The organism is Pseudomonas sp. C9, from assembly GCF_002000165.1.
Taxonomy (GTDB): Bacteria; Pseudomonadota; Gammaproteobacteria; order Pseudomonadales; family Pseudomonadaceae; genus Aquipseudomonas.
On the sequence record NZ_MPAK01000001.1, the window covers coordinates 5,279,165 to 5,740,537 of the forward strand.

397 protein-coding genes and 13 pseudogenes (1 of these 410 running past the window's edge) are annotated in these 461,373 nt (G+C 59.2%); 185 read left to right on the forward strand and 225 right to left on the reverse strand.

Features of this window, described 5'->3' with window-relative positions; genetic code table 11:
• The first annotated feature begins 472 nt into the window (after positions 1-472).
• Complete coding sequence (locus tag BMS17_RS24705) at positions 473-1,342, forward strand: GyrI-like domain-containing protein (RefSeq protein ID WP_046031499.1); 870 nt, start codon at positions 473-475, stop codon at positions 1,340-1,342.
• Between the two features lie 282 nt (positions 1,343-1,624).
• Here the strand turns inward: BMS17_RS24705 and BMS17_RS24710 are convergent, their stop codons facing one another.
• Positions 1,625-3,208 carry a winged helix-turn-helix domain-containing protein gene (locus BMS17_RS24710; protein WP_046031498.1) on the reverse strand — a complete coding sequence of 528 codons (1,584 nt, stop codon included), beginning with the start codon at positions 3,206-3,208 and terminating at the stop codon, positions 1,625-1,627.
• A 256-nt stretch (positions 3,209-3,464) separates the two neighbouring features.
• Here BMS17_RS24710 and BMS17_RS24715 point away from each other — a divergent pair, with 256 nt between their 5' ends.
• From BMS17_RS24715 to BMS17_RS24735, 5 genes and pseudogenes are all read left to right on the forward strand, one after another.
• Entirely contained in the window at positions 3,465-4,217 is a 753-nt protein-coding gene (locus tag BMS17_RS24715) for an SDR family oxidoreductase (protein WP_046031497.1), read from the forward strand.
• A 42-nt stretch (positions 4,218-4,259) separates the two neighbouring features.
• Positions 4,260-4,673 carry a cupin domain-containing protein gene (locus BMS17_RS24720; RefSeq protein ID WP_077431984.1) on the forward strand — a complete coding sequence of 138 codons (414 nt, stop codon included), beginning with the start codon at positions 4,260-4,262 and terminating at the stop codon, positions 4,671-4,673.
• Between the two features lie 136 nt (positions 4,674-4,809).
• Positions 4,810-5,187: pseudogene (locus BMS17_RS24725) on the forward strand (hypothetical protein); the annotation flags it as partial.
• 129 nt (positions 5,188-5,316) lie between these two features.
• Complete coding sequence (locus BMS17_RS24730) at positions 5,317-6,351, forward strand: sensor domain-containing diguanylate cyclase (protein WP_046031494.1); 1,035 nt, start codon at positions 5,317-5,319, stop codon at positions 6,349-6,351.
• A gap of 121 nt (positions 6,352-6,472) precedes the next feature.
• Complete coding sequence (locus BMS17_RS24735) at positions 6,473-6,742, forward strand: hypothetical protein (RefSeq protein ID WP_139348122.1); 270 nt, start codon at positions 6,473-6,475, stop codon at positions 6,740-6,742.
• 48 nt (positions 6,743-6,790) lie between these two features.
• Here BMS17_RS24735 and BMS17_RS24740 read toward each other — a convergent pair whose 3' ends face one another.
• The 3 genes from BMS17_RS24740 to ppk2 all read right to left on the reverse strand — a co-directional run bounded on the left by BMS17_RS24740 (position 6,791) and on the right by ppk2 (position 10,750).
• Complete coding sequence (locus BMS17_RS24740) at positions 6,791-7,591, reverse strand: lytic transglycosylase domain-containing protein (protein WP_046031492.1); 801 nt, start codon at positions 7,589-7,591, stop codon at positions 6,791-6,793.
• Positions 7,592-7,949: 358 nt separating this feature from the next.
• Positions 7,950-9,596 (reverse strand): malate dehydrogenase (quinone), encoded by a 1,647-nt coding sequence (mqo, locus tag BMS17_RS24750; protein WP_046031490.1) that lies wholly within the window; start codon positions 9,594-9,596, stop codon positions 7,950-7,952.
• 236 nt (positions 9,597-9,832) lie between these two features.
• A complete protein-coding gene (ppk2, locus tag BMS17_RS24755; RefSeq protein WP_046031489.1) occupies positions 9,833-10,750 on the reverse strand; it encodes a polyphosphate kinase 2 in 918 nt (305 codons plus the stop codon).
• A gap of 198 nt (positions 10,751-10,948) precedes the next feature.
• Between ppk2 and BMS17_RS24760 the strand changes: the two genes are divergently transcribed.
• Complete coding sequence (locus BMS17_RS24760) at positions 10,949-11,884, forward strand: phosphatase (RefSeq protein ID WP_077431985.1); 936 nt, start codon at positions 10,949-10,951, stop codon at positions 11,882-11,884.
• Between the two features lie 15 nt (positions 11,885-11,899).
• Here BMS17_RS24760 and BMS17_RS24765 read toward each other — a convergent pair whose 3' ends face one another.
• Both BMS17_RS24765 and BMS17_RS24770 read right to left on the reverse strand, forming a co-directional pair.
• Positions 11,900-13,465 (reverse strand): aldehyde dehydrogenase (NADP(+)), encoded by a 1,566-nt coding sequence (locus BMS17_RS24765; RefSeq protein ID WP_077431986.1) that lies wholly within the window; start codon positions 13,463-13,465, stop codon positions 11,900-11,902.
• Complete coding sequence (locus BMS17_RS24770) at positions 13,462-14,097, reverse strand: isochorismatase family cysteine hydrolase (protein ID WP_046031486.1); 636 nt, start codon at positions 14,095-14,097, stop codon at positions 13,462-13,464. Before BMS17_RS24770 ends, BMS17_RS24765 begins: the two co-directional genes overlap by 4 nt.
• Before the next feature lie 98 nt (positions 14,098-14,195).
• Between BMS17_RS24770 and BMS17_RS24775 the strand changes: the two genes are divergently transcribed.
• Complete coding sequence (locus tag BMS17_RS24775) at positions 14,196-14,729, forward strand: helix-turn-helix domain-containing protein (RefSeq protein ID WP_077431987.1); 534 nt, start codon at positions 14,196-14,198, stop codon at positions 14,727-14,729.
• A gap of 69 nt (positions 14,730-14,798) precedes the next feature.
• Here BMS17_RS24775 and BMS17_RS24780 read toward each other — a convergent pair whose 3' ends face one another.
• A complete protein-coding gene (locus BMS17_RS24780) occupies positions 14,799-15,242 on the reverse strand; it encodes a hypothetical protein (RefSeq protein ID WP_046031484.1) in 444 nt (147 codons plus the stop codon).
• A gap of 240 nt (positions 15,243-15,482) precedes the next feature.
• Between BMS17_RS24780 and BMS17_RS24785 the strand changes: the two genes are divergently transcribed.
• A complete protein-coding gene (locus BMS17_RS24785) occupies positions 15,483-15,938 on the forward strand; it encodes a cupin domain-containing protein (protein ID WP_077431988.1) in 456 nt (151 codons plus the stop codon).
• Between the two features lie 536 nt (positions 15,939-16,474).
• Entirely contained in the window at positions 16,475-18,931 is a 2,457-nt protein-coding gene (locus tag BMS17_RS24795; protein ID WP_077431989.1) for a hypothetical protein, read from the forward strand.
• 402 nt (positions 18,932-19,333) lie between these two features.
• Here the strand turns inward: BMS17_RS24795 and BMS17_RS24805 are convergent, their stop codons facing one another.
• On the reverse strand, positions 19,334-20,458 hold the full coding sequence (locus tag BMS17_RS24805) for a P1 family peptidase (protein WP_077431990.1): 1,125 nt from the start codon (positions 20,456-20,458) through the stop codon (positions 19,334-19,336).
• Between the two features lie 197 nt (positions 20,459-20,655).
• Positions 20,656-21,759, reverse strand: coding sequence for a polyamine ABC transporter substrate-binding protein (locus BMS17_RS24810; RefSeq protein WP_077431991.1), 1,104 nt, complete (start codon positions 21,757-21,759; stop codon positions 20,656-20,658).
• 111 nt (positions 21,760-21,870) lie between these two features.
• Here BMS17_RS24810 and BMS17_RS24815 point away from each other — a divergent pair, with 111 nt between their 5' ends.
• Positions 21,871-22,644 (forward strand): helix-turn-helix transcriptional regulator, encoded by a 774-nt coding sequence (locus BMS17_RS24815; RefSeq protein ID WP_046031477.1) that lies wholly within the window; start codon positions 21,871-21,873, stop codon positions 22,642-22,644.
• Between the two features lie 10 nt (positions 22,645-22,654).
• On the opposite strand, the gene BMS17_RS24820 is transcribed toward BMS17_RS24815, so the two are convergent.
• Positions 22,655-23,596, reverse strand: coding sequence for a class I SAM-dependent methyltransferase (locus tag BMS17_RS24820; protein ID WP_077431992.1), 942 nt, complete (start codon positions 23,594-23,596; stop codon positions 22,655-22,657).
• A 166-nt stretch (positions 23,597-23,762) separates the two neighbouring features.
• Between BMS17_RS24820 and BMS17_RS24825 the strand changes: the two genes are divergently transcribed.
• From BMS17_RS24825 to BMS17_RS24845, 5 genes are all read left to right on the forward strand, one after another.
• Positions 23,763-24,383 carry a cytochrome b/b6 domain-containing protein gene (locus BMS17_RS24825; RefSeq protein ID WP_077431993.1) on the forward strand — a complete coding sequence of 207 codons (621 nt, stop codon included), beginning with the start codon at positions 23,763-23,765 and terminating at the stop codon, positions 24,381-24,383.
• Positions 24,380-25,165, forward strand: coding sequence for a molybdopterin-dependent oxidoreductase (locus BMS17_RS24830; RefSeq protein ID WP_077431994.1), 786 nt, complete (start codon positions 24,380-24,382; stop codon positions 25,163-25,165). The genes BMS17_RS24825 and BMS17_RS24830 overlap by 4 nt, the downstream gene beginning before the upstream one ends.
• A gap of 45 nt (positions 25,166-25,210) precedes the next feature.
• Entirely contained in the window at positions 25,211-25,480 is a 270-nt protein-coding gene (locus tag BMS17_RS24835; RefSeq protein WP_077431995.1) for a pentapeptide MXKDX repeat protein, read from the forward strand.
• Positions 25,481-25,715: 235 nt separating this feature from the next.
• On the forward strand, positions 25,716-26,123 hold the full coding sequence (locus tag BMS17_RS24840) for a response regulator (protein ID WP_077431996.1): 408 nt from the start codon (positions 25,716-25,718) through the stop codon (positions 26,121-26,123).
• 91 nt (positions 26,124-26,214) lie between these two features.
• Positions 26,215-26,883 (forward strand): HAD-IA family hydrolase, encoded by a 669-nt coding sequence (locus BMS17_RS24845; protein ID WP_077431997.1) that lies wholly within the window; start codon positions 26,215-26,217, stop codon positions 26,881-26,883.
• Between the two features lie 46 nt (positions 26,884-26,929).
• Here the strand turns inward: BMS17_RS24845 and BMS17_RS24850 are convergent, their stop codons facing one another.
• Both BMS17_RS24850 and BMS17_RS24855 read right to left on the reverse strand, forming a co-directional pair.
• Positions 26,930-27,589 (reverse strand): isoprenylcysteine carboxylmethyltransferase family protein, encoded by a 660-nt coding sequence (locus BMS17_RS24850; protein ID WP_046031815.1) that lies wholly within the window; start codon positions 27,587-27,589, stop codon positions 26,930-26,932.
• A gap of 52 nt (positions 27,590-27,641) precedes the next feature.
• Entirely contained in the window at positions 27,642-28,589 is a 948-nt protein-coding gene (locus tag BMS17_RS24855; RefSeq protein WP_077431998.1) for a GlxA family transcriptional regulator, read from the reverse strand.
• 124 nt (positions 28,590-28,713) lie between these two features.
• Between BMS17_RS24855 and BMS17_RS24860 the strand changes: the two genes are divergently transcribed.
• On the forward strand, positions 28,714-29,505 hold the full coding sequence (locus tag BMS17_RS24860; protein ID WP_077431999.1) for an SDR family oxidoreductase: 792 nt from the start codon (positions 28,714-28,716) through the stop codon (positions 29,503-29,505).
• A 67-nt stretch (positions 29,506-29,572) separates the two neighbouring features.
• Positions 29,573-30,502 carry a pyridoxal-phosphate dependent enzyme gene (locus BMS17_RS24865; protein WP_046031468.1) on the forward strand — a complete coding sequence of 310 codons (930 nt, stop codon included), beginning with the start codon at positions 29,573-29,575 and terminating at the stop codon, positions 30,500-30,502.
• Positions 30,503-30,558: 56 nt separating this feature from the next.
• Here the strand turns inward: BMS17_RS24865 and BMS17_RS24870 are convergent, their stop codons facing one another.
• The 6 genes from BMS17_RS24870 to BMS17_RS24895 form a co-directional block, all read right to left on the reverse strand.
• Entirely contained in the window at positions 30,559-30,876 is a 318-nt protein-coding gene (locus BMS17_RS24870) for a DUF2388 domain-containing protein (RefSeq protein WP_046031467.1), read from the reverse strand.
• Positions 30,877-30,963: 87 nt separating this feature from the next.
• Positions 30,964-31,716, reverse strand: a complete 753-nt coding sequence (locus BMS17_RS24875; RefSeq protein ID WP_077432000.1) for a hypothetical protein — start codon at positions 31,714-31,716, stop codon at positions 30,964-30,966.
• 184 nt (positions 31,717-31,900) lie between these two features.
• Entirely contained in the window at positions 31,901-32,254 is a 354-nt protein-coding gene (locus tag BMS17_RS24880; protein ID WP_046031465.1) for a DUF2493 domain-containing protein, read from the reverse strand.
• Complete coding sequence (locus tag BMS17_RS24885; protein ID WP_046031464.1) at positions 32,242-33,897, reverse strand: Na/Pi cotransporter family protein; 1,656 nt, start codon at positions 33,895-33,897, stop codon at positions 32,242-32,244. Before BMS17_RS24885 ends, BMS17_RS24880 begins: the two co-directional genes overlap by 13 nt.
• A 201-nt stretch (positions 33,898-34,098) precedes the next feature.
• Positions 34,099-36,819 (reverse strand): magnesium-translocating P-type ATPase, encoded by a 2,721-nt coding sequence (gene mgtA, locus BMS17_RS24890; protein WP_046031463.1) that lies wholly within the window; start codon positions 36,817-36,819, stop codon positions 34,099-34,101.
• Positions 36,820-37,103: 284 nt separating this feature from the next.
• Positions 37,104-37,388 (reverse strand): hypothetical protein, encoded by a 285-nt coding sequence (locus BMS17_RS24895; protein ID WP_046031462.1) that lies wholly within the window; start codon positions 37,386-37,388, stop codon positions 37,104-37,106.
• Positions 37,389-37,986: 598 nt separating this feature from the next.
• Here BMS17_RS24895 and BMS17_RS24900 point away from each other — a divergent pair.
• Positions 37,987-38,583, forward strand: coding sequence for a DinB family protein (locus tag BMS17_RS24900; RefSeq protein WP_046031461.1), 597 nt, complete (start codon positions 37,987-37,989; stop codon positions 38,581-38,583).
• On the opposite strand, the gene BMS17_RS24905 is transcribed toward BMS17_RS24900, so the two are convergent.
• On the reverse strand, positions 38,495-39,424 hold the full coding sequence (locus BMS17_RS24905) for a LysR substrate-binding domain-containing protein (protein ID WP_046031460.1): 930 nt from the start codon (positions 39,422-39,424) through the stop codon (positions 38,495-38,497). The two genes, BMS17_RS24900 and BMS17_RS24905, sit on opposite strands and share 89 nt — an antisense overlap.
• A 399-nt stretch (positions 39,425-39,823) precedes the next feature.
• Here BMS17_RS24905 and BMS17_RS24910 point away from each other — a divergent pair, with 399 nt between their 5' ends.
• The 4 genes and pseudogenes from BMS17_RS24910 to BMS17_RS31100 all read left to right on the forward strand — a co-directional run.
• Positions 39,824-40,192, forward strand: a complete 369-nt coding sequence (locus BMS17_RS24910) for a DUF6124 family protein (protein ID WP_077432001.1) — start codon at positions 39,824-39,826, stop codon at positions 40,190-40,192.
• Positions 40,193-40,338: 146 nt separating this feature from the next.
• Positions 40,339-40,518: pseudogene (locus BMS17_RS24920) on the forward strand (aldo/keto reductase); the annotation flags it as partial.
• Positions 40,519-40,568: 50 nt separating this feature from the next.
• A complete protein-coding gene (locus tag BMS17_RS24925) occupies positions 40,569-41,366 on the forward strand; it encodes an SDR family NAD(P)-dependent oxidoreductase (protein ID WP_046031813.1) in 798 nt (265 codons plus the stop codon).
• Between the two features lie 23 nt (positions 41,367-41,389).
• Positions 41,390-41,559 (forward strand): annotated as a pseudogene (locus BMS17_RS31100) (SRPBCC family protein); the annotation flags it as partial.
• Positions 41,560-41,864: 305 nt separating this feature from the next.
• Here the strand turns inward: BMS17_RS31100 and BMS17_RS24935 are convergent.
• Positions 41,865-43,262, reverse strand: coding sequence for a HAMP domain-containing sensor histidine kinase (locus BMS17_RS24935; RefSeq protein WP_077432003.1), 1,398 nt, complete (start codon positions 43,260-43,262; stop codon positions 41,865-41,867).
• The gene (locus tag BMS17_RS24940) at positions 43,240-43,923 is read right to left on the reverse strand and encodes a response regulator transcription factor (RefSeq protein ID WP_077432004.1); all 684 of its coding nucleotides are present in this window, start codon (positions 43,921-43,923) and stop codon (positions 43,240-43,242) included. Before BMS17_RS24940 ends, BMS17_RS24935 begins: the two co-directional genes overlap by 23 nt.
• 176 nt (positions 43,924-44,099) lie before the next feature.
• Between BMS17_RS24940 and BMS17_RS24945 the strand changes: the two genes are divergently transcribed.
• The 3 genes from BMS17_RS24945 (at position 44,100) to BMS17_RS24955 (ending at position 46,282) form a co-directional block, all read left to right on the forward strand.
• Positions 44,100-44,405 (forward strand): hypothetical protein, encoded by a 306-nt coding sequence (locus BMS17_RS24945; protein WP_046031812.1) that lies wholly within the window; start codon positions 44,100-44,102, stop codon positions 44,403-44,405.
• Between the two features lie 178 nt (positions 44,406-44,583).
• A complete protein-coding gene (locus BMS17_RS24950; RefSeq protein ID WP_077432005.1) occupies positions 44,584-45,522 on the forward strand; it encodes a hypothetical protein in 939 nt (312 codons plus the stop codon).
• Positions 45,523-45,742: 220 nt separating this feature from the next.
• A complete protein-coding gene (locus tag BMS17_RS24955; RefSeq protein ID WP_046031456.1) occupies positions 45,743-46,282 on the forward strand; it encodes a hypothetical protein in 540 nt (179 codons plus the stop codon).
• Positions 46,283-46,413: 131 nt separating this feature from the next.
• Here the strand turns inward: BMS17_RS24955 and BMS17_RS24960 are convergent, their stop codons facing one another.
• Entirely contained in the window at positions 46,414-48,225 is a 1,812-nt protein-coding gene (locus tag BMS17_RS24960; protein ID WP_077432006.1) for a monovalent cation:proton antiporter-2 (CPA2) family protein, read from the reverse strand.
• A gap of 194 nt (positions 48,226-48,419) precedes the next feature.
• Here BMS17_RS24960 and BMS17_RS24965 point away from each other — a divergent pair, with 194 nt between their 5' ends.
• Complete coding sequence (locus BMS17_RS24965) at positions 48,420-49,334, forward strand: LysR family transcriptional regulator (RefSeq protein ID WP_046031454.1); 915 nt, start codon at positions 48,420-48,422, stop codon at positions 49,332-49,334.
• Here BMS17_RS24965 and BMS17_RS24970 read toward each other — a convergent pair.
• The 4 genes from BMS17_RS24970 to BMS17_RS24985 all read right to left on the reverse strand — a co-directional run bounded on the left by BMS17_RS24970 (position 49,324) and on the right by BMS17_RS24985 (position 53,337).
• On the reverse strand, positions 49,324-50,100 hold the full coding sequence (locus BMS17_RS24970; protein ID WP_046031453.1) for a substrate-binding domain-containing protein: 777 nt from the start codon (positions 50,098-50,100) through the stop codon (positions 49,324-49,326). The genes BMS17_RS24965 and BMS17_RS24970 overlap by 11 nt on opposite strands.
• A 25-nt stretch (positions 50,101-50,125) precedes the next feature.
• The gene (locus BMS17_RS24975) at positions 50,126-51,418 is read right to left on the reverse strand and encodes an MFS transporter (protein ID WP_077432007.1); all 1,293 of its coding nucleotides are present in this window, start codon (positions 51,416-51,418) and stop codon (positions 50,126-50,128) included.
• A 155-nt stretch (positions 51,419-51,573) separates the two neighbouring features.
• On the reverse strand, positions 51,574-52,179 hold the full coding sequence (locus BMS17_RS24980; RefSeq protein ID WP_046031451.1) for a DJ-1/PfpI family protein: 606 nt from the start codon (positions 52,177-52,179) through the stop codon (positions 51,574-51,576).
• Positions 52,180-52,266: 87 nt separating this feature from the next.
• Positions 52,267-53,337, reverse strand: a complete 1,071-nt coding sequence (locus BMS17_RS24985; protein ID WP_046031450.1) for a sensor domain-containing diguanylate cyclase — start codon at positions 53,335-53,337, stop codon at positions 52,267-52,269.
• 322 nt (positions 53,338-53,659) lie between these two features.
• Here BMS17_RS24985 and BMS17_RS24990 point away from each other — a divergent pair, with 322 nt between their 5' ends.
• Complete coding sequence (locus BMS17_RS24990) at positions 53,660-53,998, forward strand: FKBP-type peptidyl-prolyl cis-trans isomerase (protein WP_077432008.1); 339 nt, start codon at positions 53,660-53,662, stop codon at positions 53,996-53,998.
• A gap of 104 nt (positions 53,999-54,102) precedes the next feature.
• Here BMS17_RS24990 and BMS17_RS24995 read toward each other — a convergent pair whose 3' ends face one another.
• Together BMS17_RS24995 and BMS17_RS25000 are read right to left on the reverse strand one after the other, a co-directional pair.
• Positions 54,103-54,438 carry a hypothetical protein gene (locus BMS17_RS24995; protein ID WP_077432009.1) on the reverse strand — a complete coding sequence of 112 codons (336 nt, stop codon included), beginning with the start codon at positions 54,436-54,438 and terminating at the stop codon, positions 54,103-54,105.
• Positions 54,435-55,671: pseudogene (locus tag BMS17_RS25000) on the reverse strand (S-type pyocin domain-containing protein). Before BMS17_RS25000 ends, BMS17_RS24995 begins: the two are co-directional and overlap by 4 nt.
• A gap of 139 nt (positions 55,672-55,810) precedes the next feature.
• Here BMS17_RS25000 and BMS17_RS25005 point away from each other — a divergent pair.
• Positions 55,811-55,975, forward strand: a pseudogene (locus BMS17_RS25005) (FKBP-type peptidyl-prolyl cis-trans isomerase); the annotation flags it as partial.
• Between the two features lie 45 nt (positions 55,976-56,020).
• Here the strand turns inward: BMS17_RS25005 and BMS17_RS25010 are convergent.
• Together BMS17_RS25010 and BMS17_RS25015 are read right to left on the reverse strand one after the other, a co-directional pair.
• Positions 56,021-56,365 (reverse strand): pyocin S6 family toxin immunity protein, encoded by a 345-nt coding sequence (locus tag BMS17_RS25010; RefSeq protein WP_309475387.1) that lies wholly within the window; start codon positions 56,363-56,365, stop codon positions 56,021-56,023.
• Between the two features lie 102 nt (positions 56,366-56,467).
• The gene (locus tag BMS17_RS25015) at positions 56,468-57,499 is read right to left on the reverse strand and encodes a D-cysteine desulfhydrase family protein (RefSeq protein WP_077432011.1); all 1,032 of its coding nucleotides are present in this window, start codon (positions 57,497-57,499) and stop codon (positions 56,468-56,470) included.
• Positions 57,500-57,672: 173 nt separating this feature from the next.
• On the opposite strand from BMS17_RS25015, the gene BMS17_RS25020 reads away from it, so the two are divergent.
• Positions 57,673-58,161, forward strand: a complete 489-nt coding sequence (locus BMS17_RS25020) for an MEKHLA domain-containing protein (protein ID WP_077432012.1) — start codon at positions 57,673-57,675, stop codon at positions 58,159-58,161.
• Between the two features lie 6 nt (positions 58,162-58,167).
• Here the strand turns inward: BMS17_RS25020 and BMS17_RS25025 are convergent, their stop codons facing one another.
• A complete protein-coding gene (locus BMS17_RS25025; RefSeq protein WP_077432013.1) occupies positions 58,168-59,274 on the reverse strand; it encodes a cytochrome P450 in 1,107 nt (368 codons plus the stop codon).
• An 82-nt stretch (positions 59,275-59,356) separates the two neighbouring features.
• Between BMS17_RS25025 and BMS17_RS25030 the strand changes: the two genes are divergently transcribed.
• The gene (locus BMS17_RS25030) at positions 59,357-60,112 is read left to right on the forward strand and encodes a helix-turn-helix transcriptional regulator (RefSeq protein ID WP_077432014.1); all 756 of its coding nucleotides are present in this window, start codon (positions 59,357-59,359) and stop codon (positions 60,110-60,112) included.
• 93 nt (positions 60,113-60,205) lie between these two features.
• Here BMS17_RS25030 and BMS17_RS25035 read toward each other — a convergent pair whose 3' ends face one another.
• The 5 genes from BMS17_RS25035 to BMS17_RS25055 all read right to left on the reverse strand — a co-directional run bounded on the left by BMS17_RS25035 (position 60,206) and on the right by BMS17_RS25055 (position 66,479).
• The gene (locus BMS17_RS25035) at positions 60,206-61,225 is read right to left on the reverse strand and encodes a branched-chain amino acid aminotransferase (RefSeq protein WP_007948490.1); all 1,020 of its coding nucleotides are present in this window, start codon (positions 61,223-61,225) and stop codon (positions 60,206-60,208) included.
• Positions 61,226-61,525: 300 nt separating this feature from the next.
• Positions 61,526-62,908: a dihydrolipoyl dehydrogenase gene (gene lpdA, locus BMS17_RS25040; protein ID WP_046031443.1), complete on the reverse strand. Its 1,383-nt coding sequence runs from the start codon at positions 62,906-62,908 to the stop codon at positions 61,526-61,528.
• 3 nt (positions 62,909-62,911) lie between these two features.
• Positions 62,912-64,183, reverse strand: a complete 1,272-nt coding sequence (locus tag BMS17_RS25045) for a dihydrolipoamide acetyltransferase family protein (protein ID WP_046031442.1) — start codon at positions 64,181-64,183, stop codon at positions 62,912-62,914.
• On the reverse strand, positions 64,184-65,242 hold the full coding sequence (locus tag BMS17_RS25050; RefSeq protein WP_046031441.1) for an alpha-ketoacid dehydrogenase subunit beta: 1,059 nt from the start codon (positions 65,240-65,242) through the stop codon (positions 64,184-64,186). It lies immediately after the preceding gene.
• Between the two features lies 1 nt (position 65,243).
• Positions 65,244-66,479 carry a 3-methyl-2-oxobutanoate dehydrogenase (2-methylpropanoyl-transferring) subunit alpha gene (locus tag BMS17_RS25055; RefSeq protein WP_046031440.1) on the reverse strand — a complete coding sequence of 412 codons (1,236 nt, stop codon included), beginning with the start codon at positions 66,477-66,479 and terminating at the stop codon, positions 65,244-65,246.
• A 185-nt stretch (positions 66,480-66,664) separates the two neighbouring features.
• On the opposite strand from BMS17_RS25055, the gene bkdR reads away from it, so the two are divergent.
• Positions 66,665-67,153: a Bkd operon transcriptional regulator BkdR gene (bkdR, locus tag BMS17_RS25060; RefSeq protein ID WP_027923281.1), complete on the forward strand. Its 489-nt coding sequence runs from the start codon at positions 66,665-66,667 to the stop codon at positions 67,151-67,153.
• 159 nt (positions 67,154-67,312) lie between these two features.
• Here bkdR and BMS17_RS25065 read toward each other — a convergent pair whose 3' ends face one another.
• Positions 67,313-68,176, reverse strand: a complete 864-nt coding sequence (locus BMS17_RS25065) for an MBL fold metallo-hydrolase (RefSeq protein ID WP_046031439.1) — start codon at positions 68,174-68,176, stop codon at positions 67,313-67,315.
• Positions 68,177-68,336: 160 nt separating this feature from the next.
• Here BMS17_RS25065 and BMS17_RS25070 point away from each other — a divergent pair, with 160 nt between their 5' ends.
• The 4 genes from BMS17_RS25070 to nahK all read left to right on the forward strand — a co-directional run bounded on the left by BMS17_RS25070 (position 68,337) and on the right by nahK (position 74,418).
• Positions 68,337-69,143 (forward strand): sulfite exporter TauE/SafE family protein, encoded by an 807-nt coding sequence (locus tag BMS17_RS25070; RefSeq protein ID WP_077432015.1) that lies wholly within the window; start codon positions 68,337-68,339, stop codon positions 69,141-69,143.
• 209 nt (positions 69,144-69,352) lie between these two features.
• A complete protein-coding gene (locus tag BMS17_RS25075) occupies positions 69,353-70,537 on the forward strand; it encodes a porin (RefSeq protein ID WP_077432016.1) in 1,185 nt (394 codons plus the stop codon).
• Between the two features lie 154 nt (positions 70,538-70,691).
• Positions 70,692-71,855: a nitric oxide-sensing protein NosP gene (nosP, locus tag BMS17_RS25080; RefSeq protein ID WP_046031436.1), complete on the forward strand. Its 1,164-nt coding sequence runs from the start codon at positions 70,692-70,694 to the stop codon at positions 71,853-71,855.
• Entirely contained in the window at positions 71,824-74,418 is a 2,595-nt protein-coding gene (nahK, locus tag BMS17_RS25085; RefSeq protein WP_139348148.1) for a hybrid sensor histidine kinase/response regulator NahK/ErcS', read from the forward strand. Before nosP ends, nahK begins: the two co-directional genes overlap by 32 nt.
• Positions 74,419-74,506: 88 nt before the next feature.
• Here the strand turns inward: nahK and BMS17_RS25090 are convergent, their stop codons facing one another.
• From BMS17_RS25090 to BMS17_RS25115, 6 genes are all read right to left on the reverse strand, one after another.
• Complete coding sequence (locus tag BMS17_RS25090) at positions 74,507-75,172, reverse strand: response regulator transcription factor (RefSeq protein ID WP_046031434.1); 666 nt, start codon at positions 75,170-75,172, stop codon at positions 74,507-74,509.
• 56 nt (positions 75,173-75,228) lie between these two features.
• Positions 75,229-75,786 carry a PQQ-dependent catabolism-associated CXXCW motif protein gene (locus BMS17_RS25095; RefSeq protein ID WP_046031433.1) on the reverse strand — a complete coding sequence of 186 codons (558 nt, stop codon included), beginning with the start codon at positions 75,784-75,786 and terminating at the stop codon, positions 75,229-75,231.
• 137 nt (positions 75,787-75,923) lie between these two features.
• Positions 75,924-76,715, reverse strand: a complete 792-nt coding sequence (locus tag BMS17_RS25100; protein WP_046031432.1) for an ABC transporter permease — start codon at positions 76,713-76,715, stop codon at positions 75,924-75,926.
• Positions 76,712-77,452, reverse strand: coding sequence for an ABC transporter ATP-binding protein (locus BMS17_RS25105; protein WP_077432018.1), 741 nt, complete (start codon positions 77,450-77,452; stop codon positions 76,712-76,714). Before BMS17_RS25105 ends, BMS17_RS25100 begins: the two co-directional genes overlap by 4 nt.
• Positions 77,449-78,408, reverse strand: a complete 960-nt coding sequence (locus BMS17_RS25110) for a YVTN family beta-propeller repeat protein (RefSeq protein ID WP_046031430.1) — start codon at positions 78,406-78,408, stop codon at positions 77,449-77,451. The genes BMS17_RS25105 and BMS17_RS25110 overlap by 4 nt, the downstream gene beginning before the upstream one ends.
• A 30-nt stretch (positions 78,409-78,438) precedes the next feature.
• Complete coding sequence (locus tag BMS17_RS25115; RefSeq protein ID WP_077432019.1) at positions 78,439-79,623, reverse strand: ABC transporter substrate-binding protein; 1,185 nt, start codon at positions 79,621-79,623, stop codon at positions 78,439-78,441.
• A gap of 157 nt (positions 79,624-79,780) precedes the next feature.
• Between BMS17_RS25115 and BMS17_RS30805 the strand changes: the two genes are divergently transcribed.
• From BMS17_RS30805 to BMS17_RS25180, 14 genes are all read left to right on the forward strand, one after another.
• Entirely contained in the window at positions 79,781-79,903 is a 123-nt protein-coding gene (locus BMS17_RS30805) for a hypothetical protein (protein ID WP_256577226.1), read from the forward strand.
• A 148-nt stretch (positions 79,904-80,051) separates the two neighbouring features.
• On the forward strand, positions 80,052-80,513 hold the full coding sequence (gene pedF / locus BMS17_RS25120) for a cytochrome c-550 PedF (RefSeq protein ID WP_077432020.1): 462 nt from the start codon (positions 80,052-80,054) through the stop codon (positions 80,511-80,513).
• 4 nt (positions 80,514-80,517) lie between these two features.
• A complete protein-coding gene (locus BMS17_RS25125) occupies positions 80,518-81,393 on the forward strand; it encodes an ABC transporter substrate-binding protein (RefSeq protein ID WP_077432021.1) in 876 nt (291 codons plus the stop codon).
• Positions 81,394-81,402: 9 nt separating this feature from the next.
• On the forward strand, positions 81,403-82,164 hold the full coding sequence (locus tag BMS17_RS25130) for a quinoprotein dehydrogenase-associated SoxYZ-like carrier (RefSeq protein ID WP_046031426.1): 762 nt from the start codon (positions 81,403-81,405) through the stop codon (positions 82,162-82,164).
• A gap of 16 nt (positions 82,165-82,180) precedes the next feature.
• The gene (locus tag BMS17_RS25135; RefSeq protein ID WP_077432022.1) at positions 82,181-83,119 is read left to right on the forward strand and encodes a quinoprotein relay system zinc metallohydrolase 1; all 939 of its coding nucleotides are present in this window, start codon (positions 82,181-82,183) and stop codon (positions 83,117-83,119) included.
• A gap of 142 nt (positions 83,120-83,261) precedes the next feature.
• Positions 83,262-85,037, forward strand: a complete 1,776-nt coding sequence (locus BMS17_RS25140; RefSeq protein ID WP_046031424.1) for a PQQ-dependent methanol/ethanol family dehydrogenase — start codon at positions 83,262-83,264, stop codon at positions 85,035-85,037.
• Between the two features lie 129 nt (positions 85,038-85,166).
• Positions 85,167-86,687 carry an aldehyde dehydrogenase family protein gene (locus tag BMS17_RS25145; RefSeq protein ID WP_046031423.1) on the forward strand — a complete coding sequence of 507 codons (1,521 nt, stop codon included), beginning with the start codon at positions 85,167-85,169 and terminating at the stop codon, positions 86,685-86,687.
• A gap of 256 nt (positions 86,688-86,943) precedes the next feature.
• Entirely contained in the window at positions 86,944-87,015 is a 72-nt protein-coding gene (gene pqqA / locus BMS17_RS25150) for a pyrroloquinoline quinone precursor peptide PqqA (protein ID WP_003253598.1), read from the forward strand.
• 55 nt (positions 87,016-87,070) lie between these two features.
• Positions 87,071-87,985 (forward strand): pyrroloquinoline quinone biosynthesis protein PqqB, encoded by a 915-nt coding sequence (gene pqqB / locus BMS17_RS25155; RefSeq protein ID WP_077432023.1) that lies wholly within the window; start codon positions 87,071-87,073, stop codon positions 87,983-87,985.
• Between the two features lie 145 nt (positions 87,986-88,130).
• Positions 88,131-88,883, forward strand: a complete 753-nt coding sequence (gene pqqC, locus BMS17_RS25160) for a pyrroloquinoline-quinone synthase PqqC (protein WP_046031421.1) — start codon at positions 88,131-88,133, stop codon at positions 88,881-88,883.
• The gene (gene pqqD / locus BMS17_RS25165) at positions 88,880-89,152 is read left to right on the forward strand and encodes a pyrroloquinoline quinone biosynthesis peptide chaperone PqqD (RefSeq protein ID WP_046031420.1); all 273 of its coding nucleotides are present in this window, start codon (positions 88,880-88,882) and stop codon (positions 89,150-89,152) included. Before pqqC ends, pqqD begins: the two co-directional genes overlap by 4 nt.
• Positions 89,130-90,272, forward strand: coding sequence for a pyrroloquinoline quinone biosynthesis protein PqqE (gene pqqE / locus BMS17_RS25170; RefSeq protein ID WP_046031419.1), 1,143 nt, complete (start codon positions 89,130-89,132; stop codon positions 90,270-90,272). Before pqqD ends, pqqE begins: the two co-directional genes overlap by 23 nt.
• Before the next feature lie 212 nt (positions 90,273-90,484).
• Complete coding sequence (ercA, locus tag BMS17_RS25175) at positions 90,485-91,648, forward strand: alcohol dehydrogenase-like regulatory protein ErcA (RefSeq protein ID WP_046031418.1); 1,164 nt, start codon at positions 90,485-90,487, stop codon at positions 91,646-91,648.
• A complete protein-coding gene (locus BMS17_RS25180; protein WP_046031417.1) occupies positions 91,632-93,359 on the forward strand; it encodes a NahK/ErcS family hybrid sensor histidine kinase/response regulator in 1,728 nt (575 codons plus the stop codon). The genes ercA and BMS17_RS25180 overlap by 17 nt, the downstream gene beginning before the upstream one ends.
• An 8-nt stretch (positions 93,360-93,367) precedes the next feature.
• Here BMS17_RS25180 and BMS17_RS25185 read toward each other — a convergent pair whose 3' ends face one another.
• From BMS17_RS25185 to copC, 8 genes are all read right to left on the reverse strand, one after another.
• Entirely contained in the window at positions 93,368-94,237 is an 870-nt protein-coding gene (locus BMS17_RS25185) for an aldose 1-epimerase (RefSeq protein ID WP_077432024.1), read from the reverse strand.
• A 182-nt stretch (positions 94,238-94,419) separates the two neighbouring features.
• Entirely contained in the window at positions 94,420-95,307 is an 888-nt protein-coding gene (locus BMS17_RS25190) for an SMP-30/gluconolactonase/LRE family protein (RefSeq protein WP_046031415.1), read from the reverse strand.
• Between the two features lie 53 nt (positions 95,308-95,360).
• Positions 95,361-96,185 (reverse strand): NAD(P)-dependent oxidoreductase, encoded by an 825-nt coding sequence (locus BMS17_RS25195; protein ID WP_046031414.1) that lies wholly within the window; start codon positions 96,183-96,185, stop codon positions 95,361-95,363.
• A gap of 224 nt (positions 96,186-96,409) precedes the next feature.
• Positions 96,410-96,616 carry an integrase core domain-containing protein gene (locus BMS17_RS25200; protein WP_175648996.1) on the reverse strand — a complete coding sequence of 69 codons (207 nt, stop codon included), beginning with the start codon at positions 96,614-96,616 and terminating at the stop codon, positions 96,410-96,412.
• Positions 96,591-96,767: a transposase gene (locus BMS17_RS30440; RefSeq protein WP_175648997.1), complete on the reverse strand. Its 177-nt coding sequence runs from the start codon at positions 96,765-96,767 to the stop codon at positions 96,591-96,593. Before BMS17_RS30440 ends, BMS17_RS25200 begins: the two co-directional genes overlap by 26 nt.
• A gap of 176 nt (positions 96,768-96,943) precedes the next feature.
• Positions 96,944-98,242 carry an OprD family porin gene (locus BMS17_RS25205; RefSeq protein ID WP_077432026.1) on the reverse strand — a complete coding sequence of 433 codons (1,299 nt, stop codon included), beginning with the start codon at positions 98,240-98,242 and terminating at the stop codon, positions 96,944-96,946.
• Positions 98,243-98,401: 159 nt separating this feature from the next.
• Positions 98,402-99,262: a copper homeostasis membrane protein CopD gene (gene copD, locus BMS17_RS25210; RefSeq protein WP_077432027.1), complete on the reverse strand. Its 861-nt coding sequence runs from the start codon at positions 99,260-99,262 to the stop codon at positions 98,402-98,404.
• 3 nt (positions 99,263-99,265) lie between these two features.
• Positions 99,266-99,628 carry a copper homeostasis periplasmic binding protein CopC gene (copC, locus tag BMS17_RS25215; RefSeq protein ID WP_046031411.1) on the reverse strand — a complete coding sequence of 121 codons (363 nt, stop codon included), beginning with the start codon at positions 99,626-99,628 and terminating at the stop codon, positions 99,266-99,268.
• A gap of 162 nt (positions 99,629-99,790) precedes the next feature.
• Between copC and BMS17_RS25220 the strand changes: the two genes are divergently transcribed.
• Positions 99,791-100,411, forward strand: coding sequence for a TetR/AcrR family transcriptional regulator (locus tag BMS17_RS25220; protein ID WP_046031410.1), 621 nt, complete (start codon positions 99,791-99,793; stop codon positions 100,409-100,411).
• Positions 100,412-100,552: 141 nt separating this feature from the next.
• Here BMS17_RS25220 and preA read toward each other — a convergent pair whose 3' ends face one another.
• The 3 genes from preA to hydA all read right to left on the reverse strand — a co-directional run bounded on the left by preA (position 100,553) and on the right by hydA (position 104,788).
• Entirely contained in the window at positions 100,553-101,827 is a 1,275-nt protein-coding gene (gene preA, locus BMS17_RS25225) for an NAD-dependent dihydropyrimidine dehydrogenase subunit PreA (protein WP_077432028.1), read from the reverse strand.
• Positions 101,828-103,195, reverse strand: a complete 1,368-nt coding sequence (locus tag BMS17_RS25230; protein WP_046031408.1) for an NAD(P)-dependent oxidoreductase — start codon at positions 103,193-103,195, stop codon at positions 101,828-101,830.
• 153 nt (positions 103,196-103,348) lie between these two features.
• A complete protein-coding gene (gene hydA / locus BMS17_RS25235) occupies positions 103,349-104,788 on the reverse strand; it encodes a dihydropyrimidinase (protein ID WP_046031407.1) in 1,440 nt (479 codons plus the stop codon).
• A gap of 552 nt (positions 104,789-105,340) precedes the next feature.
• Between hydA and BMS17_RS25240 the strand changes: the two genes are divergently transcribed.
• The 5 genes and pseudogenes from BMS17_RS25240 (at position 105,341) to BMS17_RS25255 (ending at position 110,389) form a co-directional block, all read left to right on the forward strand.
• Positions 105,341-106,825 (forward strand): NCS1 family nucleobase:cation symporter-1, encoded by a 1,485-nt coding sequence (locus BMS17_RS25240; RefSeq protein WP_046031406.1) that lies wholly within the window; start codon positions 105,341-105,343, stop codon positions 106,823-106,825.
• Between the two features lie 141 nt (positions 106,826-106,966).
• Entirely contained in the window at positions 106,967-108,250 is a 1,284-nt protein-coding gene (locus BMS17_RS25245) for a Zn-dependent hydrolase (RefSeq protein WP_077432029.1), read from the forward strand.
• A 36-nt stretch (positions 108,251-108,286) separates the two neighbouring features.
• Positions 108,287-108,367: pseudogene (locus BMS17_RS31105) on the forward strand (carboxymuconolactone decarboxylase family protein); the annotation flags it as partial.
• A gap of 75 nt (positions 108,368-108,442) precedes the next feature.
• The gene (locus BMS17_RS25250) at positions 108,443-109,939 is read left to right on the forward strand and encodes a helix-turn-helix transcriptional regulator (protein WP_077432030.1); all 1,497 of its coding nucleotides are present in this window, start codon (positions 108,443-108,445) and stop codon (positions 109,937-109,939) included.
• Between the two features lie 198 nt (positions 109,940-110,137).
• Positions 110,138-110,389: a DUF1652 domain-containing protein gene (locus BMS17_RS25255; protein ID WP_046031403.1), complete on the forward strand. Its 252-nt coding sequence runs from the start codon at positions 110,138-110,140 to the stop codon at positions 110,387-110,389.
• A 561-nt stretch (positions 110,390-110,950) separates the two neighbouring features.
• Here BMS17_RS25255 and BMS17_RS25260 read toward each other — a convergent pair.
• Both BMS17_RS25260 and BMS17_RS25265 read right to left on the reverse strand, forming a co-directional pair.
• Positions 110,951-111,718: an SDR family oxidoreductase gene (locus BMS17_RS25260; RefSeq protein WP_046031402.1), complete on the reverse strand. Its 768-nt coding sequence runs from the start codon at positions 111,716-111,718 to the stop codon at positions 110,951-110,953.
• A gap of 44 nt (positions 111,719-111,762) precedes the next feature.
• Complete coding sequence (locus BMS17_RS25265; protein ID WP_046031401.1) at positions 111,763-112,830, reverse strand: phosphotransferase family protein; 1,068 nt, start codon at positions 112,828-112,830, stop codon at positions 111,763-111,765.
• 190 nt (positions 112,831-113,020) lie between these two features.
• Between BMS17_RS25265 and BMS17_RS25270 the strand changes: the two genes are divergently transcribed.
• Positions 113,021-113,416 carry a DUF4280 domain-containing protein gene (locus tag BMS17_RS25270; protein ID WP_077432031.1) on the forward strand — a complete coding sequence of 132 codons (396 nt, stop codon included), beginning with the start codon at positions 113,021-113,023 and terminating at the stop codon, positions 113,414-113,416.
• Between the two features lie 5 nt (positions 113,417-113,421).
• Here BMS17_RS25270 and BMS17_RS25275 read toward each other — a convergent pair whose 3' ends face one another.
• The 11 genes from BMS17_RS25275 to tssB form a co-directional block, all read right to left on the reverse strand.
• Positions 113,422-113,964 carry a toxin-antitoxin system YwqK family antitoxin gene (locus BMS17_RS25275; protein WP_077432221.1) on the reverse strand — a complete coding sequence of 181 codons (543 nt, stop codon included), beginning with the start codon at positions 113,962-113,964 and terminating at the stop codon, positions 113,422-113,424.
• Between the two features lie 14 nt (positions 113,965-113,978).
• The gene (gene tssI, locus BMS17_RS25280) at positions 113,979-115,988 is read right to left on the reverse strand and encodes a type VI secretion system tip protein VgrG (protein WP_077432032.1); all 2,010 of its coding nucleotides are present in this window, start codon (positions 115,986-115,988) and stop codon (positions 113,979-113,981) included.
• A 71-nt stretch (positions 115,989-116,059) separates the two neighbouring features.
• Positions 116,060-116,659 (reverse strand): hypothetical protein, encoded by a 600-nt coding sequence (locus tag BMS17_RS25285; RefSeq protein WP_077432033.1) that lies wholly within the window; start codon positions 116,657-116,659, stop codon positions 116,060-116,062.
• Between the two features lie 100 nt (positions 116,660-116,759).
• The gene (locus BMS17_RS25290) at positions 116,760-117,365 is read right to left on the reverse strand and encodes a hypothetical protein (RefSeq protein WP_046031397.1); all 606 of its coding nucleotides are present in this window, start codon (positions 117,363-117,365) and stop codon (positions 116,760-116,762) included.
• A 47-nt stretch (positions 117,366-117,412) separates the two neighbouring features.
• On the reverse strand, positions 117,413-119,956 hold the full coding sequence (tssH, locus tag BMS17_RS25295) for a type VI secretion system ATPase TssH (protein WP_077432034.1): 2,544 nt from the start codon (positions 119,954-119,956) through the stop codon (positions 117,413-117,415).
• A gap of 2 nt (positions 119,957-119,958) precedes the next feature.
• Complete coding sequence (tssG, locus tag BMS17_RS25300; protein WP_077432035.1) at positions 119,959-120,984, reverse strand: type VI secretion system baseplate subunit TssG; 1,026 nt, start codon at positions 120,982-120,984, stop codon at positions 119,959-119,961.
• Positions 120,948-122,741, reverse strand: a complete 1,794-nt coding sequence (tssF, locus tag BMS17_RS25305) for a type VI secretion system baseplate subunit TssF (RefSeq protein WP_077432036.1) — start codon at positions 122,739-122,741, stop codon at positions 120,948-120,950. The genes tssG and tssF overlap by 37 nt, the downstream gene beginning before the upstream one ends.
• The gene (tssE, locus tag BMS17_RS25310) at positions 122,725-123,168 is read right to left on the reverse strand and encodes a type VI secretion system baseplate subunit TssE (RefSeq protein WP_046031393.1); all 444 of its coding nucleotides are present in this window, start codon (positions 123,166-123,168) and stop codon (positions 122,725-122,727) included. The genes tssF and tssE overlap by 17 nt, the downstream gene beginning before the upstream one ends.
• A gap of 15 nt (positions 123,169-123,183) precedes the next feature.
• Positions 123,184-123,681, reverse strand: coding sequence for an Hcp family type VI secretion system effector (locus tag BMS17_RS25315; RefSeq protein ID WP_046031392.1), 498 nt, complete (start codon positions 123,679-123,681; stop codon positions 123,184-123,186).
• A gap of 117 nt (positions 123,682-123,798) precedes the next feature.
• A complete protein-coding gene (tssC, locus tag BMS17_RS25320) occupies positions 123,799-125,280 on the reverse strand; it encodes a type VI secretion system contractile sheath large subunit (protein ID WP_046031391.1) in 1,482 nt (493 codons plus the stop codon).
• Between the two features lie 28 nt (positions 125,281-125,308).
• The gene (gene tssB / locus BMS17_RS25325) at positions 125,309-125,863 is read right to left on the reverse strand and encodes a type VI secretion system contractile sheath small subunit (RefSeq protein ID WP_077432037.1); all 555 of its coding nucleotides are present in this window, start codon (positions 125,861-125,863) and stop codon (positions 125,309-125,311) included.
• 228 nt (positions 125,864-126,091) lie between these two features.
• On the opposite strand from tssB, the gene BMS17_RS25330 reads away from it, so the two are divergent.
• The 5 genes from BMS17_RS25330 to tssA are packed head-to-tail and all read left to right on the forward strand — an operon-like array spanning position 126,092 to position 133,616.
• Positions 126,092-126,541 (forward strand): hypothetical protein, encoded by a 450-nt coding sequence (locus tag BMS17_RS25330; protein ID WP_046031389.1) that lies wholly within the window; start codon positions 126,092-126,094, stop codon positions 126,539-126,541.
• Between the two features lie 54 nt (positions 126,542-126,595).
• Positions 126,596-127,927 carry a type VI secretion system baseplate subunit TssK gene (gene tssK, locus BMS17_RS25335; RefSeq protein WP_046031388.1) on the forward strand — a complete coding sequence of 444 codons (1,332 nt, stop codon included), beginning with the start codon at positions 126,596-126,598 and terminating at the stop codon, positions 127,925-127,927.
• 18 nt (positions 127,928-127,945) lie between these two features.
• On the forward strand, positions 127,946-128,713 hold the full coding sequence (locus BMS17_RS25340; protein ID WP_077432038.1) for a DotU family type IV/VI secretion system protein: 768 nt from the start codon (positions 127,946-127,948) through the stop codon (positions 128,711-128,713).
• Complete coding sequence (locus tag BMS17_RS25345; protein ID WP_046031386.1) at positions 128,710-132,531, forward strand: type VI secretion protein IcmF/TssM N-terminal domain-containing protein; 3,822 nt, start codon at positions 128,710-128,712, stop codon at positions 132,529-132,531. The genes BMS17_RS25340 and BMS17_RS25345 overlap by 4 nt, the downstream gene beginning before the upstream one ends.
• Positions 132,528-133,616, forward strand: coding sequence for a type VI secretion system protein TssA (gene tssA, locus BMS17_RS25350; RefSeq protein ID WP_077432039.1), 1,089 nt, complete (start codon positions 132,528-132,530; stop codon positions 133,614-133,616). Before BMS17_RS25345 ends, tssA begins: the two co-directional genes overlap by 4 nt.
• Positions 133,617-133,624: 8 nt before the next feature.
• On the opposite strand, the gene BMS17_RS25355 is transcribed toward tssA, so the two are convergent.
• The 4 genes from BMS17_RS25355 to BMS17_RS30165 all read right to left on the reverse strand — a co-directional run bounded on the left by BMS17_RS25355 (position 133,625) and on the right by BMS17_RS30165 (position 136,047).
• On the reverse strand, positions 133,625-134,584 hold the full coding sequence (locus tag BMS17_RS25355) for a 2-hydroxyacid dehydrogenase (protein WP_046031384.1): 960 nt from the start codon (positions 134,582-134,584) through the stop codon (positions 133,625-133,627).
• 101 nt (positions 134,585-134,685) lie between these two features.
• Positions 134,686-135,285: a TetR/AcrR family transcriptional regulator gene (locus BMS17_RS25360; RefSeq protein WP_046031383.1), complete on the reverse strand. Its 600-nt coding sequence runs from the start codon at positions 135,283-135,285 to the stop codon at positions 134,686-134,688.
• Positions 135,286-135,313: 28 nt separating this feature from the next.
• On the reverse strand, positions 135,314-135,697 hold the full coding sequence (locus tag BMS17_RS25365) for a tautomerase family protein (RefSeq protein WP_046031382.1): 384 nt from the start codon (positions 135,695-135,697) through the stop codon (positions 135,314-135,316).
• A gap of 56 nt (positions 135,698-135,753) precedes the next feature.
• Positions 135,754-136,047 (reverse strand): hypothetical protein, encoded by a 294-nt coding sequence (locus tag BMS17_RS30165; protein WP_139348123.1) that lies wholly within the window; start codon positions 136,045-136,047, stop codon positions 135,754-135,756.
• Positions 136,048-136,194: 147 nt separating this feature from the next.
• Between BMS17_RS30165 and BMS17_RS25370 the strand changes: the two are divergent.
• Positions 136,195-136,686, forward strand: a pseudogene (locus BMS17_RS25370) (NAD(P)/FAD-dependent oxidoreductase); the annotation flags it as partial.
• Positions 136,687-136,728: 42 nt separating this feature from the next.
• Here BMS17_RS25370 and BMS17_RS25375 read toward each other — a convergent pair.
• From BMS17_RS25375 to BMS17_RS25400, 6 genes are all read right to left on the reverse strand, one after another.
• A complete protein-coding gene (locus tag BMS17_RS25375) occupies positions 136,729-138,201 on the reverse strand; it encodes an aldehyde dehydrogenase family protein (RefSeq protein ID WP_077432040.1) in 1,473 nt (490 codons plus the stop codon).
• On the reverse strand, positions 138,194-139,021 hold the full coding sequence (locus tag BMS17_RS25380; RefSeq protein WP_077432041.1) for an ABC transporter permease: 828 nt from the start codon (positions 139,019-139,021) through the stop codon (positions 138,194-138,196). The genes BMS17_RS25375 and BMS17_RS25380 overlap by 8 nt, the downstream gene beginning before the upstream one ends.
• A 1-nt stretch (position 139,022) precedes the next feature.
• Positions 139,023-139,940, reverse strand: coding sequence for an ABC transporter permease (locus tag BMS17_RS25385; RefSeq protein WP_077432042.1), 918 nt, complete (start codon positions 139,938-139,940; stop codon positions 139,023-139,025).
• A 31-nt stretch (positions 139,941-139,971) separates the two neighbouring features.
• Complete coding sequence (locus BMS17_RS25390; protein WP_046031378.1) at positions 139,972-141,114, reverse strand: PotD/PotF family extracellular solute-binding protein; 1,143 nt, start codon at positions 141,112-141,114, stop codon at positions 139,972-139,974.
• Positions 141,115-141,153: 39 nt separating this feature from the next.
• Entirely contained in the window at positions 141,154-142,269 is a 1,116-nt protein-coding gene (locus BMS17_RS25395; protein ID WP_077432222.1) for an ABC transporter ATP-binding protein, read from the reverse strand.
• 105 nt (positions 142,270-142,374) lie between these two features.
• Entirely contained in the window at positions 142,375-143,184 is an 810-nt protein-coding gene (locus BMS17_RS25400) for a response regulator transcription factor (RefSeq protein ID WP_077432043.1), read from the reverse strand.
• 358 nt (positions 143,185-143,542) lie between these two features.
• On the opposite strand from BMS17_RS25400, the gene BMS17_RS25405 reads away from it, so the two are divergent.
• Both BMS17_RS25405 and BMS17_RS25410 read left to right on the forward strand, forming a co-directional pair.
• Entirely contained in the window at positions 143,543-144,823 is a 1,281-nt protein-coding gene (locus BMS17_RS25405) for a serine/threonine transporter (RefSeq protein WP_077432044.1), read from the forward strand.
• Between the two features lie 94 nt (positions 144,824-144,917).
• Positions 144,918-146,570, forward strand: a complete 1,653-nt coding sequence (locus tag BMS17_RS25410) for a SulP family inorganic anion transporter (protein ID WP_046031375.1) — start codon at positions 144,918-144,920, stop codon at positions 146,568-146,570.
• Between the two features lie 179 nt (positions 146,571-146,749).
• Here BMS17_RS25410 and BMS17_RS25415 read toward each other — a convergent pair whose 3' ends face one another.
• Entirely contained in the window at positions 146,750-148,822 is a 2,073-nt protein-coding gene (locus BMS17_RS25415; RefSeq protein ID WP_077432045.1) for a bifunctional aconitate hydratase 2/2-methylisocitrate dehydratase, read from the reverse strand.
• A gap of 410 nt (positions 148,823-149,232) precedes the next feature.
• Between BMS17_RS25415 and BMS17_RS25420 the strand changes: the two genes are divergently transcribed.
• Positions 149,233-149,703, forward strand: a complete 471-nt coding sequence (locus BMS17_RS25420; RefSeq protein ID WP_027923350.1) for a DUF1289 domain-containing protein — start codon at positions 149,233-149,235, stop codon at positions 149,701-149,703.
• A gap of 104 nt (positions 149,704-149,807) precedes the next feature.
• On the opposite strand, the gene BMS17_RS25425 is transcribed toward BMS17_RS25420, so the two are convergent.
• Entirely contained in the window at positions 149,808-150,671 is an 864-nt protein-coding gene (locus tag BMS17_RS25425) for a universal stress protein (protein WP_046032068.1), read from the reverse strand.
• 159 nt (positions 150,672-150,830) lie between these two features.
• Here BMS17_RS25425 and BMS17_RS25430 point away from each other — a divergent pair, with 159 nt between their 5' ends.
• Positions 150,831-151,439 carry a tRNA-(ms[2]io[6]A)-hydroxylase gene (locus BMS17_RS25430; protein WP_046032069.1) on the forward strand — a complete coding sequence of 203 codons (609 nt, stop codon included), beginning with the start codon at positions 150,831-150,833 and terminating at the stop codon, positions 151,437-151,439.
• A gap of 9 nt (positions 151,440-151,448) precedes the next feature.
• On the opposite strand, the gene BMS17_RS25435 is transcribed toward BMS17_RS25430, so the two are convergent.
• Both BMS17_RS25435 and BMS17_RS25440 read right to left on the reverse strand, forming a co-directional pair.
• Positions 151,449-151,946 carry a GFA family protein gene (locus BMS17_RS25435; RefSeq protein WP_077432046.1) on the reverse strand — a complete coding sequence of 166 codons (498 nt, stop codon included), beginning with the start codon at positions 151,944-151,946 and terminating at the stop codon, positions 151,449-151,451.
• Between the two features lie 37 nt (positions 151,947-151,983).
• On the reverse strand, positions 151,984-152,379 hold the full coding sequence (locus BMS17_RS25440; RefSeq protein ID WP_046032071.1) for a PaaI family thioesterase: 396 nt from the start codon (positions 152,377-152,379) through the stop codon (positions 151,984-151,986).
• Between the two features lie 261 nt (positions 152,380-152,640).
• Here BMS17_RS25440 and BMS17_RS25445 point away from each other — a divergent pair, with 261 nt between their 5' ends.
• From BMS17_RS25445 to BMS17_RS25455, 3 genes are all read left to right on the forward strand, one after another.
• Positions 152,641-153,525, forward strand: coding sequence for a LysR substrate-binding domain-containing protein (locus BMS17_RS25445; protein WP_077432223.1), 885 nt, complete (start codon positions 152,641-152,643; stop codon positions 153,523-153,525).
• Positions 153,526-153,625: 100 nt separating this feature from the next.
• Entirely contained in the window at positions 153,626-154,750 is a 1,125-nt protein-coding gene (aguA, locus tag BMS17_RS25450) for an agmatine deiminase (protein WP_077432047.1), read from the forward strand.
• 2 nt (positions 154,751-154,752) lie between these two features.
• Positions 154,753-155,850, forward strand: coding sequence for an extracellular solute-binding protein (locus tag BMS17_RS25455; protein ID WP_077432048.1), 1,098 nt, complete (start codon positions 154,753-154,755; stop codon positions 155,848-155,850).
• Positions 155,851-155,975: 125 nt separating this feature from the next.
• Here BMS17_RS25455 and BMS17_RS25460 read toward each other — a convergent pair whose 3' ends face one another.
• Genes BMS17_RS25460 through BMS17_RS25470 form a run of 3 tightly spaced genes read right to left on the reverse strand, consistent with a single transcriptional unit; the run spans position 155,976 to position 158,516 of the window.
• Positions 155,976-156,593, reverse strand: coding sequence for a DNA-3-methyladenine glycosylase (locus BMS17_RS25460; RefSeq protein WP_077432049.1), 618 nt, complete (start codon positions 156,591-156,593; stop codon positions 155,976-155,978).
• 5 nt (positions 156,594-156,598) lie between these two features.
• Positions 156,599-157,402, reverse strand: coding sequence for an isocitrate lyase/phosphoenolpyruvate mutase family protein (locus BMS17_RS25465; protein WP_046032076.1), 804 nt, complete (start codon positions 157,400-157,402; stop codon positions 156,599-156,601).
• A gap of 31 nt (positions 157,403-157,433) precedes the next feature.
• Positions 157,434-158,516 carry a bifunctional transcriptional activator/DNA repair enzyme AdaA gene (locus tag BMS17_RS25470; protein WP_077432050.1) on the reverse strand — a complete coding sequence of 361 codons (1,083 nt, stop codon included), beginning with the start codon at positions 158,514-158,516 and terminating at the stop codon, positions 157,434-157,436.
• Positions 158,517-158,634: 118 nt separating this feature from the next.
• Here BMS17_RS25470 and BMS17_RS25475 point away from each other — a divergent pair, with 118 nt between their 5' ends.
• Positions 158,635-159,054, forward strand: a complete 420-nt coding sequence (locus tag BMS17_RS25475) for a VOC family protein (protein ID WP_077432051.1) — start codon at positions 158,635-158,637, stop codon at positions 159,052-159,054.
• 48 nt (positions 159,055-159,102) lie between these two features.
• Here the strand turns inward: BMS17_RS25475 and BMS17_RS25480 are convergent, their stop codons facing one another.
• Positions 159,103-159,669: a TetR/AcrR family transcriptional regulator gene (locus BMS17_RS25480; protein WP_046032079.1), complete on the reverse strand. Its 567-nt coding sequence runs from the start codon at positions 159,667-159,669 to the stop codon at positions 159,103-159,105.
• A 96-nt stretch (positions 159,670-159,765) separates the two neighbouring features.
• On the opposite strand from BMS17_RS25480, the gene BMS17_RS25485 reads away from it, so the two are divergent.
• Together BMS17_RS25485 and BMS17_RS25490 are read left to right on the forward strand one after the other, a co-directional pair.
• Positions 159,766-160,410, forward strand: coding sequence for a glutathione S-transferase (locus tag BMS17_RS25485; protein WP_046032080.1), 645 nt, complete (start codon positions 159,766-159,768; stop codon positions 160,408-160,410).
• Positions 160,411-160,940: 530 nt separating this feature from the next.
• Positions 160,941-161,333 carry a DUF6124 family protein gene (locus tag BMS17_RS25490; RefSeq protein ID WP_046032081.1) on the forward strand — a complete coding sequence of 131 codons (393 nt, stop codon included), beginning with the start codon at positions 160,941-160,943 and terminating at the stop codon, positions 161,331-161,333.
• 46 nt (positions 161,334-161,379) lie between these two features.
• Here the strand turns inward: BMS17_RS25490 and BMS17_RS25495 are convergent, their stop codons facing one another.
• Positions 161,380-162,291, reverse strand: a complete 912-nt coding sequence (locus tag BMS17_RS25495) for a LysR family transcriptional regulator (protein WP_077432052.1) — start codon at positions 162,289-162,291, stop codon at positions 161,380-161,382.
• Positions 162,292-162,420: 129 nt separating this feature from the next.
• On the opposite strand from BMS17_RS25495, the gene BMS17_RS25500 reads away from it, so the two are divergent.
• Positions 162,421-163,320 (forward strand): pirin family protein, encoded by a 900-nt coding sequence (locus BMS17_RS25500; RefSeq protein WP_046032208.1) that lies wholly within the window; start codon positions 162,421-162,423, stop codon positions 163,318-163,320.
• Here BMS17_RS25500 and BMS17_RS25505 read toward each other — a convergent pair.
• The 3 genes from BMS17_RS25505 to BMS17_RS25515 all read right to left on the reverse strand — a co-directional run bounded on the left by BMS17_RS25505 (position 163,313) and on the right by BMS17_RS25515 (position 166,210).
• Positions 163,313-164,308 (reverse strand): alpha/beta hydrolase fold domain-containing protein, encoded by a 996-nt coding sequence (locus BMS17_RS25505; protein ID WP_046032083.1) that lies wholly within the window; start codon positions 164,306-164,308, stop codon positions 163,313-163,315. The two genes, BMS17_RS25500 and BMS17_RS25505, sit on opposite strands and share 8 nt — an antisense overlap.
• Positions 164,308-164,748 carry a TspO/MBR family protein gene (locus BMS17_RS25510; protein WP_046032084.1) on the reverse strand — a complete coding sequence of 147 codons (441 nt, stop codon included), beginning with the start codon at positions 164,746-164,748 and terminating at the stop codon, positions 164,308-164,310. Before BMS17_RS25510 ends, BMS17_RS25505 begins: the two co-directional genes overlap by 1 nt.
• 115 nt (positions 164,749-164,863) lie before the next feature.
• Positions 164,864-166,210, reverse strand: coding sequence for a 2-hydroxycarboxylate transporter family protein (locus BMS17_RS25515; protein WP_046032085.1), 1,347 nt, complete (start codon positions 166,208-166,210; stop codon positions 164,864-164,866).
• Between the two features lie 129 nt (positions 166,211-166,339).
• Between BMS17_RS25515 and BMS17_RS25520 the strand changes: the two genes are divergently transcribed.
• Positions 166,340-167,257 (forward strand): LysR substrate-binding domain-containing protein, encoded by a 918-nt coding sequence (locus BMS17_RS25520; protein WP_077432053.1) that lies wholly within the window; start codon positions 166,340-166,342, stop codon positions 167,255-167,257.
• A 50-nt stretch (positions 167,258-167,307) separates the two neighbouring features.
• On the opposite strand, the gene leuD is transcribed toward BMS17_RS25520, so the two are convergent.
• The 4 genes from leuD to BMS17_RS25540 form a co-directional block, all read right to left on the reverse strand.
• On the reverse strand, positions 167,308-167,913 hold the full coding sequence (gene leuD / locus BMS17_RS25525; protein ID WP_046032087.1) for a 3-isopropylmalate dehydratase small subunit: 606 nt from the start codon (positions 167,911-167,913) through the stop codon (positions 167,308-167,310).
• Positions 167,914-167,916: 3 nt separating this feature from the next.
• Positions 167,917-169,338 (reverse strand): 3-isopropylmalate dehydratase large subunit, encoded by a 1,422-nt coding sequence (gene leuC, locus BMS17_RS25530; RefSeq protein WP_046032088.1) that lies wholly within the window; start codon positions 169,336-169,338, stop codon positions 167,917-167,919.
• A gap of 142 nt (positions 169,339-169,480) precedes the next feature.
• Entirely contained in the window at positions 169,481-170,101 is a 621-nt protein-coding gene (locus BMS17_RS25535; RefSeq protein WP_077432054.1) for a LysE family translocator, read from the reverse strand.
• 93 nt (positions 170,102-170,194) lie between these two features.
• On the reverse strand, positions 170,195-171,106 hold the full coding sequence (locus BMS17_RS25540) for a DMT family transporter (RefSeq protein ID WP_077432055.1): 912 nt from the start codon (positions 171,104-171,106) through the stop codon (positions 170,195-170,197).
• A gap of 89 nt (positions 171,107-171,195) precedes the next feature.
• Here BMS17_RS25540 and BMS17_RS25545 point away from each other — a divergent pair, with 89 nt between their 5' ends.
• From BMS17_RS25545 to BMS17_RS25570, 6 genes are all read left to right on the forward strand, one after another.
• Positions 171,196-172,527 (forward strand): PLP-dependent aminotransferase family protein, encoded by a 1,332-nt coding sequence (locus BMS17_RS25545; protein ID WP_077432056.1) that lies wholly within the window; start codon positions 171,196-171,198, stop codon positions 172,525-172,527.
• A 91-nt stretch (positions 172,528-172,618) separates the two neighbouring features.
• Positions 172,619-173,641, forward strand: a complete 1,023-nt coding sequence (locus BMS17_RS25550) for a sterol desaturase family protein (RefSeq protein ID WP_046032092.1) — start codon at positions 172,619-172,621, stop codon at positions 173,639-173,641.
• Positions 173,642-173,780: 139 nt separating this feature from the next.
• Positions 173,781-174,746 (forward strand): tripartite tricarboxylate transporter substrate binding protein, encoded by a 966-nt coding sequence (locus BMS17_RS25555; RefSeq protein ID WP_077432057.1) that lies wholly within the window; start codon positions 173,781-173,783, stop codon positions 174,744-174,746.
• A 1-nt stretch (position 174,747) separates the two neighbouring features.
• Complete coding sequence (locus BMS17_RS25560; protein WP_077432058.1) at positions 174,748-175,242, forward strand: tripartite tricarboxylate transporter TctB family protein; 495 nt, start codon at positions 174,748-174,750, stop codon at positions 175,240-175,242.
• Positions 175,243-175,266: 24 nt separating this feature from the next.
• The gene (locus tag BMS17_RS25565; RefSeq protein ID WP_046032095.1) at positions 175,267-176,775 is read left to right on the forward strand and encodes a tripartite tricarboxylate transporter permease; all 1,509 of its coding nucleotides are present in this window, start codon (positions 175,267-175,269) and stop codon (positions 176,773-176,775) included.
• 245 nt (positions 176,776-177,020) lie between these two features.
• Positions 177,021-177,608, forward strand: coding sequence for a LysE family translocator (locus tag BMS17_RS25570; protein WP_077432059.1), 588 nt, complete (start codon positions 177,021-177,023; stop codon positions 177,606-177,608).
• Here BMS17_RS25570 and BMS17_RS25575 read toward each other — a convergent pair whose 3' ends face one another.
• Positions 177,609-178,442, reverse strand: coding sequence for an AraC family transcriptional regulator (locus BMS17_RS25575; protein ID WP_077432060.1), 834 nt, complete (start codon positions 178,440-178,442; stop codon positions 177,609-177,611).
• 35 nt (positions 178,443-178,477) lie between these two features.
• A complete protein-coding gene (locus BMS17_RS25580) occupies positions 178,478-178,981 on the reverse strand; it encodes a VOC family protein (protein WP_077432061.1) in 504 nt (167 codons plus the stop codon).
• A 255-nt stretch (positions 178,982-179,236) separates the two neighbouring features.
• On the opposite strand from BMS17_RS25580, the gene BMS17_RS25585 reads away from it, so the two are divergent.
• Positions 179,237-179,485: a hypothetical protein gene (locus tag BMS17_RS25585; RefSeq protein ID WP_046032099.1), complete on the forward strand. Its 249-nt coding sequence runs from the start codon at positions 179,237-179,239 to the stop codon at positions 179,483-179,485.
• Positions 179,486-179,506: 21 nt separating this feature from the next.
• Here BMS17_RS25585 and BMS17_RS25590 read toward each other — a convergent pair whose 3' ends face one another.
• Positions 179,507-180,424: a LysR family transcriptional regulator gene (locus BMS17_RS25590; RefSeq protein ID WP_046032100.1), complete on the reverse strand. Its 918-nt coding sequence runs from the start codon at positions 180,422-180,424 to the stop codon at positions 179,507-179,509.
• A gap of 114 nt (positions 180,425-180,538) precedes the next feature.
• Between BMS17_RS25590 and BMS17_RS25595 the strand changes: the two genes are divergently transcribed.
• The 5 genes from BMS17_RS25595 (at position 180,539) to BMS17_RS25615 (ending at position 185,601) form a co-directional block, all read left to right on the forward strand.
• Positions 180,539-181,384, forward strand: a complete 846-nt coding sequence (locus BMS17_RS25595; protein WP_077432062.1) for an oxidoreductase — start codon at positions 180,539-180,541, stop codon at positions 181,382-181,384.
• Between the two features lie 312 nt (positions 181,385-181,696).
• Positions 181,697-182,152: a (2Fe-2S)-binding protein gene (locus BMS17_RS25600; protein ID WP_046032102.1), complete on the forward strand. Its 456-nt coding sequence runs from the start codon at positions 181,697-181,699 to the stop codon at positions 182,150-182,152.
• 24 nt (positions 182,153-182,176) lie between these two features.
• Positions 182,177-184,345: a xanthine dehydrogenase family protein molybdopterin-binding subunit gene (locus tag BMS17_RS25605; RefSeq protein WP_077432063.1), complete on the forward strand. Its 2,169-nt coding sequence runs from the start codon at positions 182,177-182,179 to the stop codon at positions 184,343-184,345.
• A gap of 1 nt (position 184,346) precedes the next feature.
• Positions 184,347-184,928: a hypothetical protein gene (locus tag BMS17_RS25610; protein ID WP_077432064.1), complete on the forward strand. Its 582-nt coding sequence runs from the start codon at positions 184,347-184,349 to the stop codon at positions 184,926-184,928.
• A gap of 73 nt (positions 184,929-185,001) precedes the next feature.
• Entirely contained in the window at positions 185,002-185,601 is a 600-nt protein-coding gene (locus BMS17_RS25615; protein ID WP_077432065.1) for a GGDEF domain-containing protein, read from the forward strand.
• Here the strand turns inward: BMS17_RS25615 and BMS17_RS25620 are convergent.
• Positions 185,570-185,995, reverse strand: coding sequence for a VOC family protein (locus BMS17_RS25620; RefSeq protein WP_046032106.1), 426 nt, complete (start codon positions 185,993-185,995; stop codon positions 185,570-185,572). The genes BMS17_RS25615 and BMS17_RS25620 overlap by 32 nt on opposite strands.
• Positions 185,996-186,108: 113 nt before the next feature.
• Between BMS17_RS25620 and BMS17_RS25625 the strand changes: the two genes are divergently transcribed.
• Entirely contained in the window at positions 186,109-186,969 is an 861-nt protein-coding gene (locus BMS17_RS25625) for a LysR family transcriptional regulator (RefSeq protein ID WP_046032107.1), read from the forward strand.
• Positions 186,970-187,149: 180 nt separating this feature from the next.
• Here the strand turns inward: BMS17_RS25625 and fabI are convergent, their stop codons facing one another.
• The 8 genes from fabI to gloB form a co-directional block, all read right to left on the reverse strand.
• Positions 187,150-187,944: an enoyl-ACP reductase FabI gene (gene fabI / locus BMS17_RS25630; RefSeq protein WP_046032108.1), complete on the reverse strand. Its 795-nt coding sequence runs from the start codon at positions 187,942-187,944 to the stop codon at positions 187,150-187,152.
• Positions 187,945-187,963: 19 nt separating this feature from the next.
• Positions 187,964-189,574: an ABC transporter ATP-binding protein gene (locus tag BMS17_RS25635; RefSeq protein ID WP_046032109.1), complete on the reverse strand. Its 1,611-nt coding sequence runs from the start codon at positions 189,572-189,574 to the stop codon at positions 187,964-187,966.
• Position 189,575: 1 nt separating this feature from the next.
• Positions 189,576-190,595: an ABC transporter permease gene (locus BMS17_RS25640; RefSeq protein WP_046032110.1), complete on the reverse strand. Its 1,020-nt coding sequence runs from the start codon at positions 190,593-190,595 to the stop codon at positions 189,576-189,578.
• Position 190,596: 1 nt separating this feature from the next.
• The gene (locus BMS17_RS25645) at positions 190,597-191,670 is read right to left on the reverse strand and encodes a microcin C ABC transporter permease YejB (RefSeq protein WP_046032111.1); all 1,074 of its coding nucleotides are present in this window, start codon (positions 191,668-191,670) and stop codon (positions 190,597-190,599) included.
• A 4-nt stretch (positions 191,671-191,674) separates the two neighbouring features.
• Positions 191,675-193,516 (reverse strand): extracellular solute-binding protein, encoded by a 1,842-nt coding sequence (locus BMS17_RS25650; protein ID WP_046032112.1) that lies wholly within the window; start codon positions 193,514-193,516, stop codon positions 191,675-191,677.
• Positions 193,513-195,327 (reverse strand): extracellular solute-binding protein, encoded by a 1,815-nt coding sequence (locus BMS17_RS25655; protein WP_371916740.1) that lies wholly within the window; start codon positions 195,325-195,327, stop codon positions 193,513-193,515. Before BMS17_RS25655 ends, BMS17_RS25650 begins: the two co-directional genes overlap by 4 nt.
• Before the next feature lie 328 nt (positions 195,328-195,655).
• Positions 195,656-197,098: a transglycosylase SLT domain-containing protein gene (locus tag BMS17_RS25660; RefSeq protein ID WP_077432067.1), complete on the reverse strand. Its 1,443-nt coding sequence runs from the start codon at positions 197,096-197,098 to the stop codon at positions 195,656-195,658.
• 99 nt (positions 197,099-197,197) lie between these two features.
• A complete protein-coding gene (gloB, locus tag BMS17_RS25665) occupies positions 197,198-197,965 on the reverse strand; it encodes a hydroxyacylglutathione hydrolase (RefSeq protein ID WP_046032115.1) in 768 nt (255 codons plus the stop codon).
• Between the two features lie 65 nt (positions 197,966-198,030).
• Between gloB and BMS17_RS25670 the strand changes: the two genes are divergently transcribed.
• The 5 genes from BMS17_RS25670 (at position 198,031) to BMS17_RS25690 (ending at position 203,442) form a co-directional block, all read left to right on the forward strand.
• On the forward strand, positions 198,031-198,789 hold the full coding sequence (locus BMS17_RS25670) for a methyltransferase domain-containing protein (protein WP_046032116.1): 759 nt from the start codon (positions 198,031-198,033) through the stop codon (positions 198,787-198,789).
• Between the two features lie 92 nt (positions 198,790-198,881).
• Positions 198,882-199,334 carry a ribonuclease HI gene (gene rnhA, locus BMS17_RS25675; protein WP_007944583.1) on the forward strand — a complete coding sequence of 151 codons (453 nt, stop codon included), beginning with the start codon at positions 198,882-198,884 and terminating at the stop codon, positions 199,332-199,334.
• A gap of 204 nt (positions 199,335-199,538) precedes the next feature.
• The gene (gene dnaQ / locus BMS17_RS25680; RefSeq protein WP_046032117.1) at positions 199,539-200,297 is read left to right on the forward strand and encodes a DNA polymerase III subunit epsilon; all 759 of its coding nucleotides are present in this window, start codon (positions 199,539-199,541) and stop codon (positions 200,295-200,297) included.
• 260 nt (positions 200,298-200,557) lie between these two features.
• The gene (locus tag BMS17_RS25685) at positions 200,558-202,813 is read left to right on the forward strand and encodes an Orn/Lys/Arg decarboxylase N-terminal domain-containing protein (protein ID WP_077432068.1); all 2,256 of its coding nucleotides are present in this window, start codon (positions 200,558-200,560) and stop codon (positions 202,811-202,813) included.
• Between the two features lie 14 nt (positions 202,814-202,827).
• The gene (locus BMS17_RS25690) at positions 202,828-203,442 is read left to right on the forward strand and encodes a GNAT family N-acetyltransferase (protein ID WP_046032119.1); all 615 of its coding nucleotides are present in this window, start codon (positions 202,828-202,830) and stop codon (positions 203,440-203,442) included.
• Here the strand turns inward: BMS17_RS25690 and BMS17_RS25695 are convergent.
• Both BMS17_RS25695 and BMS17_RS25700 read right to left on the reverse strand, forming a co-directional pair.
• Complete coding sequence (locus BMS17_RS25695) at positions 203,408-204,301, reverse strand: LysR family transcriptional regulator (RefSeq protein ID WP_046032120.1); 894 nt, start codon at positions 204,299-204,301, stop codon at positions 203,408-203,410. The two genes, BMS17_RS25690 and BMS17_RS25695, sit on opposite strands and share 35 nt — an antisense overlap.
• 88 nt (positions 204,302-204,389) lie before the next feature.
• Positions 204,390-204,650 (reverse strand): hypothetical protein, encoded by a 261-nt coding sequence (locus tag BMS17_RS25700; RefSeq protein ID WP_046032121.1) that lies wholly within the window; start codon positions 204,648-204,650, stop codon positions 204,390-204,392.
• Positions 204,651-204,826: 176 nt separating this feature from the next.
• Between BMS17_RS25700 and BMS17_RS25705 the strand changes: the two genes are divergently transcribed.
• Positions 204,827-205,387: an NADPH-dependent FMN reductase gene (locus BMS17_RS25705; protein WP_046032122.1), complete on the forward strand. Its 561-nt coding sequence runs from the start codon at positions 204,827-204,829 to the stop codon at positions 205,385-205,387.
• A gap of 115 nt (positions 205,388-205,502) precedes the next feature.
• Here the strand turns inward: BMS17_RS25705 and BMS17_RS25710 are convergent, their stop codons facing one another.
• A complete protein-coding gene (locus BMS17_RS25710) occupies positions 205,503-206,162 on the reverse strand; it encodes a TetR/AcrR family transcriptional regulator (protein WP_077432069.1) in 660 nt (219 codons plus the stop codon).
• A gap of 55 nt (positions 206,163-206,217) precedes the next feature.
• On the opposite strand from BMS17_RS25710, the gene BMS17_RS25715 reads away from it, so the two are divergent.
• Complete coding sequence (locus BMS17_RS25715; protein ID WP_077432070.1) at positions 206,218-207,321, forward strand: DUF2855 family protein; 1,104 nt, start codon at positions 206,218-206,220, stop codon at positions 207,319-207,321.
• Between the two features lie 177 nt (positions 207,322-207,498).
• A complete protein-coding gene (locus BMS17_RS25720; RefSeq protein ID WP_046032125.1) occupies positions 207,499-208,782 on the forward strand; it encodes an arsenic transporter in 1,284 nt (427 codons plus the stop codon).
• 129 nt (positions 208,783-208,911) lie between these two features.
• On the opposite strand, the gene BMS17_RS25725 is transcribed toward BMS17_RS25720, so the two are convergent.
• Positions 208,912-209,862, reverse strand: coding sequence for a DUF1853 family protein (locus BMS17_RS25725; RefSeq protein ID WP_046032126.1), 951 nt, complete (start codon positions 209,860-209,862; stop codon positions 208,912-208,914).
• 108 nt (positions 209,863-209,970) lie between these two features.
• Here BMS17_RS25725 and BMS17_RS25730 point away from each other — a divergent pair, with 108 nt between their 5' ends.
• The 8 genes from BMS17_RS25730 (at position 209,971) to BMS17_RS25770 (ending at position 221,228) form a co-directional block, all read left to right on the forward strand.
• Positions 209,971-210,861 carry an NAD(+) kinase gene (locus tag BMS17_RS25730; RefSeq protein WP_027923400.1) on the forward strand — a complete coding sequence of 297 codons (891 nt, stop codon included), beginning with the start codon at positions 209,971-209,973 and terminating at the stop codon, positions 210,859-210,861.
• Positions 210,858-211,832, forward strand: a complete 975-nt coding sequence (locus BMS17_RS25735) for a metallophosphoesterase (RefSeq protein ID WP_371916741.1) — start codon at positions 210,858-210,860, stop codon at positions 211,830-211,832. Before BMS17_RS25730 ends, BMS17_RS25735 begins: the two co-directional genes overlap by 4 nt.
• The gene (locus BMS17_RS25740) at positions 211,829-212,698 is read left to right on the forward strand and encodes a rhomboid family intramembrane serine protease (protein ID WP_046032128.1); all 870 of its coding nucleotides are present in this window, start codon (positions 211,829-211,831) and stop codon (positions 212,696-212,698) included. The genes BMS17_RS25735 and BMS17_RS25740 overlap by 4 nt, the downstream gene beginning before the upstream one ends.
• Positions 212,699-212,731: 33 nt before the next feature.
• The gene (locus tag BMS17_RS25745; protein ID WP_046032129.1) at positions 212,732-212,992 is read left to right on the forward strand and encodes a YeaC family protein; all 261 of its coding nucleotides are present in this window, start codon (positions 212,732-212,734) and stop codon (positions 212,990-212,992) included.
• Positions 212,989-213,819, forward strand: a complete 831-nt coding sequence (locus BMS17_RS25750; protein WP_046032130.1) for a DUF2797 domain-containing protein — start codon at positions 212,989-212,991, stop codon at positions 213,817-213,819. The genes BMS17_RS25745 and BMS17_RS25750 overlap by 4 nt, the downstream gene beginning before the upstream one ends.
• 10 nt (positions 213,820-213,829) lie before the next feature.
• Positions 213,830-216,487 carry an aminopeptidase N gene (gene pepN, locus BMS17_RS25755; RefSeq protein ID WP_077432071.1) on the forward strand — a complete coding sequence of 886 codons (2,658 nt, stop codon included), beginning with the start codon at positions 213,830-213,832 and terminating at the stop codon, positions 216,485-216,487.
• 1,287 nt (positions 216,488-217,774) lie between these two features.
• Positions 217,775-218,827, forward strand: a complete 1,053-nt coding sequence (locus tag BMS17_RS25765) for a YCF48-related protein (protein ID WP_046032133.1) — start codon at positions 217,775-217,777, stop codon at positions 218,825-218,827.
• A gap of 25 nt (positions 218,828-218,852) precedes the next feature.
• On the forward strand, positions 218,853-221,228 hold the full coding sequence (locus tag BMS17_RS25770) for an RND family transporter (protein ID WP_046032134.1): 2,376 nt from the start codon (positions 218,853-218,855) through the stop codon (positions 221,226-221,228).
• Between the two features lie 177 nt (positions 221,229-221,405).
• Here BMS17_RS25770 and BMS17_RS25775 read toward each other — a convergent pair whose 3' ends face one another.
• Together BMS17_RS25775 and BMS17_RS25785 are read right to left on the reverse strand one after the other, a co-directional pair.
• Positions 221,406-222,125: a FadR/GntR family transcriptional regulator gene (locus BMS17_RS25775; protein ID WP_046032135.1), complete on the reverse strand. Its 720-nt coding sequence runs from the start codon at positions 222,123-222,125 to the stop codon at positions 221,406-221,408.
• A gap of 187 nt (positions 222,126-222,312) precedes the next feature.
• On the reverse strand, positions 222,313-224,049 hold the full coding sequence (locus tag BMS17_RS25785; RefSeq protein WP_077432073.1) for an IlvD/Edd family dehydratase: 1,737 nt from the start codon (positions 224,047-224,049) through the stop codon (positions 222,313-222,315).
• 193 nt (positions 224,050-224,242) lie between these two features.
• Here BMS17_RS25785 and BMS17_RS25790 point away from each other — a divergent pair, with 193 nt between their 5' ends.
• The 9 genes from BMS17_RS25790 to BMS17_RS25825 all read left to right on the forward strand — a co-directional run bounded on the left by BMS17_RS25790 (position 224,243) and on the right by BMS17_RS25825 (position 231,204).
• Entirely contained in the window at positions 224,243-225,565 is a 1,323-nt protein-coding gene (locus BMS17_RS25790; RefSeq protein WP_077432074.1) for an MFS transporter, read from the forward strand.
• Positions 225,566-225,709: 144 nt separating this feature from the next.
• Positions 225,710-226,702, forward strand: coding sequence for an AraD1 family protein (gene araD1, locus BMS17_RS25795; RefSeq protein ID WP_046032138.1), 993 nt, complete (start codon positions 225,710-225,712; stop codon positions 226,700-226,702).
• Positions 226,703-226,712: 10 nt separating this feature from the next.
• Entirely contained in the window at positions 226,713-228,293 is a 1,581-nt protein-coding gene (locus tag BMS17_RS25800) for an aldehyde dehydrogenase (NADP(+)) (protein WP_077432075.1), read from the forward strand.
• A 200-nt stretch (positions 228,294-228,493) separates the two neighbouring features.
• Entirely contained in the window at positions 228,494-228,787 is a 294-nt protein-coding gene (locus BMS17_RS25805) for a DUF5629 family protein (protein ID WP_077432076.1), read from the forward strand.
• Positions 228,780-229,949, forward strand: coding sequence for a lactonase family protein (locus BMS17_RS25810; RefSeq protein ID WP_077432077.1), 1,170 nt, complete (start codon positions 228,780-228,782; stop codon positions 229,947-229,949). The genes BMS17_RS25805 and BMS17_RS25810 overlap by 8 nt, the downstream gene beginning before the upstream one ends.
• A 156-nt stretch (positions 229,950-230,105) precedes the next feature.
• Positions 230,106-230,285: a hypothetical protein gene (locus BMS17_RS25815; protein WP_046032142.1), complete on the forward strand. Its 180-nt coding sequence runs from the start codon at positions 230,106-230,108 to the stop codon at positions 230,283-230,285.
• Between the two features lie 211 nt (positions 230,286-230,496).
• Positions 230,497-230,622: a hypothetical protein gene (locus BMS17_RS30815; RefSeq protein WP_256577230.1), complete on the forward strand. Its 126-nt coding sequence runs from the start codon at positions 230,497-230,499 to the stop codon at positions 230,620-230,622.
• A 115-nt stretch (positions 230,623-230,737) separates the two neighbouring features.
• Complete coding sequence (locus BMS17_RS25820; RefSeq protein ID WP_077432078.1) at positions 230,738-230,950, forward strand: hypothetical protein; 213 nt, start codon at positions 230,738-230,740, stop codon at positions 230,948-230,950.
• Positions 230,947-231,204: a hypothetical protein gene (locus tag BMS17_RS25825; protein WP_046032144.1), complete on the forward strand. Its 258-nt coding sequence runs from the start codon at positions 230,947-230,949 to the stop codon at positions 231,202-231,204. The genes BMS17_RS25820 and BMS17_RS25825 overlap by 4 nt, the downstream gene beginning before the upstream one ends.
• Positions 231,205-231,363: 159 nt before the next feature.
• Here the strand turns inward: BMS17_RS25825 and BMS17_RS25830 are convergent, their stop codons facing one another.
• From BMS17_RS25830 to BMS17_RS25875, 10 genes are all read right to left on the reverse strand, one after another.
• On the reverse strand, positions 231,364-231,960 hold the full coding sequence (locus BMS17_RS25830) for a glutathione S-transferase (protein ID WP_046032145.1): 597 nt from the start codon (positions 231,958-231,960) through the stop codon (positions 231,364-231,366).
• Entirely contained in the window at positions 231,957-235,598 is a 3,642-nt protein-coding gene (locus BMS17_RS25835; protein WP_077432079.1) for an AAA family ATPase, read from the reverse strand. The genes BMS17_RS25830 and BMS17_RS25835 overlap by 4 nt, the downstream gene beginning before the upstream one ends.
• Positions 235,595-236,839 carry an exonuclease SbcCD subunit D C-terminal domain-containing protein gene (locus BMS17_RS25840; protein WP_077432080.1) on the reverse strand — a complete coding sequence of 415 codons (1,245 nt, stop codon included), beginning with the start codon at positions 236,837-236,839 and terminating at the stop codon, positions 235,595-235,597. The genes BMS17_RS25835 and BMS17_RS25840 overlap by 4 nt, the downstream gene beginning before the upstream one ends.
• Before the next feature lie 256 nt (positions 236,840-237,095).
• Entirely contained in the window at positions 237,096-238,736 is a 1,641-nt protein-coding gene (locus BMS17_RS25845) for a BatD family protein (RefSeq protein WP_046032148.1), read from the reverse strand.
• Positions 238,733-240,469, reverse strand: a complete 1,737-nt coding sequence (locus tag BMS17_RS25850) for a tetratricopeptide repeat protein (RefSeq protein WP_046032149.1) — start codon at positions 240,467-240,469, stop codon at positions 238,733-238,735. Before BMS17_RS25850 ends, BMS17_RS25845 begins: the two co-directional genes overlap by 4 nt.
• The gene (locus tag BMS17_RS25855) at positions 240,466-241,545 is read right to left on the reverse strand and encodes a VWA domain-containing protein (RefSeq protein ID WP_046032150.1); all 1,080 of its coding nucleotides are present in this window, start codon (positions 241,543-241,545) and stop codon (positions 240,466-240,468) included. Before BMS17_RS25855 ends, BMS17_RS25850 begins: the two co-directional genes overlap by 4 nt.
• Positions 241,538-242,032 (reverse strand): DUF4381 domain-containing protein, encoded by a 495-nt coding sequence (locus tag BMS17_RS25860; RefSeq protein WP_077432081.1) that lies wholly within the window; start codon positions 242,030-242,032, stop codon positions 241,538-241,540. The genes BMS17_RS25855 and BMS17_RS25860 overlap by 8 nt, the downstream gene beginning before the upstream one ends.
• The gene (locus BMS17_RS25865; RefSeq protein WP_046032152.1) at positions 242,029-242,973 is read right to left on the reverse strand and encodes a DUF58 domain-containing protein; all 945 of its coding nucleotides are present in this window, start codon (positions 242,971-242,973) and stop codon (positions 242,029-242,031) included. The genes BMS17_RS25860 and BMS17_RS25865 overlap by 4 nt, the downstream gene beginning before the upstream one ends.
• A gap of 5 nt (positions 242,974-242,978) precedes the next feature.
• Entirely contained in the window at positions 242,979-243,938 is a 960-nt protein-coding gene (locus BMS17_RS25870; protein ID WP_046032153.1) for a MoxR family ATPase, read from the reverse strand.
• Positions 243,939-244,229: 291 nt separating this feature from the next.
• Positions 244,230-244,583: a hypothetical protein gene (locus tag BMS17_RS25875; protein WP_077432082.1), complete on the reverse strand. Its 354-nt coding sequence runs from the start codon at positions 244,581-244,583 to the stop codon at positions 244,230-244,232.
• Positions 244,584-245,086: 503 nt separating this feature from the next.
• Between BMS17_RS25875 and BMS17_RS25880 the strand changes: the two genes are divergently transcribed.
• Positions 245,087-249,988, forward strand: a complete 4,902-nt coding sequence (locus BMS17_RS25880) for an NAD-glutamate dehydrogenase (RefSeq protein ID WP_077432083.1) — start codon at positions 245,087-245,089, stop codon at positions 249,986-249,988.
• Between the two features lie 159 nt (positions 249,989-250,147).
• Here the strand turns inward: BMS17_RS25880 and BMS17_RS25885 are convergent, their stop codons facing one another.
• The 4 genes from BMS17_RS25885 to BMS17_RS25900 all read right to left on the reverse strand — a co-directional run bounded on the left by BMS17_RS25885 (position 250,148) and on the right by BMS17_RS25900 (position 253,635).
• Positions 250,148-250,858 (reverse strand): hypothetical protein, encoded by a 711-nt coding sequence (locus BMS17_RS25885; RefSeq protein WP_046032156.1) that lies wholly within the window; start codon positions 250,856-250,858, stop codon positions 250,148-250,150.
• A gap of 229 nt (positions 250,859-251,087) precedes the next feature.
• Positions 251,088-251,501, reverse strand: a complete 414-nt coding sequence (locus BMS17_RS25890) for a cupin domain-containing protein (protein ID WP_046032157.1) — start codon at positions 251,499-251,501, stop codon at positions 251,088-251,090.
• A gap of 283 nt (positions 251,502-251,784) precedes the next feature.
• Complete coding sequence (locus tag BMS17_RS25895; protein ID WP_046032158.1) at positions 251,785-252,078, reverse strand: antibiotic biosynthesis monooxygenase family protein; 294 nt, start codon at positions 252,076-252,078, stop codon at positions 251,785-251,787.
• Positions 252,079-252,201: 123 nt separating this feature from the next.
• On the reverse strand, positions 252,202-253,635 hold the full coding sequence (locus BMS17_RS25900) for a PLP-dependent aminotransferase family protein (RefSeq protein WP_046032159.1): 1,434 nt from the start codon (positions 253,633-253,635) through the stop codon (positions 252,202-252,204).
• 206 nt (positions 253,636-253,841) lie between these two features.
• Here BMS17_RS25900 and BMS17_RS25905 point away from each other — a divergent pair, with 206 nt between their 5' ends.
• The 3 genes from BMS17_RS25905 to BMS17_RS25915 all read left to right on the forward strand — a co-directional run bounded on the left by BMS17_RS25905 (position 253,842) and on the right by BMS17_RS25915 (position 256,000).
• Positions 253,842-254,282 (forward strand): carboxymuconolactone decarboxylase family protein, encoded by a 441-nt coding sequence (locus BMS17_RS25905; RefSeq protein ID WP_046032160.1) that lies wholly within the window; start codon positions 253,842-253,844, stop codon positions 254,280-254,282.
• Between the two features lie 87 nt (positions 254,283-254,369).
• Positions 254,370-255,290: a LysR family transcriptional regulator gene (locus BMS17_RS25910; protein WP_077432084.1), complete on the forward strand. Its 921-nt coding sequence runs from the start codon at positions 254,370-254,372 to the stop codon at positions 255,288-255,290.
• Positions 255,291-255,478: 188 nt separating this feature from the next.
• The gene (locus BMS17_RS25915; protein ID WP_077432085.1) at positions 255,479-256,000 is read left to right on the forward strand and encodes a GNAT family N-acetyltransferase; all 522 of its coding nucleotides are present in this window, start codon (positions 255,479-255,481) and stop codon (positions 255,998-256,000) included.
• 1 nt (position 256,001) lies between these two features.
• Here BMS17_RS25915 and BMS17_RS25920 read toward each other — a convergent pair whose 3' ends face one another.
• Positions 256,002-256,694 (reverse strand): aspartate/glutamate racemase family protein, encoded by a 693-nt coding sequence (locus BMS17_RS25920; RefSeq protein WP_077432086.1) that lies wholly within the window; start codon positions 256,692-256,694, stop codon positions 256,002-256,004.
• Positions 256,695-256,934: 240 nt separating this feature from the next.
• On the opposite strand from BMS17_RS25920, the gene BMS17_RS25925 reads away from it, so the two are divergent.
• Positions 256,935-257,444, forward strand: coding sequence for a hypothetical protein (locus BMS17_RS25925; RefSeq protein WP_046032164.1), 510 nt, complete (start codon positions 256,935-256,937; stop codon positions 257,442-257,444).
• Between the two features lie 120 nt (positions 257,445-257,564).
• Here the strand turns inward: BMS17_RS25925 and BMS17_RS25930 are convergent, their stop codons facing one another.
• Together BMS17_RS25930 and ccoN are read right to left on the reverse strand one after the other, a co-directional pair.
• Positions 257,565-257,786: a hypothetical protein gene (locus BMS17_RS25930; RefSeq protein ID WP_046032165.1), complete on the reverse strand. Its 222-nt coding sequence runs from the start codon at positions 257,784-257,786 to the stop codon at positions 257,565-257,567.
• 15 nt (positions 257,787-257,801) lie between these two features.
• Complete coding sequence (gene ccoN / locus BMS17_RS25935) at positions 257,802-259,229, reverse strand: cytochrome-c oxidase, cbb3-type subunit I (protein WP_046032166.1); 1,428 nt, start codon at positions 259,227-259,229, stop codon at positions 257,802-257,804.
• 423 nt (positions 259,230-259,652) lie between these two features.
• Between ccoN and BMS17_RS25945 the strand changes: the two genes are divergently transcribed.
• From BMS17_RS25945 to BMS17_RS25960, 4 genes are all read left to right on the forward strand, one after another.
• Positions 259,653-261,326: a nitrite/sulfite reductase gene (locus tag BMS17_RS25945; RefSeq protein WP_077432088.1), complete on the forward strand. Its 1,674-nt coding sequence runs from the start codon at positions 259,653-259,655 to the stop codon at positions 261,324-261,326.
• Entirely contained in the window at positions 261,323-261,802 is a 480-nt protein-coding gene (locus BMS17_RS25950) for a DUF934 domain-containing protein (RefSeq protein WP_046032168.1), read from the forward strand. Before BMS17_RS25945 ends, BMS17_RS25950 begins: the two co-directional genes overlap by 4 nt.
• A gap of 228 nt (positions 261,803-262,030) precedes the next feature.
• Entirely contained in the window at positions 262,031-262,840 is an 810-nt protein-coding gene (locus BMS17_RS25955; RefSeq protein WP_046032169.1) for a DUF6694 family lipoprotein, read from the forward strand.
• A gap of 72 nt (positions 262,841-262,912) precedes the next feature.
• Positions 262,913-263,881 carry a hypothetical protein gene (locus tag BMS17_RS25960; RefSeq protein ID WP_046032170.1) on the forward strand — a complete coding sequence of 323 codons (969 nt, stop codon included), beginning with the start codon at positions 262,913-262,915 and terminating at the stop codon, positions 263,879-263,881.
• Between the two features lie 176 nt (positions 263,882-264,057).
• On the opposite strand, the gene BMS17_RS25965 is transcribed toward BMS17_RS25960, so the two are convergent.
• The 11 genes from BMS17_RS25965 to BMS17_RS26015 form a co-directional block, all read right to left on the reverse strand.
• A complete protein-coding gene (locus BMS17_RS25965) occupies positions 264,058-266,412 on the reverse strand; it encodes a tetratricopeptide repeat protein (protein WP_077432089.1) in 2,355 nt (784 codons plus the stop codon).
• 157 nt (positions 266,413-266,569) lie between these two features.
• Positions 266,570-269,092, reverse strand: a complete 2,523-nt coding sequence (locus tag BMS17_RS25970) for a fused MFS/spermidine synthase (protein ID WP_077432090.1) — start codon at positions 269,090-269,092, stop codon at positions 266,570-266,572.
• A gap of 240 nt (positions 269,093-269,332) precedes the next feature.
• On the reverse strand, positions 269,333-270,922 hold the full coding sequence (locus BMS17_RS25975; RefSeq protein WP_046032173.1) for an arylsulfatase: 1,590 nt from the start codon (positions 270,920-270,922) through the stop codon (positions 269,333-269,335).
• Between the two features lie 72 nt (positions 270,923-270,994).
• Positions 270,995-272,023 carry an HAD family phosphatase gene (locus BMS17_RS25980; protein WP_046032174.1) on the reverse strand — a complete coding sequence of 343 codons (1,029 nt, stop codon included), beginning with the start codon at positions 272,021-272,023 and terminating at the stop codon, positions 270,995-270,997.
• Positions 272,020-273,339: a BatD family protein gene (locus BMS17_RS25985; protein WP_077432091.1), complete on the reverse strand. Its 1,320-nt coding sequence runs from the start codon at positions 273,337-273,339 to the stop codon at positions 272,020-272,022. The genes BMS17_RS25980 and BMS17_RS25985 overlap by 4 nt, the downstream gene beginning before the upstream one ends.
• On the reverse strand, positions 273,336-274,916 hold the full coding sequence (locus tag BMS17_RS25990; RefSeq protein ID WP_046032176.1) for a VWA domain-containing protein: 1,581 nt from the start codon (positions 274,914-274,916) through the stop codon (positions 273,336-273,338). Before BMS17_RS25990 ends, BMS17_RS25985 begins: the two co-directional genes overlap by 4 nt.
• A complete protein-coding gene (locus BMS17_RS25995; RefSeq protein WP_046032177.1) occupies positions 274,917-275,909 on the reverse strand; it encodes a VWA domain-containing protein in 993 nt (330 codons plus the stop codon). It abuts the gene before it with no gap.
• The gene (locus BMS17_RS26000; RefSeq protein ID WP_046032178.1) at positions 275,896-276,384 is read right to left on the reverse strand and encodes a DUF4381 domain-containing protein; all 489 of its coding nucleotides are present in this window, start codon (positions 276,382-276,384) and stop codon (positions 275,896-275,898) included. Before BMS17_RS26000 ends, BMS17_RS25995 begins: the two co-directional genes overlap by 14 nt.
• A complete protein-coding gene (locus BMS17_RS26005; protein WP_046032179.1) occupies positions 276,381-277,310 on the reverse strand; it encodes a DUF58 domain-containing protein in 930 nt (309 codons plus the stop codon). The genes BMS17_RS26000 and BMS17_RS26005 overlap by 4 nt, the downstream gene beginning before the upstream one ends.
• 8 nt (positions 277,311-277,318) lie before the next feature.
• Complete coding sequence (locus BMS17_RS26010; RefSeq protein WP_077432092.1) at positions 277,319-278,299, reverse strand: MoxR family ATPase; 981 nt, start codon at positions 278,297-278,299, stop codon at positions 277,319-277,321.
• Between the two features lie 11 nt (positions 278,300-278,310).
• Entirely contained in the window at positions 278,311-279,219 is a 909-nt protein-coding gene (locus BMS17_RS26015; RefSeq protein WP_046032209.1) for a transporter, read from the reverse strand.
• Here BMS17_RS26015 and BMS17_RS31110 point away from each other — a divergent pair.
• Positions 279,189-279,356 carry an SWIM zinc finger family protein gene (locus tag BMS17_RS31110; protein WP_371916712.1) on the forward strand — a complete coding sequence of 56 codons (168 nt, stop codon included), beginning with the start codon at positions 279,189-279,191 and terminating at the stop codon, positions 279,354-279,356. The two genes, BMS17_RS26015 and BMS17_RS31110, sit on opposite strands and share 31 nt — an antisense overlap.
• A 474-nt stretch (positions 279,357-279,830) precedes the next feature.
• Here the strand turns inward: BMS17_RS31110 and BMS17_RS26020 are convergent, their stop codons facing one another.
• A complete protein-coding gene (locus tag BMS17_RS26020) occupies positions 279,831-280,256 on the reverse strand; it encodes a YciI family protein (protein WP_046032181.1) in 426 nt (141 codons plus the stop codon).
• A 332-nt stretch (positions 280,257-280,588) separates the two neighbouring features.
• Between BMS17_RS26020 and tpx the strand changes: the two genes are divergently transcribed.
• The 7 genes from tpx to BMS17_RS26055 all read left to right on the forward strand — a co-directional run bounded on the left by tpx (position 280,589) and on the right by BMS17_RS26055 (position 293,709).
• Entirely contained in the window at positions 280,589-281,089 is a 501-nt protein-coding gene (gene tpx / locus BMS17_RS26025; RefSeq protein WP_046032182.1) for a thiol peroxidase, read from the forward strand.
• Positions 281,090-281,268: 179 nt separating this feature from the next.
• A complete protein-coding gene (locus BMS17_RS26030; RefSeq protein WP_046032183.1) occupies positions 281,269-282,585 on the forward strand; it encodes an MdtA/MuxA family multidrug efflux RND transporter periplasmic adaptor subunit in 1,317 nt (438 codons plus the stop codon).
• Positions 282,582-285,686, forward strand: coding sequence for an MdtB/MuxB family multidrug efflux RND transporter permease subunit (locus BMS17_RS26035; protein ID WP_046032184.1), 3,105 nt, complete (start codon positions 282,582-282,584; stop codon positions 285,684-285,686). Before BMS17_RS26030 ends, BMS17_RS26035 begins: the two co-directional genes overlap by 4 nt.
• Positions 285,683-288,790 (forward strand): efflux RND transporter permease subunit, encoded by a 3,108-nt coding sequence (locus tag BMS17_RS26040; RefSeq protein ID WP_046032185.1) that lies wholly within the window; start codon positions 285,683-285,685, stop codon positions 288,788-288,790. The genes BMS17_RS26035 and BMS17_RS26040 overlap by 4 nt, the downstream gene beginning before the upstream one ends.
• Positions 288,787-290,268, forward strand: coding sequence for an efflux transporter outer membrane subunit (locus BMS17_RS26045; protein WP_077432093.1), 1,482 nt, complete (start codon positions 288,787-288,789; stop codon positions 290,266-290,268). Before BMS17_RS26040 ends, BMS17_RS26045 begins: the two co-directional genes overlap by 4 nt.
• Before the next feature lie 338 nt (positions 290,269-290,606).
• Entirely contained in the window at positions 290,607-292,688 is a 2,082-nt protein-coding gene (locus tag BMS17_RS26050; protein WP_077432094.1) for a bifunctional diguanylate cyclase/phosphodiesterase, read from the forward strand.
• A 274-nt stretch (positions 292,689-292,962) separates the two neighbouring features.
• Positions 292,963-293,709, forward strand: a complete 747-nt coding sequence (locus tag BMS17_RS26055; protein ID WP_046032188.1) for an SDR family oxidoreductase — start codon at positions 292,963-292,965, stop codon at positions 293,707-293,709.
• Positions 293,710-293,748: 39 nt separating this feature from the next.
• Here the strand turns inward: BMS17_RS26055 and BMS17_RS26060 are convergent, their stop codons facing one another.
• The 4 genes from BMS17_RS26060 to BMS17_RS26075 form a co-directional block, all read right to left on the reverse strand.
• Positions 293,749-295,551 carry an ATP-dependent endonuclease gene (locus BMS17_RS26060; RefSeq protein WP_077432095.1) on the reverse strand — a complete coding sequence of 601 codons (1,803 nt, stop codon included), beginning with the start codon at positions 295,549-295,551 and terminating at the stop codon, positions 293,749-293,751.
• A gap of 116 nt (positions 295,552-295,667) precedes the next feature.
• Complete coding sequence (gene mapR / locus BMS17_RS26065; RefSeq protein WP_046032189.1) at positions 295,668-297,077, reverse strand: GntR family transcriptional regulator MpaR; 1,410 nt, start codon at positions 297,075-297,077, stop codon at positions 295,668-295,670.
• Positions 297,078-297,210: 133 nt separating this feature from the next.
• On the reverse strand, positions 297,211-298,638 hold the full coding sequence (gene ccoG / locus BMS17_RS26070) for a cytochrome c oxidase accessory protein CcoG (protein ID WP_077432096.1): 1,428 nt from the start codon (positions 298,636-298,638) through the stop codon (positions 297,211-297,213).
• A gap of 195 nt (positions 298,639-298,833) precedes the next feature.
• Complete coding sequence (locus BMS17_RS26075) at positions 298,834-299,067, reverse strand: DUF3203 family protein (RefSeq protein WP_046032191.1); 234 nt, start codon at positions 299,065-299,067, stop codon at positions 298,834-298,836.
• Between the two features lie 119 nt (positions 299,068-299,186).
• Between BMS17_RS26075 and BMS17_RS26080 the strand changes: the two genes are divergently transcribed.
• Positions 299,187-299,687 carry an MgtC/SapB family protein gene (locus BMS17_RS26080; RefSeq protein ID WP_046032192.1) on the forward strand — a complete coding sequence of 167 codons (501 nt, stop codon included), beginning with the start codon at positions 299,187-299,189 and terminating at the stop codon, positions 299,685-299,687.
• A 30-nt stretch (positions 299,688-299,717) separates the two neighbouring features.
• Here BMS17_RS26080 and BMS17_RS30445 read toward each other — a convergent pair whose 3' ends face one another.
• Positions 299,718-299,882: a hypothetical protein gene (locus BMS17_RS30445; protein WP_175648999.1), complete on the reverse strand. Its 165-nt coding sequence runs from the start codon at positions 299,880-299,882 to the stop codon at positions 299,718-299,720.
• Between the two features lie 212 nt (positions 299,883-300,094).
• Between BMS17_RS30445 and BMS17_RS26085 the strand changes: the two genes are divergently transcribed.
• The 3 genes from BMS17_RS26085 to glgB all read left to right on the forward strand — a co-directional run bounded on the left by BMS17_RS26085 (position 300,095) and on the right by glgB (position 307,833).
• Positions 300,095-302,089 (forward strand): alpha-1,4-glucan--maltose-1-phosphate maltosyltransferase, encoded by a 1,995-nt coding sequence (locus tag BMS17_RS26085; RefSeq protein WP_046032193.1) that lies wholly within the window; start codon positions 300,095-300,097, stop codon positions 302,087-302,089.
• A gap of 168 nt (positions 302,090-302,257) precedes the next feature.
• Positions 302,258-305,599 (forward strand): maltose alpha-D-glucosyltransferase, encoded by a 3,342-nt coding sequence (gene treS / locus BMS17_RS26090; protein ID WP_077432097.1) that lies wholly within the window; start codon positions 302,258-302,260, stop codon positions 305,597-305,599.
• A gap of 2 nt (positions 305,600-305,601) precedes the next feature.
• A complete protein-coding gene (gene glgB / locus BMS17_RS26095) occupies positions 305,602-307,833 on the forward strand; it encodes a 1,4-alpha-glucan branching protein GlgB (RefSeq protein WP_077432098.1) in 2,232 nt (743 codons plus the stop codon).
• A gap of 147 nt (positions 307,834-307,980) precedes the next feature.
• On the opposite strand, the gene BMS17_RS26100 is transcribed toward glgB, so the two are convergent.
• The 16 genes and pseudogenes from BMS17_RS26100 to BMS17_RS31120 all read right to left on the reverse strand — a co-directional run.
• Positions 307,981-309,051 carry an autotransporter outer membrane beta-barrel domain-containing protein gene (locus tag BMS17_RS26100; protein WP_046032196.1) on the reverse strand — a complete coding sequence of 357 codons (1,071 nt, stop codon included), beginning with the start codon at positions 309,049-309,051 and terminating at the stop codon, positions 307,981-307,983.
• A 320-nt stretch (positions 309,052-309,371) separates the two neighbouring features.
• Positions 309,372-311,927 carry an autotransporter outer membrane beta-barrel domain-containing protein gene (locus BMS17_RS26105; RefSeq protein WP_077432099.1) on the reverse strand — a complete coding sequence of 852 codons (2,556 nt, stop codon included), beginning with the start codon at positions 311,925-311,927 and terminating at the stop codon, positions 309,372-309,374.
• Between the two features lie 287 nt (positions 311,928-312,214).
• Entirely contained in the window at positions 312,215-313,003 is a 789-nt protein-coding gene (locus BMS17_RS26110) for an endonuclease/exonuclease/phosphatase family protein (RefSeq protein WP_046032197.1), read from the reverse strand.
• Positions 313,004-313,275: 272 nt separating this feature from the next.
• Entirely contained in the window at positions 313,276-314,034 is a 759-nt protein-coding gene (locus BMS17_RS26115) for a PIG-L deacetylase family protein (protein WP_077432224.1), read from the reverse strand.
• 179 nt (positions 314,035-314,213) lie between these two features.
• On the reverse strand, positions 314,214-316,373 hold the full coding sequence (gene glgX / locus BMS17_RS26120) for a glycogen debranching protein GlgX (RefSeq protein ID WP_046032198.1): 2,160 nt from the start codon (positions 316,371-316,373) through the stop codon (positions 314,214-314,216).
• A 103-nt stretch (positions 316,374-316,476) separates the two neighbouring features.
• Positions 316,477-316,812, reverse strand: a complete 336-nt coding sequence (locus BMS17_RS26125) for a DUF2934 domain-containing protein (protein ID WP_077432100.1) — start codon at positions 316,810-316,812, stop codon at positions 316,477-316,479.
• 21 nt (positions 316,813-316,833) lie between these two features.
• Entirely contained in the window at positions 316,834-319,623 is a 2,790-nt protein-coding gene (locus tag BMS17_RS26130) for a malto-oligosyltrehalose synthase (protein ID WP_077432101.1), read from the reverse strand.
• On the reverse strand, positions 319,620-321,698 hold the full coding sequence (malQ, locus tag BMS17_RS26135) for a 4-alpha-glucanotransferase (RefSeq protein WP_046032201.1): 2,079 nt from the start codon (positions 321,696-321,698) through the stop codon (positions 319,620-319,622). Before malQ ends, BMS17_RS26130 begins: the two co-directional genes overlap by 4 nt.
• A complete protein-coding gene (gene treZ / locus BMS17_RS26140; protein ID WP_077432102.1) occupies positions 321,695-323,491 on the reverse strand; it encodes a malto-oligosyltrehalose trehalohydrolase in 1,797 nt (598 codons plus the stop codon). The genes malQ and treZ overlap by 4 nt, the downstream gene beginning before the upstream one ends.
• A gap of 18 nt (positions 323,492-323,509) precedes the next feature.
• Positions 323,510-325,096 (reverse strand): glycogen synthase GlgA, encoded by a 1,587-nt coding sequence (gene glgA, locus BMS17_RS26145; RefSeq protein ID WP_046032203.1) that lies wholly within the window; start codon positions 325,094-325,096, stop codon positions 323,510-323,512.
• A gap of 578 nt (positions 325,097-325,674) precedes the next feature.
• Positions 325,675-326,628, reverse strand: coding sequence for a D-2-hydroxyacid dehydrogenase family protein (locus BMS17_RS26150; RefSeq protein WP_077432103.1), 954 nt, complete (start codon positions 326,626-326,628; stop codon positions 325,675-325,677).
• Between the two features lie 13 nt (positions 326,629-326,641).
• Positions 326,642-327,667 (reverse strand): alpha/beta fold hydrolase, encoded by a 1,026-nt coding sequence (locus tag BMS17_RS26155; protein ID WP_046032205.1) that lies wholly within the window; start codon positions 327,665-327,667, stop codon positions 326,642-326,644.
• A gap of 85 nt (positions 327,668-327,752) precedes the next feature.
• Complete coding sequence (locus tag BMS17_RS26160; protein WP_046032206.1) at positions 327,753-328,187, reverse strand: YqaA family protein; 435 nt, start codon at positions 328,185-328,187, stop codon at positions 327,753-327,755.
• Positions 328,187-328,633 carry a DUF411 domain-containing protein gene (locus BMS17_RS26165; protein WP_046032207.1) on the reverse strand — a complete coding sequence of 149 codons (447 nt, stop codon included), beginning with the start codon at positions 328,631-328,633 and terminating at the stop codon, positions 328,187-328,189. The genes BMS17_RS26160 and BMS17_RS26165 overlap by 1 nt, the downstream gene beginning before the upstream one ends.
• A 343-nt stretch (positions 328,634-328,976) precedes the next feature.
• Positions 328,977-329,504: pseudogene (locus BMS17_RS31115) on the reverse strand (methyl-accepting chemotaxis protein); the annotation flags it as partial.
• 333 nt (positions 329,505-329,837) lie between these two features.
• A pseudogene (locus BMS17_RS31120) lies at positions 329,838-330,968 on the reverse strand (cache and HAMP domain-containing protein); the annotation flags it as partial.
• Positions 330,969-331,361: 393 nt separating this feature from the next.
• Between BMS17_RS31120 and BMS17_RS26175 the strand changes: the two are divergent.
• A complete protein-coding gene (locus BMS17_RS26175; protein ID WP_077432105.1) occupies positions 331,362-331,895 on the forward strand; it encodes a hypothetical protein in 534 nt (177 codons plus the stop codon).
• 45 nt (positions 331,896-331,940) lie between these two features.
• Here BMS17_RS26175 and BMS17_RS26180 read toward each other — a convergent pair whose 3' ends face one another.
• Positions 331,941-332,936, reverse strand: a complete 996-nt coding sequence (locus tag BMS17_RS26180; protein WP_077432106.1) for an aldo/keto reductase — start codon at positions 332,934-332,936, stop codon at positions 331,941-331,943.
• Positions 332,937-333,054: 118 nt separating this feature from the next.
• On the opposite strand from BMS17_RS26180, the gene BMS17_RS26185 reads away from it, so the two are divergent.
• Positions 333,055-333,981: a LysR family transcriptional regulator gene (locus BMS17_RS26185; protein WP_046033061.1), complete on the forward strand. Its 927-nt coding sequence runs from the start codon at positions 333,055-333,057 to the stop codon at positions 333,979-333,981.
• Here the strand turns inward: BMS17_RS26185 and BMS17_RS26190 are convergent.
• From BMS17_RS26190 to BMS17_RS26210, 5 genes are all read right to left on the reverse strand, one after another.
• Positions 333,970-334,905: a GNAT family N-acetyltransferase gene (locus BMS17_RS26190; RefSeq protein WP_046033062.1), complete on the reverse strand. Its 936-nt coding sequence runs from the start codon at positions 334,903-334,905 to the stop codon at positions 333,970-333,972. The genes BMS17_RS26185 and BMS17_RS26190 overlap by 12 nt on opposite strands.
• Positions 334,905-336,194 (reverse strand): AMP-binding protein, encoded by a 1,290-nt coding sequence (locus BMS17_RS26195; protein WP_077432107.1) that lies wholly within the window; start codon positions 336,192-336,194, stop codon positions 334,905-334,907. Before BMS17_RS26195 ends, BMS17_RS26190 begins: the two co-directional genes overlap by 1 nt.
• Positions 336,195-336,258: 64 nt before the next feature.
• Positions 336,259-338,661 (reverse strand): acyl-CoA reductase, encoded by a 2,403-nt coding sequence (locus BMS17_RS26200; protein ID WP_046033064.1) that lies wholly within the window; start codon positions 338,659-338,661, stop codon positions 336,259-336,261.
• Between the two features lies 1 nt (position 338,662).
• Entirely contained in the window at positions 338,663-339,793 is a 1,131-nt protein-coding gene (locus BMS17_RS26205) for an acyl-protein synthase (RefSeq protein WP_046033065.1), read from the reverse strand.
• A 21-nt stretch (positions 339,794-339,814) separates the two neighbouring features.
• Positions 339,815-341,056 (reverse strand): MdfA family multidrug efflux MFS transporter, encoded by a 1,242-nt coding sequence (locus BMS17_RS26210; RefSeq protein ID WP_046033066.1) that lies wholly within the window; start codon positions 341,054-341,056, stop codon positions 339,815-339,817.
• Between the two features lie 555 nt (positions 341,057-341,611).
• Here BMS17_RS26210 and BMS17_RS26215 point away from each other — a divergent pair.
• Positions 341,612-341,800: a hypothetical protein gene (locus BMS17_RS26215; RefSeq protein WP_046033068.1), complete on the forward strand. Its 189-nt coding sequence runs from the start codon at positions 341,612-341,614 to the stop codon at positions 341,798-341,800.
• Here the strand turns inward: BMS17_RS26215 and BMS17_RS26220 are convergent.
• The 3 genes from BMS17_RS26220 to BMS17_RS26230 form a co-directional block, all read right to left on the reverse strand.
• A complete protein-coding gene (locus BMS17_RS26220) occupies positions 341,790-342,191 on the reverse strand; it encodes a fe2+ zn2+ uptake regulation protein (RefSeq protein WP_046033069.1) in 402 nt (133 codons plus the stop codon). The two genes, BMS17_RS26215 and BMS17_RS26220, sit on opposite strands and share 11 nt — an antisense overlap.
• A gap of 265 nt (positions 342,192-342,456) precedes the next feature.
• Positions 342,457-343,458 carry a FecR family protein gene (locus BMS17_RS26225; RefSeq protein ID WP_046033070.1) on the reverse strand — a complete coding sequence of 334 codons (1,002 nt, stop codon included), beginning with the start codon at positions 343,456-343,458 and terminating at the stop codon, positions 342,457-342,459.
• Positions 343,459-343,526: 68 nt separating this feature from the next.
• On the reverse strand, positions 343,527-348,371 hold the full coding sequence (locus BMS17_RS26230; RefSeq protein ID WP_077432108.1) for a dermonecrotic toxin domain-containing protein: 4,845 nt from the start codon (positions 348,369-348,371) through the stop codon (positions 343,527-343,529).
• Positions 348,372-348,602: 231 nt separating this feature from the next.
• On the opposite strand from BMS17_RS26230, the gene BMS17_RS26235 reads away from it, so the two are divergent.
• Both BMS17_RS26235 and BMS17_RS30200 read left to right on the forward strand, forming a co-directional pair.
• On the forward strand, positions 348,603-349,640 hold the full coding sequence (locus BMS17_RS26235) for an Ldh family oxidoreductase (protein WP_046033072.1): 1,038 nt from the start codon (positions 348,603-348,605) through the stop codon (positions 349,638-349,640).
• 52 nt (positions 349,641-349,692) lie between these two features.
• Positions 349,693-349,875 (forward strand): annotated as a pseudogene (locus tag BMS17_RS30200) (Ldh family oxidoreductase); the annotation flags it as partial.
• A 220-nt stretch (positions 349,876-350,095) separates the two neighbouring features.
• On the opposite strand, the pseudogene BMS17_RS26240 reads toward BMS17_RS30200, so the two are convergent.
• Together BMS17_RS26240 and BMS17_RS26245 are read right to left on the reverse strand one after the other, a co-directional pair.
• Positions 350,096-350,218 (reverse strand): annotated as a pseudogene (locus tag BMS17_RS26240) (YqjD family protein); the annotation flags it as partial.
• A gap of 112 nt (positions 350,219-350,330) precedes the next feature.
• Positions 350,331-350,648, reverse strand: coding sequence for a YqjD family protein (locus BMS17_RS26245; protein WP_046033073.1), 318 nt, complete (start codon positions 350,646-350,648; stop codon positions 350,331-350,333).
• A 164-nt stretch (positions 350,649-350,812) separates the two neighbouring features.
• Here BMS17_RS26245 and BMS17_RS26250 point away from each other — a divergent pair, with 164 nt between their 5' ends.
• Positions 350,813-351,067 (forward strand): hypothetical protein, encoded by a 255-nt coding sequence (locus BMS17_RS26250; RefSeq protein WP_046033074.1) that lies wholly within the window; start codon positions 350,813-350,815, stop codon positions 351,065-351,067.
• A 9-nt stretch (positions 351,068-351,076) separates the two neighbouring features.
• On the opposite strand, the gene BMS17_RS26255 is transcribed toward BMS17_RS26250, so the two are convergent.
• A complete protein-coding gene (locus tag BMS17_RS26255; protein WP_077432109.1) occupies positions 351,077-351,985 on the reverse strand; it encodes a LysR family transcriptional regulator in 909 nt (302 codons plus the stop codon).
• Between the two features lie 84 nt (positions 351,986-352,069).
• On the opposite strand from BMS17_RS26255, the gene BMS17_RS26260 reads away from it, so the two are divergent.
• The gene (locus BMS17_RS26260; protein WP_046033076.1) at positions 352,070-352,993 is read left to right on the forward strand and encodes a carbon-nitrogen hydrolase family protein; all 924 of its coding nucleotides are present in this window, start codon (positions 352,070-352,072) and stop codon (positions 352,991-352,993) included.
• On the opposite strand, the gene BMS17_RS26265 is transcribed toward BMS17_RS26260, so the two are convergent.
• Entirely contained in the window at positions 352,983-354,410 is a 1,428-nt protein-coding gene (locus BMS17_RS26265; protein ID WP_077432110.1) for a nucleobase:cation symporter-2 family protein, read from the reverse strand. The two genes, BMS17_RS26260 and BMS17_RS26265, sit on opposite strands and share 11 nt — an antisense overlap.
• 149 nt (positions 354,411-354,559) lie before the next feature.
• Positions 354,560-355,453, reverse strand: coding sequence for a LysR family transcriptional regulator (locus BMS17_RS26270; RefSeq protein WP_077432111.1), 894 nt, complete (start codon positions 355,451-355,453; stop codon positions 354,560-354,562).
• A 101-nt stretch (positions 355,454-355,554) separates the two neighbouring features.
• Here BMS17_RS26270 and BMS17_RS26275 point away from each other — a divergent pair, with 101 nt between their 5' ends.
• The gene (locus BMS17_RS26275) at positions 355,555-356,646 is read left to right on the forward strand and encodes a polyamine ABC transporter substrate-binding protein (protein ID WP_077432112.1); all 1,092 of its coding nucleotides are present in this window, start codon (positions 355,555-355,557) and stop codon (positions 356,644-356,646) included.
• Positions 356,647-356,662: 16 nt separating this feature from the next.
• Complete coding sequence (gene speB, locus BMS17_RS26280) at positions 356,663-357,622, forward strand: agmatinase (RefSeq protein ID WP_077432113.1); 960 nt, start codon at positions 356,663-356,665, stop codon at positions 357,620-357,622.
• Between the two features lie 114 nt (positions 357,623-357,736).
• On the opposite strand, the gene BMS17_RS26285 is transcribed toward speB, so the two are convergent.
• Complete coding sequence (locus BMS17_RS26285; protein WP_046033081.1) at positions 357,737-358,789, reverse strand: aldo/keto reductase; 1,053 nt, start codon at positions 358,787-358,789, stop codon at positions 357,737-357,739.
• Positions 358,790-358,992: 203 nt separating this feature from the next.
• On the opposite strand from BMS17_RS26285, the gene BMS17_RS26290 reads away from it, so the two are divergent.
• From BMS17_RS26290 to BMS17_RS26310, 5 genes are all read left to right on the forward strand, one after another.
• A complete protein-coding gene (locus tag BMS17_RS26290; protein WP_046033082.1) occupies positions 358,993-359,709 on the forward strand; it encodes a YafY family protein in 717 nt (238 codons plus the stop codon).
• A 52-nt stretch (positions 359,710-359,761) separates the two neighbouring features.
• The gene (locus BMS17_RS26295; RefSeq protein ID WP_046033083.1) at positions 359,762-360,103 is read left to right on the forward strand and encodes a nuclear transport factor 2 family protein; all 342 of its coding nucleotides are present in this window, start codon (positions 359,762-359,764) and stop codon (positions 360,101-360,103) included.
• Between the two features lie 238 nt (positions 360,104-360,341).
• Positions 360,342-361,460, forward strand: a complete 1,119-nt coding sequence (gene zapE, locus BMS17_RS26300) for a cell division protein ZapE (protein ID WP_077432114.1) — start codon at positions 360,342-360,344, stop codon at positions 361,458-361,460.
• A gap of 18 nt (positions 361,461-361,478) precedes the next feature.
• Positions 361,479-362,060 carry a DinB family protein gene (locus BMS17_RS26305; RefSeq protein WP_046033085.1) on the forward strand — a complete coding sequence of 194 codons (582 nt, stop codon included), beginning with the start codon at positions 361,479-361,481 and terminating at the stop codon, positions 362,058-362,060.
• A gap of 102 nt (positions 362,061-362,162) precedes the next feature.
• Positions 362,163-362,654 carry a GNAT family N-acetyltransferase gene (locus BMS17_RS26310; protein WP_046033187.1) on the forward strand — a complete coding sequence of 164 codons (492 nt, stop codon included), beginning with the start codon at positions 362,163-362,165 and terminating at the stop codon, positions 362,652-362,654.
• A gap of 71 nt (positions 362,655-362,725) precedes the next feature.
• Here BMS17_RS26310 and BMS17_RS26315 read toward each other — a convergent pair whose 3' ends face one another.
• The 3 genes from BMS17_RS26315 to BMS17_RS26325 all read right to left on the reverse strand — a co-directional run bounded on the left by BMS17_RS26315 (position 362,726) and on the right by BMS17_RS26325 (position 365,223).
• The gene (locus tag BMS17_RS26315) at positions 362,726-362,935 is read right to left on the reverse strand and encodes a hypothetical protein (protein WP_046033086.1); all 210 of its coding nucleotides are present in this window, start codon (positions 362,933-362,935) and stop codon (positions 362,726-362,728) included.
• A gap of 181 nt (positions 362,936-363,116) precedes the next feature.
• Positions 363,117-364,853, reverse strand: coding sequence for a phosphoethanolamine transferase CptA (locus tag BMS17_RS26320; protein ID WP_077432115.1), 1,737 nt, complete (start codon positions 364,851-364,853; stop codon positions 363,117-363,119).
• A 187-nt stretch (positions 364,854-365,040) separates the two neighbouring features.
• Positions 365,041-365,223, reverse strand: coding sequence for a DUF6026 family protein (locus BMS17_RS26325; RefSeq protein WP_046033088.1), 183 nt, complete (start codon positions 365,221-365,223; stop codon positions 365,041-365,043).
• Positions 365,224-365,494: 271 nt separating this feature from the next.
• Between BMS17_RS26325 and gnd the strand changes: the two genes are divergently transcribed.
• From gnd to BMS17_RS26340, 3 genes are read left to right on the forward strand one after another with little or no spacing between them, the layout of a single operon-like run.
• Positions 365,495-366,475 carry a phosphogluconate dehydrogenase (NAD(+)-dependent, decarboxylating) gene (gene gnd, locus BMS17_RS26330; RefSeq protein ID WP_046033089.1) on the forward strand — a complete coding sequence of 327 codons (981 nt, stop codon included), beginning with the start codon at positions 365,495-365,497 and terminating at the stop codon, positions 366,473-366,475.
• Positions 366,472-367,995, forward strand: a complete 1,524-nt coding sequence (gene zwf, locus BMS17_RS26335) for a glucose-6-phosphate dehydrogenase (RefSeq protein ID WP_046033090.1) — start codon at positions 366,472-366,474, stop codon at positions 367,993-367,995. Before gnd ends, zwf begins: the two co-directional genes overlap by 4 nt.
• A complete protein-coding gene (locus tag BMS17_RS26340) occupies positions 367,992-368,813 on the forward strand; it encodes a Cof-type HAD-IIB family hydrolase (protein ID WP_077432116.1) in 822 nt (273 codons plus the stop codon). The genes zwf and BMS17_RS26340 overlap by 4 nt, the downstream gene beginning before the upstream one ends.
• Before the next feature lie 26 nt (positions 368,814-368,839).
• Here the strand turns inward: BMS17_RS26340 and nhaB are convergent, their stop codons facing one another.
• The 3 genes from nhaB to BMS17_RS26355 form a co-directional block, all read right to left on the reverse strand.
• A complete protein-coding gene (gene nhaB, locus BMS17_RS26345; protein WP_077432117.1) occupies positions 368,840-370,342 on the reverse strand; it encodes a sodium/proton antiporter NhaB in 1,503 nt (500 codons plus the stop codon).
• Between the two features lie 76 nt (positions 370,343-370,418).
• Positions 370,419-371,708, reverse strand: coding sequence for a delta-60 repeat domain-containing protein (locus BMS17_RS26350; RefSeq protein WP_046033093.1), 1,290 nt, complete (start codon positions 371,706-371,708; stop codon positions 370,419-370,421).
• Between the two features lie 275 nt (positions 371,709-371,983).
• Positions 371,984-372,250: a hypothetical protein gene (locus BMS17_RS26355; protein WP_046033094.1), complete on the reverse strand. Its 267-nt coding sequence runs from the start codon at positions 372,248-372,250 to the stop codon at positions 371,984-371,986.
• Positions 372,251-372,593: 343 nt separating this feature from the next.
• Here BMS17_RS26355 and BMS17_RS26360 point away from each other — a divergent pair, with 343 nt between their 5' ends.
• The gene (locus tag BMS17_RS26360; RefSeq protein WP_046033095.1) at positions 372,594-373,919 is read left to right on the forward strand and encodes a sigma-54 dependent transcriptional regulator; all 1,326 of its coding nucleotides are present in this window, start codon (positions 372,594-372,596) and stop codon (positions 373,917-373,919) included.
• A gap of 69 nt (positions 373,920-373,988) precedes the next feature.
• Here the strand turns inward: BMS17_RS26360 and BMS17_RS26365 are convergent, their stop codons facing one another.
• The 9 genes from BMS17_RS26365 to BMS17_RS26405 form a co-directional block, all read right to left on the reverse strand.
• The gene (locus BMS17_RS26365) at positions 373,989-375,293 is read right to left on the reverse strand and encodes a hypothetical protein (protein WP_046033096.1); all 1,305 of its coding nucleotides are present in this window, start codon (positions 375,291-375,293) and stop codon (positions 373,989-373,991) included.
• A gap of 45 nt (positions 375,294-375,338) precedes the next feature.
• Positions 375,339-376,091: a hypothetical protein gene (locus tag BMS17_RS26370; protein WP_046033097.1), complete on the reverse strand. Its 753-nt coding sequence runs from the start codon at positions 376,089-376,091 to the stop codon at positions 375,339-375,341.
• A 44-nt stretch (positions 376,092-376,135) separates the two neighbouring features.
• Positions 376,136-376,816, reverse strand: coding sequence for a C39 family peptidase (locus tag BMS17_RS26375; RefSeq protein ID WP_046033098.1), 681 nt, complete (start codon positions 376,814-376,816; stop codon positions 376,136-376,138).
• 64 nt (positions 376,817-376,880) lie between these two features.
• The gene (locus tag BMS17_RS26380) at positions 376,881-377,900 is read right to left on the reverse strand and encodes a hypothetical protein (protein WP_046033099.1); all 1,020 of its coding nucleotides are present in this window, start codon (positions 377,898-377,900) and stop codon (positions 376,881-376,883) included.
• A gap of 63 nt (positions 377,901-377,963) precedes the next feature.
• Positions 377,964-378,542: a hypothetical protein gene (locus BMS17_RS26385; protein ID WP_046033100.1), complete on the reverse strand. Its 579-nt coding sequence runs from the start codon at positions 378,540-378,542 to the stop codon at positions 377,964-377,966.
• A 1-nt stretch (position 378,543) separates the two neighbouring features.
• Complete coding sequence (locus BMS17_RS26390; RefSeq protein WP_046033101.1) at positions 378,544-378,993, reverse strand: hypothetical protein; 450 nt, start codon at positions 378,991-378,993, stop codon at positions 378,544-378,546.
• Between the two features lie 356 nt (positions 378,994-379,349).
• Positions 379,350-379,874 carry an AAA family ATPase gene (locus BMS17_RS26395; protein WP_046033102.1) on the reverse strand — a complete coding sequence of 175 codons (525 nt, stop codon included), beginning with the start codon at positions 379,872-379,874 and terminating at the stop codon, positions 379,350-379,352.
• Positions 379,871-380,434 carry a nicotinamide riboside transporter PnuC gene (gene pnuC / locus BMS17_RS26400; RefSeq protein WP_046033103.1) on the reverse strand — a complete coding sequence of 188 codons (564 nt, stop codon included), beginning with the start codon at positions 380,432-380,434 and terminating at the stop codon, positions 379,871-379,873. Before pnuC ends, BMS17_RS26395 begins: the two co-directional genes overlap by 4 nt.
• Before the next feature lie 211 nt (positions 380,435-380,645).
• Positions 380,646-382,280 (reverse strand): methyl-accepting chemotaxis protein, encoded by a 1,635-nt coding sequence (locus tag BMS17_RS26405; RefSeq protein ID WP_046033104.1) that lies wholly within the window; start codon positions 382,278-382,280, stop codon positions 380,646-380,648.
• A gap of 290 nt (positions 382,281-382,570) precedes the next feature.
• On the opposite strand from BMS17_RS26405, the gene BMS17_RS26410 reads away from it, so the two are divergent.
• Together BMS17_RS26410 and BMS17_RS26415 are read left to right on the forward strand one after the other, a co-directional pair.
• Positions 382,571-383,401 carry an undecaprenyl-diphosphate phosphatase gene (locus tag BMS17_RS26410; RefSeq protein ID WP_077432119.1) on the forward strand — a complete coding sequence of 277 codons (831 nt, stop codon included), beginning with the start codon at positions 382,571-382,573 and terminating at the stop codon, positions 383,399-383,401.
• Positions 383,398-383,829, forward strand: coding sequence for a DUF1294 domain-containing protein (locus tag BMS17_RS26415; RefSeq protein WP_046033106.1), 432 nt, complete (start codon positions 383,398-383,400; stop codon positions 383,827-383,829). Before BMS17_RS26410 ends, BMS17_RS26415 begins: the two co-directional genes overlap by 4 nt.
• Here BMS17_RS26415 and BMS17_RS26420 read toward each other — a convergent pair.
• On the reverse strand, positions 383,826-384,185 hold the full coding sequence (locus tag BMS17_RS26420; protein WP_046033107.1) for an MmcQ/YjbR family DNA-binding protein: 360 nt from the start codon (positions 384,183-384,185) through the stop codon (positions 383,826-383,828). The two genes, BMS17_RS26415 and BMS17_RS26420, sit on opposite strands and share 4 nt — an antisense overlap.
• Complete coding sequence (locus BMS17_RS26425; protein WP_046033108.1) at positions 384,182-385,090, reverse strand: LysR substrate-binding domain-containing protein; 909 nt, start codon at positions 385,088-385,090, stop codon at positions 384,182-384,184. The genes BMS17_RS26420 and BMS17_RS26425 overlap by 4 nt, the downstream gene beginning before the upstream one ends.
• 129 nt (positions 385,091-385,219) lie before the next feature.
• Between BMS17_RS26425 and BMS17_RS26430 the strand changes: the two genes are divergently transcribed.
• A complete protein-coding gene (locus tag BMS17_RS26430) occupies positions 385,220-385,831 on the forward strand; it encodes an FMN-dependent NADH-azoreductase (protein WP_046033109.1) in 612 nt (203 codons plus the stop codon).
• A 249-nt stretch (positions 385,832-386,080) separates the two neighbouring features.
• The gene (locus BMS17_RS26435) at positions 386,081-387,118 is read left to right on the forward strand and encodes a dienelactone hydrolase (protein ID WP_046033110.1); all 1,038 of its coding nucleotides are present in this window, start codon (positions 386,081-386,083) and stop codon (positions 387,116-387,118) included.
• 160 nt (positions 387,119-387,278) lie between these two features.
• On the opposite strand, the gene BMS17_RS26440 is transcribed toward BMS17_RS26435, so the two are convergent.
• The gene (locus tag BMS17_RS26440; RefSeq protein ID WP_046033111.1) at positions 387,279-388,466 is read right to left on the reverse strand and encodes an MFS transporter; all 1,188 of its coding nucleotides are present in this window, start codon (positions 388,464-388,466) and stop codon (positions 387,279-387,281) included.
• A gap of 283 nt (positions 388,467-388,749) precedes the next feature.
• A complete protein-coding gene (locus BMS17_RS26445) occupies positions 388,750-390,339 on the reverse strand; it encodes an ABC-F family ATPase (RefSeq protein WP_010460520.1) in 1,590 nt (529 codons plus the stop codon).
• Between the two features lie 443 nt (positions 390,340-390,782).
• Here BMS17_RS26445 and lpxO point away from each other — a divergent pair, with 443 nt between their 5' ends.
• Positions 390,783-391,682: a lipid A hydroxylase LpxO gene (lpxO, locus tag BMS17_RS26450; protein ID WP_077432225.1), complete on the forward strand. Its 900-nt coding sequence runs from the start codon at positions 390,783-390,785 to the stop codon at positions 391,680-391,682.
• 8 nt (positions 391,683-391,690) lie between these two features.
• Here the strand turns inward: lpxO and BMS17_RS26455 are convergent, their stop codons facing one another.
• Positions 391,691-392,539, reverse strand: coding sequence for a Ku protein (locus BMS17_RS26455; RefSeq protein WP_077432120.1), 849 nt, complete (start codon positions 392,537-392,539; stop codon positions 391,691-391,693).
• Between the two features lie 190 nt (positions 392,540-392,729).
• Between BMS17_RS26455 and BMS17_RS26460 the strand changes: the two genes are divergently transcribed.
• From BMS17_RS26460 to ilvA, 3 genes and pseudogenes are all read left to right on the forward strand, one after another.
• Complete coding sequence (locus BMS17_RS26460) at positions 392,730-393,083, forward strand: hypothetical protein (RefSeq protein ID WP_077432121.1); 354 nt, start codon at positions 392,730-392,732, stop codon at positions 393,081-393,083.
• 27 nt (positions 393,084-393,110) lie between these two features.
• Complete coding sequence (locus tag BMS17_RS26465) at positions 393,111-394,262, forward strand: PQQ-dependent sugar dehydrogenase (RefSeq protein ID WP_077432122.1); 1,152 nt, start codon at positions 393,111-393,113, stop codon at positions 394,260-394,262.
• A gap of 288 nt (positions 394,263-394,550) precedes the next feature.
• Positions 394,551-395,546, forward strand: a pseudogene (gene ilvA / locus BMS17_RS26470) (threonine ammonia-lyase, biosynthetic); the annotation flags it as partial.
• Between the two features lie 30 nt (positions 395,547-395,576).
• On the opposite strand, the gene eco reads toward ilvA, so the two are convergent.
• The gene (gene eco, locus BMS17_RS26475; protein WP_046033115.1) at positions 395,577-396,059 is read right to left on the reverse strand and encodes a serine protease inhibitor ecotin; all 483 of its coding nucleotides are present in this window, start codon (positions 396,057-396,059) and stop codon (positions 395,577-395,579) included.
• A 285-nt stretch (positions 396,060-396,344) separates the two neighbouring features.
• Here eco and BMS17_RS26480 point away from each other — a divergent pair, with 285 nt between their 5' ends.
• On the forward strand, positions 396,345-396,605 hold the full coding sequence (locus BMS17_RS26480; protein WP_046033116.1) for a DUF1652 domain-containing protein: 261 nt from the start codon (positions 396,345-396,347) through the stop codon (positions 396,603-396,605).
• Here BMS17_RS26480 and BMS17_RS26485 read toward each other — a convergent pair.
• Together BMS17_RS26485 and BMS17_RS26490 are read right to left on the reverse strand one after the other, a co-directional pair.
• Entirely contained in the window at positions 396,602-396,997 is a 396-nt protein-coding gene (locus BMS17_RS26485; protein WP_046033117.1) for a hypothetical protein, read from the reverse strand. The two genes, BMS17_RS26480 and BMS17_RS26485, sit on opposite strands and share 4 nt — an antisense overlap.
• A gap of 90 nt (positions 396,998-397,087) precedes the next feature.
• Positions 397,088-397,354, reverse strand: coding sequence for a DUF2790 domain-containing protein (locus BMS17_RS26490; RefSeq protein ID WP_046033118.1), 267 nt, complete (start codon positions 397,352-397,354; stop codon positions 397,088-397,090).
• Positions 397,355-397,861: 507 nt separating this feature from the next.
• On the opposite strand from BMS17_RS26490, the gene BMS17_RS26495 reads away from it, so the two are divergent.
• Positions 397,862-398,158: a hypothetical protein gene (locus BMS17_RS26495; protein WP_077432124.1), complete on the forward strand. Its 297-nt coding sequence runs from the start codon at positions 397,862-397,864 to the stop codon at positions 398,156-398,158.
• A 148-nt stretch (positions 398,159-398,306) separates the two neighbouring features.
• Here BMS17_RS26495 and BMS17_RS26500 read toward each other — a convergent pair whose 3' ends face one another.
• The 17 genes and pseudogenes from BMS17_RS26500 to BMS17_RS26580 form a co-directional block, all read right to left on the reverse strand.
• Positions 398,307-398,960, reverse strand: a complete 654-nt coding sequence (locus tag BMS17_RS26500; protein WP_077432125.1) for a DUF2931 family protein — start codon at positions 398,958-398,960, stop codon at positions 398,307-398,309.
• An 18-nt stretch (positions 398,961-398,978) separates the two neighbouring features.
• On the reverse strand, positions 398,979-399,632 hold the full coding sequence (locus tag BMS17_RS26505) for a DUF2931 family protein (protein ID WP_077432126.1): 654 nt from the start codon (positions 399,630-399,632) through the stop codon (positions 398,979-398,981).
• An 18-nt stretch (positions 399,633-399,650) separates the two neighbouring features.
• Positions 399,651-400,304: a DUF2931 family protein gene (locus BMS17_RS26510; RefSeq protein ID WP_077432127.1), complete on the reverse strand. Its 654-nt coding sequence runs from the start codon at positions 400,302-400,304 to the stop codon at positions 399,651-399,653.
• 18 nt (positions 400,305-400,322) lie between these two features.
• The gene (locus tag BMS17_RS26515; protein ID WP_077432128.1) at positions 400,323-400,976 is read right to left on the reverse strand and encodes a DUF2931 family protein; all 654 of its coding nucleotides are present in this window, start codon (positions 400,974-400,976) and stop codon (positions 400,323-400,325) included.
• The gene (gene tssI, locus BMS17_RS26520) at positions 400,969-404,475 is read right to left on the reverse strand and encodes a type VI secretion system tip protein TssI/VgrG (protein ID WP_077432129.1); all 3,507 of its coding nucleotides are present in this window, start codon (positions 404,473-404,475) and stop codon (positions 400,969-400,971) included. Before tssI (BMS17_RS26520) ends, BMS17_RS26515 begins: the two co-directional genes overlap by 8 nt.
• 333 nt (positions 404,476-404,808) lie before the next feature.
• Positions 404,809-405,759, reverse strand: coding sequence for a carbohydrate kinase (locus BMS17_RS26525; RefSeq protein ID WP_046033123.1), 951 nt, complete (start codon positions 405,757-405,759; stop codon positions 404,809-404,811).
• Positions 405,760-405,772: 13 nt separating this feature from the next.
• On the reverse strand, positions 405,773-407,269 hold the full coding sequence (gene xylB / locus BMS17_RS26530; RefSeq protein ID WP_077432130.1) for a xylulokinase: 1,497 nt from the start codon (positions 407,267-407,269) through the stop codon (positions 405,773-405,775).
• Positions 407,270-407,288: 19 nt separating this feature from the next.
• Entirely contained in the window at positions 407,289-408,761 is a 1,473-nt protein-coding gene (locus tag BMS17_RS26535; RefSeq protein WP_046033125.1) for a mannitol dehydrogenase family protein, read from the reverse strand.
• 15 nt (positions 408,762-408,776) lie between these two features.
• Entirely contained in the window at positions 408,777-409,880 is a 1,104-nt protein-coding gene (locus BMS17_RS26540; protein WP_046033126.1) for an ABC transporter ATP-binding protein, read from the reverse strand.
• Between the two features lie 33 nt (positions 409,881-409,913).
• Complete coding sequence (locus BMS17_RS26545; RefSeq protein WP_007936731.1) at positions 409,914-410,744, reverse strand: carbohydrate ABC transporter permease; 831 nt, start codon at positions 410,742-410,744, stop codon at positions 409,914-409,916.
• 10 nt (positions 410,745-410,754) lie between these two features.
• Entirely contained in the window at positions 410,755-411,681 is a 927-nt protein-coding gene (locus BMS17_RS26550) for a carbohydrate ABC transporter permease (protein ID WP_046033128.1), read from the reverse strand.
• Positions 411,682-411,890: 209 nt separating this feature from the next.
• Positions 411,891-413,201, reverse strand: a complete 1,311-nt coding sequence (locus BMS17_RS26555; protein ID WP_077432131.1) for a sugar ABC transporter substrate-binding protein — start codon at positions 413,199-413,201, stop codon at positions 411,891-411,893.
• A 330-nt stretch (positions 413,202-413,531) separates the two neighbouring features.
• A pseudogene (locus BMS17_RS26560) lies at positions 413,532-414,438 on the reverse strand (helix-turn-helix domain-containing protein).
• 80 nt (positions 414,439-414,518) lie between these two features.
• Positions 414,519-415,400 carry a phospholipase gene (locus BMS17_RS26565; protein WP_077432132.1) on the reverse strand — a complete coding sequence of 294 codons (882 nt, stop codon included), beginning with the start codon at positions 415,398-415,400 and terminating at the stop codon, positions 414,519-414,521.
• A 126-nt stretch (positions 415,401-415,526) separates the two neighbouring features.
• A complete protein-coding gene (locus tag BMS17_RS26570; RefSeq protein WP_077432133.1) occupies positions 415,527-416,390 on the reverse strand; it encodes a phospholipase in 864 nt (287 codons plus the stop codon).
• A gap of 147 nt (positions 416,391-416,537) precedes the next feature.
• The gene (locus BMS17_RS26575; protein WP_046033133.1) at positions 416,538-417,833 is read right to left on the reverse strand and encodes a glycosyltransferase; all 1,296 of its coding nucleotides are present in this window, start codon (positions 417,831-417,833) and stop codon (positions 416,538-416,540) included.
• Positions 417,834-417,882: 49 nt separating this feature from the next.
• Entirely contained in the window at positions 417,883-418,251 is a 369-nt protein-coding gene (locus BMS17_RS26580) for a response regulator (protein ID WP_046033134.1), read from the reverse strand.
• A gap of 264 nt (positions 418,252-418,515) precedes the next feature.
• Between BMS17_RS26580 and BMS17_RS26585 the strand changes: the two genes are divergently transcribed.
• From BMS17_RS26585 to BMS17_RS26605, 5 genes are all read left to right on the forward strand, one after another.
• Positions 418,516-422,007, forward strand: a complete 3,492-nt coding sequence (locus BMS17_RS26585; protein WP_077432134.1) for a response regulator — start codon at positions 418,516-418,518, stop codon at positions 422,005-422,007.
• On the forward strand, positions 422,007-422,840 hold the full coding sequence (locus BMS17_RS26590; protein WP_046033136.1) for a protein-glutamate O-methyltransferase CheR: 834 nt from the start codon (positions 422,007-422,009) through the stop codon (positions 422,838-422,840). The genes BMS17_RS26585 and BMS17_RS26590 overlap by 1 nt, the downstream gene beginning before the upstream one ends.
• The gene (locus BMS17_RS26595) at positions 422,837-423,430 is read left to right on the forward strand and encodes a chemotaxis protein CheB (protein ID WP_046033137.1); all 594 of its coding nucleotides are present in this window, start codon (positions 422,837-422,839) and stop codon (positions 423,428-423,430) included. The genes BMS17_RS26590 and BMS17_RS26595 overlap by 4 nt, the downstream gene beginning before the upstream one ends.
• Positions 423,424-424,605 (forward strand): hybrid sensor histidine kinase/response regulator, encoded by a 1,182-nt coding sequence (locus BMS17_RS26600; protein WP_077432135.1) that lies wholly within the window; start codon positions 423,424-423,426, stop codon positions 424,603-424,605. Before BMS17_RS26595 ends, BMS17_RS26600 begins: the two co-directional genes overlap by 7 nt.
• Positions 424,606-424,682: 77 nt before the next feature.
• Positions 424,683-425,060 (forward strand): response regulator, encoded by a 378-nt coding sequence (locus tag BMS17_RS26605; RefSeq protein WP_046033139.1) that lies wholly within the window; start codon positions 424,683-424,685, stop codon positions 425,058-425,060.
• Positions 425,061-425,090: 30 nt separating this feature from the next.
• Here the strand turns inward: BMS17_RS26605 and BMS17_RS26610 are convergent, their stop codons facing one another.
• The 3 genes from BMS17_RS26610 to BMS17_RS26620 all read right to left on the reverse strand — a co-directional run bounded on the left by BMS17_RS26610 (position 425,091) and on the right by BMS17_RS26620 (position 429,429).
• A complete protein-coding gene (locus tag BMS17_RS26610) occupies positions 425,091-426,761 on the reverse strand; it encodes an ATP-binding protein (protein ID WP_046033140.1) in 1,671 nt (556 codons plus the stop codon).
• Positions 426,758-428,260 carry an ATPase domain-containing protein gene (locus BMS17_RS26615; RefSeq protein ID WP_046033141.1) on the reverse strand — a complete coding sequence of 501 codons (1,503 nt, stop codon included), beginning with the start codon at positions 428,258-428,260 and terminating at the stop codon, positions 426,758-426,760. Before BMS17_RS26615 ends, BMS17_RS26610 begins: the two co-directional genes overlap by 4 nt.
• Before the next feature lie 113 nt (positions 428,261-428,373).
• Positions 428,374-429,429, reverse strand: coding sequence for a tetratricopeptide repeat protein (locus BMS17_RS26620; protein WP_046033142.1), 1,056 nt, complete (start codon positions 429,427-429,429; stop codon positions 428,374-428,376).
• Between the two features lie 183 nt (positions 429,430-429,612).
• On the opposite strand from BMS17_RS26620, the gene BMS17_RS26625 reads away from it, so the two are divergent.
• From BMS17_RS26625 to BMS17_RS26635, 3 genes are read left to right on the forward strand one after another with little or no spacing between them, the layout of a single operon-like run.
• Positions 429,613-431,748 carry an FUSC family protein gene (locus BMS17_RS26625; protein WP_077432136.1) on the forward strand — a complete coding sequence of 712 codons (2,136 nt, stop codon included), beginning with the start codon at positions 429,613-429,615 and terminating at the stop codon, positions 431,746-431,748.
• A complete protein-coding gene (locus tag BMS17_RS26630; RefSeq protein ID WP_046033144.1) occupies positions 431,738-431,938 on the forward strand; it encodes a DUF1656 domain-containing protein in 201 nt (66 codons plus the stop codon). The genes BMS17_RS26625 and BMS17_RS26630 overlap by 11 nt, the downstream gene beginning before the upstream one ends.
• 4 nt (positions 431,939-431,942) lie before the next feature.
• Positions 431,943-432,908 carry an HlyD family secretion protein gene (locus BMS17_RS26635; protein WP_077432137.1) on the forward strand — a complete coding sequence of 322 codons (966 nt, stop codon included), beginning with the start codon at positions 431,943-431,945 and terminating at the stop codon, positions 432,906-432,908.
• A 91-nt stretch (positions 432,909-432,999) separates the two neighbouring features.
• Here the strand turns inward: BMS17_RS26635 and BMS17_RS26640 are convergent, their stop codons facing one another.
• From BMS17_RS26640 to BMS17_RS26655, 4 genes are all read right to left on the reverse strand, one after another.
• Positions 433,000-434,421: an efflux transporter outer membrane subunit gene (locus BMS17_RS26640; RefSeq protein ID WP_077432138.1), complete on the reverse strand. Its 1,422-nt coding sequence runs from the start codon at positions 434,419-434,421 to the stop codon at positions 433,000-433,002.
• Positions 434,418-437,597, reverse strand: a complete 3,180-nt coding sequence (locus tag BMS17_RS26645; RefSeq protein ID WP_046033147.1) for an efflux RND transporter permease subunit — start codon at positions 437,595-437,597, stop codon at positions 434,418-434,420. Before BMS17_RS26645 ends, BMS17_RS26640 begins: the two co-directional genes overlap by 4 nt.
• 15 nt (positions 437,598-437,612) lie before the next feature.
• The gene (mexE, locus tag BMS17_RS26650) at positions 437,613-438,866 is read right to left on the reverse strand and encodes a multidrug efflux RND transporter periplasmic adaptor subunit MexE (RefSeq protein ID WP_077432139.1); all 1,254 of its coding nucleotides are present in this window, start codon (positions 438,864-438,866) and stop codon (positions 437,613-437,615) included.
• Positions 438,867-439,172: 306 nt separating this feature from the next.
• The gene (locus BMS17_RS26655) at positions 439,173-440,090 is read right to left on the reverse strand and encodes a LysR family transcriptional regulator (protein WP_046033149.1); all 918 of its coding nucleotides are present in this window, start codon (positions 440,088-440,090) and stop codon (positions 439,173-439,175) included.
• A gap of 268 nt (positions 440,091-440,358) precedes the next feature.
• Between BMS17_RS26655 and BMS17_RS26660 the strand changes: the two genes are divergently transcribed.
• The 4 genes from BMS17_RS26660 to pgm all read left to right on the forward strand — a co-directional run bounded on the left by BMS17_RS26660 (position 440,359) and on the right by pgm (position 446,609).
• Entirely contained in the window at positions 440,359-441,381 is a 1,023-nt protein-coding gene (locus BMS17_RS26660) for a zinc-dependent alcohol dehydrogenase family protein (RefSeq protein WP_046033150.1), read from the forward strand.
• Between the two features lie 541 nt (positions 441,382-441,922).
• Positions 441,923-443,383 (forward strand): hypothetical protein, encoded by a 1,461-nt coding sequence (locus BMS17_RS26665; RefSeq protein WP_077432140.1) that lies wholly within the window; start codon positions 441,923-441,925, stop codon positions 443,381-443,383.
• A gap of 67 nt (positions 443,384-443,450) precedes the next feature.
• Entirely contained in the window at positions 443,451-444,851 is a 1,401-nt protein-coding gene (locus BMS17_RS26670) for a PLP-dependent aminotransferase family protein (RefSeq protein WP_046033152.1), read from the forward strand.
• Between the two features lie 111 nt (positions 444,852-444,962).
• A complete protein-coding gene (pgm, locus tag BMS17_RS26675) occupies positions 444,963-446,609 on the forward strand; it encodes a phosphoglucomutase (alpha-D-glucose-1,6-bisphosphate-dependent) (protein ID WP_046033153.1) in 1,647 nt (548 codons plus the stop codon).
• A gap of 187 nt (positions 446,610-446,796) precedes the next feature.
• Here the strand turns inward: pgm and BMS17_RS26680 are convergent, their stop codons facing one another.
• A complete protein-coding gene (locus tag BMS17_RS26680; protein ID WP_046033190.1) occupies positions 446,797-447,492 on the reverse strand; it encodes a pirin family protein in 696 nt (231 codons plus the stop codon).
• Between the two features lie 235 nt (positions 447,493-447,727).
• On the opposite strand from BMS17_RS26680, the gene BMS17_RS26685 reads away from it, so the two are divergent.
• The gene (locus BMS17_RS26685) at positions 447,728-450,202 is read left to right on the forward strand and encodes a UvrD-helicase domain-containing protein (RefSeq protein ID WP_077432141.1); all 2,475 of its coding nucleotides are present in this window, start codon (positions 447,728-447,730) and stop codon (positions 450,200-450,202) included.
• A 190-nt stretch (positions 450,203-450,392) separates the two neighbouring features.
• Here the strand turns inward: BMS17_RS26685 and BMS17_RS26690 are convergent, their stop codons facing one another.
• Entirely contained in the window at positions 450,393-450,668 is a 276-nt protein-coding gene (locus BMS17_RS26690; RefSeq protein ID WP_027923219.1) for a DUF1652 domain-containing protein, read from the reverse strand.
• Between the two features lie 254 nt (positions 450,669-450,922).
• Here BMS17_RS26690 and BMS17_RS26695 point away from each other — a divergent pair, with 254 nt between their 5' ends.
• From BMS17_RS26695 to BMS17_RS26740, 10 genes are all read left to right on the forward strand, one after another.
• Positions 450,923-451,738 (forward strand): AraC family transcriptional regulator, encoded by an 816-nt coding sequence (locus tag BMS17_RS26695; protein ID WP_077432142.1) that lies wholly within the window; start codon positions 450,923-450,925, stop codon positions 451,736-451,738.
• Positions 451,739-451,788: 50 nt separating this feature from the next.
• Positions 451,789-453,192, forward strand: a complete 1,404-nt coding sequence (locus tag BMS17_RS26700) for an FAD-binding oxidoreductase (protein ID WP_077432143.1) — start codon at positions 451,789-451,791, stop codon at positions 453,190-453,192.
• Positions 453,193-453,222: 30 nt separating this feature from the next.
• The gene (locus BMS17_RS26705; RefSeq protein ID WP_046033157.1) at positions 453,223-453,564 is read left to right on the forward strand and encodes a cupin domain-containing protein; all 342 of its coding nucleotides are present in this window, start codon (positions 453,223-453,225) and stop codon (positions 453,562-453,564) included.
• A 47-nt stretch (positions 453,565-453,611) separates the two neighbouring features.
• Positions 453,612-454,697, forward strand: coding sequence for a polyamine ABC transporter substrate-binding protein (locus tag BMS17_RS26710; RefSeq protein WP_077432144.1), 1,086 nt, complete (start codon positions 453,612-453,614; stop codon positions 454,695-454,697).
• A 91-nt stretch (positions 454,698-454,788) separates the two neighbouring features.
• Positions 454,789-455,247 (forward strand): transposase, encoded by a 459-nt coding sequence (locus BMS17_RS26715; RefSeq protein WP_046033159.1) that lies wholly within the window; start codon positions 454,789-454,791, stop codon positions 455,245-455,247.
• Between the two features lie 475 nt (positions 455,248-455,722).
• Complete coding sequence (locus BMS17_RS26720; RefSeq protein WP_077432145.1) at positions 455,723-457,180, forward strand: serralysin family metalloprotease; 1,458 nt, start codon at positions 455,723-455,725, stop codon at positions 457,178-457,180.
• Positions 457,181-457,259: 79 nt separating this feature from the next.
• The gene (locus BMS17_RS26725) at positions 457,260-457,682 is read left to right on the forward strand and encodes an AprI/Inh family metalloprotease inhibitor (RefSeq protein ID WP_077432146.1); all 423 of its coding nucleotides are present in this window, start codon (positions 457,260-457,262) and stop codon (positions 457,680-457,682) included.
• A gap of 212 nt (positions 457,683-457,894) precedes the next feature.
• Positions 457,895-459,670, forward strand: a complete 1,776-nt coding sequence (locus tag BMS17_RS26730; RefSeq protein WP_077432147.1) for a type I secretion system permease/ATPase — start codon at positions 457,895-457,897, stop codon at positions 459,668-459,670.
• Positions 459,667-461,016 (forward strand): HlyD family type I secretion periplasmic adaptor subunit, encoded by a 1,350-nt coding sequence (locus BMS17_RS26735; protein ID WP_046033163.1) that lies wholly within the window; start codon positions 459,667-459,669, stop codon positions 461,014-461,016. Before BMS17_RS26730 ends, BMS17_RS26735 begins: the two co-directional genes overlap by 4 nt.
• 2 nt (positions 461,017-461,018) lie before the next feature.
• Positions 461,019-461,373: the start of a TolC family outer membrane protein gene (locus BMS17_RS26740; RefSeq protein WP_046033164.1), read on the forward strand. It continues 1,010 nt past the right edge of the window; the window shows 355 of its 1,365 coding nt (coding positions 1-355); its start codon is at positions 461,019-461,021; the stop codon falls past the right edge of the window.

A 461,373-nucleotide genomic window follows, 5' to 3' on the forward strand; every position in this document is an offset into this window, starting at 1 on the left:
CTGTTTTCAAACCTCGGCGTCAACACATGTCGGAATTGACTCGCAGACCACGCCGTTCGTGACTTGCGGTCTGTTTTGCGGATCTTGAGATCTAACGCCTGTCCACCTGAGCCGCGACCAAATTGAACCCGTATCTAACGGTGCCAGCAGATACCTTTCGAGTTTCCTTGGCGCTTCAGGGAGCGAAGCGGTCATCATCCAGCGTCCGTTATTGGCCCAAGCTATGTGAAAACTCGAAAGGGAGACGTATCTGACAGGCAATTACGTTGCAGAGTCCACTTTTGGCTGTCGGGCGTACAGAATTTAACAATCGGAGGCTCAGATGAACTGCCCGCTTGCCTTCAAGACGGTGCATCCAAGGCGGCCATGTCGAACAGGCCATTCAATCGCGACCTGAGCAAACACGGCTAGGCGCGGGCACGCCGGTATAGTCGACTCTATTGCCTACCGTATTTCCCGGAGCCTCCATCCAGTGCCAGACTTGCCGAGCAACGCCGCCTACACAAAACGCTTCGACCTGGTACTCGCCTACATCGACGCCAATCTCGAAGGTGACTTGTCCGTGAAGACGTTGAGCGAAGTCGCGAACTTTTCGGCGTTTCACTTCCATCGCCAATTCACCGCGTTCGTGGGCGTGCCAGTTTCACGTTATGTACAACTGATGCGACTACGACGCGCGGCGCATTGCTTGTCTTCTCTCGCGAATTACTCGGTGCTGGACGCCGCTTTCGGTGCGGGTTTCGAAAGCCCCGAAGCATTTTCCAGGGCGTTCAGGCGGGCGTTCGGTATGACGCCGAGTGCATTCAGGAAGCAACCCAATTGGCAGGTCTGGAGTGCGGTGTTCACCATCCCTCATTTTTCCAGGAACATCATCATGCAGATACGAATTGTGGAGTTTCACGAAGTCAGGGTTGCAGCACTCGAGCATTGCGGAGCGCCCGGGTCCATTAATGAGAGCGTGCGTAAATTTATCGAGTGGCGCATGCAGAGCGGACAGTCGCCGGTGGCATCCAGTCGCAGCTTTGGTATTCCTTCCGGCAACCCCGATACGACTCCGGCCGAAGAGTTCCGGTTTGCAATCTGCGGCGAGATTCACGAGGCAGTAGCAGCGAATGATTTCGGCGTAATCGAGAGAGTTATCCCTGGCGGGCGCTGCGTCGTGGTGCGTCACGTGGGCTCGACGGATCACATCGGCGAATCGATCTATCCGATCTATCGCGACTGGCTCCCTACCAGCGGCGAGGAGCTTCGAGACCAGCCGTTGTTCTTCGATTATCTAAGCATTTCCCAAGAGACACCGCAGGATCAATGGCAGACCGATATATATGTGCCTTTGCAATAGCGGAGCGGACATGTTGCTTCTGGTTTGGAACGATCGTCGTTGAGTTCATGAAAAAATGGGGACAGATTTTTACGTCCCCTTTTGCATGGAAAAATAAATCAGTCACTTTTTTCATTTTTTTTCATGCTGGCCTATTTCTGCCTGTTGCCACCCTAGGAAGCAATCTGCAGCGCTCTACCGATCATGGTTATCGTGGGTTTGGCAGTTCTGATTAACACGCGAACCGCTTTTCTGCCTGAATCGATAAAACATCCAATATTCCTACAGTCAGCCATCCCAAGCTCACTCTGCCAACCCAGCCCGCCGCAATCCATCCGCAAACCGTGCAAGATCCTCCGCACGCTGGATAGGCAGCCAATCCCTAAGGTTAGAAACCCGCAACAACGGATCCAGCTCTTGCAGGTGCTGCATTGCCTGCTTCGCTTTGTCCATTCGTCCGCTGAGCGCATAGCTGGCTGCCACCAGAGCCGCCGGGGCCAGCAGACTGGGCAGGTTGCCCAAGGCTTTTTCCGCCCATTGCGCAGCGAGATCGAAGCGGCCGGCGAAGAAGTGCGCGAGCGACATTCCGATTTGCATCCTGAACATTTCGGGGTCCACCGGGCTCAAGCGAACGGCATGGGTCAAGTCCTTGATGGCGCCTTCTGTTTCACCGCGCAGTGCACGCAAGATACCGCCCAGGAACCAGGCAGGGGCGAGGTTGGGATTGAGCAGGCGCGCCCTGTCGAGCAGCGCAATGCCTCCATCGACATCACCGGCCAGATGAGCGAGCGCATGCCCGCCGCGGGTCAACGCGACGGCATCATCGCGTCCGAGTGTCACCGCCAGGCGCGCGAGCCGTGTGCCTTCGGCAATTTCTGCCGGCCGGTCGGTCATCCAGCCGTTGAGCTTGCGCCAGAAGTGGCACCAGGCGGCCATGCCATAGGCCGAAGCGAATTCCGGATCGAGTTCGATGGCCGTGTAGAACATCGGCAGCGCCTCCGCGATGGCTTCACGGGTGCCGCTGTGCAGTTTTGCCATGCCTCTCAGGTAATAGTCGTAGGCGTCGAGGCTTTCAGTGGGTTTGCGTTTGGCGCGTTCGATTTCTGCCCGTTCCAGTTGCGGCGCGATGGCACCGACGACGCTTTCGGCGATTTGATCCTGCAGCTCGAAGATGTCGTCGAGCAGGCCTTCGAAGCGTTCCGCCCAGATATGCGTACCACTTGTCGCGTCGATGAGTTGCCCGGTGATGCGCACCTTGTTCCCGCACTTGCGCACGCTGCCTTCGAGCACGTAGCGAACGCCCAGCGTCTGACCGATGCCTTGGATGTCCACCGCTTGACCCTTGTAGGTGAAGCTCGAATTGCGCGCGATGACGAACAGCCAGCGGATCCGCGAGAGCGCGGCGATGATGTCCTCTACCACGCCGTCGGCGAAGTATTCCTGCTCTGGGTCGCCGCTCAGATTCTGGAAGGGCAGGACGGTAATGGAGGGCTTGTCCGGAAGGGTGAGCACGGCAGGGGGGAGTTCATTGGGGGTGAAGGGCGTGTGTTCGCCGATGCCTGGTTCGCCAGGCGCTCGCGCTTGTTCTACCTCGCCGACAAAACGGTAACCCTTGCGGGCGACCGTGCGGACAAGGCGCTGCTCTTCGCCCGTATCGCCGATGGCCTTGCGCACCGCATTGATGTGGCTGGTGATCGTCGATTCCGAGACGATCCGGCCGCTCCACACGGCCCTGAGCAGGTCGTCCTTGCTGACAACGCAATCGCGGTTGTTCACCAGATACTGCAATAGATCGAAGGTCTGTGGCCCGACGGCCACGGCTTGCCCACGCAAGGTCAATTCCCGGCGCTCTTGATCGAGCACGAAATCTTCAAACGCGAATTGCAAAGTGGGCTTCCCCTGGCAAAGCGCCTTCAACTCCGTGTCCCAGGCCGCTGGCGATATTTTAGTTGAGATTGATAATACGTCAGCTCGAAACCCCCTGCATGGTCCACGGTGAGGATGGACGAATAACCGCTTCTCTGGACGCAAATCCAAGCGTTCACGAAGGTAAATCCAAGCTTGCTGCAAGGACTTGCCGTGCACGCGCGCGCAACCTCTCTACACCGACGCAATGATTGCAGTCGACAAGTGGAGAAAAGCCATGAAGATCGTAGTTATCGGAGGCTCCGGCCTCATCGGATCGAAACTTGTGAACATCCTTCGCAAGCGCGGCCATGACGTGGTCGCCGCCAGCCCCAGCACGGGTGTGAACAGCATCACCCGCGAAGGCCTGGCCGCAGCGATGGATGGTACTGACATCGTTGTCGACGTGGCGAACGCGCCGTCGTGGGAGGACCAGGCCGTACTCGATTTCTTCGAAACATCGACACGTAACCTGCTGGCTGCCGAAGCGGCCGCCGGGGTTCGTCATCACGTAGCGCTGTCGATCGTCGGCAGCGAACGGCTTCCCGACAGCGGTTATTTCCGGGCCAAGGTTGCGCAGGAAAACTTGATCAAGGCGTCCGGCATTCCTTACTCCCTCCTGCGTGCCACGCAGTTCTTCGAGTTTGTCGAAGGCATCGTCCAGTCGTTCGCCGTCGGCGAGGAATATTGTGTTTCGCCGGCGCTGATCCAGCCGATAGCGTCCGACGACGTGGTGGCGGCGCTGGTCGATGTGGTGCTGGCAGCGCCGGTCAATGGCACGGTTGAAGTCGGCGGCCCGGAAGCCATGCCGATCGACGAACTGGCCCGGCGTTTTCTGCGGGCGACCCGGGACAACCGCAAGGTCTTGCCGGACGTGCACGCACGTTACTTCGGTGCCGTGCTCAACGATCAATCGCTGGTACCTGGCAAGAACCCACGCCTGGGCGCGATCCGCTTCGAAGACTGGATCGCTCGGTCGGCGAGCCGGTGACGGCTCGCACCCTCACATCCCTATCCACGAAGGAGCAACCCCATGGTTACCCGAATCCTGATGGCCGCCGTCTTCGCCGCGCTCTCGATCAGCGCAGCGTCCGCCGCTGAGCCGCCCCACGGCAAGGTGACGGTCGTATTCGACCGTCCCATTCCCAATCTTCCCGGCAAGAGCATGAAAGGCGTGGTCGTCGAGTATGGGCCGGGCGCTGCGTCGCCATCCCACACCCATCCGAAAACGGCCTTCATCTATGCAACCGTCCTGGAAGGCTCATTTCGCATCCACGTCAAAGGCCAGCCGGAAAAGATCTACACCGTCGGCGAAAACTTCGTAGAGGAGCCGGGCTCCGTGCACCTGGTCAGCGCCAACGCCAGCGACACCGAGCCTGCACGCCTGCTGGCGGTGTTCGTCCTCGACACCAACGAAAAGGAACTCGTCACACCGATCAAGAAGTGAGCCGGTCAACGCACTCATGAAAGTTCGACAGCCGGGCGGCAGGCTTCTGCCGCCCCTGCCGCTGACTCGGGCCCCGCAACCCCTGCCGTCGTGGCGCGGCGAAACAAGCGCAATTCCCTCGGCAAACTGCTGTGCGTCGCTGATCGAACATCATGTCGTCATCAATGGCACGGTCCTCGGCGCCAACGTCACCCCTGGGGGAAACGCGCTCATCGAACGGCTGACCACCACGGGGGCGATGCTGGCGGGGAAGGGCGTGGATCAAGTCGCCGCCGGGCGGGCAGCGACGAGTCTGCTGGGCAAAGTTGTGTCAGGTCAGGCGACGGTGATTGCTTTCGAAACGGCGTTTTACGCTGTTGCGATGCTGTTTGTGGTTGCCGCGCCTGTGCTGGTGGGCATCAAGATTGGGCTCTCGAAATACGCGAAGGTGCGTGCGATGCGGGCCTTAGCTGAAGTCGGAAGGGGGGTAGCACCAACAAAATCCCTATATTGGGTCGGTTTCAGCCGGTCGTGACAGGCAGCAATCGGCCAGAAGCGATTGCTCCATGGTTCTAGCCGTCTTATTCAGGTGAAGCCTTGCGCTGTTCAGTAATCCGCCGATTAGTCGATAATTGAAATACCCCTTTGCTATCGGCACGCCCAAATGGATCAGATTCTTTCTCTTCTCTCCGATACCATTCCCAAAGCCCAAACCCTGGAGCAGCTCACGCGTCCCTTGCTGACCCTGCTCAGTAAGATAACCGGTATGGAGTCGACCTACCTGACGACCATTGATACCGACGAGGGTGTCCAGCGTGTCGAGTTCGCACGTAACGTCGGTGACATGGTAATTCCTGAAGGGCTGGTCGTGCCTTGGGCAGATACTCTGTGCAAGCGGGCGCTGGATGAGAATCGCATGTACTCGGACAACGTTGCCGAATGTTGGGGTGATTCGGAGGCCGCCGCGGCCTTGGGCATCAGAACCTACGTGAGTGCGCCAATCAGATCCCAGGATGGGCAAGTGCTGGGGACGGTATGTGCTGCCAGCTCGGATCAAGTGGCCCGCTCTGCTGACGTGGAACCCTTGCTGATGCTGCTGTCAGGGTTGCTGGGGTATTCCCTTGAACGTGGGCTGCTTGTTGAGCGACTCCAGGCTGCCAACGCCGAGTTGACCAAACTGGCCCTGACAGATCCACTCACCGGCCTGTCTAACCGGCGTGCCATCCTAAACGATGCTGCGCGCCTGTTCGCCCTGGCCCAGCGGGAGAGCAAGTACATACTCATGGGTGTCATCGATCTGGATGGGTTCAAGTTCATCAACGATACCCGCGGCCACCTGGCAGGAGACCAGCTACTGCGCGGCGTGGCCGCAAAACTGCAGCATGACCTTAGAGCCAGCGACATCATCGGGCGTACTGGCGGTGATGAGTTCATCGTGATCGCCTTGGGCACACCCTCCGAACACACCGACCCGGCGAACGACATGCGACATGCCGCCGAATTGCTTCAGGATCGCCTGTCCAAAGCGACGATAGGGCGATATGAGCTGGGCCACGGTCTTGGTGATATTCAATATACCGGCGCGAGTGTTGGGGTAGTGGCAGTGATACCGGGCAGCATGACTGTGGACGAGGCCACAAAGCTGGCAGACCGCGAGATGTATAAGGTGAAACAGCAGAGAAACCGTCAACGGTTGTAGGAAAGCCGAAGGTCAGCTGTGGGGCGGATAGCGACCAGACGCGGGCATTCAATTTCGCTATTCATACATTTCCCGAGCGTGCGAAATTACCAGCCCTTCAATTTCTCTCAAAGGCAGACTCATGACCTGCACCCTGGCAGTCTCGAATATTTTAGGTCCATGGAGTGGGGATGACCACACAGGGCTAATGCAGCGCTGCAGGGAGGCATGGGACACACCTCTGGAGAGTTTGAATGATCTTATGGTCGCCACTTTTTTGAATCAGAACATCGCGACCAAACACCTGCTCATCGAGGCAAAGCGCCGCATGGAAGAACAGGAACGAGATGGAACCGAGTACTTCGACGGCCAGCTTCTCGAAGCTATAGAGCGTCTGCAATCTGGGGAGTAATTCATCCCGACGAGTTATTGTGTTCGACACGGCATGCGCCCTACGGTACTAGCGATGGTTGCGATAGCGTTCGGTCAAGGATTGCACGAGGGTGACGTAGGATTGCGTCTCGGCGTAGGGAGGCACCCCGTTGTACTCGACCACGGATGCTTCGCCGGCGTTGTAACCTGCCAACGCCAGCACCTGGTTGCCATTGAAGCGCTTGAGCAACCAGGCCAGGTAGCGCACGCCGCCACGAATGTTCTGTCGTGCGTCGAACGGATTGTCCACGGCGAAGCGCTCGGCGGTGGCGGGCATCAACTGCATCAGCCCCTGGGCGCCGGCTTCGGAAATGGCGTTGGGGCGAAACGCCGATTCGGCATGTATCACTGCGCGGACCAGTGCCCTGTCGACACCATAATGATCCGAAGCGGCTTCGATCTCCCGCTGATAGGAATGGGGGTCCAGGCGCAGTGAGGCGACCTTGAAATCCTTCGGCACCCTGCACAGATAGCAGCCCTTGATGACATAGAGCTCAAGGACATCGACCCGTGCGGAGATCCCGACGGGGCGCCGGCTCACATATTGACGAATACCCCTGTGGATGAAGGTGAACACCCGAATCCGCACCGCGCCTGAGTTGTCGTCCTGCACAAGCCGTGGCAGGGCCATTGGCTTGGCGCCGACACCCGCCATACCATTCAGGCGAGTGCAGCGGGCGCTGGCGATGGCTTGGTTGGTGTAGCTGATGGCTCCGTCGTTGGCTTGGCATTTGAACATGGCGCTGGCGCACAGTGGCGCGACCAGCAAGGCCAGCTCGATACAGCCAAGAAGGCTCTTGCGAGCCCATCGCCATGCTCTGGAACTCATCACATCGCTCCGCGCCGCAGACGCCGATCAGGCCTGGGGCGCCTGGCCCGGGCGCTGCCTTGGGAGGGCCTATTCTGGGTGATCCGCCTTTTGTTCTGATAGTTATACCCCTTGTATCCGGCCTTGGAACGTGTTTCTTCACCACGCCGTCCGCATCGGTCAGGCGCACGGTGCCTTCGAGGATGTGGCACATCCCGACGCAAACGAATGTCTCCTTCTGGCCGATTGCTACCTGTCGCGAAGGGGCGCAGTCGACCCGCAGCTGAGGGTGAAGAAAAAGCCCGCTGACCGTTTACGTCCAGCGGGCTTTTGTTTCCAGGTCAGCTACATCGAGCACTGCGAAGGAGTGGACGTCTGATCACAGTGCGATGTCAGCCGGTGCCTTTTCCTTCGCCGGCTTGTTCTCCTCTTTTTCAGCCATCGGCGTAGCGACTTGACTGATCGCCGGTGGGGGCATCAGTTCAAGTATCTTGGCGGTATACGCCCACTCTTCAGCCACTTTTACCGGATCGTTGTTAAGTTGGGTACCGTAGCTCGGGAGGATCTGATGCAGTTTCTCCTGCCAGGCGGGCGTCGCGACTTTGTCTTTGAAAACTGTCTGCAGCAAGCTCACCATGATCGGTACTGCGGTCGACGCGCCCGGAGATGCACCCAGCAAGCCGGCAATGGTGCCGTCCTGGGATGTGACAATCTCCGTGCCCAGTTTCAGGACGCCACCGGCAGCTTCGTCACGCTTGATCACCTGCACGCGCTGGCCTGCTTGCCACAGATGCCAGTCTTCGGCCTTGGCGTTGGGGAAGTATTCCTTCAACGCATTGAGGCGATCCTCGTCCGACAGCATCAGCTGACCCGCCAGGTACTCAACCAGCGGATATTGCTTGATGCCGACGCGAGTCATCGGCCACACATTGTCTGTCGTGGTGGTACTCAGCAGGTCCAGAAAAGAGCCCTGTTTGAGAAACTTGGTACTGAAGGTTGCGAATGGACCGAACAGGATCAGACGCTTACCGTCCAGTACGCGGGTATCCAGATGCGGAACCGACATGGGCGGCGCTCCCACCGAAGCCTGGCCGTAGGCCTTGGCGAGATGCCGCTCGGTGATGGCCGGGTTTTCTGTCACGAGGAATGAGCCGCCCACTGGAAAGCCTGCATATTCCCTGGCCTCGGGAATTCCCGATTTCTGCAACAGCTTCAGCGCGCCACCCCCCGCACCGATGAACAGGAACTTGGCATCGGTTGCTGTTTCGCTACCGTCCTTGAGGTTTTTGTAGCTGACGCGCCAACTACCGTCTTCGTTTCGGGTGATGTCCTGCACTTCGCTCGACAGCTTCAGGGCAAATTTCGGCGAGGTTTGCAGATAACCGATCAGTTGGCGGGTCACTTCTCCAAAATTGACATCGGTGCCATTGGGGTTCCACGTGGCCGCAATTATTTGCTTCGGATCACGTCCTTCCATCATGAGCGGAACCCATTTTTTGATCACGGCCGGGTCTTCGGAGTACTGCATACCGCGAAACAGCGGGCTGGCCTGCAAGGCCTCGTAACGCTTTTTCAGAAAGCTGGCGTTGTCAGCGCCCCAGACGAAACTCATGTGCGGGGTGGAATTGATGAACGAACGCGGGTTCTTCAGCACGCCTTGCCTGACCTGCCAAGCCCAGAATTGCCGGGTCAACTGGAAGCCTTCATTCACTTCAACAGCTTTCGAGATCGTGACTTTTCCGTTCTCGTCTTGCGGCGTGTAATTCAACTCGGCCAAAGCCGAATGGCCTGTACCCGCGTTGTTCCAGCCATTGGAGCTTTCCAGGGCGACACCGTCGAGGCGCTCGACCATTTCCATCGAGAGCCCTGGCTCCAACTCATTAAGCCAAACGCCCAGGGTCGCGCTCATGATGCCGCCACCGATCAGCAATACATCGACTTTTTTGGCTTCTTCGGCGTGCGAATGCACAGCGCCAAATGACAGCGTTAAACCGGCAAGAATGTGTCTCAGTTTTTTCGTGTTCATCCTGTGCTTCTCCCACAGATTTACGGTGATCCCTACCGCTCAGATGGCTCTATCGTTGGTGATAGGTGGTAAAGACCTGGTAAGAAGCTTCAAGATCAAGCATCACGTGAATCCAGGAGCCCGATTGGGCACTACGCTCGGCACCCAATGAAAATCAGGGTAACGAGGATTGAAGGCTCCTGTTTCCGTGTTTGCTAACTTATTGTGCCAATATGCATTTAATTCAAGCCATCCCCCTAATACACCTGCGGCACAATCAATTCCGCCGGCGTCGGACTGCGCGAATAGTCCTCCTGCCGTACACGCTCCGGCAATTCAATCACCGGGTATTCGACCTCTTCATAGGGCATCTGCCCCAACAAATGGTGAATGCAGTTGAGGCGGGCCTGTTTCTTGTCGTTGGCCTGCACCACCCACCATGGGGCTTCGGCGATGTGGGTGCGTTCCAGCATGATTTCCTTGGCCTTGGTATAGGCCTCCCAGCGCCGGCGGGATTCGAGGTCCATCGGGCTGAGTTTCCATTGCTTGAGCGGGTCATGAATGCGGCTGAGGAAGCGCAGGTGCTGTTCCTGGTCGGAGATTGAGAACCAGTATTTGATCAGCTGGATACCGGAGCGCACGAGCATCCGTTCAAACTCTGGCACGGTGCGGAAGAACTCTTCATATTGGTCGGCGTTGCAAAACCCCATGACCTGCTCGACGCCCGCGCGGTTGTACCAGCTGCGGTCGAACAGCACGATTTCCCCGGCAGCCGGCAGGTGCGAGACGTAACGCTGGAAATACCATTGCGTGCGTTCGCGGTCGTTGGGCGCGGGCAGGGCGGCGACCCGGCAGACCCGTGGATTGAGCCGCTGGGTAATGCGCTTGATCACCCCACCTTTACCCGCCGCGTCGCGACCTTCAAACAAAATCACCACTTTATGCCCGGTTTTCACCACCCAGCTTTGCAGCTTGACCAGTTCGCCTTGCAAGCGGAACAGCTCGCTGAAATAGCGTCGTCTCTGTTCTTTTGCGCTGCTGTCACCCTCATGCGCATCAAACAGCGCATTGAGGTCGTGGCCGTCCTCCATCAATTCCAGTTCCAGCTCTTCGTCGCGGTGATCGAGCAGCTCGCGATGGATACGTTGAATCAGGGTGTCGTTGTCTAAAAGCATGGCCATAACTCCCGACGAAGGTGGAAGTGGTCATGCTAGGCCTGTGGATGTGACGGGCCAGTGACGGTTGTGGCGTGGTGAAAAAAAGGCCGGTGTCATCTTGGTGTCACCTAACCCATGGCAGGATCCTCGCAAACCGTCTTGAACGCTTCGATGGACTGCGTTCGCGGGCCAATGAAACTGCCAGGAATCCGCACCATGAAAGGAGACGCCTCGCTATTTGCAGCCATTGACCTGGGCTCTAATGCATTTCGCATGATGATTGGCCAGCCGGTCAAACGGAACCAGAAGTGGATGATCCAGGAAGTGAAAACCCTGCGTGAACCGGTCCGTTTATCGGAAGGTTTTCAGGGCGGCGCGCTGGATGAGATGGCGCTGGACCGTGGATGGCAGGCGCTCTCGCGATTCGGTAAAAAATTGCGCGGTTTTGAAGCCGGCCGGGTGCGGGCGGTGGCGACCAGCGCGGTGCGTGAAGCTGACAATGCGCAACTGTTTCTGGCCAGCGCCGAGCGGCATCTGGGGTTCAGGATTGATGTCATCTCGGGGCATGAAGAGGCGAATCTGGTGTACGCCGGCGTCGCCCATTCGATCCCCAGCCCGGCCAGTCTGCGTCTGGTTGTGGACATCGGTGGCGGATCCACCGAGCTGATTCTGGGGCAGGGCGCCCAACCGTTGTTGACCGAAAGCATTGCCATCGGCAGCGGCACGTTTGGCGCGCGTTACTTTTCGGGTGGCTGCATCACCGCCCCGGCGTTGCTGGAAGCCGAGCGGGTGGCCACGCTGCAGTTTGAAAAAGTGGCGCGGCGTTACCGCGCCTTGGGTTGGCAGCAGACTATCGGCTCGTCGGGAACGGCGCGAATGCTCGCCAAAGTGCTCAAGGCCAACGGCATGAATGACGACGGCGAAAGCGGCATCACCTACAGCGGCCTGCTGCGCCTGTCATTGCGCCTGCTGGAAGTGGGGCACGTCAAACAGCTCAAACTGGCCGGCTTGCAAAACCATCGCTTGAGCTCCTTGCCCGGTGGCCTGGCGGTGATGTTGGCCGCGTTCAAGGTCTTTGGTATCTCGCACATGACGCCCTCCGAAGGTGGACTGAGGTTCGGGGTGATGCATGGCTTGATGTCCAGGCATTGAACCCCGTCCCCCGTTCTAGACACCGTCAACGAGACGAGGCAATCCCGACGGGTTCAGGTCTCGCAGCACCTCGGGCAGCAGCGCTTGAGGAAAGCCCTGGTAAGCCACCGGGCGCAAGAAGCGTTCAATTGACGTCATGCCGACCGAGGTGAAGCGGCTGTCCGACGTGGCCGGAAACGGCCCGCCGTGAACGGTGGCAAAGGTCACTTCCTGCGGATGCGCGAAAGCATTGACGACGATTCGCCCGGTGCGTCGTTCCAATACCGGCAACAAGCGCTGTGCCAAAGGCAAATCATCGTCCTCTAGGTGCAGGGCCGCCGACAGCTGACCCCGTAGCGAGCGCGCAACGGCGAGCATCTCAGCCTCATCCCGGACCTTCACCAGCAACGCTGAAGGGCCGAATACTTCTTCGGCGAGCAGCGTCTCGTTCAGGAAATGTGCGCCGTCGACCTCCAGCAACGCGGAGGCGCCTTCCAGCGCGGCACTGGCTGCCGAGCCTTCGGCAATGCGCTGGGCGCCGGCGTTCTCCATGAAGCCGAGACCGTTCAAATAGGCCGCGTGAATGCCCGGTGTCAGCATCGGTCGCGCCGAGGTCTGGTTGACGCGTTCGATCATCGCGGCGCGCATCGCCTCAAAGCCCGGCCCGTCAATGGCGATCAACAACGCAGGTTTGAGGCAGGCTTGTCCGACGTTCACCACCATGCGTTCGATAAAGCCGTCACCGATCCGCGCCCCTTGAGCAGCCTGTGCGTGGGGCAGGATGAGCGTGGGGTTGATGCTGGTCATCTCGGTGAACACGGGAATCGGTTCGGGGCGCAGTTGCGCACGGCGATACAGCGCCATACCGCCACGTTCCGAGCCGGTGAACGTCACCGCTTTGATCAACGGATGATCGACCAGCGCTTCACCGATTGCATTACCGCCACCGCGCACCATCGAAAACACGCCTTCGGGCAGCCCGTGTACTTGCACGGCGTTGCGAATCGCCTGGGCCTGGATTTCCGACGCTCCGGGGTGAGCGTTATGCGCCTTCAGGATGACCGTCGCGCCAGCCGCCAGTGCCGAAGCGGTGTCGCCCCCGGCGACCGAGTACGCGATCGGAAAATTGCTCGCGCCGAAAATCGCCACCGGACCGAGGGCGATCTTCTGCAGTCGATGGTCCATGCGCGGGCGTGGCTGGCGATCAGGCTGCGCCGGGTCGATGGCCAGTTGCAGGAAGCGCCCCCTGCGCACGACCTCGGCGAATTGGCGGAACTGAGTGGCGGCTTTTATTGCTTCGCCCTCAAGTTGCGCCTCGGGCAGACCGGTTTCGAGTGCTGCCCTTGCTGCCAGCGTCTTGCGCACCGAGTCGAGATTGTCGGCAATGCTGTCGAGGAACGCCGCGCGCCGGGTGAGCGAGGTGTGGCTGTACTCATCGAACGCTTCATCGGCGAGGGTCGCGGCCTTGTCGACGTCGGCTACGCCACCCAGGGCGAACGCCGGTTCAATCAACTGATTGCTGGCGGGATTGAGCGCCTTCATCGTCCCTTCGGTACCGGGCACATCGCTGGCGCCGATCATCAGTTTGCCTGTCAGTGTCATGGGCATTCACCTTGGGTCAGGGTGGCGATGAGTTCTGGCGTGGTGACAATGGCGTGGGCGAACGTCGGACCGTTCAGCTCATGCGCCGCGTGCATCATTTCGGGCTTGAAGGCGGCCGTCGCGTCGCGCACCAGGGTGACGTGATAACCCAGTTCCACCGCGTAACGGGCGGTGGCCTCGATGCAGGTATTGGCCAGCAGGCCAACGATGATTACGTGAGTGATGCCTTTTTGTTTGAGTCGAAAATCCAGGTCGGTGTTGGCAAAACCACTGGAGCCCCAGTGTTCCTGAACAACGATGTCACCGGCCTTGGGCGCGAAATCGGGGTGCCAGTCGCCGCCCCATTCCCCGCGAGCGAAGTGATGCATGTGCATGATCTTGCATTGGGTGGGGCTTGGGTGATCCCAATCCTCGTAGTCGCCTTGTTCCCAGCGGTGGTGCGGTACGATGACCACCGGAATCTCGAGGGCCCGGACGGTGCGGTCGAGTGCGCGCAAGTTGTCGAGCAGGCCGACTTGTTCGGCGATCGGTTCGATAAGCGGATAGACTTTTCCGCCTTCGGAAAGGAAATCGTTGTAAGGATCGACCAACAGGTAGGCGGTTCTGTCGAGGGGATAGAGTGTTTTTGACATGGCTGTTTCCTCCAGGAGTTGAGTGACCGGTGCGTCGGGCTTGCCCGTGCATCATGTTGATATGATAATCATAGTAACTGTAAAAGAGGCAAGGCCGCATGTCGGTAAACACCGCTGTTCCCGAAACCTTGTGTCCGATTTCCCGGGCTGAATCTGTCGTCGGCGACCGCTGGACGGTCCTGGTGTTGCGCGAGTTGTTCATGGGCAGCCATCGATTCGACGAGATCCAGGCGCAAACCGCCGGGACCCCGCAAATGATCGCCACCCGCCTCAAGCGTCTGGAGGCCGACGGACTGGTCGCCCGCCGCCCCTACAGCGAGCGGCCCTTGCGTTACGAGTACCACCTCACGCCGAAAGGGGACGCGTTCTATTCCGTGGTTTTGGCATTGCGAGCGTGGGGGGAAACCTGGTGCAAGTCAGAGGAGGAGGGGTTGGCGGTGGTTTACACCCACGCCACCTGTCGCCAACCTGCCGGGCTGGGGCCGTTGTGCGCGCATTGCGGCGAGCCGTTGCGTCGTGCAGAGCTGATTAGTATGCCCAGCGAGGCCTATGCCGCAGAACGAAAGGCACGGCGTGATGCGTTCAAGGGCGCGCGCGGGGCGGACCCGGTTGCGGCGGCTCAGGATCAGTAGACGAGCGTCGGCGATACCGTGAGAAAAGCGTTCCCACGCAGCGCGCGGGAACGAAGGAGGGCAACGGCTTCAGCTCAGATTGCCGCAGAAAATGTTTTGATGGCCATCGGCCGGGCTTTCACGCACCACCAGCACATAGCCGCCGGCGCGGAGTGTCTCGACCGCCACGGGTGCGCTTTTCCAGAAGTACTGCATCGATGCCGATGAATAAAACCGTGCATTTGGCCCGTCGTTCAGGTCATACGCCGGCGTAGAGCCCAGTTGGGCGCAGCTTCCGGAATAGATATAAGCCATCAAGCGGCCGGGTAACGCGCTGCCCATGGTTTCGCCGCTGACGGCAAACCAGAACTCGGTTGCATTGCCTTTGGGCATCATGATGGGCCGGGCGATATTCCCGCCGTTGACGGACGTAGCGTGCAGGGGAACGTTAGTGATTTGACTGTCTGGCACCGTCGAACACCCGCAGAGCCACCCGACCGCCACCACCAACGCCAGCGAAGATACGATTTTCATCGTGAAACTCCCGCTTGTAAGGACGCGTTGAAGTGATCCCCCTGTCAATTTTAGCTGTGTGGTGACAGAGGACATTTCTTCGGATGGTCGGTCGGAGCGGACGGGGGCTTGTATCGCAACGTATCCCCGGTGCCGGCAGCCACCTTTGCATACAAAACCAAGGGATGTGCGACACACGCGAGATACACCGGTCCCTCCAAATGGTGTCACCGCATCGGCGGCAATCACTGGAGAATGACGATGTCCCGTATCACTTCCCGTAACACCGCTGGCCGGCTCGGTTTCACCCTTGCCGCTGTTTCACTGGCAGCCTTCGCAAGCTTTTCCCAGGCGGGCGAGACCACCCCTGAAGCACAACCTGCTAAAAACTGGCAGGCCGGCATTCACCGCACAGACCAGGTGCGCCAGGACCTGGACGTCGCCGACCGCGAGGTGATTCAAGTGCGTGTCGATTTCGACGCGGGCGTGACGTCGCCAAAGCATTCGCACCCTGGGGTTGAGGTTGCCTATGTTATCGAAGGCTCCTTTGAGTATCAGTTGGAGGGTCGGGCACCGATCACGCTGAAGGCAGGCGATTCGCTGTACATCCCGGCGGGCACAGTGCATTTGGCGAAGAACGTGGGTAGCGGCAAAGCTTCTGAGCTGGCGACCTACATCGTGAAGAAAGGCACGCCGTTGCTGGTGCTGGAGCACTAAACAAGTTTTGCTCACTGCTTGGAAAGCTATTTCCAGGCAGTCGCCGCGAATAATAGAGGTGTTCCAATCTCGGGGTCGACTCAGGGTCGAGTTTCTTGCCCTTTCGCGGATAATCATGCATTCGAGGATGTCGTTCGTCGGATTAATGATGGAAATCATCATCCAGTCCCTACAAAAAATCGTGTAAACAACTTGGATAGCCGTTGAGTATGGCAGCTCGTGATACTCCTTTTGAAGGCTACCGCGATGAAAAGCCATTTGTTAGTCGACCCGGTTAGTATCAGCTAGGTAGCTGATATATTTGAACAAAGCGTCGGGATCTAGTGTGTTTGCATAAGCCGAATTTTCATTTGGGCTGGTGTAGCCGACGAAAGATTAGCTATTTAGATAGTGCTAGGCGAAAGCGATATCGACTGGCCTGTAAAGTGGGTGTAACAAGAAGCAGTGTTTTAACATCCTTGCGTGTTGTGAGAGTGGCATCTATAAGAATTAAAGCTTACCTAAACAGAGCTTTTTTAAAATAAGGATCGGTGCCAATGGATCGCAACTCTCTGTCGCTATATTCTTTTTTAGGTGTGTGCGTACTTGGCATTATAGCGCTAGGTGTTCGTAGTTGTGGCGGCCCTTATGCGTTAAACATCAGGCAAATAAATTACTCCAATCCGCAAATATCGGGGCCTATTCAGTTCACCGATCCAAAGCTTTATAAGCGGGAGGCACTCATTAATGAGCGAAATAAAGAAGTTGCCTACTTGGATAAATTGCTGGTTGAGAGTGAAGCCAGCGGGTTCAATCTTGAGCCCGAGATTATACGTGATTTAGACACCATAACGTCACTGACAGGAGGTGTGGTGGGGCGTTCCGATCCTGCGAGTGCGATGAGATATACATTGGAGAGTGAAAAATATCGGACGCAGCAAAATGCTGATTTGCTGCGCCTGCAAGTTGAAGTAGACGTACTGCAGCGACAGTTGGATTCGCAGCGCAATAGCTTATCGACAGGAAATGACGGTGTGGCCCAAGGGGCAGCACTGGGTGAAACGTATAACGCTCACGGTGCAAGCGGGTCGACAAATACTGAAACTGTAAACACTGTTGGCGAATCCATCACAAGGATCAATGCGGCAGAATCGACACGCCTTGAGGAAATATCGAAACGGGGGACTGAAGGGGAAAAAGGCTCTAATCCTACGGATGCTTTTCTTGATCGTGCGGCGTATCGCACATTGGTAAACAGCGCCCGAAACGCTGCGAGTCTGGATGAGCTTCACGATAAGGATGGCGCCGCGCTGATTCGCCTTTATTTTTCCGCTACCGTACTTCCACCCCCAGAAGACTATGCGAACGCGCTGGGTGTACTTCGTATGGAGGTTGCGCCACCGGACTGGACAGATGAGAATGTGTCTGAACTCTATTTGAACTGGCTGAATTATATTAATAGAATCTTGAATGTTCGAGACTTTGCTAATAAAAAGCCGTTGACGTTTCGGGAAAATGTTGCGCTTGGTAGTGTGCGGGAAGGGGATTTATTTGATGTGGTGTATTATTATTATCCGCTTGATAAGGCAGAGTGCGGTGGGGTGTCCTTTGACAATTCGGGTAGAAATGGATGCGGTATACTTAGTTTTGCCGTTCCAAGGGCGAAGTATAAGGATCGGCTAGCAAATGCATTAGTCGACACCTATGCTAATCTTACAAAAAAAAATACAAATGAAGATTATTTTCAGAAAGCAAGGAATGCCGTTGCTAATGCACCTCGTGATGTTGGTAATTTTGGTAAAAAATGCTCCTCTGAATTACTTGGCGATAAAAACATTGAGTTTGTTGAGTTAAAGGGTAATTTTCGAGATGCGCTGGGTCTTGCGATTGAGGGGCATTTTTTGCTTCAGGCTCTCGTACGAGTTGACTCGCATGCTCAAGGAATCATGTCTGACAATGATGGTCCAAAACTACCACCGTCCAAATTGCTGGAAGACTATCGTAATATGGAGTCCACTCGCAAAGGCGAGTTGTTGCTTGGAGAATTTTTAGCCTACAAAAGAAATCAAGGGTGTAAGCTCGGTTTGGCGGATCTTGTTAAATCTTCGATACCCAATAGATTTGATGACATGGTTCGACGAGAAGGCTTGCGCGTTGCGATATACGAAGTTAACCCTCATGAGCAAGCTCAACGCATTGGCACAGCCGTGCGGGCCGCGGATGCTATCAGTTTGGCAACAGCTCTATCGGCACAACTTCCTAGCAGTGGCATAGGCGCTGAGGGCGCTCTGGATTTTTCACGAAGTGCAGTCGGAAAAGCGGACGCTCTCGAAAGAGTTCCACTTGCGGTGTCTTTTGCCGAGGCCAAAGTTTCCAGTTCAAATCACGGTCCTGCTTTTGGTTGGGTTTTAGGACCACGAGTGTCTATTGATCCTTCGAATAACTCATTTGTGCTGACGCAACAGTTAAAAACATACGATTTGTCTGTTGATCTGGCTGTACCTGGTTGGTGGCCATATTTGTACTTGGATACGCAGTCTGCATGGTCGCCAGACTGGAATTCCGGGTCGGGTAAAACGCTGGCGTCTGGCATTGCTCCTAAACGTATAAAGGTCAGTTTGGGAAATAACTCATCTGATCTCGCTGCACTCACTTCGATGATAGGTGGGGGGGCATTCATCAGAGTTCCGGTTATTTCTAACGTGTATCCGGAAAGTATTTCTGCGTGCGCCGGCGGTATGTTTATTCAAGTGGTAGGAGATAATATTTGGCGGGCTAATACGATTATTTTGGGCGGTCGCAAAGTTTCCGGTGGGGATGTAACTGTGTTGCCTGACATGAATGGAATTCTGGTCAGCTTAGGGACTGGATTGTACCCGGCGATTGATGAAGATGGAATTGAAATGACCGTTCTAACGCCCTATGGCCGGGCAACAAAAAAAATAAAATTGAAGGGCGCTAGGGCAGATGGAACTTGCGATGCTGTGCTTTCGAAATCTGAAGGAGGGGGCTAACTATTGTTGTACTGAGGAGGTTGTATGGAGTACGGTACGATTTCGTATGTCACCGAAAATGGGCAGGGCTATATTCGACCCGACAAGCCCGGCGGTGAAGTTATGTTCACCCGTGCAGTTTTTCAGGCCCACTGGTATCAGGCAATAACTGATCGAAGGGTCGAGTACTCACTGAGGAGGTACAGTGAAGTTGCAGAGTGGGTGAAATTGTTGGATTAAAAACTCGGGCAATGCATCTGTGCGGGCAGTCATTTGCATCGACAGACATTAAAGTATCATTGCATAGAACAGGAGAGCTAGTTGCCATATAGTCAATGATGCTTGCCAGGCTTTGGCATGAGGCCTCTAAAACGCCCAATGCAGCGCAACGGGCGTTTGGCCAATCCAAACCAGATTGTAAATCTAAACAGTCGCGTTACCCGGCCAACCCGCCTGACGCAATGCATTGTGCAGTGTATCCGCATCCAATCCCTTCACCGTATGGCCGTTGCCTTCCACCGTTTCAGATGCAAGCAAGGCATTGATAATGGCTTCTTCCACGGCTTCGGTGGCGGCCAGAAACAACTCGCTGATGTGATCGTTGTTGACCATGCTCAGGTTGTCGCACGTCGGCGCGCCTTTGCCTTCATAGGCGGCGGGCGGTACGTGCTGGTTACCGGTGGCGAAGGCAATGAAGATGTCACCGCTGTGGTCTTCGTTACCGCCACCCGTGCGGGCCAATCCCAGACTGGCGCGTTGCGCGAGACGCGTGCATTGGTGCGGCAGCAACGGTGCATCCGTGGCCAGGCAGACGACGATGGAGCCCATGCCCGGAAACGGCAGCGAGGCCTTGAGGAAGGGCGAGTCGACCTGTTCCATATAGCGTCCGACCGGGTAACCGTCGACGCGCAGTTCATTACGAATGCCGTGGTTGGCCTGAACAATCGCGCCGACCGTCCAGCCGCCCTGCGCAGGGCTCAAGCGTCGCGAGGACGTGCCGATGCCGCCCTTGAACTCGTGACAAATCATCCCGCTGCCACCGCCCACCGCGCCTTCGATCACCGGGCCACCCACCGCATTGCGTTGGGCCTGGGCCACATGTTCGGGTTTGACGTGGAAGCCGTTGATGTCATTGAGCAAGCCGTCGAACGTCTCCAGCACCACCGGCATGTTCCAGTAAAGCCGGCCGTCATCGGGTTGGTTCTCACGGTCCAGCGCAATCAGTGCGTCGCGCACCACGCCCAGGCTGTGGGTGTTGGTGAAGGCGATCGGACTGGTCAGCAGGCCGGCTTCACGAATCCACTCAAGACCGGTGGCGTCACCGTTGCCGTTGAGCACATGCACACCGGCAAAGCACGGTTGTTGATTGGTGGAACCGGCGCGCGGTTCGATCAGGGTGACGCCGGTGTGGATGTCACGACCGCTGTCGGTGCGGCCACGCACATCACTGTGGCCGACGCGCACACCGGGCACGTCGGTGATGGCGTTGAGAGGGCCGGGTTGCAGTTGGCCGAACTGGATGTTCAAGTCGCGGGCACGTGGTTTCATGGGTTTTCTCATGTTCATGGTGTTAAACAAAATTATTGGATGACCGATTCCCTGTAGCAGCTGGCGAAGCCTGCGTCCGGCTGCGCAGCAGTCGCAAAATCAGAATGCACGGTGCTTCAGGTAATCGTGCGGGCCGGGTTTACGACTGCTGCGCAGCCGGACGCAGGCTTCGCCAGCTGCTACAGAGTCACCGGGGGTTATTGACCGTTTTTGACCTTGCTCCAGATCCGCGTCCGCACCCGCTCGGTGGCGGGCGGCAGGGGCTGGAGGGTGAACAACGTGGCCAGCGCTTCAGCCGACGGATAAACGGCAGGATTGGTGCGGGTCGCCTCAGCCACCAGCGGCGTCGCGCTGCGATTACCGTTGGGGTAGTTCAGGTGATCGCTGACCGGGGCGATAACATCCGGGCGCATCAGGTAGTCGATGAAGGCCAGGCCTTGTTGCGGATGCGGGGCGTCCTTGAGCAGTACCAGCGTGTCGAACCACACCGGCGCACCTTCCTTGGGCAGGCTGTAGGCGATCTTCACGCCGTTGTTGGCCTGCTCGGCATTGGTCTTGGCTTCCAGCATCGCGCCGGACCAGCCCACCGCCACGCAGATGTTGCCGTTGGCCAGGTCGCTGATGAACTTGGACGAATTGAAGTACGCAATGTGCGGGCGCAACTTGAGCAGCAGCGCCTCGGCCTTCTTGTAGTCTTCGGCGTTGGTGCTGTTGGGTGGCAAGCCCAGATAGTGCAGGGCGACCGGCAGCATTTCGGATGGCGAATCGAGCATCGCCACGCCGCATTGGCCGAGCTTGGCGAGGTACTCTTCCTTGAACACCAGGTCCCAGGAGTCCACCGGCGCCTTGTCGCCCAACGCGGCGCGGACCTTGTCGATGTTGTAGCCAATCCCGTTGGTGCCCCACAGATACGGCACGGCGTACTGATTGCCCGGATCGTTGTTGGCCAGTTTTGCCAGCAGGTCGCTGTCCATGTTCTTGAAATCAGGCATTTGCGCGTGCGGCAACGGTGCCAGGGCGCCGGCCTTGATCAGCGTCGGCAAACTGAAGTTACTCGCCACCACCACGTCGTAGCCGCTGCGGCTGGTCAGCAGTTTGCCTTCCAGCACTTCGGCACTGTCGAAGGTGTCGTAAACCGGCTCGATTCCGGTATCGCGCTTGAAGTCATGCAGGGTGTTGGGACCGATGTAGTCGTACCAGTTGTAGACATGGACCGTGGGTGCGTCGGTGGCCATCGCCGACAGCGAGACGCACAAACAGGCGCCCAGTCCGAGATTGATATGCGAGCAGTGACGACTCATGATGCGGCACTCCTGGCCTGCTGCAGGCCGGTGATGAACAGGTGCTTGCAGCGTATCGGCAGGCGCGGGACTCACCCATTCCCATCATGGGTTACTCGAAAGGGGTAGTGCGTGGACGCGTTGTTGAAAGAGTTGCCCGTGCACCAAGGGCTGGCGCGGGTGTTTGGTGCGTTGGGTCAGGACGGTTTCTGGCGGGCGCTGGTCGACACCTTGCGGTTGCTGGTGCCGCTGGACAATGCGTTGGTCGCGGTGATGGGCGCGGGGCGGGTGCCGCGGTTGCTGATTGATTTCGACTCAAAAGGCGATGCCGCCGAGCATGAAGAACTGGCGGACTACAGCGCCGGCATGTACCTGCTCGATCCCTTCTACCAGGCCGCTTGCGCCGGCATTGCCGATGGCCTGCACAGCCTGGAATCGGTGGCTCCCGACCAGTTCCAGCAAAGCGAGTACTACCTGAGCTATTTCCGTTCGGTCGTGGGCGCCGACGAGTTGCAGTTCATGATCAACCTCGATGGCGCCGTGCTGGGCTTGTCGCTGGGGCGCTCGACGCGATTTACCCTCCAGGAGCAGGGCCGTCTGTTGTGCGTGCGCGACTGGGTGCTGTCGGCGATGCGCCGTCACCTGCAACTGATGCCGCCGGAAGGCGCGACCGCCGAGCCTGTGGCCGGCGATCTCACCCTGTTGCTGGATCGCTTCGACGCGCGCCTGTCGGTGCGGGAAATCGAAACGGCCAGGCTGATTCTTCAGGGCTTCTCCAGCAAAGCCATCGCCCAGCAGATGGGCATTTCACCGGAGACCGTGAAAGTGCATCGGCGCAACGTGTATCACAAGCTCAACGTGAATGGTCACGGCGAGTTGTTTGCGTTGGTGCTGCAGCCGCGTTGATACCGGCGGTTTACTCGCCCAACTTGAACACCAACGCCTTCAATCCGCAGGCCTCATCGGCATCCGGAAATTCCGGTGGATTGTCCAGCCGCTGTTCAAAACGCAGGCTCGGCGCTTCCCGCATGACGCCATCGATGAGGAAGTCCGGGCCGAACGCCGGGTCGTTCATGCAGGCCAGCACCGTGCCCTGCGGGCCGAGCAGCTCCGGCAAGCGGCGCAATACGCGCTGGTAATCCTTGGTCAGCAAAAAACTGCCTTTCTGAAAGGACGGCGGGTCGATGATCACCAGGTCATACGGACCTTTGCCAATCACCTTGCCCCAGGACTTGAACAGGTCGTGGCCGAGAAAGCTGACCTTGCTCAAATCGTGCCCGTTGAGCCGGTGATTGTCGCGCCCACGGCTCAAGGCCGGGCTGGACATGTCCAGATTGACCACGTGCTCGGCGCCGCCCTCGATGGCCGCGACCGAAAAACCGCAGGTGTAGGCAAACAGGTTCAACACACGCTTGCCGTCGGCATTGGCCCGCACCCAGTCGCGGCCGTAGCGCATGTCGAGAAACAGGCCGGTGTTCTGTTTGCGCCCCAGGTCCACACGGTAACGCAAGCCACCCTCGGTGATGGTCATTTCATCGATCACGTCCCCCAGCAGCCACTCGGTGGTGCTTTGCAGCAGGTAGCGATGTTGCAGCAACAAGGTATGCGCGCCGGATTGCTGCCACTCGGGCGACTGCGTGATCAGCATCAGGCGTTGTTTCAAGTCTTCGAGCTGCGACGCTTCCGGCTCTTTGAACAGGGCGACCAGCACCACGCCCTGAAGCCAGTCGACGGTCAACTGCTCCAGGCCCGGCCAGCGGCGGCCACGGCCGTGGAACAAACGGCGGGTTTCTGCGGGGGGCGTTGCCAGGGCCGTCAGCAAATGGGCGTGGAGGGTGGCGAGCGCGTCTGGGTTCATCGGGCAGGGTCGGCAATTTGAGGGGGCGGCATTTTAACCACAATTGCAGGGTAAGGCGCGTGGCAACGCGTCGAGAGTTATCACGTTTAATTTAACTTTACGTGAGGATTTGGCGATCTGTCCGCTCACATACTCGGCCCCATCGATCAACTGCCGGGAGCCGGACATGTCGCAGCTATCTGCTTCACCCCGTATCAGCAGCCATCCGCGCTGGCTGCGGCTGACCCATTGGCTGAACGCCCTGGCGGTTCTGGTCATGGTCACCAGCGGCTGGCGGATCTACAACGCATCGCCCATTTACGATTTCAGCTTCCCCAAATCGATCACGCTCGGCGGCTGGCTGGGGGGCGCCCTGCAATGGCACTTCGCGGCGATGTGGTTTCTCGCCATCAACGGCCTGATTTATCTGGCCATCAACCTGTTCAGCGGTCGTCTGAAACGCCGTTTCTTCCCGGTTTCGCCCAAAGGTGTCCTGCATGACGTATGGGCCGCGTTGCGAGGGCGGTTGGGGCATGCCGACCTGAGTCATTACAACCAGGTGCAACGGCTGGCGTACCTGTTCGTGATGGTCGACATCATGCTGCTGGTGGTTTCAGGGCTGGTGCTGTGGAAGTCCGTCCAGTTCCCGCTGCTGCGCGAGTTGATGGCGGGTTACGAAGGTGCGCGACGGGTGCATTTCTTCGCGATGGCGCTATTGGTGGCCTTCGTTGCGGTGCATCTGGTGATGGTCGCGCTGGTCCCCAAAACGTTGTGGGCCATGATCGTCGGTCGCAAGGAGCCGGTATGAAAAAGCGCATCGAAAGTACCGGGCTGGACGAGTCGTCGATCCTGACAGATGCCCGGAAAATCCTCGCCCCGCAGATCGCCGACCGCTCGCGTCGCTCGTTCCTGCTGCGTGGCCTGACGCTGGGCGGCGTGGCGATGTTGTCCGGCTGCAACATCACCGACAACGAAAACGTCGACACCGCGTTGTCCGCCATGTCCCGCTTCAACGACCGGGTGCAGGGCTGGCTGTTCAACCCCAACGCCATGGCACCGACCTATCCCGAATCGATGATCACCCGGCCATTTCCGTTCAACGCCTTCTACGGCATCGACGAAGCGCCGACGGTGGAGGCGGAGAGTTACCGACTGGAAGTTACCGGCCTGGTCGCGGACAAACGCAGTTGGCGGCTCGAAGAATTGCGCGCCATGGCGCAGACCGAACAGATCACCCGGCACATCTGCGTCGAAGGCTGGAGCGCAATCGGCCGCTGGGGTGGCGTGCGGTTCAGTGATTTCCTCAAGCGCGTTGGCGCCGACACCGATGCCAAATACGTCGGCTTCAAATGCGCGGATGACTACTACACCAGCATCGACATGGCCACCGCGCTGCATGCGCAAACCTTGCTGACGCTGACCTACGACGGCGCGGTGCTGCCGCGCCAATACGGCTTCCCCATGAAACTGCGCATGCCCACCAAGCTGGGCTACAAGAATCCCAAACACATTCAGGCCATTTTCGTCAGCAACACCTACAGCGGTGGCTACTGGGAAGACCAGGGCTACAACTGGTTCGGTGGCAGCTGACGGGCAACTTCACTCGCCCGCAACCTGTGCTTCAAGGAGTTCATCATGAAAAAGTTAGCCACAGCCGTACTGTCCATGTGCCTGGCCGTAGGTGCCGCCTCTGTATTCGCTGCTGACACCATGAGCAACGACACCATGAGCAAGGACTCGATGTCCAAAGATGCCATGTCCAAAGACACGATGAAAAAAGATTCAGCGATGAAAAAGGACGCCATGGCCAAGGACACGATGAAGAAAGACAGCATGTCCAAGGATGCAATGTCCAAGGACAGCATGAGCAAAGATGCGATGAAGAAGGACGCTACTTCTCAGTAATCCAGTTCCTCTCGATCCCTGTGGGCGCTTGTTCCCACAGGTTCGTGCAGGGCATGACATCACTACAAACAAGGGCGTTGATGGCAGAGAAGGGCGCTGCTCTGATTTTGCAGGACGCCTGATTTCGTCGCCCCGGTGTATCAAAAATGAATTTCCGCCGAGCTGGCTGCTCATACTTGATAGGTAGCGCATTTAGCTCGCGAAATCATAGATGCATTCAGGGAGTGGCAATGTCATGGGACCAGTATCGACGGTCGACGCGAAACCTTCGGGTGGGTTGATTCTTGTGGTCGAGGACGATCCGCTGATCCTGGAGTTTCTTTGCGAAATTCTTCAGGACGAAGGGTTTGTGGTCGAGCCTCAAATCAGTGCAGATGCCGCTTCGATGTATCTGGAGCAGCATGCGAATGACGTTTGCCTGTTGCTCACCGATATCACCATGCCGGGCACCCTCAATGGCGCTGACCTGGCCAATCAGTTCGGCGACCGCTGGCCTGACAAGCCGATCATGATCATGTCCGGCTTCGAAACCCCGCAAAGCTCAGGCGTAAAACATTCGGTCTCGTTCATTAAAAAACCCTGGGCGATCGGTCAATTGCTGGACTGTGTCGACGGTGCCTTGAAGTCCAAGCCTGCTGGCTGAAACGTTACTGCGCCGCATGAGCCCGTCTCGCTGGTAAATGCTACATTGCCTGGTACTACCTGCCTGGCCACTTGCGAGAGGAAGCTTATCCTTGTCTGCTCATCCATCCGTATTCAACACGCCTTACCGCGCTTTCCTGTTCGATATGGACGGCACTGTTCTTAACTCTATCGCTGCCGCCGAGCGGATCTGGACGATCTGGGCCTTGCGCCACGGGGTGGATGTCGAGTCTTTCCTGCCGACCATTCACGGCGTCCGCGCTATCGACACCATCAATCGCCAGGGATTGCCGGGCGTCGATGCGCAGGCGGAAGCGGCGTGGATTACCGAGGCGGAAATCGAGGACGTGGAGGGAATTGTCGAGGTCCGCGGCGCGGCGGCATTCCTGCAATCCTTGCCGGCCAATCAATGGGCAATCGTGACCTCCGCACCCCGAGCGCTGGCCTTGCGCCGGATCGCGGCTGCGGGGATTCCCGTACCTGACGTGATGGTGACTGCGGAGGATGTCAGCGCGGGTAAACCGGATCCTGCGGGTTATCGATTGGCGGCGAAACGGCTGGATGTCGAGGTGACGGAATGCCTGATCTTCGAAGATGCCAGCGTGGGGATACGGGCGGCAGAAGCGGCCGGGGCTGATTTGCTGATCATCACCGAGACGCACGCACATCCGATTCAGACGGCGCATGCGACATTGGCCAGCTATCAGTCAGTCACCGCAGCGGTCGATCCCGACCACTCTCTGCGCCTCAACCAAATCTAATTGTAGGAGTGAGCCTGCTCGCTCCTGCAATGGAGTTGCGCAGTGACTAGTACACACCGGGAACCAAGCGCCAGGTGTGGGCGCAATACGCCTCATATTCGTGCCCAAACTGTGCCCTCAACAACGCCTCTTCCGCGTGAATCCGGGCAATCAGCGGAATTACCGTCAATGCGGCCAACAGCAGGCCGGCACCTGAACGAAACGCCAGCGCCCAACCCAAGGCGATGACCAGCATCCCCAGGTAACTGGGGTTGCGCAGACTACGATAAATCCCGTCGGTGACCAGCGTATGCCCCGGTTGAATTGCCACCAGCCCGCTGAATCGTTTGCCCAGCACAAACACGGGCCACATCCGCAGGGCGCCACCTGCGATGAACAGCAGCGCGCCGATCCAGCGCAGGCCTTCACCGCCGAAGGTCCAGAAGTCGATTCGGTCGGTGTACGCCGGCAGAAAGCCGCTGAGTATGCCGATCACCCCGAATGCCGGAAGCACCCAGCGATTGGCGCGGTCCTCCCGTTCACCGGAACTCAGATTGACCTCGGTGAACAGCGAAGCCACGGTCATCACCAAGGTCGCCAAGGCAACCACCACCAATGGCGCATGGGCGAAAAACGCGGCCAACCCGCCCATGCCCCACACCGCGAGACCGAGGTAGGCAAGGGTGCCGGCGATGGCGAAGAATGCCAGCCTGGGCGAAATTTTCATGAGCACCTCGTGATGAGCCATTGCCCCATTCAGTTTAGAGGCCGGGGGCTGCTCACGCGTTCAACTCGGACCTGGCATTGCGCCGAATGACCTGCGGCGGTTGGCCGAATGCCCGAAGAAAGGCTTCACGCATGCGGCGACGGTCAGTGAAACCGGCCTCGCTGGCGATTTGATCGAGACTCAGACGCCCGCGTTCGAGCATCTGCCGTGCCGCCTCCAGGCGCAGGTTTTCGATGGCCTTGGCCGGCGTCTGCCCGGTCTCGGCGCGAAAACTGCGGCTGAATTGTCGAGGGCTCAAGCGCGCCACGTCTGCCAGTTGCTCCACCGACAGAGGCGAGGCCAGGTGTTCGCGGGCATAGCCGAGAACGGTTTGAATCCGGTCGGATTTCGGTTCCAGTTCCAGCAGGGCCGAATGCTGGGACTGGCCCCCTGCGCGGCGCTGATACATCACCAACTTCTGCGCCACAGAGCGCGCCAGTTCGGCGCCATGATCTTTTTCGACCATGGCCAGTGCCAGGTCGATGCCGGCGGTCATGCCGGCCGAGCTCCAGATCGAGCCGTCAACCACGTAGATGCGGTCTTCTTCCACTTTGATCAACGGAAATCGCGCTTGCAGCTCCCGGGCATAGGCCCAGTGAGTGGTGGCCCGTCGTCCATCGAGCAAACCGGCCTGGGCCAGCACGAATGCCCCTGAACAGATCGACGCCATGCGCCTGGTGGTGTTCACCCGGTCGCGCAGCCAGGTCAATACACCTTCGGGTGCCTGTTCGACGATGGCATCGCCGCCCACCACGATGACGGTGTCGAAGACTCGCTCATCGAACGCCTGGGTCCCGACGTTCAAGCCTCCGGAGGCGCGTAACGTGCTGCCGTCCTGCGAGATCACACTGACCTCATACAGCGGCTCACCGGCGCTGAAGTTGGCGTACTCGAACACTGGCATGGCCGCCAGCGCCATGGACTGGAAACCCTCGAACACCACAAATGCCACGGCAGTCATCGCAGGACCCTCAAATGAATATGTCCGAAAAACGTACTTTAAACGTCATTTGAGACAAGTGTAAGACCCTTTATAACGGTTCACACCCGGCGAACTGATCGCCTCACTGTGAAGGAAATCCGACATGGCTCTCTCATCCAAAGGCACCGCACTGATCACTGGCGCTTCTTCGGGCATCGGCGCGGTGTATGCCGACCGTCTCGCCTGGCAGGGTTACGACCTGATTCTGGTCGCTCGCAGCCAGAGCAAACTGAACGCGCTGGCGAACCACCTGAGCAACGAAACCGGGCGTGCGGTGGAAGTGGTCGCCGCTGATCTGAAAGTCAAAGCCGATGTGCTGCGGGTCGAGGAGATTCTGCGTAATGACGCCAGCATCACCCTGTTGGTCAACAACGCCGGCGTTGGCGCAGTGATGCCATTGTTGGGCAGCCCGGTCGACGAGATGGAAGACATGATCACCCTCAACGTCACTGCGCTGATGCGGCTGGCCTATGCGGTGGTGCCTGGCTTTGTCGCCCGTGGCACGGGCACCGTGATCAACATCTCATCGATCGTGGCCATCGCGCCGGAAATCCTCAACGGCGTGTATGGCGCGACCAAGGCCTTTGTGCTGGGCCTGAGCCAATCAATGCACCGCGAGCTGGCGGATAAGGGCATTCGTGTTCAGGCGGTATTGCCTGGCGCGACGGCCACCGACTTCTGGAGTGAGGCGGGCAACCCGGTGGAAAACCTGCCGCAAGAGATCGTGATGTCGGCGCCCGACATGGTCGACGCCGCACTGACGGGCCTGGCGAAAGGCGAAGTGGTGACCCTCCCGAGCCTGCACGACGGCGAACAATGGGACCGTTACGAAGCTCAGCGCCAGACCCTTTCGGGGTTGTTTGGCAACGCCAGCGCCGCACCGCGTTATCGCTAAAAGGGGGGGGCGGCGGGCTGGGTGAACTAAGCTTGGATAAGTAGGGTTCACCTTTGGGAGACCCGCGATGCTTCACATCCGGACACCGTTGATCTTGCACCCGGGGCTGTCGACGCCGACCCGGCGGATCTGGCTCAAGATGGAAAACCTGCAACCCAGCGGTTCGTTCAAGCTGCGTGGCATGGGGCTTCTGTGCAGTTGGGCCAAGGCCCAGGGCAAACATCGAGTTATTTGTCCTTCGGGCGGTAATGCCGGTTTTGCCACCGCTGTTGCTGCCGCCAGCCTCGGACTGAGCGCCTGCATTGTCGTGCCGCACACCACCCCCGAATCGACCCGCAACCGAATCAAGAAAACCGGTGCCGAGGTGATTGTTCACGGCAAGGTCTGGGACGAGGCCAATCAACGGGCCAAAGAACTGTCGCAGGATGCGGACACCGAATACGTGCCGGCTTTCGATCACCCGCTGTTGTGGGAGGGGCACAGCACCCTGGTCGATGAGGTGCTTGAGGTGTGTCCTCAGGTTGATGTGATGGTGACGTCGGTGGGCGGCGGTGGTTTGTTGGCGGGAATCCTCACGGGGCTGATTCGCCATGGCCGCACGGACTGTCGGATCGTTGCTTGCGAAACCGAGGGAGCGGCCTCGTTCGCGGCCGCCATGAAGGTTGGGCATCCGGTTCGATTGCCGCGCATCGATACCGTGGCGACATCGCTGGGTGCGGCGCAGGTCGCAGCCTGGCCAGTGCAGCACCTGCGCGATTTCCCTCACCAGTGCGTGGTGCTCAGCGATGAGAACGCCATCATGGGCGTGGTTCGATTCGCCAGTGATCTGCGCCAGTTAGTGGAACCGGCCTGTGGTGTGTCATTGGCGGTGGCATACCTGAACCATAGCGCCATCGCAGATGCGCACGATGTGGTCATTGTGGTGTGCGGCGGGGTAAGTATCAGTGCGCAGTTAGTGGCCGGATGGGCGCGTTTGTCCACCGGGAAAGCGAAGTAGGGCTGCAAACGCTATCCAGCTGTCGCAAGCCCCACCACTATTTATTGGCCTTCACTTCATTGGCCGGCAGCATCGCCTTCCTGAATCAGGATGGCGCGAGCCAGGTCTTCGTCGCTGGCGTTCAGGCCGGGATTGTCCTGGCGGATTTTCTTCAGCACCGACTCCAGATATACGCCGCGAATTGCACCGCCACTGGCAACGAAGCTGGAGGCGTCATCCCGGGCGGGAATCAGCAGCTTGTCGTCTTTGAACGTCGAGTACAGCGAGGCAGATACCCCGGCCGAAGTGGCTACATCTTCCGCATCCACTTTGGCCATAGCCGAGCCGAAGGGTAAACACAGCATCAGGGAGGAGATGATAATCAGACGGCGCATGACAGTGTCCTCTGAAGCAATTGGGAAGTACCTCATAGTTTAGGATGCCTGGCGATCGCCAGGAGTTCCTTTGTCACGCGATATCGTTCAAAACCGCAGCGTTGCTCCCGTGGTCAGCCACTGGTCACGTTCCCCCGTCAGGTTGCGTCCCGCCACCAGATCGATGTCGAGGCGCTCGCCCACATGAAACCTCGGCCCAGCCTGCCACGCCTGCTGCGCGCCTTGCTGGCCAAAGCGTTCGGCGATCAGCGTGAGGGCGCGGGCCACGTCGTATTCAACGCCGGTGCCCCAGGTCCAGCGATGGTTTTGCTCGCCGTCGTCATAAGCGTGAGCCCAGCCGGCATTGAGGTTCAGGCGCAGCGTTTCGAACGGTTGGTAGGTGAGTGGCAGGTTCAGTTCGCCGCCGTCGAAGGCGTGCGCCCGATTCAAGGCAATGTGCGCCGAGCCCGCCAGCGCCCATTCAAGACCCAGGTTTTCGCTGGCGAATAATTGAGCCTTGAACTGCGGGCTCACCTGCGTTTGCGCGTCATCGTGGCTGTGCTGCAACACCGCGCCGAACTGCACGGTGGGCAGTGATTTGAACGTACAGTCCTGCGACAAGGTACTCGTGCTGGAAGACGTGTGCCGACCGTTCTGGTACCAGGCGTCGATGTTGCATTCACCGGGCGCATTGATCCCGGCGTCGTCCACCACATAAGCGCCACCGGCGGCGTTGGCGTGAGAGATCATCGTCAGGCACCCGAGCACACTCAGGGTGATCCCGACAAACAACAGATTGCGCCGCAGCGACCGGCCTTGGGCTGGGGGGAGATCGCGTACAAAGGACGTGAATTTTTGCATGAGGTTTATCTCGATAATTTCGTTGGAATGAACAGATCAGCCCTGAAGCAGCTGTCGAGCTTGCGAGGCTGCGTCCGGCGGCGCAGCCGTCGTGAAATCAGGGAATGCGGCGTGTCAGGAAAAAATGTGCGCAGGGTTTACGACGGCTGCGCCGCCGGACGCAGCCTCGCAAGCTCGACAGCTGCTACAGCGAGGAAGCGACCGATAAGGATTGCAGGCCTGCCAAACCGGCCTGGATGATCAGTTCTTCGGTGTCTTCGCCGCCGGGCAGGGCGATCACCACGTCCGCTCGGCTGTCGAGCAACATGAAGCGGTTGCGCACGCGTTCCGCGGACTTGCCGTGGCGTTGCCAGTTGGGCGGGTAGCGCACGATGTCGATGCCCTGTTCCCGTGCCCACTCTTCGATGACACCGCCCAGGTGCTGGTTGCCGCCATGAATCAACACACGCACGGGGTGCACGCGTTGAAAGGCGTCGAGTACCCGTCGGCACTGGCGGGTGTCGGCGTAATGGCGCCCCGCGCAGATCAGCAGGCGCATGTCGGGGTGTCCTTCGCCAAGTCGTTATTCTCGATGGCCCGCTCACCGGCGCGTTCGAGCAGCGGATAGGCGAGGGCGGCGATGTGGTGGTGCACGCGACGGTAATCGCGCAGCACGCGCTGGAAGATGTCGCCGGATTCGGCCCAGGTGTTTTTGTCCTCCTGCAAATTGCGAAAGTGCTCGCGGCTGGCCTGTGCTTCGAGTTGCCTCACGGCGTCCTTGCGCTTGATCAGTTGATGCGCGGTGGTGATGTCTTCGCGCAAAAACACGGTGATCGCCAGGCTCAGACTCTCCATCAACGCATCGTGCAACGGGGCAATACTGGACAGTTCGAATGCGGTGAACTGTTCCCCACGGCGCACCCGGCGCATGGCCAACTGCGCGAGGCTGCTGGAAAGAATGTCCGCCGCGTGTTCGAGGTTGATCACGAACAACAGGATTTCCTGGGCGCGATCGGCGTCGCCGTCACTGATGCCTTCTTTGCCGATGTCGGCCAGGTAGGCGCGAATCGCCGCACTGAGCAGGTCCAGGGATTGATCGATGCGTCGCACCTCGTCGACACCGGTCGGCGCCGATGTGTGGAACAGCTGCAACAGGCGCCCGAGCATCGCCGAGAACATATCGGCCATGCGCAGCGCTTCGCGGGCGGCGTTGGACAGGCCGATGTTGGCCACTTCCAGGCCGGCTTCATCGAGGTAGTGCGGCATCCCGGGGTCGACATCCCGCACCGGTTCCGGCAGCAGCCGGGTCAGGGCGTTGGCGAGTACGTCGGTCAGGCCGATGAATACCAGCGCCAGCAGCACGTTAAAACCGCTGTGCACGACCACGACCAGCGTCGACGGGTTCAGATTCGTCTCGGCCAGCAAACCGGCAAACGGCAACACCGCCAGCGCACCCAGCAGCCGCACGAGCAGATTGCCCAGCGGCAGGCGTCGACCGACGCTCGATCCGGCGTTGATTACCGGCGGCAACGCACCTCCAATGTTCACACCCATCACCAACGCTACCAGCGTGGTGGCCGACAGCATGCCGGTCGCCGCCAGCGAGACGATCAGCAACACCACTGCGACGCTTGAATGGCAGAACCAGGTGAGAATCAGCGCCACCAGCAAGGCAATCAGCACGTCGCCGTCGAGGCTTTGCATCATCACTTGGAAGACTGGCGTGCTTTCGACGTGCGCCAGGGTCGAGCCGAGCATGTGCAGGGCCAGCAGCATCAGCCCCAGGCCGATCAGCGCACAGCCGACGCTTTCATAGCGTGAGTCATCGCGCAGGCGAAAAACGATCAGCCCCGTCAGCAACGCCAGTGGCGTGAGTATCGACACGTCGAGGCTGAGCAGTTGCACCACCAGGGTCGAACCGATATTGGCGCCCAGCATCACCGCCAGCGCCGGGGCCAGCGCGAGGGTGCCGGCCGCCGTAAACGACGTTGCCATCAGGCTGACCGCGGTGCTGCTTTGCAGAAGGCCGGTGATGCCGATCCCCGACAGCAACGCCATCCAGCGGTTGCTCAGGTTTTGCCCCAGCCATTGGCGCAGTGGCGAGCCAAAGCCACGCAGCAACGCCGAAGAAATCATGTGAGTGCCCCACAGTAACAGTGCGATGGCGCCTGCGAGGTTGATCAGTAGAGTCGTTCCCGACATCAGGACTCTCCCTTTTTTGCTGTTTCATTTATTGAAGGCCTGAACGGAAAACCTGTGGGAGCGGGCTTGCCCGCGATGAGGGCGGGTCAGCCAACATTGATGTCGACTGACAAATCGCTATCACGGGCAAGCCCGCTCCCACAGGGATTGTGCTGTTCAATCCCTGTGGGAAAGGCCTCTCACTACAGGGTGTTCAGGCGATCAGAACCACTGCTTGAAGCGGCGGATGTAGATTGTTTTCATGACCTGCGCGAAGACGCAGTAGCTGAGCAAGGTGCCCACCAGCCAAGGGAAGTACGCCCATGGCAACGGCTGCAAACCGACCAGCGTGCCCAGTGGCGAAAACGGAATGTAGATGCCCAGTACCATCACCAGTCCGGTCATCAGGATCACCGGCAATGCGGCCGTGCTCTGGAAGAACGGAATCTTCTGCGTGCGCAACATGTGCACCACCAGCGTCTGGGACAGCAGCCCTTCGATGAACCAGCCGGACTGGAACAGGCCCTGCATCTCCACGCTATTGGCGGCGAACACGTACCACATCAGCGCAAACGTGGTGATGTCGAACACCGACGAGGTCGGCCCGATCCACAGCATGAAACGGCCGATGTTCTTCGCGTCCCACTTGCGTGGTTTGCTCAGGAACTCCTTGTCCATCTTGTCCCACGGCAGCGCCAACTGAGAGATGTCGTACATGAGGTTTTGCAGCAGCAGATGAATCGACAGCATCGGCAAGAACGGAATGAACGCACTGGCCACCAGCACCGAGAACACGTTGCCGAAGTTGGAACTGGCGGTCATGTTCAGGTACTTCATGATGTTGCCGAAGGTTTCGCGGCCTTTGAGCACGCCTTCTTCGAGCACCATCAGGCTCTTTTCCAACAGAATGATGTCGGCCGATTCCTTGGCGATGTCAGTGCCGCTGTCCACCGAAATACCGACATCGGCATCACGCAGGGCAGGGGCATCGTTGATGCCGTCGCCGAGGAAGCCCACGGTGTGACCGTTCGATTGCAGCGCCTTGAGCACCCGCGACTTTTGCAGCGGCGTCAACTTGGCAAACACCGTGCGTTCTTCGACGCGCAACTTGAGGGTGGTATCGTCCATGGTCTCGATGTCGTGACCGAGCAGCGGTGTGCCAGGCTCCAGACCGACTTCGCGGCAGATCTTGCACGTCACCACGGCGTTGTCGCCGGTCAGCACCTTGACGGTCACGCCCATGTCCCGCAGTGCCGCAATCGCCGGGCCAGCGGTTTCCTTCGGTGGATCGAGGAAGGTCAGGAAGCCGCGAATCACCAGACCATGTTCGTCCTGAGTGGTGTACTGGTTTTTGCTCTGCGCCTTGGGAATCTCGCGGGTGGCGACCAGCAATACGCGGAAACCGTCCTCGTTGTATTCGTTGGCCAGGCTCAACAGGTCTTTGCGACGTTGTTCGTCGAGTGCGACCACCGCGCCGTTTTCATGCAGGTGGCTGGAAATGCTCAGCATCTCCTCGACCGCACCCTTGCACACCATCAAATGATCGTCGTGGCTGTCCTTGACGACGATCGACAGGCGCCGGCGGACGAAGTCGAACGGCAACTCATCGACCTTGCTGTAGGCGAATGGCACACGGAACTTCGGGTTGCTGTTGGCGAACTGCACCACCGCCTGGTCCATCAGGTTTTTCAGACCGCTCTGGTGATGGCTGTTGAGCCACGCCAGTTCCAGGATCGCATCGTCGCGCCGGCCATGGCTGTCGACGTGGTGCTCAAGGATGATCTTGTCCTGGGTCAGGGTGCCGGTCTTGTCCGTGCACAGCACGTCCATTGAACCGAGGTTCTGGATCGCGTTGAGGCGCTTGACCACCACCTTGCGCTTGGCCATGGCCATGGCGCCTTTGGCCAGGTTGGCGCTGACAATCATCGGCAGCATTTCCGGGGTCAGGCCGACCGCGACGGCCAATGCAAACAGCAACGCGTCGCTCCAGTCGCCCTTGGAAAAACCGTTGAGCAGGAACACGATCGGCACCATCACCAGCATGAAGCGGATCAGCAGCCAGCTGACGCTGCTCACCCCTCGGTCGAACGCCGTTTGTACCCGTGAACCGACAATGGCTTTGGCCAGCGAGCCGAAATAGGTGCGCGAACCGGTCGCGACCACCACGGCTTTGGCGGTGCCGCTGACCACGTTAGTGCCCATGAAGCAGATGTTCGGCAGGTCCAGCAGGTTCGACTGATCGGCAGCGTTGCCGGTCGCGCATTTCTGCGCGACGTTGCCCAGCGTGTCGTATTTCTCCACCGGCAAGGCTTCACCGGTGAGCACGGCCTGGCTGATGAACAGGTCGCGTGATTCGATCAGGCGGATGTCTGCCGGGATCATGTCACCGGCGCTGAGTTGCACAATGTCGCCGGCCACCAACTCGCGCATCGGCACTTCACGCAGCGTCGCACGGCTGCCGCGTTGCCCGCGCCGCAGCACAGTCGCGGTGGTGCGTACCATGGCTTTCAGGGTTTCGGCGGATTTAGCGGAGCGGTATTCCTGCCAGAAGCGCAACAGGCTGCTCAAGGTGACCATGGTCATGATGATAATGACCTTGGTCAGGTCGGCTTCGTCGCTTTCACCCTGGCTGATTGGCAGCCAGTAGTCGGTGAAAAAGCTGATGCCGGCCAGAGTCAGCAATACATAGATGAAGGGATTGTTCAGGGCTTTGAGCAGTTGGAGGAGGGCGTGGGGCGGCTTGTCGTGGGCCACTTCGTTGTAGCCCCCGCGTGCCAGCCGCCCTTCGGCTTCCAGCTCGGTCAGGCCGTCAGTGGTTGCATTGAGGTTGGCGAGGGTGACGGCCAGGCCGTTCTGGGCTTCTCGTGCAGCGCGCATCGACAGCTTTGCGTTGTCGTTGCTGGCACCTTTGGTGCGGGTCTTCGGAGTTTTTACTGTGGTCATTGCGTGTGCTCCTGCCGCTGTCTTGCGGCACGACACACAGCCAACTCGCCGAACTAGAGGCGAGCGAACGTATGTCGAGCCGCAAACAAGCGATCGATGTCAGAAGTGTTGTTTTTTTGTTTTAACGTTCGCTGGCTATCAATAGGGAAGTGATAGGCAGCGAACCGTCTACTGGCTTCGTCCATAACTAACTCCGATTAACTAAAGTTTTAAAAGGCAATAAGAAGCTGCCGGTCTTCATGATAAGAAAACCGTTAGAAGAAGGACTTTAAAGTGCCTTCAAATCAATGGGCGGAGCGGGCCCCGAGGCTCGGATTCAGCCGGGGGGAGCGGCGCACGTAGCGCCGACTCGGTGGTTCCTGGCTGTCGTCCAGGTTCCAGCGCTGCACGAGCCGACCGGTCATCGGGCAGACGCGCCAGTTGGCACGCGGGTGTGCCTTGGCTTGGGAAGAAGGTGCGCAATAGGGCGCAATGGCGCGGTTTGCGGTGGTGCGCTCACGGCAGGGCTTGACCCGCATGGTCAAAGCAAAGGCGCGTACGCCGGGCATTACAGTGGTGTTGAAGTTCATAACATGCCTCTGGACCGGACTGACGCCGGTGAGGCAAGTTACGGTGGAGCATCAAGCTCTAGCGCAGCTCACCCGACCGAAAAGTCGAGTCCCGTCATTTTCTGGGTTGTGTGCCAGATTCTGCAGTTTCGCAGTAACCCGACAGCGACTAGATACTGTGTCCATTGGATTCTTTTGTGAGTTGAAAAAAGGCCTTCGTCGAAGGCCCGGGCAATTTACTCAGGGACGTTGGATACGTCAACCTTAAATGCCCGATTAATAGTGCATTGAGTGGAAATAGCGACAAACTTAATTAGTGGTTCAGCTAAATGACAGTGAGTTGTCTTTATCTAACTGCTTACACAATCGTGTAGCAGCTGCCGAGCCTGCGAGGCTGCGTCCGGCTGCGCAGCAGTCGTAAATCCTGCACGTGCGATTTGTCTGATGGAACCCAGTGTGTGAGTTGGCGACCACTGCGCCCGAGCGCGGACCGGCCGACGCAGGCTTCGCCAGTTGCTACAGAAGTTGCTTTGCGCAGGCGCCGGTTATCAGCGTTTGTGATGCGGCCCGCCATCAGGGCTATGCTTTGCAGTGCGCCCATCACCATGGGAGACCTCTGATGATCAACGTACGCACGGCCCGCATGCTTGCCGATTACAAAAACTGGGCCGACCAGCGCCTCTTTGACAGCCTGGCGGCATTGCCGGCGGGCGAGGTCAGCAAAGAGCGAGTGTCGGTATTCAAAAACATGATCGGCACCCTGAACCACATCTACGTCGTGGACTGCATCTGGCAGGCTCACCTCGAAGGCCGAGGGCACGGTTTCAAAACCTCACACGATCTGTTGCATGCCGACCTTGCCGAGCTGCGCAGGGCGCAACGGGAGATCGATCACTGGTACTGCGACTGGAGCGAACGCCAGACCGATGCATCGCTGGATAAACCCTTCGAATTTACGTTTGTATCGGGCGAAAGCGGCACCATGAGCGCCGGCGCGATGCTGATGCATGTGGTCAACCACGCCAGCTATCACCGTGGCTGGGTGATCCAGATGTACTTCGAGATACCGGCCATGCCGCCGGTCACGGACTTGCCGGTGTACCTGCGCGAGACCCAGCCGACCGCTTTCAAGTCGCTGCATGCCCCGGCAGTGGAGCCGACATGTGCTGTGCAATTTTCGAGCGCAACCAGCGTTCTGCCGGATCGTTATCGTTGACGCCGTTCCAGACCATGGACAGCTCGGACAACACGATGTCGAACGGCGGGTCATCGGCCCGCAATTGGCTGCTGCCTTCGATCAATGCACACGCGGCATAATCCGGCACCGAGGCGAGCATATCGGTGCCGGCCAGCAACGAGCGCAAACCGGCGAATTGCGGCACCGCCAGCACGACCCGCCGTGAACGTCCGATACGCGCCAGGTCGTTGTCGATGGCCCCACTCAAATCCCCGGAAAACGACACCAATGCATGGGGGCGCTCGCAGAATTCATCCAGCGTCAGCGGGCCCGGGCGGTCATCGCCGCGCAGGATCTTCACGCTCAGGTCGCGCAACTTTTTGCGCTTGGCGTTGGCCGGCAACTCCGTGGTGTAACTGATCCCGACAGAAATCTCGCCGCTGGCGAGCATCGACGACATCAGCAGAAAATTCACGCGTCGCACCACCACCACAACGTTCTGCGCCTCTTCGCGAATTTGCTTGAGCAGCGGCGGAAACAGGCCGAACTCAGCGTCGTCGGATAAGCCGATGCGGAACACATCACGGCTGGTGGACGGGTCGAAATCCTTGGCGCGGCTGACCGCGCCGGAAATGGTGTCCATTGCCGGCTGTAACTCCTTGAGAATCGCCAGCGCCCGTGGGGTGGGTTCCAGGGAACGGCCGTTGCGCACCAGTAACGGGTCGTCGAACAGATCGCGCAACTTGGCCAGCGAGGCGCTGACGGCGGGTTGGCCGAGGAACAGTTTCTCCGCGGCGCGGGTCAGGTTTTTCTCGAACATCAGCGTTTCGAAAATCACCAACAGGTTCATGTCCACGCGGCGCAAGTCGTTGCGGTTCATGGGGAGGCTCGCAGGGATTTGAGGGTTTGTTCAGTAAAGCATCAAACCTGACCGCGCTAATAAACGCCGATGTTTAACACACATCTCCAGACACTCTGCGAGGCTACACATCCTTGCGCCGTTACCTACGACTGCGCCAGAATCCGCCGGCTTGTGCGCCTTGGGCCGGGACTTTACTGTTTGCGGGTCGCTGCCAATTCAGCGACCGGATTTGACCGTCCGATTCGATCAAGGCGTATCAGTGTCCAAGAAAAGTGTCAGGCTTTTTGCGGTGGCTGTGCGCGGGACACCTTCGGGTGTGCCGGATTCCTTGATTTCCGGTCGGTCAACCCGCGTACAGCTGCCACCTTATCGTTTGACCGCGAACGGTGGCGGCTCCGCCAATCAAGGAGTTTCACTGTGTTCAAGATCACACCCAACCCACCCGAAACCGTCACCGACGACGTTTCCCCCTACGAATCCACCGATTCCAAAAAACTCAATACCGCCGCCGACCGCGCCCTCGATTACTACCTCAAACCGGTCATCCCCAAAGACACCCCACGTAAACCCAGCACCATCTACTTCGTCGGCCCCGACACCGATAACGAAACGTTGCTGGTGAACGCCTGTGAGACGTTGGCGTCCGCCAGTGTCATGTTGAGCGATTTCGCGGGGCAATTAAGCGGCCCGCAACGCCACACTCTGCTGGGCATTCAACACTCCGTCATGTTGGGTGAACTGGCGGTGAACCGGATGCTGGATAACGTCGACCCGCAAAATGCTTAACGCACAGATCGTTCCCACGCTCTGCGTGGGAATGCAGCCCGGGACGCTCCGCGTCCCATTTTAAAGCTGGAACGCGGAGCGCCCCTTTAGGCATTCCCACGCAGAGCGTGGGAACGATCCTCTCGCCTTAAGCCGCCCTTGGCTCTTGCGAACTGACCCTTGATCTGACCGATGCCCAACCCGACGGCTTCCTGCTGGCGGGTCGCTACACTCTTCTGGGCCATGATCGTGCCTTCAATGTCTTATGGACGTCGCGTTGGCACAGAACGTCGAGATCGTGGTCGGTGGTCCTTACAGTTCGGGCATTTTGGCCGGTGGTGCGCGAGGCCAAACGGGTGGCCGACCGCGCGCCATTACCAATCACAGGAGTTTGAGCATGAAAATTGATCTGACTGGAAAACTCGCGATTGTCAGCGGCAGCACCGCCGGCATTGGCCTGGGCATCAGCAAGGCACTGGCCGAGTCCGGCGCCACGGTGGTCGTGATCGGCCGCGAGACGGCCAAGGTCGAGCAGGCGCTGGCGAGCATTCGTCAGAGTGTGCCGGGGGCTCAGTTGCGTGGCCTCACCGCCGACCTGGGCACCGCCGAAGGCGCCGAGGTGTTGTTCGCTGCCGAACCGCGCGCGGACATCCTGGTGAACAATCTCGGGATCTTCAACGACGTCGATTTCTTCGACACGCCAGACAGCGAGTGGACGCGGTTTTATGAGGTCAACGTGATCTCTGGCGTGCGCCTGTCCCGGCATTACGTGCCAGACATGGTCAAGCAGGGTTGGGGCCGGGTGATTTTCCTGTCCTCGGAATCCGGCATCGCGATCCCCGCCGACATGCTCAATTATGGCGTGACCAAAAGCGCCAACCTGGCGGTGTCTCATGGCCTGGCCAAACGGCTGGCCGGCACTGGCGTCACGGTCAATGCGATCCTGCCCGGCCCGACGTTGACCGATGGCCTGGAACAGATGCTCAAGGACGCCACCGCCGCCTCCGGCCGCAGCGTTCGCGAAGAAGCCGATGCGTTTGTGCGCAAGGCCCGGCCGACCTCAATCATCCAGCGCGTGGCAGATGTCGAGGAAGTCGCCAACCTGGTGGCCTACATCGCTTCGCCACTGTCCTCGGCAACCACCGGCGCGGCGCTGCGGGTCGACGGCGGTGTCGTCGATAGCCTGGCGATTTGAAAACCAGTGATTGAGAGAGCATTTCCACGAAGTATTTGGCGACGATCAACGTTGAAGCGCAGGGGCAGGGGGCGCGGGTGACGTGGTCGGCTTGGTTTGAGCCGGTGGGGGGAGTGAGGAAGAAGTCGTGGCGTTGTTTGCCGGGATTAATCAGGGTGGACTGGACGCTTTGCGGGCCAACTATTCCGCTTAGAAGTACGACTTAACCTTGTAGCAGCTGCCGAGCCTGCGAGGCTGCGTTCGGCTGCGAAGCAGTCGGGGAATCAGATGACGCGGTGTTTCAGATAGACCGCGTGTGCAGGGTTTACGACTGCTTCGCAGCCGAACGCAGCCTCGCAGGCTCGACAGCTGCTACAAGCGGACGCAGCCTCGCAGGCTCGACAGCTGCTACAAGCGGACGCAGCCTCGCAGGCTCGACAGCTGCTACAAGCGGACGCAGCCTCGCAGGCTCGACAGCTGCTACAAGCGAACGCAGGCTCGGCAGCTGCTACAGAGCTGCTACAACGGTTGTGTCAGTGCAGAGCTTTTGCAATCGAGCGCCAACCGCGCGCCACCGAGTTCGCTGTTACCCACTGCAAGCGCAAAGCCATGCAGGCTGGCAATCGCCGCGACGATCGACAACCCCAACCCAAACCCGCTTTTCTGATTTCCGCCTTCAGCACGATAGAAGCGCTGGAACACCGCCTCACGCTCGGCCTCGGGAATCCCTGGCCCTGAATCGAGCACTTCGATTCGCGTAAACCCGCCCTCGCTGACCCCACGCAAAATCACCTCGCCACCCGGCGGTGTGAATTTGATCGAGTTGCTCAACAGGTTCGCCACGGCTTCGAACAACAGCGCGCGATCGCCATGCAGTGCGGGCAATGTCGCCGGCAATTGCAGTGTGAACACCAGTTCTCCTTCTTCCGCCAGTGGCAGGTAAAAGTCGTGCAGCTCTTGCAGCAACGGCACGGGATTGAGTTGCACGAACCCCGACCGACGCTGGCGATCCTCCAGCTCGGAGATCCGCAGCAACCCACGAAAACGCGCCATCAGGGTGTCGGCTTCACCGAGTACGGAATCCAGTTGCACGGCCAGCGTCGAGCCGTCTTCAGCCTGCTGTTGAATCCGGTACAACTGGGCCCGCAGGCGTGTCAGCGGGGTGCGCAGGTCGTGGGCGATGTTGTCGCAAACACCCTTGACCTCGTGCATCAAACGTTCGATGCGTTCGAGCATGGCGTTGACGATGGCAGCGAGCATGTCCAATTCGTCACGACGATTGGACAATGGCAGGCGCCGGGTCAAATCGCCGGCAACGATGGCTTCGGCGCTGGCCTGGATCGCGCGGATACGCCGCAGCGGTCGGCGGCGCAACACCTGCCAACCGACGATGCCCGGAAGAATGGTCAGCGTGACACCCCAGAACAACGCGTGAAGGATGATCCGGGTCACAGCGAACAACGAACCATTGTCGCGCACCAGAATCAGCCAGCGACCGTCACGCGTCTGGGTCGCCACGGCGTCGCAACTGTCGGCGGGCAGGGTCGGGTCGTCGGACTCTGCGCAGTCGCTGAGCATGTGGATCTTGCCGTCCAGCGGCAAGTCTTCGGGGATATGGTGCAGCGCACCACTGAGGTAGCGATGTTGGTGGTCGAACAGGCCATAGGCGTCGATGCCACGTATGTCGAAGGTCATGCTGACGGCTAGGGCGTCCACCAGCTGTTCGCCCTGAAAGCGTGAAAACAGATGCTGACGTTGCATCAGCGAGTGTTTGGCCAGATTGTCCAGGTAAGCGGACACCTCGTAATACATGACACCCATGAGGATCGCGCTCCAGATCACGAACAGCGAGCTGTAGAGCGCCAGCAAACGGCTGCTGGAGGAACGCCAGCCTTTAGACGGGTTCGGCAATGACATAACCCGAGCCTCGCACGGTCCGAATCAGTGGGACCTGGCCTTGCGGGTCGATTTTCTTGCGCAGACGGCCGATGTGCACGTCGATCAGGTTGGTGCCGGGGTCGAAGTGGTAGCCCCAGACTTCTTCGAAAATCATCATGCGCGACAGGATCTGCCCGGTGTTGCGCATCAGGAATTCGAGCAATTTGTATTCGGTCGGTAGCAGCGTCAGCAGCAGGCCGGCGCGGCTGGCTTCGTGGCTGATCAGGTTGAGTTCCAGGTCGGCCACTTTCAAGGTGGTGGCCTGGGCGGTCACGGTGTTCTGACGTCGTAGCAGGACTTCGACCCGGGCGGCCATTTCATCGGTGGCGAACGGTTTGGTCAGGTAATCGTCACCGCCGGCGCGCAAACCACGCACGCGCTCATCGACGTCGGAGAGGGCGCTGATCATCAGGATTGGCGTGGCCACGCCCATGGTCCGCAACGTGGTGACAATCGCCAGGCCATCGAGCTCCGGCAGCATGCGGTCCAGCGTGATCAAGTCGTAATCGCCACTGACGGCACGCTCCAGGCCTTCACGACCGTTGTCGACCCAATCGACATCGAGGCCGTGGCTGCTCAGTTCGGCGACAATTTCCCGGGCGGTCACGGCGTCGTCTTCGATGGTCAAGATGCGGGTCATAAGGCTGGCCTGATAATCGGTTCAATACGGAGTGGGGAACATTTTGCCCAGAATTACGCGTGACTTAATAAATTAACTTTCATGTTGCACCAGGGGCCACTGCGGAACATTGATATCATACGGCCATAACTTAAACAGGAAGCTGCGTTGTGCACTCGTTGATTCGCCGTAGTGGGATGCTGATTGTATTGCTGTTGTGCCTCGCCAGCCTGTCTGCCTGGGCGGGCAATACACCTTGTTCGGGAAAGAAAGGCGGTATTGCCCGCTGCGATGGCGATCTGTTTCTGTGCAATGACGGCTCCATCAGCGGTTCTAAGAAAAGCTGCTCGGCGATGTATGGCGGCCAGAGTCAGGCCCGCCCGCAAACGCTGATCCAGAGCGACGATGGCTGCGCCTGCGGCACCGGTTCGTTCTGCACCGGGCCCAGAGGCGGGGTGTATTGCCTGACGCCCAGCGGTAACAAGAGTTACCGACGCAAGTAGATCGAATGCAATGCATAAAACCCGCTGACAGGACGGGTTCCTTGCAATTTGCATGGGCAACGGAAGTTCAATCTTTATAGATGACTGAAAACCAAGGGAATAATTGAATATCGCGACTGGCACGGTGACTGCAACGGCTGCGTTGTAAACCCTCTTTCCTGCCTGGAGCGATACAACAATGAATAGATCCTCTGAAGGTTTCTATCCCATCGCAGAAGAAACAAGCACGCTGTCTGGGGTGTCCTGGGGCGCGATTTTCGCCGGGGCAGCTGCCGCTGCGGCGTTGTCGTTGATCCTTTTGCTGCTCGGTGTCGGCCTGGGTTTTTCCGCGGTATCGCCGTGGGCCAATGAAGGCGTGAGCACCAAGGGCCTGGGCATATCAACCATCGTGTGGCTGGCGGCGACGCAAATCGTCGCTTCCGGGCTCGGTGGCTACATTGCCGGTCGCCTGCGGATCAAGTGGGCGAACCTGCACGGTGACGAGGTGTATTTCCGTGATACCGCCCATGGCTTTCTCGCCTGGTGCGTGGCGACGCTGGTGACCGCGACCCTGGTGGTCGGCTCGGTCAGCAGCATCGTCAGTGGCGGTGTGCAAGCCGGGGCGAGCGTGGTTGGCGGGGCGGCCAGTGCGGCCACTCAAGCGGCGAGCACTGCGGCCAGTAATACCGACAGCGATCAGTACGGTTACTTCGTCGACAGCCTGTTTCGTGACGATCGCCCGGCAGCGGTCAGCGATGACGCCGTGCGTGGCACGGTCACACGCATCTTCATGCGCAGCCTGAGTAACAACGGCTTGACCGCCGAAGATCGGACTTACCTGGCGCAACTTGTTACACAGCGGACCAACCTGACTCAGGCAGACGCTGAACGCCGTGTCGATGACGTCTACGCCCGTACGCAAAAAGCCGTTGCCGACGCCAAACTGGCCGCACAGCAAGCCGCCGACTCGGCCGCGAAAGTCGCCGCCTGGACCTCGTTGTGGATGTTTATCGCACTGCTGATCGGCGCTTTTTTCGCCAGCCTCGCCGCAACCTTCGGCGGTCGCCGCCGGGACGCTGTGGTGTATGTCGAGACCGACGCCTACCTCACCACCGCTTCGCTGCAACCTGTTCGTTAACCCAGGAGAATCATCATGCGCTCATTACTGCTGTTCTTCCTCGGCGTGCCCATCCCGATCATCATCCTGATCGCCTTGTTCATGCATTGATCCCTTGAGGCACATGCCTCTGCCGCTTCTGCCTCTGGTGGAAGCGGCGTTTTGCTTTGTGGCCTCCAATAAAGCGAAGATGCCCGCCACGGTTCTTGAATTGGGTTGTCTTTGAAAGGGGAGTAGTGAGTTGGACAAAAAGGAAATCAAGCGGCAACTGGTGGCAATGCTCGAAGCCGGGCGCTCCAAAACCGAAACGTTCAAGGCGTTCTCCGGTGGGGCGGTCAAGGACCGGGTACTGGCTTACTGGATTGGCGCCCGAGCGGATCCGGCGTTACGGGAAAAACACGCACTCAAGGTCAATATTTTGCTCGCACTGATGTGCGTTCAAGCCTTGCTAGGTGCCGTCAGCGGATTTTACCTGGGCTCGACGATCGGCCCCGGTGCCGTGGTGTTTTTTACACTGTTTGCGGTGCTGGTGCCGCTGGCGTTTGCCTGGGGGTTCTACAAGAACTCGGCACGGGCCTACACCCTTTACTTGATTCTGACCGTCAGCCAGATCTCGCGGATGTTCAAGGGATATGAGGAAGACCCGGTGATGACCGTGGCCGGTTTTGTGATCACGTTGGGCATCGTGTGTTTTGTCGCTTGGGTAAAAGTGCTGCTGTTCCCGGACCTGGGCTTCGTCGGCTCGAAAAGGGTCAAGGGCGAGTACGTGTTTTCCAACTGATTTTTGGGAGGCGCCTGGCATTGCACCGCGTCATCGTTCATCGCGGGCAAGCCATGCTCCCACAGGGGCACACTGTCACACTGTGGAAGCATGGCTTGCTCGCGATGGCGTCATCACAGTCGCCACACCGCTTAAACCTTGCTCGCCTCCTGCTCCTCCAACTGATCCGACTCAAACAGTTTCGCCAACTCCGCCCGCGCTTCCTGCGCCGTCTGCAACACCTTCGCTGCATCGTCATAAACCGCATGCTGTGCTTCCAGCACCTGTTCGTCGTGATGCTGGAAGCGCTTGATCCGCGCATCGGCCTGGGCCTGGGTCAGACCCAGGCCAACCAACGTGCGCCGGCTCATCTCAAGGCTCGAATAGTAGGTTTCGCGGATGGCCTCGGCGCCAAGGTCCACCAACCGGTGCACATGCTGACGGTTACGTGCACGGGCGATGATTTTGATGTGCGGATACAGCCGGTGCACGACCTCGGCGGTCTTGATATTGGTGTCGGGATCATCGGTGGCGATGATGAAATATTCCGCCTGCTCGACCTTGGCCGCGCTGAGGATTTCCGGGCGCATCGGGTCACCATAGAACACCGGCACGCCGCCGAAACTGCGGGACAGTTCGATGGTTTCAACCGAGGTATCGAGCGCCACGAACTTAATGTTCTGCGCCCGCAGAATCCGCGCGACGATCTGCCCCATCCGGCCCATGCCGGCAATCACCACGCGCGGCGTATCGGTGTCGATGTGGCGGAATTTCTCGGGCACCACGACCGGTTGCACCTTCGGCGAATACAGACGTGCGCACAGCAGCAACAACAGCGGTGTCACCGCCATGGACAGGGTGATCGTCAGCACCAGCAAGTCGTACAGGTGCGGTTCGAACAAGCCCTGGTCGCGGCCGATCTTGAACACCACAAACGCGAACTCACCGCCGGCCGCCAGCACGATGCCCAAGCGGATCGCACTGACCTTGCCCAGCCCACCAGCCAATCGCCCGACCACAAACAGCAGCGGCAATTTGATTGCGATCAGCAGCAGGGTCAGCCCGAGTACTGCAATCGGTGCGCTGAGCAACAGGCTCAGGTTGGCGCCCATGCCGACACTCATAAAGAACAGCCCCAGCAACAAGCCTTTGAACGGCTCGATCTGCGCTTCCAGTTCATGACGGTACTCGGAGTCAGCCAGCAGCAGCCCGGCGAGGAACGCACCGAGCGCCATGGACACGCCGACCAGGTCCATCAACCACGCCGTGCCGATCACCACCAACAGCGCGGTCGCGGTGGACACTTCTGGCAGACTGGTTTTGGCGACCACGCGAAACACCGGTCGCAGCAGGTAACGCCCACCGATCACTACCACGGCAATGCTGCCTAGCACGCGTAAGCCGTGATTCAAGTCTTGCGCAGCAGTGGAAGTGTGATCACCGCCGGCCAGCAACGGCACCATAGCAATCAGCGGGATCGCGGCGATGTCCTGAAACAGCAGAATCGCAAACGCCAGGCGGCCGTGAGGGCTGGTCAGTTCCTTGCGCTCGGCGAGGCTTTGCAAGCCAAAGGCTGTCGACGACAAGGCCAGGCCCAGACCGAGCACGATGGCGCTGTTCAGCGGTTGGCCGAACACGAACAAGGCGACTACGCCGATGACCGAACCGGTCAGCAGCACCTGCGCCAGGCCCACGCCAAACACCGATTTGCGCATCACCCACAAGCGCCGCGGCGACAGCTCGAGGCCAATGATGAACAGCAGCAACACTACGCCCAGTTCAGAGATATGACTGACGCTTTGCGGGTTGCCAATCAGCCCCAGCACCGACGGCCCGATGAGGACGCCGGCAAACAGATAACCCAACACGGCACCCAACTGCATGCGTTTGGCCAGGGGAACGACGAGCACCGCCGCGAACAGAAACACGACAGCGGCTTGTAAAAGGTTGCCTTCATGGGGCATGACTGACTCCAACAACGGTACGGCGGGGGGGCAAGGATAAAGGCTGAGGCGAGAGGCGTCAGCTATGAACATAAACGGGGTTAGCGTCTACACCGTTGAAGCGCGCTGATGCTGAAGGTGCAGTTACATTTTGCATCAATTAGTCACATTCATAGGATAAGCTGATTAATCTGTTTGTTCACGAGTACACACCGATGGCCATCAATTTTGACCTGAACGATCTCCAGGCTTTTCGCGCGGTGGTTGAGCAGGGCAGTTTTCGCAAGGCCGCCGATACGGTGCGTATCTCCCAGCCAGCACTGAGTCGTCGGATCGAAAAACTTGAAGATGCCCTGGGTGTGAGACTGTTCGAGCGCACCACGCGCAAGGTCAGCCTGACCCAGGCGGGACGCGGTTTCATGCCCAGTGTCGAGCGGTTACTGGATGACCTGGACGTGGCGTTGCTGGGCATCAGCGAAGTGGCCTCGACCCGGCTCGGCCATGTCACGGTTGCCTGCGTGCCGTCGGCGGCTTACTACTTCATGCCGCGGGTAATCGCCCATTACCACCGGCAATTCCCACGGATCAAAGTCAAAGTGCTGGATTCCAGCGCGCACGAGGTGCTGAGTGCAGTGGTCAACGGTGAGGCGGATTTCGGCCTGAGTTTCATGGGCACGCTGGAGGCCGAAGTCGAGTTCGAACCGCTGGTGAAGGAGGGCTACGTGGTGGCTTGTCGGCGCGATCACCCGCTGGCCGGGCGCAGCAGCGTGACCTGGGACGAGTTCTATCAGCAGGATTACATCTCGCTGGACAAAACCTCGGGCAACCGCTTCTTGCTGGATCAGGCGCTGACCGGCATCGTGCCGCAGCGGCCGAGCATCTGCGAAACGCGGCATGTGACGACAATGATTGGCCTGGTGGAAGCGGGATTGGGTATCGCGGCGGTGCCGCTGATGGCGATGCCAGCGGCAGATCATCCGATCCTGACCCGGGTGCCATTGATCGAACCGCAAGTGATGCGCAGCGTCGGTCTGATCAAGCGCCGGGGTCGTACATTGACCCCGGCAGCATTGGAACTGGAGCGGCTGGTGGTGGAAATGAAAGTGCAGTCACCTGCGATCAGCGGCTGACAGAATCCAGCCCTGTTGACTTTACATCCGACTGAGCGGCTGAGGAGGCCAGGTACTCAAGCAAGGCCTTGGCTTGCGCAGGGTGTTGCGCACCCACCGCAATACCGGCGGCGAATCGGGTCACCGACTGCACTGACTCCGGAATCTTCGCTACAAAACTCACCCCCGGCACTGGCAGCAATTCGCTGACCTGCTGAAAACCCAATTGATAGTCGCCACTGGCAACGACCGAACCCACCGGGATTTTCGGGATCATCTTCGACTTGGGTTTGAGCTGGTCTTCGATGCCCAGTCGCTTGAACAGTTGATCTTCGATGTACACGCCGCTGGCACTGTCGGAATAAGCAACCGAGCGGGCATCGAGCAGGGTCTTTTTCAGACCGTCGACGGAGCTGATGTCTGGCTTGGGAGTACCTTCGCGTACCACCAGCCCAATTCGCGAGTCCGCCAGTTCAACCCGAGAAGCCGGGTCGACTTTGCCCTGCCTGATCAGTTCATCCAAGGCGTAACCGACCATTATCACCACGTCGGCTTTCTCACCTCTGGCCAGACGATTCGGGATCGCTTCCGGGGCTTTGCCCATGGAAGGGCCGAGAGCGGTGTCCAGGGTATTACCGGTAGACTCGGCGAATTTCGGGCCAAGGATTTTGTACGCAGCAGTGAAACCACCGGAGGTCATCACGCGGATCTCTTCGGCCTGCGCGATATTACTCAGGCCAAGGCTGGCAGCCAGCGTCAGGGTTGCAAATTTCAATAGTTTGTTCATGTCCATGTTCTCGAAAAGGGCAGGATCAAGACACCGCCGGTTGCAGGCGACCGGTCGAACGGCGATACAGATACAGCGTTGCGCCCAAGGCGCAGAGCGCGGCGAAACTCATCCAGTAACCCGGCGCGGCCTTGTCGCCGGTGTACTGGATCAGAAACGTCGACATCGCCGGCGTGAAACCACCAAACACCGCCGTTGCCAGGCTGTAAGCCAGAGAAAAGCCGGCAACTCGAACCTCACTCGGCATGATTTCGGTGAGCGCGGGGATCATTGCGCCGTTGTACAAGCCGTAAATGAACGACAGCCATAACAGCACCAGCAACATGTGCATGAAGCTCGGTGCGTTCACCAGAAAGGTCAGCGCCGGATACGCGGTGGCAAGGGTCAGCAGAGCCATGGCAATCAACACCGGACGCCGGCCTATACGGTCGGACAACGCGCCCCCGATCGGCAGCCAGATGAAATTCGAGACACCCACCAGCAAGGTCACCAACAATGCATCGGATGTGCTGAGGTGCAGCACGGTTTTGCCAAAGGTCGGTGCATAGACCGTGATCAGGTAGAACGCAGTGGTGGTCAGCGCGACCATCATCATCCCGGCAAACACGATGACCCAGTTCTGTGCCAGGGTACGGAACACATCAGCCATGCTTGGCCGGTGTTTGCGCGCAGCGAATTCCTCGGTTTCTTCCAGGTTGCGCCGAAGGAAAAAAATGAACGGCACGATCATGCAACCGACGAAAAACGGAATCCGCCAGCCCCAGTCGGCGATCATCGCGGGCGCCATCCATTGGTTGAGCCCATAGCCCAGCGCCGCCGCAACGATGATTGCTACCTGCTGGCTGCCAGACTGCCAACTGGTGAAAAAGCCCTTGTTGCCGGGGGTGGCGATCTCGGAGAGGTACACCGACACACCACCCATTTCCGCTCCGGCCGAGAAGCCTTGAAGCAATCGGCCAATCAGCACGATGGCAGGTGCGAATAACCCGATGGTTTCGTAGCCGGGCACCAACACAATCAGAATCGTGCCGCTCGCCATAATCGACAGCGTGACAATCAACCCTTTGCGCCGGCCCACGTCATCGATGTACGCACCCAGTACGACGGCTCCCAGTGGGCGCATCAGAAAGCCTGCACCAAACACGGCGAAGGTCATCATCAAGGACGCGAACTCGCTGCTGGCGGGGAAGAACACCGCAGCGATCTGTGTGGCGTAAAAGCCGAAAAGGAAGAAGTCGAACTGTTCGAGGAAGTTGCCCGAGGTGACCCGGAAAATCGCACTGGCGCGGGAGCGCCCGGTCGGGATTGATGTTGTCATTGACGTGTACTCCACCGCTTTTATGACGTGCCCGCCTGGACGCGGAGCACGGTTCTTATTGGGGCGGATAGTGGAGCAGGAAGATCGATATGATAAGTGCATTGTTGGCATGCATTGATGCGCCAAACGGATCAATGCACTTGCGGGCGGTGCCGCTACAGATGGGCCTCGATGTGAGTAAACGCTTGCGCCACGTAGCCTTCTTTCTCACCCACGGGCGCGAAATAGTGCAGTACCTCGTGCGCCGTTTCAGTGCCCTTCAAACGTGCCAGCAACCACGCGACAAGGTACTGCGCCGACAAACACCCTCCCGCCGTGGCGACATTGCCATTGGCATAAAACGCCTGATTGACCACATTGACCCCGGCCGCCTGCACCCACGGTTTGCTGATGGAATCGGTGCACGCGGGCGCGTCACCAAGCAGCCCGAGTTTTGCCAACAGAAAAGTGCCAGAACACTGCGCAGCCAGTAGCTGGCGGCTTGGGTCGAAGCGCAGTTGGTCCATGATCGTCGAATCCACGGCCACTTCCCGGGTCTTCCTGCCACTGCCGACCAGCACCGCATCCGCCTGACAGGCCTCGGCCAGATCAATGTGCGCGTCGATGGTCAAACCATTCATCGACGTGACCCGCGATGTCGGCGAGGCAATGCTCACGCGCCAGTCCTTGTCGCCCAGCAGCGAAACCCGGCTGAGCATGCCGTAAGCAATCAGGGAGTCGAGTTCGTTGAAACCGTCGAAAGTCAGAATGGCGATGTGCATGGCGGTTGATCCCGGGTGTTTTTACGCAGCCTACGCCGACCCGGGGCGCAACTCCCGGTACAGTGCGGGACAGAATCATCGAAACAGTCAGAGACGAGCCTGCACAGCGCTTTCACCGCCCAACCGATACTGATTATTGCCACTGCGCTTGGCTTCATACATCGCCAGGTCCGCAATATGAATGAGCCGGTCCATGCTCTGTGCATGGTCCGGAAACACCGCGACGCCCAGGCTGGTGCCGATGTGGCGCTGATCGTTGCCGATGGTGATCGGTGGTGACAGTTCGACGAAGATTTTCTGAGAGATAGTGCGGGCTTCTTCCTGCAGGCAGATGTTTTTGGACAAGCCTTGAAGGATGACCACGAACTCGTCACCGCCAATGCGGGCGACGGTGTCGGTTGAGCGCAAGATCGTCTTCAAACGTGTGGCGGTGGTGATCAGGACGCGGTCGCCGGCGGCATGACCGTAGTGGTCGTTGATCGCCTTGAAACCATTGAGGTCGACAAACACCAGCGCAATCCGGGTGGCGCTGATGCGTGCTTGTTCCAGCGCTTCGGACAAGCGTTCTTCGAGCACCAGGCGATTGGGCAGGCCAGTCAATGGGTCGTAGTGAGCCAGGTGTTGCAGGTAACTGGCGGAGGCTTTTTCCTCGGTGATGTCGCGCACCACTCCCATCATTTTGATGGTGGCGTCGTGGTCGTTCTTGACCACATTGCCGGTTTCTCGCAGCCAGTGAATGCTGCCGTCGGGCCAGACCACGCGGTATTCCTCGTCATGGTTTTCGCCGGTTTCCAGGCAGCGCAGCTCCCCGGCGCGCACGCTGGCCCGGTCCTCCGGGTGTACGCAGGAACAAAACAGGGCGTAGGAGGGCGTCACTTCGCCGATCTTGAAGCCGAACATGCCGTAGATCGCATCCGACCAGTAAAGTTTTTCGGTGTCGACGTCCCAGTCCCAGGTGCCAATGCGGGCGAAATATTGGCTGCGCTTGAAGCGTTCGACATCGCCATCCTGGCGCACCGAAGGTCCCTGGGACAGGCTGGCGATCAGCGTCCGGCATTCGGCCAATTGCTTTTTCAGCGAACGTTCCCGATGGATCATCGCGATGAGCAGGGCAAGCAGGACTGAGCCGATGGCTGCGCTGGTCCAGAGCGGATTCATTCAGGGATCGCCATCATTGGGGTGTTAAACCGAGGAGGATTAGGTGTTTATGTTAGTTCACCCGGTCACCGGGTTACAGTCGCTTTCTTTGCAGCCAGCGCTAGACTTGATTGGCACGCCCTCAGCTTCGTGATCGTCCGCCTGCTGGAGATCATCAGCATGTCACAGGCCAGTACTTCGCGGTCGAGGCGAAGCAGAAGGAAGGCAAGAAAGTCGTGGAAATGTTGTCTCACCGAGATTAAGGCACCTGAGCAGTTGCCAGCCGGGTGATTTTCTGGGAAAACCACGCCCCTCGAATTCCGCCAACAGATGAAACATCGTCATGAATGAAGAACTGCAAATCATCGACCTCCAGCCAGGCGACGGCAAAGCCGCTGTCAAAGGCGCGCTGATCACTACCCAATACCGTGGCTGGCTGGAAGACGGCACTGAATTCGACTCTTCCTGCAGCCGTGGCAAACCTTTCCAGTGCGTGATCGGCACCGGTCGGGTTATCAAGGGCTGGGACCAAGGGATCATGGGCATGCAGGTGGGCGGCAAGCGCAAGCTGTTGGTGCCGGCGCATCTAGGCTATGGCGAGCGTTCGATGGGGGCGATCACGCCGAATTCGAATTTGGTTTTCGAGATTGAACTGCTGGAAGTGCTGACGCGGGATGATTGATTTGTTGGGTGTGGGCTGAAATGGCGAACCCCGCCATCTCTGTTAGAAGAAATGGTGGGGTTTTTATGTGTTGGGAGGGTGATTTCTGGTTTTGATTTAGCGAGTCAGGTGAACATTTCAATATCGTCGAGCGTGTCAGCAACTGTGGCTTCAAGTGCAGGGAATTTTCCTTTTACGGAATCAAGGGCGGGCATCACGGCTTGCATTTCAAGCTCACCGAATCTGCGGGCTACATGGCCGAGTGCGGTGATTGCTGCCGCAGCCACCGACTGAGTGCCACTCTCGAGATGTTTCAGGCAAATGGTCTGAGCCCAGGCACTGTCTTGCTCATTTAATCCGATGGAAATCAGCGCGGTGACAATGTTCCTTTCTAAGCCGGTATCAACGAGACTGACTGCTTCGTCATGGCTAATCGACGGATCGTGGTAGATAAGACTCACTGTTTAGCTCCCAGGATGTTTCCCTTGGTGTCGGCTTTTTTTGCCTTGATCAATACATTTTTCATATCTTGATGGAGTTTATTCCATGCTCTGACATGTCCGTGGTAATCGTCCCCTCCCGTATGATCAAAGACGACAAACTCGTTCGTTTTGGGATCAATACCAATCCTGCGTTCCGATGTAGGTTTTACCTGTACTGAATTATCCAAAGCATCCTGGCCATTCTCGGGACCCTTACTTTTAACTGGTGTATCCGTCTTTCCATGGTACCTGGCAGCATCGAATCGCAGGGAAAAGACAATGTAAAGAGGCTTGATGCCGGAATCAGCCGGAAAAACAAGGATGAAGTCCTTGTACTCAGGCGGGTAGATCGGGTTAACAATGATGCTGTCAGCCGCTGGTGTAGGCGGATAAATCCAGATTTGCGGAGCTTGTGGAGCTCCTTCTAGCGGCGGTATTCCCGAAGTGCTCGACGGATCTACGGCTGGTGTCCATATCAGCGTTACCCCGTTACCAAAGTCAGCCACTTGCTGAGAGCCTTGTGCTACGAACTGCACGACAGGAATCATTTCCCAGTCGCTGCGCTTTTGAGTGTTGTATCCGTATGCCTTCAAAGTGCCGTTGGCCTGTTGTTCTATATGCAGGCGAACTCGGGTGCGACCTTCTTTGAGTGATTTGAGCTGTTCTTCCGAATACAGAGAACTGTCCCCGAGCGTCGATGGCCAGAGCAACGCAACGACTCCCGCCAAAGCGCCAGCAACAACACCAGCCGTCACTACCCCCGCACCGCTTGCAGCCGCCCCGGAGCCAGCAGCTCCTACGCCACCCAAAATCAGTGTTCCGAAGGAGCGAGGTAATGCGCTACCACTGATTTTTTGAGAGGTATGTTTCCTGCTTCATCCCTTTCACTGCCATCTAAAAGCGAGAACTTTCCGTAGTCCGCCAATTTCTCGACCGGGACAAACCCGGTTGGATTGTCGTGGTTGATTACGTCGTCGGGGAGGTTGCAACTTTTGGCGAATACGCAACCCTTGGAGCTGGGCTGGTCATGTTGCTGAGGTTGCCTTATGAAACGGTCTTCATATGCCTGTTGTCGGGCCAACATGTCTTCATATGTTTTTTCCTCGCGTCGCGTTCTGCCAGTTCGGAGGCGGTCATGTAGCGGCTGGTGATGTGGTGCCCGTCGCCTGACGGTGGGTTTTGAATCCTGGGTATGCCTGTTTTGCGGGCCATGAGCGTCCTTGTTTCATTTTTTGAAAGCGATGCGGACGCTATATCAAAGGGTATTTGAAAGATGTAGGACGGGTCTGAAGCTCCGGCTGTTGTTACAAATGGCGCTCTTCGCTGTAGATCAGTACCAACCTACATATGCAAAACTTGCGACCAAGGGATCATGGGCATGCAGGTGGGCGGCAAGCGCAAATTGCTGGTGCCGGCGCATCTGGCCTATGGCGAACGGACGATGGGCAAGATCACGCCGAACTCAAATTTGATTTTCGAGATTGAATTGCTGGAAGTGCTGACGCGGGATGATTGACTGGCATTGGGGTTGAATCGGCGTCGGTGGGTACGTTTGGAAAACCTACTCCCGCAGCCCGATGAAGAGGTCCAATTCAGTCGGTAGCTGCTCATTGAGCGCTATTGCGATTTGTTGGACCTGCCCGGCCGTCAGTAAACAGTCCCCGTCCTCGCTTTGATCAAGATTCTTCCAGCCCAGTACACACAGTATCGCGACTTCTGACTCAGGCGGAACGGTCAGTTCGTATTTTAGAAAGTCACCTGCCTGATCATCTTTTAAAAATCCGCTTATCCAAAAAAAATGAAGGGCGTCCTGAATGGTTTTCGGGTGGTCGTGGCTGTTACAGGCAGGGTGCCCGTCGACGGATGTCGGGCTTTGAACCAAAGGTGTCTCTGTTTTACGAGCCATTAGCGTTCTTGTCTCATCCTTTAAAAACGATGTGAACGCTATATCAATGGGCATTTGATAGATGTAGGAGAGTTCTGAGATTGCGGCCGTTGTTTCAATGGCTCACCCCTGAAACGCCTCCCTATACGCATACAACCCCGGCGCACCACCCGTCATCACAAACAGCACATTGTCCCCACGCTGGAAGCGCCCGTCCCGGAGATCGGCCACTAGCCCGGCAAACGCTTTGCCGGAATACACCGGGTCGAGCAACAGGCCTTCTGCGCGAGCCATCAAGTGCACCGCCTCGCGCATGGCCGGCGTCGGGAGGCCGTAGCCATCGCCCAACTGACTGCCGTCGATGACAATATCTGAAGCCTGAACAGTGGCGCTGCTGCCCAGCAATGCCAGTATTTCCTGAGTCAGTTGCAGGGTTCGGGCCGCCGAAGTTTCTCTGTCTGATAAAACCGAGTAGGACTTCACCAGCGAGGCACTTCGATCCAGTAGCTCAAACCCGGCCGCGAGCCCGGCGTGGGTGCCGGCGCTGCCGTTCGGCACCACGACCTGGTTGAAGGCCAGGCCGAGTTCGGTTTCCTGTTGCGCGATCTCCGCCGCGCAGCGCGCATAGCCAAGGCTGCCCAGTGGTGTCGAACCACCCGTAGGAATCACCAGCACCTTGCGTCCGGAACCCCGAAGGTGTTCGGCACGATTCTCGGCTTCGGCGAGTGAATTGCTGCCGCCGGCAAGCACGCGGAGGGTGGCGCCGAATAATTGGTCGAGCAGGATGTTGCCGTTAAGTTCGTAGTCCACTTCTGTTTTGGGCACTGAACGGGTGAGGATCAGTTCGCAGGCGATGCCGAGGCGGGCGCATGCCGCGGCGGTCAGGCGCGCATGATTGGATTGAAGGCCGCCGATGGTGAAGACCGTGTCGACCCCTGCTGCCAGCGCTGCACCGAGATGAAATTCGAGTTTGCGCAGCTTGTTGCCGCCACCGCCAATCAGCATGTGGTCATCGCGTTTGACGAACAGGCCGATGCCTCGGGCCTTCAAACCCAACTGCTGTTCAAGGCGTTCAGCGCGCTGGATTGGCGTCGGGCCTTGCAAAAGGTCGGTCCGGGCAAAAGAACTCAGAGACGTGTCCAGTAGGGTTTGCATCAATGGCGCCTCGCGGGTTTTGTTGCGGTGACTCTAGGGAGAAAGCCACTCTCGATAAACGCATCGCAGGTAATTACTCCTTTAACCTGATGTAATTAATGCAAGGTAAGGTCAGAGGATTTTTCTGATCGATTTGGATAGGCTATGGCGCGTCGTATCACCAACGCAATGGCATGGGAGGGCGCGTGTCGCCAATCAACGAATACGCGGCTGTTCAGTTGCTGGACGAGGCTTATCGGCACTGGACCGGCCAGGGGCTGCCGGCCCCTGAATCACTGACCGGGCCGGAACGCTTGCATTGGTTGCACGAGCACGCGCCTTACAGCCTGTTAGCCCATGGCACTGAAGACGATCCCCGTTTCTTCTACGCCAATGAACAGACGCTGGCCTGTTTCAAATACGATCGCGAGCAGTTCCTTGGCATGCCGTCACGGTTCAGCGCTTCGCCGTTGGACCGAGCCATGCGCCAGTCACTGCTGGAACAGGTCACGGCGAACGGAATTGCTCATGGCTATAGCGGCTGGCGGGTGGACAGGGACGGCCATGCCTTCATGATTTACGAAGGCAAGGTCTGGACCCTGATCGATCAGCACGGCGAGCATCGGGGGCAGGCGGCATTGTTCTGGCCGGATGCAGAGTGTGTCGGGTCGTTAATGGATTGACAGGTCTCATGACGCGTCACGAAACACCGGAACCCGGCCATTCAGCGAAGGCCGATACGCCCAGGCAAACTGCTCCAGCGCAGGTCGATGCGCCAGAATCTCCCGCAGCGTCGCACTGGCAATCCCCAACGCCAATACGTGCCCCGGACAATGATGCCTTCCGGCGCCGAAGGTAAAACTGCGACGCTGCGGGCGATCCACCAGAAAGACGTCCGCACGATCATTGAGCTGCGGATCGCGATTGGCCGACGCCAACAGCAGAAGAATCACATCGCCCGAATCAAGGCTTACCCCCTCGATTTCACACGGCGCGGCGACAAACCGGCGAGTGTTCTGTACCGACGGGTCAAAACGCTGGGTTTCGGCAATCACATCTTCTGCGCGTGCCTCCAGTAGCAATGGATGTCGAATCACTGCCAATAGCGCATTGCCGATCAGTCCTGCAGTGGCATCAAACGTCTGGGAAAACAATCCGATCAGATTGGCAAACAGCGTTTCGGGGTCACCCGTAAAGCGCCCGCGAATCCCGGCGAGCAGCGGGCTGTTGTTGTCTGAATCGTCGAGCAGCTCAATCAAATAACCCCGCAAGTGTTCGGCGGCAGCCTGTGCGGCATCGAGTTGAGCCTGATCGCTGAGCGGTGACAGGCACGCAACAAACTCCGCCGTCAGCTCGCTGATCGCCCGACCCTGAGCCGGCGTGAATCCCAGCAACGCCGCCACTACGCACACCGGCCCGCGAAACATGGCGTTGTATAACCCATCGGCGTGCGGCGTGATCAACCGCGCGGCCACTAGCGAATTGACTTCATCCACATCAATCAGCGCTAACCCAGGCTCAATCGCCGACCTCGGACAGCGCTGCCGTTCGCCTTCATTCATGCGCATCAATTGCCCGAATACCTTGCCCGCCATACCACCGGCAATCGCCTTGGGCACCGGTTCTTGCGCCGGTCGGACATGACAATCGGGATGCGCCAGTACAGCGGCAACGGCTCGGGCAGTGCTGGCTACCCACATATTCAGTCGTTCGTGAAAAACCAGCCCGCCTTGTGCACGTAATTGCGCGTAATAGGGATAAGGGTCGGCATGAGTCGCAGCGATGATCGGGTCCATGGGCCACAGCCTTGTTCGTGGTGGGGAAAGTGTTGCTACTATCTCCAGTCCGAAATGCCCTTGATTCGTCCGGGAGCGAAATATGAACGTAGAACAACACGACATTGGCGTTTCTCAGGTCGCGGCAGCCATCGCGGAGCCGGCCCGGACGAAAATCCTCTGTTCGCTGATGGACGGCCACGCACGCACCAGCACCGAGCTGGCGGCGATTGCCGAAGTCAGCGCCTCTACCGCCAGCGCGCACTTGGCCAAACTCAAGGAACTGGCGCTGGTGCGGCTGCACGTGCAGGGCCGCCATCGCTATTACAGCCTGGCGGACAAGCGTGTGGCCCAGGCACTGGAAGCATTGATGGTGATTGGCCAGAACACTGCGCCGACGTTCAACTCGCGCACGCCGGATCGGCTGCAATTTGCCCGCACCTGTTACGACCACATGGCGGGGACGTTGGCGGTGTTGCTGCATGACCGGATGCTGGAGAAAGGCTGGTTGCTGGAAACCGATGAGCAGGCCTATCGGCTGAGCGACAGTGGCGAGGTGCTGTTCGAAGGATTGGGGATCGAGGTCAAGGACCTGAACACCTTGCGTCGTCGTTTCGCTTGCCCATGCCTGGATTGGAGCATGCGCCGGCCGCATCTGGGCGGCTCATTGGGTGCAGCGTTGCTGCAAACCGCGATCCAGCGCAAATGGGTGACGCAGGATCTGGACAGCCGGGCGTTGACGTTGACAGCGGTGGGGCGCAAGGCACTGAGTACGCGGTTTGAACTGATGTTACCGCCCTCAAGCGGATCGCCCGCTCCTGTTTATGAAACATCTCATGAAGTTGCTGTAAGGCACTGATATATAAAAATATTAATATGGTACAGATGAAAAAAAGCCCGGTCATCCAATGGATGGCCGGGCTTTTTTACTCAAGCGTACTGCAACGTCAGATCAAACCTTGACGATCCAGCCCGCCGGCGCTTCGATGTCGCCAGTCTGCACACCGGTCAGCTCTTTGTAGAGCTTCTGGGTGACCGGGCCGACTTCGGTTTCACTGTGGAACACGTGCAGGTGATCGTTGTAGCTGATGCCGCCGATCGGGGTGATCACGGCAGCAGTACCGCAAGCGCCGGCTTCTTTGAAGTCCGAGAGCTTGTCGATGAACACGTCGCCTTCGATCACTTCCAGGCCCAGACGCGATTTGGCCAGCTCGATCAACGACAGGCGGGTGATGCCTGGCAGTACCGACGGCGAGTTCGGGGTGACGAACTTGTTGTCGTGGGTGATCCCGAAGAAGTTGGCCGAACCGACTTCCTCGATTTTGGTGTGGGTCATCGGGTCCAGGTAGATGCAGTCGGCGTAGTGCGCTTTCTTGGCCTGGGAGCCTGGCATCAGGCTGGCGGCGTAGTTGCCACCGACCTTGGCCGCGCCGGTGCCTTGTGGGGCTGCACGGTCGAAGCTGGAGATCAGGAAGTTGTGCGGGGTCAGGCCGCCCTTGAAGTAGGCGCCGACCGGAATGGCGAAGATCGAGAAGATGAACTCGGGCGCGGTACGCACGCCGATGTTGTCACCCACGCCGATCACGAACGGACGCAGGTACAGCGCGCCGCCGGTGCCGTAAGGCGGGATGAAACGTTCGTTGGCGCGGACCACTGCCTTGCACGCTTCGATGAACTGTTCGGTTTCGACGAACGGCATCAGCAGACGTGCACAGCTGCGCTGCATGCGCAGGGCATTCTGGTCCGGGCGGAACAGGTTGATCGAACCGTCCTTGCAACGATAGGCCTTCATGCCTTCGAAGCATTGCTGACCATAGTGAAGGGCGGTGGAGCCTTCGCTGATGTGCAGCACGTTGTCTTCGGTCAGGGTGCCTTTGTCCCACTCGCCATTGCGCCAGTACGACAAGAAACGCTTGTCTGTCTTGATGTAGTCAAAACCCAGCTTGTCCCAATTAATGCTTTCGTTACCCATGACACCCTCTATCACTGAACAACCGTCGAAACGGTTCAAGGCTTCTGACGTTTTTTGGATGGGGACAACAATACTTCATTCCGGACCCATTTCGCAGCCTGCAATTCGATCTCTGCGACCATCGATACGTCCCGGTGTAGCAGCTGTCGAGCCCCGCGAGGCAGCGTCCGGCGACGAAGTCGTCGTAATCCGGCTGGCTCGGTGTGCCTGACAGCACTGGGTCGCAGGTCTTGCGACGACTTCGTCGCCGGCCGCTGCCTCGCGGTGCTCGTCAGCTGCTACAAGGTATTGCGTACGGTTTTACAGGTGCAGCGCGTGGCCAAGGGCTCGCAACGCTGCTTCCTGCACGGCCTCGCCCAAGGTCGGATGCGCGTGGATGGTGCCGCCGATGTCTTCCAGGCGCGCGCCCATTTCCAGGCTCTGGGCGAAGGCCGTGGACAGCTCGGAAACCCCGACGCCCACCGCTTGCCAGCCGACAATCACATGATTGTCCCGACGAGCGACCACCCGCACGAAGCCGCTTTTCGATTCCAGCGTCATCGCCCGGCCATTGGCCGCGAACGGGAAGCTCGAAACGATGCAGTCCAGACCCGCCGCCTTGACCTCGTCCGGGGTCTGGCCGACCACCACCAGTTCCGGGTCGGTAAAGCACACGGCGGCAATGGCGGTAGGGTTGAACTCGCGGGTTTTACCGCTGATCAGTTCAGCCACCATCTCGCCCTGAGCCATGGCCCGGTGCGCGAGCATTGGTTCGCCGCTCAGGTCACCGATGGCGTACACGTTGCGCATGCTGGTCTGGCAGCGGTTGTCGATCTTGATCGCCGAGCCGTTCATGTCCAGGTTCAGCGCTTCGAGGTTCCAGCCCTGGGTGTTCGGTTTGCGACCCACGGCGACCAGCACCTGATCGGTTTCCAGGTTCAGGGTGTCGCCGTTTGGATCAAGAACTTGAATAGAATTGTTCGAGGAATTAAAGCCTTGAACGCTATGCTTCAAGTAAAGCTTCACACCGAGTTTTTTCAGTTCGTCGTGTACCGGCTGAGTCAGTTCAGCGTCGTAAGCCGGCAGGATCCGCTCCTGTGCCTCGACTACGCTGACGTCGGCGCCGAGCTTGCGATAGGCAATCCCCAGTTCCAGACCGATGTAGCCGCCACCGACCACGGTCAGTCGCTTGGGCACAGACGTCGGCGCCAGGGCTTCGGTGGAGGAGATGATCGGACCGCCAATCGGCAGCATCGGCAGGTTCACGCTTTTCGAACCGGTGGCCAGCACCAGGTGCTCGCACTGAATGCGCGTGTCGCCAACCTCGACGGTTTTACCATCGATCACCTTGGCCCAGCCTTGAATGACCTGGACCTTGTTCTTTTTCAGCAGCGCCGCGACGCCAGTGGTCAGGCGATCAACGATGCCGTCCTTCCACTCGACGCTCTTGCTGATGTCAAGGGTTGGTGCCGAAACGTTGATGCCCAAGGCTGAATGCTGGCTATGGTGTTGCGTCTGGTGAAACTGCTCAGCGACGTGGATCAGCGCTTTCGACGGGATGCAGCCGATATTCAGGCATGTACCGCCCAGCGATTCACCTTCCACCAGAATGGTCGGGATGCCCAACTGACCGGCTCGGATCGCGGTCACATAACCGCCGGGGCCGCCGCCGATGATCAGCAATGTTGTGTTCAAAGTCTGCATGCCTTACTCCACAAACAGGGTAGCGGGTTGTTCGAGCAAGCCGCGAACGGCCTGGATGAATTGCGCCGCGTCCATGCCGTCGACCACACGGTGATCGAAGGAACTGGAGAGGTTCATCATCTTGCGGATCACGATCTGGCCTTTGACGACCATTGGGCGCTCGACGATTTTGTTGACGCCGACAATCGCCACTTCCGGCAGGTTCAACACCGGGGTGCTGACAATGCCGCCCAACGCACCGAGGCTGGTCAGGGTGATGCTCGAACCGGACAGTTCATCACGGCTGGCCTTGCCATTGCGTGCGGCGGTGGCCAAACGGGAGATTTCAGTCGCGCTGTCCCACAGGCTGCGGGCTTCGGCATGACGCACCACCGGCACCATCAAGCCGATGTCGGCCTGGGTGGCGATGCCCACATGCACCGCGCCGAGGCGGGTGATGACTTGGGCTTCGTCGTCATAACGGGCGTTGATCTGCGGGAAATCACGCAGGGCAACGACCAGGGCACGGACCAGGAACGGCAGCAAGGTCAGCTTGCCGCGAGTCGCACCGTGTTTTTCGTTCAGGTGCGCGCGCAATTCTTCGACGGCGGTGACGTCGATTTCTTCAACATAACTGAAGTGTGCTGCACGCTGGGTGGCGTCCTGCATGCGCTGGGCGATCTTGCGGCGCATGCCGATGACCGGGATTTGTTCTTCGTCGTTACGCTGGGCGTAAGCAGAGGGCACGGTCGATGCATTCGACTGACCCTGCGCCAGATAGGCGTCGAGGTCTTCGTGCAACACGCGTCCGGCAGGGCCGCTGCCACGCACCAGACGCAATTGAATGCCGAGGTCCAGCGCGTGTTTGCGCACGGCCGGGGAGGCCAGCGGGCGTTCGTCGGCCTCGCGTGCCACCATTGGGCCCTGGCAGGCAGCCACTCGCGGCGCTGCGGCAGCGACGGGTTTGCTGGCGATAACGGGTTCAACTTTAGGGGCTGCAACCGGTGCTTCTTTAACAGGGGCCGGCTGGGACGACTCTTTAACGTTGCCCGCGCCTTCCACTTCGATGCTGATCAGGATGCTGCCAACCGCCATGACTTCGCCAGGCACACCGCCCAGCGCAATCACCTTGCCGTGGACCGGGGAAGGGATGTCGACCATCGCCTTGTCGGTCATCACATCGGCCAGCACCTGATCTTCGACGACCATGTCGCCAACCTTGACGTGCCACACCGACAATTCAACTTCTGCAATGCCTTCACCAATGTCCGGCATTTTAATAACGTGCGTGCCCATTCAGACCTCCATAACCCGATGCAAAGCCGCGCCCACACGGGACGGACCAGGGAAATACGCCCACTCTTGTGCGTGCGGGTAGGGGGTGTCCCAACCGGTGACGCGTTCGATAGGCGCTTCCAGGTAGTGGAAGCAATGCTCTTGCACCAGGGCGACCAGTTCGGCGCCGAAGCCGCAGGTGCGGGTCGCTTCGTGAACGACTACGCAGCGTCCGGTTTTCTTCACCGACTTGACGATGGTCTCCAGGTCCAGCGGCCAAAGGCTGCGCAGGTCGATGACTTCAGCGTCGATGCCGGTTTCTTCAGCGGCCACTTGCGAGACGTAAACGGTGGTGCCGTAGGTCAGGATGGTCACGTCCTTGCCCGGACGGGCGATGGCGGCGACGTCCAGCGGCACGGTGTAGTAGCCGTCCGGCACTTGTGCGGCCGGGTGTTTCGACCATGGGGTTACCGGGCGGTCGTGGTGGCCGTCGAACGGGCCGTTGTACAGGCGTTTTGGCTCAAGGAAGATCACCGGGTCATCGTTTTCGATGGAGGCAATCAGCAGGCCCTTGGCGTCGTACGGGTTGGACGGCATGACCGTGCGCAGACCGCACACCTGAGTGAACATCGCCTCGATGCTCTGGCTGTGGGTCTGGCCGCCATAGATGCCGCCGCCGCAAGGCATGCGCAGGGTCATCGGTGCGGTGAACTCACCGGCCGAGCGATAGCGCAGGCGGGCGGCTTCGGAAATGATCTGGTCCGATGCCGGGTACACGTAGTCGGCGAACTGAATCTCGGCCACCGGGCGCAGGCCATAGGCACCCATGCCCACGGCGACACCGACGATGCCGCTTTCGGAGATCGGCGCGTCGAACACCCGGGAGGTGCCGTACTTGTTCTGCAAACCTTCGGTGCAACGGAACACGCCACCGAAGTAACCGACGTCCTGGCCGAAGACCACGACGTTGTCGTCACGCTCAAGCATCACATCCATGGCCGAGCGCAGGGCCTGGATCATGGTCATGGTGGTCGTGGTCATGGCAGTTTCCGGCTTGATATTGTTGTTGTGGTCGTTCATGTCAGATCCCCAACTCTTGACGCTGGCGCTTCAAGTGCTCCGGCATCTCTTTGTAGACGTCTTCGAACATGGTCGCGGCGCTTGGAATCTGGCCACCGGCGAGGGTGCCGTACTGCTCGGCTTCTTTCTGCGCGGCGATGACCTGGGCTTCCAGTTCGGCGCTGACGGCGGTGTGTTCCTCTTCGGACCAGTGACCGATCTTGATCAGGTGCTGCTTGAGTCGGGCAATCGGGTCGCCCAGCGGGAAGTAGCTCCAGTCGTCGGCAGGACGGTACTTGGACGGATCATCGGAAGTGGAGTGGGGACCGGCGCGGTAGGTGACCCATTCGATCATGGTCGGGCCGAGGTTGCGGCGGGCGCGTTCGGCGGCCCAGGCAGACGCCGCATAGACTGCGACGAAATCGTTGCCATCAACCCGCAGGGAGGCAATGCCACAACCGACGCCACGACCGGCGAACGTGGTGGCTTCACCACCGGCAATCGCCTGGAAGGTGGAGATCGCCCACTGGTTGTTGACCACGTTGAGGATCACCGGCGCACGGTACACGTGGGCGAAGGTGAGGGCGGTGTGGAAGTCTGATTCAGCGGTGGCGCCGTCGCCGATCCAGGCCGAAGCGATTTTGGTGTCGCCCTTGATCGCCGAGGCCATGCCCCAGCCCACACCCTGTACGAATTGGGTGGCGAGGTTGCCGGAAATGGTGAAGAAACCGAAGTCTTTGACCGAATACATGATCGGCAGCTGACGGCCCTTGAGCGGATCGCGCTCGTTGGACAGCAGTTGGCAGATCAGGTCCACCAGCGGCACGTCTCGCGCCATCAGGATGCTTTGCTGGCGGTACGTCGGGAAGCACATGTCATCAACGTTCAGCGCCAGGGCCTGGCCGCTGCCGATGGCTTCTTCGCCGAGGCTCTGCATGTAGAACGACATTTTTTTCTGACGCTGGGCGACCACCATGCGGTTGTCATAGATCCGCGTCTTGAGCATGGCACGCATGCCCTTGCGCAGGATCTCGACCGGTACGCCTTCAGCCCACGGACCGAGGGCATTGCCCTGGTCGTCGAGCACGCGAATCAGCCCTTTGGCCAGGTCGGCGGTGTCGGCGGGTTCGACGTCGATGGAAGGTTTGCGCACCGTGCCGGCGTCGGTCAGGCGCAGGTAGGAGAAGTCGGTTTTGCAGCCAGGACGGCCCGATGGTTCGGGAACGTGCAGTTGCAGCGGTTCGTACGCTTGGTTCATGGCTTCTACGCTCGATCTTGTGAATTTCTTGTAGTGAGCTGACCGTCATTCTTCTGTGGAAGAAATCTTGTCCTACAACAATCATAGGCCCGGCGAAGAAGAATATTTATCTCTGTTTCGTTGCAGTGGAGATCATTTGGGGATAAAAAATCTGCATATACAAAAAAAACAGGTGGTTTTGTCTCATGCGCAAATTGGACCGTACCGATATCGGCATTCTCAACAGCCTTCAGGAGAATGCGCGCATCACCAACGCCGACCTCGCACGCTCGGTCAACTTGTCGCCGACACCGTGCTTCAACCGGGTCAAGGCGATGGAAGAACTGGGCTTGATTCGTGAGCAGGTGACGTTGCTGGATGCCGACCTGTTGGGGCTGCACGTCAATGTGTTCATTCACGTGAGCCTGGAGAAGCAGGTGGAAGAAGCGTTGCAACATTTTGAGGAGGCGATCTCGGATCGCCCGGAAGTGATGGAGTGCTATTTGATGGCTGGCGACCCGGACTATTTGATCCGGGTGCTGGTGCCTACCATTCAGTCGCTGGAGCGCTTCATGATGGATTTCCTGACCAAAGTCCCTGGCGTTGCGAACATCCGTTCAAGCTTCGCCCTCAAGCAAGTGCGCTACAAAACCGCACTGCCATTGCCGGCCAACGGCCTGACCCTTTCGAGCTGACCCCGTCCCCGTAGCAGCTGACGAGCCACGCGAGGCAGCGTCCGGCGGCGCAGCCGTCGCAAACCTGGCCATCGAGTTTTGTCAGGTAAACCGCAGACGCAGCCTCGCGGTGCTCGACAGCTGCGAAGGGTGGGGAGTCAGCGTGGAAGTAATCGACCGTCAGAGTTTGTTGATGGGGATTTTCAGGTACGTCACGCCATTGTCCTCAGGCGGCGGCAGATTCCCGGCCCGCACATTCACCTGAATCGCCGGCAGCAGGAGGTTCGGCATGCCCAACCCGGCGTCGCGGCGCGTGCGCATTTCAACGAAGGCGGCCTCATCAATGCCGTCATGCACGTGAATGTTGCTTTTACGCTGTTCGCCGACCGTGGTCATGCACTGGGATTCGCGGCCTTCGGGCGGGTAATCGTGACAGATGTAAAGGCGCACGCTGGCCGGAAACGCCAGCAATTTCTGGATCGAGGTAAACAACTGATTCGCGTTGCCGCCGGGAAAGTCGCAACGCGCGGTGCCCACATCCGGCATGAACAGGGTGTCGCCCACCAGAATCACATCGCCGTCGACCAGGTAAGCCATGTCCGCCGGCGTGTGGCCGGGTACGTGCAGGGCGGTGGCCTTGAGGTTGCCGATCATGAACGACTCATCCGGTGCGAACAGATGATCGAACTGCGAGCCGTCAATGCGAAATTCCGGCTCCAGGTTGAACAGGTTTTTGAACACGCCCTGAACCAGGCTGATCGACTGGCCAATCGCAATGTTGCCGCCCAGCTCGCGGCGCAGGTAAGGCGCGGCAGACAAGTGATCGGCATGGGCGTGGGTTTCCAGCAGCCATTGCACCTGCAACTGATGTTCACGAACAAAGGCGATGATCTTGTCGGGTTGGGTGGTCGCGGTCCGCCCGGCCGCCGGGTCGTAATCGAGCACCGGGTCGACGATGGCGCAGTGGCCGCCATCGGTTTCATAAATCACGTAGCTATAGGTCGACGAGGCGGGGTCGAGGAAGGCTTTGATCAGGGCAGGCATGGTGAGCGTTTCTTACTGGGCGAGTGCTGAGGGTAGATTCATTTTCCCCGCATTGGCCAGCCCGGATTAATTCAAATGATGAAAAAATCTGCGCGGGCTCTATCCTGTCAGTCATCGATACCGGGCGGTCCCGGCTTTTTTCGCAGATCACGAGTGGTTTATGTTGCTGGCGAGTTTTTTTGGGGTGGTCATGGGCCTGGTCCTCGGGTTGACCGGGGCCGGTGGCGGCATTCTTGCGGTGCCGGCCCTGGTATTGGGGCTGGGCTTGACCATGACCCAAGCGGCACCCGTCGCCTTGTTTGCCGTGGGCAGTGCGGCGGCGGTCGGGGCGATTGACGGATTGCGGCATGGCCTGGTGCGTTATCGCGCGGCGTTGCTGATCGCGTTACTCGGCGCGGTGTTTTCACCGGTCGGCATTTACTTCGCCCATCAGTTGCCGGAAAAAATCCTGATGGTCCTGTTCAGTATGCTGATGGTCATGGTTGCCTGGCGGATGCTGCGACGTGAACGCAAGGACGAAGGGCCAAGCGATCACGGCCACGCCAACTGGGGCCAGAAAAACTGCATGCTCGATCAGCAGACCGGGCGTTTTTCCTGGACTGCCAAATGTACGGCGACCTTGGCCGCGCTCGGCGCGGTTACCGGTGTGGTGTCGGGGCTGCTTGGGGTGGGCGGCGGTTTTCTGATTGTCCCGGCGTTCAAGCAGCTCACTGATGTGCAGATGCGCGGCATCGTTGCCACTTCCTTGATGGTGATCAGCCTGATTTCCGCCATCGGCGTGATCGGTGCGTTTCATGCCGGCGTGCGAATCGACAGTCTCGGCGCAATCTTCATCGTCGCCAGCATCGTCGGCATGATCGTTGGCCGCAAGCTTTGTGCGCATGTGCCGGCCCGGGCGCTGCAGGTGGGCTTTGCCAGCATCTGCATGGTGATTGCGGCTTATATGCTGTTCAGAGTAGGCGTTTAGCCAGTACTGAGGTCTATGACTTCCAAGTGGGTCAACAGACCTACACCTTGAGTTCCGGGCCGTGCCGACGGCCGGTCTTACACCGTAGTTGTCATGCGTTCCCGGCCCTGCCAAAGCACTTGAGCACCGCTCCCAAGGCAGCGTATGGCGCCGCCGGTCACCTTTCGATAATCGCTTCCGACACCTCGTCCCCTGTCGCGGAGCGCGCCATGTACAACAATAAGAACGTCAAGCATCGCTTTTTACCCCTCTTCATCGCCAGCCTGTCCGGCCTTGGCCTGAGCTCAATGGCCGAGGCCGAGATCATGCTGTATGACAAGGACCAGACCACATTCTCGACCGACGGCTACATCAACGCATTTTATGTGAACAGCGATGTCGACCGTGCCGGTGATCAGTTCGACCGCCGACAGGCGCGGGTAAAGATGGGGTTTCTGCCCAACTACCTGGGCTTCAACATGGGCAAGCAGGTCGATGACCTGAAGCTCGGTGCCCGGGCCTCGTTTTGGGTGACCATCAACGACAGCCAGACCAACAGCACCGACACCGCCATCGATGTGCGGCAGTTCTACGGTACGGTGGCAAACGCTGAGTGGGGTGAAGTGCTGATCGGCAAGGACTTCGGCCTGTTTGCCCGCTCCAACATCCTGCTCGATGAAATGCTCGCCGGTTACGGTCAGGTCAGCGATACCTTGGGGTTGGTGGATGGCGGCGGCGTCTCGTTCGGCAACATCGGCACCGGGTATCCGTATCCGTTCCCGACATCGCAGATCACCTACCGCACGCCGGTCATGGACGGTTTGCGTGTAGCGGTCGGGATCATGGACCCGGTTGATACCAACGACAGCAGCCCGACGGGCAAGGCTTATCAGGAAAACCCGCGCACCGAGAGCGAGGTCACGTATCAGTTCGACGTCGCCGGGGCGAAGATCTACAGCTGGGTCAATGGCAGTTACCAGACTTCGGACAATACCGACTCCACCGTCAACACGGTCACCTCCAAAGGGGTTGGCTATGGCGTGCAGGCGAAGATGGGCGGGTTGTCTCTCACCGGGTCCGGGTTCCAGGCCAAAGGCATCAATCCGTTCTTCACCAACAACGCAGGCGAGCCAACCTTGCGCAACGTCGACAGCGACGGATACCTGCTGCAAGGTTCCTACAAACTGGGCAAAAACCGCCTGGCCCTTTCCTACGGCAAGACCAACGATGACGGCAATGGCGTGGTCGGCAGTGGCGCGGACTACGAAACGCGCGGTATTGCGCTGTTCCATGACGTGAATGACAACCTCAAACTTGTCGCCGAGTACAACCAGTTCGAAATCAACGGTCATGACACCAGCGCCCAGAACGAAAACACCGATACCGTTGCGGTGGGGGCCGTGTTGACCTGGTAACCCTTGGTCGTGACCCTGGCTGTGCGCATCGCAGCCGGGGTCTCGACCCTTCTCATCCCATCGAAGTGGTTACCCGCTACCCAAGTAGCATTCGTTACGACCCACAGGCTTCGTACACTCATGCCTCATATCTACGCACCTGCGGGGGGCGATCATGGAGCAGGCCCAAGGCGCAGGCATTGTCAGCGCAATGTCCCAAGCCACCGATGCCCGGCAGGTGGCGCAAGAACTGGCGCGGCAATTGTTGCACCCGCATCTGGGCTTCGTGCTGTTTTTCTGTTCCGCCGAGTATGACTTGCAGGCGCTAGGGCAGGCCTTGCAACACAGCTTCGGCGGTATTCGTCTGGTGGGTTGCACCAGCGCGGGGGAAATCACCCCGCTGGGCTATGGGCGTAATTGCGTGACGGCGGTGGGTTTTGATCATCGGCATTTCTCCATTGCTGTCGAGCTGATCGACGAAATGGAGCACTTCAGCCTGATCGATGCCCAGCAAATGGTCGAGCGTCTGGTCAGTGGCTGTCGCAGTAACACCCTGGCCCCGATCAAGGGCAACAGCTTTGCCCTGACGTTGCTCGATGGTTTGTCCAGCCGTGAAGAAATGGTCCTCGCGGCGCTCAGTGCCGCGTTGGGCGACATTCCGCATTTTGGCGGTTCGGCCGGTGACGACAATTACCTGACCCATACCCACGTTTACTTCGACGGCGAATTCCACAGCGGCGCGGCAGTGGTGGTGCTGGTCAATACCTGGCTGGATTTTGAAGTGTTCACCACCCACCACATTCTGCCCAGGGCCGAAAAACTGGTGGTCACCGGGGCCGACAGCGCCTCGCGCCGAGTCTATGAACTCAACGCCGAACCGGCCGCCGCCGAGTACGCCCGGCACATTGGCGTTCCGGTTGATGAGCTGGATCACCGGATCTTCGCTGCACACCCCTTGGCCGTGCGCATCAACGAACAGTATTACGTGCGCGCCATTCAGCAGGTGCACCCGGACTTGAGCCTGAGTTTTTACTGCGCCGTGGAGAACGGCATCGTGCTCACCGCCATGACCCCAGGCCCGATGTTGCCGAACCTGCAAAACCTGTTCGAGGGGTTACAGGAGCGCTTGGGCGACTTGTTGCTGACCATCGGTTGTGACTGCTTTCTCAGGCGTCTGGAGCTGGAAGACGACGGCAGTCTCGACGCAATCGGAACGTTTTTGCGCGAGCAGCGGGTGATGGGTTTCAACACCTACGGAGAACAGTTCAATGGCATGCACATCAACCAGACCTTCACCGGCGTTGCCATTGCCCGAGGCCGGTCCCCGGGGCACCGCTGAACTCCAGGCAGAAGTCGCCAGCCTGCTGCACGATAACCACAAACTTCAACGCATCAACGCGGCGCTGATCGAGCGCATCGAGTCCGGCATCACGCGTGGCAACGATCCATATGCGGCGTTCCAGCACTCAGTGGTGCTGGCCGAGCAGGTGCGTGAGCGCACCGATGCCTTGAACCAGGCCATGGCCGAACTCAAGGCCGGCAATCATTTGCTCAGTGAGGCACGCTTGCGCGCCGAAACGGCGCATCGACATCTGATCGATGCCATCGAGAGCATTTCCGATGCCTTTGTATTGTTCGACGCCGACCAGCGAATTGTCTTGTTCAACAGCCGCTTCAAGGCGTTCTGGAGCAACAGCCGGGTGCGGATCAACGCGGGCATGCGCCTGACCGAGGTCAAGCGCCTGATGATGAACAACGGGTTGTTCACCGAAGAACCGCGCGGCAATGCTGACGAGAGCCTGCTCTATCGCCTGCTGAACGGACGTTGGCTGCAGGTCAGCGAGCGGCCGACTCAGGAAGGCGGGCGGGTCATCCTGTTCACCGACATTACTGACGTTAAACTCAGCGAAACCGTGCGCCGCGAGCAGGCCGTGGCGCAGAAATCGCATTTGTTGCAGCGGGCGGTCGATAACCTGTCCCAAGGGGTGGCCATGGTCAACGCCGACGGCATCCTGGAGTTGTGGAACCGGCGTTTCCTCGAATTGAGCGGCCTGGCACCGGTTGCGGCCCATCGACCGTTTGCCGAAGTGATTGCCGACACGGAGTTGAATTTGCTCACCCCGGCCAGTCGCGATGGCAACGGTCGGCCCGTACAGGAATGCGAGCAACGCCTCTATGACGGCCGGGTCCTGGAGATCCGCACGCATCCGCTGCCCACTGGCGGATTCGTCAACACCTTCACCGACATCACCGAGCGCTACCAGCACGCCGAGGCGCTGAGTGAAAGCGAGCGCTGGATTCGCCTGATCACCGACCACGTCCCGGCGCTGATCGCCTACCTCAATGCCGATCTGGTTTACGAGTTCACCAACAAAGTTTACGAAGAGTGGTACTGCTGGCCCCGTGGCGTGATGCTCGGTCAGAGCCTGCGTGAAGTGCACAGCGAACAGCATTACCAGCGCCTGGAGTCTTACGTGGCCCGGGCGTTGGCCGGTGAGAGCGTCACGTTCGAGTTCGCCGAGACCAACGTCAATAATCAGGAACGCTACATGCTGCGCTCCTATGTGCCCAATCGACTGGCTACAGGGGAGGTGGTGGGGATTTTCGTGTTGATTCGCGACATCACCGAACGCCGCCGCACCGCTGAGGCGTTGCACCAGGCGTACCAGAATCTTGAGCTGCGGGTGTGTGAGCGCACCGCAGAACTGACCACCCTCAATGACCAGTTGTTGCGTGAAATCGAAGAGCGTCGTCGGGTGGAATCCCGTTTGCGCGAGGCCAAGCTTGAAGCCGAGCAGGCCAACCTGTCGAAGACCAAGTTTCTGGCGGCGGTCAGCCATGACCTGCTACAACCGCTGAACGCCGCACGATTGTTCACCAGTGCATTGATGGAGCGGCGCGAGCCCATCTCCAACGAAATTCTGGTGCGCAATGTCAGTAACTCCCTGGAAGACGTGGAAAACCTGTTGGGCACGCTGGTGGATATTTCCAAGCTGGATGCCGGGGTGATCAAGGCCGATATTGCGCCGTTCGCCCTGAGCGAACTGTTGGAAAACCTGGCGGCTGAATACACCCAGGTGGCGCGCAGCGAGGGCCTTGAACTGCGCTTTGTTGCCTGTTCGGCCTTGGTGCGCAGTGACATCCAGCTATTGGCGCGCATCCTGCGCAATTTGTTGAGCAATGCGATTCGTTACACCTACAGCGGTCGTGTGGTTTTGGGCTGCAGACGCCATCACCAGCGGTTATTGATTCAGGTCTGGGACACGGGCATGGGCATCGCCGAACATCGCCTGGAAGAGATTTTTCAGGAGTTCAAACGCGGTGACGTGCAGCGTCCGGATCAGGATCGCGGCCTGGGACTGGGCCTGGCAATTGTCGAGAAAATTGCCGGCATTCTCGGGCATCGCATTCAGGTGCGCTCCTGGCCGGGCAAGGGTTCGATGTTCTCGGTCGAAGTGCCGTTGAGTGCAACAGCGCCCAAGCCTCAGCCGACATTGCAGATGAGCGAGCCGATGCTTGAGCGCTTGCGCGGCGCGCGGGTATGGGTGCTGGACAACGACGCGACCATTTGCGCCGGTATGCGCACGTTGCTGGAAGGGTGGGGCTGTCGGGTGGTCACGGCGCTGTCGGAAGAGGACCTGGCCCGGCAAGTGGACAACTACCACGCCGAGGCCGACCTGCTGATCGCGGACTACCATCTGGACAACGATCAGAACGGTGTCGACGCCGTCGCCCGGATCAATGCCCGTCGGGCTTCACCGATCCCGGCAATGATGATCACGGCCAACTACAGCAATGAACTCAAACTGCAAATCCGTGAGTTGGGCCATACCCTGATGCACAAACCGGTGCGGCCAATGAAGCTCAAGACCGCGATGAGCCATCTACTCGGCAGGCCTTGAAGGCTTGCTCCCATAAGGGTCGCGTTGTACCTGTGGGAGCGAGCTTGCTCGCGATGGGGGCGACGCGGTCCATCGGTTGCCCCTAATTTCAACGCCGCAAATAAGACCCGAAATCAATATCCCCGGCACTCAAGATCGCCTGCACCCGGTTGTGCACGTTGAGTTTGCGCAGGATTGCCGAGACGTGGGCCTTGACCGTGGTTTCGGCAATTTCCAGGGTGTAGGCGATCTGCTTGTTCGACTCACCTTTGGTCATGCGTTCGAGCACCTGCAATTGCTTGCGGGTCAGGGCCTGGAGCAGTTCGGGCGGGAAGCTCGGAGTGTCGTTCATCCGCCGGTGAGTGCTGCTTTTGGTCGTGCGAATGATGTCCGGGGGCAGGTAGACATTGCCATTGAGGATTTGCTGGATGGCGTCGGTCATCTGCGTGCGTGGCGAAGACTTGGTGATGAAGCCCACGGCGCCGTAAGTGATGGCTTGCAGGACGATCTGTTTGTCCTGCTCGGCGGAGACAATCACCACCGGAATGGTGGGCGCCTCGTTGCGCAGGTTGATCAGGCCATTGAGACCATGCATGCCGGGCATGTTCAGGTCGAGCAGGATCAGGTCCAGGTCGTCGTGTTCCTGAGTGAGCGCCAGGGCACTGTCGAGGTCGGCCGTTTCCATGACTTCGCTGTTCGGGAAACCATCGCTGATGACGTTATGAATTGCTTCGCGGAACAGCGGGTGATCGTCGGCAATCAGAATTTTGTACATAGCCTTTCACCTCATTATTTTGATTATGGTGTGGCAACAACACGCCAGCGTAAAGGTCAGGGGAAAGGTTCGGGCCGGGCGGGCGTCACGGGCAGGTTTGCCGCTTGCCAGGCGTCCAGGCCGTCGCGATACCAATACAACGTCTTATAGCCCATGGTGGCGGCACGTTTAACCGCGTTCCAGCTCAACCAGCAGTCGGAGCGGCAATAGAAGACCAGCGGTTGCGCCGGATCGCCGGCGGTCAATGCCTTCAGGTTTCGCGCAAAGTAAGCCTGCCAGTCGGGCGTCAGGTTGCCGTCGCCGGTATTGGCCAGCCAATGACTGCCGGGCAGGTTTTCATGGGGCTGGTCTTCGATAAAACGCCCTTGCAGCCATTGGCGGCGATAGACGTCGATCAGAATCGGGGCAGGGGTTTGACTGAGCAGGTCTTGCAGGGCAGGGGTGTCAATCAGCGTCGCGCCTTGCAGGCTGTTGGGCGTCGGGCTGCGGTACAGGTCGATGCGATAGCCATCGGGCGAAAACAGCGCTGGCTCAGCCTGCGCGGTGCCCAGCAACAGGCTCAGCGACAGCGCAGCGAGAGTAGGGCGCAACAGACAACGTCGGGCACGCGGCATGGGTTCAATCCTTATAGTTATGAACCTATTACATGCCAGTCGGGGTGCGTTGGGAATGAGACGATAGACAGGTAAACCCGTACTAAAGTAGTAATTTTGCCGTGTTCAATGAAGATCAACGGTGCGGCGCTGTGTCATTAGCCGGCTTTGCGCAAGGCCGCATGCTGCGGGTTGAAGGTGAGCACGGCGAGTAACGCGAATAAGATCGTCAGCCCCCCACACACCGCCAGGGCGAGCGGATTGTAGCGTTCATAAAGGGCAAACCGCACCAGCTCCACCGCATGAGTGAACGGGTTCATCGCGCACAGCCAGTACAACCACTCGTTGGCCTCACGCATTTTCCACAGCGGATACAACGCCGATGACAGGAAAAATAGCGGGAAGATCACGAAATTCATCACCCCGGCAAAATTCTCCAATTGGCGAATGGCGTTCGACAGCAACAGGCCGAGTGCGCTGAGCATCAACGCCACCAGCAACAGCGCGGGCAGGGCAATCATCAAACCCATGGCCGGTGGCTGCACGCCGTAAACCCAGGCAATCGCCAAAAAGGCATAGACCTGCAGCAGTGAAATCAGTGAAGTGGCCAACAGCTTGCTGCACAGCAGAAAGGTTCGCGGCAGCGGGCTGGTCAGCAGCACGCGCATGCTGCCCATTTCGCGGTCGTACACCATCGACAGCGAGCCTTGCATGCCGTTGAACAGCAGAATCATGCAGGCAAGGCCAGGGATGATGTAGACCTCGTACGGAATGTAGGTGTCGTAGGGCTCGATGATCGCGATGCCCAGGGCCGCCCGGAAACCGGCGGCGAACACGAGTAGCCACAACAGCGGCCGTACCAGCGCACTGAGAAATCGCGTGCGCTGCAACACAAAGCGCAGCCATTCGCGCAACACGATGCCGCTAAAACATTGCCAGTAAGCATTCATCGAGCAACTCCTGTGGTCGCCAACGTGGTCAGGCGGGTAAAGACTGAGCCGAGGTCTGCGCCGTATTCCAGGCTCAATTCACTGGCCTGTCCGCTGGCCACCAACCGGCCCAGATGGAGAATCAGCAAATCGTCGCCGGCCTGCACTTCGTCCAGTAAATGAGTGGCCCAGAGCACGCTGATGTGGTGCTCGCGGCACAGGTTGCGAATGTGCTGGTTGAGCGCCAGGCGACTGGCGGGATCGAGCCCTGCACTGGCTTCGTCAAGCAGCAACAGGCGCGGCTCATGCAATAGGGCGCGGGCGATTTCTACCCGACGGCGATGACCGCCATTGAGTTCGCGCACCCGTTCGTGGCGGCGTTCAGTCAGGGCTTGACGGGTCAACTCGGCGTCGACACGGAGGCTGGTCTGGCGCCGCGACAAGCCGTGCAACGCCGCGTGATAACGCAGGTTCTGCTCAACGCTGAGGTCCAGGTCCAGCGTGCTTTGCTGAAACACCACACCTAACTGCTTGAGCGCCGGGCGTGGTGCCTGGCGCAATGAATTTCCACCGACCCGGATGTCACCGTGTTGCAGGTCATAGAGCCGGGTCAGCAGGGCGATCAGGGTCGATTTGCCGGCGCCGTTGGGGCCCAGTAAAGCGGCGAAACGCCCCGGTTCCAGGCTGAAATTCAAATGGCGCAAGGCTTCCCGGGGGCCGTAGGCGAAGCTCAGGTCGCTGACTTCCAGGGCGTTCATGGCGTCACCACCACGCCCCACGGGTAGCGTCCGACTTTCACCGATTTGCTCACCTTCAGGCTTTCGACATCGATGATCGACACATCACCGCTGACGCCATTGGTGGCCAGCAGTTGTTTTTGGTCCGGTGTGAATGCCAACTGCCAGACACGCCGGCCCACCAGCAGGTAGTCGAGGATGTCGAATGTCTTGGCATCGATGACCGCCACATGATTGGCCGGGCCGAGTGCGACGAAAGCGTACTTGCCATCGGCGCTGAGCTTGATCCCCACCGGCTGGACCTTGTCCGGGTGCACGCCTTTGATCTGGAAGTTCAGGGTCTTGAGGATCTTGCGGCTGGCCACATCGAGAATCGTCACCGTGCCGCCAATTTCCGCTGAAGCCCAAAGCTGTGAACCGTCCTGATTGAACTCGACAAAGCGCGGTCGCTGGTCCACCAGGGTGCTGTCGGCCAGGGTCTGGGTGCTGGTGTCGATCCAGTGCAGCATGTTGGTGGTTTCGCTGGTGTTCACCGCCCACTTGCCGTCGGGGCTGACGGCCATGCCTTCGGGCTCGACGCCGACGTTGATCTGGCCGAGCACTTTGGAGGTTTCGGTGTCGATCACGGTGACCAGCGCATCGTCTTCGTTGGAGACGTACAACCAGCGGTTGTTGGGGTGCAGGGCGAATTGTTCGGGGTCTTTGCCTGAAGGCAGTTCCTTGATGATCTTGCGCGTGGCCACGTCCATCACCTGGACCCGGTCCGAGTCGCTGGCGCAGATGTACAGCAGCTTGTTGTCATGGGACAGCAGCAGGCCGCGCGGGCGCTGGCCGACGGGCAAGGTGTCGGTGACTTGCTGAGTCTGCATGTCGATCAGGCTCAGGGTGTTGTCCTTTTCGTTGGAGACCCAGGCGGTACTGGCAGCGGCATGGCCGGCGGCGAGCAGCAGGGCGCATGAAAGCAGGGTGCGGCGCATGGCGGATTCCTTGTTGTTGTAATTATCGAGTCAGGGAAAGCGGCAGCTGACCTCGGGCTTGTCGTAGCCCAGGCTGTCCATTTCGTTGAAGGGGTGCAGAAAGCCGTCCTGCGGTGAGGTACTGACCAGTGCCCGGGGCTGGACGATGGGGATCGGCTGGCGCAATTGGCCGTTCCATGGGCGATAACTGAGCTTGCGTCCCTTGAAACCGTCCAGCGGCAGTTGATCGCTGATTTCAAGCGTCCGGATCGCCATCGGCTCGGTCTGCCCCAGTTTGCTCACGGTGCTGGCGATGCTGCGCACGGCGATCCACGCAGCGAAATCGCGGTCGTTCATCCAGCGTCCGGCCAGGGCTTCAAAACGCTTTTGCAGCTGCGCAGCGCCGTAGGTTTCCACAGTCTTGTGCCAGCCCACCGGGGTCAGGCCCTGAGTGCCGGCGACCGGGCGCGGGAACCAGGTCTGGTAGGGCACGTATTCACCGAAGTCGCCGCGTTCATCGGCCACCAGCACCACGTCATATTCGGCGGTCTGGGTGAACAGCGGCATGTCGGCTTGGGCGCTGCGGCGTTGATCGTTATCGAAGCTCCAGGGTTTTTCCGCGACCAGTTGCAGACCGAAGCGCTTGGCGGCGCGGCGCAGGGCGGCGGCATAGGCTTGATCGTCAGGAGTCGGGCCGACAATTAGCAGCGCCCGCTGCCATTTGCGCACCACCAGAAATTGCGCCAGGGCATCGGCGAGCATCGCCCGACTCGGCAAGGTGTGCAGCACGTTCGGCAAGCAATCGGTGGTGCGCAAGCGGTCGTCGGGACTGCCGGCGTTGAACAGCAGGCTGTCGGGCAGGGCAGCGCTGAGTTGGCGCAAGGTGTCGACCGGAGCGTTCACCACAAACAGACGCAGGCCCTGTGCGTGCTGGTTTTTGGCCGCTTCAAGCAAGGCTTGCGGATTGTCGACGCTGGCGCTGAGCAGGCTGTAACCATGGTTGAGAAAACGCCCGGTGCTGTTGCTGTCGGTGATCGCCAGTTCGGCGCCGCGCAGCCCGGCATCAGCCGGCTCGGGAATGACGTTCGACAACAGTGGCCCCGGATCGGGGCGATACCCCAGGTAGCCGATTCGCACCTGCAATGGCGCGTCTGCCGCCTGGCTGTGGGTGGCCACGCCAGCAGCGCAGGCAATCGCCAGCAGGTAGAGCAAGGCGTAAGGGGCAAGCTGGCGCATAGGGCACTCCTTTACAGGTAGCGCCAGCATAGGAAGCCCGTGGAGCCGAGGAAATATGCAGAAAGTACCGGTCGGCCAGTACCAAGGTAGTAACTCGCCCCGTGCGGCGCGGCTCTAGCATGGGCTGCAACGGTCATCGCCAGGGAGGAGAACGTCCATGCGAATTATCAAAGCGCTGCTCCTGCCTTTTTTGCTGATTTTGACCCTGATCGGCGTCGACCGGCTTCACGGCCCGCATCCACTGCCGTTACCCGTGTTGCCCGCCACCCCGGGTCGCTAGGCTTGCTCCCGGTGTCGATCCATCGCCTTACTACCAAGGGACTAGGCGGCGAACACCAAAGCAGCATGGGGTGAATGCGAAGCCGTTTCTAAGATGGGTGCCATAGCCTCTGCCAAGAGGTTTTGCGTGCAATCCAGAGGGCATAACAATGACAACAAAACGCAACGCCTTACTTGTCGCCGGGCTGCTGGCCGGTGTTATCAGTGCGGGTTCCGTATGGGCTCACGGCAACGTGGTGCCTCAAGCCGTGGAAACAAAAGGCCTGACGCCCATCAAGGACGCCGGTGTTCAGGTCGATGGCGATGGCTGGGCGGCAGTGAACCCCTACCGCACCTCCCCGGAGCACGACAAAGCGCTGGAAATCGGCTCGTCGGCCTACAACCAGAACTGTGCGGCGTGCCATGGCCTGGAAGCCAAGTCCGGCGGGATTGCCCCTGACTTGCGCATGCTGGATGTCGCTGAGTCGGGAGATGAGTGGTTTGTCGAACGCGTCCGTCATGGCGCAGTGCGTGACGGCCGGGTCTACATGCCGAAAATGGCTGACTACTTGAGCCAGGAAGCGTTGTGGGCGGTGCGCACTTATCTGGACAGCGTTCACGTCGAGGAGTAACCCCATGCGTCTGCTCGCGGTATTGATCAGCGCTGTGTGGCTGTGCTGCCAGGCGGTGCAGGCGCAGGTTCGCAATTACGACGAAATGATCGCCGCCGGGGAACTGAAAGTGGCGGTCTACAAAGACTTCGCCCCTTACAGTTTTGAGCAAGCCGGCCAGCCCCGAGGCGTTGATGTAGAACTCGCCGAGGCGTTGGCCAAGGCACTCGGTGTGCGCTTGACGCTGATGTGGGCGCCTGCCGGTGAAAAGCTCGACGACGATCTGCGCGACTACATATGGCGCGCCAGTGCACTGCACAACCAGAAACTGGCCGACCTGATGATGCGGGTGCCCTACGACCGTGACTACGCGCAGAGGCGCAACGAATTGGGCGAACTGGAAAACGGCCATGTGGTGATGTTCGGCCCCTACCAGAACGAACAATGGCAAGTGGCTTACGATCGTCGCCGACTGGACAAGGTCGCCAGCGTTGCAGTGTTCGAGCACCACCCGATTGGCGTCGAGGTCGACAGCGTGCCGTCGTTCTACCTGACCTCGGTGTTCAACGGCATGCTCGCCGGCAAAACCCACCACTACCCAGGCGTACCCCAGGCATTTGCGGCCATGAAGGCCGGAGAGGTCGACGCGGTGATGGCCATGCGTGGCGAAATTGACTGGCAGGTGCATGAAGCGGCCGACCCGCAAGTGGCACTGGCGGAGAACGCCTATCCGAACATGGGCAAACAGCTTTGGGAAATCGGCATGGCGGTGCATGAAAGCAATCGGCAATTGGCCTATGCCGTGGAAGAGGCACTGGAAGGCCTCATCCGCGACGGCTCGGTGAAAACGATCTACAGCCATTACGGCCTGCGGTATGACGTGCCCGAGATGTATCAATAGGAGCAGTTGATGAGCTGGCGAGTGACATGTCTGTTGGCCTGCTGGTTTCCCTGGATCGTTCAGGCCGCGAATATCGATCCGGGCAAGGACCCGGTGCCGTCGGTGATGTGGGGCTTCTATCACAAGCAGATGCTTGGTGACGCCCCCTTTGTTTTTGATGAGCGAGTGAAGCTGCTGGCGCCGCCGTTTGCCGAAGATGCCCGGCAAGTGCCACTGGAAATCGATGCCCGCTCGTTCAAGGGCGAGGTGGTGAAAATCCTCGCCTGGGCCGAGCTCAACCCGCTGCCGAAAATTGTCGACTTCCAGCCGCTGGACCGTGTGCTGCCGTGGCTGTCGGTGCGGATTCGCATCGAACAGGCCACGCCGTTGCGCGCGGCGGTATTGACCCGTGATGGGCTATGGCACGTCGGTTCGACCCTGATCGACGCGGCGGGCGGTGGCTGCACCGCGCCGAGCGTCGTGCGCACCCAGCCAGGCTGGGAGGAACACATTGGCGAAGTGCTGGGTGGCCGCTATCCACGCAGTGAGTTCAGCCGATTACGTGTGCAGGTGGCGCATCCGATGGACAACGGCATGGTCAGCGGTATCCCGGAATTTTTCATCAACCATGCCGAATTGAAGGACCAGGACGGTCAGGTGTTGGCCCGGCTTGAGTTGTTTCCCGCCGTCAGTGAAAACCCCAACCTGACCTTCGACATCGAAGGGGCAGGGCAGACACGCCTGTTCGTGCGGGACACCAGCGGCAACGAATTTGATGCGGCCATTCCCTGACCCAAAGGAGCGTTTCATGCGCTGGATACTGCTGATTGTGTTTAGCGTCAGTCTGTCGGCATTGGCCGACCTTGAATATTCACTCAAGCCCCGACAGATCGCCCAGGACACCTGGTTGCTGGAGGGCAGCACCGATAATTTTGCCAAGGATAACGGCGGCAACATCGTCAACACCGCCTTCATCGTCACCGAGCGCGGCGTGGTGGTCATCGACACCGGGCCGTCGAAACATTATGGCGAAGCGATGCGCAAGGCGATTGCCGCCATCACGGATAAACCGGTGATCCAGGTGTTATTGACGCACCATCACCCGGACCATGTGCTGGGCAATCAGGCCTTCACCGACGTGCCGATTGGTGCCTTGGCCGGCACCACCGAGCTGTTGCATCAACAAGGTGATGCGATGGCCGAGAACCTGTATCGAATGGTGGGGGACTGGATGCGCGGCACCGAAGTGGTGTTGCCTCGCCAAGAATTGACGCCGGGTCTCTACAGTTTTGGGAATCACGATTTGCGCTTGCTGAGCCTGGGTGGGCACTCAGGGGCGGATCTGGCTATTCTCGACCAGCAAACCGGCGTGCTGTTTGCCGGGGACCTGGTGTTTTATCAGCGGGCCCTGACCACCCCCAACAGCCCCGGGTTGTCGGTGTGGCTGGCGGACATCGCCACGCTGCAGGGCTTGCCATGGACGCTGATCGTGCCCGGCCACGGCCCGGTGGCCAGCGACTCAGGCCCCTTTGAGCAAATGCGTGACTACCTCACCTGGCTCGATCAACTGCTGCGCGACGGCGCGGCTAACGGCAGCGACATGGCCGAGATCATCCGCAGCCCCATCCCTGAACGCTTCGCCAGCATCAACCTGAGCCGCTACGAACTGATTCGCAGCGTCAGCCATTTGTACACGCGTTACGAGCGTGGGCAGATGACCCGGGTCGATTCCGGCGCAAGCCGGTAAGGCCTGTACGAATTCGACCCGCTACTAAGGGATTAGGAATCTCCTTATTGCGGGTAATTGTTGTCGCGGCAGTGGCGCCCAAGAATCTGCACTACACCGGGAAACTTTCCCGCTAATAACAAAAACCGCAGAGGTAGCCGTCATGACTCAACCCGTACGTCGCCAGCCCTTCGTCTTGAGCCTGCTGCTCAGTGCCATGCTGTTGTCCGGCCAGGCATTGGCCGCCGTCTCCGACCAGGACATTCTCCAGGACCCGAAAAACCCGGAGCAAGTCGTCACCAACGGCCTGGGTGTCCAGGGGCAGCGCTACAGCCCGCTGGACATTCTCAACGTCGATAACGTGAAGGAATTGCGGCCGGCCTGGGCGTTTTCCTTCGGTGGTGAAAAACAGCGTGGCCAGCAAGCGCAGCCGATGGTCAAGGACGGCGTGATGTACATGACCGGCTCGTACTCCCGGGTGTTCGCCGTGGATGCACGCACTGGCAAAAAGCTTTGGCAATACGATGCACGTCTGCCGGATGACATCCGCCCGTGCTGCGACGTCATCAACCGGGGTGTTGCGTTGTATGGCGACCTGGTGATTTTCGGCACCCTCGACGCCAAGCTCGTGGCGCTGAACAAGGACACCGGCAAGGTGGTCTGGAGCAAGAAAGTCGCTGACCACAAGGAAGGCTATTCGATCAGTGCCGCGCCGCTGGTGATCAACGGCAAACTGATTACCGGCGTGGCTGGTGGCGAGTTCGGCGTGGTCGGCAAGATTGAAGCCTATGACCCGAAAAACGGTGATCTGCTGTGGACCCGTCCCACCGTCGAAGGCCACATGGGTTATGTCTACAAGGACGGCAAAGCCGTGGAAAACGGCATCTCTGGCGGCGAGGCGGGCAAGACCTGGCCGGGCGACCTCTGGAAAACCGGTGGCGCCGCCCCTTGGCTGGGTGGCTACTACGACCCGGAAACCAATTTGCTGCTGTTCGGCACTGGCAACCCCGCGCCATGGAACTCGCACCTGCGCCCTGGCGACAACCTCTATTCGTCGTCGCGACTGGCGCTAAATCCAGACGACGGCACCATCAAATGGCACTTCCAGAGCACGCCCCATGATGGTTGGGACTACGACGGCGTGAACGAACTGGTGTCGTTCAACTACACCGAGGGTGGCAAAGAAATCAAAGCGGCGGCCACCGCTGACCGCAACGGTTTCTTCTATGTACTGGATCGCACCAACGGCAAATTCATCCGTGGTTTTCCGTTCGTGGACAAGATCACCTGGGCCACCGGGCTCGATAAAAACGGCCGGCCCATCTACAACGAAGCCAGCCGTCCGGGTGCCCCGGGTTCTGAGGCCAAGGGCAGTTCGGTCTTCGTAGCGCCAGCGTTCCTCGGCGCGAAAAACTGGATGCCGATGGCTTACAACAGGGACACCGGGCTGTTTTACGTGCCGTCCAACGAGTGGGGCATGGACATCTGGAACGAAGGCATCGCCTACAAAAAAGGCGCGGCATTCCTCGGTGCCGGCTTCACCATCAAGCCATTGAACGAAGACTACATCGGCGTGCTGCGCGCCATTGACCCGAAAACCGGCAAGGAAGTCTGGCGCCACAAGAACTACGCGCCGCTGTGGGGCGGGGTGCTGACCACCAAGGGCAACCTGGTGTTCACCGGCACGCCGGAAGGTTTCCTGCAGGCGTTCAATGCCAAGACGGGCGAGAAAGTCTGGGAGTTCCAGACGGGCTCCGGCGTACTCGGCTCACCCGTGACCTGGGAAATGGACGGCGAACAATACGTGTCGGTCCTCTCCGGCTGGGGCGGCGCCGTGCCGTTGTGGGGCGGTGAAGTAGCCAAGCGGGTGAAGGACTTTAACCAGGGCGGCATGCTCTGGACCTTCAAGCTGCCAAAAGACCTCGTCGCCAAGCACTGATCGACGTCACCTACTACCAAATAACGAGAGTCCCCCTGCCAACGGCGCATTCGTCTGGTACGCGGGGCTCTCTAGTATCGGTTCATCGCCTGTTGGTACGACAGGCATCGACCCAGACAGAGGCCCACCATGATCTACGCACAACCCGGAACCCCAGGCGCCGTCATTACCTTCAAACCACGCTACGGCAACTTTATCGGTGGCGAGTTTGTCGCACCGATCAATGGCGAGTATTTCACCAACACCTCGCCCGTCACCGGTGAGGTGATTGCCGAGTTCCCGCGCTCCAGCGCCGCTGACATCGACAAGGCGCTCGACGCCGCCCATGCCGCGGCTGATGCCTGGGGCAAGACCTCGGCTCAGGACCGCTCACGGGTGCTGCTGAAAATTGCCGATCGCATCGAACAAAACCTGGAAATCCTTGCCGTCACCGAAACCTGGGACAACGGCAAGGCCGTGCGCGAAACCCTGAACGCCGACGTGCCGCTGGCCGCCGACCACTTCCGTTACTTCGCTGGCTGCATTCGCGCTCAGGAAGGCGGGGCTGCCGAGATCAACGAGCTGACCACGGCCTATCACTTCCACGAGCCGCTGGGTGTGGTCGGGCAAATCATTCCGTGGAATTTCCCGCTGCTGATGGCGGCCTGGAAACTCGCCCCGGCGCTGGCCGCCGGCAACTGCATCGTACTCAAGCCTGCCGAGCAAACGCCGCTGTCGATCATGGTCTTCGCCGAGCTCATCGCCGACCTGCTGCCGGCAGGGGTGTTGAACATCGTTCAAGGCTTCGGTCGCGAGGCCGGCGAAGCACTCGCCACCAGCAAGCGCATCGCCAAGATCGCCTTCACCGGCTCCACCCCGGTGGGCGCGCACATCATGCATTGCGCCGCCGAGAACATCATCCCGAGCACTGTCGAGCTGGGCGGCAAGTCGCCGAACATTTTCTTTGAAGACATCATGAACGCCGAGCCACAGTTCATTGAAAAAGCGGCCGAAGGTCTGGTGCTGGCGTTCTTCAACCAGGGCGAAGTGTGCACCTGCCCCTCACGAGCGCTGGTGCAGGAGTCGATCTACGAGCCCTTCATGGCCGAGGTGATGAAAAAGATCGTCAAGATCAAGCGCGGCAACCCGCTGGACACCGACACCATGGTCGGCGCCCAGGCGTCGGAGCAGCAATACGACAAGATTCTCTCGTACCTGAAAATTGCTCAAGAGGAGGGCGCCGAGCTCCTCACCGGTGGTGCCGCCGAGCGCCTTGAAGGTGACCTGTCCAGCGGCTATTACATCCAGCCGACCCTGCTCAAGGGCCACAACAAAATGCGCGTGTTCCAGGAAGAAATCTTCGGCCCGGTGGTGGGTATCACCACCTTCAAGGACGAAGCCGAAGCCCTGGCGATTGCCAATGACAGCGAGTTCGGCCTCGGTGCCGGCCTCTGGACCCGCGACATCAACCGCGCCTACCGCATGGGCCGGGCGATCAAGGCCGGGCGCGTCTGGACCAACTGCTATCACCTGTACCCGGCGCACGCGGCGTTCGGGGGCTACAAGAAGTCCGGCGTCGGTCGGGAAAACCACAAGATGATGCTCGATCACTACCAGCAGACCAAAAACCTGTTGGTGAGTTACGACATCAATCCGCTGGGGTTCTTCTGATTCCGCAAGAACACTGAAAAACCTGTGGGAGCGGGCTTGCCCGCGATGAGGACAGCACATTCAACATTGATGTTGAACGTCAGGCCGCCATCGCGGGCAAGCCCGCTCCCACATTGGTTTTCTGTATCCCGATCCATGTGCAACACCCCCTACCAAATCACCCCCAAAGCTCCTTCGAAAGTAGCATTCGGGCACTCAACGCCCCGTGCATTAATGGCTCTACCGGAATCGCCCGGCACAAGAAGAGGATTGACCCATGTGGACTAAACCCGCGTTTACCGATCTGCGCATTGGCTTCGAAGTGACGATGTATTTCGCCAACCGTTGATTGCTCACCCGGCCAGCCGTCGGGTTGGCCGGGCCTGCCTTAAGGAGCCTCCACCATGCACATCCGCGTTCTCGGTTCCGCCGCTGGTGGTGGGTTTCCACAGTGGAACTGCAACTGCCGCCAGTGCGCCGGTGTGCGCAATGGCAGCCTGCGAGCACAGCGTCGTACGCAGTCGTCGATTGCCCTGAGCGACAACGGGGTGGACTGGGTGCTGTGCAACGCATCGCCGGACATTCGTGCGCAACTCGAGAGTTTCCCGCTGTTGCAACCGGCCCGTCAGTTGCGCGATAGCGCCATCGCGGGCGTCGTGCTGCTGGACAGCCAGATCGATCACTGCACCGGCCTGCTGAGCCTGCGCGAAGGCTGTCCGCATGCCGTTTGGTGCACCGAGCGGGTGCATCAGGACCTGAGCAGCGGCTTCCCGTTGTTCAACATGCTGCGGCACTGGAATGGCGGGTTGCAGTGGCAGCCGATTGGTCTGGATCGCCAGCCGTTCAGTCTGCCGGCCTGCGAGCACCTGCAATGGCGGGCGATTCCCTTGGTCAGCAATGCACCGCCGTACTCGCCCAATCGCGGCAATCCGCAACCGGGCGACACCATTGGCTTGTTCATTGAAGACCTGCGCAGCGGTGCCTCGCTGTTCTATGCGCCGGGCCTTGGGCAAGTCGACGATGAAGTGTTGGGCTGGATGCAACGTGCCGATTGTCTGCTGCTGGACGGCACCCTGTGGCGTGATGACGAAATGCGCATCTGCGAAGTCGGCCAGAGCCTGGGCAGCGAAATGGGGCATCTGTCGCAAAGTGGCCCCGGCGGCATGCTGGACGTGCTGGAGGGTTTTACCCGCCAGCGCAAGGTGCTGATCCACATTAACAACACCAATCCGATCCTTGATGAAGACTCGGCCGAGCGCGCCTTGCTGGAGCGACGCGGGATCGAAGTGGCATATGACGGCATGAGTATTGAGCTGTAGCGAAGGACGCCTTCGCGGGCAAGCCCGCTCCCACAATGGATTTCTGCTGTACATGAAATGTGTGTTCACACCGAACACCTGTGGGAGCCGAGCTTGCTCGCGATGACGCCGGACCAGACGCCGCAGAACCTCTCGGAGAACCGCAATGACTGACAACGCAATGACCCCCAGCGAATTCGAAGCCGCCTTGCGTGCCAAAGGCGCCTACTACCATATTCACCATCCCTTCCATCAAGCCATGTATGCCGGGCGTGCCAGCCGCGAGCAGATCCAGGGCTGGGTCGCCAATCGTTTCTACTACCAGATCAACATTCCGCTGAAGGACGCCGCGATTCTGGCCAACTGTCCGGACCGTGACGTGCGCCGGGAATGGCTGCAACGGATTCTCGACCACGACGGCGTCCCCGGCAGCGAGGGCGGTATCGAAGCCTGGCTGCGCCTGGGTGAAGCGGTGGGGCTGGATCGTGAGCAGATTCTGTCCCAGGAATTGGTGCTGCCCGGGGTGCGCTTTGCGGTGGATGCCTACGTCAATTTCGCCCGTCGCGCCTGCTGGCAGGAAGCGGCCAGCAGTTCGCTGACCGAACTCTTTGCCCCACAGATCCATCAGTCGCGACTCGACGCCTGGCCGACCCATTACCCCTGGATCGAAGCCGCCGGCTACGACTATTTCCGCACGCGCCTGAGTCAGGCCAGACGCGATGTCGAGCACGGCTTGCGCATCACCCTGGCGCACTACGTGACGGCAGAGGGGCAGCAACGCATGCTGCAGATTCTGCAATTCAAACTCGACGTGCTGTGGAGCATGCTTGATGCCATGAGCATGGCCTACGAGCTGGAACGCCCGCCGTATCACACGGTCACTGCCGAGAACGTCTGGCACCGGGGGATTGCCCTGTGAGCCTGATCAACCGCCAACAGTCACCGGCCTTGCGTCGTGGTTTTCGCCTGCAATGGGAGCCTTGCCAGGATTGCCATGTGCTGCTGTACCCCGAAGGCATGATCAAACTCAATGGCAGTGCCGGTCAGATCCTCGGTCTGGTGAACGGTCAGCGCAGTGTCGCAACGATCATCGATCTACTGGCCGCGAATTTTCCCGGTGTGCCGGGAATTGACGAGGATGTGCTGGCGTTTCTGGAGGTGGCCCATGCGCAATTCTGGATCGAGTGAGACCCCGCCGGGACCGCCGTTGTGGCTGCTCGCCGAGCTGACCTACCGTTGTCCGCTGCAATGCCCCTATTGCTCCAATCCATTGGATTTTGCCCGGCACGGCGAGGAACTGAGCACGGAAGAATGGATTCGCGTATTCCGCGAAGCGCGGGACATGGGCGCCGCTCAATTGGGCTTTTCCGGTGGCGAGCCGCTGGTACGTCAGGACCTCGCCGAGCTGATCAAGGCTGCCCGGGACATGGGTTACTACACCAACCTGATCACCTCGGGCATCGGCCTGACCGAGCAGAAAGTGCGCGACTTCAAGGTGGCCGGGCTGGACCATATCCAGATCAGCTTCCAGGCCGCTGACGAAGCGGTCAATAACATGCTCGCCGGTTCGCGCAAGGCCTTCGCCCAGAAACTCGCCATGGCCAGGGCGGTGAAGGCCCAGGGCTACCCGATGGTCCTGAACTTCGTCACCCATCGGCACAACATTGACCGGATCGCGCAGATCATCGAGTTGTGCCTGGAACTGGAAGCGGACTTCGTCGAATTGGCCACCTGCCAGTTCTACGGCTGGGCGGAACTCAATCGCGTAGGCCTGTTGCCCACCCGCGAGCAATTGCAGCGTGCCGAGCGCGTCACCAACGAATATCGCCAACGTCTGGAAGCCCAGGGCCACCCGTGCAAGTTGATCTTCGTCACCCCGGACTACTACGAAGAGCGTCCCAAAACCTGCATGAACGGCTGGGCCAATCTTTTTCTCGACATCACCCCCGACGGTACTGCCTTGCCTTGCCACAGCGCCCGGCAGTTGCCTGTGCAGTTTCCCAACGTGCGTGAACACAGCCTCTCGCACATCTGGAATGACTCGTTCGGCTTCAATCGTTTTCGCGGCGATGACTGGATGAAGGAGCCGTGCCGCTCCTGCGACGAAAAACACAAGGACCTGGGCGGCTGCCGCTGCCAGGCCTTCATGCTGACCGGCGATGCCAGCAATGCCGACCCGGTGTGCAGCAAGTCCGCGCACCACGGTGTGATCCTCAAGGCTCGCGAGGACGCCGAGGCGCCGGGGCTGGGGGTGGAGCACCTGACGATGCGCAACGAGAAGGCTTCACAGTTGATCTATCGCGGCTAGTCTGGCGACACAAATCCCCTATGTGCGGGCTTGCCCGCGATGAGGGTGGCACATTCAACATCGATGTCGACTGTCAGGCAGCTATCGCGGGCAAGCCCGCTCCCACAGGGGGAGTACACCGCAGGTAGGGCTACCCATTGGTCTGATTGCATTCGCAGCTGGATGGTTTAGTGTGGTTTCTACCTTCCAAAACAATAAAAACAGGCTTTCCAATGAGCCAGAGTCTCAACCAGCTGCGTAAATTCGTTTCGCCTGAAATCATCTTCGGTGCCGGTAGCCGGCACAGTGTCGGTAATTACGCCAAGACTTTTGGCGCGCGCAAGGTGCTGGTGGTCAGTGATCCCGGTGTGATTGCCGCCGGCTGGGTCGCGGATGTCGAAGCCAGCCTGCAAGCGCTGGGCATCGAATACTGCCTTTACAGCGATGTCTCACCCAACCCACGGGTCGAAGAAGTGATGCTCGGTGCCGAGATGTACCGGGAAAACCACTGCGACGTGATCGTCGCCGTCGGTGGCGGCAGCCCGATGGACTGCGGCAAAGGCATCGGCATCGTCGTCGCCCATGGCCGCAGCATCCTGGAATTCGAGGGGGTGGACACCATCCGCGTACCCAGCCCGCCGCTGATTCTGATTCCGACCACCGCCGGCACCTCGGCCGACGTCTCGCAATTCGTGATTATTTCCAACCAGCAGGAGCGCATGAAGTTCTCCATCGTCAGCAAGGCCGTAGTGCCGGATGTTTCGCTGATCGATCCGGAAACCACCCTGAGCATGGACCCGTTCCTGTCGGCCTGTACTGGCATCGACGCGTTGGTGCATGCCATCGAAGCCTTCGTGTCCACGGGCCACGGGCCGCTGACCGACCCCCACGCGCTGGAGGCTATGCGCCTGATCAATGGCAACCTGGTGCAAATGATCGCCAACCCGAGCGACATCGCCCTGCGCGAGAAAATCATGCTGGGCAGCATGCAGGCGGGGTTGGCGTTTTCCAACGCCATCCTCGGTGCCGTGCACGCCATGTCCCATAGCCTCGGTGGCTTTCTCGATCTGCCCCATGGCTTGTGCAATGCGGTGCTGGTGGAGCATGTCGTTGCCTTCAATTACAACTCGGCACCGGACCGCTTCAAGGTGATTGCCGAGACCTTCGGCATCGACTGCCGAGGCCTGAATCACCGCCAGATCTGCGGGCGTCTGGTCGAACACCTGATCGCCCTCAAGCACGCCATCGGCTTTCACGAAACCCTCGGTTTGCATGGCGTCAGGACCTCGGACATTCCGTTCCTGTCGCAGCATGCCATGCACGATCCGTGCATCCTGACCAACCCGCGTGAATCCAGTCAGCGTGATGTCGAGGTCGTCTATGGCGAAGCCCTCTGACGAGCAGCAACGGGCTCTGGCGGGGCTACTCGGGTTAGGCAGCCATTCGGCGCGCAAGAGTCATTACCCGGAATTGGCCGCGCGGCTCGACGAACTGGAAGCCGAGCGCAATCGCTACAAATGGCTGTTCGAAAACGCGGTGCAGGGAATTTTTCAGGCCAGCCTGCAAGAAGGCATGCGGGCCGCCAACCCCGCGCTGGCGCATATGCTTGGTTATCAGGACCCGCAGGAGGTGCTGTTCTCCCTGACCGACCTGGCCAGTAACCTGTTCGTCGACGGCGCGCAGGAGTTGGAAAACATCGGCGAAATCCTCAGGCACCAGTGCAGCCTCCATGGCTATGAGACCCGTCTGCGCCGCAAGGACGGCAGCCACCTCGATGTGTTGATGAACCTGCTGCTCAAGCCCGGTCAGGAGGGACTGGTGGAAGGCTTCGTCGCCGATATCACCGAGCGAAAACTGGCGCAGCAACGCCTGCAGCAACTCAACGACGAACTGGAGCAACGCGTCACCGCGCGCACCGATGAATTGTTGGAAGCCAACCGCAACCTGCAACAGCAGATTACTCAGCGTAAACAGATTGCCCGCGCCCTGCGCGATGCCCGCGACGCCGCCGAGGCGGCCAACCGCAGCAAGGACAAGTACCTCGCTGCCGCCAGTCACGACCTGCTGCAACCACTTAACGCCGCGCGCTTGCTGATATCGACGTTGCGTGAACGCAAACTGCCCGACGTCGAGCAGGTACTGGTCGAGCGCACCCATCAGGCGCTGGAAGGCGCTGAAGATCTGCTCACTGATTTGCTGGATATTTCCCGGCTCGATCAAGCGGCGGTCAAACCAGACATCGGTCTGTATCGTCTGGACGAATTGCTCGGGCCGCTGGTTTCCGAGTTTCAGTCGGTCGCCGAAGCGGCCGGTCTGAATCTGCGGGTGCATGTGGGCGATTACGCCATCAGCACCGATTTGCGCCTGATGACCCGCATCCTGCGTAATTTTCTCAGTAACGCCTGCCGCTACACCGATGAGGGTAGCGTTCTGCTTGCGGCCCGCCGACGGGGAGCCATGCTGCGCCTGGAAGTCTGGGACACCGGGCGCGGTATCGCTGCGGACCGACTGGATTCGATTTTCCTGGAGTTCAACCAACTCGACGTCGGACGTGCTGCCGACCGCAAAGGCGTGGGGTTAGGACTGGCCATCGTTGAACGCATCGCCAAGATTCTGGGTTATCAGGTTCGGGTTAAATCGTTGCCAGGGCGTGGTTCGCTGTTCAGCATCGACGTACCGATTGCCCATGAGGTGCCGCTACCGATCAGTCAGGCCACACCTCAGTTGAGCACGGGCAATCCCTTGCCTGGCCGACGTTTGCTGGTGCTGGACAACGAAGTGAGCATTCTCGAGAGCATGAGCGCGCTGCTTGGGCAGTGGGGGTGCGAGGTGGTCACGGCCACCGACGAATCCTCCGCGCTGGCGGCCCTGCGCGGGCAACCACCGGAGCTTATTCTGGCGGACTATCACCTCGATCACGGCATTGTCGGGTGCGATGTGGTCAGGCATTTGCGCGAGCATTTCAGCCAGGCTATTCCGGCGGTGATCATCACGGCGGACCGTACGGACCAGTGTCGACGCTCATTGCAGAGACTCGGCGCACCGCTGCTGAACAAACCGGTGAAACCCGGCAAGCTGCGCGCGGCGCTGAGTCAAATGCTCGGATAGTGGCGTGGTCAGAGCGCACGATACTGCAGGCTGAAGCCGAGCTCAGCCGACTGGCCTTGTTCCAGCAAGCGCAGACCTGGCCGGCCCGGCAGGTGATGGGCGTTGACCGGGTGGCTCACCGGTTCGATGCAGAAAAACCCCAGGTCGACCGGGCAGTACAGCAGGTAGTAGTCGCTGCCGGTGGCCTGGCATTCAAGCGCATAACCGAGGTCGGGTTGCCGAATCAGGCAATGGCCGTCCCAGTGACAGAAACCGTTGTCGACCAGCATCGCGGGTAATGCGCCCGGTTGCTGAAAGTCCCAGGCGGCGGGCAGCTCAATCAACTCGGTCGGTAGTTTCGAGCTATCGCACAACCAGACTTGCTCGGCCTTGGCCTGTAGCTGCGTGTTGGCGGTGCGTGGAAAGTAGGGGTGCAGACCGAGCCCATGCCAGGCAGCGCGGTCGGCCAAATGAGTGACCTGCAATTCGACGCTTAATCGACCCTTGTTCAGATGGAAGCGTTGGCGGGCGCGATAGGCGAACGGCGTGGTGCTGTCGAGTTGCAGGATGACTTCGTCGACGGCGTGCGACACCACCTGCCACGGTTGTTGCCAGGCACTGCCGTGAATGGGCAGCGGATCGGTGAGGCTGTTGGGCGTCAGGGCCAGCCAGCCATCGGGGCAGTCGAAGCCGCCTTCGGCGATTCGGTTGGACCATGGCACCAGGGGATAGCAGCCGAGTTTGCCCGGCAAACCGGTGTTCAGCGCTTGGGCATCGTTGTGACGCAACAGCGGTTGCCCCGTGCTGTGAACCGTCCAGTTGACGATGCTGCCGCCGTGCTCGGGGGCGAGGGTGAGGCGGGTGAATTCGTCTTCGAGCTCTAGAATCTTTGGCGTCATCTAAATGGGTTCCAAATATGAGAACACTAACCCTGTAGCAGCTGGCGAAGCCTGCGTTCGGCTGCGCAGCAGTCGTCAATCCGGTGAATGCGGTCTTTCTGATGCACCGTGCAATATGGTCTTACGACTGCTGCGCAGCCGAACGCAGGCTTCGCCAGCTGCTACAGGTGATCGGCGGTGGTTCATGCGTTGAACTGAGGTTCGGGCAACCCGGTAACGCCTGGATTGAGGGCAAACACACCACCGGCCAGAGACTGCTCATCCTGGTCGTCACCGGGGCGGATCGAGGTCACGAACAGCGTGTCCAGTCGACTGCCACCGAAGGCGCACATGGTAGGCTTTTTCACCGGGACGGCGAGCGAGCGATCCAGGCGGCCGTCCGGGGTAAAGCGGTGAATCAGCCCGGCGTCATTGCCGCAGATCCAGTAGCAGCCATCGGCATCGACAGCGGCACCGTCGGGGCGGCCGGGGAACTGCTGCATGTCGACGAACAGCCGCCGATTGGACGGTATGCCGCTGCCGATGTCGTAGTCAAAGGCCCAGATCTGCTGGACCGAAGGATGAGAGTCAGAGAGGTACATCGTGCGACCATCCGGGCTGAAACCCAGGCCGTTGGGGACGATAAACCCGCCGAGTTGCGCCGCAAGTGGCCCGCGTTCACCGGCGCTGTAGCGATAAAGCGCGCCATCGGCCGCGTTGGCACCCATGTTCAGCACCATGCTGCTCGCCCAGAAACGGCCCTGGCGATCGCAGCGCCCATCATTCAAACGCATGTCGGTCCGGGCATGGTCGACATGCGCCAACAAGCGACTGTCGAGGCTGCCGTCGTTGTGCGTGTGCAAATGGAAAAAACCGCTTTCCATCCCGGCCACCCAGCCACCGTCGCGGTGGCGGGTGATGCACGCGAGCATCTCCGGTGCTGTCCACGTATGGACATCGCCGCTAGCGGCACTCCAGCGTTGCAGGCTCCCGGCAGGAATATCCACCCAGTACAGGGCGTTTTCCTCGTGGACCCACACCGGGCATTCACCGACGGCGTTACGGGCATCGACAATCAATTCGGCTTGCATGGCGCCTCATTCCCTTGGTTTTTTGTAGTGGGGTTCAACCGGGGAGCAGGGCGTCAGTCACCAAACGGGCCAGCCGCGCAAAAGGCGCCGCCCTGGTAGACACGGGCCGGATCATCGGCGGCTGGCATCGGCTGGGTTTCGACTTTTTCGCGGAACACTTCGGAAGTGTCGTTCGGGGCATAGCCCAGGTGCGCAGCGTAGCGGTTGTCCCACCAGATGTCCTTGTTGTCGGACATGCCGTAGACCACGGTGTGGCCGACATTCGGGGTGTACAAGGCTTGTTCGAGCAATTGGGTCAGGTCGCCGAAGCTCAGCCAGGTGCTCATCATCCGGCGGTTGTGCGGTTCCGGGAACGAAGAGCCGATCCGCACGCTGACGGTTTCGATGCCATAGCGATCGAAGTAGAAGGTGGCCATGTCTTCGCCGTAGGATTTGGACAAACCGTAATAGCTGTCCGGACGGTGAGGCGAGCGGGCGTCGATGACTTCGTCCTGCTTGTAGAAGCCGATGACGTGGTTGGAGCTGGCGAAGATCACTCGCTTGACGCCATGACGGCGTGCCGCTTCATAGATGTGGAATACGCCGCAGATGTTGGCGCCGAGGATCTGCTCGAACGAGTGCTCGGTCGACACGCCACCGAAGTGCAGGATCGCGTCCACGCCTTCGACCAGTTGATGCACCGCTTGCTTGTCGGCGAGGTCGCACGGCACGACTTCTTCACGGTCATCAATAGCCGGGGCGATGTCGGCGATGTCCGACAGGCGAATGACATTGGCGTAAGGGCGCAAGGTTTCGCGCAAGACTTTACCCAGGCCACCGGCGGCGCCGGTCAGCAGCAGGCGATTGAAAGGGGAGCGGGCGGTTGAAGTGGTCGTCATGGGGAATCCTGGGCAATCAGATTGTTGTTATTGATTCGTTGTAGGTTGTCATACGACTGTGCAGAAGTATCGTAAGGCTTTCCGGGTGTTGTCAACGTGACGTTGGTTGAAATGGACGGAGGGTTGTTTCCTCCTGCACAAACGCTAAACCTCCCGACTGGAAAGCCACCCCTGTAGGAGCAAAGCTGAACTGGTCAAGTAATCTCGGACACCGATTACGGTGTTTATGCCGCTTTTTGCTCCATGGCTATTGGCGACAGGTAGTCGTTATAGCTATGGAGTCTGGTGCGGTTGTAGTACATGAAGAAGCGCACGATATCGGTTTTGGCTTCCTCGATCAGGCTGTAACCGCCACGAGGCACCCACTCTGACTTGAGCGTGCCGAAAAAGCGTTCTGTCGGCGCATTATCCCAGCACTGGCTGCCCTTCACGTTCCTTACGAACCTGATCGACCCAGCGCCGTAAAGCGGTGGGCCCGATATCCAGCGATGCACAAACATCTGAAACCGGGCAGTTATCATCAAGCACCATGCTGGCAGCATGAAGCTTGAACTCGCGCGTATAGACCTTTCTTTCGTTCATGGAGCCTCCAAGTTGGCGAAATCATATCGCCCTTAAGAGGTGTCCGAAATTATTAGGCCAGTTCAAGCTTGCTCGCGATTGCGGTAGTTCAGTCAACTCATTTGCTGACTGAAAGATAGCCATCGAGAGCAAGCTCGGCTCCCACAGGGGTGGGGTAATTACTGAAAACGTCGGTGTTACAACAACGAAATCGGGTAGTTGATGAAGATACGGTTTTCATCAAATTCGTTGGTGCTGAAGCTCTTGCGGATGGAAGCGTTGCGCCACTTGATGTTGAGGTTTTTCAGCGGGCCGCTTTGCACGGTGTAGGCCAGTTCCGATTCGCGACCCCATTCTTCACCGTCGGTGATCTTTCCGGTGTGCACGTTATCGCCGCTGATGTAGCGGTTCATCATCGTCAGGCCGGGAACGCCCAGGGCGACGAAGTTGTAGTCGTGGCGCACTTGCCAGGATTTTTCCCTGGCGTTGTCGTAGCTGGAGTTGTAGCTGTCGTTCGCCAGAGTGCCGCCGCTGGTGCCGTTGACGCGCATCCATTGATCGTCACCGGTCAGTTTTTGCAGTCCGACGTAGAAGGTGTTGCCGCCGTATTTGGCAGAGAGCAAGGCGAATGCGGTTTTGTTGTCGAGGTCGCCGGCCAGGGCGCTGCCGTTTTCTTTGCCGATGAAATAGCCCAGGTTGGCGCCGAGGGTCCAGTCGCCGATTGGCTGGCTGTGGCTCAGGTTGAAATACTGTTGCTGGTAGATATCGCTGAGTTCCGCGTACCAGACGCCGACCTGGGTGCGCTTGTCGTTGAACGCGTATTCACCGCCACCGAAGTTGAAGCGGTCCGAGGTGATCGCCGCCGATTTGCCGTTCATGAACATGTCTTCCATGCTCGCATCGTTACGCGGGCTGTTTTGCTGGAACTGGCCGCCGTACAGCGTCAGGCCGCTGATCTCGGTGGACGTCAACTGGCCACCGCGGAAGGTTTGCGGCAGCGAACGACCGTCGTCCGAACGCAGGATCGGCAGCACCGGCATCCACTCGCCGACCTTCACTTCGGTTTTACTCACTTTCATCTTCCCGGCCACCGCCAGACGACCAAAGTCATCAACTGGGCGGCCGTCGCTGCCAATCGGCAGCAATTGGGTGCCGCCCGTGCCTTTGCCGCCATCGAGCTTGATCGACAACAGGCCCAGCGCATCGACGCCAAAACCCACCGGGCCCTGTGTGAACCCGGACTTGGTGTCGAGAATAAAGTTTTGCGTCCACTCTTCAGCCTTGCCCTGCGGGTACGCCGGGTTGGTGTAGTTGCGGTTGAAGTAGGCGTTGCGCAAATTGAGCGTTGCCTTGGCGTCATCGGCAAAACCTTCGGCATGGCTGGTCATCGGCAAGGCGAAGGCCAGTCCGCTGCAACCAATGAGGCCCAGGGTATGACGGCGACTGAAGGATGGACGTGGGGTGCGTGCGGACGAATTGCGGACGAGCTTGCTCACTGTGACGCTCCATTGCAGCTTGTTGTTTTTATTTTTTGTTATACGTCGTCGTACAACATTGGCGGCGATTATTTGCGAGGCTTCGACGGGTTGTCAATTAGAAGTTGTACGATGACATGGCCGGTCGTCGCGGATGTCAACGAAACCGCTGGGAGGGGGTCAGCTGGAAATCATGGGGGGCAGGGTGCCCAAGAGGGAGACGGTGGCGACAGCGCCAATCCCCAGCAGCCATTCGAGGATTACGCTGGTTTTCAGGGTTGCCAGGCGCTGCTCGCAATCGTCTATGCGCAGGCGATTGAACAGTGCCAGGCCCAGCATTACGGCAATCAGCACCACCTTGATCAACAGAATCAACGCGAAACCGGTGAACAGGGGTGTGGGCCAAATGACGCCGGTAAGGACTCGAACATTGATCAATCCGGTGATCAGCAACCCCGCCACCAAGGCGTAACCGACACCACTGAAGCGCAGCAGAATCGCTTTGATGGGCTGTGCTGCCGGTTGGCGCAAGATCATCACCAACAGCAACAACCCGCCGAGCCAGGCGCCCACGCAGCTCAGGTGCACGACTTGGTTGAGGATCAGCAATTGGCCGTTGAGGCCGTCCAGCATGCCTCCGTGACCGACCGGGGCGAGGGTTGCCAGCAACAGGCTGGCGAGGCCGATTTGCAGAGGGGTGTGCGCCCGCCACGGCGACATCAGCAGCGCTACCAACAAAGCGTTGAGCAGCAAATGCCAGCGCCAGACTTGACCGAAAAACGTATTGCCCAGCACCAGGTGCAGGGTCGACGGATCAACCGCCGCTTCCCAGGCACCGGCCATGCTTGCGGTACTCAGCAGCAACCAGGCAACGCCGATGACCAACGCCACTGCTGCCAGCCAGCGAGTTGTCATCGTCAGCCGTCGATCAAGGTGTTCAGCGCTGCCATTGAGCAGCAGTGGCCTGAACACCCACGTCCCGAACAGCATCAGCACCACGGTGAAATGCACAAAGCGACACAGCACCATCGCGCTGATCATGAATTACTGGCCGACCTTGAAGGCGTAGGCGCCTTCGCTTTTGTGGGTGTCGACCGAGACCGCGTGCCATTCGACTTTATAGGTGCCCGCCGTCAGCGGTTCGGCAGGCGTGACGATCAGGGTCTTCTTGTCGCTGCCTTCGCTGGTGAGGCTCTTCACGGGCACGGCGGCACCGTCCTTGCTGAGCATGACCTTGGTGAAGCTCGCCTCGACACCTTCGGAAAACTCCAGGCGCAGCTCCGATGGCGTGCTCACGGTGCTGTCGGCCGCCGGGGTCTGGCTTTTCAGATGAGCATGGGCAAACACCGACGAAGCACCAAGCAGCGAGGAGAGCAGGGCGGTGGTGACCAGGGCTTTCTTGAGCATCGTGAATTCCTATGAGTCAAGTTCGGAGTCAAGTTCGGAGGCAGGTTTGAAGTGGCGTCAGTTTAGCCGTCGAAAGCCTGGTGTACAGAGTTTCGTTTTAGCCTGTCGCCGCGACGTAGAGCGGATGCTAGTCTTGGACAACGCAGGTGTCGGGGAGCCCATATGGGCAATCACAAGATCGGGATTCGTCGCAGTAATGTAGAGAAAATTCTGCTGGGGGCGGAAAAGGTCTTCGCCGAAAAAGGTTTTGGCGGCACTGCCATGGCTGATATCGCCGCGCAGGTGCAATTGCCGCGATCCAACCTGCATTACTACTTCAGCACCAAGACCGAACTGTACAGCGCAGTGCTGTTCGACCTGCTGGAAGTCTGGAAACAGGATGCGCTGTGCTTCGAGATGTTCGACGATCCCCGCGTGGTGCTCAGCAGCTACATCCGCGCCAAGATGAACCACTCGCGCAGCCGGCCTTACGGTTCGAAAGTGTGGGCCAACGAAATCATCCACGGCGCACCGACATTGGGTGAGGCCCTGGACGCCAGCCTCTACGACTGGGCCAAGATGAAAGAAGCGAAAATTCGCCAGTGGGTGGACGATAAACGCATCTTGCCGGTGGAGCCTTCGAGCCTGCTGTACATGATCTGGGCTTCGACCCAGCATTACGCGGACTTTGATCATCAGGTGAACATTCTCAATGACCATCAGCCGTTATCGGACATGCAATTCGAGCGGGCGGTGCAGACGGTGACCAGTGTAATTTTGCGCGGGATCGGGCTGGAGCCTTGAGATTTTCTGTGAGGCTGCTGGCCTCATCGCGGGCAAGCCCGGCTCCCACAGGGGCGGTGTCGAACACAATATTTGTGAACACCACTGATCCTGTGGGAGCCGGGCTTGCCCGCGATGGCGTCAGTTCAACCACCGCCTGCTTCAAGGTGAGACATGGTACGGATTCCTCGGATCATGATTCCAATCCAGAAACGGCTTGCCCGTGTCCATCGCCACCATCTCGATGCAGTCCTGTACCGGGCAGGTGATCTGGCACAAATTGCAGCCCACACACTCCTCATCGATCACGGCATATTGATGCGTCCCGTCTGCCTGCTTCAGGCTGGCGATCGCCTGATGCGACGTGTCCTCGCACGCGATGTGGCAGCGCCCGCAACCGATACACGCCTCCTGATCGATTTTCGCGATCACCTGATAATTGATATCGAGGTACTTCCAGTCCGTGGTATTGCCCACCGCACGCCCCGTAAATTGCGAAACACTGGTGTAACCCTGACTGTCCATCCAGCGTGACAAGCCGTCCTTCATCTCCTCGACAATCCGGAAACCGTGCAGCATCGCCGCCGTGCACACCTGCACCGAGCCACTGCCCAGCGCAATGAATTCCGCCGCGTCGCGCCAACTGCCAATGCCGCCAATGCCGGAGATCGGCAGGCCTTGAGTCTGCGGATCGCGGGCGATTTCGGCGACCATGTTCAGCGCAATCGGCTTCACCGCCGAGCCGCAGTAACCGCCATGAGTGCTCTGGCTGCCCACGATCGGGTTGGCGACCATGCGCTCCAGATTGACACTGGTAATCGAGTTGATCGTATTGATCAGCGACACCGCATCTGCGCCACCGCGATGGGCCGCGCGGGCGGCGACGCGGATGTCGGTAATGTTTGGCGTGAGCTTGACGATCACCGGCAGTGAGCAATACGTCTTGCACCAGCGAGTGACCTGTTCGACGTACTCCGGCACCTGGCCGACCGCCGCACCCATGCCACGTTCCGGCATACCGTGGGGGCAACCGAAATTCAGTTCGATGCCATCGGCGCCGGTGGCCTCCACCAGCGGCAGAATGTGTTTCCAGGACTCTTCGACACAGGGCACCATCAGCGACACGATCAGCGCGCGGTCGGGCCAGTCCTTTTTGACTTGGGTGATTTCCCGCAGGTTGATCTCCAGCGAACGGTCGGTGATCAACTCAATGTTGTTGAAACCCACCACCTCACGGTTGGCGCCGAAGTGCGCCGAATAGCGCGACGATACGTTGACCGCCGCCGGGTCTTCACCCAGGGTCTTCCAGACCACGCCACCCCAGCCAGCTTCGAAGGCGCGGACCACGTTGTAGGCCTTGTCGGTGGGTGGCGCGGAGGCCAGCCAGAACGGATTGGGGGCTTTGATGCCGGCAAAGACAATCGAGAGATCGGCCATTTACGCAGCCTCCACATTGAGCTTGAGTTGAGCGTTGATCGCCTCGGCGGCACGCTTGCCGTGCTGCACGGCTTGCACGGTGAGGTCCTGATCGAGGCTGGTGCAGTCGCCACCGGCATACACGCTGGGGATGCTGGTGCGCAGGTGTTCGTCCACTTCGATGCGCTCACCCTGACGCTTGAGTTCGCGGGCCAGCGGGTCGGCCAGGGCGCTGCCGTCAAAGGCCTGGCCGATGGCTTTGAAGATGGCGTCGGCGGCCAGTTCGAAGGTTTGTCCGGTGGTGTGCAGGCGACCGTCTACCAAATGGGTGCGGGCGAAGCGCATGCCGCGCACGTTGCCTTGATCATCGAGCAACACTTCTTCCGGTTGGGCCCACGTCAGCAAGCGCACCTGATTGGCTTTGGCGATGTCCTGTTCGTGACCGGTAGCGCCCATGTCTTCAACGCCACGGCGGTACACCAGGTTCACATCGTGAGCGCCCAGACGCGCCATTTGCACGGCCATGTCGATGGCGGTGTTGCCGGCGCCGAGGACGATGCAATGATCCGCCAGCGGCAGTTGAGTCAGGTCATCGGCCTGGCGCAGTTCACGAATGTAATCGGTGGCAGCGAGCAGACCGGGCGCCTCTTCGTGGGGCAGGCCAAGTTGTTTGCTGGCGTTCAGGCCAAGGCCGAGAAACACTGCATCGAATTGCTGATGCAGTTCGCTCAAGGTCAGGTTATCGCCGAGTTTTTGCCCGTGGCGAATCTCGATTCCGCCGATCTGCAACAGAAAATCCAGCTCCTTCTGTGCATAATCGTCCACCAGTTTGTACTTGGCGATTCCGTACTCGTTGAGGCCACCGGCCTTTTCCCGGGCTTCGAAGATCACCACGTCATGGCCATGCATCGCGCTGCGGTGGGCGCAGGACAAACCGGCCGGGCCGGCACCGACCACGGCAATGCGTTTGCCGGTGGCGGCAGCGCGCTGGAAGGGATGTTCGCTGAAGTGCGCGTTGTCGACCGCGTAGCGTTGCAGCAGGCCGATCAGCACTGGAGCGCATTCATGGTCGTTGTTGCGCACGCAGGCTTGCTGACAGAGGATTTCGGTGGGGCATACCCGGGCGCAACTGCCACCGAGGATGTTCGCCGAGAGGATTTTTTGCGCCGCGCCCTGAACGTTTTCCTGATGGATGTTGCGGATGAACGACGGAATATCGATTTCGCTCGGGCAGGCGTTCACGCACGGCGCGTCGTAGCAATACAGGCAACGCGAGGCTTCCAGATGCGCCTGGCGATCGTTGAGTGGCGGCGCCAGGTCGGTGAAATGACCGGCGAGGGCGGCCGCATTCTCATAGGGATGCGGGAGGTGGTTCAGGGTCTTGATCACGGTATTGGCCTCACGGTGATGGAGGTGCTGCCTCTGGTGGGCATTGTTTTTGTGTTGTCAGGGCTGACGCCATCGCGGGCAAGCCCGCTCCCACAGTTGAAATGCGTTCCCTTGTAGGAGTCGGGCTTGCCCGCGATAGGCCGAAGGCCGCTCTCAGCGTTTCACAGCAGCTGGCTTATTCAACTCAGCCCGCTTGCTCAGCAATTCAAACACCGCCGGATACGCCGGCCGTTCGACATACCGCCCCGCACCGCGCTCGGCGCGCAAATCGCCATCGGCCCAGACCACACGGCCCTGGCTGACGGTGTGGCTCGGCACACCGCGCACGGTCTTGCCTTCGAAGATGTTGAAGTCGACCTGCTGGTGGTGCGTCTTGGCTGAAATCGTCCGCGTACCTTGCGGGTCCCACAGCACCAGGTCCGCATCCGCGCCGACCCGAATCGCGCCTTTGCGTGGGTAGAGGTTGAAGATCTTCGCGGTATTGGTGGAGGTCAGCGCGACGAAATGCTGCATCGACAGACGTCCGGTGTTCACCCCTTCATCCCAGAGCACGGCCATGCGGTCTTCGATGCCGGCGGTGCCGTTGGGGATTTTGCTGAAATCGTCGCGCCCGGCGGCTTTTTGCTCGGCGCAGAAGCAGCAGTGGTCGGTCGCGGTGGTGTGCAGGTTGCCCGATTGCAGGCCGTGCCACAGAGCCTCTTGATGACCGCGAGGACGGAAGGGGGGACTCATCACGTAACCGGCGGCGGTTTGCCAATCCGGGTGTTGATAGACGCTGTCGTCCAGCAACAGATGCCCGGCGAGCACTTCGCCGTAGACTGGCTGGCCTTTGCTGCGGGCGTAGGTGATTTCGTCGAGGGCTTCTTTGGTCGAGACATGCACCAGGTACAGCGGCGTGCCCAGGGTCTCGGCGATACGGATCGCCCGGCTGGCCGCTTCACCTTCAACCTGCGAAGGCCGTGACAGGGGGTGCGCTTCAGGGCCGGTGATGCCCTGGGCCATCAACTTGCGTTGCAGGTGATAAACCAGCTCGCCGTTTTCGGCATGCACGGTGGGCACCGCGCCGAGTTCCAGGCAACGTTCGAAACTCGCCACCAGCGTATCGTCGGCGGCCATGATCGCATTCTTGTACGCCATGAAATGCTTGAAGCTGTTGACGCCATGATGGTTAACCAGCTCAGCCATGTCCTCGCGCACCTGTTCGCTCCACCAGGTGATCGCCACATGGAAACCGTAATCCGACGCTGACTTTTCAGCCCAGCCGCGCCACTGGTGAAACGCCTCCATCAGCGATTGCTGCGGATTGGGAATCACGAAGTCAATGATCGACGTGGTGCCACCGGCCAGTCCTGCCGCCGTGCCACTGAAAAAGTCTTCACTGGCCACGGTACCCATGAAGGGCAGTTGCATGTGCGTGTGCGGATCGATGCCGCCGGGCATCAAGTACTGGCCGCTGCCGTCGAGCACTTCGGCACCCGCCGGAACGTCAAGATTGTCGCCGATGGCTTTAATCACGCCGTCGGCGCAATAGACGTCGGCGCGATAACTTTCATCATGGGTAATAACGGTGGCGCCACGGATCAACAGAGACATTCCGAGTTCCTCGCAGGCAATGACCGGCTTGGGCCGGTTCTAACTGTTTTATATAAATCGGCGTCAACAGGTGTATTCCTGTCAACGCTGTCAAGAATTGAAGCTAGTCTGAGTTTATGAATTCAGCAAGAATATTTTTTATAAGCTTATAGCTATTTCAAGTCATTGATTAATAAAGATTAAATGTGTAAATCACCAAAATGGTGAGGCTGCTCACCAATTTGACGCACTTGACAGGATGGGAAAATGGTCAAGATTTTCTATGTGAAATCAACTGTTTGAGCAGGGTCTATGATTGATGCGCCTCGGTTGAAAAAAAAGCGGTGCACCCGTTTGAGGCCTGACGCTTCGGACAACTTGCCTGGCATTCGGCCTGAGTGAACTGGCAAGTCACCGAGGACTCAACGGGTATATAAATAAAACTAATAAATATCAGTTGGTTGCAAGGTTTTATGGAACTGCCCGATGCGCAATCGGGGACGTTCGGCATGCTTATTGATGCCATCCGCCCTTGATGAGCAAAAAAATAATTCAAAGAACAGTGGAGCGGCCATGCAACAGATCAGATCGCAAGTGACCGAGCGCGACGGCTTGTACGAGCTCGAAGCCGGCAGTGACGTCCTCGACAGTCTCCGTTATAACCACGACATCGCCCCGACCAAGGTGGCCGAACGAACCTGGAACAAATGGCACATCACCGCGTTGTGGGTCGGCATGGCGATTTGTGTGCCCACTTACACCCTTGGCGGTGTGCTGACTGCCTACTTCGGCCTGAGCGTCGGTGAAGCGCTGTTGGCGATTCTGTTTGCCAACATCATCGTGTTGATTCCCCTGACCCTGAACGCCTTTGCCGGCACCAAGTACGGCATTCCGTTTCCGGTGCTGCTGCGTTCGTCCTTTGGCGTCCTCGGTTCCAACATTCCCTGTCTGATCCGTGCCGTGGTGGCGTGCGGCTGGTTTGGTATCCAGACGATGTTCGGCGGCCTGGCGATTCACCTGTTCCTCGGTTCGGTGTTCGAGGGCTGGAAGTCGTTGGGTGGCACCGGCGAGGTCATCGGCTTCATGGTGTTCTGGGCGTTGAACCTGTGGGTCGTGATCCGTGGCGCCGAGTCGATCAAGTGGCTGGAAACACTGTCTGCGCCGCTGCTGGTCGCGGTGGGCGTGGGGTTGCTGGTGTGGGCGATGCCGAATGTCTCAATGACCGAATTGCTGGCGATTCCGGCCAAGCGTCCTGAAGGCGCTGGCGTGGCCAGTTACTTCGCCGCCGGGCTGACCGCCATGGTCGGATTCTGGGCCACGCTGTCGCTGAACATTCCTGACTTCAGCCGCTATGCGAAAAGCCAGAAGGACCAGATTGTCGGGCAGATCATCGGCCTGCCGCTGACCATGTTCCTGTTCGCCTCCCTTGGCGTGGTCATGACCGCGGCGTCGGTGAAACTGGTCGGTGTGACGGTTTCCGACCCGGTCACGTTGATCGGCCATATCCAGAGCCCGTTCTGGGTGGCGATTGCCATGGCGCTGATCATCATCGCCACGCTGTCCACCAACACCGCCGCCAACATCGTTTCGCCCACCAATGACTTCCAGAACATCGCGCCCAAACTGATCAATCGCACCACGGCGGTGCTGCTGACCGGCCTGGTGGGGCTGGCGCTGATGGCCCATGAACTGCTGAAAAAACTCGGCTTGATCGTCTCGGACCTCAGCCTGGAAACCGTTTACTCCAACTGGTTGCTCGGTTATTCCAGCCTGCTCGGGCCGATCGCCGGGATCATGGTGGTGGACTATTTCCTGATCAAGAAACAGCAACTGGACCTGGCCGGGCTCTATCGCGATGACGTGTATCCGGCCTGGAACTGGTTCGGCTTTATCGCCTTCGGTGTGCCGGTGGCGTTGACGCTGCTGTCGTTGGGCAGCGATGCGTTCAGCTGGTTTTACAGCTACGGCTGGTTCACCGGGTCGGCGCTGGGCGGGTTGATTTATTACGGGTTGTGCTCGTTTCGGCCTGACCCGTCCGTAGCGAAATCTGCGGTGTGACGGATGGCCTCTTCGCAGGCAAGCCCGCTCCCACAGGGGAATGCATTCCAAATGTGGGAGCGGGCTTGCCCGCGAAGACGGCCTCACCGACACCAATGAAACGTCTGAAGAAACCTATAACAACTGCCTGAGGAGATCACCATGAACGCTGCCGTAGACGTTCTGCAATCCACCCATCAGCACATCAACCGCGACCGCTTGTGGGCCTCACTCATGGAGCTCGCCAAACTCGGCGCCACGGTCAAGGGCGGCGTCTGTCGCCTGGCCCTGACTGACCTCGACCGTCAGGCCCGGGACATCTTCGTCAACTGGTGTGAAGACGCCGGCTGCACCGTCAGCATCGATGCCGTGGGTAACATCTTCGCCCGCCGTCCGGGGCGCAATCCGAACCTGCCACCGGTCATGACCGGCAGCCATATCGACACCCAGCCTACCGGCGGCAAGTTCGATGGCTGCTTCGGCGTCCTGGCCGGCGTCGAAGTGCTGCGCACCCTCAATGACCTGAAGATTGAAACCGAAGCGCCGCTGGAAGTGGTGGTCTGGACCAACGAAGAAGGTTCGCGCTTCGCGCCCTGCATGATGGGTTCTGGCGTCTTCGCCGAAAAATTCACCCTCGAAGAAACCCTGGCCAAAGTCGACGCCGAAGGCATCAGCGTCGGCGAAGCGCTGAACGCTATCGGTTACGCAGGCCCGCGCAAGGTCAGTGGCCACGCGGTGGGCGCCTATTTTGAAGCCCACATCGAGCAAGGCCCGATCCTTGAAGACGAACACAAAACCATCGGTGTGGTGATGGGCGCGCTCGGCCAGAAATGGTTCGACCTCAAACTGCGTGGCGTCGAAGCCCACGCCGGCCCGACGCCGATGCACTTGCGCAAGGACGCCCTGGTCGGCGCCGCGGTGATCGTCGGTGCACTCAACCGCGCAGCCCTCAGCCATCAGCCTCACGCCTGCGGCACCGTCGGCTGCCTGCAAGCCTATCCCGGCTCACGCAACGTCATCCCCGGCGAAGTGCGTATGACCCTCGACTTCCGCCATCTGGAACCGGCACGCCTGGACTCGATGATCGCCGAAGTTCGTGAGGTGATCGAAAGCACTTGCAAGGCACATGGCCTGACCTTCGAACTCACCCCGACCGCCGACTTCCCGCCGCTGTACTTCGACAAAGGCTGCGTCGAAGCGGTACGCGGCGCCGCGCAAGGGTTGGGCTTATCGCACATGGACATCGTCAGCGGGGCAGGGCACGACGCGATCTTCCTCGCCGAACTGGGCCCGGCCGGCATGATCTTCGTGCCGTGCGAAGGCGGCATCAGCCACAACGAAATCGAAAACGCCTCGCCGGACGATCTGGCGGCCGGGTGTGCGGTGTTGCTGCGGGCGATGCTGGCGGCCTCGGCGGCGATTGCCAAGGGGGAATTGGCGGCCTGAAACGCCTGACGTGCGCTGAGAAAACACAGCGCACGCCGCTTGATCGTCTGGCGTCATGTCTGTGATTTCAGTGCTGCAAAGTGCGCCGCGCTGGCCTGGACCGAAGCTATGGCCGTACACAGGTACTTCGCACGATCCCAGCCCTGTGCGGTCGTAATCTTCACAAAGCGCCGTTGAGCGTGTGGAGATCCGATGAGCCAGGACGTCCTGAGTACCGAGACCAATCGTCGCCAGTTGCAGCAGATCATTGCCGGCTTGACCGACGGCGTGATTCTGCTGGAGCCAGACCAGAGCCTTCTCTGGGCCAATGACGCTGCGCTGGCCATGCACGGTATCGGGCAGATCAGCGAACTGGGTGCCAATGCCCGTGAGTACGCCAAACGCTTCATCTTGCGCTATCGCAACAATCACCCGGTGCCGAAGGAAAACTACCCGATCAACCGTGTCGCCCGGGGTGAAACCTTCAGCGATGTGCTGGTGGAAGTAACGCCGTCCGACGATGAAGAACGCACCTGGGTGCACAACGTGCGCAGCATGGTGCTGGCCGACAGCGCCGGTGAACCGCAATCGCTGGTGTTGATCATCAACGACGTCACCGAGTGGGCCGGCGCCGAGCGGCGTTTCGAAAAAACGTTCAATGCCAACCCGGCTCCGGCCGTGATCTGTCGCCTCAGCGATTTGCGTTACATCAAGGTCAACAGCGGCTTTTTGGATATGACCGGTTTTGCCCGCGATCAGGTCATCGGCGCGTCGGCCTATGAATTGGATGTGCTGGAGGGCGCGGAAAACCGAAACCTGGCGATTGAGCGTTTGCGTGACCACACCACGATTCCGCAAATGCAGGCCCAGTTGCGATTGCCTGACGGCGGCAGCAAGCAGGTGATCGTCGCCGGGCAGCCGCTGGAGTTGAACGAAGAAGCGTGCATGCTGTTTTCGTTCGTCGACATAGAGCCTCGGCACAAGGCCGAAATTGCCCTGCGCCAGAGCGAGGAACGTTTCGCCAAGGCTTTTCGCCTGACGCCCGTGCCGACGTTGGTGTGCAGCGCCGAGGATCAGCGAGTGCTCGACGCCAACGAAGCGTTTTATGTGACCTTCGCCTATCCCCGCGAAGAAGTGCTCGGCAAGACCGTGGAGCAACTTGAGTTCTTCGACGACTCGGGCATTGGCACACGCTTGTTTTCGACGCTTGAGAACGCAGGGAGTCTGGACCGGGTCGACGTGAAAATCCGCAAGAAAGATGCCGGGTTGATTGATTGCGCAGTCTCGGCCGACACCGTGAACATTCAGGGCAGCCCTTGCTACCTGCTGGTATTGATGAACATCACTGAGCGTAAACGCACGGAACTCGAACTGGTCACGGCGATCGAGGAGGTGATGAAAGACGCCTCCTGGTTCAGCCGCACGCTGATTGAAAAACTGGCCAACGTGAAAAACGTCAACTCACCCCGGGTCCCTGGCGCGTCTTTCACCGACCTGACAGCCCGGGAACGCGATGTACTCGGCCTGATCTGCGAAGGGCTGGCTGACAAGGAAATCGCCGCACGCTTGAAACTGGCACCCAACACAGTGCGCAATCACGTCGCGACGGTGTATTCCAAGCTGGATGTTCACAGTCGCAGCGAGGCGATTGTCTGGGCACGCGAGCGGGGTTTGTTTTCCATCGAGTGGCGGCCCAAGGGCCAGCGCTAGAGTGCAAATGCACTAGTGGAGACAGTGCAAATTCATGTATTGGCGCACGCCTCTCTTTTTTAGGCTGTCAGGGTGCGAAACGGATTTTCAGCCGTTGTCGCATCCACTGCGTAACAGCTTAAGGAACCGCCCCATGTTTCGCCCTTTCAACAGCGTTTCAGTCGATAAACGTGCCCGTCAGCCAGCAGGTGAATCTTGATGATTTATCTGACGCAATTGCGCGATCAACTGGAGCGGCACTTTTCTCCCCGAGCCTGCGAATGCAGTGTGTCAGGCGACAACTCGGTGACGGTCAAGCTGTATCACCCAGCGTCGGGGCAGGTCGATCTGGTGGTCAGCGGGTTGAAGGTCACGAACCTCAGTTCGCCGCAAGCGGTGGCGTCATTGATTGAAGAACTGCGTTATGAGTTGGAGAGCAATGGTTTGCATCAACCCGGCGAGAATGCTTAGAAACTGTCGTTTTTTGCGGTGAAAATGAGGCTAAGTGCCTTAATTACTGGCATTGGCCGGTGACTGGACTATAAGAAATGCGAGGGTAAAATTTTCTGTGACCGGTCCGCGGCTTCGCGGTGTTTTTGTCGTGTCGCGGAAAACGTCGATTACTTACCGCAGGTCAGCCTATGAACAGTCTTGGAAAACGTGCTTTTTCGCCGCTGTCGCTCGCTTTCTGCGTAGCGATCCTCAGTGGTTGCTCCAGTCCGCCACCTCCACCACCTCCGCTACCCCCGGTAGAACGCCACTGCGAAACCATCGACAAGACCGAAGTGTTGGGTGATGCGAGAGCGGATGGGGAAGTGAAGCGGATGACCACGACCACGCGTTGCATTACCCAATAACCCGCGTTAACTGCCCATTGTCAGTCAAGACACAAAACCTGTGGGAGCGAGCTTGCTCGCGATGAGGGAGTCACATTCAGCATTGATGCTGACTGATCCACCGTCATCGCGAGCAAGCTCGGCTCCCACAGGGTTGGTGGTGTGCCAGCCCTTAACAGGTTGCTGACGAATCGAATCAGGACAGGAACCCGCCGTCCACATTCAGCGAAACCCCAGTGGTGTAGCTCGACGCATCGCTCGCCAGGTACAACACGGCACCGGCCATCTCGCTTGGGTCCGCCACACGCTTGAGTGGAATTTGTGCCAGTGCGGTTTTCAGGATCGCATCGTTCTTGACCAGTGCCGAAGCGAACTTGGTGTCGGTCAGGCCTGGCAGCAGGGCATTGCAGCGGATGCCGAATTGCGCGCATTCCTTGGCGAACACTTTGGTCATGTTGATCACGGCCGCCTTGGTCACCGAGTAGATGCCCTGGAAGATGCCGGGCGAAACGCCGTTGATCGAGGCGACGTTGATGATGCTGCCGCCACCGTTTTCGCGCATCAGCTTGCCGGCTTCCACCGACATGAAGAAGTAGCCGCGGATGTTGACGTCGACGGTTTTCTGGAAGGCGCTGAGGTCGGTGTCCAGGACGTTGCAGAACTGTGGGTTGGTTGCCGCATTGTTGACCAGAATGTCGAGGCGGCCGAACTGTTCCTTGATGCCGGCGAAGACCTGGCTGATCTGTTCCATCTCACCAATATGGCAAGCCACGGCGGTGGCTTTGCCGCCGGCGGCGATGATCGCGTCGGCGACGTGCTGGCAACCGTCGAGCTTGCGGCTCGAGACGATGACGTGGGCGCCTTGCTGGGCCAGGAGCTTGGCGATGGCTTCACCGATACCGCGGCTGGCGCCGGAGACGAATGCGATCTTGCCGTCGAGGTCGAACAACTGAGTCTTGGACATGGGATTCTCTTATGAAAAGTCTTGTTATTGGGCCAGGAGCGTAATCAAAGGCTGGATTTCTGGATGACTTGCAGGCTCATTTGCTCCAGCAGTTTGTTCATGTGAATGAACTGCGAGAAGCGTTTGTCCTGGGTCTGACCATGGAAGAAACGGTAGTAGATCTGCTGCACGATGCCGGCCAGGCGGAACAGGCCATAGGTGTAGTAGAAGTCGAAATTATCAATCTGAATGCCTGCGCGCTCAGCGTAGTAGTCGACGAATTCACGGCGGGTCAGCATGCCCGGTGCGTGACTCGGTTGGCGGCGCATCAGTTGCACCGGTGCCGGGTCGTCAGCCTGAATCCAGTAGGCGAGGGTGTTGCCCAGATCCATCAGCGGGTCGCCCAGGGTTGTGAGTTCCCAGTCGAGCACACCGATGATTTGCATCGGGTTTTGCGGGTCGAGGATCACGTTGTCGAAGCGATAGTCGTTGTGGACGATGCTTGAAGTCGGGTGATCGGCCGGCATCTTGTCGTTGAGCCAGGCTTTGACCGTTTCCCACTGTGGAGCATCTGGCGTCAGGGCTTTCTCGTAGCGGTCGCTCCAGCCTTTGATTTGCCGTGCGACATACCCTTCGGGTTTGCCAAGGTCACCCAGGCCGTAGGCGTTGTAGTCAACGCGGTGCAGTTCAACGAACTTGTCGATGAAGCTTTTGCACAAGGCTTCGGTTTTCGCCGAATCCAGGCCCAGTTCCGGTGGCAGTTCGGAGCGCAGGATGATCCCGTTGACCCGTTCCATCACATAGAACTCGGCGCCGATCACCGATTCGTCGGTGCAGTGCACGTAAGCCTTGGGGCAGTACGGGAAGCCATCGCGCAGTTGATTGAGGATGCGAAATTCGCGGCCCATGTCGTGAGCGGATTTGGCTTTGTGGCCAAACGGCGGCCGGCGCAGGACGAATTCCTGTTCCGGGTATTCCAGCAAGTAAGTGAGGTTCGACGCGCCGCCCGGAAACTGGCTGATCTGTGGCAAACCACTGAGGCCCGGAATGTGCGCCTTGAGATACGGATCGATCAGGCTGGCATCGAGTTCTTCGCCAGAGCGGATACGGGTGGACTGGTCAGTAAGCGCCATGCTTATCCCTTCTGCTTATTTTGGAGGCCAGACATCATTGGCTAATCTAATGGTGCGCCGGGGGAGCCACAAGTGCGGCACGGTCTTATAGGTTAGCGTGTTGCAGGATAATCAGCGTTCCTGATGTGCGGGAACAGGGACGGCGGGCTATGGTTCAGGGGGTACGGTGCTTCCAGGAAGGAGCGTTGAAATGACCTGTCCGCAAGTCTGTGCCACCGCAACCCTGCAATGCAGTTTCGGCGCGGCACCCGCCGTGCTCAATGTGTTGCCGGTAAATCGCACCCTGACCGCTGGCCTGCCAGCGGCGAATATCATGGACCACATCCCGTTGGTGAATGTCATGCCGTTTGGCATGTGCACGAGCCTGGCCAACCCGATGGTCGCGGCGGCCACTGCGGCGGCACTTGGGGTGCTGACGCCAATGCCCTGCATCCCGGCCACCGCCAGCCCGTGGATCCCCGGCGGTGCGCCAACCGTCCTGCTGGGCAATATGCCGGCGCTCGACGCCAACAGCACCTTGATGTGCAACTGGGCCGGTGTGATCAAAATCGTCATGCCGGGGCAGATGCAGATGCTCATTCCCTGAGTCAGCTACGCCTGCTCCGGATCCGTCCAACGCCGAAACCACCAGCGCACCCGCGAAATCGGTTTGCCCTCGGCATCCAGCGGTCGCCCGTCACTGGCAAAACCCTGCTCCGGTTCAACCAGTTGCCCATTGAGGTAACGCGCATCAACCGCTGGTTTACCATTGGGATGAAAGCGCTGATAGCGCCCCTCGCGTACACCTTCGCGGTAAAACTCTGACTCGGCGATCTGCCCGTCGGGGAAGTAATTAGTCGCCTCACCCTGCAACAAACCCCGGCGGTAGCTGGCCTTGCGCTGCAGCCAGCCTTCAGGCGCATAAAAACTGGCAATGCCCTGCAATTTATCCTGAACATAAGGCAACTGCGCCGATACCTTGCCGTTGGGGTGATACAGCACGCTGAGGCCTTGGAGTTCACCCTGGCTGTAATTCAGATCAGCCTGTGGCCGACCGTTTTCCTTGATGTGCAGCGGGCCCTCCAGTCGATCATCGATCAGGCGCCCGTCCATGTGGCTGTCACCACGCTGCAAGTTCACTTTGCTGGATGTCATCGTCATCTGTCTCCTCAGTTGACTTTCACCAGCCCGCCCTTGAGGGTCAGCATGCCACCGCCGTCCACAGTCTGCTCGGCCCCGCCCTTGTTCATCAGACTGACCCCCGCATCGTTGGTCAGCGTGGTGCCGGCTTTGTTGGTCAGCGACGTCCCTGCCTGATTGGTCAGGGCGGTGCCGGCTTTGTGCGTGACGGATGTACTGGCTTCAGCCGCCAAGTCCGCGCCACTCTTCATCGAAAAAGTGCCGCCACTTTCCAGGGTCAGGGTGCCGGTCACTTTGATGGTCAGATTGCCGTCGACCGTCAGGCTGTAATTGCCCGTGACCTGGTGCTCGTAGTTGCCGCCGGTGCTGTGAGTCTGGTCGGCGCCGACCTTCACCGTGCGGCTGTCCTTCACGTCGAGCGTGTCGCTGCCGGTCTGGATCGTCACGCTGCGTTTGCCTTTCTCCAACGTCACGGTTTCGTCACCGTCCTTTACCGTGCGCGTGCGAGCGTTCTGCACCGTCAGTGTTTCGTCATGGCCGACGGTGGCGGTGGTGTCATTGAGCACATTGATCTTGAAATCCTTTTGCGCCTGCAAGAACACCTCTTCGGCGTCTTTCTTGTCCTCAAAGCGCAATTCGTTGAAACCGCCGCCGCCCTTGGATGATTGAGTCTTGATCCCGGACTGGGTCTGATTCGCCGGCAAGGCATAGGGTAGGGCGTTGTCACCGTTGTAGACGCAACCGGTCACCAGCGGCCGATCCGGATCGCCATCGATAAACGTCACGATCACTTCCTGGCCGATACGCGGGACGAACTGCATGCCGAAACCCTTGCCACTCCAGGGCAGCACGACCCGAACCCAGCACGAACTGGTTTCATCGTTCTTGCCGTCGCGATCCCAGGGGAATTGCAACTTGATGCGGCCATATTGATCGGTCCAGATTTCTTCACCGGCCTTGCCGACGACGAGGGCGGTCTGAGGGTGCATGCGGGGTTTGGGTGTCGTGCGTTGCGGGCGGAACGGTGTGGCCTTGGGGATCGCTTCGAAGCGATTCTGGTAGTTTTCGTGACTGGCTTCATGAGTGACTGCCGTCACCACCCAATCGATATTCAGCGTCGAGTCATCATGACCGGCGAGGGTGAACCAGTGCCCTGGCACCAGCCAGCGACAGTCACTCTCGCCGACAAAACGTTTCTCCTGACTGCGCAGCCCGTCGACTCGCTGCTTGGTCAACGTATCGCCCCGAGCCTTGGCGTTGTAGCCACCGGGATGCTCGTACACCGAGCGCGGCCCCGCGATGGCTTCAGCCTGGCTGTAGAGCGACGTGGTCGGCGTCGTGAACTCGTAATCTGTTGCACGATAAACGCCGGCTACGGCTTGCATGCACACCTGGCCGGAGCGAATGCCGTGCAGTTCGCGCTCGCCCATTTGCTGGCCGAGGTAGTTGATCTTCGGTCCGTTGGGGATCGGCGGGAATGCGTCGTTGCTGTCACCCAGCACCAGCGTGTGCTTGCCGTCTTCGTGGGTGAAAAACCAGAAGATCCCTTCTTCTTCCAGCAACCGCGAAACGAAGGCGAAATCCGTTTCGCCGTACTGCACGCAGTACTCGCGAGGGGTGTAACTGCCGGTGAGTTTCAGCACGAAGTCGGTGAAACCGTGAGCCTTGAAAATCGAGGTGACGATGTCTGAGGTGCTGAGGTTCTGGAACACGCGGTTGTTGCTGGCCAGCGTAAGCCACCAGAGCCATGGCCGCAGTACAAGCTGATAACGCTCCGCGGTGGCGTCGGCGGGGAGTTGCCGAATTTCGGCGACCAGTGCGTCGAACGCGCGACTTTGTGCGTCGTTGTGCAGGGTGGTGGTGACATGTGTGGCGACCGCAGAAGCCAGGGGCAGGGCGGAACCGTCGTTGAGGCCGTTGAGGGTTTGCGAGCCGAGCGAGTTGAGCGCTTCTTTGCCTGACAGCGACTCAGGATAAAGCGCCGACAGCGAGGTGGCGGTGAGGGAGAGAGTGGTGTTGCTGTCGGTGGTGCGTGGCATTGAACGCCTCAGCAGTGATCAATTACTTGGATAACCGGCACCGCCAGCAAAGTGTCTTCGATATTAATTATCTAGAGGCCTGTGACGTCGTATCCCTTTGAGATCAGGATGGTTTTTAAGTGGCCGGGGAACTCCTGGATTGCGGTCACTGCTACTTTGTAATAACTGTCATCGCCTTTTCCCGTTCGACTCCAATCGACCTTGTGGGTGACCTGGTTATTAAAAAAAATAATACTGATGGCCCTGAATTTATCTTTGGTGCCATGGCTTCCCATCTCGTTAATGTTTTTACCTACTTCAAACAGGAAGTTTTTAGTGTGTGCAACGCCGGGCTGGTCGGCAATTTTGGTTGTGGTGGCCGTTCTTGAGCAGGCACCTCCTTCGTCGTAGTAGGGGTTTTTTTTGTCGCTGGCTTCTCTCGGTACTACGTCAACATCCCAGTCGAGTGCGTCAGGTTTGAAATAGCCTTTGATGTCGGTGACATAGTTATCTACTTGAGGGCCTTCCAGCCATTTCATGGTTCTGGACTTGAATTGAATCATCTTGCCGTTGGGGGACTTGATGGTGAATACAATTCCGTTGGTCAACGCCTGACTAAAACTTTGACCTATCGCCGATATATCTTCGTCAACGTCGACTCTCAATTGGGCATCGTCAAATTTCATAGGCATACGTTTGACCTCCATGAATTAATTGCTGTCCATGCCGCGGAGTTTTTCACTGGCGACACTCAGCGGCGAGTGCAGTCGTATCCGGGTTGGATCGGGTTGATTAAATGGGTGACTCGTTATAGCCACCTGGACTGGTCTGGGGATTGGAGCGTTGTTGCCACTCAATGAATGATTCGCCATACACGTCGAGTGACTCAAACAGGTGGCCAACGCCAAATGCTCCTGGCGGGTTCGCCACGCCTGACAAGATGGCGGTTATTGTTGGCTTCAATGCTCCGCCCAGCAGATTGACCCTGGCAGCGAATATTGTGACCCGACGAGGGAGGAAGGACATGGAGGCATAAAACCGCTGATATTCACGTTCGACCCAACGCAGCGCCCTGCATGTCATGAAGTAGATTCTTTCGGGATTCAACATGCTTAAAGCATCTATCAAATCTTGTGAATGCACGCATTGGGCGGGAGGAGTCGTCATGGGGTGGCCAGCTCTCAGAGGAACTTTTATTCCCGCATTTCCATGCCCCATCCAGAACACCAGGTTGGGACCAGGGTAGGTCATGGTCACGGTGCGTATGTGATGGAGTGTGGCTGGTGATATCCGGCTACCAACGAACAGAACATTGATCAGAACGGCCCCGGTACCCGCAAACAGCGCCGGAGCACGGCCGCCTTGATCATCCGAATTGTGCAACACGATAACTGCCATGATCCTGAAACTCCTTTGAGGGTGCCTGACGGCACCTGAATAATCATTTACTCAAGCACCCACTCCGCCAACTTCCCCGTCACCTGCGTCATCAACACATTTTCAACATCCCTCGCACCCGCCGCACTGCACTTGGCCAACACTGCCTGGACAATCCCGGCATCAAATTCGAACTGTTTTCCAGTCGCGGCTTTGTATCGGCCACGCAGTTTCTCCAGCTTCGCCAACACAATCCCTTCCAGTGTTGCCTCATCCAGTGGCCGATACGCCACCACCGTCATCCGCGCCAGAAACGCCGGGCGAAATGCTTGCAGCAGCACTTTGTGCAACGCTTCGTTGAAGGCGTCGGTGCCCAGTTGCGCCACGGGTGTGTCGAGCAACAATTCAGCACCGACGTTACTGGTGGCGAGCATCACAGTGTTTTTGAAGTCCACCACCAACCCGGTGCCGTCCTCCATGACGCCTTTGTCGAAGACGTTGTAGAAGGCTTCGAGCACATCCGGGTGGGCCTTTTCAATTTCGTCGAGCAGCACCACCGAATAAGGTTTACGCCGCACCGCTTCGGTGAGCACGCCGCCGCTGCCATAACCGACATAGCCGGGCGGGGCACCTTTGAGTTGGCTGACGGTGTGGGCTTCCTGGTATTCCGAAAGGTTGATGCTGATCAGGTTACGTTCGCCGCCATACAGCGCATCGGCTAGCGCGTAAGCGGTTTCGGTTTTGCCGACACCGGTGGGGCCGACCAGCAGGAACACGCCGACCGGTTTTTGCGGGTCGGTAAGGCCGGCACGGTAGGCCTGCAGACGCTGGGCGATGGTGCCCAGCGCAATGCTCTGGCCCATGACGCGCAAACCCATGCGCTGGCCGAGGGTGCGTACGGCGTGGGCTTCGTCAGCGAGCATTTTTCCGACCGGGATGCCGGTCCAGCCGGCGATGACGGCGGCGACGGTTTTGGTATCGACCTGTTCCGGCACCAGCGGGTCGTCCTGGCGAATGGCATCGAGTCCTGCTTCCAGTCGTACCAGTTCTGCAGCCAGGTGATCGATACGGCTGTCGATGGCTTCGTCCGGTTTGTCGCTGTCAGCGCGCTCGCTCAAGGCGAGCAACTCGCTGCGGGTTTCCAGCAACTCGCGCACGGCGACTCGCTCTTCGTTCCAGCGGGTTTCCAGTTCGCGAATGGCCTGCAAATTGCCGGTCGATTCGCTTTCCAGCAAGGTGATGCGCTCGCGATGATCGAGTCCGGTCGCCTGTTCGCGGCGCAGGCGTTCGACTTCATCTTTGAGGCTGTTCTGGCGGTGGCGCAGGCTTTCCAGTGGCGGTGGCACGTCGTGCTGGCCGAGGGCTACACGGGCGCACGCGGTGTCGAGCACGCTGATTGCCTTGTCCGGTAACTGGCGTCCGGAGATGTAGCGGTGGGACAGTTTCACCGCTTCGTGAATCGCAGCGTCCAGCACCTGCACACCGTGGTGTTGTTCGAGTTTGGCAGCGACACCACGGAGCATTTCCACGGCGGTGGTTTCGTCCGGTTCTTCGACTTGTACCAGTTGAAAACGCCGGGCAAGGGCCGGGTCCTTCTCGAAGTATTTTTTATACTCAAGCCAGGTGGTCGCGGCGAGGGTGCGCAGTTCGCCTCGGGCGAGCGCCGGTTTGAGAAGGTTGGCGGCGTCGCTGCCGCCTTCGGCACCGCCAGCGCCAATCAGTGTGTGGGCTTCGTCGATGAACAAAATAATCGGTTTCTCGGCGCTGCGCACCGCGTCGATCACGCCTTTGAGGCGTTGCTCGAACTCACCTTTGACCCCGGCGCCGGCCTGCAACAGACCAAGGTCAAGCACCCGCAAACTGACTTCCTGCAACGACGGCGGCACGTCCCCGGCGGCAATGCGCAGGGCCAGGCCTTCGACCACCGCAGTTTTGCCCACGCCCGGTGCACCGACCAGAATCGGGTTGTTCTGCCGGCGGCGCAGGAGGATGTCGATGCATTGGCGGATCTCGCCATCGCGGCCGACGATGGGGTCTATTCGCCCGGCATGAGCGTCGGCGGTAAGGTCCTGGGTGTACTGGTCCAGTACGCCATCGTATTTTGGCCCCGGATTGCCAGCCCCTGGAGAACGTACCGCCCCCACGTGTTCCCGAGAGCTTTCGGTCCATTCCAGCAGATTGTTGCGCAGTGCCTCGCGAGGGATTTTCAACAGTGAGGAAGCACTGTTGAGCAGCAGGCTGCGGCGCTCGTCGCGGTCGATCAATGCCAGTAGCAGTAAGCCTGAGCGAATGCTGTCCAGCCCTAGCACGCTGGCTTGCACTACCGCATCTTCGAGCAGACCGGTGGTGTGCGACGACAATGCCGGGGTGCGTGTGCTGCCGGATTTGAACAGGTCCAGCGCCTTGTTGATTTCCGCCGTCAAGGCATCGCGCTCGAGGCCGAAACGCGGCAGCAGATAAGCGAAGTCACCGCCCTCGATGTCCAGCAGTTCCAGCAGCAAGTGCTCAATTTCGACGTAGTGATGGCCCCGTTGCAGACAGCGTTGCGCGGCTCGTTCGAGGGCGCGGCGGTTGTCCGGGTTGAGGCGTCCGATCAGGCTGGCCAGTTCCATGTTCAGGTGATCTCCGGCTGACGAAGGCCGATGGTGATCCGTTGTACGGCAAGGCTGGCCTGACGTTGCAGACCGCCATTCCAACTGAGCACTGGAGGCGCTTGACGTCCAAGTTTCATTGGGCCGGCGCCACGTACCAGCAGCACCAGCGTGCAATCCAGATCCGGACCGAAATACAGGGCGCTGAGGCTGGCGAGCGCAGCATGAGATTCGCCATCGGGCAGAAACCGCGCGGCCTGGGCAGACGTCAGCGGGCCGAGGGTCAGGCGATAACCTGCGTGTTCATCCCAGACCCGAGTGCCGGCCACTGCGCTGACGCCCAATTGCAGATTGCGCCCACCCGGTTGCAAGCGGCTGCGACTGGCGGGCGGGATCTCGCGCCAGGCACCTTGAAAGGCACTGAGTTCTACGGGTAGTTCGAACTGCTCACGTATGATCGCGGCAAATCCGGCAAGGGAGCGGCGTCCATCAGTAAACAGGGCGGTGCACGCCAGCACGGCGCAATCGGGGATGGCCTGTCGTTCCTGCAACGCTTTGGGCAGCAGTCCGGTCAGTGCCCGCAATTGCACCTGCACCGGGGAGACTCCGGGTGCGGTGAAACCTGCGGCGATCCGGTGTTTGCGCATCACTTTGTACAGCAGGCTCAGCAGTCGATGCTGGAACAGGTCAAGGAATTCGGCGGGTGCATGATCCTTGGCCCGTGCCCGTTGCTGCAGCCATTCCTGATAGGCGTAGGGCAGGGGGCCGTCGGGGCCGCCAAGGCCAAATACCGGTGTGCTCAGGACCGGCTGCTGGCCGGGTTCCTGGGTGAGGCTTTCGATTTCACTGGCCGAGAATAGTGGCGTCAACGGCCCCCGCAAACGCAGTGCTTCCGCTTGCGGGGCGGTGCCGCTGCCCAGCGATTCGGCCTGTGGGTGTTCGCGTTCCAGCAGCAACAACGCCTGCAACAATTCGAACGCCTGGGGTTCCTGACGCAGTCGTTGGCTCAGGCTCAGAGGGACAGCGGCATGCCGGCTTGGGGTTGCCATGCTTTGACCTCCTTGTCTGATTGAACCAGTACCGTGCGCACAAAGCGGTTGGCGGTGGCATAGAGCGAAAAGAATTGCGCCAGCACCGCTGAAAACAACACCGCGCTGCTGCCGACGAAATGCTGCGGATCAAGCTGTAACCGCACTTCAAGTCCATTGCGCCAGCCGCGCCAGGCGTCTTCGCCGACATGGGCGATGACCCGTTCGCAACCGAGGCCAAGCAAGCCTTCGATCTGTCGCCAGGCGCTGGCCTCGTCACGCAGGTTGTGCAATTGCAGAATTTCCCTGAGTGCATCCAGAGCCTGTGGCCCTTCGACCAGCGACAAATGATTGAGGCTTAGTTGCGACACCAGCCGCCAGCGCGATTCTCCGTCCAGGCGCGGCAAACTCTGTGGGCTTGGAGGATTGCGCAGGCGCGCCCAGGCTACCGGGCCCGGACGCTCAAAGCCTAACGGCGTGCCGGCGGGAAGGCTCTGCGCCAAGTGTCGGTTTGTGCAGAGTAGTTCGGCGGTGAGGCTGTATTCGATGGCGTCCGTCAGCGGGTCGAGTCGGGTATCCACCAGGCTCAGCAACAGGTCAGTGCCGAGGCGATTCGGGGTCATGCCGCTAACGCGCCGGGCGTGCCAGTAACACTGTTTATCGTTTCCGCTGTGTTGGCTGCCGTAATAGGCCGGTACTCGCTGTACGCCCTGGCGGGTGCTGGCCCGCATCGCCCGGATGCTATGGATCTCGACGCTGTTTTCCCGATGACTGTCGGCCACCAGGCGGTATTCGCTGCGGGTGCCGTCCGGACGCAGTGGCTCTGAGGTTCGCGGAAACAGGTTGATCACCGGCGTGCAGCCCAGTGCAAAATCGCTGGCCTGAAGGTGCATTCGATTGCTCGGCGCACGGTCAAAGACGATGTACACATACAGGGCCTGCTGATCGCTGGTGACACCGGCCAGAGGCAAATCAAAGAAATTGAATTTGTCCGGGAAGGCAAAGTATTCGGCTAACAAGCGCATGCCAGGGTGCACGCCATCCTCGTCTGGTAGCAACACTTCATCGCTGGCAAAACCGACGATGTGTGGCAGCCCCTCAAGCCCCTTCGGCACGCTGCCGATGGGGCCGGCCAGCACCTTCACGGCATGAGCACCGAGCAGGTCATAGAGACAAGCGTTGATCACCGGCGAGGCGCTCAGATGGATACGCAATTGTTCGATGCCCAGCGTTGACCATTGACTGTCGCCCAGGCAACGCAGGCCCAGACGCAGCGCCGAACGAGCCTGAGCGACGCCCGTCAGGGCCTGGGCTTCTTCGCTGCCCAACATCAATGCTTCATTGATTTCCAATGGCCACAAACGAACCGCCGCAGTGGTGCGAAAATGGATGCTTTCGCCTTTGCTGGTGGTGACGAACAATGGCGTATCGCGGGGCAACGGGTAACCGTCGTCCAGATTGCCTTTGCTGGGGTCCGGTTCGAATTGCACGATGGCGCAGGAGGGCAGGGGGCGCATCGCCAATGGATACAGTTGTTCCAGAAGCGCATCGCTGAATTCGGCGTAGTCGTCATCCAGTCGCCGTTGCAGGCGCGCCGCCAGAAGCGCAAAACCCTCCAGCAGCCGTTCGACGTGCGGGTCGGGGCATTCCCCGGGAGACAGCTCCAGGCGCCTGGCAACCTTGGGGTAACGTTCGGCGAAAATACTTCCCGCATGGCGCAACCAGGTCAGTTCCTTCTGGTAATAGTCGAGCAGTTGCGGGTCAATCGAGTCGCTCATGACGCACCTCAAGGCCATCGCTGACCCGCTCGATAAAAAAGGCCACCGGCCAGTGCTGACGGCCACTGCGTAGCTCCCCGACCAACCGAATCCTCAGTTGCTGCGGTTGACCGGGCACTGGCTCGACCTGAACTTCGCCCAGTCGCAGGCGCGGCTCAAAATGGGTAATGGCCTCGCGCACGTCCCGCGCCAACTGACGACGGTCATCGCTGCGTTGCTGTTGCAGGGCGGTCCAGTCAGCGATGCCGTAGTCGAGAATGCTCGGCGGTGAGGTGAGCGCGTGTGGACCGCGTCGGGTGTTGAACAGGCGCAGCAGTTCCGTGCGGACCGAGTCGAGCAGGCCGTGAAGGTCGAACACGCGCAGCGTGTCGACCTCGCTTGAGGCGAGTCGCTCGAACAGCGGCGGGAGGAAGCGGCTGCCAGCCATGGCCGACGCGTGCGCTTACTTGACGAGCTTGTTGGCAGCCAGGTCCCAGGTCGAGGCGGCCGTGCCTTCCTTGGTTCCGTCGTCCTTTTGCGCAGTCAGCTCCCATTTGATCTTGGTGAAGTTCAGGGACAGGGTTTCCACCGGTTTGCCACCCGTACCGCCGCTGACGCTTACGTTGGACAGCACCACGTTGGTCAGGGTGTAGATGATGAACGGCATCAGTTGGCCGCTGCCTTCAGCAGCGTTGCGACCGATGATGACCTTTGCTTCCGGAATCGGTTTGCCGGCGCAGCAATATTCGTTCAGAGATGGAGTCGAGCTGTCGACGAACTTCGTCAACGTGAACTCACCTATGTGTGGCTTGCCGGAAGTCCGTTCCGAGTTGCTGACATCGTTGGTCACCTGCATGGCCACGTTGTGGCTGTAGGACATGACTTCGATCTTGTCCTTATAGCCCTCAAGCAGGCTGTCGCCTTTGATGTCGCCGCCGAGGTCGAGAATGATTGCATCCATCGCATGAAACTCCTGAAGGTTATCGCAATTAAGTGGGGTCAACGCCCATGCCGATCAGTCGAGCCACCGATTGAGCCCCGTGGCGAGGAAGCAAGCCTCCTCGCCACGGGTCAGTGGTCAGGCGGCTACCGGTGGCGGCAGGGTGGCGACCAGGCGGATCGAGGCGGTCAGCTCTTCCAGCTGGAAGTGTGGCCGCAGGAACACCGTGGCCTTGTAGGCGCCCGGCTTGCCGGCGACTTCAGTCACATCCACACGGGCTTCACGCAACGGGTACTGCGCCTTGATTTCTTGCGGCGCGTTATCGTTGATCAGCACGTAATCGGCGATCCAGTTGTTGAGGTAGGTCTGCACGTTGTCACGGGTCATGAAGCTGCCGACCTTGTCGCGCATGATCACCTTCAGGTAGTGCGCGAAACGCGAGGCGGCGAGCACGTAAGGCAACATCGCCGAAATCCGCGCGTTGGCGTTGGCCTCGTTGGTGTTGTACAGCTTGGATTTGTTGGTGGTCTGGCCGCCGAAAAACACCGCCACGTCGCTGTTTTTCTTGTGGCACAAGGCGATGAAACCGAGGTCGTTGAGCTCTTTTTCCCGGCGATCGGTGATTGCCACTTCAGTCGGGCACTTGAGTGACAAGTCGCCGGAGGTGGTGCGGAACGTGTGGGCTGGCAAACCTTCGACTGCGCCACCGCCTTCGGCCCCGCGAATTGCCGCGCACCAGCCGTACTTGGCGAAGGCTTCGGTGATGCGTTGCGACAAGGCCCAGGCGGCGTTGCCCCACAAGTATTTACCGTGGTCGCTGCCGTTGACGTCCTCAACGTAATTGATGCCTTCGACCGGCGAGGTGTCCGGGCCGTACGGCAGGCGCAGCAGGAAATGCGGCAACACCAGCGACACGTAGCGCGAATCTTCGCTTTCACGGAACGAGCGCCATTTGATCAGTTCCTGGCTCTCGAACACTTTCGACAGGTCACGTGGCACGGCCAGTTCGGTGAAGCTGTTCATGTCGAACAGCCGTGGGCTGGCGGCGGCAATGAACGGGGCGTGCGCCGCTGCGGCGACGTTCGACAGTTTCTCCAGCAGGCCGATGTCCTGCGGGTGACGGCCAAAGGTGTAGTCACCCACCAGCAGGCTGAATGGGTGGCCACCGAAGGTGCCGTATTCTTCTTCGTAGATCTTCTTGAACAGCGCGCTCTGGTCAAACTCGACAGCTTTTTCCAGGTCGTTCTGCAGCTCTTTCTGAGTCACATTCAGCAAGCGCAATTTGAGCCTGGAGCTGGTTTCGGTGTTTTGCACCAACAGGTGCAAGCCGCGCCAGGAGGCTTCGAGTTTCTGTAAGTCGGGGTGGTGCAAGACTTCATTGAGTTGCGCGCTGATCAATTCATCGATCTGGCTGATGCGGTCGTTGATCATCGCCACGGTGTCCTTGTCGATGGCCATGCCTTCGTCGAGAACCTGGGTGGCGAACTCCGCGAGCATGTCGCGGGCATAGTCCTGCTGGCTATCGTCATGGGCCATGCGGCCTTCGGCGATGATGCGGTCGAGCAAGGACAGGCTTTGAGTAGTGCTTTCACTGGTGTTGGCGCTGGCTGAAGCGGGCATGGCGACGTCTCCTTAAGTGAATAAGTGATCAGGCCTGCGGTTGATCGGGGGCATCGCTCGGTGCTTCGTTGTCACCTGCGGGGGGAGCGGTTTCCGGGCGCGCAGACTTGATCTCTTGCAGGCCTTCGGTGTTGGCAATGACGTCGCGCAACAGCTTGTCCAGGTCATCGTTGCCGTCGAGTTTGGTCAGCAGGTCACGCAAACGCTGACGGGCTTCGAACAGACGCCGCAACGGGGTCACTTGCTCGACCACCTTGACCGGGTCGAAGTCGTCGATGTGTTTGAAGTTGAGTTCGATGTTGAGCTTGCTCTCGTCACCGCTGAGCGTGTTGGTGACCTGCAAGGTGGCGCGCGGGGCAATAGAGGCGAGCACTTCGTTGAAGTTGTCGCGGTCGATCTCGGTGAAGCGCCGTTCGTTCAACTTGGGAAGTGGCTCGAGTGGTTTGCCGGAAAGGTCGGCCAGGATTCCGACGACCAACGGCAATTCTTTTTTCTCGATGGCGTTGCCGATTTCGACGTCGTAGGTGATTTGCACCCTTGGCGGGCGGACCCTGTCGAGCTTGTGCTGAGTACTTTCTGCCATGTTGGCTGACTCCGATGCATGAGCGGGCGCAATGCATCGGGAGGCCCGTTCATCGCTTTCCCTTGCTGGACCGTAGGTTAGAAAGGGTGGCAGATGGACCTGTCGTTCCTTTGACAAACCTTCCACATTCGGCATAGGGGGGCCGAACTACCCAAGACGCTAGAACAGGTCTATAAAAAAGCAAGCGAAAAACAATCTTGGACCGCCTCGAGAAAAGGACAATTCACTTTGTTTGCACGTTTTTTTGCTTTCGCCCTGTTCCTGACCCTATCCGGGTGCTCGTTTTTCGGGCCTCGGGTGGACCTCGACAACCTGACCCTGGACGTCGCGCCCAAGGCCAACGACGACACTCCGATCGCTGTGGATTTCATCGCCGTGAACGACCCGGACTTGCTCAAACAGTTGTCCGGCATCACGGCGCGGCAGTGGTTTGCCGAGCGTGATCAGTATCAACGCGACTATCGGCAGTTGATAACGGTGTGGGGGCTGGAGCTGGTCCCCGGCCAGTTCATCGACAAACAACCCTTCCCGCTGGGGGGCAAGCGGGCGACTGGACTTTTGGTCTTCGCCAGCTATAACACTCCCGGAGCACACCGATTACGGCTCGATGATCAGAGCGATGCCTGGCTCAAGTTCGACAGCCGCGAGATGACGCTGGTCAACAACACTGCGCAGTGAACCCATTGTCAGTGCGCCGTTTTGCGCGGTGATGTAGACGTCGAAGGGAGTCGTATGAGCCTGTTACCTGACGCGGTTTGTTGGCACGAAGGCATGCAGTTGCTGCCCCAGCATTTCCAGTTGCAAGGGTTGCGCGCCGAAGCGTTGGTGGCGCACTTTGCCCAGGCCTGCAATCCGTGGTTCTGGGGGGTGAGCCGGGTGGAATTCGACCCCGGTGCACTGAGTGCCGGGTTGGTGCGCCTGGTCAGTCTGCAAGCGACGATGCCGGACGGCCTGCCGGTCAATGTGCAGGTGGGTGTCGGGCCGACACTGGAGCTCGATATAAGCGAAGCGGTCAACGCCTCGCAGAACGCCACGGTGACGGTGTATCTCGCCGTCAGCCCATTGTGGCGTGCCGGGCAGTTGTTGCCGCTCAAAGGGCGACTGCAATCGGTGGTCGGCGATGCGTTGCCGGATTTGACCAGCGGCGAGTACCCCGAGTCGATCACGGTGTGGCGGCCGAACCCGCGTTTGTGCACGCAGTTGAACAAGGCCGATTCCGTTTGCTTGCCTCTGCTGAAAATTCGCAAGGAGGGCGGTGGTTTTCTGTCCTTGCCCTACACGCCGCCCACGCCATGCCTGTCGCCGGAATCGGTGTTGGGTCGCCGGGTAGCTGGGCTGTGCGCCAGGACGCGAGAGAAATGCATGTTCCTCGCCGGCCGTTTGCGCCAGGCGCAACAGGCCGGAAATCAGGACGATGCGATGGAAATTCGTCGCCAGTTGACGGCGCTTTGGGCGCGTCTGCCGGAGGTCGAAGGAACGTTGAACAGCCGACTGGCATCGCCACAGGCGTTATACGGGGTGTTGCTCGGGCTGGCGGGAGCCTGGTCGGCCCTGGACCCGCTGGCGGGCGTGCCGCCCTTTGCCCCGCTGGACTTTCTGGAGCTGCAACAAGGCTATGAGCCGGTCCTCGACTGGCTCGACAGAACCCTGGAACTGATTCGCGCCGGCTATCGCAGTGTGCCGTTTGAACGCAGCGAACAGAGCTTCTCGATTCAACTGCCCGACGATCAGCCGAGCCAGCGTCTGGTCATCGGTTTGCGCATGCCCAACGGTGCCAGCGAGCAGGCGGCCAGCGAATGGCTGAGTGGGGCGATCATTGCCTCGGCGCCGCATATTACGTTGTTGAGCCGGCAACGCATGAGCGGTTTGCCCCACCAGGCCATGAGCCGCAACGAGCAAGTGGCCTACAGCGTCGGCGAGGACACGCGATTGTTTGTGGTGACGGCCGATGGCCAATGGTTCGACGGGCAATTGCCGTTACTGATTGCCGCGCCGGCCTCAAAACCGGCGAGCAGTCCATGGCAAGTGGTGTTGTTTGTGGCCCAGGCGAGTGAAGGTGCTTGATCCAGGAAGGGGCGTCGAATGTCTGAGGGAAATGCCGGGACGGGTACACGGAGCCTTCGTGAGGCGCCACTGAGCAGCGCCTTTCGCGAGGCCTGGCTGCAATGGTCCCAGGAATGGAATCAGTTGCCCAAGGACAGCGATGATGAGGCGCTGGTGGAAGCGGTGGTCGATCTGTCGACGCAAATCTCCCAGCGCCTGTGGCGAACGGCATACGCCCGGGTCGGTGATGCGGCGACCGACCAGGTCAAGGCGCTGGTCTATGCCTTTGTCGCGTTGATCGACGAAACGCTGCTGTTTACACCCTGGCCGGGCCAGTCCGTGTGGCAGGAGAAGCCGCTGGAATCGCGGATGTACGCCAGCCGTCAGGCCGGTGAAAAATTGCCGCTGGCGATCAAGGCTCTGCTGGACGAACAGATTCCCGCTACCCGCGATCTGGCCAATGTCTATTTGCAGTGCCTGGTGTTGGGATTTGAGGGGCGCATGCGTGGTGAGCTGGGGCAATCGCGGCATGAAAAACTGCGTCTGGCGCTGTTTACCTTTGCCTGGCAGCACGAACCTGATTATGCCGATGTCAGTGCCCGGCTTCAGCAGCCCTCTGCGGTGCCACCGGTGCAGTTGCCGGTACGTCAATCGTTACCGGATGGTTTTCGGCTTGGCGTGGGGATTCTCGCCATGGTCCTGATACTGACAGGGCTGGGGCAGTTTTTCTGGCGTGACATTCGCCAGGAGCTTGATCCGGTGTTGCAGATGACCGACTCGGTCAGCACCTCGGAGCAAGACTCATGAGCGCGTTGGGGTGGGTGAGTCTGATCATTGGGTTGTTGTTGCTGCTGATTATCATCGGGGGCGTGGTCTGGTGGTTGCGCACCCAGAGCGGGGCGGCGGTCCGCAGTTTTTATACCTCGGTCCGCCATATGGAGCAGGAGCAGGGCGCTCAGGACCGGTATCAGATCCCGTGGTTACTGATGCTCGGCGACGAAACCCAGGGCACTCAATTGTGCAGCCAGTGGCGTCTGCAACCAACCGACAAACCCGCCTGGTTCGGGCGCTGGTGGTCGGACCCCGAAGGTGCGGTATTGGTGGTGCCACAGGCGCTGTTTTTGCCGGAAGAAGGCATGAACCTGCAACGAGGCGGCTGGTGGCGTTTGCTGGGATTGATCTTGCGCTTGCGCAGCAAACGACCACTGGACGGGGTGATCTGGACGGTCCCGGTCAGTCGATTGGGCAATGTCGAGTTGGCCGCGAGCCTCGGTCTGGCGGCCCGTCGGCGCTTCATCGACGTGCTGCAACGATTCGGCCTGAGCTTGCCGGTGTATGTCGTGATCACCGGTATGGAAGAGCTGCCCGGGTTTCAGGAGCTGATCACGGCACTGCCCGTTGATGCCCGCGAACGCACGCTGGGCTGGTCGACACCGTTTGGCCCCGAGTCAGCCTGGCAGGCGCAATGGAGCGATCAGGCGCTGGATCAGGTTAACCGTGCCTTGGCGGAATCGATCATCGAAATCGGCACGTTGTCGGGCCATTTGAAGGGCGAGCTGTTCGGGTTGCCGGAACGCATCGAGGCGCTGAGGCGCAATCTGCAAACGGTGCTGGAGCCGGTGTTCCAAGGCAATGCCCAAGGTGAGGCGCCGCGTTTTCGTGGCGTTTATTTCACCGCTAACCAACCGACGCAAGACACGCCGGACGGATTTTCAGCCTACGACACCGGGTTGCAACAAAGTGCATTCGCCCGCCAATTGTGGCAGCGCCGGGTAGTCGCCGAGCGGGGATTGGCGCAAGTGGTACCGCGCCTGTTGCGCTTGCGTCAGCGTTGGCAGCGATTGACGGGGGTGGTGGCGCTGGTGGTCGGTGTGGTGTGGGCCGCGAGCATGCTCTGGGTCTGGCAGGACTCTGTCAAAGATGCGCATGAGCTGTCGCGTCTGTTGCAAGGTGCGCAGAAAAACTACCTGACGGTTACCGACGAGTCGCATCGGCTGGAGTCGACACGACGCAACGTCCAGGGATTCTGGCGGGTGTTGGAAAAGGCCCCGCGCTGGACCTTTACTTCCGTGGCGTTTCCCACTTCCTGGTTTTCGTCACTGGATGTGCAGCTGGAAAACCAACTGCGCCTGACCGCCCAGAGCCACTTATTGGAGCCCTTGCACGACTTGCTGAATGCGGAGCTGGTGAAACTCAAGGGCATCCGCAACACCGAACGCCGTGGCAACGTCGAAAGTGAGGACCCGGCCCAATGGCAAAATTACGTCAAAGCCAAAGACCTGGTGGAGCGCGCGGTGCGCCTTGAGCAGCAGAACCAATGGTTCAATCAGGCGCTGAACAACCCCAAGGCTCCGCTCGAAGACCTGGCGTTGCTGAGCAACAACGCCTTGTCCCTGAACCTCAATGTCGGCAGCTTGCCCCGTGCCGGTTTTTACAACCGGATGTTGCTCGATGCCAATGCTGGCGACTTGAAACCGCTGGACCTGGCCATGGAGCGGCAAGTCATCGAGGAAAATTTTTCCGGGCTGATGGAGCGTTGGCTTGACCAGTATTTTCTCGCTGACAATTTTGTCCGCCAGGCCGGCTACCTCAAGTTGCATCTGGAACGGTTGGAGGCGGGCAGCGGCAACTCCCTGACTGAGCTTGAGGATTTGCGCGCATTGATCGATGACCTGCAAGCGCTGGTCGGCCTGACCAACTCCGCCTGGAGCCGCGGTAAGGGGCAGGACCTGGTGCCGGGTTATCGCGAGATGATGGATAAAGTGCGCCAGAGCAGCTTGCTCGGCCCGCAGGTTGAACAACAGCTGGATCAGCAAGCGTCCAAGTTGCAGCAAAGCTTTCGTGACCAATGGATCGCGCAGGCAGGGGCCAGAGGCAACTTGCTGGTCCAGCAAGGCAGTGGGCAGCTGGCGTTGCAAGTGCATGTCAGCCAGTTGAACAACGCGGTGCAGGCGCTGTTCAAGCGCGATTTCGTGGCCATCGCCTTGCGCGCAGACAAGACCGCCGATGCCATTGAGGGGCAAAGCGTTGATGGCGATGACCTCAGCACGGCGCTGAACTATTTTGCCAGCTACAAGAGTTATGCCGCCGAAGAGCTGCCGCGTATCCCGCCGGCGTATCGCGATGCATTGGTTCAGGCGGCAGAAGCGGCGGCAGCCAAGGCCATGTGGTTGAGTCTCAAGGATCAAAACGACCGCCCCCGTGGCGACGGTGTTTTCAATGTGCTTGCACCGCAAGCAGTGGCCCTGCAAAAAGCCTTCGCCGAAGTGCACCGCAATGATTTGGCGATGCGAGTGCAAAACGCATTGAACCGCCGCGCTATCGCTCAGGTTGTCGACGGTCTTGCGGAGATCACCGCGCAGCCATTGTTCGGCGGGCGCAGTGAAATCAGTCAGTGGGATGGCTCGAAAAACCTCGGCTTGCAATTGTACGGCGCCAGCGATGTGCAGGATTTGAAGCTGAGCCTCAAGCAGCAATTCAACACCATGCTCGGGATTACCGAGCGGCGCACCTCAGCACTGGAATGGTTGAAGACTCAGCAACAGAATCTCTCGGCGCTGGACTACGAGCGCGTTACCCAATTCAGTGCGCTCAACGATGAGTTGCTCAAGTACAAGGACCAGAATCCTGCCAGCTCGCCGGCCCAGATCGAACAGCTGGTGAGCCGCGATTTCATCGAAATGGACGCCACGTCCTGCGGTCAGATTTTGCAAACTGCCAACCTGTCCGGTGGGCGTGGGACCTTGGCGTTACGTGCGCTGGACCTGCAACAAAGCGCCATGCAACGCTGTCAGCTCCTGCAGCAACAGCAAGCGGCAGCGGCATGGAACGACCTGGCCAATTATTTCAATCAGTACCTGGCCGAGCGCTTCCCGTTTGCCAATGGCGTGCAAGCCACCGACGCCGACCCGGCCCGGGTCCAGCATTTTCTCGAGTTGATCGACAAGCGTCTGCCCGTGGCTCAAGCCGGATTGCAGCTCAGCCAGACGCCGGAGCGGGTGGCCGCCGAAGATTTTCTCAACCGTCTGAAGCAGGCCAGTACATGGTTAAACCCGCTGTTTGTGCGAGACAAGAGCGGCATCATTGGCGTTGAAATGGACGTGCGCTGGCGAACCGATCGCGAGGAGGAACGGGGCGCTGATCAAGTGATTGCCTGGGGTTTGAATGCCGGCAATCAACAGATCAATTATCCGGGCGAAACCCAGCCGAACCTGCGCTGGATGGTCGGGCAACCGGTCCGGCTGACCTTGCGCTGGGCCAGAAACGGCTCGCAACGTCCGGCCAACGATCCCTTGCAGCCCAATCTGATGGTGCATGACTTTGAGGCCGATTGGGAATATGGCGGCCCGTGGTCATTGCTGCGCTTGATCCGTGCGCACCAGTCCGTGCAGCGCCAGCCCAATATGGATTTCACCGATTTTCCACTGGCTTTGCGCCTGCCGGTGACCGCGCAGACCAGCACGGCGCAACAGACGCTGATGTTTATGCGCCTGTCATTAATGAGCCAGGGTGCGAAGCTGCCGTTGTCTATTCCACCGCTGCCCACCCGGGCCCCGCGTTCTCCATTCATGCAAACCAGGTCGACCGCGTCCGCGACGGTCATGACTGAGGAGGAGGGGTTTTGAATCAGATTTCACCACCGTTGCCGGAACTGATTGTCCGACTGCTCGAACCCATTAGCGAGCAAGCACCTTGCGGCGAGGACTTGCGCTACGAGCGCGAGTTCGACCAGGCGCGTGAACTGCGTCGCGAGGACGACACCAGTCTGCCTACGGGCGTCTGGCAGTCGTCGATCAAGCGGGCGCAGTGGCCGGAACTGGAAAAACTGACGTCCACGTTGCTGTTGGAGCGCAGCAAGGACTTGATGCTGTGTGCCTGGCTCGGTGAGGCCTGGTTACATCAGGAGGGTCTGGACGGATTACCGGGCAGCCTCGCGCTGGTCGCCGGTTTATGTGAACGCTATCCCGAGCACCTTCATCCTCTGGCCGAAGACGGTGATCAGTCGTGGCGGGTGATTCCGCTTGAATGGCTGGCGCGACGCTACAGTGAGGTGTTGCTGACGCGCACGCCGTTGCTCGAACCGCGAAGTGGTGAATTCGACGGTTACTGCCTGGATGCCTGGCGGCGATTGCAGTTGCAACAGGTACTGGCCAATGACAGCAAGGCGGCCAAAACATCAGCGGAAACAGCACGCAGCGAACAGAAAAAACTCACTGAACTGATTCGTGCCACGCCACTGTCCCACTGGTTGCGCCGTGAGGACAGTCTGTTGTCGAGCTTGCGACATCTGCAACGGCTCGACACATGGTGCAATGCCTATCTGGGAAACCAGGCGCCGGGCTTCAAGGTCTTGCAAGACATGATCGAGGCGTTGTTGACACTGGTTCAGGAGTTCATTGCCATGCAGCCACGCCCGTTAACCGATGCGCCGCTGGAGGTACAGCCCGTGGCGGCGTCCGGACATGACGACGCGCCGCAAGCGGCACCGGCGCCCCAGGTGTTTCGTGAACCGTTGAGTCGCGACGAGGCCTACCGTCAGTTGCTGTTGATTGCCGAGTACCTGGCACGTACCGAACCCCACAGTCCCGTCCCTTATTTGATCCGGCGCGGTGTGGAGTGGGGCAACAAGCCATTGAGCGAGTTGCTGGGCGAGTTGATCTCGGCGGATGCCGAGTCTCGTCGCCTCTGGACGCTGTTGGGCGTCCTTTAGTCAGCGACTCAGCAGGTGGCGACAGGCAGAGGCAGGGCAATTGGTGTCAGTACCGGCTGGTTGCTGAAGAAAGCCACCAGATTTTTCCCGACCAGTTCAACGGTGCCCTGGGTGGCCTCCGGTGAAAGCCCGGCCACGTGCGGGGTCAGGATCACGTTGGTCAACGATTTGAGCGTATGGGGCACGTGCGGCTCTGCGTCGAACACGTCCAGGGCGGCGCCGGCAATGCGTCGTTGCTCAAGCGCGCTGACCAGGTCGGTGGTGACAATCACGCTGGCGCGGGCGATGTTGACCAGGAACCCGTTGGGTCCCAAGGCGTCGAGGACGGATTTGTTGACCAGGTGTTTGGTGCCCAGTCCTCCAGGTGCCGCGATAACCAGAAAGTCCGAGTTGCGCGCCAGTTCAGTAGGGGTGGAGCAAAAGGTGTACGGCACATCGCTGCGATGCTGGCGGTTGTGGTAGCTCACCGTCATGTCGAAGCCATTGGCAGCGCGTTTGGCGATGGCCATGCCGACGGCGCCAAGGCCGAGAATGCCCAGGCGCTTGCCGGCCAGGGAGGGGCGCATGATCTTCGGCCACTCACCACGGCGCACGGCTGCATCGCAACGGGGAATGTCGCGCACCAGTGCCAGCAGCATCGCCATGGCGTGGTCAGCGACAGATGACGCATTGACGCCGGCACCATTAGTGACCGTGATGCCACGGTCGGCGGCGGCTTGCAAATCGACGTGTTCATAACCGGCGCCGATGACGCAGATGATCTTGAGGTTGGGCAGGGCGCTGATTTCATCGGCGTACAGGCCCAATGGCCCACGGGTGAGCACCGCATCGATCTGACCTCCATGCCGGCCAATGGCAGCAGCGCGCTCGGCTGGAGTCGGGGCAAGAATCAGATGAAAACCCTGATTTTCGAGAATCGGCAAGTAATCATTGATGGTTTCAACCAGTACCAGAACGGTTGCGGGCATGCTGCGCTCCTTTGGGCATCGGAATGTCGGGGTTCGAATGTCGCTTCAGATTGCTGATTCCCTGACAGTTTAGCAATGGCCGAGGATCGCCATGGGGTTGTTCAGTTTGATGCACGCTTTGCGGTCAGAAACGTGCTGGCGGCGTCGAGAATTTCATCCGACACCGTATCGCCCCGACTGGCGCGAGCGAGGGTCAGGGCGCCGAGCATCAGCGAATACTCCACCAGCGCCTGTTGCCGATCGGCTTGGGCATCGCCTGAATCCAACAGTGTGCCGTAGGCGTTCAACAACCGGTTGAGCCCCTCCATGAAGGTCTGACGCAAACCACTGTCGGCCGCTTCGTGGCACATGTCCCCGGCGAAGGCGGCCACCGGGCAACTGTCACCCGGATTGTCGCGGCTATCCTGCGACAGGTAAGGCTCGATCAGCGCACGGCGTGCGGCGTCCTTGTCGTCTTTGTGATCGCTGATTCGCTCCCGCCAGCGCTCCGCCGATTGTTCAAACGCTCGTCCACTGGCCTCCTGCGCCAGCGCTTCCTTGGACTCGAAATGCCCGTAGAAGCCGCCGTGGGTGAGGCCCGCCGCCCCCATGACGTCGACGACACTGATGCCATGCAGTCCTCGTTCGCGAAACAGCCGCGTGGCTGCCTCGACGATGATTTCGCGGTTGAGGTCGGCTTGCTTGCGGGAAACTCGGGGCATCAGTGGCTCACAGGTATAAAAGGTTTAATCAAAGGGCGTACTGGGCAATCCCGTTACCGAACGACCAGTTCTCTTTTTTCACTTCCACCAGATTAATGAAAACATCTTCCAGGCGCACGGCCAGTTCGCGATTCAGACTCTCGGCGATGGTTTTGTAGAGCAGTTTTTTCTTCTCGTCCGAACGGCCTTCGCTCAGCGTGATCTGGATGATGATCAGATTGTCGGTGCGTTGGATGCCCAGGTATTGGGGGTCGAAGATGAAATGGTGCTCATCGTGCTCCGCCAGAATCTGGAAATTATCGTTCTCCGGTACGGCAATGGCGCTGTGCATGGCAGCGTAAATCAGTTGTCCAACACGTTTGGCGAATGTGGGGTCTTGGTGCTTTTTGATGTCGACGCGAACCAGTGGCATGGGGTGTCTCCAGATAGACGGCCGGTCAATTGAAAATACATGACAGGTGTCCTTTATCAAGGGAAAGCTGCTATTTGGCGATGAAACACCCATGTAGCTTTCAGGAAGTAACACAGAGTGTCTTTAAACACGGAAGTTAAACAGGTGAGCGCTTCTAAATAATCGAGGAAAACTCCGACAATTTTTGGAGGGTGAAATGGCCTCCCGCGTCCACGGATTCGGATGTTTTCAGTTGCCTGTTTCAGATTAAGGCCACTGTGGCCGACGGATATTGCCGCAGATTCATGAGTCTGCACACTCGACGGGTCCGCAAGGAAGGTGGGGGTGGTGGGTAAATCAGGTACTTCCACGACGGACTCCATGGCGAAGATCAGGACGAAGCCAAGAGTATTCCAGAAACCCCGGTTTTCCTCCCGTGTCCGCTGCGAGGTTTGCGCCTGTGAAAGCGTCGGCCATTGCTTTAGCGTCGGCCCATGAATTTTCTGGAGCAGGCGTGCATGACATTACCGATTGAAAACCGCTCTCTGGCTGAAGCCCGGCCTTACCCTGTCTGGCAGGAAACCCGGACGGATGCACCCGCCGCGCCAAGACAGACCGGCGAGTTATCGTGTGATATTGCCATTGTGGGCGGCGGGTTTGTCGGGTTATGGACTGCATTGATTGCCCGTCAGCGCTGGCCCGACGCGACGATCGTGGTGCTGGAAGCCGGGCAGTGTGGCGGTGAAGCCAGTGGTCGTAATGGCGGGTTCTGCGCGCCGAGCATCTCCCATGGCGTATCCAATGCACTGAAACGCTGGCCCAAGGAAGCAGAGCAACTGGTTCGGCTGGGTCGGGAAAACCTTGTGGCATTCGAGGAGGATTTGCAGTGTTATGGCATGGACGCAAGCTTCGAGCGATCGGGAAAATTGAACGTGGCGAGTCAGCCTTGGCAGGTCGATGGGCTGAAATCGATGCAACGCAACTATGCGCGTTTTGGTATCGCCTGCGAGTATCTGGAAGGCAGTGGTTCCTGCCTGCTGATCCGAGAGCGACTATTTCAGGTACCAGCCCCACTTCTGATCACTGATGTACTCGGTGACTTGCTTCACCTCCAGGTAATTGTGCAGTCCCCACTGGCCCAACTCGCGGCCAATCCCGCTGTGTTTCATCCCGCCCCACGGGGCTTCGACGAAGGTCGGCTGCGAGCAGTTGACCCAGATGATTCCCGCGCGTAACTGGTTGGCGACGCGGGCAGTGCGTTGCAAATCAGCGCTCATTACCGCGGCGGCGAGGCCGAAGCGGCTGGCGTTGGCCATTTGCACCGCTTGCTCTTCGGTCTTGAAACGCTTGATGCACAGTACCGGGCCGAACACCTCTTCGCGCCAGAGAATGCTGCTGTGCCCGGGCTCGTCGAAGATCGCCGGTTCAATAAAGTAACCTTTAGGGAGATGCGCCGGCCGCCGACCACCGATGAGCAGACGGGCACCGCTGGCGAGGCCTTGATCAATGAAACCAAGGACCTTGTCATGCTGGCTTTGACTGACCAGTGGGCCGAGCAGGACACCGGGTTCCATGCCCGGGCCGATACTGATCTTGCGGGTTTCCTCCACCAGACGTTCGATCAATCGCGGGGCAATGTTTTCCTGCACCAGCAGGCGTGACGTGGCGCTGCACACCTGGCCCTGGTTCCAGAAAATCCCGAACAGAATCCATTCCACCGCCGCCTCGACATCGGCGTCGTCGAATACGATGAATGCAGATTTTCCGCCCAGTTCGAGGCTGATGTTCTTGATGTCGCGGGCGGCCGCCGACATGATTTTCGCTCCGGTGGGCACGCTGCCGGTGAAGGCCAGTTTGTCCACGCCGGGATGTTCGGTGAGCGGGCTGCCGGCGTCGGCACCGAGGCCGGTGACCACGTTCAATACCCCGGCGGGCAAACCGATACGGTTGGCGGCAGCGGCCAGCTCCAGTGCTGTGAGAGGCGTCAGCTCGGACGGTTTCAACACCACCGTGGCACCTGCAGCCAAGGCCGGCGCGACTTTCCACGCCGCCATCAACAATGGGTAGTTCCAGGGAATGATCTGCCCGGCGACGCCAATCGGCTCATGACGGATACGGCAGCGAAAGCGTGCGTCCGGCAACGCCAGCGGTTGATCCTGCTGCTGATCCAGTTCGCGGGCCAGGCCGGCGTAATAACGGAAACAACCAATGGCATCGCCGACGTCCCACTGCGCTTCGGGCAATGGTTTACCGTTGTCACGCACTTCCAGTTCGGCCAAGGCCGGTTGGCTGTTTTCCAGTTCATCAGCCAATGCCTCCAGCCATTGCGCGCGTTCGGCGCCGGTGGTCTGGCTCCAGCCGTTATCAAAGGCTCTGCGTGCGGCGCGCACCGCGTGATCGACGTCTTCTTCGGTGCCCGCGGCTACCCGATGGAAAACGGCTTCGGTGGCCGGGTCGATGACGTCCAGATAACCGCCCAGGTCCGGGCTGACCCACTCGCCGTTGATATAAAGCTGATCACGCATGGTTTGACTCCTGGACGCCGGTACGGCGGTTTTGCAGAGAGCGGGAAGTGAATAGCAGGGCCAGCGAGGCGCAGATAATGACGGTCGAGACTGCGTTGATTTCTGGCGTCACGCCGCGGCGGATCGATGAAAAGATGTAGATCGGCAACGTCGTTTCGGAACCGGCAACGAAGAACGCGATAATGAAGTCGTCGAAGCTGAAGGTGAACGCCAGCAGGAATCCGGCCATGATTGCCGGGCTGATCTGCGGCAGGGTGACCCGCCAGAACGTTTGCATGGGTGGGGCATAGAGGTCCGCTGAAGCTTCGAGCAAGGCCTTGTCCAGCGAGTCGACGCGGCTGCGCACGATCACCATGACCAGCGCCATGGTAAACAGCGAATGCGCAGCAATCACCGTGGAAAAACCCATGTTCAGACGCGGCACATTGGGTATCCAGCTTGCCAGCAGCGGATTGATCAGGTCGAACAGGGTAATGAACGCAATCAGCGTCGAGATGCCGATGACGATGCCCGGCACGATGATCGCGCAATAGGTCAGTGCATCGAACAACAGGCGTACTTTTTTACCCGCACGTTGCAGGCCGAACCCTGCCAGGGTGCCGAATAATGTGGCGATCACTGCCGAAGTAAAGGCGATGAATGCACTGTGCCCCAGCGCTTCCATGATGAACGGGTTGCCGAAGGCGCGACCAAACCATTGCATCGAACAGCATTCGAAGGCCAGGCCACTGCGCCCGGCGTTGAAACTGAACAGCACGATCAACGCGATCGGCGCGTAGAGAAACAGGTACAGCGAGGTCGAATAGCTGCGCAGCCACATGTCACAACCCTCCATCGGCAGGGCGGCCGCCGTAGCGCGCCACCAGTTTCAAATACACGCCGATGATCAGCAGCATCATCGCCACCAGCGTCATTGCCAAGGCACTGCCGAACGGCCAGTTGCGCGACTGCAAGAACAAGTCGACCAGCGCGTTGCCGACGAAGAACACTTTGCCGCCGCCGAGAATCGCCGGGATCAGGAACTCGCCCATCAACAGGATGAACACCAGCATCACGCCGGTGATGATTCCCGGTGCAGACAGCGGCAAGGTGATCCGCCGGAAGCTCTCGAACGCGCTGGCACCGAGATCGGCAGAGGCTTCGAGCAGGCGTTTGTCGAGTTTTTCGAGGCTGACGTAAATCGGAAACACCATCAGTGGCAGGTAGCCGTAGACGATACCGATCAGCACCGCCCACGGCGTGTTGATCAGTCGCACGTCTTCCAGGCCAAGACTGGCGAGCAGGGTGGGGATGCCCTTGCCGCTGAGGATGAAGATCCAGGCGTAGGTGCGGATGAGGAAACTGGTCCAGAACGGTACGATCACCAGCGTCAGCAACAGCGAGCGGTTACGGGTGACCTTGACCGCCAGAAAGTACGCCAGCGGGTAGGCCGCGACCAGGCACACCAGGGTGCCCAGTGGCGCCAGCATCAGCGTGTTACTGAATGCCGCGCCACGCGAGCCCAGGTTCAGGTAGTTGGCCAGGGTGAAGCCACCGGCGTAGCCGCCCACGGCACTGCGCTCGCCGAAACTGAAGACCAGTATGATGACCAGCGGCATCAATAACAGCAGCAGGAACCACAAGGTCGAAGGCAAGAGCATCAGCAGGGTGATCCGCCGACCGAGGCTGCGCCGTTGACGTACCTCGATTGACAGGGCATTGCCTGGCTGCACCGTTTGCGGGTGGGCGGCAGCATTCATGGGTGACTCCTCATTGGCCATGGTCAGGCGATCAGGCGGACTTGAAACGCGCCATCAGTTCGGCGCGCGCCGGGCTGGTGAGCGTTGCGGCGGCTCCGAACTCCAGTGGGCTGAGTGCTTCGGCGGCCGGGTACATGATCGGATCGTTGAGCATCGCGGTGGGAAGCAACGCATCGACCCGTTTGTCGCCGCTCGGATAGCCGTGACTCAACACTTCGAGCTTGTTGTGCTGCGGCTCGAGCAGGTAATTGATGAAGGCGTAGGCCGCGTCCTTGTGCTCCGAGCTTTTCGGGATGGCAAAAAAATCACTCCACAGTTCGCCACCTTCCTTGCCCAGTTCGAACTGCATCTGCGCGTTGTCGCGGTGCAACTGCGAGGCGTCGCCGGTCCACGACATCGCGAGCCAGGCATCGCCGCTGCGCATTGACGGCTGAATGTCGGAGTTGATGGCGAACAGGTGCGGCTTGACCTCGATCAACAGTTTTTCCGCGTCGGCCAGTTCTTTTGGGTCGAGGGAGTTAAAGCTGTAGCCGAAGCTTTTGAGGGCGTTGCCGATGGCGGTCAACTGGTAATCGTGAACCATCGTCCGGCCGCTGGCAGGGCCTTGGGCGGCGGCCCAGAACTCTTTCCAGCTGCTCGGCCCGTTCTTCAGTTTTCCGGCGTCGAAGAGCATTCCGGTGGTGCCCCAGTTTTTCGGCACGGCGTACACCTTGCCGTCCACGGTGCCTTGGGCCATGAATTTTTGCTGGAATGCCGAGGCATCGAAGTTGGGAATGCGCGACAGGTCCAGCGGCTCGATCAAGCCCAGACCGACGTAGGTGCTGATGGTGTAGTTGGTCGGTACCAATACGTCCCAGCCACTGCCACCGGCTTGCAACTTGGCGAGCATTTCTTCGTTGGAACCGAACACGCTCATCGAGACGCGGGCGCCGGTGGTTTTGCCGAAGGTGTCGAGGTTCTCCTGGCTGTGGTAGTTCGGCCACGTCGCCAGTGACAGGCGATCACCCAGCTTGGCCTGTTCGGCCGCTTCTGCGTTGGACGTCAGCAGGCCGGGCATGTTGGTGGCGACCACGGCGGCGGCAATCCCCAGGCCGGTGCGGCCAAGAAATTCGCGACGACTGATCGAGCCGTTCTGCCAACTGCGCAGGGTTTTGATAAACGTCTTCTGGTCCATAGCACGCTCCACATCCGGTTGATGAATCGAGTCGATGATTTACAACGCCATGGCCAGGCCATTGGCGTGATCCCAGCCGACGCTCACTGCAGCGCCGTGTTCGAATGCATTGGCGCCGTGATCCTGCTGGCGGGGAACCCGCACACAGACCACGCCAAAGGCCTGGGTGCGCACGCGGTATTCGGTGGAATTACCGAGGTAGATGCGGTCTTCCACGCAGCCTTGCAGTTTCACTTCACGGGCCAGATCGGCGTGGGCGCCGGCAATGCTGATCAACTCGGGGCGCACCGCGATGCACCCGGCGGCGTCGGCGCTCAGGGCCTTGCCGGTTGGCGTCAGCGGGCTGGTCAGCTCCAGGCCTTGCTCGGTTCGCAGCACCACCGAATTGCCGTGCAGGTGGCGCACGGTGCCGTTGAACAGATTGGATTCGCCGATGAAGTCGGCGACGTAACGGCTGGCCGGGGCTTCGTACAGTTGTTCCGGGGTGGCCGTCTGGATGATCGAACCGTTGTGCATCACGCTGATGCTGTCACTCATCGACAAGGCTTCTTCCTGGTCGTGGGTGACCAGCACGAAAGTGATGCCGACTTCGCGCTGCAGGCGCAGCAGTTCGGATTGCATTTCCTTGCGCAACTTGCGGTCGAGCGCCGCCAGTGGCTCGTCGAGCAATAGCACGGTCGGTTTGTTGACCAGCGCCCGGGCGAGGGCGACGCGTTGCTGTTGGCCGCCGGAGAGTTCGCTCGGTTTACGCTGGCCGAAGCCGCTGAGGCGAACCATTTCCAGGGCCTCATCGGCCATGCGCAATTGGGTTTTCTTGTCCGGGCGCGGCGTGCGATAACGTAAGCCATAGGCAACGTTCTGCGCCACCGTCAGGTGCGGGAACAGGGCGTAATGCTGGAACACCATGTTCACCGGCCGTTCGAACGCCGGTACGCCGGCGACGTTTTTGCCGGCCAGGCGTACTTCGCCGCTGGTCGGTTGTTCGAAGCCTGCAATCATGCGCAGGGTCGTGGTTTTGCCGCAGCCCGAGCCACCGAGGAAAGAATGGAATGAGCCACGACGCACGGCGAAATTCAGGCCATTGACGGCCGCCACCTCACCATAGCGTTTGACCACATTGCAGAATTCGATATCGCTTGGCTGGTTGTCATTCACGGTGCGGCTCCCCTTGCAGTGATCAATCATTGCGTCGGGAGCCAAACTAGCAATCGCGGTTTTGCGCTGTATATATCCCTTGGGGGATAGAGTCGTTTTCAGGTGTCAGGCTTCGGCGAGCAGTTCCTGGCCGGTGAGATCGCGGATAAACAGCCCGAGCAACTCGGACTGGCTGCCGATGCCGAGCTTGGCGTAGATGTTCTTGCGGTGAATCTTCACCGTGCCGGGACTGATGCTCAGTTGCTCGGCCACCGAGGCACTGGAGTGACCGCGCAGCAGCAACTGCACCACTTCCTGTTCGCGGCCGGTAAGGATGTGCGCACCGAACTGATCGAACGCTTCGCGGATCTTGAAGTCGAGGTCTTGTACCGGGCGCGGCTGTTGCGCCTGACGCAAGCGCCAGGCTTCGTTGACGACTTGTTCGACGACGGCCTGTGCGCATTCGATCAACTGCATTTCGTCACGACTGAACGCGCAACTGGCCGAGGAGCGCATCAGCGATAGAACGGCCATGGCGCCGTCGCCGAGCTCGACAAAAAAAGCCACTTCTTCGGCCAGGCCGGTCTGCTGGTAATAAGTCAGGTAGTACTCGCCGAGGTAGAAGTGGTCGGGCGCGAACTGGCGCAAGCGCCACAGTCCCGCCGCTTGTCCGCGGGTGCAGGCGAGGTAGAACGGATCGAGCAGATACGGACCGCACTGGTAGTCATCGACATACACCGCACGCTTGTCGGCGGCAAAGGTGTCGAACAGCGCCAAGGGTCGGTGATTGCCTTCGTAGACGAACAGGACGAAATGATCGACCGGACACACCTGGCGCAACCAATGGCTTAACGCCGATAACCGCGCATGCCCTGCAGGCAGGTCAAGCAGGTGGGCGACACCGGTGGTCCAGAGTTTCAGTTCCTTGGGGCGCATGGCGGTTTCAGACAGGAGTGGAATGCGATTGGATGCACAAACTACGCCATGGTGGGTTGCGCCTTGCAGCGTGGGGCGCAGGCCCGTACGTCAGGGAAAAGACGCACCGCAACAGGGCTGGATGTTACCGAGTGCTACACGGTTGGTAGCAGAAACGATCGTATCGGCCCACAGCCCTGTTTGCTCCTGTATAGCCTCCTGAACACTGATCCGCACAACCATTCCTCAGCTAAGTCTTTGCTTCTGTTGATTAATCCCGGACAATCGCGCCCCTGTTTCGGCCAGGGCGCTGCCTGTCGGATTTTTCCGACTCGTCCTGACCGGGTAGCAACTGACCGGAATGCGGAGATCCCACCGGATGAATGATCAGGCCAATAGCGTCGACAAACGCTATGTAGCGGCGACACCAGCAACTCTTTCGAGCTGGAATCGCCATGACACCACTTGGATGCTCGGCCTGTTTGGCACGGCCATCGGGGCGGGCACGTTGTTTCTGCCGATCAACGCAGGGCTGGGCGGCTTTTGGCCGTTGCTGGTTCTGGCGGTACTGGCGTTCCCCATGACCTTCTACGCACACCGCGGCCTGACCCGCTTCGTGCTGTCCGGACGCGAAGGCGCCGACATCACCGAAGTGGTGGAAGAGCACTTCGGTATCAAGGCCGGTGCGCTGATCACTTTGCTGTACTTCTTTGCGATCTTCCCGATCCTGCTGATCTACAGCGTGGCGCTGACCAACACCGTGGGCAGTTTCCTTGAGCATCAACTTCACATCATGCCGCCACCGCGCGCGGTGCTGTCGCTGGTGCTGATCCTCGGCCTGCTGGCGGTGGTGCGTTGCGGTGAGCAACTGATCGTCAAGGCCATGAGCCTGATGGTCTACCCGTTCATCGTCGCACTGCTGTTTTTAGGGGTGTACCTGATTCCGCACTGGAACGGCGGCATCCTGAGCACCGCCAGCACGGTGCCGGAGCCATCGGCGCTGCTGCACACTCTGTGGCTGGCGATTCCGGTGATGGTGTTCTCGTTCAACCATTCACCGATCATCTCGGCGTTTGCGGTCGATCAGAAGCGCCGTTACGGCGAACACGCCGAAGAGCGCAGCTCGCAGATCCTGTCCCGCGCCCACCTGCTGATGGTGGTGATGGTGCTGTTCTTCGTCTTCAGTTGCGTGCTGACCTTGTCGCCGGCGCAACTGGCTGAAGCCAAAGCGCAGAACCTGTCGATCTTGTCGTACCTGGCCAACCACTTCAGCAACCCGACCATCGCCTTCGCGGCGCCGTTGATTGCCTTCGTGGCCATTTCCAAGTCGTTCCTGGGTCATTACATCGGTGCCAGCGAAGGCCTCAAAGGCCTGATCGTCAAAAGCGGCAAGCGTCCGGGCGCCAAGACCCTGGACCGCATGACCGCGGCGTTCATGCTGGTGGTGTGCTGGATCGTTGCCACGCTGAACCCGAGTATTCTGGGCATGATCGAAACCCTGGGTGGCCCGGTCATCGCGGCGATTCTGTTCCTGATGCCGATGTACGCGATCCGCAAGGTGCCGGCGATGGCGCGTTATCGCGGGCAGGCGTCCAACGTCTTCGTCACTGCGGTGGGCCTGGTGGCCATTACGGCGCTGATTTACTCGCTGACCGCGTGATCGTTCGGGCTGCTCGCGCAGCGCCGAATTGACAGCTACAGTGGCCGCTGCGCGTGATGCGCGCAGCGGTTTTTTTTCGCCTGGAGACATTGGATTGTCGAACGCCTCTCCCCGAAATCCCACCGGACAACCCAACCGCTGGCAAGACTTGCTGGCCGGGTTGTCTATTGCTGGCCTGTTGTTGCCCGAAGCGGTCGCCTATTCAAGTATTGCGGCCGTGGCGCCTCAGGCCGGGGTGATCGCCTTGTTTGCCGGTTTGCTGTGCTATGGACTGTTAGGCACCAGCCGCTTCGCCATTGTCTCTGCGACGTCTTCGTCGGCAGCGGTGCTGGCCGCTGCGACCGCGACGCTGGCCAACGGCGATCCGCATTTGCGCTCGACTCTGGCCATTGGACTGGTGCTGATGACCGGCGTGTTCTTCCTGCTGGCCGGGCTGTTCAAACTCGGCAGCGTGACGTCGTTCATTGCCAAACCGGTGCTGCGCGGCTTTGCCTTTGGTCTGGCGTTGACCATCATCCTCAAACAAGTGGCCAGTGTGGTCGGTGTGCATTTGAGCGACGCCAACCTGGTCCGGTTTCTACCGCAATTGCTGGAACAACTACCGCAGTGGAACTGGGTGGCGGCGGGTGTCGCGGCGGTGGCATTGGCCTTGTTGACGCTGTTCGGGCGGCTGCGTCGTTTGCCGGGCGGCTTACTGGTCGTGGTGATTGGTATTGTGGCCGGTCAATGGCTGAACCTGCCGGCGTATGGCGTGAAGTTGATTGGCGTGATCGATCTGAGCCTGGAAGTGCCCCAATTACCGATATTGCCCTTCAGTGACTGGTTGCGCCTGGGGGAGCTGGCCGTTGCCATGGTGATGATCCTGTACGCGGAGTCATACGGCTCGATCAGTGCCTACGCGCTCAAGCACGGCGACCGTATTTCATCGAACCGCGATCTGCTCGCGTTGGGTGCGTCCAATCTGTTGTCCGGGTTGTTTCATGGCATGCCGGCGGGGGCAGGGTATTCGGCGACGTCGGCCAATGAAGCGGCGGGCGCCACGTCGCGACTCGCCGGTGGCGTGGCGGCGCTGGTGGTGTTGCTGATCGTTTTGACGGTGTTGCCTTACATTGCCCTGACGCCGGAGCCGATTTTAGCCGCCATCGTCATCCATGCCCTGGCCCGAGGCTTGAGCCTGCAACCGTTGGGGCGGTACTTCATTTGGCGACGTGACCGTGTGCTGGTGATCTGCGCGGTGGCCGCCGTGCTGGTGTTGGGTGTGCTGGACGGTTTACTGCTGGCGGTGGCGATCAGTGTGGTGCTGATGCTCAAGCAACTGTCGGCGGCCGACATTCAGGTCCTGGGGCGGATTGACGGCGGTCACGACTTTGTCGACCTGCAACGCCATCCGACGGCGCAAACGGTGCCAGGGGTGTTGATTGTTCGACCGGGTGAAGCGTTGTTCTTTGCCAACGTCGAGCGTGTTTTGGGGAGTACGTTGCGGTTGATCCGCCATTCTGAGGCGCCGATTCACTCGGTCATTCTCAGCCTTGAGGAATCGCCCGATCTGGATGGCACCAGCATTGAGGCGTTGCAGGAATTTTTTGTGCGGGTGCATCACGAAGGCAAGCAGCTGGTGCTGGCACGGCTCAAGGACTCTGCTCAGGTAGCGTTGGCGGCATTGCCCGAAGTGCAGGCTAACGGAGTCATCCTCAGCGGCTTGAGCGTAGATGGCGCGGTACAACAAGCCCTCAAGACCAACACATAACCTGTGGGAGCGGGCTTGCTCGCGAAAGCGGTGGATCATTCAACAATGTTGCCGGCTGACACACCGCCTTCGCGAGCAAGCCCGCTCCCACAGGGTTTGTGTTGTGCATGCCTATTCAGCAGGCATAAAAAAACGCCGCCCCTCTCACGAAGGGCGGCGTTTTCTATGGCGTTGCAGCGTTACGCTTGAACGACCGGGATCTTGGCGTTCGCAGCGACTTCACGGAACTCGGCGATCTGGTCGAAGGACAGGTAGCGGTAGACATCGGCCGCCATGCTGTCGATCTTGCCCGCGTATTCCATGTACTCCTCGACGGTCGGCAGGCGACCCAGGATGGAAGCAACAGACGCCAGCTCAGCCGAAGCCAGGTAGACGTTCGCGCCGTCACCCAGACGGTTCGGGAAGTTACGGGTCGAGGTCGACACTACAGTGGAGTTCGGCTCAACGCGGGCCTGGTTACCCATGCACAGCGAGCAACCTGGCATTTCCATGCGTGCGCCGGCCTTGCCGTAGATGCCGTAGTAGCCTTCCTCGGTCAGCTGGTGAGCGTCCATTTTGGTCGGCGGCGACAGCCACAGACGGGTTGGCAGCTGACCCTTGACCTGATCCAGCAACTTGCCGGCAGCGCGGAAGTGACCAATGTTGGTCATGCACGAACCGATGAACACTTCGTCGATCTTCTCGCCAGCAACGCTGGACAGCAGACGGGCGTCGTCCGGATCGTTTGGCGCGCAGAGCACAGGCTCTTTGATGTCGGCCAGATCGATTTCGATGATTTCAGCGTATTCGGCGTCAGCATCGGCAACCATCAACTCAGGGTTGGCGATCCAGGCTTCCATCGCTTGAGCACGACGTTCCAGGGTACGCACGTCACCGTAGCCTTCGCCGATCATCCAGCGCAGCAGAGTGATGTTGGAGCTCAGGTATTCGGTGATCGACTCTTTCGACAGCTTGATGGTGCAACCGGCAGCCGAACGTTCGGCCGAGGCGTCGGACAGTTCGAAAGCCTGTTCGATGCTCAGGTTGTCCAGGCCTTCGATTTCCAGGATGCGACCGGAGAAAGCGTTCTTCTTGCCTTTCTTCTCGACGGTCAGCAGGCCAGCCTGGATCGCGAAGTAAGGAATGGCGTGAACCAGGTCACGCAGGGTGACGCCCGGTTGCATCTTGCCTTTGAAGCGCACCAGGATCGATTCCGGCATGTCCAGCGGCATGACGCCGGTGGCAGCGGCGAACGCGACCAGACCGGAACCGGCCGGGAACGAGATGCCCATCGGGAAACGGGTGTGCGAGTCACCACCGGTACCGACGGTGTCTGGCAGCAGCATGCGGTTCAGCCACGAGTGGATGATGCCGTCGCCCGGACGCAGCGAAACGCCGCCACGGGTCATGATGAAGTCAGGCAGGGTGTGGTGGGTGGTCACGTCGATCGGCTTTGGATACGCCGCGGTGTGGCAGAACGACTGCATCACCAGATCAGCCGAGAAGCCCAGGCACGCCAGGTCTTTCAGTTCGTCACGGGTCATTGGACCGGTGGTGTCCTGAGAACCTACGGTGGTCATCTTCGGTTCGCAGTAGGTGCCAGGACGCACACCGGCTACGCCGCAGGCCTTGCCGACCATTTTCTGCGCCAGGGTGTAACCCTTGGTGCTTTCAGCCGGGGCTTCCGGCAGTTTGAACAGGTCGAACGCTGGCAGACCCAGTTCGGCGCGAGCCTTGTCGGTCAGGCCACGGCCGATGATCAGCGGAATACGGCCGCCAGCACGAACTTCGTCCAACAGCACCGGGAACCACTCGCCGTCAGCCCAGGACTGCAGCACGCCTTTAGCGTGAACGTTACCGTTCTTGGCGCGCTCAGCGACGTCGTGGAAGGCATCGAACATCAGCAGGGTGTGCTTGAGTTCTTTGGCCGCGACGGGCGCCAGTTCGGCGTCGTCCAGCAGGTTGACCAGGGTCACGATGTTGTAGCCGCCCTGCATGGTGCCGAGCAGTTCAACAGCGCGCTTCTTGTCGATCAGGGGGGATTTGGCTTCGCCTTTGGCGAGGGCGGACAGGAAGCCGGCCTTGACATAGGCTGCTTCGTCCACGCCAGGTGGAACGCGATTGGTGATCAGGTCAACGAGGAAAGCTTCTTCGCCAGCCGGAGGATTCTTCAGCAGCTCGACCAGGCCTGCAGTTTGTTCGGCGTTAAGTGGCTGGGGAACGATACCCAGTGCTGCACGCTCTTCGATATGTTTGCGGTAGGCTTCAAGCACAGTTATTACCCTCATCAGTGGTCCCAAATGGGTGTCCGGGACGCTCATCCCGAAATTGCCGTACTCATGCGCTGCATGGCGTTGTGAGCCACTTAGCCAGAATTACCGACAATTCCTTACAGAAGCTGCTTTCAAAGTTTTACGCCTGCAGAACGGGAGCTGATGAGGGTTGGCGTTGAGCTTTTCCCCGCTGGAAAAACCCTTCGCCAACACCGCTCTGAAGGAACGACTGTGCTCGTGACGCTTTGAAAACAGCTTCAAACGGACATTGGCGCCTTAAAAAGGCTGGCTGATTCTACGGCAAAAAAAAATTAAAGGTAAGTTAGCCCTCGAATTTTGAGGGGTGATGAATGTTAGACAAAGGGCTAACATGCGGACCTGTCAGTTTTCCCCGTGTTTTGCCTACCTCTATGCCCAATCAGACTATCAAGACGCCATGCGTCGGCCTTTGCTCCACTGTTTACGGTGATTTGGTGTGCCGTGGCTGTAAGCGTTTCCACCATGAAGTGATCAACTGGAATGGCTACAACGAGGAGGAGAAGCGCGCCGTATGGCTTCGACTTGAACAATTGCTGTCCCAAGTGATGGCCAGCAAGCTGGAGGTGTTCGACCCCCAGCGCCTGCGTTTGCAACTGGAGCAACGCAAGATTCGTTTTGTGCCGCATCAGTCAGAGTATTGCTGGGCGTATCAATTGATTGCCCGTGGGGCGCGGGTGATCAACAACCTGGAGGCCTACGGGATGGTGTTGATGCCGGAGTTCCGCGACTGGAACCTGCCGGAATTGCGCGATGCCATTGATCGGGAATTTTTCCTCCTGTCCGAGGCGCACTACCAGCGGTACATCGCGCCGGGTTTCCTGAAAGACGCCTTCGGCGCCTAAGAGCATCGCGGGCAAGCCCGCTCCCACAGGGGATCTGAGTCGTTCGCAAGACCAATGTGGGAGCGGGCTTGCCCGCGATGGCGTCCGACAAGACGCCACAGATTTCAATGCTTGTCAGCCAACTCCTCCAGATGATCCTCGATCTCCCGCGGCTTGAGCACCAGCACGTCACTCTCCACCGAATCCAGCACCACTTCAGCCGTATTGCCGATCAATGCCCCTGACAGTCCGCTGCGCGCCACGGTGCCAATCACGGTCACAGCCGCCTGCAGCTTGTGCGCCATGAACGGTATCAAAACGTCTGCCGGGCCTTCTTCGATGTGCAGGTGCGAGTCGTCGATGTCGAACTCTGCCTGGAACGCCCGGCACTGCTCGCGATAGCGCGCCTCGATGGTTTCGCTGAGCTGCAACGTGGGATCGGCGGCGGACAACATCGGCGACGGATGAGCGCTGACGACGTGTAGGTGCGCCTTGGCCAGGCCGGCGATGTCATAGCCATGATCGATGATGGTGTTGTGCAGGTGGCGGTGTTCAGGGTCGGTATTGCCGACATCGACGGCCGCCAGAATCACTTTGTCTTTCCAGGAACCGGCGGTTTTTACCAGCAGCACGGGGGTAGGGCACGCGCGAAGCAGTTTCCAGTCCTCCGGGGTCAGCAGTGCCTTTTTCAGCGGGCTGTCCGGGAAGTGCTGCTTGACCACCAGCCCGCAGCCTTCAGCCTGCTGCACTTCGACAATGGTTTCGTGCAGGCTTTTATGCCAGGCCTGCTCGGTGGTGACGCTGTAACCGTCCGCCAGCAAGGCAGCCTTGAGCACGCCCAGCATGCCGCTGTGATCATGCTTGGGGTCGCCGACCAGCAGGTGCAAGTGCGCCTGGGTCACCCCGGCAATCAATTTGGCCCGTTTGAGCGCCAGGCTCTCCGAGTGTTCGGGTTCTATGACCACCAGAATGCTGCGAATGGCTTGCATGATCGGGATCTCCTGAAGAAAAAAGCACGGCGTTGCACAACTATAGTTGCTGCCCGGCATCCGGCGACTTGATGCATATCAATGGTTGGCCGCTGGTGGTCTGCGGGCAGGCCGGTATAATCGGCGCCCTTCGATTTGAACCACTTATCCGTGAGCCCCATGATCCTTCCCGAAATTCACGAGTTCCTTGGCTGCCGTACCCCCGACGGCTGGGTTCAGGCCGCACTGGCCGATCAGGAAACCCTGCTGATCGACCACAAGAACTGCGAATTCAAGGCCGCCAGCACCGCGCTGAGCCTGATTGCCAAGTATCACTCCCACGTCGACCTGATCAACCTGATGTCGCGCCTGGCCCGGGAAGAACTGGTGCACCACGAGCAGGTCATGCGCCTGATGAAAAAGCGCAAGATCGAGCTGCGCCAACTGTCTGCCGGGCGATACGCCTCGGGTTTGCGCAAAGTGGTGCGTAGCCACGAACCGGTCAAACTGGTGGACACCCTGGTGGTCGGCGCGTTTATCGAGGCCCGTAGCTGCGAGCGTTTCGAGGCACTGGTGCCGCACCTGGACGAAGAACTGGGCAAGTTCTACTTCGGGCTGCTGAAAAGCGAGGCCCGGCATTTTCAGGGTTACCTGAAACTGGCCTATCAGTACGGCGATGCCAAGGATATCGCCCAGGTGATCGACAAGGTCCGCGCCGCCGAGCAGGAACTGATCGAGTCGCCAGACGTGGAATTCCGTTTCCACAGCGGTGTGCCCGCAGCGGCCTGACACAGACTGTTAAACGTCCTCGCGAGTCAACCCAAGGCGCTCGTGCCAGTCGGCGATGGATTCTTCGGGATAAACGTCGAATTGCTGATCGCCAGGGTGCGCCTCGACCTCCACCCACGGTGCTTTCGAGCCGAGCATCAGGTGCGTGTGCTCCGGTGGCACCGGCAACGGAGTGTCGATGGCGGACGCGAACGGGTGGATCAGCTCCGGCCACTCAGGGCTGAACAGCCACAAACCACTCCCGCACAGTGAGCAGAAATGCCGCTCGGCGCTGCTGCTGTGGGCGCGTTTGTCGCCGTCATTCTTGAGCCGCGCATGGTAAATCGCGATGTGCTTTCGCCCGTGTACCTTAAGGCTTGCGGCATCGCCGCCGAGGTTGATCGCATACCCGCCACCGCCCTGTGTCTTGCGGCAGATCGAGCAGTAGCAACGCTGATAAGGGTAGGGGTGGGCGCTGTTCAAACTGAACGACACCGCGCCGCAATGACAGGAGCCTTCGAGCTGCATGGCAACCTCCGACCGGTCTGGGGTTTATCCAGACAGCCTAGACCGGTACCAGAATCGCATCGCCGGTCGCTACCAGTTTCAGTTGATCGCCGGTTTGTGCAAACAGCTCGGCGCGGGCGAACACCTGTTTCTTGCCAGCCTTTACCACCCGACCACGAACGACGAACGCTTCACCGATTGCAGGCGCCAGGCAGTTGACCGAAAAGTGCGACGCCAGCACGTTGCCGGCGACCGTGCCGGCAGCAAAGCCGCACGCCGTGTCGAGCAGCGCGCCAATCAGGCCAGCGTGCAGGAAGCCTGCATATTGCGCCATATCGGTTTCGCGAAAAGCCATGGTCAGCTCGGCTTCGCCACTTGCGGCATGGGTCACTTCGAAATCGGCCCAGCGGTTGAAGGCTGAGGTTGAGTTGATCTGTTTCAGTGCTTCGAGCATGGCGAATCCCTCCGGTTGAGACACCAACATGCGCCGGGTCTGGAGGGAAGTCATGGTGGATAAGGGAGGGTGATGGGGCGGTGGATCTGTGGTGAATGTGCTGGCCCCTTCGCGAGCAGGCTCGCTCCCACATTGGATCTTCGGTGTTCACAAACCCCCTGTGGGAGCCGAGCTTGCTCGCGATGAACGATAACGCGGTCCCGCTGGACGCCCGCGAATGGCCAAGGCAGCATGGACGCCTTCATCTTCAAGGCTGACCTCATGCGACGATTGCCTTCCTTAGCAGCACTGCGAACCTTCGAATGCGCCGCCCGCCACGCGCATTTCGGCCGTGCCGCCGCCGAGTTGTGCGTCACCGACAGCGCCGTCAGCCATCAAATCCGCCAACTCGAAGAACAGCTGGGCGTGTCGCTGTTTGTGCGTGAAGGTCGCCAGATTCGCCCGACGATGGCCGCCGGGCGCTTGATGCAGAGCTTGCAGCAGGCCTTCGAATTGATCGGCGATGCCTGCGACGAACTGCGCGATCCGTCATCACTGGCAGTGTTGCGACTGGCGGTGACCGCCGAGCTGGCACAAAAATGGTTGATGAGCCGCCTCACGGATTTTTACGCGCGCTATCCGCACATCACCTTGCACCTCTATGAACAACCCATTGATGCGACGGCACCCGGGGAAGACATCGACCTGGCGATCACCTATGGCACGGGCCCGGTGGACAGCAGCGCGTACTTCGTCCGGCCATTGCCGGCATTGCAGTTCTTTCCGGTGTGCAGCCCCGGTCTGTTCAACCAGGGTACGTTGAAAGCGCCCAAGGATCTGGCGCGCCATTGCCTGTTGCACGACGATCAGGACGGCAAGACCTGGACCGCTTGGCTGACCAGCCATGCCGGGGATCAACGCCCCGAACGGCAGTTGTATTTCGCCCACGCGGGCCTGGCACTGGAAGCAGCGGCCCAAGGGCAGGGCGTGGCCATGGGCGACAACCTGACGGCTCAGGAGGACTTGCTCAGCGGGCGTCTGGTGCGGCCGTTCACGTCCAGCATGACGGCGCTCGGCCAATACGCACTGGTATGCGAACGGGTGCGGCTGGAGCGTCCGGCCGTGGCGCAGATGCTGGAATGGTTCAACGATCAACTGATCGATTGATGAGTTGAATTCAAGTATTCCGAAATAATCATCGTTGGCGAGCAAGGCGCCAGCGACCTTAGCCTGTGGTCATTCCAATCCCCGCTGATGAGGTTTGAACATGGCACGTTTGCTCGACTCCACCCCCAAACAAGACGGCTTCCGCCTGCCTGGCGAATTCGAAGCCAAGTCCGGCTGCTGGCTCGGCTGGCCGGAGCGCACCGACGTCTGGCGCAACGGCGCCAAGCCTGCGCAGAAAGTCTGGGTGCAAATCGTCACCGCCATCTCGCAAAGCGAACCGGTGACCGTGTGTGCCTCCGCCGCCCAATTCGCCACCGCCCGCCGCCAGCTTCCCCCTCAAGTGCGGGTGGTGGAAATGACCTGCAACGACACCTGGTTCCGCGACAGTGGCCCGTGCTTTGTGGTCAACGACCACAGCGGTGAAGTGCGCGGCGTCGACTTTGAGTTCAACGCTTATGGTGGCCTTGACGGAGGTTTGTACTACCCGTGGGACAAGGACGATCAGATCGCCAGCAAGATTCTCGAAATCGAACGTTTCGACCGCTACCGCGCACCGTTGATTGCCGAGTTGGGTGGCATTCAAAGCGACGGCCAAGGCAGCATCCTCACCACCGAGCAATGCCTGCTAAACCGCAACCGCAATCAGCATTTGGGCAAGGAAGAGGTCACGCGCCGACTGACCGATTACCTCGGCGCCGAGCAAGTCATTTGGCTGCCGCGCGGTTGCAAGTTCGACGAAACCGACGGCCACGTCGACGATCTCGCCTGCTTCGTGCGACCCGGTGAAGTGGTGCTGCAATGGAGCGACAACCGCGATGACCCCCAGTGGGAAATCTATCAGGAGGCCTACGACATCCTGCGCAGCACCCGTGACAGCCGTGGTCGCGAGCTGATCGTGCATAAACTGCCGCAACCGGATGTACTGCAATGGACCGCTGCAGAAGCCGAAGGGCTGGATCAGCAAGACAGCACGCATACGCGCCAGGCCGGGACGCAGATATGCGCGTCGTATATCAACTACTACGCCGGCAATACGTCGATCGTGGTGCCGTTGTTCGGTGACCGTCACGATCAGGCGGCGCTGGCAACGCTGGCCGAACTGTTCCCGACTCACACAATTGTCGGTATCGAAAACTCCCGGGAAATCCTCCTCGGCGGCGGCAATGTCGCGTGCATCACCATGCCGCAATACGCGGCGCCTGCCCGCAACAAAAAGGACGTTTGAACATGGGCCTGCACAAACTGACTCAAGCGTTAACGCTGGTGCTTGCACCCCTGTGTGTGCAGGCCGCCGACACCACCAGACCGGTGGTCAACCTGTATATCTGGGGCGAGTACCTGGCCCCGGATACGTTAAAGAATTTCGAGGCGAAAACCGGTATCCATGTGGTCGCTGATCACTTTGATTCACTGGAAACCGTCGAAACCAAACTGCTGACCGGACGCAGCGGTTATGACCTGGTGCTAACGGCGGGGCAGCACTTATCGCGGGCGATCCAGAGTGGCGCGATCCAGACGCTGGACCACCAGCAAATACCGCATTTTCAAGGTGTCGGCGACGAATTCCGCGAACACATGGCGGTGTTTGATCCCGGCAATCGCTACGCCGGTATCTATGCGTGGGGCACCACCGGCGTCGGCTATCAGGAACAGGCCGTAGAACAGCGTTTACCGCACGCACCAACGGACAGTTGGGCGATGCTGTTCGACCCGGCGGTGGTGTCGAAATTTGCCGATTGCGGGGTCAGCCTGCTCAACGATCCCAACGAAGTGTTTGCGGCGGTCATGAAGTACATGGGCCTGGACATCAACCGTCAGAACCTGGATGACCTGAAGCTCGCCGAGCAGCAATTGGCGAAGATCCGGCCGTACATTCGCTACTTCGACAATGACCTGAACATCAGCGATCTGGCCAATGGCAACACCTGCGTGGCGATGTCGTGGAACGGCAACGTGGCCATCGCTGCCGGGCAGGCAACGGCTGCGAACAAGCCATTCAAGTTGAGTTACCGGATCCCCAAGGAAGGCGCGTTGATCTGGTTTGACGCGATGGTCATTCCCAAAGATGCACCGCATCCCGAGGCGGGACTGGCGTTGATGGATTATTTGATGACGCCGGAGGTGATTGCGCCGATTACCGACACCATTCATTACGCCAATGCGATTACGGCAGCGGATGGCCTGATTGATCCGGCGATTCGCAATGATCCGGGGACGTATCCGACGGCGCAGGTGAAGGCCTCGTTGTACAGCAAGAATGATAATGGGAAGGCGTTTAACCGGGCATTGATCCGGGCGTTTAGCCGGTTGAAATCCGGGTTGTGATTGGCCCTGACTGATGGGGTGAGTTTGCCGGCCCCTTCGCGAGCAAGCCCGCTCCCACACTGGATCTTTGAGGTTCACAAATCCCCTGTGGGAGCGGGCTTGCCCGCGATGAACGATAACGCGGTTTATTTGTTGGGCACCCGCCACAAATACCAAGCCGCCACCGTCCGGTATGGGCTCCACGCCAGCCCGATCTCGACCATCTGCTTGCGTGTTGGTTGTACTTCCAGCCCCTTCAGCCGCCGATACCCCTCACGCACGCCAAAGTCATCGGCCGGCAAAATGTCCGGCCGTTCGAGGCTGTAGATCAACAACATCTCAACCGTCCAGCGCCCGACGCCGCGCAAGGTCACCAGCCGCGAGATCAGGTCCTCATCTTCCATCGCCAATGCCGTGGCGTAATCCGGCACCACGCCGTCCAGGGTCGCTTGGGCAATCCCTTGAATGGTCGCGATTTTGCCTGCCGAGAACCCGCAACTGCGCAATTGATCGAACCCTGTCGCCAGAATCTGCTCGGGCCGTGGAAAGCTCACCGATGGAAACAGCGCCAGCAACCGGCCGACAATCGCATCCCCGGCCTTGGCGTGCAGTTGCTGGTAGGCAATCGCCCGCACCAGCGACTCATACGGATCGCGAGCCGCATGAGGCTGATGCAGGCACGGGCCGATGGCGGCGATGTGGCGCGCCCAGTCGTCGTCCAGGGCCGCCAGGAAAGCGCTCTCGGCTTGATAGGGATCGGGCATGGCGATCAAGCAGTCCCGGCAGGTTTGAGCAAGGCGTTGATCTCGCCGTAGGTGAACGCCTTGAGGTGACTGCTGTCGAGTTTGCCGGTTTCCAGAAAGCTTTTAGAAAGGCCGGCCATCGCACCGTACAGAAACTCGGCGATGCCCGAACCGGCACTCAAGCGTCGCACACCCAAGGCTTGCAGCGCGTCGGGCGAGGGCAGGCTCGCCAGTCCCAGCACGTTCACCGGCAGCGGGGTGCCTTGGCACAACGCCGCGATTTCATACTCCGCCGAGACGCCCGCCGCAAACAACCCATCGGCACCCGCCGCCTGGTATAACGCGGCGCGCCTGAGTGTCTCGGCGACGCGATCCTCGGCCGGCACCAATCCTCGAAGGTACACATCGGTGCGCGCATTGATAAACAGTTTCACATTGCGCTGATCGGCGACCTTGCGCGCCACTTCGATTTTGCGCACCAGCAGCTCGGGCGGGGACGCGCCGTCCTCGATATTGATCCCGACCGCCCCGGCGTCAATCACCGCCTCAATCACTTGCGCAACGCGCGCAAGGTCATCGGAATAGCCAGCCTCGATGTCCACCGTCAACGGCACGGAAATCACCCGGGCGATGGATTCGACGGTCGATACCAGGCGTTCGACGGGCAGGGCATTACCGTCCGCATAACCATGAGCCCACGCCACCGCCGCACTGCTGGTGGCGACCGCTTTACAGCCCAGTTGCTCGACGATCCTCGCCCCGGTGGCATCGGCGACGTTGGTGAGGATCAACAAGCCTTGCTGGTGCAACTGGTGGAATTGGTTGTCCATCGAATGTCCTTCCTTATGACGGTTGAGAAATTCAGAACGCGAGTGGTTGGGTGAGCTGCACCGCCGCGTTTTCCAGCCGTAGCAGAAACGCCTTGCGCGGTTGTCCTCCACCATAGCCGGTCAACGAGCCGTCCGCACCGATCACCCGGTGGCAGGGCACCACGATGGCCAGTCGATTGCGCCCGTTGGCCAGGCCCACGGCGCGGCTGGCACCGGGCTTGCCCAGTCGTGCGGCAATGGCGCCGTAGGTGCTGGTCTGGCCATAGGGGATAGTAGCCAGTTGCGCCCACACCTGGCGGGCGAAGTCGCTGCCCGGCAAGTGCAATGGCACGCTGAAGTGCGTGAGCTTGCCGGCGAAGTACTGCGCCAGTTCGGCCTCGATGTGTTGCAGATGGGCGTGATGTCCCGGCGCGACAGCGTAGTCATGCCGGTGCTGCAGTTCTTCGATTTCCCGGGTCAATGCCGGGCGATCGAGGAACTCCAGCAGCACCAGGCCACGGCGCTCGGCCATGGCGATCATCGGCCCCAGTGGCGTGGTCAGCCGGGTAAAGAGCAGCGGTTCACTTTGAGCGGCCCGGCCCGGCGTAATGTGGAACGACTTCTGAAAAGCGTCACGAAAGCCGCTGAGCGATTCATAACCTGAGTCGAATGCCGCGCTGTCGATGGAGTCGCCCTGTTTGATCCCGCCCAGCGCCATGCCCAGCCGGCGGGTGCGCAGCCAGGCGTGGAAGGTCATGCCGAAGTGCTGTTTGAACCAGCGCCGCAGCTTCAGCGGCTCGATGCCTTGGGCCAACAACTGGGCGTCGGTCCAGCGCTGCTCGGGGTCGGCGTCCACCGATTTGAGCAGCGCCTGCACCCAGTCGGGTGCGATCGCCGCAGCGTCCAACGGCTTGCAGCGCAGGCAGGCGCGGTAGCCCGCCGACAGGCATTCATCGGCATGGGCAAAAAATTCGACATTCTCCGGTTTTGGCTTGCGCGCCGTGCAGCCGGGGCGGCAGAAGATCCCGGTGGTTTTCACGGCCGTGAAGAACACGCCTTCGTAGGCAGTGTCGCGTTCGAGCATGGCGCGAACCATTTCGGCGTGGGGCGGCAGCAAAGCGGTTTGTATGTTCATGGACTGAGCATAAAACCCTGTGGGCGGGGACTCCACCGGAAAATCGACAGGGAATTTTTGAGACCCTGGGCTACAGTGTTCGGGTTACCGGTCATGCAACCCTTCAGGAACTGATTTCATGCATCCGTTCACGATTCAACACATTGATCACATCGTGCTGCGCGTCCAGGACCTGGAGCAGAGCATCACGTTTTACGCCCAAGTGTTCGGCGCTGAACTGGTCAAGCGCCGCGACGATCTGGGGCTGGTGCACCTGCGCGCCGGGACCTCGATGATCGACCTCGTCAGCCTGGACGGTGAGCTCGGGCGCAAGGGCGGCGCTGCCGCGGGTCAGGAGGGGCGTAACCTCGACCATGTCTGCCTGCGTATCGAACCCTTTGATGAGGCGGCGCTTGTCAGCCACTTGCAGTCGTTTGGTCTGACAGTGGAGAAAGCCGCCACGCGCTTTGGTGCTGAAGGTTATGGCTTGTCGCTTTATTGTTTCGACCCGGATGGTAACCAGGTCGAGCTCAAAGGGCCGTCCACTGATCAGCCTTAGGCATCCCCAAGCCGCTATCGTAAAAACTCGATTCGGGGCAAGCGAACTTCAAGGCATCAAACCGGCCACTCGATAGGATTCGATCATTTGGTCGTACACCGAAATGTCGTTGCGCCCTCGGGACACCAGTTGCGCACCTTGAATGGCGGCAAATATCGACAGTGCTTGCCGTTCAAGTGCTTCTGGCTGAACGTCTGGCTGTTTCAGCGCCAGCACCTTGGCCAACCATCGAACGTTCGTATCCGTGAACCCGTCCACTTCGACGCGTACTTCGGCCGGGAGATCGTGGTGCTCGGCCGCCAGGATTCCGCACAGGCACATCCGATTGTCGTTTTCCAGGGCTGCGCGGAAGGCGGCCGTGTAGTCCTTCATCATCGACTTCGGGTCTTGTGATTCCACCAGTAACTGATCCAGATACGCGGCGGTGTCTTCGGTGTAGCGTCGAGCCAGAGCAGCACCCAAATCACCCTTGGTTGGGAAGTGGTAGTGGATGCTGGCGCTTTTGATCCCCACTTCTTTCGCCAACTCGCGAAAACTCAATGCGTTGTAGCCGCGGGCCTGCACGACTCTACGGGCTGCTTGCAGGATGGTTTGCTTGGTATCGATTGTTGTCATGCTGTTTTTGCCTACCTATCGATAGATATCGGTTGACCTGAACGATCGCTGGCCGCATTGTCTACCTCCCGATAGATAGATGGCAATGGAGTTAACGTGAAGATCTACGATATCCCCGGTTTTCCTAGCCCGTTACGTATTCGAGTGGTCATCGCCGAGAAGGCGTTGGCGTCCAGCATCGAGTTCATCAAGATCGATTTGCCGGCAGCCGAACACAAACAAAGCGCTTTTTTAGCGATCAACCCCACCGGCACCGTGCCGGTTCTGGAACTGGATGACGGCACTTATCTGTCTGAATGCACGGCCATTACCGAGTATCTCGACAACCTTGATGGCAATCCCACGCTCACCGGCACAACGCCGAAAGAGAAGGGGATGATCCACATGATGCAGAAACGCGCCGACGACCAGCTCATCGATGCCATCGGCATCTATTTTCACCACGCGACCGACGGGCTCGGGCCTCAATTGAAAGCCTATAAAAGCCCCGAGTGGAGCGACCGGGTCGTATGGGGCGAGATGCACCGAGAGAAAGCTATCAACGGCATGAAGTATTTCGACCAGGTCTTGAGATCGCAGCCTTACGTGGCCGGCGATCAATTCTCGATGGCGGACATCACCGTTTGGGCGGGCTTGATCTTCGCCGGTTTCGCTCAAATTGCGATTCCGGATGAGTGCACTGCGCTCCTCGCATGGAACGCAAAAACAGGTGAGCGGCCAAGCGTGAAAAACCCGGCCTGATCCTGTGTGAAGGCTTACTGCGCCCCGGCCGTCAATCGGTACGGGGCGTTTGCGTTTTCGTTCAGCGTATTAAGCCGGAGATCGGGCTATGCCGGGCTTTGTTGAACGAAGCGCTCAAGCAGCCACCTACGCTAAAAAATGTCGGACGTTTCTTTGATTTTTTTGGAAGCTTTCATGCGTTTAACGAAGCGTGTTTAAAAACACTTGGTGTTACGTCCTCAAGGCTACAAAACCTTGCGCCGTTACCTACGGTTCAGAGAGAATCCGCCGGCTTGTGCGCCTGGACCCCGGCCTCTATTGTTTCCCTGCCACTGCCTATCAGTGGTCGGGTTTAGTAGCCCGGATTAAGTGACAACGGAAGCACAAGTATCATTCAGACAGGCTCGCCTGTTCTCATGGTGGCTGTGCGCTTGGCGCCTTAGGGCGCGCCGGTTTTTTGTTGCTTATCCGGTCTACTAACTCGCGCACAGCCGCCACCCCTTCGTTTAGTAGCGAAATGGTTGCGGCCTCACTATGAGAGAAAAGCAACTATGTTCAAAGTAACGCCTAATCCGCCGGACACCGATTCACCCGATACCGATCCGCCAACCGCCGATTCAGTGTCCCCGTACGAAACCCTCGACCCAAAAAAACTCCACGACGCCGCCGAGCGCGCGCTCAACTTCTATCTCAATCCGGCGGCGCTCATGAACAACACCCCACGCAAACCCAGCACCATTTACATGATTGCCCCAGACGTCGACCATGAAACCTTGCTGGTTCAAACGTGCGAGAACATGGCGTCGGCCAGTGTCATGGCCAGCAACGTGGCGGCATCGCTAGAGGGGACTCATCGCAGTAACGTCCTGGCGCTGCAGCAGGTCATCATGCTGGGGGAGCTGGCGGTGAATCGAATGCTGGATAACTTCGTTCCGCCCAAGTAATCGCTGCATCACGTTGGCGGGGGAGCTTGCTTCCTCGCCCAACCCGCTATCGATACACCTCCGGCGCATCCGCCGCATTCAGCTTCTGGATCACCCACGCAATGAACGCCGACACGGCGAGCGGCAGCTGTCGACGGCTCGGATACAGCACGTTAAAACCGTAGCCGTGGGGCTGGTATTGCGGCAGCACCGGGACGAGCACTCCCGCCTGAACGTCGAGCCTGGCCATCATCGGCGGGAGCAGCGCGATGCCGAGCCCGGCCACGGCGGCCTTGCGCAGTGCTTGCGCGGTATTGCCACTGAAGCGCCCGGCAACTTGCACCTCTTCCTCACCGTTGGGCCCGACTAGGCGCCACGTAGCATGACCACCGGGTTGCGCGGAGATCACGCAATCGTGGTTCAACAGGTCCTGCAGTGTGCTCGGTGAGCCGCGTGCCGCGATGTAGGACGGGCTGGCCACCATCCCGACGCTGCGAGGGTCGAGAATCTGACGACCGACATAGCTGGAGTCGCGCAAGGACCCGCCACGAAAGGCGACGTCAATCTGCTCGGCGATCAAGTCAGCCTTCACATCGCTGAGCACGAAGTCGAGCCGCACGCGCGGATGCATCGCCAAAAAATCGGTCACCCATTCCATCTGAAAGAAGTCGAAAAAGTCGGCCGGAGCCGCCACGCGCACCCAGCCGCTCGGTTCGTTGCTGCCTGTTAACAACGCCTGACCCGCGTCGAGCAGGCCGTCGACCGCGCCCGCGCAACGCTCATTAAAGTCCTGGCCGGCACTGGTCAGCGTGAGCTTGCGGGTGGAGCGTTGCAGCAGGCGCGTACCCAGATGCGCTTCGAGCTGCTGGATGCGCCGACTCACGGTATTGGGCGGTATGCCGAGGCGTCGCGCCGCCTCTGCAAAGCTGCCGCTGCGTACCACCTGCACAAACATGGCGATGTCATTGAGGTCGATCATAGAGGGTCATTCCTGTCGCTGGTGGACGAGTGCAATCCAATTGTATCGACTTATCAAGTAATCGCCTTGGCCCTATTGTTTCAGGCATCGGGTCGCAAGGCTCCCAACACCGCATTGCAGGCAATCAACATGACCGTTCAGCAACAGCCTCCCATTGGCATCGCACCAGACGCCAAGCATCGCGCCATCAGCTACCGCACCACCGGCAGCGGGCATGGCTCGATTGTCCGACTGATGAGTCCGTCCGATCTCGGCCACCTGATCAAGCCATTCGTGTTCCTTGACCTGTTCGAAGGTGAGAGCTCATTCATCGGGGGGATGCCCATGCACCCACACTCGGGGATCGCCACCGTCACCGTCATTACCGAAGGCAATTTGCGCTTCGAGGATGCCGAATCGGGCACGGGGATGATTGATTACGGTGGAGTTGAATGGATGCGCGCGGGGGGCGGGGTCTGGCACGGGAAAGAGATGTCGGTCGGGACATCGAAGCGCATTCAAGGCTTCCAACTGTGGGTTGCACTGCCGCCCGCGTTGGAAAACGCCAGTGTCGACAGTCAATACCTGGAATCAAGCGTGATGCCTGAAGTCGGGCCGGCGCGGGTGATTCTTGGCGCGTACCAAGGTGTTCAAAGCCCGGTCCGCGCTCCGGCGGGCATGAACTACTTGCTGGTCACGCTTCCGGCCGGGCAGTCCTGGACCTATGTGCCACCGGATGGGCACGAATCTTTGTGGTTAAGTGTCAGCCGGGGATCGCTCGGCGCACCAGGCCTGGTCACGGCGGGTGAAATGGTTATCTTCGAACCCGGTAGCGGGGCAGTGACGCTGAAGGCCATGCATCAGGATACGGTCTTCGTGATCGGGTCCGCGGAACCTCATCCCCATGATCTTGCGCTGGGCAGCTACTCGGTTCACACCAACCCGCAGGCCTTGCGTGCGGGGGAGGCAAAAATTGCGGAGATTGGCGTTCGGTTGCGTGAGTACCTGCGAACGCCAAACCCGTCGGCGAGCGTGCCGGTTTTCAAGTAACCCCAGCGCCGGCGAACGCGTCGATCCGAGCCGTTATCCACTCACGGCCATACGCAAGCACGCTATCTGCCAGGGCGGTCGGAAAATGAATAAACCCGTGGGGACATGACGGCAACACATGCACCTCGACCGGTGCCGATTTGGTCCATCGTGCGGCTAATTCGATTGTGTCGTCTCTCAAGGGGTCCAGCTCGCCGGCAAACATCAGCGCCGGCGGGAAACCCGTAAAGTCGCCGTACAGCGGTGACAAGGGTGGCTGCCGGCGTTGCTGGTCATTGAGGTCCGGCGTCAGCCTGCGCAACGCTTCAACCATGCCGGGGCCGTCCAACACCAGCGTTTCAGGGGGCGCCGCACGCACGCTCGCTGTTCCCGTCAAATCGTAGACGCCGTAATACAACAGCGCACCGCTCACCCGTTGAAGCAAGTCGGGTGATAGCGCCAGCAACGTTGCCGCAGCAAGATGCGCCCCGGCCGATTCACCGACGACGATCACGGGCAGTCCCGCAGACTCTTCACAACTGTCATTCAGTAACCAGCGTGCTGCACACAGGCAATCCTCCATGACACCTTCAATCGGCGTCGATAGAGCAAGCCGGTAATCGACCGAGACGACCGTGACGCTGCAGGTATTCACCATCGCAACGTTGAAGTTGTCATCCATCTGCGCGTTGCCGATCACCCAACCGCCACCATGGAAATCCAGCACAACGCCCTTTGCTTTACCTCTGGGCCGGATGATCCGAACGGGCACTGAAACGCCGCCCACACTCACCACTTTTCTTTCAGCCTTGAGCCCATGCTTTCGCAATTTACCCGCGCCGCCGATTTGACTGGCGCGCAGCAAGGCCTGGATCACTCGAGGCATGAGGCGATTGCGGATTCGAAAGCGCGGCAACCAGGCGAGCTTCTTGTTGAAGTCGCGCACTTGCGCCAATGCCCGCTCGTCAGCAGGCCAAGGCGATTTGATCCCCTCGTTGGCATTCATCATCAGCGGTTGTTGCGCAAGATGGAAAAATTCAACGCAGCGGCGACGCAAAGCCACCCAAGGTAAGGCAGCAGAATCAACCCAGTGATCACATCAAGCTGCAACGCCATCACCACCATCACCGCGACCACCAGCCAGAGCAGCGTCAGGATCAACATTCCGGTGAACATGCGCTGCGCGCCGAAGAACACCGGTGTCCACAGCGTATTCAGCGCAATCTGCGCCGCCCATAACGCCAACACCTCCTGACTGCCAGGTATCAGGGTCAACCGGTACCCGGCCCAGGCGAGTAAAAGGTAGATCGTCGACCAAGCGACTGGAAACACCCAGTTGGGTGGGGTGAAGGCGGGTTTGACCAGCGATTCGTACCACTGGCCCGGTTTGAAAAAGAAGCCTGTGCTTGCGGCGGCACCGCAGGCTAGAAGAAAAACAAGAAAGGTCATCGGCGATCCTTGGCTGAGGGTAGCTCTTTAAGGCTGCAAGCCATGCCGGCAGCATTAAAGAGAGGACGCCCGGCGAAGGAAAAAGTTTGGATTGATCGACGACATTTCTCCGGTATCAAACAAACATCCGCAAAAGAATAGTTGCCAGGATCACCGTCGACGCACCGCCGATACGCGTGGAGATCTGTGCGAATGGCATCAGTGACATACGATTGGCCGCTGACAGAATCGCTACATCACCGGTGCCTCCAAGGCCGCTGTGGCAGCAGGTCACGATGGCTGATTCGATGGGGTACATTTTCATCAGGTTGCCGATGAAAAAACCTGCGACGGTCATTGAGACCACTACCGAAACGCAGACTAGAACGTAGCCGATAGAAAAGACTTTTACGACGCTATCGAGCGGAACATACAACATGCCCAGACCGATCATGACGGGCCAGATGAAGGCGGCGGAAACCAGTTTGTAGAAACTGTTCGCACCTTTTTCCAGTTTTTCCGGCAAGACACGCACGTACTTAAAGAGCACGGCGGCGAGGATCATCATGACAGGACCTGGAATTCCCACGACTTTTTCAAGCAGACCGCCCAGGACGAAGAAGGCGCAGATGATCAAGACGCCTGCACCCATCAGTCTGAAATCGAATACCGAGTTGCTCTCTTCCTTGACCTGGAATTTGTCATTCTCGTCCTTGGCCCGGATCAGTGATCCTTCGCCATTGAGGTGCGGGCGTTTGAGCGCCAGACGGGCCAGATAACCCGCGCAGATAATCGCCGCGATGTTGCCGACCACAGCGGCCGGCGCCAATTGGGCAACGTAGATGTCTGGCGTGCCACCGAGGATCGCAGAGTAGGCCAGCGACAGCGGCAATATCCCTTCACCAATCCCTCCGCCAATGATCGGAACAATGATGAAAAAGAAGGTGTGGTAGAAACTGTAGCCGACCAGTTTCCCTACAAGGAGCCCACTGCCCACGGCAGCCACGGTTCCGACAAGCAGCGGTATGAACATCCTGATCATGCCTTGAACCAGAATAAAGCGACTCATCCCCAGAATGCTGCCGACGACCAGGCTGGCAATGACGAAGTACAAAAAGTTGGCTTCCTTCATCAACATTTTTGTCGCGTCAATGGTGGCGGGTCCGAAGAAGCCATAGAACACAAGAATGGAGGGCAGCATCAAGCACAGAATGGCGCCGCCACCGATTTCCTTCAGGATCGGCAGACGTGAGCCCAGTTGGCCAAAAAACACGCCCATTGTCATGATGATGGCGAGGCCGCCGATCATGTTCTTAGGCAATAAACCCAAGTGGGCTGACAGATAAACGATCACCGCGATGCCGAGAAAAACCGGTAGCGGGATAACACCAATTTCATAGGCACACAGACTGCGCAAGCGCTGACGAAACCCGGTATCGCGGGTGTCCTCGATTTTTAGAGACGGCTCATAAGACTTGTTCATGGTGCTATTTCCTCATGTTGTTTTTATCGAGGATTCAGAAACTCACGGTTAACCAGGTGCTTGTTTCCACTCGGTAGTTCGATGCTATCCTTCGCAAATAACGAGATAAATAGCGGAACTATGAGGCGTATGAACACGAATCGTGATCAATTTCCCTTGCCGGAAGATCTCAAGGTCTTTCTCACCGTCATTCGAAAAAATGGCTTTTCCAGTGCCGCAGAAGAGCTCGGTTATTCACCGGCTTACATCAGCAAGCGTATTTCAGTATTGGAGTCGACGCTGTCTACAAAGCTGTTGCACCGCACGACAAGACGTATCGCGTTGACCGACGATGGCGAACGAACCCGACTATGGGCAGAAAAGCTGCTGGGTGACCTTGACGATTTTGTGGGCGAAATATCTGAAGCGCGGCATGAACCCACGGGTTCCTTGCACATTTGCAGCAGCTTCGGTTTTGGACGCAACCACGTAGCGCCCGCCCTCTGCAAACTGTCGCAGACCTTCCCGAAACTCGACATCCGCCTGGACGTGTTTGACCGCGTCGTCGATATCGTCGGGGAGGGGTTCGACCTGGAGATCCGTGTGGGGGATGACCTGCCGGGTCAGCACTTGGGGCGAAAGCTTGTGAGCAACCGACGAGTGCTGTGTGCGACACCGGAGTACCTGGCGCGCAGAGGCATGCCTCGCTCACTGGATGACTTGAAAAACCATGATTGTCTGGTCCTGAAAGAGCGCGATAACGCATTTGGCGTCTGGAACCTGACAAAGGACGGACAGGAAGAGTCGGTGCGAGTCAGCGGCCCGTTGTCTTCCAACAATGGCGAGATCGTACTGGAATGGGCGTTGAGCGGAGGAGGGATCCTGTTGCGGTCGATGTGGGACGTAAAGCCGATGCTGGAACAGGGGCGTTTGGTGCAGGTACTTCACGAATACACCCAGAGTGCGAACGTTTGGGCGGTGTACCCCACAAGGCTCAGCCAGTCAGCGAAGTTGAGGGTTTGTGTCGAGTTTCTCGAAGAGTATTTTCGCAAGCTGTCACTTGATTGAGGTGTCGGCGGAGGACCAATTGGCAGTCCACCGCCAGCCCCTGATTGCGATTACAGCCAGGGATTTTCCGACAGGTGCCGGAATTCAAAACTTCTAATTTGCTCTGCACGCTGCAGGGTGGTGCCGATGGCATCAAGCCCCAGCAGCAACGATTGCTTGCGCAGCTGATCGATCTCGAAAGCAACGACCGATCCGTCAGCCAGTCGGATTTCCTGCTCGGGCAAATTCACGCTGATCTTCGCGGTTTCCGCGACGCTGATGACCCCCGCAATGTGTTTCAGTTGGGCCTCAGACACTTGAATGGCGAGTACGCCATTGCGTTGGCAATTATCGTAAAAAATACCGGCAAAGCTGGTGCCGATAAGCGCGCGGATACCCACCTGCTTCAGGCCCCAAACAGCGTGCTCGCGGCTTGAACCACAACCAAAGTTAGGCCCGACCACTAAAAACGCCGCATCGCTCCACGCCGGTTGGTTGAGGATGAAATCGGGGTTCGGCGCCCCTGACTCAAGGAACCGCAGATCGAAAAACAGGCCTCGGTCCAACCCTTTGCGATCAATGCCTTTGAGGAACTGCTTGGGCATGATCACGTCGGTGTCGATGTTGGAAGCCAGAAACGGCGCGGCGCTGCCACTCACGGTATCGAAAGGTTGCATGTTTCAAGCCTCCAGGGCGAATGAACGAACGTCGGTCAAGTGCCCGGTGATCGCCGCAGCGGCCACCATGGCAGGGCTCATCAAGTGAGTACGAGCCCCCGCGCCCTGACGTCCTTCAAAATTGCGATTGGTACTGGATGCGCAGCGATCACCGGGTGCAAGCACGTCGTCATTCATGGCCAGGCACATCGAGCAGCCCGATTGACGCCACTCAAAACCGGCGTCAAGGAAAATTTGTGCAAGCCCTTCCTCTTCAGCCTGGTTGCGGACCAAGGTTGAGCCGGGAACGATCATCGCGCGTACATGAGTCGCAACACGCTTGCCGCGCACAACGCGAGCGACATCCCGCAAGTCTTCAATTCGAGCGTTGGTGCACGAGCCAATGAATGCGTGGCTGATCACCACATCGCTCAGCGGCATTCCCGGGGTTAGCCCCATGTAGTCCAGCGCTCGTTGCATGCCTTGGCGAAGAATGAAGTCTGGCTGTGCGGCGGGGTCCGGCACATGACCGCCCACGGGCGCGGCCTGGTCCGGACTCGTTCCCCACGTGACCATCGGCTCCAGTGCATTGACGTCGAGTGTCACTTCGCGATCGAAGTGCGCCCCTTCGTCACTGTGCAGCGCTCGCCATTTGGCGACTGCCTTTTCCCACAACTCACCTTGAGGCGCGCGTGGCTTGAGTTGCAGGTAGGCAAATACCTTGTCATCTGGTGCCATGAAGGCGCCCCTCGCGCCGGCTTCAACGGCCATGTTGCAGATGGTCATTCTGGCTTCGACGCTGAGGTCTGTGATGGCCGGGCCGGCAAACTCGATCGCGTAGCCGGTGGCACCTGATGCACCGATGTTTTCAATCAGCGCCATGATGATGTCTTTGGATGTCACGCCGGGCCCAAGTATCCCGTTCACCGTGACGCGCAGAGTCTTCAGGCGCTTGTAGACAAGCGTCTGCGATGCCAGCAAGTGCTCGATTTCAGAAGTGCCAATGCCGAAACCGAATGCCCCCAATGCACCATAGGTGGTGGTGTGGCTGTCACCCGCGGCGACCACCATTCCGGGCAATATAAAGCCTTGCTCGGGCGCGACAACGTGTTCGATACCCTGGCGCTTGTCGAGCACGTCAAACAGTTCGATACCGAAGTCACGGCAGTTTTCTTCGAAGTACGACACCTGCTGTGCGCCACCTGAGTCCGGCATGGTCGCAATGCGAACGGGGGTTGTCGGGTTAACGTGGTCGACAACCGCCAGCGTTGCACTCGGGCGCCAGACGCTGCGGCCCGCTTCACGCATGCCGCTGAATGCCTGCGGACTGGTGTATTCGTTGGCGACTTGTCGGTCTATGTACAGGAGCACATGACCTTCATCATCAAGAGGGCAAACGGTGTGGCTGTCGATGTGCTTCTGATAGAGGGTTCTGGGGCTGTTCATGGGGACGGGCTCTTTCTCTGTCTTATGCGAGATCACGGATTCAACCTGTGAACAGCATATTCATCGCAGATATTGCATCAAGAGCACTAAAGTGAAGGCGTTACACACGTAATGTGAATAATCAACGCCCCCATCCGACTGGCTACACCCGCTTCGCCATCAACAACACCGAAGCCGCCGCCGACAGCAACCCCGCGCAGCACCGGTTAAACATCCGCTTGCCGGAAGGCTCGGCAAACCAGCGACGCATGTGCAAACCCATGTAGGCGTACGCACTGATCGCGATCCATTCCAGTACCAAAAACAACGCACCGAGCAACGCGAATTGCGGCGTCACTGCGCGGGTCGGATCGACGAATTGGGGCAGGAACGCGGTGAAGATCAGGATGGCCTTGGGATTGCCGGCCGCCACCAGGAACTCCTGCCGCGCCAGGGCCAGTACACCGACGGGCGCGCGGGTGTCGACACGCTCGGCGCCAGGGTCGGCGCGCCACAATTGCCAGGCGAGGTAAAACAGATAGGCCGCGCCGAGAATCTTGATCCCGTAGAACAGCAGTTCGGAGGTTTGCAGCACCACGGCCAACCCGGCAGAGGCGAGGGCGATCATCCCGGCAAACGCCAGCAACCGACCGATCCCGGCCACGCAGGAGGTGCGGTAGCCGTAACGCGTCGAGTTGCTGACCGACAGCAGGTTATTCGGGCCGGGCGCCATGTTCAGGGCAAAGCAGGCGGGCAAAAAAAGCGTGAGGGTGGCGAGGTCCATGGAGAGTCTCCGGGAGCGAGAGCGCTATTTTTATCATGGAGGCTGTACGGTTTTCCCCATACAGCCATGGACGCAAGCCGCAGTACACTTTCGTTACCTGGCAAACTTTCTCGCGCCCGCCACACAGAGAATCACTGCCACCGTGACCCCGAGCATGCCGATGCTGACCTGTTCGTGCAGTAATGTCGCCGCCAGCGCCAAGCCAAAAAACGGCTGCAGCAGTTGAAGTTGTCCCACCGCCGCAATCCCGCCCTGCGCCAGCCCGCGATACCAGAACACAAAACCGATCAGCATGCTGAACAGCGACACATACGCCAGGCTGAACCAGGCCGGTGTGCTGATGTGGGTGAACGAGGCGGGCAGGCGCCACCAGGTCAATGCCGCCATGACCGGCAACGCCAGCACCAGCGCCCAGCTAATCACCTGCCAGCCGCCGAGCGTCCGGGACAGCTTCGCGCCTTCGGCATACCCCAGGCCGCAGGCGAGGATCGCCAACAGCATCAGGATGTCGCCTTGCGGCGAGGCGGTCAGGCCCTGTGACACGGCGAAGCCGACCACCAACAGACTGCCCAACACCGAGAACAGCCAGAATACCGGTCGCGGCCGCTCGCCACCGCGCAAGACCCCGAACACCGCAGTCGCCAGCGGCAGCAGGCCAACGAACACGATGGAATGCGCCGACGTCACGTATTGCAGGGCCAGCGCGGTCAACAGCGGAAACCCGACCACCACGCCCAGTGCCACGATGATCAAGGGCAGTAATTGGCTTCGTGCCGGGCGCTTTTCCTTGAATATCAGCAGCAGGCAGAGCGCCAGAAGGGCGGCGATGGTGGCACGGGCGACCGTGAGGAAAACGGGATCGAATTCCAGTACCGCCACCCGTGTCGCGGGTAGCGAGCCGCTGAAGATCACGACTCCGACCAGGCCATTGATCCAGCCGCTGGCCTGATTTTCCAAGGGGCGGTTTTCCAGTGTCCGGTTTTGCAGCTCAGAAGTGCGTTCCATTTCATTCACGCTCAAGGTCGGGTTGCATGAAACCCATCGTATGACCGAGTATCGATACAATCAAAAAATTGTCATGGATACATCCCGACATGCCGCGTTCCCGATACAAGTCGCTGGTCGACACCTTTGCCGCTGATATTCGCGCTGGCCGTCTACCTCCCGGTACGCGCTTGCCCACGCACCGGCAACTGGCTGCCACCGAAGGGTTGGCATTGGTTACGGCCAGCCGGGTCTATGCAGAGCTCGAAGCCATGGGGCTGGTCAGTGGTGAAACGGGGCGGGGCACGTTCGTCCGGGAAACCTCGCTGTTGCCCGGCCAGGGCATCGAACAACCCGACGTGGCGGCGGGGATGATCGATCTCAATTTCAACTATCCCTCGGTGCCGGGGCAGGCTGACCTGTTGCGCCAGGCATTGCGCCAACTCGCGCTGTCCGGTGACCTGGAGGCGCATTTGCGTTACCAGCCACATGCGGGCCGCCTGCATGAGCGGGCCTCGATTGCGCGGCACTTGTTGACGCGAGGACTGACGGTCGAGGCCGAGCAGATTCTGATTGTCAGTGGGGCCCAGCATGGATTGGCGGTGACCCTGATGGCGTTGCTCAAACCCGGTGACGTGATCGCGGCGGACGCGTTGACCTACCCCGGGTTCAAGCTGCTGGCCGAGGCGTTGCATCTTGAAGTGGTGCCCATTCCTGTCTCCGATCAGGGGCCTGATCTTGATGCCTTCGCCGGGCTCTGCCGCAGCCGCTCGGTACGCGCGGTCTACACCATGCCGACGCTGCACAATCCGCTGGGATGGGTGATGCCGGCGGATCAGCGCGCCCGGTTGGTGGCAATTGCGCGTCAGCATGACCTGCTGATCATTGAAGACGCTGCATACGCGTTTCTCGCAGAAGAGGCGCCACTGCCCATCGTCGAGTTGGCACCGGAAAGAACGGTATACGTTTCAGGGTTTTCCAAGAACATCGCCACCGGGTTGCGCGTCGGTTTCGTCGCCGCGCCTGCGCGCTGGGTGGAGGCATTGAAGCGCACGATCAAGGCCACCACCTGGAACACCCCCGGCGTGATGACAGCCATTGCCTGCGCATGGCTCGACGATGGAACGGTCAGTACGCTGGAAGCGCAAAAACGCGCGGATGCCCAGGCCCGGCAGATTTTGGCTGGTGAGGTATTGGCGGGTCTGCGCGTGGTCAGCCATCCCTCGTCCTATTTTCTTTGGCTGCCGCTGGCGGAGGATGCAAGGGCGGACCAGATCGCCATGGCCTTGATGCGCGAGCACGTGTCGGTGTCCACCGCCGAGCCGTTTGCCACCTCTGTTCATGTGCCCCATGCGATCCGCCTCGCGCTCGGCTCGGTGGGCATGGACACGCTACGGGAGGCGCTGATGGCGGTGAAGCGAGTGGTGGGGGCTTATACCTGACGAAACTGGCCGAACGGCGTTAGTTTTGCAATTGAGAATGATCTAGACTTCGTTTTCATTTGCCGGAGGTCCGTCGCGCGTGGAAGTTCTGATGTTTTTTTATGATTATTTGTCCCGATGGGTGATTGAGCCGGTCGCCGACCAGTTTTTCGGCATTTTCGATTTGAACGGCCGCTTCGGCCTGCTGTTTCTCATGACGTCCTACAGCGTCGCCTATGGGCTGTTCTGCTACCGCAAATCCCGTGGATTGACCGATGCCTCTACGTTCTGGCAATTCATCGGTGGCCGCCGGGTTCACCTGCATCGCTCGGCGTTGCTGGATTACCGCTACTATTTCGTCCGCGCCATTTTGAAAGTCATGCTGGTGCTGCCGATCTTCGGCCTGGTGGACGCCTATATCCTGCGCTCCGGCGACTACGTGCATTTTTTCACTGAGCTGTGGGGCGCGCGCCTGCAAGTCGAGGAACACCCTGCGTTGTCGCTGACCTATGGCCTGGGCGTGTTCATGGTCAAGGATTTCGCCAACTATTGGGGCCATCGCGCCTTTCACTCCCGCTGGCTGTGGGACTTTCACAAGGTCCATCACTCGGCGCCGGTGCTGGTCCCGGCAACCGCCAGCCGAATCCACTTCGTGGAAAAAATAGTCGAGAAGGTGACCAATACTCTGTGTATCGGTGCCTTTGCCGGGATCTTCTGGTACGCCTGTGGCGGCGAAATCAGCCGCTACACCTTGTTTGGCGTGACCTGGATGGTGCTGATCCTCAACGGTTTTGCGGCCAACCTGCGCCATACCCATGTCTGGCTGTCGTTTGGGCCCGTGATCGAACATGTGCTGAACAGCCCGGCCCAACACCAGATTCATCACAGCGATGCGCCTAAACACTTCAACAAGAACTTTGGCATCAACCTGTCACTCTGGGACTGGATGTTCGGCACGCTCTACGTCACCACCCCCCAGCCCGAAGCGCTCCGCTTTGGCACTGGCGATGCGGATCACCAGCGTTACCTGACGGTGTACAGCCTGATCGTGACGCCTTTCATGGACATCGCCCGCAAAATCGGCCTGGCGAAGCGTCCGAGGGCCGCTGTGCCAGAGGCTGTCGACGTACCTTAGGGTGTTCCTCTTCGGTAAACGCACACCACCTATCAAAACCATGACCTACGCTTGTTCACAGACGCCTGTTCAGTGAGCAACGCTTGCGCTTGGGCGAGAGTTAATCAGCACTCACAAAAACAAGATCAGGAGACCGCTTATGTTTGCTGCGATCCGTCGTTTCAATTATGCCGTTGCCGTGGCTATCACCGCTGCCGCGCTCTCGACACCCGCCATGGCGCTGGACACCGTCAAGTTCATGGCCCCGGGGTCGGTCGGTGGCGGCTATGACCAGACTGCGCGCCAGTTGGGCAAAGCCATGATCGAGGCCGGTGTCGCCAAAAGCGCCACCTACGAAAACAAGGGCGGCGCTGGCGGTACGCTGGGGCTGGCGCAGTTTGCCAACAGCACCAAGGGTGACGGCGAGGCGTTGCTGGTGGTCGGCGCAATCATGGTCGCGGGCATTGAGCAGAACAAACCGCAAATCACCTTGAAGGACGTGACGCCGATTGCCCGACTGTTCACGGAGTACAACGTAATCGCCGTGAGCAAGGAATCCAAGTTCAAAACCCTTGAAGAGCTGCTTGCAGCCTTTAAAGACAAACCGACCAGCATCACCTGGGGTGGTGGTTCCAAGGGCTCGATCGATCACATCGGGATCGCCGAACTGGCCGGAAAAATGAATATCCCGGTCGATAAGGTCAACTACATCGCTACCGGCGGTGGCGGCGAAGTGGTTGCACAAGCGTTGGGCGGCCAGATCAAAGTGATCACCGGGGGGTATGCGGAATTGGGCCAATACATCAAGGCCGGCCAGTTCCGTGTGCTCGCCATTGGTGCTCCGGCACGCGTTGCCGGGATCGATGCACCGACCCTCAAAGAGAAGGGCTACGACGTGACGATCGGCAACTGGCGCGGTGTCTACGGCGCCGCAGGCCTGAGCCCCGAGCAGCGCCAGACGCTGACCGACGCCGTGGTGGCGGCCGCCAAGAGCAAATCCTGGCAGGACAATATTCAAATCAACGCATGGTCGCCGAGTATTTTGACCGGCGATGAATTCGGCAAGTTTGTTGACGAAGAACACGTGCGCCTACGGGATATGCTGGTCAAAGTCGGGCTGATTTGACATGAGCGGACCCCGTACCATCGTGGTGCCACAGTTGGCGATTGGCCTTGGCCTCATCGCCATCAGTGGCGTTCTGGCGTTCGGTGCCTGGCGGTTTCCTCCTGAAAGGGGCTTCGTGATTTTGGGCGCTCATGTCTATCCCATGGGGCTGGCGGTGTTCCTCGGTGTCGTCGGTTTGCTCTTGAGTTACCAGGCCAGTACGGGTGGGTTTCGCGAATTGGCGGACCACAATGACGAGTCGGCCAAGGTGCTGCCCGCCGGCAAGCTCGGTGCCGCCTGGGTGACGGCGGGGCTGGTGGGGGTTGCGTTGTTGATTAACCTCATCGGCTTCGTCCTCTCGGCCGGGTTGCTGTTTGCCTGTTCGGCACGTGGGTTCGGCAGTCGCCATCCGCTTCGGGACCTGGCCATCGGCATTGCCTTGACGCTACCGATTTACTGGCTGTTCAACGTCGGGCTCGGCGTTTCCCTGCCGCCCCTTATCAACGCCTGGCTCTGATCCGGCCCGAAGGAGTGCAATCCGGTGGATATTCTTGCAAGCCTGGCGATGGGGTTTTCCGCCGCGTTGTCGCCGATCAATTTGATGTGGGGTTTTATCGGCTGCCTGCTGGGTACCGCGATTGGCGTGTTGCCCGGTATCGGTCCGGCACTGACGGTGGCGCTGTTGCTGCCGATCACGGCCAAGGTTGATCCCACCGGAGCGTTGATCATGTTCGCCGGTATTTACTACGGCGCACAGTTTGGCGGCTCGACCACCTCCATCCTGCTCAACACGCCGGGGGAGTCGTCCTCCATGGTCACAGCGCTGGAAGGTAACCTGATGGCCCGCAACGGTCGGGCCGGGCCGGCACTCGCCACCGCGGCCATCGGTTCATTTGTCGCCGGAACCATCGCCACAATCCTGCTGACGCTGTTTGCGCCCGTGGTGGCCACGCTGGCGCTGAAATTTGGTCCAGCGGAATATTTTGCGATCCTGGTGTTGTCGTTCACCACCGTGTCGGCGGTACTCGGCGCATCGATGCTGCGCGGTTTTGCCTCACTGGGGGTTGGCCTGACTATCGGGCTGATCGGCCTGGACTCGACCTCTGGCATCGCCCGCTACACGCTGGGCGTGCCGGAACTGGTGGACGGCATCGAAGTGGTGTTGGTGGCGGTCGGTTTGTTTGCGGTGGGGGAGGCGTTGTACAGCCTGCTCTACCAGAGAGAAGAAACCAGCGGCCGGCATCGCATGTCTTCGTTGTGGATGACCCGCGCCGACTGGAAACGCTCGGTTCCGGCCTGGCTGCGCGGCACGTTGATCGGTTTTCCGTTCGGCTCGATTCCGGCGGGTGGTGCCGAGATTCCGACGTTTCTGTCCTATTCGGCCGAGCGCAAGCTGAGCAAATACCCGAAAGAGTTTGCCGGCAGCAAAGGCGAGGGCGCGATTGAAGGGGTCGCCGGCCCCGAAGCGGCCAATAATGCCAGTGCGACCGGTTCGTTGGTGCCGCTGCTGACCCTGGGTATCCCGACCTCCGCCACGGCGGCGATCCTGCTGGCCGCGTTCCAGAATTACAACCTGCAACCGGGCCCGATGTTGTTCCAGACCTCGGGCGACCTGGTCTGGACCCTTGTCGCCTCGCTGTACATCGGCAACGTCATCCTGCTGGTGCTGAACCTGCCGCTGGTGGGGCTATGGGTCAAGTTGCTGCAAATCCCCCGGCCCTATTTGAACGCCGGCATCCTGGTGTTTGCCACCATCGGCGTGTACGGGATGCGCCACTCTTCGTTTGATCTGTTGCTGATGCTTGGCATCGGTTGGGGCGGGGTGCTGATGCGCCGTTTCGACTTTCCCGTGGCGCCTGTGATCGTGGGCATGCTGCTGGGGCCGATGGCGGAGAAGCAGTTGCGCAACGCCTTGTCGATCAGTCAGGGCGACTGGACGACCTTCTTTACCCAACCCATCGCCGCGTCGTTCCTCGCATTGACGCTGCTGGTGCTGGTCGTTCCGCATGTGCTCCATGCCCGGGGCATCAAGCTACACGAGGACGATTGAGTCAACGCCCGCCCCCTGTAGCAGCTGCCGAAGGCTGCGTCCGGCGGCGCAGCCGTCGTAAAACCTGAATGCACGTCGTACCTGAAACACCGAGTCGTCGGGTCTGACGACGGCTGCGCCGCCGAACGCAGGCTTCGCCAGCTGCTACAAAAACGTGCCAATGCTTTAGGCAGTTTTCTTCAATACGCAGTGTTGGGTGCTCGTTACCGTGGGCGCTGATTTCCCTGAATTGAAGAAGGTGTGCGATGAGTCTGATTATCTCCATGGCAACGTTTGCCCTGGTCGCGTCGATAACGCCGGGGCCGGTGAACATTGTGGCGTTGAGTTCGGGCGCGCAGTACGGCTTTCGCGCCAGTCAACGGCATGTCGCCGGGGCAACGCTGGGGTTCGTTTTGTTGCTGGTGCTGATGGGGCTGGGGTTGCATGAGGTCTTGCGGTTGTGGCCGGCGCTGACGCGGGTGGTGCAACTGGCGGGCGTGGCGTTCTTGTTGTTCATGGCCTGGAAACTGGCGGCGGACGATGGCCGTCTCGACGCCAACGCGACGGGCCGGGCGCCGTCGATGTTATACGGCGCAGTCATGCAATGGCTCAACCCCAAGGCGTGGCTGGCGTGTGTGGCGGGGATGGGCGCCTTCGTCGCGGACGGTGAGGCACGGTTGGTGTGGCAGTTCGCGGCGGTGTATCTGGTGATCTGTTATGTGTCGGTGGGTTGCTGGGTGTATGCCGGGACATTTTTGCGCGGCTACTTGAGCAACCCGGCGGGCATGCGCCTGTTCAACCGGACCATGGCGGTGCTGTTGGCCGTGTGTGCGGTGTACCTGTTATTGCCCTGATCAGCCGCGATACTGTCCCGGTGTCGCGGCCAGGTGCTGTTTGAATGCCCGCTGAAAATGCGCCTGATCAGCAAACCCCGCTTCCAGCGCGACATCGGCGATCAACTTGCCGTTACGCAATTGATCCCGGGCGAACTGGATACGCCGGTTGACCAGGAACGCGTGGGGCGTCATGCCGTAATGCTGTTTGAAGGCGCGGATCAAATAGGACGGTGACAGCTGAGCCGCTTCGCAGATGTCTTCAAGCTTGAGCAGGTGCGTGCAGTTGTCGCGGATGTAGTCGGCGGCCCGCTCCAGCTTGAAATTGGGTTCGCGCAACGGGAGGTCGAGCGGTTCGAGTCGCTGTTGCACATCGGTAAAAAACTCCACCGCCGCACTGTGTTTTCGCAGCACATCCTGTTCGGGATCGACCAATATTTCGTAGAGCTTTTGCAGGCCGACAAACAGCTGTGGATCGCGGGTATGGGTGGTGGAAAACCGCCGGAACGCCGAGTCCTGGTTGAAGCCGAGCTGATGCTGCAAATCGGTCAGCCACGGCGTCTCGACATACAGCATCAGGTACGACCATGGCTGATCGTCGATTGGATTGCAGGCGTGCACGTCATGGGGATTCATCAGCACCACGGTACCGGCGCTGACCTGAAACGCTGATTGTTCATGGTGATAAGTGCTGCACCCGGCGGTAATCGCACCGATGGAAAAATGCTCGTGGGCGTGTCGGGTGTAGCAGACTTCGCGGCCGTCGGCGATCGCGCGGGTCTCGATGAAGGGCAGGGCTTCATCACGCCAGAAGCGCGGGGCTTTGTCGGCGTTTTTGGCAGCAGCGTGCTTCATCTTCGGCGTCCTCGACAGGTCAGCCCTGGAGTGTATTAGCTCTCGCCGTCAAAGGCTCGTTGCAGCTCGGCAATGTCGAGTTTTTTCATCTGCATCATGGCCTGCATGGCGCGCTGGGACTTGGTCGTGTCCGGATTATTCAGCATCTCCATGAACGGAATCGGCACGATTTGCCAGGACAGGCCGAATTTGTCCTTGAGCCAGCCACACTGCTGGGCCTGTGAGTCGCCGCCGTTGGAGAGCTCGCCCCAGTAATAGTCGATTTCCTCCTGGGTCTGGCAATTGACCTGGAAGGATACCGCTTCATTGAACTTGAAATGGGGGCCGCCATTGAGGCCGGTAAAAGGTTGCCCGTCGAGCTCGAAGCTGACCGTCAGCACCAACCCTTCGGGCATGCCGTGAACCTCCTGGCCGGCCTTGCCGTAATGGGTGGTGCCGGTGATTTTTGAATGATCGAAGATCGAGCAGTAATACTTCGCCGCCTCTTCGGCCTGAGTGTCGAACCAGAGGCACGGAGTCAGTTTTTGCACGCGATGCATGGTGGCGCTCCTCTACGGGTTACTCATGCTGGACTATCAGCGTAGTCAGCCTGTCGCCAATCGGTTGGACCGTAGATCGATAATTGGGTGAAAAAATGAAGTCATATTGACTTGGGTCATGGTCATATCGACTAATTTGTGCCGTGGTCGATATGACTCGTATTTCTTCAAGTCATTGATTTTAAATGGGTCACTACTTGGCACGAGACTTGATACGTCCTACGTACAACTGATCTGATTCAGGAGTACGACAAAATGTTCGATTTTTTCAATAACCCGCTGAACGTTCTGCACCTGTCGAGCAAAGTGCTGGGTGCTGGCCTGACCATGCTGTTTGCCGGTATCTACGGCGCCTATCTGTACGCCGGTCCGATGTCGATTGTGCTGCTGGTGTCGATGCATGCCATGACCATCATCGGGCCTACGTTCCTCAAGATTGGCTACGTCATGCGCCTGCTGGCCCAATATCGGTTGAGCAAAGGCCTGACTCCTGCGGTGGTTTGAGGCCGGCTGGAAAGCCCGGAACTAGCGGTTGAGGAAGCGCTGGTCGGCGATCCACCGGGTGGCCAGATCGATGAAGGCGCGCAGTTTTGGCTGTGTCTGTGTACGGCTCGGAAAGTACAGGTACAAGGCCGTGCTCAGAGGGACAAACGGTTGCAGCACGCGCTCCAACTGACCCGTCGCCAATTCGTCGATGATCTCCAGATCGCAGGCATACGCCAATCCCTGGCCATTGCGGGCGGCAGAGATCAGCAGCCGGCGATCATTGACCGTCAACCCGCCCTCGACGCCTACCGTAAAATCTCGTTCGTTACGGCGAAACTCCCAGCGGTGAGCGCTGCCGGAGGTCGAGAAGCGAAAGCCGATGCATTCATGTCCGGTCAGGTCTTCGGGGCTGAGCGGTTTTCCAGCCTTGGCGAAGTAGGCCGGCGAGCCCACCACCGACCACTGCAAATCCGATGTCAGGCGCACGGCGATCATGTCTTTCTCTATGGACTCACCGAGCCGGATCCCGGCGTCGAAACCGCCGGTCATCAAGTCGACGGTGGCATCGTCCAGAGAGATATCGAGGCTGACTTGCGGATACGCCTGGCGAAACAGCGGAATCAGCGGCTCGATCAATAAAGCGCCGGACAACCGTGGCGCGGTGATGCGCAGCGTGCCCATCGGTTGATCGCGGAAACCGCCGAGCATCGCCAGCGCTTCATCGATCTCGCTGGCCGCCGGACGCAAGCGAGCAAACAGACTGGCACCGGCCTCGGTCAAGGCGACCCGGCGTGTGGTGCGCTGAAACAACAGCACACCGGTACGACGTTCCAACAGCTTGATCGCATGGCTGACTGCCGTAGGCGTCACCGCCAGGCGAGAGGCCGCGACGGTGAAGCTCTTGTGCTCGGCGACCGCCAGAAACTCGGTCAAACCGTCAAAAGGATCCTGGTTCATTGTCAGCGCCATTATGAAAGACAGTTTCATAGTGCTTGTAGCACGAGGCCATTTTTCAAACCAATCGGTCTGCGTACCTTGTGTTCACCCCCCAATGATCACGAGGATTCAACCATGACCACTTCCCACTCTTTCAAACGTGTCTGGCTTATCACGGGTGCTTCGCGCGGTATTGGCGCCAGGATCACGGCCGCCGCACTGGCCAATGGCGATGCGGTCGTTGCCACCGCCCGTGACGCGAAGACCGTCATTCAACGCTTCGGCGATCAACCCGGTTTACTGGCGGTTACCCTGGATGTCACCGATGAGGCGCAAGGCATTGCCGTCGCCAATACCGCCATTGAACACTTCGGGCGCATTGACGTGCTGGTCAACAACGCCGGTTACGGATTGCTCGGAGCGGTCGAGGAAGCCAGTGCCGATGAAGTCCGGCGCCTGTACGAAACCAATGTGTTCGGCCTGTTGAATGTCACCCGTGCCGTTCTGCCCCACATGCGCGCCGCTCGCAATGGACATGTGATCAATCTCTCGTCCGTGGGTGGCTACGCGTCGGGGCCGGGTTTCGGCGTGTATTGCTCGACCAAATTTGCCGTCGAAGGCTTGAGCGAGGCGTTGCATGCCGAGTTGGCGCCGCTGGGCATCAAAGTGACCGTGGTGGAGCCCGGCTACTTCCGTACTGAGTTCCTCGAAGGTAATTCATTGGTCGAATCCCCGTCCTCGATTGGCGACTACGACGGCACGGCGGGTCAGGTGCGCCAAATCGCCAAGGCTGTGACCCTTAATCAGCCGGGTGATCCGGACAAACTCGCGCAGACCATGATCACCTTGGTGGAATCACAAAATGCGCCGCTACGCCTGCCGCTGGGCAGTGATTGTGTGGCGGCGATTGAAGCCAAAAACACCTTTGTTGCTGCAGAGCTGCAGGCATGGCGTGAAGTGTCGGTGTCCACTGACTTCTAAACCCCCCGTAGCAGCTGCCGAGCCCGCGAGGCTGCGTTCGGCGACGAAGTCGTCGTTAAATCAGCCGCTGCGGTGTGACAGTAAAGCCGCATTCGCGGTATATACGACGACTGCGTCGCCGGACGCAGCCTCGCGGGCTCGGCAGCTGCTACATAACCTATGGATGCAGTCTTGTTGGCGTGACCGGTGGTCGATGAACCGGTCTCGCCCGGCAATTTGCGCTTAGCTGAAGGGATAACCCAAAGGCGCGCGTAGACAGTCGACCGTCACAGCGACGCCCTTCAGGACACTGTGAGTCTGAGGAACTTCGTCATGTTGACCCTCAACATCAATGGTCAGGATCAGGAACTGGATGTCCCCGCGGACATGCCGCTGCTCTGGGTCCTGCGTGATGTCGCGCACCTGACCGGCACCAAATTCGGCTGTGGAATGGCCCAGTGCGGCGCTTGTACCGTGCACGTCGATGGTGCGCCGTTGCGCTCCTGCATCACACCCGCCACCGCCGTGGCCCATGGGCAGAAAATCCTCACCATCGAAGGCCTGTCCACCGACGGTTCGCACCCGGTTCAGCAAGCGTGGGCCGAGCTTGATGTGGTCCAGTGCGGGTACTGCCAGTCCGGGCAGATCATGTCCGCCGCTGCATTGCTGGCGAAGATCCCCCAACCCACTGACAGCGACATCGATCAGGCGCTCTCCGGCAATATCTGCCGTTGCGGCACGTACCCAAGGATCCGCGCAGCAGTCAAGCGCGCCGCCGAGATAGGTTGATGCCAGGCTAGGGGAGTCCGAACAATGAACAGCATTCTGGTTAGTTCACGTCGCGGTTTTCTCAAGGGTAGTGCCCTGTTGGGCGGTGGTCTGGTGGTGGCGTTTGTCATCCCCGGTGCCCATCGTTTTGCCTTGGGTGCGGAGAATCAAGGCGATGTATTTGCGCCCAATGCCTTTTTGCGGATCGGCAACGACAACAGCGTCACGGTGCTGCTGGGTCACTCGGAAATGGGCCAGGGTATCTGGACCGGCCTGACCATGTTGATCGCCGAAGAACTGGACGCTGATTGGTCGAAAATCCGCGTCGAACACTCACCGGCCTCTGCGGCCGAGTACGGGATGCCCGCTTTCGGTGGCATGCAAATCACCGGCGGATCGACCTCGACGTGGATGGAGTTCGACCGCTATCGGCAGGCCGGCGCAGCAGCCCGCCTGATGCTAGTTGAAGCGGCGGCCAAGCGCTTCGACGTCGCGCCTTCGCAAATCCGTACCGAGTCCGGTGTGGTCTTTGCCGGCGATCAGCAAGCAACCTACGGCGAACTGGCCGATGACGCCGGCAAGTTGCCAGTGCCGGACCCTGCCTCGATCAAGTTCAAGGAAGCCAAGGACTGGAAGGTCATCGGCAAACCCACCAAGCGCCTGGACACGCCGGAAAAAATCACCGGCCGCGCCAAGTTCGGCATGGACGTGCAGTTCGACGGCTTGATGACGGCCATGGTTGCGCGTTCGCCGTACTTCGGCGGGAGCGTCAAATCCTTTGAAGGCGCCGAAGCGCTGGCGGTGCCCGGCGTGCATAAAGTGGTGCAAGTGCCCACGGGCGTCGCGGTGATTGCCGATCACTACTGGGCTGCAAAGCTGGGGCGCGACGCACTAAAGATCGACTGGAACCCGGGGCCGAACACGGGGCTCGACAGCCAGAAGCTGCTGGAAAGCTTCCGTAAACTGGCGGCCACGCCCGGTATTTCAGCCAGCAAGGCCGGCGATGCCAACGCGGCATTGAGCAAAGCGGTCAAGTCTGTCGACGCCGAATACAGCGTGCCGTACCTGGCCCATGCGCCGATGGAACCGCTCAATTGCACGGTGAAAATAACCAAGGACAAATGCGAGATCTGGACCGGCACGCAGTTTCAGACGCTGGACCAAATGATCGCCGGCAAAATTACCGGGCTCAAACCCGAACAAGTTGAGATTCATACCGAGTTCCTCGGTGGCGGCTTCGGGCGTCGGGCCAATCCGACCTCGGATTTTGTCGCCGAAGCGGTGCAGGTCGCGAAAGCCGCAGGCGCACCGGTGAAAACCGTGTGGGCGCGCGAGGATGACATTCGCGGCGGTTACTACCGTTCGATGTTCCTGCATCAGGCAAAAATCGGGCTGGATGCCGACGGCATACCGATCGCCTGGAAACACGCGATGGTCGGGCAATCGATCATGGCCGACACCCTGCTTGAAGCCACCATGGTCAAGGACGGCATCGACAAAACCTCGGTCGAAGGTGTCGCCGACAGCCCGTATATCGAAGACCTGGCCAATCATCAGGTTGATTTGCACTCGCCGAAAACCGGAATCAGCGTCTTGTGGCTACGGTCGGTCGGGCACACCCACACGGGGTTCGTCATGGAGTCATTGATCGATGAACTGGCCGACGCAGCGGGCAAGGACCCGGTGGAATACCGACGGACCTTGCTGAAAAACCACCCGCGGCACTTGGGGGTGCTGAACCTGGCGGTCGAGAAAGCCAACTGGAAGGCGCCACTGCCGGACGGCCACGCACTGGGCGTGGCGGTGCATGAATCTTTCGGCAGTTACGTTGCACACGTCGCCGAGGTGTCTCAGGACAACCTGGCCATCCGGGTCCACCGCGTGGTGTGCGCGGTGGACTGCGGGATTGCCGTCAACCCGATGAGCATCGCGGCGCAAATGGAATCCTGCGTCACCTTCGGCCTGAGCTTCGCCTTGCACAGCAAACTCACGCTCAAGAACGGGCAAGTGGTGCAGTCCAATTTCCACGACTATCAGGTGCTGCGGCTCAACGAAATGCCGGTGGTCGAAGTGCATATCGTGCCGAGCACCGAACGCTCTGGCGGCATCGGCGAGACCGGTGTTCCGCCCGTTGCACCGGCGGTGGCCAACGCGGTGTTTGCCCTGACCGGGCAGCGTCTGCGGGAATTGCCGTTGCAGTTGTCGGGGGTGTGAGATGAAACGACATCATTGGTTGCTTGGGACGGCGATCCTTATCTGTCTCGTAGCCTACGCATCGCACGTGTTCGCCGATGACCGCGAGGCCTTGCAGGCGTTCGATACCGTGCAAAAAGTCTTCCAGAGCCCCCGCTGCCAGAATTGTCATATCCCTGGGGATTCCCCATTGCAGTTCGATGCGGGTACGCCTCACGCGATGAATGTGGTGCGCGGGATGGATGGTAAAGGCGCCGCCGGGTTGCCCTGTGCGACCTGTCATGCCGAAACCAATGTGCCCGCCAGTTACGGGCCGCATACGCCACCGGGGGCGCCGCACTGGAGCCTGCCGCCCGCCGTGCACAAAATGGCCTGGATAGGGCTGCCGGCCGACAGGCTCTGCGCATTGATCAAGGATCGCGCGAGCAATGGCGACCGTGATTTTACGGCACTGATTAAACATGTCAGCGAAGACAAACTGGTGCTTTGGGGCTGGAATCCGGGAGTGGGGAGGCCGCCGGTGCCGGTGCCTCACGATATTTTCGTCACACAGTTCAAACTGTGGGCGGAGGCTGGAGGGCCGTGTCCGCTGGTGGGCAGTTGACCGGCGGTCCGTAACGGGGAGTCAATGCTGGTATGGCCGACTCTAAAGACCATACCCGCCAACGGAGTGAGTCATGCTAATTCCAGGCAAACCGGTCAAGCCAGGTGCTGGCGCCGTTCCCGTACGCTCGCCGCAACAAGAACGCGAATGGCTGCGTGACCTGGCCCGCAAGGCCGAGCAAGAGCTGACGGGCGTGCAGATGGCGAGCATGGACGAGCTGACCTTGCTCCCCAATCGCCACGGGTTTACCGCGCTGGCCCAACAAGGGCTGGACGCTTGCCAACAACTGGAGAAACCGGCCACGTTGTTGCTGTTCAACCTTGATGACTTCAAACGCACCCACTACCTGTATGGCCGGGCCGCGAGCGATAAAGCGCTGAAAATCTTCGCTGATGTGCTGCGCATTGCCTTCCGCGAAAGCGATGTGATCGGTCGCCTCGGCAGCGATAAGTTTGCCGCTTTGCTCACCGGTTCAGGCGCGGTCGACAGGGAAGCGATCGAGGCCCGTCTTGAAGAAATCCTTGCCGAGCGCAATGCCGCGGCCCATCGCGCCAACGACATGCGTTTCAGTATCGGCCAGATCGAATACGACGCCCTGCGTCACGGCTCAATCGAAGGGCTGCTGGCCGAGGCGGATGTATTCACTTGGCAAACAACTGACTCAGGTCCTTGAATGCCTTGAATTCCAGCGCATTGCCGCATGGGTCGAACAAAAACATCGTCGCTTGCTCGCCCACCAGGCCCTGAAAGCGAATGCCGGGTTCGATCACGAACTGTGTGTCCAACGCCGTCAAACGCTGCGCCAGCGCCTCCCATTCACCCATGCTCAACACCACGCCGAAATGCGGAACCGGCACGTTATGGCCGTCCACGGCGTTGGTGTGCGCCGCTTCCTGAGAGGCGTTTTTCGGCGCAAGGTGAATCACCAATTGATGGCCGAAAAAGTTGAAATCGACCCAATGATCGCTGGAGCGACCTTCTTCCAGACCAAACACTTCGCCGTAGAAAGAGCGCGCAGCGCTCAGGTCATACACTGGAATCGCCAAGTGAAAAGGGGACAGTTGCATCGCACAGGCCTCAGATAGTCAGGAGTTGAGGCAGAGTTTAGCGCTGTGCTTTTTCATTGAAAGACGATAGTTTTTGCGTCGAGCTCAAATTATTTCGATCAATCGAGGCTGCCATGCTGCGGGAATTGAAAACCTTTATTGCCGTCACGCGTTACGGCACTTTTGCGGCGGCCGGCATGCACATTGGCCTCACGCAATCAGCGGTTAGCGCGCAAATGCGCAATCTTGAGCAGACGCTGGGCATACGTTTGTTCGACCGTACCGGGCGTCAGGCGATTCTCAATGCCGCCGGGCAACGGGCATTGCCGATGGCTAAGGAGATGCTGGACACGTTCAACCGCATGGCGGTCAGTGATGATGTGAGCGAGTTTCGCGGTGAGTTGAAAATCGGTGCGGTGGCCACCGCCCAGACTGGATTGTTGCCCCAGGCACTGTTGCGATTGCGCCAGCAAGCGCCGCTTTTGGAGCCGAAACTGGTGCCGGGTGTGTCGTTGAATCTGTTGAGTCAGGTGGACACCGGTGAAGTGGATTTGGCCATTCTGATCAAGCCGCCGTTTGAGCTGCCCAAGGAACTGTCGGCGCAGGTCATTCGCCGGGAGCCGTTTGTGTTGATCGTGCCGACGGCGCTGGAGGGCGATGACCCGTTGCAGATCCTCGCGAACCATCCTCACGTGCGCTATGACCGTAACTCGTTCGGCGGTCGCCTGGTGACGCGGTTTTTGCGCGAACAGCAGATTGACGTGCAAGTGGCGCTGGAACTGGATGAGCTGGAAGCGATCGTGAAAATGGTCGAGTGCGGGCTGGGCGTATCGCTGCTGCCGGAGGCGGGGCTGTGGCTTGAGTATGGGGCGAAGGTCCGGATCATCCGGTTGGGCGAACTGACGTTCTATCGGGAAATGGTGTTGTTGCAGCGTTACAGCCAGCGGATGCAGCCGATTCAGCAGTTGTTTGCCGATTGCCTCACTAACGACTAAACACATAACCCCTGTGGGAGCGGGCTTGCCCGCGATAGCAGTGTGTCAGTTGGCATCCATTTTGATCGTGAGTCCGCCTTCGCGGGCAAGCCCGCTCCCACAGGGGATTCATCAACCCTGAAATCCCAGGCATAAAAAAACCCGCCGGGGCAGGCGGGTTTTTTATCGGCTAGCCGAAGATTACTCTTCGAGGCTACCCATTGCAGTGGTGTTGAAGCCACCGTCAACGTACATGATCTCGCCGCTGATGCCGGACGCCAGGTCCGAGCACAGGAAGGCGCCGGCGTTGCCGACTTCGTCGATGGTGACGTTGCGACGCAGCGGGGTTTGCGCTTCGTTGGCGGCCAGCATCTTGCGGAAGTTCTTGATGCCGGAAGCGGCGAGGGTGCGGATCGGGCCAGCCGATACGCAGTTGACGCGGGTGCCGTCCGGGCCCAGGGAGCCGGCCAGGTAACGCACGCCAGCTTCCAGCGAAGCCTTGGCCATGCCCATTACGTTGTAGTTCGGCATGGTGCGCTCGGCGCCCAGGTACGACAGGGTCAGCAGGCTGCCATTGCGGCCCTTCATCATTTCGCGACCGGCCTTGGCCAGGGCCACGAAGCTGTAGGCACTGATGTCGTGAGCGATGCGGAAACCTTCGCGGGTGGTGGCTTCGGTGAAGTCGCCGTCCAGTTGGTCGCCCGGGGCGAAGCCAACGGAGTGCACGATGCAGTCCAGGCCGTCCCACTTCTTGCTCAGTGCTTCGAAGACCTTGGCGATTTCTTCATCGCTGGCCACGTCGCACGGGAAGCACAGTTCAGGGCTCGAGCCCCAGCCTTGTGCGAATTCTTCGACACGACCTTTCAGCTTGTCGTTCTGATAAGTGAAGGCAAGCTCAGCGCCCTCGCGATGCATGGCGGCAGCGATGCCGGATGCGATGGACAGCTTGCTGGCGACACCGACGATCAGTACGCGCTTACCGGCGAGAAAACCCATGTGTTGCTCCTCTTTCAGGTTATTGCGCAGTGGCTGGTGCCAAAAAAGCGGCTTCCAGCAACTGCTGTGTATACGGATGTTGGGGGGCGGCAAAGATACTTTGCGCGTCTCCCTGTTCGACCACTTGGCCATGCTTGACCACCATCAGCTGGTGGCTCAGCGCTTTAACGACAGCCAGGTCATGGCTGATAAACAAATACGTCAGGTTGTACTTGGTTTGCAGTGAACGCAGCAGCTCCACCACTTGGCGTTGTACGGTGCGGTCGAGGGCCGAGGTCGGCTCGTCCAGCAAAATCAACGCCGGTTTTAACACTAATGCCCGGGCAATGGCGATTCTCTGCCGTTGCCCGCCGGAAAATTCGTGGGGGTAGCGGTGCCGGGTTTCCGGGTCCAGACCTACCTCCTTGAGCGCTTCAATAATCGCTTGTTCCTGTTGCGCCTCGGTGCCCATCTTGTGGATCCGCAGGCCTTCGCCGACGATCTGGCTCACGCACATCCGTGGGCTCAGGCTACCAAACGGGTCCTGGAACACCACCTGCATCTCGCGGCGCAGCGGCCTGACCTGTTGCTGCGTCAGGCAGTCTAGCTGCTGGCCTTCAAAACGGATGGCGCCTTTGCTGCCGATCAGCCGCAAAATCGCCAGACCGAGCGTCGACTTGCCCGAACCGCTTTCACCGACAATCCCCAGGGTCTGCCCCTGCGGCAAGCTGAAATTGATCCCGTCCACTGCCTTGATGTGGTCGACGGTCTTTTTCAGCAAGCCTTTCTTGATCGGGAACCAGACTTTCAGGTCCTCGACTTGCAGCAATGGCGGCCCGATTATATTGGTCGCCGGCGTGCCGCTGGGCTCCGCTGCCAGCAGTAACCGAGTGTACGGATGCTGCGGCGCGCGGAACAACTCTTCGCACGATGCCTGTTCGACGATGCAACCGCGCTGCATGACACATACGCGATGCGCAATTCTTCGCACAAGGTTCAAATCATGGCTGATCAGCAGCAGCGCCATGCCCAATCGCGCCTGTAATTCCTTGAGCAATTCGAGAATTTTCAGCTGAACGGTCACGTCCAGCGCGGTGGTCGGCTCGTCGGCGATCAGCAGTTCCGGCTCGTTGGCCAGGGCCATGGCGATCATGACCCGCTGGCGCTGGCCGCCGGACAATTCGTGGGGCAGGGCCTTGAGGCGTTTATGCGGTTCGGGGATACCGACCATCTCCAGCAGTTCCAGGGTGCGTTTGGTCGCCACTTTGCCAGTCAGGCCCTTGTGAATGCCCAGCACTTCATTGATCTGCTTTTCGATGGAGTGCAACGGGTTGAGCGAGGTCATCGGCTCCTGGAAAATCATCGCGATCCGGTTGCCACGGATATGGCGGATGGACTTTTCGCCCATGTTCAGCAGGTTTTTGCCAGCGTACTCGATGGTCCCGGATGGATGCCGGGCGAGCGGGTAGGGCAGCAGTCTCAGGATCGAGTGGGCGGTGACCGATTTACCGGAACCGCTTTCACCGACCAGCGCCAGGGTTTCGCCACGCTTGATATCAAAGCTAACGCCTTCGACCACGCGCTGTACCCGTTCACCGATACCGAACTCGACGGCCAGGTCGCGCACTTCGATCAGATTGTCCTGATTCATTTCACTTCCTCGGGTCGAAGGCATCGCGAGCGGACTCGCCGATAAACACCAGCAAACTCAACATCAGCGCCAGCACCGCGAACGCACTGATGCCCAGCCACGGCGCTTGCAGGTTGGATTTGCCCTGGGCCACCAGTTCGCCCAGTGACGGGCTGCCTGCCGGCAGGCCGAAACCGAGGAAATCGAGCGCCGTCAGGGTGCCGATGGCCCCGGTCAGGATGAACGGCATGAACGTCATGGTCGAGACCATGGCGTTGGGCAGGATATGGCGGAACATGATCGCACCGTTCTGCATGCCCAGCGCCCGCGCCGCGCGCACGTATTCAAGGTTGCGGCCACGCAGGAACTCGGCGCGCACCACGTCCACCAGGCTCATCCATGAAAACAGCAGCATGATCCCCAGCAGCCACCAGAAATTCGGCTGTACGAAGCTGGCGAGGATGATCAGCAGGTACAGCACCGGCAGCCCAGACCAGATCTCCAGGAAACGCTGCCCGGCCAGATCCACCCAGCCGCCGTAAAAGCCCTGCAAGGCCCCGGCGATCACGCCAATGATCGAGCTGAAAATGGTCAGGGTGAGGGCGAACAACACCGAAATCCGGAAGCCGTAAATCACCCGCGCCAGCACGTCTCGACCCTGGTCATCCGTGCCAAACAGGTTATCCGCCGATGGCGGTGCCGGGGCCGGGACCTTCAGGTCGTAGTTGATGCTTTGATAGCTGAACGGAATCGGCGCCCACAGCACCCAGGCGTCCTTGGCCTTGAGCAGTTCGCGGATGTACGGGCTCTTGTAGTTGGCTTCCAGCGGGAATTCGCCGCCGAACGTGGTTTCCGGGTAGCGCTTGAGCGCCGGGAAGTACCAACTGTTGTCGTAATGCACCGCCAGCGGTTTGTCGTTGGCAATCAGTTCGGCGCCAAGGCTCAGGCCAAACAGCAGCAGAAACAGCCACAGCGACCACCAGCCGCGCTTGTTGGCCTTGAACAGTTCGTAACGTCGTCGATTGAGCGGGGACAGGTTCATCTCAATGCTCCCGGCTTTCGAAGTCGATGCGCGGATCGACAAAGGTGTAGGTGAGGTCGCCGATGAGTTTCACCACCAGGCCCAGCAAGGTGAAGATAAACAGCGTGCCGAACACCACCGGGTAATCGCGGTTGATCGCGGCTTCAAAGCTCATCAAACCGAGGCCGTCGAGGGAGAAAATCACTTCCACCAGCAACGAGCCGGTAAAGAAGATGCCGATGAAGGCCGACGGGAACCCCGCGATCACCAGCAACATCGCATTGCGGAACACATGGCCGTAGAGCACGCGATGACGGGTCAGGCCTTTGGCTTTGGCGGTGACCACGTACTGCTTGTTGATTTCATCGAGAAAGCTGTTTTTGGTCAGCAGGGTCATGGTCGCGAAGTTGCCGATCACCAGCGCCGTGACGGGGAGCGCCAGGTGCCAGAAGTAATCGAGGACCTTGCCGCCCATGCTCAGCTCATCGAAATTGTTCGACGTCAGCCCGCGCAACGGGAACCAGTCAAAATAGCTGCCGCCGGCGAACACTACGATCAGCAGGATCGCAAACAGGAACGCCGGGATTGCGTAGCCGACGATGATCGCCGAACTGGTCCAGACGTCGAAGTGGCTGCCATGCCGGGTGGCCTTGGCGATCCCCAGCGGGATCGACACCAGGTACATGATCAGCGTGCTCCATAAGCCGAGCGAGATCGACACCGGCATCTTTTCCTTGATCAGGTCGATGACCTTGGCGTCGCGAAAGAAGCTGTCGCCGAAATCCAGCGAGGCGTAGTTCTTGACCATGATCCACAAGCGTTCCGGCGCCGACTTGTCGAAGCCGTACATGTGCTCGATTTCCTTGACCAGCGCCGGGTCCAGGCCTTGGGCGCCGCGATAGGCGGAACCGGCCACCGACACTTCGGCACCGCCACCGGCGATGCGGCTGGTGGCGCCTTCGAAGCCTTCGAGCTTGGCGATCATCTGCTCTACCGGGCCGCCGGGCGCGGCCTGGATGATCACGAAGTTGATCAGCAAAATGCCGAACAAGGTCGGAATGATCAGCAGCAGTCGCCGAAAAATATACGCCAGCATCTGATTACTCCGTGCCCACAGGGTCGGCTTGCAGTTTGATTTCGACTTCTATTGCCGGTTTCGCATCCGGCTTGATCCACCAGGTGTTGATGCCGATGTCGTACTTGGGTGAAATTTTTGGATGACCGATGTGGTTCCAGTACGCCGCGCGCCACGTCTTGATATGCCAGTTGGGGATCACGTAATAACCCCATTGCAGGACGCGGTCCAGTGCGCGGGCATGGGCCACCAGGCTTTTGCGCGAATCGGCGTTGATCAGTTGCTCGACCAACTGGTCCACCACCGGGTCTTTGAGGCCCATCGAATTGCGACTGCCGGGTTTGTCGGCGGCGGCCGACATCCAGAATTCACGCTGTTCATTACCCGGAGAACCGGACTGCGGGAAGCTGCCGACGATCATGTCGAAGTCGCGTGAGCGCACGCGGTTGATGTATTGCGAGACGTCGACCCGGCGGATGACCAGGTCGATCCCCAGATCGCTCAAATTGCGCTTGAACGGCAGCAGCACACGCTCGAACTCGGTCTGGGCCAGCAGGAATTCGATTTTCACCGGTTTGCCCGTGGCATCGACCATTTTGTCATCGACGATCCGCCAACCGGCCTCTTGAAGCAGTTGATAGGCTTCGCGCTGGTGATCGCGAATCATGCCGCTGCCATCCGTCTTCGGGTTCTCAAAGGCTTCGTTGAACACTTGTGCGGGGATCTGGCTGCGAAACGGATCGAGGATTGCCAGTTGGTCGGCATCCGGCAGGCCGGTGGCGGCCATTTCCGAGTTTTCGAAATAGCTGCGGGTGCGCGCATAGGCGCTGTTGAACAACTGCTTGTTGGTCCATTCAAAGTCCAGCAGCAGCGCCAGGGCCTTGCGCACGCGTACATCCTGGAACAGTGGGCGGCGCAGGTTGAACACAAAACCCTGCATGCCGGTGGGGTTGCCGTTGGGGATTTGTTCTTTGATCAGCCGGCCCTCGGTGACGGCCGGGACGTTGTAGGCGTTGGCCCAGTTCTTCGCGGTCATTTCCAGCCAGTAATCGAACTGCCCGGCCTTGAGCGCTTCGAGCGCGACGGTGTTGTCGCGGTAGTACTCGGTGAGCATCACGTCGAAGTTGTAGAACCCGCGATTGACCGGCAAGTCCTTGCCCCAGTAATCCTTGACCCGCTCATAGCGAATGGAGCGCCCGGCCTTCACCTCGCTGACTTTGTACGGGCCGCTGCCCAATGGCATTTCGAGGTTGCCCTTGTTGAAATCGCGGTCCGCCCACCAATGTTTCGGGAGCACCGGCAACTGGCCGAGAATCAAGGGCAGCTCGCGGTTGTTGGAGTGTTTGAACTTGAACAGCACGGTCAGCGGGTCTTCGGCGACCGCTTCCGCAACGTCGTTGTAGTAACCGCGATAGAGCGGCGCGCCGTCCTTGGTCAGCATCTGGAAGCTGAACACCACGTCTTCGGCGCGGATCGGGTGGCCGTCGTGGAAGCGCGCTTCGGGGCGCAGGTAGAAACGCACCCAGCTGTTATCCGGGGCTTTCTCGATCTTGCCGGCCACCAGTCCATATTCGGTGAATGGCTCGTCCAGCCCTTGTTTGGCGAGGGTGTCATAGATGATGCCGATGTCGTCGGCCGGCACGCCCTTGCTGATAAACGGGTTGAGACTGTCGAAGCCACCGAAACCGGCCTGACGGAAGATCCCGCCCTTGGGCGCATCCGGGTTCACGTAGTCGAAATATTTAAAATCGGCCGGGTACTTCGGCGGCTCGTTGTAAAGGGTCACGGCATGTTGCGGGGCGGCGCAGGCCAGCCCGGCGAACAGCAGACCGCTGGCCTGCAACAGCAGGGCGCGTACGGGTTTCATTGATCTTTCTCCGAAGATTTCAGCCACCACGCGCTCAGGCCCAGGGTGTAGGGCGGCGTGGTCACGAAGGCCAGGCGATTACGGTAGGCCAGGCGGTGATAATTGAGGTACCAGTTGGGAATACTGTAGTGCTGCCACAGCAATACGCGGTCCAGCGCTTTGCCCACGGCCACTTGTTCGTCGCGGCTTTGAGCGGCGAGCAATTGTTCAAGCAAATGATCGACCACCGGGTTGGCGATACCGGCATAGTTTTTACTGCCCTTGATTCCGACCTGGCTGGAGTGGAAATACTGCCACTGCTCCAGACCCGGGCTGAGGGTCTGGTTGAGCGTCATCAGAATCATGTCGAAATCGAACTGATCGAGGCGCTGTTTGTACTGGGCGCGGTCGACGGTGCGAAGTCGCGCGTCGATACCCATGCTGGCGAGGTTCTCGACGTAGGGCTGGAGGATGCGCTCCAGGTTCGGGTTGACCAGCAGGATCTCGAATCGCAGCGGTTGGCCAGCGGCGTTCTGTATGCGCTGGCCATTGAGCTTCCAGCCGGCCTCAGCAAGCAGCCCAAGGGCTTTGCGCAGGGTTTCCCGGGGAATGCCGCGGCCGTCGGTGTGCGGCAGGCTGAACGGCTCGGTGAAGAGTTTGGCGGGCAACTGCTCGCGATACGGCTTGAGCATCAGCCATTCGTGACCAACGGGCAGCCCGGTCGCAGAAAACTCGCTGTTGGGGTAATAACTCAAGGCGCGCTTGTAGGCCCCGCTGAACAGCGTTCGGTTGGTCCACTCGAAGTCAAACATCAGGCCCAGCGCTTCCCGGACCTTGACTTCGGCCAAGGTCGGCCGTCGGGTATTCATGAACAGGCCTTGGCTCTGGGTCGGGATCTGATGCGGGATCTGCACCTTGATCACCTCGCCGCGACGCACCGCCGGGAAGTTGTAACCGTTGTCCCAGTTCTTCGCCTGATGCTCGATGTAAACGTCGAACTCGCCGGCCTTGAAGGCTTCGAAGGCGACATCGCTGTCACGGTAGAACTCGACCTCCATACGATCGAAGTTGTACTTGCCGCGATTGACCGCCAGGTCTTTGCCCCAGTAATCCTTAACCCGCTCAAACACGATCTGCCGCCCGGGGGTTACCGAGGTGATGCGATACGGCCCGCTGCCCAGTGGCGGTTCGAAGGTAGTGGCCTTGAAGTCGCGACCTTTCCAGTAGTGCCGGGACATCACCGGCAATTCGCCCAGCCTCAGGATCAACAACGGATTGCCGGCGCGCTTGAAGACGAAACGAACGCGGTGCGGGTTGAGGATGTCGACGCGCAACACTTCCTGAAGGCTGGTGCGGTACAGCGGATGACCTTCCTTGAGCAGCATGCGGTAGGAGAACGCGACGTCGTACGCGGTGATTGGCGAACCATCGTGGAACCGCGCTTCGGGGCGCAGGTTGAACACCACCCAACTGCGGTCCTCGGTGTATTCCAACGACTGGGCGATCAGGCCATAACTGGAAGTCGGCTCGTCGCCGGACGGTGCGTACTGGCCGGTGCCGACCATTAGCGGTTCATTCAGCTCATTGATCCCGTATTGCAGGAAATTCGGCGTGGTCACCGGGCTCGTGCCCTTGAAGGTGTAAGGATTGAGCGTATCGAAGGTGCCAAACGCCATCACCCGCAATGTACCGCCCTTGGGCGCTTGCGGGTTGACCCAGTCGAAGTGGGTAAATCGGGCCGGGTACTTGAGCGTGCCGAACTGCGCATAACCGTGGCTTTCGCTGATCGTCGCGCTTGCGGTGGAGCTCAAGGCCAGGCTGATCAGGAGCAGGAGGAGGGGACGCTTCAAGTCAGGGATCCGATCCAGGCGGCTTGGGCTTTGTGGGCCGTACAGTAACAGCTTGTATCGACAGGAAAAAGACAGGGGGTAATGCCGGGTTAATTGGACTTACGGGTCCCTTGTAGCAGCTGGCGAAGCCTGCGTCCGACTGCGCAGCAGTCGTAATCCGGCAATCACAGTCTTCCTGTCATACCGCGCCGTTTGAATTTACGACTGCTGCGCCCGAACGCGGACCGGCCGACGCAGGCTTCGCCAGCTGCTACAAGAGATTGGTTCGTTTTTCGGGCAAAAAAAAGCCCCTGATTTCAGGGGCTGTTTTTTAGCGTGGTGAAGACACTGTCAGCATCTGTCCAGGCTTCAACGCCTGGCCGACGCGCGGGTTCCAGCGCTTGAGATGCTGCATCTCGACATTGAAACGTTTGGCAACGATGTACAACGAGTCGCCTTGCTGAACCTTGTATTGGGTCTGCGGCTTCTTCTTGTCGGCTTTGCTGTTCGCGGCGATGACCGTGTTGACGCGGCCGCTATTGCGCTTGGTGGTGTCCTGCATCACCAGCGTCTGGCCTGTCTTGAGATTTTTACCGGAGAGTTTGTTCCAGCGCTGCAGGTCTTTGACGTCAACGTTGTTGGCCTTGGCAATGGAGCCCAGGCTATCGCCGCGTTTGACCCGGTAGGCGCGCTTGATGCTGGCGACTTGAGTATCGTCGGCGCCTTCGAAGACCGGTTTGAACGACTTCTTGCTGATCAACTCTTCCGGACGCATGGTCGACAGGCTGGTAGTCAGCAACTGCGCTTTGGACGTTGGCACCAGCAGATGCTGGGGGCCGTCGATCGTGGTGCGCTGCTTGAAGGCCGGGTTGAGCTGGAACAGTTCGTCTTCGTCGATGTTGGCCACCGCGGCAACCTTGGACAGGTCCATGCGCTGGTTGATTTCGACGACCTGGAAGTACGGTTCGTTGGCGATCGGGTTGAGGTTCACGCCGTAGGCTTCGGGAGCCAGCACCACTTGCGACAAGGCCAGCAGTTTTGGCACGTAGGCCTGGGTTTCCGACGGCAACGGCAGGTTCCAGTAATCGGTCGGAAGGCCGAGCCTTTCATTGCGCTCGATCGCCCGGCTGACCGTGCCTTCACCGGCATTGTAAGCGGCGAGGGCGAGCATCCAGTCACCGTTGAACATGTCGTGCAGGCGGGTCAGGTAGTCCAGCGCCGCTGTGGTCGAGGCGGTGATGTCGCGACGGCCGTCGTAGAAACGGGTCTGGCGCAGGTTGTAGTAGCGCCCGGTAGACGGGATGAATTGCCAGAGACCCACTGCGTCGGACCGGGAGTAGGCCATCGGGTTGTAGGCGCTTTCAATCACCGGCAACAGCGCCAGTTCAAGCGGCATGTTGCGTTCTTCAAGGCGTTCGATGATGTAGTGAATGTAGAGACTGCCGCGTTCGCCGGCGTTTTCGAGGAAGGAAGGGTTACTGGCGAACCACAGGCGCTGTTGCTCGATGCGCGGGTTGACGCCCAGACCATCCTGCAACTGGAAGCCCTGGCGCATGCGCTCCCAGACATCCTGAGGGACTTGCGGCGAAGGTTTTTCGCTGAGCCAAATGGGTTTCTGTTTGGCTCGGGCGGCAATATTGGGGGTGTGTGACGCGTCAGTCTGCGGCACATGACTGGAACAACCCGCCAGAGTGGCGGACACAGCCACCGCTATGGCTTGAGCCAAGCGGGTCAATGCGTCTGAATTGATGGCTTTACGAATAGATGACGACATTGGCTGGAAGTAAGTTCCGGGCAAAAATGTCGAGAGATTCTAGAAAGGGTACCCCCTGCGGTCAACCATTCAGAATTTTCATTGCAATAGGATGACGGCTTAGAACGTATCCTTCCAAGCCCGCAAGGCCGCAAAAACCGCACTCGGAGCCCGGTTATTGGGGCCGATCCGTTCGTCCACTTTTTCTTTAACAGATGTTTCAGCGGACCGTAAAAAAGGGTTGGTGAGCTTTTCCAGGGCCAGCGTCGAAGGCAGCGTGATGATCCCGGCTTCACGCTGTCGGGTGACTTTGGCCAGGCGTTCGGCGGTATCCGGATTGTCAGGTTCGACAGCTGCCGCAAATTTCAGGTTGCTCAGGGTGTATTCATGAGTGCAATAGACCAGCGTGTCTTCCGGCAATTCGGCCAGGCGTGACAGCGAGGCGTGCATCTGTTCGGGCGTGCCTTCGAACAACCGTCCACACCCGGCGGCAAACAGCGTGTCACCGCAGAACAGCAGGCCATGATGGTAGTAGGCAATGTGCCCCAGGGTATGACCGGGCACGGCGAAAACATCGAAGTCCCAGCCCAGCACGCTGACCTTGTCGTTGTCCTTGAGCGCGACATCCCGGGCCGGGATGGATTCGCTGGCCGGACCGTAGACTGTCGCGTCTGTCGCCTTTTTCAGCGACTCGACGCCGCCGACGTGGTCATGATGGTGATGAGTGATCAGAATATCGCTCAAGACCCACCCCGGATGCGCCGCAAGCCAGGCCTGCACGGGCGCGGCATCGCCCGGATCGACCACGGCGCAGCGCTGGGTGCGGTGGTCTTGTAACAACCAGATGTAGTTGTCGGTGAAGGCGGGCAGGGCACTGATCTGTATCATCGTCGGATTCGCCAAGCGGAAAACAATGGCGCATCTTAGAACTTCCTGGCGCGTTGGAGAATGCAATGACCGATAAAGCGTTCGCTCAGGCTGATCCCGAGTGGCTGGCCTTGATCAGCGCGGCCCGTGAATGGCTGTCCGGCCCTATCGGGCAATTTTTGCTGGATGAAGAGCGGCGCATGCTCGAAGACGAGTTGGGGCGCTTCTTTGGCGGCTATCTGGTGCATTACGGTCCGTCAGCCCAGACCCCGCCGGCGGCACCCCAGGTGCAGCGCAACGTGCGGCTCGGGGCGCCGTTGCCCGGTGTCGAAATCGTGTGTGAAGAACAGGCGTGGCCGTTGAGCGAGCACGCCGCCGATGTGGTGGTGTTGCAGCATGGCCTGGATTTCTGTCTGTCACCCCACGGGTTACTGCGGGAAGCGGCGAGCAGTGTGCGGCCCGGCGGGCATTTGCTGATCATCGGGATCAATCCCTGGAGCACGTGGGGCTTGCGTCATGTGTTCGCCCATGACGCCATGCGCAAGGCGCGTTGCATCTCGCCTTCACGCGTTGCCGACTGGTTGAACCTGTTGGGTTTCGCGCTGGAGAAACGCCGCTTCGGGTGCTATCGTCCGCCGCTTGCGTCACCTGCCTGGCAGGCTCGTCTGGCCGGTTGGGAACGCAAGGCCGGTGATTGGCAACTGTCGGGTGGCGGTTTCTATTTGTTGGTGGCGCGCAAGATCGTGGTCGGCCTGCGTCCACTTCGTCAGGAGCGGCGCGAACCGATGGGCAAGCTGATTCCTTTGCCGATGGCCAAGGTCAATCGACGCCGTATCGACCCGTAATCCCCTTTTATATTCCCGGCCGGGTCAATCCCCGGCCTCGGGCATCGTCGGTCACTGATCGACGAGCCACCGCATTTTCTGGATAGATTGGCATGAGCGATAGCGTAGAACTCTTTACCGATGGCGCCTGCAAAGGCAACCCTGGTCCTGGTGGCTGGGGTGCACTGCTGGTGTGCAAAGGGGTTGAAAAGGAACTGTGGGGCGGCGAGGCCAACACCACCAACAACCGCATGGAGCTGATGGGGGCGATCCGTGGCCTTGAAGAACTCAAGCGATCCTGCGACGTGCTGCTGGTGACCGACTCCCAGTACGTGATGAAAGGCATCAACGAATGGATGGACAACTGGAAGAAACGCGGCTGGAAAACAGCAGCGAAGGAGCCGGTTAAAAACGCCGACCTGTGGAAGTTGCTGGATGAGCAGGTCAATCGCCACAACGTCACCTGGAAATGGGTGCGCGGGCACATCGGTCACCACGGTAACGAGCGGGCGGACCAGTTGGCCAACCGTGGCGTGGATGAAGTGCGCGGGTTCAAGCAGGCTTGATGATTCCATCGTTCACCTGTGGGAGCCGGGCTTGCCCGCGATGAACGATGACGCGGCTTTACTGAAAGTCCGCAGCGTCTGCATCGCGGGCAAGCCCGGCTCCCACAGGGCATCGCAGCATCAAGCTGGCGGTGCGCGCCTGATCCCGCGAGCGTGTTAATATCGCCGCTTTTGCACGATTGACCCGTTGAGAGCTGAACACTGATGGCCACCAGATCCGTTGTACTCGATACCGAAACCACCGGCATGCCGGTGACCGACGGCCACCGGATTATCGAAATCGGTTGTGTCGAGTTGATCGGTCGGCGCCTGACGGGCCGGCATTTCCACGTTTATCTGCAACCCGATCGCGAGAGTGACGAAGGCGCCATTGGCGTCCACGGCATCACCAACGAATTCCTGGTGGGCAAGCCGCGTTTCACTGAAGTGGCCGATGAGTTCTTCGAATTCATCAAGGGCGCCCAGCTGATCATCCATAACGCGGCGTTCGACGTTGGCTTCATCAACAACGAATTCGCCCTGATGGGCCAGCACGATCGCGCGGACATCACGCAACACTGCTCGATCCTGGACACCCTGATGATGGCCCGGGAACGTCACCCCGGGCAGCGCAACAGCCTCGACGCCTTGTGCAAACGTTATGGCGTCGATAACTCTGGCCGTGAACTGCACGGCGCCTTGCTCGACTCCGAGATTCTCGCTGACGTCTACCTGACCATGACCGGCGGCCAGACCAGCCTGTCACTGGCCGGTAATGCGTCCGACGGTAATGGTTCCGGTGAAGGTGCGGACAATTCCGCCACCGAAATCCGTCGCTTGCCGGCCGACCGCACCCCCGCCCGAATCATCCGCGCCAGCGAAGATGACCTGGCCCAGCATGTGGCACGACTGGAAGCCATCGCCAAAGCCGCCGGCGCGCCGTCGCTGTGGCAGCAACTGGCGGATGCCAAGGCCCAGGCCTGAGTCCGTAGCAGCTGCCGAGCACCGCGAGGCTGCGTTCGGACGGAGCCGTCGTAAAACCTGGGCGCGAGGTTTTCCTGAAACAACGCACTATCCGATATCACGACGGCTCCGTCCGAACGCGGCCCGCACCGAACGCAGCCTCGCGGTGCTCGGCAGCTGCTACAGGTCGTGCATGTATCGACACTCGCCACATCCGCTTCAACCCTCTACCCTGAGGTTATTGGCAGACCATGGTCTGCCGCCTCAGGACACTGAGCCCCATGTATAAAGATTTGAAATTCCCGGTCCTGATCGTCCATCGCGACATCAAGGCCGACACCGTCGCCGGTGATCGCGTGCGGGGCATCGCCCGGGAGCTGGAGCAGGAAGGCTTCAGCATTGTTTCGGCGGTGGATTACACCGAAGGGCGGCTAGTTGCGTCGACCCATCACGGCCTCTCGTGCATGTTAATTGCCGCTGAAGACGCCAGCGCCCATTCCCATTTATTGCAGAACATGGCCGAACTGATTGGCCTGGCGCGAGTGCGTGCGCCGGATCTGCCGATCTTTGCCCTGGGTGAGCAAGTGACCCTGGAAAACGCCCCGGCTGATGCCATGGCCGAACTCAATCAGCTGCGCGGGATTCTTTACCTGTTCGAGGACACCGTGCCGTTCCTGGCCCGGCAAGTGGCGCGGGCTGCGCGCAAGTACCTGGACGGACTGTTGCCACCGTTTTTCAAGGCACTGGTGCAACACACCGCCGACTCCAATTATTCCTGGCACACGCCGGGCCACGGCGGTGGCGTGGCGTATCACAAGAGCCCCGTCGGGCAAGCGTTTCACCAGTTTTTCGGGGAAAATACCCTGCGTTCGGATTTATCCGTATCGGTTCCCGAATTGGGTTCCTTGCTCGATCACACCGGGCCGCTGGCCGAAGCAGAAGCACGAGCCGCGCGCAATTTCGGCGCCGATCACACCTTTTTCGTGATCAATGGCACCTCGACCGCCAACAAAATCGTCTGGCATTCGATGGTCGCGCGTGATGACCTGGTGCTGGTGGATCGCAACTGCCACAAGTCGGTATTGCATTCGATCATCATGACCGGCGCCATCCCGTTGTACCTGTGCCCTGAGCGCAATGAACTGGGAATCATCGGCCCGATTCCGTTGAACGAGTTCAGCCGCGAGTCGATCCAGGCCAAGATCGACGCCAGCCCGCTGACCAAGGGGCGAGCGCCGAAGGTCAAATTGGCGGTGATCACCAACTCGACCTACGACGGCCTTTGCTACAACGCCGAATTGATCAAGCAAAACCTGGGCAACAGCGTCGAGGTGCTGCATTTCGACGAGGCTTGGTATGCCTACGCGGCGTTCCACGAGTTTTTCGCCGGGCGTTACGGCATGGGCACTTCGCGCAGCGAAGACAGCCCGCTGGTGTTTACCACGCACTCCACGCACAAGTTGCTGGCAGCGTTCAGCCAGGCGTCGATGATTCATGTCCAGGACGGTGGCGCGCGGCAACTGGATCGCGACCGGTTCAACGAAGCGTTCATGATGCACATCTCCACTTCGCCGCAGTACAGCATCATTGCATCGCTGGACGTGGCCTCGGCGATGATGGAAGGGCCGGCCGGGCGTTCGCTGTTGCAGGAAATGTTCGACGAAGCCCTGAGCTTTCGTCGCGCCCTGGCCAATCTGCGCCAACACATTGCGGCGGACGACTGGTGGTTTTCCATCTGGCAGCCGCCATCGGTGGAAGGCATTGATCGCGTGGTCACCGAGGATTGGCTGCTGCAACCCGACGCCGACTGGCATGGCTTTGGCGGTGTGACCGACGATTACGTGCTGCTCGACCCGATCAAAGTCACTCTGGTGATGCCAGGCTTGACGGCCGGTGGCGCGCTGAGTGAACGCGGGATTCCGGCGGCCGTGGTCAGTAAATTCCTCTGGGAGCGTGGGCTGGTGGTCGAGAAGACCGGGTTGTATTCGTTCCTCGTGCTGTTCTCGATGGGCATCACCAAAGGCAAGTGGAGCACGCTGTTGACCGAGTTGCTGGAGTTCAAGCGCAGCTACGATGCCAACGTCAGCCTGGCAGCCTGCCTGCCGTGCGTGGCGCAACAGAGCGGCGGGCGCTATCAAGGCATGGGTTTGCGCGACTTATGTGATCAATTGCACGCCTGTTATCGCAGCAATGCCACGGCCAAACACCTCAAGCGCATGTACACCGTGCTGCCGGAAGTCGTCATGAAGCCCGCTGACGCCTATGATCATTTAGTGAGAGGCGAGGTGGAGGCGGTGTCCATCGATGCGCTGGACGGACGAATCGCTGCGGTCATGCTGGTGCCGTATCCGCCAGGTATTCCGCTCATCATGCCTGGCGAGCGGTTCACCGAGGCGACCCGGTCAATCATTGACTACCTTTCATTTGCGCGTACTTTTGACAGTAGCTTCCCAGGATTTGTCGTCGATGTGCATGGCTTGCAACACGAAGACGAGGGCAATGGACGGCACTACACCGTCGATTGCATCAAGGAATGAGGACCTTTCCCAGCATGCAACCTGTGATCAATCCCAAGTTCCCGGGCCTGTCGGTGCGTGTCGCCGATGACGGCTTTGCGGCCTATATCTGGGGCAGTGACTTCAGTTTTGAAGTTGCCGCCTATGGTGCTGCCGAAATTGGCAAACCGGTCGAACAGTGGTCGGTGACGCCGATCATTCCGTATCGAAAGTGCTACGGCATTGACCCGGAGGAGTTCAGTAGTTTCCGTGATGCCGCTGACAGCGCGATTTTCATGGCGTATCTCGACGACGAGCCGGTCGGCCATCTGGTGGTCAGCACCAACTGGAACGGTTTTGCGCATATCGACGAGTTAGCGGTGCATGCCCCGGCGCGGCACCATGGCGTGGCCAAAGCGCTGCTGGATGTGGCCCAGTTCTGGAGCCGCAAGAAAAAACTGCCCGGCATCATGCTCGAAACCCAGAACAACAATCTGGGCGCCTGTCGGCTCTATGAGCGGTGCGGGTATGTGATTGGCGGGATCGATCATTTGCGTTATCGCGGGATCGACCCAAACACCGCCGAAGTGGCACTGTTTTGGTATCGCTTGTTCGATAACTCGCTGGAAGACTCGTTCAGTTCGCCAGCATCGCCGCGGCTTGTTCCGTAATGATGTCCAGCAGTGTCTGAACAGCGGCGTTGGGTTCGCCGTTTTTCAGGGTCAGGGCGTAGAGGCTGATCGGTACTGCCGGGGCCAGCGGACACACATCCAGTCCGCTGGATTTGGCGCCGAGGGCGGTAAACGGGTCGACAATTGCCAGACCTTCACCGGCCTCGACCATGCTGCGCATCATCTGATGCGTCTGGACCCGGATATGCACGACCGGGGCAGGGCGCAAGGCCTGCAGTTTGTTCTCCAGTGCCGGACTTAGCGGGTCATGACCTTCCAGGCCGACCATCGACTGACCTGCCAGATCTTGCAACGAAATGTATTTCTGCTTGGGTTGCAGCCAGCCGTGGGGCGCCAGAAGCTGGAGCTTGCCTTGGGCAATGACCTGGCAATGGATGTCGGCGTGATCGGGATCATGCAGGCTCAACCCCAGGTCGCTTTCGCGCAACAACAAGGTCTTGATGATCTCGCGGGTCGGTTGGCTCAGCAGGTTGCACGGCGCATCAGGCAAGCGTCGGCGCAGGGCAGCGATGCCTTGAGGCAGCAATTGTTGGGCCAGGGGCGGGGTGCAGATAATGCGAAGGGGGGCTGCCTGGTAATGCTTGAGGCTGGAGGCCAGCCGCTGGACGGGCTCAAGCGCTTCGTAAACGTGGGCAATTTCGACCTGGAGTTCCCGCGCTTCGCGGGTCGCCTGCAAGCGTCCACGCACGCTGGAAAACAGCATGAAACCCAACTGACCCTCGGCCTCACGCAAAAGGCGTTCAACCTCGGCCACCGGCAACTGCAGCCATTCGGCGGCGGTGCCCAGGTGGCCAGTCTGCACAAGCGCGTGGATCACTTCGATATGGCGTAAACGCATGCGTGAAGTCCATGTTCAGCAGGTGAGAGGATCAGTGACTGAATCCTAACTCAAGTGCGCGCATATGACTTCTGCTCATAACACGCGGTTATGAGGCGACGTTGACTTCTGGCAGGCTGCCGACATACGTGTCGGGTTCACGGACGATGGTCACGTCCGCTTGCACCAGCAGGAATTGGTTTTCATCGAGCTTCTTGACACGATCGCCAATGGCCAGTTTGTAGGTGGTGACAGGCTCCGTGCCGCCAAGGCCGTCCGCCGACAGGGTGGATTCCTGGAACTCATGCACTGAATAAACACGGCCTTCCGCATCTCTTGCATGGAACTGACCGACAAGTACTGCTGCCATCTGTTTAGAACCTCTGGAGATAAATCACTCAATTTTCGGTTCTGTAGACCGTGGTTGGGTGAAGTAAGTTTTCCTACAGGAAAAAAATAGTCAGGGGCGATGAAATTCAGGGCCCGCTGGGTAATTCGTCATCTATAACTACAAGTTCTTTCCATCGCACAGTCGAGACATCTTCCATGAGCAACGTCTACAAGATCGCCGTTGTGGTCGGCAGCTTGAGAAAGGCATCGATCAATCGCAAGGTGGCGCTGGCCCTGGCCGATCTCGCACCGGCCAATCTCAGGCTTGAAATCGTTGAAATCGGCGACCTGCCGCTCTACAACGAAGACATCGATGGTGCTTCACCGCCGGCAGCCTACAGCACTTTCCGCCAACAGGTGCGTTCATCCGACGCAGTGCTGTTCGTCACCCCGGAATATAACCGTTCGGTACCGGCGCCTTTGAAGAATGCCATCGATGTGGGTTCGCGGCCCTATGGCCAGAGCGCCTGGAGCGGCAAACCGGGTGCGGTAATCAGTGCTTCGCCGGGTGCTGTCGGCGGATTCGGCGCGAACCACCATTTGCGCCAGTCCATGGTGTTTCTGGATGTGCCATGCATGCAGCAACCGGAAGCCTACCTTGGAGGCGCCGGCGCGGCGTTCGACGAGGCGGGCAAGCTGTCCGAGTCGGTCAGGCCGTTCCTGCAGAGTTTTATCAACGCGTATGCAAAATGGGTCGAGCAACACAAAAAAGAGTGACAACACCGTCCCCCTGTAGGAGTGAGCCTGCTCGCGATAGCGGTATGTCAGTTGGCATTGATTTGCCTGACACACTGCTATCGCGAGCAGGCTCGCTCCTACAGGGTATTGGGGGTTAGGGGGTGTGCAGCAATCGGCCACGGATCATCGACTCGATCTCCGCCAGCCACGCAGCCGTTTGCGCTGCCGCCGGTTGTGCGGTAACGCAATAACGGCGGCCACCCCAGGCGGTGATCAGCCAGGCATCGATGGTTGTTTCTGATGGCTGCTCAGGTAAATCGCTACACGCCGCAAACGCTTCGCGCCACTTCTGCGACAGCTCCTGGAACACCCGCCGGTGGTGTTTGGGTTCGGCGATCTGGTGTTCATGGGTCATCAGCTCATAGTCGAACAACGGCTGATCAGCATCGGTCGGGTCGCAGGTCATACGGATCAAACGATTGATTCGCGCTTGCCAGTCCAGATGCGTGGGCCGTACCACCTGGTCATCGATGTGCTGCAACAGATTCTCCAGGCAATGGCGGACATAACCGGACAGCAGCGCTTCCTTGCTCGGGAAATAATCGTACAACGTACCGATGGCAACGCCGGCTTCCAGCGCCACCGCGCGCGTGGTCAGCCCCGACCAGCCATCACGTCGCCAAATCCGAACAAACGCCTCGTAAATCGCCTCCACGGTGAAGATCGCCCGAGACTGACTCGGCCGTTTCAGCGGTTTGGCGCGGGGATTGAGGGTGGGCGCAGTGCCCTTGGTGTTTCCGAACCCGCTCTTCATCGGCTGCCACTACTCTGGTGCTACCCGCCACTCACTCGCAGCAGGAGTCTGAAAGATGCAAAGTCCGATCACGGTAACACGGCTGATCACCCGCAAAAACGCCCTCGACCAGAGTCGAATCGAGCAGGAGCAGCGCAGTCTGACTCCGTCCGAAGGGGAGGTGATTGTGAAAATCGACCGCTGTGCGCTGACCACCAACAACATCACTTATGCCGCGTATGGCGATTCGATGAATTACTGGGGTTTTTTCCCTAGCGGGAACGCGGAAATGGGGCACATTCCGGCTTGGGGCTTCGCCGATGTGATCGCTTCGACGGTTGAAGGGGTTGCGGTGGGGGAGCGCTTCTACGGCTATTTTCCGATTGCCAGTCACCTGTGGATGCGCCCCGAGCGGGTCACCGAGCGAGGTTTCTATGATGGCGCCGAACACCGGCAGGCACTGACCTCGGCCTATAACCAGTACACCCGGTGCAGTTGGGATCCGTACTACAGCCATGACACCGAAAACCTGCAGATCTTGCTCAAACCGCTGTTTCTGACCTCATCAATGCTGGCGGATTTCCTGCAAGACAACCAATTCTTCGGTGCGACCCGGCTGGTGTTTTCCAGCGCTTCGAGCAAAACCGCCTATGGCGCCGCTGTGTGTCTGGAAAACTACCCCGACATCGAGCGGGTTGCGCTGACCTCGGCCGGTAACACGTCCTTCGTCGAAGCGCTCGGCTGTTATGAGCGAACAGTGTCTTACGAGGAGCTGCCGAGCCTGGCCAATGACCGTCCTGTTCTGTACGTGGATTTTTCTGGCGACCTGGGTTTGCGTGATCGTGTGCATCAGCAATTCGCCGGACAACTGGTTTACAGCTGCTTCGCCGGTTCGGCACAAAGCACGGATGAAGCACAACTGAGCGCCATCGAGGGCCCGCAACCGGTGTTCTTTTTTGCGCCGATCCAGTTGCGCAAGCGCAATGCCGAGTGGGGGCCAGAGCGAGTCAGCCAACATATCGGCGATGGCTTGCAGCGGTTTTATGGGCAAGTGACCGCATCCGCCAACCCGCTGCTTGAGGTGGTGCAAAGCGACGGTTATGAGGCGGCGCAGACGGTGATTACGCGGTTGTTCAACGGCCAGGTCGCGCCAGTGCAAGGGCATGTCATCCGTTTGTAACCTGTGTAGCAGCTGACGAGCAGCGCGAGGCTGCGTCCGACTCGGTCCGCGCTCGGACGCAGCCTCGTGCTGCTCGACAGCTGCTACGGGATTCGTTGTGTAGAAAATGGGGGCTTTACTCTGTTCGTGTGTTGCGGCTGAATCGCGGTTTGTTTTTTGCGCACAAGGTTGCTTTGCATGCTGACTGCTTCACTGATTTTCCTGCTGACCATCACGCTGGTGATCTGGCAACCCAAAGGCCTGGGTGTCGGCTGGAGTGCGGTCTTCGGGGCGGTGCTGGCACTGATATTTGGTGTCGTGCAGCTAAGCGATATCCCCATTGTGTGGCAGATCATCTGGAACGCCACCGGCACCTTCGTCGCGCTGATCATCATCAGCCTGTTGCTGGACGAGGCGGGCTTTTTTGCCTGGGCTGCCTTGCATGTGGCCCGCTGGGGGCGGGGCAGTGGACGCAAGCTTTTTGCTTATATGGTGCTGCTTGGTGCGTTGGTGTCGGCATTGTTCGCCAATGATGGCGCGGCGTTGATTCTCACACCCATCGTGATCTCGATGCTGTTGGCATTGCGATTTTCTCCGGCGGCGACGCTGGCGTTCGTGATGGGCGCCGGTTTCATCGCCGACACGGCGAGCCTGCCGCTGGTGGTGTCGAACCTGGTGAACATTGTGTCCGCCGACTTCTTCCATATCACCTTCAATCGGTATGCGGCGGTGATGATCCCGGTCAACCTGGTGAGCGTCGCGGCAACGTTGGCGATGCTGATGTGGTTCTTTCGCAGAGACATTCCCAGGAATTACGACCCCGAGCAATTGGATCATCCTGCCACTGCGATCCATGACAAGGCGACGTTTTACGCCGGATGGGCGGTGTTGGTGATTCTGTTAGTGGGGTGTTTTGCCCTGGAACCGCTGGGCATTCCGATCAGCGCCATTTCTGCGGTGTGCGCCGCGCTGCTGTTGGCAATCGCTGCCCGTGGCCACAAAATTTCCACGCGCAAGGTGATGAAAGAAGCACCGTGGCAGATCGTGATTTTCTCGCTGGGCATGTACCTCGTGGTGTATGGCTTGCGAAATGCCGGGCTGACCGGGTATCTGGCGGGCTGGCTGGACGGGTTTGCACAGTACGGTGTCTGGGGCGCGGCCCTGGGCACGGGTGTGCTGACGGCAATTTTGTCGTCGATCATGAACAATTTGCCGACGGTACTGATCGGTTTGCTGTCGATCGATGCGAGCCAGGCCAGCGGCGTGGTGAAGGAGGCGATGATTTATGCCAACGTCATTGGTAGCGATCTGGGGCCGAAAATCACGCCGATTGGCAGTCTGGCGACGTTATTGTGGCTGCATGTGCTGGAGCGCAAGAGTATCCGGATCGGCTGGGGTTATTACTTCAAGGTCGGGATTGTTCTGACGGTGCCGGTGTTGTTGGTGACGTTGGCGGCGCTGGCGGTGCGGTTGACGATTTAAATCGAGTTGGCCTCATCGCGGGCAAGCCCTGCTCCTACAGGATCGGGTCGATCACGAATTTTGCGATTGACACACGACCCGTACGAGCAAGGCTTGCCCGCGATGGGGCCATATCTGCCACTACCAATCTCAACCACTGCCCGGCACATTCGGCCAAAGATCCGCCACCAGAAACAACCGTTCCGCTTCCTCCCAATCCCCTTCGGTATTTTCGGTCAGGCGCACCATCAACTGCGCCGGGGCCTGGGGTTGGAGGTCGCTCAGCCAGGCGCTCAGTTGTTCCGGGCTCCATGTCTGTTCTGCGGGATAATGCGCCGGCGCCAGCCAGGCATGGCGGGGCAGGGGTTGCCATCGGCCGTAAGGCCGTCGCACGACAAAGTCTGCCCAGTCTTTCTGATGCAGCCAGCTACCGCGCAAATGCTGCGGATGCGCACCGTCGGGTGGCTCGGCGTGTCCGGGCCACGGATACAACAGGTAACCGCCGAGCCACAAGTGCGCACTGAACTGCTGGATATCGAGGGCCGCGAGCACTTCGCGACTGTCTGTACGGGCAGAAATGGGCAGTTGATGCTGAGTCAGGTGTGCCAGTTTGCGGTCCAGCCGATCATGACAACCGGGGCCGAGCCACTGCGCGGTGTCTTGCCCGTTACCATTTTGCGGTCCGAGATAGAGCTTGATCGCCAGTTCCAGGTGATGCACACCGTCGCGGTCGCGCAGCAACATGTCCAGCTCGCCCAGCGTATGCCCTTCACGCCTGATCGGCAGGTTGGCGGCAATCAGCTCGATCCCCGGGGCGTGCCGCACCGCGTATTGCCATAACCGTTCGTAGTACAGGCCTAAACGCCGGGTTCGGGCCTGGGACAGCCAGTGCAACAAGTCATAACTGTCGCGGTCCAGTTGCCGCAACCAGCGCTCCAGGTGTTCCGGTTGTTGCACCCACTCGCTGCCGGCCAGCGGATGACGTTGCGGCCACGGCGTATCGAGGAGCATCGGCGGTGCGAGGATGACCCACGCCAGGTCGCGCACTTCGGGGTGGCGCAACTGATGAGGCAACGTGAGCAAATCGGGAAATAGGATCATCTTGCGAGCATAGCCCTAAACATGAGTACACCCTTGTGGCTGAAAGGATTTTGTCTATCCCGCGCTTTCGCCCATAATCGCCTTTTTCGCCGTCCTTGCAGGAACCCCATGGAGCAATTTCGTAATATCGGCATCATCGGTCGCCTGGGCAGTTCTCAGGTGCTGGATACCGTCCGCCGACTGAAACGGTTTCTGCTCGATCGTCACTTGCACGTGATCCTTGAGGACACCATCGCCGAAGTCCTTCCGGGGCATGGCCTGCAAACCTCGTCACGCAAGATGCTCGGCGAAGTCTGTGACATGGTGATTGTGGTCGGCGGTGACGGCAGCCTGCTGGGCGCCGCCCGGGCGCTGGCCAAGCACAATATCCCGGTGCTTGGCATCAACCGTGGCAGCCTCGGTTTCCTGACCGATATTCGCCCTGATGAACTGGAAGTCAAAGTCGCCGAAGTGCTCGACGGGCACTACCTGGTGGAAAACCGCTTCCTGCTGCAAGCCGAAGTCCGCCGTCACGCTGAAGCCATCGGCCAGGGTGATGCGCTGAACGACGTGGTGCTGCACCCCGGCAAATCGACGCGGATGATCGAGTTCGAGCTGTACATCGACGGCCAGTTCGTTTGCAGCCAGAAGGCCGACGGCCTGATCGTCGCGACGCCCACCGGTTCGACCGCCTACGCGCTGTCAGCGGGTGGACCGATCATGCATCCCAAGCTTGACGCTATTGTGATTGTGCCGATGTACCCCCATACCTTGTCGGGTAGGCCGATAGTGGTCGATGGCAACAGTGAGCTGAAAATCGTCGTGTCCAAAGATATGCAGATTTACCCGCAAGTCTCCTGTGACGGGCAGAACCACTTCACCTGCGCACCGGGTGACACCATCACCATCAGCAAAAAAGCGCAGAAGCTGCGGCTGATCCACCCCCTTGACCACAATTACTATGAAGTCTGCCGGACCAAGCTCGGTTGGGGCAGCCGATTGGGTGGTGGAGGCGACTGATGCTCGATCCCGCGCGTAGCTACGACCTGATCGGTGACGTGCACGGTTGCGCTCTGACCCTTGAGCACTTGCTCGACCGGCTCGGTTATCACAAACAAGGTGGCGTCTGGCGGCATCCGTCGCGCATGGCCGTGTTCGTCGGCGACATCATCGACCGCGGCCCGCGCATTCGCGAGGCGCTGCACATCGTCCATGACATGGTCGAGGCCGGCCAGGCGCTGTGCATCATGGGCAACCATGAATTTAACGCGCTGGGCTGGAGCACCCCGGCGCCACCGGGCAGCGGCAAACAGTTTGTCCGTGAGCACACGCCGCGCCATGCCCGGTTACTGGGCGAAACCCTCAGCCAGTTCGAAGATCATCCCGGCGACTGGCATGACTTCCTGCAATGGTTCTACCAGTTGCCGTTGTTTATCGATGCCGGGCGCTTCCGGGTGGTGCATGCCTGCTGGGATTCGGGCCTGATCGAGCCGTTGCGCGGGCTGTTCCCCAATGGCTGCGTCGATGAGCATTTCCTTCAGGCATCGGCCGTGCCCGGCAGTTTCGCCTGCACCGTGTTCGACCGGCTGCTGCGCGGCACCGACATGCGCTTGCCCCATGGCTTGACCATGACCAGCGGCGACGGTCTGGTGCGTTCGTTCTTTCGCACCAAGTTCTGGGAAGACGACCCGCAAACCTACGGAGACATCGTGTTCCAACCGGACGCATTGCCTGAGCCGGTGGCGCAGACGCCACTGTCTTCCACGGAAAAGAACACGTTGCTGCGCTATGGGATCGATGAGCCACTGTTGTTCGTTGGCCACTACTGGCGCAGCGGCAAACCGGCACCGATTCGCCCGAACCTGGCCTGTCTGGATTACAGCGCAGTGCTCTACGGCAAACTGGTCGCCTATCGCTTGGATCAGGAGACCCGTCTTGATCCGCACAAATTTGTCTGGGTCGATGTCGAACGGCCGGAGGTGCTGCAATGAGTGCTGTTGCCGTATTGCGTCTGCCACTGGCGGTGGACTTGAGCGGGTTCGTCAAATTGCTGCAGCGCATGCAGGTGCCGCATCGCGTCAGCGAAGAGTCGGGCGAGCAGGTGCTCTGGGTGCCGGCCAATATCAGCGAAGACGTGCGCTCGTTGTACGAACGCTTTCCGGCCGGTGATCCCGATCAGCAACTGGACATTCCGGTGGCGCAAACGACCCAACGCCCCGGTTTCGTCGAACAACTTCGCTATGCCAAGGCCACCGCGGCGGTTTTGCTGCTGAGCATCCTAGTCGGCGCGGTGACGTTGTTGGGCGAAAACCTCGACACGATGCGCTGGCTGACCTTCCTCGATTTCCGCGTGGTGGGCGAATACATCCATTTCGTCCCGTTGGCCGACAGCCTGGCGGCGGGGCAGTGGTGGCGCCTGATGACGCCGATGCTGATCCACTTCGGCATCTTGCACCTGGCCATGAACGGCATGTGGTACTGGGAACTGGGTCGGCGTATCGAATCGCGACAGGGCAGCATCAACCTGATCGGCCTGACGCTGCTGTTCAGCCTGGTGTCCAACTACGCGCAGTATTTTTTCAGCGGCCCGACCTTGTTCGGCGGCTTGTCCGGCGTACTGTACGGCCTGCTCGGGCATTGCTGGATCTTCCAGTTGTTGTCGCCGAACCCGGCTTATCGCCTGCCGCGTGGTGTGTTGGTGATGATGTTGGTGTGGCTGGTGCTGTGTATGTCCGGGCTGATCTCGATGATCGGTTTCGGTGAGATCGCCAATGCGGCCCACGTCAGCGGGTTGCTCGTCGGATGCCTGACCGGTTTGTTGGGTGGTTTGTACAACCGCCGTAAACTGGCCGTCTAAACAAGTTACGTATTCAATCGCGCGGAGACCCTGATGTCCTCTTTTAACGAAATGATCAAAAACATCACCCCCGATATCTACCAGAGCCTGAAACTGGCGGTGGAAATCGGCAAATGGTCCGACGGTGGCAAACTCACCGCCGAACAACGCGAGCTGTCGTTGCAAGCGATGATCGCCTGGGAAATCCAGAACCTGCCCGAAGAAGAGCGGACGGGCTTCATGGGGGTGCAGGAATGCGGCTCCAAATCGATTGAAATACCCAATATTCTGTTCAAATCGGATGCCGTCCATTGATCGAGATTGGCCGTGGTGCAATCAGTAAAATGTCGGCGCGTCTTGACGGGTCCGACGTGCAGTACGCATTGCGTCTGGGTGATGTCGAGGTGCCGGTCAATCCATTGATCGGCACTACCGTGCGCCTGGAATACCTGGGGGCGATTCATTGCACCCATTGCGGACGCAAGACCAAAACCAGTTTCAGCCAAGGGTATTGCTACCCGTGCATGACCAAACTGGCGCAGTGCGACCTCTGCATCATGAGCCCGGAGCGTTGCCATTACGACGCTGGTACTTGCCGTGAGCCGGCATGGGGCGAACAGTTCTGCATGACCGATCACATCGTGTACCTGTCCAATTCGTCGGGGGTGAAAGTCGGGATTACCCGCGCTACCCAACTGCCGACCCGCTGGATCGATCAGGGCGCCCGTCAGGCGTTGCCGATCATGCGCGTGTCGACCCGTCAGCAGTCGGGGTTCGTCGAAGACCTGTTCCGCAGTCAAGTGGCGGACAAAACCAACTGGCGTGCGTTGCTCAAGGGCGAGGCGGCGTCGGCGGACCTGGCCGAGGTTCGCGATCAACTGTTTGATAGCTGCGCCGAGGGCCTGAAAACATTGCAGGAACGATTTGGCCTGCAAGCGATCCAGACCATTGCCGACGTAGAAACGCTCGAGATCCGTTATCCGGTCGAGCAGTACCCGGCCAAGATCGTCAGCTTCAACCTGGACAAGAACCCGATTGCCGAAGGCACGCTGCTGGGGGTCAAGGGCCAATACCTGATCTTCGACACTGGCGTGATCAATATTCGTAAATACACGGCTTATCAGCTCGCCGTGCATCAGTAAGGACTCCAGCATGCGCACCGAACAACCGAAGATGATTTACCTGAAAGACTATCAGGCGCCCGAGTACCTGATCGACGAGACGCACCTGACCTTCGAGTTGTTCGAGGACCACAGCCTGGTCCATGCGCAACTGGTGATGCGCCGCAATCCCGAGCGCGGCCCGGGCCTGCCGCCGCTGGTACTGGACGGCCAGCAGCTGGAACTGCTGTCGGTGACCCTGGCTGATCGCGAGCTGAGCGAAAGCGACTATCAGTTGACGGAAAATCATCTGACCCTGCACCCGACCAGCACCACCTTCACGGTCGATACCAGCGTCAAGATCCACCCGGAAACCAACACCGCGCTTGAAGGTTTGTATAAATCCAGCGGCATGTTCTGCACCCAGTGCGAAGCCGAAGGTTTCCGCAAGATCACTTATTACCTCGACCGCCCGGACGTGATGAGCAAGTTCACCACCACGGTCGTCGCCGAGCAGCATAGCTATCCGGTGCTGCTGTCCAACGGCAACCCGATTGCCAGCGGTCCCGGCGAAGACGGCCGGCACTGGGCGACCTGGGAAGACCCGTTCATGAAACCGGCGTACCTGTTCGCGCTGGTCGCCGGTGATTTGTGGTGCGTCGAAGACACCTTCACCACCATGACCGAGCGTTCCGTGGCATTGCGTATCTACGTCGAGCCGGAAAACATCGACAAGTGCCAGCACGCCATGAACAGCCTGAAGAAGTCGATGCGCTGGGATGAAGAAGTGTACGGTCGCGAGTACGACCTGGACATCTTCATGATTGTCGCGGTCAACGACTTCAACATGGGCGCCATGGAGAACAAGGGCCTCAACATCTTCAACTCCAGCGCCGTGCTGGCCCGCGCCGAAACCGCAACCGACGCCGCGCACCAGCGCGTCGAAGCCATTGTCGCCCACGAATACTTCCACAACTGGTCGGGCAACCGCGTGACCTGCCGCGACTGGTTCCAGTTGTCGCTCAAAGAAGGCTTTACCGTGTTCCGCGATGCCGGGTTCTCCTCGGACATGAACTCGGCCACGGTCAAGCGCATCCAGGACGTGGCTTACCTGCGCACGCACCAGTTCGCCGAAGACGCAGGCCCCATGGCTCACGCCGTGCGCCCGGACAGCTTCATCGAAATTTCCAACTTCTACACCCTGACCGTGTACGAAAAGGGCTCGGAAGTGGTCGGCATGATCCACACCTTGCTCGGCGCCGAAGGTTTCCGTAAGGGCAGCGACCTGTATTTCGACCGCCACGACGGCCAGGCCGTGACCTGCGACGATTTCATCAAGGCGATGGAAGACGCCAACGGTGTCGACCTGACCCAGTTCAAGCGCTGGTACAGCCAGGCCGGTACCCCGCGTCTGGTCGTTAGCGAGTCGTACGATGCGGCGGCGAAAACCTACAGCCTGACGTTCCGTCAAAGCTGCCCGGCGACCCCGGACAAGGTTGAAAAACTGCCGTTCGTGATTCCTGTGGAATTGGGCCTGCTGGACGCCAAAGGTGCGGCGATTGCCTTGCGCCTGTCCGGCGAAGCCAGCGCTCAGGGCACGTCGCGGGTGATCTCGGTGACTGAAGCCGAGCAGACCTTCACCTTCGTCGACATCGCTGAACAGCCGTTGCCTTCATTGCTGCGTGGTTTCTCGGCGCCGGTCAAACTGAGCTTCCCGTACAACCGCGATCAACTGATGTTCCTGATGCAGCATGACAGCGACGGCTTCAACCGCTGGGATGCGGGCCAGCAATTGTCGGTGCAAGTGCTGCAAGAGCTGATCGCCCAACACCAGGCCGGCGAAGCCTTGGTGCTGGATCAGCGCCTGGTGTCGGCGTTGCGCACCGTGCTGTCCGACGAGACGCTGGACCAGGCCATGGTCGCGGAAATGCTTTCGTTGCCGGGTGAGGCGTACCTGACTGAAATCAGCGAAGTGGCTGATGTCGATGCGATTCACATTGCCCGTGAGTTTGCTCGCAAGCAATTGGCTGAAGGGTTGTTCGAGGCGTTGTGGCTGCGTTATCAGGCCAATCGCGAGCTGTCGAAGAAAACGCCGTACGTGGCCGAGGCCGAGCACTTCGCTCGTCGCGCGTTGCAGAACATTGCGCTGTCGTACCTGATGTTGAGCGCTAAACCGCACGTGTTGGCGGCGACGCTTGAGCAGTTCGAGGCGAGCGATAACATGACCGAGCGCCTGACGGCGTTGGCGGTGCTGGTCAATTCGTCGTTTGAAGCAGAGAAAACCAAGGCGCTGGCGAGTTTTGCCGAGCACTTCAAGGACAATCCGCTGGTCATGGATCAGTGGTTCAGCGTTCAGGCGGGCAGTGCGTTGCCGGGTGGTCTGGAGCGGGTGCGTCAGTTGATGCAGCATCCGGCGTTCAACATGAAGAACCCGAACAAGGTGCGGGCGCTGGTCGGTGCGTTTGCCGGGCAGAACCTGATCAACTTCCATGCGGCTGATGGTTCCGGGTATCGCTTCCTGGCGGATCTGGTGATCGAGTTGAACGGGTTTAATCCGCAGATCGCTTCACGCCAGTTGGCGCCGCTGACTCGCTGGCGCAAGTATGACGATGCGCGTCAGGCGTTGATGAAAGGTGAGCTGGAGCGCATTCGTGCTTCGGGTCAGCTGTCCAGCGATGTGTTTGAAGTGGTCAGCAAAAGCCTGGCTTGAGGCTGGCTTTGATCCCACGGGTTCACTCGGAACCTGTGGGGCTGGCTTTTCTGCCGTGGCGGCCTTTGGGCCGACCATGTTCTTGTTCGTTGTGTACATATCCGTTGCTGCGGTAACGGCCACTTAGGGTTTCGCCCTTACGGCGACTCACTTTTTTTTCAAACGCCAAAAAAAAGTAAGCAAAAAAAGGCTCGCCCCGAGCGTCCGGCCCCTCGCTGGGGCTCGGCGTTCCTTCGCTCCGGTATCCCTCCGGGGACACTGCCCTCCGGTCGGCTTCGCTTCGACCTACATGCAGCGTGTTCGACTGCGTCGAACGGCGCTACGCGCCACTCCCCGGATGAACACCTCCACTCAGCCTCCCGAAGGGGCGGGTGGATCAAGATCAAAAGCTGCAGGCGAGCTAACGCTCGGCCTGGTGAGTGGTGAGGGGCAAGAGCGGGTGTGGGGTGTTTTGCTTTTTGTGGGAGCGGGCTTGCCCGCGATGGCGGCCTGACAGCCGACCGATCTCTTGCCGGTGTACACATTCCCTGTGGGAGCCGGGCTTGCCCGCGATGGCGACCTGCCGGCAGACCAGTCTCTAACAGACGACCCCCGGTCCAATTGTAGGAGCGAGCCTGCCCGCGATGCTTTTGGCTTTTGGCTTTTGGCTTTTGGCTTTTGGCTTTTGGCTTTTGGCTTTTGGCTTTGGCTTTGGCTTTGGCTTTGGCTTTGGCTTTGGTTTTGGCTTTTGATCTTGATCTTGATCTGCTTTTGATCTTTCGCCCCTTCGGCAGGCCGAGCGTAGATGTTCATCAGGGGGTTAGGCGCGTAGCGCCGTGCGGCGAAGCCGCACACATCGAGAGGAGGTCGTCGCGAAGCAGACCGTAGGCGATGCCCCCTGATGGATACCGGAGCGAGGGAACACTGAGCTTTAGCGAAGTGCCGTACGCCGGGGCGAAGCCTTTTGCTTACTTTTCGGCGTCTGGAAAAGTGAGTCGCTGTAAGAGCGAAACCGCCAGAAGCCGTTACCGCAGAAACGGATATGTACTCCGAGCACTAACCAAAGAAAGGCCAATCACCCCACCTAATAGCCAATCATTCAGCCAAACCACATGTATCTCAGGTTAACAAAACATAACGTGGCGTCGATTGTCAGACCTTTCCAAACCCCGATAGGATAAGCCAGCTTCCGAAGGGGCTCTAGATTGCGCGTTTCAGGACTCAACTCCAAAACAGCCAATCGCAACAAGCTCCCTTACGGCGCCCTGAAAGGTTGAATGACCTAACAATAATAATGGGGGAAGGTCTATGAGTGAGCCTGTCATGGGTGTGGGTATCTGCCGCCCGCCGGCATTACGCAAAATCGCGTTGCTGGCTACAGCGCTCTCGCTGTTGGGCTGTGCCGTGTTGTCGGCACCAGTGCTGGCCGCCGCAGCGCCAGCATCCGATACCGTATATGCCATCGAATCGGCCAAGGCTGCCAAAAGCCTGATGCTCGATGTCGTCCACGCCGGCAAGCGCCTGGTGGCGGTCGGGGATCGTGGGCATATTTTGTATTCCGATGACCAGGGCGCGACCTGGGCTCAAGCCAAGGTGCCGACCCGCGCACTGCTGACGTCGGTGTTTTTCGTCGATGACAAACACGGTTGGGCCGTCGGTCATGACGCACAGATCCTCGCCAGCGAGGACGGCGGCGTCACCTGGACCAAGCAATTCGAAGATTTGAAACGCGAAGCGCCATTGCTCGACGTCTGGTTCAAGGACGTCAACAGCGGCTTTGCCGTGGGCGCGTATGGCGCACTGCTGGAAACCACCGACGGCGGCAAACACTGGGAAGACGCCAGTGACCGCCTGGATAACGAAGACCAGTACCACCTCAATGGCATCGCATCTGTAAAAGATGCCGGGCTGTTCATCGTAGGCGAACAGGGCAGCATGTTCCGCTCCGCCGATTGGGGCCAGACCTGGGAAAAACTTGAAGGCCCGTACCAAGGCTCGCTGTTCGGCGTGATCGGTACGGCGCAAGCCAATACGCTGCTGGCTTACGGCCTGCGCGGCAATCTCTACCGCTCCACGGATTTCGGCAGCACCTGGGAACAGGTTGAGCTGAAAGCCGCTCGCGGCGCGCTGGAGTTCGGGTTGTCCGGCGCAACGCTGCTCGACGACGGCTCCATCGTGATCGTCGGCAACGGCGGCTCGGTGATCCGCAGCAACGACAACGGCGAAACCTTCAGCGTGTTCAACCGTCCGGATCGCATTTCCGTTTCGGCAGTCACGGCGGCGGGCAACGGTAATCTGATTCTGGCAGGACAGGGCGGCGTTCGCGCTACTTCGCCAACCGGCTCAGAGCTGGGCAAATAATAAGAAGGGCGGAGCTATGACATCCATGACAAGTCATCACCAAGACAAGGCGACGTTTCTTGAGCGCCTGATTTTCAACAACCGCCCGGCAGTGATCACGATCTGCCTGTTGGTCAGCATTTTCCTGTTCTGGCAGGCGACGCTGATCCGGCCATCCACCAGTTTCGAAAAAATGATCCCGCTGGAGCATCCCTTCATTCAAAAGATGATGGAGCACCGCAACGATCTGGCGAACCTGGGCAACACGGTACGAATTTCCGTAGAAGCCACTGACGGCGACATCTTCTCCAAGGAATACATGGAGACCCTGCGTCAGATCAACGACGAGGTGTTCTACATTTCCGGCGTCGACCGTTCCGGCCTCAAGTCGCTGTGGAGTCCGAGCGTGCGCTGGACCGAGGTGACAGAGGAGGGCTTCGCCGGTGGTGAAGTGATCCCGCAGAGCTATAACGGGTCGCAGCAAAGCCTTGATCTGCTGCGAAACAACGTCCTCAAGTCCGGACAAGTCGGGCGTCTGGTGGCCAACGACTTCAAATCGAGCATTGTCGATATCCCGCTGCTGGAGTCCTACCCGGACCCGCAGGACCAGGGCAAGTTGCTGGCACTGGACTACCGTCAGTTCTCCCACCAGCTGGAAGAAAAGATCCGCGACAAGTTTGAAAAGCAGAACCCTAACGTGCAGGTCCACATCGTCGGTTTCGCCAAGAAAGTCGGCGATCTGATCGATGGCCTGGTCATGGTGGTGATGTTCTTTGGCGTTGCCTTCATCATCACGCTGATCCTGCTCTACTGGTTCACCAACTGCATGCGCAGCACCGTGGCGGTACTCAGTACCACGCTGGTGGCGGTGGTCTGGCAGCTTGGGTTGATGCACTTCTTCGGCTTCGGGCTTGACCCGTATTCGATGCTGGTGCCGTTCCTGATCTTCGCCATTGGTATTTCCCACGGCGTACAGAAGATCAACGGTATTGCCTTGCAATCCAGCGAGGCCGACAACGCGCTGACCGCTGCGCGACGCACGTTCCGTCAACTGTTCCTGCCGGGGATGATCGCGATCCTTGCGGATGCGGTGGGTTTCATCACGCTGCTGATCATTGATATCGGTGTGATTCGTGAACTAGCCATCGGCGCGTCCATCGGCGTGGCGGTGATCGTGTTTACCAACCTGATCCTGCTGCCGGTGGCGATTTCCTACGTCGGTATCAGCAAGCGCGCCGTTGAACGTAGCAAGAAAGACGCACACCGCGAGCACCCGTTCTGGCGCCTGCTGTCGAACTTTGCCAGCCCGAAAGTTGCGCCGGTGTCCATCGTGCTGGCCTTGCTGGCCTTTGGTGGCGGCCTCTGGTACAGCCAGAACCTGAAAATCGGTGACCTCGATCAGGGCGCACCTGAACTGCGTCCGGATTCGCGCTACAACAAGGACAACAACTTCATCATCAGCAACTACTCCACCAGTTCCGACGTGTTGGTGGTGATGGTCAAGACCAAGGCTGAAGGCTGCTCACGCTACGAAGCCATGAGGCCCATCGACGAGCTGATGTGGAAGATGCAGAACACCGAGGGCGTGCAGTCGGCGATCTCTCTGGTGACCGTGTCCAAGCAGATGATCAAGGGCATGAACGAGGGCAACCTGAAATGGGAAACCCTGTCGCGTAACCCGGACGTGTTGAACAACTCCATCGCCCGTGCCGATGGCCTGTACAACAACAGCTGCTCCCTGGCACCCGTGCTGGTGTTCCTCAACGATCACAAGGCGGCGACCCTTGATCGCGCCGTCCATGCGGTGCAGGACTTCGCCAAGGAGAACAACAAGGACGGCCTGGAATTCATCCTCGCCGCCGGTAACGCAGGGATCGAAGCGGCCACCAACGAGGTGATCAAGGAGTCCGAGCTGACCATCCTGATCCTCGTCTACATCTGCGTTGCGACCATGTGCATGATCACCTTCCGCTCGTGGGCGGCGACCTTGTGCATCGTCTTGCCTCTGGTGTTGACGTCGGTACTTGGCAACGCCCTGATGGCCTTCATGGGCATCGGCGTGAAAGTCGCGACCCTGCCGGTGGTGGCGCTGGGTGTGGGGATTGGCGTGGACTACGGCATCTACATCTACAGCCGCCTGGAAAGTTTCCTGCGTGCCGGCCTGCCGTTGCAGGAAGCCTATTACCAGACGCTCAAGTCCACCGGTAAAGCCGTGCTGTTCACCGGTTTGTGCCTGGCCATCGGTGTGTGCACCTGGATCTTCTCGGCCATCAAGTTCCAGGCTGACATGGGCCTGATGCTGACCTTCATGCTGCTCTGGAACATGTTCGGTGCGCTGTGGCTGCTGCCTGCGCTGGCCCGTTTCCTGATCAAACCGGAGAAACTGGCCGGGCAGAAGGGCAACTCGCTGTTCGCTCACTGATCCTTGCCTGAAATAAAAAAGCCGCAACCTTGGTTGCGGCTTTTTTACATCCCGAATTCAACACTAACCCCTTGTGGGAGCGGGCTTGCTCGCGAGGGCGGCGTATCAGTCGATATCAATATTGAATGATGAACCGCATTCGCGAGCAAGCCCGCTCCCACATTGGATTTGTGGTGATTATGAGGGATCGCTGCCTAGCACCACATTCAACGCACTACGCGCATCATCGAGCTGCACCAGCGTCGCGTGCCGTGCGCCGAGCGCATCGCGATTCTCGATGGCGGTGAGGATTGCCTTGTGCCGGGGCAGCGCCAGTTCATGCAGGTTCGGCCGCTGGTTGGAATGCTTCAACGCTTCGGCAATCGCAACTGACAGCATGTTGCACAGGTTGGCCAACAGATCGTTGTGGGTGGCGTCGGCGATTCGGCTGTGGAAATCCAGATCGGGTTGCAGCAGTGCTTCCGGAGTCGGGGCGGCTTCCATGCGTTGGTAGGCTTCACCGATGGAGGCGATGTCCGCATCGGTCGCGAACTGCGCGGCGAGGGCAGCTGCAGCGGGTTCGATGATGGCGCGAACACTGGTCAGCAGGTCGAAAAATTGATTCTGCGGGCTGCTCTGCATCAGCCAATGCAGCACGTCGGGGTCGAGCATGTGCCAGTCTTTGCGCGGCTTGACCACAGTGCCGACGCGTGGACGCGAATACACCAGGCCTTTGGCGACCAATACTCGGGTGGCCTCTCGCAGTACCGGGCGGCTGACCGCGTACTCCTCACACAGCAGGGCTTCGGCGGGCAGTTTGTCGTCCGGTTTGAAGCGCCCGGAAACGATCTGCATGCCCAGCTCCTGGACAATGCGCGAGTGCATGCTTTTACGGTCGGAGGGTTTGCGGTAATCCATGGGGAACGGCGCGATCCTGTGCGATGGAGGTGTCGCGCATGATAGCAGGCGCGACGGGATCTTGAGTCGGGTGGAGGTCAAATGTGGGAGCGGGCTTGCTCGCGAAAGCGGTGTGTCAGACAACATCAATGTTGAATGCACAACCGTATTCGCGAGCAAGCCCGCTCCCACATTTGGATCGTGGTGATCAGTGAGAGTGGCGCGGCACTTCAGCCCCGCGGCAGCCCACCAGGAAGTCAAAGTCGCAACCCTGATCCGCCTGCAGCACATGGTCGATGTACAACTGACGATATCCGCCAAGGATCATCTGTTGCGGTGGTTGCAGGTCCGCCATCCGCGCCGCCAGTTCAGCATCCGGAATATCCAGGTGCAAACGCCCGCTGGCACAGTCCAGCTCAATCCAGTCACCTTCTTTCACCGCGGCCAACGGCCCGCCTGCCGCCGCTTCCGGCGCGACGTGCAACACCACGGTGCCATACGCGGTGCCACTCATGCGCGCATCGGAAATGCGCACCATGTCGGTCACGCCTTGCGCCAGCAGCTTGGCCGGCAAACCCATGTTGCCGACTTCAGCCATGCCCGGATAACCCTTGGGGCCGCAGTTTTTCATGACCAGAATCGAGTTGGCGTCGACGTCGAGCTCCGGATCGTTGATCCGCGCCTTGTACATGTCGAAGTTTTCAAACACCACCGCGCGCCCGCGATGCTGCATCAATTCTGCCGTGGCTGCGGACGGCTTGAGCACCGCACCCAGTGGCGCCAGGTTGCCGCGCAACACGCAGATGCCGCCGTCGGCGCGGATCGGGTTGTCGAGGGTGCGGATCACCTCGTCCTGGCCGTAAATTGGTGCGTCTTTGGTGTTCTCGCCGAGGGTCTTGCCGTTGACGGTCAAGGCATTCGGATGCGGGATCAGGTTGGCTTCACCGAGACGGCGCAGCACGGCGGGCAGGCCGCCTGCGTAGTAGAACTCTTCCATCAGGAAGCGCCCGGACGGTTGCAGGTCGACGATGGTCGGCATGCCGCGACCGATGCGGGTCCAGTCGTCCAGTTCCAGGTCGACGCCGATGCGGCCGGCGATGGCTTTCAAATGGATCACCGCGTTGGTCGAACCGCCGATGGCGGCGTTGACGCGGATGGCGTTTTCGAAAGCTTCTTTAGTGAGGATTTTCGACAGCTTCAAGTCTTCGCGAACCATCTCCACAGCACGCATGCCGGACATGTGCGCCAACACATAACGTCGAGAATCAACCGCCGGAATCGCCGCGTTGTGGGGCAGGGAAGTGCCCAGTGCTTCGGCCATGCAGGCCATGGTCGATGCCGTGCCCATGGTGTTGCAGGTGCCCGCCGAGCGGGACATGCCGCCCTCGGCCGCGAGGAAGTCGTCGAGGGTGATGGTGCCGGCTTTCACTTGTTCGCTGAGCTGCCAGACCACCGTGCCGGAGCCAATGTCCTGGCCCTTGTGCTTGCCGTTGAGCATCGGACCGCCGGTGACGACAATCGCCGGCACGTCGCAACTCGCTGCGCCCATCAACAATGCCGGGGTGGTTTTGTCGCAACCGGTCAGCAGTACCACGCCATCGATCGGGTTGCCGCGAATCGCTTCTTCGACGTCCATGCTCGTCAGGTTGCGGGTGAACATGGCGGTCGGGCGCAAGTTGGATTCGCCATTGGAGAACACCGGGAATTCAACCGGCCAGCCACCGGCCTCGATCACCCCACGCTTAACGTGCTCCGCGATCTGGCGGAAGTGCGCGTTGCACGGGGTCAATTCCGACCAGGTATTGCAGATGCCGATGATTGGCTTGCCCTGGAACTGGTGGTCGGCGATGCCCTGATTCTTCATCCAGCTGCGGTACATGAAGCCGTTCTTGTCGGCGGTGCCAAACCATTGGGCGGAGCGCAGGGTGGGTTTCTTATCAGACATGATCGATTCTCTTATTGTATGACTATATTGTTGCGGCTACGGCGTAACATAAGCGCAAATTCGCCGGTTTGGAAGTGTTGTTGAGTAAATAGTAATACTATATAGTCGATTTCAACGGAGGGTTGGCCCTGGTGATTTTTGGCGAGAGGCGGCCCCCGAGGTTCTATAACAACAACAATCGGAGACCGATCTCATGAGCCAGGAACTGCGGCTTATCCGCCGCATCACGCTGAAACTGATTCCCTTCCTGATCCTGCTGTACCTGATCGCCTATGTGGATCGCTCCGCCGTAGGCTTCGCCAAGCTGCACATGGGCGCCGACATCGGCCTCGGCGACGCCGCTTACGGTCTAGGTGCCGGGCTGTTCTTCATTGGTTATTTCCTGTTTGAAATCCCCAGCAACCTGATGCTCGATCGCTTCGGTGCACGTCGCTGGTTCGCGCGGATCATGATTACCTGGGGCGCGATCACCATCGGCATGGCGTTCGTACAGGGACCGCAGAGCTTTTACGTGATGCGCTTTCTGCTCGGTGCGGCGGAAGCCGGCTTCTTCCCGGGCGTTCTGTACTACATCACGCAGTGGTTCCCGATTCGCCATCGCGGCAAGATCCTCGGTCTGTTCATCCTTTCCCAACCCATCGCGATGATGGTCACCGGGCCGGTGTCCGGTGGCTTGCTCGGTATGGACGGGACGCTCGGTTTGCACGGTTGGCAGTGGTTGTTCATCGTCATCGGTACACCGGCGATCCTGCTGACCTGGCCGGTACTGCGTTACCTGCCTGATGGTCCGCAACAAGTGAAATGGATGGACCAGGCCGAGAAGGACTGGTTGTCCGGCGAGTTGAAAAAGGACCTTGAGGAATACGGCCAGACCCGTCACGGCAATCCGCTGCACGCGCTCAAGGACAAACGTGTGTTGCTGCTGGCGCTGTTTTATCTTCCGGTGACGTTGAGCATTTATGGCCTGGGCCTGTGGTTACCGACGCTGATCAAACAGTTCGGTGGCAGTGACCTCGTCACCGGTTTCGTTTCAGCAGTGCCGTACATCTTCGGCATCGTCGGTTTGCTGATCATTCCGCGCAGCTCCGACCGTTTGAATGACCGTTACGGTCACTTGGCCGTCCTGTACGTACTGGGCGCCATCGGCCTGTTCCTCAGTGCCTGGCTGACCGTCCCGGTGTTGCAACTGGCGGCGCTGTGTCTGGTGGCGTTTGCGCTGTTTTCCTGCACGGCGGTGTTCTGGACCTTGCCGGGCCGATTCTTTGCCGGGGCCAGTGCCGCGGCCGGGATCGCCTTGATCAACTCGGTGGGCAACCTTGGCGGTTACATCGGTCCGTTCGTGATCGGTGCGCTGAAGGAGTACACCGGCAACCTCGCGTCGGGGCTGTATTTCCTGTCCTGCGTGATGGTGTTCGGGTTGGTGCTGACCGGCGTGGTCTATCGGTTGCTGGAGCGCAAGCATGTGCTGCCGGCTGATCAGTTTGCCGCCAGTGCGCGCGGCGCAACCCGTTCCTGACACAAAACCTGTAGGAGCAGAGCTTGCTCGCGATGGCGGCAGAACATTCAGCATCGATGTCATCTGTCAGGCCCCAATCGCGAGCAAGCTTTGCTCCTACAGGGGGTTAGCGGTGTTTTGAAGAATTGTTTACAGGAGAAAACCATGCGTTTGGTTCAGTTCGAATTGAGTAACGGCGAGCGTCGCGTCGGCGTCGTCGAGGGCGGTCTGGTGCGTGAAGTGCAGGATGCGCACACAGTCCGCGACCTGGCGTTGGCAGCAATTGAGGCGGGCACTGATCTGGCGCAACAGGTGAAAGTCCTCGGCCTGGGCATCAGCCACGACTACGCCGAGTTGCTGGCCACGTTGCGTATCCTGCCGCCACTGGATCACCCGGACGCGGCACACATGCTGGTCAGCGGTACGGGCCTGACCCACTTGGGCAGCGCTTCGGCCCGGGACAAGATGCATCAACACGCCGGTGACGAAGCGGCCATGACCGACACCATGCGCATCTTCAAATGGGGCGTGGAAGGCGGAAAACCGCAAGCAGGGCAGGCCGGTGTGCAACCGGAATGGTTCTACAAGGGCGACGGCAGCATCGTCGTTCGGCCGGGCAAGCCGTTCCCGCTGCCGCCCTTCGCCGAAGACGCGGGCGAAGAGCCGGAACTCGCCGGCCTCTACGTCATCGGCCACGATGGCAAGCCTTATCGCCTTGGGTTTGCGGTCGGTAACGAGTTCTCCGATCACGTTATGGAGCGAAAAAATTACCTGTACCTGGCGCACTCCAAATTGCGCAGTTGCAGTTATGGTCCGGAACTTCGCGTCGGTGATTTGCCGCCACACTTGGCCGGCACCAGCCGCATCCTGCGTGACGGTGAAGTGCTGTGGCAGAACGAGTTTCTCAGCGGCGAAGCCAACATGTGCCATAGCCTGGAAAACCTTGAGTACCACCATTTCAAATACAGCCAGTTCCTGCGCCCGGGGGACGTGCACATTCATTTCTTCGGCACCGCGACGCTGTCGTTTGCCGATGGCATCCGCACCCGACCGGGTGATGTATTCGAAATCAGCCAGGCCGAATTCGGCGCACCGCTGATCAACGGCATTGCGCCGGTTGAAGCGGCATTTGAACCCGGCACCGTTGGCAGCCTTTAAGGAGATCCCTATGACCCAGATCCTTGGTCACAACTACATCGGCGGTCTGCGCAGTGCGACGGGCACCGTCAAACTCCAGAGCGTCGACGCCACCACGGGCGAGACCTTGCCTCATGAGTTTTATCAGGCCACCGAGCAAGAAGTGGATGCCGCCGCCACGGCTGCCGGCGCCGCGTATCCGGTCTTTCGCAGCTTGAGTGCCGAGCGACGGGCGCAGTTTCTGGACGCCATCGCCGATGAACTCGATGCCCTCGGCGATGACTTTGTCGCCGTGGTCTGTCGTGAAACCGCGCTGCCCGTCGGGCGAATCCAGGGCGAACGCGGTCGCACCAGTGGCCAGATGCGGTTGTTCGCCAAAGTGCTGCGCCGTGGTGATTTTTACGCTGCGCGAATCGACAAGGCGTTGCCCGAGCGCACACCGTTGCCTCGCCCGGACCTGCGCCAATACCGCATCGGCGTCGGCCCGGTCGCAGTGTTTGGTGCCAGCAACTTTCCCTTGGCGTTTTCGACGGCTGGCGGCGACACCGCCTCGGCCCTGGCGGCGGGTTGCCCGGTGGTGTTCAAGGCGCATGGCGGTCACATGGCCACCGCCGAATGGGTGGCTGACGCGATACTGCGCGCCGCGGAAAAAACCGGCATGCCGGCCGGTGTGTTCAACATGATCTACGGGGGCGGGGTCGGCGCAGCGCTGGTCAAGCATCCGGTGATTCAAGCGGTGGGCTTTACCGGCTCGCTGAAGGGCGGTCGCGCCTTGTGCGACATGGCCGCCGCGCGTGCGCAACCCATCCCGGTATTCGCCGAGATGTCGAGCATCAACCCGGTGATCGTTTTGCCACAGGCGCTGGAAGCCCGGGCGCAAACCATCGCCCGTGACCTGACGGCATCGGTGGTTCAAGGCTGTGGTCAGTTCTGTACCAATCCGGGGCTGGTGATCGGCATTCGTTCGCCGCAGTTCAGTGCGTTCGTGCAGCAAGTTGCCTGGATGATCAACGATCAGCCGGCGCAAACCATGCTCAATGCCGGAACCTTGAGCAGCTATGGCCAGGGTCTGGAAAAACTTAACGCTCACCCCGGTATCACCCATCTGGCGGGCAGCTCGCAACAGGGCAAGCAAGCTCAGCCACAACTGTTCAAGGCTGACGCCAGCCTGTTGATCAGCGGCGACGAAGTCTTGCAGGAAGAAGTGTTCGGCCCGACCACGGTGGTGGTGGAAGTGGCTGATCAGGCGCAACTCAACACAGCGCTGAAGGGGCTCCATGGGCAACTGACGGCGACGATCATTGGCGACCCGGCGGACTTTGAACAGTTCGGCGAGTTGACGGCGCTGCTGGAGCAAAAGGTCGGACGGATTCTGCTCAACGGTTATCCGACCGGTGTGGAAGTCTGCGATGCGATGGTCCACGGCGGGCCGTACCCGGCAACGTCGGATGCGCGCGGCACGTCGGTGGGCACCTTGGCGATCGACCGTTTTCTGCGCCCGGTGTGCTTCCAGAACTACCCGGACAGCCTGTTGCCGGAGCCGCTGAAGAATGGCAATCCGCTGCGTATCCAGCGGTTGGTGGATGGGCAACCGTCCCGGGAAGCGCTGTAGCTGATCGTTCCCCCCCTGTGGGAGCGGGCTTGCCCGCGATGGCGGACTGACAGCCAGCATTGATGTTGAATGTTAAATCGTAATCGCGGGCAAGCCCGCTCCCACATTTGTTCTGTGTTGAGCCGGCGTTTTGCGGTCGGCACTGGGCTGCCCGCGCTTTGAGCTATCATTGCGTTTTTCCCATTTAAAGATTGATCGCCATGACTGCCGTAACCGACACCTTGCTTGAAACCCTCGAACACTGCGACATGGTGGAAATCGACGGGTTGCACGCATTCGAATTTGCCCTCTATGAAGACGACAACCTGCACATCGAATGCATGGACGGCCGAGCGGCCAAGCATTGGGAGTTCACTCCGGCGCAGGTTCAGGCGGCAACCTTCGATCCGACCCTGCAAAGCTGGGTGATCACTGGTGATTCCGGCGAGCACCGCCTGGTGTGCTTGACCGCTATTGGTGGTCATGACGACGATGATGAGCCGGAGGATGCGTAATCTCTGGCCCCTGTTGATGGCCGGCAGTATCGGCGCGATGGGCGTTCAAGCCGCCTCGACCGACGGCTATCAGTTGCTCGTCGGTTCCTACACGGCCGGGCAGAGCCAGGGGATTTATCGCCTGAACTTCGACAGCTCGACCGGGCAGATCAACGCCCGGCCACTGCAAGTGGTCAACAGCGAAAACCCTTCGTGGCTGACCCTGGCCAAGGATCAGCGTCACCTGTTCGTGGTCAACGAAAACGGCCCGGGGCAGAAAGACCCGGTCGGGCGCGTCAGCAGTTTTGCGATCGATCCCAAGACCCATGCGCTGAGCCTGATCAATCAGGTGCAAAGCCTGGGCAATGAGCCGACGCATTCAAGCCTCAGCGGTGATGCCAGTCATTTGTTTGTCAGCAACTACTCGGTAGCTGAAGATCCAGGCGGCACGCTCGCGGTGTTGCCGGTGGGCGCTGATGGCACGCTGAAACCGGTGGTGCAGATGAGCAGTCATCCCGCGAGTCGGGTCAATCCCGAGCGGCAGCTGTCGGCTCACGTGCATTCGACCGTCTCCTCGCCGGACGGCCACTACGTGTTCTCCAATGACCTGGGGGCAGACAAGCTCTTTGTTTACCGCTTCGACCCCAAAGCCAATCCGGACCTGCCATTAACGCCTGCAACGCCTGCGTTCGTGCCGTTGCCGCCGGGCAGTGGGCCGCGTCATTTGCTGTTCAGTGCCGATGGCAAGCACGCTTGGCTGACCATGGAGATGAGTGCGCAGGTGGCCGTGTTCGATTACAAGGACGGCACACTTGAGCAAACACAAATGATCGACCTGGCGGCCGGCCAGCCTGTGTCCGATAAAGCAGCCGCGGCGCTGCATGCTTCGGCGGATGGCAAATTCCTCTATGTCAGCAACCGTGGCACCGCCAATCAGCTGCTGGTATTCGCCATCGACCCTGCGACCGGCCACCTGAAGGAACTGCAACGTCGCTCAGTGGAAGGTGATCATCCGCGTGAGTTCAGCCTCGATCCCAGTGGCCATTTCGTGTTGATTGCCAATCAGAAAAGCAACCAGATTGTCGTCGTCGAACGCGATGCCAAGACCGGTTTGCTGGGTAAAACCGTGCAGAAATTGCCGATGGACGCACCCAGCGATCTCAAGTTCCTGCTGCGTCAATAGGCCGCAGGCCCCGGTTCAAGGGGCCTGCATCCTTCTATTAATGCTGCTGATATCTGCTAATGCTACAAAGCATTTCAAGATGCCGAGCCTCGAAGGTTAAGTTTGCTTCACGGCCCCACCGGGCAAGCAAGCCAACTGAACACGAGGAATACCGCCATGAACTTCAATCTCTTCTCCGTTATCGCCGCTTCTGCCATCTCTGCCTCCGTTGCGCTGCCAGCCAGTGCCAACGTTGAAATCAGCGACAAAAAATCCCACGCCCAGAGCTACACCCAGAAATACCTGCAACAGAGCGCCAACTTCTACGCCGCCCTGGATCACAAAACCCAACACTGAAATTTCAGCCCTGCACCTTTTATGCAGGAGCGAAGTCACTGACGTCGATCAAGCTGAACAGCTTCGAGAAACCTGAGTGATGTCGCTCCTGCATAGCGCGTTTACGACAGCATCACATTGCCATTAACGTGCGCCTTGATATCACATGGCCATATGTTTAGATTGGACGCTGCCTTTTTCAGTCCAATTCTAAAAACAAGGGATCGATAGCATGGCGATGCGTCTGGCAGTGGTTCTTCTTTTCCTCTATTCCGCCCCCATTTCTTCGACTGCCCAGCCCGTTCCAGACGAGCCGGATGCGGCCCGTGAGCGCTTGATGAGTTTTATCGAAGACTGAAATAGACGGGTTTAATGATCAACGAAGCTGATGGTCACTATGGATAACCCTGAGTGGTTGCTACGGCTTTTTTGATTGATTCTGTGCGCATCGACACATGCCCACGGAGATCACCATGGCCCGTTCAATCCTCACTTCTGCCAAACACGGCGCCTACCTGGCCATCGGTCTTTACGTGGCGATGGTGTTGGTCTTCAGCCTCTCGGCTCAATCGCACTACACCACCGACGCGCCGATTCAGGTCGCTTATCCCGCCATCCAGTTCGAACACCGTGCGCAAAACGCAGGGGTTGAACACGCAGAGCTGGCGGGAGTGGTCGGGGCATGAAAGGGCGCAATCTCTGGGTGATTGCCTTCCTGGCCTTCATCACCAATGGATTTTCGTTACTGGGAATAGGGCAGGGCTCAGTAGGTTCCGTGGCACGCTCGATCGAGGCCAAACACGACCTCTCTCGCAACATCGAAACGCAAAAGGCCATGGGGCTGCTGGCCGGCAATCCGCCGATCAAACGCCAGGTCGATTTCTTCGGGCCGTTCCAGGTGGACTGCTCGGTGTTGCAGATGTGTGAAGTGTTCGCCTGAATCCCCCAGACAACGCGATCCTGTAGCAGCTGGCGCAGCCTGCGTCCGGCTGCGCAGCAGTCGTAAAATCAGCACTTGCGGTGTATCAGACAAACCGAGCAAGCAGGATTTACGACTGCTACGCAGCCGGACGCAGGCTGCGCCAGCTGCTACAGGGGGTTACTTGTGCATCACGCCGGTAAACAGGTCTGACTCCAGAAACCGCTGCAACCAGGCCTGCAGCCGCACGTATGGCGTCTGCGCGAACCACTCGCGATCGACGTGGGCGAATTGGCGCACGAACGGCATCAAGGCGACATCTGCCAGGCTTGGATGGTCCGCCAGCAAGTAATCGCGACCCTCCAGCAATGCGTCAAGCGTGCGCAAAAACGCCTCACCTTCGGCCCGATAAACCGCCATCGGTTGCTCGGGGTAGCGTTCGGCGTATTTGTAGCGATTCAGATGCACCTTGAACGCCTGATCGTTCGTCTCGATCAGGGCGGCGATGCGCGCTTGTCCGGCGGCATCCTCGTTGAGCAACCAGTCTTGCGGATCGTTCTGCGCCAACGCCCAATGCATGATCGCCAGGCTTTCATCGATGACCCGGCCATCCGCGTCCAGCACCGGCACCGTGCCTTTGCTCGACAGGGCGAGCATCTCGGCGGGTTTGGCCTTGAGGCTGACTTCGACAATGTTCACCGCGACCCCCGCGTAGCGCAGCGCCATGCGGGCGCGCATGGCGTAGGGGCAGCGGCGGAAGGAATACAGCGTATTCATTTCACCTCCAGGGTGCTCAAGCCATTGCCCTGGCGATGGACCTGAATCTGCACCGGAATCCGTTCGTGCATTTCCTGAACGTGGGAAATCACCGCCACCTTGCGGCCCTGGGCTTGCAAGCCGTCGAGCGCGTCCATGGCCAATTGCAGGGACTCCGGATCGAGGCTGCCGAAGCCTTCGTCGATGAACAGCGACTCGATTTTCAGCGTGCTCGACGCCATCGACGCCAGACCCAGGGCCAGCGCCAGCGACACCAGGAATGTCTCGCCGCCGGACAGCGAATGCACCGAGCGCAGTTCATCGCCCATCTCGGTGTCCATCACCAGCAACCCCAGCATGCTACCGCCGCGCTTCAACCGATAACGGCGCACCAGTTGGCGCAACTGCACGTTGGCGTGATGCACCAGCAGATCAAGGTTGTAGGCCTGGGCGATTTTGCGGAAGGTATCGCCGGTGGCCGAACCGATCAACGCATTCAGGCGTGCCCAGCGCTGGAACTCGGTGTAAGCATCGGCGATCTGCTGGGCCAGGGCCTGATTGGCGTTCTGCCGGCGCTGATCCTCGGCCTGTTCGGCGCGCAGTTCGGCGCAGCGGTGTTCGCTGGCGGCAAACAGGTTTTGCAGGTCGGTGAGGGCCGTGGCCAATTGCTCGGCGTCGAGGTTGCCATTGTGTTGCGCCTGATGATTGAGCAGGCGCTGATCGCGTTCCTGCACGCGCACCTTGGCCTGCTCAATGGCTTTTTCACTGTGCTGCAAGTGTTTGCGCAGTTCACTGACCTGCTGATCGTCGACGCTCAGCAGGGTTTCCAGGCCGGCGTCGTCCAGTTCCGGGTGCTGGGCGCGCCAGTCGGCAATCTTGCCCGCCAACTCACGGTTTTCGGCTTCCAACGCCAGTGAGCGATCTTGCTGTGCCTTGAGCTCGGCGGCCAATTGCACCAGGCGCGTGAGCACACTTTGCAGTTCCTGAGAGGCCGAGGTTTGGGCATGACGGGCCTGTTCGACGGCCTTGTCCAATTGCTCCAGCCAGTGCTCGGCGCTGCGGTGCTCGCCCAACAATTGCGATAGTTTGTGCTGGCAAGCCTGTTGCTGCTCGGCGAGCGCGTTGAACTGCTGCTGAGTCGCGTCCAGTTGCTGGACGCGTGTCAGTTGGCGGTCCTGTTCTTTCTCCAGCGTCTGCTGGCGTTGCTGCTGCTCGCTCAGCTCGTCGCGCTGCTGGTCGAGTTGCTCCAGGCGTTGGGCGATCTGCCGGTCGAGTTGCATGAACGTCGCGGCAGGTTCGTTGCGCAAGGCTTGCAGGGTGTCTGCCGGCAGCAAGGTGCTGAACGCAGTCAGTTCCTCATCCAGACGCTGGCGATCACTGCTCAACTCGCGTTGCTGGTTGACCAGGTGTTGAGTGGCCTGCTGGCTGGCCGACTCCGCGTTGCGCAGTTGCTGCTGTAGGCGCGCGGCGTCCTGTTGCAGGGTGAGCAGGGCGGCTTGGCGTTGTTCGTCTTGCGTGATGCTTTGGTTCAACTGGCTGTTTTGCTGGGCCAGCCATGCGTCACGCTTGACGGCGTCCTGGGCCAGCAGTTGGGCTGACAGCGGGTGCGCTTCGAGGCTTGGTGTCAGGCCCTGCTGTTGTGTCACGAGCTGTTCTTGCTGTTGCAGCAGCTCTTTTTGCTGAGCAATCAAACCACCCACTTCGCCGCGCAAGTCGGTGAGTTTTTCCTTCAACAGATCGACGGCTTTCTGCGCGTTGGCCTGTTCGCTTTCATCATGCCGACCGAGGCTTTGCAACAGCGCTTCGGGCTGATGATAAGGATGGTCAGCGCTGCCACACACCGGGCACGGTTGATCGTCCTGCAACTGCCCGCGCAACTCTTCGACACTGGCGCTGCGGGCCAGACGCTGACGCTCCAGCAGTTCGCGGGTGACGCTCAGGGTCTGTTCGGCGACCGCCAATTCATTCTTGGCCTTCACACCGTCCTGCGTCAGGCGATCACGCGCCTGCTGGGCCGTGAGTTGGCGCTGGTGCAGTTCGGCGCTGCGCTTGTCCAGGTCTTGCTGACTGGCCCACAGCCTTGTCAGCTCCTCGAACGCACGGAGTTGTTTGCGGTTGTCCTGCAACAGGGTGCCGAGCAACTGAATCTGTTCGGCCACCGCTTCAGGCTCGGCGCCGGCCTCTTTATAGAGCACTTCCAGCTGTTGCTTTTGCGCGGTCAGTTCTTCGCTGGCGCGGGTAGCGTTTTGCTCCAGGGCGGTCAGTTCCGCCTGGCCTTTGTTCAAACGATTGCCGATCAACATCAGTTGCTGCAGGCGATCGCGGTAGGCATTCCACGCATCGCTCAACGGCGCAAGGTGAGCGCTCTGCTCCAGCTCCCCGGCCATCCGTTGCAGGCGCACGGCCACTTGCTGCTGTTGCTCAAGCAGGCCTTGAATGGTGTTCTGCCCTTGAGCGCAGGCCTGTTCGGCGTGTTGCTTGAGGTCGGCGCTGGTGGCGGTTTCCTTGACCAGGCGGGCGAGGGTGCTCTGTTCTTCAAAGGCCTGTCGCAGCAACGGTGCATTGGCGGTGTGTTGGCTTTGCGCCTCGACCAGTGCAGCCTGCGCAGCGCTCAGACTGGCCTCGAGTTGTGCTTGCCGTTCGTTCAGCGCGGTTTGCTGCTCGATGTGCTGCTGGATCTGCGCTGCCAGCGGCGTGAGCTGCGTGGTGAGTTCGGTTGTTCGCGCAAATTGATGGCGTTGCGGGGCCAGTTGCTCCAGGCGCGTCAGCTTCAAGCGTTGGTCGGCAAGACCGTCCCAATGTTGCTGGGCACCGGTCAGTTGCTCGGCGGCGCTCTGCTGTTCGTCCTGTAGTTGACGCAACTCCTTGAGCCAGGTGTGCTGCAACTCAAGTTGTTTGAGCTGCGCCTGTTGAGTCTTCAGCTGTTGCTGCGCCTCATTAAAGCGTTCATCCAGCTCGGCCCGGGCTTCGGGCGACAGTGGCGTCACGCCCGTGGCCTGGTCCTGCAACAGCTTGTGGGCTTCGCGTGCTTCTTTGGTCTTGTCGAACGCGCGGCGCCCGAGTTGGGTGTAGAGCGCGGTGTCGGTGAGCTTTTCCAGCAGTTCGCTGCGTTCGTTGTCATTGGCCTTGAGGAACGCACTGAACTCACTCTGGGCGAGCAACACGGCGCGGGTGAACTGCTCGAAGTTCAGGCCCAGTACGGCTTCGAGTTGGGTTTTGAACTCGACTTTCTGGCTCGCCAGCAGTTGGTCCTGATCGATGTCGCGCAAACTCTGACGACTGGCTTGCAGCTTGCCACCGGCCTTTTCCCGTGCGCGATTGGCTTCCCAGCGCGCACGGTAGCGGCGGCCATCGATGCCCACGAAATCAACTTCGGCATAGCCTTCACCCGTGCCGCGACGCAGCAGCGTGCGCGGGTCGCCGGTGCTGATCTCACCGTCGGCGTCCGGCGCTTTAGCGGACACTTGAGCATTGCTCAGGCGCGGCACGGCGCCAAACAGCGCCAGGCACAAGGCATCAAGCAGTGTGCTTTTGCCGGCACCGGTCGGCCCCGTAATCGCGAACAGACCGGCACTGGCCAGCGGTTCAGCGGTAAAGTCGATTTCAAACGGCCCGGCCAGGGAGGCGAGGTTTTTCAGGCGGATCGCGAGGATTTTCATGGCTGTTCGCTCTCCATCTGCACGTCTTGCAACAACTCGGCAAAGTCCTTCAGCGTTTGCTCATCGACCTCGCTGCCATAGCTGTCCTGCCACGCGCGGCTGAACAGCTCCTGCGGCGTGAGCTGATCCAGTTCGACCAACGCGGTGTTGTCATCGACGCCATCGCGGCTGCCATTGCCGGCGTATTCGGCGGCGATACGCACCAGGCGCACGGCTTTGCCTTGCAGGGCAGTTTCAACCTGGTGGCGCAAGTCGGGTTGCGGCTCATCGAGACGCACCCGCACTTCCAGCCACGGCTGGCGCTGGATGTCGGCCAGCAGATCGATATTCGGCAGGTCGGCCAGTTGCAGGAGGATGTCCGCAAACGGCGCCGGGCCGATGCGTTGCAGGTTGACGGCGCGGGGAATCAGCTTGGGCTCGACGCTGACCAGGGTTTCGCCGTCGAGCGTGATGTCGAGGATCTGATGCTGATAGCCGATCTCGGAGAACGACAGCGGAATGGGCGAGCCGCTGTAGCGGATGCGCTCTTCGCCATTGACCTTCTGCGGCTTGTGCAGATGGCCAAGGGCAACGTAACTGATGCTCGGCCCGAACAGACTGGCGGGCAGGGCCTCGGCGTTGCCGATGATCAGGCTGCGTTCGGAATCCTCCGAGACCGAACCGCCGGCCATGTGCGCATGGCTGATGGCAATCAGCGCCTGGCCCGGCTTGCGTTTGGCGTTGGCTGCTTCGATCAGCCATTCATGCACCTGGCCGATGCCGCGCAAGTAGTTGTCGCCCAACTGTGCGCCGGTGACTTCAGCGGGGCGCAGGAACGGCAGCGCCAGGCACCAACCGGCAATTTCGCCGGAGGCGTCGGGCAGCGGCAGCAGCAGGCGTTCAGCGTCCAGTTGGCCGTCATCGAGCCACAGCACACGACCGAGGGCGTGAGTACGCAAACGCCGCATCAACGGCGCGGGCAGTTCGATCCGCGAGCCGGAATCGTGGTTGCCGGCGATCATCACGATGGTCAGCAAAGGTTGCTGCTCATGGGCGCTGACGATGAAATCGTAGAGGCGCTCCTGGGCTTTGACCGGCGGGTTGACGGTGTCAAAGATATCGCCGGCGATCAGCAGCACATCGGGCTGGTCCAGCTTCAGCTGGCGCAACAGCCATTCGAGGAAACAGGCGTGCTCAAAGTCGCGCTCCTGGCCGTGCAGGTTCTGCCCAAGGTGCCAGTCGGAGGTGTGAAACAGACGCAAGGCGTACTCCGTAGGAAATAAGGTGATGGCCGCGGGGGGAATGATGGCGGCTAAAGGGGAGGGAGTTTACTGGCAAACACAGCCGATGTGGCCAGCAACACGAAAACCCTGTAGCAGTTGGCGAAGCCGGCGTCCGAGTGCGCAGCAGTCGTAAATCCTGCAACGCGGATTGTCTGGCAAACCGCGTATGCAGACATTGCGACTGCTGCGCAGCCGGACGCAGCCTCGCGGGCTCGGCCGCTGCTACAGAGGGTGATTATTTGGGGTAAAGCGGCGGCAACCCACTATCACCCACCGGGTCGTGAACCCGTTCGGCAATCGGGATGGCCTTGATCGCGCGCCACAGTTCTTCGCCTTGCCAGTATTGGCCGGTTTCGCTGTAGAGCGCGCCGTTCAGGCCGTCGAGGGCATCGGACAGCGGCACGAAACGGGCGGCCATGTCGGCCAGGGTTTCCGGCTGTTGCCGGGCCCAGGCGTCGAGCGCCTGGCGGGTGGCGTGTGAGTCGTTGGCCTGGCAGGCGCGCTTGAGTTCGTCGAGGACGGTGCGCGGGCTCGGGCCGGTTTGTGTGGCGCGCAGGATCGCCGGTTGCCAGCGGGCACGCCACCAGAGGCCGAAGCCGAGCAGGGTGGTGCAGGCCAGGATCAGCGTGCTGAGTTTCCAGCGCCACAGGGTTTCGTTGTCGGCAGCGGAGCTGACTTGAGGCGTCCCGGCCGGCGCGTCGACCAGCATGCTTGGGTTGTTGGCGACTTGCAGGGTGCGCGCCGGCAGGCTGCTGTGTTCCAGATGATCTTCGAAGGTGTTCCACCAGACCACGTCCACCGTCGGCAGCTCGATTGCGCCGCTGCGGGCCGGAACCAGGGCTTCACGGTCTTCGCGAATGCCGATCAGGCCGCGCTCACTGTTCTCGTTGCTAAGCATCGGTTGATCGGGATAACGCCGCAAGCCGCTGACATCAGTGGCGGGCAAGGGCGGCAATTGCGAGCTGGCCTGGCCTTCTACCTTCAAGGTCAGGCTGCGGGTGAACGAATCGCCCACCTGTGCATGGTCCGGTTGCGGGTTCCAGCTTTCGCCCAGGCTCACGCTGCGGGCCGGCAACCAGGGCAGGTCCGCGGGGTAAGTGATGGGTTTGGCCTTGACCGTCAGTAACGTTTGCGTGGAGCTGACACGCATCAGTTTCCCGGTTTTCGGCCCCTGTGCAGCGGCGTCCTGAGCGGGTTGAGTGTCGACCAGCGTGGCGCTGAATATCTGCGCTGGAATGGTCAGTTCGCCGCTGTGTTGCGGGTAGATCGCGTAGCGCATTTCGATCACGCCATGGCGCAGCCCGTTGATGACTTTTTCATAGGTGCGTGACTCGCCCAGTTGTTCGATACGCGCGTCGGGCACCTGCAACGGGGTCAGGCTGCTGTCGTCGTACAGCGACACCGAATGGTAGATGCGCAAGGTCAGGATCGCCTGCGCCTGTACGTACACACTGGTCTGGTCGAGGCTGACATCGATAAACACCGGCGCCAGTTTGCTCGCGGTGTCCTGGTTTTCGCTCTCGACCACTTGCACCGTAATGGGCTGGCTCTGCACCTCGCCCAGTTGCAAGGGTGGAATCGTCACGCTGCCGTTTTCCTTGGGCAGCAACGTGATAATCCAGCGCGTGGTCGCGCGGTTGTCGCCACTGAGGGTGTTCAACTGGTTGACCTGGCGGGTGTCGCGTACTTCGAACAGGGGTTCGAGCGGGGTCAGGTCCGGCTTGCCGAACTGTGTCACGTCGCTGGATTCCAGGGTCAGTTCGACCGTCTCGCCGGAGTTCAGGCGACTGCGATCGACACTGGCGACGAGCCCCGACGCCTGGGCCTGAAAGGTGCAGCACAACAAGGCAAGCATGAAGAGGGTGAAGCGGGTCATCGAGTTTTTCCCTGATCCTGATGTTGTTGCTGTTCGTACCAGAATTTGCGCCTGAGCAATTCACCCGGATCATCCGGGATCTTGCGTAACCATTGCTCCAGCGCCTGAAGCTGCTCGCCCTGGAGCGTGTCGCTGGTCGGGCGCGGTGGCGGTTTGGTGCTTTGCTCGTCGGCCAACTCGCTGCCCGGGACTTCATTGCCGCCGGGTTTCGGCGGCGTGGTGGTCTGTTGTTCGGTCTCCGCGGTGGCCGGTTGTGCGTCAGTTTGCGGTTCACCATTGCTCGTCGGTTGCGTGGCGGCGCCTGGCTGCTCCTGCTCGGCGTTTTGCGCCTCGCTGTCGTCGCTGGTTTCCGGCTCCACGGGCGCTGGGGTGTTTTTCTGCTTCAGCAGACTTTCCACCAACGCCTTGTTGGTCAAGGCCGGACGCAAATCCGGTTGAAGTTCCAGCGCCTGTTCGTAGGCATCCAGCGCGGCTTCCAGCTCACCGCTTTTGGCCAGGGCGTTGCCACGATTGTAGTGGGCATGGGCATCATTGCCTTGGGCGAACCGCTGGGCGGCGCCACTGTAGTCGCCGGCTTCATACAGCGCCACACCTTGCCACTGCGGGTCCTGAAAATACTGTGCCGCCCTGGCCGGGTGGTCTTGGTTGAGCAGGTGCAGGCCCCGTTGATCCGGGCGCAACCACAAGTCCTGGAAGTCGAAGGCATAACTCGGTTGCGGCAGCATCAACAGCAATGGCAGGCAGAACAGCCAGCCGCGCCGTCCGGCACAGGCCGCCAACAGCAACAGTGGTAGCAACAGCCAGTAACCCTGGTCGGCCCAAGTGTCCAGGCGCAGCGTTTGCCCGTCGTTGCGCAGCGCACGCGGGCCATCGAGCAGGCCCAGTGCGCGCAGGTCTGAATCATCCAGACGCGCCTGGCGATACTCTCCGCCGAGATCGCTGGCAAAGGCTTTCAGGTTGGGGGTGTCCAGGCGTGGCACCAGAATCGCGCCGTCACTGTCCTTGAGGAAGCTGCCGTCCTCCTGAGCGACTGGTGCACCTTCGGCGGTGCCAATGCCCAGCATCAAAAACTGCGTCGAGTGCCCCGCCAGTGCCTGACGAATACCTTGGCGTTCCTGTTCGGTCAGGGTCGAGCCGATCAGCAAAATCCGCCCGTCGCCCAAGGCGCCCTGGCTCAGCAATGCAAGGGCTTTGTTTACCGCGAGATCGGCGCGATGGCCGGCTTCGGGCATCAGTGAAGGTTTCAGCGCGTCCAGCAGGTTGCGGCTGGTCGACAGGTCATCCGACAACGGCACCAACGTGTGGGCGCTGCCGGCGTAGACGACGATGGCGGTCTGGGCGTCGCTGCGCACTTGCAGCAGGTCGAGCAGCTTGCGTCGTGCCTGTTCAAGCCGGTTCGGCGCCACGTCGGTGGCGAGCATTTCCGGGGTCAGTTCAAGCACCACCACCAGCGGGTCGGCAGGTTTCTGACTGGCTTGCTCGACCCGTTGCCAGCTCGGCCCCAGCAGTGCCAGTACGGTCAACATCCAGGCCAGTCCGAGGACCACCCATGGCAGTTTGCTGTCGCGTCCGTTGCCGCCACTGAGCAGGGCGGCATGGAAGGCCGGCGGCAGAATCATCTGCCAGCGCCCGGCACGTTTTTGCCGGTGCCAGAGTTGCCACAGCAACCAGCCCAATATCGGCAACAGCAACAGCCACCATGGGCGGAACCAGAAAGGCCAGAGCGCGCTCATCGGCGTCTCCGCGAGCGCAGGCGTTTGAGACGCTGACGCCAGTCAGGCAGTGGCGAGTGCAAGAACAGATCCTTGGTAAACAAGCGTAGAAACGGGTTATCCGGCCAGCGTTCGCGCACCACCAACAGCATGCTCAACAGCAACGCCATCGTCAGCGGCCAGTGATACAACGCCTGCGCCGGCCGGGCCTGGGTGGGTTGTTGCGTCACCGGTTCGAGTTTGTCCAGCGTGTCCTTGATGGCTTGCAGTTCGTTGCCGTCATGGGCGCGGAAGTATTGACCGCCGGTGGCTTGGGCGATGGCTTGCAGGGCCGGTTCGTCGAGGTCCAGGCTCGGGTTGATGCCCAGAAAGCCCTGCGTGCCGCTTTCTTCCGGGTTGGCACCAATGCCGATCGGGTAGATTTTTACCCCTTCGTTTGCCGCCAGCCGCGCCGCGGTCAACGGGTCGATTTCGCCTCCGTTGTTGGCGCCGTCGGTGACCAGAATCAGCACACGGCTCTGTGCCGGACGTGTGCGCAGGCGTTTAAGGGCCAGGCCAATGGCGTCGCCGATGGCGGTGTTCTTGCCAGCGATGCCGATGCGCGCTTCGTCGAGCCAGACCCGCACGGTGTGCCGGTCGAAGGTCAGCGGGGCTTGCAGGTAGGCCTGGCTGCCAAACAGAATCAGTCCGACCCGATCGCCATCGCGGCTTTCCAGGAAATCACCGAGTAAATGTTGCACGAGGCTCAAACGGCTGACGTCTTCCTCCTGCCACTGCATGTCGGGGAAATCCATCGAGCCGGACACGTCCACCGCCACCAGCAAGTCGCGGCCACTGGCCGCAATCGGCAGCGGTTCGCCGAGCCATTGCGGGCGCGCGGCGGCGATCAGCAGCAACAACCACAGCAGCATGAACGGTGCCTGTTGACGCCAGGCCGGCAGATTCGCCCGGGCGCGGCGTCGAGCGAGGCCTTCGAGGTCGCTCAGGAAACTGACTTTAAGTGCCGGCTCGCCGCTGTCGGCGACCGGCAGCAACACTCGCATGAGCCACGGCAGGGGCAGCAAGGCAAAAATCCACGGCCAGGCGAACTCAAACATGCTTGCGAATCCAGGTGTCGACGGCTTGGGTCAGGCCGGCGATGGCCTTGTCGTCGAGTTTGCATTCGGGTTTGTAGGCACCTTCGACCAGGACCATCCAGCGCGTCAGGCCGGCAGCCGGGCAGCGGTTGTCGAGAAACGCCAGCCATTTGCGCCCGTTGAGGGTGTGGCTCTGGCTGTAGGGGTAATGGTTGCGGCACAGGCGCTTGAGCAAGCCATTGAGTTGCTGTAGCCAGGCTCCGGCCGGCGCACCGTCGTAGGGTTTGGGCATCAGTGCCAGTTCGGCCAGCGCAGCGACACGCACCGGGTCCAGTGGCTGTTCGGCGCGAACGACGGGCTGTTTGCGCGCAAACACGTGTCGCAACTGCCACAGGCCAACGCCGATCAGTGGCAGCAATAAAAGTAATAACCACCAGCCCGGCGCGGGTGGCCAGAACTCGATGGGTGGCGGGGTAATCAGCGGTTGCAGTTGATCGAGACTGCTCATCGACCTTTCCCCGGTTTTTGTGGGTTCAGGTATTCGCGCAGTTGCTCGACCATCTCGGTCTGGGTGCTTAAGGGCATCAACAAGACGCGCAGTTTTTGTGCAAGCAGTTCCCAGCGAGCGATGCGCGCTTCGGCTTGTGCGCGATAGGTCTGGCGCAGGTCGTAATTGAGCGTGTCGAGCTCCAGTTGCGCGCCACGTTCGGCAAAACGCAGCAAGCCTGCGGCAGGCAGGGCATGGTCCAGTGGATCGGACAAAGGCAGCAGCAACAGGTCGCAATGGCGCGACAGCAGGCTCAGTTGTTGTTCCGAGCCTTCGGTCAGGGCGCGCTCGTCGCAGATGACGATAACCAGACTGCCGGGGCGCAACACTTCCCGCGCCCGACGCAGTGCCATGTTCAAAGAATCACGGTTCTGCTCGGTTTCGGCGTGCAGCGATTGATTGACCCGCACCAGCCGGTTGAGCAATTGCAGCAGGCTTTGTTTGCTGCGCCGGGGTTTGATTTCGTAGTGCTCGTTGTCGCCGAACACCAGTCCGCCCACCCGGTCGTTATGGCCCAGTGCGGCCCACCCGATCAGGCTGGCGGCCTGGGCGGCAAGGACCGATTTGAACATCAGGCCCGAGCTGAAGAACAGCCGGCAGCTTTGCTCGACCATGATGAAAATCGGCCGTTCGCGTTCTTCATGGAACAGCTTGGTGTGGGGCTCCTGGGTGCGTGCCGTCACGCGCCAGTCAATGGTGCGCACATCGTCGCCGGCCTGATAAACCCGCACCTGGTCGAAATCCACACCGCGTCCACGAAACTTGGAGTGGTGCAGGCCGATCAGCGGGCTGCGTTGGCTCGGCGTGGAAAACAACTGCACTTCACGCACGCGATGGCGCATCTCGATCAGCTCGGCGAGGCTGACGCGGATGCCCGGCTCGGGCGGCGCAAGGGCGTTCATCGGGGTCAAGCGACAGCTACGACGTCGAGAATCCGCTGGACCACCCGGTCCTGGTCGATGCCAGCAGCTTCGGCTTCAAAGGACAGGATGATGCGATGGCGCAACACGTCAAACAGCACGGCCTGGATGTCTTCAGGGCTGACGAAGTCGCGCCCGGCCAGCCACGCGTGAGCCCGTGCGCAACGGTCCAGCGCGATAGATCCACGAGGGCTGGCGCCGTAGGCGATCCAGTCGGCCATCTCCGGGTCGAACTTGCCAGGGTTGCGCGTGGCCATGACCAGTTGCACCAGGTATTCCTCCACGGCGTCGGCCATGTACAAACCGAGGATTTCCTTGCGTGCGGCGAAGATCGCCTGCTGGCTGACCCGGCGTTCCGGTTTGGTTTCGCCGTTCAGGGCTTCACCACGGGCCTGCTGCAGGATCTTGCGTTCCACCGTTGCGTCCGGGAAACCGATTTTTACGTGCATCAGGAAGCGGTCGAGCTGGGCTTCGGGCAGCGGGTAGGTGCCTTCCTGCTCAATCGGGTTTTGCGTCGCCATCACCAGAAACAGTGGCGAGAGCTCATACGTGCTGCGCCCGACACTGACCTGGCGCTCGGCCATGGCTTCGAGCAGCGCCGATTGAACCTTGGCCGGGGCGCGGTTGATTTCGTCCGCCAGTACCAGGTTGTGGAAGATCGGGCCTTGCTGAAACACAAAGCTGCCGGTTTCCGGGCGATAGATTTCCGTGCCGGTAATGTCGGCAGGCAACAAGTCAGGGGTGAACTGGATGCGGTGGAACTGGGCTTCGATACCTTCGGCAAGCTCTTTGATGGCCTTGGTCTTGGCCAGGCCCGGGGCGCCCTCGACCAGCATGTGGCCGTCGGCAAGCAAAGCGATGAGCAAGCGCTCGATGAGTTTTTCCTGGCCGAGAATCTGCGTTGAAAGAAAGGTTCGCAGCGCGAGCAGCGCTTCACGATGTTCCATCGATGACTGTTCCTGGAAAGGGTGACCGAAGACGTTCGAATAACGCCAGGGCTGGGGGCGTTACTTTAATCCATCGCGGGGGGCGGCGACTAACGGCATTTTGTGCAAAGTGCGGGAAATGATTGGCGAAGGGTTGGAAGTTTTCAGGCTCGCAGGCTGGTGGCGTTCTTTCGGACGCTATCGCGGGCAAGCCCGGCTCCCACAAGTATCGGCGGTGCGCTTGCGATGCTTGCAACACCTCCGAACCTGTGGGAGCAGGGCTTGCCCGCGATGAGGCCCGCTCAGGCGCTATCAAAGCTCGCTTATATAAGTACCAGTCCCGTCAAGAATGTTACGCAGTGTTTCTTCTACTTCAGCCAGATCACTGGCATCGGTGTTGTGAATGATTTCCAGCGAGTCATCCCCATTCAGGGCATCCGCATCCGCCGCCGTGATTTCGATCAGCAGGCGGGTAGGGCTCAGAGTGACTTTGACCCCGTCCAGCGTCGAAGGCTCGCCATCGAGAGTAATTTCCAGTTCGTCTTCATCCGGGTAGCGGGTCATCAGGAACATATCGCCCTGAGTGCTGTGGCAGGCGAGCATGGCCATGTTGTCTTCCTCGTCATCGCAAGGGTTCACAATCAAGAGGTCGGTGGTCATTTGCATGGGCAATTCCTGGCTCGGCGAGCATGGTGAAGACGAACAAAGCGCAATTGTGCCAGTGGAAGGGAATTTCTGCTCGGTCGAGTGTCAGAGGAGGGGCGTGGACACTTGAAGTGTTGCTGGTCATTTCTGGTACGCGAGTGCCGTAAAACCGGGGATAAAACGCCCGTTTTCGGCCACGGCTGCTAGTGTTGTTCGAGGCGTGGGCCATTAGCTGCGTACCGATGACCGAATATGTCGCAGCACCGCAAGCACGGGCCTTGCCGCACTCGTTAAGCTGCGCAACGGATGAGCACCTGTAAAGACATTGCGCTGCATGCAGTCCAGTCGTTTTTGCAGATGCCCATTCATGGAAGGTGAATGTGACCTGAGTGTCTCGTCCAGCTTCACCCACCTGTCGCCCTGTTTCCTCTGCCCGAGAATCAGGAACCGGGTGACGGACCACCCCGAAAGGGGTTTTGCACGCGACGCTTCCATCAATAACAAGCCCAAGCGGAGTACCACAGATGGCGTTCTTCACCGCAGCCAGCAAAGCCGACTTCCAGCACCAACTGCAAGCGGCACTGGCACAGCACATCAGTGAACAGGCACTGCCACAAGTGGCGCTGTTCGCCGAACAATTCTTTGGCATCATTTCCCTGGACGAGCTGACCCAGCGTCGGTTGTCCGACCTCGCCGGCTGCACCCTTTCTGCGTGGCGCCTGCTTGAGCGCTTCGATCACGCTCAACCGCAAGTGCGCGTCTACAACCCTGACTACGAGCGCCACGGCTGGCAGTCGACCCACACCGCGGTCGAAGTGCTGCACCACGACCTGCCATTCCTGGTGGACTCGGTGCGTACCGAGCTGAACCGTCGCGGCTACAGCATTCATACCCTGCAAACCACTGTGCTGAGCGTGCGTCGCGGCAGCAAGGGCGAATTGCTGGAAATCCTGCCCAAAGGCACCCAGGGCGAAGGCATTCTTCAAGAATCGCTGATGTACCTGGAAATCGACCGTTGCGCCAACACCGCCGAGCTCAATGTCCTGAGCAAAGAGCTGGAGCAGGTGCTCGGTGAAGTCCGCGTCGCGGTCGCCGATTTCGAGCCGATGAAAGCCAAGGTCCAGGAAATCCTGACCGGCCTGGACAACAGCCAGTTCGCTGTCGACCCGGAAGAAAAAGGCGAAATCAAAAGCTTCCTGGAATGGCTGGTGGGCAACCACTTCACGTTCCTGGGCTACGAAGAGTTCGTGGTGCGCGATGAAGCCGACGGCGGCCACATCGTCTACGACCAGGACTCTTTCCTGGGCTTGACCAAACTGCTGCGTACCGGCCTGACCTACGATGACCTGCGCATCGAAGACTACGCCGTGAACTACCTGCGCGAACCGACCCTGCTGTCCTTCGCCAAGGCCGCGCACCCAAGCCGTGTGCACCGTCCGGCTTACCCCGATTACGTGTCGATCCGCGAAATCGACGCCGACGGCAATGTCATCAAGGAATGCCGTTTCATGGGCCTGTACACCTCCTCGGTGTATGGCGAGAGCGTGCGGGTCATTCCGTACATCCGTCGCAAGGTCGAGGAAATCGAACGCCGTTCCGGCTTCCAGGCCAAGGCCCACCTGGGCAAGGAACTGGCGCAGGTGGTCGAAGTACTGCCGCGCGATGACCTGTTCCAGACCCCGGTCGACGAACTGTTCAGCACCGTGATGTCGATCGTGCAGATCCAGGAACGCAACAAGATTCGCGTGTTCCTGCGCAAAGACCCGTACGGCCGTTTCTGCTACTGCCTGGCTTACGTGCCACGCGACATCTATTCCACCGAAGTGCGCCAGAAGATCCAGCAAGTGCTGATGGATCGCCTGAAAGCCTCGGACTGCGAATTCTGGACGTTCTTCTCCGAATCCGTGCTGGCTCGTGTACAGCTGATCCTGCGTGTCGACCCGAAAAACCGCATCGACATCGATCCGCTGTTGCTGGAAAAAGAAGTGGTGCAAGCCTGCCGCAGCTGGCAGGACGACTACGCCGCACTGACCGTTGAAAGCTTCGGCGAAGCCCACGGCACCAACGTGCTGGCCGACTTCCCGAAAGGCTTCCCGGCCGGTTATCGCGAGCGGTTTGCCGCTCACTCGGCTGTGGTCGACATGCAACACCTGCTGAGCCTGAGCGAAAAAAATCCACTGGTCATGAGCTTCTATCAGCCGCTGGGTCAGGTCTCCGGCCAGCGCATGCTGCATTGCAAGCTGTATCACGCCGATACGCCACTGGCGCTGTCCGACGTGCTGCCGATCCTGGAAAACCTCGGCCTGCGCGTGCTGGGTGAATTCCCGTATCGCCTGCGTCACACCAACGGTCGCGAGTTCTGGATTCACGACTTCGCGTTCACCGCTGCCGAAGGCCTGGAACTCGACATCCAGCAACTCAACGACACCTTGCAGGACGCGTTCGTCCACATCGTGCGTGGCGATGCCGAGAACGATGCGTTCAACCGTCTGGTACTGACCGCCGGCCTGCCGTGGCGCGATGTGGCGCTGCTGCGTGCTTACGCTCGCTACATGAAGCAGATCCGTCTGGGCTTCGACCTGGGCTACATCGCCAGCACCCTGAACAACCACACCGACATCGCTCGCGAGTTGACCCGGTTGTTCAAAACCCGTTTCTACCTGGCACGCAAGCTGTCCGGTGATGATCTGGAAGACAAGCAACAACGTCTGGAACACGCGATTCTGAGCGCACTGGACGACGTCCAGGTGCTGAACGAAGACCGCATCCTGCGTCGTTACCTGGACCTGGTCAAAGCTACTCTGCGCACCAACTTCTACCAGACTGACGCCAACGGCCATAACAAGTCGTACTTCAGCTTCAAGTTCAATCCGCACCAGATTCCAGAGCTGCCAAAGCCAGTACCGAAGTTCGAAATCTTCGTTTACTCGCCTCGCGTCGAAGGCGTGCACCTGCGCTTCGGCAACGTCGCTCGTGGTGGTCTGCGCTGGTCTGACCGTGAAGAAGACTTCCGCACCGAAGTCCTGGGCCTGGTAAAAGCCCAGCAAGTGAAGAACTCGGTCATCGTGCCGGTCGGCGCGAAGGGCGGCTTCCTGCCGCGTCGCCTGCCACTGGGCGGCAGCCGTGACGAGATCGCGGCCGAGGGTATCGCCTGCTACCGCATCTTCATTTCGGGTCTGTTGGACATCACCGACAATCTGAAGGACGGCGCGCTGGTTCCGCCGGCCAACGTCGTGCGTCATGACGACGATGACCCGTACCTGGTAGTCGCTGCGGACAAGGGCACCGCGACCTTCTCCGACATCGCCAACGGTATTGCCATCGACTACGGCTTCTGGCTCGGCGATGCATTCGCCTCGGGCGGCTCGGCCGGTTACGACCACAAGAAAATGGGCATCACCGCCAAGGGCGCGTGGGTTGGCGTGCAACGTCACTTCCGCGAACGCGGCATCAATGTTCAGAAAGACAGCATCACCGTGGTCGGTGTCGGCGACATGGCCGGTGACGTATTCGGTAACGGCCTGTTGATGTCCGAGACCCTGCAACTGGTGGCCGCATTCAACCACTTGCACATCTTCATCGACCCGAACCCGGCGCCTGCCAGCAGCTTCGCCGAGCGTCAGCGCCTGTTCGACCTGCCGCGTTCGGCCTGGTCGGATTACGACACCAGCATCATGTCCGAAGGCGGCGGGATCTTCTCCCGTAGCGCGAAGAGCATCGCGATCTCCCCGCAGATGCAAGAGCGTTTCGACATTCAGGCCGACAAGCTGACCCCGACCGAACTGCTCAATGCCTTGCTCAAGGCCCCGGTAGACCTGTTGTGGAACGGCGGCATCGGTACGTACGTCAAGGCCAGCAGCGAAAGCCACGCCGATGTCGGCGACAAGGCCAACGATGCACTGCGCGTGAACGGCAACGAACTGCGCTGCAAAGTTGTGGGCGAGGGCGGTAACCTGGGCATGACCCAACTGGGTCGTGTCGAGTTCGGCCTCAATGGCGGCGGTTCCAACACCGACTTCATCGACAACGCCGGTGGCGTGGATTGCTCCGACCACGAAGTGAACATCAAGATCCTGCTGAACGAAGTGGTTCAAGCCGGCGACATGACCGACAAGCAACGTAACCTGTTGCTGGCGAGCATGACCGACGAAGTTGGTGGCCTGGTGTTGGGCAACAACTACAAGCAGACTCAGGCCCTGTCCCTGGCGGCGCGTCGTGCCTTGCCGCGGATCGCTGAATACAAGCGTCTGATGAACGATCTGGAAGGTCGCGGCAAGCTGGATCGCGCCATCGAGTTCCTGCCGACTGAAGAGGCCATCAACGAGCGCGTTGCGGCAGGCCACGGCCTGACCCGTGCCGAGCTGTCGGTGCTGATTTCGTACAGCAAGATCGACCTCAAGGAGCAGCTGCTGGGCTCCCTGGTGCCGGATGACGACTACCTGACCCGCGACATGGAAACCGCTTTCCCGCCAACGCTGGTGAGCAAGTTCTCCGAAGCCATGCGCCGTCACCGTCTGAAGCGCGAAATCGTCAGCACCCAGATCGCCAACGACCTGGTCAACCACATGGGCATCACCTTCGTTCAACGACTCAAAGAGTCGACCGGCATGAGCCCGGCGAACGTGGCCGGCGCCTACGTGATCGTGCGTGACATTTTCCACCTCCCGCACTGGTTCCGTCAGATCGAAGCCCTGGACTACCAGGTGTCGGCCGACGTTCAACTGGAGCTGATGGACGAGCTGATGCGTCTGGGCCGTCGCGCCACGCGCTGGTTCCTGCGCAGCCGTCGCAACGAGCAGAATGCCGCTCGTGACGTCGCGCACTTCGGTCCACATCTGGCAGCGCTGGGCCTCAAGCTCGACGAACTGCTGGAAGGCCCGACCCGCGAAGGCTGGCAGACCCGCTATCAGGCGTACGTCGCCGCTGGCGTTCCGGAGTTGTTGGCGCGCATGGTTGCAGGCACCACTCACCTGTACACCCTGTTGCCAATTATCGAAGCGTCGGATGTGACCGGTCAGAACGCAGCAGACGTGGCGAAGGCTTACTTCGCCGTCGGCAGCGCGCTGGACATCACCTGGTACCTGCAACAGATCAGCGCTTTGCCGGTTGAAAACAACTGGCAAGCCCTGGCCCGTGAAGCGTTCCGCGACGACGTCGACTGGCAGCAACGTGCGATCACCATCTCCGTCCTGCAACAGGGCGACGGCACTCAGGATGTGGAAACACGCCTGGCGCTGTGGATGGCAGCGCACGAAGGCATGATCGAACGCTGGCGCGCCATGCTGGTTGAAATTCGTGCCGCCAGCGGCACGGACTACGCCATGTATGCGGTGGCCAACCGTGAGTTGCTGGACCTGGCGTTGAGCGGGCAAGCGGTGGTGACTACCACTGCGGTTGCTAGCGAAGAGCTGGAACCGGCGGCCTGATCAGGCGCTGAATGAAAAAGCCCGCATGGAGACATGCGGGTTTTTTTTGCCTGATGGTTACAAGGTGTCAGTTCAGGCCTAATCGCGGGCAAGCCCGCTCCCACAATTACAATGCATTCCAATGTGGGGGCGGGCTTGCCCGCGACAAGGCCACTAGCCTTAATATAATTTTTGGCTAGAAGTGTTATCTAGCATGGATACTTTATCTGTCGGCTTGGTCAATAAATTACTGAGCGACTGGTCAAACTTCTGCAATGCCCGAACTTGAACATTCTGTTGTTCGTTAATGTCCGCGACTATCTCTTCAGTGCGTTTGAAGTCGGCCCAAACCGGAGTCAGTGCTTTAGCATCATGCCCTTGTGCCGTGCCGATGTAGTTGAAGTTAGCGTCATAGAAATCGGCACTGACATTGGCCTCTATATCCGAACTGCGTGAGGTAATCAATTGACTGCGGCTGTCGACAATGGCGATCACATCCGGTTTCGCCGCCCTCAGGCTTTGCATGTCCGGGTACACCGTGACCGAGCCAAACTGCCGCCCCAGGGATGCCTTGACCCAATCCACAGCTAGGTCGGGTTGGGAGGTGCTGACGTAGGCGTCGTGAATCGGTTGAACCAGCAGGCTCTGGCCGAAACCGGTGCCGGCGTTGGCCTGATAGTCTTGAAGGTAGGAGCGGTTGGCCTGGGTGTTTTGGCTGTAGACAACGCCGAGCGCAACGTTATGGCCATTGTTTACTTGCGTGGCGTTGCTGCGACCCACGGGCTCAGGCAAGAGACCGTCCAGGTAAGATACGGAAGTTGGCGCCGTGGGGATCGAGCAGCCAGATAAAAGAGCAGTCATCGTCAATGCACTGACAAGCACACGTTTCATGGTGTATCTCCAGTGAAACAACTTGAGTCGGAAAGTTTAAGTTGCCGAGTAGTGTCGGCGGTGCTTCCAGACTAAACCTGTCGTTGCAAAAGAAACTAGCCAGTAGATGAGCTTATGAGTACGGCAATAGTTTTGTTTGGTTTAAAAGCGTTCAGTTAATGACGCCTGGAAATAAAAAGGCCCGAATGTCTCATTTGGGCCTGTTTATTTATGGCTGGCGTTACAGCTATCAGTTTTCCAACGGGATCAAAACTTTCTCATCGGGTGCCAATACCATGAACACCAAGAGTTTGGCAGGCTGGGTGGCACTGGCATTCTTCGACACCAAATGTTCCGAACCGGCCGCTTCATACCAATACTCACCGGCCTTGTAGGTTTTCGGCTGCTCACCTTTCACTTGAGAAACTATCTCCCCCGATATCACGTAAGCCATGGCGGTGCCTTCGTGCTTGTGGGCGATGGAAGACTGGCCTGGCTCGTAGTCCACTTCAATCATCAGCGCCTTTTTATTGGGCACGTTCTTGAGCATTTGGTCCTGCAATACCGTGACCTTTTCAGACGGGCCTTCGTGAGCAAGGGCGGCGGCCGAAACAGTCAGGGCGAAGGCAGAAAGGGGGGCAGCAAGGAAACGCAAAGCTTTCATGGTTTATCACCTGCGGTGGTTATCGTCTGGAGCAACGATAGTCCGCAGGGCAGGGCAATCAAACAGCCAATATTCGCGAAGGCGAGGGGACCAATCCAACGAAAACCTGTAGCAGCTGCCGAGCAGCGCGAGGCTGCGTTCGGCTGCGCAGCAGTCGTAAAACCTGAACATGTGATATTCCTGAAACACCGCATCGCCAAATCTCACGACTGCTGCACAGCCGAACGCCGCCTCGCGCAGCTCGACGGCTGCTACGAGGCGGGTGCAGTGGCTACTTGGTGTTTTAGCGGATCGGAAAGCTGTTGAAATCCACGGCATTTGCCAATTGGTTGTCAATCAGACCGATAAAGCCCTGAACTTCGGGGCAGTTGAAATGCGAGTGCATGGCCGCTTCCGATTGCCAGCGAGCGCTGACGGTCCAGCGGTTGGTGTCCTCGGGGCAGCGGTCGACCATATAGGAGTCGCAGCCCGGTAGTTCACGCAGGGTTTCGACAATCTTTTGCAGTTGCTTGCCCAGTTCATCCGAGCGGCCAGCGACGGCCTGCACCTGTACGGTATTGATCACTTCTTGGGACATTGCTCACACTCCTGAATCAGGCCGGACGAATCCTGCTCATTGAGGGATAACGCTTATGCAGGATAGGCCTGCTGCTGCGGACCACCAATAGCCAATCGCCCGGTAAAGGCGCAGACCAATCTGTCAGGCAACCTGCTGCAAAATGTCGCGCAAACGGTCCAGGGCCGTATCGATGTCCAGGGTTTCAATGGCGCCAAAACCCAGCAACAGCCCGGCCTGCGGCGTCTGTTGGAAGTAAAAGGCCTCGATGGAGTAGAGCCCGACTTCGACTTTTTTTGCCAGTTCTATCACTAATGGAAGATCGATAGGCACTTTGCACATCACCACCATGTGGAACCCGGCCGTGGTGGGCACCGGCTCCAGCCACGGCGACAGGTCGCCTGCCATGCGTGCCAGAATCCGTTCGCGACGCCCGGCATAAATCGTATGGCAGCGCCGGATATGCTTGAGCAGGCAGCCCTCGGCGATGAATTTGGCCAGCGCCCACTGTGGCAACGTGGACGTGTGCAGGTCGGTGAGTTGCTTGGCGCGGATCACCGCTTCGAGAATCGCCGGCGGCAATATTGCGTAACCGAGGCGCAATTCCGGCAGCAAGGTTTTCGAGAAGGTGCCGACGTAAGCGACGATCCCGCGCTCATCCATGCTTTGCAGCGAATCCGTGGGGCGGCCCTCGTAGCGAAACTCGCTGTCGTAATCGTCTTCGATAATGATCGCGCCCAGTTCATAAGCCCGTTCCAGCAGCGCCACCCGACGCTCCTGGCTCATCGGCAAACCGAGCGGGAATTGATGCGACGGCGTGACGTAAATCAGCCGTGTGCCGAGGGGGATTTTATCCACCTGAATGCCTTCGGCATCCACCGGCACACCGATCACCGTGGCACCGTGCGAGCCGAACAACAGGCGGGCCGGCGGGTAGCCCGGATCTTCCATGGCGACAATGCTGCCGGGGCGCGTCATCACCCGGGAAATCAGGTCCAGCGCTTGTTGCGCGCCATTGCACACCACCACGTCTTCGTCCTGACAATTGACCCCGCGCGAGAACGCGATGTGCCGGGCAATGGCATTGCGCAGCGCCGGCAGGCCTTCGGGCAGGCTGTAGAAACCTTTGGAGCCGGCAATCTGGCGCAAGGCGTGGGAGGTGCAGCGTCGCCAGTCATCCTGCGGAAACTGGCCCTTGCTGGTGGCACCGCCAATGAAGTCGTAACGCAACGACCCTTCCAGCGTGGGGTGACGCAGGAACACCGGCAGATTGCGCCAGGATTCGATGACGTCGTAACTCGCCAGCTCGGTATGGCTTTGTTTGCGGGCGATTTTTGCCGGTCGGGCATTCACGTAGGTGCCTTTGCCAATCACCCCGGTGAGGAAATTTTCATAGGTCAGCTGCGCGTACGTGTCGGAAATGGTCTTGCGCGATATCCCCAACTGTTCGGCCAGCAAACGACTGGGCGGCAGCTGCGTCCCGGCGGCCAGGCGTCCGGATTCGATGGCACTGCGCAGCTGGTTGTACAACTGGCCTGCCAGGTCCTTGCGGCCGTTGATGACAACGTGAAGTTCCATACCGTTGGGGCTCCTGGGGCAAATTGAGGCGCGTGTGCGTCGCGCCAGATTACCCGCATGGGCGGCTGCGCAGAAGTTGCGCAGTTGAAAAACCGGGGATTGGTCTGGTGCCGAGTGGTGCGGGGGTATTTCGCAGAATTGGATCTGTCACACCGCGGCCTCGACGACTACCGTGAAAAAACATCATCGCTTCACGAGGTCGCCTCATGAGTTCCCGCCTGGATTACTACAGCGCATCGCCCAAAGCGATGAAAGCGATGATTGCCATGGAAGCCTTGACCAGCAACCTCAGTATCGAACCCGCACTGCTGCACCTGATCAAAATCCGCGCCTCGCAACTCAACGGCTGCGCCTTTTGCACCGACATGCATTCAGTGGATGCACGGCGCCTGGGCGAGACCGATCGTCGCCTGTATTCGATCGTGGTCTGGCGCGACAGCGGCTTTTTCAACCCCAGGGAACGCGCAGCACTGGCCTGGACCGAGGCCGTTACCTTGCTGTCTGAAAGCCATGTGCCCGACGACGTCTACGCCTTGGCGCGCGAGCAGTTCAATGAAGGCGAGATGGTCGACCTGACGATTGCCGTCACCACCATCAACAGCTGGAACCGCCTCGCCGTGAGTTTTCGGCAAACTCCCGGCGGCTGAATCGATTTTCCCTCCCCGGTGTCACATCAGGTTCATAAACGCTGCGCAGGATGAGGTTTTCAAGGATCGATCGACAAGGAGTCATTGATGTCATTCATGGAGTCCACTCGCGCTGCCGGCATCGACCCGGTGCTGGCGCAGTCTTTCAGGGTCAGCGCCCGTTGCGGGTGCTTCATGCAGGCCGCCCGCAGCCTCAATATCAAATCCACCCAGTTACGCAAACATCTGGTGCAGCTTGAAGCGCAGTTGCAGTGCACGCTGTTCAATCATCAGGACAGTGGCCTGGCCCTGAGTCGTGACGGGTTGGCGCTGCAGGCACAGTTGATCGCCCTGGCCCACGAGCGCGATGCGCCGGTGATAGAGCAACCGTTGATTCGCCTGGCGGTGGCGGAGTCGATTCTGCACGACATTCTCGGCCGCGATCTGGTCGCTTTGTTGCGACGAAATGCCAGTGTGCGTCTGGACATCATCACCCTCGACAGCGAATTGGCCCTGCAAGCGGTCAGCGCGGACGTGGTGCTGTGGCTGGCCGGCCCGGATTCGCCGCTGCCCGGTCCGAGTTTCGCCGTCAGCGAGCCCCGGCGGCTGGCGCGTCTTGAGTACCTGCCGCACATCGCCAAGCGCTATTCGCGCGTCGCGGCGCGGCCTGACAGCCTCGATGACCTGGCCGACTTCCTGCTGGTGCAATGGCAGCATGACCGTCAGGTCGAGAGTTTTCGGCCGTGGAACAGCGTGGTCGATCAGCGTCTGGCCGGCGTGGTGCACTTGCATTCTTATGAGCTGATGCTGGAGATGATCCGATGCAGCGCTTGCATCGGCTTGCTGCCGCGCTACATGAGCCAGTTTGACCGTGGACTGATTGCATTGCCGGGGTTGTTCGAACAGCCGATGCAACGTCAGGTGTGGATGGCGGCCAACACCGAAACACAGGGAGAGGGCGACGTGCAGATGATTGTCGAGTTGATCCACAACACCTTCAATGAGCGCCGGGAGTGGTTCGACAGCTGAACGCGGTCAAAATGTGGGAGCGGGCTTGCTCGCGAAGGCGGTGTGTCATTAAACATCAAAGGTGACTGAAACACCGTCTTCGCGAGCAAGTCGAATCGTCGCACCGCCGCTCCCACATTGATTCTCGCAATGCCTGAAGGATGCGTTGTAGAGTTGGCGGCCATGTCTGCATCAAGGATGAATCACCCATGCCCGCCACCGAACCGGTTATCACCCTCGAACGTTTCAGCGAATCTCATATTGAGGGCGTCACCGCGCTCTACAACGACCCGGCCATTACCCGTCAGGTCCTGCAAATGCCATTTCAATCCACCGAGATCTGGCGCCAACGCCTGGCCTCGGATAACGAGCGTCTGGTGAAACTGGTCGCGCTGCATCAGGGCGCGGTCATCGGCAACATTGGCCTGGAGCAGTTTTCGCGGATCCGCCGCAGCCATGCCGGCAGTATCGGCATGGGCGTCGCGGTGGCATGGCAGGGTAAAGGCGTGGGCTCGAAGCTGTTGGCGGCGGTGCTGGACATCGCCGACAACTGGATGAATCTGCAACGGGTCGAGCTTTCGGTGTACGCCGACAACGAAGCCGCCATCGGTCTGTACCGAAAGTTCGGTTTCGAGACCGAAGGCCTGTTCCGTGACTACGCCGTGCGTGACGGCCGACTGGTCGACACCTTGAGCATGGCGCGTCTGCGTCGCACGCTTAACGCCGATTGACTCAGTCGCCGAGTGCGAACGCCACCGCCGCCTGCGCATGCAGTTCGGTGGTGTCGAGCAGGGGCAGGGCGCTGTGTTCGGGTTTGATCAGCAGGCCGATTTCGGTGCAACCGAGGATGATCGCCTGTGCTCCGCGCTGGGTCAGCGACTCAATCACCTGCTGATAGACCTCGCGCGATGTGTCGCTGATCACGCCGACGCACAATTCGTCGTAGATGATCCGGTGCACCGCCTGGCGTTCCTCGGCTTCTGGCACCAGCACTGTCAGCCCCATTGCGCTCAGGCGATCCTTGAGAAAGTCCTGTTCCATGGTGAACGCGGTCCCCAGCAATCCGACCTTCAACGTACCGGCATCGACCGCCGCCTGACCGGTCGGGTCGGCGATGTGCAGGAACGGAATGTTGATCGCGGCCTGAATCTGCGCGGCGACCTTGTGCATGGTGTTGGTACACAGCACCACACACTCGGCACCGCCCGCTTGCAGCCGTTGTGCGGCATCCACCAGAATCGCCGCCGCATCGTCCCAACGCCCGGCGTGCTGGGCCTGTTCGACCGGGCCGAAGTCGACGCTGTACATCAGCAATTGCGCCGAACGTAGTGGCCCGAGCCGGTCGCGGACCTGTTGGTTGATGAGGCGATAATATTCGGCGCTGGACTCCCAGCTCATGCCGCCGATAAGGCCGATGGTGCGCATTGGATCTCCTCAAGCGATGATCTGTGTCGGAAAGTCACCCGAGGATCGAGTGTCCCTAGGTTCGTGGGCGGATTCCAGCGGAAAACAACTGTACCGCCGATCTTTCAGTGAAGTGTCATGGTGTCTTTTCTGGCGCGAGTTCGGGCGGCGCAAGAGGCCGGTGGACTTTTACGTACGTCCTCGGCGTGGATCTGCCATGCTCAATGTCCGCAGCACCGCTCCAACGAAAGGAACACCGCAATGGACGACGTACAGCAACTGGGCGAGATGCTTCGCCACTACGCAGAAAGTGAAGCGCACAAGAAGCAACTGTTTGAATCGCAATCGGCGGTTTGGGCGACGCGTATCGGTGAGTTGTTCGATCAGATCCAGCAGTGGCTGGAACCGGTCCAGGCGCCCAATCTGTTGGAAGTGAGTCGTGAGGTGTATGTCGCTTCAGGGCCGAGCGTGCCGGTCGAGACGTCGATGTTCAAGACTGAGAAGCTGTCAATTGTCATCGCCGGCAAGCCGGTGGAGTTCGTGCCGGATGTAATGGGTGCTGGCGGTCAGATTTCATTGGCGGTGATGGGGCTGACGGCTGCGCGCTATGGCAGCGTGTCGCTGGTGTGCCTGCCGCCGTCGACCAGTTGGCAGTGGCGCAAGACCAACGGCTTGAAAGACCCGGACACGTTTGCGTTCGATGCAAACTTTCTGGCGCAGCAGTTGCAGCTCCTGATTCCGCGCGATCGCGGCCACGTCCTCCCTGACTGACCCAATCCCCCGTGTAGGAGCCGAGCTTGCTCGCGATGACGGACTGACAGGCAACATTGATGTTGGCTGGAATGGCCGCATCGCGAGCAAGCTCGGCTCCTACAACGGACAGGTGGTGGGTCAGATGTCGAGGTTGATCCAACCGGGCTTCACCTCTTCCGGCGCCACTGCATTCACAACCTTCCCGGTGGCCAGTTCCACCCGCCGCGCCACCTCGGGGTCGTCGGCAAATGGAATCAGGCTGGCATCCTCCAGACTCTGCGGCGTCTGCCGCTTGAGGCTGTACTCAACCCCCAGCCAAAGCACTAATACGACCATCGCATTCAACAGAACTTCATACATGTATGGCTCCTTGCCTCAGGCAAACTGCGCTTCACGTTCAGCCATCGTCACGTCCGCCACCCGCACCGTGCGCCAGGTGTTGTAGGCCATCAACAGCATGCCGCTGAGGAAGAACACGCCACCGATAAAGCGCACCACATACCCCGGATGGCTGGCCTGCAAGGCTTCGACGAACGAATAGGTCAGCGTGCCGTCGTCGTTGATCGCGCGCCACATCAGGCCTTGGGTAATGCCGTTGACCCACATCGACGCGATGTACAGCACGGTGCCGATGGTGGCGAGCCAGAAGTGCGCGTTGATCAGGCCGATGCTGTGCATCTGCTCGCGGCCGAAGACTTTCGGCACCATGTGGTACACCGCGCCGAACGTGATCATCGCCACCCAGCCCAGTGCCCCGGCGTGCACATGGCCGATGGTCCAGTCGGTGTAGTGGGAGAGGGCGTTGACCGTTTTAATCGCCATCATCGGGCCTTCGAAGGTCGACATGCCGTAGAACGCCAGCGACAGCACCAGAAACCGCAGGATCGGGTCGGTGCGCAATTTATGCCAGGCGCCCGAGAGCGTCATCATGCCGTTGATCATCCCGCCCCAGCTCGGCGCCAGCAGGATCAGCGACATCGCCATGCCCAGCGACTGCGCCCAGTCCGGCAATGCGGTGTAGTGCAAGTGGTGCGGACCGGCCCAGATGTACAGGGTGATCAGCGCCCAGAAATGCACGATGGACAGGCGATAGGAATACACCGGGCGCCCGACCTGTTTGGGCACAAAGTAATACATCATCCCGAGGAAACCGGTGGTCAGGAAAAACCCCACCGCGTTGTGCCCGTACCACCACTGCACCATGGCGTCGGTCGCCCCGGAATACACCGGATAGGACTTGAACCAGTCCACCGGAATCGACAGGTGATTGACCACGTGCAACATCGCAATGACCACGATGAACGCGCCGAAGAACCAGTTGCCGACGTAGATATGTTTGGTCTTGCGCTGCACCACGGTGGTGAAAAACACGATGGCGTAAGCGACCCAGACCACGGTCATCCACACCGCGCCGCTAAACTCGATCTCGGCGTATTCCTTGGTGGTGGTATAGCCCAGCGGCAGGGTGACCAGCATGATCACGATCACCGATTGCCACCCCCAAAAAGTGAATGCGGCCAGGGTGTCGGAGTACAGCCGCACCTGGCAGGTGCGCTGTACGGCGTAGTAACTGGCGGCAAATTGCGCGCTACCGGCAAAACCGAAAATCACCAGGCTGGTGTGCAACGGGCGCAAGCGGCCGAAGGTGGTCCACGGCAGGTCGAGGTTCATCTCGGGCCATACCAGTTGCGAGGCGATCCACACCCCCATCGCCATCCCTATGACACCCCATACGATGGTTGCCACGACGAATTGGCGCACGACCTTGTAGTTATAGGCCTGTCCGATTGTTGCTGTGCTCATGGTCAATGCTTCCACGGTTGCAAAGTCTTGCCAGGCCACCCGGCCTGGCAGGTTGTCGACTGTAGAAACCCTGCCTCAAACAAAACAGACTCAGAAAAACCAAAGTTATGCGGATCAGATGCGAGGTTTGCCTGCGGTCATCTGCTGCGATCTGATACGGTTTTTTAGTGTTTACCTGAATCTGTAACGCACTGCGCCGCAGGTCCATAGTCGACCCACAAACACCGCCACCCCCCTGTAGCAGCTGTCGAGCACCGCGAGGCAGCGTCCGGCTGCGCAGCAGTCGTAAATCCTGTGCACGCAGTTCAACTGACAGACCGAGTCGCATGGTTTGACGACTGCTGCGCAGCCGGACGCTGCCTCGCGGTGCTCGACAGCTGCTACAGGTGCAGAGCGTGCGAACAACCCTGATGAGGTCGCCACATGTATCAATACGATGACTATGACCGGGCCCTGGTCTTCGAACGGGTTGCGCAGTTTCGCGATCAGGTCGAACGCTTCATGGCCGGCGAGCTGAGCGAAGAAGAGTTCCTGCCGTTGCGTTTACAGAACGGCCTGTACATGCAAAAGCACGCTTACATGCTGCGCGTGGCGATTCCCTACGGCACGCTCAGTGCCGGCCAGATGCGTACGCTGGCGAGCATCGCCCGGGATTACGATCGCGGTTATGGCCACTTCACCACCCGGCAGAACATGCAGTTCAACTGGATCGAGCTGGCTCAAGTGCCGGACATTCTCGAACGCCTGGCGCAGGTGCAAATGCATGCGATCCAGACGTCTGGCAACTGCGTGCGCAACATCACCACCGAAGCGTTCGCCGGTGTGGCGGCGGACGAGCTGATGGACCCACGTCCGCTGGCGGAAATCTTGCGTCAATGGTCGACCATCAACCCGGAATTCCTGTTCCTGCCGCGCAAGTTCAAGATCGCCATCTGTTCGGCGGAGCAGGACCGCGCCGCCATCATGATGCATGACATCGGTCTTTATCTTTATCGCGATGACCATGGGCAAAAGCTGTTGCGGGTCATTGTGGGTGGCGGGTTGGGGCGCACGCCGATCCTTGGCTTGCAGATCCGCGAGGGTTTGCCGTGGCAGCATTTGCTGTCCTATGTCGAAGCGGTGCTGCGGGTTTACAACCGCCACGGTCGGCGGGACAACAAGTACAAGGCGCGGATCAAGATACTGGTCAAAGCCCTGGGGATCGAAGCGTTCGCCAAGGAAGTGGAGGAGGAGTGGCAGTACCTCAAGGACGGGCCGGCGCAGTTGACCAGCACCGAGTATGAGCGTGTCGCCAGTGCTTTCGTGGCCCCCGACTACCGTTCACTGCCCGACATTGACCTGGAATTTGGCACACGCCTGGCCGAGAACCCGGCGTTCGCGCGCTGGGTCACCCGCAATGTTCAGCCGCACAAGGTCGTGGGTTACACCAGTGTGGTGCTGTCGACGAAACCCGGGATCGCCTCGCCACCCGGGGATGTGACGACCGAGCAAATGCAGGCCGTGGCCAAGTGGTCCGAGCAATTCGGTTTCGGTGAAATCCGCATCGCCCATGAACAGAATATCGTGCTGCCGGATGTGCCCAAGGCGGATCTCCATACGCTGTGGTGCCTGGCCTGCGAGCAGGGGCTGGGTTGCGCCAACGTCGGTTTGCTGACCGACATCATCGCTTGCCCCGGCGGCGACTTCTGCGCACTGGCCAATGCCAAATCGATCCCGATTGCCCAGGCCATTCAGGCACGTTTCGAGGACCTGGATTACCTTCACGACCTGGGCGACATCAGCCTCAACATTTCGGGTTGCATGAATGCCTGCGGCCACCACCACATCGGCAACATCGGCATTCTGGGCGTCGACAAGAACGGCAGCGAGTGGTACCAGATCACCCTCGGCGGCAGCCAGGGCAAGAACAGTGCGCTGGGCAAGGTCATCGGCCCGTCCTTCAGCGCCACCGAAGTACCCGAGGTAATCGAGCGGATCATCGACACGTTTGTCGATTACCGCGAGAGCGAAGAACTGTTCGTCGACACCTTGTTGCGCATCGGTCTTGAGCCGTTCAAGGAGCAGGTGTATCCGAAGGTACTGGAGGTGACGGCATGAACAATCTGCTGCGACTGGAGGAGGGTGTGGCGCGGATTGTGGCTGACGATCCGTGGGTGCTGGTCAGGGACCCGGAGGGTGAAATGCCTGCCGGGTCACTGATTTTGCCGTTGAACCGCTGGCTGCTCAATCCTGCACAGCATGCGGTGTGGCTGGGGCCGGATGATGAGGTGGAACGCCTTAAACCATGGTTCGAGACGCTGCCGTTGATTGCCCTGGATTTTCCGAGCTTTCGTGACGGTCGCGGTTACAGCCAGGCGTACTTGCTGCGCACCCGCATGGGATGGACCGGTGAACTGCGCGCGATCGGTGATGTGCTGCGCGATCAACTCAGCCATATGCGCCAATGCGGGTTCGACAGCTTCGCGGTGCGCGAAGACAAATCGGCCGAGGATGCGCTGAAGGGGTTGGCCGGGATGAGCGTGTTGTACGGCCGTTCGGTGATTGAGCCTCGGCCGTTGTTCAGACGACGCTGACAACACCATTTTTTAGCAGCTGACGAGCCTGCGAGGCTGCGTTCGGCGACGCAGTCGTCGTAAACCCTTCGAATGCGGTTTTCCTGTCACACCGCAGAGCCTGATTTCACGGCGACTGCGTCGCCGAACGCAGCCTCGCAGGCTCGGCAGCTGCTACAGGGCGTGTTTTTGCTTGGGCCAGTGGTGGCATTTTGGTAGAGTCCGCGCATTCTCAAAAAGGAGTCGGGTATGCGCAGGATGTTCGCAGCAGGGTTGGTGACATTGATGTTGGCCGGTTGTGGTGGTCCGAAACTGGACGGCACTAGCGATGAGAGCCTCACTTCATCGCTGGATAAAGTCACGGCAGACCTGCCGCAAGACAAGAAAGCCCAACTCCTGGAAGATTTGAAACTCATCACCTTCAGCAATATCGGCGAGGCCTTGAGTGGCCAGATATCGGCGGAGCAGGCCAAAAATAACGTGCGCACCACGCTCAACGGAAAAACCGCTGAAGACGTCGCCGTCATCGCCGCCAATCTGCGCACCGAACGCGCATTGAAGGAAAAGCAGCAAGCCCTGGCCGAGATCAAGCAACTGCAGGATATCCAGCAGGCGGCCCAGATTGCCAAGGCTGAGATGGCCAAGTTCCAGATTCTCAAGTCGGAATTTTATTTCACGGAGAAGAACAAGAATTCGGCGGCGCCGCACGGTCAACCGGTGGTGGTGGCCAAGGTCAAGAACGGCACGACGTTTTCCATCGCCCGTGTCGGTTTCAAAGGCACCGTGGCCAGTCCGGGCCGCGCCACGCCATGGTTCGTGGGCACCGTCGAGTTGCCGATTCCTGGTGGTATCGAGCCGGGCGAGTCTCCTACCTGGGAAATTACACCGAACCAGTTCAGCGAATGGGGCAAGCTTGATGCGCCCGCAGAAGCATTGTTCAACCTGGAAATCATCAAACTCGTTGGGGCTGATGGCGCCGTGCTGTTCGATGCCAGTGGCCTGACCCCGCAACAAACCGAGCGCTTGCAAGCGCTGCAAAACAAATACGCCGTTAACTAATCACTGGCATTTTCGGAACCCGCGTCAGCGGGTTTTCGGCTGCATGGAAGAAACAGAGAAAGGAGTCTGGCCGTGAGTGTGGGCAAGAAGGTGTTGGGGCTGATCGCGCTGTTGCTGATGCTGGCCTTGTGGGGCAGTTACTTTTATCTGTTTCAAGAGGACCGCGAGGGCCAACTCGCGGGGGCGCGAGACAGTTACGCCTGGTGCGGCACACCGCCGGCCAGCGATGCCGCCACCCTGGGCAAGGATCGCCTGACGTTGCGCATTACTAACAATGTGCATGGTGAGTTCGCACTCGCGGGCACAGTCATCGTCTCTGAGCGAACGTTTGATCGCTATGACTTGGGCCGCAACGAACTGCGGCTGCGCCTGGAACCGTTGCAGTGGTCTTACGGCGTCACCCCGGTGTTTCTGGAGCAGGTCAAAATCAAGCCCCTGAGCCGCAACCTGTCGTCGCTCAACAAGAGTGCCTATGCCGAACTCGAACCCCGAACGATCGGCGTTCAGGGGAGGGCGACGGACTTCCCGTTCGACACTTACCGCTACGGTTACAAACCGGTGCTGTATTACCTCAAGGGCAACGAGCGCATCGACCTGAATTTCAAGCACATCACCACCAGCATGGAAATGTCGAACACCTTTACGCCGATTCAAAAGTACAACCGCGCGGAGTACATCAACGAGAAAAACTCGCTGGCGCGCGAGGAAGACTACAAACCGTATGCCGCCAATGAGTGTGCGTTCAGTGTCGAGCGCAAGGGCTCATTCAAGGTGATTGTCCTGCTGTTGCTGCTGGTGATCTGCCTGCCGCTGCTGCACGTGTTTTATCGCGACGAGCCGGGTATCGACTTTCTGGCGACGCTGGTCAGCGTCGGGGCAATACGGGTGTTTTTGGTGGGGCCGCTGAATGACTTCCAGCTGTACAAAATCGACTTTTTGTTTGCAGCGGCGATTTTGCTGGTGGGGACGGTGTCGCTGATCAAGGCGATGCGAGCCAACAGTCGGCGGGAATTGGCGTTGAAGAGTGGTTCTTCGTGGTAGTCCCACGACCCGTGTAGCAGCTGCCGAGCCCGCGAGGCTGCGTTCGGCGACGCAGTCGTCGTGAAATCAAACGATGCGGTTTTTCAGGAAACCGCGTTCGCCGGGTTTACGACGACTGCGTCGCCGAACGCAGCCTCGCGGGCTCGGCAGCTGCTACAAACGGGGTGGATAAAGGGTTATTTCAACGCCGGATCGCCCATGTTCATTTTCTTCCAGCCCTGCAACAACACCTGCGCCTTGGGCTCTTGCCCGTTGGCCAGGTAGTACTGGATCAACGACAGCCGCGCATTGCGGTTGGCCGGCTGCACTTTCAACAATTGCTCCAGCACTTCGCAGGCTTCTTCAACCTTGCCTTTGTCGTGTAACGCCACGGCCAGCACGTAGCCGTATTGGGCGTTCTGCGGTTCCAGTTGTGCGGCTTTGCGTAACGCTGGCATGGCCTGGTCCGATTTGCCTGCCCGCACCAGCGACAGGCCTTGGGTGTATTGCAACAGCGCTGCGTCCGGGTGGTCTTTCAAGGCTTGTGCCAGCAGCGTCTGAGCCTCCTGGCTGCGGCCGTTGGCTTCCAGCCATTGCACCAGCGTCACCAGCGCCGGGTAGAAATCCGGATCGCGTTCGAGGGCCGTGCGCAGGTATTTTTCGACCTTGTCATTGCGGCCGCTGGCCTGATAGAGCATCGCCAGGTTGAGATTGGCTTCGGCCCGTTCCAGCAGGCTCATCTGTACCGCTTCGTACTCCGCAATGGCCGCATTCCAATTCGCTTGGGCATTGCCCAATCCGTTACTGGCCAGACCCAGCAAATCGCGGGCCGCGGCGATGCGCACCGCCTTCACCGGGTCTGCCAGCAACGGCGACAACAGCGGCGCACGTTCGGGCGGCGGCAAGAATGCGCTGATGGCCCGCACGGCGCTTTCACGCACCAGGGGGGCCGGGTTGCTCAAGTCCTTGGTGGCCAGTTTCAGCGCCTGTTCACTCGGGTACATCGGCAATTCGGCGAGCAAGGTTGCCCGTTGAATCGCCGGCAAATTGCTCCGTTGCAATTGCTCGTACAAAGCTTGCGCCGCACCGGGCTGGCCGTTGCGAATCAGCCACAGGCTTTCGTCATAACGCGGGGCCTGCGCGGTTGGCGCGCTGTTCCAGAGTTTGAATTGCTCAGTGACCTTGTCGCCGTCCTTACCCTGGTGGCAAGTGAGGCAGGCATCCGGTGTTCCCAGTTTTTTCGCCCGCTCCGGGTTGGGGATACTGAAGCTGTGGTCATGCCGGAAGTCATTGCCCATATAGAATTTGCCAGGCATGTGGCAATCCACGCACTGCGAGCCCGGTTGGCCCATGGTGTGGCGGGTGTGTTCGATGGAATCGTAGTTTTTCGCTTGCAGGCCTTTACCGTCGACGCCTTCCACCGACGTCTTGCCCGCCGTGTTGTGGCATTGCAGGCAAACACCGTTGCCCGGCGCCTTCAGCTCGCTGCTGTGCGGGTTGTGGCAGTTGCTGCAACGCACGCCTTTGTCGAACATCTTGCTTTGGGCGAAGGAGCCATGTTCGAACACCTCGTCCTTGATCTTGCCGTCCAGTGCATACAACTCGCGGGTCAGGGCGCTTGGCAGGTAGTCATCCATCAGGCGTTTGCCAACGGTGTAGCCATCACTCAGCGGGGCGCGGCGCGAATGGCAGCGGGCACAGGTTTCAATCTCGACGGTCGCGTTCTTGTCCTTGAGGTCAACGGCAAAACCGGCGTGAATCAAATCACCTTTTTTCGCCGTCCATTCCAGGTGATTGGAGGCCGGGCCGTGGCACGCCTGGCAGCCGACACCGAGGCTGTTCCACTGACTGTCAAAGGTGTTTTTGGCGGCATCGAAATTGCGTTTGTAGCCTGTGGTATGGCACTCGACGCACATGAAGTTGGCGTTCTGGCTTGGCTTGCTCCAGTGCAACGGATTCTTGAAGTTCACACCCTGGCCGGGATAGAGGTGGAACCAGCGGTGTTTTTCGGTATCCCAGGCCACGCCCAAGGGTTGCAAACGTCCTTCGCCGACCTCGATCAGGTATTGCTGCAACGGCGCGATACCAAAGGTATAAGCCACCTTGAAATCGGCATTCTTGCCATCAATGCCTGGTGTATTGACCCAGAATCCATCGTCCTTGCGTGAGAACACGGTGGTTTCGTTCTCGGCCTTGAACGTGACGTTATTGAAGTCGCCCAGCATCGTTTCGGCATTGGCCGGTTGCATCGCCAATTGGTGATGGGAGCCTTGCCAGTCCTTGACCTGCTCGCTGTGGCAACCCTGGCACTGTTGTTCATCGACCATCTTCGCCGGGGCCATCGCGACCGGTTGCGGTTTGGCCTGTTGCGCGACAGGGGCGCTGACGGGAACAGGCTTGAGCGGTGCCGGTGAACTGCTGAACAGAAACCAGCCGATGGCGATGACCGCCAGCAGCAATGTGCCGATGGTTACAGGAAAAAGGTAGCGATTGATCAGGTTCGGTTGCGAATCAGGGTTTGGATTTGCTGCTTTATTTTTATGTTTCGGCATTGCGACTTCCATAGTCCAGGTGCGTTTGCCCTTGGGCGCGCGATCAAGCTTGATGCAGCTTTGCCGGATGCCGGGCATCTGTCAAATGACGCGGGTGATACGGCCCGCTACGCAAGTTCAAACGTGTGGTTTGCATTCGCGGGTTCGGCAATGGGTCTTATGTCCCGTCACCGACAAACCAGCGGTAATACGGATTGCCGCCATCACCCATCATCACTTCACGGATGTCCCTGGCCCAGGCGTCGCGGTCACCGTCATAGGCGTGCAGGCTCGCCCGATAGAACTGCATCAGGCGCTGCTGATGGGCATTCATACGCTCGATGAAACCGGCATCGGCATTGAGCAGCGGCGGTGGCAGGCGCAAATCCAGCAACGCTGGCAGCACGCGGCTGATTTCCTTGGCGCGCACCCAGGGGGCGTATTCGATCCGTGGTTGATCATCGGTCACCGTCAGGGCATCGCCTGCGAAGCCTTCGAGCCCGGCGCGATCGGTCACCCAGGTCGCCATCAAGGCCGGCGCCGAACCGATGCCCACGTCTTGCAACGTACTGCGCACGGTGTCCTGCTGGAAGCGCTGGCTGATTTTCGCAGCGTCCAGTTCGATCGGCTCCATCGAGCCCACCAGCAACATTTCGTGGAATTCGCTGGTCCACAGCGTGGCGTAGGGGAAGGCATCGAGAAAGCTGCGCACCAGCGAACGCGAATCGTCGATGTTCTGCGTCGGCAGCGGCAGCCATTGCGCGACCAGGCCTTGTTTCTCAAGGCGACTGGCGGCCAATTGGTAGAAGTCGCGCGAATACAGGTTCACGACGCCGGCGGCGGAGGGCGGTGGCGGTTCGAGGGTGATCAGGTCGTAGCGCTGCGGGCTGCGCAGCAGTTCCTGGCGGCCGTCGCGTAGGCGCACATCGACCGTCGGATCGGCGGCGGCATTGAAGTTGCCCTTGAACAACGGCGCGGCTTCGACCACCGACGGTAGCAACTCCGCGACCACTCGGTGATCAAGGCCCGGATAGCGGGTCAGGGCGCCTGCCGTGATGCCAGTGCCGAAACCGATCACCAGCGCCGAGCGCGGTTCGCCGTTATGGATCAGCAGTGGCAGCAGCGCCTGAATCCGCATGTAGCGCAGCGATGGCATGGCGTCACCGGTGTTCGACACGCCCTGGATATACAAGCGCTGAAAGCTCTTCTGACCCTTGCCCTGCGTGACCACGGCCACGGTGCCGCCACGTCCTTCTTCATAGAACGCCAACGTGCCGTTGCGGGCGCCGGGCAGCAGGCTGGCGAGTTTGTCGACCGGGATAAAAATCGCCACCACCACGGACAGCAAACTGATGGCGACTACCGCCTGACGCCGGCCTTTCTTGACGTGATGGCCCTTGCGCACGGCGAAATAGCCGATCCCTGCTGCCACAATCGCCAACAGTCCCAAGGTTCGCACCAGCCCCAGCAGCGGAATCAGCAAGAACCCGCAGAGCATCACGCCGACGATCCCGCCCAGGGTGTTGAACGCCACCACGGCGCCCACATCCCGACCGACGCGCTCAGGGCCGACACTCAATCGCAGCGCCAAAGGAAACGCCGCCCCCAACAGCAAGGTCGGGACAAACACGATGCTCAGCGCGGCCATGGCAAACCGTGCGCTCATGCCCAGCAACTCGCTGCCGCCCATCGCCAGCGCAGCGGTTTCGGCCTGGGATTGCAAGAGCACCAGCCAGCGCCCGAGAAAGGCCACTTCCAACAGTGCGATCAGGCCGGCCCCGGCGATCAGCAAGCCAAATACGCCCCACGGATCGCGAATACGATCAACCCGACGGGCCAGCAGCGCGCTGCCGATGAACAACCCCGTGAGGTACGTCGCCAACACCACGGCAAAGGCGTAGGTGCGGGTGCTCATGAATTGCACGATGGATTGCGACCAGACCACTTCGTAACCCAGTGCCACACCGCCTGCGATGGAATACAGCCACAGGGCCAGGCGATCCGGCGCTTTGTGTTCGTGATGCCGGGTCGGCTCCTGGACCACCGCCGGGCGCTGGCGTTGAAACCAAAGGGCACCGGCGGCGGCCAGCAGGTTCAGCATGGCGGCGGCGAGGGCACTGCCGCGCACGCCGAGGGTGGCGATCAACACGAAGGCAGCAAGCAAGGTGCCGGCAATCGCGCCCGCGGTATTCGCTGCATAGAGTTGTCCGCCAGCCTTGCCCAAATGGTGCGGGTCGCTGGCCAACGAGCGCACCAGCACCGGCAGCGTGCCGCCCATCAACAGCGCGGGAATGCCCACCAGCGCAAAGGGCAACACCCAGGCCAGCAATCCGATGTGCTGTTCCAGCCAGGCAAAAGGACTGGCCGCCATGCTCATGGCGAAGGTCGCGCCAACGCCCAGTACCGCCACCAGCACTTCAAGCCCGGCATACAACAACACCGGTTGCTGCAAGCGATCAGCCCAGCGCCCGAACAGCAATCCCCCCAGCGCCAGCCCGGCAAAAAAGGCGCTGATGCCGGTGGTGATGGCGTACACCTCAACGCCGACGACCAACGACAGTTGCTTGATCCACAGCACCTGGTACACCAGCGCCGCCGCGCCCGAGACGAACAGCAGCAATGCTGGAATCAGCAGGGTCGGGGAGGTGGCGGTTTGCGGGGCAGGTATGGCCGACGACTTGCTGGCGACACGTGAGGACATTGCGGATTGCCTTGTGCAAAACATCTTCTGACGATGAACACAACACCCCGTAGCAGCTGCCGAAGGCGGCGTCCCGCTGCGCAGCGGTGGTAATCCGGACCACTCGGTGTGTCAGATAGGCCGAGGCGCATGTTTGACGAGGACTTCGTCCTCGAACGCAGCCTTCGGCAGCTGCTACAGGGTTGTGTTCACACAAAATAGGGCTGCTCGCCGGTTAAGGCGAGCGGCAGTCACGCAGTTTTACTGTGCAGCCGGTGCAGCTTTCATTTTTTCAGCGATTTTGGCGTCTACCGCAGCACGAATCTGGTCAACGCTGAAGCTGGCCGGTTTCTGGCTTGGCGGATAGTCGATAAAGGTCTGGAGGAACACCGCCGCTTTACCCGTGGCCACGGCCGCCAGATAGACGTTTTTGGTCAGCCAATCGTAATACTGATCGGAAACCACATCGGCGCGTTCATACGGGTCCATTCTCAGGTTGAAGATTTTTGGCACCCGCAGGCACACAAACGGCTCACTCCACACCTTGAAACCGCCTGGTGCACGTTGTTCGCAGAACACCGCTTTCCAGTTGTCGAAACGCATCGACACCAGCAAACCGTCGTCGTTGAAGTAGTAGAACTCCTTGCGCTCGCCCTTAGGCTGTTGGCCGGTCAGGTAAGGCAGTTGGTTGTAGCCGTCCAGGTGCACCTTGAAGTTGGTGCCACCCGCTACCGGCGCCCAGCCTTTGAGCAGCTTGTCTTTTACGCTGTCTTCACCGGCGACTGCCAGCAGGGTCGGGAACCAGTCCAGGCCCGAGAACATCTCGTTGGAGACTTCACCGGCCTTGATCTTGCCTGGCCAGCGAACAATCGCCGGCACCCGGTAGGCGCCTTCCCAGTTGGAGTTCTTCTCGTTACGGAACGGTGTGGTCGCCGCATCCGGCCAGGAGAACTGGTTCGGGCCGTTGTCGGTGGTATAGACGACGATGGTGTTGTCGGTGACTTTCAGGTCATCGAGGGTTTTCAGCAGTTTGCCGACGTCGCCGTCGTGCTCAAGCATGCCGTCCGCATAGTCGTTGCCGGGCATGCCGCTCTGGCCCTTCATCGACTCGCGCACGTGGGTGAACAAGTGCATGCGGGTGGTGTTCATCCAGACGAAGAACGGTTTGTCTGCCTTGACCTGCTTCTCGATGAACGCTTGGGCGGCGGCGGTGGTCTCGTCGTCGATGGTTTCCATGCGCTTGGTGGTCAATGCGCCGGTGTCTTCGATCTTGCCGTCGGCAAAGCTGTGGATCACACCACGCGGAGCGTATGACTTGAGGAACGCAGGGTCGTCCTTGGGCCAATACGGGCGTTCAGGTTCTTCTTCGGCATTGAGGTGGTACAGGTTGCCGAAGAATTCATCGAAACCGTGGTTGGTCGGCAGGTATTCGTCCTTGTCGCCCAGGTGGTTCTTGCCGAACTGGCCGGTCGCATAACCCTGGGACTTGAGTGCCTGGGCGATGGTGATGTCGCGTTTTTGCAGGCCCACGGGTGCACCCGGCGCGCCAACTTTCGACAGACCGGTACGCAGCGGCGTCTGACCCGTGATGAAGGATGACCGTCCTGCCGTGCAGCTGTTCTCCGCATAGTAGTCGGTGAACATCATGCCTTCTTTGGCAATGCGGTCGATATTGGGAGTCTTGTACCCGACCACACCCATGGAATAGGCGCTGATGTTGGTCTGGCCGATGTCATCGCCAAAGATCACCAGGATGTTGGGTTTTTCAGCGGCCCCGGCTGTTGCCGAAATCGCCATCACCGAGGCTGCCACGAGGGCGAGTTTCGGTAGCCACTTGTGTATGCGAGTCATCTGACTTGCTCCTTTTTCTGACTTGCGCCGCCTAATGCGACAAACGTTTATTGCAGTCCTGCGTCACGCTTTTTATTGCACTTGCTCTGGGGTGGCGGACTCGTACGGGTAGATCCGGCGCCACTCGGCGGCCATGTCCACGACAGTCCAGCCACGGGATTTTGCTTCGTCCAGGGCCTTGTCCAGACGCCCGATTTTGGAGTCACGGTCGTACGCCCATTCACGCTTGGCGTCGGTGTGATGCACTAACCCCATGAATCGTTTGCCCGACCCGGCGGCGGTCCACTGCAACATTTGCTGGTCGCCGTCAGAGTTGCCGAAGGCCAGAATTGGCCGGCGTCCGATCACCGCGTTGATGCTTTCGGGCTTGCCCGGCCCGTCATCGTTGTGTGCCAGTTTTGGCGTGCGCAGGATCGAGGCCTTGCCGTCCTTGTACTCAAACGCTGTGACAAACGTCGTACCGATCACTTGCTCCGGCGGGACGCCATAGGACTTCTCGGCGAAGGCGCGCATGAACCCGGTGTCGCCGCCGGACACGATGTAGGTTTTGAAGTCCTGGCTGCGCAGGTAGTCGAGCAATTCCAGCATCGGCTGGAAGACCATCTCGGTATACAGCTTGCCGGTCTTTGGATGTTTGGCCTGGGCCAGCCAGGTCTTGGCGTAGTCGTCGAACGCTTCGGTGGTCATGCCGGTGTGGGTCGCCCCGACGATCTTCAACAGCCCGTCCATACCGGCCGCTGCCAGCGCCTTGTGATCGTTTTCCAGTACTGCCTTGAACGGTTGCGTGGTTTTCCACTCCGGGTGCTGCGGCGCGGTGCGCTTGACCTCTTCCAGGGAAAACAGCAGCTCGAAATACATTGGCTGCTCGCTCCACAGGGTGCCGTCGTTGTCGAACACCGCAATGCGCTCCTCGGGTTTGACGAAGTCTTTGTTGCTCTGATCGGTGACGGTCTGGACGAACTCGATGATGCTCTTCTTGGACGGGCCATCATTCCAGGAGGGCAACGGCTCTGCGGCCTGAACCAGCAACGGCAGGCTCAGGGCCAATGCCAGCCAAAACTTGAACCCGTGAAGTTGGCGCAGTGATATCGGACTCGTCATGGGAATTCCTTCTCGTGAACGGGGTTGAGTGGCCGTAATGCCGGCGCGGCAGGTGTCTTGTTGGGCGCAGCCTGACTGTTCAGCGTAGTCAAGGATTGCTTGAGTTGGTGCAACGCCTGATCTTTGGCCGATTCACCGCCATAACAGGCGCGCAAAAAGTCCTGCAGGCGCGGTCCTAGAGCGCTCAGCTTCAGACCCATGCGCCGACGCCTGGCCCACAGATACAGCGCGCTCAATTGGGCGGGGTGGCCTTCGATCTGCGCCGGAATCTGCCGCCAGGCATAGTCGGCGGACGCCAGCCACGCGGCGTGCCGGGCACGGCGCCGAGCCTGGACATCAAGGTAAGCCCGGTGGACGAGCGGGCGGGCAAACCAGCCGAGCACGGCAATGGCCAGCAGCAGTGCAATCAATGCCAGCCAATGCCCGGAGAGGTACAGGCGACCGGGCTGACCGAGTTTTTTCAGGTCTTCGGTAATTGAAAACACCGGGCGATAAGCGCTGTTGGCGGTGGCCTGGAAGGTGACCGCCGGGACTTGGGCGGTACGGGCCTGGCGGGTGCCGGCATCCCACCATTTCAAAGAGATCGACGGCAAGCTGTGCGAGCCATCGGTGTCGATCCGGTAGGTCACGGTGTCGATTCGCTGGCCACCGCTGAAATTGCCCCGACCGTCACCGAGGTTGCTGATCTGCGGGGCTTTCGGGTAACGGCTCAGACCGTTGACATCACTCAGTGATGGCGTCGGCAAGGACATCGCCAGGGCGCCATCGGCTTGCAACGTCAATTCCCGGGTAACGCTGTCGCCGACTTTGAGGGGCGTCGCCGAGTTGACGATTTTTTGCGTAAAGCGCAGCCCTTGCGCGACCAATACCGGTTCGCCGGGTTCAAACCCTGGCGGTTGCGCGGCGTCGAAGTGCAAGGGCTGGCTTTGGGCGCTGAGCTCAGTGGTGGCCTGACCGGGTGTGGCGCGCACGGTCAGCGCGGGTATGTCGAAGCCCTGAGCGAGATTGGGGGTGATCCGGTAGCGGTAGCGCATGCCGCTCAATGACTTGCCGTCGAGCGTCTGATTGAGGTGTTCGGCATGACCGTCCGGCGGCATGACCAGTGCGCCGGATAGTTTCAGGTCGGGCAGGGTGGGGGCTTCGGTGAACCAGCTGTCGGTGAAGACGTCGAGTTGCAGTTCGACAACGCTGCCAACCATGACATTGTTGGTGGGTTGCAGGCTCACCTGGACTTTCAGCTCTGGTTCAGCGGCCAATGCCGCGGTGGTGAACAGGCAAAGGAGCAGGGCCACGACACGGTCTATCGAAAGACTCATGGTTTGCCCCCCGCCTGATCCTGCAAACTGAACTTCTGCTTCAGGAACTTCGCCGGTGAAGTGCTCAGGTTTTCCAGCCACTGTGCATCGGACGTTGCTTGCTCGGTCTGCACGGCTTTGCTCTGGCCCTTGCCCGGCGCCTTGTCCATTTTGATTTCGTCCGGTTTGACCTCGGGTGCATTCTGCGCGGCGCTGTCGGTGTCTTTCTGCAAGGCAATCGCCAACGCCAGATTGGCCGTGGCCTCCGGGAACTGCGGTTGCAACTTCAGCGCCTGGGTGTACGCGGCAATCGCCTGGTCAAATTTGAAACGACGCACGTAAATATTGCCCAGGTAGAAATACGCTTGCGGCGTTTCCAGTCGCGCAAAACTGGCCAGTGCCAGGTCGAAATCCGCCGCGTTGTAGGCAGCGATACCTTTCCAGTAGGGGTCGACAAAATGCGCGGCGGCTTGCGGGAAATGTTCATGCTCGAACGCCCAGCGACCTTGCTGGTCGGGGGTGAAAAACGCATCGGACAACGCGTTGGCTTCGGCGGGAGCCGGTTGCCAGCCAATGCCCAGTGCCAATAACAGGCCTGCCATCCAGTTCAGGCTCCAGCCCCGGCGCACGCTGAACAACCCGATCAGCAGCAACGGCCAGCACAACCAATAACCGGCGTCTTTCCAGTGCAGTTCGCGCTGTTCATCGCTGGCGGCCTGGAAATGCTGCTGGGCGTGCAGCTCAATCCATTGCAGGTCATCGTCATTGATCGTCAGGCTGCCCAACGGGGCGTCGACTGCGGAAGCCAGCTTTTCGAGCGCCGCCTGATCAAAACTGCCCAACACCGGGCGACCATTGCTGTCGGTGCGCGGTTGGCCACTGGCGTCATGGATGATCGCGCCGTCTGCACTGCCGACGGCCAGAATCAGCACTTGCAGTTGGCTGTCGCTCAGTTGCTTATCGAGACCGCTAAGCTGCGACGTGTCGGCGCCGTCTGTGACCAACAACAGCGTGCCCGGGCTTTTCTCGGCAGCCAGCAGCCGTTTGGCTTGCTCGATGACCGCGCCGACGTCTTTGCCCTGTTTGGCGATCAGGTCCGTACTCAGGGCTAGGATGAAGGTGTCGAGCAGTTCGGGGTCGTCGGTCGGTGGCAGCACCAGATGGGCGCTGCCGGCATACGCAATCAAACCACTGCGTGACCCCGCTCGGCGCTGGATCAGGTCGTGCAGTTTGTGTTTGGCCGCTTCCAGTCGACTGGGCTGCACATCCGTGGCGTCCATGGAGGGCGACAGGTCGATGGCGATGATCAGCGGCGCGCGGTTTTCCAGAAAGTCCGGACGGTCCTGCTCCCAGGTGGGGCCGGCTGCCGCGAGGGCACCCAGCACCAACACCGCGCACACCAGATGCACGGGGCGCAAACGTTGTTGGTTCTGTGGCGTTATCAGCAAGTGCGGCAGCAAGTGTTCGGCAATATTGCTGCGCAAGCGTCGCTGTACGTCACGGCTGCGCCGCCAGAGCCAGGGCAACAAGGCGCCGAACGGCACCAGCAACAGCCACAGTGGACGCAGGAAATGGAAGTCGCTGAGGTTTATATCCACTTACCCCTCCTGCCGCTGACGCGCGAGCATCAAATGAGGCCGGAGCAGGGCGCCCAAATGGTAGAGCGCGAGCAAACCGATAGCGGCCCCCAGTGGCCACCAGAACAAATCCTTTTTCGGCTGATGACTGAGGGTTTTAACCTGGTGTGGGGTCAGTTTGTCGAGGGTGCTGTACACCTGATTCAATGCATTGCGATCCTCGGCGCGAAAGAACTTGCCACCCGTGGCTTCGGCGATTTGCTGCAAACCTTGCAGGTTGACCTTGGCTTCTCCGGAGGCGTTCGGGTCACCGATACCGATGGTGTGAATCACCACGCCTTTGGCGGCTGCCATGGCCGCGGCGTGGTCCGGGGTAATCGCGCTGCTGGTGTCGTTGCCGTCGGTCAGCAGGATCAGCACTTTCTCGGGTTCATGCGCCTGCTCAAGCAATTTCAGACTCAAGCCGATCGCATCGCCAATCGCGGTGTTCGGGCCAGCCATGCCAATGCCGGTGTCATCGAGCAACAGCGACAGACTGGCGTGATCCAGCGTCAGCGGTGCCTGCGGATAGGCGCCGCTGCCAAACACGATCAGGCCTAGGCGATCGTCTTTACGTTTGTCGATAAAGCTGTGGACCACTTCCTTGACCGCCGCCAGGCGATTGATTTTTTGCCCGTTGGCGTCGGTGAAATCGTTGGTTTCCATCGATTGGGAAATGTCGATGGCCAGCATCAGGTCGCGCACCGGTTGTTGGCGTTCGATGGGTTTTTCGACCAGTTCCGGTCGAGCCGCCGCCAGCAACAACAATGCCCAGACCATCAGGTTCAAGACCAGTTGCCAGCGATTGCTGCGTGTCCCGGCCTGGCTCGGTGCCTGACCGACCGCGCGGCTCATGGCGCTGAAAAAAGGCACGCGCACGGCGCTGCGGGCTTCGCGGTAATCAGGCAGGAAGCGGTAGGCCAACCATGGCAGTGGCAAAAGGATCAGCAGCCAAGGGTAATCAAACTGCCACATGATGCTGCTCCACCCAACGTTTGCTGGTGTTGAACAGCCGCTCGCGCTGTTCTTCCTTGAGCGTCAGCAGTGTGCTGTCCGGCGCATAGGCCAACTGCGCGAGTTGCTGGCTGAAATCTGCCGGCAGGGGCTGCGGACTGTGGCGCACCAAAAACCCCTGCCAGTCCTCACCCCCAAGTGCTGCCACAGGGTATGTAGTGGGCATGGACAGGGCGACGCGTTTGAGCAGTTCCGGGAGTTCGCGCAGGGCCCTCAGTTGATCGTCACTGCTTTGCAGTTCAGCCAGTCGCACCAGCGCTTCACGCCGATAACGATCACGGCGCCATTGCCAATACCGCCGTGCGCTGACCAGCAACACGGCAAGCACCAACACACTGAGCAGCGCCCACCAACCCCACGTCTGCGGCGCATAACTGACCGGCGCCGGCAGTGCGATTTCCTTCAGTTGGTCGATGCTCGGGATGTTCGGATTCATCGCCGGCCTCTGCCGAGTTCGGCTCGCAGCTGTTCCTGCGCATCGGTCGCGGTACTGAACATCATCAGCGGCACCTGGCTACGACGCAGCAACGTCGCGACATCCTTGAGCCGACCGCTGAGAAAATCCCCCAGCGGCTGATGCACGCTGCGTTGCTCAACCGCCAGTTCCACCTGCAATTGGCCTTGGGTCACCAGTAAACGGCCGTTTTTCGGCAGGTTCAGCGCCAAGGGGTCATACACCTGCATCGCGATCACATCGTTGTGCGCCGCCAATTGCCGCATTAATTGCAAGGTGCGTTCACCGGCGCCGGCAAAGTCGCTGACGATGCAGATCAAATGATCATGGCCGGCCACCGCCAGGCAATGTTGCAAGACCTTGTCGAGTTGGTCCTCACCTTCGGCATCCGGGTTGGCGGCATTGAGCAGCTGATTCTGCTCGGCGATACGACTGCAAAAGGCCTCGATGCGTTTGCGACTGCGTAGCGGGGCGATGCTGTCAATGCGCTGGTCGTTGAACACCAGGCCGCCGACCCGGTCACCGGCGTTGAAGGTCATCCACGCCGCCAGCGCGCCGAGTTCGGCGGCAATCGCCGATTTAAAGCTGCGTTGCGAGCCGAAGAACATCGACATGCGCTGGTCGACCAGAATCAACGCGGGGCGATCACGCTCTTCGGTGAACGTGCGTACCACCGGTTTGCCGGTGCGCAGTGACGCTCGCCAGTCCAGATGACGCAAATCGTCGCCCGGTTGATAGCGGCGCAGTTCGTCGAAATTCAACCCGCGACCGCGCAGCCGCGAAGCATGGTTGCCGGCGAGGAGGCTGCCCTGGGGCTGGCGCGCCAGAAAACTCAAGTCACGGGCCTTGAACTCCAGCGCCATCAATTGCGCCAGAGAGACATAGACCAGGCCGTCCGTGCTTTTCATTTTCAACCTCAGGCCGGTATTGCAACTTTGTCGAGCAAGCGGTCGAGCACCTGGTCGGCCGTTACGCCATCCGCCACCGCGTCGTAACTCAGTTGCAAGCGATGACGCAGCACCGGGTGGACCACGGCGCGCACATTGTCCGGCGAAACGAAATCTTGCCCTTGTAGCCAGGCATCGGCGCGGGCACAGCGGTCAAGGCCGATACCGCCCCGAGGACTGGCGCCGATAGCGATCCAGCGGCCGAGATCGGCGTCATAGTCCGCCGGGTGGCGGGTGGCGTTGATCAGGTCGATCAGGTAGCGGTCGATGGCCGGCGAGACGTGAACGGCGCTGACTTCGCGACGGGCCGCGAAAACCACCTCCTGAGACAGTGCAAAACCTTGGGTCGGGGCCGTTTTAGCGCCTGCCGCAAATTCTTCTTCGCGCAGCAATCGCAACACCTGGCTCTCGTTTTCCGCGGTCGGGTAATCCAGCAACACCTTCATCAGAAACCGGTCCATCTGCGCTTCCGGCAGGGGGTAGGTGCCTTCCTGTTCAATCGGGTTTTGCGTGGCGACCACGATGAACAGCTCCGGCAGCACATGGCTGTTGCCGGCCACGGTGATTTGCCGTTCTTCCATGGCTTCCAGCAGCGCCGCCTGGACCTTGGCCGGGGCACGGTTGATTTCGTCGGCGAGGATCAGGTTGCCGAACAGCGGGCCGGGCTGGAACTGGATCTGGTTCTGGCCATCGACCTGATGCAGCACTTCGGCGCCGGTGATGTCCGACGGCAGCAGGTCAGGGGTGAACTGGATGCGGCTCATCTTCGCGTCCAGGTGCCGGGCCAGTGCCTTGACCGTGCGGGTCTTGGCCAGGCCGGGCAAGCTTTCCAGGAGCAAATGACCGTTGGCCAACAGCCCCAGCAGAATCTGGCGGATTACCTGATCCTGCCCAAGTACGCTTTCGGCGATGCTGGCTTGCAGGGCGTTGAGGTCATTGAGTGCGGTCATGGGCGTTTCCTTTACCAGGCGTATTGCAAGCGTAAGGTCCAGGTGTTGACGTCAGGGGAGCCAGTGCGCTCGGAGACGGTGTCCGAATAGGCGATCAACCCGCCAAACTGGGGCGACAGCATGAAGCCGACCGTGGCACCCAACAGGCTGCTTTCCTGTTTGTTGTCCTGCCAGTCACCATTGATTTTGGTCTCGCCGCCTCGGTTGTAGGTGCCATCGATCGAGGCCCACAGCGCGCGGTTGAAGGTGTAGCTGTAGTGACCTTCGATGGAATACAGCGCTTTTTGCTCAAGTGTGCCGTCGCCGTGGTAATCGTCGTTGTCGCCGTACAGCGAGACGTAGGTGTTGAGTTCAAGCCAGGTCGGGCCAATCGGCGTGCCAAAGGCAATTTCCGGCTTGAACGCCCAGCGGTTGGCGCCGATGTTGATGACCCGGTCCTTGTCGTAATCACCGGTGGGCGCGGTGATCCACAACGCCCCCGTCAGAAAGGTCTCGGGTGTCCAGGTGGCGAATTCTTGCGGGGTCAGCGCCGGGCCACCAAAAATGTTGTGCACCAGCACCACCTGCGTATCGCCCAGGCCGCCGTTGTGCTTGGTGCCATTGAAGAACTGGCCATTATCGAACGAGGCGGAAACGTCGGCGTAAGGTTGCAGGACCTGAACCGCACTGTTACGCCCGTCGATGGCAAACGAGCGGGCAAAACGGGCGATGTACAGGTCCGCGTTCAGGGACAAGCCATCAAGCGGCAATGACGTATCGATCGGCGTGTTGCTATTAACGAGGTTGTAATAGCCGAACACCATGTTCAGGTCGGTCGGCAGGTTCTGCCAGTCACGCGCGTTGTCCGCTTGGCCCGCCAGTGGCGTCATGGATAGCGTGAGTGCGGTGAATGCGGCTTTCCTTGTCGTCTTCAGTCCCATCACGGTGCTCCTGCAGGTTTTGGGTGCGTGGTTCATGGCTTTGCGCCCACGAGTGTCAGTGGCGGCATTATCCATTGACCGCGGGTGTGCTTTCGGACTTGAAATGTCGAACAGGTTCGGGGCGCCGAGGCAGGTGACGCTGGCGTTATGGGGAGCGAGGCGAGTGCCGGATGACTGGGCGGCGCTGAGCGAAAGGTTCCGTGTAGGGTTAATTTTGTTGAGTGCGTCGGCGTTATTGGCCTGCACGTAAACGGCGGGCGAAAAGCGTGCTGCCGCCAACAACAAAGCGTTATTTTTTTTATGCTGAAACATCATTCCCGATTCCCTTCTGGCTCATTGGGTTACTCGGCACTTCCTGGCCGTTAATACGTAATCAATTTCCCACCAAGCCCGTAGGACAAATCTGACGCTAGCAGCTAGTCACGACTTTTCCAGTCAAAAGGATTAAATCTTTGATTTTGTGCACAGAACTTCGTTATTTGTGTGTACTAAAAAGTTAATACCAAATCATGGGGTTACCGCCGATCCTGGTGTTCAGGTGACGCCGGATTCACCTGATACACCGCGTAAAACAATCACGCGTGCACCCGGCAAACCCGGCCTGAAAATGTTCAGCGTTTTTTGGCCTCGGCGCGCAGTCGTTCTTCCTGCTCGCGCAGTTCCGGGGTGAACTCGGCACCGAAATCCTCAGCTTCGAACACCTGGCGAATCTCGATCTCGGCCTCGGTGCCCGGCATTGGGTTCGGGCAGCGCTTGACCCAATCGATCGCCTCCTGTTTCGACTGCACCTGCCATATCCAGTAGCCGGCAATCAGCTCCTTGGTTTCGGCGAACGGGCCGTCGATGACGGTGCGTTTGTCCCCTGAAAAGCGAACACGTGTGCCTTTGCTGCTGGGTTGCAGGCCTTCGCCTTCGACGAAGATGCCTGCCTTGACCAGTTCTTCGTTGTAGTTGCCCATGGCGGTCAGCAGTTCTTCGCTGGGCATGATGCCGGCTTCGGAATCCTGGCTGGCTTTGACAATGATCATGAATCGCATGGCTGTATCTCCGCTGGATTTGACTGGACTCGCTGACTAGTCGAATGAACGTCGTTTAAATCGACAGTGCTGCCAAATTAAAGACCAGTGATTGAGCCCGTGGGTTTTCGGTTGCCTTTCGTCAAGAACACCAAGTGGTGGCCGGGGAGGGCTGTACGCTATAGAGCAACCCGGGCTGCGTGCCTGCGGCCATGCGGGGTTTGGAAGGGTTGTATCCAGTTTCGCCAGCAAGACTTCACGATTTGTATCTGGGCATAGGTCGTCGGGCCATTTCGTGGTTAACTTCGGCCTCTTCAAAATTCTCCACCACAACGTTCAGAAGGACTCAGTTCATGGCTCAAGTCACTCTTAAAGGCAACCCGGTTCAAGTCAACGGCCAACTGCCACAAGCCGGTTCCAAGGCGCCAGCCTTTTCCCTGGTTGCCGGCAATCTGTCCGACGTCACCCTGAAAGACTTTGCCGGCAAGCGCAAAGTGCTGAACATCTTCCCAAGCGTCGACACCCCGACCTGCGCCACTTCGGTACGCAAGTTCAATGCCCAGGCCAACGATGTCGCCAACACCGTTGTGCTGTGCATCTCCGCTGACCTGCCGTTCGCCCAGGCACGCTTCTGCGGCGCCGAAGGCCTGGAAAACGTGCAAAACCTGTCGACCCTGCGTGGTGCCGAGTTCATCGAGAACTACGGCGTTGCCATCGCAGACGGCCCGCTCAAAGGCCTGACCGCCCGTGCGGTCGTGGTTCTGGATGAAAACGACAACGTCCTGCACAGCGAACTGGTCAAGGAAATCGCTGAAGAACCGAACTACGAAGCTGCACTCGCCGTTCTGAAATAAGCGACAGCTTTACAATTGTTAACGGCCTGGCCCTGTCCAGGCCGTTTTCATTTGTGATTCAGTGTCTTGGCCAAACAACCTGTTACGTAAGCCGAAGGTAAATTGCCGGTAAAGCCGCTTTGCTTAATAGCCGCCAGTGCTTATCGTTCAGCCTCATGTAGAAGAAGCCCACGCGCCCAATGGTTGATCATTCAATGCAATCCTCCGCTTCCCGTAGTCCTCGTCGCTGGCTGTTCGGCCTGCTTGTCCTGTTGGTCATCGCAGGCGTGTGCTGGAAATTCTGGCCCACCAGTGCGACTCACAAGGAGGGCACAGGGCAGAAAGCCGTGGCCGGCCATACCGGCAAGTCCGGTGGCATGCGCCCGGGCTTCGGCGGGGCGACCGGCCCGGTGCCCGTGCGTGTGGCCCCTGCGGTCAAGGGTGATTTCCCGCTGTACTACAAAGCGCTCGGCACTGTCACTGCACTCAACACCATCAATGTGCGCAGCCGTGTGGGCGGGGAGCTGATCAAGATTTCCTTCGAAGAAGGGCAGATGGTCAAGGCCGGTGACCTGCTGGCAGAAATCGACCCACGCCCGTACCAGAACGCCTTGCTCCAGGCTGAAGGCACGTTGCTGCAAAACCAGGCGCAATTGAAGAACGCCCAGGTCGATGTCGAGCGTTATCGCGGCCTGTACCGTGAAGACAGTATCGCCAAGCAAACCCTGGACACCGCCGAGGCCCTCGTCGGTCAGTACCAAGGCACCGTCAAGACCAACCAGGCGGCGGTCAACGACGCCAAACTCAATCTCGAATTCACCAAGATCCGCGCACCGATTACCGGGCGTGTAGGCCTGCGTCAGCTGGACGTCGGCAACCTCGTCGCCGCCAACGACACCACGGCGCTGGCGATCATCACCCAGACCCAGCCGATCAGCGTTGCTTTCACCTTGCCGGAAAACAGCCTCGACGTTGTACTGGCACGCTATCGCACCGGGGCCAAACTGCCCGCCGAAGCCTGGAATCGTGGCGACACCCAATTGCAGGCCACGGGTGTGCTGCAAAGCCTGGACAACCAGATCGACGTCACCACCGGTACGCTGAAGTTCAAGGCACGCTACGAGAACCGCGATCAAGCGCTGTTCCCCAATCAGTTCGTCAACGTCCACTTGCTGGCCGACACCCTCAAAGGGGTGGTGCTCGCGCCGTCGGCGGCGATTCAGTTCGGCACCAACGGCACCTTCGTCTATGCCTTGGACGGCGACAAAAAAGTCACCATTCGCGCGTTGAAAGTCGGCGCCAGCGACGGGCTGAACACCGTGGTCACCGAAGGCCTGGCCCCCGGGGATCGCGTAGTGCTTGAAGGCACCGACCGCTTGAAGGAAGGCAGCGAAGTCGAAGTGGTCAATAGCCCTCAGGAAGTGCCGGCCACCCCGACCGAACACCTGCAAGGCAAATCGGCGGCGGACATGACTGAGCCGGCAGCCGCCGACAAGGCGAAAAAGGGCGGCGCATGAACATCTCGCGGCTGTTCATCCTTCGCCCGGTCGCCACGACACTGAGCATGCTGGCCATTGTGCTGGCCGGTTTGATTGCCTATCGGTTGCTGCCGGTGTCGGCGTTGCCTCAGGTCGACTACCCGACGATTCGCGTGATGACGCTCTATCCCGGTGCCAGTCCCGACGTCATGACCAGCGCGGTCACGGCGCCACTGGAGCGTCAGTTCGGGCAAATGCCGGGCCTGACCCAGATGGCGTCGACCAGTTCGGGCGGCGCCTCGGTGTTGACGCTGCGCTTCAGTCTCGACATCAACATGGATGTCGCTGAACAGCAGGTGCAAGCCGCGATCAACGCCGCCACCAATTTGCTGCCCAAGGACCTGCCGGCACCGCCGGTGTACAACAAGGTCAACCCGGCGGACACCCCGGTGCTGACCCTGGCCATTACCTCCAAAACCATGCTGTTGCCCAAGCTCAATGACCTGGTTGACACGCGCATGGCGCAGAAAATCGCCCAGATCAGCGGCGTCGGCATGGTCAGCATTGCCGGGGGGCAGCGCCAGGCGGTGCGGATCAAGGTCAACCCGGAGGCTCTGGCGGCCAACGGTCTGAACTTGTCGGATGTGCGCACGCTGATCGGCGCCTCCAACGTCAACCAACCCAAAGGCAACTTCGACGGCCCGACCCGGGTGTCGATGCTCGATGCCAACGATCAGCTGACCTCGCCCAAGGATTACGCCAACCTCATTCTGGCCTACGCCAACGGTGCGCCGTTGCGGCTCAAGGATGTCGCGGAAATCGTCGACGGTGCCGAAAACGAACGCCTCGCGGCGTGGGCCAATGAGAACCAGGCCGTACTGCTCAACATTCAGCGCCAGCCCGGTGCCAACGTCATTGAGGTGGTCGACCGGATCAAGGCTTTGCTGCCGAGCATCACCGACAACCTGCCGGCCGGCCTCGACGTCACGGTACTGACCGACCGCACCCAAACCATTCGCGCCTCGGTCAAGGACGTACAGCATGAATTGCTGATCGCCATCGCATTGGTGGTGATGGTTACGTTCCTGTTTCTACGCCGCGCCAGTGCCACGATCATTCCTTCGATTGCCGTGCCGCTGTCGTTGATCGGCACGTTCGGCGTGATGTACCTCGCCGGTTTCTCGGTGAATAACCTGACCCTGATGGCACTGACCATCGCCACCGGTTTTGTGGTGGACGATGCGATCGTGATGCTGGAGAACATTTCCCGGTTTATAGAAGAGGGCGACAGCCCGCTGAATGCAGCGCTCAAGGGCGCGAAGCAAATCGGTTTCACCCTGATTTCCCTGACGCTGTCGCTGATCGCGGTACTGATTCCGCTGCTGTTCATGGCTGACGTGGTGGGGCGCCTGTTCCGGGAGTTTGCGATCACCCTGGCGGTGGCAATCCTGATTTCGCTGGTGGTGTCCCTGACCCTGACGCCAATGATGTGCGCGCGTTTGCTCAAGCGTGAACCCAAGGAAGAAGAGCAGGGCCGTTTCTACCGGGCCAGCGGCGCGGCGATTGACTGGATGATCGCCGCTTATGGGCGCAAATTGCAGTGGGTGCTCAAGCACCAGCCGCTGACGTTGATGGTGGCCGTCGGCACCCTGGCGTTGACCGTATTCCTTTACATGGTGGTGCCCAAAGGCTTCTTCCCGGTGCAGGACACTGGGGTGATCCAGGGGATTTCCGAGGCGCCGCAGTCGATTTCCTTCGCGGCCATGAGTGACCGTCAGCAAGCGCTGGCCAAGGTGATCCTTGCCGACCCGGCGGTTGAAAGCCTGTCGTCCTACATTGGCGTGGACGGTGACAACTCGACGCTGAACAGCGGTCGCCTGCTGATCAACCTCAAGTCCCACAGCAATCGCGATGTAAGCGCAACCGAAGTGATTGCACGCCTGCAACCTGAAGTGAACAAGCTGGTGGGCATTCGCCTGTTCATGCAGCCGGTGCAGGACTTGACCATCGAAGACCGCGTCAGCCGCACCCAATACCAGTTCAGCATGTCTTCGCCAGATGCAGAGCTGCTGAGCCTGTGGAGCGGGCGCCTCGTCGAAGCGCTGGCCCAACGACCCGAGCTGACCGACGTTGCCAGCGACTTGCAGGACAAGGGTTTGCAGGTCTATCTGGTGATCGACCGTGATGCCGCTTCGCGGGTCGGGGTGTCGGTGTCGAACATCACCGATGCGCTGTACGACGCTTTTGGCCAGCGGCAGATTTCGACCATCTATACCCAGGCCAGCCAGTACCGCGTGGTGCTGCAATCGCAATCCGGGGAGAAGATCGGCCCGGATGCGCTGAATCAGATTCACGTGAAAACCACCGACGGCGGGCAAGTCCGCCTGTCCAGCCTCGCGCACATCGAAGAGCGTCAGGCGCAACTGGCAATCACCCACATCGGCCAGTTCCCCGCGGTGATGATGTCGTTCAACCTGGCACCGGGCGTGGCGCTGGGGCATGCCGTCGAGATCATCGACCAGGTGCAGAAAGACATCGGCATGCCGATTGGCGTGCAGACGCAGTTCCAGGGTGCGGCCGAGGCGTTCCAGGCCTCGCTGTCGAGCACCTTGCTGCTGATTCTGGCGGCGGTGGTGACCATGTACATCGTGCTCGGCGTGTTGTACGAGAGCTACATCCACCCGATCACCATTCTCTCGACCTTGCCTTCGGCGGCGGTCGGCGCGTTGCTGGCCTTGATCCTGAGCGGCAATGACCTGGGCATGATCGCGATCATCGGCATCATTTTGCTGATCGGCATCGTGAAGAAAAACGCGATCATGATGATCGACTTCGCCCTCGATGCAGAGCGCAATCAGGGCATCGACCCGGAAACCGCGATCTATCAAGCCGCGTTGCTTCGTTTCCGGCCCATTCTGATGACCACCCTTGCGGCGTTGTTCGGCGCCGTGCCGCTGATGCTGGCCACTGGTTCCGGCGCGGAATTGCGTCAACCGCTGGGGTTGGTGATGGTCGGTGGTTTGCTGCTGAGTCAGGTGCTGACCTTGTTCACCACGCCCGTCATCTACTTGTACTTCGATCGCCTCGGTCGGCGCTGGGGCCGTAAGTCTGAAGCCGTGGAAGCGGTAGAGCAGCCATGAACCTTTCCGGACCTTTCATCAAGCGCCCGGTCGCGACGATGTTGCTGAGCCTGGCGATCATGTTGCTGGGCGGCGTGAGTTTCGGCCTGTTGCCGGTGTCACCGCTGCCTCAGATGGATTTCCCGGTGATCGTGGTGCAGGCCAGTCTGCCCGGCGCGAGTCCCGAGGTCATGGCCTCGACCGTGGCTACGCCTCTGGAGCGGTCCTTTGGCACCATCGCCGGGGTCAACACCATGAGCAGCCGCTCCAGTCAGGGTTCGACCCGGGTGATCCTGCAATTTGACCTCGACCGCGACATCAACGGTGCGGCCCGGGAAGTGCAAGCCGCGATCAACGCCTCGCGCAACCTGCTGCCGAGCGGGATGCGCAGCATGCCGACCTACAAAAAGGTCAACCCGTCCCAGGCACCGATCATGGTGTTGTCGCTGACGTCGGACGTGCTGGAAAAGGGCCAACTCTACGATCTGGCCTCGACGATCCTGTCCCAGAGCCTGTCACAAGTGCAGGGCGTGGGCGAAGTGCAGATCGGCGGCAGTTCGTTGCCGGCGGTGCGTATCGAACTCGAGCCGCAGGCGCTCAATCAGTACGGCGTGGCACTGGATGATGTGCGCAACACCATCGCCAATGCCAACGTGCGTCGGCCCAAGGGCTCGGTCGAAGACGGCGAGCGGTTGTGGCAGGTGCAGGCCAACGATCAGCTGGAAAAAGCCAAGGATTACGAGTCGCTCATCATCCACTACAACGGCGGTGCAGCCTTGCGTCTGAAAGATGTGGCCAAGGTCAGCGACGGCGTCGAGGACCGCTACAACAGCGGCTTCTTCAACGACGACGCGGCGGTGTTGCTGGTGATCAACCGTCAGGCGGGGGCCAACATCATCGAGACGGTCAACGAGATCAAGGCGCAGCTGCCGGCGTTGCAGGCGGTGCTGCCGGCCAGTGTCAAGCTGAACCTGGCGATGGACCGTTCGCCGGTGATCAAGGCGACCCTGCACGAAGCGGAAATGACCCTGCTGATCGCGGTGACGCTGGTGATTCTGGTGGTCTTCCTGTTCCTCGGTAACTTCCGTGCCTCGCTGATTCCGACACTGGCGGTCCCGGTGTCGCTGGTGGGCACCTTTGCGGTGATGTACCTCTATGGCTTCTCGCTGAATAACCTGTCGCTGATGGCGCTGATCCTGGCCACCGGTCTGGTGGTCGACGACGCCATCGTTGTACTGGAGAACATCTCCCGGCACATCGACGAAGGCGTGCCACCGATGAAAGCCGCGTACCTGGGCGCCCAGGAAGTCGGCTTTACCTTGCTGTCGATGAACGTTTCATTGGTCGCGGTGTTCCTGTCGATCCTGTTCATGGGCGGCATCATTGAAAGCCTGTTCCGTGAGTTTTCCATCACCCTGGCAGCGTCCATCGTCGTGTCGCTGGTGGTTTCGCTGACGCTGACGCCGATGCTCTGCGCCCGTTGGCTGAAGCCGCATACGCCGGGCCAGGAAAACCGTTTGCAGCGCTGGAGCCAGCGCGCCAACGAATGGATGGTCGGCAAATACGCGACGAGCCTCGACTGGGTATTGCGCCACCGCCGATTGACCTTGCTCAGCCTGTTTGTGACGATCGGAGTGAATATCGCGTTGTACGTGGTGGTGCCCAAGACGTTTTTGCCGCAGCAGGATACCGGTCAGCTCATCGGTTTCGTGCGCGGTGACGACGGTCTGTCGTTCAGCGTGATGCAGCCGAAAATGGAAACCTTCCGCCGTGCCGTGCTCAAGGACGATGCGGTGGAAAGCGTCGCCGGGTTCATTGGCGGCAGCAACGGCACCAATAACGCGTTCATGCTGGTGCGCCTGAAACCGATCAAGGAACGCAACATTTCCGCGCAAAAAGTCATCGAGCGCCTGCGCAAGGAAATGCCCAAGGTCCCTGGCGCACAGTTGATGCTGATGGCGGACCAGGACCTGCAATTTGGCGGCGGTCGCGAACAGACGTCGTCGCAGTATTCCTACATCCTGCAAAGCGGTGATCTGGGCGCGTTACGCGAGTGGTATCCAAAAGTCGTCACCGCGCTCAAGGCGCTGCCGGAGTTGACGGCGATTGACGCTCGGGAAGGCCGTGGTGCGCAACAGGTCACGCTGATTGTCGATCGCGATCAGGCCAAGCGCCTGGGCGTCGACATGGACATGGTCACCTCGGTGCTTAACAACGCCTATAGCCAGCGGCAAATCTCGACGATTTACGACAGCCTCAACCAATATCAGGTGGTGATGGAGGTCAATCCGAAATACGCACAGGACCCGATCACCCTCAAACAGGTGCAGGTGATTACAGCCGATGGCGCACGGATTCCGTTGTCGACCATCGCCCATTACGAAAGAAGCCTGGAAAACGACCGGGTCAGCCACGAAGGCCAGTTTGCCTCCGAAAGCCTGTCGTTCGACATGGCCGAAGGCGTGACGGTGGAGCAGGGCGCCGCAGCCATCGAAAGGGCGATTGCCACGCTCGGACTTCCCGAAGACGTGATCGCGAAAATGGCGGGCACCGCCGATGCGTTCGCCGCGACCCAGAAGAGCCAGCCGTGGATGATTCTCGGCGCGCTGTTGGCGGTCTATCTGGTGTTGGGTGTGCTGTATGAAAGCTACATTCATCCGCTGACGATTCTGTCGACCTTGCCGTCGGCCGGGGTCGGTGCATTGCTCTCGATCTACGCGCTGGGCGGCGAGTTCAGTTTGATTTCGCTGCTGGGCCTGTTCCTGCTGATTGGCGTGGTGAAGAAAAACGCCATCCTGATGATCGACCTCGCGCTGCAACTTGAACGCCATCAAGGCCTGGCACCGCTGGAGTCGATTCGCAGTGCTTGCCTGCAACGCCTGCGACCGATCCTGATGACCACGCTGGCGGCGATCCTCGGTGCCGTGCCGTTGCTGCTGAGCCGTGCCGAAGGTGCGGAAATGCGCCAGCCACTGGGCCTGACCATCATCGGCGGGCTGATTTTCAGCCAGGTGCTAACCCTTTACACCACGCCTGTGGTTTACCTCTATCTCGACAAACTGCGCCATCGCTTCAATAAATGGCGTGGGGTACGTACCGATGCTGCTTTGGAAACTCCGCTATGACTGACCGTTCGCTTATCCATCTGGCCGCCCCGCTGGCCGCTGCCCGAGGCTCGCGTTTGCTGAGCCTTGCGCTGTGCGCGGCAATGCTCAGCGCATGTGCCGTGGGCCCGGATTATCAGCGCCCGCAAGCGGCCGCGCCGGTGCAGTACAAGGAAGCGGCGGGGTGGCGTCAGGCCAGCCCCAGCGATTCCCTGGCACGCGGTGCCTGGTGGGAGTTGTATGGCGATCAGCAGCTCAATGGCCTGATCGAAAAACTCAACAGCTCCAACCAGACCGTGGCCCAGTCCGAGGCACAATACCGCCAGGCACAAGCCTTGGTGCGCAGTGCCCGCGGGGCGTTTTTTCCGACGGTTGATTTGACCGTCGGTAAAAACCGCTCCAGCCAGGGCACCGGCAGCAGCAATTCGAGCCTGACCAGCTCCTCCAGCGGTATTCGTGACACCTACACCACCCAGGCCGGTGTCAGTTGGGAAGCGGACGTGTGGGGCAAATTACGCCGAGGCCTTGAAGCCGACACCGCCAACGCCCAGGCAAGCTATGCCGACCTGGCTGCCATGCGTCTGAGTCAGCAGTCGGAGCTGGTGCAGAACTACCTGCAATTGCGCGTGATCGATGAACAGAAGCGCTTGCTTGAAGCGACGGTCGAGGCTTATCAGCGTTCGCTGACAATGACCGAAAACCAATACCGCGCCGGTGTGTCCGGGCGAGACGCGGTGGCGCAGGCGCAGACTCAACTCAAAAGCACGCAGGCAGACATGGTTGACCTGATCTGGCAGCGCGCCCAGTTCGAGAACGCTATCGCCGTATTGATCGGGCTGCCCCCGGCCGAGTTTAGTCTGGCGGAAACCACCACCATCCCGACCTTGCCCGAAGTGCCGGTGGGCCTGCCTTCGCAATTGCTGGAACGTCGCCCGGACATCGCTTCCGCCGAGCGTTCGGTGATGGCGGCCAACGCCAACATCGGCGTGGCCAAGGCAGCCTATTACCCGGATTTCACCTTGAGCATGAACGGCGGGTATAGCAGCAGCACCTATTCCAACTGGATCAGTGTACCCAATCGCTTCTGGTCGGTCGGACCGCAGTTGGCAATGACCTTGTTTGATGGCGGCCAGCGTTCGGCCGAAGTCGATCGCAGCGAAGCCGCCTACGACGAGACGGTGGCCAAGTACCGCCAGACCGTGCTCGATGGCTTCCGTGAAGTGGAAAACTACCTGGTGCAGCTCAAGGTGCTGGAGCAGGAAGCCGGCGTGCGCCAGGAAGCGCTGGAGGCGGCGCGTATCTCGTTGCGCCTGACCCAGAATCAGTACAAGGCCGGTTTGATTGCTTATCTGGATGTGGTGGTGGTTCAGGCCACGGCACTGAGTAACGAACGCAACGTGCTGGATTTATTGCAGAGCCGGTTGATTGCCAGCGTGCAATTGATTGCCGCGCTGGGTGGCGGTTGGGACGGGGCGTTGCAGGTCAGCGAAAACCAGTAGACCCCCTGTAGCCGCTGCCGAGCCCGCGTTTGCTCGTAGCAGCTGTCGAGCAGCGCGAGGCTGCGTTCGGCTGCGAAGCAGTCGTGAAACCAGGCGACGCGGTGTTTCAGGAAAACCGCGTGCGGTGGATTTACGACTGCTTCGCAGCCGAACGCAGCCTCGCGCTGCTCGGCAGCTGCTACAAGCTAACGCAGCCTCGCGGGCATCAAACAAGCGTTTCATCGGGTTGATGGCTATTTGGTTATTTTGTAAGTGCGTTCTTTTACGCAATCAGTACAATCGCCGGCATTTGCCCCCAGAGTAAAAACCCTCTACGCCGGGCGCTCGCGAGAAGTCTCATGCTGATCGGTAGCTATTCCCCCACGCTGGTTATCATTTCGCTCTGTGTAGCGATTCTCGCGTCCTATACCGCGCTCGACCTGACCGGGCGTATCGCTACGGCCAGAGGCCGGGCGGTGCATTTGTGGACGGCGGGTGGAGCCTTCGCCATGGGCATCGGGGTGTGGTCGATGCACTTCATCGGCATGCTCGCGTTCAATTTGCCGATCGACCTGGGCTACGACTTCACCATCACATTGCTGTCGCTGCTGACCGCGATCCTTTCTTGCGGATTTGCCCTGTGGCTGGTCAGCCAGCCACGGTTGCCGGCCTGGCAACTGGCGTTCGGCGCGTTGGTGATGGGTGCCGGGATCAGTGCGATGCACTACACCGGCATGGCCGCCATGCGCATGCAACCGGGCATCGATTACGACCCGACGCTGTTTGGCACCTCGCTGCTGATCGCCGTTGGTGCCTCGGGCGTGGCTCTCTGGATCGCCTTCCGGCTGCGACAGCACACCCCGTATGTCAGTCTGTTCCGTGGCGGCGCGGCGGTGGTCATGGGCATCGCCATCGTCGGCATGCACTACACCGGCATGGCGGCAGCGCGCTTTCCTGAGGGCAGTTTCTGTGGCGCTGCTGCCAGCGGCTTGAATGGCAAGGGCCTGGACAATCTGGTGCTGATCACCACGCTGGCGGTGTTGAGCATCGCTTTGCTGACGTCAGTGCTCGATGCGCGACTGGAAGCACGCACCGCTGACCTGGCGCGCTCACTGACCGAGGCTAACCGCGAACTGACCCAACTGGCCTTGCACGACCCCCTGACCGGTTTGCCCAATCGCGTCTTGCTGGCTGATCGCATCGAGCAGGCCATGTCCAAGGTCAAGGAGCAGGGTGGCTGTTTTGCGCTGATGTTCATCGACCTGGACGGTTTCAAACCGGTCAACGATGCTTTTGGCCACCACATGGGCGATCAGTTGTTGCGCGAAGTCGGGTTGCGCCTGCGTGAAGATTTGCGTAGCCAGGACACGTTGGCGCGCATCGGCGGCGATGAATTTGTGCTGCTGGTACGGCTCGCCGAGCCGGATGACGCGCTCGGCCTGGCGGCGCGTCAGGTGGGGTTGATCGCGCGCTCGTTCCGGGTGGCTGAACATGACTTGCAGATTTCCGCCAGCGTCGGCATCGCGCTATACCCGGGTAACGGCCAGAACGCCCAGGATTTGCTGATGAACGCCGACGCGGCGATGTACCACGCCAAGGGCGCCGGTAAAAACGGCTACAGCTTCTTCGACGCGTCGATGAACAGCAACGCGCGCAAACAGCTTCAATTGTTGCAAGACCTGCGCAATGCGCTCGATCAGGAACAGTTCAGCCTCTATTACCAGCCCAAGTTCGACGCCAGCAATGGCCGGCCGGTGGGCGCCGAAGCGCTGCTGCGGTGGGAACACCCGACACGGGGCATGATGCTGCCGGACACTTTTATTGATCTGGCGGAAAAGACCGGGCTGATCATTCCGCTTGGCGAGTGGGTGCTCAACGAAGCCTGCCGTCAGATGCGCGAATGGTATGTGCAGGGTTACACCGACTGGCGGATCGCGGTGAACCTCTCGGCGTTGCAGTTCTGCCATGCAGGCCTGGTTCAAAGTGTGGCCAAGGCCCTGAGCACGCACCGGCTGCCGGCCAATAGCCTGACCCTGGAAATCACCGAAACCACCGCCATGAGCGATGCGGACGCCAGCATGACGGTGTTGCAGGAGCTCTCGACCATGGGCGTCGACCTGTCCATCGATGATTTCGGGACGGGCTATTCGAGCTTGATGTACCTCAAGCGCCTGCCCGCTAATGAGTTGAAGATTGACCGTGGGTTTGTCCGCGACCTGGAACACGACAGCGACGACGCGGCGATTGTCTCGGCGATTGTCGCACTCGGTCAGGCCCTGGGCTTGCGGATCGTCGCCGAAGGTGTCGAAACCGGCGTGCAGCAAGACTTCCTGACCAAACTGGGGTGTGATTCGTTGCAAGGCTATCTGCTGGGGCACCCGCAGCCGGCCGACCGCTTCATGGTGGACATCCGGCGCGCAGAGAAACTGTCGACGGCCTGAAGATCCCACCGTCTGTAGCAGCTGCCGAGCCTGCGAGGCTGCGTTCGGCAGCGAAGCTGTCGTGAAATCTGGCGGCGCGGTATTTCAGAAAGACCGCGTGTATCGGGTTTACGACTGCTTCGCAGCCGGACGCAGCCTCGCAGGGTCGGTAGCTGCTACGGACGGTAGTGTGGCGGGGTGTTGGTAATGTCTGTTGATGTGTGACCATGCAAAAGCCGGCAATGACGGTTATCCTTGATTCCGATTGCTTACGCTGGAATGGGGGAACGCCTACATGGACAAAGTCATCGTCATCACCGGTGGCGGTCGCGGTATCGGTGCCGCTACTGCTCTGTTGGCCGCCAGGCAGGGATATCGGGTTTGTATCAACTACCAATCTGACGAGACCGCCGCGCAAAGCGTGCTGGAGCAAGTTCGAGCACTGGGCGCTCAAGCCATTGCGGTGCGCGCAGATGTCAGCATTGAAGATGAAGTGATCGCGCTGTTCCACCGGGTGGACACCGAACTGGGTCGGGTTACGGCACTGGTGAATAACGCCGGCACCGTCGGGCACAAATCCCGGGTCGACGAAATGTCCGAATTCCGCATTCTCAAAATCCTCAAGACCAACGTCCTGGCACCGATCCTTTGCGCCAAGCACGCGGTCCTGCGCATGTCACCCAAACACGGCGGACAGGGTGGCAGCATCGTTAACGTGTCTTCGGTGGCCTCGCGTTTGGGCTCGCCCAACGAGTACGTGGATTACGCCGCGTCCAAAGGTGCGCTGGACAGCTTCACCATCGGCTTGTCCAAGGAGGTCGCGGGCGAGGGCATTCGCGTCAATGCCGTGCGGCCGGGCTTCATCTTCACCGACTTCCATGCCCTGAGCGGCGACCCGGACCGGGTCAGCAAGCTTGAATCGGCGATTCCGATGGCGCGCGGTGGACGCCCGGATGAAGTGGCTGAGGCGATTGTCTGGTTGTTGTCGGACAAGGCTTCTTATGCGACCGGGACGTTTGTTGATCTGGGGGGTGGAAGGTAAGTATGCGAAAACCCGCAAAGTATCTTGCGGGTTTCCGCTTTATCTATTTTTGGATGCGATAATTTTTTTCACAAGTTCTTGTAGTCTTTCTGATAGGTCAAGAACAGTGAAGTCAGGTTCGGATTTACAGATAATTTTAGCAATGCGAACTTTATCAGCTTTTTTGAATAGTGTTCCGTCCTTTCTCTCGAAGTGTAAGATGTTAGAGAATTCGGATGTTGGCGGATCTTGGTGTTGAAAGGTGGTTTTGTAACAGTTCTTGATTGTACTGAGTATTGTAGGGTAAGGGATGTAGTTTTCAATTTCGCGACCGCGTGTGATCCAGCAAAGATTGCTGTTTTCAAGTCCGTTGATATTTTCTTCGATCTTGTTTTTTATTTTGGTTTTTGTGCTGTTGATTGTGTCGGAGTCGGACTGCATGTCACTGTCTATGATGAAGGCCAAGTTGCGATTTAGTGCCTTCACAGCGATCAATGCATCGACGTCTTCTTCGAAGTCTTCTGATTCATCTAGTGATAAATGACTGAGCAGGCGGCCTCCGTAAAACATAATTGAGTAGTCAATGCCTTCTTTTAATTTGTGTTTCGTGTCTTTTGTAAAGTTTGAGATCCAGTGGTTTAGGTAGATTCTGTCGGACGGACCTTCAACCCAAATGATAAAATTTGCTTGTAGTATGTCCGATGCTTTATATCCTAAATCTTGGACAAGGTTGGACTTTGAAGCCGAACAGAAGGCTGAGTTGATCGTTGTGCCTGTTTCGCTCTGTTTTACTTGAAATATTGCAGCGTCAGGCATGTCAATTATTGAGGCTGAGTGTGTTGCAATAAAATATTGATTTGTTGTTTCCTCTGCAAGATACCTCATTAGTCTGCGCTGCAAGGCGGGATGAAGATGGAGTTCCGGCTCTTCTATGCAAATGACACTGTTCTCAAGCAGAGTACAGGCTGCTGCCAAAATAATAATTTCGTGAATTCCAGTGCCAAGGGATTCCAGTGGCAACGTTTTCTTGTCCATAAATACAGATATTTCATTTTTATAGGATATCTGGATCCTGGCTGTCGTATTTTGCAACACGGAGCGTAAAAAGTTGTTTATTTTATCGAATGGTTCGTGTATGTCGATACCGTAACTGTTGGGATTCTGGAGTTCTGCTAGTTTTTTTATAAGTCCTGAGCCAGAGGACGTATCTGTAGCATCCTCCGTATTTATTTCTCTTATGGCAGGTATGAGGCATGCATCTTTTTTTATTGTGATTTTTGCGTGCGCCAAAAGAATTTGTATCCAGGAATCTAACGCATCTGAGTCCGATTGTTTTTGGCTGCTGAACTCGTTTATCGTATTTGTTATTCTTTGAAGGTCGTCTTTCGATAAGTTTTCGAAGGCGTCATTGAAGTTTTTATCAAGTAGTTGAATGCGACCTTTTTGAGTTCGGCGCGGTTTAGTCCAAATAAGGTCGTTTTCGTCAGCTAATGTTGTGAGTATGCTTTTGGAGAGCGCTCGAAACGCTTCGTGCGAGGCGATAGATGAGTTGTTTGCGTTGATTTCAGCTTCGATTAAGTCGTTTGCAGTAATGCAGCTCCCGATAGTGGGGATGGCGGATTTTGTTTCTATGTTTCTTTCTAGGTCGGCAATTGCAAACTCTGCTGCTTCTTCTCTATGCTTTGCGTCGGTATTCAACTTTTTCAGGTATTTTGATATGAAGTATAAAACAGTGGATTTTCCTGAGTTGTTTGGGCCGACGAAAAAGTTGAACTGCTTGAATGGGCCTATTTTTTGAACGGTTGTACCGATGCCTTTGAAGTTGGAGAGTGCGACTCCTTTTAGGACTATGTACTCGGGCATGTTGATCTCTGGTGGTGTGTATAATGGCTGCTTAAGCTAGTTAAGTAATAAATTGGCTTGGGCTAATTCTAAATGTACCGACTTTAATCTAGAGGTGCCACTGTTTTGATGGCGCTTTAAAACGACCGCACAATCCGCCCCAACGTCTCCATGGCTTTCTCCGCCGCCTCATTCCAAGGGCTGCCGTAATTCAAGCGGATGCAGTTGCGAAACCGCTGCGTCGGCGAAAAGATCGGTCCCGGCGCGATGCTGATGCCCTGCGCCAACGCCATCTGGAACAACTTCAGCGAATCCATCTGCGCCGGTAATTCCAGCCACAGGAAATAGCCGCCGGCCGGTTGGCTGACGCGGGTCTGTGCCGGAAAATAGCGGGCGATGGCGGCGAGCATGGCGCTTTGCTGTTCTTCGAGGGCGTAACGCAGTTTGCGCAGGTGTCGGTCGTAACCACCGTGTTGCAGGTAATCGGCGATGGCTGCCTGCGCCGGCATCGAGGCGCACAGTGAGGTCATGAGTTTCAAGCGTTCGATCTTCTGCGCATAACGCCCGGCCGCCACCCAACCGATGCGGTATCCGGGGGCCAGGCTTTTGGCGAACGAGCCGCAGTGCATCACCAACCCTTGCGTATCAAACGCCTTGGCCGGTTTCGGCGCCTGCTGACCGTAATACAGCTCGGCGTAGACATCATCTTCAATCAGCGGCACTTGATGACGGCGCAGCAACTCGACCAATTCCTGCTTTTTCGCCTCGGGCATGGTCGCGCCCATGGGGTTCTGGAAACTGGTCATGCACCAGCAGACTTTGATCGGATGACGTTCCAGCGTCTGAGCCAGCACACCCAGATCGATGCCGTCCCGAGGGTGCACCGGAATCTCCACGGCCTTGAGTTTCAACCGTTCCAGAATTTGCAGGCAGGCGTAGAACGCCGGCGCTTCAATGGCCACCAGGTCGCCGGGTTCAGTGACCGCTTGCAGGCACAGGTTCAAGGCTTCCAGCGCGCCGTTGGTAATCAACAGTTCTTCCATCGGCAGCATCAGCCCGCCGACCATGTAGCGCAGGGCGATTTGTCGACGCAATTGCGGGTTGCCCGGTGACATGTCGGTGACGACCATGCGCGGGTCCATTTCCCGGGCAGCGCTGGCCAGCGAGCGCGACAGGCGTTGCAGCGGGAACAGGGAGGGGCTGGGAAAGGCGGAGCCGAACGCGACGGTATTGGGGTCCTTGATCGAGTCGAGCACCGAGAACACCAGTTCACTGACGTCGACTTCGGTGGACTCGTTGACCTGGCTGCTGATCACCGGCTCCGAAAACGGGCTCGGTGCGTGGGCGTTGACGAAGTAGCCGGAGCGCGGCCGGGCGCGGATCAGGCCTCGGCGTTCGAGCAGGTAATAGGCCTGGAACACCGTGGACGGACTGACGCCGTAGGTTTGACTGGCGTAGCGCACGGATGGCACGCGCTGGCCGGGACCGAGGACGCCGGAGCGGATCAGTTCGGCGATGTCGTCGGCGAATTTTTCGTAGCGTTTCATCTTGAGCCCGGATCGGTGTCATTTTTTGAAAGACCGCGGTGTCTTCATCGCGGGCAAGCCCGCTCCCACAGGTATTGCGATGTCCTTGTGGGAGCGGGCATGCCCGCGAATGGCAGCACCGCAGTCTAAGGGATCAGCGGTTCATCGGCGCAACAAACCGGCTCTTCGCTTCGCTATAAATGTCCGGTTCATCACTGTCGACAACCCTGAACGTGATCGCCTGCGAGCTGCTGGCTGGCCGCTCCGTGGTCATCGCCACCGACACCGGCACATCGACAATTTCGCCGGGCGCCAGGCTCAGCTGCGTTTTGCCCTGCAACTGAAAGCCGTCACCCTCGACCAGGGTCAAACGATAGTCCTGACGCTGCTGTGTTTTGTTGATGACCTTCAGGCTGTAAATGTTTTCGATCTGGCCCTGGCTGTTCTCGCGGAACAGCCCACGGTCCTTGCTCACGTCCAGCGACACCATTGGCCGCTCCACCAGCGCGAGGGCGAGGGCGCCGATCATCACCAGCAGCACCGCCGTGTAACCGATCAGCCGTGGCCGTAGCAGGTGCGTCTTGCCACCCTGCAATTCATGCTCCGAGGTATAGCTGATCAGCCCGCGGGCGTAGCCCATTTTGTCCATGATCGAATCACAGGCGTCGATGCAGGCCGCGCAACCGATGCATTCCATCTGCAAGCCATCGCGAATGTCGATGCCGGTCGGGCAGACCTGCACGCACAACTGACAATCGTTGCAATCACCCAGGCCGACCTCGGCCGGTTTCACCTCACGTTTGCGCGGGCCACGATTTTCGCCTCGGGCAGCATCATAAGAAATGGTCAGGGTGTCCTTGTCGAACATCACGCTCTGGAACCGCGCATACGGACACATGTGCATGCACACGGCTTCACGCAACCAACCGGCGTTGATGTAAGTGGCGCCGGTAAAGAACAGCACCCAGAACAGGCTGACACCGCCCATATGCCAGGTCAGCAGTTCTTCGGCCAGCGGCCGGATCGGTGTGAAGTAGCCGACAAATGTCAGGCCGGTGAGCAGACTGATCGCCAGCCACAGCGTGTGCTTGGCTGAGCGGCGCAAGAGTTTGTTCAAGCCCCATGGCGCGGCTTGCAGCTTGATTCGCTGGTTGCGCTCGCCTTCGGTGATCTTCTCGCACCACATGAAGATCCAGGTCCAGGAACTCTGCGGGCAGGTGTACCCGCACCAGACCCGGCCGGCGAACACGGTGATCGCAAACAGGCCGAATGCGGCGATGATCAGCAGCGCCGAGAGCAGGATGAAATCCTGCGGCCAGAAGGTCGCGCCAAAGATGTGGAATTTGCTCTCGGAAAGGTCCCAGAGCACCGCTTGGCGGTCGCCCCAGTTCAGCCACACCGTGCCGAAAAACAGTAAAAACAGAAAACTCGCACCGCTCAGGCGCAAGGTGCGGAACAGGCCGGTAAAACTGCGGGTATGGATCAAGTTGTCGCTGGACTTGGCCTTCAGCTTTGGACGCGAAGGCTCAAAAGTCTGTACAGGGGCGCTTTCAACTAATCGGACGGGGATTCTATCGCTCATGGTCTGTCGCTCATCAGCCTCCATCAGGCCAGCGCACTATGAGCGTCGATCTGTTTGCATAACAGACTCAGGTATTGCAATAAAAAGCGGATCAGATGAGCGCTGACCCGCTACCTGCGACAACTTGAAGCACCTGCCACAGCAGGACGTGCATACGTAAATCAGACCGGCGCAGACGATGTTGATCAGCGTCAGTCAAATCACCGAATCACTGTTGGTGGTCATCAAGTGCCGGCGACCGTCCACCGCGCCTGCTACGGTCAATGCATCGGCTTCTGCTTCGGTGATGTAGACGCGCTGTCCGTTCAGGTCGACGGCTGACATGGCTTTGTCCGAGTCAGTGATGATGGTGACGTCGGGGCACAGGCGAATTTCCTCGCCGTTTTCCAGGATAAAAAAGCAGGTCTGGTTTTCGATGCGCACGGTCATGGGGCAGGTCCTTTATTCAGCAGTACATGAACGTTAGGGCGCGCAGGACGACCATCGTTCGCTGCAACCGATTAGTGGTCAGCGCGGTCCACCCTCTAACAACTCAAAAGGACCACAGCATGAACGCCTGGTGGCATGAGGTTTGGGTGACGCTGCAAGCGGAGTTCGCCGACATCGGCGACGCCTCCCAACTGACGCGCATTAGCGTGCGCTTGCTGATGGCCGCTGTGCTGGGCGGCATCCTCGGCTTTGAGCGAGAGCACAAGGGCAAGGCCGCCGGCGTCCGCACCCACATGCTGGTGGCGTTGGGGGCCGCGCTGTTCGTGCTGGTGCCGCAGATGTCCGGCGCCCAGGCCGACGCCATGAGCCGGGTGGTGCAGGGCGTCATTGCCGGGATCGGTTTTCTGGGGGCTGGGACTATCCTGAAAAACACCGACGGCGACGAAGCCCACGTCAAAGGCCTGACCACCGCCGCCGGGTTATGGATGACCGCCGCGATCGGCGTCTCGGCCGGTTTGGGACGTGAGGCGACGGCGCTGTTCAGTACGGTGTTGGCGTTGGCGATCTTTAGCGTGATGCCGAGGATTGTGCGGCTGATCGACAAGGATCACACCGGGTAATCATCGTTCCCACGCTCTGCGCGGGAACGATCACGGCTTCACAATCACCGGCGGCATTGTGCTCGGTGGTTCTTCCCGAGGCGGTGGCTGGGTGCCGGGCGGATCTTCCTCGGGTACTGGCTCCGGTTCGGTGGGTGGAATGACCGGGCTGTCGATGTTCGGATCAGGCGTTTCGGCGGGGATTGGAATACTCATTGTTGAAATCTCCGAGTGTCAGTCTGCGGTGGCACATGGCGTAACTCGTGCTTAAGTGGATTGACCTGCTGACGCGCGAATTGATTCCCCGGCAATCAGCCTGGGCAAATCACTCTGAACTTTTATCGAATCCGGTGGCTCCCAACCTAAGCGAATCCATTCAGGGAAACCCGGTACAAGAGCGTCCATGGGGCGTGAAGGAGCGATGCTCGATGACTGCGCAAAAACCGACAGAGCTGAACTACAACCCTCACATGCCGCTGTCGCAGGCGTTACTGCTGCCGCGAATCGCGATTGAAAACACCCAGCCGACCCTGGATGGCGGACAGTTCGCCGTCAAAGCCGTGGTGGGTCAGGACGTGGTGGTGTCCAGCAAAGTGTTTGCCGACGGTCACGACAAACTGGCGGTGCGGCTGCGCTGGCGCGCCGATGGCGATGACATCTGGCAAAGCGAAGTGATGGCCGACCAGGGCAACAATGGCTGGCAGGGCCAGTTCCGCGTCGAGCGTCAGGGGCGCTATCTGTTCTGCATCGAGGCCTGGATCGATCAGTTCGCCAGTTTCTGCTACGAACTGGAAAAGAAGCACGCAGCGCGAATCCCCGTCAGTCTTGAGTTGCAGGAAGGACGCACGCTGGTCCAGCAGGCCGCCGGGCGCAGCGAAGGCCTGTTAAGCGAACAATTGGCGGCGTTGCACCATGAGTTGTCCGGCCTGCTCGAAAACGAGCAGGTCGCGCTGTTTGTGCACCAACGTAGCGCCGAGCTGATGGCTCAGGCCGATCATCGCGCCTACGTGAGCCTCAGCCCGGAGTACCCGCTGGATGTCGAACGGGAGCTGGCGCAGTTCGCCAGTTGGTATGAGCTGTTCCCGCGCTCGATCACCGATGATCCGGCCCGACACGGCACGTTCAATGACGTGCACTCGCGGTTGCCGATGATTCAGGACATGGGATTCGACGTCCTGTACTTCCCGCCGATTCATCCCATCGGACGCAACTACCGAAAAGGCCCGAACAACTCCCTGACTGCCGGTCCGGACGATCCGGGCAGTCCCTATGCCATTGGCAGCGAAGAGGGCGGGCATGAGGCGATTCACTCGCAACTGGGCACCCGCGAAGACTTCCGCCACCTGGTCGCCACGGCGGCGGACTACGGGATTGAAATCGCCCTCGATTTTGCGATTCAGTGTTCCCAGGACCACCCGTGGTTGCAGCAGCACCCGGGCTGGTTCAACTGGCGGCCGGACGGCACGATCAAATACGCCGAAAACCCGCCGAAGAAATACCAGGACATCGTTAACGTCGACTTCTACGCTAACGACGCCATCCCTAGCCTTTGGGTCGAACTGCGCGACATCGTGGTCGGTTGGGTTGAAGAGGGTGTGAAGATCTTTCGCGTCGACAACCCTCACACCAAACCGCTGCCGTTCTGGCAGTGGCTGATCGCCGATGTGCGGGCGCTGTACCCCGAGGTGATTTTCCTCGCGGAAGCCTTTACCACGCCGGCGATGATGGCGCGGCTGGGCAAGGTCGGCTATTCGCAGAGCTACACCTACTTCACCTGGCGCAATACCAAGCATGAGCTGGCGACGTATTTCACCGAGCTCAACGAGTCACCGTGGCGCGAATGCTACCGGCCGAATTTTTTCGTCAATACCCCGGACATCAACCCGTTTTTCCTGCATGAGTCGGGGCGCGCGGGTTTTCTGATCCGCGCGGCGCTGGCGACCATGGGTTCGGGTTTGTGGGGCATGTACTCGGGCTTCGAGTTGTGTGAGGCGGCGCCAATACCGGGCAAAGAGGAATACCTCGACTCCGAGAAGTACGAAATCCGCCCGCGGGACTTCAATGCGCCGGGCAACATCATTGCCGAAATTGCCCAGCTCAACCGGATTCGTCGGCAAAACCCGGCGCTGCACACGCACCTGGGCTTAAAGGTCTATAACGCCTGGAACGACAACATTCTGTATTTCGGCAAACGCAGCGCGGACGGCGGCAACTTCATTTTGGTGGCGGTCAGCCTGGACCCACACAACGTTCAAGAAGCCACTTTCGAATTGCCGCTGTGGGAAATGGGCCTGCCCGATGACGCCAGCACCCAGGGCGAGGACTTGATGAACGGCCACCGCTGGACCTGGTATGGCAAGTACCAGTTCATGCGCATCGACCCGGCCTACCAGCCGTTCGGGATCTGGCGGATTACCGTCTAGCACGCAGAACCCTGTGGGAGCGAGCTTGCTCGCGATAGCAATTTGACAGACAGCACAGTTGTTGAATGTTCAATCGCCATCGCGAGCAAGCTCGCTCCCACAGGTAATCATTGGGTTTGAGGCGGGTGATCGGCTCAGCGGCCTTTTCGAATTCAACAGGAGTTTCAAATGGCGAAGAAACCCAAGGCAGCCACGTTCATCAAAGACCCGCTCTGGTACAAGGACGCGGTGATCTATCAGGTTCACGTCAAATCGTTTTTCGACTCCAACAATGACGGGATCGGCGACTTTCCGGGCTTGATCGCCAAACTCGATTACATCGCCGACCTTGGCGTCAATACCATCTGGCTGTTGCCGTTCTACCCCTCGCCGCGCCGCGACGATGGCTACGACATCGCCGAGTACCGTGGCGTGCATGCCGATTACGGCACCATGGCCGACGCCAAACGCTTCATTGCCGAGGCGCACAAGCGTGGCCTGCGGGTGATTACCGAACTGGTCATCAACCACACCTCGGATCAGCACGCCTGGTTCCAGCGCGCACGCAAGGCCAAACCCGGTTCGGCGGCGCGAGACTTCTACGTCTGGTCCGATGACGATCAAAAATACGACGGCACGCGCATCATCTTTCTCGACACCGAGAAATCCAACTGGACCTGGGACCCGGTCGCCGGCCAGTACTTCTGGCACCGTTTCTACTCCCACCAGCCCGACCTGAACTTCGATAACCCGCAAGTCATGAAAGCTGTGCTCTCGGTCATGCGTTACTGGCTCGACATGGGCATCGACGGCCTGCGCCTGGATGCCATCCCGTACCTGATCGAACGTGACGGCACCAACAACGAAAACCTCCCCGAAACCCATGATGTCTTAAAGCAGATTCGTGCCGAGATCGACGCCAATTACCCGGACCGCATGCTGTTGGCCGAAGCCAATCAATGGCCGGAAGACACCCAGTTGTATTTCGGCGACACCGACGCCAAGGGTTTGAACGGCGACGAGTGCCACATGGCCTTTCATTTTCCGTTGATGCCGCGCATGTACATGGCGCTGGCTCAGGAGGATCGCTTCCCGATCACCGACATCCTGCGCCAGACGCCGGAGATCCCGGCCAACTGTCAGTGGGCGATTTTCCTGCGCAATCACGATGAGCTGACCCTGGAAATGGTCACCGACAAGGAGCGCGATTACCTGTGGAATTACTACGCGGCCGACCGTCGGGCGCGGATCAACCTGGGGATTCGCCGGCGCCTCGCGCCCTTGGTGGAGCGCGATCGTCGTCGCGTGGAACTGCTCAACAGTTTGCTGCTGTCGATGCCGGGCACGCCGACCCTGTATTACGGCGATGAAATCGGCATGGGCGACAACATCTACCTCGGTGACCGTGACGGCGTGCGCACCCCGATGCAATGGTCGATCGACCGTAACGGCGGGTTTTCGCGCGCCGACCCGGCCAGCCTGGTGCTGCCGCCGATCATGGACCCGCAATACGGCTACCTGTCGGTCAACGTCGAAACTCAGGCGGGCGACCCGCATTCGTTGCTCAACTGGACCCGGCGCATGCTCGCCGTGCGCAAACAATCCAAGGCGTTCGGGCGCGGTACGCTGAAAATGCTGTCGCCGAGCAATCGCAGGATTCTGGCCTACACCCGTGAATTCACCGGGGCCGATGGCAAACACGAAATCATCCTGTGTGTGGCCAACGTCTCGCGCAGCGCGCAAGCGGCAGAACTCGACCTGTCGGCCTACGTCGGCATGGTGCCGGTGGAGATGCTCGGCGGTAACGCCTTTCCACCGATTGGTCAGTTGAATTTCTTGCTGACGCTGGCGCCTTACGGCTTCTATTGGTTCGGGCTTGCAGCGGAAAACCAGATGCCGAGCTGGCACGTTGAACCGGCGCAGAGCCTGCCGGACTTCACCACGCTGGTGCTGAAGAAGCGCATGGAAGAACTGCTCGAGACGCCGTCCCGTGGCACGCTGGAGCAAGGCATCCTGCCAAGCTGGCTGCAAAACCGCCGCTGGTTTGCCGGCAAGGACGCGGCCATCGAACAGGTCAGCCTGGCCTACGGCGTGCGTTTCGGTGATCCGCTGCACCCGGTGCTGCTGAGCGAAATCGAAGTGACGAGTGCCGGCCAGACCCATCGCTATCAGTTGCCGTTCGGCTTTATCCCCGAAGACCAGGTGGGGGCCGCGCTGCCCCAGCAATTGGCCTTGTCGCGGGTGCGACGCGGGCGCCAGGTGGGGTTGATCACCGACGCCTTTAGTCTTGAACACTTTGTCCGTGCAGTGTTGCAAGGCATGCACGACGACACAGTGCTGCCTTCGAGCGCGGGCGACATCCGGTTCGAACCGACCGCAGAGCTGGCGAAACTCGGTCTGACCGACGAATCCCCTGTGCGTTATCTGTCCGCCGAGCAATCCAACAGTTCGGTGGTGATCGGCAACAGCCTGGTGCTCAAACTGATCCGCAAACTCGCCTCGGGCGTGCACCCGGAACTGGAAATGAGCGCGTACCTGACCCAGGCCGGGTTTGCCAATATTTCGCCGTTGCTGGGCTCGGTGGTTCGCCGCGATGAACAAGGCGAGGACACGTTGTTGATGATCGCTCAGGGCTATTTGAGCAATCAGGGCGATGCCTGGGAATGGACTCAGAACAACCTTGAACGCGCCTTGCGTGACGAGTTGGCCGACGCCGTGTCCGAGCAGGAGCAGCACTACAACGCACTCGGCGAGCTGAAGGATTTTGCCGGCATGCTCGGCCAGCGCCTCGGGGAAATGCATCAGGTACTCGCGACCCCGACGAAAGACCCGGACTTCGCCCCGCAGGTCACCACACAGAAAGAGGCGCTGGCCTCGGCCAAGGATGTGGCAGCGCAAATGGAACATGCACTGAAGTTGCTCAAGCGCCATCAAAATGAACTGAGCCCGGCGGACAAAGCCTTGGTCAGCCGTTTACTGGACAACAAAAAAACCATCCTCGGCCATGTGCTGGAACTCGGTAAAAAAGCCGCCGGTGGTTTGCGCATGCGTGTCCACGGTGATTTGCACCTGGGGCAGGTGCTGGTGATCAAGGGTGACGCCTACCTGATCGATTTCGAGGGCGAGCCGGCGCGGACGTTGCATGAACGTCGGGGTAAGCACAGCCCATACAAGGATGTCAGTGGTGTGTTGCGCTCTTTCGATTACGCCGCTGCGATGACGATCAATGTGCACAACGTCGACAACACTGCGCAGGCACAGGCTGCTCGTCAACGGGTGGCCGAGCGCTACTTGATTGAAGCAAAACAGGCATTTGTCGACGCTTATCGGCTGGCGGCAGCTAGTCTTGCTCATGCATGGCAAGATCCGGAAGGCGAGGACGCCGCGCTGGCGTTGTTCGGTCTGGAGAAGGCGGCCTATGAAGTGGCGTATGAGGCCGAAAATCGACCCACTTGGCTGCCGGTGCCGTTGCACGGCTTGTATGGATTATTGAGTGGGCTTAAACCCTTTTCCGATCTTGGTGGAGAGTAGTCATGAGTTTCTCGAACAAGGAACAGGGTCACGCCAAAGAGGCGCTACTGCCCAGGTCTCGGGATATCGATGCGTTGGTGCGCGCCGAACATCACGACCCTTTTGCAATTCTCGGTCCCCATGGCGACGGTGCCGGCGGGCAATTCATTCGAGCCTATTTGCCAGACGCGTTGAGCGTGCAGGTGTTGGCCAGGGACAACGGGGAGGAACTCGGCAGCCTTGAAGCCACCCAGACCCCGGGATTGTTTGTCGGGCACTTCGACCGTGCGCAGGCGTACCTGTTGCGTACCCGCTGGGCCGGGGGCGAACAGGTGTGCGAAGACCCTTACAGCTTCGGCCCACTGCTCGGCGAAATGGATTTGTACCTGTTCGCCGAAGGCAATCACCGCGACCTGAGCAGCTGCCTCGGTGCGCAATTGAAGACGGTCGATGGTATCGACGGCGTACGTTTCGCCGTGTGGGCGCCCAATGCCAAACGCGTTTCGGTGGTGGGTGATTTCAACAACTGGGACGGTCGCCGCCACCCGATGCGCCTGCGTCATCCCACCGGGGTCTGGGAGGTGTTCATTCCGCGTCTGCGAGCAGGCGAAGCCTACAAATACGAAATTCTCGGCACCCACGGTATCTTGCCACTCAAGGCTGACCCGATGGCGCTGGCCACCACCTTGCCGCCAGACACCGCTTCGAAGGTCGCGTCACCACTGACCATCGACTGGCAGGATCAGGCGTGGATGCAATCGCGGGGCGAACGTCAGCGTCCAACTGCGCCGCTGTCGATCTACGAATTGCACGCCGGTTCCTGGCAATGTGAACTGGATGATTTGGGCGAAGTCGCCCGCCAGTACACCTGGCACGAGTTGGGTGAGCGGCTGATTCCTTATGTGAAAGATTTGGGGTTCACCCACATCGAGCTGATGCCGATCATGGAGCACCCGTTCGGCGGCTCGTGGGGTTATCAACTGCTTTCGCAATTCGCCCCGAGCGCGCGGTACGGTTCACCCGATGACTTTGCCGCGTTCGTCAACGCCTGCCATCAGGCGGAAATCGGCGTGATTCTCGATTGGGTGCCGGCGCATTTCCCCACCGATGTCCATGGCCTGGCGCAGTTCGACGGCACGGCGCTGTACGAATACGGCAACCCGCTGGAAGGTTTTCATCAGGACTGGGACACGCTGATCTACAACCTGGGCCGCACCGAAGTGCACGGTTACATGCTGGCCTCGGGGTTGCACTGGCTCAAGCATTTCCACGTCGATGGCCTGCGTGTCGATGCGGTGGCCTCGATGCTCTATCGCGACTACTCGCGCAAGGCCGGCGAATGGGTGCCGAACCGCCATGGTGGTCGGGAAAACCTCGAAGCCATCGACTTTTTGCGCCATCTCAACGACGTGGTGGCACTGGAGGCGCCTGGGGCGCTGGTCATCGCCGAAGAATCCACGGCGTGGCCGGGTGTCAGCCAGAGTACGCAACAGGGCGGTTTGGGCTTTGCCTACAAGTGGAACATGGGCTGGATGCACGATTCGCTGCATTACATCCAGCAGGATCCGGTGTACCGCGCGCATCACCACAACGAACTGAGTTTTGGCCTGGTGTACGCCTGGTCCGAGCGATTCATCCTGCCGATTTCCCACGACGAAGTGGTCCATGGCAAGCATTCGCTGATCGACAAGATGCCCGGTGATCGCTGGCAAAAGTTCGCCAATTTGCGCGCCTACTTGAGCTTCATGTGGACGCACCCTGGCAAGAAGCTGTTGTTCATGGGCTGTGAGTTCGGCCAGTGGCGCGAGTGGAACCACGATCAGCAACTCGACTGGTACCTGTTGCAATACCCCGAGCACAAAGGGGTGCAGAAACTGGTCGGCGACCTCAATCGGCTGTACCGCGAAGAACCGGCGCTGCATGAGCAGGACGATGCCCCGCAAGGCTTCCAGTGGCTGATTGGCGACGATGCGATCAACAGCGTCTACGCGTGGTTGCGCTGGAGCAAGGAGGGCAGGCCGGTGTTGGTCGTGGCCAACTTCACCCCGGTGCCGCGTGAGGGGTATCGCGTGGGCGTGCCGTTCGCCGGGCGCTGGACCGAAGTCATCAACAGCGATGCGGCGTTGTATGCCGGTTCCAACTACGGCAACAGTGGCGGGGCGTTCAGCGAGGAAACACCGAGCCATGGGCAAGCACTGTCGTTGGTGTTGAACCTGCCACCGCTGGCGGTATTGATCTTGCGGCCGGAGGGTTGATCTGTCATCGCGGCAAGCCACGCCTGTAGGAGCCGAGCTTGCTCGCGATAGCGGTACTTCAGTCGAAATCAAAGGTGACTGACATACCGCTATCGCGAGCAAGCTCGGTTCCTACAGGTGTGGTGACAGCCAAAACGACACAAACTTTTACCACCGCATCCGCACACCCAGACTCCCAATCAACCCGTTCAAATCATTGTCATCCACATCACTGCTGTAATCGGCGCTGACATAAAAGCTGACCGCAGGCGTGACTCTGGCCACCAGTCCCAAACCCACTTCGACCGTTGATGAATTTCGACTGCTGCTGATCTTGTCGACCTGGTCGAGCGTCACGGTATTGCCGGTGTACACGGTGTGCCACAAGTTGGTTCGCACGTAGGGTTCGACGCCCAGGCCGTTGATGTCGTAACTACCTTTCAATCGGGCGCCGACCCGACCGCTCCAGGACGTCAGCTCGCTTGATGACGCATTGCCCGAGCCGGCGTACGGCGTATCCAGGGTAATGCGCTGATTGATCAATTGCGCCTGCGGTTCAACCACCCAGTTCTCGGTCAAGCCAATCGGGAAGCCGCCTTCCACCGACAAGGTCATCGCACTGCCTTCTGTGGCTAGTCGTTCACCCTGTTCGTTGCGGCTGAAGCCGCTGACCCGGCCGCCGCTGGCAGTCAAATCCACATGCCAGCCTTGAGGGCCGATCAGGCTCCAGTAAGCGCCGAGGCTCTGGCCTTGCAGGTTAAGGGTGTCGTTGTTGGGGTCGGCCAGGGCTGGGCTAGTCAGCAAGCCGTTGCTGTCGCCTTGCAGGCGGGTTGTGCCGCCGATCAGGCCGACTTTCTGGGTATGGCCGCTGCTGCTTTGCAAGGTGAGGATCGCCGGGCCTTTGAGTTCAGTGCTGCCAGGGATCGAGAATCCCTGCGACAGGTAGTCGGTCTGCGCCTGCCGCGACGGTTTGCCATACACCTGATCCCAGGTTGAAGGGGCTGCGTCTTCGATGGTCAGGTGTGAGCTTGTTGTATCGGATGCGAGGCCGAAGTGGCCGGGATAGGACGCCATGATGCTATTGGGCAAGGTCAGAACAGGGACTTCCTGGCGATACCACGGGGCGGTTTCTTGCTCGACCGGTCCCGCCTGGACCTCCAGGGTTGAGCACAGCAAGATAGAGCTGGAGACAGTGCAAAAAGTGACTTTTATCTCTTGTTGGGTGAATGAAGTTTTCATGGGGGTCTACCTTGCAATCGCATGCGGTATCTCGCTGTGGCGTCTCTCCTACCCCGAATGAGGGGCGACCGAGTGGATTGGGGCACGCCTTTGGGCGCCCGGTTTGGCGGGTGTCTTGGGGATGCCCCTGATGGTACTTCGGGGGTAGTAAGGTGTAGCTAAGAAGACCGTTGACAGTGCGTCAAGAAAATGGCCGATAAATGGTATGGGTATTTTGTGTGTTACAAGTGACTGATTTACGGCGCGTATCTAAGCGCTTGTTTGTTCGATAAACCGTCAAAAAACTCTCGTGTTGGCACTTTTTTGAGACACTCTGCCGGTTACCAACTGACCCTCGCACCTACGTTTACGGCCATCGCGCGCAGCTGATTGCTGTCGATGTTACTGCTGTAGTCTATGCCGCCATAAACGCTCACTGCTTTGGCGAGGCTTAGCACCAAGCCGACTCCCAGGTCGGCCGAAGACGAACGCTGTTCAGTATCGATCCGTTCAGCACCGGCGAAGGTCACCGAGTCGGTGCCGGAAAAGGTGTGCCATAGATTGGCGCGCACATAAGGCTCCAGCGGCCGGCCACTGACTTCATAGCGCCCCTTGAATCTTGCACCGAGGCGACCGGTCCAGGCGTTGTCGGAATTGAATGAGACGTGGGAGACACCGTCATCCTGGCTGTCCAGCGAAACTTTTTGGTGGATGACTTGTGCCTGGGGTTCAATCACCCAATTACCCCCGATTGGAAAGGGGTAACCGGTTTCTGCTGATAACGTCAGCACATGACCGCGGTTATCCAACTTAAGACCCCGTTCGGAGTGCGCATCGCCGTCCAGCCGGGTGCCCATGATGACGGTGTCGACGTACCAGCCCCCAGGGTTGGTCAATGTCCAATACAGGCCATAACTGGCGCCTTCAACTTCTACGTTGCCAGCACGTTTGCCTTCGAACCCTTCGTTGAAACCGTCGACATCCCCCTGCAAACGCGTGTGACCGACAAAAAAACCGGTGCGTTGGGACTGACCTCCGGAGGTCTGCGAACTGTACAGGTCGTTACCCACCTGGAAACCACTGAGCGACCCGTTCAGGCGTGGCGTCACGGTACCGGCCCGGGTCTGATCAAGGTTCTTGCCATAGGCTCGGCCCCAGCCAGCGCCCAATGCCCCGGTTTCAGTGAGCAGCCGCTGATCACCTTGGCGATCATGGAAGGTGCCGAGTGCGCTCAGGGTCAGTTGTGCGGCGGCGGGCGGCAGTATCGACCAGACGGGAACTTCCTGGCGATAAAGCGGGATTGGTGCCGCACCCGATACAGCGGCTGGTAAAACCGGTAATGGAGGACTGCCCGCCGGTGCTTCGGCGGGCACGGGCGTTGCGACAACCGGAACGATGAGTTGCGGCAATGTCGGATCGGGGTTGGGTACGGCTATGGTGGCCGGGGCCACGACTGCCGAGCGCAAATACCAACTGTTTTCTGTGCCCGGTGTGACGCCGCCCTTGAACAGTCGGTAATCGAAGGCACCGGCCGACACCGAAGTCTTGAGCGCAAAGGCATCGGCGTTACTGACTGCCGTGCCTTGGGCCTGCACCAGTTGAATGCCGTTCTGTTGCGTCAGCCCACCGGTCCCGCCCAGGTTGCTGACAGTGATCAACGTGCTGCCGGTTATCGACCCATTGATTACCACCAGTTTGTCGCTGGGTGAACTGTCGTCACCCACCAAGCTTTGCAGCAGCATCTGGCCGCCGTTACCCGCGTAGCTGCCTTGCACGGTCAGCGTGTCATTGGTGCGGTTATTGCCGCTGCTCAGATCGAGGGTCCCTGCGTTATTCAACGTGGCAAGCTTTCCCGCGATAAAGGGCATCATGCTGCCCTGAGCGGACGTCAGCGTACTGCTGCTATCAATGTTGAACACGCCGGTGCCGCTGGCGCTGTCTCCCAGGACAAAAATGCCGGCAAGGTCCATTTTCGAACCGTTGCTCAGGTTGACCGACTCCCAGTTGGAGTAGCGCGCAGGGCCGGCGGTGGCGACGTGGTCGAAAGTCAGTACATCGTTGTCGTTGCCGCCATCGATTGCCGGGGTCAGGGCGAGGGTGCTTTCGGTCAGGTTGCGCAGGGTCACGCTGTCATTGCCGTCACCCATCAGGATGGCGGAACGGAGGATGCCGCCGCCTTCCCAGAGCAGTTTGTCATTGCCGAAACTGGCGCGAACCTGGCCGACGATTTCCCCGCCTGTCACGGTAATGCTGTCATTGCCGCCGCTGACGCTGAGGTTGCCACCAATCCGCCCACCGGAAAGGATGATGGTGTCCTTGCCAAAACCGGTCACCAGATTGCCCAGGATCTGCCCACCCGACATGACATAGGTATTGTCGTCGAGCTTCATGTCGACCCGGCCGATGACTCCCCCGGTCATTTCTGCAAAGTCACCGTCTTCGAACACGTCGACAATGGTGCCGCCGGTCATCAGGAATCGGTCGAACCCGTCGCCTTGCGCCAGGGACTTAATCCTGCCGCCATTCATGATGAACGTGTCAATGCCACTCTGTTGATGGACTTCGCCGGTAATTATCCCGTTGTCGATTTGCAGTGTATTGGCGCCAGTACCTTGATCGAGCACACCAGCAAGGGTGCCCGAGCGCATCAATACCTGGTCACTACCTGCACCAAAGGTCACATTGCCATTAATGGTTCCAGTGCCATTGGCGGGGAAGGTCAGGACGTTATTACCCGACAAATCGGTGAGTGGCCCGCTAATGCCACTGTCGCACACATAGTTGTCGTTGCCGGCGGTAGATATGAGCGAACAGGCCGCATCGGCGATTTGCGACCAGCCCACACATAGCCAGAACGTCAAGGCGCAGGCCGAATAACGGTAGTGGGTCGCTTCCATGTTCGTCTCCACGCATCGATCGGCGCCACGACACCGTCACTCGTGGTGAGTGACAGCGTGTCAGGCGCCCTGGGCAGCGCGAATTGCGAGACGACATCGGTAATGCAGGGTCCGAACTGAAAAGTCTTTGGCAACAGTGGCTGCTACGGGTTGTGTATCCGAACGTGCAACGGATACGGATAGTTGCACCGTAACAACAGATGTTGAACGCCGCTACTGTCAGAAATAACAGGTAGGGGCGCGTATTTTCGTTCGAAGCAAGGACTTGAATGGAGCCCACCGGTCATTCAAAGGTGCACTTCCACCGCTAACGGCAGATGATCCGACAAATGCGTCCAGGGTTTGTTGCCGAGAATTCGTGGCTCATGGCTGCTGGCATTGCGCAGGTAAATCCGGTCCAGGCGCAGCAAGGGAAAGCGGGCGGGGTAGGTTTTGGCCGGGCGCCCATGGGCGCGTTCGAAGGCCTCATGCAAATAGTCGCGACGGGCGAGGGCGGCATTGCCTTGCAGCTGCCAGTCGTTGAAGTCGCCGGCGATGATCACCGGGGCCTGGTCGGGCAGGGACTCGAGCAATTGACACAGGAGCTGCAACTGCAACTGGCGATGGCTTTCGAGCAGGCTCAGGTGCACGCAAATCGCATGCACTTCTGCGTGCCCCGGCACTTCCAGCACGCAGTGCAACAACCCGCGTCGTTCGGGGCCGGTGATCGATACGTCAAGGTTACGAAATTCACGGATCGGGTATTTCGACAGCAAGGCATTGCCATGGTGGCCATTGGGGTAGACCGCATTGCGCCCATAGGCAAAGTCACTCCACATGCTGTCGGCGAGGAATTCGTATTGCGAGGTCTGCGGCCAGTTGTAGTAACGGGATGAATGCCGATCGTGTTCACCCACCACCTCCTGCAGGAACACAAGGTCGGCGCCTGTACTGCGCACCGCCTCGCGCAGCTCCGGGAGGATGAAACGCCGGTTGAGGGCGGTGAACCCCTTGTGAGTGTTGACCGTCAGCACCCTCAGGCGATGAATCGTCGGGGACGGGTGCAAGGCGGCCCGCTGCTCGGGATCGCTGGTCACGTTTGCTCCTCGAATCAGGACTGCTTATGCATGCGACTGATGTCGCTGCGGGCAGTTCAGTGCCACTGCAATTTTGTAGCAGCTGTAGCAGGTGTAGCAGGTGTAGCAGCTGTCGAGCCTGCGAGGCTGCGTTCGGCTGCGTAGCGGTCGTAAAACCTGCACATGCGATCTTTATGAAACACCGCGCCGTCTGATTTCACGACTGCTTCGCAGCCGGACGCAGCCTCGCAGGCTCGACAGCTGCTACAGCTGCTACGGCTGCTACGGGATTTTCAGATGAACACGATTTCGTAAGGCATACGTATGCGGTCCAGGATCACTCGGGGCAGCAGGGGGGCAATGCCCAGGGCTGGCTCGCCGTCGAGCTGGCTGGCATAGGCGTGGGTGGCGTGGCTTTTGCGCGCGACGGTCCAGGTGTCTAGGCGCACTTTGCGCGCTCGGTGCCAGGGCATCAGGCCATGGTCGCGAGCCGGCCAGTGCCACGCCCAGACAGGCATTTCATGGAACGTCGCGCCGACCTGGCTCGCCGCGAGGGCACAGGCACGACCGACGGCGTTGTGATCAGACGTGCCGTCTTCGCGCCAGGTACTGAACACGACGTCGCCAGGGCGCAAGTAACGGGCAATGAATTGGGTCAGTTGCGTCTCGTGTTCGGCCAGGGCGTTGTCGGTGAAACCGCCACGAATCCATTTCAGGCTGTGCAACGGCAAGCCAAGCCGGCGCAAGGCTTCGACGCTTTCCTGACCACGAAACACGCTCAGGCGCTTCTCCGACCATTGTTGCGAACCCGGATGGGGAGCGCTGCCATCGGTGATCGAAATCAATTGCAGGGGATGTTCGAGGGTAGAGAGCAGTTGCAACAAGCCGCCACAGAAGACCACTTCATCGCCGGGATGCGGCGCGATCACCACGGCGCGGGCGCCGGTGGGGACCAGGGTCTGGGTGTTGATGACCGGGATATTGTCCAGCTGCAGCGCACTGTTCCAGATTTGTGCTGGCTGGCTGCTGTCGATGATGCAGACGGGTTTCATCGGGCCTACGTCCTTGTTCTGTTTGATGACAATTGTGCAACGCTCCGTACCCTGGATTGTCGGCAACAGAGTATTGCTCAAGTCACGCTGTTCGTCGCGTGACGGTTTCATCTAAGTCCGTTTATTTTTAGTCGACTTGTAGCCGATTGCGCAAAGGGTCGCCCAAACCTGCGCGTGCGCTACTCTTCGTCCTCATGCTGCAATTCGAACAGCAGCAGTGAGCGGGCAGTCACTGAGTACTCGTGACCGAACTCGAAACGTTCCTGCCCACGAATCGACGGTTGATTGGTATCGATCATGCAAGTCCAGAAGCCACCATCCGGCACTTCCGGTAATGTGAAGTTGACGATGTCGTGGTGCGCGTTGACCACCAGCAACAGGGTCGCGTCCGCACCTTTTCGGCGGATGCCGGTTTCCTGGGCGCGGCCATCGAACAAGATCCCCAGGCACCGACCGTGGGCCTCTCCCCATTGTTCCTGGGACATTTCACCACCGTGCGGCGAGAGCCAGGTGACGTCCTTGACGCCAATGTCCTCGTTGTAATTGCCCACCAGGAAGCGCCCGCGACGCAGGATCGGGTAAGTCAGACGCAGCTTGATCAGGCGTTTGACGAATTTGAGCAAGGCCTTGCCGTCTTCGCTGAGGTCCCAGTTGACCCAACCGATTTCGCTGTCCTGGCAATAGGCGTTGTTGTTGCCTTCCTGGGTCCGGGCGAATTCGTCGCCGGCGACCAGCATCGGCGTGCCTTGGGACAACAACAGCGTGGCGAAGAAATTGCGCATCTGCCGCTGGCGCAGCTCGTTGATCTCGGGGTCGTCGGTCGGGCCTTCAACGCCGTGATTCCAGGACAGGTTGTTGTTGCTGCCGTCCTGGTTATTCTCGTCGTTGGCTTCGTTGTGTTTGTCGTTGTACGACACCAGGTCGTTGAGGGTGAAACCGTCGTGGGCGGTGATGAAGTTCAACGAAACGTAAGGGCGCCGCCCCCGCTGGTTGAACATCTCGCCCGAGGCGGTCATGCGGCTGGCGAAATCGGCGAGTTGGCCATCGTCACCTTTCCAGAACGCGCGCACGGTGTCGCGAAACTTGTCGTTCCATTCCACCCAGCCCGGCGGAAAGTTGCCCACCTGATAGCCACCGGGGCCGCAGTCCCAGGGTTCGGCGATCATTTTCACCTGGCGCAGCACCGGGTCCTGGCGGCAGGCCACGAGGAAACTGTGGCGCTCATCGAAACCGTCGTGGTAGCGACCGAGAATAGTCGCCAGGTCAAAGCGAAAGCCGTCGACGTGCATTTCCGAGGCCCAGTAGCGCAAGGAATCCGTGACCATTTGCAAGACGCACGGATGGCTCAGGTCCAGCGTGTTACCGGTCCCGGAATCGTTGATGTAGAAGCGTTTGTCGTCGGGCTGCAAGCGGTAGTAGGAGACGTTGTCGATGCCGCGCATCGACAGGGTCGGCCCTTGTTCATTGCCCTCGGCGGTGTGGTTGTAGACCACGTCGAGGATCACTTCCAGATTGGCTTCGTGCAGGTGCGCGACCATTTCCTTGAACTCGGCAATCTTGCCGCTGGCCAGGTAGCGTGGGTCCGGGGCGAAGAAGGCAATGCTGTTGTAGCCCCAGTAATTGGTCATGCCTTTGTGCAGCAAGTGTTGATCGTTGACGAAGGCGTGGATCGGCAGCAATTCAACGGACGACACGCCGAGCTTGCGGATGTGCTCCAGCACATCATCGACCATCAACCCGGCAAAGGTACCGCGCACATTTTCGGGAACCGAGGGGTGTCGCATGCTGATGCCGCGCACGTGGGTTTCGTAGATGATCGTTTTATCCCACGGCACGCTCACGCGATGGTCGTGACCCCAGGTGTGCGCAGGGTCGATGACCTTGCATTTGGGCACAAAGGGCGCGCTGTCACGCTCATCGAAACTGAGGTCGGCGTCGGGGTGGCCGATGGTGTAGCCGAACAATGCTTCGGACCATTTCAACTGACCGACCAGTTGCTTGGCATACGGGTCGATCAGCAATTTATTGGGGTTGAAACGATGCCCATTGGCCGGGTCGTACGGGCCATAGACGCGATAGCCATAGATCAGCCCCGGATGGGCGTCGGGCAAGTAGCCATGGTAGATCTCATCGGTGTATTCAGGCAGCTCGATGCGTTCAAGTTCCACCTCGCCCGAGTCATCGAAAATGCACAGTTCGACCCTTGTGGCGTTGGCGGAAAACAACGCGAAGTTGACCCCCAGACCATCCCAGGTTGCGCCCAGCGGGAAGGGCAGGCCTTCACGAATTCGCGAGGCCTCGGCGCGAGGTTCTGGCGCGGCTTTCTTTGGCGTGGTCATAGGTGCTCCTGCAAACGGGGATCAAGTTTTTTTCGAGGACGAGCATGCCCAAAGTGGCGAGCGAACTCGCCACGTCATCGATCAAGGCAAAGCGCTTGGAACGTCAGGTGACCGGTGGCTTCTTCGACGCGCGAGGCTTCTTCTCCAGCGCTTTTTCTCCCGGCGGAATCACTTTCGACGCTGCAGCGGGCTTGGCCTTGGCTTTGGGTTTGGCATCGCTGGCTTTACCGCTCAGCGCGCCATTGGCCTTGCCGGCCGCAGGTTTCGCCGCGGCGGTTTTGCTGCCCGCGGGTTTCGGTGGTTTTTTCGGCGCCAGGGCTTCCGCTTCGGCCAGCTTGCGTGCCATCTCCCAGTGTCGGGCTTCCTGGCCCTCGGGTTTGCCCTCCGATTCCCAGATCTGATAGGCAAATTCGCGAACGCGTTTATCGTCGGTACTCATCGCAATGCTCCTGAACTGAACTCAAGCTTGGGTAAAGAGTTGGATAAAGAGATTGACCGGGACATCCCCCAGCGCGGCGCCGATGTTCAGCTCCCTGTTTTTTGTGACTGCGACGCTGGAAAAAAGTCCCTTCAGATTTTCGTCAGAGCAGGCGAACGGCAATTTGACCCGTGTATCGCCCCACTGCGGCGCATCAATCCTGGGTTGGGCACTGTTTTTCAGCAGTTCGGCGCAGCGTATCGGCACGATCACGATGGCGCGTTTTCCTCCCCGCGTGCGGGCAAAGGCCAACACGCGATGAGCCTGGTTGCCGACCACTTCAAGGGCTTGATAGGTCCCTCGCGAAAACAGCTCGGCATGCTCGGCCCGCAGGTTCAACACGTGGGCGATAAGTGTTTGCTTGATGCGCCCGTCACGCCAGTTCGCCAATAGTTCTGGCAGGTCCGCAGTTCGCTGAAGTGCTCCCTGAAGTGCCCGTTGACGGCTGCCGTAATCCACCGGCCGGCGGTTGTCCGGGTCGACCAGGGTAAAGTCCCAGAAGTCGTTGCCCTGATAGAGGTCCGGTACCCCCGGCACCGTCATTCGCAGCAAGGTTTGCGCCAATCCATTGAGTGCGCCGGATGTTGCAATCGCGTGAACCGCTTTATCGAGAGCCGCGCGCAGCTGTTCACCTTCGGGCGCCGAAAACAGACGCTGGATAAACACCTGCATGGCGTGTTCGTAGGGTTCGTTCGGCGCGCTCCAGCTGCTTTGCAATTTGGCTTCGCGCAGGGCTTTTTGTTGCCACTGCCAGAGACGTTTCGCGTAGTCCTCCAGCGCCGGCTCATCGTCGCCGCGCAGGGTCAACGGCCAACTGCCGAGGATCGCCTGATAGAGGATTAATTCGTCGCCCGCCGTCGGCATCTGGTCGTCGTCGCGCAGTGGCCGGGCGAGCGTGCGCCACAGGGGGACTTGGTCGGCATACCAGGTGCTGAGTTCGCTCAATACGGCCAGGCGAGCGCGGGTGTCTTCGCCGCGTTTGTGGTCGTGGGTGGCGGTGGCCAGCAAGTTGTCCGGGAAATCGGACAGGCGCTGGGTGCAGGCCGCGTGAAAGTCCGACACGGGGGCGCTGAACTGTTCGGTGCTGAACCCTACGTCGTTGCGCGACAGCAGCACTGCCGAGCGATAAAACGCAGTGTCTTCGACCGCTTTGGCGGCGGCTGGTGACGTCAGTTGCTGAAAGCGCACGCAGGCGTGTTTGAGTATCTTGCGCTGACGCCCCACCGGACGCTTGCGCCAGGGCTCACCGCCGAGCCAGCGGGCCAGGCAATCGAGCACCGGCCAATCGGCTTCGCTCAGGGTCAGCCGCGCGCCGTTCAGCGCCTGCTGGAAAAACACGTCGTCTTCAGTAGAGCGGCCACGGGGGCTGATATACGTGCGGTACACCGGGAAGTGCACGATCAATTCCTGCAACGCCCGGCGGATCGCACCGAGGGTCAGGTCGCGGGTCATCAGGTCGTCGCGGGCGACTTGCAGCAAGGCCTGGGCAACGCTTTCGAAATCACCGGCCAACGAACCATTGAGGATTTGCTGGCGCGCCAGTTGGGCCTCCTGGCCAAAGTCGGCGGGTCGTTCGCTGTAGCGCTGCCAGAGTTTGCCGAGGGAGAGGACGCCTTGCGGATCATGTTGTAGCAACGACACCTGGTTCATGAACTCATACCCGGTGGTGCCATCCACCGCCCAGTCGCGGTGCAGGTTTTCACCCTGGCCGAGGATTTTCTCGACGTAGATCGGCAGGTGTCGAGCCGGTGACAGGCGATTGACCCGACGTCGCAGTTTGCGGCAGTAACCACGGGGATCGGCGAGGCCATCGATATGGTCGATGCGCAGGCCGTCAATCAGGCCTTGCGCCACCAGTTCGAAGATTTTCGCGTGGGTGGCCTCGAATACCGCCGGGCGCTCGACGCGCAAGCCGCCCAGTTCGTTGACATCGAAAAAGCGCCGCCAGTTGATGTCATCCGCCGCTGTGCGCCAGCTTGCCAGGCGATAGCTCTGGCGCTCAAGCAAGGCGTGCAAGCGCTGGAAGCCTTCGGGTGTGAGCGAGTCGTAGGCGCCGAGGTGTTGCTCGATCGACTGGCGCATCAGCGGGTCGCTGGCCAGTTCGCGCAACTCGGTTTTGAGTGGCTCCGCCAGGCGATGAGCGTCGGTCTGGTAACTCAGAGTGGTGAAGCGTTCCCCCAACGATTTAAGCGGTTCGGCACCGGTTGTCAGCAGTTCGCCGAAGTGCATCGGGCAGATCGGAAAGCGGTGATCGTAATGCTGCACGTAAAAACTGCCGCCTTGCGCATCGAAACGCAGGGGCAGGGCGCCGTCCTGTAACGCGATGCCGTAGTCGCTGCCAAGGAAGGGCAGCAATAACTGGCCTTCCATCAATGGGTCCGGCGAGTGCCACTGAATGTCGAAGAACTCGCCGAAGGGACTCAAGCGCCCCCATTCCAGCAAATCCAGCCACCAGGGATTATCCGCGCCACCCACGGCCATGTGGTTGGACACGATGTCGAGGATCAGCCCCATCCGCTGTGCGCGCAGGGCATCGACCAGACGCCGCAGCGCCGCCTCGCCACCCAGCTCGGGATTGACCGTTGTCGGGTCCACCACGTCGTAGCCATGCAGGGAGCCTGTGCGGGCGGAAAGCAGGGGCGAGGCATACACGTGGCTGATGCCCAGACTGGCGAAATACGGCACCAGCGGCACCGCTTGATCCAGGGTGAATCCTTTATGAAATTGCAGCCGCAGGGTCGCCCGCGGCGGTTGAGTAAACGCAGGCGTCATTGGTCACGCTCACCTGCCTGAAGCCGCGCACAGGCGAGCAGTTCCAGGCGCCGGGCCGCGTCCGGATCATCGAGCAGGGCCTCGCTGTCGCCGGGCAGGCGCCGTGACCAGTTCGGGTGAGTGTCGATAGTGCCGGGCAGGTTGGCCTGCTGTTCGATACCGAGGGCATCTTCCAGTGGCAGCAACACCAGTGGTGCGCGGGTATGCCCGAGAAACCGGATGCTGGCGTCGAGCACCTGATCGGTTTCGTAGGATTCTTCGCGAAAATTCTGCGGGTCTTGGCTCAACACCCGACGCAAGCCTTCACGTTCGCGCTCGCGATGTTGGCGCCATTCTATTTCGCCATTGGCGTCGATCAGGCTGAGCCGGGCGTTCCAGTCAATGTCACGACCATGCCACCAGCCATTGAGCGTCGGCAAGTCATGGGTGCTGGTGGTCGCCAGCGCGTTGTCCGGCCAGTCGAGGATCGGTTTGAAGTGGGCGTTGTCCTGTTCGAACAGCAACACGCGCATGCCGAGGATAGAGCGCGCAATGAGTTTTTCCCGCAGCCCATCGGGCACGGTGCCGAGGTCTTCGCCCAGCACAATGGCTTGATGCCGATGGGATTCCAGCGTCAGGAGCCGCAGTAAATCGTCGACCGGGTAATACAGGTACGCGCCGTCGCTGGGGGGCGCGCCGTTGGGGATCACCCAGAGTCGTTGCAGGCCCATGATGTGGTCGATGCGCAAGCCGCCGGCGTGGGCGAAATTGGCGCGGAGCATTTCGATGAAGGCGCGAAACCCGTTGCGCACCAAGCCCTCGGGCGAAAACGCGGAGATGCCCCAGCCCTGGCCGGTACGGTTGAGGATGTCCGGCGGCGCACCCACGGTCAGCGAGGCGAGCAACTCGTCTTGCCGGCTCCAGGCCTGACTGCCGCCGCCGTCGGCCCCCACCGCCAGGTCGGCGATCAGGCCAATGCTCATGCCGGCGCTCCGGGCGGCGGTTTGCGCGCGCTCCAGGCACCGGGTAATCAGCCACTGGCAGAAGGCGAAGAAGCCGATGCGTGCCGCGTTCTCTTCAGCGAATTCGGCGAGGGCGGCGCTGCGCGGGTCGCGCCATTGCTCGGGCCACTCGCGCCAGTCGAGGCTTTCACCCAGGGCGGCGCGGTGCACTTGAAGGGCTTCGAAGCGACAGTGGTTTTCCAGCGCTTCGCCCGAGGCATGGCGAAAGCTGCTGAAGTCTTCATGCAGCGGGTGTTCGCCGTGGACAAAACCTTCGTACAACGCCAGCAATACACGATGCTTGGCTTGCGCGGCCACGGGCCAGTTAATCAGTGGCTGTTGTTCGAGCTGTTGCAGTTCGGTGGTCAGCCCGGTGGCGTCAATCGCCGCGCGCATCGCACGTTCACCGAGGACGGCTCCGGGTGCGGCGTACAGACTGTTGAGAAACAAGCGGCTGGACGGCGAATACGGGCTGTAGCGCTGGGTGTCGCTGCTGAACATGGCGTGCAACGGACTGATCGCCAACGCCTCGGCACCGCGTTCACCCGCCACCCGGGCGAGGTCCTCCAGCGCCTGGGTATCACCGAAACCGCCATCGCCGACACGGCGCAATGAGTACAGCTGCACACTCAGGCCCCAGGTACGTGGGATCGGATTGTCGACCGCGTCGCCGACGCTGTAGCAACGGTCGGGCGCCACCGCGAGGGTGAAGGATTGCCCGTCGATGCTGACGTGCTGGTAGCCGACCGGAATCAGCCCCGGCAGCACGGCCTGAGCGTCGAGTTTCAGGTAGATCCGCGAGCCGTCTTCGAGATGAATGTCGCAGGGCGTTTCGGGCTCGAAGTACCGCGCCAGATCGAGGCCGCCACCGACGTCGACCGTCATCAGAGGCGGCAGGTGGTGGGTTTGCTGGACGGTTTGCAGCTCTAGCAGGCTCGCATCGATTTCCTGGGCGCTGCCCGCCGGATGGCCGAGGCCAGTGAGGACCGCGCGCAACACCGACGGCGCTACTTTCTGTGGGCGACCATTGGCGTCGATCCAGTCGACGGCCAGGCCTGCGCGGCTGGCCAGTATTTCTAGTTGCGCGTCGCTCATGGGCGCTCTCCATTCGAATCTGGCAAAGGGGCTGCGGCCGTGAGGCTGACGAGCGCGCAATACGGGGCAAGTTTGCCCTGGTGCAACAGGCCGGCCGAGTGGGGCGGGTGTTCGAACAGCAAGATCGTGTCGGCCTGTGGGGTGTGGACCACCGGCGCGTCGCTGAGGTTCAGGTCAATGCGCAGCTCACTGCCATCGCCCAGTCGCCAGCGGGCGCTCACCGCCGCGTAGCCCAATACGTCGGTGCCTAATGCCTGGGTGCCGGGCAGGCGCGGGATGAGGTGCTGGTGGCGCAGTTGCAGCAGGCGCCGGTACAGCTCGTGTATTGCCGGCAGTGCGCTGGCGCTTCGCTGCGGTTGCGAGGCTTGGAAGGTCTGCGGCGCATTGGGGTCGGGAATCTGTTCGCGCTGCTGCGGATCGGCAAAGGCACTGAACGCTGCGAATTCATTGCGCCGACCTTCGCGCACCTGTTCTGCAAGCTCGCCGTGGTGGCTGGTGAAAAACAGGAACGGTGACTGTGCCGCGAATTCGTCGCCCATGAACATCAGCGGGATCATCGGCGACAGCAGCAGCAACACGGTGGCCGCATAAAGTGCATCGGGGTGGGTCAATTGGTGCAACCGTTCGCCTAACGCGCGGTTGCCGATCTGGTCATGGTTTTGCAGAAACAGCACAAAGGCTGTCGGCGGCAAATGACTGCTGGGCTCGCCACGTGGCGTGCCGTGGCGGTTGATATGGCCCTGAAACACGAAGCCCTGGCTCAGGCAGCGAGCGAGTTGTTCGGTGGGTTGTTCAGCGTAATCGGCGTAGTAGGCGTCGGTTTCGCCGGTCAGCAACACATGCAGGGCGTTGTGGCCGTCATCGTTCCACTGTGCATCGAAGCCTTTTTCCAACAGGCTGGCCTGATTGTGTTCGTTTTCCACCATCAGCCACACATGGCGTGTGGGTTCGGTTTGCTGGCGCACCCGTCGCGCCAGTTCTTCAAGGAAGTCCGGGCTTTCAATGGCGTGCACCGCGTCCAGGCGCAAACCGTCAAAGCGATATTCGAGCAGCCACATCAACGCGTTATCGATGAAAAAATCCCGCACCTCGTGCTGCCGAAAGTCGATCGCCGCGCCCCACGGTGTGTGCTTGTCGTCGCGGAAAAAGCCCTTGGCGTAATGATGCAGGTAATTGCCGTCCGGGCCGAAGTGGTTGTAGACCACGTCGAGAATCACCGCCAGGCCGAGGCCGTGGGCGGTGTCGATCAAGTGTTTGAGTTGCTCGGGCGAGCCATAGGACGCCTGGGGGGCGTAAGGGAAAACACCGTCGTACCCCCAATTGCGCTCGCCGGGAAACTGCGCCAATGGCATCAGTTCAATAGCCGTGATGCCGAGTTCAGCGAGGCGCGACAGGTGCTGCTCGACGGCGCTGTAACCGCCGAGTACACCGACGTGCAGCTCGTAGATGATCGCTTCGTTCCATGGCCGACCTTGCCAGGTGTTGTGTTGCCATTGATAGGCCAGCGGATCGACCACCACGCTGTGGCTGTCGATATCGCCGGCCTGGGCGCGGGAGGCCGGGTCCGGCACCTCCAGCTCGCCATCGATGTTGTAGCGGTAACGGGTGCCCGCGAGGCAGCGGGTCTTGATCACGAACCAACCATCCGCCTGAGGCAGCAGCGGCAAGGATTGTCCATTTTCCAGTTCGACACTGACGTAAAACGCATCAGGCGCCCACAAGGCAAAACGCGTGTGCTCTGCGTCCAGCATGATTGCGCCGTGGGGCCAGGTCTCAAGGGTCCGTAACGGCATCGTTGAAAACCTCTTCTCTTATTGTCGGCCCGATTTACCCAAGGCCTTCGCCACAAGCTGTTCGTAGAGTTCGGCGTAGGGTTCCACTGCCTTGCACCAGTTGAAGGGGGCTGCCATCGCCCGGCAACGCATCGCATGCAGCAGGTCGGGGAAGGCGAACACCTTGAATGCACGGCTCAGGGCTTCCTGGTAACTCTCGACGGAGGATTCGTCGAACAGGAACCCGGTGACGCCGTTTTCAATGGTGTCGGCCAGGCCGCCGGTATTGCGCGCCACCGGTAACGAGCCGAAACGCTGGGCGTACATCTGGCTCAAGCCGCAGGGTTCATAACGCGAAGGCATCAGCAGGAAATCGCTGCCGGCGAACATGCGACGGGCGTCAGTTTCGTTGAAGCCGATGCGCACACCGATCTGCCCCGGAAAACGCAGGGCCAGCTCACGCATGGCTTGTTCTTCTTCCGGTTCGCCACGGCCGATGATTGCAATCTGGCCGCCGGATTTGACGATGTATTCGGAGACCGCTTCGGTCAGGTCCAGGCCTTTTTGATAGACCAGCCGCGAGACCACCGCAAACAGCGGACCCTCGGAGTCTTCCAGGCCAAACAGTTCGCGGACGTGCGCAGCGTTGACCGCTTTGCCGTCCCAGTCGCCAATGCTGAACGGGCAGAACAGGTGGGCGTCGGTGGCCGCGTCCCAACTCTCATCGATACCGTTGGGAATGCCACTGAGCAGGCCTTGCTGGGTCTTGGCGGCAAGAAAGCCATCGAGACCGCAGCCGAAGGCCGGCGTGGTGATTTCCTGGGCGTAAGTGGCGCTGACGGTGGTGATGTGGCTCGAATACGCCATGCCGGCCTTGAGGAACGACATCTTGCCGTAGAACTCCATGCCTTCCTGTTGCAGGGCGTGTGCGGGTATGCCGAGTTCAGGGCACGAACCCAGACTGGTCACGCCCTGGTAGGCCAGGTTATGGATGGTGAACAACGTTGGCGTACGCTGCCCGCGCCAGTGCATGTAGGCCGGCGCCAGGCCCGCAGGCCAGTCATGGGCGTGCACCAGATCCGGGCACCAGTGAATTTGCGCGAGATTGGCAGCGATATCGGCGGCGGCGAGGCCCAGGCGGGCGAAGCGAATGTGGTTATCTGGCCAGTCACGGCCATTGTTGGCGCCGTACGGCGAACCTTCGCGCTCGTAGAGCTCAGGGCAGATCAGCACATAAATGACCAGACCGTCCGGCATGTCCATGCGCCCGATCTTGCAGGGCGGCAGTGCGGCGTGCCCACCCAGTTCACCAATGATATGAATCGGGTTTTCGCTGTGCAGCACTTGCGGGTAACCGGGAATGAGTACCCGCACATCGTGCAGGTGCGACATGGCGCGAGGCAGCGCGGCGGAAACGTCGCCCAAGCCACCGGTTTTCACCAGATCGGCAATTTCGGAGGTGACGAACAACACTTTTTTTCTGTTTGGATTCTGACTGGCAGCTGGTGTCAGCGTCTTGGTCCCGGGGACGCTGATCGATTGCGCGCTCGGTGCATTGACGGCGCTCGATTCGCCGACCTGCTGATGAGCACGTTCTCCCTGAATATCTAAAGCCGCACTAATCATATGAATCTCCCGTGGTGTTGATCTAATGCTTAGGTCTGGCACAAAGGGGGTGGCCCTATCCTGTGGCCGGGCGCAAACGCGCACGCATCGTGGCAAATGCTGCCCAATGCGTTGAAGCAGATGGGTGGAGGGGCCGTTGCAAGGAATGCACCAGTCGCTGTAGCCCTACCTTTAACCTGACCCATGGCCAGGACCGAAAGTTTCGAGTTTTTTACAGCCAGATGACCGACCGGTTTTACCTCGCGAAAATGAGTCTAGGCCAGATCCTAGAGCGGGGCGGGTCAAGTGGTGAAATTGTTCGACAATCGGTTTCTAGAGGGTAAAAGAACAACGTCCGGAAGGGGCAAACGCACCGACGAAGTGCAGGTTTATTTTTGGGGGTGGGTCAAAACGGGACTGGTGAGTCACGGAAATGGGCGTGGGGGGCGAGATGGTGCACTGTTGCGGTGCGTTCAGTTTGTATTTTTTATGTCGGTTTTTATGGCCCTTTCGCGGGCAAGCCCGCTCCCACACGATTTTGTGAACGCTACAAATCAATTGTGGGAGCGGGCTTGCCCGCGATGAACGATCACTCGGTCTCAGGTGAGCTGCCGGATTGGATTACCCACCGACCATGCTTGAATATCCTCGATCATCTGCGAAAAGAACAAATGGTAGTTCTGTCGGCTCACATACCCGACATGCGGCGTCGCCAGCACGTTCTCCAGGGTCCTGAACGGATGATGTTCAGGCAGTGGCTCCACTTCGAACACATCCAGTGCCGCCCCCGCCAACCGATTCTTCTGCAACGCCTTGATCAGCGCCGCCTCATCGACAATCGGCCCGCGCGCGGTGTTGACCAGCAGTGCCGTGGGTTTCATCCAGTCCAGCGCCTGTGCGTCGACCAGGCCCCGGCTGCGCTCACTGAGCACCAGATGCACCGACAACACATCCGCTTGTTCGAACAGTTCCTGCTTGCTGACATAGGTCACGCCGACTTCGGCTGCCGCGTCACTGGTCAGGTTCTCGCTCCAGGCAATCACCCGCATGCCGAACACTTGCCCGAACTGCGCGACGCGCTTGCCGATGCTGCCCAGTCCCAGGATTGCCAGGGTTTTGCCGTGCAAATCACCGCCGAGCCCTTGCTGCCATTGGCCGGCGCGCAAGGCGTTGGCTTCGACCACGAGGTTGCGAGTGGCGGCCATGATCAGCGCCCAGGTCAGTTCTGGCGCGGCATGTTTGTAGCTGTCCGTGCCGCAGACCTGAATCCCCAGCGCAGCCGCCGCTTTGAAATCCAGCGCCGCGTTGCGCATGCCGCCGGTTACCAGCAGTTTGAGTTTCGGTAGCCGCCGCAGCAGGTCTTCATCGAACCGGGTGCGTTCGCGCATCACGCAGATCACCTCATAGGCGCCCAGACGCTCGGCCAGGGTTTCATTGTCGGCCGGGTAGTCATGGACAAAACTCACCTCGCCGACGTTTTCCAGCACCGACCATTCCACCACTTCGCGAGCGACATCCTGCCAGTCATCGATCACCGCAATTTGCACAGTCATCCGCCTTACCTCATCAATGAACAGGGTTGGTTTTGTTCAGCCAGTCGAGCAAGGCCTTGTGGAATTGAGCCGGTTCTTCCATCTGCGGCGCGTGGCCCATGCCGGGAAATTCAATCAGGGTCGACTGCGGAATCAGTTTCGCCACTTCCTTGCCCAGTACGTCGTAGTGACCGAGTCTGGCCTTGACCTCTGGCGAGGCAATGTCACTGCCGATGGCGGTAGTGTCGGACGTCCCGATCAGCAACAGCGTGGGCATCTTCAGGTCTTTGAATTCGTAATACACCGGTTGGGTGAAGATCATGTCGTAGATCAGCGCCGAGTTCCACGCGACCTGTGTATGCCCCGGGCCTTTGTTCAGGCCGGCGAGCATGTCGACCCAGCGATCGAACTCTGGCTTCCAGCGGCCACCGTAGTAGGTGTTGCGCTCATAGGTGCGGATACCGTCGGCATTGAGCTTCAGTTCGCGCGCGTACCATTGATCGACCGTGCGGTAGGGCACGCCAAGGGCTTTCCAGTCTTCCAGGCCTATGGGATTGACCAGCGCCAGTTGTTCGACTTGATCGGGATATTGCAACGCATAGCGGGTGGCGAGCATGCCACCGGTGGAATGGCCGAGGAGACTGGCCTTCTGAATGCCCAGGGCCTTGAGCAGTTGTTGGGTGTTGGTTGCCAGTTGCTGGAAGCTGTACTGATAGTGATCGGGCTTGCTGGAGGTGCAGAAACCGATCTGGTCCGGTGCGATGACGCGATAGCCGGCCTCGCTGAGGGCTTTGATCGAACTGTCCCAGGTCGCGCCGCAGAAGTTCTTGCCGTGCATCAGGACGACGCTGCGCCCGTTGGCCTTGCCGTGGGCGGCGACGTCCATGTAGCCCATTTGCAGGGATTTGCCTTGGGACTCAAAGGCGAAATGCTTGACGGTGTAGGGGTATTCGAAGCCTTGCAATTCAGGGCCGTATTCCGGTCCTTCGGCATGGGCGGTAAGGGGCAGTGCGGCGGTCAACAGCAGGCTGGGCAGCCAGCGGGAGAGGGCGAGGGGCATGGGTGAACTCCGTAGAAAATCCGCCGATGCTGAATCGACATGATTAGCGCGACATTAAACACAGGCAATCGCCGCGCCTGATCGTTCAACCCACCCAGCCCAACGTGGCCAGGGCCAGCACGCCATAGCGGGCGCCTTTGGCCAGGGTCACGATCACCAGGAATCGCCCCAGGGGTTCACGCATGACGCCAGCCACCAGCGTCAGCGGGTCACCGATGATTGGGACCCAACTCAGCAACAAGGACCAATGGCCGTAACGCTGATAGTGTTTTCGTGCCTGTTCCAGATGACCAGGGCTGACCGGAAACCAGCGCCGGTCGCGAAAGCGTTCGATGCCGCGCCCCAGCCACCAGTTCACCAGCGAACCAAGCACATTGCCCAGTGTGGCGACGGCCAACAGCGACCAGAGCCAATAGCGGTCGCTGAGCAACAACCCCACCAGCACTGCCTCGGACTGCAACGGCAGCAGCGTCGCGGCACCGAACGCCGCGAAGAACAGCCCGAGGTAAGCCCCCGACATCAATGGGCGGGGTAATCCGCCACCACGACATCCGTGCCGTCCTTTTTCAGGCCGATCACTTGATAGGCATCGCTCATGCCGTCCATTTCCATCCCGGGCGAACCCATGGGCATGCCAGGGGCTGCAACACCGAGCAGATCGTCACGCTTGCTCAACGCCAGCACCTGATCCGCCGGGACATGGCCTTCGACGAACTTGCCGTTGATCAATGCGGTATGACACGACGCCAGACGCGGCGGCACACCGTGCTGTTGTTTGAATTCGCTCATGTTGGTTTCGACATGGTCTTCAACCTTGAACCCGTTGGCTTCAAGGTGGCTGATCCATTTTTTGCAACAGCCGCAGTTGGCGTCGCGGTGAACTTCGATGGGGATCAGGTCGGCGGCCTGGGCCAGGGAGGAGATGAGAAGGGCGCTCAGGGCGGCCAGACGCAGGTGGGTTCGCATGGGAGGGATCTCGACTCGGGTGACGGTCAAAAAAGACGCATTTTGACCAGTTTAGCCACGGATGAGGGAGGAGAGTGTTTCTAAGTAATGCAGAAATAACTGCACAGACAATGCAAAACCAGTAGGAGCCGAGCTTGCTCGCGATAGCAATGTGTCAGCCAGCATAATTGTTGACTGACACACCGCTATCGCGAGCAAGCTCGGCTCCTACAGGTACAGGTACAGGTACAGGTACAGGTACAGGTACAGGTACAGGTACAGGTACAGGTACAGGTACAGGTTCGGGTTCAGATTCGGATTCGGATTCGGATTCGGGTTCGGGTTCAATTCAAGGTTCAGGCAATCACCGAACCTTGAACCGCCCCATGATCGAGCTCACCCGCGCATTGGCTTCCAGCAATTGCCGGGTATTGAGCTCGCTGGCCTGACCACTCTTCACCAGTTCTTCCACCATGTGGCGGATCTGCACCATGCTGCGGTTGATCTCTTCGGTGACCGCACTTTGTTGCGAGGCGGCGGTGGCGATCTGGGTGCTCAGGCTGTTGATGTGGCTGACGGAACCGGCCATTTCATCCAGGCCGGAGTTGACCCGTGCTGTCGCATCGGCGGCGGACTGGCAACTGGCCTGGGTGTTTTCCATCGCACTGACCGATGAGCTGACACCTTGGGTCAGGCGCGTCAGCATTTCATTGATCTGCGAGGTGCTGTCCTGGGTGCGGCCGGCGAGGGCGCGGACTTCATCGGCAACCACCGCAAAGCCCCGTCCTTGTTCACCGGCCCGCGCGGCTTCGATGGCCGCGTTGAGCGCCAGCAGGTTGGTTTGCCCGGCGATGGCACCAATGACCCCGAGAATCTCGGTGATGCGTTGGGCGTCCTGCTGCATGCTTTCAACCTTGTGGGTGGCGCTCGCCACCTCTTCGATCAATGCAATCACGCTGCTGGACGCTTCGCCGACCACTACCCGCGAACGGTCGGCGTTTTCGTTGGCGCGCTTGGTGAAAGCGGCCGTCTCGGCAGCGTTTTGCGCGACGCTTTCAGCGGTCGAACTCATTTCGGTGATGGCGGTGACGGTCTGATCGGTTTCCGAGGCATGACGCACCAGAATCTGACTGGTATGCGCCGAGGTACGTTGCAGATTGTCGAGGCTGGAAGCCATTGCGCCGGTGGCCTGGGTCACTTCACCGATCATGTTCTGCAAGTAGACAAGAAACGCGTTGACCGAATGACCGATGGCGCCCAGTTCGTCTTCGGCGCGAATGATGATGCGCTTGGTCAGGTCAGCGTCGCCGGTCGACAGCGCATCGATATTGCCCTTGAGGATTTTCAAGCGCTGGACCAGTTGGCGGATCGCGTAGATCTGCAGCATTGCCAGCAGGATCACCATCGGAATTTGCAACAGGCTCAATGTGCTCAGGACGTCATCGCGCTGGGCGGTGATCAGTTTGGTCGGCAAGGCCGTGGCGAGAAACCACGGCGAGCCTTCGATCGGGCGCATGAAGAAGGTGCTGTCTTCACCGTTGTTATCAAATTCGACGCGCTGCGACTGGTCGCGGTTTTGCAGGCCGGCTTTCACTAGGTTGGCGAACGGCGAGTTGCCTGCCAGTTCACTGATGTTTTTCAGGACAATCGGGCCGCTGATGCGCGAACTGTTGCTGATGATCTTGCCATCGGCTTCGACGATCAGCATTTCAGCGCCGAGGTCTTTCTCCTTGCGTGCGATCAGGTCGTTGAAGAAGCCCAGCGTCACGTCGATGGTCGAAACACCGTACGCCACGCCATTTTTCTGAATGGCCATGGCGCAGTTGGTGCGTGGCTCGGCGCTGGCGTCATCTTTGTAGGCTGCCGCCCAGGCGCATTGGCCTCGCGGTGTTTGCATGCCGCCCTTGTACCAGGCCTGGTCGTAATAGTTCGGCGCGGCGTCGCTGTTCCAGAAGGCATTGGCCGCCAGCTTGCCCGAGGCGTCGCGGTGCCAGAAAGTGCTGAACTTGTTTCGTCCGGCTTCGCGCTGGCCGGGCAATGGCCAGATCCCGCCACCGAACACTTTCAATTCACCGTACTGATCCACCAGGCCTGGCAACACCGTGTCAATGGCGGCGCTGTCGAGCAAAGGAATGGTTTGGGTAATGCTGCGCTGCTGGGCCTGAACCTTGTTCAGTTCACCCTGAATTTGCTGGGCGACTTCGGCGATGCGATTGAGGGCGACCTGTTCCTCGGTATGGCGCAGTTTAGGCGCAACCAACTGGCTGATGCCGGCCACCGTCAGGCCAAACAGCAGCAGGATAAACAGCACCAGAAATAGTGTGTAGCGACCCTGAATCGTACGGAATGGGGGCATGGGACCGGTCCTTGTGTGCAGCACTTTTATTATTGGGCTTGGATTAAGCGGCGGTGCTTCGTCGGGCTATCGGCCTGCGCAGGGATAGCTTTAGGTACGACCGTCCAAGGTTGGGAGGTGTGATAGCGAGGCGTCAGGCACTGAGCGTATCGAGTCTGAAATAAACGAACTAACCAAGACGTACAAAGAGCCTGTTCAGTTGTTCATACGCTTTATGGACAGTGTGTTTAGAGCAATAAAACTAAACACTTGATCGTTTGTATCTGAAATGTACGGAAATTGTAAAAATATGGAATAAGTTGTTGGTGTGGCCAGTTGCCACGCCGATACTCGCCGACTTTAAACTCGGTCGGACAAGGAGTTGTTTATGGTGACGCAGTCGGGAGTTCAGTCATGACTATCGGCTATACCGGGGGCTGGACGGCCAAGGCCGGTCTGCTGATTCAGAACACAGGTAGCAACGGCAAGCCTGTGACGCAAAACGCCAGGGTCAAGCAGATGCTGGCATTGGTGGGCACCAATCCCAACGCGCTGAATACGGCGAAAATGGATGAACAAAAACTGCATAGAAACGTTAAAGGCTTCGACCCGGCCAATGTTTCGTCGAAACAACTGGGCAATCTCGCCGCCTTCTTACGAGGCAGAGGGCTTATTTCTGATATCACCTCGATGACATTGATGAACGCCGGTGACAAGTTTGACCGGTTCGGGGTACAGAACGACCCGGATGCGAAGTTTAATGCGCTGGAATACTTTGCCACCCAACTGGACACCATCCAGAACAACAGCATCAAAGGTGACAAGTACGCCGTTGGCCTGATCCCGGAATACAAGACGGCTATTTACGTGCTGCAGAACTTGCACACTTATGGCAAAGGCAACGGAACCACGGTCCCTACGGACAAGGGCGTCAACGCCAAGGCATGATCGGTTGCCGGCCCGTTCCGGACAACGAACGGGCCGGCAATGTTGTCAGCGGTCAAGCAACTTCATGACTTCCTCCGGGTAGCGCAAGCCTGCCGTCGCATTTGCCGGAAAGATTCCTTCCAGCGCTTGCAACTCGTCGCGGCTGAGTTTTACCTCCAGGGCGGCGACGTTTTCTTCAAGGTATTTACGCTGCTTGGTCCCTGGAATCGGAATCAGGTAGTCACCTTGCGCCAGTACCCAGGCCAACGCCAACTGACCGGCTGTCACGCCTTTGTCTGCCGCCAATGTCTGTACCTGCTGCACCAGCAACAGATTCTTCGCAAAGTTTTCGCCTTGGAAACGCGGACTGAAACGCCGGTAGTCGTCTGCCGCGAAGTCATCCGGGCTTTTTAACGCACCCGTCAGAAAGCCGCGCCCCAATGGACTGTAGGGCACAAACGCGACGCCCAATCGCTGGCACGCGGCCAGGCAACCGTTCTCTTCCTGATCGCGACTCCACAACGAATACTCACTTTGCAGCGCACTGATGGGATGCACCTTGTGCGCCCGTTCCAGCGTGGCGACCGAGGCCTCGCTCAAACCGAGGTAACGCACCTTGCCGGCCTTGACCAACTCGGCCATGGCGCCGACGGTTTCTTCGATGGCCACCTGCGGATCGATCCGGTGCTGGTAATACAAATCCAGGGTTTCCACGCCGAGGCGTTTGAGGGTGCCGTCGATAGACGTGCGAATGTATTCCGGCCGTCCATTGACGCCCCGTGCCGTGGGGTTGGACGGGTCGCGAACGATCCCGAATTTGCTCGCCAGAAACACCTGCTCGCGTTTGCCGACAATGGCTTTGCCAATCAATGCTTCGTTGGTGTGAGGGCCGTACATGTCGGCGGTGTCGAGCAGGTTGATCCCCAATTCGAGCGCACGATGCAGGGTGGCAGTGGCCTCACGGATGTCCACGCCCGTGGTGTAGAAATCGGTCATGCCCATGCAGCCGAGGCCAATGGCGGAGACTTGCGGGCCGTTTTTGCCCAATTGACGTGTTTGCATGAAATCAACTCCCTGTGGTGTGAGCGCACAGTGTCGACCTCGACAGAAACAAGATAAACCGGCTAAAACTGCTATCACTGTTCGTAAAATCTAAATAATCAGCAAGAGCGCCACAGCAATGGACCGTTTCAACGCCATGCGCGTATTTACCCGAATCGTCGAGCTCGGCGGGTTTGCCAAAGCGGCCGACAGCCTGCAATTACCCCGGGCATCGGTGACTGTTTTGATCAAGCAACTTGAAGCGCATCTCGGGGTGCAACTGCTGCAACGTACTACGCGACAGATCAGCCTGACCCTCGACGGTGCGGCGTATTACCCCCGTTGTGTGCGATTGTTGGCAGACCTTGAGGAAACCGAAGCGGTATTTTCCGCCGCACGGAACAACCCCAAAGGGCTGCTGCGTGTGGACATGCCGGCGGGGATAGGGCGCTTGATGGTGATTCCGAAGCTGCCCGAATTCACCCGCCGTTATCCGTTGATCGAACTGGAGCTCGGGTTGAACGACCGTCCCGTCGATCTGATTCGCGAAGGTGTCGATTGCGTGTTGCGCGGTGGCCAGGCACTGGACGATTCATTGGTGGCACGGCCATTGGTCATGCTGGATCAGGTCACGTGTGCCAGCCCGGACTATTTGCAACGCCACGGAACGCCTCAGTGTCTGGAAGACCTCGAAGGGCATCGGATGGTGGAGTACTTCTCCGCGAGCACCGGCAAGCGTTTCGGGCTCGAATTCCAGCTCGGCGATCAAGTACAGCTCATGGATTTACCCAAACAAGTGTCGGTGAACAGTGCCGACGGCTATCTGGCCTCCTGTGAGGCCGGGTATGGGCTGATTCAGACGCCGTATTACCACGTCGCCCGCCAACTCGAGGAAGGGCGACTGTGTGAAGTGCTCGCGAACGTGCCGCCACCGGTGATGCCGCTGACGGCGCTGTATCCGCCTCACCGCCAGTTGTCTCGGCGGGTGAGGGTGTTTGTCGACTGGCTGGTGGAGCTTTGCGCGCAGCCGGGGCTTAACGTTTACAAGAAGGACTCAAGCGGCTGAACACGCGGTGTCCAGTGCCCCGACGTTGCGCTGCAAGTCGTCGTGCAACTGTTGCATGTCCGGGCAATGCAGGCTGAGGTGGCGTGGCCTCGCCCCTCGATGAAACAGGGCGAACCATCCATGGTCGCCGGGAGCGGGCATCAACCCGGTGAAGGTGAAACCGAGCATCGTCATTCGCTGCAGGTCCTCGGTGAAGTGCTGTGACAACTGGAGTTTGGCGCAAATCAGCCAATGGCCGGGCAGCCGCCAGAGCTGGTCCAGCAGGCGCTCGTTCAAGCGGTGAATGACGATGACGTAGCGTTGATAGTGTTGCCGGATTTGCAACGGCATCGAAGGTGGCGATGCCATGAGCTGGCACGTCCCGAACACCGCGCTCAAACGCTGCATCAACCTGCGGCAACTCTCCGGCCATGCGAGGTCGGGAAGGGGACGAGCGTGTTCTTCCACCGCGTAGCAACCGATCACGATGGTTTCCGGCAGAGGCGCGGTGAGTGGTGACGGCGCGTAGTCGGGAAGCAGTCCCGTGCTGTGAAAGCCAATGCCAAACGCCATGCGTTGCGTGTAGGGATGGTGCGTCACTTGTTTGATCAGGATGCGCTTGACCCCCTGTGCTTGCGACAGGAACAGCAATTCCCGACTCAGATGTGACGAGATTCCTCGCCCTTGCGCGGCCGGATGGACCACGCTGAGGGCCAGTTCAGTGGTATCTGAGAGCGTGTCATGGCATAACGCGGCGTGTCCCAGAACACGTTCGCCGTCCACCGCCAGCATGGATGTCCAGTGGCCGTCGGCGTTGTGCTGGCTGATCATGTTTGGCAGATAAACATCCGGTCGAGCGTAATGATCCCCGTAGACCTCGCGAAACAACTGGCTTACGGCGCTCCCATCACCGGGTTGGTAGCGGCGATAAACAAGCTTGAACATCACATACGCTCCGTAACGGGGGTGTCGTATACCCGCAGGTCCAGGACCCGCATCTGTTTGCCGGAGCGCGGGTGAAGTTTCAAATCAGTGACCGCGCAGGACAATACGCGCAAAGTCAGCAGCCCCGCGCGATTCAGTTCCTCAATGCCGGGATAGTGGGCGACCAGCGCTTCATACAGCGCGTTGCAGGTGGGGACGGTGGCGGTTGAATGCATGTCAGGTACCCACCTCACCGTCACGATATCCCTGCATTCTTCTTGCTCGATCACCAACTGCCATTGCTCACTGGAAGCGACACGCTGCAGGATCTGCAGGATTTCGTCGACCAGAAAGGTCAGCGAACCGACCCGAACCCGCTGACTGAGGGCGCTACGTCCCTTGAGTGCAAATTTGCGCATCGGCGTCGTGGCTGGCTCACGCCAACAAGCACGATCGCCCACCGGATAACGCAAAAGTGGCATGAGTCGGCGCGTCAGGTTGGTGACCACCAGCAAACCGGTGCGATCACATTCCTCAATGACTTCCCCGGTGAGTTCATCGACGATTTCCAGCAATGTGTGCGGTTCAAACGTCCGATGCTCACCCAAGGCGCAATCACGGGCGCTGGCCCCGATCAGGCCGGCATCGACGCTGGCGTAGCCGGCGGAGGCAATACGCACATTGGGAAGCACTGCCTCGAGCATGGAAATTTGCGAGGGAAACAGACTTTCGCCGGCATATAGCAACGTTTCAACCCCCGGCAGGACTCGATGATGCTGGTGCAGGTAGGCGGCAAATCGCAACAATTGCGCGGGTACGCCGGCCAACACGTTGATCCGGTGTTTATCAACCGCATCGGTCAGCACATCCATATCGACGTTTCCCGTGAAGGGGAACTCGCAGATGGATTTTTTGACGTGCGCGAGTGAGTCGTGGAAAAACACAAAGCTGGCGTAGAGGTCGCCGGAAAAGAACAGATTGGCGACGCGGTCACCGTTCTCCAGTTGGGCAGAAACACTGGCACCGAATGTGCTCACCAGCGTCTGCCATTCGCTGTTGGTATAAACACTCAGTTTGCCATGGCTGGTCGATCCACCGGTTTTGAATACCAGCCCGTCCTCGACTTTACCTGTCAGCACGCCCCAATGATTCAAATCGTTACTGTCTGCCCAATAATCAGCCGTATTGGTCAAGGGCAGGTTTTTTAACGTTATTTCTTGTGTCGGTAAGTGTTGCAGATATTTACGAAAAAAATTTGAGTGCTGCCTTACATATGGCACGAGTTGTTCAAGCGAATAAATTGAATTCACTGGGTTCTCTATCTATCAGGTGTTTCAGGATTAAAAGACATGCCGCTGTCAAATAGCGATCTATTTATGTTCGTTTATCAATGATCAACGGAGTTTTGCCACTGTGTGTGTTTCTTGTGAAGGCCGATTCAGCACACTCGTGAACTTCCACCGTTAAAAATGAATCGTTCACCGCGTTAGCCAAAGATTCATCAGTCAACAGATTGTGTAGAACTTCATCGGTGTCTGAATTCACCAGAACGCGCAGCCGTTCCATACCGTCCGGCGCATGGTCCAGGATGATTTGAATCGGTCGGCCGACGCTGTCTTGCAACGCCTGCGGTGAAATGAATTGTGTGCCGATCCGCAGCAACTTGCCGTGGCGCTGAAGCAATTCGAATCGCGGCGACTCGAGCCCGCAAGGGCAAGCTCCGGGTACCCAGCGACCGGTATCGCCCACGTCATACCGGTGCACATCCTGACCTTCCCGCGCCCGGGAAGTGAACAGTAAACGACCGACCTCATCGGCCCGAACCGGCACATCCTGTTCGATGTGTACGATCTCCAGGTGCTGGGTATCGCACATCAAATGAAACACCCCATTGGCCGTCGCGGCGCAGGCATGTCCAAGAGGGCCTGCGTCGACCGAGCCATAGATCGCCGAGCGAGTCTTTACCACCCCACAACTTTCCATCAGCCGCAGGCTGGCCTCCGCCGGGTGTTCGCCGCCGAGGAACACTTTGTCAATGCCGCCATAAGCCCGAAGAAGCTCCTGTTCATTGAAGAACAAGCGGTGCAAGGTGCTCGGCATGCCGATCAGCACGGTGACGTGGTGGTCCACGATCATCCGGGCTATTTCGCTGAAGTCGTCATTCGGCGGTGCCCCCATCGGGAAGTGGGTCACACCCATTTGTTCAAGAATCGTGGAAAAGCTGAAAAAACCGCCGTACAAGTTTCCGCCGTAAAACAGGTTCATCACCCGGTCCGTAGCAGGATTTAGGCCTGCGGCAAACATGCCATCGGCGGCTGCGCGCATCTGTCGCTGGAAGTCGCGATAACTGAATCCCGCCAACGCCGGTGTGCCGCTGCTTCCTCCCGAACGAAAGTAAAGCTGTGCCGCGGCACTGACTGGCTGAGTCATGAACGCGTTTTTATCCATGATCGGGGCTTGGCGTATGTCGGGTTGCGCAGGTCGCGCGTCGAGTGTCGCCCGGCAGGTCGCCGCGTCCGGTGACAAGCTCACCGAGAGGCGACGACTCAGGCGCGACAGGGCGTAGACGCCGTCATGCGGCTCACCGGTGTAGCCATCGTGAATAAACCCGCAAGGCGCAATGCGCGTGACCCCGGCGCTGACCAACGTGCGCACCAGAAGGGGAGTTTGTGTGGAAGAACATATCAATGCACAGCTCTGCAGCACGGTGCGCCACGGCAATAACGCCTCGGCGATCAAGTGTTGCGGCACCGGTTTAAGTAGCAGCGTGCGAAACAACGGCGACGGCGCCAACGTTTGATCGTGCTCCCAGATGATTCGCCATCCGGCGCCGGCCCAGACCTGACCGACCTTGTCAGCAAAGCACTGCTCCAGCCGGGCCATGGCGGTTCGGGTGATGATTTCCGAAGCTTCCTGATCTGTCGGTACCAGCGCCGGCCACTGCGGGGCGCGACGATTGAACGCTTCGACCAGTCGTTCACCCAGGTCCTGCAAGACACCCGGGTCGCAGCTGTCGACGAGCAACCATTGCGGGCTGGAGCAGGCCTGTTGATCCAGACTGCAAACCTCGTCCACCAACGCATCCAGCATTGGAACAGTGGCCGCGTCTGGCGACAGGTAGGCGAAACTGATTCTGTGCCCCCAGTCGATCCAGCGACAGCCGGCGCGCAGGTGCTGGCGAATGGCCTGAAGGGCCATTTCACCCCCCCAGGCCGACACACCATCAGCGTGAGCGCAAAGTTGAGGGATCTGCGCGGTGCTGACAGGCAAGACCGCAATGAAATCGGCCAGTTTGCCACTGTTGTCGCACTGCACCAGGGCGGCGAGCAGTCGCGCAGTCAATCCTTCATCACTGGCGCTGGGGCGCAGCCAGTTGATGTTGCCGGCCAGCAGGCTTTCGACGACCGCGCAGAACGCCAGCATCGGGGCATTGCCCGGTGTCACATGAACCACCAGCCCCAGTGGGTGCCAGCTTTCAAAACTCGTTTGCCGGTAGTCGATTCGGCGTAGCGAGCGTGGTTGAACGCCCAGTTCTCGCTCAAGCTTTGTACTGAGATTTTCGCGTTGGCAGAAGTCGATTAGCCCTTGGTGTTGTTCTTCATCGAGGGGTAGATCAAGCCGAATGGTCTGTAATCGCAACGCAAAACGAGCGGCGGTTTCGATCACGGTGTCACTGTCGATCGGCCCACTCAGCAGGCGTGGCAGTTGTTGGTGTAGACGCTCAAGCGTTGACTCAAGGGGGACATCGTCACGCAGTTGGCCATTGATCAAATACATGTCACACCCCTCCAATAAGTTCGGACGCGGCCATCGCGCAGCTTCGGCTGGCAGAGGTTCCGGCGCGTCCATGCAGTTCAAACCAGTCGGTCGCCAGGCCGCACCCGCAGGTTGCGCCGGGGTGTAGCGTTGCCAGATCGTTCATCACTACGGCATGCGCCGGGCTTGAAGAAATGTACGGCGACACAAACCCAAGCAAGCCGCGCTGGCCATAAGGCTGGACGCTGAAATCAGTGGGGTTGCGTACGAAGACTTTTGAATACACCGGCACATGGAAGTGCTGGTGAGCACACTGGACGTAGGGCACGGCGTGTTCGACGGCACCAAAGCCATCCCGGCAGCGGGACAACTCGATACCCAGTTGGCAATTGATTCGCTCATACAGCTGTGACAGAGGAATCTGCTGTGCGGCCTGGGTTTTCCAGCCACCACCGAGAAACACCAATGACTCGGCTGGTAGTTTGAGGTCCGCGATGCCGGTGTCGATCATGTGTTGCAGCGCGTGGGACAGGAACGCCGGAAATCCGAGAATGCGCACGGGCAAACCTTCTTCGGCGAATTCCTGCAAGGCGCGGACGATGCCAAACAGATCAAACGCGTGGCCACTGCCAGTCAGGCGCAATCCGTAAACGACCCGGTTGACGGGCGCATAACTGCATAAAAACTGATCGGTGTAGGCGGTTCCCAGACTGATGGTCGCTTCGGGTTCATAGCTCAAAAGCAAGTAGTTGCAGGGGCTGTCGGGGGTGTCCCAGCCGTAATGTCGGAAAATGTGGTTCACCATGCCTTGGGCTGCGGCCATGCTTCGCGTGTCATAGCGCATCCGGCTTTTTTGGCCGCTGGTGCCTGACGATGTCAGCTCCAGCGCGCCTTCGCCCGACGGTCCCAATAGTAAATGGCGTTTGAAAAAGTTGGCGAAAACCGGCGGCAGTCTTGACCAGTCATCCATCGACATTAACGCCTTGGCATCCAGTCCATTGGCGTGCAGCCAGCGTTCATAGCCAGGTGTGTGCTGGCAATGGAACAGACTGATTTCGCTCATCGCCCGATCGAACAGGCCGTCTGGCACCGAATCCAGACAATAGGGTTTCGTTAGCGCGCACAGCGCATCGGTGTGAGGTAAATGGATCATCAAAAGACCTTTGCTCAGGGATCAGGCGGCAATCGCGACAGCGTTGCGCCGGAAAAGAAATCGCAGGGGCCATAGGCACAGGAGCCCCGCGATACCCGCCATCAGGGAGAAGGATTCATGGCTGTTGCCGGCGCCGGCGGCTGCGAGAATTGACCCGCCGCTGCCCATGACCATGATCGAGAGCATGCCCACCATGGCCGAGACCAGGCCTTTGCTGTCGTCGCTGGTAAATAACGCCAGGCGATACAGTGCGGCATTGCTCATGCCCAGGCCGACGGCGTATAGCCCCAGGCACGCGATCAACCAGGGAGTCGACGCACCGAAGGCGCTGAGGATGACCAATGCGATGAGCCCTGCGCACAACGGCCAGAGCGCGTATCGAATCAACTGTGGGATGTCAGTCTTGGCGATCAATCGGTTGAGTATCAGGTTGCCGACAATGACGGCAGCAAATACCGGGATCTGCCACAGTCCGTATTCAAGCGGCGATAACCCCAGGTTCTGCATCAGCAACACCGGTGCCAGCCCTATCCAGGCAATCAAGGGCAGGCTCATGATACCCAGCGCGACAGTGGCGTTCAGGAATCGCCGGTTGTTGAGCAACGCCGCATAGCGACGAACAGTGCCGCGCCATTCAAACGGCACAGCCACCAGGCGCACACCGTCATGGCGCAATGTGCCCACGGTTTCCGGCATGAACAGGTAAAGCCCCGACCAGACCATTACGCCACCGAATCCCAGCAGTAAAAACAGCTCCCGCCACGTCAGCCACTCTAATAACAGGCTGCCAAGCAACGGCCCAAGGAGGGGAGAAAGCAGTGCGACGTTGCCCAGCAGCGCCATGATTTTTACCGCGTCGGCTTCGCAGAACACTTCTTGCAAGGCGGGATAGCTGACAGCAATGACAAACCCCAGGCCCAGGCCCTGGATCAGGCGTAAACCGTTGAACGCATAAATGCTTTGCACACCGAAGGCAGCGCTACACGCCAGAGCGAATACCGCACAGCCGATGAGTAACATTTTGCGGCGACCGAAGTGGTCGGAGAGAGGCCCGATAAGCCATTGCAAAAGTATGCCTCCCGCCAAATACAGATTGAAGGCGAAAGGAACATGTCGGGCACTGGCGTTCAGTTCATGGGTGACGGTCAACATGGCGGGCATGATCATGTCACTGGCCATATAAGTGAGTAGTTCGAATAATGTTATTGCGAAGCAAAAGCCAAGCAAATGATGTGGACTTATATTTATCAATGGCTTGTCCATGGCTTTCCTGTTTTCGCTGCAAGTTGAATAGCGGACTATCGTTTTGCGCAATAAGAGTATCCAGCGAACAGGGGTACTTCCAATCAACGATTGAGACTTAAGGTTTCAAAAATTTTCACTATGTTGCAATGCGCGTTGCGAGGGGTAGGGGTAAATAATTTGTACGAAAATGCCGCAATAAGGGCGGGCATTAGCTCGGCGATTATGGGAAGTTTCCTACATGTAAAATGAAAAAATGGATACCCTTCGAGCCAGTTGGAAGTTATCGATGTTGATAATAACCAGGTCCGCCACGGTCATAGTGGTGGTCGCCGTGCCAGCCACCATGGGGGAAAACGATGCAGCCACTCAAGGCCAGGAGTGCAAGCAGGGGAATCAGCTGTGTGATTCGACGAAACATTTCAAAATCCTCATGGTTACGCCGCTATGGAGCCAAAACTCGTCATCGGCTGTAACATGAGACTCCGTTTGCAGCGCATCATCCCCGCAGAAAGGTAGGGGGTTGGCATGCATTCGGATACAAAGTGGATACTTTTACAGGTTCAGGAACTGGCAATGACTCAATCGCAACGTTTGAAATACTCGATTTTGATCGCTCTGGTCGTGCTGGGGATCATGTTCGGCCTTTCGTATTTGCAAAATGAAGGTGTCATCACTGAGAAGGTGTTTCAGTACATCGCCATCGGCGTGGCGGTGATCGTGGTGGTGATCAATGGCGTGATGCGTCGCAAGGTCAAGCCTTGAGCGATGCATCTTGAGCTGAGGGCTCGCGATGGAGCATGGCTATGGCGTGCGGATGCAGGCTGTAGCTTTTGTCCGGATTGAGCATGATCACGCCTTCGCTGCACAATCGTTTCAACACTTCTCGCACACTGAGGAAGGACAGGGGAATATCCAGGTCCATCAACTGGCTGTGTACACCGCGCACGCCAAGGCTGCGTTCGTTTTCGGCGGCGACCAGCAAGGCGTCGATCACTTTCAGGCGAATCAGGCTGGTTCGCAGGCCAAAGCTTTTAAGCAGCAATCTGATCCGTTCATTGACATGGTGCTCACCGCGTTGCTCGAAAATTGCGGTGCCCATGGCAGGGCTTGTGGGCGCGTTGCTACCGTCCGTTGGCAGATGCGAGTTGTACATGCAAAAACTCCTTTTCCGAACCGGCCAGGAAATGTGATGGGTGCTTTCATTCATTGAGTTGAACGAGCCCGACAAATAATGAGGGCCGGAATGTAGAAAATTTGTCGGCAGTATGTGAGTGGCATGTGATGACGGTCATCTGGAATGCCGTTGCCGGGTCACTTTTTTGTCTTTTGTTTTCGCACGAGGATTCTGTGCCGCACTCCAAAAAGTGCGCCTGGAGGGTCAACCCGGCGCGACCACACCTGCCACAGGATTGCGGCCTTCAGCTTTTGGGGGCTTGTTGCGGAATGGAATTGATGACCGGGTTACCGTCCTGGTTTCGGGTCAGGTAAACCGGTAGCACCTTGGGCAGAGATGCCACCAGGTTGTTCAGGTCCTTGATGTTGTAGATACCGCCAAGGCGGATCTGGCCGGTGCGGTGATCGGCCACCGTGACGGGTTTGCTCAGGTAACGATTGATCAGCGGCAAGACATCGATGAGCGCCAGATCATCGACGATGAGTTTGCCACTGCGCCAGGCCAGGGCATTATCGCCGGAAGAGGTTTGACTGATTTGCGGTGTGTAGTCGCCCTCGCTGTAGCGCGCTTGCATGGCGGGCCCCAGAGATAAACCATTGCCGGGAAGGTCATCGTTACTGGTGACCAGCAACGAACCTTCGATCAGGTTCACACGGACCTGATCTTCGTACATCCAGACATTGAATCGGGTGCCGGTCACCCGAATCCTGCCGCTGGCGGCCTTGACGACAAACGGGTGCACCGTGTCAGGGTGGACACTGAAGAAGGCTTCGCCTTTTTTCAACGTCACCCGACGTTGATCCTTGTAGTGGCTGAACGTCAACTCACTGCCAAGGTTCAGTTCAACCTGGGTGCCGTCGCTCAGGGTGACCTGACGGACCGTGTCGCTGGCTTCAAAATGCTGGTACGAATCAGGGAACCACCCCAAGTTCCAGCCGCTGAAAGCCACGAGCGGCAGCACCACTGCGCAAAACGCGACGGCGATGCCGACACGGCGCCACGGCATGGCGGGTCTGGAGCGAGCAGCGGGGTCGTCCGCTTTGGAGCGCGGTAACTCCCCTGCGACCTCCCAGATCTCCAGCATGGCCTCGTACTCAATCGCATGCAGCGGATGAACGTCACGCCATTGTTCGAAGGCGACCCGCTCCTGGGCCGTGCAGTCGATAGCGTGCAGACGCAAGCACCAGTGCGCTGCGGCATCGGTGATCGCGTCATATTTGGCTGGCAGTGGAGAATTGTCGGTCATTGACTCGTCCTGATTTCCGGCATTCTAACTGCCGTCATGGCAATTAACTATCAATTGAGTTTTTCAGGTCAGGGGGCATTGACGTGAAGTTGTCGTCCCAAATGACCGATCAACCAGGCGATGCTGTCGGCGTTACTCAGCTGTACCTTAAGCCGGACCAGGGGATCTTTCTTGAAGGTATGACGGGCGCCGCTGAGGTTTTCTGCGCCGGTCAACTTTAAAACATGATCTTTGACCCGCCGAGTATCTTCATGAGACGTATTACCCAGTTCCTCCCACTCGCCGGTATCAGGGTCAGGGGTCATGAATAGCTGGGTATAGGGTGTCTTGACTGAAAGCCCGGTGCTTTGAGCCTCGGACAACGCGGTTTTGAGCATTTTGGCAATCGTGGTGGACGTCCCTATCAGATCCGCGAATGGACGGCTGACATCGAGGTAGGCAATGTCTTCAGCCTTGCAGGCGATGTGTGACAGCTCATGAATAATCGTCATCGCACGGCTATGCGCACCGATAGGGAATTGCCTGTCGCGCAGGTGCTGGCGGTAGTGTTCGAAGCCGGGACTGAAGAACTTTTCAACCAGGTGTAGCTTTCGCTTCGCATCCTTAGGCGCGATGAAGGCAAACGCATCCGTCGCGCCGACCATCCGGCCGACCACAAAACGATCGGAGTCGGGCTTCCTGAGCGTGGGGTCGAGCAAGGCTGCAAACACCTCGGTCACGGTTTTTTCCAACTGTTCCACGTGCGCGGGCAATACATGCTCTATGCCGATAAAGTCGGTGACGATCTGATGAACCGGGGTCTGGGTCTCTTCGGAATTCTTCAGCAAGTGCAGATTGCGAAAGCAGGTCCAGGCATAGGTAGTGGCCTGGTCCAGTGCCTCTTCGATCTGACGCGCCTTGTACGGAAACCTTTGTCGGATTTGCACCATTCCACTGGCGTCGATGTTCATGCCGCCCCACACCGCCATGGCCGTATCCAATCGGTCGAGAAGGCTGAAGTGGGGCTGTGACGTTTTCCGGTCAAGGCCCCATTGTTTCGCTGTGTTTTGGAGTAATAGAGGGCCACGGATCTGGTTACCTGCAATGCGCCAGCGAGTGCCATGCCTGGCGACCGCAAACACCTTTCCTTCAACGGGGGCGTAATGTTTTGCGGTTTTTGGATGGGTATAGAGTCCACGCGATGCGTCCAGGGTCAGTGAACCCAGGTCGACTTCGATGCTTTCATGGCGCTTCAAGTGCGTGCGTTCAGGGCCGGTGATGTCGACGTCATGCCATTTGAATTCGGGGGCGGGCGCCTGCGGCACAGTGGAATCCGGCGTCGAAGGTATCTTGCTTTGAAACGCCTGCGATTGCCGTAACGATGCCAGTTGAGCAATGCCGCTGATGAACGCTCTTATCGCCGCGCCCCACTTATGCGTCTGAAGGTCTTCAGCGGATTGCTTGATGTCGCGGTAACTGCGCCACACGGTGATGGGGTAAGTGAGTTTTCCCATGAAAAACGAGACGGTCTCGTGCAGGTCTTCGCTCAGCACGTGCTTGATGGTCGCCCATTCACCGTGTTTTTTGTCGTCGGCCTGACAACCGAGCAATCGACCCAACAGCGCCGCATTGTCATTGAACAACTGGCTGAACAGGTGCCCATTGATCGGATTGGACGCCAGTATTACCTCGCTGGTGCGGGGTTCGGAAGACGTTGCTGCTCGAGTGCCACGGTTGTGAGTGATTGCCATCCGGTATTCCAGCAGTGTCCGGTCGGGTTGCGGCAGGTGTGTGAGTAGCCAGTCGAGCAGCGGTCCCCGCGCTTTCAACTCCGCCAGCAGTTGCCCTTCGTTTTCATATTCCTTGATCCCGTGAAGAGGGCTGTGTGGCGCGACAAGGACTTGGGGCATTGCGCTATCTGTTGCCGAACCGATCAAGTAGACACCCGCAACCTTGATCGTCTGTGCCGGCTTGATCCCCAGGAATTCCAGCGGACGAATGATTGCGTGGGCACCGTCGACTGCCGCGCGGGCGATGGCGTCGGGCATGTCCATGATTTGCCGGACCAGATCAAATCCCGATTCACTCAGGCGTTCCTGCAGTTTTTCCGTGTGGGCGTAATGCATCAGTTGCCAGGGCAGTTGTCGGTAAAAGCGTTTTCTGCGATCGGCATTGGCCGGGGTATCTGCAAGGGCTTCGTTCAGTATTTTCTGCTGTTGCTCACCCGATTTCAGGTTTCGTATCAGTTCGTTGATGTAGCGCTCGTCCATCTCCTTGGGAATCACGGTGTTATCAAGCGATTCCAGATTGAATCGGGCCTGGTCCAGTTCCTTGAAAGGCGTCAATGCAAAGTCGGTGAGGGTTTGAGTACGGGGCGACGAAGTGGGGCGTGCGCTGATCCGGATCAGGACCTTGTCCGGGTCGATATTGAAATCGTCTGTCTTGAGTTGTTTTTCCAGTTCAGCGTGAGCCGTGCGCTGCAGTGACTGTAGGCCCGTGAGGTAATCCTGGTCGTCCTTGACGCAATCGAGGTATTGCTGCAGCAGTTCCCCGTGCAGCACCAGATCTTTAAGGGACGCCTTGGCCAGCCATGCCGGCAGTTTTTGTTGAGTCGTCAGTGACAGGGCAATCTCCGTCGCACGGCGCAATCCCGTCAGCGGCTGTCGTAACGCCACCAGGTTCAGCAGGTCGGTCAGTGGCGCGGAAGGGAGTGGCGTGGCCAGTGCGCGAGTGATAAACGTCTGGTCGAGATGGACATGGGGCTTTTGAAGGTGATCGAGAAAATGCCCGTGTATCTGCTGAAGTGGCGCCCGTGTGTAACGTCTGCCCGGTAATCGTTCGCTACGGCTGAGGTTCTCCAAAAGGGTCAAGCGCAACGTGTCGTCATTTAGGCGATGATCGAGCTCGGCATGTAATCGAGGCAGTGCCTCGAAGGCTTCGAATCCCAATGCCGGCGTCCACAAGATGGCCTTGCCCGAATGCTTCGGGTCCAGGCCACCGCGTTCGGTCAGCACAAAACAACTGGCCAGTTTCATAGGGGCGGCCACGCCGCTTGCCTGCAGCGCCAGGGAAAACACCTGCGGCAAAAAACCGTTCAATGCGGCTCGCTGCAAATGCACCGGGCTGTCGAGCACGGTTTTGATGATGGCCTGTTCCGCCGATCCCAAGGTCCTTGCGACCGTGCGCAGGTTCAACTCAGTGCGCAACGCCGTTGACAGGGTCTGGGTAAAACTTGATTGCAAGTTCTCCACGGACGAACTGACAAGGCTCTGTACCTGGGTGAGGGTGCGCAGGCCTGGGGGAATGGCCGGATGCTTGTCCAGGAGTTGATCAAGCGCCTGCGCAACCGAATCAAGCCGCACCAGCCCTTCCTTGGCCGACTCGGCTCGTACGGTCACCGGTTGCGCACTCCAGCGCTGGTCGACCCGTGTACTCCAGCGGCCGGCAGCGTCGAAGGCCAGCAGGCGGTCGTCGATCAGACCACGGACATCCAGTGCACTATCGAGCAAGGCATAGGGCGACAGCGTGCCTTCGCTTTCACGGTAACGGCTCAAGGCATGACTGAGGTTGTCGCGTTGCTTGTCGATGATGGTGGTCATGATGTCTTCAAATGCCGGCTGCACGACGGGGGCGCCTTCAATCAAGCGTTCATCGGGCGGCAGGCCCAGAAACGTGGTGCGTTCCTCCAGCGACATGAAGTTGAGCAAGGTGTCTTCATATCCCTCGCTTTTGAGCATGTTCAGCACGATTTTTTTGACTGCCGACAGTGTGTCAGCGGCTTCAATGCCACGAGACGGGGTGTACAGAAAAGCCAATGTGTCGGCGCCTCCAATCATCAAGGCCGAGGCCAGTTCCACGTAATGCTTGAAGGGGGCGGTCACCCGCACTTTTTCAATGCTCAGAGCATCCGTGGGCGCGAGGCTGAGGTTCATCAGTTGCAGGTACTCCTGCGTCGTCAACGTGCCCTCCTGGCGCTGGAGTAGAAGCTTATGGTGGAACGTATCGCGCAAGCCTTCGCTGAAAAACGCCCGGCGCGACAGACCATTGCTCATGGCGGTGTTCCAGAACACATCGAGCTGGCTGTGCAAGTGAGGCGTGAAACTGTGGGCGATTTCTTTTACCGCGCTTTCCCACGCCAGGTTATCGGCATCGCTGCTCAGGCCGTGTCCGGGATGGGCAAAGAGCCTGGAGTCGCCCGCAGGCCACTGGTTGGCCAGGTAAAAGTGAAGGAGGGCGTCATTGAGCGATAGCGACGTTATCGTGTGCCGGGGTTCACGTTCGTCGAAGGCCGAAGGGGTACTGACAAAACTCTTCAGTCGCGTCAGACGCTGGTCCAGGGCCGGAAACGGTTTGTGCAACACGTTTTTCAAAGTGCCATCGAGCATTGATTGCAGCGTTGGCAGGTTGAGCAACTGGTCCATCATGGTCTGGATGTTCTGTTCCTGGTTGCGTTCAAGCCGGACCTGTTGGTCTTGAAACACCGCGCCCGGGATTTCTGTCGTGGAAATATCAGCTGCCGCGGTGGCGGATAGCGCGCGGCGTTGATCGATAGTGAGAAAGCGTAACAACTCACGTTTGCCAGGGTTCGACGCCAGCCATTCCTTGAGCTTGCTTTTGAGGTCGTCCATGTCCGCGAACTTGACCAACCCTTTCCACGGCGTGTAAAGCGTGACTTCGCCATCATCCGGGCGACTCATGGCAAAAGTGCCAGCCAATGGAATATCCGGCGTGCCCGGCCTGTTCAGTAGCAGCAGGTAAACGTGCATAGGGTCTTTTTGCGCGATACGGGCGACCTCGGTCGCCAAATACACGTTCTTCAACCACTTCAGGTCGTCAAGGGTGAAGTTCAGTGCTTTTTCGCGGTCACCGGGCTGGCGGGCGGTGGAGGCGCGTTCTGCCTCGTCGAAAAAATAGGGGGCGGAGGGATCACTCATTGTTCTTCCTCGATTTGCCGCGATCGGTTGGCAATCGCTGACTATTGGCTGGAGGAAAAACGATACGGTCAGTCGACAGGTTGCGTGCGGTACATATTGCTTGAACCAATCAGGTGGCCGAGGCTTGACAGGACGCCGGTACAGCAGCGCTTAATCGGCGACTCTTTTGGGTTGCCTTGCAACCTTGTTTCACCCTGTTGCCCGTACTCAATAATAAAACTGGAGCTTCAGATGACCGCATCGCCCGAAATGGCCGTCAGTTCGAACACCCAAACGCTCGATTTCGACGCGCTCGTTCAATTGCTCGAACAGATTTTTGTACGCCACGGCACCTCTGCCGAGGTCGCTGGAACCCTGGCTCGCAACTGCGCCGGCGCCGAGCGCGATGGTGCTCACAGTCACGGTGTGTTTCGTATTCCCGGTTATGTCTCGACCCTGAAAAGCGGTTGGGTCAATGGCCAGGCCGTGCCGGTGGTAGAAGACGTTGCCTCGGGGTTCGTCAGCGTCGATGCCGGCAATGGTTTTGCCCAACCGGCGCTGGCGGCGGCACGCGCACTGTTGGTGGAAAAGGCCCGCAGTGCCGGCATTGCGGTGCTGGCGATTCGCAACTCGCACCATTTCGCCGCCTTGTGGCCGGACGTCGAACCCTTTGCCTATGAAGGGCTGGTGGCGCTGAGCGTGGTCAACAGCATGACCTGCGTGGTGCCGCACGGCGCCGATCGTCCGCTGTTCGGCACCAACCCGATTGCGTTCGCCGCCCCCCGGGCCGATGGCGAGCCGATTGTCTTTGACCTTGCCACCAGTGCGATTGCCCATGGCGATGTGCAGATTGCAGCACGCAAGGGGGAGCGCTTGCCGGCGGGCATGGGCGTGGACAGTCTGGGCCAGCCGACACAGGACCCGAAAGCGATTCTCGAAGGCGGCGCATTGCTGCCCTTTGGCGGGCACAAAGGGTCGGCACTGTCGATGATGGTGGAACTGTTGGCGGCAGCGCTGACTGGCGGCAATTTTTCCTTTGAGTTCGATTGGTCTAATCACCCGGGCGCCAAGACTCCCTGGACTGGCCAATTGCTGATCGTGATCGATCCAAGCAAGTCGGCCGGGCAAAATTTTGCCGAACGCAGTCAGGAACTGGTGCGGCAGATGCACGGCGTGGGCCTCAAGCGCCTTCCGGGTGATCGACGCCACCAGCAACGGGCCAAGTCCGTTGCTCAAGGCATTTCGCTGGACGCCGAGACGCTGGCGAACCTGCGAGCACTCGCGCAGTAACAAGGAAACGACAATCCTGTAGCAGCTGGCGAAGCCTGCGTCCGGCTGCTATCCAAGCAAGTCGGCCGGGCAAAATTTTGCCGAACGCAGTCAGGAACTGGTGCGGCAGATGCACGGCGTGGGCCTCAAGCGCCTTCCGGGTGATCGACGCCACCAGCAACGGGCCAAGTCCGTTGCTCAAGGCATTTCGCTGGACGCCGAGACGCTGGCGAACCTGCGAGCACTCGCGCAGTAACAAGGAAACGACAATCCTGTAGCAGCTGGCGAAGCCTGCGTCCGGCTGCGCAGCAGTCGTAAAATCAAACGATACGGTGTTTCAGGACATCCGCGTGTATAGGATTTACGACTGCTGCGCAGCCGGACGCAGGCTGCGCCAGCTGCTACAAACCTGTGTAAGGCAGGCATGAAAAAGGCGAGCGCAATGCTCGCCTTTTTGCTGTTTAACCCAGCACCGTTTAACGTCGACCCAACAACAATCCGACCACCAGCCCGAACCCGGCAGAGATGGCGACGGTTTGCCATGGGTGACCACCAATGTAGGTTTCGGTGGCGTCGACGGCGGGTTGGGCCCGGTCGCGCGCACGGCTGACGGAGTCCCGTGCCTGCTGAAAGCTGCTACAAACCTGTGTAAGGCAGGCATGAAAAAGGCGAGCGCAATGCTCGCCTTTTTGCTGTTTAACCCAGCACCGTTTAACGTCGACCCAACAACAATCCGACCACCAGCCCGAACCCGGCAGAGATGGCGACGGTTTGCCATGGGTGACCACCAATGTAGGTTTCGGTGGCGTCGACGGCGGGTTGGGCCCGGTCGCGCGCACGGCTGACGGAGTCCCGTGCCTGCTGAAGTTTCAAGGCGATTTGCTCACGCAGGGTCTCTGCGTCATCGCCGACCAGCGCGGCGCTGCTGTTGAGCAGCTTTTCCGACTCTTCGATCAGCGTTGCCAGCTCGCTGAATGCCAGGTCCTTGATTTGCTCTTCGGCCAATTGTGCGGCGGTTTTGCGAGCCATTGAGGTACTCCTTGCAGGTAAGTGGACAGTGAACAATGGAGTCTGGCGGCAACGAAAAAGTTGCAGTGAATGTTTCCGATGAGCCTACAGGATGGAAAATCCCGAGTCGGACATTTCGTCCTACAGTGTAAGATGTCGCCTATTTTACGCAGCAGGAAATTCCCATGAGCTTCAATCTGGCCGACAAACCCCTCGCCGAGCGCGCGGCGCTGGAAGATGAAAAGTCCCGTCTGTTCGACCTCTGGCAAAGCAACCTGGGCAAATCCAAGGGGGAGGCGGCGCGGTTGTTCGGTGAGCGCGCCAAGCGTAAAGGCAAGTGGGCTGAGTGGGTCCGGGCCGAACTCGACGCAATGTCACCACCGGAATACGCCAACATGGTGCGCAGTGAAATCAACCGCCTCATGGCCGCCAACAAGTAAGGCCGTTTTTCAGGCAAAACACGCGACAATCGCCTCACGCACTTTCAACACCACCGGGTCGAGCTGAGTGCTAGTACGCCAGCCCAGTTCGATCGGGTAACGCGGCAACGCCAAAGGGCAGGGCAGCAACGCCAGGCCACTGAGCGCCGCGATGCTTTGCGCGGCGTGCGCCGGAATGGTCGCCACCGCCTGACTGCCCTTGAGCAGATGGGGCAACGCGGCAAAGTGCGTGGTCGACGCACACACCCGCCGACTGAGCCCCAGTGCCGCCAGCCCTTCATCGGTGATACCGATAAAACCACCGGACGACACCAGGATGTGATCGCGGGCAACAAACTCCTCAAGACTGATGATGGATTGCCCTTCGGTCAGGCTGGCGCGATCCACCAGGCACCTGTATCCGCCTTCACCCAATACCTGACGACTGAGCAACCGTTCGGCGAATCCACCGGCGGTGATCGCCAGATCGATGCTGCGTTCCATCAACGCATGGGCGACGATCTGGCTGTGGGTTTGCCGGAAGATCAGCCGCAGCTTCGGTGCGGTACGCGCCACTTCTTCGATCAATCGCCGGCCATAGGCGATTTCAAAATCATCCGACATCCCCACCGTTACGGAGCGACCTTCGTAATGATTGGCCGCCGGATCGACCATGGCCAGGCTCTGACGGCATTTGTTCAAGGCGTCGCTGACCACCGGTTTCAGTTGGTTGGCCTTGAGCGTCGGTGCCAGTCCACGTCCGGTGCGCACAAACAATTGATCGCCATACACCTCGCGTAGTCGACGCAACGCGGCACTGACCGCTGATTGCGTCACGCCCAGGCGTAAGGCCGCGCGGCTGGCGCTGGACTCCTCATGCAACGCTTCGAAGACTTTGAGCAAGTTGAGATCGACGGTGGCGATATTCATAGGGTTCATATCATTCAGCAGCGAATCGGGCTTTATTCATGATCCCGTGGCGCCGGAGAATGAGCAACACCTGATGCCAATGGAGTCACTGCGATGCCCAAGTCAATTGTTGCCGCGCTGCAAATCGGCTCCTTGCCCGGTGGCAAGGCCGACACCCTGGAGCAGATTCTTGCCTGGGAAAACGCCATTGCCGAATCCGGCGCCCAATTGGTGGTGATGCCCGAAGCATTGCTGGGTGGATACCCCAAGGGCGAAGGGTTTGGTACGCAACTGGGTTATCGGCTGCCGGAAGGTCGTGAAGCATTTGCCCGCTATTTCGCCAACGCCATCGATGTACCGGGCGCCGAGACTGAAGCCCTGGCCGGTTTGTCGGCGCGTACCGGGGCCAATCTGGTGGTCGGCGTGATTGAACGCGCGGGCAGTACGCTGCATTGCACGGCGCTGTATTTCGACCCGCAGGCCGGGCTCGTGGCCAAACACCGCAAGTTGATGCCCACCGGCACCGAACGGCTGATCTGGGGCAAGGGCGATGGCTCGACGTTGCCGGTGATCGACAGTCAGGTCGGGCGCATTGGCGCGGTGGTGTGCTGGGAAAACATGATGCCGCTGCTGCGCACTGCGATGTACGCCAAAGGCATCGAGGTGTGGTGTGCGCCGACGGTAGACGAGCGCGAGATGTGGCAGGTCAGCATGCGTCACATCGCCCATGAAGGCCGCTGCTTTGTGGTCAGCGCTTGCCAGGTCCAGGATTCACCGCAAGCCTTGGGCGTGGACATCGCCAACTGGCCGGCGGATCGGCCACTGATTGCCGGTGGCAGCGTCATTGTCGGCCCGATGGGCGATATCCTGGCCGGGCCGCTGCGTGACGGCGCCGGTTTGCTCACGGCGCATATCGACACCGACGATTTGATCCGCGCGCGATATGACTACGACGTGGTCGGGCACTATGCGCGCCCGGATGTGTTTGAGCTCACCGTCGATGAACGACCTAAGCCCGGCGTACGCTTCACCTCGTAATATCGGGGTTTTCCATGACCTGAAGGATCGAGGCTTCCGGGTCGAAATCGTCTTCTTCCAGCTCGATGAACTCCTCGGGCAGGAAGATGTTCAACGCGATGGCGCACAACGCCCCGACGGTAATCGGCGATTCAAAAATGTTGTGCAACGCCATCGGTAACTCGCGCAACACCTCTGGCACCGCCGCCACACCCAGGCCCATGCCGAGGGATATCGCCACGATCAGCATGTTGCGTCGATGCAGGCCGGCTTCGGCGAGAATCTTGATCCCGGCCACTGCCACGGTGCCGAACATCACTAGCTCGGCGCCGCCAAGCACGGGTTTTGGCATCAGTTGCAGCACCGCGCCGATCATCGGGAACAACCCCAGCAGCACCAGCAAACCGGCGATGAAAAACGCCACGTAACGACTGGCGACGCCGGTGAGCTGGATCACGCCGTTGTTCTGCGCAAACGTGACCATCGGCATGCTGTTGAACACCGCCGCCATGGCCGAGTTGAGGCCATCGGCGAGCAGGCCGGATTTGATCCGGCGAATGTAGACCGGGCCTTTGACCGGTTGCCGGGAAATCATCGAGTTGGCGGTCAGGTCACCGGCGGCCTCGAGGGGCGACACCAGGAAAATCACCGCAACCGGCACAAACGCGACCCAATCGAAGTTAAAACCGTACTTGAACGGCACCGGCACGCTCATCAGCGGAACATCGGGCAGGCTGGCGAAACTGACGTCGCCCATCAGCCAGGCCACGACATAGCCCAACGTCAGGCCGATGACGATCGCACCGAGGCGCAGGAACGGCACATCGACCCGGTTCAACAGCACAATTGTGCCGAGCACCAGCGCCGCCAGCGCCAAGTGGCTGGCCGCGCCGAGGTCCGGTGCACCGAAGCCGCCGGCGATGTCGGTCATGGCCACTTTGATCAGCGACAAGCCCATGAGGGTGATGATGGTGCCGGTCACCACCGGGGTGATGAGCATCCGCAGTTTGCCGATGAACTGGCTCAGCACCACTTCAATGAACGCCGCAAAAAAGCACACGCCAAAGATCGTCGAGAGGATTTCATCGGTGCCGCCGCCCCGTGCCTTGACCATGAACCCGGCACTGAGAATCACACTGATGAACGAGAAACTGGTGCCTTGCAGGCACAGCAAGCCGGAGCCGATCGGGCCAAAGCGCCGTGCTTGGACAAAGGTGCCCAGGCCGGAAACGAACAGCGCCATGCTGATCAGGTAGGGCACTTCACTTTGCAGGCCGAGCGCACCGCCCATGATCAGGGTCGGGGTGATGATGCCGACAAAACTCGCCAACACATGTTGCAGGGCGGCGAATACCGTCGCGGTCAGGTGCGGGCGGTCGTTGAGGCCGTAGATCAGGTCGTTGTTGCGCAAGGCGGGGGCTTTTTCAGAGGCGGTCATGATGGTTTGCGTGCCAAAAGGCGGGCCGGGTCGGAAAATGGAGGCGCAGGATGCCAGCAGCGGACAGCGAGGGCAACGCACAATAACTGCCTGAAAGGTCAGGTTTTCTCGTTCCCGTGCTCCGCGTGGGAACGATCATCGCTGGGAATTCATTCAAATGCAGCGAGCAGGTCTTCTTCAAAGGCCTTCTGCGCATCGCCCGGTACCACGGCGCGGTGACGGGCCAGGTGGAACGCCACCTCAAAGCTCAAATCACCTTCTCGCACGGCGCGCAGCAACCCCTTGTCTTCCCAGCTGCGGGCAAAGTGATCAGGCAAGTAGCCCACGTGTTTGCCCGACAGAATGAAGGCGAGGGTGCCTTCGACTTGCTCGGAGCGCGCCGAGCACAATTTGCCCTGGAACGGCTCGTCACTGCGCAAAAAACGGTAGGGGTGATCGACTCGGTCACAGGCGTGCAGGGCGTCGTCGCTCGGCGCGTCATCGGTGAACAACGGATGGCCGGCGGCGCAATACAAATGCTGGGTTTCGGTGAACAGTTCGCGGTAGTCAAAGGCGCCCTGCACCTGCGAAAAATAGCCGATGGCCAGGTCAAGTCGTTGTTGTAGCAGCAGGCGTTCCATTTCGCCTGGCATGGCGCTGATCAACTCGATGCGCACCGATTCGTCTCGCTCACGAAAGCGTCGGATCGCATCGGCCACCCGCTGCAGCACCGATTGATCGAGGGCCTCGGACAGGCCCAGGCGCACTTCGCCGATCAATCGGCCCGCCACGCCATTGGATTGATGACGAAACGCTTCGATGGACTCAAACAACCCGCGCGTCGCGGTCAACAGCTGCTCACCCTTGGGCGTGATCTTGAACCCGCCCTTGCCACGACTGCACAAGCGATAACCGAGCCGGGTTTCGAGCCTGGCCATTTGCTGGCTGATGCTCGACTGGCTCAAACCCAGCTCACCTTGGGCCGCGCTGAAACCGCCGCACTCCACCACACGGACAAACAGGCGCAGCAGTTGCAGGTCGAGGTCGTGAAGTTGCCCGAGCATCAAACATTACTCCGCCATAAAGTCAGGTTAACAAACTTGGTATTTCGCCAATGTATCCGAGCGAGCACGCTGCATCCACTTCCCCTGGTCAGGTGCTCGTCATGGTTCCCGTCTTCAAGCTGTGTTTACCCGCGCTGTTCCTCGCCATGGCCGCCTCGGCCCAGGCCGAGGAAAAGACTCTCAATCTCTACAGTTGGGCCGATTACGTGGCGCCCGAAACCTTGCAGCGGTTCGAGCAGGAAACCGGTATTCACGTGCGCTACGACACCTTCGACTCCTCCGAAGTGCTGGAAACCAAGCTGCTGACCGGCGGCAGCGGTTATGACGTGGTGGTGCCATCGTCCAGCGTGTTGGCCCGTGGGCTGGCGGCAGGGGCGCTGAAGGAAATCCTCCATGAAGGCCTGAAGGGTTACGCCAACCTCGACCCCGATTTGCTGGAGAAACTCGCCGCCGTCGACCCCGGTAACCGCTACGGCGTGCCTTATACCTGGGGCACATTGGGTTTGGGGATGAACGTGCAAGCGGTCCAGCAGCGTTTGCCGAACGTGCCGCTCAATAGCCTGGACTTGCTGTTCAAACCGCAATACGCCAGCAAACTGAAAGACTGCGGCATCGCCATTCTCGATTCGCCGCAAGAGGTGATCGGCCTGGCGCTGCATTATCTGGGTAAAGATCCCTACAGCACCGACAAGGCGGATCTGGCTGCCGCCGAGGCGTTGTTGCATCAATTGCAACCGAATGTGCTGTACGTCGCCACCGGCCGGCAGATCAGCGATCTGGCCAATGGCAGCGTTTGCCTGGCGCTGACCTACAACGGTGATGCCAGCATGGCGGCCGATCAGGCGCACAAGGCCAACAAACCGTTCGAAGTGGTCTACCGGATTCCGAAGGAGGGCACGCTGGTCTGGCAGGACAACCTGGCGATCCCCAAGGACGCACCGCACCCCGAAGCTGCCCGGGCATTTATCGAGTTCATGTTGCGCCCCGAATCCGTCGCGGCGCTGACCAACACGCTGTTTTTCGCCACGGCCAACCAGGCGGCAACGCCGCTGGTGGATGAAGCCGTGCGCACCGACCCGGACATCTTTCCGTTGCCCGAGATGCGCGAACGCTTGTACGCCGACCAAAGCATGAGCCTCAAGGATCTGCGCCAGCGCACACGTCTGTGGACCACGTTCCGTAGCCATCAATAATAAAAAGGAGATCACCATGGACGTCCCGATGCAAAACGACCAGGCCATGACCCGCGACAGCCTCTATGGGACTGCCGCCGAAAGCACCTACGCCGGCATCACCAGTTTCATGCGCCGTCGCTACAGCCGTGACTTGCGCGGTGTTGACGTCGCGGTCAGCGGTGTCCCGTTCGACACCGCCACCAGCAACCGTCCCGGCGCACGCTTCGGGCCACGCGGGATTCGGGCGGCCTCGACCGGGATTGCCTGGGAACGTCACTGGCCCTGGACGTTCGATCCGTTCGATCACTTGGCTGTCACCGACTACGGCGATTGCGACTTCGATTACGGCTCACCACACACGATCCCGGAAAGCATCGAGACCCACGCGGAGCACATATTGAACAGCGGCAGCGCGATGCTGACCTTTGGCGGGGACCACTTCATTACCTATCCGCTGCTCAAGGCCCATGCGCGCAAGCATGGTGCGTTGTCGCTGATCCATTTCGACGCCCACAGCGACACCTGGCCGGACGAGGACGGCAAGCGGGTCGACCACGGCACCATGTTCTGGCATGCGGCCAGGGAAGGGCTGGTGGATCCATCGCGCTCGGTGCAGATCGGTTTGCGCACCACCAACGACGATCACCAGGGTTTTCAGGTGCTGGATGCGCGTCAGGTGCATCGCCAGGGCTGCGAAGCGATCGTCGAGGCGATCCGGGCGAGGGTAGGGGATAACCCGGTGTACCTGACGTTCGATATCGATTGCCTCGACCCGGCGTTCGCCCCGGGCACCGGGACGCCGGTGTGCGGTGGCTTGAGCACGGTGCAGGCGCTGGAGATTCTGGGCGGGTTGCGCGGGATCAATCTGGTAGGAATGGACGTGGTGGAAGTCGCACCGGCCTACGATCACGCCGACATTACCTCACTGGCGGCGGCGACATTGGCGATGGAAATGCTGTGTTTGTATGCGGCCAGACACAAGGTTGACCTGTAAACACAAATCGAAATGTGGGAGCGGGCTTGTTCGCGAAGGCAGAGTCTCAGCCGGTACAAATGCTGACTGACACACCGCCTTCGCGAGCAAGCCCGCTCCCACATTTAATCACTGTCAGGCCACCGGGATGATCGGCAGGTCGAGGGTTTGGTCACCGCTAAACCGTGAAAACGATCCGGCAAGTGTTTCGTGCGGCACACCTTTGGCCACATCGCTGACGCCATCCAGTCGCGCCAATTGATCCACGCTCAGTTGCACATTCAGCGCACCGAGCGTCGCGTCCAGTTGCTCACGGGTGCGCGACCCCAGAATCGGAATCAGCGCGGTAGTCGAACGCTGGGCTTTTGCGCGCAACCAGGCAATGGCTACGTGCGTCGGGCTGGCCTCCAGCTCGGCCGCAACGGCGAGCAACGTGTCAAGGAGGGCTGTTTCGCGGGCGCCTTTTTCCGCGTGGATCAGGATGCCGAGTTTGTTCCCGCGGTTGTCGCCCTCGTTGGAGCGGTACTTGCCGGTGAGGAACCCGCCACCCAGCGGCGACCATAACGTCGCGGCCAGCCCCAAGGCTTCGGCCATCGGAAGTTGTTCACGCTCGGCGGTACGTTCGGCCAGGCTGTATTCCACTTGAATCGCCGTAATGGGTGCAAAACCGCGCACCTCGGCCAACACGTCGGTGCGGGCGATGCGCCATGCCGGAAAGTTTGACAGCCCTGCGTAATGGATCTTGCCGGTGCGCACCAGGTCGTCGAAGCCGCGCAGGATTTCTTCCATCGGTGTCACGCCATCGCTCATGTGCGCCCAGAACACGTCCAGGTGATCGGTTTTGAGCCGCTTCAGGCTTTCTTCGACGGCGCGGACCATGTTTTTGCGGTTGTTGCCAGTGTGGGAAATGCTCGCCGACGGTGTCGTCCCCAAGGTGTATTTGCTGGCGATGACCAGGCGATCGCGCTCTGCTGCGATAAATTCGCTGAGCATCACTTCAGATTGTCCGGCCTGATAGCCGTTGGCGGTGTCGATGAAATTGCCGCCGGCTTCCAGGTAGCCGTCGAAAATACGCTTGGCTTCGTCACGTTCCGCGCCATGCCCCCAACCGGTGCCGAAGTTACCGGCGCCCAACGCCAATTCCGAAACGCGCAAGCCGGTTTTGCGACCAAAAACTTTGTAATGCATGGGGTGACTCCTGAAGGAAAAACGCCGGGATTTAATATAGATGTTTTGCGACATGTATTAAATATGATGTCGATAATCTATGGCGTCAACACGCTTTTCCATGGAGGCCAAACAAGCGACCAACGGACCCACTCGCTGCTGCCACTTTCTGACAGGGGCCTCTGCTAAGCTCCGACAACTTTTTCAGAAAGAGCCTGCCCATCGTGTCGCGAACCACTCGTCTACTCACGTTGTTGCAAGTGCTGCGGGGCAAGAGTCGGCCGGTGACGGCGGCAACGCTCGCCAGCGAACTGGAGATTTCCGAGCGCACGCTGTACCGCGATATCGCCGAACTGACGGCGCTTGGCGCACCGATTTTCGGCGAAGCAGGGGTCGGTTATGTGCTGCGCAGCGGTCTGTTTCTGCCGCCCTTGATGCTCAATGCCGACGAAACCGAAGCCATCGTGCTGGGTTTGCGCTACGTCGATCAGCGCGGTGACGAGGTGTTGAGCAAAGCGGCAGCCGACGCCTTGGCCAAGATTGCCGCCGTACTGGCCCCAGAAGCCCAGGACGCGTTGCGCAACCCGACGGTGCTGCCGGGCCCGCCCGGTTATGGCTATCCGGAAAATGCCGTGCCGTTGGGCGTGTTTCGCCAGGCCATCCGCGACCAGTCCAAGCTGAGCATCGACTACGCAGACGCTAACAAGGTGCCTAGTCAACGGCTGATCTGGCCGCTGGCGTTGGGGTTTCTCAATGAAGTGCGGATCATTGTTGCCTGGTGCGAATTACGCAGTGCCTATCGGACCTTTCGCACCGACCGGATTTCGGCCGCCAATGAGCAGGGCGAGCGATATCCGGGGCGGCGTAGTGACTTGCTGCGTATCTGGCGCAAGCAGATGCAACTGGATGAGGCTGGGCGTTTCACTCCTGACAAGAACTGACACAGGCTTGTTTTAGCATGGCTCCAGAATCAACTGACAAGGAGCCGCAAACATGTCCAATCCCGCCTCTTCACTGGCGCCCGCCATCGCTGCTTACATTGCCGCCGCCAATGCGCATGACACCTCCAGGGTCGCCAGTTTTTTTGCCGAGGACGCCAATGTGTTCGATGAGGGTCAGCACCAGATCGGCACCCGCGCGATTGCCCAATGGATGGAAGACACCGCGCAGCGCTATCAACCCCGGGTCGAGGTGCTGGATGTGCAGCAGCGCACGGGCAAAGTGCTGGTACACAACCTGATCTCCGGTACGTTTCCCGGCAGCCCGCTTGAGTTGCGTTACATGTTCCGCCTTAACGACCAGGGCAAGATCGCCCGGCTGGACATCTCTCTGTAGCAGCTGCCGAGTTTGCGTTCGTGCTGTAGCAGCTGCCGAGCCTGCGAGGCTGCGTTCGGCGACGCAGTCGTCGTGAAATCAGGCTCTGCGGTGTAACAGGAAAACCGCATTCGCAGGGTTTACGACGACTGCGTCGCCGAACGCAGCCTCGCAGGCTCGGCAGCTGCTACAGGCCGAGCTGCTACAGCCCGTGTGCGGCGTTCGGCAGTGGTTACAGATCGGACGTATACTCCCGCGCATGAATGTCGACTCTCCGTTAAGCGCCTGGCAACACGCCGTTGAACACTTGGGTTTCGTCCAGGACGAAGCCCAGGAACACGCGGTGTGGGCGCTGCAAAAATGCCACGAAGCGTTGCTTGAAGGTCACACGCCAATCACTGGCGTCTACCTTTGGGGGCCGGTCGGGCGCGGCAAGACCTGGTTGATGGATCAGTTCTATCAAAACCTGCGCGTGCCGGCCCGGCGTCAACACTTCCACCATTTCATGGGCTGGGTGCACCAGCGGTCGTTTCAACTGACTGGCACCGCCGACCCCTTGAAGGCGTTGGCGCGCGAGTTGAGCGAGGAAGTGCGGGTGCTGTGTTTTGACGAGCTGTTCGTCAACGATATCGGCGACGCGATCATTCTCGGGCGCTTGTTCCAAGTGATGTTCGAGCAAGGCATGGTGATGGTGTGTACGTCCAATCAGCCGCCGGATCAGCTCTATGCCGATGGCTTCAATCGTGACCGCTTCGTGCCCGCCATTGAGGCGATCAAGCAACACATGCAGGTGATCGCCGTGGAAGGCAGCGAAGATCATCGCCTGCATCCGGGCACTGCCTTGCAGCGTTACTGGGTGACCGATGCCGCGCATCCCGACGCGCTCGGCGACGTGTTCAAGGCGTTGACCGTCGGCCAGACAGTGTCCAGCGAGCCGGTCACGGTTGGCTACCGTTGCGTCAATGTCGTTCAAGCCAGTGCCAGCGTGCTGTGGTGTCGTTATACCGACCTGTGCGAGCAGCCTTTTTCGGCGATGGACTTCGTGGCGCTGTGTGACACCTACAGCGCTATCCTGTTGAGTGAAGTGCCGAACCTCAGCGCCCAAAAACGTGAAGGACGTATCGCCCGAGGCACCGAAGACGGTGTCGAGCGCGTCGTGGCGGGGGACCGTGAGTTGCCGCAACTGTCAGTCAACGACGATGGCGTGCGGCGTTTCATTGCGCTGGTGGACGAGTGCTACGACCGCAAGGTGCCGCTGTACCTCGAAGCGCAGGTGCCGATGGAGGCCCTGTACACGCAGGGGTATCTGGAGTTCCCGTTCCGCCGCACCTTGAGCCGGTTACAGGAAATGCAGCTAAAGCGTTTTGCCGACGCTTGATACTTGGGAGCCGCGATCATGCATCAGCCCTTGTCTCATCACTTGCTGACCATGGCTTATCAAAATGCCTGGGCCAACCATCGACTCGCCAACGCCTGGCGTCAATTGAGTCCGGCGGAACTGGCGGCGCCACGCGTCAGCTTCTTCCCCAGTCTTATTGCCACCCTTAATCACATCCTGACGTGCGACTGGTTTTACGTGGATGCGCTGGAACGCGAATTGCGCGGTGACGATCCGCACCCCGATTGCGACGTGTTTTTCAAAGTGGATGAGCCGTTCACCCTCGGCGCAGATCTCAAGCGTGAGCAATCACTGGTGGACAATCGACTGATCGCTTACTGCGAGCAACTGCGCGATGCAGATTTGGGGCGAGTCGTGACCATTGCCCGGGACACACCGCAACACGACAGCCGTCTGCGCTTGTTGTCTCATCTGTTTGAACACCAGATTCATCATCGCGGCCAGGTCCATGCCATGCTCAGCGGCACCTCGGTCGCACCGCCTCAATTGGACGAGTTTTTCTGTGCCGGCGAGTCGGGGCTGAGAGCGGCGGACTTTGCCGAGTTGGGATGGGCCGAGACGCTGATATGGGGTGTTTGAGGCAGGTTCAGGTTGTCGATGATGACGACTCGCGATACTGTCCATCGACTTCGCGGCGCGAGTGACGCGCCGGAACCACTTGATGGGATAGCGACAATGGAAATGGAATCCGCAGACATTCTTGTACTTCAGGCCAGCTATACCAACCCGGTGCATGCCGAAGCCATTGGCGTGGTGCTCAATGCCTATGCCCAAGACCCGATGGGCGGAGGGCATTCGTTGCCCGAAGATATTCTGCAGCAGTTGCCGGGGGAGCTGGCCAAGCGTCCCCACGCCTTCAGTGTATTGGCCTTTGTCGACGGTGCACCGGCGGGGCTGGTCAACTGCTTCGAAGGCTTTTCGACCTTTGCCTGCCGACCGCTGGTCAACGTTCACGACGTGTCGGTGGTGCCGCAGTTTCGTGGCCTGGGCCTGAGCCAGAAAATGCTGCAAAAAGTTGAAGACATTGCGCGCCAGCGTGGCTGCTGCAAGATCACTCTGGAAGTCCTTGAAGGTAACGCCGTCGCGCAAGCGTCTTACGGCAAGTTCGGTTTTGCCGCCGGCATGTTCGACCCGGCCCATGGCCGCATGCTGTTCTGGACCAAGAACCTTTAACCGGGGGGCACTTGAACGCGTTCGAGCAGGCATAAAAAAGGGCGTCCATCAGGACGCCCGGCTGGCTTCGATTACTTCGGTCTGTAGGATTCGGTCATTTGTGCGGTTTGATCGCTGGGAACGCGAAGTTCAATGTTTTTGACCTCAAAGCCATTTGCCTTTTGCTGCGCGAGATGCAAAGTCTCGTAGTAATACTGCATGCGTTCGGAGCCGTATTCTGCAAAGGCAGTGGCAGAGCCGAACGTCATCAGGCCAGCAACGATCAGGGTCGTATATTTCATGGGTGCCTCCCATTACGGGTTCAGGGCCTTTCGTCCATGAAGCTATGTCGCACGGACATTATCTGCCGATTCCGTCAAATGGGAATGAGCACGCCAGAGCCGGGCGCCCGTGATTGAAAAGGGGGAGGAGGAACTGCGCGATGCGCAACAAAAAGGGGCCGGAACCGGCCCCTGAATGGATCTACTGTTTAACGACGGCTGGAGCCACTTTAGGCTTCATCAAACTGAAGTCGATCAGCGGACGGGCCTCACGCTCGTAAGGGTTGCCGATCATCAGTGGGCGCGGCTTGAAGCTGTCACTGACCAGGCTCTTGCTGCGGTCCAGTTCATCAGTACTCAACCCGGCCAGGTCGGCCCAGGTGTGAATCAGTTGCGAGCTGCTGTAAGGCCGGCTCAGGTCGGCGGCAAAGCTCCAGTCATGGTTATCACGCCATTTCGGCGAAGCCCAGGCCATGAACGGAATGGTGTACATCGGTGCAGTCGGCTTGTTCTCGTTGCGCCCGAGGGTGCTGTGCCCCACGGAGTCAAACACATCTTCGCCGTGGTCGGAGAGGTACAGCAGGAAGCCGTTCGGGTCGGACTTGGCGTAGTCCTTGATCAGGCTCGATACGACGAAGTCGTTGTACAACACGGCATTGTCATAGCTGTTGTAGGTCGGCACCTGATCGTCGCGCACGCCGTCCGGCACGCCTTTGCGGTCGGTGAACTTGTCGAACGTCGGCGGGTAACGGTACTGGTAGCTCATGTGCGTACCGAGCAAATGCACAACGATCAGCTTGCGCGATGCGGCATCGGCCAGGGCCTTGTTGAACGGCTCGATGACATCGCCGTCGTACTGGGCGGCGTTCTGATTGCGGTTGTTGTTCAGGTACACCTGCTCGTCGGCCTGCTCGGAGAAGGTTGTCAGCATGGTGTTGCGCTTGGTCATGGTCTGCTGGTTGGTGATCCAGAACGTCTTGTAGCCCGCCTGTTTCATCATGCTGACCAGCGACGGCGTAGACAGGTAAAGGTCCGGGTGTTCTTCGTCGGCGAAAGTCAGCACCTGCTGCAACGCCTCGATGGTGTAAGGGCGTGGGGTGATGACGTTGTCGAAGACCGCCAGTTGATCTTTAAGCTTGTCCAGCTCCGGCGTGGTCTCGCGCGGGTAACCGTAGAGGCTCATGCGCTGACGGTTGGTGGACTCGCCGATCACCAGCACCAGGGTCGCGGGCTGGTTGGCCATCGTGTCCGCCAGGTTTTTCAACGGGGGGATCTTGCTTGCGCTGTGCAGCATGTCTTGCATGCCTGCCAGGGTTTCCAGGTAGCGGTGATAGGCCACGGCCATCTGCCAAGGCACGGCGGGCTCGATGCGGGTTTCGAACTTATCGAAACCTTCCGCGAAACTGCCGGTGCGCGCGGTCTGTTTGACCAGCGGGTAACCGACCACGGCGATCACGATCGCCGTCGCGGCAACCAGTGCCTGCCAGCGCGGCAGGACCACCGGGCGCAAGCGGGTCCACAGGAAATAAGCGAACAGCGTATGGGCAAGGAATGCCGCGACCATCCACCAGGCAAAATACTGGGTCATGTACTCGCCGGCTTCAGAGATGTTCGATTCGAACATGATGAAGATGACGCTCTGGGAAAATTCCTGTTGGTAGATAAAGAAATAACCCAGGCTGGCCATCGAACAGGCCCACAGCACGACGCCGATCACTGCCGCCATCACACGCGTCTGTTTAGGGAACAACAGCATCGGTGCAAGCCAGATGGCGCTCATCACAAAGGCCTGGCGAAACCCGGTAAAACCCGAGGTGCCGTTCAGTTGAATGAGTAATTGAGTGATACCGGAAAAATACCAGAAGAACAGGAATAACCAGAGAAGTCCTGCCCAATCGAAACCTATCGCAGACGTGTTGCTGCGTTTAAACAATGCCATTCAACGCTCCAGCCAGAAATCACTTCAACGTCGAACCATCCATTGCCGACGAACAGAAACCACCCGAAAACCGAGCGGCAATAAGGGGGCGGCAGTATCAATAGGCAAATGTGAAAAAATTGTGAAAAACGAGGGGCAAAACGAGATCGGAAACAGTTCGAGACTGTTTCCGAATCACCTGAACAGATCAGGCGTGGGGGGCGCGCTGGGTGACGGGCAGGGGTGGTGATTGGGTGCCTTGAGTCAACTGGCGCAGTTGCGCAAGTTCCTGCTTCAAGAGGTCGCGCTCTTCTTTCAACTGACGCAATTCATCACGACGGATCGTGACGTAAAGGGTTTGTGCTGGCCGTGCTGCGTGTACTGTGCCCATTGCTCACCTCGCAAATGGTTGACTCAACTGTAGAACCGCCCCCTGCAATCAGGTGCTGATCTACTATCGGCGCTGATTTTGATTTCTTTTGCCCCTCAAGGGAACTTTTTTATTTTTCATGGTCGTTGTGTCTTCGGCGCGATTACCGACGTTATCCATCAGGATCGGGCACAATGCCCGGAAACTATGTGCCAACGCTCTGGACTAACCCCATGAGTCACGTTGGGCTATACCTTTGACACACTTTATTTGTAGTAGGGAGCATCAGCACATGCAACTCGGGATCATTGGACTGGGCCGCATGGGCGGCAATATTGCGCGGCGCCTGATGCTCAATGGGCATACCACTGTCGTTTACGACCGCAATACCGCCTTCATCGACACCTTGACTGCCGAGGGCGCCAAGGGCGCCGCAGACTTGCCAGCCCTGGTGGCTGGCCTGGCCAAACCACGAGCGGTCTGGGTCATGTTGCCGGCCGGCGCACCGACCGAAGACACCATCGACACCCTGAGCACCTTGCTCGAAGCCGGCGACACCATCATCGACGGCGGCAACACCTTCTATAAGGACGACATCCGCCGAGCGAAAACCTTGTCGGAAAAAGGCCTGCACTACATCGACGTTGGCACTTCCGGCGGCGTCTGGGGCCTGGAACGCGGCTACTGCATGATGATCGGCGGCGATGCCGAGGTGGTTAAGCGCCTTGATCCGCTGTTCGATACCCTGGCACCTGGCATGGGTGATATCCCGCGCACCAAGGACCGCAAGTCCGATGACGATCGCGCCGAACGTGGCTACATCCACGCCGGCCCCGCAGGTGCAGGGCACTTCGTGAAGATGATCCACAACGGCATCGAGTACGGGATGATGCAGGCCTTCGCCGAAGGTTTCGATATCCTCAAAACCAAGTCCAGCACCAACCTGCCGGAAGATCAGCGCTTTGATCTGAACGTCGGCGACATCGCCGAAGTCTGGCGTCGTGGCAGCGTGGTGTCGTCCTGGCTGCTCGACCTGACGGCCGACGCGCTGGCCAGCGATCCGAAACTCGACGGTTTTTCCGGTTCCGTGGCTGACAGCGGTGAAGGTCGCTGGACCATCGAAGCCGCCATGGAGCAATCGGTGCCGGTGCCGGTACTGTCGAACTCGCTGTTCTCGCGCTACCGTTCGCGTGGGCAAGGCACCTTTGGTGACAAGATTCTCTCGGCCCAGCGCTTCGGCTTCGGCGGCCATGTGGAGACTGCGAAAAAATGACCCACGCGATCCGCAAGAAATCCAAGGCAGAACCCGCGCCGCCCACCACGTTATTCCTGTTCGGTGCCCACGGTGACCTGGTCAAGCGCCTGCTGATGCCGGCGTTGTACAACCTGAGTCGCGATGGTTTGCTGGGGGATGGCTTGCGGATCATCGGCGTGGATCACAACGCCATTACTGACGAAGCCTTCGCCCGCAAACTCGAAGATTTCATTCGAAGCGAAATGGCGGCCAAGTCGGGCAAGGGCGATCAAGCCCTTGACCCGCAGGTGTGGGCCAAACTGGCCAAAGGCATCAGCTACGTCCAGGGCGACTTCCTGGACGACAGCACTTATCAAGCGCTGGCGGCGAAAATCGCCGCCAGCGGCACTGGCAATGCGGTGTTCTACCTGGCCACCGCGCCACGTTTCTTCAGCGAAGTGGTGCGTCGCCTCGGCGCCGCAGGCTTGCTGGTGGAAACACCCGAAGCCTTCAGAAGGGTGGTCATCGAAAAGCCGTTCGGGTCCGATCTGCAAACCGCGCAAGCCTTGAATGCCTGCTTGCTCAAAGTGATGACGGAAAACCAGATCTACCGGATCGATCACTACCTGGGCAAGGAAACCGTACAGAACATTCTGATCAGCCGGTTTTCCAACAGCCTGTTCGAAGCGTTCTGGAACAATCATTACATCGACCACGTGCAAATCACTGCCGCCGAAACCGTCGGCGTGGAAACCCGTGGCAGTTTTTATGAACACACCGGCGCCCTGCGGGACATGGTGCCCAACCACCTGTTCCAGCTCCTGGCGATGGTGGCAATGGAACCGCCAGCGGCGTTTGGCGCCGATGCGGTACGCGGTGAAAAAGCCAAAGTCGTGGGGGCCATTCGCCCCTGGTCTACCGAAGACGCCCGAGCCAATTCGATTCGCGGTCAATACGCCACGGGCGAAGTCGACGGCAAGCCGTTGCCGGGGTATCGCCAGGAAAACAACGTGGCGCCCGACAGCAACACCGAAACCTATGTCGCGCTCAAAGTCATGATCGACAACTGGCGCTGGGTCGGCGTGCCGTTCTACCTGCGCACGGGCAAACGCATGAGCGTGCGCGACACCGAGATTGTCATCTGTTTCAAACCGGCGCCGTATGCCCAATTTCGCGACACCGAGGTCGATGAGTTGCAACCGACCTATCTGCGGATCCAGATCCAGCCCAACGAAGGCATGTGGTTCGACCTGTTGGCCAAACGACCGGGCCCGGCCTTGAACATGGCCAATATCGAGCTGGGTTTTGCCTATAAGGATTTCTTCGAAATGCAGCCGTCCACCGGCTACGAAACGCTGATCTACGACTGCCTGACGGGCGATCAGACGCTGTTCCAGCGTGCCGACAATATCGAGAATGGCTGGCGCGCTGTGCAGCCGTTCCTCGATGCCTGGCAGCAGGACGCAACGGTCCAGAGTTACGCGGCCGGCGAAGACGGCCCGGCAGCCGCCGACGAGCTGCTGGCCCGTGACGGTCGCGTTTGGCACAGCCTCGGATGAAGGGGGAAACGCAGCAGCCCATCCGTTTTCTGCTCAGTGACATGGACGGCACCTTGCTGCTGCCTGATCACACGCTCAGCCAGCGCACCATTGCGGCGGTACGTTCGCTGCGCGAGGCGGGCGTGCTGTTCAGCCTGGCCACCGGGCGCCCGCCCAAAGCGATGTTGCAGCAGATTGAAGCGTTGGGTGTCGATCTGCCGACGGCGGCGTTCAATGGCGGCACGATCGTCAATCCGGACGGAAGTTTGCTAGTTGCCCATTACTTGCCGGCGACGGCTGCGCTCACCACATTGACGCTGTTCGCCGATCTGCCGGACATTGAGGTTTGGGTGTTCAGCGGCGGCGACTGGCTGCTGAAGGATGCAAACGGCCCCATGGTTCCCCGGGAACAGCATGGCCTAGGGTATCCGCCCGTAGTGGTGGAGAGTTTTGAACCTTACCTGGAGCGCATCGACAAGATTGTCGCGGCGAGTAACAACACCGGGTTGCTGATCGAACTGGAAGCGCAATTGCTGGCCAATGTCGCAGGTCAGGCCCAGGTCTCGCGCTCACAACCGGTGTATCTGGACGTGACCGCGATGCAGGCGAACAAGGGTGCGGCGCTGGCGACACTGGCCGAACATCTCGGGGTGCCGCTGCAACAGACCGCCGCGCTGGGTGATGGCGGCAATGACCCGGCGATGTTTCATCGCGCCGGGCTGTCGATTGCCATGGGGCAGGCAGAGGAGGCCGTCAAGCGCCAGGCTGACGTGGTCACCGGGCCTAACACCGAAGACGGTGCTGCCCAGGCGATCGAGCGCTATATCCTCCCTCGCTGACTGACTCCTACAGTTTTTGTTCTGTGTTACAGCCAGAAACTCACCGCATACCAGCCCAACACACCCATCACCACGGTGTACGGCAACGCCATCCACACCATGCAGCCGTACGACAGGCGAATCAGCGGGGCAATTGCCGAGGTCAGCAAAAACAGAAACGCGGCTTGTCCATTAGGCGTCGCCACGCTGGGCAGGTTCGTCCCGGTATTGATCGCAATGGCCAGTGTCTCGAATTGTTCACGGCTCATGTGGCCGGAGATGAACGCGCGTTTCACTTCGGTGATGTAAATGGTCGCCACAAACACGTTGTCACTGATGGCTGACAGCAAGCCATTGGCGATAAACAACATGCCCGGTTGCTGGTCGGCCGGCAGTGCCAGTACCCACTGGATCAGCGGGGTGAACAATTGCTGGTCGTGAATCACCGCGACCACCGCAAAAAACACCACCAGTAACGCGGTGAAGGGCATGGCGTCCTTGAAGGCGTTGCCGATACGGTGCTCGTCGGTGATGCCGGTGAAGGCCGTGATCAACACGATCACCATCAAGCCGATCAGGCCGACTTCCGCGATGTGAAACGCCAACCCTGCAATCAGGATCAACGCGGCGGCACCTTGCACCAGTAAGGCGGCACGCTGGCGCGAAGTGCGCTCGGCGTTGTCTTCGGCGGCAAAGTTGGCCAGCACCGCCCGAACGTTGTCCGGCAGCAGTGTGCCGTAGCCGAACCAGCGCAGTTTTTCCAGGAGCACGCAGGTCAACAAACCGGCGGCCAGTACCGGCAGTGAGACGGGGGCAACTTTCAAAAAGAAATCGGAGAAATGCCAGCCCATCTCATGGCCGATCAGCAGGTTCTGCGGTTCACCCACCAGTGTGCAGACACCGCCTAACGCCGTGCCGACGGCACCGTGCATCAAAAGACTGCGCAGAAAGGCACGGAACTGTTCGAGGTCGCCATGGTGAAGCGTGGGCAATTGCTGGTCATCGCTGTACTCGCTGTCCTGGCGAGGATCATTGCCCGAGGCAACGCGGTGATACACCGAATAAAACCCCACGGCCGCACTGATAATCACCGCGGTCACGGTCAATGCGTCAAGGAAGGCCGAGAGGAATGCCGAGAGAAAGCAGAACATCAACGACAACAGCGCCTTGGAGCGAACCCCCAGCAACAAGCGCGAAAACAGAAACAGCAGCAGGTCTTTCATGAAGTAGATGCCGGCCACCATGAACATCAACAACAGGATGACCGGAAAGTTATGCACCAGTTCGTCATAAAGCGCCTGTGCCGTGGTCATTTTTAGCAGCAGGGCTTCAATCAGCAGCAACCCGCCGGGCATCAGCGGGTAACACTTGAGTGCCATGGCCAGGGTAAAGATGAACTCCAGCACCAGCAGCCAACCGGCCGCAACGGGGCCGACCGTCCACAGCACCAGTGCGTTGAGAATCAGGAAACCGAGAATGCTCGCCTTGTACCAGCGAGGTGAGTGGCCGAGAAAGTTGTGCGCGAACGCCTGGGCCATTGAACCGGACATCGGCTACTCCTTGTTTAAAGAAGCGCGCAACTTGCCGTAACAAGATGGGAATATCAAGTCCGGGAAAGGTAATGGATTACCCGAGATAGCGCACCACAACGGCCTTGTAGTTGCCATCCAGCGAATAACCGCCTACGACGATTCTTCCATCAGCTTGAACCGCTACCGACATAGCGGTATCCAGGCTGCGTCCCAGGCGGGTGCGAACCCAGCAGGTGCCTTCGGCGAAACCGGGGTCCAACTGCCCACCGGGTAAATACCGGGCTAAAAGGAAGTCGGCTTCGACGCCGCCGTTAGTGGCGCCAACTGCCAGCACTCGACCATCACCCTGGTGCAGGGCAGCGGTCCATTGGCAACCGCTGCGACCGACTTTCAGTAGTTGTGGCTGGCCGCCGTTGCAGTGAACATCGGGGCGGCCATTGCTGTGTATTTTGAAGGCCAGGCAGTGCATCGGGTCGCGGCTGCTGCCAAAGCACAGCAGGTCGCCATTTTCCATCTCGATGATCTGGTTGACCTGAGCGCCGCGCTCTTCAGCCCTGAACGACATAAAGCCATCCACGGCGAAAGAGTCATCCAGACGGCCATCGGGGAGGTAGCGCGCCAGTAAACCTTCCACGGGGAAATTAATCGATCCACCGACCATGATCCGGCCGTCTCGTTGCACCATGAGGCTACTGAGCCAGGAGTTCATCAGCAGGTGCCGGACGATGACAAAGCCGCGGCCATTGAAGGACGTATCCAATTGGCCATGGCGGGTAAGGCGTATCAACAGGCCGACATGATCGGCCAGTTCAAAATGGTGGTTGGCAAGCAGCAGGATCCCGCCGTCAGCCAGCACTTGGACGTCGCAGGCTTCGGCGCCTGGAACGCCAGGGGGAAGCCAGACATCGCGGGTGCCCAGGGACAAGTTTCCCGGCAGGCGAATGACACTGATCCCATTGTCACCAAAATGCCTGACCGGGTGACCTTGGGAATCGAACAGCGCCAAGGCTGGAAGCGTTCGGTGAGTGTCTTCATAGTGCAGCCCGGCCACCAGAATGTGTCCGTTGGCCAACAGATGCACTTTGCCCGCCATGGCTTCGAAGCCGCGCTGGAACTGCCCGATAACGCTGCCGTTATGGCCAAATGCAAGGTCCGCCGAACCGTCTTCCAGTAAACGGGCCAGGCCAAAGCAGTTACCACCTCGCAGGCCAACCGTCGCCGCCACCAGCACGCGGCCACTGGCGTCAATTTCCACGCTGTTGGCGATACTTGACGTACTCCCGGCGAAATACACCTGGGCTTTACCGCGGGCGGCGAAACTATTATCGAGATCGCCAGCCATGTACCGCGATACAGGTAGGGCAAAAGCAGTCTGGTGTGGCATGCGCGCCTCTCCTTGCGAGCTGTCCGAAACCCGGGGGCGGGAGGGCAACTGCCTGTGTGAAACATTCAATCCCTGAATGGGTAATCACACAACTGTCATAACTAACAGGCGGAGGGTCGCACTGTGCCAGAACAGTGTCTTTTCGAACCAAAGACAAGTGCGCCAAGTAATTCGAGGCGAAAAAGTTAGAGTGTTGGATGCGCTGTAACTGTTAAAACAGCCAACTAAAAGAAGGCAGGGGGGGCGGACTACGTTGAAGTAGTCCGCAGAGACCCTTAGTGCGGCATGGACCATGATTGCAGCTGATAACCTTTCTCGCTCAACTCGGCGCGGGCCTGCTGCAGCAGGTGTTCGAGTTGCGCAGGGTCGGAATACTCGCTGCTAGGGATTTGGGCGCGGCTAATGTGGGTGTTGGTGCGGTCGATGATGGTGATGCTGAGCTCACCATTGCCGTCTTGTGGGGCCCAGGCCACGCATTGGAAAGGTTTAAAAGCGCGGTCGGCAATCAAAAGAGCTTCGTTGATACGGAGCGGGGCGGTCATAGGATTTTCTCTCTGTGTGCCCAATCAAGTGATCTGCCGTCGGTTGGGCTTACCGTTCGGCTGGTTACTTGTACTGATGCCCCCAACATGGGGTCAGGTCACACACAAACAAAAGAAATTTCAACTTTCTTTCATATACTCAATGCAGGGGTATTGATTTGAAAGCTGAATGAAAGGTTCAACTCGTTAGGTCACTAACCAAGTCGTTCTTATAACTGTTTAAGCAGCCTCTCTATAGTCAATCGATACAAGGGTGTGTCAAATTCTTGCTAATGTTACAGCCAAGTCCGCCAAATGACTGTTTTTACTAATATTTCCTAAAATTTGGCGCCAAGGAACAGTCATGATCGAAGCGCCTGCGTTACGACGTCTGTTAGTAGTAGACCCCTGTGACGACTGCCATCGTCTGTTACCGGGTTTGCGCTCGGTGGGGTGGGATGTTGATAGCTGTTCCCTGGAGAACGCCGCCGATAGAACCTGCGACGTCGGCCTGTTGCGATTACAGCCCTTTCATCTGGAACGTCCCGAAGCCGTCAAAGAACTGATCAGCCGCAGCGGCACCGAGTGGATTGCGGTCCTTAACCAGGAAGTCCTGCGCTTGCAGAATGTCGGGGACTTCGTGTGCGAATGGTTTTTCGACTTCCATACTTTGCCCTTTGACGTCTCTCGGGTTCAGGTCACGCTGGGGCGGGCATTCGGCATGGCGCGCCTGCGTGGGCAGGGCACGATTCACATCGATCAGCCAGAACACGAACTACTGGGCGACAGCAAACCGATTCGCGAACTTCGCAAGTTGCTGAGCAAATTGGCGCCGACCGAATCACCGGTTTTGATCCGCGGTGAAAGCGGCACGGGCAAGGAGTTGGTCGCGCGCACGCTGCACCGACAGTCCCAGCGTCACAGCAAACCCTTTGTGGCGATCAACTGCGGTGCGATTCCAGAACATTTGATCCAGTCCGAGTTGTTTGGCCATGAAAAAGGCGCCTTCACCGGCGCTCACCAGCGCAAGGTCGGGCGGATAGAAGCCGCGAACGGCGGCACGTTATTCCTTGATGAAATCGGCGATTTACCGCTGGAACTGCAAGCCAATCTGTTGCGTTTCCTACAGGAAAAACACATCGAACGCGTAGGTGGGAGTCAGCCGATTCCGGTGGATGTGCGGGTTTTGGCGGCGACGCACGTCGACCTTGAGGCCGCCATTGAGAAGAAGCGTTTTCGTGAAGATTTATATTACCGCCTGAACGTCCTGCAAGTGGTGACGGCACCTCTGCGTGAACGTCACGGCGACCTGTCGATGCTGGCCAACCACTTTTCCCATTTCTACAGCCACGAAACCGGCCGACGGCCTCGCAGTTTCAGCGAAGACGCACTGATTGCCATGGGCAAACATGATTGGCCGGGCAATGTCCGTGAACTGGCCAATCGGGTGCGCCGCGGGTTGGTACTCGCCGAGGGGCGGCAGATCGAAGCGCGAGACTTGGGGTTGATCAGCCAGCAAGCCTTTGCCACCCCCATGGGCACCCTCGAAGACTACAAGACCCGTGCCGAGCGCCAGGCACTGTGCGATGTACTCAATCGGCACAGTGACAACCTGAGCGTTGCCGCCAGGGTCCTGGGCGTTTCCAGACCGACTTTCTACCGATTGCTGCACAAGCACCAGATCCGCTAGGGCGCGGTGAAACGAAAAGGCCCGCTGCGATTGACGTCGCAGCGGGCCTTTTCCTTGGGCTTGAAACAGTTAGAAGTAGTAAGGGAATTTCAGGCTGAACTGGAAGTCCGGGGCATCGTCCGTCATGCCCATGGACAGGTTGGGTACGATGGTCAGGTTGTCGGTAGCCGCAATGGTCATGCCGATGTTGAAATAACCGGCGTTGGCATCGCTGGCGACCACGGATTCCCAGTCACCCCCATCCTGTTTCAGCTTGCTTCTGCGTTGCACCAGGTCAGACACCGAGAACGACATACTCATCTTTTCGTTCAGCGCGAACGCAATACCGGCGCCGATCTGGAAGCTGTCGCCGATTTGTACTTTGCCTGGCGTTTTCTGGTTGACGGTAGCGCTGATGTCGTCGAAGGACTCTTCGAAGTTGTGGGTGTAAGACAAGCTGCCGAACAACACCGCCGGATCGAAGGTTTTGACCAGCGAAATACCCGGGGTGACCGACCAGACGCCGTTGCCGGTTGGCAGGGTGTCAGGCACGAACAGGTTGGTGTTGGCATCGGTCTGACGCAGCTTGATCCCGAACGGGTCCTTGCCTGTCGGCGCCTTGACCCGCAAGGTGACAACGGCATCCGGGGTATTCACCGATTCGTCCAAGAACTTGTAGGCAATCCCGAAGTTCACGTCGCCAATCGTCGGGTCTCTGGTGACAGTGTCTTCGGTTGTAACGTTGGCCGCGCCCTGGTTGCCGCCGCCGGACTGGTAAGTCGACTCGCGGTAAATCACCGGCACGTTCAGGTCGAACTGCCAGCGGTTGTTGTAGTTGTAGCGACCGGTGAGATCGAGTGTCCAGGTATCGGCCTTGATCCGGTCGAGGTTGATGTTGCCCAGGAAGATCGAGTCCAGTGCCAGGAAACCGTTGAGGATCAGCTGGCGGGTGTCGTATCGGGAGTAAGTGATCCCGGTCTCGACGCTGAATTTGCCGCCGCCAAAGAACCCGCTGGCTTCGTCATACAGGTTGGACACACTCTGTGCCGGTTGTGAATCGTCGGCCAGCGACTGGCCATAAGAACTGCCGCTGCCCCCGGCTGCACCCCCCGATGCCGCTGCTGCGCCGGTCCCTGCGGCCACCGCGTTCCCTCTCATGTCGGCTGGCGACTTGGCCAGGCGTTTCGGTGGGGGAGCTGCGGGTTGATCCTCTACCTGGCGAACCCGTTGTTCGAGTACCGCCAGGGCTTTTTGTTGTACTTCGTATCGTTGCTTTAACTCCAGAAGTTCCTGCTTCAGGGCCTCTACGTCCGCGTTGGGTGCCGCTTGAAGCATGGCGGCCGGAAATAGAGCACTCAGACAAACTACTGCACGCAGTGATACTGATCGATACATGAATAAGCCGTCCCTTTAAACCCAATGATCGAGACTGAGCGTAGTTCAATATCCCAAGGTACGGAGGGCGTTAAGTTGGGTCAGGTTGCAGTCCAATGCGCCAGCACTCGGGCCATTATTATTGAGTACTACGTTGAGTTGGGTAAGGTTGTTGACCAGGTTGCTGTTGCCCAGCAGCCGGGTGTTTTGTAGTAATCCTCCCTGGGCCACTTGCTGCAAAGCGTTGCCTTGATTGTTGTTGGCAGTGATGGCCATTTGAACGCCACCCCCAGTGGCAGTCACTGCCACGCTACCGGCGGCGTTGCTGCCGCTGATCGTTTGCCCGGCCAGCAAAGCCTGGCCCTGCCCCGGTACAAGCGCCGGTGCCTGGTTAGCTTCCTTCACATCGATCGAAACGTTGTTGTAAGCGGTGTTGCTATCGCCAGCTGCACGCACGCTTTGGGTAATGCCCTGGCTGGTGGCGAGTCCCGCGCCGCCGACTACATTGCCGGTGCCTTGTTCAGGTGTACCACCAGGACCGGAATTACCTGATTGTTTGATGGTTGATACATAGAATTCGGGTTTGATCGTTGCTGCCTGGATCTGCATGGACGTCGCCGCCCCGATGACGTCACCACTGGCATTGCGCCAGGTACTGCTCATTACAACGCCGAAGCTGATAATACGGCCCGGCATCACATAACGACCGCGCAACTGGGCGAGTTCCTGATCCTTTATTTCGATGGGCTTGAATCCATTGGCATAGCCTGATGCGCTCGCTGCCAGACAAACAGCGGCCAGCCAGTATGAGGTTTTCATCTGCTGCTCCCGGAGCATCCTGCTCCAATATCATCATTTGGCGATTAGAAGAAGTCGCTCTGTATGAAACCAAAATCCATCAACTCAGCATCTCTGACAGGGTTGAAGGTATCCAGCTTGTTCTTGGCTGTCAGCGGTACCGGTGGACTGCGTAATGCATTTGTTTTGTCGTAACCGGGACCTACGATAGCGAAGACTATGCCGTTCCAACCTTTGACAAAGTCATCATGGGAGTAGCGTTTGTGTCCGAGTACCGGGTCGCCGATGTAGACCCATTGCTTGTCCGCACGCTGCATCACCACGAAATGCTTGTATCCGCGAATTTCCATCAGTACCACCACCGGAATCGTTACTGCATCGAGCTTTTCAGGTGGGATCTTGTAGCCTCTGGCGCGCATGCCGATGCTTTCTATGTAGCGCTTCATGTCCAGCATGGAGAAACCTTGAGTACGAACAAGGTTCTGGTCAGCGTTGACCAGCATGCCTTTGATGATGTGCTCCTCATCGACGTCGAGCCAATAAGCCTGGCGTAACACCGTGGCCAGTGCGGCGGCGCCGCAGCTGAAATCGGTTTTCTGTTCGACGATGTCGGCAAACTTGCGCTCACGCAAACTCTGTACCTGCTTATAGACCAGCACGCCACCAGGCAGGGCGGCCACTGGCATCTGTGCGGCCTGAGTCAGGCCAGACAGGCAGAGTAGGGCGAAAAGGGCAGTCTTGCGCATGATCGATTACGCCTTTGCGGACTGTGGAAAAGCCCCGTTTCCGGGGCTTTCATTGCGATCGCGATTACAGGCAGGCTTTGCAACCTGCGGCGATGGACAGCGAGTTGCTTTGTTGGTTGCCGTTACCGGCCGATACGTTGGCTCCGCCATTACCGGAGAAGTTGTTCATCGAGTTGGTCATTGCAGCATTGTTGGTCACAGGGTTTTTCCAGCCGTCTGGGGTCAGCACTTGTTGAGTGGTAACACCGGCCAGGCCGAATACGCCGACTGCAACGAAGTCAGATTTGACTGTGCCATCGTCGTGACCGCCACCATGACCGCCCCCTCTGTTGTCATTACCATGGCCATGATCATGATCATCATCAGCAGGTTTAGACACTGCTTTGCCTGCTGCTACAAACCCGCCAGCAGCATGGAAGGTGCCTTTGAGCTCGTCTTTCTTGTAGGTCTGAGTGCCATAGTTAGACACGGAAAGACCACTGGAGGTTTGGTTAGCTTCAGCGGCTGCTGCGGCTACACGACCGCCGGATACAGCAATGGCCAGGTTGTTTTTCTGTTGGTTGAAATCGCCGGCGGTTACGTTGATGCCGATGTTGCCGGAACCACTGTTGCCTGCGTTGTTCAGGTTTGCGTTGTTGGTATTAGAGTAGTTGAGAACGGTGTTGCCGGTGTTGTTTTGAGTCGCGCTGGAAATAGCGACTGCGGAACCGAAGATAAAGCTTTCGTCAGCAGTGGCCAAAGCGGCGGCGTTGTCTTGTTGGTTGCCGTCACCGGCTGCAACGTTGGCGCCCATGTTGCCGTTGGAGTTATTCAACGAGCTGTCAGCTCTAGCGTCGTTTTTGGTGCCTTGGTTCAATACCCCGTTGTCACTGCTGTCCTGTTGGTCCATCACAGTGGCGCCGGCACCGGCAGAGATTGAAAGCATTTCTTCAAAAGTAGGGTGCTTAGGCTGATGGTTGTTATGCCCGTTGCCGTGACCGTTGCCATGACCGTGATCATCATCACGACCGCCTGCTTGTGCTGCGATTGCCATCACTGCTGCGAGAGCGAAAACCAGTGGTTTTAAGGCCATTGTAGGTTTCATGGTGTTTCTCCGTGCTTATTAGTTGGTTAAGTGTTGGTACTTTCTAATCGCACTGCGTTTGGGTCAGTCAGCGACCCGGATGCTGAGGGTGTTAGCCATTCGGTTCCCCACCCCAGCACTCTGGTTCACCTGGATAATCCCCCGGCTGCCGGTGAAGGCCTGGTCGCTGGTAACGACCTGGCGACTGCCGGTTTGGGGTCCAGTTGCTCCTGAGTTTGGTAACAACGCCACGTTCTGCTGGGACAGGGCGCTATCGTCGACGCTCTGCGGTGCAGCACTGATGCTGACGCGCATTGCGTTGGCCATTTGGTTGTTGGCCCCGGCGCTCTGGTTAACGCCCAGTACACCGTTGCCATTACTGAAAGAGGTGCCACCGATCGTGGATGTAGCGTTCATCGAAGGGTTGGCGGGGGTATCGATTTTCTGGTTGATGTGGGTGGACGCGCCGGCATTGGTGCCGATGGCGATAGCCCGGGTGTTGGTTTGTTGCAACTGATCCCCGGCCGCCTGGTTGACGTTGAAGTTGCCTTTGTACTGGACGCCGGAATCCTGGATGTTGGCGTTGTTCATGCTGGCGACGCCGGAGTCGGCCATGGCGCTTGCGCTGGCGAACAGGGCGAGGAAAATGAGGCTGCGATTCATGTCATTGACCTCCGGCCATTCTGGTCAGTGGGGCCAGGCCGGAGCTCATTGCCCGATTGATGGTTCCGGAAATCGCGGCACCACTGCCACCACCGTGACCGGCGCTCATACCAGGCATGCCGTTGGGGTTGGTGACGACGTTAAGGCCAGGCATGCTGTTCGTGGTTGGATTGATGTTGCCGCGAATGGATGAACCACTGGCCACGCTGGCGAACTCACCGTCGCTCAACTCAGTGTTGGTCATGGTTGTATTGATGCGTTCCGAAGGGTTGGCATTGACCGTGGTTGGATAGGGGTCTTTGCCGCCGTTACGGCCAATGGGGATAGGCTGGACATCGCGCTTGAGAGTAATGACGCCATTGCCATCGGCCTGAGCGTTCAGGCTGAGTACCGAACTGGCGGCACATCCGATCAGCAACAGGTATGAAATGCCTTTATTGAATGTCCCCACGGCAGCAATTCCTTCTTTTGTGGGCTGGCCCTAGTCAGCGTTGGGAAGGAGAGAGCGAAAGCTGTGCCGCTTTTTAATTGTTGTTTTAATTCAATGAGTTAGCCGTTTTTGAGAAGTGAGCGATACGTTTGCTGTTTCATGCGTGAGACAGCCAGGGCGAGGTTTTACTGACTAATCCCGACGCAAAGCTCTAGCACGGGGGTTTGCGCTGATGTGTTTCAACGGTTTAACAAGCACCATGACAAGATGATGAAGAGCGCTGAAACAGCCTGTTTGCGGGCAGATGAGTGTTTCAGGAGTGGACACCTTTTCCCCAAAACAGGGGGAATCACTGGGGAAATCACCCCAATGAAGGCTCAGCAATCCAGCAGGTGGCTCACCGCTTCAATCGCCTGAAACCGCCGTTGTGTCCAGCTTCCCTGAATAATCTGAAACGGCTGGCAGTGTTGTTCGAGCCAGGTCTGGGTCGACGTGAAAAATGCCAGGCGCTCACTCAGTTCGGGCTGACAACGCTGGCCGTCGTCCGTCCACTCGACCTGCTCCGGTGACAGCAGCAGGTGCAGATCGTAATGGCGGGCCAGCAACGCGGGCTCAAGCCATGCAGGGCAGTCGCCAAACAAGGTGTTGCTCCACAGGATATTGCTCAGCAAATGGGTGTCGAGAATTAAAAGTCGAGGCTGTCGGGAACGTGCTTCATCTTCCCATTGCAACTGGCCACGGGCGATCTCAGCAATATCGCCCAGGCAGGTGTCGCGGGGATTTTGTTCGATGAACCAACGCACGAATTCATCGACTCGCACGCCGCCAAAATGACCTTGTAACTCGGCCGCCAGCCAGCTCTTGCCGCTGGATTCGGGCCCCGTCAGCACCAGCACCTTCATGTGCGTAGCGCCGGGTCGGCCCGCCATTCACGCCAGCCTTGCACTGCCAGCAGCAGGAACAGTGCATAGAGGGCACAGGTGATGTACATGCCTTTGTAGATAAACAGCCCGACGAAAACCACATCGACGGCAATCCACAGTGGCCAGCATTGCACGCGTTTTTGCGCCATCCACATCTGTGCAACCAGGCTGAAGCCGGTCAGTGCGGCGTCGAGCCAAGGCTGGGCGGCATCGGTCCAGTGCGCCATGGCGGCGCCCAACAGCGCACTGCCCAGCGCGCCGACCGCAAGGCCAAGGGCTACCGACTTGCCATCGAGGCGACTGACCTGCCGACCGGTTTTCGCCTCGCCTGCGCGGGTCCATTGCCACCAGCCATAGAGTTGCAGCGCGGCGTAGATCACTTGCAGGAGCATGTCTGAATACAGCTTTACCTCAAAAAAGATCCAGCTATAAAGCAGCACCATGACCAGACCGATCGGCCAGCACCAGGGGTTCTGTTTGACGGTCAGCCAGACGGCGATTACACCGAGGGCAGCGGCAAACAGTTCAAGCCCGGACATGGAGGTTCCTTGGGAAAGCGAAGTGGGGGCGGATTGTACCGGCAGCCGCCGCCAAGTAGAACCAGCGCTGTAGCAGCTGTCGAGCAGCGCGAGGCTGCGTCCGGGGCCCCACAACGTGTCAGGACAGCCGCGTTCGCAGGTTTACGACGACTTCGTCACCGCCCGCAGCCGCCCGCAGCCTCGCGCTGCTCGACAGCTGCTACAGGGGGGGTTACACGCGAAATTGCTTGAGCAACCCGTTCAACTGTTCGCTCAGGTCTTTCAATCGCACACTGGCCACGCTCGATTGTTGCGCCGCCAGCGCGGTGCTGTGGGACAACTGTGCAGCCTGGGTCACGTTCTGATTGATGTCTTCCACCACATGGGCTTGCTGCAACGTCGCACTGGCGATCGATGCGTTCAACCCGTTGAGGTTACGTAATGCCTGGCCGATTGCCGTTAAACTCGCACCGGCCAGCCCGGCCTGTTCAATGGTCAGTTGCGATGCCCGGCTACTGTCGCCGATAACCTTGACCGCCGCTTCCGAGTGGTTTTGCAGGCGCTCGATCATCGACTGGATCTCCGCTGTCGACTTCTGCGTGCGCTGGGCCAACAGGCGCACTTCATCGGCCACCACCGCAAAACCACGCCCCTGTTCACCGGCCCGCGCAGCCTCGATGGCAGCGTTGAGGGCGAGCAGGTTGGTTTGTTCGGCGATGGAACGGATCACCTCCAGGACGCTGCCGATCTGCGTGCTTTCTGTGGCCAGGGTACGAATCACTTCCACGGCTTGATCGATGGTGCCGGACAGTTTGTCGATCTGCTGCAAGCTTCCGTCAATGTTGATCTGTCCCTGCTGCGCCTGAGACTCGGCATCGCGCATCTCGCTGGCCGCATGCTCGGCGTTCTTGGCCACATCCTGTACGCCGTAGGTCACTTCGTTGATCGCTGTGGCCACCAGCTCCATTTGCTGTGATTGCTGCTGACTGCGCTGCTGGGCCTGGGTGGCGTCATTGCCCAAGTCACTGGACGATTGCCCCAGGTCACTGGCGGACACCTGCAATTGGGTAATGACCTGGCGCAACTTGCTGGTAAAGGCATTGAAGTGTCGCGCCAATTGCGCCACCTCGTCGTTGCCATGGGTTTCTAGGCTGCGGGTCAGGTCACTTTCCCCGCTGGCGATATTGGCCATGGCATTCACCGTTTCCTGGAGCGGACGCACGATACTGCGCGCAATCAGCATGACCAGCAGGGCCATCACCAGGGCAATCACCACGCCGAGGGACGTCGCCTTCCAGACCTGGCCATAAAACTCCGCCTGCATGTCATCGATGTACACGCCCGACCCAATCACCCAGCCCCAGGGTTCGAAGAGTTTGACGTAGGAGGTTTTTTCTACCGGAGCACTGGCGCCTGGTTTCGGCCAGCGGTAATTGACCACGCCGGCGCCCTTAGCTTTGGCCACGGCGACCATTTCGTTAAACACCGCGAATCCGTCCGGGTCACGAATGGCCGACAGGTTCTGACCGTCGAGTTTGGGATTGGCCGGGTGCATGATCATCACCGGCGTCAGGTCGTTGATCCAGAAGTAGTCATTCTGGTCATAGCGCAACCCGCGAACCGCCGTCAGCGCCTGCTTTTGGGCGGCCTCACGGGTGAGGGTGCCCGCAGTCTCCAGGTCATGGTAGTAATTCAGAATGCCGCTGGCGGTCTGCACGACGTGCTGGGTTTTCTGGGCCTTGGCCTGATAAAGGTCGTCGTGAATCTGCTTGAGCATCAGCATGCCCAATGTCAGTAGCATCACCACCGACACGATCAAGATGAGCCACAAGCGCCGGCTGATCGACACACTGCGTAAGCTGTTCATAACGCTGTCACTCCGATTTCTTTTTCTTGTAATAAACGATTGCCAGCATCCAACCACGCTTTGCCGGTCGGGCATATGCGACCCAAGTCCTATTCCGCGGCAGCGTTATAAAGGCATGTCTGATAGGATTTCGGCCCCGCGCGGAAAAACCTGAATCCTTGCAGCTTTTCACGGAATTTTTACGGTTTCGTCTGGATCCTGTGCGCGCGGAACTTCAACTACGCTCAGCGCAATGAACGTTTTAAAAAACTAACGGGGCATGCCTGGGGGCATCGCTTCTTGGGGGATTGATGGATCTTTGGACCGCCTTTCAGGCATTGATACTTGGCGTAGTAGAAGGGCTGACGGAGTTTCTGCCCATTTCCAGTACCGGGCACCAAATCATCGTGGCCGACTTGCTCGACTTCGGTGGTGAACGCGCTATCGCGTTCAACATCATTATTCAATTGGGCGCGATCCTGGCGGTGGTGTGGGAATTTCGCCGCAAGATTCTCGATGTGGTCACGGGGTTGCCGACCCAACCGAGCGCTCGTCGATTCACGGCCAATCTGCTGATCGCATTCATGCCAGCCGTGGTGTTGGGGGTGATTTTCTCCGACTTGATTCACCACTACCTGTTCAACCCGATTACTGTCGCCACCGCGCTGGTTGTGGGCGGGATCATCATGTTGTGGGCCGAGAAGCGCCAACACGAAGTGCACGCCGAAACCGTTGACGAGATTACTTGGCAAGATGCGTTGAAAGTCGGTTTCGCTCAGTGCCTGGCAATGATTCCAGGTACATCGCGTTCCGGGTCGACCATCATCGGCGGGTTGCTGTTTGGCCTGTCGCGCAAGACCGCTACCGAGTTCTCGTTTTTCCTGGCGATGCCGACCATGGTCGCTGCGGCGGTGTACTCGGGCTTCAAATACCGTCACCTGTTCGTGCCTGCGGATTTCCCGGTGTTCGCGATTGGTTTCGTCACGGCGTTCATCTTCGCCATGATCGCGGTCCGTGGCTTGCTCAAGTTCATCGCCAGCCACAGCTACGCGGCGTTCGCCTGGTATCGCATCGTGTTCGGCCTGATCATTCTGGCCACTTGGCAATTTGGTTGGGTCGACTGGTCCGCGGCCAAGCCATGAGTGACGCCGGCACGCGCCACAACCCCGGGCGCAGGTCCGGGGGCGAGCACATTCAGCATCTACGACTCAAGCTGCTGGTTTTTGCAGCGCTGTGCGCGTTGCCGTTGGCAGGGTCGGTTTTGCTCTGGCTGCGCGGGGTGTCATTGATTCCGCTGGCGGCGTATGGGGGCGTCAGTGTGCTGGCGTTTTTCCTGTACTGGAGTGACAAGCGCAAGGCCCGCGCCGATACCTGGCGCACGCCGGAAAACGTCTTGCATGCGGTCGAACTGGCCGGCGGCTGGCCTGGCGCGTTGCTGGCTCAGCAAGTGTTCCGGCACAAGACTCGCAAAGTCTCGTTTCAGCTGTTGTTCTGGCTGATTGTGCTGTTGCATCAGGTGTTTTGGATCGATCAGCTGTTCCTCGGCGCCCACCTGTTGGCACTGTTTTAAAGCAGCAATCCAACCTGGGTACGCTTGGGCAACTTGCTCACCACCAGTTGGTGGGAACGTTGCAACAAGCCCTGCAGCTCTTCGGCGCCCAGCGGGTAGGGTGTTTGCATGATGATCCACTGGGCTCTCGCCAGATAGGGAGCCGGGTGGATGCCCGGTCGGTCGCAATGCCCCAGGAACAGGTCCTTGTCGACCTTGAAGGCCAGGGAGTCGCCGCGCAGGTTCTGCAACGCGAACATTTTGTTTCCGGCAATCGAAAACACCCGCACACCACCCCATTTATAGTCTTCCCGCGCACCCGGCAGCGCGAGACAGAACTGCGCGACATCCTCTTCGCTCATACGTCCAGCCTTCATATCAGTCGGTCCCCACAGGCATTGAATGATTCGATCAAATGGTCGAGCCAGGCGCGAACCGCCGGCATCACCCCGCGCCGATGAGGGTAGACCGCTTGTAGCCAGCCGCCAGGCAATGACCAGTCGGGCAGCAATTGGACTAGCGAACCGGCTTCCAGCTCTTGCTCGCAATACATCATGGGCAGCAGGGTAAAGCCCTGGCCGGCGAGGGTGCAGGCCTTGCGCACTATGAAGTCATCGATACCCAATCGCGCTTCCAGGCTCAGCTCGACGCTTTTTCCCTGGAGATCGAGCAGGCGGATATGCACCATGCGGTCGGCTTCGAGGGCGCCCAGCACCGGCAGGTTTCTGAGGTCTTCGGGCTGGTTGATTTCACGTCCGTGCAAAAAATCCGGGGTGGCGACCATGGCCATTTGTGCCTGGCGCAGGCGACGGGTCACCAGCAACGGATCTTCGTCGCCCAGTTCACGCACGCGCAAGGCGACATCGACGCCTTCAGTCACCAGGTCGACCCGGCGATTGAGCAGCATGACTTCCAGTTGTACCTGCGGGTATTTGTCCAGAAATCGGGCAATGACCGTCGGCAGCATTTCATGCGCCAGGCCGACGGGACAGGACACCCGCAACCGCCCGCGCGGTTCGCTGGACATGCTGGCGACCGCTTCATCGGCCATTTCGGCTTCCAGCAGCATCGCCTGACAGTGGCGCAAGTAACGCTCGCCCACCGCCGTCAGCTTGAGTTGCCGAGTGGTGCGTTGCAGCAGGCGCGCGCCCAGGCGTTCTTCCAGCTCGGCAATCCGGCGCGACAAGCGGGATTTGGGAATCCCGAGCACGCGACCTGCCGCCGCGAAGCCGCCGGCTTCAACCACCTTGGCAAAATAGTAGAGATCATTGAGGTCTTGCATGACAGTTGCTCGACTGTTCTATCAGTGGGACGAACTATCGCATTGTTGCAGTCTAATCAGCTATTGGTTTCGCCTGTAGGATTCTCTCCATCAGATCGCCCCGTGGCGATCCTCACCTGGAGATCCCACATGAAACTGTTGCATATCGATTCAAGCATTCTTGGTGACAACTCGGCTTCCCGTCTGCTGAGCAGCGAAGTCGTTAAAGCCTGGCAAACTGCAGAGCCCAACGCCGTGGTCACCTACCGCGACCTGGCCGCCGATGCCATCAGCCATTTCTCCGCCACGACCTTGGTCGCCGCCGGTACTACCGCTGAACTGCGCAACGCCGCGCAACAGCACGAAGCCGAGCTGAGCGCCAAGACCCTGGCCGAATTCCTCGCCGCAGATGCCGTCGTGATCGCCGCGCCGATGTACAACTTCACCGTTCCGACCCAACTCAAGGCCTGGATCGATCGCATCGCCGTTGCCGGTCAGACCTTCCGTTACACCGAAGCCGGCCCTGAAGGCCTGTGCGGTGGCAAGAAAGTCGTGATCGTTTCCACTTCCGGTGGCATGCATGCCGGTCAGGCCACGGGTGTGGCTCACGAAGAGTACTTGAAAGTGCTGTTCGGCTTCATCGGCATCACCGACATCGAGTTTGTCCGCGCCCACGGCCTGGCCTACGGTGACGAAGTTCGCACCAAAGCCATGAGCGATGCTCAAGCGCAAATCAGCGAGCAATTGTTCGCCGCCGCGTAAGCTTGCGTAAAGGCAGCAAACTGCTCAGGCAATACCCCAAAAAACTCTGTATTCTGGTCGCGCAAGTGCCAGATACGGAGTTTTTTGTTTCTGGCCGTTTCAGGTTGTGGCCCAGGTTATGCAATAACGGGTTAACGTTCCCGTTCTGCAATGACCTTGTTGGCCGCAAATGCTGGTACAAGGCCGCTGCCTCGATGATCCGAGGAGAACGGGCTTTCCGGTCAAGTAACAAAATGGTGGGGCATCCTTATGGTGCGTCTTTGTGCAACGTTACTGTTTTGCCTGCTCAGCAGCCTGAATTCAGTGCACGCCGCGCCTGCGCCACATCCTCACTGGAGCGTCGGCTTCCATGAGATGAGTTTTCTCGACCCCCTCGATTTGCAACCGATGCACGCCATCGCGTTCTATCCCTCCAGTGACAGGGAGCACACCAGTAAAATCGAGGGTTACACCGTCGAAGCCGGCGAAGACAGCGCTGTTGCCATCGGGCGCTTCCCGATGCTGATGCTGTCCCACGGCAACACCGGAACCCCGCTGGCCCTGCACGACCTCGCCACCTCGTTGGCGCGCAAAGGTTTTGTGGTGGTCGCGGTGATCCATCCTGGCGACAACTCCAAAGACCACAGCCGCCTCGGTACGCTGAGTAACCTTTACGGCCGACCCATCCAGATTTCCGAAGCCATCACCGCTACCTTGGGTGATCGCATGCTCGCGCCATTCGTCAATGCCAATCAGGTCGGGGTGATTGGCTATTCGGCGGGCGGTGAGACGGCATTGATCCTGTCCGGCGCCACGCCTGACCTGGATCGACTGCGCCGTTATTGCCAGGAGCGCCCGGACGACCGCGATGCCTGCAACACCCAGGGCGAATTGATCGTCGACCGCGATGACCTTCAACCCGTGGCCGACCCGCGCGTGCATGCGTTGCTATTGATGGCGCCGCTGAGCTTGAAGTTCGGCCGTCACACCCTGGCCGATGTGCATGTGCCGGTGCTGCTTTACAGCGGCGACGGCGACAAACTGGTCGCGTTCGACAAGAACGCAGCGGCGCTTGCGCGCAAGTTGCCGATTGCCCCCGACTTCAAGTTGTTGGCCGGCGCGGGGCATTTCGTGTTCATGGCCCCGTGCAACGAAGAGCAGATCATTGCCATGCCAGCACTGTGTACCGACGCCGATGGGGTCGACCGCGAAGGCATCCATCGCGACATGATTTCCGAAGCCGGGCGATTCTTCTCCCGCACCCTGGGCATCGCAACCCGCGCAGGTCTGCAAACCGCGGATCAGTGAACACCGCAACCCCTGTAGCAGCTGGCGAAGCCTGCGTCCGGCTGCGCAGCAGTCGTAAAATCAGCCGCTAAGGTGTTTCAGGTAGACCGCGTTGTCAGGGTTTGCGACTGCTACGCAGCCGGACGCAGGCTTCGCCAGCTGCTACAGGATTGAGTGTTGGCTAGGCCATTGCGCGGCGTTTGAGTAGCAGCGTTAGACCCAACCCGGTTACCGACAACAACGCCGCGCTAAAGAATATCCACGTATACCCCAGGTTCAACGCCACCGCGCCCATCAATGGCCCGGCGATGGCCAGTGCCAGATCAAAAAACACCGCATAAGCACTCAAACCCGCGCCGCGACTGGAGTTGGGCACCTGTTTGATCGCTTCAACCCCCAGCGCCGGATAGACCAGCGACAAGCCAAAACCGGTCAGGCCCGCGCCGATCAGCGCATAGCCCGTCGAAGGCGCCAGCCACAGCAGCACCAGGCCCACGGTTTCAATGCTCATGCAGGCAATGGCCGAGGTGAATCCGCCGAAACGGCTGATGCTGGAGATGAACAACAGCCGCGCCAAAATAAAGCAGACACCGAACACGGTGAGGCAATACGCGGCACCGGCCCAACCACGGCTGACGTAATACAGGGTAATAAAGGTGGTCAGCGTGCCATAACCGATGGACGCCAGACTCAGGCTCGCACCAAACGGTGCGATGCGCCCGAACACCGCCCAAAAGGGCAGCCGCTCGCCACGAATCACCGGCACCGACGGTTTGTTGCGGATCAGCAGCAGCGCAGCGAGCGCCAACAGCGACAGCGCGATCCCCAAACTGGCGAAACCATACTCGGCGACCATCACCACCCCCAACGGCGCGCCGATGGCGATGGCACCGTAGGAGGCGATGCCGTTCCAGGAGATGGAGCGGGCGGTGTGCTCCGCCCCGACCTGGCCCATGCACCAACTGATGGTGCCGACACCGATCAGGCCCTGGGCGATCCCAAGCAGCAAGCGACCGGCGATCAGGATCAACAGACTCACCAGCGGCATGCTCTGCAGCAACGTCGAAATCAGCGTCAACACGCCGCTCAGCACAATCCCCGACAACCCATAGACAATCGCCCGCTTGGTGCCAATGCTGTCCGACATTCGCCCAGCCATCGGCCGGCTGAGCAGGGTGGCCAGGTATTGCGAGCCAATGGTCAGCCCCGCGATGATCGCGCTGAAACCCAGTTGTTCATGAACATAGCCCGGCAACACCGCAATCGGCAGGCCGATGCAGAGGAAGGCAATAAAGGTATAAAAAACGATGGAGACGATCTGCAGGGTGATCGCCAGGGAGCTTTGCGGGGGTTGTTGCTGCGCAGACATGGGGGCTCGTTCGCGGGCGGCGGTGGGAGAGCTGCATCATGGCGTGGGCTGCGAATAAAAGGAAGCAGGCTAACTATTTTGCCTGGCTTTTTTTACTTGTCTTTTCGGGCCCCTTCGCGAGCAAGCCCGCTCCCACATTTGACCGGGTTCTCCCTTTAAGAATGCGGACAAATGTGGGAGCGGGCTTGCTCGCGAAGGTTTCAGCACCAGAAAAATCCCCGGCCATGAAATGCAAAAAGCCCCGTCACAAGGACAGGGCTTTCAGTTGAAGCAGGGCAGCTATTTAGAACACTACACCCTGGCTGCGCAGGTAATCGTCATAGGTGCCGCTGAAATCGATCACGCCGCTAGGGCTGAGTTCGATAATGCGGGTCGCCAACGACGATACGAACTCACGGTCGTGGCTGACGAAGATCAGCGTGCCCGGGTAGTTTTCCAGCGCCAGGTTCAGCGCCTCGATGGATTCCATGTCCAAGTGGTTGGTCGGTTCGTCCATGATCAGCACGTTCGGCTTTTGCAGGATCAGCTTGCCGAACAGCATGCGACCTTGCTCACCACCGGAGATGACCTTGACCGACTTGAGGATCTCGTCGTTGGAGAACAGCATGCGACCGAGGGTGCCGCGAACGATTTGCTCGCCGCCCTGAGTCCACTGGCCCATCCAGTCGAACAGGTTGCAGTCGTCTTCGAAGTCGTGCGCGTGGTCTTGGGCGTAGTAGCCCAGTTCCGCGGCATCGGTCCACTTCACAGTACCGGCATCCGGGGTCAGTTCGTTGACCAGGGTGCGCAGCAGGGTGGTTTTACCGATACCGTTCGGGCCGATGATCGCTACGCGCTCGCCCGCTTCAACCTGGAAGCTGAAGTCCTTGAACAGGGGCTTGCCGTCGAAGCCTTTGGCCATGCGCTCGACGATGACTGCTTGACGGTGCAGCTTCTTGGTTTGTTCGAAACGGATGAACGGGCTCACACGGCTCGAAGGCTTGACCTCGGCCAGCTGGATCTTGTCGATTGCCTTGGCGCGGGAGGTGGCCTGCTTGGCTTTCGAGGCGTTGGCCGAGAAGCGGCTGACGAACGATTGCAGTTCCGAGATCTGCGCCTTCTTCTTGGCGTTGTCCGACAGCAGTTGCTCGCGGGACTGGGTCGCTACGGTCATGTACTCGTCGTAGTTGCCCGGGAACAGACGCAGCTCGCCGTAATCCAGGTCAGCCATGTGGGTGCACACGCTGTTCAGGAAGTGACGGTCGTGAGAGATGATGATCATCAGGCTGGAGCGCTGGGTCAGAATGTTTTCCAGCCAGCGGATGGTGTTGATGTCCAGGTGGTTGGTCGGTTCGTCGAGCAACAGCACTTCAGGATCGGAGAACAGCGCCTGAGCCAGCAATACACGCAGTTTCCAGCCTGGGGAAACCTCGCTCATCGGGCCAAAGTGTTGCTCGATGCCGATACCCAGGCCCAGCAACAGCTCGCCGGCACGGGATTCGGCGGTGTAGCCGTCCATTTCGGCGAATTCGGTTTCCAGCTCGGCCACGGCCATGCCGTCTTCTTCGGTCATTTCCGGCAGCGAGTAGATGCGATCGCGCTCGGCCTTGACCTTCCACAGCTCTTCGTGACCCATGATCACGGTATCGATCACGGTGAATTCTTCGTAGGCGAACTGGTCCTGGCGCAATTTACCCAGACGCACGTTCGGCTCGAGCATGACCTGGCCGCCGGACGGCTCGAGGTCGCCACCGAGGATTTTCATGAAAGTCGACTTGCCGCAACCGTTGGCGCCGATCAGGCCGTAGCGGTTACCCGCGCCGAACTTGACCGAAACGTTTTCGAATAGCGGCTTGGCGCCGAACTGCATCGTGATGTTAGCTGTAGAGATCAAAGGTTTTTCCTGCGAAGCATTCAGAGTAGCTAGGGTTGCGGCAGTACCGATTCAGTACCCGTTTCCGGTATTCAAACCACGGGAAATGCATCCCGGTCAGAAGCGGAAGGTCCATCTGGCAATAAGTGGACAGCAGCATATGGAGCGCTTGGCCCGAGTCGAAGTGCGCTGAGACGGGGTTCATTCCCGTCATCAACCAAGGGGGGCGCGTAATGTTTGGCGGCGATTGTACTGGTCTGGCTCTTTAAACGATAGGGCGTTGAGCCCGCTCGATCGCATTGACGGTATCCACCAACAGATTTTCACCGCTGGAAGCTAACTTTTTGTGACGACCAGTGGCTAAAATGCATTTTTTCAACACGATAACGACAGCCGGTACATGCCTGGCGACGATGCTACCAGGGCCGCCGTTTCGTTTTCACGTCCAACGTGTGATGGTTTTTGTGAAACTGATCATTGCCTTTATTTACCTGGTCTCCATTGCATACGTGCACTTGCGTGGGCGCGTGCGCCACAGGTTGGGCCGCCAGTTGAGTGATCACTCTTCGTTTCTGGCGCCACTCAATTGCTTCTTGTATCTGTTTTCGAAAATCCCCACCAAACCGTATCTGGATCCAGCTGATTTTCCGGATTTGAGCCCGTTGCAGGCGCATTGGCAAGACATCCGCGCCGAAGGCCAGAACCTGTTGAAAGCCGGAGAGATCAAACGCTCTGATCAATACAACGACGTCGGCTTCAACTCGTTCTTCAAATCGGGCTGGAAACGTTTTTACCTGAAATGGTACGGCGACAGCCATCCTTCGGCGATGAAGCTCTGCCCGCGCACCACCGAATTGGTCCAGGGCATCGCTTCGATCAAGGCCGCGATGTTCGCAGAACTGCCACCGGGTTCCAGGCTGGTCCGTCATCGCGATCCTTATGCCGGTTCCTACCGTTATCACTTGGGCCTGGAAACGCCGAACGAAGCCGGTTGCTACATCAATGTCGACGGCCAGAACTACCATTGGCGCGATGGCGAAGCGGTGATGTTCGACGAAACCTTCATTCATTACGCCGAAAACACCACGCAGAAAAACCGCATCATTCTGTTTTGCGACATCGAGCGCCCGATGAAGTATCGCTGGGCGGCAGTGTTCAACGACTGGTTTAGCCGGACCGTGATGTCGGCGGCCGGTGCGCCAAACGATGCGGGTGACAGGACCGGCGGCATCAACCGCCTGTTCGACCGGATCTACAAAATCCGCCTGCGTGGCAAAGCGTTGAAAAAGCGCAACCGCAAGCGTTACTACCTGGAAAAGTGGGCGATTTTTGCTGGGTTGCTCGTGCTGATTTTTCTGATCTGAAGGCCTGGCTAACCACGAGAAGTCCTAGTGGCTTTTTTCGGCGCCGTCGGTTTGGCTTTGGCGCTGCCCTTGCTACCCAGGCTACGTTTAAGCAATTCGGTCAGATCAATCACATCCGCTGTTTTGCGCGCCTCTTCACCGGTCGCTGTCTCGACATCCTCGATCTTGCCTTCATTGGCCTTTTTCTCGACCAGCGCCATGATCTTGTCTTCGAAGCTGTCGCGGTAGTCCTCAGGTTTCCAGTCGGCGCTCATGTCTTGCACCAGGCGTTTGGCCATATCGAGTTCACCCTTGGCCAGTTCGGGCTTGGTCACCTCGCTGCCCAGCTCGAGCGTATCGAGGCTGCGCACTTCGGCGGGCCAACGCAACATCACCAATACCATTGCCGACTCCAGCGGCATCAACGCCGCCAGGTGCTGACGTGTGTGCAGCACTACATGGGCGAGGGCGACTTTATTGGTTTTGCTCAACGTTTCGCGCAACAGCGCGTACACCTTGCCACCGCGTTTATCAGGGGCGAGGTAGTAGGGCGTATCGATGTTTTGCAGGGGGATCTGCTCACGGTCGACAAAGGAAAAGATGTCGATGGTTTGGGTGGATAAAGGGTGCGCCGATTTGATTTCCTCTTCGCTGAGGACCACGTACCGACCTTTTTCGTATTGCACACCTTTGACAATGTGCTCCTTGGTGACTTCTTTGCCGGTGACCTTGTTCACACGCTTGTACCCGACCGGCTCCATGCTGCGGCTGTCGAGCCAGTCGAAATCCACCCCTTGGGAGGATGTCGCCGAGACCAACGCCACAGGGATATGCACCAGCCCGAAACTGATTGCGCCTTTCCAGATTGCCCGTGCCATGGTCGTCTTCCCGAAAGTGATAATCAGGTGACCGGCGGCCTCACGCAAAAGTTTCAGCCGGTTGTGTGGCCCTGGCCGGGCGGCGTGGTCAACTCGTGTTACACCTTGTGAAGGAGGTTTTAGTTAACAAATCCGAACCTCGGGCGTAGCGTGCTATCGAAGACACTATCCACGTCGAGAGGCTCCCTCCATGAACAGATATGTGCTCGGCTGCACCACCCTGACGCTGAGTTGTTTGCTGAGCAGTCTGGCGTACGCATCGCCAGAGCAATCGTCATCATTGCTCCTGGCGCAAAGCCCGACGGGGGCTTCCAGCAATCCCTATAACAGCCCCATTCGCCGAGCCAACCCGAATAGCATGCAAGGCTCGCAATCCAGTGCCCCGGCCATTCGCGGGCCAAACACCATGCCGGTGCCACGGCCTCCGAGCCTGGATAACGGCGGCATCGGCAACCGTTATCCTTCGACCCCATCAACGCCCTCCAGCCCGCCGACATTCATTCCCAATCCACCTCCGCGCGATACAGGCACCAGTAACCGTTGAACCGGAACGATAAAAAAGGAAGCGTGCATGTTGCGTAAAACCCTACTGGCCCCCTTGTGCGTCAGCGCCCTCATCACCGCTGCGGCCCCCGTGTTCGCGGCCACGACTCAGGATCTGCAAAGCGAGCAGGGCACCCTGCAAGTCACCACGCTCGCCAAGGGGCTGGAGCATCCATGGTCGCTGGCATTCCTGCCGGATCGCACGGGCATGCTGGTGACCGAGCGGCCCGGTCATCTGCGCGTCGTCAGCGTTGACGGGAAAATCTCCGACCCGATTGATGGTGTACCGAAGGTCTGGGCCAAGGGCCAGGGCGGCTTGCTGGATGTGGTGCTGTCCCCCGACTTCAAGCAAGACCGCACGGTTTACCTGTCGTATGCCGAAGGGGGCGGGGCGGGGGACAAGGCTGGCACGGCGGTAGGCCGGGGGCAATTGTCCGAAGACCTGAAAACCCTGAGGAATTTCCAGGTGATCTTCCGCCAGGAGCCGAAGCTTTCTGTCGGCAACCACTTCGGCTCACGATTGGTGTTCGACCGTGATGGCTATCTGTTCATCACGCTCGGTGAAAACAATGACCGGCCAACGGCTCAGGACCTCGACAAGCTGCAAGGCAAAGTCGTACGGATTTACCCGGACGGCAAAGTGCCGGACGACAATCCCTTTGTCGGTCAGGCAGGCGTACGTCCGGAAATCTGGTCCTATGGCCAGCGTAACCCGCAAGGCGCAGCGCTCAATCCATGGACCGGCGTTCTCTGGGAGAACGAACACGGACCTCAGGGCGGTGATGAATTGAACATCATCGAACGCGGGAAAAACTACGGCTGGCCGCTGGCAACCCACGGCATCAACTATTCGGGCCAGCCGATCCCCGAAGCCAAAGGCAAGTCCGCCGAAGGCACGGTGGCGCCGCATCATGTCTGGGAGAAGTCCCCGGGGTTGAGCGGACTGGCGTTCTACGACAGTGATCGATTCAAGGCCTGGCAGCACAACGCGTTCATCGGGGCGCTGGTCAGCCAGGAACTGATTCGCTTGCAGTTCGATGGCGACAAAGTGGTTCACGAAGAGCGATTGCTCGGTGAACTCAAGGCGCGAATCCGCGATGTGCGCCAAGGCCCGGATGGGTACTTGTATGTGTTGACCGATGAGGACAATGGCGCGCTGTACAAGGTGGGCCTGAAATAACCCCGGTGGTCGCACCGGCCCCTGTAGCAGCTGGCGCAGCCTGCGCCGGCCGGTCCGTGCTCGGGCGCAGCAGTCCTACAATCATCCAGACGAAAATTGGCCATTGACTTGCCATCAACCCAAGGCTAATTTCCAGCCATGACTTCCACCGTATTGCGCTGCCAGCCAAGCATTATTACCGCCATTCCTTATCTGGCGGGCTAGCTCACGACTGCAGCACCCAACCCGCCCTAGAGGCGGGTTTTTACTTTCTGTCTCTCGGGCCCCGAACAACGCCAGGAGACGACCATGACCAGCACGCACGCCCAACAGACCTTGCTTGAGCACTATGTAAAAAAGATCCTCGCCGCGCCGGTGTACGAACTGGCGGTGCGCACGCCGTTGCAAGCGGCACCGGGGTTGTCCGAAGCCTTGGGCAATCAGGTCCTGCTCAAGCGCGAGGATTTGCAACCGACGTTCTCCTTCAAGATCCGGGGCGCCTACAACAAACTGGTTCAGCTCAGTGATGAGCAAAAAGCGCGTGGCGTGATCACCGCCTCGGCAGGCAATCATGCGCAAGGTGTGGCGCTGGCAGCGCGGGAGTTGGGGATTGCCGCGACCATCGTCATGCCGCGCACCACGCCGGAACTGAAAGTGCTCGGGGTTCGCAGTCGTGGGGCAGAGGCGGTGTTGCACGGTGAGAGTTTTCCGTTCGCCCTCGATCATGCGCTGGGCCTGGCCGAGCAAACCGGTCGCACCTTTGTTTCGCCCTTCGACGACCCGGATGTCATTGCCGGGCAAGGCACGGTGGCGATGGAGATCCTGCGCCAGCATCAAGGCCCGCTGGATGCGATCTTTGTGCCGGTGGGCGGTGGAGGTTTAATCGCCGGCATCGCCGCGTACGTCAAGTACCTGCGCCCTGAAGTGCGCATCATCGGCGTCGAGTCAGAACATTCGGCGTGTCTGGCCGCTGCACTGCAAGCAGATGAGCGAGTGGTCCTGCCGAATGTCGGCACCTTCGCCGATGGCGTGGCGGTGGCACAGATCGGCGCCTATGGCTTCGAAGTCTGCCGATTTTGCGTCGATGAGGTGATGACGGTCAGCAATGATGAGCTTTGCGCCGCGATCAAGAACATCTACGACGATACCCGCTCGATCACCGAACCGTCCGGCGCGCTGGCCGTCGCCGGGATCAAGAAGTACGTGGCGCAAACCGGTGCCCGGGGTCAAACGCTGGTGGCGATCGACTCGGGGGCCAACATCAACTTCGACAGTTTGCGCCACGTGGCCGAGCGTGCGGCATTGAGTGCCACACCGGCGTGAGGCCGGGTGTGGTTACTCCTGAACGGCGTTCTCGACCTTGCTCGACGCCGACCAGATCCGATAGCGGACTTCGATGTCTTTCGGCACGTAAAGCACGATCGGCAGCTTGCTGTTGTAACGCAACATGAAGCCGTCACCGACCACCGGCACGAAGTCTTTTTTGCTCTTGCCGTCAGGGCAGGCCATCAACGTGCTCATCGGCCCGATGACGTTTTCCAGTCGGTAGAACGGGTACCCCCAGCCTTCAAGGTTTTTTTCCTCAAGCATCCCGCCCAGCCGTTGGCGATTGCAGTCCACGGTCAGGGTTTTGCCGGCGAGGATTTCAACCTGAAAGTCGTCCTCTTTGGCTTGCGGGGCGAGGTGAATGACCTGGCGGGTAAAACCGCTTTCGGGTTTTGGAAACGGAGCGACGGTTTCAAGCTTCGCGGCATGTGCCACGGTTGACAGTCCGGCAACGATTAGCCCGACAGCCGAAGTGAACGTCAAAGAACCCATGATGCCTCCTTGCTGGTGATGAAGTACGTGGCGGCATTCTTACTGCGCTCAAGGGTTAATGCAAACCCGTGGCGGCTTGTGTGCAGATTGCATGAGCGCCCTGGGTGCTTCTTGCGAATTGCACGGCGGTTTTTATAAGCCCTGGCGCTAAATCATTGATTTACCGATGAGCTGCACGGCGAAATTCGAGGCATGTTTTATGCTTCAGCTGTTGTTAAGCTGGCCGGGATGACACATGAGTCAGCGTCGATCGTTATTGGCAGTCTCACAAAGGAGAGGGTCGCCATGTTTCTTTCTGCCTTGGAACTTCGCAACATCATCGAAAGCAGTTTTTTACCTAAACGCTGCCAATGCACGCTGTCCCCAGAGTTGTTGATGACCGTCAAGGTGTATGCGGACGGTCAAACCGACGCGCTTGACCTGCACGTGACCGGGATCGATGCTTCGGCGCTTAATGGTTGTCGGGAAATCAACGAACTGATCGCCGAACTGCGCACCAAACAACAGTCCGTGGAAATCCCGCACAGAGTAAGCAGCGCTCTTTAGCCCACGGTTTCGAGTTCTACCGACAGGCGCCGGGTCTGAAGAAAGCCCAGGCCCAGCGCCAGCTCAACCAGGACCGCCAGCAATATGCCCGGCCCGGCGTGGCCATTGAGCCATTCACCGAAACCCAATGCGGCCAAACCGAAACAACCCACCATAAAACCGCTGCACAGCGCGCTGCGAGTCACCGACGGCGCCTCGTTTCGAACCCAATAGAAAATCAACCCCAGCGCCGCAAACACCACCGCGCTGCGCCGGGCGACAAGGCCTGTCGCCGTTGAATATTCAATTCCCCAGATCGCCAGCAACTCGTCCGGCATCAAGCCCCAGATCAACGCTAGCAATAGACACAAAGCGGCGGTGAACATCGACAACGTACGAAACGACAACTGCATGGCGAATCCTTGCGGCAGTGAGGGCGGCGCTAGAGCATAACGCCAGAACCCTCACAGTAAAACCGCCAGGTTTCGAATCAGACTGTTCCGTCAGTTTTGATAACTGCACGCGTCGGAAAGCTTCCTGTAGGTGATTTCTTCAGGCTTGCCGGACGTGTCGATGTACTTCATATCAGCGGTGATCACTTTGCATTCGTCGGTCGTCGGCTCTGTCAGGGCCACGACTTTGCCCACGTTCAGCGGCATGCCGTAGTGATAGGGCACGGCTTGGGAAGAGGGTGTGTCGTTGGCCTGGGCAAGCCCGGCAAACGCAGTGCAGGTGAGGGCGGTGGCAATAATCAGAGCGCGGGTGTTCATGAGGCGATCTCCAGAGCGGGCGGAAAATCAGCTCGACATCAAGGCGTCGAACCTGCCGCACTGGGCATCAGAAGCGTCTGAGGGCGTGCGGTCGTGTTGAGTTTTTAACCACGGCGTTAAGCGATGGTTAACCCACCTGAACGCCGCCTGTCGCGCGGGGTGTTTCTGTCGGATGTTTCGCCGGGTAATAAAGCGACGGCAGCTTCGGCTGGGTCCTACAAGCGTAGGTGACTTATCGACTTTCGCCTGCCGGGTGGGAGCGATTACTGTTTGGGCTCGCTGCAAAATCAGCGGTCGGGTTTGGTCACCTGAAGCAACGCACTTAAGTGTGCCATTATTCGCCCTGCGGACATCTACGTCCTCATGTCGAGTAGTTATGGCGGCTGTGTGCCGGACGCTTTCGAGCGAGCCGATGGTTGTTTCGGTTGACCAAGCCTGTACACAGTCCGCCTCCCACCGTTTGGTCACGGTGTTAGCGGTTTTTTTACAAACAACCGAGTAATTACTATGCCAACGTTCAAACCGTTTCCAGATCGTTATCGTTCACTCAACAGCGGTGTTACCGATTCAAGTCCTTTGGTAATCGACACCGAAGCCAACCCCCAAGACATTCTCGAAGCCGCGCTACAGCGAGTAAGAGCCTCCAGCCAGCTACTTGAAACGCTGCATTGCCAATGCTTCAAGCACGGTGATGTTCAAGACATTCCGCACATTACTCACGCGCTTTATCTGCTGACGCAGGATGGGTTTGACCTGTTAGCGGTTGCGCAGCAGCGGATGATGGGGTGGAAGGCGCCGGTCTGATCTTTACAGCAAAATTCAGCGCTTGTAGGCGCTGGATTTTTTCGTTTTGGATGGGAACTCAGTGATCACACTTAAGCGTCATTGGCGCCAAGCCTCAATACTCGCAAGGTGGTTCGTGAAAGCTCTTCATTAAACTGTTGTCGCTCTTTCACTTCCAAGAGTCATAGGGCACACCAAACTTTTCGACGTAGGCTTTGGAAACGGCGGAAAGGGGGCGGTAGTGACCTCCAGACTTACCTTCGTATGGGCCACGCGGATCAATTACGGCTTTTACCGTAGTCACTTCGATCGGTGTCACGCACGGACCGCCAACCCAGACTCTGGCGATACCTCCGGGGACTAGTCTTATGCCGATTGAATCACGATAACCAGTGATCCATTTACCATCGGCAGCGCAGAAAACCTTTTCACCCTTAAGCATGATCTCCCGAGTAGCCTCAGGGATTTTAATCACCATCAGGTAGGTTTGCGGTTCAACCTGCGACTGCCAGCGGACATAAATCTGTTTGGGCAAGTCGGCCCCTGTTACATGCTTAGCGCTGCCAAGGGCAGCTCTTTTCGGCCAACCTCGCGGATCGCCGGAATTGTTGGGAGGCGATTGCATTGACGCGATGCCACTCCCAGCACGCTGAAACACACGGTCCTGAATGTCGACGACATCGGCTGTTTCGATCCAGACCTCCATGTAGTCAGGAGCCGAGAATCCCAAGTACCAGGATTTGTAAGGCATTGACTGGCTGTTAGCAAATGTACAGCCACTGAGCAATAACGCGCAGAAGGTAGGTCGTAAATAACTAATCATTAGAGCGTCACGGCTCTGTCACTTCCAAGAATCATAGGGCACACCAAACATTTCGACGTAGGCTTTGGATTGGTCGGATAGCTTGTCGTACTTACCGCCAGACTTACCTTCATATGGGCCGCGTGGATCAACTACGGCTTTTACCTTGGTCACTTCTATCGCTGGCAGACACGACCCCATCACCCATATTTTGGCCATCCCGCCGGGCGCCAAATTGATAACCAACGCGTTGCGGTAGTCTGTAATCCACTTACCATCAAATGCGCAAAAAGCCTTTTCTTCCTTGCGCATGATCGCCCTTGTCGACTCGGGTACGTTGATCACCATTTGGTAAGTTTGCGGTTCGACAAGAGACTGCCAGCGTACATAAATCTTTTTTGGTAAGTCCGCCCCAGTTACATTCTTACCTTTGCCGATTCCTGGCTTTTCGGGCCACCCTCTAGGGTCGCCAGTGTTGTTAGGAGGTGTCTGTATGGCAGCAGTGCCACTCATCGCTCGCGGATAAACCTGCTCTTTGATATCGACTACATCGGCCGACTCGATCCACACTTCCATGTAATTCGGCGCCGAAAAGCCCAAGCGCCAGGATTTGTAAGGCATTGCCTCGCTGTTGGCGAAAGTGCAACCACTGAGCAAATATGCGCAAACCGTTATTCGCAAGATACTATTCATCAGGCTGCTTTGGCTCTTTCACTTCCAAGAATCATAAGGCACGCCAAGTTTTTCGACATAGGCCTTGGAAACGGCGGAAAGGGGGCGGTAGTGACCTCCAGACTTACCTTCGTATGGGCCACGCGGATCAATCACGGCTTTTACCGTGGTCACCTCGATCGGCGTCATGCATGGACCGCCAACCCAGACTTTGGCAATACCTCCGGGGACCAGCCTTATACCGATTGACTGACGATAGCCAGTGATCCATTTCCCATCGGCAGCGCAGAAAACCTTTTCACCCTTAAGCATAATCTCCCGAGTAGCCTCAGGGATTTTAACCACCATCAGGTAGGTTTGCGGTTCGACCTGCGACTGCCAGCGGACATAAATCTGCTTGGGCAAGTCGGCCCCTGTCACATGCTTACCGCTGCCGATGCTAGCTCTTTTCGGCCAACCTCGCGGATCGCCAGAATTGTTTGGCGGCTTTAACATGGAGGCAAGACCACTCATCGCACGTGGGTATACATGGTCCTGAATATCGACAACATCGGCGGTTTCGATCCAAACCTCCATGTAAGCGGGGGCCGAGAACCCTAAGTACCAGGATTTGTAAGGCATTGGCTCGCTGTTGGCGTATGTGCAACCACTGAGCAAAAATGCGCAAATCGTAGTTCGCAAGAAATTACTCATCAGGCTGCTTGGGCTCTGTCACTTCCAAGAATCATAGGGCACACCAAACTTTTCGACGTACGCTTTGGATTGGTCGGATAGCTTGTCGTACTTGCCGCCAGAGTTACCTTCATAAGGTCCACGTGGGTCAATCTCGGCTTTTACCTTAGCCACTTCTATCGCTGGCAGGCACGATCCCATTACCCACACTTTAGCCATCCCTCCGGGTGCCAGATTTATTACCAATACCTCGCGGTAGCCTGTTATCCATTTTCCATCAGCAGCACAAAAGGCTTTTTCACCCTTGCGCATAAGTTCCCTGGTCGACTCGGGTATGTCGATAACCATTTTATAAGTTTGAGGTTCAACCAATGATTGCCATCGGACGTAGATTTTTTTGGGTAAGTCTGCTCCAGTTACATTCTTACCTTTGCCCGGCCCCGGCTTTTCCGGCCAGCCTCTAGGGTCGCCCGTGTTATTGGGAGGAGTCTGTATCGCAGCTATTCCACTCATGGCACGTCTGTATACTTGGCCTTCGACATCAATAACATCAGCTGCTTCGATCCAGACTTCCATGTAGTTAGGTGCTGAGAAACCCAAACGCCAGGCTTTGTAAGGTAGCGTTTCACTGTTGGCTAACGTGCATCCACTGAGCAGAAAGGCGGCGATAGCGACGCGTAAAAAGTTACTCATTTTGATGTGCCGTGCGTACAGAATTTACGTCTGGTCGATTGATGAAGACTATATTCAAGTCACTATTGTTTCGATTTTTAGCGGCGTTCCAGTTGTCAGATAAATGAACGTAACGCTGGAAGAGCAGTTCCTCTTCCTGTGAGGTCAGCCCTATTGTTTTGCTTTTCCCCTGAGCGTACGACAACAATTTTTCGGAGATGGGTATGAGCTCCGCAGGTAGCGCCAGTCTTGGATTGCTCTCGGGGATTTGTCCAAAAGGCACTCCATTTTCAACGGCTAGTTCGCGCATGATCCGAAAGTAGATCAAGGACAGCTCACTGCGGACCTCTCGTTGACTGCTGACAGCGGCATAAACGTATTTCATATCTTTGCGGTTTTCTTTACCCGTGGTACGAAACGGCACCTCCCACGTGCGGATCTCCAATGGGAGGTTATATTGGGCCAATTGATCCTGTAGCCGCCTCAAGTCCTCTTGGGCAACCTTGTAACTGTTAGCTTCAACAAAAGATGTCCTTTCGTCTACCGGACTCCTACGCGGTTTGCTGAGCAGTATCCGCTCCCTCGCCTTGGGTAGATAGCCGCCACCGAGGTCCGAGTGCACGCCCGGCAAAATAATATCGGCAGCCCCAAGACTGTTTAACGCAAAATTGTAACGTCGCTCATTTCGAGCGACTAATTGGACGACTTTCTTTGCAGCGTCTGGTGCTAGATAGATATTGATCCCTGGGTTAAAAGCATTATTACCATTCCAGTCCCCTACCAGCGGGTTGGCAATGGCTGCAACTGTGTCGTAGACGCCGATGAAATTTATGGAGATGTCGGTATTTGGCTTCCATGCAAAGCTGTCCGATAACATTGGCGATCCCGCCGGCAGCGCTTTAGCGAGAATACTTTGGCTACCTTTTAGTATTTCATTAGCAAAGTCTCTTGCCGCCGCAGAGCCTCGACTGAATCCGAAAATGTCGAACTCAATGTTAGAAATACGCTTATCAGGATTGTTGTTTTTAAAGAGTCGGATCGCCTGAATAAATAGGTCTGGAGTCTCTTCTACCCGCGCCCGGACACCCTGTGCACCTATGCCTGTGCCTTGTGAAAAAGTGGAGTCCTCCTCGGTACTGCTGGTGCCGATCCCATCCACATAAATCGATAAACTCGCCCTTTCTGCATCAATAGGCAGCGCTTCATCCACTTGGTTCTGATAAAGGTCATACAGTCTGGCTACGTTACTGACATCATTGCCATAACTGTTGTCCGGGCTACTTCCTTTGCCGTCGTAGCCAAAAGAGGCGCAGTACTGACGGATGTCTGCGGCCGAATCTTGCAGGTTTACATCCGGAGCGAAGCAACCATAAACACGCTCGCTATTACTGCGGTTGTTCCCCGTACCATCAAAGAACACCCCAATCCGCAACGTAATATCTTCCAGCTCGACCTCTTCTTCCTCTTCCTCAAGTTCCTCTTCAGGATCATCCCCTGCAGCCGTTTTCACTGTCTTGGGCACGGAATCAGCAACAGCATTGAACTTGCCAACCGGCGGAGCACTCAGCACTTTCCCTGCCGCGGCAGCCGCAGCTGCGGCCGGTGTGATCGGCGCAAGAATCTGAATCCCGCTCCCCGCACCCGGCGCACCACCGGAGTTGGTCTTGACCTCAGCCCCGCTGATCGTCACACCCCCCGCATCCACCTTGACGAAACTCCCACCAGCCGTGGCCGTCAGTTCCATCCCGCCCTCAACCACAACCTTTTCCCCGGCGTTGTAGTGAATCTCCTCACCGGCCTCGACAAACTGCGCCGTCCCGACCTTCACATGCTGGGTCACGGCGACGGTCAGGTGGTCATCGGCTCGCGCTTCGGTCTTGCGGTCGAGGTGGGTGATGCGGTGTTCTTGAACTTTGAACTCGCTGTAAACATTGGCCTCAACCGTGTCGTGCCGCTCGTTGCCGATGCGGATTTTCTGGTCGTGCTCGATGTTTTCGTCCCAGTCGCGCTGGGCGTGGAGGTAGATCTGTTCCGCGCCTTTTTTGTCTTCGATGCGAAATTCGTTGTAGCCCTTGCCGCCCGGTGAGCTCAGGGTTTTGAAGGTGCTGCGGGTTTTGTTCGCCGGCAGGTCGTAGGGGACAACGTTTTCCTTGTGGTACAGGCAGCCGGTCACCAGCGGTTGGTCGGGGTCGCCTTCGAAGAAGCTGACCAGCACTTCCATGCCGACGCGCGGGATGGCGATGCCGCCGTAGGCACTGCCGGCCCAACCGGTGGCGACGCGCAGCCAGCAAGTGGTTTTATCGTTGGCCTGGCCGTCGCGGTCCCAGTGGAACTGGACTTTGACGCGACCGTATTCGTCGCAATGGATTTCTTCACCCGGCGGGCCGGTGACGATGGCGGTCTGGCTGCCCAGGACTTTCGGTTTCGGGTGTTCGAGGGCAGGGCGGTAGTGCGCGTCCCAGGGCGTGGCGAGGAAGCGGTTGCGGTAGCCCTGATGGAAATCGTCTTTGTTGTGGGTGACGTCGCTGGTGACGTTCTCGCCGAGTACCTGCGGCTGTTTGCCTTCATGGACGACTTCCAGCAGCAGCCAGAGGTCGTTCCACTCGGCGCGCGGGTGTTCGCTGAGGGCCATGAAGTGGCCGCTGACCAACGTGGGTTCGTCACCTTTGCCTTCGGCGAGTGCGTAGTCGCTGCGATGGCGTTCCAGGGCGCGGGTCGCCAGCTGTTTGCCACGCTCGCGGGTGAGGAAGAGGCCGGGGTAATCGTAGTCTTCGAGGTCCGGGGCGAACGCGGTCTTGGCGGCGCCCTCGGGCAGGATGCGCGGTTTTTCGAAGTCGTAGTCGCGGCGGCTGACGCGGGTGGTCCGGGTTTCCAGACGCAGGTTGAAACGTTTGATCACCGGTTTATCGGCGGCCATGCCAGAGTCTTGCTGGTAGGCCACGGGCGCCAGTTTGCGGAACACGGTCTGGTCATCGCCGAACACCAGTTTGTGGCCGCTGGCGCTGTGCTGGAAGTGGAAGTGAATGCCTTCTTCTTCGCACAGGCGCTGGATGAAATGCAGGTCCGACTCGTCGTACTGCACGCAGTAGTCGCGGTCGGGGTAGATCGCGCCGAGCTGGAAACTGTACGCGTCAGCCAGAATGCCGCGCGCTTCCAGCACCTGCGCGATGATCTTCGGCACGCTCAGTTGCTGGAAGATTTGCTGGTCGTGGTTGTGGCGCAGGTACGCCAGTTGCGGGCACAGGCTGATGCTGTAGCGGGTCAGTTTTTTACCCGAGTCGCCTTGCTCGATGCGATAGACCAGACCGTGGATGATGCCTTTGCCGGTCGCGCCGAAAGTCAGGCAGCCGGGCTTGTGCAGGATATCTTCGAGTTTCAGGTCGGGGCGGGCGCTGACCAGTTCGATGTCGAAACAGAACGGTTGGTTGAGGGCTTCGCGACCGACGAAACTGAGGACTTGCAGGTCGGCAGAAACGCCTTCCAGCGTGAGGGAAATATGGGTTGCGTTAGCGTCCAGCATGCCTTGAATTCCGTCCTTTGAATTAGCTGGGGCGGATGGTGCAGGATTAAACGGCCTCGTTCAAGGCGCAAATGGCGTAGGCGAGCGGCTCTCCAACCATCGGGAAAACCCTTAGTGGCACGGTTTGGACCAGTGAATCCGGGAGGTTTTTCGTTATGTTTTACTAGGATTTCTGGTGTCACAGTCTTGACGTGGCGACGAACCGAGAGGAGGCGGTGTGAGTGACACCGCCATCGCGGGCAAGCCCGCTCCCACATTGGGATTGTCGCCGACCACAAAAACTGTGCTCACCGCAAATCCCCTGTGGGAGCGGGCTTGCCCGCGATGCGGCCATCAGCTACGGCGAAGATCCAGTTGATGCCGATACGGCAAATCCGGCCCGGTCTTACTGCACGTCAACGCCGCCGCCTGCACTGCAAACTTCAGCATCGCATCAATCTGCTCGTGCCCAAGCTGCTTCAAACCCTCAATCGAATCCAGCTGCTGCTCGGTCAACCAGGTAATCAACGCCGCCTGGAACGTATCGCCAGCCCCCACCGTGTCAGCAATCTTCACGGTACTGGCCGGTACCGACCACGAACCATGAACACGGCTAAACACCGTTGCCCCTTCACCGCCCCGTGTCAGGAACACCAACTGACAGCGATGCTGCAACCAGCCTTCGATCACCCGTTGCGGATCTTCCTCGGGGTACAACAGACTCAAATCCTCATCGCTGACTTTGATCAGGTCCGCATACTCGACCAGCGTCGCGATCCGCGAACGCCACAGGTCGATGTTCGGTTCAGGATTGAGCCGCACGTTCGGGTCAAGGCTGATCAGGCGTTGACCGCTTTCGCGTTGCACCAGCGCCAGCAGCGTGTCGGCAATCGGCTGCACCACCAGCGAGAATGAGCCAACGTGCAAGCCGCGCACCTCGGGCCCCAGCGCCGGCAGGTGTTCGAGTGTCAATTGCCGATCCGCGCAACCTTCACCTCGAAAGCTGTAGTGCGGCGAGCCATTGGCGCCGACGGCAACCATTGCCAGCGTGCTTGGCGCGGCGAAATCCACCAGGTAATCGGCGCGTACGCCTTCACCCTGCAGCACTTGCTGCAAGCGTCGGCCGAGGTAGTCGGTGGACAGCCCGGCAAACAACGCCGACTCCACACCCAAACGGCGCAAACCGACCGCCACGTTGAACGGCGAACCGCCGGCAATCGCCTTGAAATTCACTTTTGAAGCCAGGCCGCTGGCGTCCTCTTCACTGAAGAAATCGAACAGCGCTTCGCCACACACCAAGTACATAGTTACTCACTCTTTAAAGGGTTGCGACATGCTGTCGATAGCGTTCATAGGCCTGCTCAAAGGCCTGCACATTGGTGGCAATCGGCAAGGTTTCGCTGGCCAGATCAAGCGTTACGCAGCGCTCGCACAGGTCGGCCAGGCTGTCCTCGTGCCCGTTTGCCCAGGATTTGCACCACGCCACCTGAATCGCCGCGCCAAGGGCGGCGGCTTCGCTTTGTTCGGTGCAGATGACAGGGGTGTTCATGATGTCGGCGACGATCTGTCGCCACACCGGACTCTTCGAGCCGCCGCCGATCAGGCAGATGCTGCGGCTTTGTAAGCCATTGTGCCGCAACAGGTCCAGTCCATAACGCAATCCGAAGGTCGTGCCTTCCACTACGGCACGGCACAGGTTTGCCTGGGTCAGGTTAGTCATCGTCAAGCCCAGCAGGCTGCCGGTGGCGTGGGGCAGGGCGGGGACGCGTTCGCCGTTAAGGAATGGCAGCATGCACACGCCTTCGGCTCCGATGGGGGCCTGCGCGACCCAATCGTTGAACTGTTGGATATCCAGGTCGAACAACTCGCGAATAGCACCCGTCGCGTTGGTCAGGTTCATGGTGCAAATCAACGGCAACCAACCACCGCTGGAAGAACAGAAGGTGGCGACCGAGGCGTCCGCGCTGACTTTGGGCTGATCGGCATAAGCGCACACCGTGCCCGATGAGCCGAGGCTCATGGTGATCGCGCCGGGCTTGATGTTGCCGGTACCAATCGCGCCCATCATGTTGTCGCCGCCACCGCTTGAAACCAGCGCTTGCGGATTGATGCCCAAGTGTTCGGCGATGCTCGGCAACAACGTGCCGACGGCCTGGTGGGCGTCGATCAACTCCGGCAACGCGGCTTGCAGGCGGCCGCTGGGATCGATATCGCGCAGCAATTGCAAATCCCACTGACGGGTGCGTACGTTGAAATAACCGGTGCCGGAGGCGTCGCCGTATTCACTGCAACTGCGGCCGGTGAGCCAGAAGTTGAGGTAGTCGTGGGGCAGCAGGATGCGGGCGATGCGGGCGAACACGTGCGGGTGTTGCTCCTTGGTCCAGAGCAGCTTTGACACGGTGTAACCGGGTGCGATGACGACGCCGAGGCGCTCAAGCGAACCCTTTTCACCACCGAGATGCGCCAGCAGGCGATCGTTTTCCGCAGTGGATTCGGTGTCGCACCAGAGTTTGGCCGGACGCAGCACCTGGCCTTGATCGTCGAGCAGGACCAGACCATGTTGCTGGCCGGAAACGCCGATGCCGAGGATGTCCTGGCCGTCGACATTGGCTTCGCGCAGCGCATTTCGGGTGGCCAGGGTGAAGGCATGCAGCCACTGGCGGGTGTCTTGCTCACGGCGACCGTTGGCGTCGCTGATCAGGCTGTGGGCGGCGGCACCCTGACCCAGCACCAGGCCGCTGACCGAGTCGAGGACAATGGCTTTAGTGCCTTGGGTGCCGCAGTCGATGCCGAGAAATAATTGTTGATTTGCCATGAATGCCCCCTACAGATCGTCAAGCCAACACCCGCTCCAACGTCCGCGTCACACCCACGTCGCGCAAGCTGTTGCAACACCACTCGAATGCCGCCACAAACTCGGCCGAATGCGGGATCGCCGTGCCAAAAATCTCCTCGACCGCGAGCAATCGTTGGGTGATCAACACATCATCCGCTACCAGTGCCTGACAGAACGCCGCCCGTGGATCAGGGATCGAATAGGTATCGCCATTCTCATCCACGCCCTTCAAAAACAGGGCCCACGCCGCCACGACCAGCGCGGCCCGTTTGGTTTCGCGACCATCAGCAATCAAGCGGTTGATGGTCGGGAGGGTGAACTTGGGAAACTTCGACGAACCGTCCGAGCACACCCGCTCCAGTTGATCGGCAATGGCCTGGTTGGAGAAGCGCTGCACCAGCGTGTCTTTGTAGTCCGTCAGGTTAATCCCTGGCACGGGCGACAGCTGCGGGGTCACGTCCAGGTCCATGTAGGCGCGCATATAGCGCACGAACAGCGGGTCGTTCATGGTTTCGTGGACAAAACGGTAACCCTTGAGAAACCCCAGATAGGTCAGTGCCAGATGGCTGCCGTTGAGCAGTTTGATCTTCATCTCTTCATAAGGCGTGACGTCATCGGTGAACTGCACGCCGACCTTTTCCCACGCGGGGCGACCGTTGACGAACTTGTCTTCCAGCACCCATTGCACAAAGGGTTCGCAGACCACCGGCCAGGCATCGTCGACCGCGTGTTTGTCGGCCAGCTGCAGACGATGTGCGGTGCTGGTCATCGGCGTAATGCGGTCGACCATGGCGTTGGGAAAGCTCACATTGCGCTCGATCCAGTCGCGCAGATCGGCGTCGCGCAACGCGGCGAAGGCCAACAGAGCCTTGCGGGTGACCGCGCCGTTGTGGGGCAGGTTATCGCAGGACATCAGCGTGAACGCCGGCGTGCCGGCCGCTCTGCGCTGGGCCAGCGCCGCACACAGGAAGCCGAAGACGGTCGTCGGCGAATCCGGGTGCGCCAGGTCGTGCTGGATCTGCGGCAGATCGGCCATGAACTCGCCGGTACTGTCGTCGATGCAATAACCGCCCTCGGTGATGGTCAGCGAGACAATGCGGATGTCGGGGCTGGCGAGTTTATCGATCAGCGTTTGCGCACCGTCTTCAGCCAGCAGCATGTCGCGGATCGCACCGATGACCCGGACTTCGGTGTCATCGGTATCGCCCAGCTCAAACAGGGTGAACAGGTAGTCCTGCTCGTTGAGATCGTCCCGGGCGCGGCGGTCTTCGGCGCGCAGGCCGACCCCGCAAATGGCCCAGTCCAGCGCTTCGCCAGTATTCATCAACGCGTCGGTGTAATACGCCTGATGCGCGCGGTGGAAACCACCCACGCCAATGTGCGCGATGCCTTGGCGCGTGTCGCTCAGTGCATAGGCGGGCAGACCCACCTCAGGCTTGAGGCGATGCAGATTCTGATTATTGAGTTTCATCACATAGTCTCGGGATCAGGCGGCGGCGCGCAGTGGGCGAGTGAGCGCCACGCCGTCGGCATCGAATAAATGGCAGTGTTCAGCGTCCAGGTGCAGGTTCAGGGTTTCGCCATAACGGCTGGCGAGGTCGCCACGCACGCGCAGGGTCAGGGCTTCACCGGACGTGGTCACGACGTGGCAGAAGGTGTCGCTGCCCAGGCGCTCGCTGACGTCGGCGGTGACCTGCAGCGTGCAGTCGCCGGTCTGCGCCAGTTCCAGATGTTCCGGACGAATGCCCAATGTCACAGCGCTGCCGACGCTGAGGGTCGCCGCGCTCAATGGCAGGCTGATGCGGGTTCCGGCGTCCAGCAGCACTTCGGTGTGCTGGCCCTCGATGTGGGTCACTTTGCCCTTGAGGAAGCCCATTTTCGGCGTGCCCAGGAACCCGGCGACAAACAGGTTGGCCGGCTGGTGATACAGGTCCAGCGGCGAGCCGACCTGTTCAATTTTGCCGCCATTGAGCACGACCACCTTGTCGGCCATGGTCATGGCCTCAACCTGGTCGTGGGTCACGTAAATCATCGTGGCTTGCAGTTCTTTGTGCAGGCGCAACAGTTCCAGGCGCATCTGCACCCGCAGGGCGGCGTCGAGGTTGGACAGCGGTTCGTCGAACAGGAATATTTTCGGGTTGCGCACAATCGCCCGGCCGATGGCCACGCGCTGACGCTGGCCGCCAGACAGCTGTTTCGGCTTGCGTTCGAGCATCGGCCCCAGTTCCAGGATGCGCGCCGCTTCGCCGACTTTCTTCTCGACTTCCGCTTTTGGCACGCCGGCCAGATCGAGGGCGAACGACATGTTTTTGCGCACGCTCATGTGCGGGTACAGGGCGTAGGTCTGAAACACCATCGCCAGGTCACGCTTGGCCGGGCTGACTTCGGTGATGTCGCGGCCATCGAGCTCTATGGTTCCGCCGCTGACTTCTTCCAGGCCGGCGATCAGCCGCAGCAGCGTGGACTTGCCGCAACCCGACGGACCGACGAACACCACGAACTCCTTGTCGTTCACTTCCAGGTCGATGCCTTTGATGATGGAAAAGCCTTCGAAGCCTTTTTGCAGATTCTTGATTTTCAGGTTGGCCATGGTGGCGCTCCTTTTGTGCTTATTCTTTGAGGGCTATTTCACGGCGCCGAACGACAGGCCGCGGACCAATTGTTTCTGGCTGATCCAGCCGAAAATCAGGATCGGCGCACAGGCCAGCGTCGACACCGCCGACAACTTGGCCCAGAACAACCCTTCGGGACTTGAGTACGAGGCGATCAATGCAGTCAGTGGCGCGGCTTTCGACGAGGTCAGGTTCAGCGACCAGAACGCCTCGTTCCAACACAGGATCAGCGACAGCAAAACGGTCGACGCCAGGCCACCCTTGGCGATGGGCAGCAGCACCCGGACCATTTCCTGCCACAGCGTGGCGCCGTCCAGGCGTGCGGCTTCGAGGATGTCTTTGGGGATGTCTTTGAAGTAGGTGTAAATCATCCAGACCACGATGGGCAGGTTGATCAGCGTGTAAATGACGATCAGCGCAATGCGCGTATCGAGCAGGCCAAAGCTTTTGGCCAGCAGGTAGATCGGCATCAACACGCCCACCGGCGGCAGCATTTTGGTGGAGAGCATCCACAGCAGCGTGCCTTTGGTGCGTTGGGTTTCATAGAACGCCATCGAGTAGGCCGCCGGCACCGCAATCAGCAGGCACAACGCGGTGGCGCTGAACGAAATCACCACCGAATTCCAGGCAAAGCTGAAGTAGTCACTGCGCTCATTGATGTGCAGGTAGTTCTCCAGTGTCGGCGTGAAGATGAACTGCGGCGGCGTGGCGAATGCATCGATTTCGGTTTTGAAACTGGTCAGCACCATCCAGAAAATCGGAAAGAAAATCAGGATGGCGATGGCCCAGGCCAGGGTGCCGAGCAGCAGGCTTTGCAGGCGGCGGGATTGTTGAAGGGTCATGGCACAGGCCTCAGGCTTTGTCTGTCAGGTTTTTGCCGATCATGCGCACCAGCACGATGGCCGCGATGTTGGCGATCACCACGGCGATCAAACCACCCGCCGAGGCCATGCCGACGTCGAATTGCACCAGCGCCTGGTTGTAGATCAGGTAGGCGAGGTTGGTCGAGGCGTAGCCGGGGCCGCCGTTGGTGGTGGTGAAAATTTCGGCGAACACCGAGAGCAGGAAGATGGTTTCGATCATCACCACCACCGCAATCGGTCGCGCCAGATGCGGCAGGGTCAGGTGCCAGAAGATCGCAATCGGCCCGGCACCGTCGAGGCGCGCCGCTTCTTTCTGTTCCTGATCGAGGGACTGCATGGCAGTCATCAGGATCAGGATCGCGAACGGTAGCCATTGCCACGACACAATGATGATGATCGACAGCAACGGGTAATGCGCCAGCCAGTCCACCGGTTGCGCGCCGAACAGTTTCCAGACGTAGGCGAGGATCCCCGACACCGGATGGAAAATCAGGTTCTTCCAGATCAGCGCACCGACGGTGGGCATGATGAAGAACGGCGAAATCAGCATCACCCGCACGATGCCGCGGCCCATGAATTCCGAGGCCTCAAGCAGTGCACTGATCAGCACGCCGAACACCACGCTGATCAGCAAGACGCTGCCTACCAGCAACAACGTATTGGTAGCGCCGGGCAGGAAGCCCGAATCCGTCAGGAAGTAAGTAAAGTTCTCCAGCCCGACGAACTCGTTTTCACCCGGACTAAGCAGGTTGTAGCGAATCGTCGAGAAGTAGACGGTCATGCCCAGCGGCACAATCATCCACAACAGCAACAAGGCCACTGAAGGGCTGACCAAAAACCAGCCGGGATTGGTCAACCGGCTTTTACGCACCGGTTGGGGCAGGTCCATGTGAGCTTTGGCAGTTGAAATATTCATGGCATTAAACCGATTAGTAACAGACATACGAAGATCGAAATGTGGGAGCGGGCTTGCTCGCGAAAGCGGTGTTCCAGTCGTTGAAGTAGCATCGGATGTACCGGCCTCTTCGCGAGCAAGCCCGCTCCCACATTTGATTGCGTCTAACCTGTAGGAGCGCAGCTTGCCCGCGATGGCGGCAACCCGGCGTCCCGACAATCAGGACATGACTACTTGGGATAACCAGCGCGCTTCATCTCGCGTTCGGTGGTTTGCTGGGCGGCAGCCAGGGCTTGATCAACAGTGGTTTGACCGATCAGCGCCGCTGAGAACGCCTTGCCAACCTGGGTGCCAATGCCTTGGAACTCAGGAATGGTCACCAACTGAATGCCGATATAAGGCACTGGTTTGAGCGTCGGTTTGCTCGGGTCCGCGGCCTTGAGCGATTCCAGCGTGATCTTGGCGAACGGCGCGGCGTTCATGTAGGACTCGCTGTAGGTCGAGGCGCGAGTGCCGGGCGGCACGTTGGCAATTCCGTCTTTTTCCGCGACCAGCGCGCCATATTCCATGGAGGTGGCCCAGGCACTAAACGTCTTCGCGGCGTCCTTGGCCTTGGAACTGGTCGGGATCGCCAGCGCCCATGAGTAAAGCCAGGCCGAGCCCTTGTCGGTGGTTTCATGCGGGGCATAAGTGAATCCGACGTGGTCAGCCACTTTGCTTTGCGTTTTGTCGGTGACGAAAGACCCGGCGACGCTGGCATCGACCCAGATCGCACACTTGCCGCTGTTGAACAGCGCCAGGTTTTCGTTGAAACCGTTACTGGAAGCACCCGGAGGGCCGGATTGCTTCATGGTTTCGACGTAGAAATTCAGGGCGTTTTTCCACTCAGGGCCGGTAAATTCCGGCTGCCACTTCTCATCAAACCAACGCGCGCCATAAGCGTTGGCGACGGTGGTGATCAGCGCCATGTTCTCGCCCCAACCGGCCTTGCCGCGCAGGCAGATGCCGTACTGTTCTTTATCCTTGTTGGTGAGTTTGCTGGCGAATTCGCCGATCTGGGTCCAGGTCGGGTGCTCGGGCATGGTCAACCCGGCGTCCTTGAACAGGTCAGTGCGGTAATAAGTGATCGAGCTTTCGGCGTAGAACGGCAGGGCATACAGCGAGCCCTTGACCGACAGGCCTTCACGCACTGACGGGAAGACATCGTCGAGTGCATAGCCGGCCGGCAAATCCTTCATCAGCTCCAGCCAACCCTTGGCACCCCACAGTGCGGCTTCGTACATGCCGATGGTCAGCACGTCGAACTGCCCGCCCTGTGTCGCGATGTCGGTGGTCAGGCGTTGGCGCAGAACGTTTTCTTCGAGCACCACCCAATTGAGCTTGATGTCCGGGTGCTCGGCTTCGAAGGTTTTCGACAGCTTTTGCATGCGGATCATGTCGCTATTGTTGACGGTGGCGATTGTCAGGGTTTGAGCGCCGAAGCTGACGCTGCTGAGGGTCATGCAGGTGAGGGCAAGCAGAGCTTTTACAGAAGGTTGCATCGAGCACTCCTTTTCTGCACCTCGAGGGTTACAGAAGGACAGTTATTGTTTTTGTGTCTTCCTGCGCAGGGAAGAATGTGCGCTGATTACAGCCTTCAATCGATGGCGTGACAAATCATCCATCGCACTTGAATTGATACTATTTTGCACTGGGATCTGGAAAGGAAGAATTCCGCACCAAGCGCCCTGTAGCAGCTGCCGAAGGCTGCGTTCGAGTGCGCAACACTCGTTAGGGCAGAGTACACGGTGTTACTGGAGGACCAGAGTTGCAGGTTTTGCGCCTGCTTTGCAGTCGAACGCAGCCTTCGGCAGCTGCTACAGGTCGGAACGTCAGTGCTGATTTTGCTCAGTAAGGCGTTGCACCGCCAACCGCCGGTAGTGCGACGGCGTCATGCCCTTCAGTTGCTGAAAACGTCGATTGAAGTTGGAAATATTGTTGAAACCCGACTCGAAGCACACATCGGTCACCGGTTTGTCGCCATCGGCCAGCAGCTCGCAGGATTTGCTGATACGCAGCCGATTGACGAATTCGATGAAGCAGCGCCCGGTGGGCTTGTTTGAACACCCTGCTGAAGTACGTCGGCTTCATGCCCAGATGCTCGGCAACTTCCTCAAGCGGCAGCTCCCGGGCGTAATGGGCAAAAATGTAATCGACGGCGCGGTTGGTGCGATCGATGTTGTGTTCATCGGCCAATTGCGGTGTCGTTGCGCCCGACAGTAATTGATAGTCGTCGCATGCCGCCAGCAGCTCCAGCAGAATAAAAAAATGCCCGAGGCGAGTGACGCCTTGGGTGTCGGCAATGCGTTGCATCAGGGTCATGGCCTGGCGGATGGTGCGCTTGCCACGAAACTCGATACCGTACTGCGCGCGCTCCAGCAATGGCGCGAGGGTCTTGAGCTCGGCGAATACCTGATGGCCGCTTTCGAACAGTTCGTCCGTGAAGTTGACCAGCATGTCGCGTTTGGGCACCACTTCGTCTTCCGCGACCTGGCTGATCCAGTTGTGAGGCAGGTTGGGGCCGGTGAGGAACAGCGTCTCCGGGTAGAAGTTGCCGATGTAGTCGCCGATGAACACCTTGCCGGAGCTGGCGACAATCAGGTGCAGTTCGTATTCCTTGTGAAAATGCCAGCGCACCAGCGGGCAGGGGAAGCCGTGCTGACGATAGATGATGGACAACCCGTTGTGGTCGTCCATCAATTCGTAGGAGGGGTCGGTCACGCGGGCTGTTCTGGTCATGTTTGGTTGCTTTTTTTGTTATCGCGTTTCGGATCATGCCTCGTTTGCTGCCTGCGGTGCCAGCGTGGCGCGACGTTCGCTTATGCGGATGTATGCAACCGGTGTCCGTAAACTGCCTTCATGCTGGTGGCGCTCCAGCAGTAGCGAACGATATCCGTCTCTTCAAAGAAATCAGTGCTGATGATGCTGCACCGGGTGACCCAATTGCCGGTGGTGTGGAACCAGTCATTGATTTGGTTTTTGATGTGCTGCGGGCCACCCAGCAGCGAATAGCAGGTCGCCGGCAACGACCAAAGAAATGACTCGTAAGGTGCTTGCGCAAGGGTCGTTTCGATATGCGTTTGCAGTTCGCCGATGTCGGTGAACACCTTGCCGTTCCACTTGTGACGGATGTGCGGCCAGAAATACTCGCTGTTCAGCCCGGGATTTGCTTGAGCCGCCATGACGATGCGCCGCTGCGAGCTGGCGTGCTTGAGCTGTTCCACGGTACTGAAAGCATCCGCAGAGCGGATCAAGCGCGTCCCCAGCCGTCGCATCAGCAAATCATTGAATTGTTGATAATCAAAAAGCTTTGAATCATCGCCCAATTGATGGAAGTCGAAAATGATGAACTCGTCCGGATTTTGAGTGAGGAACGTCGTCACCGCCTCGATCAACTCATCAAGAATGCGGTGGGACTGATAGCCGTTGTGGTGAAAGTAGTAGACCGGTGCTTGCGGGCCGGCGGTGCAGCCGAGGCGAATATCGAACGCCCGTGCGCCGTTGGCCAGTTGCCAGGCAAATGTGTCGGTTTGGCAGGTTGTCCAATTGCCGAGTACCACTTCGTAGTTTGGCGCCCGTTCGTCCATCCCGGCATTATGCGTGCCGGGCCAAATAATATCGGTCAGCTTCAATCGACCGATATCCAGTACGTTGCTCATCCATTGTTTTTTGTCGAGTGGGGTTGCCGTGTTGCGGGTCATGAGAGTTCCTTGTTGTGGAGTCGCCCCATCCGTGGGAAGACTTTCATGACCCAGCGTAGGAGTGCTTGGCCGCATTGCCAGTCACTGAAACAACTGCACAAAAATAGCCATTTAATGGCACTGCAACTAAGGCGTCCGGTTGCCAGCTTTTGTCAGGTTGACGGTTCGGCAATAAGAAACCAGTTGTGATTCGTCAAAGAAGTCGACATTGATAATGCTGCACTTTATCGCCCAGTCGCTGTTCTTTGGGTCAAACCAGGAATCAAGTTTTTCATGAATATCCACCGGGCCGCCAAGCGCACTGTAACTGGTGGCGGAAAGCGACCAGGGCGCCCAGGTTCCCGGTGGAAACTTCAGCACATCAACAATATGCTTTTCCAGTTCTGCGACATTGGTAATTGCGTTGCCAGTCCATTTGTGCTGTATCTGTTCGAGAAACACATCTTTATCAAGTGCCCTGTGCCAGGGTGCCGCGACTAACACGCGTTGTGCCGGACTGATGTTTTTAAGTTGAGCCAGACTCTTGGACCGGTTTTGGGTAGGGATGATGCGATCGCCGAGAAACCGTATCACCATGTCGTTGAAGTAAGCGAAATCAAAGTCATCGCCATCCAATGCATGGAAATCGAGGATGATGAATTCGTTGGGATTCTCTATAAGGAAACGCCTCACGTCAGTGACAAGATTGCCCAGGTTACGATTATTGCGGATACCATTGTGATGAAAGCGGAATTTCCCCAGCCCAGGGGCAGCGGCTTCGTAAATCAAGCGGATGTCGAGCGCCCGGGCGCCGTGGTTCAACTGGGTGTAAAACGATTCGTGCTGACAGGCCAGCCAGTGCGCTGGAAGCGGAAACCACGACGCTTTCCAGTCACTGCCCGCGTTATGGCTGCCCGGCAACGTTAATTGACTGAGCGACAAAGTATCAATAGCCGGCGTCGCGGACATCCAGTTTTTAAGTGCGTAGTTATTCTGAGCGATAGTATCCATTCAATGCATCCGTGCATAAGTTTGTTAGTTGGTTGGTTGTGCCGAACATCACTAATAAAGTTGATGTTCGGTCGCGTATTTATAGAGGGGGTGTCGGGCGCGGTCAATAAGGCGGGTTATGCAAAATGTTTGTTACTGGCAAAAACACTAAGATGGATTCCGGTTCTTGGCTTCAATCCATTGAGACATGTATTGGGTACTTTTATGGTGGTGATGGCGCAGCATACTGCCTGTGAAGTTATCGCGTCTAAGTTGCGCCAGATGCTGTTGGCAGTACAACAACTTTTCGATGAGTACAGGGCCATGTTCCGACTGTCGATAACGATCGGCCAACAGCGTTTGTCCCTGGGCTTGGGCGTCTGTCCAAAGCGCTTCGTCCTGGTACAGTTGAACCGCGCAATCGGCGAACGCCTGCGCTGTGCGGGTCACCGCGCCGGGCCAGCGGTGTTCGCCGTGCATGGCCTCGGCTCCAATTGGTGTAGAGATCGTCGGCGTTCCACATAACATGGCGTCGACAATCTTGCCTTTGATGCCTGCACCGAAGCGCAGGGGCGCCAGGCAAATCCGCGCCGCCGACATGACTTGCAAGGCATCTGGCGCCCAGTTCATCACATGAAATCCTTGGGCGGCGTTGTGCAGCGCGGTCGCTTTGGGCGGGGTGTAGGCACCGTAAATGTGTAGTTGAGCCGTGGGCAGTTGCGCGCGGATCAGCGGCCAGATGGTGGTTTTCATCCAGAGCACTGCATCCCAATTCGGCGCGTGGCGAAAGTTACCGATACTCAAAAAGTGCGCACGGTCTGCAAAGGGCACCGGTGGTGCACTGGGCAGATCGACCATCAACGGGCACCAGTGCAACACCTTGCGTGGCAGCTTGAACTGCTCGACCAGCAACTCGATTTCCACTTCGGAGATCATCAGGTTCAAGTCGCAACGATACAGCGCCGCGATCTCGCGTTTGGCCAGGTCGGTATCCGCCATCAGTTCGAACTCTTCACGCAGTGCCGGGGCAAACAATTCGCTGAAGTCATTGGCGTCATCGCGCTCTTTCAAACGCTCTTTAAGCCGCTGGTGCCGGGCGTGTCGCAGACTTTGCAAGTCCGAAGTCTCAAGTACTCGCAACGCGTTGGGGCAGTGCTTTTCAACACGCCAGCCAAATTGTTCTTCAATCATGAACTGGTCGAACAACACGATATCCGGCGCCAGTTCACTGATGAACGCGTCGAAACTGCTGTTGTTCAACTCGATGTCCACTTCGCGAATACCCAACGCGGTCAGGTCCGCGCGGTGTTCACCGGTACCGGCGGGGCTGCTGAAGGTAATGTCCCAGCCTTGCTGCAAGAACGTATCGAGGATTTGCATCACATGACCACTGGCCGCAGAAGAACGCGGCTCGGGCCAGACGTAACCAATGACCAGGACTTTGGTTGCGCGGGGCTGACTCATTAACGGGTATTCCTTGGTGCGGGTAAAGGGGAAGGGGGGGGCGAGACAATCAAGCCTGGCAGGCGAGTATGGATTTGACCTTGTCGCGCAACTGATCGATCGAGAACGGTTTTCCGATCATATGCATGCCATCAGGCACGTCGATGTTTTCGGCATAACCGCTGGCGAACAGGATTGGCAACTGCGGGCGCAGCTTACGCGCCTCATTGGCCAATTCCCGGCCGTCCATTACCGGCAAGCCGACATCGGTCATCATCAAATCAATGTATTGGTCTTCGTCGTTGAGAAATTCCAGGGCCTGTTCGCTGCCATCCGCCTCGAGCACGTTGAATTCCAGCTCCTCCAGCACGTCAACGATCAGCATGCGCACGATCGCATCGTCTTCGACGACTAAAATGATGGATGCCTTGGCGGACATAATGTGTGCTCTCAAAAGATGAGTTCAGGGGGCGCCGGTGGAAAGAAATCGTCGGGCTCATGCATGAGTAAGTGGCGGATCCCGACAAGTTCCCTACGCTGTGCAAAAAGAATAGCTGCGCGGCGGCCGGCAAGGATAACCGGTCCCTTTTAGGCTCGCGCAGCTAAATGCGGGGATTGCGCTTGATTCATGGCATATAGTTGGATCAATACGCCTTTTTTGGGGCAAACTCCCTGATTTCGAACAGTTCGACAAGGCCTCCCCATGACCACTGCGTCTTCGGTTGATGAGCAACGATTCCGCAAACTCCTGAGCCGCAACGTCAGCCTGCCATTGGGTGTCGGTGTCATCAGTGCGGTGTTTTTTGTCTCACTGATCACTTATTTGTTGTCAGTGATCCAATGGGTCGATCACACCGACCGGGTGATCAATAACGCCAATGAAGCGGTAAAGCTGACAGTCGATCTGGAAACCGGTATGCGGGGTTACTTGCTCACCGGCGACGAGCATTTCCTCGACCCCTACGAGACAGCCAAGCCGAAAATCACGGTTGCGCTCAACACCTTGCTCGAACTCACGGCCGATAACCCGGTGCAGACCGATCGCTTGCGCCGGCTTCAAGCGTTGCAAACTGAATGGGCGAGCTATGCCCAGTCGATAATTGATTTGCAGCGTTCCAGTGGCGATTACCGCAGCGTGGTCAAGGCCGGTCGTGGCAAGCGACTGACCGACGAGATTCGCAAACAGTTCGAAGACGTGATCGACTCGGAGCAGCAATTGCGCACCGCGCGCAACGAAGAGGTGAGTAGAGCCACGATCTGGAGCATCTCCCTTTATCTGATATTCATCGCGACGATCAGCGGTTTGCTGGCTTACATCGGTCGTCGGGATTTGCTTGGCCTGTCGCAAAGTTACGCCGCGAATCTGGCCGCACAACACGCCAGCGCCCAGCGCCTGGAGCAGCAAGCCTGGCTGCGCAATGGCCAGACAGAACTTGCCGAGCAAGTACTGGGGCAGTTGAGCCTCAATCTGTTGGGTCGCAATATTCTGCAGTTCTGCGCGCAGTACCTGGGCACCGCCGTGGCCGCCATTTATGTGCGTGAAGATCATGGCGCGCTCAAGCGCATAGCCTCCTACGGTTTCTCTCGCGAGCAAGAAGAGCGAGATCAGCAGATTTACAGCGATGAAGGGATTGTCGGCCAGGTCGCCAACCAGGCTCGCCTGATTCGTCTGGATGACGTGCCGAGCAACTATTTCAAGGTCAGCTCCGGTCTGGGCGAAGGCTTGCCACACAGTGTGCTCGTGGTGCCGACCAGTGACGACGACCGGGTCAACGGTGTCATTGAACTGGGCTTCCTGCGACCGCTGACTGATCGTGACATCGAGTTGCTGGAGTTGATCGCTGGCAACATTGGCACCTCCATCGAGGCGGCTCGCTATCGCCAACGATTGCAGGAAGTGCTGGCCGAAGCCCAACAACTGAATGAAGAGCTGCAAGTCCAGCAAGAAGAGCTGAAATCCGCCAACGAAGAACTCGAAGAACAGTCACGGATTCTCAAGGAGTCCCAGGCCCACCTGGAAACCCAGCAGGTTGAACTGGAGCAGACCAACGAGCAACTGGCCGAGCAAGCGCAAATCCTCGCCGATCAGCGCGACGCCATGGACCAGAAAAACACCGAGCTGAACCAGGTGCAAGTCCAGCTTGAAGACCGCGCCGAAGAGCTGCAACGCTCCAGCAAGTACAAGTCCGAGTTTCTCGCCAACATGTCCCACGAACTGCGCACGCCGTTGAACAGCTCGTTGATCCTGGCCAAATTGCTCGCCGAAAATCCCCAGGAAAACCTGACTGTCGAGCAGGTGAAGTTTGCCGAGTCGATCTATTCCGCCGGTAATGACTTGCTCAATCTGATCAACGACATCCTCGACATTTCCAAAGTCGAGGCTGGCAAGCTGGAAATACGTCCCGAGAACACCAGTGTCGAGCGCCTCGTCGACGGCTTGCGCGGGATGTTCGAGCCGGTGGCGATGGACAAGGCGCTCGCGTTTCATGTCGAGTTGCAGCCCGGTTCGCCAAAGATGCTTTTCACCGACCGCCAGCGCCTGGAGCAAGTGATCAAGAACCTGCTGTCGAACGCTGTGAAATTTACGGAGAAAGGCTCGGTCAGCCTGTGCGTCGCGCCGCAGCCCAATAACGGCGTTGCCTTCGTCATTCGCGATTCAGGTATCGGTATCGCCGATGAACAGCAGGAAAGCATTTTCGAGGCGTTCCGCCAGGCTGACGGCACCACCAATCGGCGTTACGGCGGCACAGGCCTGGGCTTGTCGATTTCAAGGGATCTGGCCGCGTTGCTCGGCGGCTCCATCAGCGTGGCCAGCGAACCGGGGCAGGGCAGCGTGTTCACGCTGGTCTTGCCTCAACAATACGTCGAGCCGACCGGGGAACCGGTTGAGCCCCTTAGGGCTTCAGCCGTTGCCATCGCCCACCGCGTGGCGCCAGCAGCACCGGTACCGGTGGCTGCCGTGGTTGATATTCCTCGCTTCAACGATGACCGCACTCAGGCGCCTTTCACGACTCGATGCATTCTGGTGGTGGAAGATGAGCCGAACTTTGCGCACATCCTCTACGATCTCGCGCACGAACTGGGCTATCAATGCCTGGTCGCCCACGGTGCCGATGAGGGGTATGACCTGGCCAGGGAGTTCATTCCCGACGCCATTCTGCTGGACATGCGCCTGCCGGATCATTCCGGGCTGACCGTGTTGCAACGCTTGAAGGAACACGCCGAGACCCGCCACATTCCGGTTCACGTGATTTCGGTTGAAGACCGGGTCGAAGCCGCGATGCACATGGGTGCCATCGGTTACGCGGTCAAGCCGACTACCCGCGAAGAACTCAAGGATGTATTCGCCCGCCTCGAAGCCAAGCTGACCCAGAAGGTCAAGCGGGTGCTGCTGGTCGAAGATGACGATTTACAGCGCGACAGCATTGCCCTCCTGATTGGCGATGAAGACATCGAAATCACCGCCGTTGGCCTGGCTCAGGATGCGCTGGACCTGCTGCGCACGACGATTTTCGATTGCATGATCATCGACCTGAAGCTGCCGGACATGCTCGGCAACGATTTGCTCAAGCGCATGTCCACCGAGGACATCTGCTCGTTCCCGCCGGTGATTGTCTACACAGGGCGCAACCTGACCCGCGATGAAGAGGCTGAACTGCGCAAGTATTCGCGCTCGATCATCATCAAGGGTGCGCGCTCGCCCGAACGCTTGCTGGATGAGGTCACACTCTTTCTGCACAAAGTCGAATCGAAGTTGTCCCATGAGCGGCAGAGGATGCTCAAGACCGCGCGCAGCCGCGACAAGGTCTTTGAGGGTCGCAAGGTGCTGCTGGTGGACGACGATGTTCGCAACATCTTTGCCCTCACCAGTGCGCTGGAGCAAAAGGGCGCCGTCGTGGTCATTGGCCGCAACGGTCATGAAGCCATTGAGAGACTGAATGAAGTCGAGGACATCGATCTGGTGTTGATGGACGTGATGATGCCGGAGATGGATGGCTTTGAAGCCACGATCGAGATCCGCAAGGACCCGCGCTGGCGCAAGTTGCCGATCATTGCGGTGACGGCCAAGGCCATGAAGGACGATCAGGAGCGCTGCTTGCAGGCGGGTGCTAACGATTATCTGGCCAAGCCCATCGACCTCGATCGGCTGTTCTCGCTGATTCGCGTGTGGTTACCGAAGATGGAACGCATTTAGTGGAACGCATTTATTCCGTGGAGCGAAACAGCGAAATCGAATTGCGCTTGTTGATCGAGGCGATTTACCTCAAGTACAGCTACGATTTTCGCGATTACTCCGGTGCTTCGATCAAGCGTCGGGTGAATCATGCGCTGGCACAATTTGAGTGCACTACCATCTCGGCCCTGCAAGAAAAGGTGCTGCACGACCCGAACGCGTTCATGCAGTTGCTGCAGTTGCTGACGATCCCGGTCAGCGAAATGTTTCGTGACCCATCGCATTTCCTGGCGATCCGCAAGGAAGTGGTGCCACTGCTCAAGACTTATCCCTCGATCAAGATCTGGATCGCGGGTTGCAGCACCGGTGAAGAGGTCTATTCGATGGCGATTCTGCTGCGCGAAGAAGGCCTGCTTGAGCGCACCATCATCTATGCCACCGACATCAACCCACGCTCGCTGGAGAAGGCCAAGCAGGGGATTTTCTCCATGGAAAATGTCCGGGCCTACACTGCTAATTATCAGCAGGCTGGTGGCCAGCGTTCATTTGCCGATTACTACACGGCGGCCTATGGTTACGCCATTTTCGACAAGAGCCTGTGTGAGAACGTGACCTTTGCCGATCACAGCCTGGCGACGGACAGTGTCTTTTCAGAAACTCAATTAATTTCGTGTCGTAATGTATTGATTTATTTCAATAAAAAACTTCAGGATCGTGCGTTCGGGTTGTTCCATGATTCCCTGTGCCATCGTGGCTTCCTGGTGCTGGGCAGCAAGGAAACACCGGATTTTTCGGCTTTCGGCCACCAGTTCGAGCCGCTGGTCAAACAAGAACGGATCTACCGCAAATCATGAAAAAGGCTGCAGTGTTTCCTTCCATCGAGGCCATCGTCATTGGCGCGTCGGCTGGCGGCGTGGAAGCGTTGCTCACGTTACTCAGCCCGCTGCGTAAAGGTTTCGCGTTGCCGATCATCGTGGTGCTGCACTTGCCCGACGAACGCCGCAGCCTGTTGTCCGAGGTGTTTGCGCGCCGGGTTTCGATGCCCGTCGAAGAAGCCACCGATAAAACCCGGGTCAAATCCGGCACGCTGTATTTCGCCACACCCGGTTACCACTTGTCGGTAGAACAAGACCGCAGTTTTTCGTTGAGCCTGGAAGATCGCGTGCACCATTCGCGGCCCGCCATTGATTACTTGTTCGAGTCTGCTGCTGACGCCTACGGTCCGACCCTGGCCGCGGTGTTGCTGACGGGCGCCAATCGCGACGGAGCGGTTGGCCTGTCTCACGTTAAATATCACGGTGGGCTGACCATCGTGCAGGACCCGAATGAGGCGCAGGTAGCGACCATGCCCCAGGCTGCGCTGGATATTCAGCAGCCCGACCACATTCTCTCTATTGGCGGCATCGGCCGTCTGCTTGTCGAGCTGGAACGAATAGCATGCTAAGTAACATCCAAGCCAAACTGCTGATCGTCGACGATCTGCCGGAGAACCTGTTGGCACTCGAAGCGCTGATCAAGCGTGAAGACCGGGTGGTCTATAAAGCCTTGTCTGCCGATGAAGCGTTGTCGCTGTTGTTGCAGCATGAATTCGCCATGGCCATTCTCGATGTTCAGATGCCGGGCATGAATGGTTTCGAGTTGGCCGAGTTGATGCGCGGCACGGAGAAAACCAAAAACATTCCGATTGTGTTTGTCAGCGCTGCAGGTCGAGAACTGAACTACGCGTTCAAAGGCTACGAAAGCGGTGCCGTGGACTTCTTGCACAAGCCGTTGGACATTCACGCGGTCAAGAGCAAGGTCAATGTGTTTGTCGACCTGTATCGCCAGAGCAAGGCGATGAAACAGCAGGTCGAAGCGCTGGAGCAAAGCCGCCGCGAGCAGGAAGAACTGCTCAAACAGTTACAGCACACGCAGTTGGAATTGGAGCAAGCGGTGCGCATGCGCGATGACTTCATGTCTATCGTCGCCCATGAAGTGCGTACGCCGCTCAATGGCCTGATTCTCGAAACTCAGCTGCGCAAGATGCACCTGGCTCGGGACAACGCGTCGGCGTTCACCCTGGACAAGATGCACGCCATGGTCGACCGCGACGAGCGCCAGATCAAAAGCCTGATCCGCCTGATCGAAGACATGCTCGATGTGTCACGTATCCGCACTGGCAAGCTGTCGATCCGCCCGACAAAATTCGACCTGGTGCAACTGGTGGGCAATGTGTTGAAAAACTTTGCGCCGCAGGTCGATTCCGCCGAGTGTTCCACGCACTTTACGGCCGGGCAGCCAGTGGTCGGCAACTGGGATGAATTTCGTATCGAGCAAGTCATTTCAAATTTACTGACCAACGCCTTGCGTTATGGTGGCAAAAGCCAGATTGACGTGCGGGTTTATGCACAAGACGGTCAGGCGCGGGTTGAGGTGCAGGATCGAGGGATCGGTATCAGTGAAGAAAACCAGAAGCGTATTTTTCAGCAGTTCGAGCGTGTTTCAGCCAAGACCGTGGTCGCAGGGCTGGGGCTTGGGCTGTTTATTTCCGAACAAATTGTCGCCGCACATGGCGGCTCCATCGCCGTCGAGAGCAAAATCAACGAAGGCGCCTTATTTCGCGTTTGTCTGCCGCTTTAGGAAATGAGCCAGATAAACGCAACCTCTGAGCGACCCCAGGGTCGTATCAGCAGCTATTGACCGAACAAAGGCTTCCCATGAGTGAAGATGCACAAGACGTCGTACTGATCGTCGAAGATGATCCGTCTATTTTGATGGTCCTTTCGGCGTATTTGTCGGGCGAGGGTTACCGGGTACTGCAAGCGGAAAACGGCGAGCAGGCCTTTGAAATTCTGGCCAGCAAACCGCACCTGGACATGATGATCACCGACTTCCGCCTGCCGGGCGGGATTACCGGCGTACAGGTCGCGGAACCTGCGGTCAAGCTGCGCCCGGAGCTCAAGGTGATCTTTATCAGCGGCTATGCACAGGAAGTCCGCGAGACGGACAGCCCGATCACCAAAAAAGCGCCGATTCTGGACAAGCCGTTTGATCTGGATGTATTGCAAGAGCTCATGCAACAAATGCTTTCCTGAGCACCTTGCCATCGGCGGTCATGGTAGGGATCAGATGCTGATCATCTCCCGAACCTTGGCCGTCAGCAGATCAAAGGTAAAAGGTTTGGTGATCATCTGCATGCCAGGGTCCAGAAACCCTCCACGCACGGCCGCGTGTTCGGCATAGCCGGTGATGAACAGCACCTTTAGATCAGGTCGGTACTGCCGACCGATTTCCGCCAGTTGCCGGCCATTCATGCCCGGCAGCCCGACGTCACTGATCAACAGATCAATGCGTTGCGCCGAGTCGAGAATTGGCACGGCACTGTCGGCGTCGCCGGCTTCTACATAGGCGTAGCCCAATTCACTCAACACGGCACTGACCAGTACCCGGACCGCCGGATCGTCTTCGACAATCAGCACAGTTTCACCGTCCAGGGCGTGAGGGGCATGCTGGATGTCGATCAGGTTTTCCTCAGCCAGATCCCCGCTGTAACGCGGTAGAAACAGGCTCACCGAGGTGCCGTGACCGACTTCGCTGTCGATCGTGACGTGACCGTGGGATTGTTTGCTGAATCCGTAAATCATCGACAACCCCAAACCGGTGCCCTGGCCAATCGGCTTGGTCGTAAAGAAAGGGTCAAAGGCCCGGCTGATGGTGCTTTCGGGCATGCCGCAACCGGTGTCGGTGACGCGCAACAACACGTAATCACCCGGTAGCAGATTGCCGTGAGCTGCAACGAACCGCGAGTCCAGTTGCTGATTTGAGGTGTTGACGATCAACGTGCCGCCTTCAGGCATGGCATCGCGGGCGTTGAGCACAAGGTTGAGCAGGGCACTTTCGAGTTGATTGGGATCGGCCTCGGCCACCCACAGGTCTTCGCTCAGTTGTATGTCCAGTTCAATGCTTTCGCTGATGCTGCGTTGCAGCAATTCGCCCATGGACGCTACGAGGGTGTTCATTTCAACGGGCTTGGAGTCCAGCGATTGGCGCCGCGAGAACGCCAGCAATCGATGGGTCAAACCGGCGGCGCGGTTGGCGGATGTCACGCCAAGGTCGATCAACCCGTCCAGGTCCTCGGTGCGCCCCCTCGCAAGGCGCCGACGCAGCAATTCAAGACTGCCGATGATGCCGGTCAGCATGTTATTGAAGTCATGGGCGATGCCGCCGGTAAGCTGTCCGACCGCTTCCATTTTCTGTGATTGCCTGAGAGCTTCTTCGTTGTGGCGCAGCTGTGCGGTGCGTTCCTCGACCTGTTGCTCAAGGGTTTCCAGGGTTGTTTGCAGGCGCAGCTCGCTTTGGCTCAGGTCAATCAAGCGGTCCCTGGCTTCATACTGTCGTCGTCGCCCGCGCAAGGCGGTGGCGACCAGGCTGATCAGGGTCACGGGATGGAAGGGGCGCTCCAGAAACGTTACGTTGCCCAGCTGCGCGCCCAGCCGAGAGGCGGGGTTTTGCTCCGGGCCGCCGTGGTGGGTCAGCAGTACGATCGGCAGGTCCGACCAGGCGGGTTGATGGTCGATCAAGCCCAGAAGGGGGTCAAGATCAGAGTCCAGCAAGGCTTCGGATGCAATCAGCAACAGCCCGGCGCCTTGCTCAAGTTCGTCGCACAGTGTGATCAAGTTACGGGTGACGAGCCCTTCAAACCCGGCTTCATTGAGCATCATCAGGGCTATCTGGCTGTCGCGTCCCAGTGGCGCGAGGATGATCGCGCGCTCGGACATCGCCTCGATGGCCGTCACTTTTGATCTTCCCTGAGCAACGGGTTGCTGGCGCCCAGATAAGTGGGCACGCCACGCAACACGCCTTGAAACGCGTCCAGCGGTTCACCGATGGTCATGCCAAGGCTGCTGATGCGGTATTCGCGGATGGTTGACTCGTGGCTACCCGTACGTTTCTTGATGATCGAGATCGCCCGGCGAACCTTGCCCAGCGCTTCGAAGTAGCGCAGCAGAATCACCGTGTCCGCCAGGTAAGTGATGTCGACCGGCGCCTGCATGTCGCCGACCAGCCCGTGTTGGGCCACCGTCATGAACGTCGCCGCACCCTGGCGATTGAGGTAGAGCAGCAACTCGTGCATGTGCAGCACCAGCGCATTTTCCCCGGGCATCGCAGCCTGATAGCCGTTGATGCTGTCGATGACCACGGTTTTGATATGGCCTTCGTCGACGCAGCAGCGAACCCGGTGGGAGAACTCTCCGGGAGACAACTCGGCTGCATCCACTTGTTCGATCAGTAAATTGCCGGTCTCTTGCAGGGCCTGCAAATCAATACCCATGTTTTTCATGCGCTCGAACAACAGCCCCATTTCTTCATCGAATATGAACAACGCGGCTTTTTCACCGCGCGCCACGGCGGCGGCGGCGAAGATCATCGAAATCAGCGATTTGCCGGTACCGGCCGGGCCAAGGATCAGCGTGCTGGAGCCGGTTTCTATTCCGCCACCGAGCAGGGCGTCCATTTCCTTGATGCCGCTGGTCAACTGTTGCCGGGTGTATCGCCCGCGGTGCTCGGCGGCCACGAGGCGCGGGAACACATGCACGCCATCGCCCATGATGGTGAAGTCATGAAAACCGCCACGGTATTTTTGACCGCGATACTTCACCACGCGGATGCGACGGCGTTCGGCGCCGTAGTTGGGTGTCAGCTCTTCCAGGCGAATCACGCCGTGGGCGACGCTGTGTACGGTTTTATCGAGGGATTCGGTGGTCAAGTCATCCAGCAACAACACGGTGGCGTCGTACCGCACAAAGTAGTGCTTGATCGCCAGAATCTGTCGGCGGTAACGCAACGAGCTTTGGGCCAGCAGGCGGATTTCAGACAGGCTGTCGAGCACCACGCGGGTCGGTTTGATCCGTTCAACCACTTCGAAAATCTGCTTAGTGGCTTCGCCCAGCTCAAGGTCCGAGGAGTACAACAGGCTTTGCTGCTGCTCGGCATTGAGCAGGCTTTCCGGTGGGGTCAGCTCGAAGATGTGGATGTTCTCATCCAGCTCCCAGCCGTGGGAAAGCGCACCTTGGCGCAGTTCGCGCTCGGTTTCCGACAGTGTGATGTACAACGAGCGCTCGCCCGCCAGGGCGCCGGCCAACAGAAAATGCAAAGCGACGGTGGTTTTGCCGGTGCCGGGCTCACCCTCCAGCAAAAAAACATGCCCGCGGGACAAGCCACCGGCCAGGATGTCATCCAGGCCTTCGATGCCGGTGGCGGCTTTTGCACTGATAAACTCGTTAGATGTAGACAAAAAGAACCCTCTCATAAACAGGGGAAGTGAGGCGCCAGGCTGAAGTGCCTGAACGGGCTGCCTGATCACTTGACCCCTGGCCGTGATGACGGTTCAACGTAATTTCGTGAGGGTTAAAGCCCTTGCTGCAACGCGGGGTCATCCGGGTTGAGTTGTTCCAGTTGTGCCAGCAGGATTTGCACGTTCTGCAACTGTCCGCTTTCCTTCCAGTAGTTGATCAGCAGCACTCGCGCCTTGCGATCTGACGGGTGACGCTGGACGATTTCCTGTAACTGTTTTTGCGCAGCCTCCAGCTCTTGCTCAAGGTGCAAAGTGGTCGCCAGGTCGTAGCGATATTCCTTGTTGTCAGGCTCCAGCTCTACGGCTTTGGAGAGGCCGAGGAGGGCGAACTCACTCTGTCCGTGGTGCAGCAACCACAGCCCCAGAGCGTGTTGCAGATACGCTGAGTCGGGTTGCGCCTTTAACTGTTTCGCCAACAACTGGCGCGCGGCATCGCTTTGGCCTTGCCGATCGAGCACGTCGATTTGCATCACCAGCGCCGGCAAATTGCCGGGTTCCAGCTGCAACGTGCGGTCCAGCGCCTCTTGTGCCTCTTTCAATTCGGCGTTGTGCAGGTGCAAACGCGCCAATTGGTATTGGTTCTGCGCACTGGGTGGCTGACTTTGAAGGGCCAATTCCCAGGCATCGATGGCTTGCTCCAGCGGTCCGAAATACAACCCCAGCTCATCCGGCGACAGCCCCAGCAGGGCGTTGACGGCTGCAAAACGCACGCTTGGCTCGCTGTCGTCGAGCAACGGGCCGATCAGCAGGCTGCGTTGCCCCGCGGACACCAGGCCGCTAATGCTTTTGATCGCGGCGATCCGCACGTCTTCATTGGCATTTTGCAGGTCCGCATCCGCCAGTTTCAGGGCTTGCGGGCTTGGGTAATTGGGCAGTTCGGCATGCAGCCAGATACGCCGCTTGGCGGACAGGTCAGGGCGTGCCAGTTGTTGGTATAGCACCCGTGCGGCTCCCGGTTGACCGGTACGTGCCTGAGTCAGCGCTTCGCTGTAACCACGCTTGATCGCCTCCGGGACCTCAGGTGTGGTGCTGCGCAGGAGTAACCAGGCAATAAAGACGGTAAACAGCACACAGAGGCTGATAAGCAAATAGCGGCGGGGCTGGGGCATGCAGGAATCCAGGAGCTGGCAAGCTTTTGCAAAGCTGTCAGCTTCGGTCAGGTCGGGCTGTGAGTCAAACGCTGACTTGGCCCGGTGTCGACGATTTAGCCTACAGGGTACGTCGACATTGAAACCTGTCGAGGCTCTGAAGCAGTGACTACGCTTGCTAGAGATGACTCGACGAGTGTTCCCATGCAACCGCTGCTCCAATACTTCAAGGCAATGCTCAATCCCGGGCAAGCGGTGCTGCTGTTTGCCTTGAGAACCATCGCGGCCGGGTTGTTGACCCTGTACCTGGCGTTCCTGTTCGACCTCGACCAACCCAAGTGGTCGATCATGGCGGTGGTCATCGTCAGCCAGCCGCTGGGCGGCATGGCACTGGCCCGCAGTTTCGGCCAGGTCATCGGCACCACAATGGGCGCTGCGGTGGCCGTCCTGATCATGGCGATCTTTCCCCAGGCGCCGCTGCCTTTCATCATTACCCTGGCCCTGTGGCTGGCGCTGTGCACCGCCGGTGGCACCTTGTTGCGCTACACCAGCTCCCAGGCGTTTGTACTCAGTGGTTACACCGCTGTGGTGGTGGCGCTGTTGGCCATACCGGATCAGGACGGCACCTTTCTGCTGGCGATTACCCGTGTTACCGAGACGCTGCTGGCGGTGGCGTGCGTCTGCGTCGTCAGCCTGTTGACCGCGCGACCGGAGGCCGTAGCCCGGAGTTATTTCACCAAGATCGATCAAGTGATCAAATTACTGGCGACACACGCCGCAGCGGCGATTCGAACCGAAGAATCCGAAGCTGATTTCCACCGCCGGCAAATGCAGTTATTAGGCGAAATCAGCGCCCTGGAGGGATTGCGCCGGCACCTTTATTTCGACGCCCCCCGACTGCGTAGCGCCGATGGCCTGGTGCAACTGCTGGGAAACCAATTAGTGTTGCTTACCTCCCGGCTGACGGCCCTGCGTCACCAGCGTCAACTGCTGGCTGAGCGCTGGAAAGGTGATTTGCCCGAAGAAATACAGCGTTTGCGCGCCGAAGAACTTGCATTTCTTGATGAGCTGGCCCTCAAGGGACGCTCGCTTGCGCCCGATGATCGCCATCATTTTTCGGCATTGCAGCAGCGATTTGATGATCAGGCCTACAAGGCTGAACAACTGACTGAAGCCATGCCGGCGACGCTGCGCTCATTGGCGTGGGCGCTGCGCTGGGAGCAGGCGCGGATGCTGCAGCAACTGGAGCAGATTCTGGAGTTGAGCGACGCCATTCAGGAGGAGCGCCAGGCCAGTTGCGTGTTCCGCGGGCAGGAAAACCCGTTGCATCTGGATTACACCCTGGCAGCGATGAACGCGACCCGGGCATTTACCGCGTTGCTGGTCGCCGGGCTGATCTGGATCGAGACCGGTTGGGACGGTACGCGGGGCGCGATGATCCTGGTGGGGATCCTTTGCTCCCTGATGGCAACGTTCCCCAGGCCGCTCCTGGCGGCGCAAAGCTATGCAAGGGGGCTGGGCCTGGCGTTGGTGGTGTCGGCGCTCTATCAATTCATGCTGATACCCATGATCAGTGATTTCCAGCTATTGGCATTGCTGTTGGTACCGTTGTTGTATGCCGTCGCGGTGGGGCTTGCCACGCCTGCCACCACCGGGACAGGCATCGGTCTTGGGCTGACGACATTTCTGTTGTTTGGACCGCAAAACGTCGGGATAGGCCAGAACAGTGCGATCCAGTGGTTCGAGTTTGCCGGCGCATACATCAGCGCAACCGTCCTGGCCTTGAGCGTCTTCGCGTTGATTTTTCCGTTTAGGCCTGACTTACGGATTCGTCGGCTGTTCAAGGGGAATTGCGAGCAGGTCCACGCCTTGATGAAAACATCGGCCGCCGACGAACATCAATTTGCCTTCGAAAGCCGTATGGTCGATCGATTGACCATGATGTTGGGATTATTGCCGGCCACCAGCGACAAGTCTTCCGGGGAACTGTTTCAGGTCAGTCTCGGGTGCATGGCTTTGGGCGTTGCACTGAACCAACTCCGGCAGCAGGGGCAGGGCAACACGTTGTTGAGTTCGGAGCAACAGCAACGGTTGCTGACTGCGGTGCGCGATTGCGGAAGGTGGGTTGCCGGGCGGCCGGGGATAGACCTCAACCGGCTACTGGGGGATTTGCACACCTTGGGCGACGAGATGGACGATCTGCATCTGGTGGTTCACGAACAGCTGTGGTCGGTGTTCCGAATGCGCGTGGCACTGCTGATCGTCGAGTCGTTCATCCAGCGATATCGCGAGTACTTCCAACCTGTGGACACAGTAGGAGCGCCAGCCCTTGCCCATTGATTTTGAACTGGGTGGCGTGTATTTGCCGCCTATCGCTCAGGCACTGCTGTTGGCGCTGCCGATATTTCTGGCGCTGGATTGGGGCTTGCGTCGCCTCGGCGTGCTGCGTTTCGTCTGGCATGAAGCGTTGTTCGAGGGCGCGCTGTATGTCTGCGTATGCGCAACGTTGATTTTGTTGATGGGAGCCTGATGCCTTGAAGAAAAACCTCGCCCGATTCGCAACACTGGCTGTTGTACTGTTGGCCTTTCTACTTGGCTGGTTTGCCTGGCAGCATTACACCCGAGCCCCCTGGACCCGGGATGCACGGGTTCGTGCTGATGTGGTGACCTTGTCTGCCGACGTGTCAGGGCGCATCGTCAAGTTGGCCGTTCAAGACAACCAGCATGTTGAAAAAGGCCAGTTGCTGCTGGAAATCGACCCGGCTCGCTACACCCTCGCGGTGGAGCATGCCAAACGGTCTGTGGAAGTAGCGAAGGCTTCGCTGGGGCAATCACAGGCGACGATTTCCGCCAGCGAGTCGCTGCTCAGGCAGCGGCAGAGTGAGGAGCGTCGGCGCCGTACGCTAAAGGACCGCTCGGCGATCTCAGGGGAGGAGTGGGAAAAAGCCAACACCGACGTATCCGTGGCCGAGGCCGATCTACTGCGTAACCAGGCCAATCTGATTTTGGCCCAGGCTAACGTGCAACTGGCGATCGCGGCGTCGACTCAGTCTGAACTGGACTTGCAACGCACCCGGGTCGAATCGCCCGTCACGGGCTATGTCACCAACCTGCTGACCCGTCAGGGCGACTATGCGTCTGCTGGCAGCCCATTGCTGGCGCTGGTGGACAGCAATTCGTTTTATGTCAGCGGTTATTTTGAAGAGACCAAATTGCCACGGATCGGGCTGGGCGACCGGGTCAACATCGAGTTGATGAGCGGCGAAGCCTTTGGTGGCACAGTGCAAAGCATTGCTTTCGCCATCGCCGACCGGGAAAACCTGCCCGGCGGGCGCTTGCTGGCCAACATTAACCCCAGTTACACCTGGGTCAAACTGGCGCAACGGGTGCCAGTGCGAATTGAGATTGACGCCGACTATCCCGGTAAAAACCTCCTGCGCGCGGGGACGACGGCCACGGTGAGCGTTCTGGAAAACCGCGAAGCCCGGGATCATCAGTAATCCTTGAAGCAAAAAAAAGCCCTGCGACCGAATGAGGCGCAGGGCTAAAAAAATGGTTGATTGTGACCAACCAAAGAAGCTCTTCAAAAGCTTACTTGCTGGCGACCGTCTCGGGTTGCCAGCCACCGCCAAGGGCTTTGTAAATCGCGACAATGCCGCGATACAGATCGGTTTCGGCAAGGGCCTGGGAGTCTTCGGCCGCCAGTCGCTCGCGTTGGGCATCCAGCAGGACGAGGAAGTCGGTACCGCCTTCGCGGTAGCGAATTTCGGCCAGGTCGGCGGCGGCACGGCTCGATTCGCTTTGACGAATCAGTGAGATCAACCGCTGCTGAAGTTTGCCGTAATCGCTGAACGCATTTTCCGACTCTTCCAGCGCCAACAGCACTTGCTGCTCGTAAGTCGCCAGCGCGCCTTCGGCATCCGCATCGGCACCGCGCAAACGGGCCTTCACACTGCCCAGGTCAAACGCGGCCCAGGTGATGCTTGGGCCCAGCGCCCAGGCGTTGGCCGCCGAGGAACCGATTTGCGACCCGCGCCCGGCGGTAAAGCCGAGGAAACCGCTGAGGCTGACCCGGGGGAACAAATCAGCCTTGGCCACGCCGATGCGGGCGGTGGCAGACGCCAGTTTGCGCTCGGCGCTCAGGATGTCCGGGCGACGTTGCAGCAGTTCACCCGGATCACCAATCGGCAGCGCTTTGGCAATGGCCGGCAAATCTTTCGGGCTCAGGTCGACTGTCAGCTTTTCCGGACGCTCACCCAGCAGGGTGGCGATGCGGTTTTTCTGGCGAACCTGTTCGGCCTGCAGTTGCGGCACGCTGGCTTCGACGGACGCCAAACGTGCGTCGGCACGCTCCACGTCGAGCTGATCGCCGACGCCGGCATCACGCAGGCTGATGGTGATTTTGCGCGACTCTTGCTGGTTTTCCAGGTTGGCCAAGGCGATCTTTTCACGCAATTGCGCACCGCGCAGTCGACCGTAGGAATCCACCAGTTCGGCAATCATGGTGACTTGCAGTTGGTACAAATCGGCTTCGAACGCCTGTTGTTCCGCGTTGGCGGATTCCAGGTTGCGCTGGATCCGGCCAAACAGGTCGATCTCCCACGCCATGTCCAGGCCAAGGTCGTAGCGCTCACTGTTAACCCGGTCAGTGGTTTGGCCCGGGATTTGCCCCTTGCCCAGGTCACTGCTGACTCGGCTGGTGATGGTCGGCATCGCGTTGTTGCTGACATCATCGCGAATCGCCCGAGCCGCTTTCCAGCGTGCGAACGCCACGCGCAAATCCCGGTTGCCTTGAAGTGATTGTGTGACCAACTGGTTCAGGGTCGGGTCCTCGAACTGCTGCCACCAAATGCCTTCGAAGTGCGAGCGGTCGAAGTTTTTCTGACCGGCAGCACCATCGGTGGCGGCGGTGATGTTGGCCGGCTCCGTGGCTGGGGTCTTATAGTCCGGGCCGACCGCACAAGCACTCAGGGCCAGTGCCAGCAGGCTCGGCAGGAAAGCTTTAAAACTCATTGATGCGACTCCAGTTTCAGGGCCTTGGCCGCTTTGCGCGCTTCACCGCGTTCCACAAAGTTGCGAATCAATACGTAGAACACAGGCGTCAGCAACAGACCGAAGAAGGTCACCCCGAGCATCCCGGAGAACACCGCCACACCCATGGCGTGACGCATTTCGGCACCGGCACCGCTGGAGAACACCAGCGGCACAACACCCATGATGAACGCGAAGGAGGTCATCAGGATCGGACGCAGACGCAGACGGCAAGCTTCCAGCACCGCCGCGAGCGGGTTGAGGCCTTCCAGCTGTTTGTCCTTGGCAAACTCGACGATCAGAATCGCGTTCTTACAGGCCAGCCCCACCAGTACGATCAAGCCGATCTGGGTGAAGATGTTGTTGTCGCCGCCCGACGCGATCACACCGGTAATGGCCGACAGCAACGTCATTGGTACGATCAGGATCACCGCCAGTGGCAGGCTCCAGCTTTCGTACTGCGCCGCGAGCACCAGGAACGCCAGCAATACGCAGAGCGGGAACACGAACAGCGCAGTGTTGCCGGACAGAATCTGCTGGTAGGTCAGGTCGGTCCATTCGTAGGTCATGCCGTTTGGAAGTTCTTCCTTGAGCAGTTTCTCGATGGCTTTTTCCGCCTGGCCGGAGCTGTAGCCGGGGGCTGCCGCACCGTTGATTTCAGCGGTGATGAAGCCGTTGTAGTGCATCACGCGGTCTGGGCCCGAGGTGTCGCTGACCTTGATGAAGGTCGCCAGCGGGATCATCTCGCCTTTGTTGTTACGCACTTTCAGCTGGCCGATCTGGTCGGATTCGAGGCGGAACTGTTGCTCAGCCTGAACGTTGACCTGATAGGTACGACCGAAACGGTTGAAGTCGTTGGCATACAGCGAACCCAGGTAGATCTGCAGGGTGTCGAAGATGTCACTGACGGCGACGCCGTGGGTCTTGGCTTTTTCGCGGTCGATGGCAGCATCGACCTGGGGTACGTTCACGGTGTAGCTGGTGAACAGGCCGGCCAGTTCCGGCACGTTGTGGCTTTTGTTGATGATGTTCATGGTTTCTTTGTACAGCTCTTCGTAGCCCAGGTTGCCCCGGTCTTCGATTTGCAGGCGGAAACCACCGATGGTGCCCAGGCCTTGTACTGGTGGCGGCGGGAAGATCGCCATGTAGGCTTCTTGAATCCCGGCGAACTGACCGTTCAAGGCTCCGGCGATTGCACCCGCGGACATGCTCGGGTCTTTGCGCTCGTCGAAAGGTTTCAGGGTCACGAACACGATGCCGGCGTTAGGACTGTTGGTGAAGCCGTTGATCGACAGGCCCGGGAAGGCCACCGCACTTTCCACGCCAGGCTGTTTCAGGGCCAGGTCGGACATGCGCTTGATCACGTCTTCGGTACGGTCCAGGCTCGAGGCATCCGGTAGTTGAGCGAAGGCCACCAGGTATTGCTTGTCCTGGCCGGGTACGAAACCGGTCGGGGTGTTGGCGAAACCGAAGAAGGTCAACACCATCAGGCCCGCGTACAACAGCAGGGCGATGCCGCTGCTGCGGATAACCCGGCCCACCGTGCCGACGTAACCATGGCTGGCCTTCTCGAAGAAGCGATTGAACGGACGGAACAACCAGCCACCGAAGATCTTGTCGAGGACCTTGGAGAAACGGTCTTTCGGCGCGTCATGACTTTTCAGCAAGACGGCAGCCAGTGCTGGCGACAGGGTCAGCGAGTTGAACGCCGAGATCACGGTCGAGATCGCAATGGTCAAGGCGAATTGCTTGTAGAACTGGCCAGTGAGGCCCGAAATGAACGCGGCCGGGATAAACACAGCACACAGCACCAGCGCCGTGGCAATGATCGGACCGGTCACTTCACGCATGGCACGCTTGGTTGCTTCGACCGGCGTCAGTCCGAGTTCGATATTTCGCTCGACGTTCTCCACCACCACGATCGCATCGTCCACCACGATACCGATGGCCAGTACCAGGCCGAACAGCGACAGAGCGTTCAACGAGAAGCCGAACAGGTGCATGACGGCAAACGTACCAATCAGCGAAACCGGCACCGCTACCAACGGGATGATCGAGGCGCGCCAGGTTTGCAGGAACAGGATCACCACCAGTACCACGAGGATCAGCGCTTCGAAGAGGGTATGAACCACCGCTTCGATGGAACCGCGCACGAAGATCGTCGGGTCATAGACGATGCTGAAATCCATGCCTTCAGGGAAGTTCTTCTTCAGCTCGGCCATTTTTGCCCGAACTTCATTGGAAATTTCGATGGCGTTGGAGCCTGGACGCTGGAAGATCGGGATCGCCACGGCCGGTTGGTTGTTCAGCAAGGAACGCAGGGCGTATTGACTGGAACCCAGTTCGACGCGAGCAATGTCTTTGAGGCGAGTGATTTCACCGTTATCGCCGGAGCGAATGATGATGTTCTCGAACTCTTCCTCAGAAACCAGGCGACCTTGAGTGTTGACCGACAACTGGAAGGCGGTGGCATTCGGCGCAGGCGGCGCGCCCAGTGCACCGGCGGCCACTTGGCGGTTCTGTTCACGAATCGCGCTCACCACGTCGGTTGCCGTCAGGTTGCGCGAGGCGGTCTTGTTCGGATCGAGCCAGACCCGCAGCGAGTAATCGCCCATACCGAACAATTGCACGTCACCGACACCCCCCAGGCGCGCCAGCTCATCCTTGATGTTGAGCAGGGCGTAGTTGGAGAGGTAGAGCATGTCGTAGCGTTTGTCCGGCGAGGTCAAGTGCACAACCATCGTCAGGTCGGGCGAAGCCTTGTCGACGGTGATACCGATGCGCGTCACTTCTTCTGGAAGTTTGGGCTCGGTGCGGGTTACGCGGTTCTGCACCTGCACTTGCGCGTTGTCCAGGTCAGTGCCCAGCGCGAAGGTGATGGTGAGGGTGATTTTGCCATCGGCGGTGGACTGCGAGGACATGTACAGCATGTTCTCGACGCCGGTAATGGCTTGCTCCAACGGAGCGGCCACGGTTTCACCAATGACTTTAGGGTTGGCGCCCGGGAAGTTGGCACGGACCACAACGGTGGGCGGCACGACTTCCGGGTATTCGCTGATCGGCAACTGGAACAGCGAGATGGCGCCGGCGATCAGGATCAGCAGCGACAGCACCGCTGCGAAGATCGGCCGTGAAATGAAGAATTGAGAAAAATTCATCGGAGTTTTTGTCCCTTAACCGCGTGGGGTCGCAGCAGCCAGTTTCACAACCGAACCCGGCGCGACCTTGGCAGGTGCGACTTGGGGCAGGTTGCTGGCTTCCAGCGCTTGTCGTTGTTGAGCCAGGGCGGCGATGGTTTGTTCGCTGGCCATCGGGATCACTTCAGGGGTCACCGGTGAGCCCGGACGAACCCGTTGCAGGCCCTTGACGATGACCGTGTCGTCCTTGTTCAGACCGCTACGCACGATGCGCAAACCTTCGATCTTCGGACCCAGTTCGATGGCGCGGTAGGCCGTTTTGTTGTCGGCATCCATCACCAGCACAAACTTTTTACCCAAGTCGGTACCCACTGCTTCGTCATTGATCAGCACGGCGGAATACGTGCCGCTGCCCACCAGTTTCAGGCGCGCATAAAGGCCCGGGGTGTAGCTGCCGTCGGTGTTGTCGAATACAGCGCGACCGCGGATGGTCCCGGTTTTCGGGTTGACCTGGTTGTCGATGAAGTTCATCACGCCCTGATGCGGGTTGCCGTCTTCGTTGGACAGGCCCATGTAAACCGGGGTGGTGGCGCCGCGTTTGCCTTGGCGGGCAAGCTGGGTGTACTTGAGGAATACGCGCTCGTCTGCGTCGAAGTAGGCGTAGACCTTATCGGTGGACACGACGCTGGTCAGCGGTGTGGTATCGGCGGTCACCAGGTTGCCGGCGGTGATTTCGGCACGGCTGACACGACCACTGATCGGGGCGGTGACGCGGGTGAAACTCAGGTTCAGTTTGGCCAGGTCCAGTTGCGCCTGAAGGGCACCGACGGCGGCGCGGGCTTCTTGAGCGGCACTGGTACGCGAATCGGCCAGTTCGGCAGAGATCGCGTTGCTGGTGCGCAGGCGTTCACCGCGCTGGGCTTCGTTTTCACTGCGAGTCGCATTGGCGCGGGATTGGGCGACCAGGGCTTCGAGGCGGCGGACCTCAGCCTGGAACGGACGCGGGTCGATCTGGAACAGCAAGTCGCCTTTCTTGACCAGTGCGCCTTCAGTGAACGCCACTTCATCAATCTGCCCGGAGACTCGTGGGCGAATTTCTACCGTTTCCGGGGCTTCCAGGCGCCCGGTAAATTCGTCCCACTCGTTGATCGGTTGTTCCAGCACCTTGGCGACACTGACTTTGGCCGCGGGCATGGTGGCGGCAGACTCCGGAGCCTTGCCGCAAGCGCTCATCACCACCACGGCCAGCAGGGCCAACGGGAAGCGCAAATGTTTGAGTGACTGTTCCATGGATGCATCCGCCAATGTATTGAGATGGGCGGATGATGAGCGGCGAGGGTGTATCTCACGAATCGAATGAAGCGAAGGTAACTATCATTCGGAATGATATGAGGCTCGGGCGAGCTCTCTAGCTTGCACCTTGCGTTGGTGAGCTATCAACGGGCTTGATGGAAATTCTGTGTTGCTGGAAAAGCATCAATCAGTCTTGAAACCGAGGTGAGGCTATCGCGGGCAAGCCTGGCTCCTACATATCGTGCAATGGCCCTGTAGGAGCAAGGCTTGCCTGCGATAGCGTCGGCGACATTCATACGTATGTCACGCCAGGCTGTCCGGATCCCCAAAAAACATCTGAATCCGTGAACGCAACCAGCGCTCGCCCGGATCATTGTCCTGCGACCCGCGCCAGGCCATGTGCAATTCAAAACTGCGCACCGGCAGCGGCGGATCTTCAGCCCGAACACCACCGGCAGCCGTCAGCGCGTCGGCCGTGTAGTCGGGCACTGTCGCGACGATATCCGTCCCGCTCAGCAGCGTGCTCAGGCCGTTGAACTGCGGCACCGCGAGTACGACATGCCGTTTGCGCCCGAGCTTTTCCAGTTCTTCATCTATAAAGCCGCTCAGGTCGCCAGCGAACGACACCAGCGCATGCGGTCGTGCACAGAAATCATCCAGGCTCAACGGCCCCGGCACTGTGTCGGCCCGCAACAGCTTCGGCATGCTGCGACGTAGTACTTTGCGCTTGGCGTTGGCCGGCAGGTCGGCGGTGTAGCTGACGCCAATGGAGATCTCGCCCGAGGCCAGCAGGCTTGGCATCAGAATGTAATTGGCCCGGCGCACCACCAGGACGATGCCCGGTGCTTCGGCCCGCAGGCGCTTGAGCAGCATCGGCAGCAGGGCGAACTCGACATCGTCCGAAAGGCCGATGCGAAACACCGCGGTGCTGGTGGCCGGGTCGAATTCCGCCGCACGACTGACCGCGGTGGAAATCGAATCCAGTGCAGGGGAGAGCAGGGCGAAAATTTCTACCGCCCGGGCGGACGGCTCCATGCTGCGACCGGTGCGCACGAACAACGGATCATCGAACAGCCCACGCAGGCGCGAGAGCGCCGCACTGATGGCCGGCTGGCCGAGAAACAGTTTCTCTGCAGCGCGGGTTACGCTGCGTTCGTGCATCAATGTTTCGAAAACGATCAACAGGTTCAGGTCGACACGACGCAGGTCATTACGATTCATCTGGAGTCCTGGCAGAGTCATCAAGCTTGACGAGAGCGGCCATATGAGAACAATGGCCGGCATGAATCTTACGGGGAAAGGCTGCTACTCTGCACCGTGTAATTCAGTTTTTCCCGAAAGGCCGCTTCGATTTTCACGACATTTGACAATGTCGCCGGTGCTGCGGAATCAATGACAGGCATGTCGACTATTAATAGCCACTGATAGTCTTGGGTAGAAAGCCCGGATAGAGTTCATGGCATTAGAGGTTACTTTGACGAGGTTTGCGATGTCCCGCACGATCCGTTTTCACAAGTTTGGTCCAGCCGAGGTGCTCAAATGCGAAGAGCATGCGGCAGTGCTTCCTGCTCCGGGCGAAGTGCAGGTGCGCGTCGAGGCGATTGGCATCAGCTGGTATGACACGCTTTGGCGCCAGAATCTGGCCTCGTCCCACGCTCGTCTGCCTTCGGGCCTGGGCCAGGAAATGTCCGGCGTCGTTACGGCGCTCGGCGAGGGCGTGGATGACCTGGCAGTGGGTGACAAGGTCGCTAGCTTCCCGTCGCAAAGCCCGAACGATTATCCGGTGTACGGCGAGCAAATTGTTCTGCCTCGCTCGGCGCTGACCCGCTATCCCGATGTGCTGAACCCGATCGAAGCGGCCGTGCATTACACGCCGTTGCTGATTGCTTACTTTGCTTACGTCGATCTGTCACGCGTCAAGCCCGGGCAATTCGTCCTGGTGACCGACGCCAGCCATTGTGCCGGACCTTCGTTCGTCCAGCTTGGCAAGGCCTTGGGTGTACGCGTGATTGCTGCCACCAAAACGGCGGATGAACGTGAGTACCTGTTGTCGCTCGGTGCCGAGAAAGTGATCGTCACCGAAGAAGAAGATCTGCTCATGCGGATCAACAAAATCACGGACAACCGCGGTGTGGATGTGGTGTTCGATGGTTTGGGCGGTCCGCAGATGTCGCTGCTCGGTGATGTGCTCGCACCGCGTGGAAGCCTGGTGTTGTATGGCCTGCAGGGGGGCAACCAGACGCCGTTCCCGGCCTGTGCAGCGTTCCAGAAGAACATTCAGTTCTTTGTGCACTGTATCGGCAATTTCACCGGCAAGCCGGAACTGGGCATCATCCAGGACCAGGTCGCGCTGCAACGTGCCTTGCGTGACATCAACCAGTTGACCGCGGACCGCGTGCTGCTGCCGCTCAAGACTCGGGTCTTTCCGTTTTCCGAGTTTGTCGAAGCACATCGCTACATGGACGAATGCCCGTGCCGCGAGCGGGTGGCCCTCCAGGTCGAGCCTGTGTAACTCCCCGTTAAAAAGTCCGTGCTTGCACGGACTTTTTCATTCCCTTGTCGAAAGCACGAGGCGTCCTGTCAATCCATGACGGGGCCGTTCAGCAACTGAACTGGTTTTTGCCCTCAATCTGTATCTTCTAATCATCATATAAGCCTTGATAATTGAATGATTACTTTCATCTCAAGGAATGAGCTATGGCTGTTTATCGGGGCTCCGTAATACACGCTCAACAATTAGTGTGTTTTCGAAAAGTTGAGGAAGTGAGCAGGGTAACTTCTTTCTTTATTTGTCGTACTACCTGTCTGTGGGAAGTTGTCGGATATTTCCTAGGATGTCTCGTGCCCTCGCCAGAGGCCCGCCCTGCATGGGCTGAAGGCTCTCGGCGGCACGGCGCATCATTGGTTGCGCCTAATCATTTCAAATAATGACTAAAAACCAAGTGTTAATATTTCATATCAACTCCAGCACTCTAATCATGACAGGTAACCGATTGCATCATGCATGACGTTGTTTGTGTGACATCGACTCTATGAGTAACAGGTAAACGAAGATGACCAATACCCATGATCAGGCAATGAACTATGTTTATCAGCAAGTACTGCAACGATTGCTGAGTTTTTTCTCACGGGCTGAACGTACGGCTTTGCAACTGATGATTCAGCGCATCGTGGTCGCAGCCGGTGGCATGGAACGTATCGGCGAATACAAGGTGCTGACGATCCAGTCCGGCACCCGAGACAATTGCTACACCCTTGCTCTGCTGCGCGCCGCACAATTGAGTATTGCCGGCCGGGCCCCGGCGACATTCCAGCTGCGGGTGGCGACCTTGCGATCGAACGGGGTGGTGTCGGCGGCCGTTGAAAATATCCATCGCAGTTGCAGCGCATTGTTTCTTTACGATGATCCTCGCGTTGAAGTGTTGATGGTCGATAACCGCGAGGTCCTGCCGTTCAATCATGCAGTAGCAATCTCTGAAGCCGGACGGGAGTCAAATCGCCTCAATCTTTTGATGGTGGGTCACCGTCGAACCTGGAACGGCCCCCTCGACCTTTGGGATGACGCCTACCTGGCAACCGGCGAGTTCTACGGGCAGATAGCCCGCTGGGATCGCGGTGTCGATGCCTTGGTCAGCAGCGATTCGCCTCGTCAGCAAAAGCAGTTACTGGAGGGATTGAACCGTGCTGCGGCGAAGGCCGGTTTCAAGGCCCCGGATCAACCGGAAACCAGCTATGAGCAGCTCTTTGCTCGACTCGATGAACTGGGCAGCGATTGCTATCGCGAGTTTTATCCAGATCACGAACAAGCCGCGTGGCGCCCCGCAGAAGGTTTTGAGGCGTGTCGCCGTGCGACCTACATCGATATTCACGACATGTTGGTCAGCAACCTGGAAGAGCGCTGGCCGCTGCTCACTGAGTTCCTGAAGTTTCAACCTGACGGGCTGACGACTCAATTGGGCGATTACGAATTCGTCAGCCTTTCGATTGCCGCACACCTGCGGGGGCTGCAAGCCTGCTTCGTGCAGGGTCGCGCGTATGAGGCCGGTGTTGCCGACTATGTGCAGCGGGTATTGGTGATGATGCGCCGCAAGCACCTTCCTGAGCATGCGTGTGAACAGGCATTACAGGCGTTTTGTGCCCCGGCAATCCTGTCCGATCAGCGGGAATTGGCGGCGATAGAGGCTCAAAGGACCTTGGGTCTGAATGAAGCTCAGTTGGTGTGTTTGCTGTTCGCTCCTTTTGTCGAGCATGGCGCATCGCTTGAATACTTTCTGCGCCAGTGTCATCCCGGCATGCTCGTGGCGTTGCCGGACCTGCATCGGGCCATGCAGGGCATGCCTGCACCCGAGCAGGTTTTGCAATGGATGGTTGACGTCAGCGGGTTACCCGTCAGCCTGATTGGTACGCTTTATCGCATGGGGCCGGTGGTCAGCGGCGAACCTGCGGACGTGGGGCAGAGCGCAGATACAAGGGAGATTGACGTTGTGACGAGCGAACGGTCAGCGGGACGTTGAAGGTGCCCGGCTTGGTAACGTCCGCTCAGCGGCTTTGGGCCGTGTTCAGCGTGTTCGGTCATTGCTCATGAAAGGACCCCGAGAAACCGATTTCGCTTATCAGGCGGTGTACCGCTACCTGACCCACCTCATCAGCGAGCCGGCCAGCGATACGCGCGTGCGGCTTCCTTCGTTACGACAGTTGGCGGAACGCCTGAGCGTATCGATTTCCACCATTCAGTACGCTTACTCGCTGCTGGAAAAGGAGGGGCGAGTCTATTCGGTCGCCAAATCCGGTTACTACGCATTGCCCGTGTCCTTCATCCGGCCGCCGTGCAGCGGCAATGACCTGCTGGAGACGGTTTATGTCAATGCCAGGCGCCCGGGAATGCTGGTGTTGAGTACCGATGAACCTGCGCTGTTGCAGCCGTTGGACAGCCCACTGTTGCTGCTGGAGCGAGAGCTGTTGCGCCAGTATCCGCGCCAGCCGCAATCGAGTGTTCAACCTTGCGGCGAACGGGAACTGCGCGCGGCCCTGGCGGCACGCTATACCTCCTCGCCAGCACGTTGTTGGCACGCCGACGATGTCTACATCGGCGCCGATCTGCGGGGCGTACTGGAAATATTGATCGCGGTGCTTTGTCTCAAGGACGCAACGGTCGTGGTGGAGTCGCCCTGCGACTGGTCGATCTTGCGCTTGTTTGACGCCTGCGATGTAAACGTTGTCGAGGTGGCATTGCAAGCCGATGGTGGGCTGGATCACGACCATCTGCAGTTGTTGCTGGAGTCCGAGCCGGTGAGACTGGTGATGCTGTCGTCCGGCCTGAACATGCCGCGTGGCAGTGTGGCCTGCGACAGCAACAGACAGAAGACCGCACAGTTGCTGGAGCGACACGGTAGTTGGGTGTTGGAGAATGACTGTTACGGCGAACTTGAATATGAACCCGGCCGTCCACGGTTTCGCGATTTACTGGACCCGGACAGATTGATCGTATTTTCCACGTTCGAGAAAGTCATCGGGCCAGAAGCGCCATATGGTTATCTGCTTTCGCGGCAACTGCGCAGTGAACTGCAGCGGCACTTTCTGCTGCGCTCGTTCCGCTTGTCGCCGATCCGCCAGAAAGCCATCGCGCGCCTGTACAACAATGGGCGGATCGACCAGCACTTGTTGGTGCTGCGACGACTGCTCAAGGAGCGCAAAGTGCAAATGACCCTGTTGCTTGAGGAGCGCCTGGCGGATGCGTTGCACTTTGTCGACCCCAAGGGGGGAGCGACGGTCTGGGTTCGTTCGTTGCGTCGGGTCGATGTGCGCGGCGTGTTCCACCGCCTGCTCAAGCAACAAGTGGTGGTGGCGCCGGGGGAATTGTTCAGTTTGCGCGGGCTGCATGCGCAACATTTACGATTGAGCCATACCTTTGGCGGTGAGCATGATCTTGGCGTTGCACTGGGCTTGCTGGGGGATGCCTTGCGTCTGGAGGCGGTCGATTGAACGAGGTTATAAAACATCCTCGATCTTCCTGGATCGATAACATCGCGTTGCGGTCAAACTGCCAGTAAACTGCGATCCAATTCCTGAACCACTCTATTTCAGAGGTTTTGCATGACACTCAGTCCTTTTGCGGGCAAACCGGCACCGGCAGAATTGTTGGTCGATATCCCGCGACTGGTAACGGCCTATTACACCGGCCAGCCTGACGCCGCCATCTCAACCCAGCGTGTAGCATTTGGCACGTCCGGGCACCGAGGCAGCTCGTTCGACCTGAGTTTCAACGAGTGGCACGTTCTGGCTATCAGCCAGGCGATCTGCCTGTATCGCGAAGCCCAGGGCATCGACGGCCCGTTGTTCGTCGGGATCGACACCCACGCACTGTCCACGCCGGCGGGTGCCAGCGCCCTGGAAGTGTTGGCGGCGAACGGCGTCACCGTGATGATCGCCGAAGGTGATGAATACACGCCGACCCCGGCCATTTCCCATGCCATTCTCTGCTACAACCGTGGTCGCACGTCGGGGCTGGCGGACGGTATCGTCATCACGCCGTCCCACAACCCGCCGCAAAGCGGTGGCTACAAGTACAACCCCACCAACGGTGGTCCGGCCGATACCCATATCACCAAGTGGATCGAGGCCAAGGCCAACGAACTGCTGGCCGCCAAGCTCGCTGGCGTCAAGCGCATCAGCTATGAGCAGGCGCTGAAAGCCAGCACGACTCACCGTCACGATTACCTCAATACCTACGTTGCCGATCTGATCAACGTGATCGACTTCGACGCCATCCGTGATGCCAAGCTGCGTCTGGGCGTTGATCCGTTGGGCGGAGCAGGGGTGCGCTACTGGTCGGCTATTGCCGAGCACTACCGTCTGGACCTCGACGTGGTCAACAAACAGGTTGATCCGACGTTCCGGTTCATGACCGTCGACTGGGACGGCCAGATCCGCATGGACCCATCGTCCAGCCACGCGATGCAAGGCCTGATCGGCCTCAAAGAGCGCTTTGATGTCGCGTTTGCCTGCGACCCGGATCATGACCGTCATGGCATCGTTACGCCGTCCGGTGGTTTGCTTGCACCGAACAATTACCTGGCGGTATCGATCGACTACCTGTTTCAGAACCGCCCGCAGTGGCGCGCCGATGCAGCCGTGGGCAAGACCGTGGTCAGCAGCTGCTTGATTGATCGCGTTGCCAAGCGCCTGGGGCGTCGATTGTACGAAGTGCCCGTCGGCTTCAAATGGTTTGCTGACGGTCTGTTCGACGGTTCGCTGGGTTTCGGCGGCGAAGAAAGTGCTGGCGCCTCGTTCCTGCGCAAGGATGGCGGTGTCTGGTGCACCGACAAGGATGGCTTGATCCCGGCACTGCTGGCAGCAGAAATGACTGCTCGCACAGGCCGCGATCCGAGTCAGGCCTATCGCGCATTGACCGACGAACTCGGCGAGCCGTTCTCGGTACGCGTGGATGCCAAGGCCAACCCTGAACAGAAAGCCTTGCTGAGCAAGCTGTCGCCGGATCAGGTCACCTCGACCGAGCTGGCGGGCGAAGCCATCCAAAGCATCCTCAGCCATGCGCCGGGTAATGATCAGGCCATCGGCGGCCTGAAGGTCATGACTGAAAACGGCTGGTTCGCGGCGCGCCCATCGGGCACGGAAGACATCTACAAGATCTACGCCGAAAGCTTTGTGAGTGATGACCACCTCAAGCAATTGGTGGCAGAAGCACAAACACTGGTGGATGGCGCAATCGCTGCGAAGTGATTGAAGACCCTATCGAGGGCAAGCCCGGCTCCCACAGTGTCAGTGTCGAACACAAAATCTGTGATCACCACTGAACCTGTGGGAGCGAGCTTGCTCGCGATGGCTTCAGTCCAGGCACCAAAATTCCAAAAAAAAAAGGGGCGACCATAACGGTCGCCCCTTTTTTTGTCCGGAGTTTTTTACTCGATCAAGCCAGGTCGACCAGGACGATTTCACTGTCCTCGATCGCTGTCACTCGCAACACCTGCTCATCGGCCACGGCAACACCGTCTCGAGCTTGTGCACGCAAGCCGTTGACTTCAATGACACCGGTGGCTGGCACCAGGTAAGCGCGACGACCGCTGTCCAGGCGATATTCAGCCGATTCACCGGCCTTCAGGTTGGCCGCCACCAGCCGCGCATCGGCACGGATTCGCAAACTTTGATCGTCACCGGATTTGCCGCTGGCCAGAGTCACGAAGCCTTCACGCTCACCTTTCGGGAACGGCTTGGCGCCCCAGGACGGTGCAAGACCGGACTCGTTCGGGATAATCCAGATCTGGAAAATCTTGGTCGGTGTCGCCTCCAGGTTGTATTCGCTGTGTGCGATCCCGGTGCCGGCGCTCATCACCTGAACATCACCTGCTTCGGTGCGGCCCTTGTTGCCAAGGTTGTCCTGGTGAGTAATCGCGCCTTCACGAACATAGGTAATGATTTCCATGTCCCGATGCGGGTGTTGTGGAAACCCGGTGCCAGGGGCGATCACGTCATCGTTCCACACCCGCAGGTTGCCCCAGTTCATGCGCTTGGGGTCATAGTACTCAGCGAACGAAAAGTGATGATGGGCATCCAACCAGCCGTGATGGGCGCCACCCAAAGAGCTAAAGGATCTGAGTTCGAGCATGATCGTTTCCTGAAAGGGGTTAATGGCGAGCATCATCTATCAGGCACTCATCGATAAAAAGCGTAAAAAATGCCTCATTACCATCGAATTAGTTGATGCAAAATAACCTCAAAACGTTCTCATCCAGCCTTCACTTCATCGCATAAGCCAATGACCTGTAAGCATTTCACTAGAACTGAACAGCAAATGCAGACACCATAGCCCTCAACAGCCTCACACCCTGGAGTCAGCCCGCGTGCCGCAACACACCCCCGATCTTCCTCCCGAACTTCGTCCCTTGACCGAGATGCCGCTGCTCAAACGCCTGGCCGCCCGATTCTTCGGTCATGGCTTGACCCGCCTGCGCGCCCAACACCGCGCCTCCTGGTTGCATGGGCAGGCCGACGGTTTTCGCAGCGGTCACAGCGCGGGGTTCGACTACGGCTACAAAGAAGGCCGGGTCGAAGGGTTGGAAGAAGGCCGGCAGGTGTTGCTGATCCGCGACTCGCGTTCAACCGAACATCGGCCACCCAACGTGGATGACAATCTGTTTGACGATTGGCGACTGCCATTGAGCGCTGAACTGAAGAGGCGCATGAAGGCTGATGTGGCCAGTCTGATGCCATCGCATGCCCAGCCGAGCGCTGCCCAGTGGAAGATGATTTTCAGCGATACGCCGTCAACGTCAGTGATTGCCGGGGCGGGCGCAGGCAAATCGACCACGCTGGTGCTGCGCATCCTGCTGCTGACTCACTACCTGGGTTTCGAGCTGGATTCGATGACCGTAGTGACGTTCACTCGCGAGTCACGTAAAGACTTCATTAACAAGCTGATCGAACTGTTTGCGTTGTGGGACCGTGCGCTGAGCCTCAAAGAGGCGCGCAATCTGGTGCGCACTTTCCACTCTCGTATCCTGCCGATGGTACGCAGCCTGCCGGGATTCGAGCGTTTGCAAGCGTTCGAAAACCTCAGTGATCGCGCGCAAAACGGCGACGAGGAGGTCGACAGTAATCCGTTCGACTTGCGTATCAATGATGCCCAGCGACAGCGGCTCAACGCCTGTTATCACCAGTTGCATACCCGTGACGAACGCTTTCGCGAGTTAATCAAGCCGTTGTCCCGTCACGCCTTGCAACTCAAGGAGCTGGAGCGCGACCACCCGGATGTACAAAAACGCGTGGCCGTGACCGAATTGGCCGCCAAGCGCGATGAAGAGTTATGTGATGCCATTGAAGACCTGTGGTTTCGCGCTGGCGCCTGGCCCATCAAGGGCATTGAGCCGAAACGCCAGACTTTCGATATCAATGGCTCGACGTTCCATTGCCACGGTTACATCCCGAGTCTGGATGCGTGGGTCGTGCTGGGGTTCGATCCCCGGGAAAACCCGCAGGTCTGCCGTCCGAATGCCAAGCTAACGGTCCGTGCAGAATGGGCGGTTAAGCGCACCCTGTTTCAAGCTTTCTGTCGTAAGTCATTGATATGGCTTGATAGTTACGAGTCATCAAAGCGCATTTTGACCTCGTTGGCAGGCGATGCCAGTGCGGGGCCGGGCTTTGATTACAAGGTAAAAGGAGAGCTGGCGTCAGCCCCCTTGCTGGATTGTTTTGTCGCGGCGGCCGGGTTCATAGAAAACCTCGGCCTGGATGTTCCGGGCGCAGTTGGTCAGATGAGTTTCGCCAAGGATGACCCCGACCGGTTCTTCTTCGAGGCGTTGAGTCTGTTCTGGCGGGCGCTGGAAGATCACCTGCTCGATCAAAAGCCCCCGGTAATGACCTACAACCGCATGTTCGCGCTATTCAGCGAGCATTCCCCGGAAAACCTGAAGCTGCTCAGCGATGAACTACTGCGGCCAATGTCGCACCTGATGATCGACGAATTTCAGGACGTATCGCCACAGATCGTCTCCTGGATTCGCGCAAGCCTGGCCGAAATCCGCAGTCGAGGCCCGGCGATGCACGTGGGGCGGGGCGCGCAGCGTTCATCCTTGCTGTGCGTCGGTGATGACTGGCAGTCCATTTACGGCTGGCGCGGCAGTTCGCCGACGTATTTCATGGAGTTCAATAAAGAATTCCCGTCACCAGGCACTACCAAAGTTATGCTCGGCGACAACTATCGCAGCCATCAATACATCATCGACGCTGCCGAGCATATCGTCCGTGCGGCGCCGGCTATCGCAGGCAAGAAAGCCAAGGCTTGTGGCGAGCCCAAAGCGTTGTTGCCGGTAAACGTTCTGGATCGAGACGATCAGGGCATGGCACAGCGCCTGATGGAACACTACCGGCAGGGTGATTCAATCTTGATGTTGTATCGAAAAAGCAGCGATAAGTTATTGATAGAAAAACATATTCAGTCGGTTGTTAATGTTGATTCTAGCTTGCCTTATGACGAGCGCCGACTCAAACAGCTCACCTATCACAGCGCCAAAGGCTTGCAGGCTGACGCAGTATTTTTGCTGGGCGATTGTCAGCATTTGACCCAGTCACCGTACAAGAACCAGGTTTACCAGATGGCGGGCCTTGGCAAGGCAGGCGACAGTGAGCCGTACGACAGCGCGCAAAAGGACGAAATCCTGCGACTGGCGTACGTCGGCATCACCCGGGCAGTGAGTCATTGCTACTGGTATGTGGAGGGGCAGGACTCATCCGCGGTGAACATGCCCAAGGCGTCCGACCGGATCGGCAGCGGCAAAGCGTTTTTTGCCGATCATCGCCATAGTGCAAAGTCAGCGTAATCCTTGTGGGAGCGGGCTTGCCCGCGAAGGCGTCGTGTCAGTCGAAATCGGCATCAGTTGAAAGGCCGCTTTCGCGAGCAGGTCGAATCGTCGCACCATCGCTCCCACATTGGATTTCATTGCATCTGAACAATGTGGCCAACCACAAAAAAGCCCACATGACGTGGGCTTTTTACTGGGTGTTCAGCCATCAGGCATAGCTTCTGAGGGCCACAGGTGGGATGAACGCCTCAAGTTCATCCTCGACAGCTTCAATGATTCGCTCGACATCCGCAGCGTTCATGACGGTTGCGCAAGGAATACCGGCAATGGCGATCATGGTCTCGCCACTGGCGCGATCAAACAGCCGCGCAATCATGCTGCCCGGCGCGTCCATGCTCGCCTCGAATCCCATGGGATGAAAATGCCAGCGCATCAGCTGGCAGGCGTTTGGAAACGTGACTTTGCTGAAAGACCCTTTATTCATATGTTGCCCGCCTTCTTCATCGAGCGCTTCCTTTAGCTCAGTTTAGGAGGGGTAGAGCCTTCAATGGCTCAACCGGTGACTGCATTTAAAAGTAGCACCGGTATGTGAAAACGATGTGATTTTTTTCGGTTCTATTGAGCGCTTCGTCGATTTTTTTGTAAGGGGGTCGCGCTGGGTTTTCGCGGGGCATTTTTGCAGCCATTGAAGCCTTCGCCGAACTTGGGCAAGCTCGGCGTTTTCGCCCTGGGTTTTTTATGCACACCGATGATGATGGGCCGCAGCAGACCCGGGTCACGGGCGAGACGGTCATGCGCTACCACTTGTGCTGGAAGCACCGCGATCTGGATGGCGTGATGGCGCTTTATCACCCTGAGATCCAGTACCACGACTTTTTCCAGAATCGGGTGATGGGGCTCGATGAACTGCGTGAGTACGTGCGCGTCAGCATGCCTCGCAACCCGGGCGAAGCGCTGGAACATTCGGACCGGATTCGCCTCGACGGTAACACCGCGTTTATTCAGTACCGGATGACCTTGCGTGGCGGTGAGGGGCTGGTGTCCTTCCACACCAGTGAGGCAATCATGGTACGTGATGGCTTGATTTGGCGGGTCAACGAATACGCCACGCTGGTCCACGAGCAGGCAGACAACAAGGCGAGCAAGGCGCTGCGCCCGGCCGTCAGTCGTCTGGGGTTGTCGCCGAGACAATTGAGTTTCATGGCCGATGACTTGCAGCAGTATTTCCTGCGTCAGCAACCGTACCTGGACCCCGAGCTCGACCTGCAACGGGTAGCGAAGGAGTGTGGCTACAGTCGCAACCAGATTTCCTACTTGCTGAATCAGGTGCTGGGCCAGAGCTTCTATCGCTACGTTAACCAGGCGCGCTTGCAACATCTGCTCAGCGCACTGGACGCTGCCACGCCGCCATTGCGTATCGACGAGCTGGCGTTTGCCGCGGGTTTCAATTCGCTGTCGGCGTTCTACAACTGTTTTCGCCAGCACACCGGTCTGTCCCCCAAGGCCTATGCAAAACAAATTTCTTTGCGTGCACGCGCGCAAGACAGTCCCTGAGCCCACGCACTAGGATCGACGCCATCGAAGTTTGAGTGGCGGAGTCTTGCATGTCGGCGTGGCGCACTATCAGTTTATGGATGGATCAGCTCGACGAGCCGTTATTGGCTCGTCCGGCGCTGGAGCACGACCTGGACGTCGACGTCGCAATCATCGGCGCCGGCTATACCGGGCTCTGGACGGCGTATTACCTCAAGCGTCTGGCACCGGGCCTGGACATCGCTATTGTCGAAGCACAAACCGCCGGTTTTGGCGCCTCGGGCCGTAATGGCGGCTGGTTGATGGGCAATATCCTGGGTGAAGACCGTTTGCTCGCCGGCTTGTCGCCGGAACAACGCCGCGCGTCATTCGACCTGCTGCACGCCATTCCTGATGAAGTGGAAGTCGTCCTTGAGCGTGAGGGCATCGCCTGCGATTACCGCAAAGGTGGGGTGCTTTACTGCGCCGCACGCTACCCCGAGCAGGAAGTCAGCCTGCGCCGCTATCTGGACGACCTTTACCGCCAGGGCCTGACCGAAAGTGATTACCGCTGGCTCAGTCCCGAGCAACTGGCGCAACAGGTCAGAATTGCGAAGCCCTATGGCGGTATCTATGCACCGCACGTCGCGACCCTCCATCCGGCAAAGTTGGTGCGAGGTTTGGCTCGGACGGTGGAAAACATGGGGGTAAAGATCTATGAAAACAGCCCGGTCACGCAGTGGCAGTCGGGGAGTTTGCACACGGCCAAGGCACAGGTTCGCAGCCGCTGGATTGTCCCGGCAGTAGAAGGCTACGCAACCACCTTGCCGCCGCTGGGTCGGTATCAACTGCCGGTGCAAAGCCTGATCGTTGCCACGGAGCCGCTGTCGGCTGCGGTCTGGGACGAAATCGGTCTGAATCAAGGCCAGGCGTTCAGCGAGAGCAGCCGCCAGGTGACCTATGGCCAGCGTACTGCCGACAACCGCTTGGTATTTGGTGCGAGGGGCGGGTACCAATTTGCCGGCAAATTACGCCACGACTTCGATCTGACAATCCACGAAGTGGAGCTACGGCGCTATCTGTTCGGCGAGCTCTTCCCTCAGATGAAGAACACACGGATTACCCACGCCTGGGGCGGCAACCTTGGCATGTCGCGGCGCTTCAAACCGCACATGTTGTGTGATCACGCCAGTGGCATCGCCTTGTCCGGTGGTTATGGCGGGGAGGGTGTCGGTGCCAGCAACCTGGGCGGACGTACCCTTGCTGATCTGATTCTTGAGCGCGATACGGAGTTGGTACACCAGCCTTGGGTCATGCCGGGTGGGCTCGACACACTCAAGGCCTGGGAGCCGGAACCCTGCCGCTGGCTCGGTTACAACGCGATCATCCGCAGCTTTGTCCACGAAGACCAGACCCTGGCCAACCCGGCTACCGCACCCTGGCGCCGCAAGCTGGCCAGCGGGGTCGCGGGGTTCATGGAAGGCTTCATGCAGTAAACAGCGCTTTTTCCCTCGACAGGTACGCCCATGAGCATTACGCAGTTCAAGAACACCGCCACCTTGCAGCTGGAAGAATCCAATCCGGTCGCTGTGCCACTGGGGACCCCCGTGGCGGTGGCCTCGACCACCAGCGTCGAACGCGACGACGGCGTCGAAACCGGGGTCTGGGAATGCACGCCCGGACGCTGGCGCCGACAAATCGTTGCCCAGGAATTCTGTCACTTCATCCAGGGGCGCTGCACTTTCACCCCGGACGACGGTGAAACCCTGCACATAGAAGCTGGCGATGCATTGATGTTGCCAGCCAACAGTCTCGGTATCTGGGATATCCAGGAAACCGTGCGCAAGACCTACGTTTTGATTTTTTGATCTTCTGATTGCCTGCCAATAACAAAAGCCCCTACAGGAATCGACTCATGATCCGAAAGACACTGACACTGGCGCCACTTGCACTCGTCGCAACCCTCAGCCAGGCGGCCGAGACGGTTAAAATCTACAACTGGTCGGACTACATCGCCCCGGAGACCACGAAAAACTTCCAGAAAGAAACCGGCATCGCCTTCACCTATGACGTCTATGACAGCAACGAAACCCTCGACGGCAAATTGATGACTGGTAAATCCGGGTATGACGTGGTGTTTCCGTCCAACCACTTCATGGCGCGGCAGATTGAGGGGGGAGCGCTGAAGAAGCTCGACAAGAGCCAGTTGCCAAACTGGCAGAACCTCAATCCGGTGCTACTAAAGGCCTTGCAAACCAACGATCCGGGTAACGAGCACGGTTTCCCGTACCTATGGGGCAGCACGGGTATCGGCTACAACATCGCCAAGGTCAAGGCTGCGCTGGGCGACAACGCGCCGGTCGATTCCTGGGACCTGATCTTCAAACCCGAGAACATGAAAAAGCTGCAAAAGTGCGGCGTCGCCATCCTCGACAACGGCCCGGAACTGCTGCCTGCGGCGCTGAATTACCTGGGGTTGCCACCCCACAGTAAAAATCCGGAAGACTATAAAAAGGCCGAAGCACTGCTGCTGAAAGTTCGGCCGTATGTCAGCTATTTCCATTCGTCCAAGTACACCAGCGACCTCGCCAACGGTGACATCTGCGTGGCCGTCGGTTTCTCCGGCGACATCCTGCAAGCGGAGAATTGCGCCAAGGAGGCCAAGAATGGCATCGACATCGGCTACTCCATTCCCAAGGAGGGCGCCGCCATCTGGTTCGACATGGTCGCGATGCCCGTCGACGCGCCGGACGAGAAAGCGGGCTATGCCTTCATGAATTACCTGCTGCGCCCGGACGTCATGGCCGATGTCAGCAATTACGTGCACTACGCCAATGGCAACGAACAGGCAGACAAGCTGATCGAGCCGACAATCAAGAACGACACCAAGATTTATCCGAGCCCCGAGATGATGGGCAAGCTGTTCGCGCTGGAGGCGATGCCGCTGAACATTGACCGGGTTCGCACGCGCGTGTGGAACAAGATTCGGACGGGGAGTTGAGGGTTCATGTTTTGTGTGATTTGCGCTCAGTGATTCGGCTGGCAATACGGTAGATTCCAGGCCTCCTTTTTATTGATCAGGAGGCAATGGAATGCCACTCGATTCAAAAGCCGGTCAGCTGCGTATTGGGCGTTTTTCCGAATCTGGGCGCATTTACTTATTGACGGTTGTCGTTCACCAGCGGCAGCCGTTTTTTGTTGATTGGCGTTTGGGAGGGTCGGTTGTTCAGCAATTGCGCTTGGCGCAGGAGGACGGTTGGGCCGATTTTTTGACGTGGGTGGTGATGCCAGATCATATGCATTGCCTGGTGCGGTTGCAGGACAAGACGCTGGCGGAGCTGATGTGCCGGATAAAGTCACGCAGCAGCCTGGCAGTCAATCAGGCGTTAGGGCGGCGAGGGCGGTTGTGGCAGAAGGGTTATCACGATCGCGCGGTTCGGCGGGACGAAGACGTGAAGGATCTTGCGCGCTATGTCGTGGCCAACCCGATACGGGCGGGGTTGGTGACGCGTGTTCATGATTATCCGCTTTGGGATGCGTGTTGGTTGTGATGATTTGACGACTGCTGCGCCGCCGGACGCAGGCTGCGCCAGCTGCTACAAGGATTGCGGTGTACATGAACCTTGTAGCAGCTGGCGAAGGCTGCGTTCGGCTGCGCAGCAGTCGTAAATTCTCAAATCCAACACAAATTTAACTGATATCAATGCACTGGCACTCATATTGATTAGTCCAGAAAATCGAGACGCCTTCGACAAAAAACAACTTACTTATATTTAATATTTAAATAGCGAATTGTCAGACGATTTGCGCAAACGCACAGATGCAAAACAATCTTTAGCCAGCGCACGCATTGTTTACGGGCATATGCCGGAACAGAACAATTTGACGTCAAAAAAACACTAGACGTTTGATTTCAAATTGTGTCAGTTTTCTTTCGCCTTCATTGGGCGAGTGATAGGACGATCTCGCCAGGGATTGTCGCTATCTGACAAAAACTGTTCCATAGCTAAACAAGGAAGTGTGTTTATGTCGAATGTAAAAACCAGCGCTATTGATCATGCCGAACAGGCCTCTGCGTCCTCGCAAGCATTGGCTGCACCCAGTTCAGCGTATAACCAGATCGACAGCTTCAGCCATGAATATGACCGAGGCGGCAGTCTCACGGTCAATGGCAAACCGTCCTACTCCGTCGATCAGGCCGCCACCCAGTTACTGCGCGACGGAGCTGCCTACCAGGATAAGGACGGCAGCGGCAAAATCGAACTGACCTACATGTTCCTGACCTCGGCATCGTCGAGCACCATGAACAAGCACGGAATTACCGGCTTCAGTCAGTTCAGCAGCCAACAAAAAGCCCAGGCCGTGCTTGCCATGCAATCCTGGGCCGATGTGGCCAACGTGACCTTCACCGAGAAGTCCACGGGCGGTGACGGTCATATGACCTTCGGCAACTACAGTGGTGGCCAGGATGGCGCCGCGGCATTTGCCTATCTGCCGGGCACGGGCGCTGGTTATGACGGTACGTCCTGGTACCTGACCAACAGCAGCTACACGCCGAACAAGACGCCGGACCTGAACAATTACGGCCGTCAAACGCTGACCCACGAGATCGGGCACACCTTGGGCCTGGCGCATCCTGGCGACTACAACGCCGGCGAAGGCGCACCGACTTACAATGACGCCACTTACGGGCAAGACACCCGCGGTTACAGCGTCATGAGTTACTGGAGCGAAAGCAATACCGACCAGAACTTCAGCAAGGGCGGCGTCGAAGCGTATGCGTCCGGCCCGCTGATGGACGATATTGCCGCCATCCAGAAACTCTACGGTGCCAATACGAGCACCCGTACCGGCGACACGACCTACGGCTTCAACTCCAACACCGGTCGCGACTTCCTCAGTGCGTCTTCGTCGTCGGACAAGGTCGTGTTCTCGGTGTGGGACGCAGGCGGCAAGGACACCCTGGACTTCTCGGGTTTCACCCAAAACCAGAAGATCAACCTCAATGAGGCTTCGTTCTCCGACGTCGGTGGCTTGGTCGGCAACGTTTCCATTGCCAAGGGTGCAGTCATCGAGAATGCGATCGGCGGTTCGGGCAGCGATCTGTTGATCGGTAACGGTGCCGCCAACGAATTGAAGGGCGGTGCCGGCAACGACATTCTCTTCGGCGCGGGTGGTGCTGACAAGCTATGGGGCGGTACCGGTTCGGACACGTTTGTGTTCGCTGCCAGCAGCGACTCCAAGCCAGGTGTGGCCGACCAGATCCTCGACTTTGTCAGCGGCCTGGACAAGATCGACCTGACCGGCATTACCAAAGGCGCAGGCCTGCACTTCGTGAGCGCGTTCACCGGTGCGGTCGGCGATGCCGTATTGACCACCTCGGGCGCCAATAGCCTGTTGTCGGTGGACTTCTCCGGGCATGGTGTGGCTGATTTCCTGGTCAACACCGTCGGCCAGGCGGCGTTCTCGGACATCGTGGCTTGATTCAGGGCTAAAAAGGAGCGCGGCGCTTGATAGGCCGCGCTCTGTCCTGGCCTCGATGCATCCCGGAGTGAAACGTCGTATGACCGCTAACGCCTTAACCTGCACAATGACCGCGTGGCTGTTGGCAACGCTGATAATGTTTCCTGGAGATACAACCATGGCAAGCAGCCTGAAATTAGCAGACCCCGCTGAACTCGCCGGACAATGGCAAGCCACCCTGGTCGCCAAACAAGACTCGCCCGAGTCGTTGGCAATGCAGGACGAACCATCGAATGTTTGCCTTGTTGACCTTCTATCCACCCAGACGCTGGGCGAGGGTGCCGAGTGCCTCGGTGCCTGGCTGACAGAACCAGCAACCGGCTGGTTCCCCGAGCCAGACGGTATCGCGATTACCGGCAAAGAAGGCTCAAGAATTTTCTTTTTCAGCCGACAGCATGATGGGTTTTATCAAGGTAATTTGAAGTCAGGCCTGACCATCACGCTCAAGCGCCCCACGGATTAAGCAAATAAGGTGACAGGCCGGTGCAAGTTTAAATATAAATCCCGGCATTGAAGTTATAAGTGACAGATCAATACGCTGACTCATTGTCGAGTATGGAAAACGGGTTGTTAATTTGTAAGCGTTAACTGACAAAGAATGTCTGGAACTGCGAACAAACAGTTAATTGAAACCTCGCCAAGACAGGGCGATGAATATCATCTCAGGAAAAATCAATGAAGATGGCTAAGGCCCCAGCCACCCCACCGTTGTTCAAGGCGTTGGGCGACTATAAAAGCATCTTGATCAGCGTCGGTTGTTTTACCGCATTGATCAATGTGCTGATGCTGGTCCCGTCCATCTATATGCTGCAAGTCTATGACCGAGTGTTGTCTTCGCAAAACGAAACGACCTTGGCCATGTTGTCGCTGATGGTCGTCGGGTTCTTTGCGTTCATCGGGCTTCTCGAAATTATCCGCAGCTTCATCGTGATCCGCATTGGCAGCCAACTGGAGCGACGTTTCAACCTGCGGGTTTATCAGGCTGCGTTCGAGCGCAACCTGTTCAAAGGCGAGGGCAATGCCGGGCAGTCCCTGGGGGACCTGACGCACATTCGTCAGTTTGTCACCGGTCCTGCGCTGTTTGCCTTCTTCGACGCACCCTGGTTTCCGGTCTATCTGTTCGTGATCTACCTGTTCAATATCTGGCTCGGTGTGTTCGCGACTGTAGGCGCGCTGGTACTGATTGGCCTTGCCTGCCTCAACGAAATGATGACCAAGAAGCCATTGGGTGAGGCTGCCGGTTTTTCCCAGAAATCCAGCCAATTGGCGACGAGTCACCTGCACAACGCTGAAACCATCCAGGCGATGGGCATGCTCGGCGTGTTGCGCAAACGCTGGTTCCAGGTGCATTCGCGCTTTCTCAGCTTGCAGAACCAGGCCAGCGACACCGGCGCCGTCATCAGTTCCCTGAGCAAAACCTTGCGGCTGTGCCTTCAATCTCTGGTTCTGGGCCTTGGCGCCTTGCTGGTCATCAAAGGCGACATGACGGCCGGGATGATGATTGCCGGTTCGATTCTGATGGGCCGCGTCCTGAGCCCCATCGATCAGTTGATTGCCGTATGGAAACAGTGGAGCGGCGCCAAGCTCGCCTATCAGCGCCTGGATGCCTTGCTGCAAGCCTTCCCGCCGACGGACGAGGCCATGACCCTGCCTGCGCCGAAAGGGCAGATCACTTTCGAGCAGGTCAGCGCTGGCCCACCTGGGCAACGTGCGGCAACGCTGCACATGGTCAACTTCAACCTGGGTGCCGGGGAGGTGCTGGGCGTGCTCGGCGCCTCCGGTTCAGGCAAATCGACATTGGCCCGAGTGCTCGTCGGCGTCTGGCCAACCCTTGGCGGCACGGTTCGACTGGACGGCGCGGACATTCATCGCTGGAACCGCGATGACCTGGGCCCCTATATCGGTTATTTGCCGCAAGACATCGAATTGTTCAGCGGCAGCATTGCTGAAAACATCGCCCGGTTTCGTGAAACCGATCCACAAAAGGTCGTCGAAGCTGCACAGCAGGCGGGGGTCCATGAACTGATCCTGCGCATGCCGCAGGGCTACGACACGGTGCTGGGTGAAGACGGCGGCGGCCTGTCCGGTGGCCAGAAACAACGTGTGGCACTGGCCCGTGCGTTGTACGGAAAGCCGAGCCTGGTGGTGTTGGACGAGCCTAATTCCAACCTCGATACCGTGGGCGAAGCCGCGCTGGCCGGCGCCATTGCGCAAATGAAAGCTCAGGGCACCAGTGTGATTCTGGTCACTCACCGTTCTTCGGCATTGGCCCAGGCTGACAAATTGCTGGTGCTCAATGAGGGGCGATTGCAGGCATTTGGGCCAAGCCAGGACGTGCTCAAGGCGCTCTCCGGTGCTCAGGATCAACAACGTGAGAAAGCGCCGCAAGCAGCGGGCGGGCTCAGCATGAGCCGGCAGTATCAGCCCACGACAAGGAATTCGGGTGTATGAGCAGCGCACGCATGAACACCGAAAGCGAAGCGACGATGGAACACGACTACCTCACTGAACGTCCCGAGCGCGATGCGCGTTTTTTTGCCCGCATGGGCTGGATGCTGGCCATCGTCGGTGCCGGCAGTTTCTTCACTTGGGCCAGCCTCGCCCCACTTGATCAGGGCATTGCAGTGCAGGGCACCGTTGTGGTGTCTGGCAAGCGCAAAGCCGTGCAATCGATGAGTCCCGGTGTGGTCAGCCGGATTCTGGTGCGCGAGGGGCAAGTGGTGAAGCTGGGCCAGCCGCTGTTCCAGCTCGACCAGACCCAGGTCGCGGCCGATGTCGATTCGTTGCAGGCGCAATACCGCATGGCCTGGGCCAGCGTTGCGCGCTGGGAAAGTGAACGGGACAACCTCAAGCAAGTGAACTTCCCGGCCGAACTGATCAAGGATGCGGATCCTCGATTGGCATTGGTGCTCGAAGGTCAGCGGCAATTGTTCAGCAGCCGCCGCGAAGCCTATTTCCGCGAGCAGGGCGGGTTGCGCGCCAACATGGAAGGCGCCAGCGCGCAGTTGGCCGGCATGCGCCGTGCCCGCACCGACCTGACGGCCCAGGCCAACTCGTTGCAACAACAACTGAGCAACCTTCAGCCCCTGGCGGACAACGGCTACATCCCGCGTAACCGTCTACTGGAATACCAGCGTCAGCTGTCGCAGGTGCAGCAACAATTGGCCGAAAACACCGGCGAAAGCGGTCGCGTGGAGCAGGGCATCCTCGAAGCGAAACTCAAGCTGCAACAGCACATCGAGGAGTATCAGAAAGAAGTCCGCACCCAACTGGCCGACGCGCAACTCAAGAGTGTGACCCTCAAGGAGCAACTGACCTCTGCCGGGTTCAACCTGCAACACAGCGAGATCATCGCGACCGCCGATGGCATCGCGGTCAACCTCGGGGTGCATACCGAGGGCGCCGTGGTGCGCCAGGGTGAAATCTTGCTGGAAATCGTGCCGCAGGGCACCCGCCTGGAAGTGGAAGGGCACTTGCCGATCAACCTGATCGACAAGGTTGGCACCCATTTGCCGGTGGACATTCTCTTCACCGCCTTCAACCAAAGCCGCACGCCACGGGTACCCGGCGAGGTCAGCCTGGTTTCCGCCGACCAAATGGTCGACGAGAAAACCGGCGCGCCGTACTACGTGTTGCGCAGCAGCGTCAGCGACCAGGCCATGGAAAAACTCAACGGGCTGGTGATCAAGCCGGGCATGCCGGCGGAAATGTTCGTGCGGACCGGTGAACGTTCACTCCTCAACTATCTGTTCAAACCGCTGCTCGACCGGGCAGGTTCCGCGTTGACCGAGGAATAAGGATGTTCGGCTGTATGAATAAGCTTTCCCTGCTCGCGGCGACCCTGGTGTTGCTGACGTGCAACAGTGTGATGGCCATGGGGCCGTTCGCTATCTACGAACAAGCGTTGCGCAATGACCCGGTGTTCCTTGGCGCGATCAAGGAACGCGATGCGGGCCTTGAAAACCGCCTTATTGGCCGTGCTGGCCTGCTGCCAAAGCTGGCTTACAACTACAACAAGGGACGCAACACCTCCAAGGTCACCTACCTTGATGAGCGTCGGCAAAATCAGACCGATGACCGCAATTACAGCAGTTACGGCTCGACCTTGACCCTGCAACAACCCTTGCTCGATTACGAAGCTTACGCGGCGTATC

Bases quoted from the DNA above. Each gene is read 5' to 3' on its own strand.
- BMS17_RS24715 (WP_046031497.1), top strand. From the start codon at position 3,465: ATGAAGATCGTAGTTATCGGAGGCTCCGGCCTCATCGGATCGAAACTT.
- BMS17_RS24720 (WP_077431984.1), top strand. From the start codon at position 4,260: ATGGTTACCCGAATCCTGATGGCCGCCGTCTTCGCCGCGCTCTCGATC.
- BMS17_RS24730 (WP_046031494.1), top strand. From the start codon at position 5,317: ATGGATCAGATTCTTTCTCTTCTCTCCGATACCATTCCCAAAGCCCAA.
- BMS17_RS24735 (WP_139348122.1), top strand. From the start codon at position 6,473: ATGACCTGCACCCTGGCAGTCTCGAATATTTTAGGTCCATGGAGTGGG.
- BMS17_RS24740 (WP_046031492.1), bottom strand. From the start codon at position 7,591: ATGAGTTCCAGAGCATGGCGATGGGCTCGCAAGAGCCTTCTTGGCTGT.
- mqo (WP_046031490.1), bottom strand. From the start codon at position 9,596: ATGAACACGAAAAAACTGAGACACATTCTTGCCGGTTTAACGCTGTCA.
- ppk2 (WP_046031489.1), bottom strand. From the start codon at position 10,750: ATGCTTTTAGACAACGACACCCTGATTCAACGTATCCATCGCGAGCTG.
- BMS17_RS24760 (WP_077431985.1), top strand. From the start codon at position 10,949: ATGAAAGGAGACGCCTCGCTATTTGCAGCCATTGACCTGGGCTCTAAT.
- BMS17_RS24765 (WP_077431986.1), bottom strand. From the start codon at position 13,465: ATGACACTGACAGGCAAACTGATGATCGGCGCCAGCGATGTGCCCGGT.
- BMS17_RS24770 (WP_046031486.1), bottom strand. From the start codon at position 14,097: ATGTCAAAAACACTCTATCCCCTCGACAGAACCGCCTACCTGTTGGTC.
- BMS17_RS24775 (WP_077431987.1), top strand. From the start codon at position 14,196: ATGTCGGTAAACACCGCTGTTCCCGAAACCTTGTGTCCGATTTCCCGG.
- BMS17_RS24780 (WP_046031484.1), bottom strand. From the start codon at position 15,242: ATGAAAATCGTATCTTCGCTGGCGTTGGTGGTGGCGGTCGGGTGGCTC.
- BMS17_RS24785 (WP_077431988.1), top strand. From the start codon at position 15,483: ATGTCCCGTATCACTTCCCGTAACACCGCTGGCCGGCTCGGTTTCACC.
- BMS17_RS24795 (WP_077431989.1), top strand. From the start codon at position 16,475: ATGGATCGCAACTCTCTGTCGCTATATTCTTTTTTAGGTGTGTGCGTA.
- BMS17_RS24805 (WP_077431990.1), bottom strand. From the start codon at position 20,458: ATGAAACCACGTGCCCGCGACTTGAACATCCAGTTCGGCCAACTGCAA.
- BMS17_RS24810 (WP_077431991.1), bottom strand. From the start codon at position 21,759: ATGAGTCGTCACTGCTCGCATATCAATCTCGGACTGGGCGCCTGTTTG.
- BMS17_RS24820 (WP_077431992.1), bottom strand. From the start codon at position 23,596: ATGAACCCAGACGCGCTCGCCACCCTCCACGCCCATTTGCTGACGGCC.
- BMS17_RS24825 (WP_077431993.1), top strand. From the start codon at position 23,763: ATGTCGCAGCTATCTGCTTCACCCCGTATCAGCAGCCATCCGCGCTGG.
- BMS17_RS24830 (WP_077431994.1), top strand. From the start codon at position 24,380: ATGAAAAAGCGCATCGAAAGTACCGGGCTGGACGAGTCGTCGATCCTG.
- BMS17_RS24835 (WP_077431995.1), top strand. From the start codon at position 25,211: ATGAAAAAGTTAGCCACAGCCGTACTGTCCATGTGCCTGGCCGTAGGT.
- BMS17_RS24840 (WP_077431996.1), top strand. From the start codon at position 25,716: ATGGGACCAGTATCGACGGTCGACGCGAAACCTTCGGGTGGGTTGATT.
- BMS17_RS24850 (WP_046031815.1), bottom strand. From the start codon at position 27,589: ATGAAAATTTCGCCCAGGCTGGCATTCTTCGCCATCGCCGGCACCCTT.
- BMS17_RS24855 (WP_077431998.1), bottom strand. From the start codon at position 28,589: ATGACTGCCGTGGCATTTGTGGTGTTCGAGGGTTTCCAGTCCATGGCG.
- BMS17_RS24860 (WP_077431999.1), top strand. From the start codon at position 28,714: ATGGCTCTCTCATCCAAAGGCACCGCACTGATCACTGGCGCTTCTTCG.
- BMS17_RS24865 (WP_046031468.1), top strand. From the start codon at position 29,573: ATGCTTCACATCCGGACACCGTTGATCTTGCACCCGGGGCTGTCGACG.
- BMS17_RS24870 (WP_046031467.1), bottom strand. From the start codon at position 30,876: ATGCGCCGTCTGATTATCATCTCCTCCCTGATGCTGTGTTTACCCTTC.
- BMS17_RS24875 (WP_077432000.1), bottom strand. From the start codon at position 31,716: ATGCAAAAATTCACGTCCTTTGTACGCGATCTCCCCCCAGCCCAAGGC.
- BMS17_RS24880 (WP_046031465.1), bottom strand. From the start codon at position 32,254: ATGCGCCTGCTGATCTGCGCGGGGCGCCATTACGCCGACACCCGCCAG.
- BMS17_RS24885 (WP_046031464.1), bottom strand. From the start codon at position 33,897: ATGTCGGGAACGACTCTACTGATCAACCTCGCAGGCGCCATCGCACTG.
- mgtA (WP_046031463.1), bottom strand. From the start codon at position 36,819: ATGACCACAGTAAAAACTCCGAAGACCCGCACCAAAGGTGCCAGCAAC.
- BMS17_RS24895 (WP_046031462.1), bottom strand. From the start codon at position 37,388: ATGAACTTCAACACCACTGTAATGCCCGGCGTACGCGCCTTTGCTTTG.
- BMS17_RS24900 (WP_046031461.1), top strand. From the start codon at position 37,987: ATGATCAACGTACGCACGGCCCGCATGCTTGCCGATTACAAAAACTGG.
- BMS17_RS24905 (WP_046031460.1), bottom strand. From the start codon at position 39,424: ATGAACCGCAACGACTTGCGCCGCGTGGACATGAACCTGTTGGTGATT.
- BMS17_RS24925 (WP_046031813.1), top strand. From the start codon at position 40,569: ATGAAAATTGATCTGACTGGAAAACTCGCGATTGTCAGCGGCAGCACC.
- BMS17_RS24935 (WP_077432003.1), bottom strand. From the start codon at position 43,262: ATGTCATTGCCGAACCCGTCTAAAGGCTGGCGTTCCTCCAGCAGCCGT.
- BMS17_RS24940 (WP_077432004.1), bottom strand. From the start codon at position 43,923: ATGACCCGCATCTTGACCATCGAAGACGACGCCGTGACCGCCCGGGAA.
- BMS17_RS24945 (WP_046031812.1), top strand. From the start codon at position 44,100: ATGCTGATTGTATTGCTGTTGTGCCTCGCCAGCCTGTCTGCCTGGGCG.
- BMS17_RS24950 (WP_077432005.1), top strand. From the start codon at position 44,584: ATGAATAGATCCTCTGAAGGTTTCTATCCCATCGCAGAAGAAACAAGC.
- BMS17_RS24960 (WP_077432006.1), bottom strand. From the start codon at position 48,225: ATGCCCCATGAAGGCAACCTTTTACAAGCCGCTGTCGTGTTTCTGTTC.
- BMS17_RS24965 (WP_046031454.1), top strand. From the start codon at position 48,420: ATGGCCATCAATTTTGACCTGAACGATCTCCAGGCTTTTCGCGCGGTG.
- BMS17_RS24970 (WP_046031453.1), bottom strand. From the start codon at position 50,100: ATGAACAAACTATTGAAATTTGCAACCCTGACGCTGGCTGCCAGCCTT.
- BMS17_RS24975 (WP_077432007.1), bottom strand. From the start codon at position 51,418: ATGACAACATCAATCCCGACCGGGCGCTCCCGCGCCAGTGCGATTTTC.
- BMS17_RS24980 (WP_046031451.1), bottom strand. From the start codon at position 52,179: ATGCACATCGCCATTCTGACTTTCGACGGTTTCAACGAACTCGACTCC.
- BMS17_RS24985 (WP_046031450.1), bottom strand. From the start codon at position 53,337: ATGAATCCGCTCTGGACCAGCGCAGCCATCGGCTCAGTCCTGCTTGCC.
- BMS17_RS24990 (WP_077432008.1), top strand. From the start codon at position 53,660: ATGAATGAAGAACTGCAAATCATCGACCTCCAGCCAGGCGACGGCAAA.
- BMS17_RS25010 (WP_309475387.1), bottom strand. From the start codon at position 56,365: ATGGCTCGTAAAACAGAGACACCTTTGGTTCAAAGCCCGACATCCGTC.
- BMS17_RS25015 (WP_077432011.1), bottom strand. From the start codon at position 57,499: ATGCAAACCCTACTGGACACGTCTCTGAGTTCTTTTGCCCGGACCGAC.
- BMS17_RS25020 (WP_077432012.1), top strand. From the start codon at position 57,673: ATGGGAGGGCGCGTGTCGCCAATCAACGAATACGCGGCTGTTCAGTTG.
- BMS17_RS25025 (WP_077432013.1), bottom strand. From the start codon at position 59,274: ATGGACCCGATCATCGCTGCGACTCATGCCGACCCTTATCCCTATTAC.
- BMS17_RS25030 (WP_077432014.1), top strand. From the start codon at position 59,357: ATGAACGTAGAACAACACGACATTGGCGTTTCTCAGGTCGCGGCAGCC.
- BMS17_RS25035 (WP_007948490.1), bottom strand. From the start codon at position 61,225: ATGGGTAACGAAAGCATTAATTGGGACAAGCTGGGTTTTGACTACATC.
- lpdA (WP_046031443.1), bottom strand. From the start codon at position 62,908: ATGCAGACTTTGAACACAACATTGCTGATCATCGGCGGCGGCCCCGGC.
- BMS17_RS25045 (WP_046031442.1), bottom strand. From the start codon at position 64,183: ATGGGCACGCACGTTATTAAAATGCCGGACATTGGTGAAGGCATTGCA.
- BMS17_RS25050 (WP_046031441.1), bottom strand. From the start codon at position 65,242: ATGAACGACCACAACAACAATATCAAGCCGGAAACTGCCATGACCACG.
- BMS17_RS25055 (WP_046031440.1), bottom strand. From the start codon at position 66,479: ATGAACCAAGCGTACGAACCGCTGCAACTGCACGTTCCCGAACCATCG.
- bkdR (WP_027923281.1), top strand. From the start codon at position 66,665: ATGCGCAAATTGGACCGTACCGATATCGGCATTCTCAACAGCCTTCAG.
- BMS17_RS25065 (WP_046031439.1), bottom strand. From the start codon at position 68,176: ATGCCTGCCCTGATCAAAGCCTTCCTCGACCCCGCCTCGTCGACCTAT.
- BMS17_RS25070 (WP_077432015.1), top strand. From the start codon at position 68,337: ATGTTGCTGGCGAGTTTTTTTGGGGTGGTCATGGGCCTGGTCCTCGGG.
- BMS17_RS25075 (WP_077432016.1), top strand. From the start codon at position 69,353: ATGTACAACAATAAGAACGTCAAGCATCGCTTTTTACCCCTCTTCATC.
- nosP (WP_046031436.1), top strand. From the start codon at position 70,692: ATGGAGCAGGCCCAAGGCGCAGGCATTGTCAGCGCAATGTCCCAAGCC.
- BMS17_RS25090 (WP_046031434.1), bottom strand. From the start codon at position 75,172: ATGTACAAAATTCTGATTGCCGACGATCACCCGCTGTTCCGCGAAGCA.
- BMS17_RS25095 (WP_046031433.1), bottom strand. From the start codon at position 75,786: ATGCCGCGTGCCCGACGTTGTCTGTTGCGCCCTACTCTCGCTGCGCTG.
- BMS17_RS25100 (WP_046031432.1), bottom strand. From the start codon at position 76,715: ATGAATGCTTACTGGCAATGTTTTAGCGGCATCGTGTTGCGCGAATGG.
- BMS17_RS25105 (WP_077432018.1), bottom strand. From the start codon at position 77,452: ATGAACGCCCTGGAAGTCAGCGACCTGAGCTTCGCCTACGGCCCCCGG.
- BMS17_RS25110 (WP_046031430.1), bottom strand. From the start codon at position 78,408: ATGCGCCGCACCCTGCTTTCATGCGCCCTGCTGCTCGCCGCCGGCCAT.
- BMS17_RS25115 (WP_077432019.1), bottom strand. From the start codon at position 79,623: ATGCGCCAGCTTGCCCCTTACGCCTTGCTCTACCTGCTGGCGATTGCC.
- BMS17_RS30805 (WP_256577226.1), top strand. From the start codon at position 79,781: ATGCGAATTATCAAAGCGCTGCTCCTGCCTTTTTTGCTGATTTTGACC.
- pedF (WP_077432020.1), top strand. From the start codon at position 80,052: ATGACAACAAAACGCAACGCCTTACTTGTCGCCGGGCTGCTGGCCGGT.
- BMS17_RS25125 (WP_077432021.1), top strand. From the start codon at position 80,518: ATGCGTCTGCTCGCGGTATTGATCAGCGCTGTGTGGCTGTGCTGCCAG.
- BMS17_RS25130 (WP_046031426.1), top strand. From the start codon at position 81,403: ATGAGCTGGCGAGTGACATGTCTGTTGGCCTGCTGGTTTCCCTGGATC.
- BMS17_RS25135 (WP_077432022.1), top strand. From the start codon at position 82,181: ATGCGCTGGATACTGCTGATTGTGTTTAGCGTCAGTCTGTCGGCATTG.
- BMS17_RS25140 (WP_046031424.1), top strand. From the start codon at position 83,262: ATGACTCAACCCGTACGTCGCCAGCCCTTCGTCTTGAGCCTGCTGCTC.
- BMS17_RS25145 (WP_046031423.1), top strand. From the start codon at position 85,167: ATGATCTACGCACAACCCGGAACCCCAGGCGCCGTCATTACCTTCAAA.
- pqqB (WP_077432023.1), top strand. From the start codon at position 87,071: ATGCACATCCGCGTTCTCGGTTCCGCCGCTGGTGGTGGGTTTCCACAG.
- pqqC (WP_046031421.1), top strand. From the start codon at position 88,131: ATGACTGACAACGCAATGACCCCCAGCGAATTCGAAGCCGCCTTGCGT.
- pqqE (WP_046031419.1), top strand. From the start codon at position 89,130: ATGCGCAATTCTGGATCGAGTGAGACCCCGCCGGGACCGCCGTTGTGG.
- ercA (WP_046031418.1), top strand. From the start codon at position 90,485: ATGAGCCAGAGTCTCAACCAGCTGCGTAAATTCGTTTCGCCTGAAATC.
- BMS17_RS25180 (WP_046031417.1), top strand. From the start codon at position 91,632: ATGGCGAAGCCCTCTGACGAGCAGCAACGGGCTCTGGCGGGGCTACTC.
- BMS17_RS25185 (WP_077432024.1), bottom strand. From the start codon at position 94,237: ATGACGCCAAAGATTCTAGAGCTCGAAGACGAATTCACCCGCCTCACC.
- BMS17_RS25190 (WP_046031415.1), bottom strand. From the start codon at position 95,307: ATGCAAGCCGAATTGATTGTCGATGCCCGTAACGCCGTCGGTGAATGC.
- BMS17_RS25195 (WP_046031414.1), bottom strand. From the start codon at position 96,185: ATGACGACCACTTCAACCGCCCGCTCCCCTTTCAATCGCCTGCTGCTG.
- BMS17_RS30440 (WP_175648997.1), bottom strand. From the start codon at position 96,767: ATGAACGAAAGAAAGGTCTATACGCGCGAGTTCAAGCTTCATGCTGCC.
- copD (WP_077432027.1), bottom strand. From the start codon at position 99,262: ATGATCAGCGCGATGGTGCTGTGTCGCTTTGTGCATTTCACCGTGGTG.
- copC (WP_046031411.1), bottom strand. From the start codon at position 99,628: ATGCTCAAGAAAGCCCTGGTCACCACCGCCCTGCTCTCCTCGCTGCTT.
- BMS17_RS25220 (WP_046031410.1), top strand. From the start codon at position 99,791: ATGGGCAATCACAAGATCGGGATTCGTCGCAGTAATGTAGAGAAAATT.
- preA (WP_077432028.1), bottom strand. From the start codon at position 101,827: ATGGCCGATCTCTCGATTGTCTTTGCCGGCATCAAAGCCCCCAATCCG.
- hydA (WP_046031407.1), bottom strand. From the start codon at position 104,788: ATGTCTCTGTTGATCCGTGGCGCCACCGTTATTACCCATGATGAAAGT.
- BMS17_RS25240 (WP_046031406.1), top strand. From the start codon at position 105,341: ATGCAACAGATCAGATCGCAAGTGACCGAGCGCGACGGCTTGTACGAG.
- BMS17_RS25245 (WP_077432029.1), top strand. From the start codon at position 106,967: ATGAACGCTGCCGTAGACGTTCTGCAATCCACCCATCAGCACATCAAC.
- BMS17_RS25250 (WP_077432030.1), top strand. From the start codon at position 108,443: ATGAGCCAGGACGTCCTGAGTACCGAGACCAATCGTCGCCAGTTGCAG.
- BMS17_RS25255 (WP_046031403.1), top strand. From the start codon at position 110,138: ATGATTTATCTGACGCAATTGCGCGATCAACTGGAGCGGCACTTTTCT.
- BMS17_RS25260 (WP_046031402.1), bottom strand. From the start codon at position 111,718: ATGTCCAAGACTCAGTTGTTCGACCTCGACGGCAAGATCGCATTCGTC.
- BMS17_RS25265 (WP_046031401.1), bottom strand. From the start codon at position 112,830: ATGGCGCTTACTGACCAGTCCACCCGTATCCGCTCTGGCGAAGAACTC.
- BMS17_RS25270 (WP_077432031.1), top strand. From the start codon at position 113,021: ATGACCTGTCCGCAAGTCTGTGCCACCGCAACCCTGCAATGCAGTTTC.
- BMS17_RS25275 (WP_077432221.1), bottom strand. From the start codon at position 113,964: ATGACATCCAGCAAAGTGAACTTGCAGCGTGGTGACAGCCACATGGAC.
- tssI (WP_077432032.1), bottom strand. From the start codon at position 115,988: ATGCCACGCACCACCGACAGCAACACCACTCTCTCCCTCACCGCCACC.
- BMS17_RS25285 (WP_077432033.1), bottom strand. From the start codon at position 116,659: ATGCCTATGAAATTTGACGATGCCCAATTGAGAGTCGACGTTGACGAA.
- BMS17_RS25290 (WP_046031397.1), bottom strand. From the start codon at position 117,365: ATGGCAGTTATCGTGTTGCACAATTCGGATGATCAAGGCGGCCGTGCT.
- tssH (WP_077432034.1), bottom strand. From the start codon at position 119,956: ATGGAACTGGCCAGCCTGATCGGACGCCTCAACCCGGACAACCGCCGC.
- tssG (WP_077432035.1), bottom strand. From the start codon at position 120,984: ATGGCAACCCCAAGCCGGCATGCCGCTGTCCCTCTGAGCCTGAGCCAA.
- tssF (WP_077432036.1), bottom strand. From the start codon at position 122,741: ATGAGCGACTCGATTGACCCGCAACTGCTCGACTATTACCAGAAGGAA.
- tssE (WP_046031393.1), bottom strand. From the start codon at position 123,168: ATGGCTGGCAGCCGCTTCCTCCCGCCGCTGTTCGAGCGACTCGCCTCA.
- BMS17_RS25315 (WP_046031392.1), bottom strand. From the start codon at position 123,681: ATGGATGCAATCATTCTCGACCTCGGCGGCGACATCAAAGGCGACAGC.
- tssC (WP_046031391.1), bottom strand. From the start codon at position 125,280: ATGCCCGCTTCAGCCAGCGCCAACACCAGTGAAAGCACTACTCAAAGC.
- tssB (WP_077432037.1), bottom strand. From the start codon at position 125,863: ATGGCAGAAAGTACTCAGCACAAGCTCGACAGGGTCCGCCCGCCAAGG.
- tssK (WP_046031388.1), top strand. From the start codon at position 126,596: ATGAGCCTGTTACCTGACGCGGTTTGTTGGCACGAAGGCATGCAGTTG.
- BMS17_RS25340 (WP_077432038.1), top strand. From the start codon at position 127,946: ATGTCTGAGGGAAATGCCGGGACGGGTACACGGAGCCTTCGTGAGGCG.
- BMS17_RS25345 (WP_046031386.1), top strand. From the start codon at position 128,710: ATGAGCGCGTTGGGGTGGGTGAGTCTGATCATTGGGTTGTTGTTGCTG.
- BMS17_RS25355 (WP_046031384.1), bottom strand. From the start codon at position 134,584: ATGCCCGCAACCGTTCTGGTACTGGTTGAAACCATCAATGATTACTTG.
- BMS17_RS25360 (WP_046031383.1), bottom strand. From the start codon at position 135,285: ATGCCCCGAGTTTCCCGCAAGCAAGCCGACCTCAACCGCGAAATCATC.
- BMS17_RS25365 (WP_046031382.1), bottom strand. From the start codon at position 135,697: ATGCCACTGGTTCGCGTCGACATCAAAAAGCACCAAGACCCCACATTC.
- BMS17_RS25375 (WP_077432040.1), bottom strand. From the start codon at position 138,201: ATGCGTGATCAGCTTTATATCAACGGCGAGTGGGTCAGCCCGGACCTG.
- BMS17_RS25380 (WP_077432041.1), bottom strand. From the start codon at position 139,021: ATGTGGCTGCGCAGCTATTCGACCTCGCTGTACCTGTTTCTCTACGCG.
- BMS17_RS25385 (WP_077432042.1), bottom strand. From the start codon at position 139,940: ATGAATGCTGCCGCCCACCCGCAAACGGTGCAGCCAGGCAATGCCCTG.
- BMS17_RS25390 (WP_046031378.1), bottom strand. From the start codon at position 141,114: ATGGACCAGAAGACGTTTATCAAAACCCTGCGCAGTTGGCAGAACGGC.
- BMS17_RS25400 (WP_077432043.1), bottom strand. From the start codon at position 143,184: ATGCGCCCCAAGGAACTGAAACTCTGGACCACCGGTGTCGCCCACCTG.
- BMS17_RS25405 (WP_077432044.1), top strand. From the start codon at position 143,543: ATGAATGATCAGGCCAATAGCGTCGACAAACGCTATGTAGCGGCGACA.
- BMS17_RS25420 (WP_027923350.1), top strand. From the start codon at position 149,233: ATGCCCAATCAGACTATCAAGACGCCATGCGTCGGCCTTTGCTCCACT.
- BMS17_RS25425 (WP_046032068.1), bottom strand. From the start codon at position 150,671: ATGCAAGCCATTCGCAGCATTCTGGTGGTCATAGAACCCGAACACTCG.
- BMS17_RS25430 (WP_046032069.1), top strand. From the start codon at position 150,831: ATGATCCTTCCCGAAATTCACGAGTTCCTTGGCTGCCGTACCCCCGAC.
- BMS17_RS25435 (WP_077432046.1), bottom strand. From the start codon at position 151,946: ATGCAGCTCGAAGGCTCCTGTCATTGCGGCGCGGTGTCGTTCAGTTTG.
- BMS17_RS25440 (WP_046032071.1), bottom strand. From the start codon at position 152,379: ATGCTCGAAGCACTGAAACAGATCAACTCAACCTCAGCCTTCAACCGC.
- BMS17_RS25445 (WP_077432223.1), top strand. From the start codon at position 152,641: ATGCGACGATTGCCTTCCTTAGCAGCACTGCGAACCTTCGAATGCGCC.
- aguA (WP_077432047.1), top strand. From the start codon at position 153,626: ATGGCACGTTTGCTCGACTCCACCCCCAAACAAGACGGCTTCCGCCTG.
- BMS17_RS25455 (WP_077432048.1), top strand. From the start codon at position 154,753: ATGGGCCTGCACAAACTGACTCAAGCGTTAACGCTGGTGCTTGCACCC.
- BMS17_RS25460 (WP_077432049.1), bottom strand. From the start codon at position 156,593: ATGCCCGATCCCTATCAAGCCGAGAGCGCTTTCCTGGCGGCCCTGGAC.
- BMS17_RS25465 (WP_046032076.1), bottom strand. From the start codon at position 157,402: ATGGACAACCAATTCCACCAGTTGCACCAGCAAGGCTTGTTGATCCTC.
- BMS17_RS25470 (WP_077432050.1), bottom strand. From the start codon at position 158,516: ATGAACATACAAACCGCTTTGCTGCCGCCCCACGCCGAAATGGTTCGC.
- BMS17_RS25475 (WP_077432051.1), top strand. From the start codon at position 158,635: ATGCATCCGTTCACGATTCAACACATTGATCACATCGTGCTGCGCGTC.
- BMS17_RS25480 (WP_046032079.1), bottom strand. From the start codon at position 159,669: ATGACAACAATCGATACCAAGCAAACCATCCTGCAAGCAGCCCGTAGA.
- BMS17_RS25490 (WP_046032081.1), top strand. From the start codon at position 160,941: ATGTTCAAAGTAACGCCTAATCCGCCGGACACCGATTCACCCGATACC.
- BMS17_RS25495 (WP_077432052.1), bottom strand. From the start codon at position 162,291: ATGATCGACCTCAATGACATCGCCATGTTTGTGCAGGTGGTACGCAGC.
- BMS17_RS25500 (WP_046032208.1), top strand. From the start codon at position 162,421: ATGACCGTTCAGCAACAGCCTCCCATTGGCATCGCACCAGACGCCAAG.
- BMS17_RS25505 (WP_046032083.1), bottom strand. From the start codon at position 164,308: ATGATGAATGCCAACGAGGGGATCAAATCGCCTTGGCCTGCTGACGAG.
- BMS17_RS25510 (WP_046032084.1), bottom strand. From the start codon at position 164,748: ATGACCTTTCTTGTTTTTCTTCTAGCCTGCGGTGCCGCCGCAAGCACA.
- BMS17_RS25515 (WP_046032085.1), bottom strand. From the start codon at position 166,210: ATGAACAAGTCTTATGAGCCGTCTCTAAAAATCGAGGACACCCGCGAT.
- BMS17_RS25520 (WP_077432053.1), top strand. From the start codon at position 166,340: ATGAACACGAATCGTGATCAATTTCCCTTGCCGGAAGATCTCAAGGTC.
- leuD (WP_046032087.1), bottom strand. From the start codon at position 167,913: ATGCAACCTTTCGATACCGTGAGTGGCAGCGCCGCGCCGTTTCTGGCT.
- leuC (WP_046032088.1), bottom strand. From the start codon at position 169,338: ATGAACAGCCCCAGAACCCTCTATCAGAAGCACATCGACAGCCACACC.
- BMS17_RS25535 (WP_077432054.1), bottom strand. From the start codon at position 170,101: ATGGACCTCGCCACCCTCACGCTTTTTTTGCCCGCCTGCTTTGCCCTG.
- BMS17_RS25540 (WP_077432055.1), bottom strand. From the start codon at position 171,106: ATGGAACGCACTTCTGAGCTGCAAAACCGGACACTGGAAAACCGCCCC.
- BMS17_RS25545 (WP_077432056.1), top strand. From the start codon at position 171,196: ATGCCGCGTTCCCGATACAAGTCGCTGGTCGACACCTTTGCCGCTGAT.
- BMS17_RS25550 (WP_046032092.1), top strand. From the start codon at position 172,619: ATGTTTTTTTATGATTATTTGTCCCGATGGGTGATTGAGCCGGTCGCC.
- BMS17_RS25555 (WP_077432057.1), top strand. From the start codon at position 173,781: ATGTTTGCTGCGATCCGTCGTTTCAATTATGCCGTTGCCGTGGCTATC.
- BMS17_RS25560 (WP_077432058.1), top strand. From the start codon at position 174,748: ATGAGCGGACCCCGTACCATCGTGGTGCCACAGTTGGCGATTGGCCTT.
- BMS17_RS25570 (WP_077432059.1), top strand. From the start codon at position 177,021: ATGAGTCTGATTATCTCCATGGCAACGTTTGCCCTGGTCGCGTCGATA.
- BMS17_RS25575 (WP_077432060.1), bottom strand. From the start codon at position 178,442: ATGAAGCACGCTGCTGCCAAAAACGCCGACAAAGCCCCGCGCTTCTGG.
- BMS17_RS25580 (WP_077432061.1), bottom strand. From the start codon at position 178,981: ATGCATCGCGTGCAAAAACTGACTCCGTGCCTCTGGTTCGACACTCAG.
- BMS17_RS25585 (WP_046032099.1), top strand. From the start codon at position 179,237: ATGTTCGATTTTTTCAATAACCCGCTGAACGTTCTGCACCTGTCGAGC.
- BMS17_RS25590 (WP_046032100.1), bottom strand. From the start codon at position 180,424: ATGAACCAGGATCCTTTTGACGGTTTGACCGAGTTTCTGGCGGTCGCC.
- BMS17_RS25595 (WP_077432062.1), top strand. From the start codon at position 180,539: ATGACCACTTCCCACTCTTTCAAACGTGTCTGGCTTATCACGGGTGCT.
- BMS17_RS25600 (WP_046032102.1), top strand. From the start codon at position 181,697: ATGTTGACCCTCAACATCAATGGTCAGGATCAGGAACTGGATGTCCCC.
- BMS17_RS25605 (WP_077432063.1), top strand. From the start codon at position 182,177: ATGAACAGCATTCTGGTTAGTTCACGTCGCGGTTTTCTCAAGGGTAGT.
- BMS17_RS25610 (WP_077432064.1), top strand. From the start codon at position 184,347: ATGAAACGACATCATTGGTTGCTTGGGACGGCGATCCTTATCTGTCTC.
- BMS17_RS25615 (WP_077432065.1), top strand. From the start codon at position 185,002: ATGCTAATTCCAGGCAAACCGGTCAAGCCAGGTGCTGGCGCCGTTCCC.
- BMS17_RS25620 (WP_046032106.1), bottom strand. From the start codon at position 185,995: ATGCAACTGTCCCCTTTTCACTTGGCGATTCCAGTGTATGACCTGAGC.
- BMS17_RS25625 (WP_046032107.1), top strand. From the start codon at position 186,109: ATGCTGCGGGAATTGAAAACCTTTATTGCCGTCACGCGTTACGGCACT.
- fabI (WP_046032108.1), bottom strand. From the start codon at position 187,944: ATGGGTTTTCTCGCCGGTAAGCGCGTACTGATCGTCGGTGTCGCCAGC.
- BMS17_RS25635 (WP_046032109.1), bottom strand. From the start codon at position 189,574: ATGAATCAGGACAATCTGATCGAAGTGCGCGACCTGGCCGTCGAGTTC.
- BMS17_RS25640 (WP_046032110.1), bottom strand. From the start codon at position 190,595: ATGAACCTGTCCCCGCTCAATCGACGACGTTACGAACTGTTCAAGGCC.
- BMS17_RS25645 (WP_046032111.1), bottom strand. From the start codon at position 191,670: ATGCTGGCGTATATTTTTCGGCGACTGCTGCTGATCATTCCGACCTTG.
- BMS17_RS25650 (WP_046032112.1), bottom strand. From the start codon at position 193,516: ATGAAACCCGTACGCGCCCTGCTGTTGCAGGCCAGCGGTCTGCTGTTC.
- BMS17_RS25660 (WP_077432067.1), bottom strand. From the start codon at position 197,098: ATGTCGTCATCTATTCGTAAAGCCATCAATTCAGACGCATTGACCCGC.
- gloB (WP_046032115.1), bottom strand. From the start codon at position 197,965: ATGATACAGATCAGTGCCCTGCCCGCCTTCACCGACAACTACATCTGG.
- BMS17_RS25670 (WP_046032116.1), top strand. From the start codon at position 198,031: ATGACCGATAAAGCGTTCGCTCAGGCTGATCCCGAGTGGCTGGCCTTG.
- rnhA (WP_007944583.1), top strand. From the start codon at position 198,882: ATGAGCGATAGCGTAGAACTCTTTACCGATGGCGCCTGCAAAGGCAAC.
- dnaQ (WP_046032117.1), top strand. From the start codon at position 199,539: ATGGCCACCAGATCCGTTGTACTCGATACCGAAACCACCGGCATGCCG.
- BMS17_RS25685 (WP_077432068.1), top strand. From the start codon at position 200,558: ATGTATAAAGATTTGAAATTCCCGGTCCTGATCGTCCATCGCGACATC.
- BMS17_RS25690 (WP_046032119.1), top strand. From the start codon at position 202,828: ATGCAACCTGTGATCAATCCCAAGTTCCCGGGCCTGTCGGTGCGTGTC.
- BMS17_RS25695 (WP_046032120.1), bottom strand. From the start codon at position 204,301: ATGCGTTTACGCCATATCGAAGTGATCCACGCGCTTGTGCAGACTGGC.
- BMS17_RS25700 (WP_046032121.1), bottom strand. From the start codon at position 204,650: ATGGCAGCAGTACTTGTCGGTCAGTTCCATGCAAGAGATGCGGAAGGC.
- BMS17_RS25705 (WP_046032122.1), top strand. From the start codon at position 204,827: ATGAGCAACGTCTACAAGATCGCCGTTGTGGTCGGCAGCTTGAGAAAG.
- BMS17_RS25710 (WP_077432069.1), bottom strand. From the start codon at position 206,162: ATGAAGAGCGGGTTCGGAAACACCAAGGGCACTGCGCCCACCCTCAAT.
- BMS17_RS25715 (WP_077432070.1), top strand. From the start codon at position 206,218: ATGCAAAGTCCGATCACGGTAACACGGCTGATCACCCGCAAAAACGCC.
- BMS17_RS25720 (WP_046032125.1), top strand. From the start codon at position 207,499: ATGCTGACTGCTTCACTGATTTTCCTGCTGACCATCACGCTGGTGATC.
- BMS17_RS25725 (WP_046032126.1), bottom strand. From the start codon at position 209,862: ATGATCCTATTTCCCGATTTGCTCACGTTGCCTCATCAGTTGCGCCAC.
- BMS17_RS25730 (WP_027923400.1), top strand. From the start codon at position 209,971: ATGGAGCAATTTCGTAATATCGGCATCATCGGTCGCCTGGGCAGTTCT.
- BMS17_RS25740 (WP_046032128.1), top strand. From the start codon at position 211,829: ATGAGTGCTGTTGCCGTATTGCGTCTGCCACTGGCGGTGGACTTGAGC.
- BMS17_RS25745 (WP_046032129.1), top strand. From the start codon at position 212,732: ATGTCCTCTTTTAACGAAATGATCAAAAACATCACCCCCGATATCTAC.
- pepN (WP_077432071.1), top strand. From the start codon at position 213,830: ATGCGCACCGAACAACCGAAGATGATTTACCTGAAAGACTATCAGGCG.
- BMS17_RS25765 (WP_046032133.1), top strand. From the start codon at position 217,775: ATGAGTGAGCCTGTCATGGGTGTGGGTATCTGCCGCCCGCCGGCATTA.
- BMS17_RS25770 (WP_046032134.1), top strand. From the start codon at position 218,853: ATGACAAGTCATCACCAAGACAAGGCGACGTTTCTTGAGCGCCTGATT.
- BMS17_RS25775 (WP_046032135.1), bottom strand. From the start codon at position 222,125: ATGGATTACCGCAAACCCTCCGACCGTAAAAGCATGCACTCGCGCATT.
- BMS17_RS25785 (WP_077432073.1), bottom strand. From the start codon at position 224,049: ATGTCTGATAAGAAACCCACCCTGCGCTCCGCCCAATGGTTTGGCACC.
- BMS17_RS25790 (WP_077432074.1), top strand. From the start codon at position 224,243: ATGAGCCAGGAACTGCGGCTTATCCGCCGCATCACGCTGAAACTGATT.
- araD1 (WP_046032138.1), top strand. From the start codon at position 225,710: ATGCGTTTGGTTCAGTTCGAATTGAGTAACGGCGAGCGTCGCGTCGGC.
- BMS17_RS25800 (WP_077432075.1), top strand. From the start codon at position 226,713: ATGACCCAGATCCTTGGTCACAACTACATCGGCGGTCTGCGCAGTGCG.
- BMS17_RS25805 (WP_077432076.1), top strand. From the start codon at position 228,494: ATGACTGCCGTAACCGACACCTTGCTTGAAACCCTCGAACACTGCGAC.
- BMS17_RS25810 (WP_077432077.1), top strand. From the start codon at position 228,780: ATGCGTAATCTCTGGCCCCTGTTGATGGCCGGCAGTATCGGCGCGATG.
- BMS17_RS25815 (WP_046032142.1), top strand. From the start codon at position 230,106: ATGAACTTCAATCTCTTCTCCGTTATCGCCGCTTCTGCCATCTCTGCC.
- BMS17_RS30815 (WP_256577230.1), top strand. From the start codon at position 230,497: ATGGCGATGCGTCTGGCAGTGGTTCTTCTTTTCCTCTATTCCGCCCCC.
- BMS17_RS25820 (WP_077432078.1), top strand. From the start codon at position 230,738: ATGGCCCGTTCAATCCTCACTTCTGCCAAACACGGCGCCTACCTGGCC.
- BMS17_RS25825 (WP_046032144.1), top strand. From the start codon at position 230,947: ATGAAAGGGCGCAATCTCTGGGTGATTGCCTTCCTGGCCTTCATCACC.
- BMS17_RS25830 (WP_046032145.1), bottom strand. From the start codon at position 231,960: ATGAATACGCTGTATTCCTTCCGCCGCTGCCCCTACGCCATGCGCGCC.
- BMS17_RS25835 (WP_077432079.1), bottom strand. From the start codon at position 235,598: ATGAAAATCCTCGCGATCCGCCTGAAAAACCTCGCCTCCCTGGCCGGG.
- BMS17_RS25845 (WP_046032148.1), bottom strand. From the start codon at position 238,736: ATGACCCGCTTCACCCTCTTCATGCTTGCCTTGTTGTGCTGCACCTTT.
- BMS17_RS25850 (WP_046032149.1), bottom strand. From the start codon at position 240,469: ATGAGCGCGCTCTGGCCTTTCTGGTTCCGCCCATGGTGGCTGTTGCTG.
- BMS17_RS25855 (WP_046032150.1), bottom strand. From the start codon at position 241,545: ATGTTTGAGTTCGCCTGGCCGTGGATTTTTGCCTTGCTGCCCCTGCCG.
- BMS17_RS25860 (WP_077432081.1), bottom strand. From the start codon at position 242,032: ATGAGCAGTCTCGATCAACTGCAACCGCTGATTACCCCGCCACCCATC.
- BMS17_RS25865 (WP_046032152.1), bottom strand. From the start codon at position 242,973: ATGAACGCCCTTGCGCCGCCCGAGCCGGGCATCCGCGTCAGCCTCGCC.
- BMS17_RS25870 (WP_046032153.1), bottom strand. From the start codon at position 243,938: ATGGAACATCGTGAAGCGCTGCTCGCGCTGCGAACCTTTCTTTCAACG.
- BMS17_RS25875 (WP_077432082.1), bottom strand. From the start codon at position 244,583: ATGCAAATGACCACCGACCTCTTGATTGTGAACCCTTGCGATGACGAG.
- BMS17_RS25880 (WP_077432083.1), top strand. From the start codon at position 245,087: ATGGCGTTCTTCACCGCAGCCAGCAAAGCCGACTTCCAGCACCAACTG.
- BMS17_RS25885 (WP_046032156.1), bottom strand. From the start codon at position 250,858: ATGAAACGTGTGCTTGTCAGTGCATTGACGATGACTGCTCTTTTATCT.
- BMS17_RS25890 (WP_046032157.1), bottom strand. From the start codon at position 251,501: ATGAAAGCTTTGCGTTTCCTTGCTGCCCCCCTTTCTGCCTTCGCCCTG.
- BMS17_RS25895 (WP_046032158.1), bottom strand. From the start codon at position 252,078: ATGTCCCAAGAAGTGATCAATACCGTACAGGTGCAGGCCGTCGCTGGC.
- BMS17_RS25900 (WP_046032159.1), bottom strand. From the start codon at position 253,635: ATGGAACTTCACGTTGTCATCAACGGCCGCAAGGACCTGGCAGGCCAG.
- BMS17_RS25905 (WP_046032160.1), top strand. From the start codon at position 253,842: ATGAGTTCCCGCCTGGATTACTACAGCGCATCGCCCAAAGCGATGAAA.
- BMS17_RS25910 (WP_077432084.1), top strand. From the start codon at position 254,370: ATGTCATTCATGGAGTCCACTCGCGCTGCCGGCATCGACCCGGTGCTG.
- BMS17_RS25915 (WP_077432085.1), top strand. From the start codon at position 255,479: ATGCCCGCCACCGAACCGGTTATCACCCTCGAACGTTTCAGCGAATCT.
- BMS17_RS25920 (WP_077432086.1), bottom strand. From the start codon at position 256,694: ATGCGCACCATCGGCCTTATCGGCGGCATGAGCTGGGAGTCCAGCGCC.
- BMS17_RS25925 (WP_046032164.1), top strand. From the start codon at position 256,935: ATGGACGACGTACAGCAACTGGGCGAGATGCTTCGCCACTACGCAGAA.
- BMS17_RS25930 (WP_046032165.1), bottom strand. From the start codon at position 257,786: ATGTATGAAGTTCTGTTGAATGCGATGGTCGTATTAGTGCTTTGGCTG.
- ccoN (WP_046032166.1), bottom strand. From the start codon at position 259,229: ATGAGCACAGCAACAATCGGACAGGCCTATAACTACAAGGTCGTGCGC.
- BMS17_RS25945 (WP_077432088.1), top strand. From the start codon at position 259,653: ATGTATCAATACGATGACTATGACCGGGCCCTGGTCTTCGAACGGGTT.
- BMS17_RS25950 (WP_046032168.1), top strand. From the start codon at position 261,323: ATGAACAATCTGCTGCGACTGGAGGAGGGTGTGGCGCGGATTGTGGCT.
- BMS17_RS25955 (WP_046032169.1), top strand. From the start codon at position 262,031: ATGCGCAGGATGTTCGCAGCAGGGTTGGTGACATTGATGTTGGCCGGT.
- BMS17_RS25965 (WP_077432089.1), bottom strand. From the start codon at position 266,412: ATGCCGAAACATAAAAATAAAGCAGCAAATCCAAACCCTGATTCGCAA.
- BMS17_RS25970 (WP_077432090.1), bottom strand. From the start codon at position 269,092: ATGTCCTCACGTGTCGCCAGCAAGTCGTCGGCCATACCTGCCCCGCAA.
- BMS17_RS25975 (WP_046032173.1), bottom strand. From the start codon at position 270,922: ATGACTCGCATACACAAGTGGCTACCGAAACTCGCCCTCGTGGCAGCC.
- BMS17_RS25980 (WP_046032174.1), bottom strand. From the start codon at position 272,023: ATGACGAGTCCGATATCACTGCGCCAACTTCACGGGTTCAAGTTTTGG.
- BMS17_RS25985 (WP_077432091.1), bottom strand. From the start codon at position 273,339: ATGAGTCTTTCGATAGACCGTGTCGTGGCCCTGCTCCTTTGCCTGTTC.
- BMS17_RS25995 (WP_046032177.1), bottom strand. From the start codon at position 275,909: ATGTGGCAGTTTGATTACCCTTGGCTGCTGATCCTTTTGCCACTGCCA.
- BMS17_RS26000 (WP_046032178.1), bottom strand. From the start codon at position 276,384: ATGAATCCGAACATCCCGAGCATCGACCAACTGAAGGAAATCGCACTG.
- BMS17_RS26005 (WP_046032179.1), bottom strand. From the start codon at position 277,310: ATGAAAAGCACGGACGGCCTGGTCTATGTCTCTCTGGCGCAATTGATG.
- BMS17_RS26010 (WP_077432092.1), bottom strand. From the start codon at position 278,299: ATGACCGCACTCAATGACCTCAACGCCCTGCAAGCCAGCATCGCCGAA.
- BMS17_RS31110 (WP_371916712.1), top strand. From the start codon at position 279,189: ATGCGGCTTTCCTTGTCGTCTTCAGTCCCATCACGGTGCTCCTGCAGG.
- BMS17_RS26015 (WP_046032209.1), bottom strand. From the start codon at position 279,219: ATGGGACTGAAGACGACAAGGAAAGCCGCATTCACCGCACTCACGCTA.
- BMS17_RS26020 (WP_046032181.1), bottom strand. From the start codon at position 280,256: ATGCGATTCATGATCATTGTCAAAGCCAGCCAGGATTCCGAAGCCGGC.
- tpx (WP_046032182.1), top strand. From the start codon at position 280,589: ATGGCTCAAGTCACTCTTAAAGGCAACCCGGTTCAAGTCAACGGCCAA.
- BMS17_RS26030 (WP_046032183.1), top strand. From the start codon at position 281,269: ATGGTTGATCATTCAATGCAATCCTCCGCTTCCCGTAGTCCTCGTCGC.
- BMS17_RS26035 (WP_046032184.1), top strand. From the start codon at position 282,582: ATGAACATCTCGCGGCTGTTCATCCTTCGCCCGGTCGCCACGACACTG.
- BMS17_RS26040 (WP_046032185.1), top strand. From the start codon at position 285,683: ATGAACCTTTCCGGACCTTTCATCAAGCGCCCGGTCGCGACGATGTTG.
- BMS17_RS26045 (WP_077432093.1), top strand. From the start codon at position 288,787: ATGACTGACCGTTCGCTTATCCATCTGGCCGCCCCGCTGGCCGCTGCC.
- BMS17_RS26050 (WP_077432094.1), top strand. From the start codon at position 290,607: ATGCTGATCGGTAGCTATTCCCCCACGCTGGTTATCATTTCGCTCTGT.
- BMS17_RS26055 (WP_046032188.1), top strand. From the start codon at position 292,963: ATGGACAAAGTCATCGTCATCACCGGTGGCGGTCGCGGTATCGGTGCC.
- BMS17_RS26060 (WP_077432095.1), bottom strand. From the start codon at position 295,551: ATGCCCGAGTACATAGTCCTAAAAGGAGTCGCACTCTCCAACTTCAAA.
- mapR (WP_046032189.1), bottom strand. From the start codon at position 297,077: ATGAAACGCTACGAAAAATTCGCCGACGACATCGCCGAACTGATCCGC.
- ccoG (WP_077432096.1), bottom strand. From the start codon at position 298,638: ATGAGCGATAGAATCCCCGTCCGATTAGTTGAAAGCGCCCCTGTACAG.
- BMS17_RS26075 (WP_046032191.1), bottom strand. From the start codon at position 299,067: ATGACCGTGCGCATCGAAAACCAGACCTGCTTTTTTATCCTGGAAAAC.
- BMS17_RS26080 (WP_046032192.1), top strand. From the start codon at position 299,187: ATGAACGCCTGGTGGCATGAGGTTTGGGTGACGCTGCAAGCGGAGTTC.
- BMS17_RS30445 (WP_175648999.1), bottom strand. From the start codon at position 299,882: ATGAGTATTCCAATCCCCGCCGAAACGCCTGATCCGAACATCGACAGC.
- BMS17_RS26085 (WP_046032193.1), top strand. From the start codon at position 300,095: ATGACTGCGCAAAAACCGACAGAGCTGAACTACAACCCTCACATGCCG.
- treS (WP_077432097.1), top strand. From the start codon at position 302,258: ATGGCGAAGAAACCCAAGGCAGCCACGTTCATCAAAGACCCGCTCTGG.
- glgB (WP_077432098.1), top strand. From the start codon at position 305,602: ATGAGTTTCTCGAACAAGGAACAGGGTCACGCCAAAGAGGCGCTACTG.
- BMS17_RS26100 (WP_046032196.1), bottom strand. From the start codon at position 309,051: ATGAAAACTTCATTCACCCAACAAGAGATAAAAGTCACTTTTTGCACT.
- BMS17_RS26105 (WP_077432099.1), bottom strand. From the start codon at position 311,927: ATGGAAGCGACCCACTACCGTTATTCGGCCTGCGCCTTGACGTTCTGG.
- BMS17_RS26115 (WP_077432224.1), bottom strand. From the start codon at position 314,034: ATGAAACCCGTCTGCATCATCGACAGCAGCCAGCCAGCACAAATCTGG.
- glgX (WP_046032198.1), bottom strand. From the start codon at position 316,373: ATGACCACGCCAAAGAAAGCCGCGCCAGAACCTCGCGCCGAGGCCTCG.
- BMS17_RS26125 (WP_077432100.1), bottom strand. From the start codon at position 316,812: ATGAGTACCGACGATAAACGCGTTCGCGAATTTGCCTATCAGATCTGG.
- BMS17_RS26130 (WP_077432101.1), bottom strand. From the start codon at position 319,623: ATGACGCCTGCGTTTACTCAACCGCCGCGGGCGACCCTGCGGCTGCAA.
- malQ (WP_046032201.1), bottom strand. From the start codon at position 321,698: ATGAGCGACGCGCAACTAGAAATACTGGCCAGCCGCGCAGGCCTGGCC.
- treZ (WP_077432102.1), bottom strand. From the start codon at position 323,491: ATGCCGTTACGGACCCTTGAGACCTGGCCCCACGGCGCAATCATGCTG.
- glgA (WP_046032203.1), bottom strand. From the start codon at position 325,096: ATGATTAGTGCGGCTTTAGATATTCAGGGAGAACGTGCTCATCAGCAG.
- BMS17_RS26150 (WP_077432103.1), bottom strand. From the start codon at position 326,628: ATGACTGTGCAAATTGCGGTGATCGATGACTGGCAGGATGTCGCTCGC.
- BMS17_RS26155 (WP_046032205.1), bottom strand. From the start codon at position 327,667: ATGCCCCTCGCCCTCTCCCGCTGGCTGCCCAGCCTGCTGTTGACCGCC.
- BMS17_RS26160 (WP_046032206.1), bottom strand. From the start codon at position 328,187: ATGTCGGGGGCTTACCTCGGGCTGTTCTTCGCGGCGTTCGGTGCCGCG.
- BMS17_RS26165 (WP_046032207.1), bottom strand. From the start codon at position 328,633: ATGCGAACCCACCTGCGTCTGGCCGCCCTGAGCGCCCTTCTCATCTCC.
- BMS17_RS26175 (WP_077432105.1), top strand. From the start codon at position 331,362: ATGACTATCGGCTATACCGGGGGCTGGACGGCCAAGGCCGGTCTGCTG.
- BMS17_RS26180 (WP_077432106.1), bottom strand. From the start codon at position 332,936: ATGCAAACACGTCAATTGGGCAAAAACGGCCCGCAAGTCTCCGCCATT.
- BMS17_RS26185 (WP_046033061.1), top strand. From the start codon at position 333,055: ATGGACCGTTTCAACGCCATGCGCGTATTTACCCGAATCGTCGAGCTC.
- BMS17_RS26190 (WP_046033062.1), bottom strand. From the start codon at position 334,905: ATGTTCAAGCTTGTTTATCGCCGCTACCAACCCGGTGATGGGAGCGCC.
- BMS17_RS26200 (WP_046033064.1), bottom strand. From the start codon at position 338,661: ATGTATTTGATCAATGGCCAACTGCGTGACGATGTCCCCCTTGAGTCA.
- BMS17_RS26205 (WP_046033065.1), bottom strand. From the start codon at position 339,793: ATGATCCATTTACCTCACACCGATGCGCTGTGCGCGCTAACGAAACCC.
- BMS17_RS26210 (WP_046033066.1), bottom strand. From the start codon at position 341,056: ATGGACAAGCCATTGATAAATATAAGTCCACATCATTTGCTTGGCTTT.
- BMS17_RS26215 (WP_046033068.1), top strand. From the start codon at position 341,612: ATGACTCAATCGCAACGTTTGAAATACTCGATTTTGATCGCTCTGGTC.
- BMS17_RS26220 (WP_046033069.1), bottom strand. From the start codon at position 342,191: ATGTACAACTCGCATCTGCCAACGGACGGTAGCAACGCGCCCACAAGC.
- BMS17_RS26225 (WP_046033070.1), bottom strand. From the start codon at position 343,458: ATGACCGACAATTCTCCACTGCCAGCCAAATATGACGCGATCACCGAT.
- BMS17_RS26230 (WP_077432108.1), bottom strand. From the start codon at position 348,371: ATGAGTGATCCCTCCGCCCCCTATTTTTTCGACGAGGCAGAACGCGCC.
- BMS17_RS26235 (WP_046033072.1), top strand. From the start codon at position 348,603: ATGACCGCATCGCCCGAAATGGCCGTCAGTTCGAACACCCAAACGCTC.
- BMS17_RS26245 (WP_046033073.1), bottom strand. From the start codon at position 350,648: ATGGCTCGCAAAACCGCCGCACAATTGGCCGAAGAGCAAATCAAGGAC.
- BMS17_RS26250 (WP_046033074.1), top strand. From the start codon at position 350,813: ATGAGCTTCAATCTGGCCGACAAACCCCTCGCCGAGCGCGCGGCGCTG.
- BMS17_RS26255 (WP_077432109.1), bottom strand. From the start codon at position 351,985: ATGAACCCTATGAATATCGCCACCGTCGATCTCAACTTGCTCAAAGTC.
- BMS17_RS26260 (WP_046033076.1), top strand. From the start codon at position 352,070: ATGCCCAAGTCAATTGTTGCCGCGCTGCAAATCGGCTCCTTGCCCGGT.
- BMS17_RS26265 (WP_077432110.1), bottom strand. From the start codon at position 354,410: ATGACCGCCTCTGAAAAAGCCCCCGCCTTGCGCAACAACGACCTGATC.
- BMS17_RS26270 (WP_077432111.1), bottom strand. From the start codon at position 355,453: ATGCTCGGGCAACTTCACGACCTCGACCTGCAACTGCTGCGCCTGTTT.
- BMS17_RS26275 (WP_077432112.1), top strand. From the start codon at position 355,555: ATGGTTCCCGTCTTCAAGCTGTGTTTACCCGCGCTGTTCCTCGCCATG.
- speB (WP_077432113.1), top strand. From the start codon at position 356,663: ATGGACGTCCCGATGCAAAACGACCAGGCCATGACCCGCGACAGCCTC.
- BMS17_RS26285 (WP_046033081.1), bottom strand. From the start codon at position 358,789: ATGCATTACAAAGTTTTTGGTCGCAAAACCGGCTTGCGCGTTTCGGAA.
- BMS17_RS26295 (WP_046033083.1), top strand. From the start codon at position 359,762: ATGTCCAATCCCGCCTCTTCACTGGCGCCCGCCATCGCTGCTTACATT.
- zapE (WP_077432114.1), top strand. From the start codon at position 360,342: ATGAATGTCGACTCTCCGTTAAGCGCCTGGCAACACGCCGTTGAACAC.
- BMS17_RS26305 (WP_046033085.1), top strand. From the start codon at position 361,479: ATGCATCAGCCCTTGTCTCATCACTTGCTGACCATGGCTTATCAAAAT.
- BMS17_RS26310 (WP_046033187.1), top strand. From the start codon at position 362,163: ATGGAATCCGCAGACATTCTTGTACTTCAGGCCAGCTATACCAACCCG.
- BMS17_RS26315 (WP_046033086.1), bottom strand. From the start codon at position 362,935: ATGAAATATACGACCCTGATCGTTGCTGGCCTGATGACGTTCGGCTCT.
- BMS17_RS26320 (WP_077432115.1), bottom strand. From the start codon at position 364,853: ATGGCATTGTTTAAACGCAGCAACACGTCTGCGATAGGTTTCGATTGG.
- BMS17_RS26325 (WP_046033088.1), bottom strand. From the start codon at position 365,223: ATGGGCACAGTACACGCAGCACGGCCAGCACAAACCCTTTACGTCACG.
- gnd (WP_046033089.1), top strand. From the start codon at position 365,495: ATGCAACTCGGGATCATTGGACTGGGCCGCATGGGCGGCAATATTGCG.
- zwf (WP_046033090.1), top strand. From the start codon at position 366,472: ATGACCCACGCGATCCGCAAGAAATCCAAGGCAGAACCCGCGCCGCCC.
- BMS17_RS26340 (WP_077432116.1), top strand. From the start codon at position 367,992: ATGAAGGGGGAAACGCAGCAGCCCATCCGTTTTCTGCTCAGTGACATG.
- nhaB (WP_077432117.1), bottom strand. From the start codon at position 370,342: ATGTCCGGTTCAATGGCCCAGGCGTTCGCGCACAACTTTCTCGGCCAC.
- BMS17_RS26350 (WP_046033093.1), bottom strand. From the start codon at position 371,708: ATGCCACACCAGACTGCTTTTGCCCTACCTGTATCGCGGTACATGGCT.
- BMS17_RS26355 (WP_046033094.1), bottom strand. From the start codon at position 372,250: ATGACCGCCCCGCTCCGTATCAACGAAGCTCTTTTGATTGCCGACCGC.
- BMS17_RS26360 (WP_046033095.1), top strand. From the start codon at position 372,594: ATGATCGAAGCGCCTGCGTTACGACGTCTGTTAGTAGTAGACCCCTGT.
- BMS17_RS26365 (WP_046033096.1), bottom strand. From the start codon at position 375,293: ATGTATCGATCAGTATCACTGCGTGCAGTAGTTTGTCTGAGTGCTCTA.
- BMS17_RS26370 (WP_046033097.1), bottom strand. From the start codon at position 376,091: ATGAAAACCTCATACTGGCTGGCCGCTGTTTGTCTGGCAGCGAGCGCA.
- BMS17_RS26375 (WP_046033098.1), bottom strand. From the start codon at position 376,816: ATGCGCAAGACTGCCCTTTTCGCCCTACTCTGCCTGTCTGGCCTGACT.
- BMS17_RS26380 (WP_046033099.1), bottom strand. From the start codon at position 377,900: ATGAAACCTACAATGGCCTTAAAACCACTGGTTTTCGCTCTCGCAGCA.
- BMS17_RS26385 (WP_046033100.1), bottom strand. From the start codon at position 378,542: ATGAATCGCAGCCTCATTTTCCTCGCCCTGTTCGCCAGCGCAAGCGCC.
- BMS17_RS26395 (WP_046033102.1), bottom strand. From the start codon at position 379,874: ATGAAGGTGCTGGTGCTGACGGGGCCCGAATCCAGCGGCAAGAGCTGG.
- pnuC (WP_046033103.1), bottom strand. From the start codon at position 380,434: ATGTCCGGGCTTGAACTGTTTGCCGCTGCCCTCGGTGTAATCGCCGTC.
- BMS17_RS26405 (WP_046033104.1), bottom strand. From the start codon at position 382,280: ATGAACAGCTTACGCAGTGTGTCGATCAGCCGGCGCTTGTGGCTCATC.
- BMS17_RS26410 (WP_077432119.1), top strand. From the start codon at position 382,571: ATGGATCTTTGGACCGCCTTTCAGGCATTGATACTTGGCGTAGTAGAA.
- BMS17_RS26415 (WP_046033106.1), top strand. From the start codon at position 383,398: ATGAGTGACGCCGGCACGCGCCACAACCCCGGGCGCAGGTCCGGGGGC.
- BMS17_RS26420 (WP_046033107.1), bottom strand. From the start codon at position 384,185: ATGAAGGCTGGACGTATGAGCGAAGAGGATGTCGCGCAGTTCTGTCTC.
- BMS17_RS26425 (WP_046033108.1), bottom strand. From the start codon at position 385,090: ATGCAAGACCTCAATGATCTCTACTATTTTGCCAAGGTGGTTGAAGCC.
- BMS17_RS26430 (WP_046033109.1), top strand. From the start codon at position 385,220: ATGAAACTGTTGCATATCGATTCAAGCATTCTTGGTGACAACTCGGCT.
- BMS17_RS26435 (WP_046033110.1), top strand. From the start codon at position 386,081: ATGGTGCGTCTTTGTGCAACGTTACTGTTTTGCCTGCTCAGCAGCCTG.
- BMS17_RS26440 (WP_046033111.1), bottom strand. From the start codon at position 388,466: ATGTCTGCGCAGCAACAACCCCCGCAAAGCTCCCTGGCGATCACCCTG.
- BMS17_RS26455 (WP_077432120.1), bottom strand. From the start codon at position 392,539: ATGGCACGGGCAATCTGGAAAGGCGCAATCAGTTTCGGGCTGGTGCAT.
- BMS17_RS26460 (WP_077432121.1), top strand. From the start codon at position 392,730: ATGAACAGATATGTGCTCGGCTGCACCACCCTGACGCTGAGTTGTTTG.
- BMS17_RS26465 (WP_077432122.1), top strand. From the start codon at position 393,111: ATGTTGCGTAAAACCCTACTGGCCCCCTTGTGCGTCAGCGCCCTCATC.
- eco (WP_046033115.1), bottom strand. From the start codon at position 396,059: ATGGGTTCTTTGACGTTCACTTCGGCTGTCGGGCTAATCGTTGCCGGA.
- BMS17_RS26480 (WP_046033116.1), top strand. From the start codon at position 396,345: ATGTTTCTTTCTGCCTTGGAACTTCGCAACATCATCGAAAGCAGTTTT.
- BMS17_RS26485 (WP_046033117.1), bottom strand. From the start codon at position 396,997: ATGCAGTTGTCGTTTCGTACGTTGTCGATGTTCACCGCCGCTTTGTGT.
- BMS17_RS26490 (WP_046033118.1), bottom strand. From the start codon at position 397,354: ATGAACACCCGCGCTCTGATTATTGCCACCGCCCTCACCTGCACTGCG.
- BMS17_RS26495 (WP_077432124.1), top strand. From the start codon at position 397,862: ATGCCAACGTTCAAACCGTTTCCAGATCGTTATCGTTCACTCAACAGC.
- BMS17_RS26500 (WP_077432125.1), bottom strand. From the start codon at position 398,960: ATGATTAGTTATTTACGACCTACCTTCTGCGCGTTATTGCTCAGTGGC.
- BMS17_RS26505 (WP_077432126.1), bottom strand. From the start codon at position 399,632: ATGAATAGTATCTTGCGAATAACGGTTTGCGCATATTTGCTCAGTGGT.
- BMS17_RS26510 (WP_077432127.1), bottom strand. From the start codon at position 400,304: ATGAGTAATTTCTTGCGAACTACGATTTGCGCATTTTTGCTCAGTGGT.
- BMS17_RS26515 (WP_077432128.1), bottom strand. From the start codon at position 400,976: ATGAGTAACTTTTTACGCGTCGCTATCGCCGCCTTTCTGCTCAGTGGA.
- tssI (WP_077432129.1), bottom strand. From the start codon at position 404,475: ATGCTGGACGCTAACGCAACCCATATTTCCCTCACGCTGGAAGGCGTT.
- BMS17_RS26525 (WP_046033123.1), bottom strand. From the start codon at position 405,759: ATGTACTTGGTGTGTGGCGAAGCGCTGTTCGATTTCTTCAGTGAAGAG.
- xylB (WP_077432130.1), bottom strand. From the start codon at position 407,269: ATGGCAAATCAACAATTATTTCTCGGCATCGACTGCGGCACCCAAGGC.
- BMS17_RS26535 (WP_046033125.1), bottom strand. From the start codon at position 408,761: ATGAAACTCAATAATCAGAATCTGCATCGCCTCAAGCCTGAGGTGGGT.
- BMS17_RS26540 (WP_046033126.1), bottom strand. From the start codon at position 409,880: ATGGCCAACCTGAAAATCAAGAATCTGCAAAAAGGCTTCGAAGGCTTT.
- BMS17_RS26545 (WP_007936731.1), bottom strand. From the start codon at position 410,744: ATGACCCTTCAACAATCCCGCCGCCTGCAAAGCCTGCTGCTCGGCACC.
- BMS17_RS26550 (WP_046033128.1), bottom strand. From the start codon at position 411,681: ATGAATATTTCAACTGCCAAAGCTCACATGGACCTGCCCCAACCGGTG.
- BMS17_RS26555 (WP_077432131.1), bottom strand. From the start codon at position 413,201: ATGCAACCTTCTGTAAAAGCTCTGCTTGCCCTCACCTGCATGACCCTC.
- BMS17_RS26565 (WP_077432132.1), bottom strand. From the start codon at position 415,400: ATGACCCGCAACACGGCAACCCCACTCGACAAAAAACAATGGATGAGC.
- BMS17_RS26570 (WP_077432133.1), bottom strand. From the start codon at position 416,390: ATGGATACTATCGCTCAGAATAACTACGCACTTAAAAACTGGATGTCC.
- BMS17_RS26575 (WP_046033133.1), bottom strand. From the start codon at position 417,833: ATGAGTCAGCCCCGCGCAACCAAAGTCCTGGTCATTGGTTACGTCTGG.
- BMS17_RS26580 (WP_046033134.1), bottom strand. From the start codon at position 418,251: ATGTCCGCCAAGGCATCCATCATTTTAGTCGTCGAAGACGATGCGATC.
- BMS17_RS26585 (WP_077432134.1), top strand. From the start codon at position 418,516: ATGACCACTGCGTCTTCGGTTGATGAGCAACGATTCCGCAAACTCCTG.
- BMS17_RS26595 (WP_046033137.1), top strand. From the start codon at position 422,837: ATGAAAAAGGCTGCAGTGTTTCCTTCCATCGAGGCCATCGTCATTGGC.
- BMS17_RS26600 (WP_077432135.1), top strand. From the start codon at position 423,424: ATGCTAAGTAACATCCAAGCCAAACTGCTGATCGTCGACGATCTGCCG.
- BMS17_RS26605 (WP_046033139.1), top strand. From the start codon at position 424,683: ATGAGTGAAGATGCACAAGACGTCGTACTGATCGTCGAAGATGATCCG.
- BMS17_RS26620 (WP_046033142.1), bottom strand. From the start codon at position 429,429: ATGCCCCAGCCCCGCCGCTATTTGCTTATCAGCCTCTGTGTGCTGTTT.
- BMS17_RS26625 (WP_077432136.1), top strand. From the start codon at position 429,613: ATGCAACCGCTGCTCCAATACTTCAAGGCAATGCTCAATCCCGGGCAA.
- BMS17_RS26640 (WP_077432138.1), bottom strand. From the start codon at position 434,421: ATGAGTTTTAAAGCTTTCCTGCCGAGCCTGCTGGCACTGGCCCTGAGT.
- BMS17_RS26645 (WP_046033147.1), bottom strand. From the start codon at position 437,597: ATGAATTTTTCTCAATTCTTCATTTCACGGCCGATCTTCGCAGCGGTG.
- mexE (WP_077432139.1), bottom strand. From the start codon at position 438,866: ATGGAACAGTCACTCAAACATTTGCGCTTCCCGTTGGCCCTGCTGGCC.
- BMS17_RS26655 (WP_046033149.1), bottom strand. From the start codon at position 440,090: ATGAATCGTAATGACCTGCGTCGTGTCGACCTGAACCTGTTGATCGTT.
- BMS17_RS26660 (WP_046033150.1), top strand. From the start codon at position 440,359: ATGTCCCGCACGATCCGTTTTCACAAGTTTGGTCCAGCCGAGGTGCTC.
- BMS17_RS26665 (WP_077432140.1), top strand. From the start codon at position 441,923: ATGACCAATACCCATGATCAGGCAATGAACTATGTTTATCAGCAAGTA.
- BMS17_RS26670 (WP_046033152.1), top strand. From the start codon at position 443,451: ATGAAAGGACCCCGAGAAACCGATTTCGCTTATCAGGCGGTGTACCGC.
- pgm (WP_046033153.1), top strand. From the start codon at position 444,963: ATGACACTCAGTCCTTTTGCGGGCAAACCGGCACCGGCAGAATTGTTG.
- BMS17_RS26680 (WP_046033190.1), bottom strand. From the start codon at position 447,492: ATGCTCGAACTCAGATCCTTTAGCTCTTTGGGTGGCGCCCATCACGGC.
- BMS17_RS26690 (WP_027923219.1), bottom strand. From the start codon at position 450,668: ATGAATAAAGGGTCTTTCAGCAAAGTCACGTTTCCAAACGCCTGCCAG.
- BMS17_RS26695 (WP_077432142.1), top strand. From the start codon at position 450,923: ATGCACACCGATGATGATGGGCCGCAGCAGACCCGGGTCACGGGCGAG.
- BMS17_RS26700 (WP_077432143.1), top strand. From the start codon at position 451,789: ATGTCGGCGTGGCGCACTATCAGTTTATGGATGGATCAGCTCGACGAG.
- BMS17_RS26705 (WP_046033157.1), top strand. From the start codon at position 453,223: ATGAGCATTACGCAGTTCAAGAACACCGCCACCTTGCAGCTGGAAGAA.
- BMS17_RS26710 (WP_077432144.1), top strand. From the start codon at position 453,612: ATGATCCGAAAGACACTGACACTGGCGCCACTTGCACTCGTCGCAACC.
- BMS17_RS26715 (WP_046033159.1), top strand. From the start codon at position 454,789: ATGCCACTCGATTCAAAAGCCGGTCAGCTGCGTATTGGGCGTTTTTCC.
- BMS17_RS26720 (WP_077432145.1), top strand. From the start codon at position 455,723: ATGTCGAATGTAAAAACCAGCGCTATTGATCATGCCGAACAGGCCTCT.
- BMS17_RS26725 (WP_077432146.1), top strand. From the start codon at position 457,260: ATGACCGCTAACGCCTTAACCTGCACAATGACCGCGTGGCTGTTGGCA.
- BMS17_RS26730 (WP_077432147.1), top strand. From the start codon at position 457,895: ATGAAGATGGCTAAGGCCCCAGCCACCCCACCGTTGTTCAAGGCGTTG.
- BMS17_RS26735 (WP_046033163.1), top strand. From the start codon at position 459,667: ATGAGCAGCGCACGCATGAACACCGAAAGCGAAGCGACGATGGAACAC.